The sequence below is a fragment of the Bradyrhizobium sp. DOA9 genome, from assembly GCF_000617845.2.
Lineage (GTDB): Bacteria > Pseudomonadota > Alphaproteobacteria > Rhizobiales > Xanthobacteraceae > Bradyrhizobium.
Genome location: NZ_DF820425.1, coordinates 2,867,139 through 3,312,078, shown reverse-complemented (window position 1 = coordinate 3,312,078; position 444,940 = coordinate 2,867,139). Strand labels below are relative to the sequence as shown.

The following is a 444,940-nucleotide window of genomic DNA, read 5'->3' as shown; positions in this document are numbered from 1 at the left end:
AATCTCGGCGGCTGCCGCGCGCTGCATGTCGACGGCCACCAGCCGGATGCCGCCATCCACTACGCCAAGGTGTGCCGCGAGGCCGGCATCCTGACCTCGCTCGACGGCGGCGGCCTGCGCACCAACACCCATGAGCTGCTCGAATTCATCGACGTCGCGATCGTCGCCGAGCGCCTGTGCGAGCAGATGGATTTGACGCCGGAGAAGATGCTCGACTATCTCAAGGGCCGCGGCTGCAAGATCGGCGGCGTCACCATGGGCGAGAAGGGCCTGTTCTGGTACGACGAAACCGGGACGGTGCAGGTGATGCCGGCGATGCCGATCCCGCGCGAGCGCGTGATCGACACCAACGGCGCCGGCGACGTGTTCCACGGCGCCTATGTCTATTCCTACCTCGCCCATCCCGGCAAAAGCTGGCGCGAGCATTTCGACTTCGCGCGCGCCGCCTCGACCTACAAGATCCAGCGCCTCGGCAACGAGGCCGGCTTGCCGACGCTGGTGGATATCGCGAAGGTTCGCCACGAGTTCGAGGTCAGGGTCTAGAGCGAGATGGGGCGCGTCTTCGTCGCCGGCAGCATCAACATGGATGTGGTGGCGACGGCCGATCGCCATCCACGCATCGGCGAGACCGTCGCCGGCCGCCAGGTGCTGTATTTCCCGGGCGGCAAGGGCGCCAACCAGGCGGTGGCGGCGGCGCGGCTCGAAGCGCCGACCACGCTGATCGGCCGGGTGGGCAGGGATGCGTTCGGCTCGGAGCTGAGGGCGTTCCTCGGTGCGCAGGGCGTCGATCTCGGCTCCGTCCGCGACGCCGACACGCATTCCGGGACCGCGATCATTACGGTCGCGAAATCGGACAACACCATCGTCGTTATCCCGGGCAGCAATGCGCTGGTCGGCCCCGACGACGTCGCGGACGTTCCGCTGGCGAAGGGCGATGTTGCCGTCAGCCAGTTCGAGATCCCATTGCCGACCATTGCCGCGTTCTTTGCGCGGGCGCGCGGCGCCGGGGCGACGACGCTGCTCAATCCGGCGCCGGCGCAGAAGATGCCGGACGATCTGCTCGCGCTCGTCGATATTCTCGTTCTGAACGAGACCGAGCTAGGTTTGCTGGCCGACACCGAGCTTGCGGACAACGATCCCTATGATCGCATTGCCGATGCAGCGAGGCATATCCAGGTGAACCGTGATCAGATCATCTGCGTCACGCTGGGCAAGCGAGGCGTGATTGCACTGGTGGACGACCGGCTTTTGACTATTGAAGGCCGCAATGTGACCCCGGTGGACACGACCGGCGCGGGCGATTGTTTTGTCGGCGCGGTCGCGGCGCTACTCGCCGATGGTCAGCCGATCGAAAGCGCGCTGGGCTACGCCAATGTCGCCGCATCGGTCAGCGTGCAACGCATGGGTGCAGCACCGTCGATGCCGACGATTGCGGAAGTGTCGGCGGCGCTGCGCGCGGACCGGCTCAGCTCGAGCTAAGCCAGCGCGCCCTTCAGATCAAAACTCTCATCCGCGGCCTGCTCCGGCGTGATGGAACGGTCCATGGCCTGCAATCTCCGGCCGAACATGTGGTCGCCGGCGCGATTGATCGATTCGATGCCGAGCAGCTTGTCGCCGTGATAGCAGAACGCCGAGAACGCCTTCTTGGCGGGATCGCCGCGCAGCACGACGCGGTCGTAGCCGGTGGTCAGCCCGGCGATCTGGAGCTTGTCGTCGCCCTGGTCGCTCCAGAACCAGGGATGGCTGTCGTACGGCTTCCTGTCGCCGGTCAGCTTTGCTGCGAGGCAGCGGGCCTGATCGGTGGCGTTCTGCACCGATTCCAGCCGCAGCGAGCCGCCGAAGCGCGGGCTTGCGAACAGCGCGCAATCGCCAATCGCGGAAATGTTGGGATCAGCCGTCGCAAGATATTCGTCGACGATGATGCCGGCGGCGACCGGCAGGCCGGCTTCGGCCGCGAGCTCGATGTTCGGCAGCACACCGACGCCAACCACGACGAGGTCGGCGGGCAGATGCCGCCCGTCGCTCAAGGACACGCCGGTGACCTTGCCGCCCTCGGCCTCGATCGAGGTCGCCTGCACGCCGAGATGGATGCGGATGCCGGCCTCGCGGTGGCGGGCCTGAAAATACTCCGAGACCTCCGCCGTCACCGCTCGCGCCATCACGCGCGGGGCGAGCTCGAGCACGTCGACCTCGAGGCCCTTGATGCGCGCGGTCGCGGCGAATTCGAGGCCGATGAAGCCGGCGCCGATGATCACGGCGCGTTTCTTCGACGGCATGATCGCGCGCAGCGCCTCGCTGTCGTCGAGGATGCGCAAATATTTCACGTCAGGCAGATTGGCGTTGGGCAGATCGAGCAGCCGGTTGCGCGCGCCGGTTGCCAGCACGAGGTGGCCGTAATCCAGCGTCGCGCCGGAGGCGAGATGCACCTTGCGCGCGGCGCGGTCGATCGCGGCGGCGCGGCCGGCGATCAGCTCGATGGTCTGGTCCTGGTAAAACTTCTCGGGGCGGAACATCAGGCTGTCCGGCCCGGCCGAGCCCTTGATGTAGGCCTTCGACAGCGGCGGCCGCTGATAGGGCAGATGCGCCTCGTCGTTGATCAGGCAGATGCGCTCGGAAAAGCCGGCCTGGCGCAGCGATGCCGCGACCTGGTAGCCGCCATGGCCGGCACCGACGATGATCACCGGGCCCGTCATCGGACAGCCCATTTCCGGAAGACACGAGCCTGACCCATGCCGCCTCCTCTCTCGCTGATTTTGGTTGCTGGCCTTGCGAGGAGCCGGCGCTCGTGTCCGTCCCTTGGCGAAAGCGGCCCATTTGAGCCTATCGTTCCGCCCGGCGCAAGAGCCGCGGTGCGGGGATTGTCACCCCTCTCCTTCTGCGATTTAGTTCGAGCCTCGACCTCCTGCCGGAGAATTTTAGGATGACCGCTCCCGTCTCGAAGCCCGACGATCCCGCCCTGCTCAAGGTCGACGGCCCGATCGCGACCATCACGCTGAACCGCCCCGCCGCGTTCAACGCGATCAACCTTGCGATTGCGCAGAAGCTCGAGCAGCTCGCGGCCTACATCGAAGGCGCCGACGACATCCGCGTCGTCGTGCTCGAAGGCGAAGGCCGCGCGTTCTGCGCCGGCGGCGATCTGCAGACGATCGGGGCCGCCGCCGAAGCCGGCACGGTGACGCCGGTCGTCGGCGAGCTATTGAAGCACTATCACGCCTTCATCGAGATCATAAGGCGCATGCCGAAGATTTCGCTGTCGAGCGTGCACGGCTCGGCGGCCGGCGCCGGCATGGGCCTCGCCTTCGTCACCGACCTCTGCATCGCCGCTGACGACGCCAAGTTCACGCCGGCCTATGCCAAGATCGGGGTGTCGCCGGACGGCGGCTCGACGGTCGGCATCGTCGGCACGGTCGGCTCCCGCCGGGCGCTGCAGATCTTCCTCGCCGAGGACAATTTTACCGCACAGCAGGCCTATGAATGGGGCCTGGTCGCGAAGGTCGCTCCTGCCGCCGAGCTGAAGACCGCGACGCGACAGCTTGCCGAGCGTCTGGCGCAGAACCCGCCGGCTTCGATCGCCGGTACCAAGCAGCTGGTCTATCAGGCCGCGACCACGCCGGTGAAGCAGCAGCTCGATGCCGAGGAGCACAAGATCATCATGGCGATGAACACGGAGGCGTTCCGCACCGCCGTGAAGAAGTTCACGAGCAAGTCGAAGTGACCCCCGCGCGCAATTTCTACGGCCTCCGTCACGGCGCCACCGACTGGAATCGCAAAGGGCTGTTCCAGGGCCGCACCGACAACCCGCTGAACGAGGACGGCTTGCGGCAGGCGTATGAGGCGGCGGACGTGCTGCGCGGCGTCGGCATCAGCCGCATCGTCGCGAGCCCGCTGCTGCGGGCGGCACGTACCGCCGAGATCATCGCGGAGGCGATCTCGGTGCCGCTCGATATCGACGATCGCATCATCGAGCTCGATTTCGGCAGCTTCGAGGGCCTGCCCGTCCGCGACCTCATGATCAAGCACCGCGTCACTTCCGCGACGGGCCTCGTCTCGATCCTGCCGGCCGACGGCGAGAGCTGGTACGCCATGGCCGGACGGTCGCTGGCTTGCGTCTCCGCCTGGCTCGAGCGGCATCCCGGCGACGAGCTGCTGTTCGTCTGCCACGATGCGGTGATGCAGGCCATGGCGAACGTGCTGTGCGGCAGCTACTTCAAGAACAGCCATGGCACGCCGTTCCGCTACGTCTGCGGGGCCGGGCAATGGCAGATCGAGCATGTCGCTGCTGCGGATGGATTTAGCGCGTTACCGCCGGCGAGTTGAAGCAGCCGACCGATTCCGCAAAGTCGCTTGCATGCACCACCCACGCATGGATCGTGCGATCAACGGTTTTGGCTGCCTTATCGCGCGCTGCTTAGGCGGTCTGAGCGTCCCTCGTTCGATCAGCTCGTCTCGGCTTTCCCATTCCGCTGCATGAAGTCGAAATCGCAGCCCTCGTCGGCCTGCAGGATGGTCTCGTTGAACAGCCAGGCGTAGCCGCGCCGTGCTGTCTCCGGCGCAGCGGCCGGCTTCAGGGCGGCGCGGCGGCGGTCGAGCTCGGCGGTGTCGACCAAGAGCTCGATGCTGCGCTTGGCCACGTCGAGGCGGATCATGTCGCCGTTCTTGACCAGCGCCAGCGGACCGCCGACGGCGGATTCCGGGGTGATGTGGAGCACGATGGTGCCGAACGCGGTGCCGCTCATGCGCGCATCCGAGATGCGCACCATGTCCTTGGTGCCGCCGCGCGCGAGCTTTTTCGGGATCGGCAGATAGCCGGCCTCGGGCATGCCGGGCGCGCCCTTGGGGCCGGCATTGCGCAGCACCAGCACGTCGTCGGCGGTAACGTCGAGATCGGGGTCGTCGACCCGCACGGTCATGTCCTCGACGGATTCGAACACGACGGCGCGCCCGGTGTGCTGCAGCAGCTTCGGACTGGCGGCCGATTGCTTGATGACCGCGCCGCGCGGGGCAAGATTGCCGTGCAGGATGGCGAGGCCGCCCTCTTTCTTGATCGGATCATTGCGCGGGCGGATCGCGTCCTGGCCAGGCACGTCCTCGGCATTCGCCGCGATCTCGCGCAGCGTCTGGCCGGTGATGGTCCTGGCGTCGAGATCGACGAGATCGCCGAGCTGCGCCAGCAATTTCGGCACGCCGCCGGCGTGATGGAAGTGCTCCATATAGTGCTCGCCGGACGGCTTGAGGTCGACCAGCACCGGCACCTCGCGGCCGATCTGGTCGAAGGCTGCGAGATCGAGCCGGTGCGGCGAGCGATGCGCCATCGCGGTCAGATGGATCAGGCCGTTGGTCGAGCCGCCGATCGCCTGCAGCACGACCTGCGCGTTCTTGAATGAGGCCGGCGTCAACACGTCGCTCGGCTTCGGCCCCTTGGCCTTGGCCATCTCCGCGGCAACCTTGCCGCTGGCCTCGGCGAGACGGAAGCGCTCGGCATGCGGCGCGGGAATCGTCGCGCTCATCGGCAGCGACAGGCCCATTGCCTCGATCATGCAGGCCATGGTGGAGGCCGTGCCCATCACCATGCAGGTGCCGACCGACGGTGCGAGGCGCCCGTTCACGGCTTCGATCTCGGCATCGTCCATGTCGCCGGCGCGATATTTCGCCCAGAGACGGCGGCAGTCGGTGCAGGCGCCCAGCACCTCGCCCTTGTGATGGCCGACCACCATGGGCCCGACCGGGATGACCACGGTCGGGAGGTCGGCGCTGATCGCGGCCATCACCTGCGCCGGCAGCGTCTTGTCGCAGCCGCCGATCACGATCACCGCATCCATCGGCTGGGCGCGGATCATCTCCTCGGTGTCCATCGCCATCAGGTTGCGCAGGTACATCGAGGTCGGATGCGCAAAGCTCTCGGCGATCGAGATGGTCGGGAACACGAACGGCATCGCGCCCGACAGCATCACGCCACGCTTGGCCGCCTCGATGATCTGAGGAACGTTGCCGTGGCAGGGGTTGTAGTCGCTATAGGTATTGGTGATGCCGACGATCGGGCGCTCCAGCGCGTCGTCGGAATAGCCCATGGCCTTGATGAACGCCTTGCGCAGGAACAGCGAGAAGCCGGCATCGCCATAGCTCGTCAGACCCTTGCGCAAACCGCTCGTCATCATGCCACTCCTTCATGTTGACTATTGTGGTACAGCGCGCTCCTCGATTGTCAACAAGGCCGGCATTCGACACTCCCCGCATGTAGCTGGGCAATCGTATTTGGAGGCTGTTCCTGCGGCCACTCAGTATCGTCTCACCAGCCCGCGGTCCACGCTGACCTCGCCATAGTCGGCGCAGGCGCGTTTCCGGTTCCTGATCAAATCCGTCCGGACCCGCTTGAATGTCTTTGCGGCGGCCTCGAACACCTCTGGACGGAATTTGCCGGCATCATAAGCTTCGCCATCATAGGCCTTGATGGCCGCAGCATAGGCGTCGATCATCGCCATCGCCGCCTCGGGGCTGCCGAGCAGCCGGGCGCCGAGTTGAACGGCGCCGCTGCCATCAACCTCGTAACCGTCGCAGCGTTGCTCGAGCACCACGGATGCGGTGACGAGCTGGTCGAGGAACGTGGTTTCGGGCTCGCTGAGCGTTGCGGCTTGCGCAGGTTCCGAGAAGATCATCGCGAGCACCGCGACGGCTGACAGCGTGATTTTCAAGCGCGCCCCTGACGACCCACGACGAGGCCGTACAGAAACAGGAGGATGATGGCACCGACGACGCTTCCGATGAAGCCAGCCCCCTCTCCGAACCGATACCACCCCACAGCCTGACCGAGCCAAGTCGCGACGAAGGCACCGACAATGCCCAAGACCGTGGTCAAGATGAACCCCTTGGGCTCGGATTTGTCACCAGGCATGATGAACTTCGCGACCAAGCCAACGATGAACCCGATGATGATCGTCCACAGGATGCCCATGTCCATCGCTCCATTCGGTCCGCTTGCCACGTCAACGTCTGGGGGAATGCGTGATCGCTTGATGGGCCAGACGATCCCCGGAACGACGTTGATCTAGATCAATGGGCGGAAGCGGCCGGGCCGAAAGCTGGCGCGTGCTCATTCTCGTGCGGAAGGCGCTCAACGCTCTCCGCAGTGCAAAGCGGATCAGCGCATGGCGATTATCGGCGAGATCACGCACACGACGACCTATCGCTATGCCAAGCCCGTGACGTTCGGCACCCACCGAGCCATGTTCCTGCCGCGGCGCGGCGCCGCGACCCGGCTGCTGCGCTGGTCCGCTTCGACCAGCCTGCCATCGAAGGTGCTTTGGGTCACCGACTCCCGCTCCAATGCCGTCACGGTGATGGACTTCAGCGAACCCGCCAAGGAGCTCACCTTCACCTTCAAGGTCCGCGGCGTCTATTTCGGTATCAAGGGGCTGGAGGCATTTCCGCTGGAGCCGCGGGCCGAGGAGGTCCCCGTGCAATATACGCCGGATGAGTGGACCGACCTTGCCGGTTATCTCCGTCCGCATGCGGATGATCCGGATGGCAGCCATGCGGCGTGGACCAAGAGCTTCGTTGCCGGCGATCAGGACAGGACGGCCGACGTCCTACGGCGCATGCTGGCGGCGTTTCGCACCGAGTTCAACTATCGCAGCCGAGACGCTGAAGGCACCCAGTCGCCCAGCGAAACGCTGCGCACGAGATCTGGCACCTGCCGGGATTTCGCCTGGTTGATGATCGAGACGCTGCGCCGCCTCGGCTTTGCCGCCCGCTTCGTCAGCGGCTATCTCTACGACGCCGCGCTCGACGGTGGCGCGGTCGGCATGACCGGCTCCGGCGCGACCCACGCCTGGGTGCAGGTGTTCCTGCCCGGCGCCGGCTGGCTCGATTACGATCCCACCAACAGCCTGAGCGCCGGCTTCGATCTGATTCCGGTAGCCATTGCGCGGCATCCGGGCCAGGCCGTGCCGCTGGCCGGCTCGTGGTTCGGCGATTCCGGCGACTATCTGGGCATGTCGGTCGATGTCGCCGTCAACAAGCTCGGCGAGATGCTCGATCCTTCGGAAGGGTAAGCCGCAGGAAGCGGACGCAGGCCATGTCTCACCGCAACAACATACAGGGATATGGGCTGCTCGCCGCCTTCGCAACCCCATTCGAGACCCTGAAACACAGGATCAGGCAGCTCTACGAGGGCGACTCGTTCGGCTGCATCCGTTTTCGATACGCCCTGCTCGCGTTCGATATCGTCACGGTCCTGTTCATCATCGCGACCTCGTTCCTGCCTCGCACCAGGACCATCGAAGCGCTCGACGTCGTGTTCGGCATCGTCGTCCTCGCCGATTTCTCGGCACGGATGATCATCAGCCGGCAGCCGCTGCGTGAACTCACGCGGCTTTCAACCTGGACCGACATCGTCGTCATCATCTCATTCCTTGCACCGCTCGCCGGAGAAGCCGGCGGATTCCTGCGCGCGTTCCGCACGTTGCGATTGCTTCGCGACTACCAGATGGTAGCCCGGCTCAGGATCGATAGTGCGTTCTTCCGGCGCAACGAGGAAGTGGTGTTTGCCGTCGCCAACCTCGGCGTGTTCATTTTCGTGATGACCGGCGTCGTCTACGAGACCCAGCGCTCCCACAACCAGCAGATTGCCAATTATGCCGACGCGCTCTACTTCACGGTGACCGCGCTGACCACGACCGGCTTCGGCGACATCACCTTGCCCGGCACGGTCGGACGCCTGATCACCGTCGTCATCATGATCTTTGGTGTGACCCTGTTCCTGAATCTGGCCAAGGCCCTCCTCGCGCCTTCCAAGGTGCGTTTTCCCTGTCCGGTCTGCGCTCTGCAGCGTCATGACGTGGACGCGGTGCACTGCAAGGCCTGCGGGACGATATTGAACATTCCCGACGAGGGAATGGACTAAGCTTCGGCGCGTTTGCGCGGCGCTTTGCCTCGCCTCGCAACCGGAGCGAGGGGTCGGTGACGCTCTACGGATCACGGATCCTCGCTAAGCGGCACGTCCCGGCGCTCGCGTGTCGATCTCGCGTCGCAAAGCCGCACAGGCAGCCTCGAACTTCCGCGAGCCCAGTTCGCCGGCCACGAGCTGGGCCGCGTGAATTTCCGCTGACGCGCCGCGGACATCATCGTGCGCCAATTGCAGCTTGGCGATACGGAGCCTCAGCCTGACGGCCTGCACTCGCCCGTCGATGCTCGACCATAGCTGTCGGGCCAGGTGCAGATGCCGCAGCGCCGAGTCGTAATCATCGCGCAGATCCGCGAGAACCGCCTGCGCTTCGTTCGTCAATGCCCGGATCGAGGGCATCGGCCATCGATCCGGGCTTCCGGAAAGCTCTTCGATCAGCTCCAGGGCCTGCTCATGGCGGCCTGTATGCGCGGCCGCAAGCGCCAGATGCGCGAACAACATTCCCCGCCGCTGCAGGGTCCACCAGGTCTTTCCGATCAAGCTGCGTTCGAGACTGGTGTAGGCGGCTTCAGCCTCGCCACGTTCCAGCAAAAGCATGGCGCGGCCGGGCTCGGGGCACCAGCCGAGGGCATAGGCCTTTTCGTAGGCTTCGAGCGCGGCGTCGTCGTTGCCGATCGCAGCCTGGACGTCCCCCAGCACGCGGTTGGCATCGCCAATCGCCCAAGGCGCATCACCGGTCAGCCGCGCCAGCGAATCCTGAATGCGCGACAAGGCCTCGCCAAGCGAGCCCCTGACGCCGAGGACTTCTGACCGATGAAGCTGGCAGGAGCCGGTCAATTCCATCCCGCTCTCGGTGCAATATTTCTGATAGCCCAGCGTCCACTGGTCGGCCCTTGCCCAATCTCCGAACATCCGCGCCGCCCACAGGATGTTGCAGTAGAGGATGCCTCCGACGATCGGATCGATATCGCCGCTGGAGAGTGCCATCGCAGCAGCGAGGTCCTGATCCGCCAGTCCCGCGCGCGTATCGCCCAGACACAGCCGGTAGAACCCACGATAGGCAAGACTCAGCGCCTCGATGCCGACAGCGCCCTTGTGCCGAACCGCGGTGTACGCGGCATCAGCAAGCGAAAGTGCCTGTTCAGGCTCGCCGTCGAACGCGGCGACCTTCGATTTCATCCAGAGAGTGAGCGCAGTCGTGGCGGGATCCTCGATCTCCGAGGCCCAATCCTCGGCGCGCGCCAGCCAGCCCTTGGCCATCGCCGCCTGGCCGCGCTCGAAGTACAAGCCGGAGAGTGTGACAGCGTCGACGATGGCCGGCGGCACGTTGCCGGCCCTGGTATGGGCGGCGACCGCGCGAGCCAGGAGAGGCAGGGCCGCATCGGCCTTGCCGGTGCACTGCAAGGCCAGCGCCCATAGGTGCAGGTCGGCGCCATCGAGCGGTTGGACGGCATCGGCCGCCTCGAACAGCGCTGCGGCTTCGTCCCAGGCTTGCTCGGCTGCGGCGCTTTGCGCTCGCGCCAGCAGATCAGGAGCTTGCTCGTCCGTCGTCTCGGGAGCGGCAACCTGCGGCTGCGACACGCTGTCGATGCAGAAACGATATCCCCTGCCCGGCATGTTCCGGATGGCGCCACCCATCCCACCCTTGCGCAGGACGCCACGCAGCATGCTCACCGCCCGCTGCAAGGAATTGTCGGTGACGGTTACGTCGGGCCAGAGGGTATCGAGCAGCTCTTCCTTGGTGACGACCCGGTCCCGGTTGCGCGTCAGGTAGACCAGCAGATCGAACACGCGCGGCTGCAGCGCGACCTCCCGCTGCGCATGAGTAAGCGCGCGGCCCGCTTCGTCGAGCTCGAAGGGTCCAAACCTGAGGATCATATCGTTACGTCTGGAAGAGACGGAAAAGGTTCAGGCAAGGATCACGCAAGGATCAGGCAAGGTTCAGGCAATGATCAGGCCCCGGTCAGGACGATCAGTGCCGGCGGCGCCTATAGCTCCTCACGGCCGACGGTCACGACCGACCGGCAGCATCAACCCCGAGGAGACGCCCTATGGAACTCTACGTCATTCGCCGCCCAAGCGCCTGGGCAAACCTGAGCGAACTGGAAGCCGCGGGCGCGAAGTCCGCGCGGATCGGCAACGAGCAGATGTCCGACCGCGTTCGCTGGATCCGCAGCTATGTGGTCCACGAGGCCGACGGCCGCATCGGCACCTTCTGCATCTACGAAGCGCGCGACGGAGAGTCGATCCGCGAGCATGCACGGCGCGTCGGCATGCCGGGCGAGGAATTCTACAAGGTCGCCACGACCGTGGTCGTTCGCAGCGATCCGACGCCGCAAACGGCCGCCGCCGAATAGCCGATCAACGCGGGCGGCGTCTTCAACTCGATATTCCATGAAAGGATATGGAAATGTCCATTCAGTCTCAGGCGCCGCCCGCACTGAGCCCCTCGCAGCGATATCTCGCCGGCATCCTGCTGCGGCTTCGCCGGCTGATCAATCAGTCTGTCGCCAGCATGCTGGCGAACCGCGAGAAGGCGGCAATGCAGTTCGCGAAGGGGTGCGGCGACACCAGGGCCGACGGTGGCGATACAGCGCGAGACGCGCGTCACCATCGGACGATTTGCATTCCCGGCAACAGTTTCAATTCGAGGAAATAGTCATGAATTCATTCTTCCAATCCGACGCTTCCGAAGCCAGGACCTCCGATTTCAAGAATTTCAGGCGCGGAAATTTCAAGTCCAGAACCGCCGCGCTGGCGATCGGGACCATCGGTGCCGTCATGATGTCGCTCGTCCTGGCTTCGGCTGCAACGACGCTGGGCGATGATCGCACCGATGGCGTGCGCGGCGGCGCAGCGGCCCAGAAAAGCCCGGGCAAATGCAAGGCCGCGAAGGTTCCAGCCGCCTTTGCAACGTGACGAAGGCGGCGGTGAACACCGCCCCTGCTGCGACAGCCCTTCAATCCCTCACCACCGAACTGGAAACTTGATCATGTCCATCACGATGCAAAACGGACCTACTCAGACCGCAAGTTCGTTCGCCGCACGAAGCTTCGTGCTCGGCTATGGCGTCCTCGCGTATCTGATCTTCTTCGGAACCTTTCTCTATGCCGTCGGCTTCATCACGCAGTTCGTCGTGCCCAAGACAATCGACGGCGGCGCCACGGGCCCGACCGGACAGGCTCTCTTCGTCGACCTCGCGTTGATGTCACTTTTTGCCGTCCAGCACAGCGGCATGGCCCGCCAGGGCTTCAAGAAGCTGTTCGCCGCCTTCGCTTCACCCGCGCTCGAACGCAGCACCTATGTGCTTCTGGCGAGCCTGAGCCTGATCCTGCTGTTCTGGCAATGGCGTCCCATCGCGACCGTCGTTTGGGCGATCGAGACGCCTATGGCGGCCGACGCCGCAATCGTCGGCAGCTTCGCCGGCTGGCTCATCGTGCTGTACAGCACGTTCCTGATCAGCCATTTCGAATTGTTCGGACTGACGCAAGTCGTCAGCCACTTTGCAGGCAGGCTCACTGAACCGATGAAGTTCAGGACGCCGGGCCTCTACCGCCTGATCCGGCATCCGATCTATCTCGGCTTCATCATCGCGTTCTGGTCGACGCCCACCATGACGCTCGGGCACCTGCTGTTCGCGATGGTGACGACCGCCTACATCTTCGTCGGCATCTGGTTGGAGGAGCGCGACCTCGTCACTCTGTTCGGAGATCAGTACCGGCACTACAGGGACAAGGTGGCAATGTTGATCCCAGGCCTGTTCTGATCCGGCGCGAACGTCCGGTTTGAGCGGCCGAGCAAAGCTCCGGCCGCTCTTGCCATGTCGCACGCTTCCTGGCGGGCAACCGATCCCTGCAACTCCATCGCCCAGCCGCGACATTTGAACGCAACTAAGAATGACTCGCAACAATTGCATCGGCAGCCGTTCCGTGGGATCGTTTTGCGAATGACTTGCATTAGCATGGAGGCGCTGGCCCCCGTGCGTGCATCAAAGAGGGCCCGGTCGAGGGTAGTTTGTTGGTGTCTGCAAAATTGAGTTTCCCGTGCGCCGCAGCGGCGGCAACGATCGTCATGGCCTGTCAACTGGCGAGCTCTGTCTCGGCCTTTGCCGAGGACAAGCCGAAGCTGCCGCAAGCCCTGCCGCCGGCTCACGCGGACATCGACACCGAGCACATCTTTGGCTTCAGCATGGGCTCGGACATCGGCAAGCCGGGCGAGACCGAGATCGAGTTCGAGAATGTCGGCGCGTTCGGCAAGCGCTCCGGCACATATGCAGCATGGGCCAGTCTCAACCAGATCAAGTACACGGTGTCGGATAATTTCCGGATCGCGCCCGGAATTGCGCTGAGCGGACAGAGTATCAATGGCGTACCGGGACTTGCCGACCATCGGGACGTCGCGTTCAGCGGCGCAGCACTCGAGCTGCGCTACAAGCTGGTCGACCGCGCCGTCGCGCCGTTCGGTTTGACCCTCCACGCCCAGCCGGGCTGGAGCCGGATCGACGACGGCAGCGGCGTGCATATCGCGCAATATGGCGGCGAATTCGCCGCGCTGTTCGACAGCGAGTTGATCAAGGACAGGCTGTTTGCAGCCTTCAACGTCTGGTACGCGACCGGCGGAACACGCGAGATCGCCACCAATCTGTGGCGGCACGATTCCGAGATGCAGCTCCAGACCGCGATCTCATATGCGTTGACGCCCGACCTCGTGCTCGGCCTCGGCGTTCGCTACGCGCGGGCCTATGACGGCGGCGCGCTCGACCGCTTTGCCGGCGATGCCGTGTTCGCGGGGCCAACCTTCTCCTACACCATCTCCAAGGAAGTCGGTATTTCCGGCACCTGGCAGATGCAGGTGGCGGGCAGCGCGGTCGGCGACGGCCGCAGCCTCAATCTCGATCAGTTCGAGCGCCACCAGGCGCTGTTGAGGCTCAACCTGCATTTCTGATGTCGGACCGCGCGACGAGAAGACGTGTTAAGGAGAGAAGACGCGCGTGCCAGCGATCCATGGTCGCGGGCTTGCGAATGGACTGGCGCCAATCTCCCAGCCCGCGCCGCCCCAGAGCACGTCCACTACGCCAAGGTCTCCCATGCCGTCACGGACAAAGAAAATGTTCGGAGCAGCACCGGTCTGCAGCGCCCCGCTTTCCCCGCTGGCCTGCAGCCTCAGGAGACACCAGACATCGGCGAGTTTGCTCTCGGCGCGAGCGCCGAGCTCACTGGCGATCTGCGCGGCGTTCGAGGGTTTGTTCAGGGCATGAGTCTGCAGAGAAGTGTCTTCGGCGGTTTCGGCCTTGATAGTGAATCGACGCACGAAGCTCGCCCCGAGCCACGAAATCTTGACAGGCGCGGTCGGCGCAATGTCCTCCTTGAAATGCCGGCTCGCAACAAAGGCTTCGGCACGGGGAATGGCAGCTGTCGACGGCGGATCAAGGGGTTCAGCGGGCTTGCGCTTGTGCGAACACTCGACTTTCGCGCTCGAAACCAGCAAGGGACTGCTGCCATCCGTCTTGCCCTGGTCCGCACGCGCGCTGAAACTCAATGCCGCCAGAAGAATTACGAGACCTGCGAGAGGCGCAAAACGGCGCATTGGGTTGGCGTCCTTGAACTTCCGATTCAAGGACAAGGTAAACTGTAGATTGCAGGTGTAAATCGAGGATTAGGTTTCTGGTTAAGCTTAAAGCAAGGAACTTGTTTGAGAGAAATGCAACTTATCTCGCGGGCCATTTGCGCCGCGTTGGCATCGCTACAAAAACAGGAACCAATAGGTAGCGTGCTACTTGACCGTCACGCGGGCGATCGCCTGGCTTGCGGGAAGAAGTGGTAAGCCCGGTCCAGACACCGGCTGCGGAACGGCTCGACAACATCTTGCCTCTGCGCGCAGTGGATCGTTCCACGTCCAGCGCACACGCCATGCTGGGTTGTAGGCATAAGCCGGGATGCGCCAGAACCAAATCGTTGCGTAGATACTGTCCCCGAACCGCTCCACATCCGCGCGTGGCGCGGGCCAGGATACCGCCGAGGCAAACAGAATCGCCAATACCGCAGCAACCGACAGAACCTTCTTGCGCATCTCGCTTCCACAATCGCTAGAATGAAAAGGCCGCAACTTTCGCGTAACGCAATGCATCGAAAAATGCCGACGTGTTCCGGCAATAGAACGCCTATTTCCATAAACGGAAATCCGGAGCTTTACGGTATCCACCTAAACTTTAGCCCAAGGATAGCCCCCAGGCTTCAGCGCCAAAGCATGATCCGGAAAAGTGCGAAGCGGTCTTCCGGAAAGATCATGCGCAAACAACAACCGAAAGCGCGATGACGATTCATCCAAACCTCATCGCGCTTTAGCGCTTATTCCAGTCGATGATCCGGCCCGGGTCGGCGTCGAACTCCATGCTGCAGAACGTGCCGCCCTGGAAATAATCGCCGACCGGATCCGGCTTCAGCTTGGCCTGCTCGGCCATGGCATGCTCGCGGAAATCTTCGGCGCGGCCGGTAGGGCGATAGCCGAGTTCGTAGGCGCGATGATTGTCCCACCAGGCGCGCTCGTTGAAGGAGGCGCCGTAGAAGATCTCGAAATGGATATCGGGATGCTCGAGCCCGATGCGGCAGAGCTGCACGAGATCGTCGGGCTTGAGCCAGATCGAGAGCCGGCGCTGGTCGAGCGGCATGTCGCCGAAATTGCCGATGCGCAGGCACGTCACCTTCATCCCATGCTTGTCCGCATAGAGCGCGCCGACGGCCTCGCCGAACACCTTGCTGACGCCGTAGCGGCTGTCCGGCCGCGCCGTGACGTCGGTACCGATCCTGTGGTGGCGCGGATAGAAGCCGACGGCGTGGTTCGACGAAGCGAACACCACGCGCTTGACGCCCTTGCGGTAGGCCGCCTCGAACAGATTGTAGCCGCCGATGATGTTGGCCTGGAGGATCTGATCCCAGCTGCCTTCGACCGAATAGCCGCCGAAATGCAGGATGCCGTCGACACCCTCGCAGATCGCCTCGCATTGCGCGAGGTCGGCGAGATCCGCGGCCTTGAACTGTTCGTTCGCGCCGAGATCGGCGGGCGGCTTGATGTCGGAGAGCAGGAGATCCGGATAGATCGACGGCAGCAGTTTCCGCAGGCTCGTGCCGATTCCGCCCGAAGCTCCCGTCATCAAGATGCGCGCCATGTCTTTCCTCGCCGTCGGTGACCGAATTTGCCGTCACGTGTCTCTAATGATAGCAGGATTGTCCAGAGGGAACGAAACGAGAGAACCGGCATGAATGAGGCACCGTCCCACACCGAGGAACGGCCGGGCTGGCGGCCGGCAAGCTATTATCCCGATCCCGCGATCAAAGCGCTCGATCCTCGCTTCGAAAAATACTGGCTGAAGCTTTCGGCGGTGGAGCGGCTGGCGACCGGCCTGCGCTGGGCCGAGGGGCCGGTGTGGTTCGGCGACGGGCGTTATCTGCTGTGCAGCGACATCCCGAACCAGCGCATCATCAAATGGGAGGAGGAGACCGGCGCCGTCAGCGTGTTCCGCAAGCCCTCGAATTTCGCCAACGGCAACACGCGCGATCGGCAGGGCCGGCTGATCAGCTGCGAGCACGGCGGCCGGCGCGTGGTGCGCACCGAATATGACGGCAGCATCACCGTTCTGATGGATCAATTCAACGGCAAGCGATTGAACTCGCCCAACGATGTCGTCGTCAAATCGGACGGCTCGGTCTGGTTCACCGATCCGACCTTCGGCCTGCTCGGCAATTACGAGGGCTACAAGGCCGAGTCCGAGATCGAGCCCAACGTGTATCGGCTCGATCCCGAGACCGGCAAGGCGACCATCGTCGCCGAGGGTGTGCTCGGACCGAACGGGCTGTGCTTCTCGCCGGACGAGACGATCCTCTATGTCGTGGAATCGCGGGGGGTGCCGAACCGCAAGATTCTCGCCTATGACGTCTCGACCGACGGCACCACGATCTCGAACAAGCGCGTTCACATCGATGCAGGTCCGGGCACGCCGGACGGCATGCGCTGCGACATCGAAGGCAATCTCTGGTGCGGATGGGGCATGGGCGATCCCGAGCTCGACGGCGTCGTGGTGTTCGCACCCGACGGCGTCATGATCGGCCGCATCGCCCTGCCCGAGCGCTGCGCCAACGTCTGCTTCGGCGGCGTCCAGCGCAACCGCCTGTTCATGGCCGCGAGCCAGTCGATTTACGCGCTGTATGTGAACACGCAGGGCGCGGTGGGGGGGTAGGCGCACCTCTCTCCTCCGTCATTGCGAGGAGCTCTTGCGACGAAGCAATCCAGACTGCGCCCGCGGAGGCACTCTGGATTGCTTCGCTTCGCTCGCAATGACGAAAACAAAAACGCCGGAGCGGTTTCCCGCTCCGGCGTTCCGTTATTCACGTGCGAGACCTTACGCCGCGTTGAAGCCGGCGACCGCCTTCACTTCGAGGAAGTCCTCGAGGCCGAACTTGCCCCATTCGCGGCCGTTGCCGGACTGCTTGTAGCCGCCGAACGGCGCGGTGCGGTCGTTGGGCACGCCTTGCAGGTTGACGTTGCCGGCGCGAATCTGGCGGCCGACGCGCTTGGCGTCCTCGACCGTCGGGCCTGTGACGTAGCCGGCGAGGCCGTACGGCGTATCGTTGGCGATCTTGACCGCGTCGGCTTCGTCCTTGGCGCCGATGATGGTCAGCACCGGTCCGAAGATCTCCTCGCGGGCGATCGTCATGTCGGGCGTGACGTCGGCGAAGATGGTCGGGCGGACATAGAAGCCCTTGTTGACGCCTTCGGGCAGGCCCGGGCCGCCGGCGACGAGCGTTGCGCCCTCGTCGATGCCCTTCTTGATCAGGCCCTGGATCTTGTCCCACTGGCCCCGATTGACCACGGGTCCGATGGTGGTGCCTTCGGCGCGGGGATCGCCGGCCTTGGTCTTGTCGGCGACGGCCTTCGCAATCGCGGCGACCTCCTTCATCTTCGACAGCGGCACGATCATGCGCGAGGGCGCGTTGCAGGACTGGCCGGAATTGTTGAACATGTGCATCACGCCGCCGGTCACCGCCTTGGTGAGGTCGGCGCCTTCGAGGATGACGTTCGGCGACTTGCCGCCGAGCTCCTGGCTGACGCGCTTCACGGTCGGCGCGGCGCGCTTGGCGACGTCGATGCCGGCGCGGGTCGAGCCGGTGAAGGAGATCATGTCGATGTCGGGGTGCTCGCTCATGGCGGCGCCGACCTCGGGGCCGAGGCCGTTGACGAGGTTGAACACGCCCTTGGGCACGCCGGCTTCATGGAGGATTTCCGCGAAGATCAACGCCGAGGTCGGCGTGAACTCAGAGGGCTTCAGGATCATGGTGCAGCCGGCGGCGAGCGCGGGCGCGACCTTGCAGGCGATCTGGTTCAGCGGCCAGTTCCAGGGCGTGATCATGCCGACCACGCCGATCGGCTCGCGCAGCACCATGGCGGTGCCGACCGGCTCCTCGAAATGATAGTTCTTGAGCACGTCGAGCGTGGTCATGAGATGGCCGAGGCCGGCGCCGGCCTGCAGCTTCTCCGCCATCGGCAGCGGTGCGCCCATCTCGTCGGAGACGGCGGCGCCGATCTCCTTGAGGCGGCCCTTGTAGACCTCGATCACTTTGCTGAGCAGCGCGACGCGCTCCTCGCGGCTGGTCTGGGAGAAGGTTGCGAAGGCGCGCTTGGCGGCGGCGACCGCCTTGTCCACGTCGGCCTTGGAGCCCAACGCAACCTCGTACATCGCCTCTTCCGTCGCCGGATTGATTACGGCGGTGGACTTCTTGACGGCGGGATCGACCCAGGCGCCGTCGATGTAGAATTGCATGCGGTTGACCATCGTTAACCTCTTCTTGGGGGCTTGGAGGGGGCGTTTCGGCAGGCATCCTTGCACGAAAGCGCCGGCAGTTGAACCCGCCATATGCGGGGCCAGCGTTGCGGCGAACGGAGGTTATATGAGCCGATGGCGGGAACGTGGCAAGGTGGCCCCGCTGTCATTCCGGGACGCGGCAAAGCCGCGAGCCTGGAATCCATCTCACCACCTGCCCTGACGCCCAATGGATTCCAGGTTCGCGCTAACGCGCGCCCCGGAATGACGAGGTAGCTACACCGCCATCTTCCGATGCAGCACCGGCGCGCCGGTGGTGAGGCTTTCGGCCGCATCGATGATGGCGTTGGCGTCGATGCCGTAGTGCCGATAAAGGTCCGCGATGCTGCCGGTCTGGCCGAACTGCTCGACACCGAGCGCCTCGACGCGCTGGCCGCGGACGCTGCCGAGCCAGCCGAGCGCGGCGGGATGGCCGTCGAGCACGGTCACGATGCCGCAGTCGCGCGGCAGCGGCGCGAGCAGCTTTTCGATGTGGCTGAGATGCTGCACGCCGCGGCGGTCGCGCCGCAATTTCCGTGCGGCGGTCCACCCGGCGTGGAGGCGATCGGCCGAGGTGATCGCGAGCAGGCCGACGTCGCGGCGGCTTTCGCCGATGAAGCCGGTCGCCTCGATCGCCTCGGGCGCGACCGCGCCGGTATAGGCGATCACAACCTCGGCATTCGGCCCCGGCTTGCGCAGCCAGTAAGCGCCGTCGGTGATGCCCTGACGCAGCTCCGGCGTCATGATCCGCTGCGCCTGCTCGATGGCGCGCGTCGAGAGCCGCAAATAGACCGAACCGCCCTCGCCCGGATCGCGCTGCATGTGCTCGAAGCCGAAAGCCATGATCACGGCGAGCTCGTCGACGAAGGCCGGCTCGAACGAGGCGAGCCCGTCCTGTGCCATGCCGATCAGGGGCGTCGCGATCGACTGATGCGCGCCGCCCTCGGGCGCGAGCGTGAGGCCGGACGGCGTCGCCGCCACCATGAAGCGCGCGTCCTGATAGCAGGCATAGTTCAGCGCATCGAGGCCGCGCTCGATGAAGGGATCGTAGAGCGTGCCGACCGGCAACAGCCGCTCGCCGTTGATCTGGTGCGACAGGCCGAGCGCCGAGAGCATGATGAACAGGTTCATCTCGGCGATGCCGAGCTCCAGATGCTGGCCCTTCGGCGAAGCGTCCCAATTGTAGGTCGAGGGAATTTTCTCGCTGCGGAACAAGTCCGCCTTCTCGGCCCGCGCGAACAGGCCGCGGCGATTGACCCAGGGGCCGAGATTGGTCGAGACGGTGACGTCCGGCGAGGTCGTCACGATGCGCCTGGCCAGCTCGCTGTCGCCGCGCGCGATCTCGTTCAGCACGAGGCCAAAGCCCTGCTGGGTCGACATCTGCGGCGACGGCTTGAACGCGAGCTGCCCGGGCACCTCGACGACGGGCGCGGTGAGCCGGCGACCGTCCTGATTGAACGGCACCCGCGCGAGGAAAGCTTCCAGCTCGGCGGCATCCTGCGACAGCCCTTCGAACTTGTCCCATTCATGGCCGGGACGGATGTTCTGGCTGTCGCGATATTTCTCCATCTGCGCGACGGTCATCAGGCCGGCGTGGTTGTCCTTGTGGCCCTGGAACGGCAGGCCGACGCCCTTGATGGTGTAGGCGATGAAGCAGACCGGGCGGTCGTGATCGATGGAATCGAACGCCTCCAGCACGCTCGCCATGTCGTGGCCGCCGAGATTCGACATCAGCGCCAGCAGCTCCTCGTCGCTGCGCCTGTCGATCAGTTTCGTGATCGGGCCCTGGTCGCCGATCTCGTCATGCAGGTGCTTGCGGAAGGCCGCGCCGCCCTGGAAGCACAGCGCCGCATAGAGCGCGTTCGGGCAATTGTCGATCCACGTCTTCAGCGCCTCGCCGCCGGGCTCGGCGAAGGCCTCGCGCATCAGCCGGCCGTATTTCACGATGACGACGTCCCAGCCGAAATTGCGGAACATGGTCTCGAACTTTTCCCAGAGACCTTCGCGCACGACGGCGTCGAGCGACTGGCGGTTGTAGTCGACCACCCACCAGGTGTTGCGCAGGCCGTGCTTCCAGCCCTCCGCAAGCGCCTCGAAGATGTTGCCCTCGTCCATCTCGGCATCGCCGACCAGGGCAATCATCCGCCCCTCGCGGCGATCCTTCATCCAGCCGTGGGCCTTGACGTAGTCCTGCACCAGCGAGGAGAACAGCGTCTGCGCGACGCCGAGGCCGACCGAGCCGGTGGAGAAATCGACGTCGTCGACGTCCTTGGTGCGCGAGGGATAGGACTGCGCGCCCTTGAAGCCGCGAAAGTTCTCCAGCTTGTCGCGGCTCTGCCGGCCGAACAAATATTGGATGGCGTGGAACACCGGGCTCGCATGCGGCTTCACCGCGACGCGGTCCTCGGGGCGCAGCACGTGGAAGTACAGCGCCGACATGATGGTGGCGAGCGAGGCGGACGAGGCCTGGTGGCCGCCGACCTTCAGGCCGTCCGCGTTAGCGCGGATGTGGTTGGCGTGGTGGATGGTCCAGGACGACAGCCACAGCGCCTTGCGGCTGAGAGCGGTCAGGATATCGAGACGGGCGGAATCGACGGGCATGGCGATGCTCCGGGAAATATGCACCGATCATACGCCGGCTGCCAGCGTCAAACTTCTCAATTTTTCGCGCCATACCCGGCGAAATTGGGATACTTTACCAACATAGAGGACCAGAAGCAGGTTTCATCCCAATGCCCGAACTCGATGCCATCGACCGCAAGATCCTCAGCCACCTTCAGAACGACAGCCGCCTGACCATGCAGGAGCTCGCCGACAAGGTCGGGCTCTCGGTCTCGCCCTGCCACCGCCGGGTCAAGCTGCTGGAGCAGCGTGGCGTCATCTCGCGCTATGTCGCAACCGTCGACCAGAAGGCGCTGGGACTGCATGTCAGCGTCTTCATCTCGATCAAGCTGGCGCGGCAGAAGGAGGAGGACCTCAATCGCTTCGCGCGCGCAATCTCGAAATGGGACGAGGTGCTGGAATGCTATCTGATGACCGGCAACCGCGACTACCTGCTCCGCGTCGTCGCCGCCGACCTCGCCTCCTACGAGACGTTCCTGAAGACCAAGCTGACCCGCCTCGACGGCATCGCCTCGATCGAATCCAGCTTTGCGCTCAGCCAGGTGAAGTACTCGATCGCCCTGCCGGTGTAACCTGGCTCAGGGGGATTGGCGGGTTGTCACATGGGCGCAACAAAGCCCGCCGATGGTCGTTGGTAACTGGCATCCGAGCCGAGAGAGAGGGACCCATGACCGACCGCACCTCCCAAATCGCCAAGCGCGAGCGCATCATCCAGGAGATGGCTGACGACCTCGACGAGGAACTTGAGATGGAGCTCGACGACACCAGGCTCGACGAGCTCCTCGACGAGACCGGCACACTGAGGCCGACGGTCGATCGCAGGCTCTATTTCCGCGAGCTGCTTCGCCTCCAGGGCGAGTTGATCAAGCTCCAGGACTGGGTGCAGAGCGAGAGGAAGAAGGTCGTGGTGCTGTTCGAGGGCCGCGACGCCGCCGGCAAGGGCGGCGTGATCAAGCGCATCACCCAGCGCCTCAATCCCCGCATCTGCCGCGTCGCGGCGCTTCCGGCGCCGAACGAGCGCGAGCGCACGCAATGGTATTTCCAGCGCTACGTCGCGCACCTGCCGGCCGGCGGCGAGATCGTGCTGTTCGATCGCAGCTGGTACAACCGCGCCGGCGTCGAGCGCGTGATGGGCTTCTGCTCGGAGGACGAATATCAGGAGTTCTTCAAGACGGTGCCGGAGTTCGAGCGCATGCTGATCCGCTCCGGCATCATCCTGGTCAAGTACTGGTTCTCGATCACCGACGACGAGCAGCAATTCCGCTTCACGATGCGCATCAAGGATCCCCTGAAGCAGTGGAAGCTGAGCCCGATGGACGTCGAGTCCCGCAGTCGCTGGGAGGCCTACACCAAGGCCAAGGAGACGATGCTGGAGCACACGCATCTTCCGGACTCGCCGTGGTGGATCGTCGATGCCGTCGACAAGAAGCGCGCGCGGCTCAATTGCATTGCGCATCTCTTGACGCAGATCCCGTACCAGGAAGTCGTGCGGGCTCCGGTGACGCTACCGCCGCGCGTGCGCAATCCCGACTATCAGCGCGGCCCGGTCCCGCCGGAAATGTACGTGCCGGCGAAATACTGACACTTCTACCGCCACGGCTGCACGATGATCTTGGTGTGCGCCTCGGGGTTGGCGAGATCGGCGAAGGCCTTGGCGACGCCGCCGAGGCCGACTTCGGCGGTGACCATCGCGGCCGCATCCACCTGCCCGTCCGCGATCAGGCGCAGCGACGCAGCGAACTCCTCCGGCGTGTAGCCGAGCACGTATTGGACGTTGAGCTCCTTCATGATGCCGAGCATGGGCTCGCTTCTGTCGCTCTCCATGCAGACGCCGACCACGACGACGCGCGCATCGCGCGGGGCACCTTCGAACACCTGCTGCAACAGGCCGGGCACGCCGACGCATTCGAAGATGATCGCGGGCTTCAGCGCCGGCAGCATCGCCTGGAACGGCGGTCGCGCCGCCTTCTCGGCCTCCGACATCTGCGCGTGCTCGGCCCAGGTCGCGTAGGGCTGCGACACCCTGGGGTCGACGACGACGTCGGCACCGAGCTTTGCGGCAAGTGCGCGCCGCGCCGGCGAATAGTCGGCCGCGATGATCGGATGCAGGCCCTTGAGCTTCAGCGCGGCAATCACCGCAAGCCCAACGGGACCACAGCCGATCACCAGCGGCACCTCGCCGCCGCGGATGCTGGCCTTCGCCACGGCATGGACCCCGACTGCCAGCGGCTCGGTGAGCGCGGCATGCTCCGGCGCGAGTCCATTGGGGACTTCGAGCAGCAGCGCTTCGCTCAGCAGCATCGCCTCGGAATAGCCGCCGATATTGTCGTTGGAATAGCCGATCCCTTCGATGCCCTGCGGCGTCACCAGCGCGGGCAGCGAGCAGACGTGGGTTCCCGGCTTCAGCTTGCGCGATGTGCCCGGACCGTAATCGACGATCTCGCAGCAGAACTCGTGGCCGAACACGACGTCGCGGGAGAGGTCCATCGGCTTGCGCCCGGTCTTCGTCGCCATCTCCACCATGCGATGGGCGTGCTGGCGCGCGTGCAGGTCGGAGCCGCAGATGCCACAGGCGAGCGTCTTGACCAGAACCTGGCCGGGGCTCGGCGTCGGCTCGGTCATCTCGCCTACGACAATCTCACCGTTCCTGAAAATCGCGGCGCGCATCCGGCTCCTCCCTGATCGTTGGAGCCATTGATAGCACGACGCGAAACCTACGAACTTGCGTCAGGCGTTCGGCGAGCGCTCTTCGAGCACGAGGAGCTGAGCGCGGCGAACGCGCTCGCGATGGGCGATGTAGAGACCGCTGGCGACGATGAAGGCCGCACCGACGATGGTCCAGATGCTCGGGACCTCGCCGAAGATGAAGAAGCCGAGGATGCTGACCCACAACAATTGGGAGTAGGAGAACGGCGCCAGCACCGAGGCATCGCCATAGCGATAGGCGAGCACGACGATCCACTGGCCCGCGGTCGAGGCGACGCCGATGAAGATGCCGAGTGCGATCGCGGTCCAGGACGGCGTGACCCAGACGAACGGGACGATCGCGGTCAGGATGGCAAGGCCGGTGAGCGAGGAATAGGCCATGGTGGTGACGACGGCCTCGCGTCCGCTCATCATGCGCGTCAGGATCAGCGTACCGGCCCAGCACGCCGCCGAGACCAGCGGAAAGACCGCGGCGGGGTGAAATGCGCTGGTGCCCGGGCGCAGGATGATCAGCACGCCGATGAGGCCGAGCGCGGTGGCGAGCCAGCGGCGCATGCCGACCTTCTCGCCGAGGAACACGATCGAGAGCGCAGTGACGAACAGCGGCGCGACGAAGCCGGTGGCGGACGCCTCCGCGATCGGCAGGAAACCGAGGCCCGTAATGAAGAACAGCGAGGAGCCGAGCAGGGCCGCCCCGCGCATCACGTGCAGGCCCGGACGCTTGGTCCGCATCGCATAGAACGGCGAGGCCGGCAGCATCACCGGCGTGAACAGCAGCGTGAAGGTGAGGAAGCGGATCCAGGTGATCTCGATCGACGGCAGGCTGGTCGAGAGATATTTCGCAGTGACGTCGGAGCAGCCGAGAAACACCGTCGAGAGCAGGATCAGCGCGATGCCCTTGAAGGGATGATCGACGCGCGCAGGCGCGCGGCGCGCCTGCTGCTTCTTCTCCGGCATAGGCATGGGAATACTGTCGAGCCTTGCGGCTGCGGCGGGCGGCGGTGTCACGGCTGGAACCCGGGCAAAATGCGAATCGAGAACAGCCGTAAAAAACGACAAATAGCCCGCGTTCACAACTTCCGAAAACAGGATGCCGATATGCGCGAGCCGCCGCGCGCGTCAATGCTCCGTTAATATTGTCCGTTGTGCACTACAGCATGGGCAGGCCGCGCGGCTTCGGTCCGCGTGGAAACGCCGCATCGAGCGCCGTAACCTCGTCCTTCGTCAGCACGAGATCGCCCGCTGCCGCATTTTCGCCGGCATGTTCCGCGGACGAGGCCTTCGGAATCGCGAACACCGTAGTCGCACGGGTCAGGAAGCTCAGCGCGACCTGACGCGGCGTCGCACGATGCGCCTCCGCGATGCGCGCCAGCACGGCGCCGCCCCTGCTCCGCTCATCGGGAAAATCGTCGTGGCCGAACGGCGAATAGGCGACGACGGCGACATTATGCCGTTCGCAGCACGGGATCACCGCATGCTCGATCGCACGCTCCTTGAGATGATAGAGCACCTGGTTGCAGGCGATCCGGCCCTCTCCCGCAACATCGAGGATCTCGTCGAGATCGTCAGCGTCGAAATTGGAGACGCCCCAGGATTTGATCTTGCCTGATTTCACCAGCTCTTCGAACGCGGCGACGGTGTCCTCCAGCGGATAGGAACCGCGCCAGTGCAACAGATAACAGTCGAGTCGATCAGTGTTCAGCCGCTTCAGCGAGCGCTCGCAGGCGGTGATGGTGCCGCGGCGCGAGGCGTTGCTCGGCAGCACTTTCGAGACGAGGAACACCTCGTCGCGCCGGCCTGCGATCGCATCCGCAATGACGAGCTCGGCATCGCCGTACATCTCGGCGGTGTCGATGTGGGTCATGCCGAGATCGAGCCCCCGCTGCAGCGCCGCGATCGCGCGCTTGCGGTCGCCATGGTCGAGATACCAGGTGCCCTGCCCGATGACGGAGACGTTGGCGCCGGTCTTGCCGAAGGGCTTAGTGTTCATACTTATTCCTTCAAATGCTCTAGAGCCCGCCGATATCGGCCACCAGCACGCTGCCGGTCGCAGACTCCGTGATATAGAGCCGATCCTTGTTTTCGCCACCGATCGCGACATTGGTGCAGTTCGGCCCAGCGCACGACTTGATCCGCGCCATCAGTTCCCCGTTCGGTGCGAACACGAAGACATGACCGAGCGAGGGGTGGCCGACGAACAGGCGGCCCTTGGCATCCATGGTCAAACCGTCAGGGCCGCTGGTGCCGAACAGCGAGCAGAAGCGGCCGACCTTGGACACGCTGCCGTCCCTCATAAGCGGCAGCCGCCACACCGAATTGTCCCGCGTCATCGCGACGAACAGCACGGTTCCGGTGGGGTCGAGCACCAGGCCGTTCGGGCTGATGCCGGTGTCGAGCAGGCAATCCAGCCGGCCGTTCGCAGCCAGTCGATAGACGCGCCCGCTCGGATCGTGCAGGCCGGTCTGGCCCTGGTCGGTGAAATAGATATCGCCGTTGGAGGCGAGATGCAGATCGTTGCAGCCGCGAAACGATTCCGAATTGCGCGCGGTCAGGATGGGCTTGATGCGCCCGGCTTCGGCATCGAGCTCCATGATGCCATGCCTGTAGTCGGCGACCAGGATGCGTCCATCGGATGCGATCTTCAGGCCGTTCGGCCATCCCTCATATTCAATCACCAGCGACCATTCGCCGTCAGGCGCGATGCGGAAGACGCGGCCGAACGGAATGTCGACGATGTAGAGATTGCCGTCCCTGTCGAACGACGGCCCCTCGAGGAAACTGTCGGTCGGGATGTTCGGCCGGTTGGCATCGGCCCAATCGGTCCGCTCGCCCTTGCGGCGGAATGTGTCGGGCATTGCGGAGAACAGCCTGGTCTCGATCAGGCGCGGCGGCGTTTCCAGGTACATGATTGTTATTGTGTTTGTTGAGGGGAAGCCGCGACACCATAAGGCACAATCGACGGCGCGTCGATTGGCGCGGGGGCATGGCCGCGTCCACGCCGCTCTCGTGTCCCGGACGCGCTGCAGCGTGAAACGTTGCGGCGCAGAGCCGGGACCCAGGAAGCCGCGCAACCAGGTGCAACTTGGGCCCCGGCTCTGCAGCGCATCGCTGCGCGCTGCGTCCGGGGCACGAGATGGTCGCTTTGGTGCGCACCTGCATCAACACCGTCATTGCGAGCGTAGCGAAGCAATCCAGAATCCCTCTGCGGAAAGACTCTGGATTGCTTCGCTACGCTCGCAATGACGGTGGAGAGAGCCAGCTCTATCCCGCCGCGCCCGCGACCTTCGCCTGCTTCGCCGGCGCCACTTCCGTCGTGGCAATCAATCGCTTCAGCTCCGGGATGCAGGAGCCGCAATTGGTGCCGGCCTTGAGCTTGGCGCCGATGTCGGCGGTGGTGCGCGCGCCGGAGGCGATGCTGTCGCAGATGGTGCCGCGGCCGACACCGAAGCAGGCGCAGACGATCGGGCCGGTCGAGGCCGCGCCTTCGCTGGACCTGCCCGACAGCAGCATGCGGCGCTGCTCGTCGGTGACCTGATCGGCCACGAACAGGCTCTTCACCACCTCCCAGTCGCCGGCATCGTGGGCGGGGCCGACGAACAGGCAGGTCTCGATGCGGTCGCCTGCGAACGACGCTGCGCGAAAAACCCCGCCGCCGAAATCGCGGTATTCGGCAACGTCCTCGCCGGCGACGCTCTCGAGCCAGGCCGGCCAGCGGGCAAGATCGGCATTGTCGGCGAAAAGATAACCGAAGCCGCCGCTGACGGTCACGCGCGTCCACAACAGGTTTGGCGGCAGGTCGAGCGGCCTGCGCGACAGTGCAAAGCCACGGAAGACGAATTCGTAAGGCATGATCGCGGCCGGCGTCGCCTTGGCTTCCGGCTGCCCCGAGAACGGATCGGTGAAGGGTGCTACCATCGCCCCGACGCGGCCGTGCGAGGCGTTCATCGCGCTCCAGTGGATCGGCACGAACAGCGTGCCGCGCTGCTGCCGCTCGCTGACGACGACCTTCAGGATGCACTGGCCGTAATCGGTGGTGATGCGGGCATAGCCGTCATGGGCGATGCCGTATTTGCCGGCGTCGTCAGGATGGATCTCGACGAACGGCTCGGGCAGATGCGCGCCCAGCCGCTGGCTCAGGCCGGTGCGCGTCATGGTGTGCCACTGGTCGCGGATGCGCCCGGTGTTGAGCCTTAGGGGACGCGACGGGCCGGTCTCGCCGCGCAGCGCCGGCACCTCCGGCGCGATGAAGCGGCCCTTGCCGTCATTGGTGAAGAAGCCGCCAGCAGCGAAGAAGCGCTCGCCGGGCGTCCCGCCCTCGCGCACCGGCCATTGCACCGGCTGCAAGGCATCGAACGCTTCGTCCGACAGCGAAGTCAGCGCGCCGATGTCGAAATCGCGGCCGCCATTGTTCTCGAAGGCCGAGAGCGCGGCGTGCTCGCGGAAGATATCGGCGGCCGATTTGTAATTGAAGCTGGTGCCGAAGCCGAGGCGTCTTGCGGTCTCGCTCAGAATCCACCAATCGGGCCGCGCCTCGCCCGGCGCCGGCAGGAACGCGCGCTGGCGCGAGATGCGCCGCTCGGAATTTGTGACCGTGCCCGACTTCTCGCCCCAGGCCAGCGCCGGCAGCAGCACATGCGGGCCGGCTTCGACGGTGTCGTTGGAGAGCACGTTCTCGGACACCACGAACAGCTCGAGCTTCTTCAGGGCATCGCGCACCATGTCGGCATCGGGCAACGATACCGCGGGGTTGGTGCCCATCACCCAGAGCGCCTTGACCTCGCCGCGGTTGATGGCCTCGAACAGCTGCACTGCCTTCAAGCCTTCATGGGTGGCGATGCGCGGCGCTTTCCAGAACCGCCTGACACGGTCGATGTCGGGCGGCGTGAAGCCCATATGCGCCGCGAGCATGTTGGCGAGGCCGCCGACCTCGCGGCCGCCCATCGCGTTGGGCTGGCCGGTCAGCGAGAACGGCGAGGCGCCCGGCTTGCCGATGCGGCCCGTGGCGAGATGGCAATTCAGGATGGCGTTGACCTTGTCGGTGCCCTGCGCCGACTGGTTGACGCCTTGCGAAAAGAGCGTCACGACCTTCTCGGTGTCACGGAACATCCTGAAGAAGGCGGCGACGTCCTGCTCGGAGAGGCCGGTGGCGAGCGCCGTCGCGGTGACGCTGCCGGCGATGCTGCGCGCGCGCGCCAGCGCATCGTCGAAGCCAGAGGTGTTCTGCGCGATGTAATCCTGGTCCAGCACGCCATTGTCGGCGAGATGCACGAACAGGCCGGAGAACAGCGCGGTGTCGGTGCCGGGCCTGAGGCCGAGGAACAGGTCGACGTCGGTGGCGGTGTCGGTGCGGCGCGGATCGATCACGATCATGCGGGCGCCGCGCTCCTGCCTGTTCTTCAGCATGCGCTGGAACAGCACCGGATGGCACCAGGCCGCGTTCGAGCCGACGAAGACCAGCAGATCGGCCTGGTCGAGGTCCTCATAGCAGCCGGGCACGGTGTCGGCGCCGAAGGCGCGGCGATGGCCGGCGACCGAGGACGACATGCAGAGCCGCGAATTGGTGTCGACATTGGCAGTGCCGACAAACCCCTTCATCAGCTTGTTGGCGACGTAATAGTCCTCGGTCAGCAGCTGGCCGGAAAGATAGAACGCGACGGCGTCCGCGCCATCGCGCGCCACGATGTGCTGCATGCGATGGGCGACGTGATCGAGCGCATCGCTCCAGGCGACCCGCTCCAGCACGCCCTTGCAGCGGATCATCGGATACAGCAATCGGCCTTCGAGCCCGACGGTCTCGCCGAGCGCGGAGCCTTTCGAGCACAGCCGGCCGAAATTGGCGGGATGATCGGGATCGCCAGCGATCGCCGCGCCACCCTTGCCGTCGGGCGTTGCCAGCACGCCGCAGCCGACGCCGCAATAGGGACAGGTGGTCTTGGTGGTGCGGAGATTTGGATCGATCGCCGTCATGTCACGCCGCTTTCGAAGGCTGCGCAAGCGCGCGACCGAATATCATGTCGGTGCGGATCGCCGCGACCTTGTCGCGATTGCGGATCAGCTCGAGGTACCAGAGCGCGTCGATTGTATCGCCGATCAGCACCGCCCCGGTGAGCCGGCCGTCGGCGATGACGAGCTTCTTGTAGGTGCCGCGCCTGCGGTCCGACAGCACGAGGCTCTCGCTGCCCTCCCCGCCCATGAAGTCGCCGGCGGAGAACACGCTGACCCCGGACACCTTCAGATTGGTCGAGACCACGCTGCCCTGATAGGCGGCGGGCTTGCCGGCGAGATGCCGCGCCAGCACGCGCGCCTGTTCATAGGCGGGCTCGACCAGGCCATAGCAGGTGCCGCGATGCTCGGCGCATTCGCCGAGCGCGAAGATGTCGGGCAAGGAGGTCTGCATCACGTCGTTGACGACGACGCCGCGGTTGACCGCGATCCCCGCCTCTTTCGCCAGCGCGACGTTCGGCCTGATGCCGGCGGCGAAGATCACCGCATCGGCCGCGATGCGGCTGCCGTCGGCGAGCTCGACGGCTTCGACATGGCTGTCGCCGTGGATGCGGACCGTCGACGCGTTGAGCAGGATGCGGATGCCCTTGCGCTCGACCAGCGCCTTGAGCAGGTCGGCGGCGGGCGCATCGAGCTGACGCTCCATCAGCCGGTCCATCAGATGCAGCAGCGTCACGGGCGCGCCGGCCTTGGCGAGGCCGTAGGCCGCCTCCAGCCCGAGCAGGCCGCCGCCGACCACGACGACGCGCTTCCTGGCCGCGGCCAGCGTCAGCAGCAAATCGACGTCGCGGGTGTCGCGGAACGTATGCACGCCCGAGAGATCGGCGCCCGGCACGTTGAGCCGCAGCGGCGTCGATCCCGTGGCGAGCACGAGCTTGGAATATTCCATGCTCTCCTCGCCCGCGATCTTGAGCTCGCGGCGACCGACATCGACCTCGGTGACGCGATAGCCGTAGCGCACCGTGACGCCGCGGTCGCGCCACCAATCGGCCGGCCGCAGCTCGATCTCGTGCGAGCCGGTCTCGCCGGCCAGCACGGAGGACAGCAGCACGCGATTGTAAGCGAGCCGCGGCTCTTCGCCGATCACGGCCACCGCGTAGCGGCCGAGCGCGGTCTTGGCGAGCTCGTCGACCAGACGCGCGGCCGCCATGCCGTTACCGACGATGACGAGCGGTTCACTCACACGGCGCCTCCTATTCGGCGGCCTGCGCCGGTGCGCCGTAGGCCTCGGAAATCATGTAGCCGGACAGCACGCCGTAGGCGTCGGTCCAGGCCGTGGCGAGTTCGGGCGTCCAGGCCTCGCCAAGGCCCTTTTCGAGGGTCCACAGCAAGGTCGCGCCGACCACGGGGTAGTGCTCGGCCTTGGCGCCATAGTCGACGTGACGCTTGGCGAGCGCGGAGGCCGCGGGAAGGATCGACTCCAGGTTCGACAGGCCGCCGACCACGGCGGCGAGCATGCCCATCAGCTTCTTGCGCTGCTCGGTCATGTCCTCGGGAAACATCGCGCGCACGGACGGCGCCACCTCGAACAGGCGGTCGTAGAACAGCACCGCGGCGGCTTCCGAAATCGGGGCGACCTTGGCGAAGCTCTGCTGAACGAGGGTAATCTGCTCGGGCGTCATGATGTTCTCCTGTCTGTTTCGGTCTGCCTTCGTCCGCGCCATTGCGGACAAAGTTCATGGATCAAACGTCATCAGAGAGATTTCTCCCCACGTACGGGGAGAAGCGACATTCGTGCCTGCTTACGCCGCCTCGACGAAGCGATGACGCTCGTAGAGGAATTCGAGGACGCGCTGGCGGCACTTCAGATAGGTGGCGCTGGTCGCGAGGTCGAGCCGCTTGCGCGGCCGCGCCAGCGGCACCTCCAGCACCTCGCCGATGCGCGCGCTCGGCCCGTTGGTCATCATCACGATGCGGTCGGACAACAGCACGGCCTCGTCGACGTCGTGGGTGATCATCAGGATGGTGTTGCCGAGCTTCTGATGCAGCGCCATCACCGAGTCCTGCAAATGGGCGCGGGTCAGCGCGTCGAGCGCGCCGAACGGCTCGTCCAGCAGCAGCACCTTCGGCTCCATGGCGAGCGCCCGCGCGATGCCGACGCGCTGCTTCATGCCGCCGGAGATCTCCGAAGGCCGCTTGTCCCTGGCATGGGCCATCTGCACCAGGTTGAGATTGTGCATCACCCAGGCGTCGCGCTCGGCACGGGACTTGGTCTTGGCGAAGACCTTGTCGACGCCGAGCTTGACGTTCTCGTAGACGGTCAGCCACGGCAGCAGGCTGTGGTTCTGGAACACCACGGCGCGATCCGGCCCCGGCGAGTTCACCTCGCGGTTTTCCAGCAGCACGCCGCCCGTGGTGGCGCCGGTCAGCCCCGCGATGATGTTGAGCAGGGTCGACTTGCCGCAGCCGGAATGGCCGATGATCGAGACGTATTCGCCCTTCTCGATCGTCAGGTTGATGTCCTTCAGCACCTCCGTGGTGGCGGCGCCGCGGGTGAAGACCTTGTCGATGTGGTCGAGCTTCAGATAGGCGGTCATGTCCCTCTCCTCAGTTCTGCGCGGTGCCGCGGGTGACGATCTTGCCGAGCCCCGCGATCAGGCGGTCCAGCACGAAGCCGACGATGCCGACATAGAACAGCGCCAGGACGATCTCGCTGATGTGCGACGAGTTCCAGGCGTCCCAGATGAAGAAGCCGATGCCGACGCCGCCGATCAGCATTTCGGCGGCGACGATCGCGAGCCACGACAGGCCGATGCCGATGCGCAGGCCTGTGAAGATGTAGGGCGCCGCCGCCGGGATCATGATCTTGGCGAAGAATTCCAGCGGATTGAGCTGCACCACCGCGGCGACGTTGCGATAGTCCTGCGGAATGTTGCGGATGCCGACCGCGGTGTTGATGATGATCGGCCAGATCGAGGTGATGAAGATGACGAAGATCGCGCTAGGCTGGCCGTCGCGGAAAGCCGCGAGCGAGAGCGGCAGCCAGGCCAGAGGCGGAATGGTGCGCAGCACCTGGAACAGCGGATCGAGCCCGCGCATGGCCCAGACCGACTGCCCGACCAGCACGCCGAGCCCGATTCCGGCGATGGCCGAGAGCGAGTAGCCGAAGGCGACGCGCTGGAGGCTGGCGGACAGATGCCAGAACAGCCCCTTGTCGATGCCGCCATGGTCGAAGAACGGATCGAGGATCAGCTCCTTGGTGTCCGTGAAGACTCTCGACGGCGGCGGCAGCGCCGAGCCGGCTCTCCGGCAAACCAGCTCCCACACCAGCGTCAGCAGCGCGATCACGACCAGCGGCGGGATCACGCGCACGGCCGTCTCCCGTGCCATGCGCGCGTAAGCCTCGGTGCGCGGAGGACGCTTCGGCGTCAGCGCGACGACCGGCGCGACCGTTGCGGCGGCAGGCTTCGCGGTCTCAACCTCGATCTTGGTGGCAGTCATGCTCATCGCTATCTCTCTCGGCTTGGCAGGGACGACGCGGCCGCCCGAGGGCGGCCGCAGGGCTCCATCAGACTTCGACGCGCTTGATCGCGAGGGACTTCAGATAGGCGGCCGGATTCTCCGGATCGAACACCTTGCCGTCGAAGAAGGTTTCCTTGCCGCGCGAGGTGGAGGCCGGAATGTCGGCGGCGGCGACGCCCAGACCCTTGGCCGCGTCCTTCCAGAGGTCCTCGCGGTTGACCTTGGCGATCAGCGCCTTGCTGTCGAAGCCGGCTTCATATTTGCCCCAGCGGATGTCCTCGGTCATGAACCAGAGATCGTGGCTCTGGAACGGATAGGAGGCATGATCGCGCCAGTACTTCATGATGTGCGGCGAGTTCTCGACCACCTTGCCGGGAATGCCGTAGTCGAACTTGCCCTTGGCGCGGTCGGCGATGTCCTCGACCGGGCAGTTGATCCACTGGCGCTTGGCCATGATGGTGGCGAGCTCTTCCTTGTTCTCCATCTTGTCGGCCCATTGCTGGGCCTCCAGCACGGCCATCAGGATCGCCTTTGCCGCCTTCGGGTTCTTGTCGACCCAGGCCGCACGCATGCCGAACGACTTTTCGGGATGCTTGCTCCAGATCTCGCCGGTGTTGACGGCGGTATAGCCGATCTTCTGGTGGACCAGCTGCCCGGGCCAGGGCTCGCCGACGCAGAAGGCGTCCATGGTGCCGACCTTCATGTTCGCCACCATCTGGGGCGGCGGCACGGTGATGGTCTCGACGTCCTTGTCGGGGTCGATGCCGCCGGCTGCGAGCCAGTAGCGGATCCAGAGGTCATGCGTACCGCCCGGGAAGGTCATCGCGACCTTGGCCGACTTGCCTTCGGCTTTCTTCTTCTCGAATGCGGCCTTGAGCACCGAGGCATCCGCGCCGACCTTGAGGTCGGCATATTCCTTGGCGACCGAGATGCACTGGGCATCGAGATTGAGCCGCGCCAGGATGTACATCGGCGTCGGCTGGTTGTTCTGCGTCACCTTGCCGGCCGAGATCAGGTACGGCATCGGGGTGAGGATGTGCGCGCCGTCGATGCCGTTGCCTTCGGAGCCGAGCACGAGGTTGTCGCGCGTGGTGCCCCAGGACGCCTGCTTCTGCACGTCGGTGTCGGGCACGCCGTGCTTGGCGAAGAGGCCCTTGTCCTTGGCGACGAACAGCGGGCCGGCATCGGAGAGCGCGATGAAGCCGAGCTTGGCGCCCTTGACCTCGGGGCCTCCGTCCTGCGCGAAGGCGCCGGCGGGGAAATTCAGCTTGGCGGCGGCGAGCAGTGCGGCGGTCGCGCTGGTGGCTTTCAACAATTGACGGCGGCTGAGGCCGGTCGTGTCTGAGGGCCGGCGGATGCGCTTGGTCATAGGCAGTGTCGTCCTTTGGCGTCGTTGCGGAATGATTTGCGGCTGTGTGCGCGAGCAGCCCGTCCGTCCGGTCGCGCCGTTCTTGGCGCATGCGAACGCGCGACGGGGGAACCCCCGTCTGGTGGGCGTCAGCAAATCGGATGAGATGTCTCGCGGGACGGCTTCAATGGCGTCGGGCTGGAAGTATTCAAGCTTCATGCCAAGCATCGCCTTGTTAAAAAGCACGATATTTCAAAGCGTTGTAGCGATAGCGCCAAATTGTCGCAGGATGGTTCCGCATGCAAAATTTGCGATCTGCATATTCCTTGTGCGACGCACAAAACTTATGCAGAAGCTCAATCGAAAGGCCGAGAACGTGTCAGAAGCAGCTCGAGCAGAGCGGGATCGCATTGAAATTGCTTTGTATTTCCGACGCACCGCGCCGGCACACAACTTGCATTTGAATTTGCCGTCAACGAAGACTGCGGCGTCGCCGCATTGATGCAGCCTCTGACGGCTGCATCCCGGAAGCTTACCTGCTTCGCGGTCTCCCGGCTTCAGAGTCCTCGTGACGCGATTCCCTGAGCTTCCAGACTTTCCATAGCCCTCCTCGTGCGCGGCAGGCCGCCCGCACGACCGATGACGTTCAGCCGCGCTCTCGCCAGGGCGCGTGTCGATCACGCTTACGAAGCAAAGGAACCATTGATGTCGTATCTCGCGCCTTCGGAATTCGTCACCAAGATGGTGGATGCGGGCGAGTCCAAGATCTTTATGTCCACCCGGGACACCATCATCCGCGCCTACATGGCCGGCGCGATTCTGGCCCTCGCAGCCTGGTTCGCCGTCACGATCAACGTCAACACCGGCCAGCCGCTGGTCGGCGCGCTCTTGTTCCCCGTCGGCTTCGTCATGCTCTATCTCCTGGGCTTCGACCTCCTGACCGGCGTGTTCGTGCTCTCCCCTCTCGCGCTGATCGACAAGCGTCCGGGCGTCACGCTGAGCGGCGTGCTGCGCAATTGGGGCCTCGTCTTCGTCGGCAATTTCGCCGGCGCCTTCACCGTGGCCTTCATGATGGCCTTCGTCACGACCTTCGGCTTCACGCAGGCGCCCGACAAGGTCGGCGCGGCCATCGGCCATATCGGCGAGGGCCGAACCCTTGGCTATGCCGCGCACGGCGCGGCCGGCATGGCGACGCTGTTCCTGCGCGGCATGCTCTGCAACTGGATGGTCTCGACCGGCGTCGTCGGCGCCATGATCTCGACCTCGGTCCCCGGCAAGGTGATCGCGATGTGGATGCCGATCCTGGTGTTCTTCTACATGGTGTTCGAGCATTCCGTCGTGAACATGTTCCTGTTCCCGTCGGGCCTGCTGCTCGGCGCGAAGTTCTCGATCTTGGACTACCTGATCTGGAACGAGATCCCGACCGTGCTCGGCAACCTCGTCGGCGGCCTCGCCTTCACCGGCATGACCCTCTATGCCACCCACGTCATGACCCTGCCGAAGCGCCAGGCAGACAGGGCTGCAAAGCCCCGCGTCGCGGCCTGATCGAATAAGTCTCGACAGGGGAGCCTCGCCCAAGCACGGTGAGGCTCCCCTCTCCCGGTGATCACGATGCCCCGCGGACTCCAGATCTCGGTCGGCCAGCACTCGGACAGGGGCCGCAAGCCCGTCAACCAGGATTTTCACGGCGTCCTGATTCCGGAGGAGCCACTGCTCAGCCTCAAGGGCATCGCGGCGGTTCTCGCCGACGGCATTTCCTCGAGCACGGTGAGCCAGATCGCCAGCGAGTCGGCGGTCAAGAGCTTCCTGATGGACTATTACTGCACGTCGGAATCGTGGACGGTGAAGACCTCCGCCCGCCGCGTGCTGGAGGCGACCAATTCCTGGCTGCATGCGCAGACGCGCAGGAGCCAATATGCCTATGACCGCGACAAGGGCTATGTCTGCACCCTCAGCGCCATGGTCATCAAGGCGACGACCGCGCACATTTTCCATGTCGGCGACTGCCGCATCTACCGCCTCGCTGGCAAGGCGCTGGAGCAGCTGACCGACGATCACCGCATCATCGTGTCGTCGGAGCAGACCTATCTCGGCCGCGCGCTCGGCATCAATCCGCAGCTCGAGATCGACTACCAGACGGTCGAGATCCAGGCCGGCGACACCTTCCTGCTGGCGACCGACGGCGCTTACGAGTTCGTCGATGCGCGCTTCGTCACCAGCGCAATCGACGAGCACGCCGAGCTCGACGGCGCGGCGAAGGCGATCGTCGAGGAAGCCTACCGGCGCGGCAGCGACGACAACATCACCGTGCAGATCCTGCGCATCGATGCGGTGCCGGAGGAAACCGGCGTGTTCGATCCGACCTCGACGCTGCCGCTGCCGCCCCTGCTAGAGCCGCGCGCGATGTTCGACGGCTACCGGATCATCCGGGAGATTCACGGCAGCAGCCGCAGCCATATCTATCTCGCGGTCGATGCACAGACCGAGGAGACGGTCGCGCTCAAGATTCCGTCGATCGACCTGCGCGACAACCAGGCCTATCTGAAACGTTTCCTCATGGAAGAGTGGATCGCGCGGCGCATCGACAGTCCCTACGTGCTCAAGCCGCGATCGCGCTCGACGCGGCGCAATTACCTCTACGTCGCGACCGAGTTCGTCGAGGGACAGACGTTGCGGCAATGGATGCTCGACAACCCGCGTCCCGATCTGGAGACGGTGCGCAGGATCATCGAGCAGATCGCCACCGGGCTTCGCGCCTTCCACCGCATGGAGATGCTGCACCAGGATCTCAGGCCCGACAACGTCCTGATCGACAAGACCGGCACCGCAAAGATCATCGACTTCGGATCGGTGAGGGTCGCAGGCGTCGCCGAAGCGGCGCCGAGATCGGCCGACGCGGAAATTCTCGGCACGGTCCAGTACACCGCACCGGAATATTTCCTTGGGCAGGGCGGCTCGCCCCGGTCCGACATGTTCTCGCTGGCCGCCATCTGCTACCAGATGCTGACCGGGCATCTGCCCTACGGCGCCCAGCTTGCCAAAATCCGCGGACGATCGGACGCGTGGAAATTGCGCTACCGCCCCGCGATCGACGCCGAGCGCGGCATCCCGGGCTGGATCGACGGCGCGCTCAGGAAAGCGCTGCATCCCGATCCCATCAAGCGCCACGAGGACATGTCCGAGTTCGTGTTCGAGCTCAGAAATCCCAATCCGGCCTATCTGAGCACGCGCATCACGCCCCTCCTCGAGCGCAACCCGCTGATGTTCTGGAAGCTGACCTCGGCCGCGCTCGCCTGTGCCGTCGTCGTGCTGCTGGCGCTGCTGCATGCGCGCTGATTGAGATTGCCGCTCGCCACATGAACAATGGCGAGCGGCGGCCAGCCTCCGTGCGCTGCTGCTCTAGCAAGCCTCAGCCGGACGCCGTGATCTCGGCGACGAAGTCGCGGTAGGAACGCAACGAACGGCCCAGCCTGTCGGTCAGACGCTGGACGTCGCCGTCCTCGGGGATCATTCCCTCGGTGAGGAAGCGCTCGCTCATCACCCGCATGTCGAAGGCCATCCAGGGCGGCATGAACTGCCTGAGGGTCTTCTCGAAGCCTGCGGTGTCATCGCCGCCGTAGACGATCGGGCGCCCAAGCACGTCCGACCAGATTGCAGCTGCCGTCGCACCGGTCAGCGTATCGGGACCAACGAGGTTGATGCGCTCGAGCGGAAGCAGCATCGCGGATGTCTCGCGGCGGATCAGTTCGATCGCCGCGATCTCGCCGATGTCGCGTGCGTCGATCATCGCAAGGCCCTTGCTGCCGATCGGCATGGGATAGACGCCGTACGCGGTCACGGCATCCTTGATCATGAGTTCGTTGTTCATGAAATAGGCGGGGCGCAGGATGGTCGCCTTGAGGCCCATCTGCTCGATCATGCGCTCGACGCCGAACTTGCCGGCGAAGTGCGGCACGTTCACGTAGCGGTCGCTGTGAATGACCGACAGGTAGACGAACCGCTCGATGCCGGCCTCGCGGGCGAGGTTGAGGGCAGTCAGGGCCTGGGTGAATTCGTCCGGCACCACGGCGTTTAGCAAGAACAGCGTCGAGACGCCCGAGAGCGCAGCGCGCAAGGAATCGACGTCCAGCAAGTCTCCCTTCGCGACGGCGACACCTGCCGGAAGGTTGGCCTTCTCGGGATTTCGGACGAGTGCGCGCACATCGGCGCCACGCTTGACGAGTTGCTCGACGACGTTGCGGCCGATGGTGCCTGTGGCACCGGTAACGAGGATGGTCATGGGATCACTCCGGTTTGGGTCTAAACACACCCCGGAAATTAATGATCCACACACGGTCCGATAGACGCTATATTTGGACAGATCGTCTCATTGGTGGAACAGATGGATTTGCTTGCGCTTGCCGATTTCAATCTCGTCGCCCGCTATGGAGGGTTCGGAAAAGCCGCGCGCGCCGCGGGACGCCCTAAAGCGACCTTGTCGCGGCGGGTGTCCGAGCTCGAGAGCAGTCTCGATCTGCGTCTCTTCGAGCGCGGCGGCCGCACTCTCAAACTGACCGAAGAAGGACGGGCGCTTTACGAGCGGACCGGAGCGCTCCTCACCGAGCTCGATGAGACGGCGGCAGCGATCGCCTCCGGCGGAGACAAGCCGAGGGGCCGATTGCGGATCAGCGCACCCCTGCTCTTCTCGCAAACCGCGATGGGCCGTCTGGCGGCCGACTTCGCCCTTCGGCATCCGCAGGTCCGGCTCGAGGTCACCACGGATGACCGCCAGGTCGATATGATCGAGGAAGGCTTTGATCTCGTGATCCGTGTCAATCCCGATCCGGATGAAAGCCTGGTCGGCCGCATCTTCTTGCGGGACCGAATGCTGGTCGTGGCCAGCCCCACCCTGAAACGCCCAAAAGAAAACCTCGTCGTTCCGGCCGTCGTGCGCGGCAGTGACCCGGCGGCGACCTGGGACGTCAGGCGACCAAGCGGCCCATTGCGCATCGCGGTCGATCCCGTGCTGCGGCTGTCATCGCTGATGATGGTTCGCGATGCCGTGAGAGCCGGCATCGGCGCAGCAAGGCTGCCGCTGTCGCTCGTCAGTCACGATCTTGCCGCCGGCACGCTGGTCCGCTGGGGAGATGTCGATGGATCAGACATCGCCCTCTGGGCGCTCTATCCTTCGCGACGATTGCTCAGCGCGCGCGTCTCCGCCTTTCTCGACCATCTGAAGGACGCCTTTCCGAACGGAACACCGGAGGAGCTGGCAGCCTACATCCGGGGATGACCACACATCCGACACGAGGCCGCCTCACGCCGGCTCCGCCGCCTTCGTCCCCAGCGGCTTCGGCGCCATGCCGCCGCCGGGCTTGAGGTGGAATTCGTAGGTCATCAGATGCCACCGCCCGTTCGCCTTGGTGCCGTCGGGCATTGTGGAATCGCTGCGCGGCTCGACCTTGGCGACGAGGTCGTCCTTGACGCCGAACACGACGTCGGAATCCAGATATTTGTCGTCGCCGATGAAGACGTGCGTGATCAGCGGCTCATGGCCCTTGGCGTTGACCAGGAAATGCACATGCGCCGGGCGCATCGGGTGGCGGCCGGTCTGCACGATCATCTCGCCGACCGGACCATCGGTCGGAATCGGATAGCTGCACGGCAGGATGGTGCGGAAGAAGAAGCGCCCATCGTCATCGGTGATGAAGCGCGCCCGCGCCGAGGCGCCGACCTCGTCATAGTTCGGCTTCTGGGAATCGTAGAAGCCGTCGTCATCGGCATGCCAGACGTCGACGGGAACGCCGGCGAGCGGCTTGCCCTTCAAATCCGTGACGCGGCTCTGCACGAACATCCGCTCGCCGGTCTGGTTGCTCGGCGAGATGTCGATGCCGTGCGCAGTCACCTTGTGCTCGCCGACATAGAACGGGCCGAGCACCGTGGTCTGCGTGGCACCGTCGCGATCCCTGTGGTTGACGGCGTCGACCAGCATGGAGACGCCGAGCACGTCGGACAAAAGGATGAATTCCTGGCGGGTGTCGCTGCATTTCTGCCCGGTGCGGGTCAGGAAGTCGATGGCGTATTCCCATTCCTCGAAGGTGAGACCGGTCTTGCTCACGTAATCGTGCAGCGACTTCACCAATTCCTGCAGCAGGAATTTCGCACGCGGATCGGGCGTGTGGTCGAAGCTCCTCACGACGGCTTCGGTGAGGTCGGTCTCGTTGAACTGGGTCATGGTGCGTTTGCCCTCGCGTTTTTATCGTTGGCCCAGGCGGGCTCCTTGTGTTCCGAGGCCTGAGTCTACACCAGGCGGCCCAGCCCCGTTAAGCGCAACCGGCTTGGAATGCGGCGGCCATTTCGGTATCAACTTTCCGACAAAACGCCCCGGAGGAACTGATGCTCGCCCCCACCCCCGCCTCGCCCGAATCCGTCGGCATGTCCAAGGCCGCGCTCGACCGCGTCGATGCGCATCTGAGGCGCCGGTACATCGATGCCGGTCGCTTCCCGGGCACGCATCTTCTGGTCTACCGCCGCGGCAAGGTCGCCCACAGCTCGCTGCAGGGCTTTGCCGATGTCGAGCGCAAGGTGGCGGTGAGGGACGATACGATCTATCGCATCTATTCCATGACCAAGCCGCTCACCAGCGTCGCCTTCATGATGCTGGTCGAGGAAGGCCTCGTCGCGATCGACGAGCCCGTCGCCAAATACATTCCGGAGTGGAAGGACCTCGGCGTGTTCGTCGCCGGCACCTACCCGGCGTTCCTGACCCGGCCGCCGTCCCGGCCGATGCTGATCGTCGACCTCCTGCGCCACACGTCTGGGCTCACCTATGGCTTCCAGCAACGCTCCAACGTCGATGCAGCCTATCGCAGTGAGAAGATCGGCGAGGTCGAAAAATGGGGCACGCTCCAGACCATGATCGACGGCCTGGCCAAGATTCCGCTGGAGTTTTCGCCGGGCGAGTCCTGGAATTACTCCGTTGCGACCGACGTGATCGGCTATCTCATCGGCAAGATCTCCGGCGTGCCGTTCGAGCAGTTCTTGAAACAGCGCATTCTCGATCCGCTCGGCATGACCGACACCGACTTCCACGTGCCCGCCTCCAAGGCGCATCGCCTTGCGGCCTGCTACTCCGCCGATCCCGGCGGCGGCATGACCTTCCATGCCGGCCAGCGCCGCGAGGGACTGACGCTCCAGGACGATCCGGCGACGAGCTCGTTCCTGTCGCCGCCCTCGTTCATCTCCGGCGGCGGCGGCCTGTGCTCGACGGTCGCCGACTATCTCACCTTCTGCCGCGCGCTGCTCAATGGCGGCGCGCTCGGCGGTGTCAGGCTGATCGGGCCGAAGACGCTGGCGCTGATGACGACCAACCACATTCCGGGCGGCCGTGCGCTTCCGGAGGTCTCGCGCTCGCTGTTCTCGGAAGCGACCTATAACGGCATCGGCTTCGGTCTCGGCTTTGCCGTCACCATGCGCCCGGCCGAGACGCTGATCGCCGGCAGCCCCGGCGAATACAATTGGGGCGGCGCGGCCACGACATCGTTCTGGATCGATCCGGCCGAGGAGCTGATCGCGATCTTCATGACCCAGGTGCTGCCGTCGAGCGCCTACCCGATCCGCCGCGAGCTGCGCAGCATGGTCTACGCGGCGATCACCGAAAGCAATCTGTAGCCCATCGCGACGATCCCGTGGCCGCCGGCCGCGGGATCAGGCCATCGCAGCTCACTTGAGCATCTCCGGCACGATCAGGCGCGGCAGGAACAGCGACACGCTGGGCCAGACGATGACCGCCGCCAGCACGAGCAGCATCGGGATCAGCATGATCACCGTGTCCTTCAGGGCATAGCGCAGCCGCACGCCGGCGATCGAGCAGGCGATCATCAGGCAGAGGCCGTAGGGCGGCGTCACCAGCCCGAAGGCCAGCGACACGATGGAGATGATCGCGAACTGGACCGGATGAAGATCGACCGACCTGGCCAGCGGCTCCAGCACGGTGCCGACGATGATGATCGCCGGGATGGCGTCGAGGAAGCAGCCCACCACCAGAAAGCAGAAGGAGATGAAGAAGCCGGCCGCAACGACGCCCATGCCCCAGGTCGAGACGTTGGCCAGCAGCTCCTGCGGGATCTTGTAATAGGCGAGCAGCCAGCCGAATGCGCTCGCGGTGCCGACGCAGAACAGCGCCACCCCGGCGAGGCGCCCGGTGTCGAGCAAGGCCTTGTACAATTCGCGGACACCCGTCTCGCGGTAGAAGAACGCCGAGAGCACAACGGAATAGAGCACCGCGACGCAGGCGGACTCGGTCGCGGTGAACCAGCCGAGCAGGATGCCGCCGACGATGATGAACGGCGTCATCATCGCCGGTATCGACCGCCAAATGGCACACCGCATCTCGACCCAGGTCGCCTTCGGATAGGTCGGATAGCCGCGGCGCACGGCATAGATGTGCACCGTCGCCATCTGCGCACCCGCGATCAAAAGGCCCGGCACGATGCCGGCCAGATACATCGCCGCGATCGAGGTCGAGATCAGCCCGCCCCACACGATCATGAGAATGGAAGGCGGGATGATGACCGCAAGCACCGCAGAGACCGCGGTGATGGCGATGGAGAACGAGAGATCGTAGCCCTCCTTGGTCTGCGCATCGATGAAGATTTTCGATTGGCTTGCCGCGTCGGCAGTGGAGGAGCCGGAGATGCCGGCAAAGAACACCGACAGCACGACGTTGATCTGCGCCAGCGATCCCGGCCAGTGCCCGACCATCGAGCGCGACAGCGCGACCAGGCGGTCGGTGATGCCGCCAATGCTCATCAGATTGGCGGTCAAGAGGAAGAACGGCACCGCGAGCAGGATGAAGGAATTGTAGGCGTTGAAGGTTTCCTGCGCGAGCGTCATCAGCGACAGGCGCGGCTCGATCAAAAGGATCGGCACGCAGGCAAGGCCGAGCGCGAAAGCGACCGGCACGCGCACGATGAGCAGACCGACGAAGACCCCGAACAGCACCATCGCGGCCTGTCCGGCGGAGAGTACATTGCCGCTCATTGCCCCGCCCCAATCAGAACGCGCATTTCATCGACTATCTGCTCGCCGGCAAACACGATCCACGTCACGCCGGCCACAGGCCAAGCGACGTGAATCAGCCAAAGCGGCAGATCGGCCAGCTCCGACGTTCTGTTCCAGGCGAAGCGGGTGAACTCGATACCAGCCGTTACGAACACCAGTGCCAGCGCCAGCACGCCGAGCCGCGCCAGGATCCGCACCGCGGCCTCCGACCGCCGCGACAGATCGGGCCACACGTCGACCTCGAAATGCTGCGCTTCCCGAACCCCGACCATGGCGCCGATCATGATGGTCCAGATGAACAGGAAGCGCGCCATCTCCTCCGTCCAGATGTAGGACGGGATGAAGGGCGTGTAGCGTGAGATGATCTGCAGCGTGACCGGAATGACCAGGATGCCGACGCAGGCGGCCAGCAGGATCTCCAGCAATTTCGCATAGGCCGCCGTGAAGCGACGCCACAGCGACGGTGTGGACGGGACAGGCATGTCGGACATTCGTGCTCCGTGCGGCGCTCATCCGCCGGCTCCGGGCAGGAAGCGGGGCCTGCCCGGAATGGTGTCGGCGGACAGGGCGACCTCAGACGACGTTGATCTTCTCGAAGATGCCTTCGGCGCCGATCTCCTTGGCGTAGGTCGCCATCACGGGATCGGCGAGCTTCTTCATGGCGTCCCGCTCCTCGAAGGGAACGCGCTTGAGCTTGCCGGCCTTTTCCAGCGTGTCGAGCTTGACCACCTCCTCGCTCGACTCGAGCTGGCGGCCGTAATCGCCGGCCTCCTTGCCGGCCTTCATGATCGCGTCCTGCAGATCCTTCGGCAGCGTCTTCAGCGTCTTCACCGAGAAGCAGATGGGCCGGATCGACACGGCGTGCTGAGTGAGGTTGAGATGCGGAGCGACTTCGTAGAATTTCATCGCCTCGACGCCGGCCGCTTCGTTCTCGCCGGCCGATATCACCCCGTTCTGGATCGCGTTGTAGACTTCGTTATAGGCGATCACGGTGGGGCTCATGCCGACCGCCGCAAAGGTCTTCGACCAGATCGGCGCGCCCTGCACGCGGACCTTGAGCCCTTTGAGATCGGCGAGGTTCTTGAGCGGCTTGTTGGCGAAGATGTTGCGGATGCCGCCGCCGGCATAGCCGATCAGAACCACCTCGGCCTTGGCCGCGACCTCGTCGGCAACCGGCGCCAGGATATTGGCTTCGACCACCTTGTTCATGTGCTCGATGCCCTTGAACACGAAGGGCGCATCGATGAACGGGGCCGCCTTGGCGAAGGTCGACATGTGGGCCGGCGAGACAATGGCGTAATCCACCGCCTTGCCCTGCGACATGTACTCGAAATACTGCTTCTCGAGGCCGAGCGAGGAGTTCTTGTGCAGGGTGAAGTTGACCGGCTTGCCGTAATATTTCTTCACCAGCTCCTCGAACCGGATCAGCGCCCGGTTGAAGGCATGGTCGTCGTTGAACTGCACGGCACCGTTCAGCGTGATCGGGGCTTGCGCCCTCAGGATCGACGGCATGCCGATGGTGGCTGCCGCAGCGCTTGCACCGATCCCAGCGAGAAATGATCTTCGCTTCATCGTCTCCCCTCCCTTTGATGCTCCGGCCCTGTCGCCGGGCCGTGAGCGCAGCCGCTATGCGGCTTGCGAGAGGCAAGCGTATGAAAAAGCTCGGTTGGACGGAAGTCATTTCGCGTGCGCCGCCGGCCCTCATCGTCGCGGGGCTGCTCCGGCACGACACTGCTGCACTGCAACCTGATCGCCGGCACATGCACTTCTTGGTCTTGACGTCCTGGACGACGTCGAGATCGCAGGGGCCCGTTGCCTGCTGATCCAGGAACGGGAAAAACAGGCATTTTGTTCCTGTTCGCCGGGGAACCCTGCCCGCGGTGAGATGTTGATGCGGCCTATTCCCCTGAGAGGAGAAACAAGATGAAGAAGCTGTTCCTGCTGTCCGCCGCGGCAGCGTTGATCTCGACCGGCGCGTTCGCGCAATCCACCGTAGTGACCACCACCGGAACCGGCCACGCGGCCGCGGTTCAGATCGAGCCGCAATACAGGACCAAGATCAAATCCTACGTCACCGAACATCGCGTGCGTCCGGTCACGACGAAGGAAAAGATCGTCGTCGGCGCGACGGTGCCGAGCGACGTCGAGCTCGAGGCCGTCCCGTCCGATTGGGGCCCGTCGCTGACGAAGTATCGCTACGTCTATTCGGGCGAGCGCGTGATGCTGGTCGATCCCGGTTCACGCACCGTCGTTCAGGAAATCGATTGATGAAAACAGGAGGGCGGCCGTCTCGGCGGCGGCCGCCCTCCCCCATTTGATCGCATGACGTCGATCCTTCCGGAAAACCGCGCCGCGGTTCTCCGGATCACGCTTTAGACCGTCGAGATGCCGTCGATCGGGCTAATGTCCCCGACGAAACGCAGCAGATCGGCCATCGTGAATTCGCCCGGCACTTGCGAGGGCAACGTCGGCTTCCAGCTCTTGCCCTTGAGCCACAGATACGACTGGTGATCGCCGTGGACGAGGCCGACGAAGACCTCGGCAAGCAGCGTCGCGCCGACGGGCCCGAGCCGTTCACCTTTGCCCCGCTGCTCGGCCTCCTTGAGGATGTAGTACCAGAGCGGGGTGTGCTGGTGCAGGCCATGCTTCTTCGCTACGGCACCGTCGCTCCCCTTCGAGATTTCCTCCGGCGTCAGCGGGTTCTTGATCTTCATCGCCTTGGCGACGTCCTGCCCCGACGGCAGTCCCAGCAGCACGCCGCGCTTGAGATTGCGGAATGGCAGGCTGGCGGTATTGCTGCCGCTGCTTTCCCCCGGCAAGCTGTGAAGTTGCGGCACGACGAACGGATCGATCTTGCGCGACAGGTTCAACCCCACTCCCTGCGGATTGGACTGCAGCACCTGATAGAAGCGGCGCCAGTCAATGATCCAGTTGCTGGAGAGGACCGGAAGCGGGAGCGGCGGCTGAATCGGATTGGGTGCGAGATCTCCGACGATGCCTCCGGAAAGTCCGGTGAACCTGAACAACAGATCGAGCGTCGCTGGAGCGGCACCGCCCGGCGTGAAGATCCTGTTGTGGCTGTAGACCTCGCGAACCATGCTGTGGCCGAGACGGTAGACGGCAGCGGAAAACTCGACGGGCATGTAGGGTATCTGCTTGAATCGGTAGAAGCGCCGTCCCTGCTCGAGGATCTTCGCAACGATTCCCTTTTCGGTAATGCGCTCGACAAAATCGTGCAGGACCATCCATTGGTAGTGCCAAGTCACGATCTGGCGCGCTTCCTCGAAGATCTCGCCGGCGGGCTTCCCCGACGCCGCAAGCCGGTCGCAGACCTTGTTGTGAAACTTCAACATCGCAAGATGAGTCTGCGCGACGAGCAGGTTCTCGTCGTTGCGGTGATCGCCGATCAGGGCAAATCCCTCTGGATTGCGCGGGAGGTCGTTACGATGATCGCCCGTGATGTTGCCGACGCCGACATTGACGGTCTTGCCGATCAGCAGCTTCGGACCCGGGGTCCTGCCGCTGTCGCTGGCCGAATTGCGCGCGTACAGATGGCGGCTTCCGTCGGGACCGAGACCATAGATGCTGTCGAGATCGAGTGCGGGCGTGCGAAAATTCGTGACCGCCGTCGGATCGGCTTCCTTCTCGCCGAAGGAGGTCAGATCGAGCGTGATATCGTGATCGACGAATTGTCCCAGATAGGTGAAGCCGGCGGGCACGTTGGCATTGTTCCCCGTGGGGTCGCCGGGCGTTGGGTCCTTCATCGCATCGGCGAGTTCACGCAGCGGACCGTCGTCGACGGCCAGCGGCTCCAGGTTCGGAAACATCCGGCCAAACATGCCGGGATCGTCGTGTCCGGAAAGCGTATCCAGAAATTGCCGCGTCGGTTGACGTCCGGCCTTGCCATGACCGGGATGAACATTCACGTCGGTTCCCATCGCTTGCTCCTGCTCAATATGCTGTAAGGGGAGAGGGGCGCGGAAGATGTCGATTGGTGTGAAATTCTCGTTTCAGTATACGTTCAGAAGAATTGCCCCTCAGGGTGCAGTAGGATGAAATATTACTACAGATTGCATTCTATGGGTGGGTCCTACCGCGAGGCTTTTTGCCCCACCAGCCACACAGGCTTTTGATCGCCCGGAGCGCGAGCAAGAAAGACTAAGGCGCGATCGACGCGCCGGCTCGATCTCTCCGCGCTTCAGCGCTTGGCAGCGAACCGCGACCAGATCTCGGCGTCCGTGTAGAAGTCCACGCCGCCATCGAGATCTCTCACGAGCCACTCGCCGAGATAGACGATCTGAGTGCCGCTGCGCCGCTCGTGCCGAAGCTCGAATTTTCCGTCGGAATCCTTCTGCAGCGAGCAATTCAACTGAACCCAGCTCGGCCATTCCTGCAGCGGCTGTCCCAAAAACTGCCAGGCAACCAAAGCCGCGTTGTCCGACAGGGGTTCTAAGCGCAGTGTCTTGGTCACGTGATCTCCACCATGCGAGTTGTCCCCCGGTGCAACGCCTCGGGACCGGAAAGGTTGGAATCGTCGTTCCGTGACAGCATGCCTGACGGGTTTCAACGGTTCCTCACCTTTTTCGTCCGTGAAAACCCGGTCCCTGCGCGCCCTAACCGATCGTCTGCAGCGCCGGAAACGTCTCCAGCAGCCAGATGCTCACATTCGAGACCGCGCCGGTGAGAAAGCCGATGCCGGTGAGAACCATCAAGACGCCCATGGCGCGCTCGACATTGACGAGGTGGCCCCTCATGCGCGCGAACAGCGCGGAAAACTGCTCGATCATCAGCGCCGCGATCAGGAACGGAATGCCAAGGCCCGCGGAATAGACCGCCAGCAGGCCGGCGCCCCTCATCACCGTGGCTTCCGCCGCGGCGATCGAGAGGATCGCGGCGAGGATCGGGCCGATGCAGGGTGTCCAGCCGAAGGCGAATGCGAGGCCCATGATATAGGCGCCCCATAGGCCGACCGGTTTGGGAATCGGCAGACGCCCCTCGCGCATCAGAAGGCCGATGCGCGTCAGGCCGAGGAAGTGCAGGCCCATGATGATGATGATGATACCGGCGAGGAGTGCGAACGGATCATCCGGAAGCGGAAGCTTAACACCGAGGACCGTCTGGATTTCCGACACCCACTGAAGGTAGGCAAGCCGGAGGTCCCGCAGTCCTTGGCCAACGAAGCTGGCTGTTGCACCAAGAGCAATGAAGATGGTGGAAAAGCCGAGCACGAACAGGAGCGCCGACAATAGGATTGCGCGCTTGGAGGCCGCGGCCGGCTCGTCGCTCTCGACATGCTCGATCGTGGCGCCGGTGAGGTAGATCAGATAGGGCGGAACCAGAGGCAGGACGCAAGGCGAGAGGAAGCTGACGAGGCCTGCAATCAGCGCCGCCGGGATCGAAACATTTTGCATGATGCAGTCGGAGCCATCTCAGGCTCCGGCACAGCGCGCAAGGAACGCGCCCGGCCCGGAGCCGAACCGGCTCTGGTGTAGCCGATGCCGGAGAATGCGCAACAGAGGCGCACAGAACCAAGGCTCCGCCCGATGCCCTCCGTGATCACAGATGCGGCATCGGGACACGCGCAAACCTCGCCAAAAAGCGAGATTCGGCGGCGCGGCTACTTCACCACGCGGAGCAGCGGACGCCGGGGCTGGTCCTGCGTCTGCTTGGAAGGGGGCGGCGGCTCGCTCGCAGCGCTGCGCAGCATTTCGTCGCACAGCGCCTTGAGATCGGCACTATCGATTCCTTTGAGTTTCATCCTGACGTCGAGGATGACGATGGACAGCATCTCGGCCGACTCACGGCTGTTGCACGCATTGAGAACCCTGCGGCACTCCTCGAGGGTTTCCAGCACCGACTGCAACTGTTCGTCTGAATGCGACACCGGCGTTCTTTCCGTTAATTCGGCCTGCGAGACGTATCTGTCACGCCCCCTCCGGCCCCCATGGAAAACGAAAGATAGCACGAGGCGACTGCGCCTTCGAACCTGATTTCAGTATGTTTCTGCTGTGAAACCGTGCTTCCGGCCGCCATTGCCGGGCGGCCCAATTGCCGAACCTCGAAATGCTGTGGGACCAAACGCTTTAGGCGGTGTGATCGATCCATCGGGGGCCACATGATGAGGGGCGCCAGCATGAGCGGCGACAGCACCGACTGCCGCGCAGGACCATTCATCGCGGACAGAGCCGGCAATCCCGCAGCCATTTCGCGGCTCGCAACGGAACTCACGCCATACCCCTCAATCGAGCGGATTGTGTTCGCCCGAATTCCCAGCCCCTGGCAGCATCCAAATACCGCCCTCAGGTAGTAAGGATGACGTTCAAAACTCGTCGTTCCCCAACCCGTCGTGGTTGTGGTTTGCTCCAGATTCTGCCAGTTTAGCTTTCCAAAGGGAAATGTATGCACTCCTTGGCGGAAAGGGGCGTTCCTCTGGCGGAACGCCCAAAGACAAATCTCAGCGGCCTGTCGGATTGGGACGCCGCTCGGATCTTTTTGGAAGTCGTCCGATGCGGAAGCTTTCGCTCGGCGGCCGAGCGCCTGTCGCTGTCGATCAACGCCGTACGCCGGCGGATCGACGATTTCGAACGCCAGACCGGAACCACGTTGTTCACCCGCGACGTCCACGGCACCCATCTGACAGATGAGGGCGCGCTGGTGGTCTCCGCCGTCGAACGCATGGAGGCGGCCACCTTCGACGTGCTGCGCGCCAGCGATTCGATGGCCAACGCCCTGTCCGGCGAGGTCCGCGTCGCCGTCACCGAGGGGCTCGGCACTTTCTGGCTGGCCCCGCGCCTGGTCGAATTCCAGCAGGCCTATCCGAAGATCCTGGTGGACCTGCATTGCGCGATGCGCTCGGCCGACGTCTCGCGCCACGAGGCCGACGTCGCCATCCATCTGTCCCGTCCCTCGGCGCTCGACATCAAGCTGGTGCGGCTCGGCCGCATGCATCTGATGTTCTGGGCCTCCGAGAAATACATCGAAAAGCATGGCGCGCCGCGCACGGCGGCGGAATTGATCAAGCATCGCCTGGTGCTGCAATTCGCCGACCAGCTCGCCGCCAAGGAATCTTTCGAGAGCTTCTTCCCGGGCGTGTCCGAACGTGACCTTCTGGTCATGAAGACCAACGTCTCGAGCGCCAACTATTGGGCGGTCGCGAATGGCGCCGGCATCGGCGTCTTCCCGAGCTACGCCATCGCGCTTGGCGGGAAGTTGATTCCACTGGAGGTCGAGCTGAACCGGCCGCTGGATATCTGGCTGTCCTACCACCCCGGTAGCGGCCGTATTCCGCGCGTGAGGCACATGATTGACTGGCTGATCGAGGCTTTCAATCCGGCGCGCTTCCCGTGGTTTAAGGAAGAGTTCGTGCACCCGCACGAATTCAAGCACTCGTATATGGGCGAACCCCTGACCCAGCTCTTCGGGGGATTTTCAACCGAAGAACAAAGGTGAGAAAAGAGATGAAAGCAGCGGCGAAGAGAATGAAGCAGCGCAGTGCCGGCAAGCCGGACATCGAGCTTGGCAAGCGGATCCGCCTGCGGCGCGTCGAGATGAAGATCTCGCAGGCCGAGCTCGGCGAGAAGCTCGGCGTCAGCTTCCAGCAGGTCCAGAAATACGAGAAGGGCGTCAATCGCGTCGGCGCGGCCCGGCTTCAGCAGATCGCCTCCGCCCTCGATGTGCCCGTGACCTTCTTCTACGACGGCGACAACAAGGCCCGCGAAGTCGAGAGCCTGCTCTTCCTCGATTCGGCCTTCAGCCTCCGCCTGCTGCGCGCCTACAGCAAGATCAAGGACCAGACGGTGCAGCGTCAGCTCGTCTCGCTGATGGAATCGATCGCGGCGAACGAGAGCTGAGGCCGCTCGACGGCCCGGCCTTCACGGCCGACGTTCAATCCGCCGCGTCACGGGGGCGCGGCCGGATTGCACGAGATCGGCTGGATCGGATCGGAATTTGACTTGGCCCGCGCGATTCGCGCGTGGCCTTGGTTTTCGGGGCGGCCTGACCACCCCTTTTTTCTTGGCCTGTCTTCCTTCGAAGGTTCGGCTCGTCGACGTCGCGCGCCATGCAATCGCAGCACGGCCGGTTGCAGGCTCTGCTCTGCTGCGCCGGTTGACCGCGGCGGCGCCCGCGCCGCACATTGCGCCTCGCCACCGAGCAGCGAGCGCGCGATGCCAGACATTTTCAGCACGACCGGAACACCTTACGCCGACGGCAAGATTCTCGCGCACACGGCCGGCGGCGTCGGCGTGATCACCTTCAACAATCCCGACAAGCGCAACGCGATGTCGCTGGAGATGTGGGAGGGATTCGGCGAGGCCCTGACGGCCTTGCGCGACGACGACACGGTGCGCGTCGTGATCCTGCGCGGCGCCGGCGGCCAGGCGTTCGTCTCGGGCGCCGACATCAGCCAGTTCGAGAAGGTCAGGCACAACGCGGCGGCGTCCGAGCAATACGCCAAGCGCAGCGCCGCCCAGCGCGCGCTGCTCGCCGATTATCCCAAGCCGACCATCGCCTGCATCGACGGCTATTGCCTCGGCGGCGGCATGCAGGTCGCGATGCTCGCCGACATCCGCCTCGCCTCGCAGGGCAGCCAGTTCGGCATTCCTGCGGCAAAACTCGGGATCGCCTATGGCTATGACGGCTTGAAACATCTGGTGTCGCTGGTCGGGCCGTCCTGGGCGCGGCTCCTGATGTACACGGGCATGCGCATCGATTCCGCCGAGGCGCTGCGCATCGGTCTCGTCGAGCGCGTGTTCCCGCAAGGCGAGCTCTGGGGCGAGACCATGACGATGGCCGAGACGATCGCGCAGAACGCCCCGCTCGCGATCAAGGCCGCCAAGATCACCATCGCGCAGGTGCTGAAGGACGAGAGCCGGCGCGACATGGAGGCGATCAAGGCGATCGGCAACGCCTGCATGGACAGCGCGGATTTCCGCGAGGGCCGGCAGGCCTTCATGGAAAAGCGCAAGCCGCAGTTTCGGGGACGCTGAAGCTGAACCGACATTCAGGAAGATTAAATTCCGCGCGCAGCCCAGTCGCCGTTGCAACCAGTTGATACGTCGCAAGTTCTCCGGCTACCAACGAGGGAGGTTGCGATGAAACTCAAATTTGCTGTTCTTGCGCTGGCTGCGATGGGTGGTGTGTCGCTCGCGTCCGGACCCGCGCTTGCGGCAATGCCGAACGGCATCCCGCAGGCTGACAAGATCGCAAGCGGTCCGGCCGCCAACGTCGAGCAGGTGCGCTGGGTGTGTAATCCCTGGGGTCGCTGCTGGTGGCGCCCGAACTACTATCGCGCCTACGGCTATTACGGCGGCCCCCGCTTCTACGGCCCGCGTCCGTGGGGCTGGCGCCATCACCACCATTGGCGCCGCTGGTGAACGCGAAGGGGCCCCGCGGGGCCCCTCTTTTCGACTATAGTGCCGCGAGCACCGCTTTCGTGATGTCGGCGGTGCCATTGCTGCCGCCGAATTCCATCGGCTTGATGCCGCCGGCATAGACCTGGTCCACCGCACGCTCGATCGTCTCGCCGGCTTCCGCGGCGCTCTCGAGGCCGTGCTTGTCGGCGAGCCAGTCCAGCATCATCGCCGCCGACAGGATCATGCCGGTGGGGTTGGCCTTGCCCTGCCCCATGATGTCGGGCGCGGTGCCGTGGCACGGCTGGAACACCGCGTATTTGTCGCCGATGTCGGCGGACGGCGCCATGCCGAGGCCGCCGATCAGGCTCGCGGTGATGTCGGAGACGATGTCGCCGAACATGTTCTCCATCACCATCACGTCGAAATCCCAGGGACGCTTGACCAGCATCGCCGAGCAGGCATCGACATAGAGCCGGTCTGTGTTCACGTCAGGATGCTTGGTCGCGATCTCGTCGAAGATGCCGCGGAAGAACGCGAACGCCTTGAACACGTTCGCCTTGTCGACGCAGGTGAGCGCGCCCGGCTTGCCGCGCGCCTTGCGCCGCTCGGCGAGGCGAAACGAGAACTCGAACAGGCGCTCGGAGGTTTTGCGCGTGATCACCAGGGTCTCGCGCGCGTCCTCATGGGTGACGACGCCCTTGCCCATCGAGGCGAACAGGCCCTCGGTGGACTCCCGGATCACGACGAGATCGATGCCGCGCTGGTCCGCGCCGACGATCGGGCTCGGCACGCCCGGAATGAGGCGCGCCGGACGCACGCCGGCGTAGAGATCGAAGATGAAGCGCAGCTCGATCTGCGGCGCGATCTCGGTATTGTCGGGGTAGCGCACCGACGGCAGGCCGCAGGCCCCGAGCAGGATCGCGTCCGCCTCCTCGCATAGCCTGATGGTGCTGTCCGGCATCGACTTGCCGGTCGCGAGATAATGGTTTGCCCCGGCCGGCGCCTCGGTGAAGCGGAAGCCGAGGCCGGACTTCTCGCCGACCTTGCGGAGCACCTCCAGCGCCGGCGCCATGACCTCGGGGCCGATGCCGTCACCGGCGAGCACGGCAATGTGGAAGGCGTTGTTTGCGGACATGGGGTTCCCAATTGAAGGACGGTAGAGCCTCGTCATTGCGAGGAGCACTTGCGACGAAGCAATCCAGACTGTTTCCGCGGAAGGAGCTCTGGATTGCTTCGCTGCGCTCGCAATGACGGTGAAGAGAGTTGTTACTACGGCGTCAGCACCGTACGCCCGACCACCGCGCCCTGCTGCAATTGCAGCAGCGCGTCGTTGGCCTTGGCGAGCGGTTGCCGCGTCACCGGAATCGGCGGCACCTTCTTCGCCCGCACCAGGTCGAGCAACTCCTGCGTCTCGCGCAAATTGCCGACATAGCTGCCCTGAATCGTGACCGCCTTGATCGGAATCAGCGGCAGCGCCCAGGTCGCGCCGCCGCCGAACAGGCCGACGATGACGAGCTTGCCGCCCTTGGTCAGGCAGTCGAAGCCGAGCTGCGTGGTCGCGGCATTGCCGACGAGGTCGATCACGGCGCGGATCGGGCCTCCCGCCTTCCTGGCGAGCTGCTCCAGCGCGTCCGGCGCCTTGGGATCGACGGTTGCGAGCGCACCGGCCTTCTCGGCCGCCTCGCGCTTTCTGGCGTCGATATCGACCATGATCGCGCCCTTGCCGCCCATCGCCTTGAGCAGCGACAACGCCATCAGGCCGAGGCCCCCGGCGCCGAACATCACGATCGGCGTGTCGAAATGCTGCTCGACCTTCTTCAGCGCGCTGTAGGTGGTGACGCCCGAGCAGGCATAGGGCGCGGTCGTCGCGGGATCGAGGCCCTTCAGATTGAGCAGGTAGCGCGGATGCGGCACCAGCATGTGATCGGAATAGCCGCCGTCGCAATAGACCCCGAGCGAGCGCGGCGTCAGGCACATGTTCTCGTCACCGGCGAGGCACGTCGCACATTTGCCGCATCCGATCCAGGGATAGACGAGCCCGACATCGCCGATCTTCAGCTCGCCCTGATCGGTCGGCTTCACGTCGGGGCCGAAAGCGAGGACCTCGCCGACGGTCTCGTGGCCCATGGTCAGCGGCAGGCTGATGCCGCGATCCTTCAACGAGAGCGGCTTGCGGCCATGGCCGAGATCGTAGCCGCCTTCCCAGATGTGGAGATCGCTGTGGCAGACACCGGCTGCCTTCACCTTGATCAGCACCTGCGTGCCCGAGGGCTGCGGCGTCGCCTCGTCGAACTCCTGCAGCGGCGCCTTGAAATCGGCAACCTTGAAACTCTTCATCGGCATCCTCCCGCATGCTTTCTCGTTGTCGCACCACCATGCCATGGTCGGCGCGGCGAGACAAACCGGTCTTAGTTCAGCCCAGCGGATGGTGGCAAGCGGCGAACTGGCCGGGTGCGACCTGGCGCAACTCCGGTATCTCCGCGCTGCAACGCTGATCGGCGCGCGGGCAGCGGGTGCGGAAGCGGCAGCCGGATGGCGGCGCAATCGGCGATGGCGGCTCGCCGGCCGCCACACTTTCGGCGGGACGCACGTCCGGATCCGGCACCGGGATCGCCTGCAACAGCAGTGCGGTGTAGGGATGCGCAGGCTGCGCGAACAATTGCTCTGATGGCCCGACCTCGCAGAGCCGGCCGAGATACATCACCGCGACGCGGTCGCTGACGGCTTTGACCACCGCGAGGTCATGGGCGATGAACAGCAGCGTCAGCCCGAAGCGCGCCTTCATCTCCTCCAGCAAATTGAGGATCTGCGCGCGAATGGAGACGTCGAGCGCCGAGACCGGCTCGTCGCAGACGATGAATTCGGGGTTGAGCACCAGCGATCGCGCGATGCAGATGCGCTGGCACTGGCCGCCGGAGAATTCGTGCGGCAGGCGGTTCGCCACGAGATCGGGGTCGAGCCCGACCGCGGAGAGCACCTCGTGAACGCGCCGTTTGCGCTCGGCGGCATCCTTGATGCCGGCGATGATCAGCGGCTCGGCGACGATGTCGCCGATGCGCCGGCGCGGGTTGAGCGAAGCGATCGGATCCTGGAAGATCAGCTGCACCCGGCGGCGCATCCTGCGCAGCGCCTCGCCCTCCATCGCGGTGAGGTCCTCGCCGTCGAACATCACGCGGCCGGACTTAGGCCGGCGCAGTTGCAGCACCGCGCGGCCGAGCGTCGACTTGCCGCAGCCGGATTCGCCGACCAGCCCAAGCGTCTCGCCACGCACGACCTCGAGGCTGACACCGGAGACGGCATGAACGATCTTGTTCCCGAGGCCATATTCGACGACGAGATTATCGACGTTCAGAAGCGGCGCGGGGCGCACGGCAAGCTGCATCATGCCTCCATCCCCTCCGTCATCCGGATCGGATGGAAGCAGGCATAGACATGATCAGGCATCTCGGCGCTGGTCAGGACCGGCTTGGCCGCATGACAGTGCCTGCCCGCATAATTGCAGCGCGGCGCGAAGGAGCAGCCCTTCAGCGGCCGCGTCGGATCGGGTGGACGGCCCGAGATCGCCGGCAGCGGCGTATGCGGCGCGGCGTCGAGCTTCGGGATCGCCGCCAGCAGCGCCTCGGTGTAGGGCATGTGCATGCGCTTGAACAAGGCTTGCGTCGGCGCGCGCTCCACCACCCGGCCCGCATACATCACCGCGACCTCGTCGGCGCGGCCGGCGACGACGCCGAGATCGTGCGTGATGATGATCATCGCCATGTGGCGGCGGCGCTGCTCGCGCGCGAGCAGATCGAGGATCTGCGCCTGGATGGTGACGTCGAGCGCGGTGGTCGGCTCGTCCGCGATCAGGAGCTTCGGCTCGCAGGAGAGCGCGATCGCAATCGCGATGCGCTGGCGCATGCCGCCGGAGCATTGATGCGGATATTGCACCAGCCGCTGCTCCGGCGCGGGAATGCCGACGGCGGCGAGCAGCTCGATGCTGCGCGCTTTCGCGGCGGGCGCGTCGAGCTCGAGGTGCTCCTGGATCGTCTCCATCAACTGCGTACCGATGGTGAGCACCGGGTTGAGCGAGGTCATGGGGTCCTGGAACACGACCGCGAGATCGCGGCCGCGCAAACGCCGCAGGCTTTCAGGCGCGAGCCGCACCAGATCCTGGCCGTCGAACATCACCCGGCCCGTCAGCTTCGCCTTCTTCGGCAGCAGCTGCAGCACGGCGCGCGAGAGCATGGTCTTGCCGCAGCCGGACTCGCCGACGATCCCGAGCGTGCGGCCGGCCTGCAGCGAAAGGTCGACGTGATCGACCGCGCGCAAGTTTCCACGCGGGGTCGGCAGCTCGACCGCGACATCCTCGATGGCCAGGAGCGGAGCGCTCACAGTGCCCCCTGACGCGGGTCGGTGAGGGCCCGCAAGGTGTCGCCGACGAGGTTGAAGGCCAGCACGGTGAGGAACAGTCCGGCTGCCGGCAGGAACGCCAGCCGCGGCGCGACATCGAGGCTGTCGCGCCCCTCCCCGATCATGCTGCCCCAGCTCGCCATCGGCGGCGGCACGCCGAGGCCGAGAAAGGACAGCGCGCCCTCGACCACGATGGTGACGGCGACGCCGAGCAGGAAGAAGGCGAGCAGCGGCAGGATGACGTTCGGCAGCAGCTCGCGCAGCAGGATGCGCGCATGGCTGGCGCCGAGCGCCTCGGCCGCGATCACGAATTCGCGCCGCGCCAGCGTCAGCGTTGCCGCGCGCGCCACGCGCATGAAGGCGGGAATGCCGAGCACGCCGAGAACGATCGTGAGGTTGGGGACCGACTGGCCGAGATAGGCGACCACCGCGAGCGCGAAGATCAGCGGCGGAAAGGCGAGCAGGACGTCCATGCTGCCGACCACCAGCGTCTCGTACCGGCCGCGGAAATAGCCGGCCAGCAGGCCGAGCGCGCCGCCGACGACGAGGCCGATCATGGGCGCGATCAGCCCGACCGTCAGCGACACCCGCGCCCCGAAGATCAGCCGGGCGAGCTCGTCGCGGCCGAGCCCGTCGGTGCCGAGCCAATGCTCCCTGGAGAAGGCGGCGCGCCGTTCCAGCATGTCCATGTCGACAGGGTTCTGCAGCGGCAGCACGGGCGCCAGGATCGCGAGCGAAAGGACGATCGCGAGCCAGGCGCTTGCGATCCAGAACAACAGGCCGAGCTTGCGCTTGCGGCCGACCGGCGCGGCCACCTCTTCGTCCGGGATCGACAGCTCAAGCGTGGCCATGGCGGATCCTCGGATCGAGCACGGCGTAGAGCATGTCGACGATGAAGTTGACGATGACGAAGCCGCAGGCGACCAGCAGCACGACGCCCTGGAGGATGACGAGGTCGCGGGTGTAGATCGCCCCGACCAGCAGCCGGCCGATGCCGGGCAGCGCAAAGATCGATTCCACGATCAGCGTGCCGCCGAGCAGGCGGCCGATATTGATGCCCGTCACCGTCACCAGCGTTAGCGACGAAGGCTTGAGCGCATGCACGAACAGGATGCGCGACGGCTTGAGGCCCTTGGCCTTGGCGAGCGCGATATAATCCTCCTGCAGGGTCGCGATCATGTCGGAGCGCAGCACGCGCATGATGCCCGGCCATTCCGCCAGCGCCAGCGTCAACGCCGGCAGCACGAAGAAGCGCAAACTGGCCAGCGGCTCTTCGGTGAACGGCACATAGCCAGTCGCCGGCAGCCAGCGCAGCTCGACCGCGAACAGATAGATCAGCAGGATCGCGGTCAGGAACGACGGCATCGACAGCATCGCGAAGGCGCTGCCGGTCATGAACCGGTCGAACGCGCCGCCGGCGCGCGCGGCACAGGCGATCGCGACGGGAACGCCGATCAGGAGCCCGATGAACTCGGCCATCAGCATCAGCTGCAGCGAGACCGGAATGCGCTCGGCCACCGCCTGCAGCACCGTCTGCCCGGTGCGATACGAGCGGCCGAGATCGCCCTGCAACACGTGGCCGAGCCAGCTCAGGTAACGCCACCACAACGGCTGGTCGAGCCCCATGTCGCGGCGCAGCGCGGCGACATTTTCCGGTGTTGCCTGGTCGCCGAGGATGACGAGCGCGAGATCGCCGGGCAGCAGCGAGGCGATCAGGAACGTCAGCAACGAGACGGCGAGCAGGACCGGCAGCATGGCAAGCAGCCGCCGCGCGACGAAGTTCAGCATCGCGTGGTCATTCCAGCCAGGTGGTCGAGACGTCGATCACGCCGTTGTACATTTTCGGGAAGCCCTTCAGCTTGGCGCTGGACAACGCGTAATAGGTATTCTGGAAGGTCCAGAACCAGATCGCCTCCTTGTTGATCAGGCGGCTGATGGCGCAATAATCCTCGGTGCGCTGGGCGATATCGGCGGTGACGCGCGCATGGTCCAGCAGCTTGTCGAGCTCGGGGTTCGAATATCCGGCGAGCGCCAGCGGGCTGCCGCTGCGGAAATTCGCGTACATCTGCGGATCGGGATCGGCGAGATCGACGATGCGCCACGGCGTCAGCTGGAACTGCCGGGTGAAGGCGCGCGTCGGAATCGTGGCCTGGTCGACCTGCTCGATCTCCATGTTGGCGCCGACGCGTTTCCAGAATTGCTGCAGCACCTGGCCGACCATGCGGCCGCGCGGAGTCGCCGTCACCAGCATCTTGAACTCGACCGGCTTGCCGTAATCCTTGATCAGCGCCTTGGCCTTCTCGACGTCGAACGGCAGCGCCCCGTCGTCCTTGCACTTGACCCAGGAGCCGTCGCCGTAAGGATTGCTCGCGGGCCGGCTCAGGCCATTGCTGATCGCCTGCGACATCTTCGGACGGTCGATCGCCATCACCAGCGCCTGCCGCACCCTGACGTCGTCGAACGGCGCCACCTTGGTGTTGAAGGCATAGACGGCCGCACCCGAGCCCTTGTAGGTGTGCACGGTGAGCTTGGAGTCCTTCTGCGCCTTCATGATGTTGTCGGCGTCGTTCTCGTCGTCCCAGATGATGTCGGCCTCGCCCGATTGCAGCGAGGCGAAGCGCGACTGCGCGTCCGGCAGCGGCTTCAGGACGATGCGGTCGAGATAGGGGCGGCCCTTGTCCCAATAGTTCGGGTTCTTTTCCAGCACCATGCGGTCGCCGGCGGTCCAGGATTTCAGGATATAGGGACCGGTGCCGACCGGATTGCGGTTGTAGTCGTCGCCCTTGGTCTTCCAGGCGGTCGGTGAATGGACGGCGTTGTTCTGGCTCTGGATGGTGATCGTCGCCGGCAGGTTCACGCTGGGATCGGTGAGATTGTAGATGAGGGTGTATTCGTCCGGCGCCAGCACCTCCTTGACGTGGGTGATGTAGAAGGCGCAGCGGCACTTGTTGGCGGGGTCCTTCTGCCGGTCGAAATTCTCCTTGAAGGCCTGCGCATTGAACGGCGTGCCGTCGTGGAATTTCACGCCTTCGCGGAGCTTGAAGGTCCAGGTCTTGTAATCGTCGGAATGGGTCCAGGACACCGCGAGCTTCGGCGCCGCCTCGCCCTTGTCATTCAGCGTGGTGAGCGTGTCGAAGATCGCGGCGGCAGCGGTGAAGGTCGAGGTGTCGTACACGCCCACCTTGAGCGGATCGAAGCCCGGAATATCCAGCTCCTGGCCGACGGTGATGCTGCCGCCCGATTTCTGCGCCTGCACCGGGGTAGACAGTGCAAATGCCGCAACGAGGAAAATAGGCACGCGCTTGCGCGCCGCGGACGTCGCGTTCGTCATGGTTCCTCCCGGGATCACTCGTCCGATGTTTCGGATCGTTGAATGACTCGGAAGCGAGCTTGGCGACAAATGCCCGGCTCGGCAAGAGGAACGAACGAGAGGTCAAACGCCGCATGTGGCGGCGCTGCGACTCAGGATATCGCGGCTGTTTTGCCTGGCGGAATTGATACACCGCCTGCAAGGCCGATCTCCTCGCGCAGCGCGGCGGTGTGCTGGCCGAGCACGGACACGGTCCCGGCCGGCGTCGTATCAGCCCCCGACATCCGAAACGGCAGGTTGAGCACCTGGAATGAGCCGCCCTCGTCCCGAACCTCCGAGAGGGCCCGGCGATGCGCAAGCTGCGGATCGGCCAAGGCCTCGGACACGCTGCGATAGGCCGAGGCCGGCACGCCGGCAGCACCGAGCAGGCCGAGACATTCATCGGTCGAAAGCTGCCGCGACCAGATTTCGACGCCGTCCATCAGCTCGGCCCAGTTTTCGCGGCGCGCGGCATAGGTGGCGAAGCGTGGATCGGAGACCCAGTCGGGGCGGCCGATCACCCCCATCAAGGCCTGGAACGTCTTCTCGCTGGCGATCGTGATCATGACGTAGCCGCTTGCCGTCTCAGTCGGTCCGAACATCGGGCGCGGCGGCGGCGGCACCGCGAATTGCGAGCTCTGCAGTTCGGTCAGCGTCAGCGACAGCATGGTTTCCAGCATGGAGACGTCGATGTGCTGGCCGATCCCGGTCACGGTGCGCTGATACAGCGCGGACGCGATCGCGCCGAAAGCATAGGTGCCGGTGACGACGTCGGCGTGGTAGATGCCGCAATAATCCGGGCGGTTGCGGCCGGGCTGATAGGCGAGATGGGCCATGTCGTAGCCCGAGGCGGCGTGGATCACCGGGGCGTAGGCCGGCAGCTCGGCCGAGGGGCCGGTCTGGCCATAGCCCGAGATCGAGCAATAGATCAGCCTCGGGTTGACCTGTCGCAGGCTGTCGTAGTCGAGCCCAAGGCGGCGCATCACGCCGGGACGGAAGTTCTCGACCAGAATGTCCGAGGTCGCGGCCAGCCGGCGCACCGCCTCCTTGCCGTCCTCGGATTTAAGGTCGAGGACCGCGCTCTTCTTGCCGACATTGAGCTGGCCGAATGCGGTGCTGCAGCCGTTGCGCAAGGGGGGCCGGGTCCGCATCGTCTCCCCGCCGTCGGTCTCGATCTTGATGACCTCGGCGCCTATGTCGGCGAGCATCCGCGTGCAATGGGGCCCGGCGATGGTGGTCGAAAAATCCAGCACCCGCAAACCCGCCATGACCTTTGTCAACGTCCCCTCATGCTTATCTGCTAGCTGCATGCCTGCCTGCGTCCTCGACTCTTTGGAACCATCGAAGTTCTTTGTTGTTGATGCGGCGACCCTAGAGGGCGGCGGCTGAGTAGGAAAGTGTTTACCGAGCAGACGTGCCGCGTGGGCGGGCTTTGGAATTCCAGCACAACTGGACCCGTTCTTGCATAGCAGCAGGCGGGGGTTGGAAGAGGGCGGCGGTTCTTGAGGGTCTTGTTCGTCACCACAGAGATGGACGACTTCGTCCGCGTCGGCGGACTGGGCGCCGTTTCCGCCGCCCTTCCCCGCGCACTTCGCTCCTTCGCCGATATCCGGATCATGCTGCCCGGCTATCGCGACATCATCGAGCAACTCACGCATATTCAGATCGTCGGCCGCTGTCCTGCATTCGCGGAGATGCCGGCCTGCTCGCTCGGCCGGGCCGCGACCAAGGACGGCCTGCCGGTCTATGTGCTGCTGTGCTCGCAGCTCTACGATCGGCCCGGCAACCCCTATGGCGACGAGTTCGGGCGCGACTGGCCCGACAACGACATCCGCTTCGCGCGCTTCGCCTCGGCGGCGGCTGAGCTCGCCATGGGCAAGCTGGACAAGAATTGGGCAGCAGACCTGATCCATGCCAATGACTGGCAGGCCTCGCTCGTGCCGGCCTATCTGGCCTGGCAGGGCGCCAAGCTGCCGTCCATCCTGACCATCCATAACCTCGCTTATCAGGGCCTCTTCCCGAAGGACTCGCTGCGGCGGATCGGCGCACCGGAGAGCTCCTTCCACATCGACGGTGTCGAGTTCTACGACCAGGTCTCCTTCCTCAAGGCGGGCCTCGTCTACGCCTCCCACCTCACCACGGTCAGCGGCACCTATGCGCGGGAGATCACCACCGCCGAGTTCGGCTGCGGCCTGGAGGGCCTGCTCCGGCTGCGCTCCGACGCCGCCGAGCTCACCGGCATCCTCAACGGCATCGACGAGAGCTGGGACCCCCGCTCCTGCGCCCAGCTCGCCCAGCAATTCGGCGCCGGCGACTGGATCGGCAAGAAGGCGAACGCGGACTATGTCCGCAAGCAGTTCGGGCTGGCGGTCTCGCGCGGGCCGATGTTCGGCATCGTCGCGCGGCTCGTGCACCAGAAGGGCATCGACCTCGTTCTGTCGGCGGCGGACGAGATCGTCGACGCCGGCGGGCAGATCGTGGTCACCGGCTCCGGCGAGCCGGCGCTCGAGCAGGCCCTGATCGACGCGCACCGCCGTCGCCCCGACGCGATCGGGGTTGCGATCGGCTTCAACGACGCCCAGGCGCGGCGCATCTTCGCCGGCAGCGATTTCACCTTGATGCCGTCGCGGTTCGAGCCGTGCGGGCTGAGCCAGATGTACGCCCAGCGCTTCGGCTCGCTGCCGATCGGTCACCAGACCGGCGGCCTCGCCGAGACCATCAGCGACGGCGAGACCGGATTCCTGTTCTCGAGGCCATCGCGCGAGTCGTTCCTCGGCGGCGTGCGGCGCGCGTTCTCGGCCTTCATGGCCCACGACCAGCTCGACACCATGCGCCGCAGCGCCATGGGCCGCTCGTTCTCCTGGAGCATCTCGGCGGGCAGCTACAGCGCGCTGTACCGCAAGCTGGCGTCGGTGTGAGCCCGAGGCGCATGCTCGTCATTGCGAGCGCAGCACTCTCCACGCGTCATTGCGAGGAGCCCTTGCGACGAAGCAATCCAGAATCTTTCCGCGGAGGGACTCTGGATTGCTTCGCTGCGCTCGCAATGACGAGGAGGAAAAAGTCGCGCGCCCACTCCCCTCTCCTGCCCCGGACGCAGCGCAGCGTCTCTTCGACGGTGCGCTGCTGAGCCGGGACACGCCGGGAGCGCTCAGCGACGCGCGTCCATCTGCGGCCGGCCGATCCAGGCGCGGTTGAGACACCGTGTCATCCAATCAGGCTGCGCTTCGCCCCGCAGCCGCGCCTGCGCTTCCTGGTAGGGACTGACATAGCGCAGCCGATCAGGCAATTTCGGATAGACGCGCCTGATCCATCGCAGCGCGTTGTCGGCGGATCGGATCGCGCGCTCGTCGAGCTCAAAACCAAAGCCTGCACGCAAGCCCTCGGGCAGCATGCTCGCGGTGATCGCGCGATACCAGCGCGGCGGCCGCAGCCACGGGCGCGCGCCGCTAAATATTTGCGCGGCGATCTCGCGCGCCGCAGGGCCGACGGTCAGCGTCTCCGACTGCGCCATGGCCTCGGTATAGGCGACGAAGCCGGACCAGTCCGCCGGCAAATCATCCCCCGTCAATCCGAACAGGGCGCCGTACAGCCTGGCCTCGCTCCAATAGCGATCGCGCTCCTCCGCCGAGAGTGGCGGCAGCACCAGATCATGTGCCATGAGCGCGGTCTCGACCAGCGTGGCGTGAACCCAGCGCAGCGACGCAATGTCGTTGGCGCAATAACGCGAGCCGGCCGCGAACGGCCCTACGGTCTCGGGCATCTCGCCGACGATCATGCTGTGACGCCGATGCAATTGCCGGGACGACAGCAGCGCCCGGTCCAGCGAGCCGAACACCATCGTAAAGACAAGGTCGAAGGTGCGATGGAAGCGGCCGATCGGATCGGCAAGGGTGCGCGAATGCTCGGCGATCGCCGCCGCCACCCATGGATGGGCCAGTTGCAACAGCAGCGCACGGCCGGCGCCGAGAAAGAGCACGGCCTCCCGGTCGATCTGCCAGGTCAGTGAGGCCGGACCGAATACGCCCGCGACCGGTCCCGCCGCGTTGGCACGCAGCGTATCGAGCGTCTTCTCCAGATCTTTCTCAGCGACCAATTGCAGGCCTCGCGACGAAGATACGGCGACCATACTCCGGACCGCGCGCCTGCAAAATCGCCCTCGTGCGAAGCCATGACGGACAGAGCCCTCACTCCGCCGCCATCGGCATTTCGTCCATATGCTCGTGCAGCACGACGCCGGCAAGCGGATCGAATTCGCCGATCCAGGGCTTGCGCGCCAGGACCGATCGCGTGTGAGCGTAACCGGCATGCCAGCGCCGCGTGATTCCCGACGGACTGAAGTCGATATCTTTGGTATGGGTCTCGTGCTCGAGCTGCGGCGCCAGCAGCCGCACCACATGCATGCGGGTTGGACAGCCGTAGCTCGTCAGCTCCCTCACCGCGGGATCGTTTCGCTCGCTCTCAGGCAGCCGCGCCGCGAGCTGGTTGATGACGTGGCGCAGGCGATGGGCCTGCTGCTGGCGCACGATCTGGCTGGCGATGCGGCTGGAATATTGCACGTCCTTGTGCCGGTTCAGCACCTCAGCCATCGTGGTCGGCTCCGGCCCGACCGGATTCCATAAGTGCACGGAGAAGATCAGCGAATCCCTGCGCGGATTGTCGTCGAACACCGCTTCGGTCGGCGTATTCGACAGGATGCCGCCGTCCCAATAGAGCTCGCCGTCGATGCGCACGGCGGGGAAAGCCGGCGGCAGCGCGCCCGACGCCATCACGTGCTTCACCGTCAGCTCGCCGTCGCGGCTGTCGAAATAGCGCATTTCGCTAGTGCCGACATGAGCCGCACCGACCGTCAGGCGCGGCGCACAGCGGTTGGCGAGATCGAAATCGACGAGTTCGCTCAGCGTCTTCTCCAGCGGCGCGGTCGAATAATAGCCGGCGTGATCGGCGCCCAGCGGATAGGAATCGCCGGCATGGGCCAGCGGATTGGGCCGGAAGAAACCGGCAATGCCGTGGCTCACGGTCGACCAATAGGCCAGCTTCTCGTTGAAGCCGGGAAACGCGGAGCGCCAGTCCCAGACCGGCTGCTGCTCCATCCGCTTCCAGAACTCCCGCAAGCGCGCGAGCCGGTGCTCGGGCGCGTTGCCGGCGATGAGGCTCGCATTGATCGCGCCGATCGAGGTGCCGATGATCCAGTCCGGCTCGATGCCGGCTTCGTGCAAGGCCTGGTAGACCCCGGCCTGGTATGAGCCGAGCGCACCGCCGCCCTGTAGCACGAGCACGACCTGACCCGGCAGGTCGAACCTCTTGTGCTGCGAATTGTCCTGCGTGCTCATGTCTCGCTCCTGGTGAGCTTGCACCGTTCGAGTATTCGACTTGCTGCGCCGGCCCATGTCAATGCGCGGTCCACCCGCCGTCGACCGGCAGCGCAACGCCGGTGATCGAGGCCGACGCGTCCGTCGACAGGAACACCGCGAGTGCGCCGAGCTCCTCGACCGTAACAAAGCGCTTGTTCGGCTGTTGCGCCAGCAGCACGTCGCGGATCACCTGATCGCGGGAGATGCCGTGGGCCTTGGCCTGGCCGTCGATCTGCGCCTCGACCAGCGGCGTATGGACATAACCAGGGCAGATCGCGTTGCAGGTGATGCCTTCCTCCGCAGTTTCCAGCGCCGTCACCTTGGTGAGGCCGACGATGCCATGCTTGGCGGTGACATAGGCTGCCTTGAGCGGCGAACCGACCAGGCCGTGCGTGGACGCAATGTTGATGATCCGGCCAAAACCGTTCTGCCGCATGGCCGGCAACGCGAGCCGCGTGGTGTGGAAGGCCGAAGACAGATTGATCGCGAGGATCTGGTCCCACTTCTCGACCGGAAACTGGTCGAGCGGCGCGACATGCTGGATGCCGGCGTTGTTGACCAGGATGTCCAGCCGGCCGGATTGGGCCACCGTCGCCGCGATCATTTCGGCGATCGATTTCGGCCTCGACATGTCCGCCGGCGAATAGCTTGCCTTGACGCCGAACTCGGCGGCGATCTGCTCGCGCGTCCGGCCGATCTCGCTGGCCACGCCAAGGCCATTGAGCACGATGTCGGCGCCGGGGGCGGCCAGCGCCCGTGCGATGCCGAGACCGATGCCGCTGGTCGACCCGGTGACAAGGGCCACCTTGCCGGCCAGCACGCGTGAGGAAGCGGACGCCTGCGTCTTGATGGGGATATTCATGATCCAGACCTCTTCTCGGCGCGACACCGCGCCAGGCTGGAGCGGAATGTGCGGGATCTCCGGGATCTGCGGAAATGCCGGTTGGCTTCCGAGTCCATACGTCCGCGCTATCGCAGGCGGGATGTCATTTCCCGCCCTGATCGGCTAGATTCCCGGTCGATTTCTGCTGGGAGCCGATCCATGGAAATGCACCAGGTCCGCTATTTCCTCGCGGTGGCGCAGCTCTTGAACTTCACGCGCGCGGCCGAGGAGTGCAACGTGACGCAGCCCTCGCTGACGCGCGCGATCAAGCAGCTCGAGGCCGAGCTTGGCGGCGACCTGTTCCGCCGCGAGCGCCCCGCCGCGCAGTTGACCGAGCTCGGCCAGCGCATGCATCCGCTGCTGAAGCAGTGCTATGACGCGGCGATCGGCGCGCGCTCGCTGGCCTCCTCCTTCAGGAGCGGAGAGATCGGTGCGCTCCGCATTGCGCTGACGCATTCGATCGACCTCGCCCTCTTGATTCCGCATCTCAACGAGATCAAGCGGCAGTTCAACCGGCTCGAATTCCGCTTCCTGCGCGGCTCGGGCCGGGAGGTCGGCGACTTCCTGAAGAAGGGCGAAGCCGAGCTCGGCATTGCGGCCGAGATCGACGAGGCCTGGGACCGGCTGGACGTCTGGCCGCTGTTCACCGAGAGCTTTGAGCTCGTCGTCGGTGACGGGCATCGGCTGGCCGGCCGCAGCTCGGTCGAGCTGGACGATCTGCGTTCGGAGCTGCTGCTGACTCGAACCTTCTGCGAGCACGCGCGGCGCATCTCCGCGAGCCTGCGCGAGCACGGCATCGACATCGAACAGGGTCACGAGGTCTCGAACGAGCGCGACTTGATCGAGCTGGTCGAGGCCGAGATGGGCATCGCCATGATGCCGCACACCTCACCTGTGCCGGAGCGGCTGACGCGCGCCGCAGTCTCAGGGCTGGACGCCCGCCGCACCGTCAACCTCTATGGGGTCGCCGGCCGGCAACGCACCGCCGTGGGCAACGCCGTGATGCGCATGCTGCGCGGCGCCGACTGGCGCGAGATCGCGGGGTAGCGCGGGCGCTCAATTCTCCCGGCTAACACGCTCCAGCGCTTCGATCAGATCGTCGATCTCCATGCGCTTGCGGAAATCCGGATCGACGAAGCGGGCTTTCACGATGCCGTCGCGTCCGACCACGAACACGGCGGGGATCGGCAGCATCCAGCCTTCATTGCCGTGGAATTTCGCCATGTCCTGATAGGACAGCAATTGCTGGATCTCGGCGCCGAGCCAGATCGCGAGGTTGAGCGACAGCGCGTAGCCGTTGTCGAGATCGGTCAGGATCGGAAACGGCGCGCCCGAGTCGGCCTTGAACGTCTCCGTGAACTCCTGGGTCTCCGGCATGATCGCGACGATCTGAGCGCCCATTGCATTGATGTCGTCTTGGGCCTGGATCACCGCGCGCATGTTCAGTCGGCAGTAAGGGCACCAATGGCCTCGAAAGAACATGACTGCTACGGGACCGCGCTCAATCAGCGAAGGAAGTGTGACCAGATGCCCATTCTCGTCCGGCAACATGAAGGGCGGCATCACCTCACCCGGACGCGGTGCGCTTTCTCCGCCCCCATTTTCGGCCAACCTTGCCACGAGGCGGTCGACCGCGTCGCCATAGGCCGGAAAGATCTCTCGACCGGCATTCGCGTACGCTCGAAGCTGCTCGTTCAGGGTCCCCTCCATGTCACGGCAGCGCTGGAAGGCAAGCTTGAGCCGCTCAGCATCGGTTGGGGAAAGGGCCGTCATTTTTCCGCTCCGGCATTGGTGAGGCCTATTATTTGGCATTTCAGCCGCCCCGCAAGGGCCGCCGGTCGATCGAATGCTTGATCCCCTTCAAATGGAAATGCCGATCCACAATCGGTTTGATAGCTGCGGCCTATCGCACCTGCGATAGCCCGGAGCTATTGCTTCAAGAGCCAGACGGCATTTCAACTGCTTGAACCGAGCGTCCATCCTTCCCGCAGTCCAAAGCTACCATTGCCGGAGAAGAATGCCATGGGCCGTCGCATCACTCTGAACGCTGCGAATCTTGCCACCTCGCTTGTACTTTTGTTCCTCGTGCTTTCGGCGGCGGCGTCGGCCGCCCGCGCCGAAAGCGATCACGGGATCGTACGCGTGAAGAGCGCAGTATCGATGTCGGAAGCGATCAGCCGCATCAAGGCGGACCTTGCCGCCAAGGGCATCAAGTTCTTCCTGGAGGTCGATCAATCGAAGCTCGCCTCGGAAGCCGGGATCACGCTCAGACCTTCCACCTTGCTCATCTTCGGCAATCCCCCCCTCGGGACTCAGTTCATCACGGCAAACCCCAACGCGGGGCTCGACTGGCCGGTCCGCCTGCTGCTTACGCAGGATGACAATGGCGACGTCTGGGCCGTATGGACCGACTTCGACTGGATTGCCAAGCGGCACAACATCAGCAACCGCGAAGCGCAGTTCAAGATGGCAACGATGGTGGTCCGGTCCATCACTTCCACCATCACGGCGAAGTAACGACTGGAACGCTCACAGCCGGCCCGCATCGAATGACGCGCTCCGGCGCTCGGCTGCACTCCGCTCCGAACCTGAAGGCGCGACCGATGACCATCGAAGCATTCGACGTCGTGATCCTAGGCGGCGGCAACGCCGGGATCGGCGTGACCGGACCGGCCCGCCGCGCTGGCCTCTCGGTCGCAATGATCGAGCCGCGCGATCTCGGTGGCACCTGTCCAAACCGCGGCTGCACGCCAAAGAAGATTTTGGTCGCCGCGAGTCAGTCGCTGCACGACATCGAGCGCGCGTCCGCTCATCATATCACCGTCAGCAAACCCAGGCTTGATTGGGCGGCGCTAATCGAGCGCGAGAAGGCGATGATCCAGGATATTCCGGGCGATCTAGCGCGCACCATGGCGCGCCGAGACGTCGAGGTGGTCAGGGGCAAGGGCGTCTTCGTCGCCTCTAGTGCGATCGGCGTCGGCGGTCGCTTATTCGAGGCCAAGCATATCGTGGTCGCCACCGGATCCAGGGCACGACCGCTGCCAATCCCAGGTGCGGAGCACATGATCACCTCGGACGAGATACTTAGCGAACGCAAGTTGCCGGGCTCCGTCGTCTTCCTCGGCGGCGGCGTGATCTCGCTGGAGTTCGGTCACATCTATGTGCGGGCCGGCGCTGCCGTAACGATCCTCGAAGTGCTCCCGCAAATTCTCCCTTCAATGGACATGGATGCCGTCGCGCAACTGCGGACCGAAAGCGAACGCATCGGCATCAAGATTAGGACCGGCGTCGTCGTCCAGCGGATCGAGCCGGCGAGCGGCCGGCTTCGGGTCGTCTTTACCCAGGACGGCATCGAGCAGGTGCTGGAAGCGGATCGCGTCGTAAACGGTGCTGGTCGAGTGGCCGATACCGAAGGGCTCGACCTGACCAAAGGTCAAGTCGAGCACGTCAACGGCCGGATCGTCGTCGACCGATATTTGCGTTCAACTTCGAATCCTCGGGTTTACGTTTGCGGAGACGCGGTGCCGATCTCGCCGCAGCTGTCCCCCGTGGCGACCTATGAAGGCGACATAGTCGGCCGCAACATCGTCGATGGGCCGCACCACGCGCCTGACTACGCCGGCCTGGCGACATCCGTCTACACTGTGCCGGCCCTCGCCGCCGTCGGCCTCACCGAAACGGCGGCGCGGGAATCCGGTTCGGAGGTCGATGTTCACGTCAACGACATGCGCGAGTGGTTCTCGTCGCGATCATATGCCGAAACCGTTGCATGGTCGAAAGTGATCGTCGATCAGGCCACAGACAGGATCCTCGGCGCGCACATCGTCGGCCACGCCGGTCAGGAGCTGATCAACGTATTTGGCCTCGCCATCAAGTTCGGCATCACCGCAAAGCAACTGCGTGACACGGTCTACGCTTATCCGACGTTTTCGGCTGACCTCAAACACATGCTGGGACGTGCATAGCGGCCCGCTATGGTGTCGAAAGATAGACGGCATTTCAGAGTGCATTTGATTTCGACGAAGCTTCTGTCATTGCCGGCGCCCAACGAGGTTACGGCCAACACAGGAGATCCTCCATGCCCATGACCTGCAAATTTTCGCATAGCATCTGGCCCGGACTTGCCCTTTTCGGCGCTCTCAGTCTCTCGGTGCAGCCGGTCTTCGCCGGCGAATGTCCGGCCGGCAAGACCAAGCCGAACGCGCAGCCGATGGTCGACTACAAGCCGGTTGGCGTCACCGACGTGACGCTCGGCGCGATCGATCTCGGCAAGCAGCCCGCCCGTATCGAAGGGCGCGAGCTGCGCTTCCGCAAGCTGACGATCGCGCCCGGCGGCATCGTGCCCTGGCACAGCCATGACGATCGCCCCGCCCTGATCTTCGTGCAGCAGGGCGAGATCGTCGAATACGCTTCCAACTGCGTCGATCCGATCGTGCACAAGGCCGGCGACATCCGCCCCGAAGTCCACGGCACCTCGCACTGGTGGAAGAACCTCGGCAAGGAGACCGTCATTCTCTATGTCGGCGACGTCCGCAAGGATCCCAACGACAAGCACATGTAACGAGCGCTCTTCAGCCCCAGCGGCCGTTACGAAATGCGGCGCCCGGGACCCCATGCCGGGCGCCGCATGCCTCACAGGATCATCATGCCATGACCGATCTTTCCGCATCGAGCAGCCCGGCCACGATGACGATGGAAGCACACTCGCCAGGCCTCGCGTTTCGCTCGCTCGTGATCGGCCTCACCGCATTCCTGACGGTCGTCGATCTCTTCGCGACGCAGGCGATCCTGCCCTCGCTGACGCGGCACTACGGCGTCACACCCGCGGCGATGGGCTTTGCCGTCAACGCCAGCACCTTCGGCATGGCCGCAGCCAGCCTCGTCGTCGGCTTCTTCAGCCCGCATATCGACCGGCGAACCGGCATCCTGCTCAGCCTGGCCCTGCTTGCGGTCCCCACCAGCCTGCTGGCTGTCGCGCCCAATCTTGCCGTCTTCACCGCGCTGCGGGTCGCCCAGGGCCTGTGCATGGCGTCCGCCTTCGCGCTCACCCTCGCCTATCTCGGCGAGCAATGCAGCGCCATGGACGCCGGCGGCGCGTTTGCCGCCTACATCACCGGCAATGTCGCGAGCAACCTCGTCGGCCGGCTGATCTCGGCCGCATTGGCCGATGGCCTCGGCCTCGCCTGGAACTTCTATGTCTTCGCGGCGCTCAATCTTGCCGGCGCGGCGCTGGTCTATTTCACGGTGGGCCGCGTGCGGCCGATGCATGCAATGACGCCGGCGGCATCGCCTTGGTCCGCCACCCTCGCGCATTGGCGCAATCCGCAGCTGCGCGCCGCTTTCGGCATCGGCTTCTGCATCCTGTTCGCCTTCATCGGAACCTTCACCTACGTCAATTTCGTGCTGGTGCGGCCGCCGCTGTCGCTCGGCATGATGGACCTCGGTCTCGTCTATTTCGTCTTCCTGCCGTCGATCGTCACAACGCTTCTGGCCGGCAGGGTGGCCGCGCGGCTGGGAACGCGGCCCACGATCTGGGGCGCGCTCGCTGTTGCCGGGCTCGGTTTGCCCCTGATGCTGGCGCCGCATCTCGGCGAGGTGCTCGCCGGCATGGTCCTGGTCGGGGTCGGCACGTTCTTCGCACAGGCCGCCGCGACGGGTTTCGTCGGACAGGCTGCTGCCGACAACCGCGGCATCGCCAGCGGGACCTATCTTGCGTGTTACTTCGCCGGCGGGCTGGTCGGTACGGCTGTGCTCGGTCGCCTGTTCGACAGCTTCGGCTGGGAGGCCTGCGTATTCGGCGTGGGCGCGGCGCTGGCGGCCGCAGCCCTGCTTACATTCGCCCTGAAACGCTAGCGTTTCGCCGGCGCTTCCTGCGGCGGCTCGTCGTCGGCGATCGCGCGCCAGGCGGCCCCGTCGAGATCGTCGTACTGGCCGCTCCTGAGCGACCACAGGAAAGCGACGAGACCGGCACCTCCGAGCATCAGGGCCAGCGGGACCAGGATGACCAGGATCTCCATCACACGATCTCCCGCGAGCCGCTGCGGGCGCGCAGCGAGTTCAGCATCACCAGGATCGACGATCCGCTCATGGCGGCAGCCGCAATCAGGGGCGTCACGACGCCGCTGATCGCAACCGGCACTGCCAGCACGTTGTAGCCGATCGCAAGCCAGAGGTTCTGCCGCATCAGATGCAGCGCCTTGCGCGCAGCGTCGATGGCGGCGACGACGGGGGCCAGCGGCCGGCCGAGGAAGACGAGATCGGCGGTGGCCTGGCTGAGATGCGCGGCCGAGATCGGCGACATCGAGACATGGGCCGCCGCGAGCGAGGGCGCGTCGTTCATGCCGTCGCCGACCATCAGCACCTTCGCGCCGCGCCGTTTCAGTTCTTCGATCCGCGCGATCTTGTCGGCCGGGGTGACGCCGGCGCGCCATTCGGGGATGTCGAGCGCCTCCGCCGCGGCCTTCACCGCCGGCTCGCGATCGCCGGAGAGGATCTCGATACCGATGTTGCGCGCCTTCAGCGCCGCGATCACCGCCTTGGCATCCGGACGCAGGCCCTGGCGGACGGAAAGGATGAACTTTGCGGTACCCTTGCTGAAAGCCACGATGGAGGCCTCGGGATCGAGCGCGGCGACGCCGACCAGCGCCTCGGCACCGCAGAAGGAGGGACGACCGAGGCGAAGCTCGACGCCGTCGACGGTCGCGCGGACGCCCTGCCCGGCCTCCTCCACCGCACCGACGATCGGAGATTTCGCACCGGCAGCCTGAGCGACGGCGGCGGCCACCGGATGATGGCTCGACAGCGCGAGCCGGCCGGCGAGCTCGAAGATATCGGCGGGGATGTCGGCGGCATTCATGACTTCGAGCTCGGGCAGCGTCAGCGTACCGGTCTTGTCGAAGATAACATGGTCGGCTTCGGCCAGCCGCTCGATGGCATCGCCCGCATTGAGCAGCACACCCGCTTTGAACATCGCACCGGAGGCGACCGTCTGCACGGTCGGGATCGCGAGCCCGAGCGCGCAGGGACAGGTGATGATCAGCACGGCGACGCCGGTCACGATCGCATCGTGCCAGGAGGCACCCGCGATCACCCAGCCGAGAATTGTCAGCAACGCGGTCGCGTGCACCACCGGCGCGTAGAGCCGCGAGGCCCGGTCGGCGAGGCGCATGTAGCGCGAGCGCGCCTGGAGCGCGTTGTCGAGCAGCCGCGTGATCTCGGCGAGCAGCGTCGCCTCGGAGGCGGCCGAGACCCGCACCCGCAAGCTGCCGGAGATGTTCATCGATCCCGCATAGACCGGCGTGCCCTGCTCGGCGGTGACATAGAGGGTCTCGCCGGTGATCAGGCTCTGGTCGATCTCCGAACGCCCCTCGATCACGGTGCCGTCGACGGCGCAGCGCTCGCCGGGCCTGAGCAGCACGATGTCGCCGGGATGGATCGCGGCCACCGGCACCTGCGAGATCTCGTCGGGACCTATGAACTTCGCCGCCGTCTCCGCCTTCAGCGCGGCGAGATTGCCGGCGACCGCGCGGGTCCGCCGCCGCATGTTCTGGTCGAGGAAGCGGCCGACCAGGAGGAAGGTCAGCAGCATGATCGCAGCGTCGAAATAGGCATGCTCGGCGTGATGGATGGTCTCGACCACGGACATGCCGAGCGCCAGGATCACGCCGATCGAGATCGGCACGTCCATGTTGGTGGTCTTGGCCGACAGCGCGCGCCAGGCCGAGCGGAAGAACGGCTGGCCGGCATAGGCCGCCGCCGGCAACGCGATCAGCGCCGACAGCCAGTGGAAGAAGTCGCGCTGCTCGGGCAGCATGTCCGAGACGTTGCCCGACCACACCGGGATCGACAGCATCATCACGTTCATGGTGGCGAAGGCGGCGACGCCGAGGCAGCGCAGCAGGAAGCGGGATTCGGCGACCTCGGCGACCTCCGCGCTCTCGGTCTCGAACGGATAGGCCTTGTAGCCGAGCTCCTCGAGCCGATCGATGAAGCGGCCGGGATCGAGCGTGCCCGCCTTCCATTCCAGCGCGACGCGGCGGTCGGTGAGGTTGACGCGCGCCAGCGTGACGTCGGGAATGGCCGAGAGCCCGCGCTCGATCTTGGCCATGCAACCGGCGCAGTGAACGCCCTCGACGGCGAGATCGATGTGCCGGAGGCCCTCGCCGGCTTCGCGGACGTAATGAGAGAAATCGCGCGTGACCTGCATGACGATGTCCTTCAGTTCAGGATCACGCGATTGCGCGACATGAACACGCGCGTTCCTCGCGCCTCGCCCTCGATCACCAGGTCCCATTGTCCCGGCGCGACGGACGCCGCGTTGCCGCGGTAGAGACCGATGCCGGCTTCGGTGAGCTCGACGGCGAGGTCGGCGCGCTTGTCGGTCGGCCGCTCCAGCCGGCCGCCGAACTTCAGCCCGGAGATCGGCTGGCCGCCGGCATCGCGGGCTTCGACCTGGACCGCGGCGCCGCCGTCGTTGCGACGCTCGATATGGGCGTCGACCTTCCATTTGCGCGCCGCCTGGTCCTGCGCCGCCGAGATCTCGCGATCGTAGACGAGGCCCGCGGCATAGGGGCTGTCGACATCGGTGCCGGGGAGCGTTGCGATCGCGAGCTTCATCATCGTCGCGTTGACGCCGATCACGAGGCCGAAGAAAGCGACCAGCATCAGGAAGACTTTGGTTCCGGTCAGCGGCTTGGATGACATGATGGTCTCCTGGACTTACGGCGCGACGAAATTGTCGGTGGCGCTCGCGGCAACGCCGAGACCGATATCCATGACGTGGAAGCGGACCGGGATCGACTTCTCCGGATTGTTGTCGGCCGGCGCCGTGACGAGCAGCCGCAGCTCGCTGGTGGAGTCGCGCGGGATCACGATGATGGGCCTATCAGGCGTCACCGAATCGACGCCGACCACATGCATCGTGGGATTGACCGGCCCCTCGACGTCGATGGCGATGGCGCGGTCGTAGCCGCTCTTGTTCAGGAGTCGCACCGTATAGGCGTTGCGGATCGAGCCGTCGCTGAGCTTGACTGCGACAGGGTTGCGGTCGTGCAGCACGTTGACGTCGAGCAGGCTGCGCGTCGCCAGCGTATAGATCATGAAACCGCCGACGGCCGCGATGATGACACCGTAGACCACGGTGCGGGGCCGGACGATCCGGTAGATCGGCGCCTTGCCTTCCTGGCGGCGGTGGATGTTGATGTCGTTGTCGTAGCCGATCAGCCGCTTCGGCCGGCCGATCTTGGTCATCACGTTGTCGCAGGCGTCGATGCACAGCCCGCACTGGATGCATTCCATCTGCGGTCCGTTGCGGATGTCGATGCCGGTGGGGCAGACCGCCACGCACTGGTAGCAATCGACGCAATCGCCGACCTGCTGGCCGAGGGCGCGCAGCTCGGCGGCCTTCTTCACCGAGGTGCGCTTCTCGCCGCGGTCGTAGCGATAGGTGACGTTGAGCGCCCATTCGTCGGTGAGCGCGGCCTGGATGCGCGGCCACGGGCACATATAGGTGCAGACCTGCTCGCGCATGTAGCCGGCGAGCACATAGGTCGTCGCGGTGAGAATGCCGATCCAGATATAGGCGATCATCGGCCCCTGGAAGGTGACGAGCTCCTTCACCAGGGTCGGCGCGTCGTTGAAGTAGAGCACCCAGGCGCCGCCGGTCCACCAGGCGATCAAGAGCCAGATCGAATGCTTGAGCACGATCTCGGAGATGCGCTCGAGCTTCATCGGATCGGTCGACGCATCCTTCTTCATGCGCTCGCGCCGGTCGCCCTCGATCAGGCGCTCGACCGCGTAGAACAGGTCGGTCCACACCGTCTGCGGACAGAGATAGCCGCACCAGATCCGGCCGCCGACGGAGTTCATCAGGAACAGCGCCACCGCGGCGACGATCAACAGGCCCGTGAAGTAATACACCTCCTGCGGCCACAGCTCGATGAAGAAGAAATAGAAGCGGCTGCTGGGAAGATCGATCAGCACCGCCTGGCTCGGCGCGCCGAGACCGCGATTCCAGCGCACGAAGGGCAGGAAGTAATAGACGCCGAGGCAGACCGCCATCAGCCCCCATTTGATCCGGCGGAACGTGCCCGAGACGCTCTGGGGATAGACCTTCTTGCGGGCCGCATAGAGCGGCCCGACGTCGTCCGCCGGCTTCAGTTCGTTCGGATTGACGGTCTTGTTCATCGCCTCGAGCTTCTTCAAAAGGTGCGATCGAACCTAGACCCGGCACCGCCGCGCGGGTTGATCCAACGCAAACGGGGGCGCTTTTCTTCGCCCCCGCCGGAAGTCGTCGGTCGCGGATCGGCCTATTTGCCGCCGCCCAGCGAGTGGACGTAGACCGCCATCGCCTTGATGGTGGAAGGATCGAGCCGGCCTTCCCAGGCCGGCATCACGCCGGCGCGGCCCTGGCTGATGGTCTCGACCAGGCTCGCCTCGTCGGAGCCGTAGAGCCAGATCTTGTCGGTCAGGTTCGGTGCGCCCATCTCCTGGTTGCCCTTGCCGGCGTCGCCATGGCAGGCGGCGCAGTTCTCCGCGAAGATCTTCTGGCCCTTGGCGGCGTCGTAGCCGTTGCGGGTGGACAGGCCCGCCAGCGACCGCACGTAATTGGCGACCGTGACGATCTCGTCCGACTTCAGCACGCCGTCCTTGCCGAAGGCGAGCATCTGGCCCTCATGGGTCTTGGCATGGCCCGACCGCACGCCGAACTGGATGGTCTGCATGATCTGGTCGAGCGAGCCGCCCCACAACCATTCGTCGTCGTTCAGGTTGGGATAGCCCTTGGACCCCGTCGCACCCGTGCCGTGGCACGGCGCGCAATTGTCGCCGAACACGGTCTTGCCCTTGGCGCGGGCGAGCGCCAGCAGCGCCGGATCCTTCTCGATGTCGGCGAGCGAGGCCGTGCCCAGCGCCGCCATCTTGCCACCCCGGATCTTTTCGAGGTTGGCGAGCTCGACCGCGACGTCGGCGCGCGAGGAATAGCCGAACACGCCGGCTGTGTTGCTTTGGATCAGCGGCCAGGCCGGATAGACGACCCAATAGCCGATCGACCAGAGGATGGTGAGGTAGAAGGTGATCACCCACCACCGCGGCAGCGGCGTGTTGAGCTCCTTGATGCCGTCCCACTCGTGTCCGGTCGTGGACTTGCCGGAGACGGAATCGATGTCGCTAGAATGATCGGTCATGTTTTCTCACTCCTCCCGCAAGGGCAGGTGCGCTGCCTTGTCGAACGCAGCCTTGTTACGGGGCCAAAATGCGTAGGCGATGATCGCGAGAAAGATCGCGACGAACACCGGTGTCCAGATCGTCGTCACGAGATCGGACGCAAGATTATGGACGGTCAGGATGGCTTTCATCGTTCATGCCTTCTCAGCGAAGATTGGCTTTCTCGTTGTAGATCTTGAAGTCGACCAGCGTGCCGAGCATCTGCAGGTACGCGACCAGCGCGTCCATCTCGGTCGGCGTGCCGGTCTTGCCGTCGAAATTGCGCACGACGGCCTTGGCGTAGCGCTTGGTGAAGGCGTCGGTGCCGGCATTGTCCGGATCGGCCTGGGCCTTCAGGTCGGCGGCGGCATTGGCGAGTTGCTCGTCGCTATAGGGCACCCCGACGGTCCTCAGCGCGCGCATGTCGCCGGCGATCGCATCCGGGTCGACCTCGCTCTTGCTGAGGAACGGATAGCCGGGCATCACCGACTGCGGCACGATCGCGCGCGGGTTGGTCAGATGAGTGACGTGCCAGTCGTCGGAATATTTGGCGCCGACGCGGGCGAGATCCGGGCCGGTGCGCTTGGAGCCCCACTGGAACGGGTGGTCGTACATGCTCTCGGCGGCGAGCGAGAAGTGGCCGTAGCGCTCGACCTCGTCGCGCAGGGGCCGGACCATCTGCGAGTGGCAGAGATAGCAACCCTCGCGGACGTAGACGTTGCGTCCGGCGAGCTCGAGCGGCGTGTAGGGCCTGACCCCGTCGACCTTCTCGATCGTGCTCTTGAGGTAGAACAGCGGGGTGATCTCGACGAGACCACCGACCGCGATCACCAGCAGGATGCCGACGATCAGGATGATCGAGTTCTTTTCGAAGATTTGGTGACGTGTCCAGAACGACATTGCTTGAGCTCCTCATTCCGCCGGCTGAAGAGCGACGGGCAGCTGGACTTCTTGCTCGCCGACGCGAACCGTCATCCAGAGATTGTAGGCCATGATCAGCGAGCCGATCAGGAACAGGCCGCCGCCTGCGGCGCGGATGATGTAGAAGGGATGCATCGCCTCGACGGTCTCGATGAAGGAATATTCGAGGAAGCCGAGCGAGGTGTAGGCGCGCCACATCAGGCCTTGCAGGATGCCGGACACCCACATCGCCGAGATGTAGAGGACGATGCCGAGGGTGGCGATCCAGAAGTGCCAATTGACGAGCTTGAGGCTGTAGAGACCCTTGCGATTCCAGGCCCACGGCACCAGGCAGTAGAGCGCGCCGAAGGAGACGAAGCCGACCCAGCCGAGCGCGCCGGAATGCACGTGGCCGATGGTCCAGTCGGTGTAGTGGCTGAGCGAGTTGACCACCTTGATCGACATCATCGGGCCCTCGAAGGTCGACATGCCGTAGAAGGCGACGGAGACGACCAGCATGCGCAGCACGGGGTCTGTGCGCAGCTTGTCCCAGGCACCCGACAGCGTCATCAGGCCGTTGATCATGCCGCCCCAGGACGGCATCCACAGCATGATGGAGAAGGTCATGCCGAGCGTCTGCGTCCAGTCCGGCAGCGCCGTGTAGTGCAGATGATGCGGGCCGGCCCAGATGTAGAGGAAGATCAGGGCCCAGAAGTGGATGATCGACAGCCGGTAGGAATAGATCGGCCGGTCGGCGCGCTTCGGGATGAAGTAGTACATGATGGCGAGGAAGCCGGCGGTCAGGAAGAAGCCGACCGCGTTGTGGCCGTACCACCATTGGAACATGGCGTCCTGGATGCCGCCCCAGGCGACGTAGGACTTGGAGCCGAACACGGAGACGGGCAGCGCGGGATTGTTGCCGAGATGCAGCACCGCGATCGTCACGATGAAAGCGAGATAGAACCAGTTCGCGACGAAGATGTGCGGTTCCTTGCGCTTGATGACGGTGACGAGGAAGACCAGCAGATAGACCACCCAGACGATGGTCAGCCAGAGGTCCGAGTACCATTCGGGCTCGGCGTATTCCTTGCCCTGCGTGACGCCGAGCAGATAGCCGGTGCCGGCGATCAGGATGAAGAAGTTGTAGCCGAGCACGACGAACCACGGCGCAAGGTCGCCGGCAAGGCGCGCGCGGCAGGACTTCTGCACCACGTAGAAGGAGGTCGCGATCAACACGTTGCCGCCGAAGGCGAAGATCACGGCGGAGGTGTGCAGCGGCCGCAGCCGGCCGAAGCTGATCCAGGGCAGATCGAAATTCAGCGCGGGCCAGGCCAGCTGCGAGGCGATGATGAGGCCGACGAGGAATCCGGCAATGCCCCAGAACATCGCCATGAAGGAGGCGAACTTGATCGGCCCCATGTTGTAGTTCGGCCGGCCGTTGATTTCCTGCGGCGGCAACGCCGCCGGCCGCTCGAAGTAGCGGTTGACGATGAAGAACACCGCAGCCACGCTCGCCGCCGCGCTGAGCGCGGCGTGGAATGCGAAGGGCGCATCGAGCGCCTTGGCCGAGGCGATCACGCACAGGAAAGCGGTGACTGCGAATACGACAGCCAAGCCGCTTTCACCGATGGTCATGGATTTTGAGATGGAGGGCTGGCTCATGCGGATTCTCTCTGAAAGAACACGCTGCCAGAAACCACATCCCCCCTCGCGGGGAATTGATTGAAATCAAGATGGATGGATTTCTGTTAATGTGAGCGATGTGCCGCCAGCTGAGGTCGGCGCGCAGGGCCATCGCACGCAGACACCTCCGTGAAACCACGGAGGTTGGAACCGAACGATCCGGACGTCACTCCCGCGCCGTCGCCTTGAGCGCTGCGATGACGTCTTCACGCGCGATGATGCCGACCAGCTTCTGCGTGCCGTCGAGCACGATGATGCTCCTGATGCGATGCTCGACCATGATCTGGAGCACGCGCGTCAGCCGCGTGTCGGGACTGACATAGATGAACTCGGGCGTCATGACGTCGCCGATCTTGCGGCTCATCAGGTCGTCGTAGCGCGGCAACATCTGGCTCGGCGTGAACGCGAAGCACTTCAGGATGTCGAACTTGGTGACGATGCCGACCACCTGCCCGTCGTCTTCGACCGGATAGGAATTGAAATCGTCGGTCTCGAACATCTCGCTGAGCTGGAACAGGTCGAAGCCGCGCTGCACCGTCTTGACGTTGCGCGTCATGTAGCCGTCGACGGTCTGTTCAAGAAACTGATACACGGCGCGTCCCTCCTCGATTCCTCAAACCGGCCGGCCGGTGGTCAGTGCGCCAGCAGCACGCTGCGCGCGGTTTGCGTCACCAGATATTGGGTAACGCCTCCGAGGATCAGTTCGCGAAATCTCGAATGACCGTAGGCACCCGCGACGACGAGGCCCGCGCCGACGTCGGCCGCGACCTTCTCCAACCGCGCGGCAGGGGTTTCGTTGCCTGCGGCCTCCAGGACCCGCGCCGTCGCGGTGACGCCGTGACGGCCGAGCCAGGCGGCGACGTCGCTGACACCGGCCATTGCGGCCGACCGGTCGTCGCCCCGCTCCGGGATTTCGACGATGGTGACGTCCTTCGCCTTGCGCAGCATCGGCAGCGCGGCCGCCACCGCCCGCCGCGCTTCCGGCGTGTCCTTCCACGCCACCAGCACGCTGCGCACGTCGAGCCAGCTCGCCCGGTCGGGAACGACGAGCAGCGGGCGGCCGGCCTGCATCACCAGGTCCTTGGGGCTCGCCAGCGCGAAAGCATCGGAGAAGGCCGGGCTCTGCCCGCCGCTGACGACGATGTCGGCGCAACGCGCCTGCGCCGTGACGAAGCGGGCCGGATAATCCATCGCGCTGCGCCACTCCGCATGCCCGCCGCGATTCTTCACGGCCGCGCGGAATTGCGCTTCGAGGCCGGCCAGCCGTCGCTTGATCGAAGCTTCGCCCTCGTCGATCAGCGCTTGCGCCTCTGCGCCGTCGGCGAAATAGAGCGGCGGGGCGAACTGCGCTGCGGCGACCCCGATGATGGCCGCCTCGAATCGTTCGGCGAGCTCGCCTGCGACCTGAAGACGCGCTTCGTTGGGCTGTTCGAGCGCCAGGCTGACCATGACGGTCGCGTATGTCATCGGATATCTCCAGCATCACGGAATTTTTCGAATCCTAACCCTGCTGCCGCGTAACAGGCTGAGATAGATCAAATCTGGCGCCTCTGGCCGCCCGCTCTCCCCGCAACGTGGAATCCGCCAGTGGATTCAACGTCCGCGCTTGCCTCCGGCCAAGCCTTGGGCGACATTGCCGGAGCGGTAAAGGCATCCTGCCGACCCGCCGAGAACAGGAGCAGAGCTTGGCGCCGACCCGCGTGACCCATCCGGCAGACGATGGTCGGGGCGAGCATTTCCGGGTCCGTATCGAGGGATTCGGGGTCGGCACCTGGGACCTCGACCTGCAGACGCGCGAGCTCGACTGGTCGGACACGGCCACGCGGCTGTTCGGCCTGCAGCCGCACCAGGCCGTCAGCTTCGATCTCTTTCTTTCGCTCCTGGAGCCGGGCGATCGGGACCACCTCCTGGAGGCGATCGGACGCGCCTCGGAAGGCGGCGGGGGCCTCGACCTGTCCTTCAAGATCGGCGGCGCGTCCGGGAACGGTCAATGGATCCGGGCCAGGGCCGGCGTGATCCGGGACGATGCGGGCACGCCGCGTCATCTCAGCGGGATATTCCTCGACATCAACGAAGAGAAGCAGCTCGAGGAGGCCCTGCGCTCCCAGGAGAATCATCTTCGCTCGATTCTCGAAACCGTGCCCGATGCCATGATCGTCATCGATTCAAGCGGCATCATGCAGCTCTTCAGCAGCGCGGCGGAGCGGCTGTTCGGATACAGCAAGCAGGAAGCGATCGGCCGCAACGTGAGCATCCTCATGCCGGAGCCCGATCAGTCGCGTCACGACAACTATCTCGCGCGCTATCTCAGGACCAATGAACCGCATATCATCGGCATCGGCCGGATCGTGACGGGCAAGCGCCGCGACAGCACGACGTTCCCGATGCACCTGTCCGTCGGGAAGACGCAACGCGCGGGCGAGCCCTATTTCACCGGCTTCGTGCGCGACCTCACCGAGCACCAGCAGACCCAGGCGCGGCTCCAGGAACTGCAGGCCGAGCTCGTACACGTGTCGCGGCTGACCGCGATGGGCGAGATGGCTTCCGCGCTCGCCCACGAGCTCAACCAGCCGCTGGCGGCGATCAGCAACTACATGAAGGGATCGCGGCGTCTCCTCGCCGGCAGCACCGATCCCAATATGCCGAAGGTCGAAAGCGCGCTGGACCGGGCGGCGGAGCAGGCCTTGCGTGCCGGCCAGATCATCCGCCGGTTGCGCGACTTCGTCTCCCGCGGCGAGTCCGAGAAGCGGGTCGAGAGCCTGTCCAAGCTGATCGAGGAGGCCGGCGCGCTCGGGCTTGCCGGCGCGCGCGAGCAGAACGTGCAGCTCCGCTTCAGCCTCGATCCTGACGCCGACCTCGTGCTCGCCGACCGGGTGCAGATTCAGCAGGTGCTGGTCAACCTGTTCCGCAACGCGCTCGAGGCGATGGCGCAGTCGCGGCGGCGCGAGCTGGTCGTCGCCAACACCCGTGTCGCCGACGGCATGATCGAGGTGGAAGTCTCCGACACCGGAATCGGCTTCCGGGAAGACGTCATTCCGAACCTGTTCCAGACCTTCTTCACCACCAAAGACACCGGCATGGGCGTGGGACTCTCCATCAGCCGCTCGATCATCGAGGCCCATGGCGGCCGCATGTGGGCCGAGAGCAACGCTGCGGGCGGAGCGACGTTCCGCTTCACCCTGCCGGCAACCGACGAGAGCTGATCATGACGACCAAGGGAAATGTCTACGTCATCGACGACGACGCGGCGATGCGGGACTCGCTGAACTTCCTGCTGGATTCCGCCGGCTTCGCCGTCACTTTGTTCGACGACGCGCTCGCCTTCCTCGAAGCCCTGCCCGGCCTCGGTTTCGGCTGCGTCGTCTCCGACGTGCGCATGCCCGGCCTCGACGGAATCGAGCTCTTGAAGCGAATGAAGGCGCAGCAAAGCCCGTTCCCGATCTTGATCATGACCGGTCACGGCGACGTGCCGCTGGCGGTCGAGGCGATGAAGCTCGGGGCCGTCGATTTCCTGGAGAAGCCGTTCGATGACGACCGGCTCACCGCCATGATCGATTTGGCGCTCCGCCAGGCCGAGCCTGCCGCCAAGAACGAGGCCGTCGCGCACGACATCGCCGCCCGCGTCGCGTCCTTGAGTCCGCGGGAGCGCCAGGTCATGGAGGGGCTGGTCGCAGGCCTCTCCAACAAGCTGATCGCCCGCGAATACGACATCAGCCCACGGACCATCGAGGTCTACCGGGCCAACGTCATGACCAAGATGCAGGCGAGCAGCCTTTCTGAACTGGTTCGTCTCGCGATGCGCGCCGGCATGCTCAACGATTGAGGCAGGTCAAGGCGGCTTCACGGCGCCGTGCTAACCAGACAGCATGGTTGAGGTCAGCCCATATCGTGCGCGGCCATCGTCCTGCCCACAACCCACCGTCTTTGTGGTCGACGATGATGCCGCAGTCCTCGGATCCCTGCGCTTCCTGCTGGAGACCGACGGCTTTGCCGTGCGGACCTTCAGGAGCGGCACGGCGCTGCTCAATCTCGGCGCCGCGCCCGGACCGGACTGCTACGTCATCGACTACAAGATGCCTGACATCAACGGCATCGACCTGACCGGTCGCCTGCGCCAATGCCACCGCGACGCGCCCGTGATCCTGATCACCGGCTATCCCGACGAGAACATCTCGGCCCGCGCTGCGACGGCGGGCATCAAGGACGTGGTTTTGAAGCCGCTTCTGGACGAAAACCTCGTCAGATGCATCCGCCACGCGATCGAGGACCGCCCCTGCGCCTGACCTACGGGATTCTACGTAAGGCAACCACCTTAAGATATCTCGCGAAATTTTCGAGGCACCCGATACCGCGTAGGAAAGCGTCATCACAACGGAGATGGCGCAGATGCTGACCCAGACGCTCAACACCCAGGCGATCAACACCCAAATCGGTGGCAAGATTGCTCCTGCCCACCCCGTTACCGACCAGTTCGGCGCCATCGCGGGCCATGTCGGTCTGGTCGCCACCGAGTTCTCCTACGGCAAGGACGAGGAGATCTATGGCGAGGACGAGGCGTCCGAATATGTCTACCAGGTCGTCACCGGCGCGGTGCGCAGCTACAAGCTTCTCTCCGACGGCCGCCGCCAGATCGGCGCCTTCCATCTTCCCGGCGACGTGTTCGGCCTGGAATCCGGTCCCACGCACCGCCTCGCCGCTGAAGCCATCATCGACACCACCGTTCGCCTCGTGAAGCGCGCGAGCCTCGAGAAGGCCGCCGGCACCGACGTGCAGGTCGCCCGCAAGCTCTGGGCCATGACCGCCGGCGAGTTGCGTCATGCCGAGGATCACATGCTGCTGCTGGGCCGCAAGACCGCCATGGAGCGCGTTGCGACTTTCCTGCTCGAAATGGACCGCCGCCTCGCCGTTGCCGGCATGATGGCGCTGCCGATGTGCCGCCGCGACATCGGCGACTATCTCGGCCTCACGCTGGAGACCGTGTCGCGCGCGCTGTCGCAGCTTCATGCTCAGGGCATTCTCGGCTTCTCCGGCGCCCGCCAGATCGTGCTGCGCAACCGCCAGCGCCTGCACAATCTCGACGCCTGATCCTTACCTACCTCCCCAACCACTTTGGCCGGCTGAACTGGTTCAGCCGGCCTTTTCTTTTGTGGCGGCCAGATTCGCGCGCCGCGTCTCCGGCATCACAAACAGGATCAACAGGAGTCCCGCTGCAGCAACGCCGGAGAGCCCGATGAACGCGGTGGCATTGCCGAACTTGTCGCTGACATAGCCGCCGAGCACGGTGCTCAGCGACGCGCCAATGCCCGTTGCGGTGCCGACGATCCCCTGCGCCAGGTTGAAATGCCCGCTGCCGAAGGCGACGTCGGCGACGATCAGCGGGATCATCACCGCGAACACCGCCGCGGTGATGCCGTCGAACACCTGCACCGCTACCAGCAGATACGGGTCGCGCACGGTCGCAAACAACAGCCCGCGAATCGCCAGTGCGCCGAATCCGATCAGCAGCAGGGGCCGACGCCCCCAAGCTTGCGCCTTGCGCCCGACCGTCGGCGACAGCAGCGCCACGATGGTTTGCGGAACCACGATGCAAAAGGCGACGAGCACTGTCGCCCACTGGGCGGACCGCGCCGTCACGGCGCTCGCGATCAGCGGCATCATCGCGGCGTTCGCCAGCTGCAGCAGCAGCACGCTGACCGCGAAGACGATCAGCGGGCGCTGCCGGATCAGGTGCCAGATATTGGTGTCGCCGCGATCGGCGGCTTCAGGCGGCATCTCGCCGTGACAGCGCCTGATGTCGACCTCCTCCTCGCGGATGCGCGAAAGCGCGATGAGGGTCGGAATGACGAGCAGGAAGGTGACGAGGAAGACCGCCCGGCTCGACAGCAAATAGCCGACGGTGCCCATCACGGCTGCCGCGATGCCGCTGCCGAGCGAAGCAAAGCGCGCATTGCGACCGAGGCGCTCGCCGATCGCGAGCGGGCCGACGAGACCGAGGCTGATCGCGGCGATCGCGGGCCCGAGCACGCAGCTCGCCATCGCATGGAGCGTAGCGGCGGTCACCACGACCGCGAAGATCGGCATCGCGGCATAGGCGAGCGCACAGGCGCCGATGGTCGCGATCGCGAGGGCGGCGACGAGGCGCTCCGATTTCGCGGCATCGATGATCGCGCCGCCCGGCATCTGGCCGATCAGGGCGACGATGCCACCGATCGAGAGCACGAGACCGATCTCGACCTGTGTCCATTTCTGCGTCGTCAGATAGACCGCGATGAAGGGGCCGAATCCGGTCTGCACGTCGGCGAGGAAGAAGATGAACCAGTCGAGGCCGCGCAGGCTCTCGCGCGACGGCGCCGGAATGCCCGCAGCCGCCGGCACCGCGACGTTGTCCTGCTCGACGACGCCGCCGCGATTCTCATGGTTCCGCTTCCTCGACGACAGCACGGGCGGTCAGCCCTCCCTGCACCTCACTGAACCGCTCGCAGCGGCTGAAGGCTGCCGGACGCGCCGAGCACGACGATCGGCGTGTCCTCCTTGTATTCCGGTGCGGCCGCGACCTGGGCCTTGGTCAATTCCAGGATGATGCTGTCCTTCTTGTTGGCGATCTTGCCGAAGCGGAGCGCGTTCCAGTCCACCACGATCTTGCGGCTGCCGACGCCGAGGAAGCCGCCGAAATCGATCGCCGCTGCGCGGACATGGCCGGTGCGATCGACGATGACGTCGACGATGCGGCCCATGTCCTCGCCGGCGGCGCTGCGGACGTCGCGGCCGAGCACGCCGTGGGCCTCGCTCGCGCCGATGATGGTCACCGATGGCGGCGGCGCGGCGTCCTTGGGCGTGACGGGCACGGTGGAAGCCGGCGGTTGCGCTGTTGCCGGTGCGTTTGCTTCGCTCGGAGGCGCAGATGGCGCTGCCGGCGGCTCCTCGGCCGCGTGCGATACGGCGACCGTCAAGCCCGCGACGATCGCCACGCTCAGGATCAACCATCCGGTGGCGCGCATGAACTCCTCCTCGCGCCGCTAGCGCGCCAGCACGATCGAGACCTGAATCTGACCGCGCGTGCGCAGCACTTCCAGCGCCACGTCGTCGCCGTGACGACTGACGCGCAAGTCCACGCTGGAATCGCCGAGGCGCAGATCGTGCAGGATCACCTCGTTGAGGAACGCTGGCAGATGCGGATTGCGCAGGCGAATCTCGCCGCGCGCGACGTCGAACTCGAGGCCGAGCGCCGCCTCCAGCAGCGTGAACGGCGTCGCGCTGGCCCAGGCCTGCGGCGCGCAGGCGACGGGATACAGCGTCGGCCCGCGCCGCTTCTCGCGCCGGAAGCCGCAGAACAATTCGGGCAGCCGGCGCAGGTCCATGTAGGTCGCGGCGTCGAACAGTCCCTTGAAGACGTGTGCCACCGAATGCTTGAGGCCGTAGCGCGCCAGCCCCAGCGCGATCAGCGCGTTGTCGTGCGGCCAGATCGATCCGTCATGATAGGACATCGGGTTGTAACGCACCTCTCCTTGCGCGACGGTGCGGATGCCCCACCCCGAAAAGAAATGCGGCCCCATCAGGTCGGCGGCGACGAGACGGGCGCGGTCTTCGCGAACCATGCCGCTGAACAGGACCTGCCCGGCATTCGAGGTCCTGACCTTGCAGGGCCGCTTCTCGCCGTCGAGCGCGAGCGCATAGGTGCCGAGCTCCTCGCACCAGAATGCCTGCTCGAAGCGTTCGGCGAGCGCCCTGGCTTCGGCCTCGAGCTTGCGCACGCGGTCCGGCTTGCCGAGCCGCAGCGCGCAACGCGCGGCGAGCTGCTTGGCGGCAAAGACGTAGCCCTGCACCTCCGCGAGCGCGATATTGCCCTCGGCAAGCTGGCCGTCGGCATGGAAGATCGCATCATAGGAATCCTTCCAGCCCTGGTTCGCCAGCCCCTTCTCGGTCGCGCGCTGGTATTCGACGAAGCCGTCCTGATCAGGATCGCCGGGACCGTCGATCCAGGCCAGCCCCGCCTCGATTGCGGGCCACAGCTCGATCAACGTGGCCTCGTCGCCGGTGCGCTCGAAATAGCTGCCTGCGAGCAGCACGAACAGAGCGGTCGAATCGACGCTGCCGTAATAATGCGCGAACGGCACCTCTCCGAGCGCGGCCATCTCGCCGCCGCGCATCTCGTGCAGAATCTTGCCGGGCGCGGCGTCGGCGAGCGGATTGACCGCCTTGGCCTGGAAATGCGCGAGCCGGCGCAGCACGCCCTTGGCAATGCGCGGATCGACCCAGAGCATCTGCAGCGCGGTGATGAGGCCGTCACGCCCGAACGTGGTCGAGTACCAGGGAATGCCGGCATAGGGATAACGGCCCTGGGGCGTCTCGGTCATCAGCATGTTGAGGTCGGCCATGGCCTGGCACAGCACCTCGTTGAAGATGTTGTTGGAGGTCTCGATGCTGGCGGCGCCGGCGGTCTGATTTCGCATCTCGCGGCGGTGCGCCAGCAGTCCCGCGAAGAACCGCGCCGGCTTTTCCGTCACCGGCCGATTGCAGGACACGGCGACGAACAGCGATTTGGTCTGGTGCGGCTCCAGCTCGAGCTCCCAGGTCGCGGCATCGACCGAGAGCCGCGTCGGGCGCGGGTCGAAATGCAGCCCGGTGGTCCGCTCGATGTCGTCGAGACCGCGATATTCGAACAGGACATCGGTCGGCCCGAGCAGCCGGCTGGTTCCGACCCCGCGGCGCGGTCGCCGCTCGCCGCGGACCTCGAACAAATCGGCGAAGTCGTTGCCGAACAGCAGCGTCAGGTTGAAGCTGGTGCGCCGGTCGCCGTGGTTCTGCACGCCGATGCGCTGGTAGGCGGTGCCCCGCCACAGGAAGATGGTGCGGACGACGTGCAGCAGGTCCTTTTGCAGAACGAGGTTGCCCTGGCGGTAGATGTCCGGATTCGTGAGGTCGACGGTCAAGGCCGAATTGTCGTCGCGCAGATTCGACCCGAGCAGCAGCGGCTGGAGATCGTCGAGCACGAGCTCGAGCCGCGCGAGGTAGCGCGTGTCGTGATGGAACAGCCCGTCCGGCCCGCCGGCGGATGCGCCGATGTCGCCGTGGCTGTCGAGCACGATGAACGTGTCGTCGTGCTTGAGCGAGCGCCGCGGCCGGGCCGAGGGCCCGGTCATCGGAATGTAGAAGGGTTGTTCCGCGACCTGCTCCGGGGTCCGCGTCACGGAAAAGACCTTGGTTACGGCTTCGGCCGACATGAGCTGCTCCCCTGCGCTGATTCGAAACGCAACCGACTCGACAACGCGACTGTTGGTTTACGCGGCGGCTTGCGCGAGCCGGCTCATTTCCTGCGTGACCAGCTCACGATACGGCCCATGGCCCTGCATCAGGCGCTCGGGCGAGCCGTCCTCGATGATCTTACCATTCCTCAACACCACCACCCGGTCGAAATTGCGCAGCGTCGCAAGGCGATGCGCGATCGCGATCACGGTGCGGCCGCGCATCAGCCGCGACAGCGCCTCGCGGATCGCCTCCTCGGATTCGCTGTCGAGCGCTGCGGTCGCCTCGTCGAGCAGCAGGATCGGCGCATCCTTCAGAAAGGCGCGCGCAATGGCGATGCGCTGGCGCTGGCCGCCCGACATCTTGACGCCGCGGTCGCCCACCATGGTGTCGAGGCCCTCGGGCAGGCTTTCGACGAAGTCGCAGCGCGCCGCGATCGCCGCGCGCAGCACCTCGTCGTCGGTCGCGTTCGGCCGGCCATAGCGGATGTTCTCGCGGATCGACCGATGAAACAGCGAGATGTCCTGCGGCACGACCGAGATTGCCTCGCGCAGGCTCAGCTGCGTCACCTTGGAGATGTCCTGGCCGTCGATGGTGATACTGCCCTCGTCGACGTCGTAGAAACGCTGCAGCAGCGTGAACAGCGTCGACTTGCCGCCGCCGGACTGGCCGACCAGCCCGACGCGCTGGCCGGGCTGCAGGCGCAGGCTGAAGCGCTCGAAGATCTTGTCGCTGCCGGGATAGCCGAAAGTGACGTTGTTGAACGCGATGGCCGCGCCGCTCTTCACCAGCGGCTCGGCCTCGGGGTGGTCGCGGAGCTCGTGCGGCACCAGCAACGTGGCGATCGCCTCCGTCAGACGTGCGACGTGCTGGGTGACGTCGACCAGCGCCACCGCGAGATCGCGCGTGGCACTCAGGATGGAGATGCCGAGCGTACAGACCAGCACGACGTCGCCGGTCGTCGCTTGGCCCTTCTGCCACAGCGAGATCGCCCAGGCCATCAGCGCAATCGTCAAGAGCACGGTGATGACGGCATGCAATAGCCGCAGCTTCTCCAGATAACGCAGGCTGCGGCTTCGCGCGGTCAGCTCCTGGTTCACCGTCGCGTCGAACCGCTCATGCTCATGGCTGATACCGCAGAAGGCGCGCACCAGCGGCATGTTGCTGATGACGTCGATCATCTCGCCGTCGACCAATGCCGCCTTGTCGGCGAAATCGTCATGCAGCGGCTTGCCGGCCGCGGCCAGACGAAACATCGCAACCACCATGCCGCCGGCGATCGCGATCAAGCCGAGCGCCATATAGGGACTGACGGTTCCAATCAGCATGATTGCCGCAATTGTGGCAATGCACGGCGGCAACACATTCCAGACGAACATGTTCTCGACGGTGAACACTGCGTTCGAGGTCGCCGTGATGCGGCTCGTCAGCATGCCGGGCATCCGGTCCGAGAAGTAGCTCGGCGCGTGACCGGTCAGATGACGAAAGATGTCACGCCGTAAATCGCCCGTGACCCGGACGAAGGTGAAGCTCGCGGTCCAGCTCGCGATCCGCCACAGGAAGTTGTCGGCGGCAATCAGCGACATGAGCAGAATGAATGCCAGCCATACGCCGCCGCCATATGAAGGCCCGGCAGACAAGGCGTCGACCAGAGCTTTGACGCCGTACTGGGTGCCTACGGAGCAGGCAACGGCCCCCACGACCGCGGCCAGGATCACCAGATGCGAGGCGAGACGACGCCGGAGATAGCGCAAGACAAAGGCAAATGGCCTGCGCGCGTATCCAGAAAGCTGATCCATATGGCTGTCGCCCCGTTATGCTGATTTTCGTTTCGTTACTGGTCGAGTGAACATCGACCGCTTCGCCCCGGTTCCCGGGCAATTCCATCACGACATGCGGATGCGGACGATCTGCGAAGATGTGGTGGCAGCATCGCGACGATCCTCCGACGTGTCGAAGATGTAACGTTTGGGAGAAGGAACTTCGCAGGTGCGGGAACGTTCCCTCGTCTGGCATTGCCGGTGCCGTAAGGTGGGGGTTTCAACATTCATGATCGCAGAGGAGATGGTGAGATGCGCATCGCGCAGGTAGCTCCGTTGACGGAGGCTGTTCCACCCAAGCTGTATGGCGGCACCGAGCGGGTGGTGCATTGGTTGACGGAAGAGCTGGTGGCGCTGGGGCATGACGTGACGCTTTTCGCCAGCGGCGACTCGCAGACATCTGCGAAGCTCGATGCATTATGGCCGCGGGCGCTTCGGCTCGACGGTTCCGTGCGCGATCCCAATGCGCTGCACATGGTGCTGCTGGAGCGGGTGCGGCAGAAATGTGACGACGAGGAGTTCGACTTCCTCCACTTCCACCTCGACTATTATCCGTGGTCGTTGTTCCACCGCCAGCCGACCCCGTTCGTGACCACGCTGCACGGCCGGCTCGACCTGCCTGAGCATCAGCCGGTCTTCAACACCTTCTCCCGGATGCCGGTCATCTCGATCTCCAACGCGCAGCGGCGGCCGGTGCCGCAGGCGAACTGGGTGACGACGATCCACCACGGCCTGCCGGAGACTCTGCTGACGCCGAAGCCGGCGAAACAGGAATACCTCGCCGTGCTCGGCCGCATCGCGCCCGAGAAGGGTGTCGACCGCGCCATCAAGATCGCGACCCATTGCGGCATTCCGCTCAAGATCGCGGCCAAGGTCGACCGTGCCGACCAGGATTATTACGACGAGCTGATCCGGCCGATGATCGAGAACAATCCCCTGATCGAGTTTATCGGCGAGATCAGCGATCACGAGAAATCGGATTTCCTGAGCGGCGCGCTCGGCCTCCTGCTGCCGATCGACTGGCCGGAGCCGTTCGGCCTCGTCATGATCGAGGCCATGGCGTGCGGAACGCCCGTCGTCGCCTTCAACCGCGGCTCGGTGCCGGAGATCATCGACGAGGGCCTCACCGGCTTCATCGTCGAGGATGTCATCAGCGCCGCGGGCGTTGTGAACCGGCTTGCGCAACTCGACCGCAGCGCGATCCGCAAGCAGTTCGAGACGCGCTTCACCGCCCGGCGCATGGCCCTGGACTATCTCGCCGCCTATCGCAGCCTGACCGAGGCCAAGGCGCCGCGGATCAAGCTGGTGAGCAGCGCGGAGTAGGGAAACTTGCGCCACAAACGTCATGGCCGGACTCATCCGGCTATGACCTGCGCATTTGAAGTTCCACTCTATCCACTCGTCATCGCGAGCGAGCCCTACCCCACCCGCGCCCGCTTCGGCTCGACGATCTCGAACATCCTTGGAAACTCGTCCATCAGGCCCATCAGCTCGGCGAGCTTCATCGGATTGCCCGACAGCTCGACCTTGCCGGCCGCAACGGCTTCCGGAAAGCTGGTCAGCTTGGCGATCACCTCGTCGAGCGTTGCGCGTGCCAGCGTGAAGCCGGCGTCCGCATTCTCCGCCTGCACGCCCTCGGCATAGGTCAGCGCGCAATTCTCCAGATTGAGCACGAAGCTCTCGCCGGTATCGGAAAAGCGCCAGTTCAGCACAATGTGCTTGCCTTCCGCCTTCGGGCCGTTGAGGCGGATGCCGAGCACGTCCCAGAGCTGCGCGGTGCGCAGCGCGGCCAGCGTCTCGCGCGGCATCGGCGGACGCGCCGGCACCTTCGGCATGCCCTGGCGCAATTCCTGCGCGCCGAACAGATAGGCGTTGCGCCAGGTCGCGCTCTCGGCGGCGTAGCCGAGCTGCTCCAGCGTGTCGGCGAGCAGATTGCGAGCCGCCGCATTGTCGGGCTCGGCGAAGACGAGATGGCCGAGCACCTGCGCGACGAAGCGGAATTCACCCTTCTCGAAGTCCGCAGCCGCCCGCGCGAGGATGGCGTCGGCACCGCCCATATACGCGACATACTTCTTCCCGGACTCCACCGGCGGCAGCGGATCGAGATTGACCGGATTGGCGTCGTACCAGCCGAGGTACTTCTGGTAGATCGCCTTCACGTTGTGGCGGATGTGGCCGTAATAGCCGCGGCCGTGCCAGGCAGCCTCCAGGCTCTTCGGCAGCCGGATCGTCTCGGCAATTTCGGCGGCGTTGAGGCCGTGGTTCATCAGGCGGATGGTCTGGTCATGCGCGAACTTGTAGAGGTCGCGCTGCTGCCGGATCATCGTGCCGATGCGTTCGCGTCCCCACACCGGCCAATGGTGCTGCCCGCACATCGCTTCCGCCTTGCCGTCCCAGAGCTGCAAGGCCTCGCCGAGATATTTGGACCAGGCCAGCGCGTCGCGCGCGTCGGCGCCGCGGAACGGCAACAGATTGTGGAAATTGTGGGTGCAGTTCTCGGCGAGGTTCAGAACCTTGTAGCGCGGGATGAAGAAGTGCATCTCCGCCGGCGCCTCGCTGTTCGGTGCCATCTGGAATTCGAACGCGACGCCGTCGATGACGCGAATATCGCCGGTCGCCATGATCAGGTCCGTGGGACGCAGCAACGCGACCGAACCTGCCGCCATCGACTTGCCGAGCCCGCAATCGACCTGGCCCCGCGCCCCCTTGGCGAGCAGCGGTCCGAACTGGTATTGCGCCCGGCGCAGCATCGCCGGTCCTGCGATGATGTTCTCGGAGACGGCGTGCTCCATGAACAGGTTCGGCGCGATGATCGGCACGCTGCCGGTGGCGAGCGCATCCTCCCCCAGCACGCCGCGCGCGCCGCCCCAATGGTCGGTGTGGGTGTGGGTGAAGACGACCGCCGCGACCGGCCGCGACCCGCGATGCTTGAAGTAGAGATCGAGCGCGGCGCGCGCCCCCTCGATCGAGGTCAGCGCATCCACGACGATGACGCCGCTATCGCCCTCGATCAATGTCATGTTGGCGATGTCGAGCCCGCGCACCTGGTAGACGCCGGGCACGACCTCGAACAGGCCGTGCCGCATGTTGAGCCGCGCCTGCCGCCACAGGCTCGGATTGACCGTTGCTGGCGCCTGTTCGGCTGCGAGGAAGCCGTAAGGTTCGAGGCTCCAGACCGTGCGCCCTTGCGGGTTCGTGATCGCCGCGTTCTCGATCGTGCCGAGGAAGCCACGCGCGGCGTCGTCGAAATCCCGTGTATCGGAAAACGGCAATCCGTTCAGCATGGCCTCGTGCTGAGCGATGACGGACGGCGATGCGTCCTTGGGATCGCTGCTGGATTCCGTCATGTTGCTCCTCCCGGCCTGATCCACAGCATCTAACCGCATCTTGCGGTCGATTGCCATTGGAGGCGACGAAGGAAATGGAGCGAGATGCCTTCTCCCTTCCCCGCGAGGAGAGGGTACGTCGTTCAAGCAGCGACGCCTTCAACGGCATGGCGCGATACCGTGGCGTTGTCTGCCGCTCGCAATTCGCTGGCCAGCACATAGCCGCCACGATTCTGCTTGGCCCGATAGAGCGCCTTGTCCGAGCGCGACAATAGCGCCTCTGCGGTTCGGCCATCGCCCGGTGCGACGGCAACGCCGACGCTCGCCCCGAGATCGATCACCTGTCCGTCGACCTCGTATGGCGTGCCGATCGATTGCACGATCCGCCGTGCCATCGCCTCCGCGTCGGACGCGGAGCGCTGCACCACGACGAACTCGTCACCGCCCATGCGGATCACGAGGTCGTCAGGCGCGGCCAGCGCCTTGAGCCGCCCGGCGACCTGCTTCAGCAGCGCGTCGCCGGCGGGGTGGCCGAACCGGTCGTTGGCTTCCTTGAAGCGGTCGAGATCCAGGGTATGGACGGCAACCATCCCGGCCGCGAGCATGGCGGGCAAGTCCGTCGCCAGCACCGAGCGATTGGACACGGCGGTCATCGGGTCGATGCGCGACAGCTGCTCGAACTGCCGCTTCAGCGTGATCTGGTTGATCGAGGCGTTGAAGCTCAGGCGCACCATCTCAAAGCTCGCAACGACATACATGAGAATGAGGAGCCCGAGCCCGGCATGGCGCAGATCAGGCTGCATGAAGGTGACGATCGCGGTGGGAGCGGCGATCGCGACGAGATCGAGCAGCGCCGCGACAGGACGCAGCGCCAGCCGCGCCACCACGCCGGCGCCGAAGCCGAATCCGATGCCAATCGCCATCACCGAGCAGAGTGCATCGCCCAACATGATGCTCCGCGCGGCGAACACGCCGAGCACGAGGGCCGTCACGACGGTACCGGCAATGTAGCGCTGTTCCCATTGCACGGCCTCGGCCCGGCCGAGCTGCGGTGGGCGCGCAAGGCGACGACGGAAGGCGAAGATTTCAAGCAGGCGGACAACGGCCACCGCGACACCGGCGACCGTCAGGACTGCCGTGACCATGTCGCCGGTCTCGTAGGTCGTAATGGCGCCGACCATCATCTGACAAGCGGCCGCGAGCACGGTCGGCATCGTCGTGCCGTGAAGGCCCGTGATCACTTCCAAATGGACGGCGTCGGAAATCGACGCCCGTCCGGATTCCATTCTGTTGAACAACATGCCAGCCCATCCGCTGGCATGTTCCTACCGCATTTCCGTAAAACGGGTTCTCCGCATGAATGCAGCATTTGAACGCACGGGTTTACCGCGCGTTAGCCATGTCCCTTGGCGTCTCCGCCCCCAACCTACATCCCCAGCATGCGCGGCAGCCACAGCGACAGGCCGGGCCAATACGTCACCACCACGAGGAAGCCCAGCATCGTCAATAGCCACGGCCACACCGCGACCGTGAGCTCGGTGATCCCCATCTTGGCGATGCCCGAGGCGACGTAGAGGTTGAGGCCGACCGGCGGATGGCAGAGGCCGACCTCCATGTTGACCGTCATCAGGATGCCGAAATGAATCGGGTCGATGCCGAGCTTGACCGCGACCGGAAACAGGATCGGCGCCATGATCAGGATGATCGAGGACGGCTCCATCACGTTGCCGGCCACCAGCAGCAGCAGATTGACGAGCAGCAGGAAGCCGATCCACCCCAGGCCCTGGTCGATCATCCATTGCGCCAGCGCCTGCGGCACGTTCTCGTAGGTCATCAGGAACGAGAACAGCACCGCGTTGGTGATGATGTAGAGCAGCATCGCCGAGAGGTTGGCCGACGACAGCAGCACGCGCGGCACGTCGCGCAGCTTCAGGTCCTTGTAGATGAACACCGCGACGATGAAGGCGTAGACCGCGCTGACGGCGGCCGCCTCGGTCGGCGTGAACAGGCCGCTGTAGATGCCGCCGATCACGATCACGATCAGGAGGATGCCCCAGATCGACTTGCGGAACGCATCGAAGCGCTCGGCGAAGGTCGCCTTCGGCATCCTCGGATAGTCGTTGCGCCAGGCGCGATAGAATGTCGTCGCTCCGAGCAGCGAGGCGAGCGCAAGCCCGGGCACGATGCCGGCGATGAACAGCTTGCCGACCGAGCTGTTGGTGGAGACGGCGTAGAGCACCATCGGGATCGACGGCGGAATCAGAATGCCGAGCGAGCCGGACGTCGTGATCACACCCGCGCCGAACCGTTTCGGAAAGCCTTGCGCGATCATGGCGGGCAGGATCACCGAGCCGATCGCCACCACCGTGGCCGGCGAGGAGCCGGAGATCGCGGCGAACAGCGCGCAGGCAACCACGCCCGAGAGCGCGAGGCCGCCGTACCAATGGCCGACCAGGGAGGTTGCGAAGGTGATCATCCGTCGCGCCACGCCGCCATGGGTCAGGAAGTTGCCGGCGAGGATGAAGAACGGGATCGCCATGATCTCGAAATTCTCGATGCCGGTGAACAGCTTCAGCGCCACCGATTCGGTTCGCACGTCGGTCAGCGTGAACATGAAGCTGAGCACGGTCAGGCCCAGCGCGATCGAGATCGGCATGCCCGTCAGCATCAAGGAGATCAGAAGGGCAAAGACGATGAAGACGCGCAGGCCCTGCGGCAGGGCGATGATGTGGGCCGCGTGCGCGAAGCACAGGGCGACGATCAGGACCGGCAGCAGCATCAGGATCCAGCCGAGCGGGCTGCGCTCGTCCCGCACCACCTGGGTCGGCGTGACCGGCGCCGGATGCACCGGATCCGCCTCGACGCCCTCGACGCCCGCCATGTCGTGATGCGGCAGCTCGCCGGTGCGGTAGAACGACCAGGCGACCTGCAGGAAGCGGAAGCACATCAGGCCGGAGCCGAGCGGGATGGTCAGATACACCATCCACATCGGCGCTTCGAGGTCGTTGGACTGCTGGCCGCTATGCCACATGTGGCTGACGAAGGCGGCTCCGAAATAGCCCACGATGGCGGTGAACAGCGCACCGCACAGCAAGCCGAAGGTGATGATGCGGCGGCGCGAGCCGCCGGGCAGGATGTTGACCAGCACGTCGACGCCGACATGGATGCCGGTCCGCACGCCGTAGGCGGCGCCGAACTTCGCCATCCAGATGAACATGTAGATGCAGAGCTCCTGCGCCCACGACAGGTCGAGCGCGGCAAGCCAGGCGAACGTCGCGCGCGCGGGCACGGCGAGGAAGGCCAGGTTGCGGGCTTCCGCCCATTTGGCGATGTCGATCGACAACCCGGCGCCGTAACGGTGCAGCACCGCAACGAAGATGAGCGACGTCGCAGCCGCGATCATCGTCGCGATCAGCCATTCCTCGAGATGATCGAGAAAACGATTCAGCACACGCAGCAACTTGGTCCCCCCGGATGAAATCGTTCAAGCGCAACGGCCGGGAGCCCGATCGCCCCCGACCGTTGGTCGTGTTGTTATTGGGGCGCAGCCCGTCAGTTCATCTTGACGTCGAGTTCCTTGGCGACGAGATCGAGCACCTCCTGCCCGACCCGCCCCTTGGCCCATTTATAAGTCGGCTGCATCGCCTCCTGCCAGGCCTTGCGGTCGGCCTCGGTGAGATAATGCAGGCTGGTCTTGCCGGTCTTCTTGATCTCGGCCAGCGCCTCCTCGTTCTCCTGGCGCGCGATCGAGTTGGTGTAGTCGGTCGCCTCTGCCATCGCCTTGTCGAGCTGCGCGCGGATATCGGGCGGCAGGCCGGACCAGAATTTCGAGTTGACGATGACGGCATACTGCAGATGCGCGTGATAGGACACGGTGATGTCCTTCTGCACCTCGTAGAACTTCTGCGTCAGATAGTTGGACGCCGTGTTCTCGCAGCCGTCGACCACACCGGTCTGCAGCGCCTGGTAGACTTCCGAGAACGCCATGATCTGCGGAATCGAGCCCATGATGCGGAGATATTGGTCGGCGACCTTCGACCCGGAGATGCGGAACTTGAGACCCTGAAAATCGGTCGGCTTCAGCAAGGGGCGGTTGGCGGAGAGCATGTGGAAGCCGTTGTCCCAATAAGCGAGGCCGATGATGCCCTTGGCCTCGAGCTTCTGGAACAGCCACTTGCCGACCGTGCCCTTCATCGCGTTGGAATAGGTCACGTCGTCCTTGAACAGCCAGGGCAGGTCGAGCGCCTCGAACTCCTTGATGCCGAGCGGCGCGAATTTCGCGGTCGAGGGCGCCAGCATCTGCACCGAGCCGAGCTGGAGCGCCTCGATCTCCTCCTTGTCCTTGTAGAGCGTGGAGTTCGGATAGACTTCGACCTTGACCTTGCCGTCGGTGTATTTTTCGGCGAGCTCCTTGAACTTCAGCGCGCCCTTCCCTTTCGGCGTGTCGTTGGCGACGACGTGGCTGAACTTGATGACGATGGGGCTCTGGGCCTGGGCAATCGCAGGGGCCATGAGAATGGCCACGGCGGCAATCGCAAAGAGCAGCTTGCGCATGAAGAACCTCCCAACAACCTCTAAAACCGGGTCTTTTTTGTTTTGCCTGTCAGTAGTGGCAGCAAACCGCCAGCCGAACAACTAGACCTAAGCCCAATTTTTCGCAGGCAAACTATCTTGGCGGCGACCGGATGCGCAACCCGGCCCCGCTCCCACCGAGCAAATGTTCATGCCGCATTGCGGCAGTGCCATCAGCCTTTGCGCTGGGCGACCATGAAGAGCCGCCGGAACGGGAACAGCGTCTGCCCCGCCGCATTCTTCGGATAGGCCTTGGCGACGCGCATGCCGTAAGCGGCTTCGAACGCGGCTTTCTCCTCGCCCTGGAGAACGTCGAGATAGCGCGTCAGCCAAGTGCCCTTGGTCCATTCCTTCACGGGATTGTCGCCTTCGAGCACCTGCAGATATTCGGTCTCCCAGATGTCGATGTTCGCCGACAACGGCGCGAGCAGATCGTGATAGAAGGCCGGCCCTTCCACCGGGGGTGGAGTGACGAGATGCTCCACCTTGGACCGCCAAGGGCCGTCGAGCGCGGTCTCGCCGATCAGCACATGCGACGGCGCGAGGAAATTGCGCGGCATCTGCACCGCGAGCATGCCCCCGGGCGTCACCCTCTCCACCAGCGACGGAAACAGTGCCGCATGATTGGGCAGCCAGTGCAGTGCGGCATTGGAATAGATCAGGTCGTACTGCCTGCCGGGGCTCCAACGGCCGAGATCCTCATGCGACCATTCCACGTCAGGGGCGGCCTTCCGCCCCGCCGCGACCATCTCCGCCGAGCCCTCGACAGCGGTCACGCGTGCCTCCGGCCAGCGCTCCCTGATCAATTTGGTGACGTTGCCGGCGCCGGCGCCGAGATCGGCGATCGCGCGCGGGGCAAAATCCGGAATCCGCATCAACAGGTCGACGGCAGGCCGGAGCCGATGGCCGGAGAACTTGAGATATTGCTGCGGATCCCAGACCATCGCTCAGGCGCCTTTTTCTTTTTCGTGTTTCCTTCAACGTCGCTCTTGGTTACCACTGCTCGTCCCGCCCAGGCAATTCGCAAGCCCGGCGGGACGGGCAGGAAACGAACACAACAAGCAAGAATCAAAACAAGAGAGCGTGCGACCATGGACCTCGGGCTCACATCGAAAACCGCTGTCGTGACCGGCGCGAGCATCGGCATCGGCCGCGCCATCGCCAAGGGCCTCGCCGCCGAAGGCGTGCGCGTCGTCGGCGTGGCGCGCCGCACCGATCTCCTCGCCGAGTTGGTGAACGAGGTCGGCGGCGGATTGATCATCCCGTTCGCGCAGGACGTGATGGCCAAGGACGCCGCCGAAAACATCGCGGTGTTCGCGCTGAAGCAGCTCGGCCATGTCGACATCCTCGTCAACAATGCCGGCGGCAGCCGTCCCCTGCCCGTCGATGCGCCCGACAGCAAATGGGACGAGGCGATCGCGCTCAACTTCACCAGCTACCGCCGCATCGCGCACGCACTGCTGCCGCAGATGATCGAACGCAAATGGGGCCGCATCGTCAACATCACCGGCAAGTCCGAGCCGGAAGGCCTCAACGCCGCCTTTGCCGCGAAAGCCGCCGTGCACGCCTGGGCCAAGGGGCTGTCGCGCGAGATCGGCAAGCACGGCATCACCATCAACTGCATCCCGCCCGGCCGCATCATGAGCGAGCAGATCCGCCGCAACTACCCGCCGGATTATCGCGAGCGCTTCGCCGAGGAGGAGATCCCGGTCGGCTATTGGGGCGAACCGGATGATCTGGCCGCACTCGCGGTGTTCCTGGCCTCGCCGGTGGCGCGCTACATCACGGGCACGGTGATCCCGGTGGATGGGGGGCTGAGAAGGTATCAGTTCTAGGAAGTCATGAGATGCGTTCGGCATTGAAGAGCGTGAGCGTTGGATCGGCCTCTTGATGCTCCTGGCGCGCACGTCGTCCCCAGCTTCAGGGAACATGGGCCCAATCCAGTCGTTGCCTCCGCTCCACTGGAGGAAGGTTCATGCCCAAGACATCGCTCGCCGAAATCTCAAAGGAAATGGCCGGCATCGAGATCGCCATTCTCTCGACGCACACCGAGAACGGCGAGATTGCCAACCGTCCCATGAGCAACAACGGCGACGTCGCCTACGACGGCACCTCGTACTACTTCACCTACGAACAGGCGCGGACGGTATCGGATATCCAGCGAAATCCGAAGGTCGCGCTCGGATTCTCATCGGAGGCGGGCCTATTCTCGAACGGAATCTACGTCGCGGTCGAAGGGACTGCCGAGCTGATCCGCGACGAGGCCGCCTTCCAGCAGCATTGGACCAGCGACCTCGACAAGTGGTTCGACAACGGCATCGATACGCCGGGCATCGTCCTGATCAAGGTCAAAGCCAACCGCATCACGTATTGGACGGGCCGCGAAGAGGGTGAGGTCGTGATCTGACCGACGCGGTGATCGTGCGCCGATTGCTCGATTGGTTCTTCAGGAGCCGCGAAACCGGTGCCATCACCATCGCGCAATGGCCCAACCTCGTTCTGTGGATCGTGATCGTCGCGGGCCTTCTGCTTTGGATCTGGCCCTCCGCGGGACGAGCCAGTGTCGCCCTGACAATCGTCTTGAAGGGCGGACTGATGATTTGGGGCGCCGACGAGATCATCCGCGGCGTGAATCCCTGGCGGCGCTGCCTCGGCGCTGCGGTCGTCGTCTACGAGCTCTTCAGGCTTGTGCCGTAAGGCGGTTCGACGAAGCACGCGTAACCTTCGCGGTTTGCTACTCCCAGCGCGTCGCGCCGCCATGCACCCGGCCCGACGCCGACGACCGCCGTCGATAGCGGCCCGGGATTGGCATGATTTCGCGCGGCCGATAGCCTACCGGAGCGAGATCGAAGGGCACCGTCCGTCACCCCTGCCCCGCCGGCGGCACCACGTACAGCGTTAGCCCGTAGGATGGGTAGAGCGTAGCGAAACCCATCGACAGTATTCGACGCAAAGCGTGATGGGTTTCGCAAGTGCTCTACCCATCCCGGGGCTCTCGGAGCTACAAGGGTCGTCTGCTCATCGCAATTGTGCGATGTTCGGTCAGATACCGAACCGGAGGTTTCCCCAAAGTCTTTCGGAACATATTGACGAAACTGCTTGCGTTCTCGTATCCGAGTTCCAGGGCGACTGTCTTGACACTTTCGCCGCTCGCCATTCTTTGCAATGCCAGGATAACATGAAGCTGGTGTCGCCAACGTCCGAAACTCATCCCGATTTCCTGTACGAGCAGGCGGCTTAAGGTGCGCTCGCTCATGCCAAGCGAACTTGCCCAGTTCCTGAACGAGGTCTTTGCGCTTGGGTCGGCTATCAGCATCTCCGCCAGACGTCGAAGGCGCGCCTCGCGTGGCATCGGTAGGTTCATCTCACTGATCGGCGCATCGGACAGTTCGTCCAGCAAGGTCATCACCAGTCGATCCTCGCGACCTCCGAGCGGATAACACGCCGGAAGTTCAGCCGCTCTGAGGATCAGCTCCCGGATCAAGGGTGATATCGAGATGGTGCAGCACGTCTTCGGGAGGCCCGTGGCTGCGCCCGGCTCAATATACAGGCAGTGGCATTCTACGAGACCGGCGCCACGAGCCGAGTGCGCCAGTTGGCCGGGGATCCACAACGCGCATCCCGGCGGAACGAGCCAAACGGTATTGGCCGTCTCGCAGCAAAGAATGCCCCGCTTGGAGTACAGTAATTGAGCTTTGCGATGCTGGTGCCGATCAAAGGTCCAATCATTCGACAGCGTTTCGCTTCGGGATGCAAGGTCGCGGGGGACGCGGTCGATGTCGGTGTCAACAAAGCGATGAAGCATCTCGGCGCCTTCAAAGTCTTGAGTCGGCGACTTGCCCGCCGAGATGTTCGACCTCGACCATCGCAAATCGACGGGGGCGCGACCATCCTAAACGCGGCTCTTTTGAGCTAATCTAAAACCGGCTGTCGTGGGGCGCCCTTGGTGTTGGCTCAGATGTCGGATTCATTGACAAGGCTTGCAGAGACATCCGTAACTCGCAGCAGCCGCCAGGAGGCGCAAGCTGCACAAGCTCCGGGCAGAGCTACAGCGATGATAGCTGTCGCCGTTATATGAAACCCGTCGCGCACGCCGTCGAAAACGCCGCCCAGGACGCTGGTGACCACCAGAAAGGTACCCAGAAGGAAGGAACCAAGAATGGCGGCGCGCCGCCGTGTGACGAGAGGAAGTAGGGCGGGAATGATCCATATCGAACATGCGATGCCAAAGTACCAAAGAGCCATCGCATCGAATGCGGCCGACGCCGCGCCGGAGCCGTCGATTTGTCGGTTAACGAAAGTGAGGATCTGGATGGCTGCGTAGATCGTGTTTCCGGTCCCACAGACCAGCCACAGAAATGCTACCTTCTGACGACCAAGTGAAGCCGGGAGTTCGTTCATGAGGTCGGTCATCGTCGTCACCTGGAGTAATTGGGTCGGGAATGGAGAGTTTGATCGGACCGCTACCTTCATTCAGAGCGTGCGCTCCGGCGTCACAGCTCCGCCCACCGTCTCAGAAGATTGTGATAGACGCCGGTAAGCATGAGGATGCCTTGCGCATCGCCGGCCACGGATCTGCGCAAGTCAACAATGCCACGGTCGAGATCATAGAGCGTCGTGCGAAGCCCCTCGTCCTTGATCATCGACTGGGTCCAGAAGAACGATGACAAGCGCGCACCTCGGGTGATCTCGCTCACACGATGCAGACTTCCCGCTGGATAGAGGACCATGCTGCCGGCCGCCAACTTTACGGCGTGAACGCCGTAACTATCCTCGATGATCAGTTCGCCGCCGTCGTAGTCATCGGGCGCTGTGAGGAAAAGGGTTGAAGACAGGTCGGCGCGCATTCGGATGCCGAGTCCAGGCGCGGATCGCACTGCGCCATCGACATGGGCATCGAAGAACATCCCGGTGTCGTATCGATTGAAAAGCGGCGGCAGGACCCGCAACGGCAGAGCGGCACTGTTGAACAGTGCATTCCGGCCGAGAGCTCGCAGGATGATGTCGCCGGCTTCGCGAGCCTGAGGCGCCCCTTCAGGGAGTTGAACATTGCGTTTGGCGAGCGATGCCAGCTCACCCGCAGTTGCCCGTCCATCGACCCAGTCGGCGGCTTCGATGATGCTGCGTATGGACTTGACTTCGTCGGCGGATAATAGGTCCGGGATTTCGATGAGCATTTTCTTCAGAATCTGATTGCCGCGGTAAGGGTGAAGCTACGGCCCGCCACTGGTGTCGCGTAGCCGTTTCCGAAAGCCGAGCTGTAGGTCAGCTTGTTCGTGAGATTCGTAACCTTGAGCGCAAGGTGGTGCCGCTCGTTGGGATCGTAGGAGAGCATCCCATCGATCGTGGTCGCCGCCGGGATCACCATCGAATTGAGGTTGTTGAGGTAATAGTCCGAACGATAATTGAGCCCACCTCCGACAAGCATGTGACCCGGCACGTTTGGCAGCAGGGGAGCGATGTCATATGTGGTCCAGATCGCCAGGCCATGTTGCGACACGTACGGGACCCGGTTGCCTGCCGCCGACACCGGCGTGAAGGGACTGATCGACGATGCGATGATCTTGCTGTCCATGTATGAATAGGACGCCTGCACATCCCAGTTCGTCGTGAGCTTGCCGGTCAATCCGAGCTCAACTCCCTGGACTTGCACCTTGTCGTCGGTCGTCGTCTGTATCCCCGATGCCTGGTCGGTATAGGAAGCGTTGTCCTTCTCGACGCGGAACAATGCTGCCGTCGCGCCGAGGCGGCCCTCGAACAGGCCCCACTTCGCACCTACCTCGAAGGTCGTATCCGCTTCCGGCTGGAGATTTGCAGCGCTTGGCGCCTGAGACAGGCCGAGCGATGAACTCAGCGACGTGATGTTGTTGCCCGGCGGCGTGAATGAACGCGCATAGCTGAAGTAATAGCTCTGATGCGGGGTGGGCTCGAAGATCAGGGATGCTTTTGGGCTGGCGAACTCGGTCGTCATCGCGAGTGGAGATGCGCCGACCCGACCGTCGACCCGATAGTGATCCCATCGAACGCCCGCAAGGATCGACAGCGTGGGCGTCAACCACATGCGGTCACTTACAAAGGGGCCGATATCCCAGCTCGTGGCCGACAATTGATTGCCGGGCGCTACCGTCAGTGCAAAGCCGGGTGAGTTCGCAAAAACCGGGCTGAGCAGAGTCCCTGCCGGCTCGGGGCCTGAAGGAAGGTAGAAGCCGGTCGCCGCATGTTGAGAATAGACGTCAAAGCCGACGACGAGCTTGTGCCGAAACGGTCCGGTATCGAAACGCATCGTAGCAGTCGTGACGTTCTCCCCGCCGTGACTGACCTGCTTCGTCCCGCCGACGGACCAGATTGCGTAGGGCGTCGCCAGATTGCCGGCGAGAACGTCCGTTGCGCAGCTGCTTGGAAAAGGGAAGCCGGGAGAGGCGCAGAGCGCGGGCGTAAACTTCATGTCACGTGTGTAGTAACCGACACGCGTGTCGTTCGTTATCGTGAGCCAATCGCCGAATTCGCCCTTGTAGAGAGCGGTTGCAACGTCGGCCGTCGCGCGGTCGCGATCACTTTCCCGGCCGAAATAGTTCGAGCGGGGAACTCCGTACTCCGTCACGGGCTTCCCGACGACGCCCGGCGCGCTGACGATCGGAACGCCGAAATCGGGGCGTTGAACGCTGTCCTGATGCAGATAGTTGAAGATCAGGGATTGCTCGGTGCCGAGGCCAAGTCCCAGCGAGCCGAGGAAGCCGCCCCGGTGGGAATAGACATGGTCACGATCGACGACATCCTGCCCGTTCCCCATGGCGATGAATCTGAGCGCCGTCGTGTCATTGATCTGCTTGTTGATGTCCAGGATGCCGCGTCCGTAGGGGCCCGTCCCAGCCGAGGCCTCGAACGTTGATTGGTCGCCGAGATGGGCCTTCTTGCTCTCGATCTCAATGACGCCGCCGGTCGTTCCATTGCCGAAGCTCTGTGACGAGGGTCCTTTCAGCACCAATACGTTTTCGGTCGCGAAGCTGTCGCGCACATAGGAGCCGAAGTCGCGTAAGCCGTCGACGTACACGTCGCCCGAGGCGTCAAAACCCCGGATGCGGAACTGATCTCCGTTGATGCCACCGCCGCCTTCTCCGGTGGAGACGGTGATTCCCGGTACATATTGCAGCACCTGGTTGATGGTGGTTGCCTGCTGCTGCTCGATCACGAGGCGCGGTATGACGGTGACGGTTTGCGGCGTGCTTTGCAGCGAATCGGAAAGACGGCTGAGACCAGTGGTCCGCTGCAGCGAATTCCCAGGCGAAACGGCCGAGGACGCAGCCTGCGGAGGCGATTCGGCCGGTTTGCTCCGATGGCTGGCCGAGACAGGTCTCGAGGCCGGCTTCGCGTCGGCGTTCGACGCTCGTCGCCGCTTGGCAGCAGGAGCCCCCACCTCGACCGGTGGAAGCGTGGTAGCCTTGTCCGCAGGCGCCGACGTTGGTTGATTGTTCTGGCCTTCCGCGTTGGCGGCGGTAACGAATAGGAAGCCGTTTGCAAGGCTCGCTGTCGCCGCGAGTCCGGAAAGTGCTGGTCGCAAGGTTTGGATGGTGGTCACAGAGCCCCCTCTGAGTACGCTGATGTCGCATTGGATGGTCTTGCAATGCGGCGTGAAATGGCTTCGAAACGGCAAGAGAGAATGCCAACCAGACGTCCGCCGATCGACGTCAGCCGGTACCGCGGCTCAGCCGGATGTGTTTCGGTTGCAGGTTGCTCGGAGTGGCGCTTGGCTGGTTCGCGCTGCGAACCCGTCGTTGCAGCTTCGCCGACCGCAGAGGCATAGGCCACGACATCGGCCGCACGGCCGGAAGCTGCTACGCGTTTGAGCGCTTCGAGGCCATGACGGCGTATGGCAGGTTCGCTGCGCGCCAGCAACAGCGGCGCGATGCGCCGGCGGAATCCGTCGTCGCTACCGGCGACCGCCCGTTCCAGCCAAGCATCGGCAGCGGACAGGTCACCGCCTCCAAGCAGGATCGTGGCCAGATTGTACTGGGCCCAATGATCGCCAAGCACAGCCGCGCGCCTGTACCAATGCAAGGCACGTTCTGGATCGGCCGGCACGACCCAACCTTCTTCAAGAAATCGGGCGAGAGAATTCATTGCCTTCAGGTTTGCCTTGGAAGTGCCGCCTTCCGCCGCTGCCCGAAAGAGCTCAAAACTCCGCGGCCGATCCGCCGGATTGCCGCCGCGCATCAGCATCTGCGCCAGATTGACCTGGGCCCAGACGTGGCCGGCTGCTGCAGCCAATTCGAAAAATTCCGTCGCGAGCTTCGGGTTTGGCTCGACACCCCAGCCTTGTTCGTAGCATCGGCCAACCATGTTTTGTCCGTCGGGGTCCCCGGATCGGGCGGCACGTTCGAACCAGACGAAGGCAGCCGCCGGATCCCGCGCGATCCGCGTCCCATCGAGGAGCAACTGGCCCCATACGATCTGCGCGGGAGAAATATCGGCCTCGGCTGCTGCCTTGATCCACTGCGTCGCATCGTGGGGATTGCTGACGAGCAGCTCACGCAGCTGTGCCTTGGTCAAACGCTGGGCGCGAATTTGGAGGAGTGGTCGGGGCAGGGCCACCGAGGCGTAGGGGTTAGGAGGCCTATTGGACGGGCGCTCGGGAACAGCTCTGGGCTGCAGGTGGATTGGCATCGTGCTTCGCTTCGTGCTGGCCGCGGCTTGACGGAATGGCTACAGCAGCCGGGTGTGGCGCTGCATCGTGCAATCCCGCCAGACCATTGCTCAATCCGGCCAACGGCCAAGAATCCTTCCAGAATGCCACCGCGCCCCGGCACAGCCGGAGCCAGCGTCGCGATTGGCTGTTTTCGGCAACGCTTTGGCGCTGCCGGTGAATGCGCCGAGAGATCGGCTCGACTATCGTCACACGCCATGCTCGCGCGGGTCGAACCGTCCTGCGCCAACTGACCGGTAGGGTTGAAAATGCTGTTGAACGCTGCGACTTTTCCGATCGTGAGGCTGACTTACGACCAGGGCCCTTCTGGAACGGCGGACGAGGCCTTCGCCGCGTTCGAAGCCTTGCTCGATCGTGCCGCGCCCTTCGTCATCATAGGGCAAGGGGCAAACGCCGAAATCGCCGAGCACGAGCACGATGCGGGTGAGCAGAGAAGGCTTGCGCTCTGGTCAAAGAAGCACAAACCGCGATTGCGCGAATTTGTGAAGGCCCTGATCTATATTGAGCCCTCGCGGGCGAAGCGGATCGGCATGAGAGCCTTCCAGATCATGTCAGAGAAATTTTGGGGATACCCGATGTTGGTCGCCGCTTCGGAGGCAGAGGCGCTGGAGATGGCGCGAGGGTTGCTGAATTCTTCGTCCCCAAGCGGGAAGGTCGGTGAGGCAAGCTGAGGACCTGTCGACCGTCATCCCTGGCCCGCCGGCGGGACCACGTACAGCGTCATCGCGAATACCGCATAGATGAAGATCATCAGGGCGCCGACGAACCAGGCCGAGCGTCCGCTGGCCGTGATGAAGGCCGACGTCACCGTCGCGATCATCACCATGGTGACGGCGCCCGGCCAGAACTGCAGGTCCATCGGCTTCGGCCCCACGACATAGCTGAGCAGCACCAAAGCGGGCGCGACGAACAGCGCGATCTGCGAGGCGCTGCCGAGCGCGATGCTGACGGCCATGTCGAGCCGGTCCTTGCGCGCCGCAGCGAAGGCCACCGCGAATTCGGCGGCGGCGCCGACCAGCGAGACGACGATGAAGCCGACGAAGGCCGGGCTCATTCCGAAGGTTTCCGCCGCCTTCTGCACCGATTCCACGAAGATCTCGCTGACCAGCGCGACCAGCACGGTGACGACCAGCAGCGTGGCGACGGCCGTTCCGATCGGCCAATGCGCCTCCTTGTCGTCGTCGCCGTGACCGGCGCTTGCGAACAATTCCTTGTGCGTTCGAAGCGAGAACAACAGGCCGAGCCCGTAAGCTGTGATGAGCAGCACCGAAATGCCGAGGCTGAGCTTGTTGAGGATGTCTCCGCCCTGCGGCAGGTGCTCGAGATCGGCGACCGCCGAAGGCGCAAGCAGCGCGACGGTCGCCATCAGCAACAGGCCGGACGAGAGCCGCGCGCCGGCGCGGTTGTACTCCTGCACGTGATGGCGCAGGCCGCCGAGCAGCAGGCAGGCGCCCAGCATGAACACCGCGTTGGTGACGATCGCGCCCGCGATCGAGGCCTTCACCAGCATGTACTGGCCGGCGCGCAGCGCCGTGATGGCAATGATCAGCTCGGTCAGATTGCCGAGCGTTGCATTGAGCAATCCGCCCACGGCATCGCCGGTCTTCGCGGCGACCGCCTCGGTGGCATGGCTGAGCAGCGCCGCCAGCGGGACGATCGCCAGCACCGCGAGCACGAACAGCAGCGTGTGGGAATGCGGCGCCACCGCCTCCGCCACCAGCACGATGGGCACGAAGGCCAGCATCCAGAGCAACGGGGTATTCCGGATTTCCCTGAGCAGGGTCTGCATGTGGCCGCCCTTCCATCGATGCGCTGATGGAAAGGTCGGGCGGCCGAGCAGGTCGAGTGTTGATCTGTCTCAACGTCGGCGTGGTGGAGATGGCGCGCGCAGGACGCGACTGCGGCCTGCTCCCGGCCCGATCGCTGGCACATTGGCATCCTGCCAGGTGTTTTGCCCGACGGGTCAATCGCGCCGCACCCCGGTGCGATACGACCGGAAAATGCCTTGTCGATCAAAGGGCCTCCTACTGTGCATGGGGTTGTTTTTCGACTTTTTTGTTTTGTCCTCGCCCTGCGCTCGCAGCCCAGCTCCATCGCCTGTCCGTCGCGCATGGACAGCATGCAAGCTTGCGCCTGTGGAAGCCGGCGCCGCCGTAGTACATGCCGAACGTCCCGCCGCCGGAGCAGCGCGCCAACGACAATGACAATCACGTTACCTGCCGCCGCGCGCGAGCCCGCTCCTCCCACCGCCGACGGCCTTCCGCCGACGCAGCGGCGCTGGGCGGTCGCGGCGATCTTCACGGCGCTCGCGATGGCCTCGCTCGACACCGCGATCGCCAACATCGCCCTGCCCGCCATCGCCGCCGACCTGCACGTCACGCCGGAGCAGTCGGTGTGGGTGGTCAATGTCTACCAGATCGCGCTGGTGGCGACGCTGCTGCCGCTGGGGGCGCTCGGCGAGATCGTCGGGCATCAGCGCATCTATCTCGGCGGCCTGATCCTGTTCACCATCGCCTCGCTGTTCTGCGCGGTGGCGTGGTCGCTGGACAGCCTGTTGCTGGCGCGCACGCTGCAAGGCCTGGGGGCGAGCGGCATCATGAGCGTCAACACGGCGCTGGTGCGCTTCGTCTATCCCGGCCGCATGCTCGGCCGCGGCTTCGGTCACAACGCGCTCGTGGTCGCGACCGCCTTCACCTTCGGACCCTCAATCGCCTCCGCCATCCTCGCGTTCGGACCCTGGCCGTGGCTGTTCGCCGTCAACATCCCGTTCGGCCTCGTCGCCATCGGCATCGGCTTTGCGATGCTGCCGAAGACCCCGCGCGCCGATCACGGCTTCGACTTGCTCGGCGCGATCCTGGCCACCGCCTGCCTCGGCCTGTTCATCACCGGCATCGGCAGCGCCGCGCACAACCTGTCGCCAATCGTCGTGGGCATCGAGCTGGTCACCGCCCTCGCGCTTGGCGTGGTCCTGACGCGCCGCCACGCCGATCATCCCGCGCCGATGCTGCCGATCGACCTGTTCGCCAGGCCGATGTTCGCGCTGTCGGCGGCGACGGCGGTGTGCTCCTTCGCGGTCCAGGGCCTCGCCTTCGTCTCGCTGCCGTTCTATTTCGAGGACGTGCTCGGCCGCTCGCAGGTCGAGACCGGCTTCTTCATGACGCCGTGGCCGCTGGTGGTCGGCATCATGGCGCCGATCGCAGGCAGCCTCTCCGACCGCCATGCCGTCGGCCTGCTCGGCGGCATCGGGCTCGTGCTGCTCGGTCTCGGCATGGCGCTGCTCGCGACGCTGCCGGCCAACCCTGCCATCCCCGACATCATCTGGCGGATGGTGATCTGCGGCATGGGGTTCGGTTTCTTCCAGGCGCCGAACATGAAGGCGGTGATGGCGAGCGCGCCGCCGCACCGCAGCGGCAGCGCCTCCGGCATCGTCGCCACCGCGCGCCTGACCGGGCAGACCACCGGCGCGGCGCTCGCCGCCGCCTGCTTCGCACTCGCCGGCCACGAGGGCGCGACGTTGGCGCTGGCGCTCGGTGCGGGCTTTGCCGCGCTCGGCAGCGTGATGAGCTTCCTGCGGCTCGCGGTGAAGTAGGCCGTCAGGCCGCCGTCACGCCGACAGCCACCGGAGCGGCGGTCTCGTTGTCCAGCGCGGCCAGGCGTTCGTCGATGGCCGCGATGACCTTGCGCGAGTACGGTCCGAGATGTGCATAGGCCGCGATCATCTGCACGGCGATGCGGGCCGACGAGGTGTCGCGCTTGGCGCAGTTCATGAAGGTCTGCCAGAGCGGCCCCCGCGCCTCGGGAAGGGCGGAGACCACCTTGTGCACGGTCTCCATGGCGCCGAGCTTGGAGCGGATATCGCCTTCCGCAAGCTCGGAACGCTGCCTGGACCGGTCGAGCAGGGTCATCAGGCGGTCGACGCGTGCTGCATAGGCCGCCGGGCTGTAGATGTGCTCGAGCACCCGCTTGTAGTCCGTCAGGATGTCGCGCAACGGGCGGACCGGATCGAAGTTGATGCCGGCCGTGCACTGATCGGCGCCGATGGTCGGCGCCACGTCGTGGCCCGAATGCAGCCGGCCCTCGCGCTCCAGCCGGCGCGTGAGCTGCGTGTTCGGCAAGGCATAGAGCAGGCCGACCATGGCGACGGGAATTGCCGCCTCCTCGATGAAGTCGATCATCGAATCCGCCATCGCGACCTTCTCGTTGTCGAAGCCGACGATGAAGCCCGCGGTGACGAGCATTCCGGCAGCGTAGATCTTGTGGATGCTCTCGGCGATGTTGCGGCGCGTGTTCTGCTTCTTTCGCATCGCGACCAGGGTCTCCGGGTCCGGACTTTCGATGCCGACGAAGATGCCGAAGAAATTCGCCGCACCCATCAGCTCCAGGAGCTCCGGATCGTCGGCGAGGTTGACCGAGGCTTCCGTGGAGAATTCGAAGGGATAGCCGTGCGTGCGCTGCCATTCGGCGAGCTTCGGCAGGAACTGCCGCAGCGACTTCTTGTTGCCGATGAAATTGTCGTCGACGAAATCCAGATGGCCGCGATAGCCCATCTTGTAGAGCGTCTCGAGCTCGACGAACATCTGCTCGATCGTCTTGGTCCGCGGCACGCGCCCGTAGAGCTCGATGATGTCGCAGAATTCGCAGGTGAAGGGACAGCCGCGCGAATATTGCACCCCGAGGTAGAGATAGTCCTCGAACTTGAGCAGGTCGAAGCGCGGCACCGGCGTCTTGGTGACGTCGGCCTGGAACTTCGGTGCGGTGAAGGTGCCTGAGCGGGCCCCGCCCTCCCAGGCCGCGATGAAATCGTCGATGACGCTCTCGGCCTCGCCGAGCACCCGGAAATCCGCCCGCTCGTAGATGTGGGGGCTCGAGGTGGGGTCCGGTCCGCCGACCACGACCGGCTTGCCGGCGGCGCGGCAGAGCTCGATCAGGCGCAGCGTGTCGGCCTGCTGGGGCAACATTCCGCCGGTGAAGACGACGTCGGCCCAGGCGAGATCCTCCTCGCCGAAGGGGGCCGTGTTGCAATCGATCAGCCGGACCGTCCAGCTCTCGGGCAGCATTGCGGCAACGGTGATCAGGCCCAGGGGGGCGGCCGGGCGCTTGACGCCCATCACTTTGCAGGATTCGCCGAAGGTCCAGAAGGACTCTGCCGAGAACAGCGGGTAGAGCATCAGTACGTTGCAGGGACTCGGCACGTTCATGGAACTCCTTTTGCGTCGGCGCAGTGTACCAAAGCGCCCGCGACTTGCACCCCGGCAATAGGGACAAACTGTCGCCGCTGCGCAAGCGCAACGGGGCCCTGGAACCGGCGTTCACAGCCGGACGTCGCCTCAAGCCGCGGATTGGCGCTCTCGGAAGGGGACGTCAACCCGAATCGATTGCGAAGGGATGAGGCAAAACGGCGTCCCGGTCTATACCCCAGAGCGGGGACCATGCGCCTTGGCCGCGCTCGGTTTGTTGATTTGAACCTCGGACTGTTGATTTGAACCGTTCCAGCTTGCCGGACACATTGCGCCCCTGAGTTCAATCGGTGGATTGGGCCAATCAGGGGACTTGCGATGGCAAACCTAACAATCAACGGAAAAACCTTCACCCTCGACGTCGAGCCGGATACGCCGCTGCTCTGGGCGATCCGCGAGAATGCCGGCCTGACCGGCACCAAATACGGTTGCGGCATTGCACAATGCGGTGCCTGCACGGTTCATCTCGACGGCGTCGCGATGCGCTCCTGCGGGATCTCGGTCAGCGAGGCCGAGGGCAAGAAGATCACCACCATCGAGGGGCTCGCCTCGGGCGAGACGCTGCACAAGGTGCAGGAGGCCTGGATCGCCCAGGACGTGCCGCAATGCGGCTATTGCCAGAGCGGCATGATCATGGCGGTGGCCGCGCTCCTGAACGAGAAGCCGAAGCCGACCGACGCCGACATTGACGAGGCCATCACCAATATCTGCCGCTGCGGCACCTTCCAGCAGGTGCGCGAGGCGATCCACACGATCGCGAGCGCGTAAGGAAATCCCCACATGAACAAGCATATCTCGCCGCGGCTCAACCGCCGCGCTTTCGTCATCGGCACGGCTGCGGTCGGTGCCGGCCTCGCCATCGGTCTCGACCTCCCCTTCGGCGGCCCCGCACTGGTCCGCGCAGCCGACGGCTCGCCCGAAATCGGCGCCTGGGTCGTGGTCAGGCCCGACGACACCGTGGTGATCCGCATCGCCCGCTCGGAGATGGGCCAGGGCTCGCTGACCGGCCTCGCCCAGTTGGTCGCAGAGGAACTCGAATGCGACTGGACCAAGGTCACGACCGAATATCCGACCCCCGGCCAGAGCGTCGCGCGCAAGCGCGTCTGGGGTGATTTCTCGACCGGCGGCAGCCGCGGCATCCGCTCCTCGCAGGACTATGTCCGCAAGGGCGGCGCCACCGCGCGCGTGATGCTGATCCAGGCCGCAGCCGACGCATGGAAAGTGCCGGCCTCCGAATGCAGGGCCGAGAACAGCGTCATCACCCATGCGCCGTCGGGCCGAACCACGACATACGGCAAGGTGGCCGAGGCTGCGGCGAAACTGACGCCGCCGGCCGACGTCAAGCTCAAGGATCCGAAGGACTGGAAGCTGATCGGCAAGGGCGTCAATCGGCTCGACACCGCCGACAAGACCACCGGCGCGATGGTCTACGGCATCGATGTCAAGCTGCCGGGCATGCTGAACGCCGCGATCAAGGACTGCCCGGTGTTCGGCGGCAAGCTGAAGAGCTTTGACGAAGCCAAGATCGCCAACATGAAAGGCGTCAAGAGGGTGGTCAAGGTCGGCGATACCGCGGTCGCGGTCGTTGCCGACACCTGGTGGCACGCCAAGACCGCGCTGGAGGCGCTGCCGATCGTCTGGGACGAAGGCGACAACGCAAAGGTCTCCAGCGAGTCGATCGCGAAATGGCTGGCCGAGGGCCTCGACAATTCGCAGCCGGCCTATGTCGGCAACAAGAACGGCGATGCGAAGGCCGCCATTGCCGGTGCCGCCAAGAAGGTCGAGGCCGTCTACTCCTATCCCTACCAGAACCACGCCACGATGGAGCCGATGAACGCCACCGCGCTCTACACCGCCGACAAATGCGAGGTCTGGTGTGGCACGCAGAATGGCGAAGCGGCATTCGCGGCGGTGTTGGAGGCGTCCGGCCTGTCGGCCGAGAAGTGCGACGTGCACAAGGTGATGCCAGGCGGCGGCTTCGGCCGGCGCGGCCAGACCGACTATGTCCGCCAGGCGGTCATCATCGCCAAGCAGATGCCGGGCACGCCGATCAAGCTGCTGTGGTCCCGCGAAGAGGACATGGCGCACGGCCGGTATCACCCCATCACCCAGTGCAAGATGACCGGCGCGTTCGATGCCAACAACAATCTGATCGCGCTACACTACCGCCTGTCCGGGCAGTCGATCCTGTTCTCGCTGCGCCCCGAGGCGCTGCAGAACGGCATGGATCCGGCGGCCTTCCAGGGCGTCGCGCAATCCGGCGAAGCCGCGTTCGGCTATTCGGTGCCGAACCTGCTGGTCGAGCACGCGATGCGCAATCCGCACGTTCCGCCCGGCTTCTGGCGCGGCGTCAACGTCAATCACAACGCGATCTACATGGAATGCTTCATGGACGAGCTCGCCCAGGCCGCAGGCCAGGACCCGCTCGAATTCCGCCGCAAGCTGATGGGCAACCACCCCAAGCACCTCGCGGTGCTGAACGCGGTTGCCGAGAAGATCGGCTGGAACACGCCGGCGCCGCGCGGCATCTATCGCGGCATCGCCCAGGTCATGGGCTATGGCAGCTATGTCGCCGGCGCCGCCGAAATCTCGGTGACCGACGGCAGCAAGATCAAGGTGCATCGCATCGTCGCCTCCACCGATCCCGGCTACGTCGTCAATCCGGCGCAGGTGGAGCGACAGGTCGCCGGCTCCTTCGTCTATGGCCTCTCCGCGCTGTTCTACGGCGGCTGCACGGTGAAGGACGGCAAGATCGAGCAAACCAACTTCGACACCTACAATTCGATGCGCATCAACGAGATGCCGAAGGTGGAGACGGTGATGATGCCGAGCGGCGGGTTCTGGGGCGGCGTCGGCGAGCCGACCATCGGCGTCGCGGCGCCGGCGGTGCTGAATGCGTACTTCGCCGCGACCGGCAAGCGCATCCGCCAGGTGCCGCTGCGCGACCAGAACATCACCTTCGCGTAACAACACCTGCGGCGGTCGTATCGGCCGCCGCAGCATTTTCCGGACAGGTCTCATGAATGCGCCGGTGACACGGCGGAATGCCATTCTCGGCATCGCCGTCGCGGCCACATCGCTCGCCGCACCTTCGATCCTGCGCGCGCAATCGGCGGGCCGCGTCGTCGTGGTCGGCGGCGGCTTTGGCGGCGCGGCTTGCGCCCGCGCGCTCAAGCGCGCCGATGCAAAATTGCAGGTCACCCTGATCGAACCGAGCAAGACCTTTATCTCCTGTCCCTTCAGCAACGAGGTGATCGCGGGCCTGCGCGAAATCGAGGCGCAGCAGTTCGGTTATGACAAGCTTGCCGCAGAGAGCATCAGCATCGTCATCCAGGCCGCGACGGTCATCGACACGCAAATGCGTCGTGTGACGACGGGTGATGGCACCACGTTCGGCTATGATCGCCTCGTGCTCTCGCCCGGCATCGACTTTCATCTCGAAGCCCTGCCCGGCTACGACGACGCCGCAGCGGAAAAGATGCCACACGCCTGGAAAGCCGGCGCGCAGACGCTGTTGCTGCGCAGGCAATTGGAAGCAATGGAAGACGGCGGTACGGTCGCCATTGCAATCCCCGCCAATCCCTCGCGCTGCCCGCCCGCGCCTTACGAGCGCGCCAGCCTGATCGCGCATTACCTGAAGTCGAGAAAGCCGCGTTCGAAAGTTCTGATCCTCGATGCCAAGGACGCGTTCTCGCAGCAGCGGCTGTTCGAGACGGCGTGGAAGGAGCTCTACGGCGAGATGATCGAGCGGATCGCACTGTCGCAAGGCGGCCGCGTCACCTCGGTCGATCCGACGACGCGAACCATCGTCACTGAGTTCGGCAACTACACCCCTGATGTCGCCAACGTCATCCCGCCGCAGCGCGCCGGCCGCCTCGCCGGCATCGCGGGCGTTGCGGACGCGACCGGCTGGTGCCCGATCGATCCCGTCACGTTCGAGTCGAAACTCGTTCCGAACGTCCACGTCGTTGGCGATGCCTGCCTCGGCGGCGGCATTCCCAAATCGGCCTCCGCTGCGAGCGCGCAAGGCAAGGCCTGCGCTGCCGCGATCGTCGCTTTACTCGCGGGCCGCGCGCCGGACACGCCACTCCTGGCAGGCATCTGCTACAACATCGTCGCGCCCGGCTACGGCTTCTCGCTCACCGGCAACTACCAGCCGCGCGGCGACATCTTCGCCGAGGTCGAGGGTGGTACCACCAGCCCGGCCGACGCCCCGCGCGAATTGCGCGTCCGCGAGGCCGCGGAGGCGGAGCGCTGGTTTGAAACCATCACGGCGGACACCTTTGGCTAGAGCAATGATGGAACGCGCCTGCCGCCACGACCACAGTGCGCCCCCTCCCCCGCCTGCGGGGGAGGGTTGGGGAGAGGGTGTTTCCGCTCGCGAGAACCCCCAAGAGGAAGGAGCCCTCACCCGCCGCTTCGCGATGACCTCTTCCGCAAGCGGGAGAGGTGAGCGGAGCCCGCGGCGACCTCCATCAGTCCATCGAACAAGCGTGGCCGCAGCGCTGATCGCGGCGAGCGTCACACTCCCGATCAGCGCGGAAGCACAAGAGCTCGTGCCCTACACAATCGTCGGCGACGGCATCCCGCAATCGCTCACAGGCTCACCCGGCGATGCCGCGCGTGGGCGCGTTCTGATGCTCGCGCGCACGACGACCTGCATCCTCTGCCATTCCGGCCCATTCCCTGAGACGCGGTTCCAGGGCGACCTCGCGCCCGATCTCTCTGGCACCGGGAACCGGTGGTCCGTGAGCCAGTTGCGGCTTCGACTGGTTGATGCCTCGCGCTTCAATCCGGACACCATCATGCCGTCCTATTATCGCAACGGCGGCCTCGTCCGCGTCGGGCGCAATTTTGCCGGCAAGCCGATCCTGTCGGCTGCGGAGATCGAGGACATAGTCGCTTTTCTTGCAACGCTTCGGGACTAGGCTCATGCCAACCACGCGACGACAATTCTTGAACTTTGCCGGAGGCATGACAGTCGCCGGGACGATCCCGATCGTGACGCTGCGGCCAATCGAAGCGACGCCGGCGATGCTCAACGCTGCGATCCGCAACGTCGTCGGCGAAGCCCAGCTTCGCACCGGCCGGATCAAGCTCGACATTCCGCCGCTGGTCGAGAACGGCAACACGGTGCCGATGACGGTCAGCGTCGCGAGCCCGATGACGGCGGACGATCACGTCAAGAGCATCCACGTCTTCAACGAGAAGAACCCGCAGCCGAACATCGGCAATTTCTATTTTTCTCTATTCTCCGGCCGAGCCCAGGTCTCGACCCGGATCCGGCTCGCCGACACCCAGAAGGTGGTCGCGATCGCGCGCCTGTCGGACGACACGTTCTGGCAGGTTGCCAGCGAAATCGTCGTGACGCTGGCGGCGTGCACCGAGGAGCTGAACTGATGGCCGCCCTGATCAACGTTCCCTCGAAGGCCAGGCGTGGCGAGATCATCGAGATCCGCACGTTGACCTCGCACATCATGGAAACAGGCTTCCGTCACACCGCGGATGGCACGCTCGTGCCGCGCGACATCATCACGGGCTTCGTCTGCCGCTACAACGGCGCCGAGATCTTTCGTGCCGACCTGTTTCCGGCGATTGCCGCGAACCCGTATTTGTCGTTCTTCACGGTGGCCAAGGAGAGCGGCAAGTTCGAGTTCGAGTGGATTGGCGACAACGGCTATTCGTCCACCGCATCGGCCTCGATCACGGTCGGATGATCTCTTGGCGCGCGATAGCGGCGATATTGCTCGTCACCGGTCCCGCCCTGCTCGCCGGAGAGATCCCGCCGGATGCGCGCCGCTCCGGCTATGCCTTCATGGGTCCGGACACCCGCGCGATGCAGGATGACGACACCGCCAATCCGGGCATGCTGTTCGTGCTCGACGGCGAGCAGCTGTGGAAGAAGACGACCGGCGCCGCCGACAAGGCCTGCGCGGACTGCCATGGCGATGCGCGCAGCAGCATGAAAGGCATCGCGGCGCGCTACCCCGCCTTCGACAAGGCGCTGGGGCGCCCCGTCACGCTCGACCAGCGGATCAATCTCTGCCGCGCCGATCACCAGCAGGCGACGCCGCTGCCCTACGAGAGCCGCGACCTGCTCGCCTTGTCCGCCTTCGTCGGCCACCAGTCACGCGGCATTCCGATCACCGCAGGCGACGACCCGCAAGTCAAGCCGTTTGTCGACCAGGGCCGCGCCCTCTTCATGCAGCGCGAAGGCCAGCTCAACCTTGCCTGCACCAATTGCCATGACGACAATTTCGGCAAGCGCCTCGCCGGCGCCCCGATCACGCAAGGACAGCCGACCGGCTATCCACTCTACCGCCTGGAGTGGCAGACGCTGGGGTCGATCGAGCGCCGGTTGCGCAGCTGCATGACCGGTGTTCGCGCCCAGGCCTATGATTACGGCTCGCCCGAGCTGGTCGCGCTCCAACTATACCTGATGTCGCGAGCGCGCGGTCTGCCGATGGAAACGCCGGCGGTGCGTCCCTGATGGCAGATTAGGGCTAGGCAGGCGTGGTACGGCCGCTAGTATCCCCTCCAAAGAAAATGAATCAGAGGGAGGGACCTAAATTGGCCAACTACAACATCTCGCGCCGCACGCTGCTCAAGGGCACCGCCGCGGCCGGCGCGCTCGGCCTGACCGGAGTGCCGGCCCGCGCCGAGGTCAACTGGAAGAAATACGCCGGCACCAAGCTGGAGGTGATCCTCGCCAAGGGTCCGCGCGGCGACAACCTGCAAAAGAACATCAAGGAGTTCACCGAGCTCACCGGCATCCAGGTCGAGTCCGAGCAGATCCCCGAGCAGCAGCAGCGCCAGAAGGTCGTGATCGAGCTGACCTCGGGACGGCCGAGCTTCGACGTCGTGCATCTCAGCTATCACGTGCAGAAGCGGCAGTTCGAGAAAGCCGGCTGGCTCGCCGACATGACGCCGTTCATGAAGGACCCGACGCTGACCGCGCCGGATCTCGTCGAAAGCGACTTCTCGGCCGCGGGCCTGCAATACGCCAAGAACGACAAGGGCCAGATGCTGTCGCTGCCCTGGTCGGTCGATTATTTCATCCTCTACTACAACAAGGAGCTGTTCGAGAAGAAGGGCGTCGCGGTCCCCAAGACCTTCGACGAGATGGTCGCGGCCGCCGAAAAGCTCACGGACGCCAAGGACGGCACCTACGGCTTCGTCGGGCGCGGCCTGCGCAACGCCAACATGACGTTGTGGACGAATTTCTTCCTCAACTACGGCGGCGAATTCCTCGACGCCAAGGGCAATATCCAGACCGACGGCCCGGAAGCGGTCGCGGCGACGAAGCTCTATCAGACGCTGCTGACCAAGGTCGCCCCGCCCGGCGTCGCCGGCTTCAACTGGATGGAGTCGATGGCTTCCTTCACCCAAGGACGTTCGGCGATGTGGATCGATGGCGTCGGCTGGGCGCCGCCGCTGGAGGATCCCGCCGCCTCGCGCGTGGTCGGCAAGGTCGGCTACACCGTCGTGCCGGCCGGACCGAAGGGGCAATATTCGGCCACCTATGGCGACGGCATCGGCATCGCCGCGGCCAGCAAGAACAGGGAAGCCGCCTATCTGCTCTGCCAATGGGTGGTCTCGAAGAAGCAGGGCGCGCGGCTGCTGCAGGCCGGCGGCGGCGTGCCGTTCCGCAACTCGATCCTGAACGATCCCGAGATCCAGAGCGGCGTGAAGATGCCCAAGGAGTGGCTGCAATCGGTGATCGATTCCGCCAAGATCAGCAAGCTCGGCCTGCCCGTCGTCATTCCGGTGGCCGAATTCCGCGATCTCGTCGGCGCGGCGCTCACCTCGACCCTGTCGGGCGCCGATCCCGCGACCGAGTTGAAGAAGGCGCACGAACAGTATCGGCCGATCCTGGAGCGTAGCGAAAAGGCGTGAGTGCGTTGATACAATCGACTCCGGCCGCGGCTTCGACCGAGGCCGCGCCGGAGAAGGAATTGCGGCCGCCATCCTACTGGCCGTTCGTGGTGCCGGCGCTGGTCGTCGTGCTCGCCATCATCATCTTCCCGTGGGTGTTCACGATCTGGATGAGCCTGAACGAGTGGAAGGTCGGCTCGCCCACCACGTTCGTCGGGTTCTCGAACTATCTGCGGCTCACCAGCGATCCGCGCTTTCTCGAGGCGGTCGGCCACACGCTGGTCTACACCGTGCTGTCGGTGGTGCTGCCGCTGATCCTCGGCACACTCTCCGCCGTCGTGTTTCACCAAAATTTCGCCGGCCGGGGATTTCTGCGCGGCGTCTTCATCATGCCGATGATGGCGACGCCCGTGGCGATCGCGCTGGTCTGGACCATGATGTTCCACCCGCAGCTCGGCGTGCTGAATTACCTGCTGTCGCTGGTTGGGATTCCCGCGCAGCTCTGGGTGTTTCATCCCGCGACCGTCATTCCCTCGCTGGTGCTGGTCGAGACCTGGCAGTGGACGCCGCTGGTGATGCTGATCGTGCTCGGGGGCCTCGCCGCGATCCCGACCGAGCCCTATGAGAGCGCGCAGATCGACGGCGCCAGCTTCTGGCAGGTGTTCCGCTTCATCACGCTGCCGCTGATCATGCCGTTTTTGTTCATCGCGGGCATGATCCGCATGATCGACGCGGTCAAGAGCTTCGACATCATCTTCGCGATCACGCAAGGCGGACCGGGCTCGGCATCGGAGACGATCAACATCTATCTCTACAGCGTCGCCTTCACCTATTACGACCTCGGCTACGGCTCGGCGATCGCGGTCGTGTTCTTCCTGCTGATCGTCCTGCTCGCGGCGGTGATGCTCTACGCCCGCCAGCGCATGCTGTGGACCGAGATCGCGAGCGGCGCATGACACCCCGCCAGATCATCGGCAAAATCGGCCTGTGGCTGTCCGTGCTCGTCATCGTCTCGCCGGCGATCCTGTTCTTCCTCTGGATGCTTTCGCTGTCGCTCAAGTTCGAGGTCGACAATGCGGCCTACCCGCCGGTGTTCTTTCCGGATCGCATCGCCTGGAAGAACTATGCCGACGTGCTCGCCTCCAACCGCTTCCTGACCTATTTCATCAACAGCCTGATCGTCACCGGCAGCGCGACGGTGCTGGCGCTGATGGTCGGCGTCCCCGCCGGCTACGGCATCGCGCGCATGGCCGCGCACAAATCCGCGATCGTGATCCTGATCGCCCGCATCACGCCGGGACTGTCGTATTTGATCCCGCTGTTCCTGCTGTTCCAGTGGCTCGGCCTGCTCGGCACGCTGGTGCCGCAGATCATCATCCATCTCGTCGTCACCGTGCCGATCGTGATCTGGATCATGATCGGCTATTTCGAGACGACGCCGATGGAGCTGGAGGAAGCCGCCCTGATCGATGGTGCCGGCCGCTGGCAGGTCTTCCGCCACGTCGCGCTGCCGATTGCAAGGCCCGGCATCGCGGTCGCCTTCATTCTCGCCGTGATCTTCTCCTGGAACAATTTTGTGTTCGGCATCGTGCTGGCGGGACGCGAGACCCGCACGCTGCCGGTCGCCGTCTACAACATGATCTCGTTCGACCAGCTGAGCTGGGGACCGCTGGCCGCCGCTGCGCTGATCGTCACCTTTCCGGTGCTGCTGCTCACCGTGCTGGCGCAGCGGCAGATCGTGGCCGGGCTCACGGCGGGGGCGGTCAAGGGCGGATAAAAAACGAAGCGGCCGGACGCCTCCTCGCGCCCAGCCGCTTTTTGTTGCGATTTCGCCCTATTCCGCCGGCGCGGCCGACATCTCCGGATGCGCGGCGTAGTGCTCGGTGGTGCCGAGCTTGCTGGCGGCGAACAGGCCGGCGGCCATCACGGCGTAGGCCAGCGCGACCGCGGGGGTCACGCCAAAACCGCCGCCGATGCCGACGGCCTCGCCATGCATGAAGCCGAAGTAAGTCAGCACCGCACCGACCAGCGCGAACGCCGAGGCCTTCTCGAAATCGCGCTCGATGATGAAGACGCCGATCGCACCCAGGATGAGACCGCCGAGGATGGAGCCGCCGCCCATCACCTCGAGGCCGTGATAGAACACGCCCTGCTGCGGCAGCGCGGCGATCGCGGCGGCCTTGACTGCATCGGCCTTGTCGGCCGCCATGCCGCCGACACTGGCCGCCGCGTTCATGGTAGAGCCCAGCATCGTGTCGATCTGGAGCTTGGCCCACGCGGCCAGATGCGGCGTCAGCGCCAGCACGATCGCGGGCGCATGCTTGACCGGCGTGGTCTGGAACGCCTGCGCGCCGATCAGCATGCCGATATAGAGCAGGATCGGCGAAATCGCGACGACGGGCACCAGCGCCAGCAGCACCGAGATGATGCCGAACCAGGACAGCACCACCACCATGATGCCGGTTGCAGCCGAATAACCGATCCGGCCGCCCATGGCCTTCCAACCGGGATGGCCGATATAGACGGCGTTGATGAAGGGATTGCCCATCAGGCAGCCGATCAGGCTGACGACGCCGTCGGCGGTGAGCACGCGCGTGGTCGGATAGTCGTCGCCGGCCGCTTCCGCGCTCTCGACATTGTCCATGGCCTCGACGAGGTCGTAGATGCCGAACGGAATGGCGGTGACGAGGATGATGCCGAGGAACTCGAAGCCGGAGAAGACGTAGCCGACCGCCGGGATCGGCACCGAGAAGCCGAAATTGGCAAAGGCTGCGCCGACACCCGCGATGCTCAGGCCGCCGAGGCCGAGCCCGAACAGGTTCGAGCCCCAGGCGATGATCATGCCGGCCGCGATCGCGACGAGGCCAGCGGGAATGCCGCGCCAGTATTTCACGCCGCCGAACCAGCTCACCAGGATGATGGCGAAGCAGACGAGACCGATCTGCGGCGTCATGTACATCTCCAGCGCCGGCCGCATCGAGATGAAGGTGACGGAGACGCCGGCGAGCGTGCCGAGCAGCGCCGCGCGCGGCGTGATCTTGCGGATGAACGGCGCGATGAAGCCGCCGATCATCAGGATGAAACTCTGGAAGAACACCCAGACGAGGCCCGCCGACCAGCCCTTGAGCGGATCGCCGGTCTTGAGCGTGATCGGCAGCATGATCACGAAGGTGACGATGAACATGTGCGGCACGCTGACGCCCGACGGCAGCGCGCAGACGTCGTTGCGGCCGGTCTTCTGGGCGAGGCGGTAGGCGAGATAGGCGTAATAGAAGGTGGAGAGGCACATCATCAGCCCCAGCGCGGGCAGGATGCGGCCGAACACGAGGCTATCTGGCATCTTCAGCACGAAGCGCAACAGGCCCGTGAGCACCAGCATGTTGACGAGGATATTGGTACCGAAGCCGAAAAGCGCGTTCCAGTCGCCCGATGTCCATAGCGCCGGCTTGAATCCAGACTTGTTCAGATCAGAACTGCCGGCCGTCCCCGTCAATGTGCTCATGATAATACCCCCTATGTGGTCGAAATCTTCATCGCCTCCAGAACTGCGGCTGAATCCGCGACCCAGCCGAAGATGCCGCCCTGGGCCTTGATCATCCTCAGGCCCATCTCGTGAAACTCGGGGAAGTAGGACGCGCAGCCGTCGGCGATGACGACGCAGCGATAGCCGCGGTCATTGGCCTCGCGCACCGTGGTGTTGACGCACACTTCGGTGGTCACGCCGCACACGAGCAAATTCTCGATGCCGTATTTCTCCAGGACCTCGCCGAGCTCGGTCGCGTAGAACGCTCCCTTGCCGGGCTTGTCGATCACGATTTCGCTGTCGAGCGGATAGAGCTCGGGAATGATGTCGTGGCCGGCCTCACCGCGAATCAGGATGCGCCCCATCGGGCCGGGATCGCCGATGCGAAGGCTCGGCGCACCGCGCTCGACCTTCGCCGGCGGCGCGTCGGAGAGATCGGGCAGGTGCCCCTCGCGCGTGTGAATGACCAGCATGCCGGTGTCGCGCGCCGCCGTCAGCACCGCGCCGATCGGCTTCACCGCGCGCGCGAGCTGGCTGACATCGTTGCCCAGCGTCTCGCCGAAACCGCCGGGCTCCATGAAATCGCGCTGCATGTCGATGATGAGAAGCGCGGTGGCGGGCCAGTCGAGCGTGATCGGCTCGGGCTCGGCGCTGACGACGCCCTTTGTCGGCTTGGCTGAGTTCAACATGACGGCCCCGCGAGAACTCTCTTGGTCGGGAGTTCTGCAAGCGCCGTGCCATTGTGTACAATTGCGATGGCGCGTGGGCGGCGAGGGAATTCGTCGTCTGGTCAGCAGGTTACGCCAGCGATCGGCGTCTGCTCATTCCCTGTGCGACGGCTTTGCGACGTGCATTTGCTTAAAGGGTGAGCGGCCTCCGCCGCGACACCTTGCGCCTACGACCCTGCCCCATACAGCCGCCGATGCTCTTCTTCATACGGGGCGTAGGACTCCTTCAGCGTTGCCGCGTTGAGCAGCATGGTCGCGACCATCGCGCCCGCCTTGTCGAACACGCGCGTCTTGACCCAGGCGCTTTCGGTGCGGCGGCTGCCGGAGAGCGCGACCACCTCGCGCTCGACTTCATACTCCTCACCCTCGAAGAGCGGCCCTTTCACCAGACGGATCTCCTGGTCGGCGAACAGGCCGACGGCCGGGCCCTTGGCCGGCAGCGGATCGTCCTTGGAGCGGTACTGGAACAGCACGCTCAGCATCTCCATCGGGATGATGGGCTTGCCCCACGGATTATCCGTGCCCGAATAGTAGGGCGAGCTCTCGGTGATGACGGCGAGTTTCTGCCGAAGGGAAAACGGATAGAGGTCGCCCATGTTCTGGTCGAGCGCCATGCGCACCGACTGCCGCTTGCTCGTCTGCGCCACCTTCACGTCGCGCAGGATCACGGGATCCGTGAGCGGCTTGAGCTCGCCGAGGCGCGTCTCGAGCGCGGTCGCAACCGGCGCATCGCCGACCGAGGCCGTGCCGCGCAGCACCTCGGTGCCGTCGCGTTTGACCATCTGGATCTGGCACTGGCGCGTAGCAGGCAGCGGTTTCGACAGGATCGCCTGCACCTCCTCTCCCTCGTAGCAGACACTGCGATAATGCGCGGAAAGGCAGCCGGTTTCGAACCAGGCCTGTCCCCACAGCCGCTCGCCGAGCGGCGCGAACTGGCTGAAATGCGTCGGGCCCTCGATGGTGCCGCCCTTGAAGCCGAGCTTCTGCGCGGTGGCGTCGTCATGGATCGAGGCGTGCGCGTCGTAGGTCTGCGCCTGCAGCATCTGGCGTGGCTGACGCCACGGCCCGATCAGGGCCTCGGCCGTCTCCGTGATCTCGGTGTCGAATGCGTTTGCAGTCATGGCGCTCTCCGCGTGCAAGCCATGACTAGCAGGAGCGCCAAGGATGCGGCTAGCCGTATTGACTTCGCTGGCCCATCCTTTTGACTGTCACAATTCGCGTCGCGCAGCCGCACTCCTTCCCGCAGCGCAAAACTCCCGCCGAACGAAAGACGAGGGCTTCCGAAATGACGCTGTTGCAGGTCGAGCTGGACGACAAATACCGGCTCGAATCGAAGCGGATCTTCCTGTCCGGCACGCAGGCCCTGGTCCGCCTGCCCATGTTGCAGCGCGAACGCGACCGGCTTCAGGGCCTCAACACCGGCGGCTTCATCTCGGGCTATCGCGGTTCCCCGCTCGGCATGTACGACCACGCGTTGTGGCGCGCGAAATCGCACCTTCAGCAGCACGACATCGCCTTCGTCCCCGGTCTGAACGAGGACCTCGCCGCCACCGCCGTCTGGGGCAGTCAGCAGGTCGGCCTGTTTCCCGGCGCCAAGGTCGATGGCGTGTTCGGGATCTGGTACGGCAAGGGCCCGGGCGTGGACCGCTCGGTGGATGCGCTCAAGCACGCCAATGCGGCCGGCACCTCGCTCAATGGCGGCGTGCTCGCGCTCGCCGGCGACGACCATGGCTGCCAGTCCTCGACGCTGGCGCATCAGAGCGAGCAGGTGTTCGCAGCAGCGCTGATCCCGGTGATCAATCCGGCCACGCTCCAGGACTATCTCGACCTGGGCCTCTACGGCTTTGCGCTGTCGCGCTTCTCCGGCTGCTGGGTCGGCTTCAAGGCGATCAGCGAAACCGTCGAGAGCTCGGCCTCGATTTATAGCGACCCTGAACGCGTCAAGATCGTGCTGCCCGACGATTTCGAGATGCCGCCCGGCGGCCTCAACATCCGCTGGCCCGATCCGCCGCTGGAGGCAGAGAAGCGGCTGTTCGGGCCGAAGATGGCGGCGGTACAGGCCTTCGCCCGCGCCAACCAGCTCGACCGCATCGTGCTCGATTCCAAGCCCGCGCGGCTCGGCATCGTCGCCACCGGCAAGGCCTATCTCGATCTACGCCAGGCACTTGCCGACCTCGGCATCACCGACAAGGACGCGCAGGATTTGGGCTTGCGCATCTACAAGGTCGCGCTGACCTGGCCGCTGGAGGAAAGCGGTGCCAAGCGTTTCGCCGAAGGCCTTCAGGATGTGTTGGTGGTCGAGGAGAAGCGCGGCTTCATCGAAGACCAATTGATGCGCATCCTCTACAACGTCGATGCCTCAAAGCGTCCGACCATCACAGGCAAACGCGACGAGCGCGGTGCGCCGCTGTTGCCGAGCGAGGGCGAGCTGACGCCGACCATCGTCGCTGGCGCGCTGGTGGCGCGCTTGCGCAAGCTCGGCCATCACAGTCCCGTGCTGGAGCAGCGCCTCGCGCGGCTCGAGGCGTTCGACAATCCGGTCACGACCAGCGCGCCGATCAAGCTCGCGCGCACGCCGTTCTTCTGCTCGGGCTGCCCGCACAACACCTCGACGCGCGTGCCCGAGGGCAGCCGCGCCATGGCCGGCATCGGCTGCCACGGCATGGCCCTGAGCATGCCGACCCGTCGCACGGATCTGATCTCCCATATGGGCGCCGAGGGCGTGAACTGGATCGGCCAGTCGCCCTTCACCACCGAAACGCACATCTTCCAGAATCTCGGCGACGGCACCTACACCCATTCCGGCCTGCTGGCGCTGCGCGCAGCTTCGGCGGCCGGCATCAACATCACCTACAAGATCCTCTACAACGACGCTGTCGCGATGACCGGAGGCCAGCCGGCCGAAGGCGCCTTCAACGTCGCGCAGATCGCCCATCAGGTCTGGGCCGAGGGCGTCAAGCGGCTCGCGATCGTCTCGGACGATCCCAGCAAGTACCCGCAAGGCAACTTCTTCCCGCAAGGCGCCACCATTCACCACCGCCGCGAGCTCGACGCCGTGCAGCGCGAGCTGCGCGACATCAAGGGCCTCACCGTCATCATCTACGACCAGACCTGCGCCGCCGAGAAACGCCGCCGCCGCAAGCGCGGGCTCTATCCGGATCCGGCCAAGCGCGCCTTCATCAACGAGCTGGTCTGCGAAGGCTGCGGCGATTGCTCGCAGGCCTCGAACTGCGTCTCGGTGCAGCCGCTGGAGACCGAGTTCGGCCGCAAGCGCCAGATCGACCAGTCGAACTGCAACAAGGATTTTTCCTGCGTCGAGGGCTTTTGCCCGAGCTTCGTCACCGTGCATGGTGGTTCGCTGAAGCGGATGAAGACCTCGGCGGTCGATTCCGGCCAGCTGTTCGCCGATCTGCCGCTGCCCCCCGCGCGTGAGCTGGACGGCCCCTACAACATCCTCGTGACCGGCATCGGCGGCACCGGCGTCATCACCATCGGCGCACTGCTCGGCATGGCCGCCCATGTCGACGGCCGCGGCTGCTCGGCACTCGACTTCACCGGCCTGTCGCAGAAGAACGGCGCGGTGATGAGCCACGTCCGCATCGCACCGAAGCCGGAGGACATCTCCGCGGTCCGCATCACCACCGGCGGCGCCGACGTCATCCTCGGCTGCGACATGGTCGTCTCGGCCGGCCCCACGGCGCTGAGCCGCGCCGAGCGCGGCGTGACCAAGGCCTACATCAACGCCGATCTGCAGCCGACCGCGAGCTTCGTGCAAAATCCCGATCTCGATTTCGAGATGGGCGCGATGCAGACCGTGCTGCGCGACGCCGTCGGCGACAACAACCTCGACATCCTCGACGCCACGGGCATCGCCGCGGGTCTGATGGGCGACAGCATCGCGACCAATCCCTTCATGCTCGGCTTCGCCTTCCAGAAGGGCGCGATCCCGCTGTCGCTGGAGGCCCTGTTCCGTGCCATCGAGATCAACGGCGCCGCGATCGAGATGAACAAGCTCGCCTTCACCTGGGGGCGCCTTGCCGCCCACGACATGTCGCGCGTGCGCAGCGTGCTCCAGTTCAAGGCCCGGGCATCCACGGCAGCCAAATCGCTCGACAACATCATCGCGACCCGCGCCGAATTCCTGACCTTCTATCAGGACAAGGCCTATGCCGACCGCTACCTCGCAGCCGTCGCCAAGGTCCGCAAGTCGGAGAGCGCGGCTTCGCCCGGGTCAACCGAGCTCACGGAAGCAGTTGCAAAGAACCTGTTCAAGCTGATGTCCTACAAGGACGAATACGAGGTCGCCCGCCTCTACACCGACGGCAGCTTCGCCAGGAAAGTGTCGGAGAAATTCGACGGCGACTTCACGCTGAAGTATCACCTGGCACCGCCGATCTTCGCCAAGCGCGACAAGACGACCGGACATCTGCAGAAGCAGGAGTTCGGGAGCTGGATGATCCACGCCTTCCGCGTGCTCGCCAAACTGAAATTCCTGCGCGGCGGCGCGTTCGACCCGTTCGGACGCACCGAGGAGCGCCGGACCGAGCGGAAGCTGATCGCGGATTATCTGGCGATGATCGATCAGCGGATCACAGGGTTGAAGCCGGAGCAGATCCCGCTGCTGGCGCGGCTCGCGCGCGTGCCGGAAACCATCCGCGGCTTCGGCCACGTCAAGGACGCCAACGTCAAGCTGGCGGCGGCCGAGACGGCGCGGCTGCAAGCGGAGCTCGACAACAGCCGCTTTGCCGCGGCGGCGGAGTAGTCAGCGCGCCGGCTTGCGCTCGACCGGGTCGATGTCGATCGCCCGCAGGCGGCCGAGGCGCAGCACGTCCATGGCGAGCCGCCGGCCGATCCGGTCGCGGTCGAGCACGCGGATCAGGTCGTCGACGCCATCGATCTCGACGCCGTCGAGCCTGATCACGACGTCGCCGGGCAACAGGCCCGCCTTGGCCGCCGGCCCGTCAGGCTCGATCTGCATCAGGAGCGCGCCCATCTTGTTCTCGACCCCGGCCAGCACCGCATGCCGCCGCGGGACCGGCGCGGTCTGTCCGGCAACGCCGATATAGGCGCGGCGGACATAGCCGTGACGGATGATCTCCGACAGCACGAATTGCGCGGTGTTGCTGGCGACCGCAAAACAGATTCCTTGCGCGCCGTTGATGATCGCCGTGTTGATGCCGATCACCTCGGCATGCGACGACACCAGCGGCCCGCCGGAATTGCCGGGATTGAGCGCGGCATCGGTCTGGATCACGTCCTCGATGGTGCGCCCGCTCACCGAGCGGATCGAGCGGCCGAGCGCCGAGACCACGCCGGCCGTCACGGTCGATTCGAAGCCGAGCGGATTGCCGATGGCGATCACGAGCTGGCCGCGCCGCAACGTCTTGGAGTCGCCGAGCGCGGCATAGGGCAGATGGCGCACGCCGTTGGCGCGCAGCAGCGCCAGATCCGTGTCGGGATCGATCCCGAGCACCTGGGCGTCGCCGACATGGCCCTCGACGTCGCGCAGCCGGATCTCCTTCGAGGTGCCGACCACATGGCTGTTGGTGAGCACGAGCCCGTCCGGCGAGATCACGATGCCGGAGCCGAGCCCGCCGCGCTCGCGGCCGTTCGGCACCTTGGGACCGGTCTCAACCCGCACAACCGCAGGGCCGACGCGGTCCGTCACATCGATCACGGCATTGGAATAGGCGTCCAGCAGCGTCCGGTCATCGACCGGAGCAGACGCCGTCGTTCGCGATGACGCTGCGTCATCGGCGATATCTGAGGTGAAGTCCAACATGGCAAGAGTCCTTGAAGGCTCACACAGATGGTGGCCTGTTTCCTGCCGCGCAAGATGCCCGCCTGGAGCGCAAGGCTGGACTGCCCAGATGGCTAGGGCGCCCGCCGCAGCGAGCCGCCTCTCCGCTTGACCGGATCGAGCAGCGACCAGTCCCCGTCCGCAAGCACATGGCCCTTGGGGAATGGCGCGCGCACCTCGATCCCCAGCGAGCCCAGCACGCGGTCGTCGCGGTAATAGCATTGCAGCACGACTCGGACGAGGGTTGCGGCGGCAACGCCGCTCTTGCGAAACTCCTGCGCCACCGCATCGCGCCTGGCGGCATCGAGCTCGGCGAGCGGGGCTCCGGCGAGCCGCGCCAGGTGATCCAGCGCCGCCGCCACCAATTTGGTATCGCGACCGAGCGTTGCCAGCATGTCGGCCTGGATCGCGGGATCATCGGCGCCCGGCACCTTGTACTCGTCGCTGGCCGGAATGATCATCGCGGCGATGGCGCGGAGATCGTCGCGCTGCCTGCGTGTCAGTTGGTTGTCTGCGGACATCACAGCCTCAATCGAACAAATTGGCCAGGCGCTGCTTCATCTGGTCGGCGATGTAGAGCGCGAGTGCCTGGATGGTCGAGGTCGGGTTCACGCCGCCCGAGGTGACGAAGATGCTGCCGTCGACGATGAAGAGGTTCTTCACGTCGTGCGAGCGGCCCCATTCGTTGACGACGGAGCGCTCGGGGTCGGTGCCCATGCGCGCGGTGCCGAGCAGGTGCCAACCGCCCCAAGGGATCGGCGAGTTGACGCAGATGTCGCTCGCGCCGGCGGTCTCGAGAAACTCGCGGCCGCGCGCCAGCGCATGCTCCATCATCTTCCGGCTGTTCTCGCTGATCGTGTAGTCGACCTTCGGCGCGGGAATGCCGTGACTGTCCTTCAGCACCGGATCAAGCGTGACGCGATTGTGCTCCTCCGGCAGATCCTCGCAGATTGCGGAGAAACCGAGCCGGTGGCCGTTGAGCTTGCGGAACACGCGATGGTGATCCTCGCCCCACGGCAAGATGCCCTTCTGCTCGCTGACCACGGCCTCGAATACCGGCCCGGCCCCGCGCACGAACTGCACGCCATAGCCGCGCACGAAACCGCGCGACAGGTCGGTGTCATACCATTGCTTGCTCCACAGGCAGGTCGGCGGCGCGCGGTTGGAGTCGGTCGGCTCCTTCACATAGCCGTAGATCTGCGCATAGGGATGAAACATCAAATTCTTGCCGACGAGACCCGATGAGTTGGCAAGCCCGTTGGGGAAGCGGCCGGACGCCGAGTTGAGCAGCAGCCGCGGCGTGCCGACGCCGTTGCAGGCGATGATGACGACATGCGCGCGCTGAAACTGCTCGATGCCGTCCTTGTCGTAATAGACCACGCCCGAGGCCATGCCGTTCTCGTCGGTGGTGATCTCGCGCACCCGGCAATGCGTGCGCAGCTCGACGCCGGCGCGGATCGCATGCGGCCAATAGGTGATGTCGGTGGAGGATTTTGCGCCTTGCGCGCAGGCCGGCGTGCAATGGCCGAGATTGATGCAGCGCGCCCGGCCCTCGTAGTCCATTGTCGCGACCGTGGTGTCCGACGGCCACCAGTGCCAGCCGAGCTTGTTCATGGCCTTGCCGATGATGGCGCCGGACAGGCCCATCGGCTGCTGCGGCATCGGCGGATGCGTCAGCGGCGACAGCGGATCGCCCGACAGGCCCGACGTGCCCATCATGCGGTCGTTCTCTTCGAAGAACGGGGTCAGCGCGTCGTAGTCGATCGGCCAGTCGTCGGCGACGCCGTCGAGCGTCCTCACCTTGAAATCGGAAGGGTGCAGCCGCGGCCAGTGCGCGGTGTACATCACGGTCGAGCCGCCGACCGCATTGTAGTTGACGACCTTGATGGGAGAATTGTCATCGTTGATCGGGTAGTCCTCGGGCCGGCCACGGACGTTGGGGCTCGACGACCACTCGCCGTAAAACTTGGCCTCCCAGTCGCGGCCGGTGCTGGGATATTCCGCCGGGTTCATCCAGCCGCCCTGCTCCAGGCAGAGGATGTGCATCTTGGTCTCGGCCAGCGACCACGCCACCGCCGCGCCGGAAGCGCCGGCGCCGATGATCAGGACGTCCACGGGGTCTTTCATTGCAACCTGGTCCTCCCCCTCGCCGCTTACCGGGCGATTCGGCCTTGCGCGTCAGCGAGGCCGACGAACGATAGGGGCAGAGCGACGGCGGAGTAAAGCCGCGGGGCCGGAATGTCGCACTTCGCGAGGCGCAGACCATTGGTCTCGCCACAGCCGGGTGCTAGGAACGGGGCGGACGAGCCATCGATAGCGAGACCGTATGTCCTTCCAGAAATTCTTTGCCGCCGCCCGCGCTTTTGCGCTCGTTTCGTTTCTCGCCCTGTCCGGATTTCTGGCCTGGTCCGGACCAGTTTCCGCGCTGACCGGCGCCGCGACGGCCCGTGACGGCAACTCGGTCCAGCTCGGCGATGTCACCTACCGGCTCGACGGCGTCGATGCACCCGAGCTGGACCAGGTCTGCATCGACGATCACGCCGATACCTGGGCCTGCGGCATCGAGGCCCGCGACCAGCTGGCCAAGCTGATCAACAAACGGACGGTGCGCTGCGACGACGTCGGCCCGGAAAAGAGCTTCGGCAAGCGCCACCGCGCCATCTGCACGGCCGAGGGCGACAAGGCCAGCCTGAACGAGCAGCTGATCAAGCTCGGCTTTGCCCTCGCACGCGAGCCGATCAAGGCCAACGTCAAGCCCGCAGCCAACGAAGCCAAGACGACGGCCGCCGGGATCTGGAAGGGCTGTTTTGTTGCGCCGCAGGATTTCCGGAGCGGCAAGAAGGACGGCGCACTCTTGGGAGCTGCCTGCCGGCCCGACCGCGACAAGGAGATCCGCGCCGTACTGTTTCCGGAGGAGCTGACCATGCCCCCCAGCTGCAGCATCAAGGGCAAGCTCGCGGTGCGCGCCCGCGTCACCGGCAATATCGGCATCTATCATCTGCGCGGATGCCCGAGCTATCCCGCGACCACCAAGCCCGACCGCTGGTTCTGCTCGGAGGACGACGCCCAGGCGGCCGGCTTCCGCAAGGCCTACAATTGCCGCCGGCCAAAGTGAAGAAGTTCCCTCACGCACCCGTGAGTGGTAGATCGGGACCGTATTGATCCGGAATTGAACTTCAGCGGCGGTTGCTGCACTTATGAAGAGACGCAAGCGCTTCGCGCGAGCGTTTCCTTGGCAGCAATCCGGCCTCGGCCGATTGTCTTTGCTTGGGCGTTTCCTCCCTAGACTTGGGCCGCTTGTCACAAACGAGCGGCTCTTTCTTTTTGTGCGGGGTCCGTCACTGCATCCGCATGATCTGGTCCATCGGCGGCATGTTGGCGTTGAGATTCGCCATGATCCAGACGGTGCCTCCGATCACGAGAAAGACGACCAGAACGCCGAAGGCGAGTGCCAGCACATTGTTGGTGTTGTCAGGTCCGGTGGTGATGTGCAGGAAGAACACCAGGTGCACGCCCATCTGCGCAATCGCCAGCACGATCAGCGCGACGGGGATGGAAGGTTGCCAGACCAGATCCGTGCCGGCGATGAAGAACGACGTCGCGGTGAGCAGCAGCGCCAGGACGAGGCCGACGACGTAGCCGAGGATGCGGGTACCGACGCTGTGTTGTTCTTCCTCGCCCGGAGCGAGGTCATGGTCGGTCCGCGCGTGGGCCTGATCGCTCATACGCCACTCCCAAGCAGGTAGACAACGGAGAACACCGCGACCCAGATGATGTCCAGCGCGTGCCAGAACAGCGCAAAGCACAGCATCCGGCGCAGGATGTCGGCACGAAAGCCCTTGGCGAAGACCTGGGCCATCATCGTGAGCAGCCACAGCACGCCGGCCGAGACGTGAAGGCCATGGCAGCCGACCAGCGAGAAGAACGCGGTCAGGAACGCACTCCGCGACGGGCCATAGCCACGCGCGATGAGGTCGGCGAATTCGCGAAACTCGAGGACGAGGAATATCAGCCCGAGCATGCAGGTCGCGGTCATGCTGAGATAGAACCAGAACCGGTTGCGCACGTCGGCCGCGATGCTGGCCATGCCGCAGGTGAAGCTCGACAGCAGCAGGCAGACCGTCTCGATCGCGACGTATCTCGGCTCGAAGATCTCCGAGCCCTTCGGGCCGCCGGCGGTCTGGCCCGACAGCACCGCATAGGCCGCGAAGAAGCAGGAGAACATCACGATGTCAGAGAGCAGGAATATCCAGAAGCCGTAGGCGGTCACGATCCGCTTCGGCGCGGGACCGGGATGCTCGATGACGAGGCCGACGTGATGGGGATCGGCGTGCGAATGGCCTACGGTCGCGGTCATCGCCATCAGACTGCTCCCGCCATGCTGACGAGGTTGCGTCGCTCGTCGATATTGGCGCGGTCGATGCGGGCGACCTCCCCGGCCGGGATGACGTATTCGTCATGGTCGCGCCAGGCGAACACGACGAAGGTCGCCCAAGCGCCGAGGCCGCCCAGGATCACCATCCACCAGATGTGCCAGATCAGCGCGAAGCCCATGATGGTAGCGAAGAAGGCACAGACGAACCCGGTCGGGGAATTCCGGGGCATCTCGATGTCCTGATAATCCGGCGTCTCGTGCGCGAGCGATTGCTGCTTCGCGCGCGCCTTCATGTCCCAATAGGCGTCCTCGCCGCGCACATCGGGGTTGAAGGCGAAGTTGAACACCGGCGGCGGCGACGAGGTCGCCCATTCCAGCGAGCGACCGTCCCAGGGATCGCCGGTGCGGTCGCGCAGCGCCTCGCGATTGCGGATGCTGACCACGAGCTGCACGATCTGGCAGATCACGCCCATGGTCAGCACGGCCATGCCGAATGCAGCGATGATCATCCAGGGCCGCCAGGCCGCGACGTTATAGTGCTGCATGCGCCGGGTCATGCCGAGCATGCCGGCGATGTAGAGCGGCATGAAGGTGACGTAGAAGCCCGTGAAGGTGAACCAGAACGCCGCCTTGCCCCAGCGTTCGTCGAGACGGAACCCGAACGCCTTGGGAAACCAATATTCGAAGCCGGCGAAAGCGCCGAACAGCACGCCGCCGATGATGACGTTGTGGAAATGCGCCACCAGGAACATGCTGTTGTGGAGGATGAAGTCGGCCGGCGGCACCGCGAGCAGCACGCCGGTCAACCCACCGATGATGAAGGTGACCATGAAGCCGACCGCCCACAGCATCGGTGTCGCAAAGCGGATGCGGCCGCCATACATCGTGAACAACCAATTGTAGATCTTCACGCCGGTCGGCACAGCGATGATCATGCTGGCGATGCCGAAGATGGCGTTGACGTTCGGCCCCGCCCCCATCGTGAAGAAATGGTGCAGCCAGACCATGAAGGAGACGACGCAGATCGCCATGGTCGCGAGCACCATGGAGCGGTAGCCGAACAGCGCCTTGCCGGAGAAGGTCGAGACCACCTCGGAGAAGATGCCGAAGGCGGGCAGCACCAGGATGTAGACCTCGGGATGGCCCCAGGCCCAGATCAGGTTCATGAACATCATGACGTTGCCGCCGGCCTCGTTGGTGAAGAAGTGGAAGCCGAGATAACGGTCGAGCAGCAGCATCGCGAGCGTCGCGGTGAGGATCGGGAACGCCGCGACGATGAGGAGGTTCGAGGCCAGCGTGGTCCAGCAGAACATCGGCATGCGCAGGTAATTCATGCCCTTGGTGCGCAGCTTCAGCACGGTGGTGACGAGATTGATACCGGCCACCAGCGTGCCGACACCGGAAATCTGCAGCGACCAGGCGTAGTAGTCGACGCCGACGCCGGGCGAATAGGACAATTCCGACAGCGGCGGAAAGGCGAGCCAGCCGGTGCGCGCGAATTCGCCGACCACGAGCGAGACATTGACCAAGAGCGCGCCGGTCGCCGTCAGCCAGAAGCCGACCGAATTCAGCGTCGGGAAGGCAACGTCGCGCACGCCGAGCTGGAGCGGCACGACGAGGTTCATCAGCCCGATCACGAACGGCATCGCCACGAAGAAGATCATGATGGTGCCGTGCGCCGAGAAGATCTGGTTGTAGTGCTCCGGCGGCAGGTAGCCCTGCGACTGATAGGCCACCGCCTGCTGGATCCGCATCATGATGGCGTCACTACCGCCGCGCAGCAGCATCACCGAAGCCAGCAGGATGTACATGACGCCGATGCGCTTGTGATCGACGCTGGTGATCCATTCGCGCCAGAGATAGGGCAGATATCCCTTCACCACGACCCAGCCCAGCACGCCGAAGATCGCGACCAGCACCACCGCGCCGGCGACGAGCGGAATTGGCTGGTCGAACGGAATGGCCGACCAATCGAGCTTACCGAGCATCATGGCCTCCACTGTGCGACCGGCCTGCTTCGGAGGCGAGCTCCGGCCCGGGCCCGGGCGGAATGTGCTGGGTCGCGATCAGATCGAACAGGCGCGGGTCTTCGAGGCGGTAGACCGGCCTGCCCTTCTCGATGCCCTGCTGCATCAGCTTCTTGTAGCTGTCCTCGTTCAGCACGGCATCCGTCTTCGCCGTATTCGCGACCCAGTCCGGAAAGGCGAGCGGCGAGATCACGTTGACGTCGAACATCATGTCCGGGAAACCGTCGCCGGAGAAATGTGCGGACAGGCCCTGAAGCTTGCCTTCGTTGTCGGCGCGCAGGTTCAGCTTCGTCACCATGCCGTTCATGGTGTAGATCATGCTGCCGAGCTGCGGAATGAAGAACGTGTTCATCACGCTCGAGGACGTCAGCCGGAAGTTCAGCTCGGCGCCGGCCGGCACCGTCAGCGTGTTGACGGTGGCGATGCGCTGGTCCGGATAGATGAACAGCCATTTCCAGTCGAGCGAGACGGCCTGGATCCGCACCGGGCTGCCGGTGCCCGGCACGGGTGCCGCGGGATCGAGCTGGTGCGAGCCGATCCAGGCGACGCCGCCGAGCAGGATCACCGTGAGCGCCGGAATAGACCACACCACCATCTCGACGCGGCCGGAATAGACGAACTCCGGCTGGTAGCGCGCCCTCGGATTCGAGGCGCGAAACCAGAACGCAAAAGCCAGAATCGCAAAAATGGTCGGCACCACGATCACCAGCATGATGAAGATGGAATCGACCAGGATGGTGCTGTTGCCAGCGGCCACGGGCCCTTGCGGATCGAGCAGATTCATCGGCAAGCCACTGGTGGTTGGGAAGCCCCGGGACTGAGCCTAGCGCGGGAAAGGCTCCGCGACAAACGCAGCGACGTCGGATCGGTTCCTGGCATGCTTCGGCCAGCCACGCGCGACGGACCGGCCGCCCATGCAATTCCGTGTGATGTCAATGACATGAACGCGGAAAGCGCGCTCTTCTCTCCCGGGAGCGCGATTGCTAATGTGCACGAAAACAATGACGAGAGCGGGAGTGAACCGAGATGCGCTTGAGGGACAAGGTCACGATCGTCGTCGGGGCCGGGCAAAGCCCCGGCGAAGGCATGGGCAACGGCCGCGCGACTGCGCTCACCTTCGCACGCGAGGGCGCCAAGGTCTTGTGCGTCGACCACCATCTGGAATCGGCGCAGGAGACGGTGGCGATGATCGCCGCGACAGGCGGCACCGCGGCGGCCTTCAAGGCGGACGTGACCAAAGCTGCGGACATCAAGACGATGGTTGCGGATGCGCAATCGCGCTGGGATCGGATCGACGTGCTGCACAACAATGTCGGCGTCAGCCTTGCCGGCGGCGATGCCGAGCTGCTGCAACTGACCGAGGAGGCGTTCGATCGCGTCGTCGCCGTCAATCTGAAAAGCTGCATCCTGGCGGCGAAAGAGGTGATCCCGATCATGCGCGCGCAGAGAAGCGGCGCCATCATCAACATCTCTTCGATGGCCGCGATCACCACCTATCCTTACGTCGCCTACAAGGCGACGAAGTCGGCGATGATCGCCTTCACCGAACAACTCGCCTACCAGAATGCCGAATACGGCATCCGCGCCAACGTCATCCTGCCCGGCCTGATGAACACGCCGATGGCCGTCGACACCCGTGCCCGCGAATGGCACAAGACCCGCGCCGAGGTCGAAGCCGACCGCGACAGCAAGGTGCCGCTGCGCAGAAAGATGGGCACCGGCTGGGACGTCGCGAATGCCGCGCTGTTCCTGGCGAGCGACGAGGCGAATTTCATCACCGGTGTGACGCTGCCGGTGGATGGTGGAGCCAGCGTGAGACGGGGGTAATTCTTCTTCCTTCTCCCCTTGCGTCATCGCGCCGCGCTCAGCGCGAATATGTCACCCGCCAGATCGTGCCGTTGCCATCTTCCGACATCAGCAGCGAACCATCCTTCGCCACGGCGACGCCCACCGGGCGCCCCCACACCTCCGTGTCGTTCACGACGAACCCTGTGACGAAGTCCTCGTACTCGCCGGTCGGCTTGCCGTCCTTCATCTTGATGCGGATCACCTTGTAGCCGGTGCGTTTCGACCTGTTCCAGGAGCCGTGCTCAGCGGCGAAGGCGTCGCCCTGGTATTCGGGCGGAAACTGCGTGCTTTGGTAGAACGTCATGCCGAGCGAGGCCGAGTGCGGCTGGATGAGCACGTCAGGCACCGTCACCTTGCCCTTGAGGTCCGGCCGCGCGCCGGCATGACGCGGGTCTTCATTGTTGCCGATATAGAACCACGGCCAGCCGTAGAACGCGCCCTCCTTCACGCTGGTGATGTAGTCGGGCACGAGATCGTCGCCGAGACCGTCGCGCTCGTTGATCGAGCACCAGGGCAGGCCGGTCTGCGGCTGGATTGCGAGGCCGACGCAGTTGCGCAGGCCGGTGGCGTAGATCTTTCGCTCCTTGCCGTCAGGATTGAAGGCCAGCACCGCGGCGCGCTCGAGCTCGCTGGCCCATGTTGCGCCGAGCGGCTGCGTCTTCGACCACGCTTCCATCCCGCCCGGCGGCGTGCCCATGCCCTCGGCGACGTTGCTGAGCGAGCCGACGGAGACGAGCATCCGTTTGTTGTCCGGCGTGAACACGATGTCGCGGGTGGAATGCCCGCCATCATGCGGCAGGCTCGCGACAATCGTCTCCGCCTTGCCGCGCGCCTTGAGATCGCCGGCCTGGTAGGGAAAACGGACGACGCTGTCGGTGTTGGCGATATAGACCCATTGCGGATTGTCGCCGTTGGGAAAGAAGGCGATGCCGAATGGCTGCCGCAGGCCGCTGGCGAACACCTCGTTGGTCGCGGCCTTGCCGCCCTCGCCTGCGCGCAACACGCGGACGGTGCCGGCGCGTGTTTCCGCGACGAACACATCGCCATTTGGCGCCACGCGGATGATGCGCGGCGCGCGCAGGCCTTCTGCGAACGGCTCGATCTTGAATCCGGCCGGCACCTGGAGCTCAGCTTCCGGCGGACGCGGCACCACGCGCGACGAGCTCGCAACCGATCGCGTGGCGCCGGGCCTGACTAGATCCTGCGGCCGGATCAGCCTGACCGTGCCCGGCTTGTCGGCACGCCAATCGCCATAGGCGTCCTTGCCCTGCAACACCGGCTCGGCCTGCGCGCCGGCCGCAACCAGCAGCGCTGCGAGCATCGCCACGAACTTTGTCCTGTCACTCAATTCGTCGTCCTCCGCCTTGCCCGTGTCGTGCGTCAACGCCGATCACCCGGAAAAGGTTTGCGGCGAGCCTGGCGCCTGCCGAATCCCACGTCAGTTCATGCCCGCACGATGTGCATCAGCCGCAGCCCATCATACTGGAAAATGCGGTTGAACGGTGCGACACATTGTGAGGGCGGCGACCGCCGGCTACGGTGATGGAGGCTGCGGCATCCCGGTCGCGCCGGATGGGGAGATCATGTGGGGATCCATCATATCGGAATGGGCGAGCCTGCTGCTGCGCTGGCTGCACGTGGTGGCCGCGATCGCCTGGATCGGCAGTTCCTTCTATTTCATCGCCCTCGATCTCAGCCTGAAGCCTAGGGACGACCTGCCTGACGGGGTGCAGGGTGAGGCCTGGCAGGTCCATGGCGGCGGCTTCTACCGGATCATGAAATACCTGGTCGCGCCCAGCCAGATGCCGAACGAGCTGACCTGGTTCAAATGGGAAGCCTACACCACCTGGCTGTCCGGCTTCGCTCTGATGGTGGTGGTCTATTATCTCGAGGCCGACCTGTTCCTGGTCGACAAGTCGATCCTCGACCTCACGCCGTTCCAGGCCGGACTGTTCAGCTTCTGCAGCCTGGCGCTGGCGTGGCTGCTCTATGAGGCCGCCTGCCGCACCGGGCTCGCGCAGCGCGAATTGCCCTTTGCCATTGGCGGCTATCTGTTCCTGGTCGCGCTCACTTACGCCTTCACCCATGTGCTGAGCGGACGCGGTGCCTTCAACCAGATCGGCGCGATCATCGGCACCATCATGGTGGCCAACGTCTTCACGCTGATCATCCCGAACCAGAAGAAGATCGTGGCCAGCCTGATCGCCGGACAGGCGCCCGACCCCAAGCTCGGCAAGGCCAGCAAGGAACGCTCGGTCCACAACAATTACCTGACGCTCCCCGTGGTCGTGCTGATGATCAGCAACCACTATCCCCTGCTCTACGCCACGCGCTTCAACTGGATCATCGTCGCGATCGTCCTGGCGCTCGGGCCGGTGATCCGCCACTTCTTCAACGAGCGTCATGCCGGGCGCAAATCGCCCTGGTGGGTGTGGGGCGTGGCTGCGACCGGCGTGATCGCGATCCTCCTGCTCTCCGCCGCCGGTCCGCGCGAGGTGAAGACGGGCGCGCTGTCGGCGCCGGTCACGGCCGCCAATGTCGAGGAGATCGTGATGTCCCGCTGCAGCATGTGCCATGCAGCCGAGCCGGTCTGGGCCGGCATCGTCACCGCGCCGAAGGGCATTGTGCTCGACACGCCCGAGCACATCCATCGCAACATCCGCCTGATCGGGCGGGTCGCGGCCTGGTCGAATGCGATGCCGCCGGGCAACATCACGGAAATGACCGGCGAGGAGCGCGCGGCGCTCGCGGCCTATATCGAGCAGGCGCGCTGAGGCGCGCGCAAGGACGCGTTGTGCGGAATGAAATTCCGCATCTCTCACCGAATTGAAAATGACTAGGCCGCTTATCCGGCGTAGACATGGCCGGCAGCCGCCGGCGCGGCGCAAAGTCAGCTTGCAATCGGGGATAAGAACAGTGGCCCTCAAGAACGTCATCGGTATCGACCACGCCGTCGTCATGGTGAAGGACCTCGACAAGGCCGCCGAAAACTACAGGCAACTCGGCTTCACGGTCTCGCCGCGCGGCACCCACAGCGCGCATATGGGCACCGGCAACTACACCATCATGTTCGACCCCGATTACATGGAGCTGCTCGGCGTGCTCGTGGCGACCGGGCACAATGCGCCGGCCCGCGCCTTCGTCGAGCGCCATGGCGAGGGCATCGAGCGCATCGCCTTTACCGCGATCGACAGCGCCGCCGGCGCCGAGGAGATCCGTGCACGGGGGCTGGAGCCGATCGGCCCGACCGACTTCGAACGCCCTGTCACGCTGCCCGATGGTACGATCTCGGCGGCGAAATTCCGCACCTTCATGTGGCCGACGGCGGAAGCTCCGGGCGGCGTGCGCATCTTCGCCTGCCAGCACAAGACCCGCGAGACCGTGTGGATCCCCGAACTGATGACCCACGCCAACGCAGCCAAGCGGATCAAGCAGACGCTGATCGCATCGCCGGAGCCGGCTAACGAGGCCGCGCATCTCGCCCGCCTGATCGACCGCGAGGCGAAGACCGACGCGGACGGCGCGGTCACCGTGCCCTCCGGCGGCGATCGCGCCGACTTCGTCTATCTGACGCTGGACCAGCTCGCCAAGCGCTATCCCGGCGTGCCGCTGGCCGGCCTCTCCGAGCGCGGCGGCGCGGCCCTGGTGCTGATCAGCGGCGACCTCGCGGCGACCGAGAAGGCGCTGGGGCCAGCCGCCCTACGGAGCGGAGCTGCGGTCTGCGTGCCGCCGGCCAAGGCCAACGGCACCCTGCTCGCCTTCGTCACCGGCTGATTTGACCCAATTCTTTAACGGGTGTTTACCCGGCTTCTGTAGGCTTCCCGGCCATCAACCACCGGGGCCAAACGCATGTTCAAAGAGGGATCGCCGATCGCCTATGACGCGCCGGCCGAGCTGAAGAAATGGCCGTCGCTGAAGGGCGAGCGGCTGAAGGATCGGGGTCCGCCCTATCTCGTCTACAACGGCACGCTCGCCGAATGCGTCCGCGAGCTCATGGGCAAGCCGATCAAGGGCATCTCGCTCTACGACATCATGACGACGCCGCAGGCCGCCTTCGACCAGACCGTGCTGTCGCCAGGCGACGCGGCGGAGATCGCGATGCGCAAGGATTTTCCCAAGGACTAGTTCGCCGCGCGCTTCGCAGCAGGCGTAGCCTGCCGCGGGGAGGATTCCGTCGACGCATCGAGGAAGACGACCGGTGTGCCGCGCTTCACGTTCTCGCCGAGCGTACGCGCGTCCCAATTGGTAAGGCGAACGCAGCCGTGCGACGCCGACTTGCTGACCTTGTCGGGCTCGGCCGTGCCGTGGATGCCGTAGCCTGGCGCCGACAGTCCGATCCAGTATGCGCCCACGGGATTGTTGGGCCCCGGCTGAATGTCGAACGGCCTGTTGGATTTGACGCTCTTGAACTTGTACTCGGGATTGTAGCGGTAGGTCGGCAGTTCGTGACTGCTGGTGACCTTCAGCGTTCCCGTTGGCGTCGGGCGATCCGGGCTGCCGATCGACGCCGGATAGAACGCGATCATCCGATCGGAGCCGTCGAAGGCCTTCAATGTCGCGCGTGCCTTGTCGACCTCGATGCGGACGATGCGCGGCAGCTCACGCCGCGCCGGAAGATTGGCGACCACGATGGTCTCGCCGGCCTTGTCGAAAGCCTTCGCCGGATTGAGCGCCTTGAGCAGATCTCCGCTCATGTGGAATTTTTCAGCGAGCCCCTCGAGCGGGCTGGTGTAGCTCAGCGCGTCCAGCGACTTCATGTCATCGAGCCTTGCCGGCAGCTTCTTTAAGAACGGTCCCTTCACGTCGGCGTCGGTGATTTTGTAGTCGGCGAGGATAGGACCTTCGCTCGACGCGGTCAGCTTGTCCCAGAGCTCCGGCGCTATGCCCTTGTCGAGTGCCAAGCCGTTCTGCTCCGCGAATGCCTTGAGCGCCTTCTGCGCGTTCTCGCCGAACTTGCCGTCGATCTCGCCGGGCGAGAATTGTGCGCGATCGAGCAGCACCTGAAGCTTCACCACGGCTGCATTCAGCTTGTCGGTGGCCGGCGGCTTTGCAGGACGCGCAGCCTCGTTCACCGCAGCCGGATCGAGATTGCCTGCGAGCGCCGGGCCGGCGAGCCACAGCCAAACCACCGCGCCAACCATCCATCGCAACGTCATCGCACATCCCACTCGCAAGCCCGCAAAGCCGCGGAGAGTTTCGCTTCGGGAACACCGTAGTAACACCGAAGGAACCGGCGGGATCGCAGCTTTGCCGCAATCGGAAGGTTAAGAACTCCCTATCGCCGGCGCATCGCTGGCCGTTCATCCCACAGTTCGAGGTTGCCCCAGCAAATGCGATTTGTCGTCGCGGCTTGCGCCGCGTTCATGCTCCTGATGTGCGACCTCGATCCGTCGGCGTCCCGCCAAGCATCACGTTTCGACACCACTGTTCTCAAGAACAATCATGCCTCGCCACTTGTTCCGGTGGTCGAGCTGTTCGTCGCCAGCGTGCAGGCGATCGAGCTTGCCAACGCGCACGCGGCTTACGAGCAGGTGATCGAGCCGCCGCGCGCGGTCGAGCCGGCGGAACCCTCGCCGACCGAACGATTTTGTCACGCGCTGCGCCAGGCCGCCGAATCCAGCGGCATTCCGGTGCCGTTCTTTGCGCGCCTGATCTGGCAGGAGAGCCGCTTCAAGTCCAACGAGGTCAGCCATGCCGGCGCGCAGGGCGTCGCACAGTTCATGCCGGGGACGGCCGCCGAGGTCGGGCTCGACGATCCCTTCGATCCGATGAAGGCGCTGCCGGCCTCCGCAAAATTCCTGCGCAAGCTGCGCGACGATTTCGGCAATCTCGGCCTTGCTGCCGCCGCCTACAATGCCGGTCCCGGCCGCATCCAGAAATGGCTGGCCAGACAGAGCGAGCTGCCGCGCGAGACGCGCGACTATGTCCGGATCATCACCGGCACCCAAGCCGAAGACTGGACCGAACGCTCGGAGGCGCTCGCGATCCGTATCGACCTGCCGCGCGAAGCGCCATGCGAAGGCATCGGCAGTCTTTCAAAGGCCAAGGACGTCGCCTGGGTTCCGGTGAACCTGACGCCTTCGGTCGCGGGCATCATTCGCAAGGCCGAGCAGCTGGCGGCACGCGTGACGACGAACCGCGCGCGCAAGCGGTTCGCCACCCTGCTGCGGAAGAATGCCGCGGGCCCCGGCAAGGCGCGCAGCATGATCGCGGCACGCGCGGCCGGCAAAAGCGCCAAGGCGCGCGCTGTTCGCTTCGCATCGGGCGAACGATCACCCGGTTCGTGATCGGAGCCGCCGGCTTGCGCGGCTCCACGTTGACGGAGAGAAAGCCGGAGCAGCTGATCGGCGGCTGGCGCCTCACTCCGCCTTGATGTTCGCCGCCGCGACGACGTCGGCGAGCTCCCTGGTCTCCCTGGCGATCTTCGCGGCGTAGTCGGCCGGGCTGAGCACGGACACCACGCCCTGCGAGCCGAGCTTCTCCTCGGCCGTGGGATCCTTCGCGGCCGCGACGATCTCCCGGTGCAGCGTCTCCAGGATCGGCGCGGGCGTTGCCTTCGGCATGAAGAAGCCGACCCAGAACGAGATGTCGAATCCGGGATAGCCCGCTTCCGCCACCGTCGGCACGTCCGGCAGCGCCGGCAGCCGCTCGGCCGAGGACACCGCCAGCGCGCGCAGCTTGCCGGCCTTGACCAGCGTCACGGCGGAGAGTGGATCGAACACCGCCAGCACCTCCTGCGCGAGAATGCCGACCTCAGCGGCCGAGCCGCCGCGATAGGGCACGTGGATCAATTTGATGCCGGCCTTCTGGCTCAGCAGCTCCATGGCGAGATGGGCGAGATTGCCGTTGCCGCCGGAGCCGTAGGCGAGCGCGCCGGGCGCGGCCTTCGCCGCCGCGACGAGATCGGCCACCGACTTGATGTTCGCCGTCCTGGGATTCTCGGGGTTGACGACGAGGACGAGCGGCGCCGACACCACCGTGGTGAGCGGCGCAAAGTCCACTTGCGGATCGTAGCGAATATCCTTGAACAGGGTCTTGTTGAGCGTGATCGTCGACGAGTTGCAGGCGAGCATGGTGTAGCCGTCCGCATCCGCGCGCGCGACGCCTTCGGCGGCGATCATGCCGTTGGCGCCCGCGCGGTTCTCCACCACGAAGGGCTGGCCGAGCTTGTTGCTGAGCCGATCGCCGATGATGCGCGCGACGACGTCGACCGGGCCGCCCGCGCTGAAGCCGACCATGACCTTGACCGGCCGCGACGGGTATTTTTGCGCGTGCGCCTCTGTCGCCGGCGCCAAGGCGCATAATCCGGCGATGACTGCCAGCAGGCGGGCCGTTCGTTGCATTCGTTCTCTCCCAGACCTCTTGGCGCCGCTTGTGCATGCTTGTTGGAACGGCGCCGTCGACGATCATGAATAGCGGCCGTGCCGGATTTCGCAATCGCGTTTGGCTGCCGGCATTCCGCCGCACGGCACGTGCGCACCGCTTCCAAGACAAAAGTGCGAAAACAACCCCATGCACAGTAGACCGCCCCTGTCGGAACAAGGACTTGCAGAGCGGCGCGGGAGATCTTCGGATTTACGAAATAAATTCTGTCGCGTCGGGCAAAACAGTGGCATACTGGCATCATCGCAACAGTCGCGAGCGTCACGGCCGGCAAGGCCTCAGCCGTGCCGACGCGGTTGCGCCTAAACCCTTCATCGACATTTCGAAATCCACCATTCGCGCGCGGCAGCGAACGGCCGTTCGCGCCTGCGCCGCCAGAAAGGACACAGCACATGCCGACAGCTCTCGAACGCCACATCCCCTCGCCGCTCGCGGCATCCGATCGCAGCGCTCCCGCAACGACCCCGCGCGTAAAACTCTACAAGCGGCGCATTGCGATCAGCCATCCCGACCCACACGTCGGCGAGCAGCTGCTGGCCGAGGCGCTCGGCGCCGCCGACCGCGACGCGATGCACGGCATGCTCCGGCAATTGGTCAAGGCCAGCGTGGTCGGGCAGAAGCCGGATGAGGCCAACCTCGCCTTCATGATCTCGACGATCAGGAGCATCGCGCCCAAGGATTCCATCGAGGCGATGCTGGTGTCGCAGATGGTGTCGGTGCACATGGCGGCGATGCGCTGTGCCTGCCGGCTCGCCTGCACCGACGATCTCGCGCAGCAGGAGGGCATCGCCCGCGCGTTGACCCGGCTGTCCCGCACCTTCGCCGCCCAGGTCGAGGCGCTCAATCGCCACCGCAACAGCGACGAGCGCGCGATCACGGTGCAGAATTTGTCGGTGCAGGACGGCGGACGGGCGATCGTGGGCAATGTCACGCAGCATGCGCATCTGATCGGCGTCGATCCCGACATCGCGTCGGGAGCAGCCGGCGAACGCGAATGGGCCGACGCGAGGCGAGGCGCCAGCGCATGAGCGGCGGTCATGTCCGCAACACCGCTGCGATGGTGACGAGCCCGCGCTGCGGGGCGCGGACACGCGACGGCACCGCCTGCCGCGCGCCTGCGATGCACGGCAAGCGCCGCTGCCGCATGCATGGCGGCGCGCGGAGATCGGGCGCCCCCAAGGGGAACCGGAACGCACGTCGACATGGAATGTTCACACGGGATAGTCGCGCCGAGCGACACCAGGTGAAGGCCTTGCTGGAGGACGCTTGGGGGCTCCTGGGCGAGTTGAAGTGAGCTGCGGCGCTTCATAAGGCCAGCATGATCCATCGGGTCGGTCGCTCAGATGCGTTGTCGCGCTGCAACGGAATTGCATCGCCTGCGCCGGCGGCTCGCCCGTGCCGGACGCGCGAACGTAGGAGAACCGACATGGCTTGGATCGGCAGCTGGCGAAATCAATTCGGCTCCATCTTGCGCATCACTGATGATGCGAACGGCCGCATCGAGGGGAGTTTCGAGACCGCCCTCGAAGATAGCGGCTTCTATGGACAAACGGTGCAGGTCACCGGGTTTCACAGGGGCAATTGCATCGGCTTTGTCGCCGTGGGTTCGTCTGCGACGGGCGACCGTGTGGTTTCGTACACGGGACTGTTGCGGCATGGAAAGATGGAAACCGCCTGGTTCGTCGTCGCCGACCAGGCGCTGAGTGCCGCCAGCGAGGGCGAGCCTGCCAGGCTCAAGCCATTGAACTGGTGGCGCGCCGTCACAACCAACGTCGATACGTTCGAACGGATCTAGCGCCGCCCCGTCTGGTGGGCTTCGAGCCAGAAAAGCCCGGTGCTGCAGCCATAGAGCCAGAGAGGAATGGCTTCAGGTCGAATCGATTGCCGCGGGCTCGTTCACCTCTCCCGCTTGCGAGAGCTTTGCATAAGAGGAGGATTTGCGATTCTCTAGGGCCTGTGGTGGAGGCGGATTCGGATGGCATATCGAGAGGTTGGGCAACCGAGCTTCGCGGACGCGCTGGTATCGCGGCGAGGGAAGGGTAACGCGGTGCTGAAGCGGATTGGCGAACTGGTCGACTGGGCGGCTGTGGAAAGAGTGCTGGGTGGTCTTCCGGAGCCGGAGCGTGGCCCTCCGCCCTATCCGCGACTGGTGCTGTTCAAGGCGCTGCTGCTGCAGCAATGGTATGGGCTTTCCGATCCGGCGCTCGAGGAAGCGCTCGACGACCGGGCCTCGTTCCGAGCCTTCTGCGGCTTTGTGCTGAGCGACGAGACGCCTGACCACACGACGATCTGGCGATTCCGCGAGGCTTTGCAGCGAGCCGGTCTGGACGAGAAGCTGTTCGCCGAGATCCTGCATCAGATCGACGCACGCGGGCTGGTGCTGCGCCGGGGCACATTGATCGATGCGAGCCTGATCTCGGCAGCAGTAAAGCCGCCGAAGCCGCCAGAGGACCCGCAGCCGCCCGGCCCGGACGGCCGTGAACCGAGCAAGCTGGTCAACAGCAAGCGCGATCCAGATGCACGCTGGACCAAGAAGGGCGGCAAGCGGTACTTCGGCTACAAAGCCCATATCGGCATGGATCAGAGTTCGGCCATCGTCCGCCGCAGCAAGCTGACCGACGCTGCGGTCAACGACACAGTGCCCGCCGACGAACTGGTCTGTGGTGATGAGAAGGCGGTCTATGCCGATCAAGCCTATGACAAGCACGAGCGCCGCAGCGGGCTCGCCGCGCGGGGAATCAAGCCGAGGCTGATGTTCCGGCCCAACAAGCATCATCCGCTCACCGAGCGGCAGAAGCGCTTCAACGATGCCGTGGGAAAGCGCCGCGCACCGGTCGAGCAGGTCTTCGCGCGCCTCAAGGGCAGCTATCGCTGGGCGCGCGCTCGCTATCTGGGTTTGGCGCGCAATCAGACACATCTGCGCCTGATCTGCCTCGCCATGAACCTCAAGCGATGGGCGGTGCTGTGCCCGATAGGAGCCGCAGCGTGACCACCACCCGCCGCTACCCCGCGGCCACGAAAGACAGACGCCCCACCCCTCTGGGGCTACGCGAGGCCGTTCAAAAAAAGCCCCATATCGAACTTCACTCCAGCACAACTCATTACGCAAAGCTCTCGCTTGCGGGAGAGGTCGGCGCGTCCGGGCGATGCGAAGCATCCTCCCGCGCGCCGGGTGAGGGCTTTCTCCACTTGGGGATTGTCCCATTGCGGAAACACCCTCTCCCCAACCCTCTCCCGCAAGCGGGAGAGGGAGCGCACCTCCGTCGTTGGAACGATCAAGCCTCGTTTCATCGCGCGCTAGAGCCGTGTGATCTCCGGATCCACGGGGACAATCTGCAGCCCGGCTGCGTGCAGCGCTTCGGTGATTTGCTTGGCCAGCAGCTTGGCTTCTTCAGCTCCGATCTGATTGTCCGGAAGGCCCTTGAAGAACGCGCAAACCGTCGTTGCTATGATGGTATTGACCTGGTGCGGATCAACCATTTTGGTGCACGCAAGATTGCTTCACCGGCTCGGCGGTGCATCAGGCTGCAGGACTGCCGCGCTCATCGCAAGCCAAAGAACGAAAGAATGGCCGCGATCACAACGATGAGCCCTATGAGGTAGATCAGACCGTTCATTGCAATTCTCCTCTTCGACGGGATGGCTTGGATGAATTCATTCGACGGCCGTCGCCGCGTCCCTGGCATTGCACTGCCGAGCGGCCAGTTTCTCGAGCTCCACTTCCTTCTCGATAGCCGCCAGAGAGTTGCCGATCTTGTCGACGATCCTGACCAGATCGGCATTGGAGATGCGAAGCCGCCTGCGTACCGACTTGACCTGCTCGGCGTTCGCAAGATCGAGCGTTGTGCGAATGGGCCGCGGTGGTCGCGAGGACAGCATGATCAGGTCTCCTTCACCTAGGTAAGAGAGACGATGTCTTTTTTGTTCCAATGACCGCTAGCGGAAGCGCTGGATAGCGAAAGTGAGTTTGCCGAGACGATGATTGCAACCGTCGCGCGCACGGCGAAGGCACCCACGACACTTTATCCCCGCGGCGCACCGCCATGGCTTGCCACCGCGCCCCGAACCGTTTCGAGATTGGACCGTTGCAATGCCGCTCGCCTCTCGGCAATGGCATTGCTCAGGAGATCGAGCACCAGGCCGAAGGCCGCGAGCTCCTCTTGCTCGATCGCGCCGTCATCGTAGCATTCGAGCGTCTCGGCGATGATGGTATCGGCCTCGCGCTGCAATGCCACGAGCTCCTGATTGGATTCCGCGGTCCTCGCGCTGGAAACCATGGCCAGGATTCTGTTGCGATGGCTGGTGTTGTCGTCCCTTTCGTCGCGGTTCAAATAGCGCCGCAACCAGGCGCCGGCGGAGCCGATTCCGGAGAGAAGCAGGAGCCCAAACCAGAAATAGTCGCCATAGCGGTCGAGAAACGTGCGTTCGTTGCCGTCGATGACGGCCGCTGCGCCCCGATGTACCTGCAGCTCGGCGTCCTTCTCGAGGTCGGGCTTGGTGATGTGTGCAGCGCCTGGGACCTGCCTCGCGATCGCCTGACGAACGGCGAAGAGCTGGCGGAAGAACGCGGCGACCGTCGCCTCGGGCAGGCTCTTTCTCGCCACGATCAAATGGCTGACGCTGACGGTCTCAACCTTGTCGCCCGGCCAGGCCGGATCCGCATTGAAAACGCTGGGCGGAATCTCCTCCGATTCATAGCGGGGATGCTTGATCGAGATCGCCTCCGATGCCTCGATGGCGAGAAACTTCGGCTCGCCCCGCGCCCGCGCCGTTGCGGCAACGGCGTCGGAGGTGATCTTGCTGTCGAGGGGCCCGACCGCCATGAAGGCATCGAGGGTGAGATCGCGCGCGAGCTCATCGATCTGGTCGGTGCCGAATTGCGCCACGGCGACCTTGTCGGGCTGCACTCCGGTGGCGCCCAGGATGACGCGTAGCAGCGCGGGATTGACCGGCGTCCGCCCGATCACGCCCACACGACGCCCTGCAAGGTCGGCGACCTCCTTGATCTTCAGCGACGGCTTTCTTTTCGAACTCTTGCCCGCAAGCCCGGATGGCGCCCAGAGCACGACGAAGTTCTTGCGTACGACGGCGACGGTCTGCGCCTCGGCCGGCATGTCCAGGTCGCCGCGGCCGACGGCGAGATCGGCCTTGCCAGACCCAAGCAAAGCGAGAGCTTCCATCGCTCCGTCGGCCTTGATCAGACGCAGCCTGACAGTTCGGCTTTCGCTGGCGAACGCATCGGCCATCGCCTGAATGACCTTGTAATCGTCGCTGCCAGCCGGCCCGACCGCGATCCGGAGAATCTCTGGCCGCAATGCGTAATAGAGCGCCCCCGCTGCGACGCCGAACACGAGAAACCCAACTGCGAGAACCAGCAGCAGGAAATTGCTCCTTCGCCGCTCGCGGCGGGCCGCGTCACTGGCCGTCTGACTGGTACTCTCGGACGAAGACATTGCCGCTGCAACCGCATGTCATGGCGCTTCCTGGTGAGCAGGATACCACGTTTTCCCAGGGTAACGTCTTGGCGCTCGTTCCGGTTCACCCGCGGCCTGGATAGGCCTTGCCAAGCGAGTGGTCGCGACCAGAGCAGCTACATTCCGGCATGAGGGGGTCCCGCTGCCGCCCTTGGCGTCTGCCCCCTCGATCATGGTACCCCACCCCAAAACCTTCTCGGGACGGGACGCTCATGACCAACGCCGGCGACGACGCGGGCACCGCCACCCGCGCGCTGATCTTCGCGCTGGTCGCGCTCGCCTGCGGCCACATGCTCTCCACCCTGCTGCGCACCATTCCGGCGGTGAGCCTCGATTTGATGGCGGCGGATTTCCACATCGAGCCGCAGGCGCTGGCGAGCCTCACGTCGGTCTATCACTTCGCCTTTGCGGCTTCGCAGATCCCGGTTGGCGCGGCGATGGACCGGTTCGGCGTGCGGCCGGTAGCACTCGCCCTGCTGGCGGGAACCGTGTTCGGCGCGATGGCGTCGGGGTTTGCGACCGGGCCTGAGAGCTTCGCCGTCGGGCAGCTGCTGCTCGGCGTCGCCACCTCGGGCATGCTGATGTGCCCGATGACGCTCGCAGCCAAGCAATTGTCGGCGGCGCGGTTCGGATTGTGGTCGGGCGCGATCCTGTCGATCGGCAATATCGGCATGCTGCTGTCGGCAAGCCCACTCGCTTTCGTGATCGACGCTTACGGCTGGCGCGCCGGGTTCTGGATCTCCGCGATCGGCGGCGTCGTGGTGGCGCTCGCGGTGTTCGTGCTGGTGCCGCAGCAGCCCGCCGAGCACAAGGACGATTCCTCGCCGCTGTCGCAGATGGTCGACGTGGTCAGGCTCGGCCTGTCGCGGCCGCTGCGCGGCGTGATCGCGCTGGCGATGGTGTCGCTGGCGAGCACGCTGGTGCTGCGCGGCCTCTGGGGCGGACCCTGGCTGATGGAGATCAAGGGACTGACGCGGGTCGAGGCCGGCAACCAGCTCGGCGCGTTCACGCTGGCGATGATCGCAGGCCCGCTGCTGGTCGGCATGATCGACCGCAGGCTCGGCCGCCGCCGCGAACTGGTCGCCGGCACGCACGCGATCGCGGCGCTGCTGCTCGCGCTGATGGCGCTGGGAGCGCCTCACCTTGCCGTTGCATGGCTGTTCGGCGTGAACTTCATGCCGCCGTCCTATGATCTGGCATTGTTCGTGCTCATCGGGCTCTTCACCTCGGCGCAGCCGCTGCTGTTCGGCATGTCCAGGCAACTCGTCGATGCGCAGGTCGCAGGAAAAGCACTCGCGGCCGTCAATCTCGCCTTCTTTCTCGGCACCGCGCTGATGCAATCCGTCACCGGCGCGGTGGCCGCACTCGCGGGGCTGCCGGCGGTGCTGCTGTTCATGGCGGCGGCGCTGGCGCTCGGCGTTGCGATCTTTTTGACTTACACCTCGCCGCGTTCGTAGGATGGGCAGAGCGAAGCGAAACCCATCATTCTTGCCGAGAAGTGATGGGTTTCGCGAAGAGCTCTACCCATCCTACGAGTCAAGGAATTCAACTCCATGCCTGTCGACACCAAAGCCGCCACCGATCGTCTCATGCGCTTCCTCGCCGTCGAGGGCGTCACCGGACAGGAGGCGGCGATCGGGCGGGAGCTTATTGCTGCGCTGAAGGAGGCCGGCGTGCCGGCGAAGGCGATCCGGCTCGACGATGCCAACACGCGCATTCCGGTGCCGACCGAGACCGGCAACCTCATCGTCGACCTGCCCGGCCGCGGCGCGCTGCACAACCAGCCGCGGATCATGTTCATGACCCACATGGACACGGTGCCGCTGTGCGCCGGCGCCAAGCCCAAACTGTCCGGGCGCAAGATCGTCAATGACGCCAAGACCGCGCTCGGCGGCGACAATCGCTGCGGCTGCGGCGTGCTGGTGACGCTGGCCGCAGAGCTCGCCAAGCAGAAGCTCGATCATCCGCCGATCACGCTGCTGTTCTGCGTGCGCGAGGAGAGCGGGCTCTACGGCGCGCGGCACGTCAAGCTCGACGAGCTCGGCCAACCGGTGATGGCGTTCAACTATGACGGCGGCTCGGCCTCCAACGTCGTGATCGGGGCTGTCGGCGCCGACCGCTGGACCGTCGAGATTTTCGGCCGCGCCTCGCATGCCGGCGTTGCCCCCGAGCGCGGCATCTCCTCGACCATGATCATGGCGCTGGCGCTTGCCGACGTGAAGGCCGGCGGCTGGTTCGGCAAGGTGGTGAAGGGCAAGAAGCAAGGCACCAGCAATGTCGGCCCGGTCACCGGCGGCGAAGGCCGCCCCGCGGGCGATGCCACCAACGTCGTCACCGATTACGTGCATGTGCGCGGCGAGAGCCGCAGCCATGACGGAAAGTTCTTCAAGGAGATCACCAGGGCCTACAAGGCCGCGTTCGAGAAGGCGGCCAAGAAGGTGACGAACGCGCAAGGCAAGTCCGGCAAGGTCAAGTTCAAGGCCGAGACCGACTATTATCCGTTCCGCATGAAGGAGAACCTGCCGGTCGTCAAACGCGCGATCGAGGCGGTGTCCGCAGTGGGCGGAACTCCGAACGTGCGCGCCGCCAATGGCGGCCTGGACGCCAACTGGATGGTCCGCCACGGCATTCCGACCGTGACCTTCGGCGCCGGCCAGAACGAGGCGCACACGGTCGACGAATGGATCAACCTCGACGAATACGACCGCGCCTGCGCGCTGGCGGTGCAACTGTCGACGATGCGGTGAGTTGGCAGCCGACACGTCACAGCGCTTCAACACGGCTTTGATCTAACGGGTCGATCGCGGCTTCCGTGAAGTCCGCGCATGTCCCCTGCTGCTATCGATGGCGAGCACCGTTACGCGGTTCCTCGGCCGCAATCAAACCGAGTCAGGAGCAAACCTCCGCCATCAACTCCAAGCAGATTCGGATTCAAGCGTGAACGCAGTGCGTCTCGCCGAGACCTCCGCTGCTTTCAGAGTCACGCGACTGACAATGAAATGGGAGTGATGCGCCATGCGCACGATGCCGAACGACACCCTGATCCTCACCTTTCCGGACTTCAGCCAAACCGCGACCATCGTCGGAGATCCGAACTTCCCGATCGATGGCTGGGGCGGGAACGACACCGTGACGGCAACCATCCTCAACGCGGACGTGTTCGTTACGCTGATCGGCGAAGACGCGGTCATGCAGGGCAATTCCCACGGCGGCAACGACACGCTCACGGCGAACGTGGATTATCCCTTCAGCGGCGCCACCATTATGGGCGACGCCGAGACCATGTTGGGCAATGCTGCGGGCGGCAACGACACGCTCTCCGCCGACGCCGGCGGCAATTTTCGCTCCAACATCTCCATTTACGGAGATGCCGGAGGCGACATGTCAGGCAACACGCAAGGCGGCAATGACACGCTGACAGGCGTGACCGGTGGGCGGGCCTTCCAGAACGTGTTCAGCGGCGATGCCGGGGGATCCATGAGCGACAACGCGCATGGCGGCAACGACACGCTGAACGTGTTCGAATATGCGTTCGAAAGCACGGCCACCCTCAGCGGGGATGCCGTCGGCGCCATGACCGGCAACGCAATTGGCGGAAGTGACAACCTCACCCTGGGGATCAGCAGCGACATGGCGATCGGAGGCGGAAGCCTCGCCGGCGATTCGCTCACATCCTTGGATGACAATGCGCAAGGTGGAAACGACACCTTGAGCTTCGTCACGAACGGTGGCGAGCAGCCCCCGACCGTCTACGGTTCCCAGTTGGTTGGTGATGCCCCGAACATGTCCGGCAACGCGCGTGGCGGCAACGACACTCTCAATGGCGGAGAGTTCACCGATCATCTCTACGGCGATGCGCGGACTTATGCGCCGTCCGCGCCTGGCTCCATCACCGGCGGCACGGACGCGCTGAACGGCGGCGCGGGCAATGATCAGCTGTGGGGCGGACCGAACAACGATGTCTTCGTCTTCACGGCCGGCTCCGGCAACGACGTCATCAACGACTTCAATCAAGGCAACATCGCGGTCGGCAGCACCGCAGGGGAACTCGACGTGATCAACCTGCACGACTACGGTTTTGCGGATTGGACGGCCGTGTCCAGCCTCATCAGCGATGACAGCTCGGGGAATGCGGTGATTCATCTCTCCGCCAATGACACGATCACCTTGAGCGGGGTTCATGCGGCCTCGCTAGAGGCGACGGACTTCATCGTCTGAGCGCTGGCGGCTTCGGCGCGGCGGCGGATTCGGCGAGGAGACTGCCGGATCCGTCGCCGCTGCCGTCGCCGAAGATTGTACGCGCCGCGCGATCGGCTTAACCTGCAGCTAAACGCTGTACGTAGATGGGTCGAGCGCAGCGCAACCCATCGTTCCCCCGCGAAGACGAAGATGATGGGTTTCGCTGCGCTCTACCCATCCTGCAAGAAGAAAAAACAGGGAGGCCACATGCCGCGCATTGCCAACATCGAGACCGGGCTCTACCGGATCCCCCTTCCCGTCACGCTGTCGGACTCCACGCATGGCGAGATCACCGCATTCGAGCTGATCACCTGCCGCATCCGCGATGCCGATGGCGCCGAAGGCGTCGGCTACACCTATACGGTCGGACGCAATGGCGGGGCTGTGGCCGACATTCTCAAGCGCGAGATCCCGCCGCTGGTCGAAGGGCGCGAGGCCGATGATACCGAAGCCCTCTGGCATCATGTCTGGTGGGGGCTGCATTATGGCGGGCGCGGCGGACCGACGGTGCTGGCGCTCTCGGCGCTCGACATCGCGCTGTGGGATTTGAAGGCGCGGCGCGCGAAATTGCCGCTGTACCGCCTGCTCGGCGGCTTCGATGCGCACGTGCCGTGCTATGCCGGCGGCATCGACCTCGATCTCTCCGTCGATGCGCTGCTGAAGCAGACCGACGGCAATCTCGCCAAGGGCTTTCGCGCCATCAAGATGAAGGTCGGCCGGCCCGACCTCAAGTCCGACGTCGCGAAAGTGTCCGCGATGCGGCAGCATCTCGGCGACGGCTTTCCGCTGATGGCGGATGCCAACATGAAATGGACGGTCGAGGAGGCGATCCGCGCCGCGCGTGCTCTGGCTCCTTACGATCTCACCTGGCTGGAGGAGCCGATCGTTCCCGACGACGTCGCCGGCCATGTGCGCATCATGCAGGCCGGCGGCGTGCCGATCGCAGCGGGCGAGAATCTGCGCTCGCTGTGGGAGTTCAAGAACTACATCGCATCCGGCGCGGTGTCCTATCCCGAGCCCGACGTCACCAATTGCGGCGGCGTCAGCGCGTTCATGAAGATCGCGCGGCTGGCGGAGGCGTTCAATTTGCCCGTCACCAGTCATGGCGCGCATGACATCACCGTGCATCTGCTCGCGGCGTGCCCGAACCGCTCCTATCTGGAGGCGCACGGTTTCGGGCTCGACACGTACATCGAGCATCCGCTGGTGCTGAAGGAGGGCCTTGCGCTGGCGCCTGACAGGCCCGGGCATGGGATCGGGTTCGATTGGAAGGGGCTGGCGAAGCTGGCGGGGTAGGAGTGGAGCTCACCTCTCCCGCTTTGCGGGAGAGGTCGCGCCCACCGGGTCGCGCCGAAGGCGCGCCCGATGACAGGCTCCGGCGCGGGTGAGGGCTCTATCCTCTAGGGGAATCCCAAAGCGGAGACACCCTCTCCCCAACCCTCCCCCGCAAGCGGAGGAGGGAGCGCACCTTCTTCCGAGCTTGCACCAAACGACATTGCTGCACGCGAGGCATTCCAAGGCGCGGGGTGCATGGCGGTGATAATCCGCTATGGTGACGGCAACCGACACCTTGCGAGAGACGCCTGCCTTGTCCCCCGAACTGCACCAGAAACTGACCGCGTGGCGCCGGCATCTGCATGCGCATCCCGAACTGTCGCTGCAGGAGAAGGAGACCGCCGCCTTCGTGCAGGACAAGCTCGCCGAGCTCGGCATTCCCTTCGAGGCTGGCATCGGCGGCCACGGCATCGTCGCGACCTTGAGGCGCGGTCACGCCCAAAGGCGGGTCGGCCTGCGCGCCGACATGGATGCGCTGCCGATCACCGAGGACACCGGCCTGCCCTATGCTTCGCAGACATCGGGCGTGATGCATGCGTGCGGCCATGACGGCCATACCGTCGCGCTGCTGGGCGCAGCAGTGCTGCTCGCCGCCGATAGCGATTGGAGCGGCACGGTCGATTTCATCTTCCAGCCGGCCGAGGAAGGCTTTGGCGGCTCGCGCGCGATGGTCGCGGCCGGGCTGTTCGACCGGTTTCCGATGGAGCGGATATTCGGCTTCCACAACTGGCCGGGCCTTGCCGCCGGCACCATCGCGGTGCACGACGGCGTCGTCATGGCCTCCGGCGGGCGCATCACCATCACGATCGAGGGTCATGCCGGGCACGCCGGCATGCCGCATCTGACGCGGGATCCCGTGGTGGCGGCAGGCCACCTCATCGTCGCGCTGCAATCGGTCACCTCGCGCAGCATCGATCCGCTCGACACCGCCGTGCTGTCGCTGTGCACGATCGAAGGCGGCACCGCGGCGAACCAGATCGCCGGCCGCGTCACCATCCGCGGCACGCTGCGCTACCATCGCGAGGCGGTCAAGGACATCATCCTCGACGGCATCGAGCGCACCTGCGCCGGAATCGCGACCAGCTTCGGCGTCAAGGTCACGCCCGAGATCGTCTGGGGTGTCGGCGTCGTGATCAACACGGCTGACGAGGCCGAGCTCGCCCGCATCGCCGCGGAGAAGGTTGCGCCGCCGGTGCGGCGCGATCTCGCGCCCAGCATGGCCGGCGAGGATTTTGCCCATTATCTGCAGCAGCGGCCCGGCGCCTTCGTCTGGATCGGCAACGGCGAATTGCGCGACGGCGCCGAGCTGCACGGCCCGCGTTACGATTTCAACGACGCGATCCTGCCGGTGGCATCAAGCTGGATGGCCGAGGTAGCCAAGGCGGCGCTGGCGTCGAACTAGCTCACGAGACCTCGCGCGGCAGCTTCCAGTCCGGCCGCGGCGCGAATGTCTCATCCACGCGCTCGACGTGATAGCCGGCCGGCAGAATGTGGCCGCCCTCCTCGTCGGCGACCGGGACATCGGTCACGAGGCCTTCGATCAAGGCGGCTTCCCACACCTCCTTCTCGGTCGGAAAGGGATTGCCGATCTGCTTGTTGCCTTCGAACAGCGCGTACATCGGTTCCGGTCCTCACGTTGATGCCGACGAGAAACGTATCGGCTACACGGGCGTTCCCTCCGGCGAATGGCAACGGATGGTACGTGACACATGGCGCGCGTTCTGATCGGAACTTCGGGCTGGCACTACGCCTCCTGGCGCGGCCCGTTCTTCCCCGAGGGCGTGACGCTGAAGCAGCAGCTCAGCTATTATGCCGGGCAGTTCGACACCACCGAGCTGAACGGGGTGTTCTACCGCACGCCGACGCCCGAGGCGGTGACGGGATGGCGCGAGCAGACCGGGCACGATTTCGTGTTCGCCTGGAAGGCGTCGAAATTCATCACGCACTGGAAGCGCCTGTCGGACCGCTCCGTCAACAGCCTCGAGCTGCTGGAGGACCGCATCGCCAGGCTCGGCGGCAAGGCCGGCCCGATCCTGTTCCAGCTGCCGCCGCAATTCGAGGCGAATGCGGACCGGCTCGCGTCGTTCTTCAAGCTGCTGTCGCGGAAGCGGCGTTACAGTTTCGAATTCCGTCATCCGAGCTGGTATCAGCCGCGCATCCTGCGCATGCTGACTGAAGAGAACATCTCGCTCTGCCTGTCCGACCATCATGATGCGCCGGCGCCGTGGAGGCGCACGGCGGATTTCGTCTATGTGCGCGGGCACGGACCGGGCGGGCGCTACCACGGGCACTATAGCAAGGCCACGCTGGCGCAATGGGCCAAGCGCATCAAATCGTGGAAACGGCAGGGCTGCGACGTCTACGTCTATTTCGACAACGACCAGAAGAGCGCCGCACCGACCGATGCGAAGGCGTTGAAGCAGCTGCTGTGAGCTAGATGACCCCGCTCTGCCGAAGCGCGGCGATCTCGTCCGCATCATAGCCGAGCTCGGCGAGGACGCGATCGGTGTGCTCGCCGAGCGTCGGCGGGCGGCTCGCGATCTCGCCCGGCGTTTCCGACAGCCGCACCGCGGCGCGGGCAACCGGCGCCCGCTTCGGCAGGCCGGGATAGTCGACGTCCTGCATGAAGCCGGCGGTGCGGACGTGCGGATGATCCAGCGCCTGCTGCGGTGAGAGCACGGGGCCGGTAGGGATCATCGCCTGGCCCAGCGTGTCGACGGCCTCCTGCGTGGTGCGTTCGGCGCACCAGCGCGCCATCCGCTCGCTGATGAGCGGGCCGTTGTTGCCGCGGCTGATGTCGTCGGCAAAGCGCGGATCGTTCAGCCACACATCCTCCTCGCCCATCAGCCGCGCCCAGCGCTTGAACAGCGGATGTCCCGTAACCTGGCACAGCACCCAGCCGTCCCTGGTGCGGTAGATGTCGGCGGGCGCCGCGGTCTGGCCGAGATTGCCCGTCGGCACGCGGTTGACGTCGATGACGGCCTGCTCGATCAGCGTGGCATTGGTGAAGGACAGAGCGGTCGCGAGCAGCGCGCCTTCGACGATTTGGCCGCGCCCGGACTTGCCGCGCTCGATCAGCGCGGCGAGCGTGCCGAAGGCGCAGTGCAGCGCCGTGCCGAAATCGACCCAGTTCACCGCAGCCCGGTACGGCGGATCGCCCGCACCCGTCATGTAGACCGCACCAGACATCACCTGGCCGACGCCGTCGAAACCGACGCGGTCGGACCACGGGCCCGGCCCGCCGAACGCGGTCGCCGTGGTCAGGATGATGTCCGGCTTGATCGCCTTCAGCGAGTCGTAATCGAGCTTCATCGCACGCAGGGTCTGCGGCGGCAGATTGGCGACCACGACGTCCGCGGTCGCGACCAGGCGGCGCATCACCTCCTGGCCTTCGGCCTTCATCGGATCGAGCGTGATGCTCTTCTTGTTGCGATTGACCTGGAGGAACAGCGCGCCCTCGCCGCCTGCACCCACCGGCGCGACGAACCGATCCTCGCTGCCGTCGCGCTTCTCGACCCGGATGACCTCGGCCCCGAACTCGGCCAGCAATGTGGCGCAATAGGGCCCGGCGATGTAACGCCCGAAATCGAGCACGCGCACGCCCTCCAGGACTCCTCCCATCGCACCCTTCCCTGTTGTTTCCGAGAGATTACAGGGACTGGCTGCCACGGCAAGGTCGCGGCAAGCATGGGGCTTTGCCGCCGGCGACCTTCGCGCGACCTCCTCTGTCTGTCAGGCGGAATTTACGCCGCTAGCCGCCGGCGCGGGCGCAGCCGATCGCCTCGGTGAGCACCTTGCGGTCGCCGATGTGATTGGCGAGAAGGAGGATCAGCCGGGCGTTCATGCGCAGCGCCTGCTCCTCATCGAGATCGCGCTGGCTGTCGATCAGCTCGGCGTAGAAGTCGTCGGGGTCGGTGATGTTCGGTGCCAGGTTGAGCGTCATGCCGCAAGCTCCGTCCGGTCGGCAGTGTCGTGGCCGGCGGCGCGCAGCACCGCCTCGGTGATCTCCGCCTCGTCGAAGCCGCTCCAGCGCGCCGCGACATATTGATCGGGGCGGAACACATACGTGGTCCCGGGCGAAGCACCGTAACGCTGCGCGAGCAGACCCGTGGGATCCTCGATGTCGCGGCCGACGATGATCAGCTTGGCCGCGAACGGACCCACCCGGATCTCGGTCTTGTCGCTCACCTCGCCGAAGGCGACGATTGTGAAGCCATCGCCGAGACAATGCAGGAACCAGGACGGCCTGCCATCCACCGCGATCGGCGCATCGGCTGCATTCGTGCCAGGCCGCATGGGCCCTGGCACCGCGTCGCCGTCGGGCGTGTTGAGCGCCGAGGTCAGATAGGGGGTCGGCGTCGAGAGCCTTCCGCTGTTGACCAGCGGCCGCGCAAAGCCGTGATGCCGGGCGAGCTCCAGCACCGCGTCGCGGAAATAGCGGCTGGGCTTCGTCTTTGGCGTGATGAAATCGGTGGCCCGCGTCGAGTTCAGGATGTTGTCGTCCGCGGCATGGGCGCGCTCCTCGTGATAGCTGTCGAGCAACGCTTCCGAGGCTTCGCCGCGCAGCACCATCGCGAGCTTCCAGGCGAGATTGTCGATGTCCTGGACGCCGGTATTGGCGCCGCGGGCGCCGAACGGCGAGACCTGATGGGCGGCATCGCCGGCGAACAGCACCCTGCCTTGCCGGAAATTGTCGATGCGCCGGCAGGCGAACTGATAGATCGAGACCCATTCCAGCGCGAACTCGGTGTCCTCGCCGAGCATGGCGCGGATGCGCGGGATCACCCGCTCCGGCCGCTTTTCCTGCTCGGGATCGGCGTCCCAGCCGAGCTGGAAATCGATGCGCCAGATGTTGTCGGCCTGCCGGTGCAGCAGCACGGACTGGCCGGGATGGAACGGCGGATCGAACCAGAACCAGCGCTCGGTCGGGAAATCCGCCTTCATGGCGACGTCGGCGATCAGGAAACGGTCCTGGAAGAACTGTCCCGTGAATTCGGCGCCCACCATCTTGCGCACGTCGGAATTGGCGCCGTCACAGGCGATCACCCATTGCGCCTCCATGGTGAAGATGCCGTCGGGCGTTTCCACCGCCAGGCTCGCGTGGTCGGCGGCCTGCTTGAGGCTGATGAGGCGGTGCTTCCAGCGCAGCTCGATCAGCGGATTGGCGCGGCACTTGGCGACCAGCATCTCCTCGAGATGATATTGCTGCAGATTGATCATGGCCGGCCATTGGTGGTCGGCTTCCGGCAGCAGATCGAACTGGTAGGACAGCTGGTCGCGGAAGAACACCTTGCCGACCTTCCAGCTGACGCCGCGCTCGACCATGGGCGCGGCGCAACCGAGACGGTCCCAGATCTCCAGCGGACGCTTGGCGTAGCACACCGCGCGCGAGCCGATCGAGACGGTGTCGTTGTCGTCGAGCACCACGACCGGCTGGCCGCGTGCCGCGCAGTCGAGCGCCGCAGTGAGGCCGATCGGGCCCGCGCCGACCACCACGATTGGATGCCGCGTCACGATGCCATCGGCCTGCTCCCGGGACCGCCGATAGCCGAACTTCGGATAGATGTAGCTGGTCATGTTCGTTTCCTGATGCACGGGTCGGGGATCAACGCGCGTCCGCGAACTCCTTCTCGTGCATCCAGGCGGTGTGGCGCGGCGGGCGCTTGGTGCGCGACCATTCCTCGACCATCTCGTGCGCGACCGATTTCATGCGCTCGATCTGCTCGGGCGTCGCGGTCCAGGCCGCGATCTCCAGGCGATGGCCGCTGGGATCGCGGAAATAGATCGACTTGAAGATGGTGTGGTCGGTGACGCCGACGACGTCGAGGCCGGCGGCTTCGGCCCGCGCCTTGGCCTCTTCGAGCTCGGCGAGGTCCTTGACCTGGAAGGCGATGTGCTGGGTCCAATCGGGCGTGTTGGGATCGCGGCCCATCGGCGGGGAGTTCGGCAGCTCGAAAAAGGCGAGGATGTTGCCGCCGCCGGCATCGAGGAAGATGTGCATGTAGGGATCCGGCGCCTTGGTCGACGGCACCCGGTCCTCGGCGATGGCGCCGAGAAGATCCATGTTCATGACCTTCTTGTAGAACTCGACGGTGGCCTTGGCATCGACGCAGCGATAGGCGACGTGATGGATCTTCTCGATCTTCATGGTGTTTCGTTCCCTGGGCTTCTCGGTTGCGAAATTGGTATCAGATGTTACTATTTCCTGGATTTGATCCGGATCAACCGGCGCGGACAAATCTGCCGGGTGGATCGGCGGGGCGGACATGGCGTGATGGGACGTTCGGGTGAGGTGCGGCGCAGGGAGGCGACCGAGCGCGTCACGGCGCAGAATGGGCGCGAGCTCGACCTGCAGCACTATTTTCCGTACCGGCTTGCGCGCCTCGCCGAGCAGGTGTCGCTGGCCATTGCCGAGGTCTATTCCGAGCGCTTTGCGCTGACGCGGCAGGAATGGCGCGTGCTTGCCATTCTCGGCGCACGCCGGGAAATTGCGACCAAGGAGATCGGTCCCTCGACGACGCTCGACAAGATGCAGGTCAGCCGCGCCGTCCAGGGACTTCAGGCGCGCGGCATCGCGAGCCGCAAGCACCACCCCGACGACCGGCGCGAGCTGATCGTCTCGCTGACGCCGGCCGGCCGCGCGCTCTATCGCAAGATCGTGCCGCTGGCGCTGGCGCGGGAGACGGAGCTGCTCGGCGTGCTGACGCCCGAGGAGGCGAAGGTGCTCGACCGGGCGATGCACAAGCTCTCGGAGGCATTGAGCTAGGGCACTGCGACCAAACGTCGGCTCCGCGAGGGGCTTGCCGAGACTTGAAGTCGTCCTCTCCAATCCTAACTTCAGACGCTGCCGGGCCATGTGTCCGGCGAAACGAACTCATGCAAAGGATCGAAAGGCCCGCCGCTTGCGCGGGCGTGCACTCGAGGGAAGTCACATGAGAAAGCTTGCTCTTGCAATCGCCGCGGCAGCAACGCTCCTCATCGGAACGGTTGCGCCGGCTTCGGCCCATTGGCGGGGCCATCATCATCACTGGGGAGGTCCGGGCATCGGTCCGGCTGTCGCGCTCGGCCTGTTCACCGGAGCGCTGGCTGCCGCGGCCGCATCTCCGGTCTATTATGCGCCGGTCTATGGTCCGCCGCGATATTATTACGGGCCCCGATATTATCGGACCGTCCGGTATTATCCGGCGGCATATCCTTACTGGTATCCCTGGTGAGCATCGGGTAGGAGGAAGCCTTGCGGCTTCCCCCTCCCACACCACCGTACGTACGGTTCCGTATACGGCGGTTCGTCAAGCACGATTGAGATGGCGGTGCAGCCCGATGAGGGACGGCAGACCGAGTTGGGTGAAGAAGGCGGCGCGATAGGCGTCGTTCATGTGGCTGGCCCCGGCATTCCACCAAGGGCCGTGGCCGTTGTAAGCCGACCGCCATGCTCGCTCCGGATCGAGCCCGCGTTGCATCAAGCGTTTACAGCGTGTCCGTGGTCGTTTCCACTGACGCCAGAGGACACAGCGCAATTTGCGCCGCATCCAACCGTCGAGCTCCTCGAACACCCCTTTAGCCTGCGCCAGCCGGAAGTATTGTAACCAGCCGCGCAGGATCGGGGTCAGGGTTTTGACGGTCGATGCCAGTGTTCGTCCACGCCCTTGGCGCAGTGTCATCTTCAGCTTGCTCCGCAGCCGCGTCACGCTTTTGGCCGCCACCCGAAGGCGCGGTTGCTTGTGAGCGGTCATGGTGTAGCCGAGGAAGGTCCGCACCCAGGGGCGATCAACCGCGCTCTTCGCTTCGTTGACCTTGAGCCGCAGCCGCTCGGTCAGGAATCGCGTGATCGATGCCATCACCCGCTCACCGGCCCGCCGCGTCCGCACATAGATGTTGCAGTCGTCGGCGTAGCGGCAGAAGGCGTGGCCTCGTCGCTCGAGTTCCTTGTCCAGATCGTCGAGCAGGATGTTCGACAACAGCGGTGACAGGGGGCCGCCCTGCGGCGTGCCCTCGCTCCGTACCGTTGCGACCCCGCCCGTCATCAATCCAGCCTGCAGGTAGCGGCGGATCAACCGCAGCACCCGTCTGTCTGCAACCCGGCGCGCCACCCGTGCCATCAGCACGTCATGGTTCACCCGGTCGAAGAACTTCTCCAGATCGAGGTCGACGACGAAGCGTCGGCCTGCGGCCACATGCGCTCGCGCGGCAAGCACCGCATCGTGCGCGCTGCGCCCCGGACGGAAGCCGTACGAGGCTTTGGAGAAGCCTGGATCGAACAGCGGCATCAGCACCTGATGCATCGCCTGCTGGATCAGCCGGTCCACCACCGTCGGGATGCCCAGTTGGCGCATTCCTCCGCCGGGCTTGGGGATTTCCACCCCGCGCACCGGCTGCGGCCGGTAGCGGCCTTCCAGCAGTTCTTCTCTGATGCGCGGCCAATGATCCTTCAGGTGCGGCTGCAACTGCTCCACGGTCATCCGATCAATGCCCGCGGCGCCCTTGTTCGCCATCACCCGTTGGTAGGCCGCCATCATGTTCGCACGGCTGACAATCTTCTCCATCAACCGCACTTCCACCTCCGGAGGGAAGTTGCGATCTTGCCGTGATGTTTGATGCACCCATCTCCTGCTCTGGCGGCTTCCGGCCGCTGCCCTCGGAGCGGGCATGACGCATCTCAGCGCCATCGTCTGCATCTGCTATCATCATCGACAGACCGGCCTCCTCCGGTACTCGACGTTCGGCCCTTCGCCGGCTTGGTGCTGCCAGCTACTACGGCCTCTGCTGACTTCTGCCGCCCCATCCCGACGTCTTGCGGCGCCGGTAGCACACCCGTTCCCGGGGGGCAGGATGACAGACCTCCCAGGGTCAGTCGCGTGACCTTCGTGCCATATACCTGTCGCATCTACGGCCGCACCCTCCGGGTGATATCGGGCTTCGAGAGTTTGGGCTCCCTCGCCCGGACGCGGACGCCTCCTATGCGCTGGCTGTTCGTCAGGCCGGCACTTTGCTTACAGCTTCCTTCAGACCCCGCCTCGCGACGACGCCCTTGCTGTTCGGCTAACGGTTCCCATCACCTGGGTCCGTAGAGGACTTTCACCTCCAAGTCATCGACCGGACACCACTCCGGTCAAATCGCGCCAGTCACGGCGCTCCGCGCCATGCCTGGCGCACCCAAGCAAAGGCCCGGCCTGCAGCCGGGCCTTCTCGCTGCTGGCACCTCGATCGTCTGAGCACGGCGCGCCGCGTGCGAGGCGCCCCTCACCCGACGCGCGTTCGGGACGGCTGGAACCGATGGCACCAGGAGAAGTTTTGTCGAGGCGATGCAGGTCCGGACGCGCACCGGGCCCGAGCGAGCGCGCCAAGATGCGCCTCGACGTCAGCCCGGCCCGCGTAACACGATCGGATCTGGTCTCCGCATGAACAAGAACACCCGTTTCAATCTCGGATATGCCATTGCCGCGATCTTCGCGGTCTTCCTGATTCAGTATCTGATCTCGGCGGCGCACCAGATCGCCGTGATCCCCTACAGCGAATATCAGCAATTGCTGCGGCAAGGGAAAGTCGAGGCGGTCGGCATCTCCGACCGCACCTTGCAGGGCACGTTGAAGGAGCCGCTGCCCGGCGGCCAGAAGCAGTTCGTCACCACGCGCGTCGACCAGGACGTCGCCCAGGAGCTCGAGAAGCACAACGTGCGCTTCACCGGGCAGATCGAGAGCACGTTTCTGCGCGACCTGCTGTCGTGGGTCATGCCGGTGCTGCTGTTCTTCGGCGTCTGGTGGTACATCGGCCGCCGCATGGCCGAAGGAGGCGGGATCGGCGGCGGGCTGATGGCGATCGGCAAGAGCAAGGCCAAGGTCTACGTCGAATCCAACACCGGCGTCACTTTTGCCGACGTCGCGGGTGTGGACGAGGCCAAGGACGAGCTGCGCGAGGTCGTCGATTTCCTGAAGAACCCGACCGATTATGGCCGCCTCGGCGGCCGCATGCCGAAAGGCGTGCTGCTGGTCGGGCCGCCGGGCACAGGCAAGACCTTGCTGGCCAAGGCCGTGGCGGGCGAAGCGAAAGTGCCGTTCTTCTCGATCTCCGGCTCGGAGTTCGTCGAGATGTTCGTCGGCGTCGGCGCGGCGCGGGTGCGAGACCTGTTCCAGCAGGCGCACGACAAGGCGCCCGCCATCATCTTCATCGACGAGCTCGACGCGCTCGGCCGTGCCCGCGGCATCGGTCCGTTCGCCGGCGGCCATGACGAGAAGGAGCAGACGCTCAACCAGCTGCTCGTCGAGCTCGACGGCTTCGATTCGCGCTCGGGCCTCGTCATCCTCGCCGCCACCAACCGGCCCGAGATCCTCGATCCCGCCCTGCTCCGCGCCGGCCGCTTCGACCGCCAGGTGCTGGTCGACCGGCCCGACAAGAAGGGCCGCATCGAGATCCTCAAGGTGCACATGAAGAAGGTGCGCCTCGCCGAGAATGTCGACGCAGACGCCGTTGCCGCGCTCACCCCTGGTTTCACCGGCGCCGACCTCGCCAATCTCGTCAACGAAGCCGCGCTGCTGGCGACGCGACGCGGGGCCGAAGCCGTGACCATGAGCGATTTCAACAATGCGGTCGAGCGCATGATCGCGGGCCTGGAGAAACGCAATCGCCTGCTCAACCCGAGGGAGCGCGAGATCGTCGCCTATCATGAGATGGGGCACGCCCTCGTCGCGCTGTCGCTGCCGGGGACCGACCCCGTGCACAAGGTCTCGATCATCCCGCGCGGCGTCGGCGCGCTCGGCTACACCATCCAGCGGCCGATCGAGGACCGGTTCCTGATGACCAAGGAGGAGCTGGAGAACAAGATGGCGGTGCTGCTCGGCGGCCGCGCCGCGGAACTGATCGTGTTCGGGCACTTGTCGACCGGTGCGGCGGACGACCTACGCCGCGTCACCGACATCGCCCGCAGCATGGTGACGCGCTACGGCATGTCGGAGCGTCTGGGCAGCGTCGCCTATGAGCGCGATCCCGGCAACTTCCTGGCCGGCCCTGACCGCCCCTATCCGACACGCGAGCGCGACTATGCCGAAGAGACCGCCGCCGCCGTCGACCACGAGGTGAAAGCCATCGTCGACCAGGTCTTCCAGCGCACCCAGGGCATCCTGACCACCCGGCGGCCGATCCTGGACCGCGCCGCAAAGAAGCTGCTCGAGAAGGAGACGCTGGAGCAGAGTGACATCGATGCGCTGATCCGGGAGATGCCCAAGGAAGGGCTGCGGGCGATCTAGGGCTCTCTCACGCAGCGCGCTTGCGCTTGATCTCGGCGGGAAGCTCGATCATCCGCCTGTCCGGTGGCGGACCGTTCGAGATGAGCGGCGCGCCTTCGCGCTTCGGCGCTTCGATCCCGGTGCCGGGATCAATGCTTCCAGCGTGCCATTCGATCAGGAGATGGCCGGCCACCAACATCAAGCCGGCGCAGAACAGCGCAAGAGCCGCGCTCACGAGATCACGATAATCATCCATCCCACGAACCAAACCTGCGTGCAGCCTCACCGGCGCCTGCGTGGACCAGATTGGAATGAACGCTTCGCGTTTCAAGAGCCTGTCTGCAGCGGCGAAAGCATACGGCAATCGCGATTGCCGATTGCGCCGTTCACGCTGGAACATTCCGGCCATTTCAAAATTCTAGTGGCGTCCACCGGCCTGAGGCGTCTGGGTGCCATGATCGGGCTCAGCGGATCAGGCTCGCGGTGGTTCAACCATCTTGCTCTATCGAGGATTTGGACATGAAACCTGCCCGCGCTCGAACCGCGCCGCTCTCGGCGCTTCACCCGGATTGTCCCATCAACCGGCAACGCGCCCCCGGCCGGCGCGAACGATGCTCTTGAGGGAGGGTGCGATGCTGGTTGCCTCATCGCTTCCTGCTCTTCATTCGGAAGCCGGGCTATCTCGTTATCTCAAGGAGATCCACCGGTTTCCGCTGCTCGAGGCGTCGGAAGAAGCCGAATATGCCAGGCGATTGCGCGATTGCGGCGATCGCGACGCCGCCTATCGGCTGGTGACGAGCCATCTGCGGCTCGCGGCCAAGATCGCACTCCAATATCGCCGCTATGGCCTTGGCATCGCCGACCTCATCTCGGAAGCCAATGTCGGGCTGATGCTGGCCGTGAAGCGGTTCGATCCCGAGAAAGGCTTTCGGCTCGCGACCTATGCCGCCTGGTGGATCAAGGCATCGGTTCAGGACTACATCCTGCGATCATGGTCCCTCGTCAAGCTGGGCACCACGGCGGCGCAGAAGAAGCTGTTCTTCAACCTGCGCAAGCTGAAGAACAGGCTCGGCGTAGCGGAGGACGGCGATCTTCGCACGGATCAGCTGACACATATCGCGAACCATCTCGACGTGAGAGAAGCCGATGTCGTCGAGATGAACGGCCGGCTGCGCGGCGACATCTCACTCAACGTGCCGCTCAGCGTCGAGACGGAAGGCGACCAATGGCAGGACCGGCTGGTGGATCCCTCTCCGGACCCGGAGAGCCTGCTGCTGGAAGCGACCGATCGCGCACGCACCAAGGCCGCCCTCGCGGATGCACTCGCGGCGTTGTCGACACGGGAGCGCAGCATCGTCGAGGCGCGATTTTTCGACGAGCCGCACCAGACGCTGGACGCCCTCGCCGGCAAGTTCGGCATCTCGCGCGAGCGGGTCCGGCAGATCGAGCAGCGCGCCTTGCAGCGGATCAAGGTGAAGATGTGCGCGCATCTCGATGAGGCGCGCCTCGCGACGTCGCATTAGAGGAGGAGAGAAGATGCTGGTCGGCCGAGGCCGATCAGCATCCTCTGCAGATATCCGGGATCAGACGTTCGGGCGAAAACTCCCGGCTTTTGCGCTCGGTCTGGCGGGACTTCTCGGCATCGCGCCGAGAGTCTCCAATGGAGCTGGTCGCGAGCTGCCGGGCAGGCTCGAGCGAATTCCGCGCCTCGCCGCGCGGAGAATCGGCCTCTTTGGCCTGAAGCGCATTGACCATTCCCAGCAATGCGACGGCGAGGACAATGCCTCTCATCTGATGATCCTCCTCGACTGAGCGATGAATGGGTGCAAGGACGAAGGAGCGGCCTCGCCGGCCGCTCCTCCGTATCAGCTGGTGGCAGGCTCCGGCCTGTTCCGGTCAGGCGGCGTGAGATCCAGCCGGATCCCGGAGGGCCCGAGGATCGGCAGCAACGTGTCGACCTTCATGGTCGGGCCGCCTCGTTCCCAGCTCGACCACGGCATCGTGTCGAGATACGGGATCGGCGGCAAGGCGAGCCGTTCGAAAGTGTCCGGCGTCTTGGGTGCAGAGCCGGCGCTTTCGGCGCCAAAGGCTGCAAAAGGCATCAGCGAGAGGCCGGCGCCGAAGGCCAAGGCGGCGAGGCGCCGCAACGTTTTCCGGGTGGTTTCCCCGCGAGCGGAGAAAGCACGATCCTTGATCATTTCATCCTCCTTTCGTTTCGAAACAGACTTAGTCGATCATGAGAAACGAGCCCGGCCGTGGGCCGGGCTCGCACGTCCTTAGAAGTCCATCGCGGGAGCGCTCGGCGCCTCGGTCTTCTTCGGCTTGTCGGCCACCAGCGCTTCGGTCGTGATGAGCAGCGAGGCCACCGAGGCCGCGTCCTGCAAGGCGGTACGCACCACCTTGGCAGGATCGATCACGCCGGCCTGGACCAGGTCCTGGTACTCGCCGGTCGCGGCATTGAAGCCCCAGGCGTAGGTCTGGTTCTCGAGCAGCTTGCCGACGACGACGGAGCCGTCCTCACCTGCATTCTGCACAATCTGCCGTGCCGGCACCTGGATGGCGCGGCGCACGATGTCGACGCCCGCCTTCTGGTCGGGATTGGCGGTCTTGACGTCGTCGAGCGCCTTGAGCGCGCGCAACAGCGCCACGCCGCCGCCCGGCAGGATGCCTTCCTCGACTGCGGCCCGTGTCGCATGCAGGGCATCGTCGACGCGATCCTTGCGCTCCTTGACCTCGACCTCGGTCGCGCCGCCGACCCGGATCACCGCGACGCCGCCGGCAAGCTTGGCGAGGCGCTCCTGCAGCTTCTCGCGGTCGTAGTCCGAGGTGGTTTCCTCGATCTGCGTCCTGATCTGCTGACTGCGCGCCTCGATGTCCTTCTTGGCGCCGGCGCCGTCGACGATCGTGGTGTTCTCCTTCTCGATCACCACTTTCTTGGCGCGGCCCAGCATCTTCACGGTGACGTTCTCGAGCTTGATGCCGAGATCTTCGGAGATCACGGTGCCGCCGGTGAGGATCGCGATATCCTCCAGCATCGCCTTGCGGCGGTCGCCGAAGCCCGGCGCCTTGACGGCGGCAACCTTCAGGCCGCCGCGCAGGCGGTTGACGACCAGCGTCGCCAGCGCCTCGCCCTCGACCTCCTCCGCGATGATCAGGAGCGGCTTGCCGGATTGCACGACCTGCTCGAGCAGCGGCAGCATGGTCTGCAGGCCCGACAGCTTCTTCTCGTGGATCAGCACATAGGGATCCTCGAGCTCGACCCGCATCTTCTCGGCATTGGTGACGAAATAGGGCGAGATGTAGCCGCGATCGAACTGCATGCCCTCGACCACTTCGAGCTCGGTGTGCAGGCTCTTGGCTTCCTCAACGGTGATCACGCCCTCGTTGCCGACCTTCTGCATCGCATCCGCCAGGAAGCGGCCGATCTCGGTGTCGCCGTTGGCGGAGATGGTGCCGACCTGGGCGATCTCGTCGTTGGAGGTGATCTTCTTGGCGTGGGATTTAAGGTCGGCGACGATCGCATCCACGGCAAGGTCGATGCCGCGCTTGAGGTCCATCGGATTCATGCCGGCGGCGACGGACTTGGCGCCTTCCTTGACGATGGCCTGCGCCAGGACGGTCGCCGTGGTGGTGCCGTCGCCGGCGAGATCATTGGTCTTCGAGGCGACCTCGCGCACCATCTGCGCGCCCATGTTCTCGAACTTGTCCTCCAGCTCGATCTCCTTGGCGACGGTGACGCCGTCCTTGGTGATGCGCGGAGCGCCGAACGATTTCTCGATGACGACGTTGCGTCCCTTTGGACCGAGCGTAACCTTCACCGCATTCGCCAGTGTGTCGACGCCCCGCAGCATGCGCTCGCGGGCCTCGGTCGCGAATTTCACGTCCTTGGCAGCCATGTTGCTCAACTCCTTTCCGTTCGATGACTCTCAGCGTTACGCCGCCTTCTTCAGCGTGCCGACCTGCTCGGCCACGCCGAGAAGATCGCTTTCCTTCATGATCAACAGCTCCTCGCCGTCGATCTTGACCTCGGTGCCCGACCATTTGCCGAACAGCACCCGGTCGCCGACCTTGACGTCGAGCGGCACGAGCTGGCCCTGCTCGTTTCGCCCGCCCGGTCCCACGGCGATGATCTCGCCCTGCTGCGGCTTCTCCTTGGCGGTGTCGGGAATGATGATGCCGCCGGCGGTCTTCTCCTCGGCATCGATGCGGCGCACGAGCACACGGTCGTGCAACGGGCGGAAATGCATGCACATCCTCCTTGGGTAGGTTCAGCGATGTCCAAAATCCGGGTCCGGAACCGGCCCCCGGGCGGCAAACGACCTAGGATCGGGTCGAATTCCGTTCAAGGGTCACAGCAGAAAAAAATTGTCGCAGGGCGCCTCCGCGGCAGCAGCGGCGGCTGGCGAGACGGCAATCGGCATGTCGTCCGCGCCGGCAAGACATGACTGGCGGAAAAATTCGACGGCCGGAAACTATGCGTTAAGATGTACGCGTTCGTCCCCCAGCGAGAAGCGCACACCCATGCCGCAACAATTCGATCGGTCCGCAGAAGATCTCGGCAACGCCATCCATTTCGAGCACGTCAACATCCAGGTCCCGGACCAGCGCCTCGCCACGCTGTTCTACGTCGCCGGGCTCGGGCTCACCCGCGATCCCTACCTGATGGTGTCGGACACCAACATGTGGATCAACGCCGGGCGGAGCCAGTTTCATCTGCCGAGCGGCCGGCCGCAGGTGCTGCGCGGACACATCGGCCTCGTCATCGAAGGCCGCGAGGCGCTGCTGGCACGGCTCGGGTCGGTCGCGAAGAAGCTCGAGGGCACGGCGTTCGCATTCGCGGAGCACAATGACCATGTCGAAGCGGTTTGCCCCTGGGGCAACCGCGTGCGCTGCTACGAGCCCGACGCCGCGCGGTTCGGCCGCATCGCGCTCGGCATTCCCTATGTCGAGTTCGACGTGCCCATGGGATCGGCGGCCGGCATCTGCGCCTTCTACCCTGAAGTCATGGGCATGCCCGCGAGCTTGCAGAACGGCGAGGCCGCTGTGGCCGCGGTGAAGACCGGCCGCAACCAGCATCTGTTGTTTCGCGAGACCGAACGACCGCCGGGCGACTATGACGGCCACCACGTGCAGATGTACATTACCGACTTCTCCGGCCCCTACCGCAAGCTGCTTGCGCGCAAGCTGATCTCCCGCGAGGACAATCAATACCAGTACCGGTTCTGCGACATCGTCGACCTCGACAGCGGCAAGAAGCTGTTCACGGTCGAGCACGAGGTGCGCTCGGCGACCCATCCGATGTTCATGCGGCCGATGGTCAACCGCAATCCGGCGCTCAACAACCGCAATTACGCCTTCGGCCACGACGAAGCGTCCTGGGCAATGGGGCCGGACCAGTACGAGGGGTAATCCTCACGCCACGGTTGCGCGCGGTTGCGCCAAAGCGGAATGGCTTTAGGTTGATCGATCGCCACGGGCTCGGTGCAACCTCTCCAGCAAGCGGGAGAGGGAGCGCACTTAGCGATCAAACCTGATCCCATCGCGCGCTACGGCAGATTGTCCCGCAGGAAGATGTCGATGCGGATGCGCTCCTGGTCGGGGCTGATCGGCTCGCCCGAACAATGCGCGAGCAGGACTCGCGCCGCAGACCGCGCCTCGTGGCCGGCATCCTGGTTGATGACGGCATCGAGCGTGCCGCGCACCAGGAAGCGCCTGGTGTGCTCGGTCAGTTCATGGGTGATCCAGACCACCTCGCGCGCGCGGCCCGAAGCTTCGAGCGCATCGGCGATGCCGCGGTTTCCGGCGCCGCAGCAATAGATGCCGCGGAGGTCGGCATGGCGGGCGAGCAGCGCGGCCGTGAGGTCCCGCGTGCGGTCGCTGTCGTCGCGGCCCTCGATGACCGGGAGCGTGGAGAGGTTCGCATACTCGCTCGACAGGATCTGGTGGAAGCCGAACTGCCGTTCGGTGTGATCGCGCAGCGACAACGATCCCGCAATCACGGCGACGGTGCCCTCGCGCCCGGCGAGGAAGCGCCCCATCAGCGTGGCGGCGGTGCGGCCCGCGGCCGGATTGTCGATCCCGACATAATGCACCCGGGACGAACTCGGCGCGTCCGACACCAGGGTCACCACCGCAACCCCGCGCGCGACGAGCTCGTCGATCGCGGCGCGAACCCGGGGATGATCGAGCGCGATGACGGCGACGCCCTGATAGGCCGGCGAGAGGTTCTCCAGCGCACCCGCAAGGACGTCGGGATCGAACACGTCGACATGGTGGATGTCGATGAAGCCGCGATGGCCGGCGAGCCAGCCCGCGGTGCGCGCCACCTGCTCGCTGAGATTGGTCATGAAGCTGTTGCTGCCCGTCGGCAGCACGAAGGCAAACCGGAACGTCTGCCCGCGGGCGAGCCGCGCCGCGGCAAGATCGGCGCGATAGCCGAGCTTTGCCACGGCGGCCTCGACGCGCGCGACGGTCTTGGCGCGGACACCCTCGCGCCGGTTGACGACGCGATCGACGGTGGCGAGCGAAACGCCCGCCGCGCGCGCGACGTCCTCGAGCGTGGCCCGAAGCACCGGCTGGGTCGCGCTGTCAGTCATTCGCGCGCGGCCCACAGCATGCCGCGGGTCATCAACGTCCGGATCTCCGGCACGTCGAGCTCGTAGGCGCGGTGGCCCAGCGAGGAATAGAACACCCTCCCCGCGCCATAGCGCTTCTTCCACACCACGGGCATCACCACGCCCTCGATCCAGGGCGCGTGCTCACCGGTGAAAGTCGTCGTTGCCAGGACCTCGATGGCGGGATCGACATGCATGTAATACTGCTCGGACCGATGCTCGAAGCTCTTCAGACCCGTCATGATCGGATCGTCCGGCTTCGTCAAGTCGACCTTGTAGTCGATGATGTTGCCGGGATGGGCGACCCACTGCCCGCCGCACAGGAATTGGTACTCGACCGATTCGCGGAAGGCATCGCACATGCCGCCATGATGGCCGGCGAGCCCGACGCCGCTGCGCACCGCATCGCAGAGGTTGAGCGCTTCCGCTTTTTCGATCTTCGACATCGTGTAGATCGGGATGATCAACGACAGATCATGGATTTTGGGATCGCCGAATGCCTCGGTCGTGGTTTCGATCCGGACGTCAAAACCTTCCGCCTTCAGCCAGCCACGGATCATCGACGCGCAGAGATCGGGATCGTGTCCCGGCCAGCCACCCCATACAATCATTGCCTTGCGCATGGTCATTCCCTCAATCGATCTGTCCGGTTTCACGTCCGGCCGGCAGCATCGCCGGCCGCTCGACGCGGCTCTCGATCTTGACGCGGCGGCCCTCGTCGGCCGAGGTCTGGAACGCCTCCATCACCTCCAGCACGTGGAAGGCGAGCGCGCCGCTGGCGCGATGCGGCCGGTCGTTCAGGATGGCGGACGCCATGTCGGCAACGCCGATGGAGCGGAACTCGCCCTCGAAATGGCCGTGCGTCAGCGGCATCGCCTCCCATTCGCCGCCGGTCTTCGCCACCTGCACCTCACCGCCGAAGCGATTTGGATCCGGCACCAGCATGCTGCCCTTGTCGCCGTAGATCTCGATCGGCGCGTGGCGATGTTTCGGCACGTCGAAGCTCATCGTGATCGACACGACGGCGCCGCTCTCGAACTCCAGCGTTCCCGCGACATGGGTCGCGACCTCGACCGGAATCAGTGCGCCGTTCATCGGCTGGCTGGTGACCACGCGCTCGTTCCTCGGACGCGCGGTCGAGCCCATCACGCTGGCGACCGGGCCGAGCAATTGCACGAGATCGGTGATGTAATACGGCCCCATGTCGAGCATCGGCCCGCCGCCGCGCAGGTAATAGAAGCCGGGTGCCGGATGCCAGCGCTCGTGGCCGGGGCAGCCGAAGAAGGCGCTGCCCGCGACGGGTTTTCCGATCGCGCCGTCGTCGATCAGCTTGCGCGCGGTCTGATGGCCGCCGCCGAGGAACGTGTCGGGCGCGCAACCGACGCGCAGGTTCTTCTGCGCGGCAAGCTCCATGACCTTGCGCGCCTCGGTGACATTGATGCCGAGCGGCTTCTCCGAATGAACGTGCTTGCCGGCGTTCAGCACCGCGAGGCTGACGTCGGTGTGGGCGAGCGGCACCGTGAGATTGACGACGATTTCGACGTCGTCGCGCTTCAGCAATTGGTCGACCCGCATTCCCGGCAAGCCGAAGGCCGCGCCCTGACGCTCGGCAACCTCGCTGCGCATGTCGGCGAGCGCCCTGACCTCCATGACGGGGAAGCGCTGCGCCGCCTTGAGATAGGCGGTGCTGATCACCCCGCAGCCTATGATTCCGATGCCTACTTTTCTCATGTTATCTCCTCAGACTACGGCTCATCCCTTGACCGCACCTGCGGTGAGGCCGGCCACGATGTGCTTCTGCGCCAGCAGGAACAGGATGATCGTGGGCAGGATGGTGAGCGTGATGAAGGCCAGGATCAGGTGCCATTCGGACGAGTATTCGCCCTGGTAGACCATGATGCCGAGCGGCCAGGGATACAGCGCATCGGTGTTCAGCATCACCAGCGGCAACAGATAGGCGTTCCAGCTGTTGACGAAGGTGATGGTGCCGACGGTCGCCAGGATCGGCCGCGACAGTGGCAGCGTCACGTAGCGAAAGAACTTGATGTAGCTGCAGCCGTCGACCAGCGCGGCCTCGAGCAGCTCGTAGGGAATGTCCTTGAAGAAGCGGCGTAGCAGCAGCACGCTCATGGCGAGGCTGAACGCCACCTGTGGCAGCGCGACGCCGAAATAAGTGTCGAGCAGGCCGAGATCCCGCACCTTGATGAACAGAGGCAGCACGGCGGTCGCAGCGGGAAACAGCAGGCCCAGCGTCAGATAGCTGAGCAGCATCGATGAGCCGAAGAACCTGACATGGGCGAAGGTGAAGGCGGCCATCGAAGCCGTGATCAGGGTCAGCGCCACCGCCAGCGTCGAGATGACGAGCGAGTTACGCAGCAGCTGCCAGTAGCGCGCCGAGAACAGGATGTCGGCGTAGTTCTGCCATTCCCACTGCCGGGGCAGCCCGAACGGGTTGACGCGGAGCTCGCCGAGCGACTTGAAGCCGCCGAGCAGGGTCGCGAGCAGCGGCACCAGGACGAAGATCGCGACCAGGCCGAGGAACAGCGCCTTGAACAGCACGGCGGGATCGAATGCGGGTCTGGCACCGGCACTACTCATCGCGCATGAACCATCGCTTGTAGGTGAAGGCAAAGGTCACGCAGATCGCGAACAGGATGACGCCGATGGCGCTGCCATAGCCGACCCGCATGCGCGAGATGCCGTTGTTGTAGAGAAAGCTCACCATCGTGTTCGACGAATCGGCCGGCCCGCCGCGCGTCAGCGGCATGACGAGATCGAACAGCTGCAGCGAGCCGATGATGGCGAAGAACACCGACAGGCGGATGGTCGGATAGAGCAAGGGGATCACGACGTGGCGCAGCGTCTGCGTCCGCGTCGCGCCGTCGATCCGGGCGGCTTCGACCAGGTTCTTGTCGAGGCTTTGCAGTGCGGCGATGAACAGCATCATGTGGAAGCCGAAATACTTCCAGACCACCACGATCAGCACCGCCAGCATCGCCGTGTCGGTCGAGGCGAGCAGATGCGGAGGCTCGGCGCCGAACGTGCGCCAGATCGAAGCGACGAGGCCGAAATCGCCGTCATAGACGAAGCTGAAGATCAGCCCGGTCGCGATCTCGGCGAGGATATAGGGCAGGAAGAACAGCATGCGCAGCGCCACGGCGCCGCGAAATTTTTCGGCCAGCATCAACGCCAGCGTGAGCGCCAGCGGCAGCTGGATCGCGAGCGAGACGGCGATGATCAGGGCGTTGTTGCGCAGCGCGAGCCAGAAGGCCCGCGTCTCCAGCACGAAGCGGTAATTGTCGAAGCCGATCCAGTTGGTCGGCCTGCCGAAGCCGTTCCAGTTGAAGGCCGAATACCACGCGGCCTCGCCGATCGGCAGCACCACGAACAGCGTGAACAGCAGCAGCGCCGGCGGCAGGAACAGGATCAGGACCGTGAAGCGTCCGTCCCAGCCTGGGCCACGAACCGCGACCTGAGGGGCCGCCTCGCCGGCAACGCCGATCGGCGAGGTGATCGCGATCCGTCGCGCCACCGTCAGTTACCCTGCTTCCACGCCGCTTCGATCGCTTTCGCCGCGTCCTGCGGGCTCATGCTGCCGCCGGCGATCTCCGCCGTGACGTCGTTGACGACGCGGCCGACCGAGGGGCCGAGGCTCTGGTCATAGAAGTTCTGGTGATAATTGGACTTCGCCAGATTGGCCGCGATCTGCTTCATGAAGGCGCTGCTCAGGCCGGCCTCGCCGCCCTTGACGACGGGAACGATGAAGTTGCCGGCAGCAAGCCGCGCCTGCACGTCCTTGGAGATGAAGAATTTCAGGAAGTCGGTGGCTTCCTTGGGCGCGCCCTTGGTGATCAACCAGCCGGTGATGCCGCCGAGCGTGTCCGACGGCTCGCCCTTGCCGCCGGGCACGACCGGAAAGTCGAACCAGCCAAGCTTGTCGTCGCCGAGACCGACCTTGTCGGCGGCAAGTGCGCGCTGGGTGTGATAGAAGGACGAGATGGCCAGGATCATCGCGGCCTTGCCGTCACCGAAATAGCCGACGGCCTGCGGGTTCTTGAAGCCGAGGAAGCCGTTCTGGAACGGCTGCAGATCGACCAGCTGCTTGAACAGCTCACCGGATTTCTGGAAGGTCTCCCCAGTGAAGCCGCCATTCTCACCCTTCAACGCTGCATCGAAGGCCGGCTTGCCGCCGATGCGCACGGCGAGATGCGTCCAGTAGAAATGCAGCGGCCATTTGTCAGCACCGCCGACCACAATCGGCGTCACGCCCGCGGCCTTCAGCGATTTCACCGCGCCGAGCAGATCATCCCATGTCTTGATCTTGCTTGCATCGACATTGCCCTTGGCCATCAAATCCTTGTTGTAGAGGAAGCCGACCTGCGAGAGCGCGGTCGGCAGGCCATAAACCTTGCCGTTGCTGGTGAAAGCCGCGAGCGCCGCCGGTGCGATCGTGTCGCTGTAGCCGCCGCTCTTCACGGACTCGGTGATGTCTGCCAGCACGCCGGCCTCGATCTGGGTCTTCAGCACTCCGCCGGCCCAGCTATAGATGATGTGCGGCCGATCCTTCGATTGCAGGATGGTCGGCAGCTTGGCCTTGTAGGCCTCGTTCTCGAGGAACTGCATCTCGACCTTCACACCGGGATGCGACGCCTCATAGCTGCGTGCGACCTCCTCCCAGATCTTCACCTGGGCCGGGTTGACCTCGATGTGCAGCCATTTGACCGTGGTGTCGGCTGACGCGGAACTGGTCCAAAGCAGCCATGCGACAGCGGCGAGTCCCAGTTTCCCGAGCAATCTCATGACATCCTCCCGATCGACTTTTATTCTTTGAAGCAATCCTGCCCTCAATTTTTGAGGTGCGCAACACAAAATCTGATCTATGCACCTCACCAACGGAATGGCTAAGGTTTGCGAAAGAGTCGACGCGGCCCACCGCGCCGGCCGTGACAAACGAGGTGCCCATGGCTGCGATCTATTCCGACCTCGCCGGCAAGGTCGTGCTCGTCACCGGTGGCGCAGCCGGCATCGGCGCTGCGATCGTGCGGCGCTTTGCGGAGCAGAAATCCAAGGTCGTGTTCTTCGACATCAAGATCGACGAGGGACAGCGCCTGGCGCGTGAGCTGTCCGAGCAGGGATTGGCAGCTCATTTCCAGCATGTCGATCTCACCGACATCGGCGCGCTGCGTGCCGGCGTCGTCGCGGCACGCCAGGCGCATGGTCCGATCAACATCCTGATCAACAACGCCGCGCATGACGAGCGGCACAACACCGAGGAGATGACGCCGGAATACTGGGACGACCGCATCGCGGTGAACCTGAAGCACCAGTTCTTCGCATCGCAGGCGGTGTTGCCGGACATGAAGGCGGCCAATGCCGGCGCCATCGTCAATTTCGGCTCGGTGTCCTGGATCGCAGGACAAGGCGGCATGGCCGCCTACACCGCCAGCAAGTCTGGCGTGATCGGACTGACGCGCTCGCTGGCGCGCGACTACGGACCCTACAACATCCGCGTCAATGCGATCGCGCCGGGCTGGATCATGACCGAGCGGCAGCTCGAGAAATGGATGACGCCGGCCGGCGAGATCGAGCTGCAGCAGCGACAATGCCTGAAGCGCAGGCTCATGCCGGACGAGGTTGCGAAGTTCACAATCTTCCTCGCCTCCGACGAGGCCTCCGCCTGCACCGCCCAGCATTACATCGTCGATGGCGGCTGGGTCTGAGACGTCGCGAGAGGCCGACCGATGCCCTCGCCCAACGTCTTGCCGCTGGCGACATTGACGAAGTGCAGCGCAGCGCAAGCGGGACAACGGACCGGGACGTGCGTGTCCGCGGCCTCGGAGGCTGTGCCGGGAAGCCAGTGCTGCACGTTCATGCCCGTGCGGGGGCATTTGAAGATGACGTTGCGCTCCATGCTGGAGATATGCGCCCGGCGCGGCGAGGTTGAAATTGCGGGGCAGTACTTACGCAGATGTCCTGAACGTACTCACGCGGGAAGCGGCCGAGATATCGCGCAGCGCTTGTGGGCGGATTGCCGATCGCAAAGCGCTTGGTCGAACCGCCAGCGCCTCCTTTGAGCTGGATCAAGACATCTTTGTGACGCCGGCTATAGGCTGGTCTCGGCATCGGGAATGCTTTTTCAAGGTTCCTTTGCCGGCGTGAGCGACGTCCGGATTCGAACCCCTGCCGGCGCCGCTTTCACGGATGAGCGCAGAAGACCGCGAGCATGGAGCAGGCCGCAAGAGCGGCTCCGCCGGAGAGTTCGATGGAACCAAAATCGGCAGCGCGGGTTTGCTGGACGAGTTCAGACCCTGGATGGAAGAGCCAGGCGAACAATCGGCCTCGGCGCTCCCATGGAGCCCGGGGCCGATTTTCGTCGAAGCCGGCGCATGGTCTGACAAGGGAGGACGCCGATCAGGAGAACCAACATGCTTGCCGACATTCAGACCGACGACCTCACCGAGGTCGTGCGCTACGCACTGGAGACGACCCGCGCGACGACAGCCTGCCCGTTCCATTGGGACGTGATCATCCGCATCGGCGATGACGCCGCCGAGAGTCACGCCTTCGAGCGTGCGAAGCGAATCGTCAGATGCGACGGCACGGAATGGGACAGGGAGGCTCTCAGGGTCGAGCTCGGCCGTCAGCTCGGCGCAGCGGCCGACGGCTGCTGCCCGAAGTGCGATCCGGGCGCCTCGTGCACCTAGCTCGATTTGCAGGATTGTGCTGCGGCGCCACGCGTCGGTGACGAGCCGTGCAGATCGGCCGGCTCGGCGGCTTAACTTGTGTGAAGGCCGACGATGGAATTGGCACCTAGCCTGAACGACGCCGCGTCGTGCATCAAAGGTCAGAATTCCCGTGAAAGTGACAAAGCCGATCGCCTCCATCATGCGCGGGAGATCCAGGACGGATAGCCGGTCGCCCGACCAGGATGACGACCGTCAGCTGCCGCCATCGCCCGAGAGGCGTCAGGTGGTCGACGAGTACGCCGAGAACTTGCGGAAGATCATCCGAAGGCTCCTTGGCAGGCTGAACTGATCTCGCTTGCGAGCATCCTCGTGCGCTTCCTTGGGCGCTTCGCCGCAAGGGAGCAATTTCGAGATCGACGTTCGGGCATCCCGCAGGCCCGTTTCACTTCGCGGCGGGAACGCCAAAGCTTGATTCAGCGCAAAGCCATGAATCGCACCCCTGATAGTAAAGGGTGCGATCCACTGGGAATGCTCGGATGACGCTGAAGAAATGGTGCGCGATTCTCGCCACGTCGGCCGCTACGATGACGTCCGCGATTGCTCAGTCGGACTTTCCACCTTCCGCGAGCGCGAAACAGGAGGCGCCCCGGCTCGTCGAGGTCATGAGCATGGCACAGCTTGAACATCTCAAGCTCTGGTATGCAGGCAAGGCGAAGAACTGGGACCTGGCGGCATACGAACTGCGGCAGCTGACGAATAGCCTGGCCGAAGCGGCCATCTACTATCCGGCGATCCCCGTCAGCAACGTGACCACGATGAAGGAGCCGCTGCTCTCGATCGCCGACGCGATCGCGGCGGGAGATGAGCGCAAGTTCGTCGCTTCCATGCGCGTGCTGACCGAGGGCTGCAACGCCTGTCACTCGTCGATGGGCCGCGGCTTCATTGCCATCGCCGTTCCGACCAGCGGGCAACCACCCGCCAATCAGATTTTCCAGCCGTTGAAGGATCGCGGTTCAAATCGCTGAAGAGGCCGGCAGCGTGCGAGACGGCGTCTTCACCGTGGTGCGCCTGGATAGACCGGCTCGCGGTGAACTTCACGGCCGCTCTCGTCGATGACGACGACCTGAAGCTCGGGATGCCCCTTCGGCTTCTCTTTTCGCACCTTGTCGGCAAGGCCCTTGCTATGGGCGATGGCGGCGCCGTCACTAGCAAGCTCCAGACCCGCCTTGTCCCGGACGGGCACGCCGTCCCTGATATCGAAGTAATAGGTGCGCATCGGCTCATTCCCACGGTCCCCGCGGCGCGATTGAATCATCGAAGAAAGGAGCCGCCGAGATGCGGGGGATTGGATCTCGGCGGCGACTTGGCAACGTAACCGTGGGCCGAGTTACGCAAGTTGCATGTTAGCGGGGCTCGCTCAACGGCAGCTTGATCCGGATCAAGCGCGGTCCGGCGGACCTCGCCGTCGGTGTGCCGAAGGCGATCGGACTGCCGTCGGCCACTGCACCGGGACGTGAGAGCGCCCTCAGCCGCCTTGCTGGACGCCCAGGGCGTGGAGCAGCCGGTTGAAGCGCTCGCCGGCGTCAGCGACGCGCTCCATGATTCCCATGTCGAGCTCGTCGCGGGAAATGCCGGCAAGGTCGATCAGGCGGTCGGTGGTCGGCTGCCGTGTCGCACGCAGCCGGTCCGCGAGGAAGATGGCGAGCGCGCGATAGAAGCGCGCCGCGAAGCCTTCGTCCTGATCGAGCTTGTCGAGCAGCAGGGTCTTGTCGATGAACAGCGCCATCCCGTCGGCCACGACGGCTATCGTGGCCGACGGCGGTGCCGAGTCGACCAGCGACACCTCGCCCATGATCTCGCCAACGCTCATCCGGGCGATGTCGCCGTGCCCCCGCGCCGAAACCTGGACCTCGCCCTCGAGCAGCAGGATCAGCGAATCCGTCTGCTTCCCTTCCTGGATCAGGACTTCTCCGCTCCTGATCCGGCGGCAGCTACCGTTCATGCCCAGCCAGCCGATGTCTGCGTCGGTCAGAAGGCCGAAAATGTAGAGTACCTTGCGCATGATCACCCCCGACCGTCAGGCCTCCGAGTTCAAAGCATCTGCCGGCGCGCGAAGTCGGCAAACAGGCCCTTCGCCTCGCTCAGCTCCGCGAAGGTGCCGCTCTGCATCACCTTGCCTTCGCTCAGCACGATGATGCGATCGGCTTGACGGACCGTGCTGAGCCGGTGCGCGATGACGATGCGCGTCACGTTGAGCGCTCCGAGCGCATCGCTGACAATCGCCTGCGAGCGGTTGTCGAGCGAACTCGTGGCCTCGTCGAACAGCAGGATGCGCGGCCGACGCGCGACCGCGCGGGCGATCATGATGCGCTGGCGCTGTCCGCCCGACAGCGTGTTGACGCCTTCGGCGATGGCGGTGTGCATCCCCATCGGCATGTTCTTGATGTCGGCGTCCAGCCCGGCCATTCTTGCGGCCGCCCAGGCCTGCTCGAGCGGCAGCGGCTGGCCGCCGCAGATGTTCTCGAAGATGCTGCCGGTGGCGAGACGTCCATTCTGCAGCACCACGCCCAGCTGCCGGCGCACCGCACCGACATCGAGCGTGTCGAGCGCCTTGCCATCGAAGAAAATGGCGCCCGATTCCGGCTTCTCGAAACCGAGCAGGAGACGGAACAGGCTGGATTTACCGCTCCCGGAGGGCCCAACGATCGCAACATATTCGCCGGGCGCGATCCTCAGCGTCACATTGTCGATCACCGGCGGGCCGTGCGCGATGTAGCGGAAGGTCACGCGGGAGAACTCGACCGCACCCGACAGTGCCCCGGGCGGCTTGCGGTCATCGGCCACCTCGGCCTCCGCGGTGACCAGCGGCCGGATCCGCGTAATGTGCGGAATGGCGACGAGAGAGGCGCTGACGCCGCTGGCCCACATGCCGACGCCGGCCATGGCCTGGCCGAACGCCGCCAGGAACGCAAGAAAGGCGCCGAAATCCTGCAGCAGCGTGCTCTTGGCGAAGGCGGCATAGGCGAACAGAACGAGCGTGGCGATCGTCGGATAGGAGCCTTCAAACAGCGACAGCGCATTTGCCGCGCGCTGCGACGCGATGAAGTGCCGCTTCTGCACCGCGAACTGCCGCGACCACACCGCCATCGCGCGGACGCCTGCTGCGGCGACGCGCAGCTTGCCGATGCTGGCGAGGATCTGCAGCACGAATCCTTCGACCTTGCCCTGCAGGTTGTACTGCCGCGTTTCGTGATAGATGCGCAGCGCGCTGGTGCCGATGATCGCGATCGCCCTGACCAGAAGCAGCGCCAGACCGATCAGCGCCAAACGGGCATCATAGACGAGCATCAGGACGACGCTGAACCAGGCGAACAGACCGGCGAGCAGGCTGCGCAGCGTCTGGCCGGTCAGGATCCGCCGCACCGCGTCGATGCCCAGCGCGCGACTGACGAAATCACCGACCGTGTATTCCCGGAACAGGGAGGCCGGCAGTTTCAGCAGCCTGTCGATCACCGCCGCCTGCAGCCGCCAGTCGATGCGGCCTTCGAGGCGGAGCATCGCCATTCCCTCCATCGCCTGCAGACCGGCTCCCGCGATCGCGGTGACGGCGAGCGCGATGGCGCAGAACGTCAGCTGGTCAATTTCGGTCCGCGGGATCACGGAGCTGACGAGCGCCTGCGTGATCAACGGGGTGACCAGCGAGAGCAATCCAATCACCGTCACGGCGATCGCGATGCGCATGATGTCGCCGCGGACGAAGCGCAGCGAGAATACCAGCAGGTCCCGGAGATTCAATTTGGAAGCCGGCAGGGTCGGATAGAAGCTTGCAGCCTCCGGGTCGAGCTCCGGCGCCAGGGCGCGCTCGACGACGCGCCGGCTCTCGGGCTCCGGTCCGACCATGACGTAGCGGCCCCTGCTCCACAGCAGCGCCACCGGGTCGCGCGACGCTCCGAACCAGCCCACCATGGGACCTGCATCCTGCAGCCACCAGTCGCGGCGCAGCTGGGTCCGGCGTACCCTCAGGCGGGATGCACGTGCGATCTCGACCACGTCATCATAGGTCCGGTCCCGGCTCGACCGGCCCGGTGGCGGTTGGATCTGCACCTTCAGCTCCTGCGTCGCAGCGGCGCAGGCTGCCAGCAGCGGATCCTCGGAAAGATTGGCGGATGCAGCGTCGACCGGTGTGGACGGACGGACGATGATGGCCGACAGCCGGTCAACCAGCTCGGCAGCCCGCGAGCGGGTCAGTTCCTGGCGCCGCTCCAGCCGCTGGGCCTCGAGACGCGGCGCCTCGTGCAACTGCTCGCGCAGGCAGGCCGCGGCAGCCTGATGAAAGCGGTCCAGCACCGCATGCAGTTCGGGACCTGCGGGGTCGCCGGCATTGACCAGCGTGCATGAGTCCGCGCCCGCTTCGACCCACATCCCGGACGATAGCGGCACCGGCGGACTGCCCGGCCGAAAGGTCGGTTCCTGTCCCATCAGGCGCGCACTCCCGACCGCAACCGACAGGAACAGCACGCTGCGGGCCGGACCTCGCCGCCTCTCGCCGTCCTTCATCTCGACCGCAAGAAGCGTGCTCGCCTCCAGCATGTCCCAGCTGGGATGAGGCCCCGCAATCAGCCGCGACAACCTGATCATCCAGCTCCGCAACGTCTCGTCGGAGCATCCGGCGTAGCTCGTAACTGCAACTTCCGCGCCCGCGCTCCCGACCGCGACCATGCGCAGGTTCGGATCTTCGCCCAGAAGGACATCCGCCAGAATCGAGCCCTGCTCGATCCTGAATAGATGCTGCCGCGGCGTGGTCTGCTCGTCCCCGACGGTACCGATCGCAAACACGTCGACATGCCCGGACATCACCTGCAGGACGCGGCCGCGCCGGTCGAGCGCCACCGGGTGCCGGCTGTCAAGGATCATGCGGGCCCCCTCGTCCGCAGCCGGCAACGGGACTGCATCGCGCATCTGCAGCGTGGCGGGGGCTTCCTCGTTCATTGCTGCGCCACCAGCTGGCTGTAGGCACCATCGATCGCCATCAGCTGCTCATGCGTGCCCCGCTCAACCAAGCGGCCCTGCTGAAGCACTATGATCTCGTCGCAGTCACGGATCGTGCTGAGGCGATGGGCGATGATGATGCAAGTGCAGCCACGGCGGCGAAGCTGATCGTCGATCGATTTTTCGGTGATCGGATCCAGCGCCGCCGTGGCCTCGTCCAGCACCACGACCGAGGGATTGACCACCAGCGCGCGGGCGATCTCGATGCGCTGACGCTGTCCGCCGCTGAAATTGGTCCCGCCTTCATTGACATAGCAATCGTAATTGCCGATGCGGGTCGCGATCTCCTCGTGAATGGCCGCGTCCTTCAGGGCCTGCGAGATCTCCGGCTCTGCCACGGTGGAGTCCCACAGCGTCAGGTTCTCGCGCGCCGTGCCCTCGAAGAGGAAAATGTCCTGGTCGACATAGGCGACCGAATTGGCGAACACGTCGCGGGAAATCTCGGGTAGGGTTCGCCCATCGATGCGGATCTCGCCCGCCCAAGGTTTGTAAAGGCCGCAGATCAGCCGGCCCAGGGTCGACTTGCCGCTGCCGGACGGGCCGACCAGCGCGACCCGCCGGCCGGGCTCGACCGTGATCGAAAGCCCCGAAATCAGCGGCGGCTCGAGGATGGAATAGCCGAAGACGATGTCCCGGAGCTCGACGCGGCCGGTCAGCTTCGCAGGCAGCTCCGGGGCGCTCGCCTTGGGCTCCGGCTCGAGCGGATAATTGTAGACGTCCTCGAGCCGCTGCAATCCGCCCTTGATCGTCTGCAGGCTGCCGATCTGGTTGACGAGATTGGTGATCGGTGCGGAGAAGCTCGCCATGAGCGACTGGAACGCAACCAGCCCGCCCAGCGTGAGCGAGCCCTCGATCACGCGCAGGCCGCCGATTCCGAGCACGGCGGCGACCGTCAGGCCCGACAGTAGGGTCGGCAGCATGTCCAGCAAGTTGGACGAGAGGCCGAGTCTCTGATCGGCATTCAGCGTCTTCGCCTGGATGCCGGCCCAGCTGGCGAAGGCCTCGTCCTCCAGCCCGGAGGCCTTCAGCGTCTCGATCGTGCGGACCGCACCAATGGTGCTGGCAACGAGCTTGCCACGCTCCATGGCAAGGCTGCTCGAAATGTCCTCGCGCCGCTGGCCGATGAATTTCAGTGCCGCCAGGTTGATGATGGCGGAGACCACGACGATGGCGGTCAGCAGCGTGTCATAGGCCGCCATGGCCATGCCGAAGAACACGAGCGAAACCAGGCTCAGGGCATTGGTGACGACACCTTCGGAGAGCAGCCGCGAGATCTGCTCGTTGGTGGCAACCCGGGTTGCGATGTCACCGGCATGGCGCTGGGCGAAGAAGTCCATCGGCAGCGCGATCACATGCGCGAGAAACCGGCTGATCATCACGACCGCAAGCTTGGTCTGCAGCCTCAGCAGCAGAGATTGCTGCAAGCCCGCAACCAGCGCCCGGATGGCGGCCGTGGCCGCCATTCCGATCAGCAGCGGCTTGAGCCAGCTCTCGTTATTCTGGATCAGGATCTCGTCGACGAAGATCTTCGAGAAGCCGGGAATCACGATGCCCGGAACGATCAGGGCAAGGCTGACCGTGATCACCAGCGCCAGCGGCCCGCGCGAGCCCTTCAACTCGCGCAGCAGCAGCCGGAACCCCTTCGGCTTGCTCCCGATCCTCTGAAAGGCCGCGGTCGGCTCCATCGCCAGCGCGACGCCGGTGAAGCAGCGGTCGAGCTCGGCGAGATCGACGAGGCGGCGGCCGACCGCGGGGTCGTTGATCGAGACGCGATCGCCGTCGATGCCCTCGAGCACCACGAAATGGTTGAAGTTCCAGTGGATGATGCACGGCATCGGCAGTTCGGGCAAGGTCGAGAGCTCCTTGCGGAAGCCCTTTGCCGCAAGGCCAAGCTTGAGCGCCGCCTTGACGATGTTGCTGGCCTTGCTTCCGTCGCGCGACACGCCGCATGCAACGCGGAGCTGTTCGAGGGGAATCCAGGCGCCGTAATGGGCGAGCACCATTGCCAGAGCGGCCGCGCCGCACTCCACCGCCTCCATCTGCAGAATGGTGGGGGTCCGCCTGATGGGTCCACGGCCGAACCAGCGTCTCATGCTTGGGAACATCAGCCAGACGATCTCATCGACAAATGCCTTATCAGGAAATACCTGTCAGCCGCTTCAACATGGGAACGATCAATTCGACCGGACGTCGTTCGCGCGTCGTGATCTCGGCCTTGGTCAGCGTTCCGCTGCTCAGCCGGATCTCCGGTCCCTTGCCGACCGCCCAGTGATATCCGCTCACCGTGCTGGGGTCCCGCTTCAAGCGCACAGTCGCCGCGTAGGGCGCACCGTTCTTGGAGAACTGCGTGACCAGGCTGTCATTGTGGAGCACGGCGGCCATGCCCTGCGGCGTCATCGGGAAGTCCGAAATCGACTGGACCGTGCCGACCATCGTCCCGAACTCCTCGCGCTTGACGGTGCGCGGCTCGAGACGGACCTCCATGCCGGGCTTGACGCTCTTGCCCTTGTCGGCGGGGACATAAAGGATCGCGTCGAGCGCGGAGCCCTCGGTCTCCACCACGACGACCGGCGTTCCGACGTTCAGCACCGAACCGGGCGACACCTTTATCTCGAGCACCCGTCCCGCGATGGGACTGCCCACGGCGGTCTCGCGCCCGAGATCGCTGACGAGCTTCTCGACCAGCCGGCGCGCTTCATTGACCCGGTACTGGGACTGCTCGATCTCGCGCTGCCGCTGCGTTTCGAGGTCGGTCTTCTGCGCCTTGAGCTTGAGGATCTCGTTCTGGGTGTCTTCCTTGCGTTGCTGCGCATCGCTCAGTTCGCGGCGCCGCTCCTCGACGTTGCGCCGCGTCGTGTACCCCTTGCTGAGCAGCCCTTCGAGATTGGCGAGATCGCTGGTGAGATAGGCGATCCGCTGGTCGGTCGCCAGGATGATCTGGACGAACGCCTCTTCCAGCTTGGCGAAGTTGCGGGTCTTCAGCTCGAGCTCGGCCGCGGTCTTGACCTTCAGCGTCTCGTGCTCGCTTTCACGCTCGCGCCGGACCTCCATCGCGTCGCGATAGCGCTGCTCGATTTCCGTCTGGCTGACTTTCGCAATCACCTGTCCCTTCGTGACTCGATCGCCAACGGCCACTTCGATCGATGCCAGCCGGCCCGCGGCGCCGGACACCGCGTCGACGACGCGGCCTTCGCTGCTCACGAAGATGCCCTCGGCCTGCGCCCGCGTCGGCAGGCGCCCGAAGAAGCCCCATGTCACCGCAGTACCGACCGTGAGCAGGATGACCGCGGCGACGATCCAGTCGAACGGCCGCGTGATGGTGACGAGATGATCGAGCTGTTCGAGGGAGGTCGCACGTTCGAGGGCGACTGCGCGAAAGGTCTTGTTTGGCTCGCTCATAAAGCGTCCCGCTCTGCCGTCGCGTCCTTGACGCCGAGATGTCGAAAGCAGATCGGCACAGCTGGAAACTGACCCGCTCCCCAAACCGGCCGCAAAACTATACAGGAAGCCGGACCGTGCTGACCAGCGTCAAATTCCGGTCGCAGCTGTGCCGGACTGCGACGCCCGACGGACACTGGTGCGACAACGCCCCCTCGCCTATACTCGCGCCGGCGAGTTCGTCACACGGTCCATCGAAATGTCCTGCACCGGCATCTTCGTCCGTCGAACGAGAACGAGGCCCGCGGCCCGGGCGGCCGCTGCGGTGACGGCGTGCCTGTTCTCGCTTGCTGTGTTGCAGCATGCCGCGCATGCCCGCGTGCTCACCGAGGCCGACCTCGAGCGGATCTCCTCGATCAAACAGCTCTCAACCGACGTGATGACCGACATCACGATGATCTCGCGGCGCCCCGATCTCTCGCAGACCGATGGCGAGTGCATCCGGTCGACGCTGCGCAGCCTGACCCAGATCGCCGGCGAACTGCAGAGCTACGAGTACCTGATCACCATCGAGAGCCAGCTGAAGGATTTCGACGACGACAATTCCCTTCGCGGCGTGGTCCGGTTCGCCGTCGACAACGCCCTGAAGATTCTCGAGACCGAGCGCCGGCGTCTCGCCGACCTCTCCGACCAGTGCGCGCGCAGTCCGCTCTCGGCCGACAAGGCGCGCCAGGCGAAGCAGTTCATCGAGAGCACACAGGCGATCCTGAGATCGCTCCAGCCCCGCCTGTGAAGCGGTCAAGCGATGGGCGGATTTTCGCACATGCAAGTAACTCTGATCTTTCCGCCGGCGACTGATCCAAGGGCTCCGCATCTCGGGCTGCCATATCTTGCCGCGGTGCTGCGCGGCGCGGGGATTCCAACCCGGCTGATCGACGCCGACATCGGCGGGCTCATGGCCCTGCTGCGTCCGGACGCGGTCGCGGCGAATCTGAAGACACTCGTGCGTCACCGGCCGGAGAGCATGGACGCAGCGACCCTGTCGGGCCTGCTTCGTCGCGGCGAGGCCCTGACGGAGAGCATTCCCCGCGCCTTCGCGATCCTGCGCGATCGCACCGACTTCTACGATGCCCATCTGTTCCGCCACGCCCGCGCGACCCTGCAGGACGGGCTCGACCTCGCCGGTGCGGCCGCAGGGCGGCCGGTTCACTACAGCCTCTGTCCGATCCGCTACGACGTGGACGGCATCGACGAACAAAGCCTGCCGGACCTGATCGCCGTCACGGCGGATCGCCCCAGCAATCTGTTTGATCGTTTCTGGGAAACGGAGCTGCTGCCCTCGATCGCGGCGGACCAGCCGGGGCTGGTCGGCATTTCGATCGTGAACCGGCAGCAGATCATTCCGGGACTCACGTTGGCGCGGCGGCTGCGGGAGCGCGGCCTGTTCGTGGTGCTGGGCGGCACGGTGTTCAGCAAGTTCGTGACGAAGCTCATGCAGCTGCCCGAGTTCTTCGCGCATTTTGCCGACGGGGTCATGGTCTATGAGGGGGAAACTGCGATCCTCGAACTGGTCGCACAACTCGAAGCTGGCCGGGACTTCGCGCGCGTGCCCAACTTTCTCCATGTGCATGCCGGCCGGGTGCGCCTCGGACGCACCCACGTCGAGGACATCGACCGGCTTCCGGTCCCCGATTTCTCCGACTTTCCGCTCCGGGACTATCTCACGCCGGCACCGGTGCTGCCCATCCTCACCGGCAAGGGGTGCTATTTCAACGAGTGCAAGTTCTGCGACATTCCCTTCATCAACAGCGTGGCGAAGAAACGCTACCGGGTCCGAAGCCCCGAGAAGATCGCGCAGGACGTCCTCGCCCTGAACGAGCGCTTCGACTGCCACCATTTCGAGATCACCGACGAGGCGCTGCCGCCGCGGCTGCTGGACAGGCTGGCCGACGCGCTCGCGCCCCATGCCGCTCGCCGGCTCTCCTTCACCGGCTATGCCAGGCTCGAACCAGGTTTCACGGCCTCGCTGTGCGAGAAGCTCTCCCGAATGGGCATGCGCAAGCTGTTCTTCGGACTTGAATCCGGCGATCAGGCCACCCTCGACCACATGGCGAAGGGTATCAGGATCGAGCACGTGCGTCCGGTGCTGCAGCATTGCCGTGACGCCGGCATCCTGTTCCACATCTTTTCGATCATCGGCTTCCCCGAGGAGACCGAGCGGAGCGCACGCAACACGCTGCGGTTCTTCGAGGACAATGCGGACATCATCAACCATCCCGGCAACAGCTTCGACATCCATCCGTTCGGCCTCGAACTGCGCACCGAATATTTCGCCAAGGCGGCACAGCTCGGCGTGGAGATTCCCCAGGCCGCAATCGACAAGGACTTCGTCATCGGCGTCCGCCTCGACTGGTCGAACACGCGCGGCCTTGCGGGCGAGGACGTCATCCGCCTGGTCGGCGAGTATGGCGCGGCTCTGCGCCGGATCTATTCCCGCTTCCACAACGCCGACCTGCATCTGTGGCCCGGGTTCGAGGAGTTCGCGGTGCTCTATGCCGACCACTATGCCGGCCGCGATTTCCCGTTCCGGACCACGCTCCCCGATGACGATGATCCATCGCCGTTCTCGCTGGCGTGGTGTCCCGACGTCCTGGTCGATCACGACGGCCCGAGAATCCGCGTGTCGTCACGGTCGAAGGTCGTAACTCTCTCGGAACGCGCCTACCGTCTGCTCGGCTCGGGACAGCCGCGGCTGGCACGGGAGTTCCTCGCCGAGTGCATTGCGCTCAACCTCTCGGGGACCGGGGATGAGGCGCGGCCCAGGATGCGGCGAATGATCGACGAGCTGATCCGGGCGAATTTGCTGCAGATCGCGCTGACCGATCAGCCCTCCCGTCTGCGGCAAGGGCCGGCGGTGGTGCATGCCCCCCCACAGACAGATGAACGTCGCGGCGCGGACGTGCCACGCATGTGAGCGAGAGCCGATGGGTGACCTTGTCGAAGCCGTCCACATCGCTCGGGAGCAGCTGCGCCGCATCTGCACTGCGACCGGCCGGATCGACCAGCAGGACGGCATCATCACGCTCTTCACCGCCCTGTGCACCTCGGCAGGACTCCTGCGGCTGCCGGTCCCGCCCCGCTGGTCCGGGATGACCGACGACTGCACGCCCATGGAGCTTTCGACGTCATTCGATGCCAAGGGCACCCGGATCCGCTTCCTGATCGAGGCGCAGGCGGATCCGCCATCCCCGCAGACCTACTGGGCCGCCGGCGAGCGGCTTTGCGAGCAGTTCGCCGGCATTCGCGGCGTCGATCTCGCGCCCGTCGAGGCGCTCGCGGATCTTTTCAGGCCAACCGACGCGGCCGCCCTGTTTGCGATGTGGCATGCCGTCGACTGGCGTGGAAGCGCGGCACCACTGTGCAAGGTCTATTTCAATCCCGCGGCGCGCGGCCGGACCGCCAGCCGCGACCTGATTGCCGCCGCGCTCGAGCGGCTGGGATTCGGCCAGGTCTCGGGCTCGCTTCTCGAAGCGCTCGGCGGCGACGTGATCACACATCTTGCGGTCGATCTCGTGCCGGCCTCGATGGCGCGGGTGAAGATCTATGTTCGACATTTTCGAGCTGTGCCGGCCGAATTCGATCGCCGGGCCGAGCGGATCGGGATCGCCGGCGGGCTCGGCTTTGCCGACGCCTGCCGCATTGTCTGTCGTTCCGCCGATGCCCTGCGGGAGCGTCCGGCAATGACCTGTTATCACCTGAATGCGGGAGACCGCGCCGGGCCATCGGCAATGACGCTGTATCTGCCGCTCTACCCCTATGCGGCGAGCGACAAGGTGGCTGCGGAGCGGATCGCCGCGCTGCTGACGGAGGCGGGCCTGCAGGCCGACGAATACCGGCGAGTCGCCGATGCGCTGCTGGCTGGCCGCGAGGCGGAGTCGGACGGCCTCCACACCTATGTCGGCTTCCGGCGGAGCATCGGCGGCGTGCACGGGGACCAGATCACCAGCTATTTCAGCCCAACCCTGTTCCGGCCTCGCTTCGGCCGGCTCGCGTTGGATCCGGACAGGTTCTGGCCTTCAGCGGTGCCTCCCGTCTGAAACAGAACCTTCGCGCGGCTCTGTCCGTCATCTTCCGCCGATGGCGACCCGATCCGGCTCGGGCTGCGTCTCGAGGCTCTTGAACTGGCTGCCATACTTCAGGAAGCGGGCCCGCAATTCATCGCGCTCTGCCTCGGTGTAACCGCCCCGCTCACAGGCCCAGTCGTTGTACGGGAACGTCAGCGGCCCGCTCACGGACTTGCCGCAGGCGGAACGTTTGTCCAGCGCCAGATCATGGACCTGCTTCAGCCTCGCCTCGCTGCCGGCTATCGCACGCAGCCATTTGTTGCCGAATGCGACATGCGTGATTTCGTCGAGCGTGACGTAATCGAACAGCAGACTGGTCGCCTCGTCTCCGCCGAACCTCAGCTGCTGCGCCTGCCAGATCGCGCCGTCCACGCCGATCCATTCGCCCACACGCTGCTGCACGGCGAGGCTGACATCGACGGGTTCGTCCGCGCCCATTTCCCAGAGCGCATAGGAGACCGCGTAAGCGCCGAGATGACCACCGAGTTCGAGCAACCGCGTCCGGAACGCCTCCGCGTGCCTCGCTTCGTCCCAGCACTGCCGCGCCATGTCGATGACGAACTGCCACGGCATGGCGGGAAACTCGAGGATCATCCGGCTGCACGCCTCGATCGTCGACAGTTCGAGGTCGGTATAGAACACATGCAGCAGCTTGACCGTGTCAGTGAGGTTCGGATCGGCGGCGGTTTCCGAGAAGCGCCTGTCACGCGCGGGGCGGAACGGAATGCGGGGCGGCAGATGCCCCTCTGCCGCAGATGATTCACGCTCGATGTTCGGGAACGTCCGGCACACGCCCTCGAAGGCCCTGTGGGCCTCGGACGTCGCGACCGCAATGCCGGCGACGAGATCGTCCAGGATCCGAATGGTCGGCTCGTCCGCGATCGCACCGGTACGCCGTGCGTGGTCCGCCATCGACGCCTGCAAGTTCGGCAGCGCTCGCTGATAGAGCGCGCGGATCTTGTCGGGCGTGGTCAGTGCGTCCTCGCACGCCTTCAAGTCGTCAGCTGCTGATTGTACGGGAAGCTTGCGCGGATCGACATCGACGGCCAGTTCGGCGAGCCGCGCCCGCAGGCGCTCTGCCGCCTGAACGGCCCAATGCAGGTGCCGGCCAAAAACCGTCTTCAACTCCGCTTCCGGTGTCGTGATCGTCCACATCGCCAGGACGTTGGAGATGCGCACGCACCGGTTGAGGTGATCCTTCAGCCTGTCGATGGTCTCGGCAACACGCATCACCTGTCTCCCATCAAATTGTGAAAAATTGCGTCGAACAGAACCGCTCAAATCCGGCGTGCTCCTGGTTTCGACATCCCGGCCGGGTCAGCTGCGCTGACAACAGAAGGCGCGAGTCTATCGCTTCTCCCCAGGACCACTTCAAAAGGCTACTGCATCGGAATTTTTCTGTCCATCGACACCCGCGTGCGTGACCGGCGGAGATCGATGCTGCGCTGCGAGTGCCGAGTTCGCTTGCATGTCGATGATCTTCGTCACACATCACATTCCGGGTTACTTGCAGGTCACACACGCATCACATGCGTTCATATTGCCAATCCGAAAAGGTTGGATTAGCCTTCGCATGGGGATTTCTATTTGTGAGTTGCAAGGAGAATGCGACATGGCTGATGAGAAACCCAACGGCTTGTTCATTACAGACGACGCGGGCAACGTTTACTACCTTCGTCCCGAAATCCTCGCGCAGGCCAAGATGCCCGAAGAGGATGTCCAGAAGCTGAGGCAGGAAGTCGCCGCGAACAGCAAGGGCCAGGCGAAGGACGCAGAACTGAGCATCGACGACCTGAATGCTGTCGCTGGCGGTGTCAGATTCCCGACCGCAAGCCATGTCCATCTCTCGACCAACATCTCGACCGCAGCGATTGCCTCTCCGAAATTTGATCTCGGCAAGGTCGCGACATCGACCGTGATGTGCCCCTGGTAGGCAGCATCCGGGCCGCAATCGGCTGGTCGCAGCATATGAGCGTGCCAGTTCGCGAAGCTCTTTTCCTCGACGAGGTTTGAGAGCTTCGCGAGCGTTTTGTTGTTGCGGCCATTGCAGGCCGTGACGCAGGGCAACATCGGACGGAGCGAGATTTTCTACGCAGTTCGCGAAGGCGCGGGCCGGCGAACGTCGATCCCTTGACAGCACACCTGGTCTGACCATGTTCCGTGTGGCTCTCATCTATCCTCCCGGAGGGGACCCGAGAGCTCCGAGGCTTCCCCTGCCGGCACTCGCGGCGGCCCTGCGCACCGCTGGCGTTCACGTTTCGCTTTTCGATCTCGACATCGAGGGCGTGCTCGATTTGCTGCGGCCAGAACGGCTGCTCGAAGCGGGAGAACGGGTGGCGCGCAGGGCCGCCCGCTCGGACGCGAGCCAGCGTCCCCTGCTCGAGCGGACCGCAGGCCGCGCTCCCGAACTGGCCGAGACGATTCCGGCGGCGCTGAGGACAATCCGCGATCCGGCGCAGTTCTGCGACCCCGTCCTGCTGAACCAAGCACGTGAACGGCTCTACAATTGCCTGGATCTGGTCTCGCTCGCGTCCGAGCGCAATATCCGCTACCAGACCGAAATCCTGCGCTACGACGTGGAGGGTATCGACCCAAGCAGGTTCTCGGACCTGCTCCAGATGACAGCCGACCCGACAGCGAACCTGTTTCAGGGGCACTGGGACGCCGATGTCTTTCGCAGGCTCGACGCCGGCAATTTCGATCTCATCGGCATTTCGCTCACGCTGCGCTGGCAGATCATGCCTGGACTTTCGCTGGCGAGGCAGCTGCGCCGCAGGGGATTCCGGGTGGTGCTCGGCGGCACCGCAATCGCGAAGGTATCGCACCGGTTGCCGCACCTGCCGGAATTCTTCACGCAATTCGCCGATGCGGTCGTCATTCGCGAGGGCGAGACGGCGTTGCTCGAGCTCGTCAACCAGCTTCAGGGAGCTCATGAACTGGAGAGGGTCCCGAACCTGCTTTACATGGACCAGCAGAAGGTTCGCGCGACGAAGCTGCACATCGAGAACTACGCCACCCTGGCAACGCCGGATTTCGATGGCATGCCGCTCGGCAGCTATCTGAGCCCTCACCTCGTCCTGCCGGTCATGGTGGGCAAGGGCTGCTATCACGACGAGTGCACGTTTTGCGACATTCCCTTCATCAACCGCGTCTCGCCCAAGCGCTACCGTACCCGCCCTGCCGAACGGCTGGCCTCGGATATCGATGCACTCGCGAGCAGATACGGCTGCCGGCATTTTCTGCTCGCGGACGAGGCACTGCCACCCCGGGTTCTCGACAGGATCGCCGACGCGCTGGTGTCGGTCGGCAGACCCAATCTTGCATTCTCCGGATATGCTCGGCTCGAGCCCGGCTTCACCCCTCAGCTCTGCAGCAAGCTGGCAGCCGTGGGGCTGCGTCGACTCTATTTCGGCCTGGAATCGGCGGATCAGCGGACGCTCGACGGCATGCAGAAGGGAATTCGCGTCGAGAATGCGGCGACAGTCCTGAACAACTGCCGTGATGCCGGCATCCGTTTCCATGTGTTCTCGATGATCGGGTTCCCTGGCGAGGACCACGACAGCGCGCGCCGCACGATCGACTTCTTTGCCGAGCACACCGATCTGTTCGACGACCCCGGCAACACCTTCGATATCCATGAGCTGGAGATCCTGACGGACACTCCATATTTCTCCGAGGCCGACAAATACGGCATCCGCATCGACGCGCCGGTCGAGGATCGCGACTTCCTGTTCGGCGTCGGGACGAATTGGGAGAATACCAGGGGACTGACGCGCGCCGAGATTGCCGAGCTGCTCGGCGAAGCCAGCGCCGCAATCAGCAAGCGTTTCGCCAGCTATCACGCATGGCCGCCGGTGGTATGGCCGGCGCAGGAGGAATGGTCGTTGATCTATGCCGATCGATATTACGGCACCCGTTTCCCGCACCGCGTCGGTGTACCCGATCGTCCCGATGGTTCACGCTATCGGCTTGCCTGGAACCGTGCCGCGCTCATCGAGCGGGGAGAGGACAAGTGCGTCGTGACATCGCGGCGCAACAGCGTGTCGCTCGATCCCCTGTCGTTTCGAAGGCTGGGCGAGGACCCGCGCTATCGACCGGGGCCGGAAATCCTCTCCGACCTCGCAGGTGTCGGTGCCACCAGTCAGATGCGTGCCGAGCTCAATGCGCTCGTGGTGACGCTCGTTCGGCAGCGCTTGCTGGACGTGGTTACCGATCTCGGGCACGATGTCGTCACGCAGGAAGCACCATCGCGATGAGCGCGGAACAGACAGCCAGCGGCGGGATCAAGGCAGGTGACGACGGTACGCTCACCGAGTGCGGAGAGACACTCGCTGTCGTCCGCAAGAAGGCCTTGCTGCGGATCCTCGCCTGCCGCGATGCGGAGCGCGCCGGCATCCGGATCACGGACGCCGACATCGCGGCGACCTCCGAGGATTTCCGCCGGGGCTTCGGGCTCGAGACGGAGGAAGATTTCGTTGCGTGGATGGCGGTACGAAATCTCTCTGCCGGAGCGTTCGCGAAGGCGATGCGCGATTTCGCGGTCGTGCGTGCTCTGGAACTCGTCTACGCACGGGAGATCGACAACCTTGTCCATGATCAGATTGCCGTCAGCACGGCCCGCCTGCGGTCTGGCGGGTAGTGCCGTGATGCGGGTGGCTGCCTAGACCATGGCCAGTCGCAACGATCGGTGGCTGCAACTGAACGTCGCGCTGGCCCGCCACAACGGGACGGCGCTTCCGGCCGCCCGGCATGTGCTTCGCGCCATCGAACAGTTGCCGGCCTCGGCCCGCGCGGGCTTCTTCTTCCAGCGCAAGCCGCCCGATCTGCGCCTTCGCTTCGCCGGGGACCGCGAGCGGCTGTCGCTGCGGCTCCTTCCACTGCTGCGACGTGCCAGGTCAGAAGGTCATGTGCTGCGCTATTTCAGCAGCGTTTACGAGCCGGAGTACCGACAATTCGGCGGGCCCGAATGCATGAGGGCGGTACACAAGTTCTGGAACACCGACAGCCTGATGTGGATCAGGAGCGATCGGCTCGCGGAAAACGGATTCGCTGACCGCGAGCGGCGTCCGTTCATCGAAACCGTCCTCGAGGATCTGTTCCGGCGCGCAATGGAGGACCCGTGCGAAGTCTGGGACGCGTGGTGCAATTTCGGCGTGCTGGTGCGGGCAAGCTTGCCGGGCACCATCACAGCATGCCCGCCAAGGATCTGCGACTTGCAGGCCGCCGCGCTGCCGCATGAGGCAGATCTGGCCGCGCGCTATCAACAGGCCAATGCCGCCCTTGCCGACGGATTGTCGCGCGCACGGGAGAACGGCCGCATGAGCTGCGGGATCAGATCGATCATGCCGTTCGTTGCGCTGTTCACCCTCAATCGCCACGGCTACGACCAGCCAAGGCTGGCGGCGCTGGCGGAGGTCATGGCGGCCGCCTGGAATCCAAAGCAGCAGCTGACAGGCGCAGCGCCAGCTCCCGCGAGGCGCGACCTGCCTCCGGTGACCGCCACCACGCCGCAGCACACGGCACCCGGGTGATGGATGGAAACCCCGCAGATGCCGCCACCGCGGTGGACCGCCGTCCGCTCGGTCCGGCCATACTGCGCATCGCGGGATGGCCGATCGAATGCCTCGAGCCCCTGCGCGCCAGCGAGCTCTGTCAGCGGATCGACCGCTGGATCGGGCACGAGGATGAGATCCGCCACGACAGCCGGCTTCTCGCGGCGCAGCTTCACGAACTGATTCCGAAAATCCCGGACCGTCGGCTTCGCGGATTGGCGTTGTCGCTGAAGCGGGCGCTGGCGGGAACGCTGCATCCCCTGCCGGACCGATTGACCGGCGTGCTGCTGCAGGATGCAGGCATCAGCGCTGCGGTTGGCCCGGCCCTCCTCGCCCTCGCCGCGGATCGGGAGCGACATGCGGCGGAACGTGCCGCGATCGAGCAGGCCCACGGAGCCGAAATGCAGCGCGCGGGCACCGCACTCGACCAGATCGTCGGCGAAGCGCAGTTCCAGCGCGCGCTGTGCCTCGCCAGCTCCTCTCTTTACGCCCAATATCGGAAAGCCCGGCAGGTGCCCCCGAGCCGGCGCGGCCGCCAGCGGCTGCAGAGCGTATTGCATCGCTACCTGATGCGTGCGATCGGGCGTGCGACTCCCAACGGGCTCTGGGCGGGCGTAGCCCTGGAGACGGTGACGCACGGAGCGCGGGCAAAGCTCGACGTGAGCCCGGCCCCCGCAGCGATCCGTGCCAGCCCCGTGCTGTCGATCTTCCTGCGCGGACTCGATCATCTCAATCGTCGCAAGCCGTGGATGGATCAGGTCTCATGGCGGCGCAATCCGACCCTTCGTCGTATCGATGACACCCAATGGGAGTTCGGCACGTTCTCGGCCGGCTATTGGGTGGTGGGCCGCATTGCACATCACGCTCCGCTGGACATCCTGCTGAATTCATTCGGGACAGAGGACCGGCCGCTTCTGCGCGAGATCGAACATGCGCTTTGCGCCGATGTGACGGGCCTGGCTCCCGATCACGCCCGGACAATCTGCGAGAACTGGATCACGGGCGGAATCCTATGGTCGACGGCCAGCCTGCCTCCATTCTTTTCCGACACGTGGCAGGCGCTCGATGCCACGATCGACAGGCTGCCTCCGAGCGAGCAGGACGCATGGCTTGCATGCCGATCCGCGTTGCGCGCCATCGCCGACGAGATCGAAACCCGCGCGGACTCGATCGAGCCGGACGAATTGAGGCATCTGCTCGATGCCGCCAACGACGCCGTCGCTGCGGTGCTCGCACGCTACGGGGCCGCCCTGCGGCGCGACGAAGACGTATTGGCAGTTGACCGGAAGGCTCCGTTCCGTTTCTCGCTCCCCGAAAAGCTGGGCGACAGGCTTGCGCAGACGCTGCACCGGTACTGGGCCTTCGACCGCTTCGGCCTGGGCGAGATCGAAACCCGAATTGCGATCTCGCATTTCTTCGATGCGCGAGACGATGCCTGCATTCCTCTCGGTGAGCTGCTCAGCCGCGGCGGCGAGACCGATCCCACGCAGCGAGCACCGTCATGGCAGCATCGCGTGCTGCAGCGCGCCGCCGGCACTTTCGAAGCTGCGGCACAGGCGGCTTTCGATCGCTGGGAGCGCGAGATCGGACCGGTAGCGGCGCAGTCCGTTCACCGCCTCGGAGCCGACGATTCGGCCGACAGAGCCGTCGCCTTGCCTCCGGGCTCGGCGCTGCTGCTGATCGGACGTCCGACAGCAGATGGAGATGCTCCGCTCCGGATTGGCGGACTGACGCCCGAGCCCTGCTTTTTCCACTCACGCTTTGCGCATCTGTTCGACCCGGACGACCCATTCCGGCAGTGGCATGCCGCCGAGCTCGCGCAGGCCACTGCCCAATGGCCGCGGATCCAATTGCGTGACCTCGCGATCCGTAATCACCACAATCCCAATGTCACGGCACGTCCGCCATCCCTGCTGCAGCTGATCGATCCGCTCGATACCGACAGCCGGTTCATGTCCGGCGCGCGGATCACGTTCAACCGTCACGGCAGGCCGGTGCTGAGCGCTGACGGTGACCCGGGCCTGACGATTGCCTCCGCCCGTTCCGCGGCGTATCTGGGAGGTCTTGACCGGATGGCCTCGGTGCTGGCCTCGATCTCCTTCTTCCTCGGGCGCCCGCCCCTGATGGCACCCATTCCGCGACTGAACCGCGAAATCGAAGCTTGGCACCACCTGCCTCGACTCCTGCTCGACGATGCTGTGATCAGTCCGCAGCGATGGACCCCGGACGCGAGCGTCGGCACCGCGTTGGCCCGGGCGCGCGGCGCCGAGCGTCTGATCGAATGGCGCCGCTTCGTTCGGGCAAGGCGGCTGCCGGATCTCGTCTACACCTTTCAGGCGCAGCATCAGACCGAAAGCCTGCTGGCCACCGACAGCGCGCTGGCCGTGGAATTGCTTGGACAGGAGTTGCAGGCTCATGGCCCTGCGCTTCGTATCCAGGAATTGTGGCCTGTCCCGGATGATTTCATCGTGCGCGATCGCGATGGCCGCCGCTATTTGGCGGAACTCGCGGTGCCCTGGCATGCAGACGACGCGTTCTGGCAGGACTATTCGTCTGCCGTTTCGGAGCCCGCGGCGGAAGTGCCAGTGCGCTGAAGGGCCTGGCTGAGCAGAAACTCGGCGGCAAGTTCGCGCTCCACCGCCACCCTGTGCAGGTTGGCGAGCCGCGCCACGTTCAGCTCGTCGACGAGGTGAAGCCGGAGCATCTCCTCGGAGATGCCATGTCGCGTCATCCATCGCTCAGCCGCAGCTGAGTCGGTCATGCCGAGAGCCGACCAGAGTGCACCCGCGCGATCGAGGATCTCGGCCTCGGTCGGCTCCCATCCCGAGCGGCCGGCCTGATCTCGCGCGACGATGCGAAGCAGCACGGCGCGGCGGAGGCTTTCGATCACCTGCGGATCTTCGTCCGCAGCCAACGGCAGTCCGAGAATGCTTCTGCTGCTTTCCATCGCGATCTCGTTCAGCAATCTTTCGAGAAAGATCGTGCGATCGAGCTCGAAACAGGGCCGGTGAGGCTGCCAGGGCTCGCCGACAGCCAGCTTCATCCGTTGCAGCAGCAACTCCGCATCGCGCGACTTCAGGCTCACATAGCGGGTGCTCGCGAATTCCTGCCATGCGGCCAGCGCGAAAACGTCATCCGGTGCTGCGTCGGGCACCGCAGCGGCTACCGAGCCCCAGGTCCTCTCCCAGAATGGCAGGGATCGTGCGGCCGAAACGATCCGATCGGCCAGGAGCGGATCGAGGACACCCTCGGCACGGGCCATTGCGCAGCAATCGCGAATGTCCACCAAGGACTGGCTGAGCGGCAGATAGCCGAGTTCTGCGGGACCGTGGCGGACCGCGACCTCGTCATCTGCGACGATGACATCCCCGCTGAACCACTCGTAGATCTGGCCTACCCCGACCATGCCGAATGCGTGCAGTTCCGCTGCACGCAAGGCGCCCATGCTGGACGCCCCGAACACGTGTACGCCCTGGCTGAGAGCCAGCAGGATCTCCTTGTGCCAGACCGCCGGCACGGTTTCGAAATATCCGTCGATGATGCCGACATAGCGCGGCCGGCGCGTCAACAATCGGGCCAAGTCGCCCTGCTGGATAGGTGGCAGATAGGTGGCATCGAGGATCGTCTTCGCGCGGTCGCGCGACAGGCTGGGCCCGAGAAACACATAGACCGTCATGACCGATGGCTCGCGGCTCGCGCGCGGACCCTGGCCCCCGGAACATAGGAGGGAGAATCGACGACGCCTTCCAGGCCCGGCACGATGACGCGTACCACGGAGATTCCCGTGTCCGCCCTGCTGAGATCGACGATCAGGATATCCGTCAGTCCGGCCCGCGCCAGTCGCCTGACAACCAGATCCAGAGCCTGCCCGACGCTGCCCGCCGCGTCGTCAGGCACCGAGGCGAATGGCCGTGTGCCGGAAAGATCGCGTGCCAGGACACGGAAGGTGTCGAGTGCGCCGGCGTTCTGCGTCTCACGATAGCGCAACCGGCCTGCATCGTCCCGCGATCCCGCGATGGCCGTGAGCCGGCTCTGGGCGGCTTCGGTCAGCGCGCGGCACAGCGCGATCGTGCGATCGGGATGACAGCCTGCCCCACCGCTCGCCGGCAGCGGATTGATGACGGGGTCGGCGGTATCGTCGTGGAGCACGACCCGGATGGTCGGAATTCCGATATCGCTCGTCGTATCCCAAATGATGGGTTCAATGTCGGCCGCGCGCAGGCGTCGGATCAATTGTGCCGCGATGGGCATCTCCACGCTGCCCGGATCGATACGGCTCCCGGCCTGCCGCAAGGGAGGCGCATGATGCCACAAAGCCATCGCGTCGCGCTCGATCACTTCACACAGCCCATGCAGGATCGCCTCGTCGACGGTATTGCCGGACGCAAGACCGTTGGTGGTATGCAGGAACGATCCCGCCCAGGCCGGTCGCGGGACGCAGGCATCCGCGTTGACGATTTCCAGCGGCACCCAGACGGCATCGCCGCTCGCAAGGCGTCGCGCCGGGGTCCATGCCAGGGACGTCCGGCTGCCGAAGACCGAATGCCGCGAGCGCGGCAGCGCGGCAAGATCGACGAGTTGCCCGAAGGCTCCGATCTCGGCGGCGGTCGCATTCCGGACTTCGAGCCGGGCGCTTTCCGCATGTGCGAGTTCCAGCGCTTCCATCGCAGCGGAGACCCTGGCGGCAATCGGATCGAGACCCTTGCCCTGCGACACCGACAGGGTCCGCGCATTGGGTCTCACGGCCATCCAGACCGGAATGCCGATCCGATCCAGACCGGTAACGTCACCGACCCTCGTGATGCCGAAATCCCGCAATCGCGGCGCGATCGCTTCCCAGGTCATGGCCGGCGAGCGCACACGGATGCTGTTTGAGAGGACCTGCTCCATTCGCAATCAGTATCCGCCGTCGAACTGCTCGATCGTGAGCACCAGGATCCTACGCTGCAATACACTCGCGCAGAACCGAAAGCACGGCAAGGCTGCCGTCAAACGGCTACATTGAGGGCCGCCGGGCGATGGTTCGGTCGTAGGCTTTTCACACGACCGGTCTCGGTGACGCGCACGGGAAGCTGTCCCGGGTGAAGGACTGGTTGGATTCCAAGCTTGGTCCGCCAAGACGCCCTGCGCGCGTCACCGCTTCTGCAACGCGGTCGAGAGCGCCGAACCGTCGTTCAAGATCGAGAAGACCTCCCGGCTGGACAGATGTGCGGCGGCCTCCTCGAACGTCTCGCTCGCATCGACCTTGGCACGGCCGACCGCCAGGTTGGCGTCGACCGTGTCGGGCCTCGTGGCGCGAGGAGGTGGCAGCTGCGCGAGGTGGAAGGCCAGGAGCGCGGGGTCTTGGCGCAGCTCCAGCAATGCGGGGCCGCCTCCTTCGTCCGCCGACGCGCTCAGTTCGTTCGCTCGCCCCAGGACGGGAGGCGGCTCTCGTTCTTCGGGGGTGACGAACAATCTTCCGGAGGCGGGCATGGCGGTCAGCGCGCCTATGGGAACGGCGAACAGCAGCCCGACGACGACCGGCGACATCCAGAGCAGAAGCGGCAGCGAAACGGCGTAGGCGCTTGCGGCCATCGCAACGCCGCACAGGGTTGGAACGCCATATTTCCGATAGAGCTCGCGGCGTTCGACCGTGCCGTCGTCGCGCCTCTGCGTCTGCCAGCCCGCGTCCCGCCCGGCCAGGATCTCGACGACGGCGATCGACTGAAAGATCATCATCACCGGCGCCATCAGCGCGGATACGACGATCTCCGCGAGAACTCCGGCCGACGCCCGCAACGCGCCGCCGAACTGGCGTCTGACCGGGCCCCGCATCCAAACGAGGACGAGGCTGAGCAGCTTCGGCAACAGCAGCAGCCCCATCGTGGCGACGAACACCCAGATGGCGAGCACCGGATCCTGGGCCGGCCACGTCGGAAACAACGAGAACCCTTTCGGAAAATACTCCGGGCGCACGAAGCGTGCCTGCAGCGAGATCAGCATCCCCAGCAGCAGGAACAGCAGCCATAGCGGCGCCGTCAGATATGCCCCGATCCCCACCATGAAATGCAGGCGCGACACCCAGTGGAGACCACGCGCCGGCACGACGGCCAGATGCTGAAGATTGCCCTGGCACCAGCGCCGGTCGCGCGCGGCGAAATCGAGCAGCGAAGGCGGCACCTCTTCGTAGCTTCCGCCGAGCGTCGGCAGCATGTAGATGCCCCACCCGGCGCGCCGCATCAGCGCAGCCTCGACGAAATCGTGGCTGAGGATGTGCCCGCCGAACGGCTTCCGTCCTCGAAGCTGCGGCAGCGCCGCCTCTTCGGCAAACGCCCTGACCCGGATGATCGCATTGTGGCCCCAGTAATTGCCTTCGGAGCCGTGCCACCAGGCGACGCCGGCGGCGATCATCGGTCCGTACAGGCGGCCCGCGAATTGCTGGACCCTGCTGAACAGGCTTCGCGCGTTGACGACCATGGGGAGCGTCTGGACCAGCCCGGCGCTCGGATTGCTTTCCATGGCATGGACCAGCCGGACGATGGTCTGCCCGCTCATGAGACTGTCGGCATCGAGCACGATCATGAAGTCGTAGGCGCCGCCGAACCGCGTGACCCACTCGGAAATATTGCCGGCTTTGCGCGCCGTATTCTCGGCGCGATGGCGATAATAGAGCCGTGGCATCGCCACCGCCTGCCGCAGCGCGAGGAGCGCTTTTTCCTCGGCGACCCAGATGTCGGGATCGGTGCTGTCGCTCAGGACGTACCAGTCGAACAGCTTTCCTTGCGAGGTCGCCTCCAGGGATTCGATGATGGCACGCAGCCGCGCCGTCAATTGGTGCGGGTCTTCGTTGTAGGTTGGAAGCAGTATGGCGGTGCGGCTTGCGATCGCAGGCAGCTCCGCCTCTGGCGCGAGGTCGCCCGGGCGATGGGCGAGCAGCACGAAGAAGCCGGCCAGCGCGGAAGCGAAGGAGAAGGCGACCCAGGCGAGCAGGACCAGGAAGAGCGCCAGCACCATGGCTTCGAGGACGGTGACGCCGCCGACCTCCAGCACGCGATACATCTCATAGCCGCCGCCCGCCGTGAGCGCCGCCGCCGAGAGGAGGATGAGGCCGCGTCGCCAGGCCATCGTGGTGGCGACCGGCGCAGGAATGCGGTCGGGGACCCGGCTTTTTCTGAGGTCGCCGGGCGCCATCGCGAGAGGAGACTCACTCGGCAGCAGGCGCTGGGTCGCGATATCGCCGGCAATGGGGCGCGGTGCCGTGCTCAGGGCGTCCATCGGTAGACCCAGATTTCCGACAAGGCCTTGTCGCCTTGGGCCAGCAACGCCCGCAGCTCGATCGGCTCGCCTTTCACCTGGCACTGGAAGCTGAGCCGCCAGCCGCCGGTGTAGGGATTGGGCTGCGTGACGATGTTCTTCACCTCGGACTTTTCCGCCGTCACGACGCCTTTGACAGCGGCAGGATCGACGCCCTTGAGGTTGTCTCCGAACAGATCGAGCACGAACAGGCGCGCGTCCTCTCCCCCCGCCCCGATGCCGCTTCGCGTGAACCTGGCCAGCGAATGCGGCTTCGGGCTATCCGGCCCCCAATGCAGCCGATAGGTGTAGTTGTGTTCGCCCTTGGCCCGCAGTGGGTTTTTCGGCCGCCAGAATGCGGCGATGTTGTCGTGAACCTCCTCCTTGGTCGGGATCTCGAACAGCGTGACGCCGCCCTCGCCCCAATCCCCGATCGGCTCCATCCAGAGACTTGGGCGTTTTTCGAAGCTGGATTCGATGTCCTGGTAGGCGAAGAAGTTTCTCTCCCGCTGCATCAACCCGAAGCCGCGCGGATTGAGATCCTGGAAGGTGCTGATCTGCAGATCGCGGGGGTTGCTGAGCGGCCGCCACAGGCTTTCGCCCTTCCCGTTGAAGATCGAAAGGCCGTCGGAATCGTGGACCGAGGGGCGGAAATCGTCGATGTCGTTGCGGTCGTTCGGACCGTAGAAGAACATGCTGGTCATGGGCGCGAGACCGGCCCGCGGCATCTCGACGCGCGGGTAGACCGACATCTCGACGTCGAAGACCGTCGTGTCCCCGGGGCGCACGGTGAATCGGTAGCTCGCGGCGCAGCTCTTGCTGTCGAGCAGGGCATGGATCACCAACGAGGTCGCACCCGCCGCCGGACGCTCGAGCCAGAACGTCTTGAAGAGCGGAAATTCCTCGCCCTTGGCTTCGCCGGTATCGATCGCGAGCCCCCGGGCGGAAAGCCCGTAGGTCTGCCCCTTGGCCACGGCGCGGAAATAGCTCGCGCCCAGGAAGACGCAGACCTCGTCGTAATAGTCGGGACGGTTCATCGGCGCATGGATGCGGAAGCCTGCGAATCCGAGATCGCCGTCATCGAACGCCGGGACTTTCTCGCCAAAGGAAAAGTCCGCCTTGCGGTACTTGATCTCGGATGCCTTTCCGTCCGCGACCTCGAAGATGTTCACCCTGTTCTTGTAGAAGAAGCCGCGATGGAAGAACTGCGCTTCGACCGGAAGATTCTTGCCGCGCCAGAGCGCCCGCTCGGGCAAAAAGCGGATCGAGCGATACTGATCGTAGTCCAGGTCCTTCAATCCGCCCGGGAGCTTCTCGTCCGGCGGCTCATACGGCTTGCTCGCCAGCATCCGCGCAAGGTCCCTCACGGTGGACGGGCCGAACGCATCATCCGACGGAGCGGCCAAGCTGCGCCCGGAAGCAAGCAGCAAAGCCGGCAGCAACGCCGACCCTCGAACAAGCTGGCGTCGGTTCACGTGCTCTCCTACTCGCTCGCTATTGCCCTGTTGCCGCGGCCAAGCAACGACCAGCGCGCCCGCGAGTTCCAAGCCGTCCGCGCCGGAGGGCCGCGCCAGCCACGCTGGTGGCGCCGATGTCGCTGGTGCAGCCCCTGGCGATCGGCTTCAATGTCGCAGCTGGGACATTTCATGACAGGCGGAAGATCATGGCATCGCATGACGGGACGAGAATTTTGGCTGGGCAGGTGGCCCTGGTGACCGGCGCAGGGCGAGGGCTCGGCCGCGCCTTTGCGGAAAAGCTCGCCGCGCTTGGTGCCAGCGCCGCGATACACGGCATGCGCGAGAACGGGCCTGCCGAATATGGCGAAGGCAGCACGCTCACTGCCGTTGCCGCAGAGATCGGCAGAGAATTCGGCGTGCGCACCTTGCGCGTGCTCGGCGATCTCACCAGGACCGACGATATCTCGCGCGTGATCGCCGAAACCGAGGCAGCTCTCGGCCCGATCGATATCCTCGTGCACAATGCCGGCGGCGATATCGCAGCCGCCGGAGGCAAGCCCGATCCGAACGATGCCGTGAACATCAAGGAAGCCGACATACGCGCCGTGCTGGAGCGCAACCTGCTCTCGACCATCCTGACCTGCCAGGCGGTGGCGAAGGGCATGATGGCGCGGCGGCGCGGCCGCATCGTCACGCTCGGCTCCGTCGCCGCCTTCAAGGGGCGGACCAACGGCTCGATCTATGCGGTGGCGAAGGCGGGCGTGACGCATTACACGCGCTGCCTCGCCGACCAGCTCCGCGCCTACGACATCGCCGTCAACTGCATCGCGCCCGGTGACACCCGCACCGGCCGATTCCTCGGCACCCGCGCGGTCGATCCGAGCCGGATGGTCGAGACGGGGACGCTCGACCGCATCGCCACCGTCGACGAGGTCGCGCGCGTGGTCGAGTTCTTTGCAGGACCGATGGGTGCCTTCGTCTCGGGGCAGGTGTTGCGGATCGACGGCGGCGGGCAGGCGTGGCCGGCGTGAGCGGCGCGGGAGCGCGCCAAAGACCCCAATGACGATGGCGCGCCCGTTGGCGCAATGGCGCATTCGGCGAAGACCCGAGTCCTGCACCCGCGCTCAGAAGCGAACCCCAACCGGATCAAATGATGCGGACTTATGCCCGCCGCCGGTGGAGGGGTTGCTGGGACCAACCGGTCCGGTTGGCGCCGGGTTGACCGTCGACGTCTTGAGGATCGTCGGCACGAACAGCTGTCCGAAAAAACCGAGTCCGCCGCCGCTAACGCTGTCGAGCTCTGTGGTGCTGAGTTCCATTGGTCCCCTCCGCGGTATGGTGGTTGTTGGCGAGGTCAGCTTTAGCGCGGGGGAGCACCGCCGACCGTGACGGCAGTCACGCGGGGGGCGGCCTCGACCGAGGTCGCGAATCTCGACGCCTTCGCTGTGCGCTTCCGGGTCGACGCTGCGGCGCTCCGTCAACGGCGGCCAGACGGTGGCACGGTCCGCGGAAAGCGTCCTCGTCATTCTTTGCGAAGAAGCAGCGACCCGGAAAGCGAATTCGATCAACCACCGTTCCAGAGACGGCCGCTGCGGAAAATCAGCTGGCTGGGGCGGGAGGGATCGAACCTCCGAATGGCGGAATCAAAATCCGCTGCCTTACCGCTTGGCTACGCCCCAACAGACGAAGAACGGGACGGGCAGGGCCGGCACCTGCAGATTCCCGTTGGTCGCAGCCGGTCTATAGGGAGCGGCGCGGCATTTCAACCGCTAGGAGGGGCAAATAGGGCCGGCGGCTGGCAGCCGACACTCTATTCTGGGCCGCCATGCCCTCCCCGTCCCGGCGAGGCCCCCCGGTGTCCCGGCAGTTGAGACCGCCCCCGTTTCATGGGAATACGGCGCCAATATCTGTTCTTCCGGGAGTGAGCCATGACCTACCGCGCGCCGATTTCTGACATGCTGCTGTCGCTCAACCATGGCGCGGGCCTCAAGGCCGCCATGGACGCCGGTCATTACGGCGATTTCGACGCCGATATTGTCGCCGCCGTGCTGGAGGAAGCCGGCAAATTCGCGTCCGACGTGCTGGCGCCGCTCAACAAGATCGGCGACGAGCACGGCATCAAGCTCGAGGGCGGCAAGGTCACGACCGCGCCGGGCTGGCCTGACGCCTACAAGCGCTGGACCGAGGGCGGCTGGAACGCGGTGTCCGGCCCCGAAGATTTCGGCGGCCAGGGCCTGCCGCTCGCGATCAACGCCGCCTGCACCGAGATCTGGAGCGCGGCCAACGTCGCCTTCGGCCTCTGCCCGCTGCTGACGGCCTCGGCGATCGAGGCGCTGGATGCCCATGGCAGCGACGAGCTGAAGACAATCTATCTCGAAAAGCTCGTCTCCGGCGAATGGACCGGCACGATGCAGCTGACCGAGCCGCAGGCCGGCTCCGACGTCGGCGCGCTGCGCACCCGCGCCGAGAAGCAGCCCGACGGCACCTATCGCATCAAGGGGACGAAGATCTTTATCACCTATGGCGAGCACGACATGACCGACAACATCGTGCATTTCGTGCTGGCGCGCCTGCCGGATGCGCCCGCCGGCACCAAGGGGATTTCTCTCTTTCTCGTTCCCAAGTTCATGGTCAACGCGGACGGCTCGCTGGGGCAGCGCAACGACATCTATGCGAGCGGCGTCGAGCACAAGCTCGGCATGCATGCCTCCCCGACCTGCACCATGACCATGGGCGATCACGGCGGCGCGATCGGCTTCCTGATCGGCGAAGAGAACCAGGGCATGCGCTGCATGTTCACGATGATGAACCAGGCCCGCCTCGGCGTCGGCCTGGAGGGCGTCGGCGTCGCCGACCGTGCCTATCAGCAGGCCTTGTCCTATGCGCAGGAGCGCAAGCAGGGCCGCGCGGTCGGCAAGAGTGGCGACGGCTCGGATGCGATCTTCGTGCATCCCGACGTCAAGCGCATGCTGATGCGGATGCGGGCGCAGACCGCGGCCGCGCGCACCATCTGCTATGCGACGGCCGTTGCGATCGACGTCTCGACCCGGGCCAAGGATCCGAAGGTGCGCAGTGAAGCGGCCGCGCGCGCGGCGCTGCTGACGCCGATGGCCAAGGCCTATTCCACCGACATTGGCAACGAGGTCGCCTATCTCGGCGTGCAGGTGCATGGCGGCATGGGCTTCATCGAGGAGACCGGCGCGGCCCAGCACTACCGCGATGCCCGTATCACCGCGATCTACGAGGGCACCAACGGCATCCAGGCGATCGATCTCGTCACGCGCAAGCTGGCTGCCAATGGCGGCGCAGCGGTGTGGGCGCTGCTCGACGAGCTCACGGCGACCGTCAAGACGGTGGAGGCCTCCAACGATCCCGCCTTCGGCACCACCGGCACCAAGCTGCGCGAGGCGCTGGAAGCATTGACGCGCACCAGCAAATGGCTGCTCGAGCGTGTTACGTCCGCGCCCAACGACGCCCTCGCGGGGGCGACGCCGTATCTGCAGCAATTCGGCGCGACGCTCGGCGGCTGCCTGCTCGCCTCCGAGGCGCTCGCCGCCAAGGCCGAAGGCCTCGGCGATGCGCCACGCTACGTCGCGCTGGCGCGCTTCTTCGCCGAGAACATCGCGGTGCAGGCGGGCGCGCTCGAGCGCACCGTGACCGAGAGCGCGGAATCGGTCGCAGCGGCGGATGCGGCGCTGCTGGGGTGAGAAGACGCCGACGATCGTGCGTCACAACCGAAGGTTTTTCAATAGACAAATTGCAGTTATTGTTGTGACGAGTGCCAGGCATCGAAGTTTGGGGAATTCGGCGCTGAAAGATTGGCGAAGCGCATTGGCACGCCTCCGGGATGATGTAGGCTGATGTTCGCAAGACTCGCGATCGGCAGGCATCGCGGCGAGCGCAAGGGGGGCTCTCATGGCGAATGGCAATATCGTCGTCACCGAAGAGCGCGGAACGCGCGTGATCACCCTGCGCCGCCCGGGCAAGAAGAACGCGATCACCCAGGACATGTACCGGGAGATGAGCCACGCCATCGACACCGCGCAGAACAATCCCGATGTCCGCTGCATGATCATCACCGGCGGCTCCGGCGTGTTCACTGCCGGCGACGATATCGACGATTTTCTCCACGCCGACACGGCGCGCCCGGAGACGCTGTCGAACGGCGCCAAGTTTCTCTATTCGCTCGCCCTCAACACCAAGCCGATCATCGCCGCCGTCGACGGCGCCTCGATCGGCGTGGGCACCGTGATGCTGTTTCATTGCGACTACGTGCTCGCCTCGACAGCCGCGACGTTCTCCGCGCCCTACATCAAGCTCGGGCTCGTGCCGGTCGGCGCGGCCAGCCTCCTGATGCCGAACACGATGGGGTACCAGCGCGCCTTCGCGATGCTGGTGATGGGGCGGACCTTCACCGCCGCGGAGGCCGAAGCCGCCGGCTTCGTCAACACCGTGGTCTCGCCGGGGCACACCGAGGTCGAGGCGCGCAAGGTGGCGCGCGAGATCTGCCGGCTGCCGGCCGAGGCGGTCGCGACCTCGCGCAAGCTGCTGCGCACTCCGCCCGAAGAGCTGACGCGCCGCATCGACCAGGAAGGCCATCTGTTCGGCGAACGGCTCAAGTCTGAGGAGGCGATTGCCGCGTTCAATGCGTTCGCGAACAGGAAGAAGCGGTGAGGTGCTGCGCCTCACCCCGGAATGACGGCGAGAACTTTCGTGAAATCTTCGCGCGGCACGACTAATCTGGCGTCATGCGATACGTAGTCCCATCCATCCTTGCCGCACTCGCCCTCGCCACCCTTCCCGCCGCCGCCCAGACCGCAGCGCCGGTCGAGCTGCGCGTTCTCGCCATCAACGATTTCCATGGCAATCTGCGACCGCCGCCGGGCGGCATCCGCATCAACGACCCCGAAGACAAGTCCAGGAAGGTGACGGTGGCGGCCGGCGGCGCCGAGTACATGGCGACGCTGGTCAAGCAGCTGCGCGAAGGACACAAGAACACCATCTTCGTCGCCGCGGGCGACCTGATCGGTGCGAGCCCGTTCCTGTCGGCGATGTTTCACGACGAGCCCTCGATCGAGGCGCTCTCGATGATGGGCCTCGCGATCAGCTCGGTCGGCAATCACGAATTCGACGAGGGCAAGACCGAGCTTCTGCGGATGCAGAACGGCGGCTGCCATCCCGTCGACGGCTGCCAGGGACCGCATGCCTTCGCCGGGGCCAAATTCCGTTATCTCGCGGCCTCCACCGTCGAGACCGCGACCGGCAAGAGCGTGCTGCCGCCCTACGAGATCCGGGAATTCGATGGCATCCCCGTCGCCTTCATCGGGCTGACCCTGAAGGAGACCGCCGGCATCGTCTCGCCGGCAGGCATCGCCGGGCTCGAATTCCGCGACGAGGCCGAGACGGTGAACGCGCTAGTTCCGCAGCTGAAGGCGCGCGGCGTCGAAGCGATCGTGGTGCTGATCCACCAGGGCGGCGAGCCCGCCGGCGACTACAACGAATGCCCTGCCATCACGGGACCGATCGTCGACATCGTCAGGAAATTCGATCCTGCCGTCGACGTCGTCGTCAGCGGCCACACCCACCGTGCCTATGTCTGCGATATCGACGGGCGGCTCGTCACCAGCGGCGACAAATACGGAACGCTCGTCACCGCGATCGACCTCAAGCTCGATCCCGCAACGCGCGACATCATCAGTGCCAGGGCCGAGAACGTCATCGTCGCCAACGCTTCGCTGGCGAGGGATCCCGACCAGGCCGCATTGATCGACGCCTACGACAAGCTCTCCGCGCCGATCGCCAACCGGCCCGCCGGCTCGGTGACGCAGACATTGTCGCGCGTGCCGAACGAGGCCGGCGAAAGCGCGCTCGGCGATATCATCGCCGACGCGCAATTGCTCGCAACCCGCGATGCGAAGGATGGCAGCGCTGTCATCGCGCTCACCAATCCTGGCGGCATCCGCACCGACATCGTTCCGAAGGAGAACGGCGCGATCACGTTCGGCGACGTCTTCGCCAGCCAGCCGTTCCGCAACCGTCTCGTCACCATGACGCTGACAGGAAGCCAGCTCAAGGACATGCTCGAGCAGCAATGGCTGGACCCGAAGCGGCCGCGGATTCTCCAGGTGTCGAACGGCTTCAGCTATACCTGGGATGCGTCAAAGCCGTACGGCGAGCGCGTCAGCCTCGAGAGGATGACGCTGGGCGGCAGGCCGATCGAGCCTGGAAGCGGCTACCGCGTCACGTTGAACGATTACCTCGCCGTCGGCGGAGACGGATTTACCGTCGCCAAGCAGGGCACGGCGCCGCAATATGGCGGCTATGATGCGGACGCGCTGTTCGCGTTCTTCCGGGCGCACGGGCCGGTCGGTCCGCTGCCGCCCACCCGCATCCTGCGGGTGAATTGATCCGGATCAAACGGGCAGCCCTTTGCCATTGCCGGCCAAGCGCCTAGATTGTGTTTTGCGTTGCGTTTTGGCGCCGGATGCGCCAACGACGCCAAAAGCCCGTTTTCCGTGAGGCCGACCTGATGAGCACGCTTCTCCTTTCCCACAAGGCCTGCCTCGACCATGTCACGCCGCCGGGACACCCTGAGAGGCCGGATCGTCTGCGCGCGGTGGAAGAAGCCTTGTCGCATGAGCGCTTCCAGTTCCTGGCGCGCGAGGAGGCGCCGGAGGGCGACCTCGATCTCGTCACGCTCTGCCACAACGAGCATTACGTCACCGAGCTGCGCCACATCGCCCCGACCAGCGGTCAGGTCTATATCGACGGCGACACCTCGATGTCTCCGGGCACGTGGGAGGCGGTGATGCGCGGCGTTGGCGGCGCGGTGGCGGCGACCGAAGCGGTGATGGCCGGCGAGCATCGCAACGCCTTCGTCGCGGTCCGCCCGCCCGGACATCACGCCGAGATCGGCAAGCCGATGGGCTTCTGCTTCTTCGACAACGTCGCGATCGCCGCGCGCCATGCCCAGCGCAAATACGGCATCAAGCGCGCGGCCATCGTCGATTTCGACGTGCACCATGGCAACGGCACGCAGGACATCTTCTGGTCGGACCCGACCGTGATGTACTGCTCGACGCACCAGATGCCGCTGTTTCCGGGCACCGGCGCCAAGGGCGAGCGCGGCGATCACGACACCATCGTCAATGCCCCGCTCGCCTCCGAGGACGGCGGCCCGGAATTCCGCTCCGCATTCGAGAATCTGATTCTGCCGCAGCTCGAGAAATTCAGCCCCGAGCTGCTGATCATCTCCGCCGGCTTCGACGCGCATTATCGCGATCCGCTGGCTTCGCTGAACCTGCGCGCGGAGGACTATGCCTGGGTGACACGCAAGCTGATGGATCTCGCCGACAAGACCGCAGGTAGCCGCATTGTTTCGGTGCTCGAGGGCGGCTATGACCTGCAGGGACTGAAAGAATCTGTTACGGCGCATGTCGGCGCCCTGATGGGCGCTTAGACAGACCCGCCACATTGCGCCCGCAAAACTCTGCTTTCTCCAGGGTGCAGCGAAGCGGGCAATCGGAAACGGATATGGCCGAAAACACGCAAGTCGACGTCTCCAGGCTCACCTTCGAGCGCGCGATCGAGGAACTCGAAACGATCGTGAAGCGGCTCGAGGACGGCAAGGTGCCGCTCGAGGAATCCGTGACGATCTACGAGCGCGGCGAGGCGCTGAAGCGGCGCTGCGAGGAATTGCTGCGCCAGGCCGAGGCGCGCGTCGACAAGATCACCACCGATGCCAGCGGCCAGGCCACCGGCACCGCGCCGCTCGACGTCCAGTAAAGCGTGCTTTCCCGCTCGATTTCCTGACGTTGCAGGCCCGCGCGAGACGCGGCGCTGGTCCGCTCAAAACGTCTTCGCGAGGACCGTGGCCGCCGCATCCACCCGGGAACCGCACGGCGCAGTTCCCGGCCGGCATCGCGGTTCCGGGAGCGGATCGATACGTCCCGCCTCAGAATCGGGCCATGAGGGCTCATTGCGGGCAAGAAAAGCCTGCCAAGGAACTGGGCAAGGCCGGAACCCTTGACCCGGGCCAAGGTTAACCACTTCTGGCCCGCGAGTTGCACCTGCATACCCCTAATCGGTCCAGCGGGTTGGCTTTGGCCCAAGCTTTGGTGTAAAGCTGCGCGGAGTGTGGCTTTTTGCAAGCCTTGCGTGGGCACCGATTACCGACGACAAGTGCTTCGAACTGCTAGTGAAATTGGCTGGGGACGGACGAAGCCGATCTAAGTGACAGGGATCACAGAGACTGAACCGGAACGCACTTAAGCTTACCTAAGCTTGAAGGCGGGGCCTTGCCCCGCGCAGGTGGCTCCGATGGTTTATAGGACTCGCGCTGCGCCGATATTGTGCAAACCCATCGCGCACCGGAATGACCTTCCGGTGCTGACAAATTGGAAATCGCCGTGAACGCATACAGTAAGACGCCGCTTCTCGACACCATCCGGACCCCGGAAGACCTGCGCAAGCTCAAGGTCGAGCAGGTTCGCCAGGTTGCAGACGAGCTGCGGCAGGAGACCATCGATGCCGTCTCGGTGACCGGCGGTCACTTCGGCGCGGGCCTCGGCGTGGTCGAGCTCACCACCGCGATCCATTACGTCTTCGATACGCCGCGCGACCGGCTGATCTGGGACGTCGGCCACCAAGCCTATCCGCACAAGATCCTCACCGGCCGGCGCGACCGCATCCGCACGCTGCGCACCGGCGGCGGCCTGTCCGGCTTCACCAAGCGCAGCGAGAGCGATTACGATCCGTTCGGTGCGGCGCATTCCTCGACCTCGATCTCCGCCGGCCTCGGCATGGCCGTGGCGCGCGACCTCTCCGGCGGCAAGAACAACGTTATCGCCGTGATCGGTGACGGCGCGATGTCGGCCGGCATGGCCTATGAGGCCATGAACAATGCCGGCGCGATGAACTCGCGCCTGATCGTCATCCTCAACGACAACGACATGTCGATCGCGCCGCCGGTCGGCGCCATGAGCGCCTATCTGTCGCGCCTCTACTCCGGCAAGACCTACCGCACGCTGCGCGATGCGGCCAAGCAGATCAACAAGCGCCTGCCGAAGATCCTCGCCAACCGCGCCAATCGCGTCGAGGAATATTCCCGCGGCTTCATGATGGACGGCGGCACGCTGTTCGAGGAGCTCGGCTTCTACTATGTCGGCCCGATCGACGGCCACAACCTCGACCATCTGCTGCCGGTGCTGAAGAACGTCCGCGACATGGAGACCGGCCCTATCCTGGTCCACGTCGTGACGCAGAAGGGCAAGGGCTACGGGCCGGCGGAAGCCTCCGCCGACAAGTACCACGCGGTCGTCAAGTTCGACGTCGCGACCGGCACGCAGGCCAAGTCCAAGCCGAATGCGCCGGCCTATCAGAACGTGTTCGGCCAGAGCCTCGTCAAGGAAGCCCAGAAGGACGACAAGATCGTCGCCATCACCGCGGCGATGCCGTCGGGCACCGGCGTCGACATCTTCAACAAGGCCTTCCCCGACCGCACCTTCGACGTCGGCATCGCCGAGCAGCACGCGGTGACCTTTGCCGCGGGTCTTGCGACCGAAGGCTACAAGCCATTCTGCGCGATCTACTCGACTTTCCTGCAGCGCGGCTACGACCAGATCGTGCACGACGTCGCGATCCAGAGCCTGCCCGTCCGCTTCGCCATCGACCGCGCCGGCCTCGTCGGCGCCGACGGCGCGACCCATGCCGGCTCGTTCGACAACGCCTATCTCGGCTGTCTGCCCAACATGGTGATCATGGCAGCCAGCGATGAAGCCGAGCTCGTGCACATGGTGGCGACCCAGGTTGCGATCAACGACCGTCCGAGCTCGCTGCGCTATCCGCGCGGCGAAGGCCGCGGCGTCGAGATGCCCGAGGTTGGCATTCCGCTCGAAATCGGCAAGGGTCGCATGATCCGCGAGGGCAGCAAGATCGCCCTGCTCTCCTTCGGCACGCGCCTTGCCGAATGCGAGAAGGCGGCCGACGAGCTCGCCGCCCACGGCCTGTCGACCTCGATCGCCGACGCGCGCTTCATGAAGCCGCTGGACACCGAGCTGGTGCTCAAGCTCGCGCGCGACCACGAGATCCTGATCACGATCGAGGAAGGCTCGATCGGCGGCTTCGGCTCGCATGTCGCGCAGTACCTGACGGATCAGGGCGTGCTCGACAGCGGTATGGTCAAGTTCCGCTCGATGGTGCTGCCCGACGTGTTCCAGGACCACGACACCCCGGCCGCGATGTACGCCCGCGCCGGCCTCGACGCCAAGGGCATCGTCGCCAAGGTGTTCGAGGCACTCGGCAAGGATGTGAAGACCGAGACGGTCAAGCTGGCTTGATCGTCGCAGCAGACGCTGAACCCACCTCTCCCGTAGGGAGAGGTCGGATTGCGGTAGCAATCCGGGTGAGGGGTCCAGGTCCCACGTGAGAGCGTAACCCCTCACCCGGCGCTTCGCGCCGACCTCTCCCGATGGGAGAGGTGTTGCACCGCGCTTCGCATCGGCAGGCCGCACTCCATGAAAATCTATCTGGCAGGCCCCGACGTGTTCCTGCCGGATGCAGTCGAGATCGGCCGGCGCAAGGTCGATATTTGCACCGCTCATGGCCTCACCGGGCTCTATCCCCTCGACAACGCTATAGACCTCTTTGCCCCCGATGCTTCGAGGCAAATCTTTTGCGGCAACGAGGCGATGATGGACGCGGCCGATGCCATCATCGCAAACCTGACGCCATTCCGCGGGGCCGGCGCCGATCCCGGCACCGTCTACGAGCTTGGCTACATGGCGGGACGCGGCAAGCTTTGTCTCGCCTATTCAAACGATCCAGCCACCTATGGCGACCGCGTCTCGCGCTTCATGGAGGTCACCTCCGAAGAGGGACGGCTGGTCGACGCCCAGGGGCTGACGGTCGAGGACTTCGGCCTCGCCGACAACCTCATGATGATCCATGCGCTGGAGCTGCACGGCTGCCCGCTGGTGACACCGGCCGCGATGCCGATCGACGTCTGGCACGACCTCGCCGCGTTCGAGACTTGCGTCCGGATGGCGGCCGCGCGATTGGTTGCTACATAAGCGCCGGACCATCTTGAGAGAGCCGATGTCTACTCCCCGCAAGCGCGCGGATGTTCTGCTGGTCGAGTGCGGCCTGTTCGAGAGCCGGGCGCGGGCCCGCGCGGCCATCGAGGCCGGCCTCGTCACGGCCGACGACAAGCAGGTCGCAAAGCCGTCGGAGACGATCGCCGAGGATGCGGTGATCCAGGCCGAGCCCGCGCACCCCTATGTCTCCCGCGGCGGAGTCAAGCTCGCCGGCGCGCTGGAGCGGTACAGAATCGACATCGAGGACCATGTCTGCCTCGACGTCGGCGCCTCCACCGGCGGCTTCACCGAGGTGCTGCTGGCGAACGGCGCGAGCCTGGTGTTCGCCATCGATGTCGGCACCAGCCAGCTGCATCCCTCGCTGCGCGATCATCCCAAGATCGTGTCGATGGAGGCGACCGACATCCGCAGCTATGACGGCAAACGCCTGCCGGCACGCCCCGATATCGTCGTCATCGACGTCAGCTTCATCTCGCTGAAATCAGTGCTGCCGGTGGCGCTGTCGCTGGCGGCTGCGCCAATGAGCCTGCTGGCGCTGATCAAGCCGCAATTCGAGGCGGACAGGAAGCACAACAAGAAGGGCATCATCCGCGATGCCGCCGTGCACCGCCAGATCTGCGACGACATCGCGGCCTTTGCGGCCTCGCTCGGCTGCACCGAGATTGACATATTCCCCTCGCCGATTACGGGCGGCGACGGCAATATCGAATTCTTCCTCGGCGCGCGCCGTGGTTGAGCGCCTGACCATCGACCATGTCGGCCATCGCGGCGACGGCGTCTGCCTCGACACCGGCGAAGCGGTCTATGTGCCTTACACGCTCGGCGGCGAAGCCGTCGAGGTCGATCACGTCCTTGGCCATCATCCCGACCGCCGCAAGCTGCTGGCGGTGGAGGTCGCAAGCCCGGAACGCGTCGAACCATTCTGCCCGCATTTCGGCGTGTGTGGCGGCTGTGCCATCCAGCATTGGGCGGCCGAGCCGTATCGGGCCTGGAAGCGCAGCATCGTGGTCGAAACACTGGCGCAGGCCGGCATCGAGGGCGAGGTGGCGTCGCTGGTCGACGCCCATGGCGCCGGGCGCCGGCGCATCACGCTGCACGGCCGGTTCGGCACGCACGACATCCTCAAGGTCGGCTTCTCGGCTGCGAGCTCGCACGACGTCATCCCGATCCATCGTTGTCCGATCCTCGATCCCGCGCTCGACGGCGCACTCGATACCGCCTGGGCAATCGCCGAGCCGCTGACGTCCAGGATGCCGGTGACCAAGCCATTGGACATCCAGGTCACCGCGACCGCGAACGGCCTCGATATCGACGTGCGCGGCTCCGGCCCGCTGCCGACGGCGCTCGTTACGGCGCTGTCGCGCGTCGCCGAGCAGCACCGCCTGGCGCGGCTGACCCGGCATGGCGAGCTGGTGCTGCAACGCCTGCCGCCGACGGTGAGGATGGGCCGCGCCGAGGTGACGCTGCCGCCGGGCTCGTTCCTGCAGGCGACGGTGGCGGGCGAGGAGACGCTCGCGGCACTCGTCGCCGAGCGCATCGGCAAGGCCAAGGAGGTTCTCGACCTCTTCTGCGGCGTCGGCCCGTTCGCGCTCAGGCTCGCGGAGAAGGCCCGCGTCACCGCCTATGACAGCGACGCCGGCGCCATCGCGGCGCTGGCGAAAGCTGCGCGGACGCCGGGCCTGAAGCCGATCAAGTGCGAGCCGCGCGACCTGTTCCGCCGCCCGCTGGTGCCGCAGGAGCTGCGGGACTTCGACGCCGTGGTGTTCGACCCGCCGCGCCAGGGCGCGCAGGCGCAGGCGCTGAAGCTTGCCGCGAGCAAGGTGCCGGTCGTGATTGCCGTGTCCTGCAACGCCGCGACCTTTGCCCGCGACGCACGGCTCCTGATCGACGGCGGCTATCGGCTGGAGGCCGTTGTGCCGGTCGACCAGTTCCGCCACACGCCGCATGTCGAGCTGGTGGCGCGGTTCGTGCGGTAGGTTGCAAGCGCGCAGCCGACAGCCTTGATACTGGTCAATCGCTCCGCCGTCCGACGGCTTAAGAATGCCCTCGCGCAATCGAAGCGGAGCGGACAGGTGTGGCTAACCGGCGGCAATTCATCACGACCGCGCTCGGGCTTTCCGCGGCGGCGATCGGCGGCCCCTCTGCCGCACTGGCGGCGATGACCTATGACGAAGCCGTCAGCTCGTCACGGGCTCCGCTGCGAGCAGGCCTAAGGGATCGCGAGCTGGTCCGGTTTGCGACGCTTGCGGCCAACAGCCACAACACCCAGCCGTGGATCTTCTCCGTCCGCGGCAATGTCATCACGATTGCGCCTGACGTCACGCGGCGCTGTCCGGCGGTCGATCCCGACGATCATCATCTCTTCGTCAGTCTCGGCTGTGCCGCCGAAAACCTCATCCTCGCCGCGTCCACGCTGGGCTGGCGTGCGGATCCGGTCGTCGACGGCGATCGGATCGTGCTCACGCTCGACGAGGCTCCGCCTGCCGCATCGGCCCTGGCCGATGCCATTCCCGTCAGGCAATGCACCCGCGCGGCCTTCGCCGGCAAATCTGCCGCGCCCGAGATCCTGCGCCAGCTCGAGAACGCCTGCCAGCAACCCGGCGTCGCCGCGATCCTGATCACCGAGCGTGCCGCAATGGCTGAGGTCACCGACTACGTGCTCGAAGGCAATTCGGCGCAGATGCGCGACAAGGCCTTCATGCGCGAGCTCGTCGACTGGATCCGCTTCAACGAGGCCGAGGCGGTCGCGACCATGGACGGGTTGTTCGCGCCCGCCTCGGGAAATCCCGCGCTGCCGTCGTGGATGGCGCGGCCGCTTCTGAAGCTGTTCTTCACCGAGAGCGGAGAAAACAAGAAATACCGCGAGCAGCTCGACAGCTCGGCCGGTGTCGTCGTGCTTGCTGCCGATCGCAGCGACACCGCGCATTGGATCGCGGTCGGCCGCGCCTGCCAGCGTTTCGGCTTGCAGGCGACCGCGCTGGGACTGAAATATTCCTTCGTCAACCAGCCGGTCGAGGTCGCAGCGCTGAGGCAGCAATTCGCGACCCGGCTCGGCCTCGGCGAACGGCGCCCCGACATCGTGATGCGCTTCGGCACCGGCCCAAGCCTGCCGAAATCGCTGCGGCGTCCGCCGGAGCTGGTGATGCGATCTTAGCGCCGAAGGCCACCCAGGGCCGGGGACTCGCCGGGCAGCATGTTCGATCTGATATCGCTGTCCATGCGGCCCGAATCCTGCTGGGTGTAGCCGACGCCGAACGACAGGCTGAGATTCGAGATCGGCTTGAATTCGACACCCGCGAACCCGCCATAGCCGGGCCCGGCGCCGGAGGTGAGCGGCGCCAGCGAGCTGCCGATGCCGTTGCCGTATTTCAGCGTGTCGAAGCCGGCAAAGAAGGTGACGGGCATGCCGCCCGCGGTCTTCATCTGATAGCCGAATTGCGTGCTATCATAAGAGAGCGCGCTGAAATTGCCGAGCGAGCTTGCCTGGTTGAAGCCGCTCAATCCAACATCAGCGCGTTCGCGGCCGATGAAGAAGCCGTTCGCAGAGCTCGTACGCCAATCGGCCTCTCCGGCGCTGAAGCCCGCGAAGCTGCCATAGGTGTCGGAGCTCAGGCCGGCTGCGCCGCCAAGGCCGAAAGGCCCGCCGGGAATCCAATATCGCAGCGGCGCCACTTGCGCATGAACCGGCGCTCCGCCGAGGCAGAGCAATGCGAGAGCTGCAAGGGCGCATGAGCGTGCAAGGCCGAACATTCTGGCTACCATCTGAAACACTGCAAAACTATACTCCCCGACCACCGTCAATGCCAGCGGAGCGACCGCGCCGGCCCGCGCGGCCGCAGGTCTTTCGGGGAACCGCACCGATGCCGGACGATCCGCCGCTGACCCGCCTGACATCCGTTGTTGCCGATGTACCTGGCGTTCAAGCTGTCGTGCTCGGCGGCTCTCGCGCGCGAGGCCGCGCGCACGCGGCCTCGGACTACGATATCGGACTCTATTTCAAGACCGCGCTGGACACCGAAAGGTTGCTGGCCGCCGCGCAGACGATCGCGGACGATCCGGCCGCCACGACGGTGACGCCTGTCGGAGAATGGGGCCCGTGGATCGTCGGCGGCGCCTGGCTTTCGGTGGGAGGCCGCAAGGTCGACCTGCTCTACCGTGACGCCGACGCGGTCGAGACCGTCATGGCATCCTGCAGCGCCGGCGTGGTCACCATGGACTACCAGCCCGGCCATCCGCATGGCTTCTGCTCGGCGATCTGGATGGGCGAGATCGCATATTGTCAGCCGCTGCACGATCCGAACGGCCTGATCGCCCGGCTCAAATCGATCGCACTTCCCTATCCGAAGCCGCTTCGCAGCGCCTTGATCCGGCGCTTCCAATGGGAAGTCCTGTTCAGCATCGAAAATGCCGAGCTCGCGGCCGCACGCAACGAGCGGACCCATGTCGCGGGATGCCTTTACAGATCGCTCGCCTGCGTCGCGCAGGTGCTGTTCGCACTGAACGAGCGCTATCTGATCAACGAGAAGGGGGCGCTGCAGGAAGCGGCCAACCTGCCGCTGACGCTTCCACACCTCGTGGAGCAAGCCGACGAAATCTGGCGACTCATTGGTGACGGCGGCTTCGCACGGGTTTGCGCAGTGCTGCGGCAAGTCGACCGGCAATTGAAGACGCTGACGCGATCCGACGGGACCGCGCCGTGAATGCTATGCCGTCTTGTCGACGGACGACGACGAATCCGCCGGCGGATATTTCGTCACCGGCACCATGAAGGATTTGGTGCCGACCTGATAGATGACCTTGCCGTTCTGTCCGTCGTCGGTCGCGATCTGCGTCTGCCCGAACATGATGACGTTCTTGTAGACGTAGCCGGTGCCCTGGCGGGTGACGCCGTCGGTGGTGACGCTGACCTGCGCTTCCTTGCCATTGACCGCGAGCACCTTGAAGCTCGCGCTCTTGCCGTTCTCGCTGGAATAGCCGCCCCAGCTTCCCATGAGGCGGCTGTCGGAAGCAGGCGGCTGCTGCTTTTCGAGGTTCGCGGTCTGCTTGCCGGCGCCGCCGAAGGAGAACAGCATCACCATGTTCTTGCCGTCCTTGGTACCGACCGTGACGCCGCCGAAAGTGATGAGCGTGCCCTGAACCTCGGCAAAGCCGCGCTCGGTGCGTCCGTTGTGGGTGTACTCGACCTGCGCCCGGGCCCCGCGGATGTTGACGACCTTGAAGCCGACGGGCTGGTTGTTGCCCACCCAATTGCCCTTCCAGTCACCGAGCAGAGCGCTCTGGCGATACAGCCGCTCGTTGGCGGGCGAAATCTGGCTGGTGCTCGATGTGACGATGGCCATTGGATTGCTCGGACGGGCCTGACAAACCCGCTTTCGCTCGCTTGGGCAATGTCAGGATGCCGGCGGAAACGAACTGTAACGGTGCGATTAGGGCCATGCACCGGTTAACGAGCCGTTAAGCGCGCGCATCGCCGGGCGGGCAAAGGTCTCAGCCGGAACCGGCGGGCATGATCCCCCGGAAAGCCGTCACCCTCACCGTCCCCAGCGATCGGACCAGATCTTCTCGCCAATGAGGCAATTGACGCGCGGCTCCTTGTCGGCGACGCGCATCACCGGACGCTCCGGCGTGCGGCCGGCGACTTCCATCAGCAGCTTGGTGCGAATCGCTTCCTTGAACTTGTCGCGCTCCTTGATCGTGATGACGAAGGACCCCGGCCCCCCGATGACGCAATCCTCGTAGTAAAGATCGAGATTGTCGATATCCATGGTCGAATAGGACGGCTCCTTGACCATGATCGGCAGGCCGTTGATGACGATGCCTTTCTCCAGGGCGGCGTCGCGCGCCATCGTGACCGGACCGCCATTGTTGTTCGGACCGTCGCCGGAAATGTCGATGACACGGCGCAGGCCGCGATAGGGATCTTCGTCGAACAGCGGCATCGCGAAGTTGATCGCGCCTGATATCGAGGTGCGCGAAGCGCGCCGAATCGGGGTCTTCATGATCTCGGCAGCAACCGCATCCGCCGTCTCGGGACCATCGACCAGCCGCCAGGGAATGATGATCTTCTGGTCGCTGGAGGCGGCCCACTCGAAATAGGTCACCGCGATGCGGCCGTTCGGGCCGAGCTTCAGCGCCTGCAGGAACTCCTTCGACTGGATCGCCTGCGCATAGCCCTCGCGCTGGATTGCGAGCTCGTCCATATCCATGGAATAGGACACGTCGACCGCGAGGATCAGCTCGACATCAACGGTCTGCGCGTCCTTGTCGGCCGCAAGCCGCTGCGGCTGAGTTCTGGGCGATTCGAATTTCGGTCCTGGTGCCGCGATGCCCGCGACGTCCCCTCCGGCAAGCATGCCGGCCACCAGCACAGCCCCGATCGAGAACAGCAAACGCATCGCAGTCTCCCGTCGTATGACGCGATGGTGACATGCAATCGGCTTGCCGCAAAGGCCGAAGATCGCTTGTGCTTCACATTCGAGTTAGGAATTCGCGCGTTGTCTGCCGCCATGTTGCCGCGCTTGCGTCAGGGAACAGGCGCGATCTCATGAGCCATCATTCCCCGACTCGCGAAGCGAGGACCCGGCATGAGAGCTGCCAGTGGAGGCACGGCTCCCGCCCACTTGTCCGGCACGATTTCCATGCTAGGTTGGTCGGACAGATGGGGATGGAGTCCCCCGACACCCGCCCGGCGGTCGATGACCTCGTGGGCTGATGACTCCTGCTTGAGGAGAGGCAATCTTGAGCCTCGGCCTTTGGCGGGAGCATGGACATACCCGCCAGTGGCGGGTTTTTTGTTGCCTAATCAGGAAGGTCGGCGGGCGAATGCCAGGAGACGAAGGCGTGACGACGACACCGTATGCCGTGCGCACCGCGCTGCCCCGGGGAATCTGGGTGCTCGGCTTCGTCTCGATGCTGATGGACATCTCCTCCGAGATGATCCACGCGCTGCTGCCGGTCTATCTCGTCACCGTGCTCGGCGCCTCCACGCTCACCGTCGGCTTCATCGAGGGCATTGCCGAGGCGACCGCCTCGATCACCAAGATCTTCTCTGGTGCGCTGTCGGACTGGCTCGGCCGCCGCAAGCTGCTCGCTACCTTGGGCTATGGCCTCGCCGCGCTGACAAAACCGCTGTTCCCGCTCGCGCCGAGCGTCGGTTGGCTGGTGGCCGCGCGCTTCATCGACCGCGTTGGCAAGGGCATTCGCGGCGCGCCGCGCGATGCGCTGATCGCCGACATCGCTCCCGTCGGCCTGCGCGGCGCGAGCTTTGGCCTGCGGCAATCGCTCGACACGATCGGCGCCTTCGTCGGGCCGCTCGTGGCGATCGCCCTGATGTGGTGGACCGCAGACAATTTTGCCCTCGTGTTCTGGGTGGCGGTGCTGCCGGCCTTCCTGTCCTTTGGCCTGATCGCGTTCGCGGTGAAGGAGCCGGAGCCGGACCCGAGCCGCGAGCGCGCCAGGAATCCGCTCAATCTCGCCGCGATGCGACAGCTTGGAGCGGTATACTGGCGCGTCGTCGCAGTCGGTATCGTCTTCACGCTGGCGCGTTTCAGCGAGGCCTTCCTGATCCTGCGCGCACAGAACATCGGACTGAGCGTGATGTGGGTGCCGGCGGTGCTGGTGCTGATGAACGTCGTCTATGCGCTGTCGGCCTATCCGGCCGGCGTGCTGTCGGACCGGATCAACCGGACCGGCCTGCTCGCGCTCGGCCTGGTCTTCCTCGCCGCGGCCGACCTTGCGCTGGCCCTGCTCCCGAGCCTTGCGGGCCTCGCGCTCGGCGTCGTGCTGTGGGGGCTGCATATGGGACTGACGCAAGGGCTGCTCTCAGCCATGGTCGCCGATGCCGCCCCGCCCGCCTTGCGCGGCACCGCCTTCGGCTATTTCAACCTGTTCACCGGGCTTGCCTTGCTGGCCGCGAGCGTGATCGCGGGCGCGTTGTGGGACGCCTATGGACCGGCGGGAACGTTTCTTGCCGGGCTTGGCTTCGCCCTGGTTTCGCTGGTGGGGCTGCTCGCCGTCGGCAAGGGTCTGGCTGTAGGGAGCAAGTGATGACGGGGGACTGTTCGTCTTGTTGAGCGGGGCAATTGCGATCGTGATCGGCAGCGCGCTCGGCGGCTGCGCGCGCTATTTCGTCTCCGGTGCGATCGCGCGGCGGCTGGGCGAAACGTTTCCGTGGGGCACCATGACCATCAACGTGACCGGCGCCTTCCTGATCGGCATTTTCGGCGCGCTGGCGACGCATCCGGGCTCGGTCTTCGCCTCACCCACACCGTGGCTGTTCGCGGTAACGGGGTTTCTCGGCTGCTACACCACGGTGTCCTCGTTCAGCCTGCAAACGCTGACACTCGCGCGGGGCGGCGAGCCGCTCTCGGCTCTCGGCAATGTCGCCTGCTCGGTCGGGCTGTGCCTCGCCGCCGTCAGCTGCGGCTTCCTGCTTGCGGATCGTCTGGGAGGCTAGAGGCTGATGAACTCACCTTTTGCCGAACGCCGGCGCAGCTTCGTGCTTTACGCCTGGGTTTCCGCCGGCAGCATCGTCGGCGGACTGACGCGCTATCTGGTCGGGCTTGTGCTCGACACCGGGCCGGGCTTTCCCTTCGCGACGTTGTTCATCAACGCGACAGGCTCCCTGATCATCGGCTTCTACGCGACGCTGACCGGCCCGGACGGCCGCGTGCTGGCGCGGCCCGAGCACCGACAATTCGTCATGACCGGGTTTTGCGGCGGCTATACCACCTTCTCGGCGTTCAGCCTGGAGACCTTCCGCCTGCTCCACGGCGGCATGACGTACACCGCGCTCGCCTATGTCGCAGCGTCCGTGATCTGCTGGCTGGTGTCGGTGTGGGCAGGACATATGATGGCGAGCCGCTACAATCGCTTGACAAGGAGCTGAGCATGCAAATCCCCGATCAGGCAGTTTCGCTCCGGATCTTCATCGGCGAGAGCGATCATTACGACGGCAAGCCGCTCTATGAGGCGATCGTGATGACCGCGCGCGAGCGACACCTGGCCGGCGCCACCGTGCTGCGCGGTCCCATGGGCTTCGGCGAGTCCAGCCGGCTGCACACCTCGAAGATCCTGCGGCTATCGGAAGATTTGCCGCTCCTGATCGAGATCGTCGACAGCGAGGATAACATCAACGCATTCCTGCCCATCCTGGACGGCATGATGTCGAGCGGATTGATCACCTTGGAGAAGGTGCAGGTATTGCAATATGGTGCGAAGGCCGCCGGCTGACTGCTGCGGCAGGGAACCCGAGCCGCCGTGTCCAGGAGGCGGAATGAACGACACCGTCACCAAGCCGAAAACAAGGACGAAGACCAAGGTCGAGCGGCCGAAGCTGCACAAGGTCATCCTGATCAACGACGACTACACGCCGCGCGAATTCGTCACCATGGTGCTGAAGGCCGAATTCCGCATGACCGAGGATCAGGCCTACAAGGTGATGATCACCGCGCACAAGCTCGGCGCCTGCGTGGTGGCCGTCTTCACCAAGGACGTCGCCGAAACCAAGGCCACCCGTGCCACCGACGCCGGCCGTGCCAAGGGCTATCCGCTGCTGTTCACGACAGAGCCGGAGGAGTAGGCCGCGCCAGCCGGCTTCGGTCAATTTTAGCGATCCGCGCTACCTCAGGTTTAATCTCCTGTGTCACCACCATGCGATGACGATCGCACTGCGCAAACAGCTCGAAATCGAGCCCGCCCGCGAAGAGACCTCGTTCGGTCCTTTGAGGCTCCTGCATGCCCTGCCCTGGCTGATCCTCGCGGCTGCGATGCGGGTGATCGCGTTCGGCGGCGGCGCCGTGGCGCTGCCCGCAATCATCATTGCCGACATTTCGGTGCTGCTGGCCTTCTTTGTGACGGCGCAACAATCCATCGAGGCGGCGGGTGGTCAATCCTCGCTGGGTACGCTGACACTGGGCGAGCAGTTCAAGCTCTCCCTCTCCATCCTGTGGCGGATCATGCTCGTCATGATCTTGGCGTCGCTGAGCGCTGCAGCGGCCGGCTACACGGCTTCGTACCATCTCTTGGCGGGCCTCGATGGCATGGCGTTCGACCAGTTCACCCATCCCGGGCGATTCTGGAGCGCATGGATCGCGGCCATCGTGCTGCTCATGATCGTGCGCGCCGAGCGCGACGGCGGCAAGGTCGCTCTGTTTGCCGCGATCGGCGAATTCGCACGCCGCGGGCTGTGGCTCGGCGCCGCCGTCATCATCCTCGGCCTCATCAACGTCGCCCTCGCCTATGGACAGGAAGCGGTGCGTACCGCGATCTGGAACTTCTGGCAAACCTCGTCGGCGACGCAGTTCACCAAGAACCTGATCTATTTCGTCTTCATCTTCAGCTTCGTCATGCTGCGGCTGTGGATCACCTTGAGGGTGCTGACGCTCGGTCTGAGACAGTCCTATGTTCGTGGCGGCTGAGGCGGTCGTCGGCGCGCGTGCTAGGCCATCGCCACCGACGTCTCCTCCGCCAGACCGTACACGCGCTGCGCCTTGGAAAATCCCGCGATCGGAAACTCGCCGAGCTCGTGCCAATCATGGCGGCAGACATTGGCGAAACCTTCCGAGGCGACGACGGTCCGCCCCAGGCGTCCCGTGATCTTCTCCAGCCTCGCGGCGAGATTGACCGCCGGACCGATGCAGGTGAAGTCGAGGCGGTTGCCGCCGCCGATATTGCCGTAAAGGATGTTGCCGACATGCAGCGCGACGCCGAAGCGGAAGCGCTCGATGACGTCGCCGACCGGAAAGGCGAGCGCCTCGACGCTGGCGCGGGATTCGCGCGCCGCCTCCAGCACCCGCGTGCAGACATGGGCGGCATCGCCGACATATTCATCGATCGGAAACACGGCGAGCAGGCCGTCGCCCATGAATTTCAGCACCTCGCCGCCATGGCCGCGGATCGCAGTCACCTGACAGTCGAAATAATGATTGAGGATCTCGACCACCGTCTCGGCCGGTAGGCGATCCGACAGCGCGGTGAAGCCGCGCAGGTCCGACAGCCAGATCGCCGCCTGCATGGTGTCGTTGTGACCGCGGCGAATCTGGCCGCCGAGGATGCGCGCGCCGGCGCGGTTGCCGACATAGGTGTCGAGCAGCATCTCGGCGGTGCGGCGCAGGCTGATGATCTCGCTGATGCGCGCGAGCGGTGCTATGACAGCTCGGATCGCCGCGATGTCGTCGTCGCTGAAGCCGTCGGGGTGCTGCGTGATCCAGCTCGTTGCATGAACGGAGCCGTCGAGAAAGCGCACCGGCACGGCGATATAATCGGTCGCGCCTTCCGCCCGCATGTCGTCGAGGAACGGAAATCGCTTGCTGTCGGGATCGCTTGCGCGGCCCCTGACCTCGATCCCCTGCTCGAACACGACGCGAAGCGGGCTGCGGGCGAATTCGGGCGTGTCCAGGATCGCGAAATCGACGGCACCGACTTCCACCTCCTGGCCCTGGCGCCAGATGAAGTTGCGGCCGAAGACCTCGGGATGCAGCGTGCGGATGAAAATGCCGAATCGCCACAGCGGCAGGCCGGCCGCGACCAGACGTTCGCAGAAGGCGGCGATCCCTACGGCCGGCTCCTGAGCCGCCCAGGTGCCATCGACCAGCCAGTTGCAGATGCGCTGAAGCTCGGAGCTGTTCATGGTCGCATTTGCAAACGAAGTTGCGGGGCCGTCAAGCTGCGCGGTGGGCTAGTACCGCGCGTTCAACGCCCCACCTGTCCGCGATCGCGCAGGAAGTGATCGGCCAGCACGCAGGCCATCATGGCCTCGCCGACGGGGACGGCGCGGATGCCGACGCAGGGGTCATGGCGACCCTTGGTGAAGATCTCGGTCTCGGCGCCTTGCCGATCGACGGTGAGACGCGGCTGCAGGATCGACGAGGTCGGCTTCACTGCAAAGCGCACCACCACCGGCTGTCCGGTGGAGATGCCTCCCAGCACGCCGCCGGCATGGTTTGACAGAAACCGTGTGCCGTCATTGCCGGAGCGCATCTCGTCGGCGTTCTCCGCACCGGTCAGTTCTGCCGCGCCAAAACCGGCGCCGATCTCGACGCCCTTCACCGCGTTGATGGTCATCATCGCGCCCGCCAGATCGGAATCGAGCTTGGCGTAGATCGGCGCGCCGAGACCTGCCGGCACGCCCTCGGCGACGATTTCGATCACTGCGCCGATCGAGGAGCCGCTCTTGCGGATGCCGTCGAGATAGGTCTCGAAGAACGCGGCCTTGTCCTTGTCCGGGCAGAAGAACGGATTCCTGGCAATCTCGTCCCAGTCCCATTTGTCGCGGTCGATCTTGTGCGGGCCGATCTGCACCAGGGCGCCCCGCACCTTGACGTCGGGCAGCACCTTCCGCGCGATGGCGCCGGCGGCAACGCGCATCGCGGTCTCGCGCGCCGAGGAGCGCCCGCCGCCGCGATAATCCCGCAAGCCGTACTTCGCTTCATAGGTGAAGTCGGCATGACCCGGACGAAACTTGTCCTTGATCTCGGAATAGTCCTTCGAGCGCTGGTCGGTGTTCTCGATCAGAAGGCCGATCGGCGTGCCCGTGGTCACCTGAACGCCGGTCTCGGGATGGGCCATCACGCCGGAGAGGATCTTCACCTGGTCCGGCTCCTGGCGCTGGGTGGTGAAGCGCGACTGGCCGGGACGGCGGCGGTCGAGATCCCGCTGGATGTCGGCTTCGGTGAGCGGGATCATCGGCGGGCAGCCGTCGACCACGCAGCCGATCGCCACCCCATGGCTCTCGCCGAAGGTGGTGACGCGGAACATGTGGCCGAAGGTGTTGAAGGACATGCCGGATAGTCGCCTAACGTTGACTTGCAACGCTTCTGATGAATGTCATCCGTGACCTAACGCGATCTGAAGGGGGGGTCAAATGCCTGTCACAGGCGTCATGGCCGGGCTTGTCCCGGCCATCCACGTCCTTGCCCACCACAACCAAAAAAGTCCGTGGATGGCCGGGACAAGCCCGGGCATGACGGCGGAGGGTGGGGCAACGCGCCGGGCTTAACTGAACTTCTCCAGCCGCCCGTCGCGGAACACGTAGACGGCGCCCTGCTCGATGTAGAGCTCGGCGGCACCGGCGGGCGTCTCCAGCCCCAGGGACACCATCAGGGCCCGGCAAGTCCCGCCATGGGCCACCGCGACGGTGTCGGTCCGGAGCTGGTCGTACCAGGCGCGCACGCGGACCTGCACGTCGGCGTAGGTCTCCCCGCCCGCAGGTCCCACGGTCCATTTGTCGGCGAGGCGCCTTGCATAGATGTCGGGGTCCTTCGCCTCGCTCTCGGCCAGCGTCAGCCCCTCCCAGGTGCCGTAGCCGATCTCGCGCAGACGATCGTCGAGCGCATAATCGGCAGGCGGCAATTCGAGCGTGCCGCGCGCGAGCTCCATGGTCTGGCGCGCACGCCCGAGCGGGCTCGACACGTAAGCCAGCGCGGCCTTGTCGCGCCCGTCGCGCTTGAACAGCTCGGCCAGCACGCCGCCGGCCTGCACGGCCTGGCCGCGCCCGCGCGCATTCAGCGGAATGTCCCTGGTGCCCTGAAGCCTTCCGAGCGCATTCCACTCGGTCTCGCCGTGGCGAAGATAGTAGATCGTGGGCACGGCCATTCCAGGTCCGAGGCTAGTCCTTGCCGCCGAACGAGATATCCGGCGCATCGGGCCGCTTCATGCCCAGCACGTGATAGCCGGAATCGACGTGGTGCACCTCGCCGGTGACGCCGCGCGAGAGGTCGGAGAGGAAATACAGCGCGCTGCCGCCGACGTCCTCGGTGGAGACGTTGCGCCGCATCGGCGCGTTGGTCTCGTTCCACTTCAGGATATAGCGGAAGTCGCCGATGCCGGACGCCGCCAGCGTCTTGATGGGACCTGCCGAGATCGCGTTGACGCGGATGTTCTTCTCGCCGAGATCGGCGGCGAGATAGCGCACGCTGGCCTCCAGCGCCGCCTTGGCAACGCCCATGACGTTGTAGTGCGGCATCCACTTCTCGGCGCCGTAATAGGAGAGCGTGATCAGCGAGCCGCCGTCGGTCATCAGCTTCTCGGCGCGCTGCGCCACCGCCGTGAACGAGTAGCAGGAGATCAGCATCGACTTGGAGAAATTCTCTGCCGTGGTGTCGACGTAGCGGCCGTCGAGCTGCTCGCCATAGGCGATCGCATGCACCAGGAAGTCGATCTTGCCCCACTTTTCCTTCAGCACCGCAAAGGCGGCATCGATGGTCGCGGCATCGGTGACGTCGCAATGGCCGAGCACGAGGCCGCCGATCTCGGCGGCGAGCGGCTCGACGCGCTTCTTCAGCGCATCGCCCTGATAGGTGAAGGCGAGCTCGGCACCGGCGGCATGGCATGCCTTGGCGATGCCCCAGGCGATCGAGCGGTTGTTGGCGAGGCCGAGGATGATCCCGCGCTTTCCTTGCATCAGACCCGAATTCTGCGCCATTTTTGCACGTCCCGTCGAACTCTCGTTGAGGTCTGGAGGTACACCAGCCCTCCCCCGCGGTACAGCCCAAATCCGCGGCGTTAACGCTGTTTCGGGGACCGGAATAGCCGTTCCGCTCGGGTGTTATGATCGCTATAGGCGCACGCCGAACGCCAGGGACGTCAAGACCGCAATGAATGCGTTTCGCCAGAGTGTGGAAGCCATGATCCCGGCGTTGCGCCGCTACGCCCGCGCGCTCACACGCGATGCGGATGCGGCCGACGATCTGGTCCAGGACACGCTGGTCCGCGCGCTGCGTTCGGAGCGGCTGTTTCTCGGAGGCGACGTCAGGAGCTGGCTCTATACGATCCTGACCAACCTCAACAAGAACCGGCGGCGCTCGCTGGCAAGGCGGCCGCAATTCATGCCGCTGACGGACAACAACCCCGATGCCAGCGGGACCGAGGCCGAAGGACGCGACATCGAGAAGGCGCTGGCCACCCTCGTCGAGGAGCAGCGTTCGGTGCTGCTGCTGGTGATGCTGGAAGGCATGAGCTACCGCGAGGTTGCCGACATCCAAGGCGTGCCGATCGGCACGGTGATGTCGCGCCTGGCACGGGCGAGAGCCCACGTCAAAGCCTCGCTGGAGGGTGAGCGTACGGCGCTCAGGCGGGTGAAATGATGAGCTGCGCGAAGCTGACTTGCAGAAGATATTTTGGGCCGCAGAGCCAGAGACGATCGATATGAAGGACCGCAACATCCCAGTGACCGAGGACGAGCTGCACGCCTATGTCGACGGCGAGCTGCCGGCCGAGCGACGCGCCGACGTCGAGGCGTTTCTTGCCGCCCACCCCGAGGACGCCGAGCGGGTGCAGTCCTGGCGGACCATGGCCGAGATGCTGCACGCCCGCTACGATTCGGTCGCCCATGAGCCGGTGCCGACACGGCTCGAGCTCGAGCGGCTGGAGCGCCGCCCGCGGCAATGGCTCTATGGCGCCGCCGCGGCCGTGCTGGTCGCCTTCGTCGCCGGCGGCACAGCCGGCTGGGTGGCGCATGGCGCCGCCAATGCACCTTCGACCTTCCAGAGCTTTACGGCGGACGCGCTCGACGCCCACCGCCTCTATGTCGTCGAGGTCCGCCACCCCGTGGAGGTCGGCGGCAACGAGCGGGATCACTTGCAGGCCTGGTTGACCCGGCGCTGCGGCTGGACCGTGTTCGCGCCGAACCTGGAGGCGAGCGGGCTGAAGCTGGTCGGCGGCCGGCTGCTGCCGGGACCGAACGGCCCGGCGTCGTTCCTGATGTACGAGGGCGCCTCGGGCGAGCGGTACACGATCTACAGCGCCAAGACCGAGAATGGTGCAACGCAAATGCGCTACGCCAGGACGGACAAGGACGGCGCGTTGTTCTGGGCCGAGCGCGGCGTCGGCTACGTCGTCAGCGGCAGCAGCGATCGTGAGCGGCTGACCAGGGTGGCGCAGGCCGTCTACGACCAAGCAGAGAAAAACGGCACCTAGACAACCGCGCAAGCGCAGTGCCCAGATTCCGTCATCGAAAATTTGGAATCAGGACATCGACGCGTCTCATTATCGCACCGGGTGTTCACGCGATTATGAGTAGCGTTCGATCCGCCGATCGACGCGGGCGGCCTCGATTGGGGTTTTTGGTACCGCGCTGGTCCCCCTCTCGAGGCCGCACCTTTTTATCGGCTGCCCCGCCGGACAGCCGACACGTCGAAACCATGAAGCGCTACCACGCCTCAGGCGTATGATGAGCATCATCTCCAGGCCGATGCCTCGAGGACGATGCCGTGGTCCTTTCGGAGAACCCCTTCACTCGTGCCCTAACCAAGCCCGCTACGTGGATTGTAGGGGTGCTGGTCCCGCCACTTTTCCATCAATGCTTCAAGCTCGGCGTCGTTCCCGTCCGGTAGCATAATCCTGATGGTGACGAAGAGATCCCCGCTCCCGCCAGATTTCGGCAGGCCCTTGCCCTTGAGGCGGAAGGTCCGGCCGCTGGAGGTGTTTTTGGGGACCGAAAGCTCCACGGCATTGCCGAGCGTGGGGACGCGAACCTTGCCGCCGAGCACCGCCTCGTAGAGCGTGACGGGCAGGTCGATCCTGAGATCGGCGCCCTCGACCTTGAAGAACGGGTGCGGTGCGATGTTGATGGTGATCAGGAGATCGCCGGGCGGATGGCCCTGCGCGCTTTCTCCCTGCCCCCGCAGCCTGATCTGCTGGCCCTCGGTGACCCCGGCCGGAATCTTGACGTTGAGCTCCTTGCCCGTCGGCAGACGGACACGCTTCTCGCCACCCTTGACCGTCTCTTCCAGCGAGACGCTCATGGCGACGTTGACGTCGAGATCGAGCCCGATGCCGCCGGTGTCGAACTCGAACTGGGCACCGCCGCTGGCGCCGGGTCGCGCGCCGCGCATCCCGCCGCCGAACATGCTGTTGAGGATGTCCTCGAACGCGCCGCCACCCGGGCCGCCCGCACCGCCGCTTCGGAACGTATAGCTTTCAAACCCGCCAGGACCGGCGCGGCCGCGAGGGCCGCCGCCACCCGGAAAACCCTGGAAGCGCGGCTTGCCGTCGGCGTCGATCTCGCCGCGGTCGAACTGCTTGCGCTTGTCCTCGTCGCCGAGGATCTCGTTGGCCGAGTTGAGCTCGGCGAAGCGTTCGGCCGCCTTCGGATCGTCCTTGTTGCTGTCCGGATGGTGCTTCTTGGCCAGCTTGCGATAGGCGCTCTTGATCGCGGCAGCGCTGGCGCTCCGCGGCACCCCCAAGACCTCATAGGGGTCGCGCATTCGTCACGTCTCCTTCAAGAAATCGAATTGTTCAAAGGGCTCCCCGCCCCACCTGCTCGTCATGTGGGAAGAGAGTGGCATTTTTGCAACTAGGGGCGCGCGCCGAATCTCTAAGATTGGAGCATGATCTTATCGGAGAACCGGTTCCCGCTTTTCCGGATCATGCTCAGCTCCGCCACGGCTTTAGCGTATGAATCTCCCAACGGCCACGGCCGCTTTGGCAGCCGGCGCCCTGGAGCCAGCTTTCGGTGTTGCCGTTGACGTAGCTCGCCAGAAAGTCGCGGCATTTGCGTCCGTCCTCGGCGGCGTAGGACTGGGCGATCGGCGTCACCGAGCCGCGCGCCCCGGTCTCCGGATTCTCCCAATGCTGGCTGGAATCCTTGTCGCCCTTGCTGAGGACGTCGGAGGCGGCGTTGCGGGTGAAGGCGAGATCGGTCTCCGTCGGGGGAGCGTCCTTCGCCGGCCGCGCAATCGAGCCGGTCAGGTCGTTCTCCTCGGCCTTGGCATAGGCGCTGCTGTCGTTGCGCGAAAAGCTGCAGCCGCCGGCACCACACCCGATCAGAATCATCGTCACGACGAAGCCGGACGGCCGGATCGCCGATAGGCCAACGCGTCCCCATGCCCTATATAGGGCGGTAGCGGACAGCAACGCGTTTTGGGCCGCGGGACGCAACTCGGACTCCGGACATGACCGACACGACCTCGATGAAACACCAGACACCCTTAACATCCGGTGATTTCACCGCCGCCGACGAGCCTTTTGCGTTGTTCGAGGCCTGGCTGAACGAGGCGATCAAGAGCGAGCCGAACGATCCGAACGCCATGGCGCTCGCAACCGTCGACCCCGACGGGCTGCCCGACGTGCGCATGGTGCTGATGAAGGGCTTCGATACCGAGGGTTTCGTGTTCTACAGCCACATCGCCAGCCAGAAGGGCCGCGAACTCGCCGCAAATCCTAAGGCAGCGTTACTTTTTCACTGGAAGTCGCTGCGCCGTCAGGTCCGCATCCGCGGCAACGTGACGCCGGTGACCGACGCGGAGGCCGACGCCTATTTCGCGACGCGACCGAAGCAGGCCCAGATCGGCGCCTGGGCGAGCAAGCAGTCGCAGGAGCTGGAGAGCCGCTTCGCCTTCGAGCAGGCCATCGCCAAGGTCGCGGCCAGGTACGTCATCGGCGAAGTGCCGCGGCCGCCGGGCTGGAGTGGGTGGCGCATCACGCCGCTGCGGATCGAGTTCTGGCACGACCGCCCGTTCCGCCTGCACGATCGCATTGAATTTCGCCGTGACGCCGCCGGCCAAAAGTGGTCCAAGACGCGGATGTATCCGTAAGCTTTAGGCCGACCTGAAAGATGTCCATGCCGCATTCGTCCAATGCGCCGCGCCGTACGCTGCTCCTGACCGGAGCGAGCCGCGGCATCGGCCACGCCACCGTGATCCGTTTCTCCTCGGCGGGCTGGCGCGTCATCACCTGCTCGCGGCATCCCTTCCCCGAGGACTGCCCCTGGGACGCCGGGCCGGAGGACCACATCCAGGTCGACCTCGGCAACCCCGAGGACACCGCGCGCGCGATCTCGGAGATCCGCAACCGGCTCGAGGGCGGCACGCTGCATGCGCTGGTCAACAATGCCGCGATCTCGCCGAAGGGCCCCGGTGGCTCGCGGCTGGGCTCGGTCGACACCGACCTCGACACCTGGACGCACGTCTTCCATGTCAACTTCTTCGCGCCGATCATGATGGCGCGCGGGCTGATCGAGGAATTGAAGGCGGCCAAGGGGTCGGTCGTGAACGTTACCTCGATCGCGGGCTCGCGCGTGCACCCCTTCGCCGGCGCCGCCTACGCCACCTCGAAGGCGGCGCTTGCGTCACTGACGCGCGAGATGGCCTCCGACTTCGGCCGCATCGGCGTGCGCGTCAACGCGATCGCCCCGGGCGAGATCGACACCTCGATCCTGTCGCCCGGCACCGAGAAGATCGTCGAGCAGCAGATCCCGATGCACCGCCTCGGCACGCCCGACGAAGTGGCGAAGATCATCTACGTGCTGTGCACGGACACCAGCTCCTACGTCAACGGCGCCGAGATCCACATCAACGGCGGCCAGCACGTGTGATCCTTCGGGTCATTGCACGGCGAGATGCACTTGTAGGATGGGTAGAGGGAAGCGAAACCCATCGCGCATCCTCCTCGCTGAAGCATGATGGGTTTCGCTTCGCTCTACCCATCCTACGGCAACAACTCGCAGACACGCCTTCGCAGCCTCGCGGCGCATTTCGCCCGAGCTTTGCTTGGTCTCGCCGCCCTCATAACCAAGAGGGCGCAGGGAAGGCCGGGTGCTGACATCGCACCCGCGGTCTGCTGCGCAAATGCACACGCAGGAAAACCGCACAGCAGCATACAGGTGGTGCCGATCACTCGGCCTTCCCTGCGCGATGGTCGGACGGCTTATGCCGCGCTCTCCCGGGAGCCGAACTTTCCTTCTGGCCTCCCTCGCCCCGCGAATTTGAATGATGCCGTCCACCCGGTTGGGCTCGCGCACATCTCCGCAGACAGCTTGACCGTAGCAACGACGGCCAGGACCACACGGTTTTGCCGTACGCACGGCCCGCCATTTCGCCGCAGTATTCCCTGACACCGTCGACAGCGCCGGAAACTTTACAGACGAGACGAAGCCTGGCAGCGCCGTTCGTCCGCACGCGGGTTTCGGGCTCACAGGGACTACCCGCCCTGCCCGCCCCATCTCGTGCCGACGCTGCCGCGTCCACCGCAAGCCCGGCTCGCGAACAAGACGACCGCATGATCGCCCCTCAAGGATGAGCCGGGATGAGCGACACATACGCCGAAACCGAATTTCGGTAAAGTAGAATATTTTTGCGATAACGGATTGACAGCCTCGCCGGGTGTTTTGCCCGACGGGTGACGATGAGGCTCAGGCGGACCGCTTGGGTCCACCTGCGATGAGTTCCCAGCGTTCAATCGAGATAAGAGGACTGGGACGGAACGCCATGGCCCCAGATCGGGCGCCGCAGCTGAGCATCTGAAGAGCTGTGTGAGGGAAGCAAGGCGATCCAGACAACGCCGCCGCAAGACCTGGATCGCCCTTACCTTCCGTTCCTCAATCGAGTCGAATCCGACGTGACCGCTCGCGCGGACGCGGAGCGGCCGTGCTGATTGCAGTCGAGCAGTCGTCGTCGTTCTCACCATCGAGCAGCGGAGCACCACAGTGCCGGCACATGCGTGCCGACATCGACGGCGCCTTGCCGCTCGTCATCGCCTGACGATAGTTCGCCAGATCGATGACGTTGCGGGGCGACGTTATGTGTTTCTCAACCATGGCTGTTCCTCGCGGCTACGCCCTGCTTATCGCAGACAAGTTTCGCGCAAACGTTCAGCCCACCGCTCAAATTTTACCGGAGGAATTGCGGCATGACACAGACATCACCGCGTCGCCGCAATGCCGATCTATTCTGCGACACGAACCGCCGTGTCTGTGCGAGCGGCGTAAGGTCTCGGTAGGTATCTTTGCTCGCGCACGGTTCCTACAGCCACTTCTTCCACTTGAAGATCCAGTACGGGACGATGGCGGCGATCAACATCATCACCAGCGCCATCGGATAGCCGTGCACCCATTCGAGTTCCGGCATCACCTTGAAGTTCATGCCGTAGACCGAGGCGATCAGCGTCGGCGGCATCAGGACGACGGCCATCACCGAGAACAGCTTGATGATGTTGTTCTGCTCGAGATTGACGACGCCGAGCATGGCGTCGAGCACGAAGGTGATCTTGCTGGAAAGATAGGAGGCGTGGTCGGTCAATGAGGCGACGTCGCGCTGCATGGTCTTGAGCTGCTCGCGCATGTCCTTGGACCATTTCACGCCCTCGACCACGGCGGACAGGAACGTCACGACGCGGCCGATCGACACCAGGCTCTCGCGAACCTTCGAGGTCAGATCGCCCTTGCGGCCGATCGAGATCAGGATCTGGGAATATCGCTTGGCGTGGCCGTGGCGCTCGCTCTCCGGCTCGAAGATCTCATGGGAGACCTGGTCGATCTCGGCGCCGCAGCGCTCCAGAATGTCGGCGCAGCGGTCGATCACGGCGTCCAGGAGCTCCATCAGCACCATCTCGCCGGTGATCGACGGGGTGCAGGAGCGGGCGAGCTTGGCCTCGACCAGGGCGAACGGCTTGGGCAGGTCGTAGCGCACCGTCACCAGGCGGTGGTCGCCGAGGATGAAGGTCACCGCCGTGGTCCGGGGCATGTCGGTATCGGAGTGGCACATCAGCGTCGCGGTCATGTAGCGCGCGCCGTTCTCCATATAGAGCCGGCTGGAGATCTCGATCTCCTGCATGTCTTCCCGGGTCGGGATCGCGATGCCCGCCAGCCGCTCCACGGCCTTGTCCTCGGCGGCCGAGGGGTTGACGAGGTCGATCCAGACCGCGTTCTCCGGCAGAGCCGTGAGATCCTCGATCACCGCCTTCTTGAGGGAGGTCTCGGAGGGAACGAACACTGAAAACATCAAAAGCTCCAGAGATCCTGCGACAGAATGACAGCCCTTAGCGCGATTCTGACAGGTTCACGATGACAACAACATTAACGGAGCGTTGGCATTTGCGAACCGCCGGGGCTCATCTGTGGCGCGGAAGGAACAGTCTGGCGCGTCACGCCACAAAAACCCTCACAGCACCCCCAAATTTGCGGCAGAAAAGCCACAGCTGGGGTCTCGCAGCGCGGGAAAACGGCTTCAGCGCTGGAATTGTGGCAGATTTCAACGATAATGGACTTAACGGAGTCGAGGAACTTGGGCGCTACGCTCAGGCCCTTCCGCACGGTATTGTTTTGATTGGAACCAAACCATGTCGTCGCTGAAAGTTTTGTTTGGGATCTTGGCCGCTGGCCTGATGCTGTCAGGCTGCATGCAGGCCACTCATTATGAGGCGGCCGACACCAAGTCGTTCAAGCCGAAGGACAAGGAACTCCTCGCCAAGGTCCGGTACGAGAACACCCCGGTCGCGGAGCCGTTCCGCCGCGCCATCGTCCAGTACCACCGTAAGGAAACGCCAGGCTCGATCGTGGTCGATTCCGATAACCATTACCTCTATTACGTGCTGGATGGCGGCAAGGCGATCCGCTACGGCATCACCGTCGGTGAAGAGGCGATGGCCTGGTCCGGCATCGCCAAGGTGGGCAGCAAGACCGAGTGGCCGGCCTGGCACCCCACCCCCAGCGAAATCTCGCGTCTGGGTGTGCCGACCTATGTCGCGCCGGGTCCGGACAATCCGATGGGCTCGCGTGCGCTGTACCTGTATTCGGGCGGCAAGGACACGCTGTTCCGCATCCACGGCACCAACCAGCCGGAATATATCGGCGCCTCGATCTCGTCCGGCTGTATCCGCCTGACCAACGAGGACGCGATCGATCTCTATGATCGCGTCAAGGTCGGCACCCTCGTCGTGGTGCTCGAGCCGAAGCATGGCGATTCGCCCTACAATTCGCGCCTCGCGCTCCAGGGCGGCGGCACCAGCTCATCCTACTGAGCAGGCCTTGTTTGAGGCTTTTCAAAAGCGTCGGTTTCACCGGCGCTTTTTTGTTGCCGACTTGTGCGACGAAGCCTTGTGGCCATCCGTCGCCGGCTTGGCCGCAGGCGCAGCCGCTGTCGCCGCCCCTCCGTCCTCGGCGTCCTCCTTGGCCTCGGGCTTGACCTCGGACTTGGCCTCGGACTTGGCCTCGGACTTGGCCGCAACCTCGCGCGGCGGCGCCTCCTCGGGCCGTTCCGCCGGCAGCAGCGGGGCGACCTGCGGCAGGGGATCCCAGACGTTCCACTGGCAGATCCGATAGTCGTTGCGCCGCTGGGCGAGATCGAGATGGATGTGGTCCTCGTGGTACCAGTCCGAGCCCGGACCGAGCACGGTGGAGAAGCGCGCGCAGACCGAATGCAGCACGCGCTCGCGCACCTCGCGCGACATGGTGCGGTCGGTCAGACCGATCGTTTGTCCGTTGGCGAGCTTGATGGCGCGGACGTCGAGCGCGTTGGCCTTGCCGTGCTCGGACAGCATCGCGCCGGCCACGCGGTTGCGGCCGCGGCACTCGAAGCTGTCGAAATTGTCGAGCTCGCTGACGGTCGAGCCGAGGCTGGTCGCCAGCGGCGCCATGTCCTTGCGCACCCAATCGGCGAGCGCGGACGCCATGGTGCAGCGGAGGATGGCCGCCGGCTTGACCGCCACCTTGCGCTTGTCCGGCAACACGACGGCCTCCAGCCGCACCAGATCCTCGCCGCCGCAGGCACCGGGACCGCGGATATCCGGAATGGAGGGCGCGATCGCGATCTCCTCGGTCAGCGCCAGCCGGCAGGCCGAGGCCTGCTTCTCGGGCGGCGGCGCGGCCTCGGCGGGCTTGTCCGCGCCTGGCTTGTCGGGGGACGGCTTGTCGGGAGAAGGCTTGCCGTCTGCCTGCGGCGCCCCCTCATCCGACGCTTTGGGGGCCTCCTCGGGACGCGGCTTCGGCAGCGGAATCCTGGCGGCCCGAACGGTTGGGCGGTGCTTCGGTGCGCCAAGGTTGAAGATATCGAGCGGCGCGGGATATTTCCGCGCCTCTGCCCTTTCGGCGAGCAGCAATAGCCCAGCCGCAGCGGTAACCATTGCCGCCCCGGCGGACATATAGCCGCGACAAGACCATTTGCGGCGAAACTCCGGCAGGCTAAAACTCATGGCAATTCTTTGGCCCAACGCTGAGAGCGATAACGCGCCCAGCGACTTCTCGGAGGAACGTCGGAATGCTTGGTTTGATGCAAGATTGGCCCCTGCTCTGCCACCGGATCATCGAACACGCCGCCAGGATTCATGGCAAGCAGGAGGTGGTCACACGCTCGGTCGAGGGACCGATCCATCGCACCAATTACGCCGAGATCCACAAGCGCGCGCTCAAGGTCTCGCAGATGCTGGAGCGCGACGGCATCAAGCTCGGGGACCGTGTCGCAACGATCGCCTGGAACACCTGGCGCCATCTCGAGGTCTGGTACGGCATCATGGGGATCGGCGCCATCTGCCATACCGTCAATCCCCGCCTTTTCCCGGAACAGATCGCCTGGATCATCAATCATGCGCAGGATCGCATCGTGATGACCGATCTCACCTTCGTTCCGATCCTGGAGAAGATCGCGGACAAGCTGCCAAGCGTGGAGCGCTACGTCGTGCTCACCGACAAGGCTCACATGCCGGAGACCACGCTGAAGAACGCGGTGGCCTACGAGGACTGGATTGCGCAGGCCGACGGCAAATTCAAATGGAAGGACTTTGACGAGAACACGGCGGCGGCGATGTGCTACACCTCCGGCACGACCGGCGATCCCAAGGGTGTGCTGTATTCGCATCGCTCCAACGTGCTGCACGCGCTGATGGCCAACAATGTCGACGCGCTCGGCACCAGTGCGTCCGAGACAATGCTGCCGGTGGTTCCGCTGTTCCATGCCAACAGCTGGGGCATCGCCTTCTCCGCGCCCTCGCAGGGCACCAAGCTGGTGATGCCGGGCGCCAAGCTCGACGGCGCCTCGGTCTATGAGCTGCTCTCGACCGAGAAGGTGACGCACACCGCCGGCGTGCCGACGGTGTGGCTGATGCTGCTCCAGCACATGGCCGCCAACAATCTCAAGCTGCCGGAGCTGAAGATGGTGATCTGCGGCGGCTCGGCGATGCCCCGCTCGATGATCAAGGCGTTCCTCGACATGGGCTCGAACGTCCGCCACGCCTGGGGCATGACCGAGATGAGCCCGATCGGCAGCGTCGCGGCGCTGAAGCCGCCGTTCCAGAATGCGACCGGCGACGCCAGGCTCGACGTGCTGCAGATGCAGGGCTATGCGCCGTTCGGCGTGCAGATGAAGATCACCGACGATGCCGGCAAGGAGCTGCCCTGGGACGGCAAGACGTTCGGCCGCCTCAAGGTCTCCGGGCCCGCCGTCGCCAAGGCCTATTACCGCGTCGATAGCAATATTCTCGACGAGGACGGCTTCTTCGACACCGGCGACGTCTCGACCATCGACGAGGACGGCTATATGCGGATCACCGACCGCTCCAAGGACGTGATCAAGTCCGGCGGCGAGTGGATCTCCTCGATCGACCTCGAAAATCTCGCGGTCGGCCACCCCGCCGTGGCGGAAGCCGCCGTGATCGGCGTGTTCCACCCGAAATGGGACGAACGGCCGCTCCTCATCGTGCAGCTCAAGCAGGGCCAGCAGGCCACGCGCGAGGACATCCTCAAATTCATGGACGGCAAGATCGCCAAATGGTGGATGCCCGACGACGTCGCCTTCGTCGAGGGCATCCCGCACACCGCCACCGGCAAGATCCTGAAGACGGCGCTGCGCGACCAGTTTAGGGATTACCGCTTCCCGAACGCGGCGGCGTAGCGGGCCTGGTGCCACCCTCCCTGGAGGGGCGTCAGCGTCTGACTTGCTGAAGCCTCCACGACGTCATGGCCGGGCTTGTCCCGGCCATCCACGCCCTTTCCCGCGGCGCGGAGAACGTGGATGCCCGGGACAAGCCCGGGCATGACGGCTTGGGCGTATCCGGAACCCTTGAATTTGCCCCAGCGCCGTGGTCTCAACGGCGCATCGTCGCGCCAGATCGGCCGGCATCGCCAACCCCGGCAGAGCTTTTCCCGATGGCCCGCAGGTTTTCCGCTCCCTACCAGTCGGAGCCCGTGTCCAGCCTCGCGAGCTGGGCGCGCAATCTGGCCGTGTTCGCGGTGGTGGCGGTGGTGGTGTCGATCATCATCGTCCGCTTCGATTTCCTGGAGCCGAAGCCGGCGCTGGCGACGTTCATCGGCGGGGTCGCCATCGCCGGCCTCTCGATCCTGTTCGGGCTCGCCGGCTTTGCCGCGATCTGGCAGAACGGCTCCCGCGGCATGGCGCGCATCCTCCTCGCCTTCCTGATCGACGCGGCGATCCTCGCCTACCCCGCTTATCTGGCCTTGCAATACCGCAAGCTGCCGTCGATCTACGACATCACCACCGACCCGATCGATCCGCCGCGCTTCGACGCGTTGGCACGCCTGCGCACCGGCGAGGGCACCAACAGTGCGGTCTATGCCGGCCTTTATTCGGCAGAGCAGCAGCGCCATTTCTATCCCGATATCGAGCCCATCGAGCTCGAGATCTCGGCCGACCGCGCCTATGCGATCGCCCTCCAGCTCGTCCACAAGCGCAAATGGATCGTGATCGACGAGCGCGCACCGCAGCCGCCGCGCCGCATCGGCCGCATCGAGGCGGTGGCGCGCACGCCAATCATGGGCTTCCGCGAAGACGTTTCGATCAGGGTGGTGCCGGATGGCGATGATTCCCGCGTCGATATCCGCTCCGCCTCGCGCAATTTCGACCGCGACCTCGGCAGCAATGCCGCGCGCGTCAAGAAGTTCATCGACGACCTCAACACCGCCGCCGATGCCGACGCGCTCAAGCCGGTGAAGAAGACCCCGGTCGCGCCGCCCAAGGCGCCGGCGAAGACGGTGAAGAAGTGACTCCCGCCGTCATTCCGGGGCGATGCGCAGCATCGAACCCGGAATCCATCCATTCACCAATACTGCGGCCCGATGGATTCCGGGTTCGCGCTGGCGCGCGCCCCGGAATGACAAGAGTTTAGACCGCCATCCGATAGGTCCCGCCGATCACGGGATCCCCATCCGTCGCCACCACGCCGCGGGCGACCAGGTCTTCCAGATGCGCCAGAACGGAATAACCGGCCGCGGTCGTCAGGCGCGGATCGATACCGATATAGATCGCGCGGACCATGGTCGGGATATCGGTCTCGCCCTTGGCAAGCCGGTGCAGGATCGAGGCTTCGCGCGCCTTGCGGTGCCGGATGAGGAAGCGCACGAAGCGCTGGCCCTCGGGAATCTCGGGGCCATGGCCCGAGAAATAGAGATCCTCCTCGCGGGCCGCGAGCCGGTCGAGCGAGTCCATGTAGTCGATCATCGAGCCGTCGGGCGGCGCCACGATCGAGGTCGACCAGCCCATCACGTGATCGCCGACGAAGTTGAACTTCCGCTCGGGCCAGGCGAATGCCAGATGATTGGCGGTGTGGCCGGGCGTTGCGACGGCCTCGAGCCGCCAGCCGTCCCCTTCCACGACGTCGCCATGCGCGAGGCTGACGTCCGGGGCAAAATCGCGGTCGACGCCGGATTCCGGATTGTGCTTCTCGCTCTCGAACCGCGGCCGCGAGGCGCGATGCGGGCCTTCGGCATAGACCGGCGCACCCGTCGCCTGCTTGATGCGCGCGGTGTTCGGCGAATGGTCGCGATGGGTGTGGGTGACGAAGATGTGCGTCACGGTCTCGCCGCGCACGGCATCGAGCAGCGCCGCCGCATGTGCGGCATCGTCGGGACCGGGATCGATGATCGCGACATTGCCCTTGCCGACGATGTAGCTCACCGTGCCCGTGAAGGTGAACGGGCTCGGATTGTTGCAGAGCACGCGCCGCACGCCGGGACGAACCTCCTCGACGATGCCGGGCTTCAGCGGAAAATTGCGGTTGAACGGGACGTCGTCATTGTCGGACATGGCTTCTTCTTTGTTCTTTGACGTCATTCCGGGATGGCCCGCGAGGGCCATACCCGGAATCTCGAGATTCTCAGGTGCGCAAGTGCGCACCATAGTTCGATGCTTTGCATCGCCCCGGAATGACGGAGAACCAAATCAGAAAAACGCCTGAATGCCCGTGATCGCGCGGCCCAGGATCAGGGCGTGGACGTCGTGAGTGCCCTCGTAGGTGTTGACCGTCTCGAGGTTATGGACGTGGCGCATCACGTGATACTCGATCGAGATGCCATTGCCGCCGTGCATGTCGCGGGCGGTGCGGGCGATGTCGAGGGCCTTGCCGCAATTGTTGCGCTTCATGATCGAGATCATCTCGGGCGCGAACTTGCCCTCGTCCATCAGACGGCCGACGCGGAGCGAGCCCTGCAGGCCGAGCGCGATCTCGGTCTCCATGTCAGCGAGCTTCTTCTGCACCAGCTGGGTCGCGGCGAGCGGCTTGCCGAACTGCTTGCGGTCGAGCGTGTATTGACGGGCGCGGTGCATGCAGTCCTCGGCGGCGCCCAGCGCACCCCAGGAGATGCCGTAGCGGGCGCGGTTGAGGCAGCCGAACGGACCCTTGAGGCCGGAGACGTTGGGCAGCAGGGCGTCCTCGCCGACCACGACGCCGTCCATCACGACCTCGCCGGTGATGGAGGCGCGAAGCGAGAGCTTGCCGCCGATCTTCGGGGCGGAGAGGCCCTTCATGCCCTTCTCCAGCACGAAGCCGCGGATCTGGTTGTCATGCGCGGCCGACTTGGCCCAGACCACGAAGACGTCGGCGATCGGCGCGTTCGAGATCCACATCTTGCTGCCGGTGAGGCGATAGCCGTCCGACACCTTCTCGGCGCGGGTCTTCATGCCGGCCGGGTCGGAGCCGGCATCGGGCTCGGTCAGGCCGAAGCAGCCGACCCACTCGCCGCTGGCGAGCTTGGGCAGGTATTTCTTGCGCTGGTTCTCGTCGCCATAGGCGTAGATCGGGTACATCACCAGCGAGGACTGCACCGAGTTCATCGAGCGATAGCCGGAATCGACCCGCTCGATCTCGCGCGCGACGAGGCCATAGGCGACGTAGCTCGCATTGGCGCAGCCATATTCTTCCGGCAGCGTGATGCCGATCAGGCCGAGTTCGCCCATCTCGTTGAAGATCTCGCGGTCGGTCTTCTCCTCGAGATAGGCCTTGGAGACGCGCGGCAGCAGCTTGTCCTGGGCATAGGCGCGGGCGGTGTCGCGCACCATGCGCTCGTCTTCGGTGAGCTGCTCGTCGAGCAGGAACGGATCGTCCCACTGGAAAGAAGCCGCAGCCGGCTTGTCCTTGGCCTGAGGGCGCACGCTCATGAAACGTCCTTTCGCGTCTGGTTCCGTCGATGATTGCCCGACAAAGTAAAGCGCCGGAGCAACAAGTGCAATTGCATCCTGGTCTCGGTCATTCCGGGTCGCGCAGCGGTGCGAACCGGAAACGATGCGGTCAAATTTCGAGTTGCTCGTTGGCGACGATCTCGATGCCGAAACCCGACAGGCCCTTGTAGTCGTGCACCGACGAGGTGAGATGCCGGATCGAAGTCACGCCGAGGTCGCGCAGGATCTGCGCGCCGACGCCGACCTCGCGCCACTGGCGGTTGCGGTCGGCCTCCGTCGACGTCTCGTCCGGCAGCGGCGACACCGGCACGCCGGCCGCGCCGTCGCGCAAATAGACCAGCACGCCGCGGCCGGTCTTCTTGAAATGCTCGAGCACGGCGGCCATGCGCTTGTGGCCGGTGAAGGTGTCCTTGACGATGTTCGGCTTGTGGAAGCGCGTCAGCACGTTCTTGCCGTCGCCGACCCCGTTGTAGACGAAGGCGACGTGGGCGATGGAATCGAACGGCGAGCGGTAGGCGTAGCCCTGCAAGGGACCGATCGGGCTGTCGGTGACGAAGGTCGAGACCCGCTCGATCAGCTTCTCGCGCGCCTGGCGGTAGGCGATCATGTCGGCGATGGTGACGTGCTTGAGCTTGTGCCTGGCGGCGAACTGCGCGACCTGCTCGCCCTTCATCACGCTGCCGTCGTCGTTCATGAGCTCGCTGATGACGCCGACCGGCGGCAGGCCGGACAGCTTGCAGAGGTCGACGGCGGCCTCGGTATGGCCGGAGCGCAGCAGCACGCCGCCGTCCTTGGCGATCAGCGGGAAGATGTGGCCCGGCCGGGCGAAGTCGTTGGCGCCGACATTGGGATTGGCGAGCGCGCGGCAGCACGAGGCGCGCTCATCGGCGGAGATGCCGGTGCCGCCGTCGGGCTTGTAGTCGATCGAGACCGTGAACGCGGTGGTGTGCGCGGAATCGTTGTGGGCGACCATCGGATCGAGCCGCAGCCGGCGCGCGTCCTCGGTCGTCACCGGCGCGCAGACGATGCCGGAGGTATGGCGGATGATGAACGCCATCTTCTCGGCGGTGCAGAGCGAGGCGGCAACGATCAGATCGCCCTCGCCCTCGCGGTCCTCGTCGTCGGTGACGACCACGAGCTCACCCCGGGCAAAGGCCTGCAAGACTTCCTGAACGCTATCGGGCATGTCCCAATCTCTATCGGTTATGGCCGGGAGGCTTAGCCGGACTTGGGTCGGGGCGCTAGTCTCCCCGGCGCAACCACATATGCCTGAGGGCGGGCCTGCCGATCGGTTTCAGGCTTGCACCGGGCATTACCGGCGATATAGGCGCGGATTGCCCGCAAGGAAGGCGGCAAGGAAGGCGGCCCGGCGCCGTCAGGGCAGCACCTCGCGGCGCTCGCCGAGGCGCTGATCGAGCTCGGCACGCTTGTCGTCGAGCAGGCCGGCCTGGGCGGCTTCGATCACCGTAAACAGCTCATGTGCATCGCTGAGCCGGGTCACGGTGACGTAGCTGGCGCCGGCCTCGTAGAGCGCGTCGACGTCGGCCAAAAGGTCCGCCGTGGTGACGATCAGGGCGGTCGGATTGAGCGCGCGGACGTGGCGGACCAGCTTCTCGTTGGTGGCGCCCTTCAATAGCGAATCCGGCACGCTGAGGATGATCATCTCGGACTTGCCGATGCCGGCGTGGATCAGCGTGTCGACATTGCTGATGTCGCCGTAGATCACGTGCAAACCGCGCGAGAGCAGGGTCTGGTACACATTGGGGTTGAAATCGACCACGGTGATCTGCTCGAGCAGCACCGGCGTCTGCCGTTCGATCTCGGCCAAAAGCGCGCTCGCCGCACGGAAAAAGCCGAGGATGACGATGCGGCGGGCCTCGCCGTGGCCACCCTCGTGGCCCTCCTCGGCATGGCCGTTGCCGTGGTCGAGATCGCGCAGGCCGATCCGCTTCAGCGGGCCGATCGCCCAGCGGGTGATCTCGTCGCTGCGGGTCATCACGAAGGTCGAGAGCACCGCAAGCACCACGAAGGCGAAGGAGGCGGCATTCGCCGTCTCGGCTGCGATGTGGTGGTCGGCGACGCCGGTCTGGATCACCACCAGCGAGAATTCGGAGATCTGCGCGAGGTTGAGCGCCGGCAACAGGCTGGCGCGCAAGCCCTGCTTCATCAGGTAGAGCGGCGTGAAGGTGGTGACGAGGCGGCTCACCACGGTGAACGCCGCGATCATCAAGGCAAGGCTGATCACCGAGAGGCCGGGCACGGGAATGGTCATGCCGAGCGAAACGAAGAACAGCGTGATGAAGAAGTCGCGGAGCGTGGTGACCTTGGCGGTGACGTCGAGCGCGTAGGGGAAGGTCGAGAGCGAGACGCCCGCGATCAAGGCGCCCATCTCGCGCGACAGCGACAGCCTGTACGCGGTCTCGGCGACCAGAAAGCACCAGGCCAGCGCGCCGAGCAGAATCAGCTCGGGCCGGCGGGCGATCTGATGGAAGACGCGCGGCAGCACATAGCGGCTGACCAGGAGCGTGGCCGCGACCAGCACCGCGACGCGGCCGATCGAGAGCAGGATGACGCTGACCTCGAGGTTGGCCAGACTAGGCTGCACCGCCAGGAACAGGATGGCGAAGATGTCCTGGAGCACCAGCACGCCGAGGGTGATTCGTCCCGGCAGCGTGTCGAGCTCGCGCTTCTCGTAGAGCACCTTGACGATGATGACCGTGCTCGACAGCGCGCAGGCGACGCAGAGATAGACCGCATCGAAATGCCCGCCGCCGATCGACAGGCCGATGCCGACGAAGAACAGAACCCCGAGCAGACAGCCGCCGAGCAACTGGCTGCCCGCCGCGAACAGGATCACCCGCCCTGCCCGCACGATCTTCTTCAGGTCGATCTCGAGCCCGATCATGAACAGCATGAAGATCAGGCCAAGCTCGGAGATGACGCTGATCGATTCCTGCGAATGGACCCAGCCGGCGCCGAATGGACCTATGCAGAAGCCGGCGATAAGGTAGGCCAGGATCAGCGGTTGCCGGGCGAAATGGGCGAGCAGGCCCAGCATCCAGGCAAACAGGATAGAGAGAGTGATGTCGCGAATAAGCTCGTGCATGCCAAATTGGTCCGTTTTGCCGCACCCTAGAGACGGGTTGCGGTGCGGCAAGCGAGCAATTCGTCACATGCGGAATGGGCTCATCACAGCCATGCTGCTGGGTCCCCTTGCCTTTGCCTTGCCCGCCGCCGCGCAATCCAAGGTCAATATCGAACAAAGCTTTGCCGAATCGCTCACCCCGCTGCCGAAGGAAGGCCTCGCCCTCTCCGGCGGTTTCTACGTGCCCGCCTATTCCAGCGTCGCGATGAGCCAGGGCAAGCTGCGTGTCGACTTCTCGGTGACGCTGAGCGTACACAATGCCTCCGAGACCCAGCCGCTGGTCATCAAACGCATCGCCTATTTCGACACCGCAGGCAAGCAGGTTGAGAGCTATCTGAAGACGCCGGTGGCGCTACGGCCCCTCGCCACCGTCTCGATCTTCATTCCGACCGACGACGTACGCGGCGGGACCGGCGCCAATTTTCTGGTCGACTGGGCCGCCACGGGCGAGATCGCCGAGCCGGTGGTCGAAGCCCTGATGGTTGGCGGCATCGCCAACGCGCATTACGCTTTCATCAGCCAGGGCCGTCCGACCAGGACGGCCACTAGGCAGTGAGACGGCCGACCAGGACGGCCGGCAGGAAGTCAGGCGGCCGGTGCAAAGCCGACGCTCAACAAGAACAAAACGAGGAACGCTCCCATGACGTCCAGCTTCGATTTCGCGCCCCTGTTTCCAGCAGGGCTGCCGGCCCCTTCTGCGCGCTGGGCGGGCCTTGCCAAATACAGCTTCGTCGGCGGCAACAATGATTCCGAACAGCTGCCGCTCGACGAGCTGATCGAAGCGGCCGACACGGTGCTGCGGCGCGAGGGACGCTCGCTCGCCACCTACGGGCTCGCCCATGGTCCGCAGGGCTACCTGCCCTTGCGCGAATTCCTGGTGACGAAACTCAAGCGCGATGCCGGCATCAGCTGCACGGTCGACGACCTCCTGATCGTCTCCGGCTCGCTGCAGGCGCTCGACCTCGTCAACGCCACCCTGCTGACGCGCGGCGACACCGTGATCTTCGAGCAGGAAAGCTATCAGGGCTCGCTGACACGGCTGGCGCGCCTCGGCGTCAACGTCGTCGGCATTCCCCTCGACAAGGACGGCATGCGCATGGACCTCTTGGCCTCCACGCTGGCCGACCTGAAGCGCCGCGGCATCCGGCCGAAATACATCTACACCATTCCGACGGTGCAGAATCCGACCGGCAGCATCATGCCCGAGAGCCGCCGCACCGAGCTGGTCCGGCTCGCGACCGAATATGGCGTGCCGATCTTCGAGGACGATTGCTATGCCGACCTGATCTGGTCCGGGCAGCGGCCGCCCGCGATCTACGCGATGAGTAGGAGCGGCGGCGTGATCCATATCGGCTCGTTCTCGAAATCGATCGCGCCGGCGCTGCGCGTCGGCTTCGTCGTGGCGCCCTGGGAGGTGATGTCGCGGATGCTGGCGCTGAAGACGGATGCGGGCTCCGGTGCGCTGGAGCAGATGGTGCTCGCCAGCTACTGCAAGCCGCATTTTGCAACCCACGTGCCGGCCTTGACGAAGGCGCTGCGTACCAAGCTCGACACGCTGATGGAAGCCCTGAACGAGCAGTTCGGGACCGCGGCCGAATTCGAGGAGCCCAAGGGCGGCATCTTCCTCTGGGTCAAGCTGCCCGACCAGGTCGACACCCTGAAGCTGTATCAGGCCGCGCTCGCTGCCGGCGTCTCGATCAATCCGGGACCGGAATGGTCGACCAACAAGGGCCATTCCGCCTCGCGGCTCAGGCTCTGTTTCGGCAGCCCCACGCACCAGCAGATCCGCGAGGGCGTCGCCGTGCTGGCCGAAGTGTGCCGCAAGGAGTTCGGCGTGCCGGCGCGCAGCGGCAATGTGGAGAAGGCAAAGGCGTAGATGAAACGGCCGGCACGGATCGCATCGTGGATACTCGGAATCCTCGTGGCTTTTGGTCTGGTGATCGTTGCTTCCGAAATCCTGGACTTCGCAACGAGCACCGAAGCGAGCGCTCGTAAAGAAGCAATGCTTGCTTTCCGGCAAGAGTGCGCGAGACGCAAGATTGCTCCCGACCAGTTCGAAGGACCACGAAGAATCAGATCGCCGAAACGGACCTATGGGTTTCTTTGGATGGATCGATCGAATGGGGATCAGATCGTGACCATGGTGAGCTACCTCCCATCGAATTCCGAAGCCTGGTCAGCCGGCCGCGACCAAATCTTCGAACCTTACGACCAGCGCTGAACTGGCCCTCACGTCTCGACGTGGAATTCCACGTTGACCTGGCCGCTGCCCGAGGATGGGAAGTAGTCGCAAAGCTGCTCGGCCGTGCCGCGGTAGTCATACCAGCCAAGCGCGGCGAACAGCATGATGGTGTCGGCCATGCCGCCTTCGCCGTTGCACTTGGTGGCATAGTCCGGAAGCATGTCGAGGAATTCGCGGTAGCGGCGGCTTTGCCACAGCTCGAGCACGCGCAGATCGACCTGGCGGTTGAACTCGCTGGCGACCGACGTCCACGCCTCGGGGCCCAGCTTCTTGTTGGGCCAGAGCCGATGCGAAAGCGAACCGCTGGCGAGGACGGCGACCCGTTCGCCGGATTGGTCGATCGCCCGCCGGGTGGCTTCACCGAGGATCCGGCTCTCCTCGAACGAGGTGAACAGCGGCGAGGCGATCGAGACCACCTTCGCAAAGCCATCGGGATTCATGTAGTGCATCGGCACGATGGTGCCGTATTCCAGCCCGAGGCTGGCCACCCGATGCGCGATGACGTTGAGGCCCGCGTCTCCGGCCCTGCCCGCAATGGCTTCGGCGAGGCTGGTATCGCCCGGCAGATCGTAGCGCAGATCCTGAATCATGTGCGGCGCTTCATGGCTCGTGAATGAGCCGCGATGCCGCGCATTGGCGTTGATGTGGTAGCCGAAATTGGAGAGCCAGTGGGTGTCGAACACCACGAAGCAGGTGACGCCGCGATCCTTCGCCCGCCGGCCGAGCTCGCGCAAGGAGCTGACCGCCGGCTCGCGGGCGGCCCGCAGCGGGCTGCCTGATTGCTCCGACAGCATCAATGATGGAACGTGGGTGACCTTGGCCGCGAGTACGAGCTGCCCCATGGCGGTCACCTCGGAGCGTCACGCCGCCTGTGGCTGGCTGCTGTGGATCGCGGAGGCCAGCCGCAGCAGCAGGACGATCGAGACATTGCCTTTGCCCGCCTCGATCTGGGCGATGTAGCGCTCGGAAATCCCGGAGCGGCGGGCAAGCTCCCGGCGCGACAGGTCGCAGCGGGTGCGCGAGGACCTCAGGCGGTCGCCCAGCTCGGCCAGAAACGCGGTCTCCGAATAGGGCGGCACGGCGCAGCTCCCCGGCAGCACTTCGCCCGCAAAATCCATGACTTGATTCAGCATTGGTGTATCCACGTTCGCCTTCGGAGCTGCCATCCTACCCTCGCTGCGGCCGGTCTCATTGACGCGGATCAAATTCGCGCGCGATCGACCGCGGCCGTGGACGACGGCGCGCGGGATGCTAGACTTTGAAATTCGTCGAGGCGGGGTTTTTCAGGACATGATGCGTTGTTCGGGCCGCTGGATCGCGGCTGCGGTGCTGTGGGCCGCGTTCACCTCCACGGCCAGTGCCGAGACGCTGGCCGCGACCGTGGAGCAATGGGGCCTGCTGGGCTCGTGGGCGGTCGATTGCGCGACCCGGCCCGACCGCGACAAGGGGGCGCTCCTGACTTACGAAATCCGGAAAGACGGCCGGGTGATGTACCGGCGCAATTTCGGCGAGGCCAGGGACGAGAACGAGGTGGTGTCCGCCACCGTCAATGCCGAGGGTCTGCTCAATGTGATGGTCTACTTCCCCTCGTTGCATCAGGCGCGCGAATTCGGGTTGCTGTTGCAGAAGGACGGCAGCCTGCGCGCGATCTACAATCGCAGCGAGCGCGGCGAGTACACGATCAGGGACGGCAAATACGTCGCAACCGGTGCACCGACGCCCGCGCAGCAGCGCTGCGATTGACACGCCTTCGCCTGAACATCCATTCAGAATTCTCTCGCCGTTCCTCCGGAACGTTCGTGCAGATCTGCGGTTTAGATGTGCATTCGTTTGGAGGAGGACAGCATGAAGAAGCTTGGTTATCTGGTTGCGGCTCTCGGTGCGATCGTGATCGCGGCGCCCACTCTGGCAAGTGCGGAAACGGTGGTGATCAAGCGCAGCAGCGGCTACCACCATCATCACCACGGCCCGTACGGCGCCCGCGCCGAGTATCGCAGGCATCATGATCACGGCTGGCATCGCGGGCATCATCGCGGCAACAAGGTCGTCGTGATCAAGCGCAGCCACCGCCATCACCACTGGGACTGACGCGTCACGCAACATGGAAATGGCCCCTCGCGGGGCCATTTCAATTGCTTGATTGCTGGAGCTGGCGCGAAGGCTGGATTGACGCGTCTGCCCTTGGCCAGCGCGGCGATCTTTTTGCGGTCGGCATCGTCGCGCGGCGATGCCGCGTGAGCCGGCTTTTCTGTGATGGAAAAGAAGTGGCGGGACCCCTCACCTCAGCGCAGGGCTATCGCATTTGGGGAGTTCTTCCCTGCGGCCATCCTTCGAGACGCCCGCTTGAGGCGGGCTCCTCGGGATGAGGACCGAGTGCGCGGCAGCAGTTTCACCGAGCACTGATGCTGATGAGCCTCATCCTGAGGAGGCGCGTTAGCGCCGTCTCGAAGGACGAGGCTTGCGCGCAGGCCGCGGACACAAGTCATATGCGATAGCCTGACCCTGGCGCGGGAGCAGCACGGCGCGCCAGTCAAGATCGGGTTAGCAGCCTCTCGTCGTCATGCCCGGGCTTGTCCCGCCTGCGCGGCCGAAGCCGCTTCGGCGCAGGGTCAGGCCAGGTCAGGCCCGGCCATGACGATGCCGAGAGAACGACCTGACTCTCACCAATGCTGCGCCACCACCGCGGGATGCGCCTGCACCTGCGGCACGATGTCGACCGACCAGAGGTCGCGATTGTCGACGTCCTTCAACGTCACCGTCATCACGCCGCTCGCGCCGTCGATGTCGACCCGCCCGAAGAACTGCAAGCCGAAGCAGGGCGCCAGATTGTCGCCTTGCGCGGCGCTGCAGCCATGCTGGTACATCGCGACCGGGCCGAAAGTGTCGTCGAGCTCGCCCGGGCTCCAGCTGCCGGCATGCAGCGGGCCGGAGACGAACTCCCAGAACGGCTCGAAGTCCTGAAATTGTGCCTTGTTCGGATCGTAATAATGCGCAGCAGTGTAGTGCATGTCGGCGGTGAGCCAGACGATGTTGCGGATGCCGGCACGCTTGATGGACAAGAGCAGATCGGCGATCTCGTGCTCGCGCCGGTCGGGCGGCCCGTCGCCGAGCGCGACGGCGTCCAGGCTGATCAGGCCGATCGGCAAATCGGCCGCGATCACCTTCCAGGTCGCGCGCGAGGCGGCGAGCTCGCGCTTCAGCCAGGCGAGCTGCTCGGCGCCCAGGATCCAGCCTCTGTGATCATCGCCCTTGTTCCAGTTCTCGTCGCGGTAGCTGCGCATGTCGATCATGAAGACATCGAGCAGCGGACCGTAGGCGATCTTGCGATAGACGCGACCGTGCCGCGCGCCGATGTCGCGGATCGGCATGAAGTCGAAGAAGGCTCGACGGGCGCGCGCGACCAGGCGCGGGGTGCCGTCGTCCTCGTGTCCGGACTCGTCACAGGTCCCGATCGGCGACCAGTCGTTGGTCACTTCGTGATCGTCCCATTGCGCCAACATCGGCACCTCCGCATGAAAGGCGCGAAAGTGTCCGTCGAGGTGGTTGTATTTGTAGTTGCCGCGGAACTGGGCCAGGGTGTGCGCGACCTCGGATTTCTCTTCAGTGACGAGGTTGCGCCAGGTTTCGCCGTTGGGCAGCTTCTGTTCGGAGGGAATCGTGCAGTCCGCGTAGATGTGATCGCCGCAATGGATGAAGAAATCCGGGTTGTTGTCGCGCATGGTGCGATAGCTGCGATAGCCGCCGCGGGAGACGTCGATGCCCCAGCCCTGCCCCGCGGTGTCGCCGGACCACAGGAACGAGATCGACTGGCGCGCTGCCGGCGCGGTGCGGAAATGGCCGACGCGGCTTTCGCCAGCGATGCCGGTGGCGATGTCGTCGAAGCGCACGCGATAGAAGATGTCCTGCCCGGGCGGCAGGTCGTCCAGCAGAAGCTTCGACGTGAGATCGGCGTCGGGCAGCGCATCGCCGGAAGCCGACGCGATGATGGTCTTGAAACTCTCGACGGTCGAGCATTCCACCTGCATCCGCGCGGGCCGGTCGGCGCGCGCCCAGATCACCGCGGAGCCGCCGGAGACATCGCCGGACTGGATGCCGCCTGCGATCTGCGGCCGATCGGCGGCGCGGCTCAGGCGATGCTTCGCGAACGAGGCGATGGCGAGAGCGGAGGCGGAGCGGACCAGGAACTGCCGCCGGGTCCATGCGCGCGAGGCGCGGAGCGTTGCCATTCAGGAGACCTTCGTCGAATCGCGACGGAAGGTGCCTGCGCTCCTTGACTCCCAGCTTACGGTTTCTTGACTCCGCGCCTACGGTTTTGCGACGGGGGGATGACGCATGATGCAACCGCGGGGCGCGGTCTGCTCCCTCGCCCCGTTCTTACGGGGGCGCGACGAGCTTCGCTCGCGCTGAGAGGATCGGGGTGAGGGGACTCTCCGCGGGGGGCGGTGACAGTTGGACTCGTGGAGGCTCCCCCTCACCCGGATTGCATCTTCGATGCAATCCGACCTCTCCCCCCAAGCGGGGCGAGGTGAAGCGCCCGCAACGCCGCGCCTACCGCTTCCAGTTGCAGATGCCGCCGGAGCGGCATGGCCAGGTCTGGATACGGGTGTCCATCGCCTGCGCATCGAGCGGATTGCCGCGGCGGTGGGCAAGCTTGGCGCGGGCCGCGCCGCGCGGCGGTGTGCTCGCCGCATGCGCGGCCTTCGGCTCGGCCACACGAACGCGTTCGGCGGCGACCTTCTTCGGCACGTCGACGGGCTCGGCGCGCGCCTGCGCCTCGTTGCCGCCACGCGCTTCGAGCGCGACCGGCGCGAAGTGCGTCTCCGGCCCGAGACGTTTCGGCGACAGCACGGCCTTGGAGAGATCGAGGCTGAGATATTCGCCTGGCTTGTAGTCGTCGGCGCGCGCGACACCGGCCCCTGCGACCACGAGGGCAAAGGCAATTGCGAAGTGAACACTTTTCAGGACCACGGATGCCTCCTGAAATCGATTTATGAAAGGGGCAATTTACCCTTATCTAGGAGGCGCCGCGCGCAATTCCAGCGGTCAAATGCCGCCGTGGTTAAGAAGTTTGACGGGTGTCAGGCGACCTTTCGCGTCGCCCCCGTCCCGTCCAGGAACCCCAGCAGGCGGCTGCGGATGATGGTTTCCGCTTCGTCCATGATGCGATCGATCAGCTCCTTGCAAGACGGGATGTCGTGGATCAGGCCTGCGACCATGCCGCAGCTCCAGGCGCCGGCGTCCATCTGGCCGTCCAGCATGATCTTGGGATAGACGCCCGCGACCTGGTCGTGAATGTCGTCGATGGTGAGCTTGGCGCCCTTCTCGCGCTCGATCTCGAGCAGGCGGTCGACATTGGCGTTCTTCAGGACGCGCTCGGTATTGCGCAACGCCCGCATGATCAGGCGGGTGTCGAGCTCGGTGGCCGCGACCAGCGCGTCCTTGACGTTCTGGTGCACCGGCGCTTCCTTGGTGGCGATGAAGCGCGTGCCCATGTTCATGCCCGCCGCGCCCAGCGAGAGCGCCGCGACCAGGCTGCGACCGTCGGCCATGCCGCCGGAGGCGACGAACGGGATCTTCAACTCCTCCGCCGCACGCGGCAGCAGAATCATGTTGGGGATGTCGTCCTCGCCGGGATGGCCGCCACACTCGAAGCCGTCGACGCTGACGGCATCGCAGCCGATGCGCTCGGCCTTCAGCGAGTGGCGCACCGAGGTGCATTTGTGGATGACCTTGATGCCGGCGGCCTTCAGCGCCGGCATGTAGGCTTCCGGGCTGCGGCCTGCGGTCTCCACCGCCTTGATGCCGCCCTCGACGATGGCCCCGATGTACTCCGGATAGGGCGGCGCGGCGAAGGTCGGCAGGAAGGTGAGGTTCACGCCGAACGGCTTGTCGGTCATGTCGCGGCAGCGCGCGATCTCCTTGGCGAGCAATTCCGGCGTCTTCTGCGTGAGACCGGTGATGATGCCGAGCCCACCGGCATTGGAGACGGCCGCCGCCAGCTCGGCGAAGCCGACGAAATGCATGCCGCCCTGGATGATCGGGTGCTCGATGCCGAACAGTTCGGTGATCGCGGTCTTCACTGAAAATCCTCCCGGAATTTGCTTGCTGTTCAGATCAGTCTAGCCGGACTTATGCGTTCAGGTCACCATTTCTCGCCGAACGGGCGGATCTCCATCTCGAAAGTCCAGGCGCTCTTCGGCTGCTGGTAAAGCTGCCAATAGGCGTCGGCGACCGAGGACGGTGGCATCAGCAGGTCGGGATTATCAAGCGCATTCGGCCCGAGCGCCTCGAGCCGGCGCTGGCGCACCCATTCGGTGTCGACGCCGGAATCGATGATGAGATGGGCGACGTGGATGTTCTTCGGCCCGAGCTCGCGCGCCATCGCCTGCGCCACTGCACGAAGTCCGAACTTGGCGCTCGCAAAGGCGGCAAAGCCGCTGCCGCCGCGCAAGGACGCGGTCGCACCGGTGAAGAAGATGTTGCCGCTGCCGCGCGGCAGCATCAGCCGCGCCGCCTCGCGGCCAGCGAGGAAGCCGGAATAGCAGGCCATCTCCCACACTTTCCGGAACACGCGCTCGGTGGTGTCGAGGATCGGGAAATTGACGTTGGCGCCGACGTTGAAGATGCAGACTTCGAGCGGAGCATGCTTGTCGGCGTCGTTGAGGAAGGCGATGACTTCGTCTTCCTTCCGCGCGTCGAGCGAGCGGGCGTGGATCTCGCCACCGGCGGCTTCGATGTCTTGCACCAACGGCGCCAGCTTGTCGCCATTGCGGCGACCGGCGAAAATCGAGAACCCTTCGGCGGCAAACTTCTTGGCGATCTCGGAGCCGATGAAATCGCCGGCCCCGATGACGGCCGCAGTGGCGTTTCGCTTGGACAAGATCGCCTCCTCCGGTGAGCCGCATTACGAGCGAGCGGCGCTTTCATGGGCAGGAGGCTATAGTTCAAAAATAGAACTGTCAAACTGAGCAGCCGAATGCTAGAGTTTGGCAAAAATCTCGCTTTCCGATCAACTTAGTTCCTTTTTCAGACTGACGACTTGCAGGAACCGCATCATGAAATGGGACACGCTGGAGGAAGAGCCCTGCTCGCTCGCCCGCACCGTCGCCGTGATAGGCGACCGCTGGACGCTGCTGATCCTGCGCGAGTGTTTTCTGCGGGTCCGACGGTTCGAGGCGTTTCAGTCCGCGCTCCAGATCACGCGCCATCTGCTCTCGGAGCGGTTGAAGAAGCTGGTCCGCTTCGGCATCCTGCGCCGCGTGCCCTATTCCGAGGCGCCGAAGCGCTACGAGTACATCCTCACCCAGAAGGGGCTCGACCTCTATCCGATCATCATGGCGATGGTGCATTGGGGCGACACCCATATGGGCGACGAGCGCGGCCGCCCACTGCTGCACGAGCACAAGAGCTGCGGCAAGCTGTTCGACCCCGTGATGGTGTGCTCGGAATGCGGCGAGGTGCTGCATGCCAAGCAGGTGCATGTGCATGCGGGCCCGGGGCGGCGGGAAGCGGTGGGGTGAGCGAGGCGGCGCGTCCCTCGCTCCACCGTCATTGCGAGGAGCCCTTGCGACGAAGCAATCCAGAATCTTTCCGCAGAGACAGTCTGGATTGCTTCGCTACGCTCGCAATGACAATGTGGCAACCATCCGTCTTCAAAGCCCCCCGCGCCCTCACGCGAAAGGGACGCCGTAATAGGAGTTGATGCCGCGCACGGCGTCGTCGCTCCAGTTCCAGTCGGTCTTCTCACCGTATTTCGGCGCGCCTTCCAGATCCTTGGCGGTAATCGCAGTCACATAACCGCCGAGCTCGGTGTCGTACTTCAGCGACTGCCAGGGCAATGGATAGTGATCATTGCCGAGGCCGAGGAAGCCGCCGAAACCGAGCACCGCATAAGAGACCTTGCCGCTGATCTTGTCGATCATGACCCGTTCGATCGAACCGATCTTGTTGCGATCGGCGCCGTAGACCGCGGTTCCCTCGACCTTGTCGCTTCCGATCAGCCGGCCCATCTCGTTGCGGTCCAGTTCACCCTGATTCAGCATCGTCATTCTCCACTCAGCCATTCGTGAATCAACCGAAAGGGGTGAGTGATCGTTCCGGCGCGTGTCCCGGCAAATGCTTGGGAACATCACCACAACGAGCCGGTTCTCTGAGGCACCCGAGGCCGCAACACAGAGAGAGCCGCCCGCGATGTCCCAGACCGTCTCCGATTTCATCATTCAGCGCCTGCACCAATGGGGCGTGCGCCACATCTTCGGCTATCCCGGTGACGGCATCAACGGCGTGTTCGGTGCGATGAACCGGGCTGACGGCAAGATCGGCTTCGTCCAGGCGCGGCACGAGGAGATGGCGGCATTCATGGCAACGGCCTACGCAAAGTTCTCGGGCGAGCTCGGCGTCTGCATTGCGACCTCCGGCCCCGGCGCCTCGCATCTCGTCACCGGTCTGTACGACGCGCTGCTCGATCACCAGCCGGTGCTGGCGATCGTCGGCCAGCAGGCGCGCAACGCCCTCGGCGGTCACTATCAGCAGGAACTCGACCTGCTCTCGATGTTCAAGGACGTCGCGGGCGCCTATGTCATGCAGGCCTCCTCGCCTGCGCAAGTGCGGCACCTGATTGATCGGTCGGTGCGGATCGCATTGGCGCGGCGGACTCCGACCGTCATCATCTTGCCCAACGACTTGCAGGAGGAGCCTTACGAGGACCCGCCCCGCGCGCACGGCACGCTGCACTCCGGCATCGGCTACAGCGCGCCCAAAGTCATCCCGCGTGATGCCGATCTCGACCGCGCGGCCGATGTCCTCAACGCCGGCAAGAAGGTCGCGATGCTCGTCGGCGCCGGCGCGCTTGGCGCCACCGACGAGGTCATCGCAGTCGCCGACCGGCTGTCGGCCGGCTGCGCCAAGGCATTGCTCGGCAAGGCGGCGCTGCCCGACGACCTGCCATGGGTCACCGGCTCGATCGGCCTGCTCGGCACCGAGCCCAGCTACAACATGATGATGGAATGCGACACGCTACTGATGGTGGGCTCGGCCTTTCCCTATGCCGAATTCCTGCCGAAGGAAGGCAGTGCGCGCGGCGTGCAGATCGACATCGACGCCGGCATGATGTCGATCCGCTTCCCCATGGAGGTCGGCCTCGTCGGCGATGCCGCCGAGACGCTGCGGGCCTTGTTGCCGCGGCTGAAACCCAAGAGCGACGGCGCCTGGCGCCAGCGCATCCAGGAGGACGTCGCGACATGGTGGGAGACATTGGATGGCCGCGCGCATCAGCCCGCCGCGCCGGTCAACCCGCAGCTCGTCGCCTGGGAATTGTCGCCGCGCCTGCCCGACCGCGCCATCATCACCAGCGACTCGGGCTCCTGCGCCAATTGGTTCGCGCGGGACCTCAAGATGCGCCGCGGCATGACGGCCTCGCTCTCCGGCGGGCTCGCATCGATGGGCGCCGCGGTGCCTTACGCGCTCGCGGCCAAATACGCCCATCCGGACCGCCCGGTGATCGCACTCGTCGGCGATGGCGCCATGCAGATGAACAACATGGCCGAGCTGATCACCGCTGCGAAGTACTGGCGCGACTGGAAGGACCCGCGTTTCATCGTCTGCGTCTTCAACAACGAGGACCTCAACCAGGTGACGTGGGAGCAACGCATCATCAACGGCGATCCCAAATTCGAGGCCTCGCAGCGCATTCCCGATGTCTCCTATTCGCGCTTCGCCGAGCTGATCGGCCTGCGCGGCATCTTCGTCGACAGCCCACAGTTGCTCGGCTCGGCCTGGGAGCAGGCGCTGGCAAGCGAGATGCCGGTCGTGCTGGAAGTGAAGACAGATCCCGAGGTGCCGCCGCTGCCGCCGCACATCACCTTGCAGCAGGCGAAGAACTTTTCGCTTGCCCTGATGAAGGGCGACCCGAACGAAAGCGGGATGATCAAGGGCGCAGCGCGACAGGTGCTGGAGTCGATCCTGCCAGGAAAGCAATGAAGGCAAGCAATGAGGCGAGCCATGAGTGACTTCCGCGACACCCGGCACGGCGTCAACGATCCGGTCGACGGTCTCGACGTCAAGCGCCGGATCAACGACAACCGCACGACCCACGAGCAGGCGCAGCACCATGCCGACGTACGGGCCGACGCAACCGCGACGCCGGCCGAACCGTTCCTGCCCGAGCGGCTTCGACGCGCGCCGACAGATCCGATCAATCCGCGCACCGGACGCAATCCCGCGGATTAGCCGTTAGGAACCTCGGCCCCGGCGGCGTGTTGGTCGGCGCACGTCGCCGGCAAGCGGCCGCGCGATCTATAGGAAGGATTTGAACATGAAACGCACAATCATCGCCCTTGCCTGCATGGTTCTCGCAGGCCCCGCCCTCGCCCAGTCGCTCGGCGAAAAGACCGGCGTGAATTCGGTGCTCGGCGTTGCGCCTGCGACCGCCGACTTCGTGACCCAGGTCGCGATCAGCGACATGTTCGAGATCGAATCGAGCAAGCTCGCGCAGCAGAAGGGCAACGCGGAGGAGAAGACCTTCGCACAGCAGATGATCACCGATCACACCAAGACGAGCAACGAGCTCAAGGGACTGGTCGGCAATGGCAAGGTGCAGGCCACGCTGCCGACGGCGCTCGACAGCTCGCATCAGAGCAAGATCGACAAGCTCAAGAATGCGAGCGGCAAGGATTTCAGCTCAGACTACAATTCCTATCAAGTCAGCGCGCACGAAGATGCCGTGTCGCTGTTCGAGCGTTACGCCAAGGGCGGCGACAATGCCGAGCTCAAGGATTGGGCCGGCAAGACGCTCCCGGCCTTGAAGCACCACCTCGATATGGCCAAGAACCTCGGCAGGGCGCCGAGCGTCGGCCAATCCAACAAGTAGCGTATTGCTGAAGGACGCCGGCTCTACCGGCGTCCCTCCTGGCGCGCGATGAGAACGTCATCGCGCGCTTTTGTGCGATTCGACGCTCGCCGGTTGCGCCCAGGAACCTTCCTTGTCTCCGGGCTTTACAAAACCGTCATGGAGGAAATGTCGCCGACGGACCGATGGCTTTAGTAACAGTCAAACCCAACCGGATCGATACGGCGATCGCCAGCGAGATCGCGCACAACACCAACTCGGGGCTCGAGCACGCCGCCCAGGCCATGACCTGGGGCGCCGACGAGCATGTCCTGGTCGCACTTGCGGCGGCCGGATGGCTCTACACCCGCCTTCGGCATCCGCAGCGGCGTCCCGTTGCCGATCACGTCCTGATCGTGTCGCTGGCGACGGCCGTGTTGCCGCACGTCTTGAAATCCGTCTTTCATCAGACGAGGCCCGACCGGCTGACGGTGAGCGGCCACTGGCGCGGTGTTCCCGTTTCGGGGCGGGCGCGCGATGCATTTCCTTCGGGTCACGCCGTGCATATGGGCGCCCTTGCCTCGGCCGCAGGCCTGTTGCCGCCGGCCCGGCGCAGTTTGGCGCGCTCGCTCGCCGTGGCGCTGTCCCTGACGCGCGTCGCGCTGCTTGCGCACTGGGCCAGCGACGTCGTGGCAGGCTTCACGCTCGGCATCGTCGTCGAGCGATTGGTCAGGCCGTTGACGCTGTCGAGCTCACGGCAGCGGCGGCGCGAGAGCTCGGAGGGACGGCCGTGAGCGAATATCTCGTGCGCTTCGTCGCCGGCGGCCTGATCGTATCCGTCTTCGCGATCTTCGGTGACATGCTGCGGCCGAAGAGCTTTGCCGGGCTGCTCGGCGCAGCACCGTCGGTGGCGCTGGCCACCCTCGGCATCGCATTGGTCCAGCACGGCCCGCAATATGCCGCGGCCGAGAGCTGGACGATGATCTATGGCGCCGTCGCGCTCGCCTGCTACAGCGTCGTCGTCTGCCACCTCCTGATGAGGTTCCGTTTCGGCGCGCTTCCGGCAACGATCCTCGCCTTTGCCGCATGGCTCGTGGTCGCCTTCGGCCTGCTCGCCGGCCTCGGAGGTGCGGCCTGATGCTGGTGAAGCTATCGACATCGGCGCTGAAAGAGACGCGATGGTACGAGTACGCCATTCGCTTCGTGCTCGGCGGCGGTGCGACCGTGCTCGCCGGCGTTATCGCCTCGAAGTTCGGCGTGGCGGTCGGCGGGCTCTTTCTTGCTCTCCCGGCCGTCTTCTGCGCCAGCGCGACCCTGATCGAAAGCCACGAGCGTCGCACCAAGGAAAAGGCCGGCCTGGGCGGGCGGCGGCGCGGACAGCAGGCCGCGGCCCTCGATGCCGCCGGCGCCGCACTCGGCAGCATCGGCCTCGCGGCGTTCGCCGCCACCTTCCATGTCATCGTCGGGGCAAGCGTCGCATTCGCTTTCGTCGCGGCGGTGACGGTGTGGGCCATCGTTTCCGTGGCGGCCTGGTGGCTCAGGCGCAAGCTTCGCATCGTCTCGCACAAATCACGCCGATCGGGCCATTCGCCGTCGGCAGGAGGCTCTCGCCTCGTGAAGCCCTAGCTCGCTTTCGTTTCCGTCGAGGGCTGCGATTGCGGCGGCTGGAGGCCCGGGCTGTTGGCCCAGCGCTCGACCTCATCGATGATCTTCTGCTGGCTTGGCCGCACCGGCTCAGGCGCTGCGGGTTCTTCGGAAAGCTTGCGAGGTAACCTGACTTCCTCCGTCATGGACTCTCTCCCTTTCGGGAACAATGCCTCATGGCAGGATGCGTTTCATATAATTCATTGTTTTTATTGGATATTCCTGCTCATTTGGCGACTCTTCCACCAGTGATGGAACTCGCGGCAGATTAGTTCGTTGAGTAAGCTGCTCAACATGCTCAATTTCAGTGATCGCCATGAACGACCTTCGCGCCGAGCGCCTCCAGGTCATGCTTTCGCCGGAAGAACTGGCCGCCGTCGACGATTTCCGGTTCAAGCACCGCATGCCGACGCGGGCGGCGGCAGTCCGCGAACTCCTCAAGTGCGGACTGGCCGCTGTGGGCGTCGATGCAGCTGCCGGGGTGAAGTCAAGCAGCTTCGGCGTGTTCGGCCGCGGGCCTGACGGGCATACTCAGGGGGAGCCGGAGAACGGCGGCGGCTGACGCACGAAGCCCCCACGAGCAAACGACCCCGGCACGGTGGGTGCCAGGGCCGTCCTTGGAGATTGCTTCCGGCGCACCGGGGGCATGACTACCGGAAGCAATCCGTCGACTCGTCCTGCGCCAATTCGTTCCTTTCCTGCTGAGAGCTAGCCTGTGGCGTCGCTCGAGCCGTCCGGCATGGCGCCGGAACCTGGCGTCTTGCTGTTGTCGTTCAGCTTGGGATCGCGCGTCGCTTCACGCGAGGGCGAGCCTTTCGGGTCCGTCTTGTGCACGGCTTGCGCACGTTCCTTGTCGCGCGGCTGCACCTCCCCACGCTTGTCCTTGACGATGCCTTGGTCGGAATGGGCCATGATGCGCTCCCGCTTCTCCTGATGTGTCGGAGCGCTTACGCACTGCGGCGGCTAATGTTCCGCTCCAGTCAGCTGCGCGTGGCATGGGCGGCAGATGCGCTCTCGAGATGCACCTGCCGCACCGTCGTCACCGTCGCGAATGCGACGGAGACGCCAAAGGCGAGAATGAGGGAAAGAAGAGCCAGACGTGGAGCCATCGCCAAACCTCCTTCTGCAACTGAAAAATCGCGCGACCGACGTTCCCCGGATGATCCCAAATCGGTTGCGTGGGTTCCGTGAGCGGTCTCACATGCAGGTTCGTGAGGACGAGCTCACCGGTTCCGCTCCGCGGCTGCATGAACCGGAACGGGCGAAACCTCGCCATCGAGCCAATCCTGCTCGTTGGCGAGCGCCGTCCAGGCGTCGGCCATGCGCGAATAGCGCTTATGGGAGGGCTGTCCGTCGGCGCGTTCGGCAAGCTGCAGACAATTGTCGGCGTTGTCCCTGAAGATGTCAGACTGTTTCATGCAAAAGACGTGGGGACGGAACTCTTGCGTCGCAACCCGCTTACCGGATCGTAATGGTCGGGGAACTTTCGCACCCCGTTCGTCATTGAAGATCGATGCGAATTGTGGCCGCAATCATCCTGGCATTGATCAGCACCTCGGCGCTTGCAGACAGCGGTGGCGAACGAAAGCCCGGCGCACGGCCGCCCTCCGCGATCGAGGTGATCAGCGGCGCCTACAATTTCAGCCGGTTTCAACAGGGGCTGCTCGAGAACACCGACCTCAAGGGCAACGCGGAGGTCAAGAATCTCGCCGCCCTGCGCGCCGAGGAAGCGGCCAAGCGCGACAAGAGGCTGAAGGAGGTCCAGGAGGCCATCGGGGCGGAACTGCACCTCGGCAAGCCAGCACCCACGTCTCCAACCGCGAGCCTTGTCGAACCTGAAATGTCGGACGGCCCGGCCTACGTCAGAAGCTTCTATGCCGCGCAGATTCCCGAGTATGAATCGCTGATCAGCCTGCTCGAGAGCTATCTGGCGGCGCCCGACAATGCGGCGCTTGCCGCGTTCGCGCGCGAACAGCTGCCGTTGCTGCGCGCGCAGGTCAGGGACGCCGAGCGCACCATGGCCGACAAATAGCCTCTACTTGTCCTCCGCACGTTGCTGGCTCTGCGGCCGCACGGTGCGGTCGCTCTCCGGCATCTTGCCGCGGCCTGCATCGCCGTCGTCGTCTTTGCCACCCCGCGACATTTTTTCTTGCCTAGGGATGTGGAACCAAATGGGAGGATCGTCGTTAGCTCGGTCGGGCTGAGCAAAGCGGGTTCCATTTCGCGGCGCCGTACCTTGGCGCTTGATTTCGAATTTGGCTGACGCTCTATTTCGACCAATGCGTCTTGCCGCGGATTCGGCCGACGCCTGCGGGGGAATCAGTATGAGCGACCTCGATCCCGGAAGTGCATCACGCTCCGGTCGTCGCGTCCCAAAACCAAAAATTAACGGTACGTCCGACCCGGATTCGCGGGGCGAACTGCTGCTCGCCCTGCAGGCGATGCGCAGCGGTGACTTTTCGGTGCGCATGAGCGGCGACTATCTCGGCATCGACGGCAAGATTGCCGACACTCTCAACGAAATCATCGCCGCCAACCAGCGCATGGCGCAGCAGCTCGAGCTGGTCGGCCAGGTGGTGGGACGCGAAGGCAAGACCCGCCAGCGCGTCAAGTTCGGCCTCGCCTCGGGCTCCTGGGCCGACATGGAAGGTTCGGTCAACACGCTGATCGACGACCTGTTGTGGCCTACCCGCGAGGTGACGCGCGCCGTCGCAGCCGTCGCACAAGGCGACCTGCTGCAGACGGTCAAGCTCGACGTCGATGGCCGTCCGCTCGGCGGCGAGTTCTTGCAGTCGGCGACCATCGTCAACACCATGATCAAGCAGCTCGGCGTGTTCACGTCCGAGGTGACGCGCGTGGCGCGCGAGGTCGGCACCGAGGGCAAGCTCGGCGGCCAGGCCCAGGTGCCGGAGGTGACCGGCGTCTGGAAGGACCTCACCGAGAGCGTCAACTCGATGGCGAACAACCTGACCAACCAGGTTCGCAACATCGCCGAGGTGACGATCGCGGTCGCCAACGGCGACCTCTCCAAGAAGATCACGGTCGACGTCCGCGGCGAGATTCTCCAGCTCAAGGAAGCCATCAACACGATGGTGGACCAGCTGCGCTCCTTCGCCTCCGAAGTGACGCGCGTGGCGCGCGAGGTCGGCACCGACGGCAAGCTCGGCGGCCAGGCCATCGTGCCGGGCGTCGCCGGCACCTGGAAGGACCTGACCGACTCGGTCAACGCGATGTGCGGCAACCTGACCGCACAGGTGCGCAACATCGCCAACGTCACCACCGCCGTGGCGCGCGGCGACCTCTCGCGCAAGATCACCGTGGACGTGCGCGGCGAAATCCTGGAGCTGAAGGACACCATCAACACCATGGTGGACCAGCTCAACTCGTTCGCTTCGGAAGTGACGCGCGTGGCGCGCGAGGTCGGCACGGAAGGAAAGCTCGGCGGTCAGGCCCAGGTGCCGGGCGTCGCCGGCACCTGGAAGGACCTCACCGACAACGTCAACTTCATGGCCTCGAACCTGACCGCGCAGGTCCGCAACATCGCCGACGTCGCGACCGCCATCGCGAGCGGCGATTTGTCGAAGAAGATCACGGTGAACGTCTCGGGCGAGATCCTTCAGCTGAAGGAGACGCTCAACACCATGGTCGACCAGCTCAACGCCTTCGCCGGCGAGGTGACGCGCGTCGCCCGCGAGGTCGGCACCGAAGGCCGGCTCGGCGGCCAGGCCAACGTGCTCGGCGTCGCCGGCACCTGGAAGGATCTCACCGAGAGCGTCAACTCGATGGCGTCGAACCTGACCGCGCAGGTTCGCAACATCGCGGAGGTGACGACGGCGGTCGCCGGCGGCGATCTGTCGAAGAAGATCACGGTGGACGTGCGCGGCGAGATTCTCGAGCTGAAGGACACCATCAACACCATGGTGGACCAGCTCAACGCCTTCGCCGGCGAAGTGACGCGCGTGGCGCGCGAGGTCGGCACCGAAGGCAAGCTCGGCGGCCAGGCCGTCGTGCGCGGCGTCGGCGGCACGTGGAAGGACCTCACCGACAGCGTCAACTCGATGGCCTCCAACCTCACCGGCCAGGTCCGCAACATCGCCGAGGTCGCAACCGCGGTGGCGAAGGGCGACCTGTCCAAGAAGATCACGGTGAACGTCTCGGGCGAAATCCTTCAGCTGAAGGAAACGCTCAACACCATGGTCGACCAGCTCAACGCTTTCGCCGGCGAAGTCACGCGCGTCGCCCGCGAGGTCGGCACCGACGGCAAGCTCGGCGGCCAGGCCGACGTGCCCGGCGTCGCCGGCACCTGGAAGGACCTGACCGACTCCGTCAACTCGATGGCGGGCAATCTCACCGCCCAGGTCCGCAACATCGCCGAGGTCGCGACCGCGATCGCCGGCGGCGACCTGTCGCGCAAGATCACCGTGGACGTGCGCGGCGAGATCCTTCAGCTCAAGGACACGCTGAACACGATGGTCGACCAGCTCAACCGCTTCGCGGGCGAGGTGACGCGCGTGGCGCGCGAGGTCGGCACCGAAGGCCGGCTCGGCGGCCAGGCCAACGTGCCCGGCGTCGCCGGCACCTGGAAGGATCTCACCGACAGCGTCAACTCGATGGCGGGCAACCTCACCGCCCAGGTCCGCAACATCGCCGAAGTGACGACCGCGGTCGCGCGCGGCGACCTCTCGCGCAAGATCACCGTCGACGTGAAGGGCGAAATCCTCGAGCTCAAGAACACCATCAACACCATGGTGGACCAGCTCAACGGCTTTGCCGGCGAAGTCACGCGCGTGGCGCGCGAGGTCGGCACCGAAGGCAAGCTCGGCGGCCAGGCCGAGGTGCCCGGCGTCGCCGGCACCTGGAAGGACCTCACCGACAACGTCAACTTCATGGCCTCCAACCTGACGGCGCAGGTCCGCAACATCGCCGAGGTCGCGACCGCCATCGCCGGCGGCGACCTGTCGAAGAAGATCACGGTGGACGTGCGCGGCGAGATCCTTCTCCTGAAGGACACGCTGAACACCATGGTCGAGCAGCTCCGCTCCTTCGCCGCCGAAGTCACGCGCGTGGCGCGCGAGGTCGGCACCGAGGGCCGGCTCGGCGGCCAGGCCGTGGTGCCCGGCGTCGGCGGCACCTGGAAGGACCTCACCGATAACGTCAACCTCCTGGCTGCGAACCTCACCACCCAGGTCCGCAACATCGCCGAAGTCACCACGGCGGTCGCGCGCGGCGACCTCTCGCGCAAGATCACCGTCGACGTGAAGGGCGAAATCCTCGAGCTGAAGAACACCATCAACACCATGGTGGACCAGCTCAACGCCTTCGCCGGCGAAGTGACGCGCGTGGCGCGCGAGGTCGGCACGGAAGGAAAGCTCGGCGGCCAGGCGCAGGTGCCCGGCGTCGCCGGCACGTGGAAGGATCTCACCGACACCGTCAACTTCATGGCGGCGAACCTGACCGAGCAGGTGCGCGGCATCGTCAAGGTGGTGACCGCGGTCGCCAACGGCGACCTGAAGCAGAACCTCACGGTGAAATCGAAGGGCGAGGTCGCGGCGCTCGCCGACACCATCAACAACATGACCGAGACGCTGGCGACCTTCGCCGATCAGGTGACCTCGGTGGCGCGCGAGGTCGGCGTCGAAGGCCGGCTCGGCGGCCAGGCCAACGTGCCCGGCGCTGCCGGCACCTGGAAGGATCTCACCGGCAACGTCAACCTGCTCGCGGCCAACCTGACCTCGCAGGTGCGCGCGATCGCGGAAGTCGCGACGGCGGTGACCAAGGGCGACCTGACGCGGTCGATCCAGGTCGACGCCCGCGGCGAAGTGGCGGAGCTGAAGGACAACATCAACACGATGATCACGAATCTCCGTCTCACGACGGACGTGAACACCGAGCAGGACTGGCTGAAGACCAACCTCGCCAAGTTCACCAACATGCTCCAGGGCCAGCGCGACCTCACCACCGTCGGCCGGCTGCTGCTCACCGAGTTGTCGCCGCTGGTGAACGCCCACACCGGCGTGATCTACCAGGTCGAGAACGAGAACGATCCGCAGCTCCTGCTGCTCGCCTCCTACGCGAGCGACGGCGCCTACCCCTATCAACCGGTACTGCAGTTCGGCGAAGGCCTGATCGGCCAATGCGCCTTCGACAAGCGGCCGCGCGTCGTCTCCGACATTCCGTCGGACGTGGTGCCGATCAACTCGGCGCTGTTCCGCGTCGCACCGAAAAACCTCGTCGTGCTCCCGGTCCTGTTCGAGGGTCAGGTCAAGGCCGTGATCGAGCTCGCCTCGCTCATCTCCTTCACGACCTCGCAGATGACGTTCCTGGAGCAGCTCACCGACTCCATCGGCATCGTGCTCAATTCGATCGAGGCCACGATGCAGACCGAAGGCCTGCTCAAGCAGTCGCAGCAGCTCGCCGGCGAGTTGCAGACCCAGCAGCGCGAATTGCAGCAGACCAACGACCAGCTCGAGCAGAAGGCGCAGCAGCTCGCCGAGCGCAACGTGGAGGTCGAGCGCAAGAACCAGGAGATCGAGCAGGCCCGCCGTGCGCTCGAGGAGAAGGCGACCGAGCTCGCGCTGACGTCGAAATACAAGTCCGAATTCCTCGCCAATATGAGCCACGAGCTGCGCACGCCGCTGAACTCGATCCTGATCCTCGGGCAGCAGCTCACCGACAACCCCGATGGCAACCTCTCGGCCAAGCAGGTCGAATTCGCCCGCACCATCCACGGCGCCGGCACCGACCTCTTGAACCTCATCAGCGACATTCTCGATCTCTCCAAGATCGAGTCCGGCACCGTGACGGTCGATGCCGAGGAAATCCTGACCGCGAACCTGCTCGAGACCGTGGGCCGGCCGTTCCGGCACGAGGCGGACAACCGCAACCTGTCGTTCAAGATCGACGTCGATCCGAACCTGCCGCGCAGCATCGTGACCGACTCCAAGCGGCTGCAACAGGTTCTGAAGAACCTGCTCTCCAACGCGTTCAAGTTCACCGCCGAAGGCGAAGTGCGCCTGAAGGTCACCGGCGCAGTCGGCGGCTGGGGGACGGATCATCCGGTGCTGAACTCGGCGCCGGCCGTGATCGCCTTCGAAGTGTCCGACAGCGGCATCGGCATTCCCCTGGAGAAGCAGAAGCTGATCTTCGAGGCGTTCCAGCAGGCCGATGCCGGCACCAGTCGCAAATATGGCGGCACCGGCCTCGGCCTTGCGATCAGCCGCGAGCTGGCCAGCCTGCTCGGCGGCGAGATCCACCTGCGCAGCGCGCCGGGCAAGGGCTCGACCTTCACGCTCTATCTGCCCTTGAAATATTCCGGCCCGACCCTCGCGCCGCGGGCGCCGGCGCCGCCGCAATTCGGCCAGCCGCCGGCGCTGCAGCCTGCCGCGCCTGACCAGCAGCGCGTCATCGAGCAGCTGCCCGACGACCGCCTCAATCTCGAACCCGGCGACACCATTCTCCTGATCGTCGAGGACGACCCGCATTACGCCCGCGTGCTTGTCGATCTGGCCCGCGACAAGGGCTTCAAGATCCTGGTCGCGGCGCGCGGCGCCGAGGCCCTCGAGCTCGCCAAGCAGTACCAGCCGACGGCGGTCTCCCTCGACGTGTTCCTGCCGGACATGCTCGGCTGGACCGTGCTGAGCCAGCTCAAGCACAATCCGCTCACCCGCCACATCCCGGTTCAGATCATCACGCTCGACGAGGACCGCCAGCATGCGCTGGCCCGCGGCGCGTTCTCCTTCGTCAACAAGCCGACGACGACCGAGGGCGTCTCGGCCGCGCTGACGCAGATCAAGGAATATGCGCGTCCCAGGCGCAAGCGGCTCCTGATCGTCGAGGACAACGAAGCCGAGCAGCTCTCGATCCGCGAGCTGCTGCACCACGACGACATCGAGATCCTGGCCACGGATACCGGGGCCGGCGCGCTCACGACGCTGCGCGAGCAGCCCTGCGATTGCGTGGTGCTCGACCTCAGGCTGCCCGACATGAGCGGCTTCGAGGTGCTCGATCAGATCCGCAGCGACGAGGCGCTGTCGAACATCCCCGTCGTGGTGTTCACCGGCCGCGAGCTTTCCGCCGAGGAGGATGCCGAGCTTCACACCATGGCGCGCAGCATCGTGGTCAAGGGCGTGGAATCGCCCGAGCGCCTGCTCGACGAGACCGCATTGTTCCTGCACCGCGTGATCACGGAGCTGCCGGTCGAGAAGCAGCGCATGCTGGAGAAGCTGAACAGTTCCGACGAGGACCTGATCGGCAGGACCGCCCTGCTCGTCGATGACGATGCCCGCAACATCTTCGCGCTCTCGAGCGTGCTGGAACGACGCGGCATGAAGGTGCTGACGGCGACGACCGGCAGCGAGGCGGTGACGCTGGTCGAATCCAATCCGGAGATCGCGATCGTGCTGATGGACATCATGATGCCGCAGATGGATGGCTACCAGACCATCGGCGTGATCCGCGAGAACCCGGCCTTCGCCCGCCTGCCGATCATCGCCTTGACCGCCAAGGCGATGAAGGGCGACCGCGAGAAGTGCCTCGAAGCCGGCGCGTCCGATTACCTCGCCAAGCCTGTCAACACCGACCAATTGCTGCTTGCGATCCGCATGTGGCTGCATCGCTGAGTTGGGCCCGCGTATGGACCAGGAAAAGGTCAACATCCTGCTCGTCGACGATCAGCCGGCCAAGCTGCTCGCCTATGAGGTGATCCTGAAGGATCTCGGCGAGAACCTCGTGATCGCCTCCTCGGGCCGCGAGGCGCTGGAGGTGCTGCTCAAGACCGAGATCGCGGTGATCCTGGTCGACGTCTGCATGCCCGAGCTCGACGGCTTCGAGCTCGCCGCAATGATCCGGGAGCATCCACGCTTCCAGAAGACCGCGATGATCTTCATCTCGGCGATCCAGGTCAGCGACATCGACCGGCTGCGCGGCTACGAGATGGGCGCGGTCGATTACGTGCCGGTGCCGGTCGTGCCGGAGGTGCTGCGCGCCAAGATCAAGGTGTTTGCCGAGCTCTACCGCAAGACGCGCGAGCTCGAACGCCTGAACCACGAGCTCGAGGATCGCGTCCGCGCCCGCACCGCGGAACTGGAGGCCTCCACCGCGAAGCTGCGCGAGAGCGAGCAGCGGCGCAGCATGGCGATCGCGGCCGGCAAGATGGGGTCCTGGGACTGGGACTGGATCAGCGGCGATTGGATGTGGGACGAGGGCCAGTACCGCATCTTCGGCGTCAGTCCCGAGGATTTCGAGATCAATCCGGCCAACGTTCAGGCCAGGTTGCACCCCGACGACGTCGACCAGTTGCGCAAGGCGATCGCCGAATTCAACAAGGGCACGCGCGCCTATGAGACGGAGTTCCGCATCGTGCGGCCCGACGGCGAGGTGCGCTGGTGCGTCGGCACGGCGGCTGCGACCATGGACGAGAACGGGCGCGTGGTGCGCGTCAGCGGCGTGACCGTCGACATCACCGAGCGCAAGCGGGCCGAGGAGCGGCAGAACTTGCTGGCGCGGGAAGTCGATCATCGGGCCAAGAATGCGCTGGCGCTGGCGCAATCGATCGTGCGCCTCACCCGGGCCGACGAGGTCAAGGCCTATGTCAACGCCGTCGAGGGGCGCATCAACGCGCTGGCGCGCGTGCACACCATCCTGTCGCTGTCGAGCTGGCAGGGCGCCGAGCTCTCCAGGCTGATCGACGAGGAGCTTGCGCCCTATTCGCTCGGCGAGCAGATCAAACTGGCCGGCCCCGAAGTTCAGTTGCTGCCCGCGACGGCGCAGACGCTGGCGCTTGCGCTGCACGAGCTCTTCACCAACTCGGCCAAGTACGGCGCGCTCTCGACCCGAGCGGGGCGGCTCGCGATCGACTGGCAGGTCGACGACGAGCTGCTCACGCTGAGCTGGGAAGAATCCGGCGGTCCCCTGGTCAAGACGCCGCAATCGCGCGGCTTCGGCACGCGAAGCCTGCTTGCGAGCATCGAGTCCCAGCTTGGCGGACAGGCGCAGTTCGATTGGCGCGCCGAGGGCCTGCTGTGCCGTCTGGAAGTGCCGTTGACACGCAAGACCGCGGCGGCTGCGCCCGGCAAGTTTGACACTGCCGGCTCTGCCGAATTGCAGCGCGCATCCGGTTAACCGGACGCTGCGCTCGGCATGCGCCGAGCCGTGCGTGGTTCGCGCGCAACGCGGCCTTCGAGCCAGGCTTCCGTTTGCGCGAGATCGCGCAGCGCCCTGGCGTAGCGGCGAGCCGCGCTCCGCTCCGCGCCACGCGGGAGCTTGCGCGCCTTGCGCAGCATGTCCGCGGCTGCGTTGCGATAGGCCAGCGAGCGGTAAAGAAAGACGACCTTACCCATATCGATGTTCCCGTTTTGCTGGCGCCCATCTTGGCAAGCCCGGCATGAACGCCGGATGAAGCGGGCGATGACATTTCCTTCAGCGGAAAGGAACCAGGGAATCACGTGCGCGTTGGCGTGCCAGTTCGGGATGCCGTCCCATGCGCACCAGGAAGTCGTCTGAGCTGATCTCCGCCAGCGGGCTTATCAAGCTGATGACGCATGCGATGATGGGCACGGCGCTCGGCCTCACCTTCAGCCTCGCGCTCGTCCTGTCCAATCCGGCCGTCGCCAACCTGCTGAACAATGGCGGAAGCGAGGCGACATTGATCTTCGCCCTCACCCTGGTGACGACCTTCGCGATCGGCGCAACGCTCACCGGCGCCGTGTTCATCCTGGCCGAGGACAAGCAAACTTGAAGCGTGCGTGACGCACGGAAGACGCTTTGCCGGGAACTCCTGCCGCGACGCGCGGTTTGCCGCCTGCGTCAGCGACGCCCGGCTGTGCGCGCGCGATGGCCCGCTGTCTTCACGGCACGAAGCCGCACCCGGTCGCGGACGTCAGGCAGAACGTCGCTGCCGCCGGCCGCCTTCCACTCGGCAATCAAGAGGTTGATTCTCCGGCGCAGGTCGATCTGCGCCAGGGCCCTTTCCGTGCAGTCGCGGTCGCGCTCGACGAGGTCGCGCACCGAAGCCTCGACGTCGGCCATCTCAAGCCTCAAGGCTCTGATTTTACGTCGAATTTCATTAATTCTGTTGTCCATGGCTTGTTAGAACAAAATAAGAACATATAGTCAAGTCACGATTTCAGACGGAGACGCCAGATGCAGGTTCAAGGTAAATACGACGCCAGATCTTTTCTGAGCGAGCAGATGACGCGGGCGCAGGGCCTGAAGCTGAAGCGGCTGAGCGAAGAGGCCTATCAGCCCCGCCAGTATGCGCGGGATCTGTCCTTCAGCGAGGCCGCACGGCGCATCCAGGCGCTGGAAGCGGAGATCGAGCTGGCAAATTCCTTCTAGGCTGCGCCCCGGCCGCGCTCCCGGAACCATGGCTGTGCCGAATGGTTCTCCTCGCCGAGGGAGAACAAGCATGGCACGCAAGGCAAAGAAACGCCGCTACTCGCGCAGTTCAGGCAGTGATGTCGAAAGCGAAATGCGGCGCTACAAGAAGGGCACCGCGAAGAGCGGTCGTGGCGGGCGCGGTGGCCGCGTCAAGAGCCGCAAGCAGGCGATCGCGATCGGATTGTCGAAGGCACGCAAGAAGGGCAAGAAGGTCCCGAAGAAGGCTTCGAAGCGCAAGAGTGCCAAGAAGACGTCCAAGAAGACGTCCAAAAAATCATCGAGCAAGAAATCGTCGAAGCGCAAATCATCCAAGCGGTCGCGCTGACCGGGATCAGATCATGCTTCCCGGCATGAAGCAGCGGATCGAAATCCCGAACGCGGTCTTGACCGGCCACACCATGGTCCGGCCGGCCCGGTTCGGCTCGGTGATGACGGCTTCATCCGGCACATCAATCCACTGCCCGTCGAGGCGTACGCGGTAACGCCCGTTGTGCGACTCCCAGTCCGGATCGGCAACGGCGAAACCATCCGCATCCGAGCAGCACGGACCGAGATGGCTGCGCAGACCGTCGAACCATGGCTTGAGAGGGGAATCCGCGTAGCGGCCGTCGTCGCGGCCGAGCGCGCTCCCGCTTGAAAGCACCAATGGCGCCACCAGCAGCGCACTCCTCAGCGAGAGCTTCAATCGATCCATGTCGGCACCGATCTCATGCGAACCACCGGCAAGTTCCACAAAGCGCCGGAAGGTCCGAAGTTCCACGCTTGCAACCCCTCTCGGCGGCGACGTTGCCGCAGATTACCGAGGCGCCCCAGCGAGTGTGATCAGCGAACACGGCTTTTTCGGACGCACCGCATCATCATCGTTGCCGTTAACGAGAATGTTATCGGGCCTGGTGCGCGCTTGATTGAGCGGGCGAAAGGCGGCCCGAGGCCGCCTTTCTGGATGCGTAGCGGTCGAGTTCGCGTCAGGCGAGTGGCACCGCGACGAAGCGGGTGGCCTCCGCGCTTCTGACTTGAAGCAGCACGCTGCGCTTGCCCGACGATTTGGCCTGCGCCAGCTCGGAACGCACCTCGCCGGCATTGCTGACGGCCTTGCCGCCGACATTGAGGATGACGTCGCCGGTGCGGATGCCGCGTTCAGCGGCCGGGCCTTGCGGATCAACGTCGGTGACGACGACGCCGTTCTGGCCCGCGCCCTGAACGTCACCTGCCGGCGCCAGGCTGAGACCGAGGCGCGGCGTGCCGGCACCCGGCTGCCCCCTGCCCTCCTCGGCATTGCCCTTGGCCTGCCGCTCGTTCGGCAACTCGCCGAGCGCCAGGGTCATGGTCTTGCTGCCACCCTTGCGGAAGACATCGAGCTTCACGGACGTGCCCGGCGCCAAGCCGGCGATGGTGCGGGCGAGGTCTCGCGAATCCTTGATCGGAGTGCCGTTGACGGCGGTGATGACGTCCCCGGCCTCGATGCCGGCCTTTGCCGCCGGGCTGCCATCCTGCGGATTGTCGACGATGGCGCCGCGCGCCTCCCTCAGGCCGAGGCTGTCGGCAATATCCGAGGTCACCGGCTGCACCTGCACGCCGAGCCAGCCCCTTGTGACCGCGCCCTTGTCCTTCAATTGCGCGACGACGAGCTTGGCGGTCGAAGCCGGGATATCGAAGCCGATGCCGACCGAGCCGCCCGAGGGCGAGAAGATCGCGGTGTTCACGCCGATCACGTTGCCGTTCATGTCGAAGGCCGGGCCGCCGGAATTGCCCTTGTTGATCGGCGCGTCGATCTGGATGAAGTCGTCATAGGGACCATTGCCGATGTCCCGGCCGCTGGCCGAGACGATGCCGGCGGTCACGGTGCCGCCGAGGCCGAAGGGATTGCCGACGGCGACCACCCAGTCGCCGATGCGCGGCTTCTGGTCGGAGAATTTGACGAACGGAAAGTCCTTCTTGCCGTCGACCTTGATCAGCGCGAGATCGGTCTTCGGATCGGTGCCGACGACCTTCGCGGTGTAGGTCGTGCCGTCGTCCATCGTCACCTGCACGGACTGGGCGTGATCGACCACGTGATTGTTGGTCACGGCATAGCCGTCGGCGGAGATGAAGAAGCCGGAGCCTTCGCCCGTGATCATCTGGTGGCGCTGGCGCGGCATGCCGTTCGCGCCGCCCGGGAAGCGGAAGCCGAACTGCCGCGAGAACTGGTCGAACGGCGTGTCCTCGTCCGAATCCATCCGGTTCTGCTGCAGCATCGCGCTCTTGTCGTTGTCCTGGTCGATCTTGACCCGGACCGAGATCACCGCGGGTTTGACCTTGCTGACGAGGTCGCCGAAGCCGGGCGGCGTCGCGGCGGCTTCGGCCGCCTGAGCCGGCGCAATCAAGGAGGTGATGCCGAACGGCGAAGCGACCGGCGCAATGGCCAGGGCGGCCATGCCCAGCGCGGCCACGGTGCCGAGCAGCGCGAGCCGGCGCGGCCGCAAGATCTTGCCAGACGTGGTGATGTCGGAATTGACGCGATCGTTCATGTCGAAATGTCCATGTTGAGCAGGTGTCGCCTTGCCCCTCAACATGGCCGCGGCCACCTTACGGCGTCACGTCCATTCGATTAAATCTCGGCAAAGAAGGCATGAGCGGGCGCAGCAGGCAAACCGGAGGTTTGATGCAGCTCAACGCGCCTCTTTCGCGCAGTGAAAAACTGCGACGATCGGATGATGCTCAGCGGAGGCGCGCCATGTACAAAGACATCCTCGTCCACATTCCCACCGAACGTCCCCTGCATCCTGCGATCGAGGGCTCGGTCTCGCTTGCGGCGAAGTTCAACGCGCATCTCGACGCGGTCGCGGTCGGCTATGTCGCCACCAGTGCGGCTTACGTCATGGAAGGCGGCGCGGCCGTGGCGGCCGTGTTCGAGCTGGAGCGTGAGCGCGCCGTGGAGCGGGCCGAGGCTGCGCTCGAGGTATTCAAGACCGAGGCGGCGAACGCCGGCATCTCCTATACCTGCCACGCACTGGGCGCGATCCCGGTGGATGCAGCCGGCTCGCTCGGCGAAATGGCGCGGTTGCACGACCTCAGCATCGTGCTCCAGCCCGATCCGGCGCAAGGCACGTTCGACAATGACGTGCCGAGCGAGATCCTGTTCCAGGCCGGCGGTCCGGTGCTGTTCCTGCCCTACACCTTCCGCGGAACCTTCAAGGCGAACCGGATCGGCATCTGCTGGGACGGCAGCCGCGTTGCCGCCCGGGCCATGCGCGATGCAGCCCCGTTCCTGGCGCGCGCCGAAGAGATCGTGATCATCAGCGTCAACGAGACCGACACCGTCGCCGGCGAAGCTTCAGCGGACAGTCTGGCGAGACATCTCGGCCGCCGCGGACTGTCGACCCGCACGGTCGGCCTGACCGCCACCCGCGCCGACATTCAGCCGATCATTCTGTCGCTGGCGGCCGACGAGAGTCTCGATCTCCTGGTGATGGGCGGCTACGGCCATTCGCGATTGCAGGAGCGCGTACTCGGGGGCGTCACCCGCGCCATGCTGGAAGCCATGACGGTCCCGACGCTGATGTCCCATTGAGGCGAGCCGGCTTGACGCTCTCACGCCGCGGCGGGCGCTTCCCATGCCGCCGTCGCGGCGGCGTCCTTGTCGCGATGCCCGTTGCACGCGTGGAAATGCGCCTTGAGCTCGATTTCTGCGAGATGCTCGAAATGTTCGGCCTGGCCCAGGAGTTCCCAGGTCTGGAGCGGCCGGTAGGCCGCCTGCTGACGGCAGAGGGACGCCAGCGCCCGGTAGCGACGTACGTTCTCCATGAGACCCTCCCTCACGTCTACAGGCTTATTGCCCTGATTTGCGTCAGGCCAATGGCGTTTATGCAAAACATTTGCTGCACGCACAACGCGCCTGAGCCGAGTTAATTTCCGAGAAGCGCCGGTAAGGATTTTAGTTCCAAACGTCCGCGTGGAACCGTGTGTCCGACGCTAGGCGTAGAGGCGGCGCTCCACGGCGACGCCGACCAGATCGAGACAGCGTTCGATCAGGTCGGGCCGGCCGACGAGATAGCCTTGCATCTCCTCGCAGGCCTCGCGCGCCAGAAAAGCACGCTGGGCTTCCGTCTCCACCCCCTCGGCAACGACCGGGAGCTTCAGTGCGTGCGCGAGGCTCAGCACGGCGCGGACAATCTCGGCCGATTGCGGCGTCGCCTCCAGGTTGGAGATGAAACTGCGGTCGATCTTGATCTTGTCGAACGGGAACGACTGCAGATAGGACAGCGAGGAATAGCCGGTGCCGAAATCATCCATGGCGATGCGGATGCCGAGCGCCTTCAGCCGCCGCAGCAGATTGAGCGCGCCGGTGAAATCGCCGATCAGCACGCCCTCGGTGATCTCGACCTCGAGCCGCGTCGGCGTCAGCCCCGTCTCCAACAGGATCTGGTGGATCGAGCGCTCGAGATCGCCCGCCTGGAACTGGACCGGCGACAGATTGACCGCGACCTGCAGCGGCCGCGGCCAGGATGCCGCCTCGCGGCACGCCTCGCGCAGAACCCATTCGCCGATCTCGACGATCAGCCCGTTCTCCTCGGCGAGCGGAATGAACTGGTCCGGCGGCACGCTGCCCCGCGTCGGGTGATTCCATCGCAACAGCGCCTCGAAGCCGATGACCTCGCCATCTATCCGTGCCTGCGGCTGGAAATAGACGAGGAGCTGGTTCTGCTCCAGCGTCTGCCGCAGATCGTGCTGCAACAGCCTGCGGTCGCGCAGCTCCTGGTCCATCTCGGATTCGAAGCAGCGGACCCGGCCCCTGCCCTCGCGCTTGGCGCGGTAGAGGGCCGAGTCGGCGTTGGCGAGCAACGTCGCCGCGTTCACACCATCGTCCGGATAGAATGCGATGCCGACGCTGAGGCCGACATGGGAGAGATAATCGTCGACCTCGAGCTCCTTGCCGATCGTCTCGACCAGGCGTTCGGCCAGCGCCAGAACGTCCTCACGGCTGGTATTGTCGGGCATCAGGATCATGAACTCGTCGCCGCCGATGCGGGCGACGAAGGCGCCTTCGGCTTCCGCGGCAAGCCGGTCGGCCGCCGCCCGCATCAGCATGTCGCCGACGGGGTGACCGAATACGTCGTTGACCTCCTTGAAGCGGTCGAGATCGAGGCTCAGCACGGCGAAACTGGTCGACGCCTCCTGCGCCCGCTCCAGCCATTCGTCGAGCGCAGCGTTGAACGCGCTGCGGTTCGGCAGGTCCGTGAGCGCATCATGATGCGCCAGATGGCTGATCCGCTGCCGGGTGGTGACACGCTCCGTGACGTCCTCGATCACGCCGACCAGATATTGCGGATCCCCGTTGCCGTCTGCGATCAGCATCTTGCGTGAATTGACGACGCGGTCGCGGCCTTTGATACCTACTTCGAGCAGATGCTCCTCGAGAAACATCGGCATGCCGCTGGCCACGACGCGTCTATCCTGCTCGTGAACCATGCGGGCCACGTCGGCCGGGAAGATCTGTTCGGGCGTTCGGCCCAGCATCTGTTCGCGGGGCATGCCGTAATAGTCTTCGCCGGCGCGGTTAAGCAGGATGTAGCGTGAATCCTTCGCACATTTCGCGAAGACGGCGATCGGAATGTTTTCGATGATCGTGTCGAGGAACTCCTGGGTCCGCAGCAGATCCTGCTCGACCTCGTCGCGCGTTTGCGCGCGTACTTCGATCATCCGCTGACGGTCGCGATCACTGGCCTCGTAGACCGCGCTGACGAACTCGCCCAGCTTGACGAGATCGACCTGTCCGGTGGCATCGGTGGCGCAGCGGAGCTGCTCGGCGAACAACCGCTGCATGTTCATGCCATCGCTTGGCGCCGCGTGCAGGCTTCATGCCCACAATGACCGTCGTTCCGCATCCGCGCTCTCATGGCGTTCCTAAACCACAGATTGAGACGCTTAGCGTTGCGCGGTCGTTAATCGATTCTCCTTCTCGGATGCGTTGGTTACCCTGGCCTGAATGAGCCGGTCGATTTGGATGGCATCCTCCGTAGAAATCCGGAAAAAATGGTGCACCCTGGCACACCGGGACTGCAGCAGCGGTCCGCAGCTGATCCATAGTCTACCGGATGAACGCACTTTCTCCCCACCGCTTCGGGGACGCGGAACTATCTTGCAGCCGCGGAACCCGGCCCGTCTCGGCGGCGATGCGAATGGCCGCGATATTGGCGGCATATTCGGCAGAACTCTTGCCGCGAAACACGGCGGAGCCCGCGACCAGCGTGTCGGCGCCTGCGGCGGCCACGGCCGCGGCATTGTCGCGCGTGACACCGCCATCGACTTCGAGCCGGATCGGCCGCTCGCCGATCATGGTTCTGATCCGCCGGATCTTGTCGATCTGCGATGCGATGAAGGATTGGCCACCGAAACCCGGATTGACGGTCATCACCAGCACGAGATCGATACGATCGAGCACATATTCGATCACCGTCTCCGGCGTCGACGGACAAAGGCTGACGCCAGCCTTGCTGCCGAGCGAGCGGATCGCCTGCAGCGAGCGGTCGAGATGCGCACCCGCCTCGGCATGCACCGTGATGATGTCCGCTCCGGCTTTCGCGAACGCCTCGAGATAGGGATCGCTCGGCGCGATCATCAAATGCACGTCGAACGGCTTCGTCGTATAGGGGCGGATCGCCTTGATGACATCGGCGCCGAAGCTGATGTTCGGCACGAAATGTCCGTCCATGACGTCGCAATGGATCCAGTCGGCTCCAGCGGCGTCGAGCGCTGCGACCTCTTCGCCGAGGCGCGCGAAATCCGCGGCGAGGATCGAGGGAGAGATCAAGATCTCCTTCGTCATGGCACCGCACTCCGCGCATCCGCACCGCCGCTGAACACGCGACTGGCAAGGACATCCATGGCATCGATGGTTTCGAGGTCGGCGACATCGAGCATGCGGTCGAGATCGGACACCAGCCGATCGGCCTGACGCAGGCGGATGCGGTCGACGGCGTTGCGGATCGAGCGCGCATTGGAGAAGAACGGCTGGGTCCGGCGCAGCGCGACGTATGTCTCGAACGCCTCGCGCGCCGCGGCCGAGAAGCGATAGCCGCGCTCCTTCAGCATCAGCTCGGCAATGACGAGCAGCTCGGCCTCCGCATAGTCAGGGAATTCGATGTGATGGGCGATGCGCGAGCGGAAGCCGGGATTGGAGGCGAAGAAGCTCGTCATGCGCTCGCCATAGCCGGCGAGGATCACGACGAGATCCTCGCGCTGGTTCTCCATCACCTGGAGCAGGATCTCGATCGATTCCTGGCCGTAATCGCGCTCGTTATCGGGACGATGCAGGTAATAGGCCTCGTCGATGAACAGCACGCCACCCATCGCCTTCTTCAGGATCTCCTTGGTCTTCGGCGCGGTGTGACCGATATACTGGCCGACCAGATCGTCGCGGGTCACCGAGATCACCTGCCCGCGCCGCACGAAGCCGAGCCCGTGCAGGATCTTGGCCATGCGCAGCGCCACGGTGGTCTTGCCGGTGCCGGGATTGCCGGTGAACGACATGTGCAGCGTCGGCGGCGCCGAGGCCAGCCCCGCGCGCTGCCGGATGCGTTCGATCAGCAGCAGCGAGGCGATCTGGCGCACGCGGTTCTTGACCGGCTTCAGCCCGATCAGTTCCTGATCGAGCTGTTGCAGCGTCCCGGTGATCCCGGCGGCCTCAGCCTCCTTGCGAAGATCGAATTGGGTCTCGCTGTGTTCGGTCGCAGTTGCGTGGGGAATATCGAGCATGGCTACCCTCGAAGAAAAGAGCTTCGCCGCGAGCGAGGCGGCGAAGCAGTTAGTCCGCCAGGATCCGGAGCAGGGAGAGCTCCGCGCGGAATCGGATGACTTAAGCTGGCGCGTGCGCGGCCGGCTTTCGAACCGTGGTGTAGCGGACCGCACGGCCGCCGACCTCCTGCCGCACCAGCTCGAACTGCGTCTCTTGCTTCGGCCGGTTGACGAGGAAGGAGATCCGTACCGATTCCCAGCCATGGCTGGAGTCGAATCCGCTGATGCGGATGTAGCGGTCGCTATAGATCCTGCGGCACTCGGCGAGCTCCATCATCACGCCGGCGGCGTCCTGGAGATCGAACATCGGCAGGCCCCACATCTCCCAATAGGTGTTGCGGGGATGTGGGTCGTCGGTGAATTCGATGTTCACCGCCCAGCCATTGGCGAGACAATACTGCACCTGGCTGGTGATCTGGTCGTCGGTCAGGTCGGGCAGGAACGAGAAGCAGCCCTGGGTGAGTTTCATGTTCGAATCTCCTCAGACGGTTTCCAGCGCCGTCGGCACGAAGTCCGGCGTGTCGGTGGATTGATAGTTGAAGGTGACGTCCTTCCAGACTTCGAGCGCGGCCTTCAGCGGCGTGCAGGTCTGCGCCGCCTTGGCGAGGATCTCCGGGCCCTCATGGACATAGTCGCGCCCCTCATTGCGGGCGAGGATCATCGCTTCCAACGCCACGCGGTTGGCGGTCGCCCCCGCCGCGATCCCCATGGGATGGCCGATGGTGCCGCCGCCGAATTGCAGCACCACGTCCTCGCCCAGCAGGTCGAGCAATTGGTGCATCTGGCCGGCATGGATGCCGCCGGAGGCGACCGGCATCATCTTGTTCAGGCTCGCCCAATGCTGGTCGAAGAACAGGCCGTGCTCGAGCTTGGTCGGGTTGAAGTCCTCGCGGCAGACGTCGTAATAGCCGCGCGTGGTGTTGGGGTCGCCTTCGAGCTTGCCGACCACGGTGCCGGCATGGATGTGGTCGACGCCCGCGAGCCGCATCCATTTGGCGATGACGCGGAACGACACGCCATGGCTCTTCTGCCGCGTATAGGTGGAGTGGCCGGCGCGGTGCAGATGCAGGATCATGTCGTTGCGCCGCGCCCATTTAGCCATGGACTGGATCGCGGTGTAGCCGATCACGAGGTCGATCATGACGATGCACGAGCCGAGCTCTTTTGCGAACTCCGCGCGCTCGTACATGTCCTCCATCGTGCCCGCGGTGATGTTCAGGTAGGTGCCCTTCACCTCGCCGGAAGCCGCCTGCGCGCGGTTCACCGCTTCCATGCAGTAGAGGAAGCGGTCGCGCCAATGCATGAAGGGCTGCGAGTTGATGTTCTCGTCGTCCTTGGTGAAATCGAGCCCGCCCTTCAGCGCCTCATAGACCACGCGGCCGTAATTGCGCCCCGAGAGCCCGAGCTTCGGCTTCACCGTCGCACCCAGCAGCGGCCGGCCGAACTTGTCGAGCCGCTCGCGCTCGACCACGATGCCGGTCGCCGGCCCCTGGAACGTCTTCACATAGGCGACGGGAAAGCGCATGTCCTCGAGTCGCAGCGCCTTCAGCGGCTTGAAGCCGAATACGTTGCCGATGATCGAGGCCGACAGGTTTGCAATCGAGCCCGGCTCGAACAGGTCGAGGTCATAGGCGATGTAGGCGAAATACGAGCCGGGCGAGCCCGGAACGGGATCGACCCGGTAGCACTTGGCGCGATATTTCTCGGCCGCGGTCAGGCGGTCGGTCCACACCACCGTCCAGGTCGCGGTCGAGGATTCGCCGGCCACGGCAGCTGAAGCCTCGATCGGGTCGACGCCTTCCTGCGGCGTGACGCGGAACAGCGCGATGACGTCGGTGTCCTTCGGCGTATAATCGGGCTCCCAATAGCCCATGCGCTTGTATTCCATGACGCCGGAGCGATAGCGCTCTTTGCCGCGGACCGTGCCTGCATGTGCGTTCATGTCTCTCTCCTGCTCTTCTCTGCTCTTTCCGATTGACTAGGCGGCGACCGGCTCGCGGGCATCGACGCGCGGGTCGAACTCGCCGGCGCGATAGCGGCGCGCCATCTCGCTCATCGGAACCACCTTGATCTTGCTGGCATGGCCCGCGGTGCCGAACTGCTCGAAGCGCTCGCGGCACAATTCGCGCATCGCGTCCATCGCCGGCTTCAGAAACTTGCGCGGATCGAACTCGGAGCGCGCTTCCGCCGCCACCTTCCGGAACACCGCGGTCATCGCCAGCCGACAGTCGGTGTCGATATTGACCTTGCGCACGCCGCTCTTGATGCCGCGGACGATCTCCTCCACCGGCACGCCCCAGGTCTGCGGCATCTCGCCGCCGAACTGGTTGAACATATCCTGGAGCGGCTGCGGCACCGAGGAGGAGCCGTGCATGACGAGATGCGTATTCGGCAGCCGGCGATGGATCTCCTCGACCACCCGCATCGCCAGGATGTCGCCGTCGGGCTTGCGGCTGAACTTGTAGGCGCCGTGCGAGGTGCCCATCGCGATGGCGAGCGCATCGACCTTGGTGGCACGGACGAAGTCGACGGCCTGGTCCGGATCGGTCAAGAGCTGGTCGTGGCCGACCTTGCCCTCGACGCCGTGACCGTCTTCCTGCTCGCCGCCGCCATGCTCGAGCGAGCCGAGCACGCCGAGCTCGCCTTCGACGGAAGCGCCGACCCAATGGGCGAGATCGACCACGCGGCGCGTGATCGCGACATTGTAGTCGTAGTCGGCTGCCGTCTTGGCGTCGGACTTGAGCGAGCCATCCATCATCACCGAGGTAAAACCGTGGGCGATGGCCGAAGCGCAGGTTGCTTCGTCATTGCCGTGGTCCTGGTGCATGCAGAGCGGGATGTCGGGATAGGTCCGCTCCAGCGCGTCGATCATGTGCGAGAGCATGAGATCGCCGGCATAGCTGCGCGCGCCGCGCGAGGCCTGGATGATGACGGGCGCATCGACCGCGGCCGCCGCCTGCATGATCGCGATGCCCTGCTCCATGTTGTTGATGTTGAACGCCGGCACGGCATAGCCGTTGTGGGCTGCGTGATCGAGCAGCTGGCGAAGGGTGATACGGGCCAAGGTCGTCCTCCCTATTGGCTCTTGCGGGCGATCGCCCGGCGGGCCGCTTCCGCAATGCTTTGCGGCGTGATGCCGAATTCGCGGTACAGCACCGGCGCCGGCGCCGAGGCGCCGAAGCCGCGCATGCCGACGAATTCACCGTCGGTGCCGATCCAGCGCGACCAGTCGCCCTGCACGGCCGCCTCGATGCCGACGCGCGGCGCGGTGCCGAGTACGGCGGCGCGGTAATCCTCCGGCTGCTGCTCGAACAACGCGAAACACGGTGCTGAGACGACAGCGGCGCGAACGTGCTCGGTCGCGAGCAGGCGGGCGGCTTCCAGCGCGATCGAGACTTCCGAGCCGGTCGCGATGAGCGTCACGTCGCGGCCGCCATCCGGCGAGACGACGAGATAGGCACCGTTCGCGACGCGGTTTCTGCCGCGCGCATCGCTGCGGAATGTCGGCAAGGCCTGTCGCGACAGGCACAGCACGGACGGGCGTTGCTCCGCCGCGAGCGCGCAATCCCAGGCCTCCAGCGTCTCCACGGCATCGGCGGGGCGGAACACCAGCAGGTTCGGAATGACGCGCAGCGCCGCGAGATGCTCGACCGGCTGGTGCGTCGGGCCGTCCTCGCCGAGGCCAATCGAGTCGTGCGTCATCACATGGATGACGCGTAGCCGCATCAGGGCCGCAAGGCGGATCGCCGGCCGGCTGTAGTCGGAGAACGCCAGGAACGTGCCGCCATAGGGGATGAAGCCGCCATGCAGCGCGAGGCCGTTCATCGCCGCGGCCATGCCGTGTTCGCGGATGCCGTAGTGGATGTAGTCGCCGGCGAACGCGCCGCTCTTGACCGGAGCCTGCGCCTTGGCATGGGTCAGATTCGAATGAGTGAGGTCAGCGGAGCCGCCGACCAGGCCGGGAATCGTGCCTGCGATGGTATCGAGCACCTGCTGCGAGGCCTGCCGCGTCGCGATCTTCGGCCGCTCGCTGGCGAAGCGCTCGCGCAATTTCGCGGCGGTCAGCGCATACGAAGCCGGCAGCGCGGCGGCCTTGCCCTCGACGAACAGGTCGCGCTGCTCCAGCGTCGCATCTTCGTAGCGATCCAGCCAGGCCAGGCGATCGACCTGTCCGCGCTGCCCGATCATCCGCCACGCCTTGAGCACCGGAATCGGCACCACGAAGGGCTGATAGTCCCAACCCAGCGTCCGCCGCGCCGCCGCCGTCTGCTCGGTGCCGAGCGGCGCGCCGTGCGCCTTCTCGGTGCCCTGCCTGTCAGGCGCGCCATAGCCGATGATGGTGCGGCAGGCGATCAGCGACGGCTTTGCGGTTTCTCGCTCCTCGGCAATGGCCTGCGCGACCGCTTCGGGATCATGGCCGTCGACGCGGCGCACCGACCAGCCGGAGGCAGCGAAGCGCGCGAGCTGGTCATCGGACGTTGCGAGCGAGGTCGGTCCGTCGATCGAGATGCCGTTGTCGTCGAACAGCACGATCAGCCGGCCGAGCCCGAGGTGACCGGCGAGCGAGATCGCCTCCTGGCTGATGCCTTCCATCAGGCAGCCGTCGCCCGCGATGACATAGGTGAAGTGATCGACGAGCCCGTCGCCATGCCGCGCATTGGCCATGCGCTCGGCAAGCGCCATGCCGACCGCGGTCGCAATGCCCTGCCCCAGCGGTCCGGTCGTGGTCTCGACACCAGGCGTATGGCCATATTCGGGATGACCCGGCGTCTTCGAGCCCCACTGCCTGAAGGCCTTGATGTCGTCGAGGCTGACGTCGCCGCCGGTCAGATGCAGCAACGCATAGAGCAGCATCGAGCCGTGCCCTGCCGACAGCACGAAGCGGTCGCGGTCCGGCCAGTTCGGATGCGCCGAGTCGAATTTCAGGAAGCGCGAGAACAGCACGGTTGCGACGTCGGCCATGCCCATGGGCAGGCCGGGATGGCCGGACTGCGAGGCTTCGATGGCGTCGACCGCGAGGAAGCGGACGGCATTGGCGAGATCGTTATGCGTGACGGCATAGACGTCGGCTTCGGCGTGGATGGAGATGTTCATCGGAGTCTCTCCCTGTTCACTTCAGGCTGCGCTTGCGCTCGATGAGCTGCATGATCAGCGGCGTCAGGATCAGCTGCATCGCGAGATCGAGCTTGGCACCGGGGCAGACGATCGAATTCGCGCGGGACATCCAGCTCTGCGGCAGCATCGAGAGCAGATAGGGGAAGTCGATGCCGCGCGGATTCTTGAAGCGGATCACCACCATCGATTCATCCGGTGTCGGGATCCAGCGCGCGACGAACGGATTGGAGGTGTCCACCGTCGGCACGCGCTGGAAGTTGATGTCGGTCTCGGTGAACTGCGGGCAGATGTAGTGGATGTAGTCGGGCATCCGCCGCAGGATGGTGTCGGTGACGGCCTCGGTCGAATAGCCGCGGGCGCTGCGGTCGCGGTGCAGCTTCTGGATCCATTCGAGATTGATGACGGGCACGACGCCGATCTTGAGGTCGGCATAGCGCGCGACGTTGACCTTGTCGGTGACCACGGCGCCGTGCAGGCCTTCATAAAACAGCAGGTCGGAGTTCTCCGGCAGTTGCTTCCAATCGGTGAAGGTGCCGGGCGCCGCGCCATGCAGCGCGGATTCCTCGGCGTCGTGGACGTAGTGCCGCGTCACCGCCGTGCCGGTCTCGCCGTAGTCGCGGAAGGCGCGCTCCAGCTCCTCGAACAAATTGGTCTCGGGGCTGAAATGGCTGAAATGCTTATTGCCGCGCTCGGCCTCCTTCGCCATTTGCGTGCGCATCTCGGCGCGGTCGTAGCGATGAAAGGCGTCGCCTTCGATGTAGACGGCGTTGACCTTCTCGCGGAAAAAAATCTGCTCGAAGGTCTTCTTGACCGAGGTGGTGCCGGCGCCGGAGGAGCCGGTGATGGAGATGATCGGATGCTTCCTGGACATGCGTCACCTCGCTCAGAGTCGGAAGAATCCGCGCCGCGCGAACAGCGGCGCTGAAACGCTGGCAACCAGCAGCGGATCGCAATGCAGCTCCTCGACGCGCCGCACCTCGTTGCTCGAGCCCATGATCAGCGGCACGCGCTGGTGCAGGCTCTGTGCTGCGAGGTCGAGGATGCGTTCGCGCCCGGTGGTGGCGGAGCCGCCGGCCTGCTCGATGATCATCGCCATCGGGTGCGCCTCGTAGGTCAGGCGCAGGCGGCCGTCGCCGTAGCCGGGCCGCGCATCGGAGGGATAGAGGAACACGCCGCCGCGCGTGAGGATGCGATAGGCCTCCGCGACCAGCGAGCCGACCCAGCGCATGTTGAAATCGTGGTTGGCGGGCCCTTCGACGCCGGCGAGGCATTCGTCGATGAAGGCGCGCACCGGCGGATCCCAGTGTCGGCGGTTCGAGGCGTTGATCGCGAACTCCTCGCAGGCCTCGGCGATCTGCACGGCACTGCGCGCGAGGCGGAAGCAGCCCGCCTTGCGGTCGAGCGTGAAGATGTCGACGCCCTCGCCCAGCGTCAGCACCAGCGAGGTCTGCGGGCCGTAGGTGACGAAGCCCGCCGCAAGCTGCGCCGAGCCGCGCTGATGGAAGGCCAGTGAGAGATCATCGGGTGCCGGCAGGATCGAGAAGATCGTGCCGACGGTCATGTTGATGTCGATGTTGGAGGAGCCGTCGAGCGGATCGATCGCGATGCAGATGCGGCCTTCGCGGTCGCCGATCTGGGGCTCACGCATCTCTTCCGACGCCAGCGCCGCGACCGGCAGCTTGCCGAGGCAGCGGCGCAGGATCGCATCCGCCTGCACGTCGAGATCGCGCTGGACATCGCCGTCGCTGTTGCGGCCGGTGGTCAGGCCCGAGGCGTCCGCGAGATCACCGCTAGCAATGAGGTCGGCGATCTCGATCGCGGCCGCCGCGATGGCATCGACTGCGGCCGCCACCGCCAGCGCGTGCGGTGCGGTCTCTGAATACCGTTGAAGGTGGTCGTCCAGCCTGAGTTGCCCGGTCATCTGCGTCCATCCCCTTTGCCGGTGCCGCACCCATTCCCTCCCCGGTGGAGGCAGGTAGCGGTCAGTCCCGGCATCAGGAGATTGACAGGGGCAGCTTAATAAGGAAAATTTCTAATCATAATGAGCCTCAAAGAATTTTCTTATAATAGTCCAGGCCATGCGGCGGCCCAGCTCCGGCATCTGACGATCCGGCAGCTGCGCTCGCTTGCGGCGCTGTCGGCCAGGGGCAGCGTGACGGCGGCGTCCAGCCATCTCGGGCTGACCCAGCCGGCCGTGACCCAGCAGCTGCGACAGCTGCAGGACCTCGCCGGCCTGCCGCTGGTGCAGCGGACCGGCGACGGCATGCTGCTGACGGAGGCGGGCAAGGAGGTTCTTACGCTGGCCGAGCGGGTCGAGGCTGCCATCACGGATTGCCAGGGCGCGCTCGATCTGCTCGCGGGGCGGACCGGCGGCACGGTGCATCTCGGCGCGGTCTCGACCGCCAAATATTTCGTGCCGCATGCGATTGCGGCGTTCTCCAAACGCTACCCCAAGATCGAGATCAAGCTGACCATCGGCAATCGCGAGGAGATCCGCGAGGCGATGCACGGCTACGAGCTCGATTTCGCGGTGATGGGTCGGCCACCGGCCGACGTCACCGTCGACGTCCGCCAGCTCGGGCGCAATCCGCACATCATCGTCGCCCGCAAGGGGCATTGGCTGGAGAAGGATTCCGGCCTCAACCTGACCGATCTCGTGCACGAGACCTTCCTCACCCGCGAGCCCGGATCGGGCACGCGGACGCTGATGGAGGGGCTGTTCCAGAAGTCCGATCTCGAGCCGATCATCGGCATGGAGATGAGCAGCAACGAGACCATCAAGCAGGCGGTGATCGCCGGGCTCGGCATCGCCTTCATCTCGGCCCACACCGTGGCGCATGAGCTCGCCGAGGGCCGCCTCGTCGTGCTCGACGTCGCGGGCCTGCCGATCGTGCGGCAATGGTACGTGATCCGCCGCAGCGACAAGGTGCTGCTGCCGCCCGCGCAGGCGATGTTCGATTTTCTCGGCTCGGAAGGCTCGAATTATCTGCCTGATTTACCCGAGCTCGGCGGGCGATAGAAGGCCGTCGCTCAGCTCATCAGCTTCATGGCGAGCGTCGCCGCCAGCACCACGATGATCTGGAGCAGCCGCTCGGTCGTGAAGATGCGGTTGAAGGTGGTCATCGCGTGCCCCGGCCGACGTGAAGAATGTCTCGATCGGCCTGTTGCTAGCACAGAAGGGCGCGGAGACAACTCCGTAATCGCCCCGTGAGTGATTTCGTCTGCGGCGGCCGGTTCACGGCCGCGAAGGCCGTTAACGATCAGGCCGCGAGCGGGGCGGCGTGGTCCGTGCGCGAGGCGAAATAGGCTTCCAGCTCCGACAGCGCCCGCGCTTCCCACTCCCTCGCCTGCTCCAGCAGCGACCAGCTCTGGCCCGGGCGGAATGCTGCGGTCTGGCGATAGAGCGATGCGATGCCGCGGTAGCGGCGCACGTTCTCCAGGATGGCGTGACCGTTCATGTCCGAAAACTCCCTCGTCATTCCCGTGGGAGAAACTGCGGCCAAATCTTTTTCGAAAAGTTAGCGGCGCGCGGCAAGTTCGCGGATGGTTGCCGGACTGTTGCGCGCCCGCAACGCGCGAGGCGCGAGAACTATTGCGGATTCGTTGCCGCGCTCTCGCCCGAGGGCTTCAGCCCGCCGCGTCTGACGATCGCCATCGTCGCGCGGCAGAGATCGGCAAGGCCGATCAGGAGGACGGCGAGAAGACAGAACAGGTTGATGGAATCAGCATTGGCGCTGGTCAGCGCGTTGAACTCGAAGAAGGGCGGGATGAAAGCCCACCAGACCAGAAGCACCGTAAGCAGCGCGGCGAACGCCGCCGCTGGTGCGCCAGTCATGAGCGCAAGCACGAACAGGCCGGGCAGGAACACTGCGATATAGAAATTTGCGCCGAGCGCGACGCAGATGCCCTGAAGCACGGCCGACACCGCCACGACGGCCAATCCGAGCAGAAACGCCTGCCACGACCATGGCCTTACCCGAGGTCCGCCAAACAGCCCCGCATGTTTCATCAGTCTCCCCCTGCCGCCCATTAACCAGGTGCGTTGCGACGAAAGTACTACAACCGCAACCAATCCGCGAGATGGAAATTGCATCACCGCGCAGGTCGCATCGCACCGTTGCGGCGGCCGGCCGCTACTCGGTCACCGCGTAGAGCAACCCCGCGACGGGCAAGGCAAGGCCAATGGCCGATGCGAGCACCCAGCCGCCCTGTGCGAACGCCCAGGCTCCGACCGCCGAGCCCGCCGCGCCGGCGGCGAAGAACGTCGCCATGTAGAGACCGTTGAGGCGGCTGCGGTGCTCATGGCCGAGCGCGAAGATGGCGCGGAAGCCGAGCACGACGTTGCCCTGAACACCGATGTCGATCGCAATCGCGGCCACCACCAGACAGGCGAGATTGAGCATCGAGCCTGACGCGCCGATGAAGGTTACGAGGAAGCCGGCGGCCGTGAGCAGCATCGCGATCAGCGTCGCGATCCGGCTATGGCCGCGGTCCGCAAGGCGCCCGGCGATCGGTGCGGCAAACACGCCGGCGACGCCGGCCAGCGCGAACAGCGCGATGCCGCGCTGGGAGAAGCCGAACGCGCCGGCGAGTTGGAGCGGCGCCACCGTCCAGAACAGGGTGAAAGCGCCGAACAGGCTCGCCTGGTAGAGCGCGCGACGCCGCAGCAGCGGCGTGGCCCGCACCAGATGCGGCATCGACAGCAGCAATTGGCCGTAATGCATCCGCGTGACCGGCTTGCGCTTCGGCAGCGTCATCCAGAGCACGGCCGCGAGCACGATCATCAGCGCGGCGGAGGCGAAGAACACCGCGTGCCACGACAGCAAGGCCGTGACGAAGCTCGACACCGGACGCGCCAGCATGATGCCGAGCATCAGGCCGGTCGAGACGTTGCCGACGACCCGGCCGCGGATGGCTTCAGGCGCCATATGCGCCGCGTAAGGGATGATGATCTGCACCGCGACCGAGCCGAGGCCGATGAACAGCGCCGCGAGCAGGAACGGCAGCGCATGGGTTGCGAACGCCGCGGCGAGCAGCGCTGCGGCGCCGAGCATGATCACCGAGCAGATCAGGGCGCGGTTCTCGACGAGATCGCCGAGCGGCACGATCAGCAGCAGCCCGGTGCCGTAGCCGATCTGCGTCATCGTCACGATCAGTCCCGCCGCCGCATGCGACAGCCCGAGCGCTGCGCTGATCGGAGCGATCAGCGGCTGCGCATAGTAGATGTTGGCGGCGACCATGCCACAGGCCGCGGCAAGCACGAAGGTCAGGCGCTGCGACACCGCATCCGGCCGGGGCGCGGTCTCGATCGTGGCATTCATGGTCATTCGCATCGACTCCGGATAGTGCATAGGGAATGATCATTCCCTATTATGACGAAAAATTCAGGCGAGCAGCTTCATCGCGACGCCGACGAGGCGTTCGGCCTCGAGCGGCACACGGGCCTTGCCGACGACGCGCAGGCCTTGCGTGATGCAGATCATCAGACGCGCGGTGTCCTCGGCCGCGACATGGCGGGGGATCGAGCCGTCGGCCTGGCCCTCGCGAATGAGACCGGCGATGAAGCTCTCGTTGCTCTCGAGCTGCGCCTTGACGCGGGCGCCGACCACCGGATCGACCGCGGCCAGCTCGACCGCGCTGCCGACGACGAGGCAGCCGCGCCGTCCCTCGCTGCCCCGGGAATGCTCCACGTAGGACAGCAGCACGTGACGGATTCGCTCGCGGCCGTTCGCGCCGCGCGCCGCCGCGCTGCGCGTCTGCCCCTGGCGCAGCGCCGCGTAGCGCTCGAAGGCGGCGAGGAACACCGCATGCTTGTCGCGAAACGCCTTGTAGATGCTTCCCGTGGCGAGCCGCATCGCCGCGGTGAGGTCCCCGATCGACGTGGCATGATAGCCGCGCTCGCGAAACACGCGCACGGCGCGGTCGAGCGCGATGTCCATGTCGAATTCCCGGGGGCGGCCGGGCGGACGTGCGGCAGGCCGGGAGCGGCGGGCGGTCTTTTGCATTGCGGGATAATAGGGAATGAACGTTTCCGAATAAAGACACTTGGTCGTGATTGGAGACAATGACGATGACGTCATTCTCGTGTCCCGGACAAGCTGCAACGCGTCAGCGTTGCGGCGCAGAGCCGGGATCCAGGGCGGCCCGGCACGGGGCGGATAGATGGGCCCCGGCTCTGCAGCGCACCGCTACGCGCTGCCCTGCGTCCGGGGCACGAGAGCGGAGCATGGCGCGCACACTGTCCTCCTCGTCATTGCGAGCGCAGCGAAGCAATCCAGAGTCTTTCCGCGGAGGGATTCTGGATTGCTTCGCTGCGCTCGCAATGACGGAGTATGAGGCAGCATCGCAGTTCTCGAACATGCAATCGTAGGATTGGATAGAGCGCAGCGAAACCCATCGCGCATCCTCGCGGAAACATGGTGGCGATGGGTTCCGCTGCGCTCTACCCATCCTACGGCATCGCGGACGCGCCTTCGCGATCTCGCGGCCGATTTCGCCCGAGCCTTGCTTCGTCACTCCCCCCTTCTCGGCGGCACCGGCGTCCCATCCGCCATCGTCGTCATGCCCTTCCGCTCGACGATCATCCCGTAGGCGCGCGGCTGGCGATGGACGTCGAAATTGAAGGTGGTGCGCTTGTAGGAATTGCAGAGATCGAGATCGCAGCGCGCCAGCGCGATCTCATCGCCCTTGGTGGTGCAGGCCGCGATGATCTCGCCCGAGGGCGCGATGATGCAGCTGCCGCCGATGTGATCGACGCCCTCCTCGGTGCCGGCCTTGGCGACGCCGACCACGAAAGTGCCGTTCTGATAGGCGCCGGCCTGCATCACCAGATGATTGTGAAACAGCGAGAGATCGTCGTGCTCGGGCGCGGGCGGATTGTGCACCGGCGTATTGTAGCCGATCAGCACCATCTCGACGCCCTGCAGACCCATCACGCGATAGGTCTCGCTCCAGCGGCGATCGTTGCAGATCGCCATGCCCATCACCCCGCCGAAGGCATCGACCACGCCGAAGCCGCTGCCGGGCTCGAAATAGCGCTTTTCCAGATGCTGGAATTCGCGCCAGGGCTCGTGCTCGGCATGGCCGGGCAGATGCACCTTGCGATATTTCAGGACGATCGCGCCACTCTTGTCGACGAGGATGGAGGTGTTGTAGCGCCTGACGATCCCGGCCTCGACCGTCAGCTCGGCGTAGCCGAGGCAGAAGCCGATGCCGAGCCCGCGCGCGAGCTCGAACAGCGCCTGCGTTTCTGGCCCCGGCATCTCGCGCTCGAAGAAGCTGTCGATCTCGGCCTGGTCCGCGAAGTACCAGCGTGGAAAGAACGTGGTCAGCGCCAGCTCGGGATAGACGATCAGGTCGCAGCCGCAAGCCCGCGCCTCGCGCATCAACGCCATCAGCCGCGCCACCACCGCGGTCCTGGTCTCGCTTCTTGCGATCGGGCCGAGCTGGCCGGCGGCCATGGTCACAATTCTCGTCACGCGTCATTCCCCATCTTGTCCAAGTGCCCCGGCCGTGAGCCTATCACCGCGCCCACAGGCCCGCCTCGGCCCTCCGTACTTTGGACACAATCAAATCCCGTGCCTGCGGGTATCATCGTGCGGCGTCGGGAATGCACCCGACCCGAGAATTCGTTGCCGATCTGCAACGGTTCCCCACCGTCTGAAGCTGGACAAAACAAACTCCCATTCCGGCCACGAACCGCTCTCACAACGCCGTGAGACGATCAGGGGAACGACGATGCGTGCACAACGCGTTTGGAAAGTGAATGGGGCCGCCAGCATCGGGCAGCTTCAATCCAGGCTGGACGATCTGAACAAGCGTCTCGGTCAGCTCGAAAACCAGCATCCGGACAGCTGGAAGCTCGAGGAGCTGAGATCGAGCGCACTCAGCCTGTCGCGCGAGATCGACGACATCCGCTGCGCCGAGGCGACGGCGGCCTTGAGCGAGCTGCTGCGGAAATAGTCGGCCTGCCGATTCGCGCCGTGCGCAGGGAACCAAGCCCGGTGGCGGCCATTTCCATGCAAAGCATGGAGCAGGATCATGAGCAGGCACCCGATGCGCGCGGGCTCGGCGCTGTGAGGGATTTCGCATGACCTCCGACCCCGAGGAGCAGGTAAGGCTGCAGGGCTACGGCGAGATGACGCTGCGCACCGCGGTCGAGACATTGATGTTGCTCGCGCCGCGCGAACGGTCCGAGGCCAAGATCTTTCGCGTCCGCGACGGCGTGCCCCTCGCGCAAAGCGAAATCGCCGAGCTCGCATCCAACTGGGGCATCGCGCGAGAGGTGCGATCACCGAAACTGGTGCCGGAGCAGCACTGGCAGGACGTGGTCCGCGGAATGGTGCGGGACGCACCGCTGCCGTCGCTGATTGTGGCCTTTCTGGTCGGCGTGCTGATCGCTCGCAGATGATGCGCGCTCGTGATGACGCGCTCACCTGATTCGCGCCGTTCCGTGAAACCCGCGGAAACCTTTTTTGCTCGCGAAAACGCGACCGTTCCGCGCGGAACGTCTCCAGGCAGGAGGGATTGGTCCCCCGTTAAACCTCGAACATGGAGACAACCATGACACGTACGAAACTCGTGAGCGTCGCCGCAACTCTGGCCGCGATTTTGCCGCTCGCAACTGCAAGCCCCAGCCTCGCGGCGGGACGCGGTCCCGGCCCGTGCACCCCACCGGCTGGAGAAGCAGTCGGTGCCGCCGGACCGGCCATGAGCGGCGGCCAGTTGATGGCCGGCGTCGGCCAATGCCAGCGCATCGGCGGTTGGCACAACACCAACACCTACGGCTATTGGGGCCCGGGCTACGGCTATGACCAGCCCCGCTGGGGCGCATCGGCCTACTCACCCTACGACTACGAGGACTAGGGCCCTTCAGATCGCAAGATCACAGCGGCGCGGTCGATCATGGCCGCGCCGTTTGCGTTTTGAGTCTCAGCAACCGGCTGCCAGAGCAGCATCATCACTTCTGTTCGCTTGCCCGCATCTGCTCGGCGAAAGGACGCAGGACTTCGGACATGTCGTCGAGGCGTTTCTGCCACTCCGCGCCGGGCATGAAGGCGATCACCGGCTCATCCCGGGCGAACCCGTCAGGTATTCTGGACTACGCAGGCCCTCGGCGATCCCGGCTTCCAGCTTCTTGACGATGTCGTCCGGAACGCCCTTGGGGACCGCAAAGCCGCGCTCCGCCGTCGTCATGACCGGAAAGCCCACCTCCTCTGCCGTCGGAACGTCGGGCAGCGCTGCAAGGCGCTTCTTCGACAGGATCGCGATGACGCGAAGTGGCCCCTTGTTGGTGCCGTGCAACTCGGGAATCTCGCTGACAGTGACCATCCCGACGTCCAGATGTCCGCCCAAAAGATCGGTGCGCTGTGCCGCCGTTCCTCTGTAGGAGATTTCGTTGGGCTCGACCTTCCCGGCTGCCGCGAGCATGCGAATGGCCAGGTGACCGTTGGTGCCGGCGCCGTTGTGACCGAAGCTCACCGACCCCGGCTTGCTGCGAAGCGCGGCAACGATCGCCGGCAGATCGTCGAATCTGCTGTTCGCAGGCACCACGATCACGTTCGGATCTTCGACGACCCGTGCGACCAGCCGAATCTCGTCCGTGCTGTATTGGGTCTTGCGAGTCATCGGCAGGAAGTTGTAGCCGGGCACATTGACGACACCGATCGCATAGCCGTCGCCCGCCCCGCGTGCGATCGAGGCAAACGCGATTTCTCCGCCGGCCCCAGGCTTGTTCAAGACGACAAACTTCGCCTTGCCGCCGAGCGCGCGCTCGACAAAGGGGAGAAGCTTGCGCGCCATGACATCGGTGCCGCCGCCGGGCGCGAAGCCGACCACGACCTCGATCGGCTTGTCGTCCGGCCACGCCCCCCAAGCCGGCCCGCAGGCGGCGAAGCCAAAAGCTGCGACGAGCGCGAGGATTTTCTTGTTCATGATTTCCAGCCCTGTTTTTTATTGGCCGATCATGCTCTCGAACGCGCGATCGACTGTGCGTTCATCTAGCCGTCGGCATGACCGGAGAGCAACCGGTTATCCCGAGCACAGCTATGCGGTTGGACGCGGCGCTTCGTGAGGTCATTGCGGTCGCGTCAAAGGGACGGCGCTTCGAATTCCATGAGGACGGCGCGGCGTCCTCTGATCCACCACGCAACGCTTCCCCTCGGGATCGAGCCATGCCTTCGCAACAGGCCGCCCTGCGAGGGCCAAATCGGCCGTGGACCCGATCCCGAAATCGTTGCAAAAGGGCGTTCCAAGGCGGCGGCGGCCGGTCTGCCAAGCCTTTAGGAAAACGTCATCTATTGGAAGAATGGTCGGAGTGGCAGGATTCGAACCTGCGACCCCTGCGTCCCGAACGCAGTGCTCTACCGGGCTGAGCCACACTCCGACAAGAAGGCGGCTTATAGCGTCGGGTTTGACGCACTGCAAGCGGCCGAGCTGAGGAATTTTATCCCTGTGAAAACGGGTCTTGAAACGCTGATTTTTCCGGCTGGCGAGGCCGGCGCCGAAGCCGCCGCCCGGCGACTTGCGGCCGGCGGGCTGGTCGCGTTCCCGACCGAGACGGTGTACGGGCTCGGGGCGGATGCCGCCAATGCCGCCGCGATCGCCCATCTCTACGCCGCCAAGGGCCGGCCGGCGTTCAATCCCCTGATCGCGCATGTCGCGAACCTCGAGGCCGCGCGGCGGATCGGGCGGTTTGACGCCCGCGCGCTGGCGCTCGCGAACGCGTTCTGGCCAGGGCCGCTGACGCTGGTGGTGCCGAAGACCGAGGGCTGCCCGGTGGCGGATCTCGCCACCGCCGGCCTCGACACGGTCGCCATCCGCATTCCCGCCCACCCCGTCGCGCAGGCGATCCTGCGCGCATTCGGCGGCGCCGTGGTGGCGCCGTCGGCCAACATTTCCGGCCACGTCTCGCCGACGCTGGCTGCCCATGTCGAGAGCGACCTGGCCGGGCGGATCGACCTGATCATCGACGGCGGGCCTGTGACGGTCGGCGTGGAATCCACGATCGTCGGCTGCTTGGACGCGCCGATGCTGCTTCGCCCCGGCGGTCTGTCGCGCGAACGGATCGAGGCGGTGCTCGGCGCGCCGCTGGCGCGGCCGCCCGCAGAAGCCGAGAGCGACGACAGCCAGCCGCTGGCGCCGGGCATGCTGGCCTCGCATTACGCGCCGCGCGCCCTTGTGCGGCTCAACGCACGAGAGGTCGCGCCGGGCGAGGCGTTGCTGGCATTCGGCCCGGAGCGCCTGCCCGGTCTTGACGCCGCCTCGGCCGTGATGAATTTGTCGCCCGCCGCCGATCTCGATGAAGCCGCCGCCAATCTGTTCGGCTATCTTCGCAGCCTCGATGCGAATACGCCGCGGGCGATTGCGGTGATGCCGATTCCCCAGGATGGTCTGGGCGAGGCGATCAACGACCGGCTGCGCCGCGCCGCGGTGGCGCGGTGAAGCAAGAGACGAGGAGATGAACATCAACAAGCCTGCCACCCCGCCGCTTGCGCCCGAATTGATCGAGCAATTCCGCAAGATCGTCGGCGACCGCCACGCGATCACCGACCCCAGCGATATCGAGCCTTACGTCACCGAGGAGCGCAATCTGTTCCACGGCCGCTCGCCGCTGGTGCTGCGCCCGGGTTCGACCGCGGAGGTCTCCGCAATCTGCAAGCTCGCCTCTGCGCACAACATCGCGCTGGTGCCGCAGGGCGGCAACACCGGGCTGGTCGGCGGCCAGACGCCGCACAATGGCGAGGTGGTGGTGTCGCTGCGCCGGCTCGACAAGATCCGCGAAGTCGACACCGCCTCCAATACCATGACGTGTGAGGCCGGCGTGGTGCTGCAGATCGCGCAAGCCAGGGCTTCCGAGGTCGACCGGCTGTTTCCGCTGTCGTTAGGGGCCGAAGGCAGCTGCACCATCGGCGGCAATCTCTCGACCAATGCCGGCGGCACCGCGGCGCTCGCCTATGGCGTCGCGCGCGAGATGGCGCTGGGCCTCGAAGTGGTGCTCGCCGACGGGCGCGTGCTCAATTCGCTGTCGAAGCTGAAGAAGGACAACACCGGCTACAATCTGCACAATCTCTTCATCGGCGCCGAAGGTACGCTCGGCATCATCACCGCGGCGACGCTGAAGCTGTTTCCGAAGCCGCGGGCGGTCGAGACCGCCTTCGTCGGGCTGAAATCGCCGGCGGCGGCCTTGAGGCTGCTCACCATCGCGCAAGGCGAAGCCGCCAACGCGCTGACGAGCTTCGAGCTGCTGTCGGAGCTGGCGGTGGATTTCTCGGTGCGCCACGGCATCGACGTGCGCGATCCGCTTAGCGAGAAGCATCTCTGGTACGTGCTGATGGAATTGTCATCGCCGAGTGAGGATGCCCGCACGCCGCTGGAGACGATCCTCACCCGTGCCATGGAGGAGGAGATCGTCGACGACGCCGTGATCGCGGCGAGCCTCGCCCAGCGCGGTGCGTTCTGGAAGCTGCGCGACGAGATGTCGGCGGCGCAGAAGCCGGAAGGCGGCTCGATCAAGCACGACATCTCAGTCCCGGTTGCGGCCGTGCCCGACTTCATCGCCGAGGCCGATGCCGCGGTGGTGAAGCTGATCCCCGGCGCCCGGCCGGTGCCGTTCGGCCATCTCGGCGACGGCAATCTGCATTACAACGTCAGCCAGCCGATCGGCGCCGACACCGCCGATTTCCTCGCGCGCTGGCATGATGTGAACGCGGTGGTGTTCGAGATCGTGCTGCGCATGGGCGGCTCGATCTCGGCCGAGCACGGCATCGGCGTGCTCAAGCGCGACGAGCTTCCGCAAGTGAAGGACAAGACCGCGATCGAGCTGATGCGGTCCATCAAGGCGATGATCGATCCGCTCGGCATCATGAATCCGGGGAAGGTGCTGTGAGCGCGTCCCTTGTGATCTCCGCGATCAATGATGCCGACGTCGAGGGCGTCGTCGCGCTGTGGCAACGCTGCGGCCTGACGCGCCCCTGGAACGATCCGCACGCCGACATCGCCCTGGCGCGCCGGCGCGATAATTCCACCGTGCTGGTCGGCCGCGACAATGGCGCGATTGTCGCCACCGTGATGGTCGGCCACGACGGCCATCGCGGCTGGGTCTATTACGTCGCCGTCGATCCTGATTGCCAGAAGCGCGGCTTTGGCCGGGTGATCATGGCGGCGGCCGAGGACTGGCTGCGTGCGGCCGGGATTTCGAAGCTGCAGCTCCTGGTCCGCCGCGAGAACGCGCAGGCCAACGCGTTCTACGGCTCGCTGGGCTTCGAGCTCTCGACCTCCGTGATGTTCCAGAAGTGGCTCGATGGCCGCGCCACCACGCCAAGCAATTGAGATCCAGCCATGACCATTTCCGACCGCGTCCGCATCAAGGACGTCCGCGTGCTCTCGGACGGCTGGACCACGCTGAAGACCACGACGTTCGAGTACCGGCGCGCCAGTGGCGAGTGGCAGACCCAGCGCCGCGAGACCTATGAGCGCGACAATGCCGCCGCCGTGCTGCCGTACAATCTCGCGCGGCGGACCGTGGTCCTGGTGCGACAGTTCCGTCTGCCGGCCTTTATCCGCGGTTACGACGACCTCTTGATCGAGGCCGCCGCCGGCGTGCTCGACAACGCCGAGCCCGAGGAGCGCATCCGCGCCGAGGCGGAGGAAGAGACCGGCTATCGCCTGCACCACGTCCACAAGGTGTTCGAGGCCTTCATGAGCCCCGGCGCCATCACCGAGAAGCTGCATTTCTTCATCGCCGAATACGAGCCCGAGATGCGGGTGAGCGACGGCGGCGGCCTCGAGCACGAGGGCGAAGACATCGAGGTGCTGGAGCTGTCCATCGACGAGGCGATGGCGATGATCGCCGACGGCCGCATCATCGACGCCAAGGCGATCATGCTGCTGCAATACGCGGCGCTGCACGTGTTCAGGTGACGTGCTTACCCTCCCCTGGAGGGGGAGGGTCGATCGCGCGCAGCGCGAGCGGGGTGGGGTGATCTCTCCTCTCGGGCAGTATCGGACGTGGAGAGACTGTCACCCCACCCCGTCTCACATTTCGCTTCGCTCAATGTGAGCCGACCCTCCCCCTCCAGGGGAGGGTAAGAGACGCCGCTCCGTCCTCGTCTGCAATTCTGACATGCATCCTCCCTCCCCCGTTGAGCAACGCCAAAACTATCTCTAGTCTGGCCTCAACCAAGAAACAGGAGACGCGCCATGTCTGCTCCGCGCGAGGACGAATTCGGCTTTGCCCCCGACTACGATTCCCCCGTTCCCTACATGCAGCGCACACGCGAATATTACGCAGCGATCGGCTACACCACGCCGTATCGCTGGGCGCATTACACCTCAGCGCCGTTCCAGCCGCTGAAGAAACCGTTGTCGCAATCGCGCGTCACCATCATCACCACCGCGGCGCCCTACGATCCGGCCAAGGGCGACCAGGGGCCGGGCGCGGCGTATAATGGAGCTGCGAAGTTCTACCAGGTCTATGACGGCGACACGTCGAAGGAGCACGATCTGCGCATCTCGCACATCGGCTACGACCGCAAGCACACCTCGGCCACCGACAGCGGCACATGGTTTCCGCTGCCGCAGCTGTTGAAGGCCTCCGCTGCGGGGCGGATCGGCGAAGTCGCGCCGCGCTTCTTCGGCGCGCCGACCAACCGCAGCCATCGTGTCACGCTGGATACCGACGCGCCGGAGATCCTGGCGCGCTGCCTCGCCGACAAGGTCGACGTCGCCGTGCTGGTGCCGAACTGCCCGGTCTGCCACCAGACGACGGCGCTGGTGGCGCGGCACCTGGAGCGCAACGGCATTCCGACCGTCATCATGGGCTGTGCCAAGGACATCGTCGAGCACGCCGCGGTGCCGCGCTTCCTGTTCTCTGATTTCCCGCTCGGCAATTCCGCCGGCAAGCCGCACGACATCGCCTCGCAGGCCCAGACGCTCGAGCTCGCGCTCCGGCTGCTGGAAACCGCGAGCGGCCCGCAGACCACGATGCAGTCGCCGCTGCGCTGGAGCGAGGACGCCTCGTGGAAGCTCGACTACAACAATGTCGCGCAGCTGAGCCCTGAAGAGCTGGCGCGCCGCCGCGCCGAGTTCGACAAGCAGAAGGAGATCGCGCGCGGCAACCGCGCCGCCTGACGTTCTCCAACAACGATAAGCCGAGGGAGAGCGAGGTGACGCGACCGTTCGAGGGCGTGAAGATCCTGGACTTCACGCAAGTGCTGGCCGGCCCCTATGCGAGCTATCAGCTCGCTCTGCTGGGTGCCGACGTCGTCAAGGTCGAGCGGCGCGAGGGCGAGGACATGCGCCGCACGCCGCTCTCCCGCGAATGGGCCGAGCGCGGCCTTGCGCCGGCGTTCCAGGCCGTCAACGGCAACAAGCGCAGCCTGACGCTGGATTTGCAGAAGCCCGAGGCGATCGCGATCGTGAAGAAGCTCGCAGGCCGCGTCGACGTCGTCATGGAGAATTTCCGCCCCGGCGTGATGGACAAGCTCGGCATCGGTTACGAGGCCCTGTCCGCGATCAATCCGAAGTTGATCTATTGCGCGGTCTCGGGCTTCGGCCAGACCGGCCCGGACCGCCTGCGCCCCGGCTATGACGGCAAGATGCAGGCGCTGTCAGGCATCATGGCGATCACCGGCCATCCCGAAACGGGGCCGACGCGCGCGGGCTTTGCGGTGTGCGACGTGCTGTCGGGCGCCACGGCCGCGTTCGGTGTGTCGAGCGCGCTGTACCAGCGCGACCGCACCGGCAAGGGGCAGTTTGTCGACGTCTCGATGCTGGAGGCGACGCTGGCGTTTCTCTCGGGCCAGATCGCGGACTGGTCGGTGGCCGGCCATCGGCAACAATTGTCGGGCAATCAGGCGGTGAGCCGCAGGACTACAGCAAACCTGTTCAAATGCGGCGACGGCCATATCCTGCTCGCCGTCAACAACGAGAAGCAGTACCGCGCGCTGATGGCTGCGCTCGACCGCGAGGATACGCTGTCAGATCCCCGCTTTGCCGACTGGTTCTCGCGCAACGAGAACGAGGGCGCGCTCCGCGCCATCATCGAGCAAGCGCTGGCGACACGGCCGGCACGCGAATGGGAGACGATTCTGGAGGATGCCGGGGCGCCCTGCGCCAGCATCTGGAAGATCGAGGAAGTCATCGACCATCCGCAAGTGAAGGCGCGCGGTGCGATCCAGAAGCTGGACACGCAATACGGCCGCCTGCGCTTTGCCGGCAGCGGCTTCAAGCTCGCCCATGGCGGCGGCCGGCTGGATCGCATGGCGCCGGAGCTCGGCGCGGATACGGATGCGGTGCTGGGCGAATTGGGATTCGATGCGGCGGAGATCGCGGGGTTGCGGGCGAGAGAGATCGTTTAGAACTCCGCTGCCACCTAGAACAACGATCCCTGCCCGTCATCCGCCGGGCCCGCGGCAGTCTTCCGCGCGGCCTTCTTCGGCTTCGCCGCCTCGGCCTCCGCCTCGATCTCTTCCGCGCTGATCGGCAGCACGAGCTGCTCGTCGTCATTGGCGACGCGATTGACGCGGGTGGAGACCGGGTGCCAGGCGAAATCGCCGAGGCGCGGGGGCCTCATCAGCGGCAGGATCGCATCGACCTCGTCGCCTTTGCTGTCGAGCCAGCGCTCGAAGTCGCGCGGGCTGATGGTGACGGGCACGCGGTCATGCAGCGCGGCGAGATCCTCGCCCGCCGCGGCGGTGACGATCGCGACCGTGTCGAGCTCCTCGCCGTTCGGCCCGACCCAGGTCTCGAACACAGCGGCAAAGCCGAGCGGCTCACCGTCGGCGCGGTGGATGAAGAAGGGCTGCTTGCGGCCGGCTTCCGTCTTCCACTCGTAATAGCCGTCGGCCGGGATCAGGCCGCGTCGGCGGCGAATCGCATTCTTGAAGGCGGGTTTCTCGAGTACCGTCTCGGAGCGGGCGTTGATCAGGAGCGTGAAGCCGCGGGGATCATTGACCCAGCTCGGCAGCAGGCCCCAGCGCATCAGGCGGAAATGGCGCGCGCCGTTCTCGATCCATACGACCGGAATCGGTTGCGTCGGGGCGACATTGTACCGGGGCGGGAAATTCGGCTGCTCGACATAGCCGAACAGTTGCCGCAAAGCCGCGGGGGCCGAAGTTATGACGAAGCGTCCACACATCCTTGGGAACCTATATAGGGTCCGTTCAGGTCCTTTTAACCCCGAACGTTAACACTGCGGCAGATGAGCTCAACGGCCACCCAACCCGCGCGGACGCATGTACAGACGGGCCCTGAGGCGACCGCCTGGGCCGAACGGCTGCGCGTGGCCAACATCAACCCGCGGACCGGGCTTGCCACCGACTATCTCAACCATTTCAATGAAGCCGTGATGCTGCTCGAAATGGTGCCCGACATGCCGGAATGCGCCGAAGACTTCCTGACCTGGACGCCGCTGTCCTATGCCGAGCATTTCACGGCGTCGAATTTCAAGGCGCGGGATTTGGCGATCGAAGCCTATGAGAAAGCCGATCCCAACCTGCGTGCCCAGTTCGACCACATCACGGATACCATGACCTCGATCCTGACCGCGGTCGGGTCGGCCATGCGCGAGGTCGAGAAGGACTCGACCCGCGTCCGCCTCGCCGAGCAGGCCGCCCTCTGGGTCAAGCCGCTGATCGCGGCCTGTGGCGGCATCATCAATGGCGGGGCGGAAGCCGACGTCGACACCATCATGGCGAACTCGGCCCGATAGGTGGCGCGATTGGCCGCAATCGTCCACCCAGCTCACCCCCAGCTTGCGGTCAGCGCGGCGATCTTCCGCGACGGCAAGGTGCTGCTGGTCCGCCGCGCCCGCTCGCCCGCCAAGGGCTTCTATTCGCTGCCGGGCGGCCGGGTCGAGTTCGGCGAATCGTTGCACCAGGCGCTGAGCCGCGAGGTCGACGAGGAAACCGGCCTTCGCATCGAGATCATTGGCCTCGCCGGCTGGCGCGAGGTGCTGCCGGCCGCGGCCGGCGCCGGCCATTACCTGATCATGTCCTTTGCGGCCCGCTGGACGGCCCGGGAGCCGGCGCTCAACGACGAGCTCGACGATTACCGCTGGATCGCGCCGGATGCCCTGGCAAGCCTCGGCGACCTCAAGCTGACCGGGGGGCTGGAGGAGGTCATCCAGTCCGCTCATCGGCTGCTTGTGGCCTGACGGCCCGCCTTGCGCCAGCCGTCCCGAGGGGGCATACAGCCGCCGATGTCGATGCGATCTCTGGCCATTTTTGCCCTGATTCTCGCCTGCGCCTCCGGGCCTGCAAGGGCCCAGGACGGGGCGGCGCCGTTCGACAGCGAATTGCAGCGGCTGGCCGAGATCCTCGGCGGGCTGCACTATCTGCGCGGCATCTGCGGGTCCAACGAGGGCAACAAATGGCGTAACGAGATGCAGGCGCTGATCGATGCCGAGACCCCGTCCGGGGAGCGCCGCACCCGCATGACCGCCGCCTTCAACCGCGGCTACAACGGTTTTCAGCAGACCTATCGCAGCTGCACGCCGGCCGCGACGGTGGCGATCCGCCGCTACATCGAGGAAGGCTCGAAGATCTCGCGCGATCTCACGGCGCGTTACGCGAACTGACGTCGACGGGAACCCCGTCATCGACTTTGTTCACAGCCATTAACCGTTCTTAAAGATGTGGCCTAGCGGTCGTTAACGCCCGTGCTACACCTCTCGTACAGCGCATCGCCGTGGATCGCGCCCCAGCCTGACCGAGTTTCATGAGCCAGCCGATTTCCTACGCCCCCGCCCGCGCGCCGCTGCCCGATCACGAGCAGAAACAGGCTGCCCTGAGCTATCTCAACGAGGCCTGGGCCGAGGCGCGCCACGACGGCGTCGACGGCGACTGCCTGGCGCAGGCGAGCCTGTTCGCGGCGCTTGCCGAGCTCGTCGGCACCTATGGCGAGGACGCGGTCGCCAAATTCGTCGAGGGCTTTCCCGGCCGCATCCGCAACGGCGAATTCTCGGTCGGCATCTCCAGGCAGTAAGCTGCCCCGAAAATGACCCCGCCACGCGGGCGGGGCCAGTTGCGGATGAATGACTTGGCGAAAGGCGTCGCGAAGTCTGCCGCTCTTATCGCATGGAAGCCGCTTCAAGCGGACAAGCATTAATCTCGCGCTGACCGGGAGGTGTTCCCGACAGAGCCGGGAACGCGCGCCTCAGTCGGTCTCGATCGGCCGCGAGGGATCCCTCGCCCATTCGCCCATCGAACCATCGTACAGCGTCAGCTTGTCGTAGCCGAGCTGGGTCAGCAGCAAGAGGTCGATGGTCGCCGAGATGCCGCCGCCGCAATAGACAATCACATCTCTGTCGCGCGTGACGCCCTGGGCGGCGAACTTCGCTTGCGCATCCGCAAGATTCGTCAGCGTCTTGTCGGCATTCACGAGCGTGGCTGCGGGAACGTTGACGCTGCCGGGAACGCGGCCCGGTCGGCCATAGCGGCTCGGCTCGAGGCCGCGGTGAAACTGCGGCCCGAGCGCGTTGACGATGACGGTCGAGGGATCGCCGATCTTCGCCAGCACGGCTTCCTTGTCGACGAAGAGGCCTGGGCGCGGCGCCGCCCTGAAGGTCGTCGCTGGATAGCCCTTCGATGCGCCCGTCTCGACCGGCCGCCCCTCCTGCTGCCATTTGTCGAAGCCGCCGTCGAGCACGCGGCCATCGACGCCGAGCGCGCGCAGCATCCACCAGAACCGCGTTGCCCACATCATCGTCCCGATGCTGTAGAGCACGATGGTCTTGCCCGCATCGAGACCGTGGCGGCCGAAGGCAGCCTCCAGCTGGGCGACTTCGGGCATCATGAAGAAGTGTTGCGACGAGGTGTCGGAGAACTCGCCTTGCAGGTCGAGGAAATCGGCGCCGGGGATGTGGCCGGCCGCGAATGTCTTGTCGCCGGGCACCGCGCGGTACGGCACATCGCTGCCTTCCGGGACCGGTTCGTTGTACGTCGTGCAGTCGTAGATGCGAAGGTTGGGATCGCCCAGGATGGCGGCGAGTTGCTCGGTGGTGATGAGGGCGGCGGGTTGGGACATCAGGCTGCACTCCCGTTCGAGAGGAAGGGTAAACCTCTCCTCTCGTCATTGCGAGGAGCCCTTGAAGCAATCCAGACTGCCGCCGCGGAGGGACCCTGCATTGCTTCGCTGCGCTCGCAATGACGAGCGGGGAAGCGCTGTGCGTCCCCACCAGACATCGGTTACTGCTTCAGCGTCTCCAGAAACCGCACCGGCTCGCCCTGTGCGGGCGTCACCAGCTCGCCCTGCCACATCACGCGCTTGCCGCGCACAAACGTGCCGACCGGCCAGCCGGTGACGCGAACGCCGTCATAGGGCGTCCAGCCGGCCTTGGACGCCACCCACTTGTTGGTGATGGTCTCGCTGCGCTTCAAGTCGACGATGGTGAAGTCGGCATCGTAGCCGGCGGCGATGCGGCCCTTGCAGGCCATGTTGTAGAGGCGCGCGGGGCCGGCGCTGGTGAGGTCGACGAAGCGCGCCAGCGACAAGCGTCCCGCATTGACGTGATCGAGCATCAGCGGCACCAGCGTCTGCACGCCGGTCATGCCGGAGGGCGAGGCCGGATAGGTCTTCTGCTTCTCCTCCAGCGTATGCGGGGCGTGGTCGGAGCCGAGCACGTCGATGATGCCCTGCTCGATGCCGCGCCAGATGCCGGCGCGATGATCGGCGCCGCGCACCGGCGGGTTCATCTGCGCCAGCGTGCCGAGCCGCTCGTAGCATTCCGGCGCGACCAGCGTCAGATGATGCGGCGTCGCTTCGCAGGAGGCGACGTCCTTGTGGTCGCGCAGGAACTCGATCTCCTCCTTGGTCGAGATGTGCAGCACGTGGATGCGTTTTCCCGTCTCGTGCGCCAGCTTGACCAGCCGCTGCGTCGCCATCAGCGCCGCGGTCTCGTCGCGCCAGACCGGATGCGAGCGCGCATCGCCCTCGATGCGCAGCGATTTACGCTCGTTGAGCCGGTATTCGTCCTCGGCGTGGAAGGCCGCTCGGCGGCGGATCACCTGGAAGATGCGGCGCAGGCTCTCGTCGTCCTCGACCAAGAGCGCGCCGGTTGACGAGCCGATGAACACCTTGACGCCGGCACAGCCGGGCGCGCGCTCCAGCACCGGCAGGTCCTGGACGTTCTCGCGGGTGCCGCCAATGAAGAAGGCGAAATCGCAATGCATGCGATGATTAGCCCGCTTCATCTTGTCGGTGAATTCGGTCTCCGTCACGGTCAAGGGCGAGGTGTTGGGCATCTCGAACACGGCGGTGACGCCGCCCATCACGGCGCTCCGCGAGCCGGTCTCGAGGTCTTCCTTGTGCGTCAGCCCCGGCTCGCGGAAATGCACCTGCGTGTCCATCACGCCGGGCAGGATGTGCAGACCCTTGCAGTCGATCACCTCGGCGGCCGCGCCTTGCGACAACGGACCGAGCTCGGCGATGCGGCCGCCCGTGATGCCGATATCGCGCACGCCCTCGCCGTCCTGGTTGACCACGGTGCCGCCCTTGAGGATCACATCGAAACGCTGGGTCATGGGGCCTCTCTCATCCTCAAGGCGCACGGCTCGAGGTCTTGTCGTTTATGCGTTGCGGGCTTACGTTCCGGAGCAACATGTCGCAAGAGATTTTCGCATGAAATCGGCGTTTCTTCCCGACCGGGGCGTGATCAAAGTCGCGGGTGAGGACGCGCGCAACTTCCTCAATGGCCTCGTCACCACCGACCTGGACAGGCTGAAACCTGGCCTGGGGCGATTCGGCGCACTGCTGACGCCGCAGGGCAAGATCATCGTGGATTTCCTGATCACGGAAGCGCCCGCCGGTCACGGCGGCGGGTTCCTGATCGACTGCCCCAGGGCGCTGGCGGACACCCTCGCCACAAAGCTGAAATTCTACAAGCTGCGCGCCAAGGTCACGGTGGACAAGCTCGACCTCGGCGTGCTCGCGGCGTGGGACGGCGAGCCGGCGGCGCAGCCCGACCTCGCCTTCGCCGATCCGCGGGCAGACGGGCTCGGCTATCGCATCCTGATCCCGGACGATCTCAAGCAGAAACTGTCCGATCTCATCGGCGCCGAGCTGGTCAATGCGGCCGAGTACGAGGCGCACCGCATCGCGCTCGGCGTGCCGCGCGGGGGGCTCGATTTCATGTACGGGGATGCGTTCCCGCACGAGACCAACATGGATCGCCTCGCCGGCGTCGATTTCGACAAAGGCTGCTATGTCGGCCAGGAGGTCGTCTCGCGCATGCAGCATCGCGGCACGGCGCGCACGCGCAGCGTGAAGGTGCTGCTCGAGGACGCCTCGCCCGAAGCCGGCGCGACCATTCTCGCCGGCGACAAGCCGGTCGGCACCATCGGCTCGACGGCCGGCGGCAAGGGCATCGCGCTGGTGCGCATCGACCGCGTCGCCGATGCGCTCGATGCCGGTGAGCCGCTCACCGCAGGCGGCCTCGCGTTGAAGCTGGCCGACCCTGATGTCGTCCGTATCCCCCTGAAGCAGCCCAACGCATGAGCCGCGCGCCCCGCCTGCATCCCGACGGGAAAACCCGCTGTCCCTGGCCGGGCGAAGATCCGCTCTATGTCGCCTATCACGACACCGAATGGGGCGTGCCTGAGTATGACGACCGCGCGCTGTACGAAAAGCTGATCCTCGACGGCTTCCAGGCCGGCCTGTCCTGGATCACGATCCTGCGCAAGCGCGACAATTTCCGCAAAGCCTTCGACGATTTCAAGCCGGAGAAGATCGCGCGCTACGATGCGAAGAAGGTGCACGCGCTGATGAACGATGCCGGCATCGTGCGCAACAAGGCCAAGATCGAAGGCACGATCCTGAGCGCGAAGTCGTATCTCGACATCATGGAGAAGGGCCCCGGCTTCTCGAAGCTGCTGTGGGACTTCATGGACGGACGGCCGAAGGTCAACCACTTCAAGACCACGGCAAGCGTGCCGGCCTCGACGCCGCTGTCGGTGCAGATCTCCAAGGAGCTGTCCTCGCGCGGCTTCAAATTCGTCGGTCCGACGATCGTCTACGCCTTCATGCAGGCGACCGGCATGGTCAACGACCACCTGGTCGATTGCCACTGTCATGCGACCTGCAGCAAGACCCGGCGCAAGCCGCGCCTCAAGGCCAAATGACGGCGAAGAAGGCGGCCCGCAACGAGGAGATCCGCGCCTGGCAGCGCATGCTGTCGGGCCGGCGGCTCGACCTGCTCGATCCCTCCCCGCTCGACATCGAGATCGGCGACATCGCACACGGGCTGGCGCGGGTGGCGCGCTGGAACGGCCAGACCGTCGGCGCGCACATCTTTTCGGTCGCACAGCATACGCTGCTGGTCGAGACCGTGCTGCGGCACGAGATGCCCCGCGTCGACCAGCGCGTCCGGCTCGCAGCCCTGCTGCATGATGCACCGGAATATGTGATCGGCGACATGATCTCGCCGTTCAAGGCCGTGCTCGACGGTCATTACAAGGCGGTCGAGAAGCGGCTGCTCGGCGCCATCCACATCCGCTTCGGCTTGCCGCCGGTCTTGCCTGATGACATCACGCAGGCCATCAAGGCCGCCGATCGCGGCGCGGCTTATCTGGAAGCGACCGAGCTTGCCGGCTTCAGCGCGAGCGAAGCGCGGCGCCTGTTCGGCAAGGATCCGGGTCTCTCCGACAGCGTCCGGCGCGACTATCTGACGCCCTGGACCGCGGCGCGGGCCGAGAAGCAGTTTCTGGAGCGGTTTGGCGCCGTGTTTGCGTAGGTCTTGTAGGGTGGGCAAAGGCGCACTCGCGCCGTGCCCACCACTTCTCGCGGTTGCGCAAGAATGGTGGGCACGCTTCCGCCTTCGCTCTTCGAGCTACGGCGGACATGTCGCTTTGCCCACCCTACGACACCGGCTATAATCTTTGGCAAAAAGGTTCGCCATGATCCACGTCTGTTCCCTCGCCGCGCTTCCCGAGACCGTCCGCCTCACCAAGGCCAGTCACGTGCTGACCGTGATGGCCAATGTCGAGCAGGTGGCGCGTCCGGTGTCGGTGCTCCCGGCCAACCATCTCAAGGTGTCGATGGACGACATCACCGAGGAGATGGACGGCTTCGTCGCGCCGTCGGAGACGCATATCGACCAGGTGCTGAACTTCGTGCGCGGCTGGGACCGCAGCGCCCCCCTGGTGGTGCATTGCTATGCCGGGATCAGCCGCTCCACCGCGAGCGCGTTCGCGGCCGTTTGCGCGCTCAATCCCAACCGCGACGAGATCGAGATCGCCAGGAAGATTCGCGCGGCCTCACCGATCGCCTCGCCCAACCGGCGCATCGTCGGCCTTGCCGATCGTGCCCTCGGACGCAACGGCCGCATGCTGCGCGCGCTCGACGAGATGGGCCCCGGCGCGATGATGGTCGAAGGCCGCCCCTTCGCGATCGAGCTCGAATGAGGCGCGAGTCGAATAGCAGCCGCGACGGGACTGCGCTCCCTCTCCCGCCTGCAGGAGAGGGTTGGGGAGAGGGTGTCTCCGCATTGGGACACCCCCCTAGAGGAGAAAGCCCTCACCCGGCGCTACGCGCCGACCTCTCCCGCAAGCGGGAGGGGTTACAGCGAGCCCGCAGCGATATCTGTTCAACCACCGAAGATATTCTTTCCGCAACACCTCCGATCATCATCGCATGAGCGAGACGCTGCTGACGCCGATCGAGATCGGCCTGACCGCCGCGATCGTCGCGATTGAGAACCACGAGCCGCTGATCCTGACCGCACGCGGTGCTGACGGCTTCGCCGGCCTGCCGTTCGGTCCGTTCGACGCGGTGAGCCATCGCACGTTCGAGATTGGCCTGCGTGCCTGGGTCGAGCGACAGGCGGGGCTGCGGCTCGGCTATGTCGAGCAGCTCTACACCTTCGGCGACCGCGGCCGTCATGCCGAGGCCGGCGACACCGCCGCCCATATCGTGTCGATCGGCTATCTCGCGCTGACGCGCCCCGCGGGCGGCGAGCTCGCGGCTAACGCGGCGAGCTTCGCACCCTGGTATCGCTTCTTCCCCTGGGAAGACTGGCGCGAGCAGCCGCCGGCGATCATCGCCCGCGACATCATTCCCGCCCTGACCGAATGGGCCGAGGAGGAGACACCTGAGACGATTCGCGCGCTGCCGCGGAAGGATCGCGTGCGCTTCTATTTCGGTCTGGACGGCGCGCCCTGGGACGAGGAGCGCGTGCTCGACCGCTACGAGCTGCTGTACGAGGCCGGGCTGATCGAGGAGGCCCGCCGCGACGGCCGCCCTGCGGCGTTGGCGCGCAAGACGCTTCCCCCGCTCGGGACCTCGATGCGGTTCGACCACCGCCGGATTCTCGCCACGGCCATCGCGCGGCTGCGCGCAAAGCTGAAGTATCGTCCTGTCGTCTTTGAACTTTTGCCCGCCGAGTTCACACTTACTGAACTGCAGCACACGGTGGAGGCGATCTCCGGCCGGCACCTGCACAAGCAAAATTTCCGCCGCCTGGTCGAAATGGAAGCCCTGGTCGAACCGACCGGGGTGATGTCGACACAGACGGGCGGACGGCCGGCGGCGCTCTACCGCTTCCGCCGCGAGGTGCTCCAGGAGCGGCCCGCGCCGGGCTTGCGCGTACGCTCCCGGCGCTAGAGCATGATCCGGACCCGGAGGGCCGCGTTAGCGCAAAGTGCGTAGCGGTTCTCCGGTAAGAGCGTGCTCAAGAAATTAAGTTCCTAATACGCGGGACCGGCCCCTGCCCGCCGGTTACCTGGAGGCTTCATGTTCGACGGCCCTTTTGACGCCTTTGCGCTGATCATTGCGATCATCGCCTTCCTGATCGCGATCAAGGCGTCCAGCCAGGCGACCGAGTTGCGTCGCAAGCTCAACGCGCTCGAAGAGCTGCTTTACGCGCAGCGGCCGGTGCAGCCGCCGCCGCTGCTGCCCGCGCAGGCGCAGGCCGAAGCCCCCACTGCGACTGCCGCCGCCGAGCCACCGCCGCTGGCGCCGGAAGCCGAAACGATGCCGCCTCCGCTCGTCACCGAAGAGATTTCACCGCCCCCGCTCGAGCCGAGCACGGCCGCCGCTGCGCCCCCTCCGGTCCCGGAGGCAGCGCCCGGCTTCGAGGAGCAGCTCGGCACCCGCTGGGTGGTGTGGATCGGCGGGCTTGCGCTCGCGCTCGGCGGCTTCTTCATGGTGCGCTATTCGATCGAGGCCGGCCTGCTCGGCCCCGGCGTGCGCGTGTTCCTCGGCGGCCTGTTCGCCGCTGCATTGCTCGGCGCCGGCGAATGGACGCGACGCAAGGAGAGCATCTCGAGCATCGCGGCGCTGCCGATCGCCAACATCCCCGCGATCCTCACCGCGGCCGGAACGGCGGTGGCGTTCGCGACCATCTACGCCGCCTACGCGCTCTACGGCTTCCTCGTGCCTGCGACGGCCTTCGTGCTGCTCGGCATCGTTGCGATGGCAACGCTGGCCGCAGCGCTCCTGCACGGCCCCGCGCTCGCGGGGCTCGGAATCGTCGGCGCCTTCGTGACCCCGATCCTCGTCTCCTCCGGCAAGCCGGATTATTGGGCGCTCTACATCTATCTTGCGGTCGTGACGGCCGCGAGTTTCGGCCTTGCCCGCATCAGGCTGTGGCGCTGGCTTGCGGTCACGACCATTGCCTTCGCGGTGCTCTGGATCTTCCCGGGTCTCGAGACCGAACAGGTGCAGGTCGCGCCGCACGCCTTCCACGCCATCGCCGGCTTCGTGCTCGCCGCACTGCTCGTCGTCTGCGGCTTCATGTTCGGACCCGCCATCGAGGACGGCGAGATCGAGCCGGTGTCGTCCGGCGCGCTCGGCGCCTATCTGTTCGGCGCGATGCTGGTCGTGCTGTCGAGCGCACATGCGGATCTCGCGCTGATCGCGTTCTCGCTCCTGGTCGGCGGCACGCTGTTCGTCGCCTGGCGTGCACCGGCGGCGACCGGCGCGCTGGGCGCAGCCGCGGCGACCGTGTTCATCGTGTTCGCCGAATGGGCGGTGCGTGCCAACCCTGACATGCTGGTGCTGCCGGGCGGTCCGATGCCCGGCGTCGGCCCGGTCGCGACCGACAGCGCGGTGACGCTGCATCTGGTGACGGCCGCGATCTTCGCCGCCGGGTTCGGCGTCACGGGCTTCCTTGCGCAGGACCGGTCGAACTCGGCGATCATTCCCGTGGTGTGGTCGGCGGCGGGCGTCGCGACGCCGATCGCCATCCTGGTCGCGCTCTACGCGCGCATTGCCCATCTCGACCGCTCGATCCCGTTCGCGATCCTCGCGGTGCTGCTCGCTGCGGCCTTTGGCGCGGCGACCGAAGCGCTGATGCGCCGCGAAGAGCGGCCCGGCGTTGCCACCTCGGTCGCGCTGTTCGCGACCGGTACGCTCGGCGCGCTGGCGCTGGCGCTGACCTTCGCCCTGGAGAAGGGCTGGCTCACCATCGCGCTCGCGCTGATGTCGCTCGGCACCGCCTGGATCTCGTTGCAGCGGCCGATTCCGGTGCTGCGCCGGCTGGCTGCCGTCTTCGCCGCGATCGTCACCGCGCGCATCGTCTATGATCCGCGCATCGTCGGCGATGCCGTCGGCACCACGCCGATCTTCAACTGGCTGTTGTGGGGCTATGGCCTGCCGGCCGCCTCGTTCTGGGGCGCGAGCATCTTCCTGCGCCGCCGCGCCGACGACGCGCCGCTGCGCGTGGTCGAGACCGCGGCGATCCTGTTCACCGCGCTGCTCGCCTTCATGGAGATCCGGCACTTTGCAACCGGCGGCCGCATGACCGCAGCCCCCTCGCTGCTCGAGTTCGCTCTGCAAGTCTGTGTCACGCTCGCCATGGCGATCGGCCTGGAGCGCCTGCGGCTGCGCAGCCACAGCATCGTGCACGATGTCGGCGCGGTCGTGCTGACGGCAATCGCCGGCCTCATCAGCGTGTTCGGCCTCCTGATCCTGGAGAACCCGCTGCTGCTCTCCAGCGTCAATGTCGGCGGACTCGTATTCAATCTGCTGCTGCTCGGCTACGCATTGCCGGCCGTGCTGATGCTGCTGCTCTCCTATGCGGTGGCGGGGCATCGGCGTGTCGCATACGCAAACACGATCGCCAGTGGCGCCCTAGTATTCGCGCTCGCCTATGTGACGCTGGAGATCCGCCGCTTCTATCACGGTCCGGTCCTGCTCTACGGCGGCACCACGAGTGCAGAGCAATACACCTATTCGATCGGCTGGCTCGCCTTCGGCGTGGTGCTGCTCGGCGTCGGCATCCTGGTCAATTCGGAGCGTGCGCGGCTGGCCTCCGCCGCCGTCATCGCGTTGACGATCTTCAAGGCCTTCGCCGTCGACGTGTGGACGCTGACCGGCGTCTACCGCGCGCTCTCGTTCATGTGCCTCGGCGTCGTGCTGGTCGCGATCGGCTGGCTCTACCAGCGCATCCTGTTCCGGCGACAGGTCACACCGCCGCCGGCCGTGCCGCAGACCGGCAGCTGAACCAGTTCGTCGAGCGGGGTAGTCCACCTCTCCCCAGCGGGGAGAGGTGGAAAACGAACGATGGCTCTATGCCGCGCGGACGGATTCCAGGAACTGCGCGACCTCGACCTTCAGGCGGGTGCTGTCGGTCGCCAGCGACTTCGCCGCCGACAGCACTTCGCCCGAGGCCGAGCCGGTCTCGATCGCGCCGCGCTGCACGTTGGTGATGTTGGACGAGACCTCCTGCGTGCCGAGTGAGGCCTGCTGAACGTTGCGCGAAATCTCCTGCGTGGCCGCGCCCTGCTCCTCGACGGCGGCGGCGATCGCCGCGGACACCTCGGAGAGCCGCTCGATGGTGCCGCCGATCTCCTGGATCGCGCTGACGGATTCTTGCGTCGCCGCCTGGATGCCCGAAACCTGCGCCCCGATTTCGCCGGTCGCTTTCGCGGTCTGCTCGGCCAGCGCCTTGACCTCGGAGGCGACGACGGCAAAGCCGCGGCCGGCTTCGCCCGCGCGCGCCGCCTCGATGGTCGCGTTCAGCGCGAGCAGGTTGGTCTGGCCCGCGATGGTGTTGATCAGCTCGACCACGTCGCCGATGCGGGCGGCGGCCTGCGACAGCGCGTTGACGCGCTCGTTGGTCCGCGCCGCCTGCTCGACCGCTTCCGCCGCCATTCGCGCCGAATCCTGCACGCGGCGGCTGATCTCGGTGATGGACGACGACAGCTCCTCGGAGGCGGAGGCCACCGCCTGGACGTTGGTGGAAGCTTCCTCCGATGCGGCCGCAACGACGGTTGCGAGCTCCTTGCCGCGCTGCGCCGTGCCGCTCAGCGTTGCCGCGGAGGCCTCGAGCTCGGTCGAGGCCGACGACACGGTCTCGACGACCTCGCCGATCATGACCTCGAAATTGCGGGTGATGGCGTCGACGCGGCGGCCGCGCTCGATCTTGGCCTCGGCGTCGCGCGCGGCCGCCGCGTCGGCAGCCTTCTTGGCGATCAGGGCTTCCTTGAAGATCTGGAGCGCGTCCGCCATCGCGCCGATCTCGGTCTTCTCGCCGCGATGCGGCACCTCGGCCGAGAGGTCGCCCTCGCCGAGCGATTGCATGGGTCGGATGATCGAGGCGATGCCGCGCGAGACGTCGCGCACGAGGTAATAGGCAGCGGCGATCGCAATCACGACTGCCGCGACGATGATGCCAACCAGTACGCGGAAGATGAACGCATAGCTTTCAGAGGCCTGCTTGGTCTCCAGCTCCGCGCCCCTGTTGTTGAGCTCGATGCCCTTCTGCAGCAGCGGATCGGCGGCTTGCGCCATCTTCGCGACCTTGGTCTGCAGCATCTCGTTGGCGTCCGTCGGAAAGCGCCCGATGCTCTTGCGCGACAGCGCCATCGTCTCCTGCACGCCGTTCAGATATTCAGCCCAGGCCTTGCTCCATTGCTCGTACAGCGAGCGTTCCTCGGCGACCGTGATCAGCGGCTCGTAGACCTTGCGGGTCTTCTCGATGCGCTCGCGCAAGCCTGCCAGCCGCTTCTCCGCGGCCTCCTTGCCCTCGGCGGTGTCCTGCATCAGGTGCAGACGCAGCGCGACGCGGAGCTCGTTGATGTCGGCACGCATCGAGCCGAGCGCACGAACGCTCGGCAGCCAGCTCTCCGCAATCTCGACGGTATGGGCGTTGATGTTCTGCATCGTGCCAATCGCCATCACGCCGACACCGGCGAGCGAGAGCACGAGGACCGACAGCACGGTCAGCAGCTTGAAGACGATCGACAACTTCGACATCACGACAATCCCGATAATTACCTAGGCAACGCGCACATCACTTGCGCCGCAGTCGTCACGACGGACGACTGGGCGGGGATCAGTTCAACGATGCTGGCTGGTTCTTTCCCCGAAGGATTGCGCCCATAATCGCAAACAGGCGTTAACAGGAGGCTACGTAAAAACACGGCTCGTGCGCAGCGATCGTGGTTTCCTGCAACTCTCTCTTGCAGTCGCACCGGCTTCTCCCGTTGCGACCTATGCGCCGCTGGCGAAAGGCGCGTGTCAGGCCGCGCGCACGGTATCCAGGAACTTTCCGACCTCCAGCTTGAGCCTATTGCTGTCGCCGGACAGCGACTGCGCTGCCGCCAGCACCTGCGAGGATGCCGAACCGGTCTCGCTCGCGCCGCGCTGCACGTCGGTGATGTTGGACGACACCTGATGGGTGCCGGTCGCCGCCTGCTGTACGTTGCGGGAAATCTCCTGCGTTGCGGCGCCCTGCTCTTCGACGGCGGCTGCGATGGTCGAGGAGATCTCCGACAGCCTCTCGATGGTGTGGCTGATGTCCTTAATCGCGCCGACCGAATGCTCGGTGGCGGTCTGGATGCTGGCGATCTGCTGGCCGATCTCGCCGGTCGCCTTCGCAGTCTGCTCGGCGAGCGCCTTGACCTCCGAGGCGACCACGGCAAAGCCGCGCCCGGCCTCGCCGGCGCGCGCGGCCTCGATCGTTGCATTGAGCGCCAGGAGATTGGTCTGGCCGGCGATGGTGTTGATCAGCTCGACCACGTCGCCGATCCGCGCCGCCGCCGCGGAAAGCTCGCCGACGCGATCGGTCGTGGTGCGGGCCTGGTTCACCGCATCGCCGGCGACGCGCGCGGATTCCTGTACCTGCCGGCTGATCTCGGTGATCGACGACGACAGCTCCTCGGTCGCCGACGCCACCGACTGCACGTTGGTGGACGCTTCCTCGGAAGCGGCAGCCACCATGGTGGTGACCTCCTGCCCGCGCGTCGCAGTCGCGGTCAGCGTCGAGGCGGAAGCTTCCAGCTCGGTCGCGGCCGAGGACACGGTGTCGACGATTTCACCGATCGCCGCCTCGAAGCCGTCGGCCAGCTTGTGCATCTCGGCCTTGCGCTGCGCGGCCGCAAGCTGGTCCTGCCTGGTCTTGGCTTCGGCCTCCTCGCGCGCCTTCTGCTCCGACACGATCTTGAACTTTTCGACGGCCGCCGCGACGCCGCCGACCTCGTCCTTGCGGCCGAGACCGGGCAGCACCACGGAGAAATCGCCGCCTGCGAGCTTGTCCATGGCGATCGTGAGCGCACGGATCGGCCGCGCGATGCTCAGGAAAGACATCAGCCAGGAGCCGACGAGGACGAACATGGCGAATGCGCCGACCACCATTCCGATCTGCTCGCTCGACGCCATCTCCTGCACGGAAGCGGCAATCTCAGCTTCACTCTTGTGCGTGGCGAATTCGGCGATCTGGCCGGCAACCTGGTCCATTTGCGCGGCAATCGGCAGCGTCCCTTCGCGGACCAGACGTGCGGTTTCCTCGATCAGCCGCGCTACCTTGGCAGCTGCATCGGGCCCCGTGGCCCCGAGGGCTTCGCCGCGCACTGCTGCGACCTCCCGGCCGGCCTTGAGATAATCGGCGGCCAGAGACTTGAGCTTTTCCATCCGCGCCCGGTTTTCCGGCGAATGTGACTGCTTCAGCATCGTTTCGGCGAGCTTGGTCAAGGTCTCGTCGCGCTCGACGAGAGCACCGCTCGCCTTCTGCAGCTCGGCCGCGTTGCCGGCGAGCCGAATGTCCCGGACGGCGAGCTGCATGCTGCGCACCGCCAGCTTGGCTTCGACGGCCTCGCGCGCCAGCTGAAGCTGCGCGACCGCGCCCTTGTTGGCCTCTCGCACATTGCCGTTGCCGATGTGCTGACTTGCAATCATGCAAAAGACCAGGAGCACACCGAGCGCCGACGCAATCGCCAGCTTGGTCCCGATCCTCAGATTCTGAACTAGGCTCAGCATGGGCAAGTTTCCCCGAAGGAATGCGCAGCCGAGTCATTGTCGGCTGCCGCTGGCGTTGACTGCGCCCTTGCCCAAAAAGTGAGCGCTTCACATTCCGATTTGGTTAACGAGAGCCTTCGCAGAAATACTGACTTTGTACGATAAATGATTGAGCGCGAAGGGAAATGATCCCGTCATGGTTGTAAATTGCAGCTTCAGGTCGGAGCTAGGACGCTTTGCATCCGATGGTCTCGCCGACGAGGCTGATGCGGAAGACCGGCTTCTTGTCCTCGTCGAGCAGCTCCATGCACCACTCGGCATTCGGCTGCAGGCTGCGCGCGATGCCGCTGAGCAGATTGGCGCACACCTCGGTCATTTCGGTCCAGGCGGCCGCGCGATCCTCGAACTCGTACGGCAGGTCGGCGGCGCCCGAATAGCGGCCGGTGCTGATGCGGAAGAAATAGAGCGACATCGTTGAACCCTTGCGTGGGACCCCCTCCCGGCCGCACGCAAACTGAGACCCGAACAGCTACCAAGGCATGAAAGCCGCCGTCCGTATGACTACGGCGTGGGCGGCTTGGTGTTCGATGATGCCTTCGACGATCAATGACGCGGGTTGTCCCGTGCGGGCGAGCTCACTGCGTGGAGCGGCGCAGCTCCAGCGGGGCTTCGTTCTTCGCCGGCTCGGACTTCACCGGCTCGAGCCGGCTGCCCTCGACACGCGGCGTCTCGACGCGCGCGGCGACCTCGGTGTTCGACGCAGCGACCGTGCCGGTGTGCTCGGGCCTGTGCAGCGAGCGCGGGCGCGCCGCAGCACGCGCCATCAGCATCTGATTGCCGCCCTGGTGACGGAAGTCGCAATAGGCGAAGCCCATGCCCGACACCGAGCCGCGGAAGCTGCGGTCGTCGGTCTTTTCCAGGTTGAAGCAGGGCTCGAACGGGATGCCCTTGATCGAGGCGCAGACGTTCTGGCCGCGGATCTGGAGCGTATTGCCGGGCAGACGGAGATGACGAACCGGGCCTGCGCCGGAGAACTGCACTGCACCTGCGGCGCCGAGATCGTCGAGGATACGGCCTGCACCGCGGGTACCGTCGAAACAGGTGAAGGCGAACACCTTGCCGGCCACGAAGCGCCGCGCCTCGTCGGCGTTCATGCTTCCAGCGATGGCCGGCGCAAACGTCGCTGCCGCCGTGACAGCCCCCAACACAATACGCGCAAGCATGCTCAACTCCGAACCAACCCCCGCGGCGGGCGATGCCTTTAGCTCTTTACCCGCTGCTTACCATACCAACCATGGCGACATTGAAGCAGCTTGGTTGGTAAAGTCTGAACGCCGTTAGACAATTTTTACCACGACGCGGCCGCGAACCTGGCCGGCCAGGATTTTCGCGCCCCACCCCGGGGCTTGGTCGAGCGAAATTTCCTCAGTGATTTCAGTTAGTTTTGTCCGATCCAGGTCGGAGGCCAAACGCTGCCAGGCAGCTTTCCGGGGTTCGATCGGGCACATCACCGAATCGATGCCGAGAAGGCACACTCCGCGCAAAATAAACGGCGCCACCGACGACGGCAGGTCCATGCCGGCCGCCAGGCCGCAGGCCGCGATCGCGCCACCATATTTCGTCATCGAGAGCAGGTTGGCGAGGGTGGTCGAGCCGACGCTGTCGACGCCGCCGGCCCAGCGCTCCTTGGCGAGAGGCTTTGCCGGCGCCGACAGTTCGTTGCGGTCGATGATCTCGGCAGCCCCCAGCTGCTTCAGGTAGTCGGCCTCGGAGGCCCGGCCGGTCGAGGCGATGACGTGGTAGCCGAGCTTCGAGAGCACGGCGATCGCGACCGAGCCGACGCCGCCGGCAGCGCCCGTCACCACGACCGGGCCGCTCTTCGGCGAGATGCCGTGCTTCTCCAGCGCCAGCACCGCGAGCATCGCGGTGAAGCCGGCGGTGCCGATCGCCATGGCATCGCGTGTCGACAGGCCCTGCGGCAGCGCGACCAGCCAGTCGCCCTTCACCCGCGCCTTCTCGGCATAGGCGCCGAGATGGGTCTCGCCCATGCCCCAGCCGGTGCAGACGACCTTGTCGCCCGCCTTCCACTGCGGATGCGAGGAGGCTTCGACCGTGCCGGCGAAATCGATGCCGGCGATCATCGGGAAGCGGCGCACCACCGGCGCCTTGCCGGTGAGCGCAAGGCCGTCCTTGTAGTTCAGCGTCGACCATTCCACCCGGACGGTGACGTCGCCCTCCATCAGCTCGGCTTCGTCGAACTGCGTGAGCGCGGCGGTGGTGCCCTTGTCCGCCTTGTCGATCCTGACAGCCTTGAATGTGGCCACGACTGAACTCCCTGACTTTGTTTGCCGGGGATGTTTAGCCGATCAGGCCGGCTGCGCAACCGCCCGTGCCACAGGTTTCTCCACGATCGGAAGATTGATCAGCGCCGAGAGCACGCCGAACAGGATCGAGAGCCACCAGATCGGCGTGTAGGAACCGAAACGTTCGAACACGATGCCGCCCAGCCAGACGCCGAGGAAGCCGCCGACCTGATGGCTGACGAAGGCAAAGCCATAGAGCGTGGCGAGCCAGCGCGTGCCGAACATCAGCGCCACCAGCGCCGAGGTCGGCGGCACCGTCGACAGCCAGGTCAGGCCGGAGATCGCGCCGAACGCGATCGCCGAGAACGGCGTGATCGGGAACGAGATGAAGGCGAGCGTTGCCAGCGCCCGCGTGAAATAGATGGTCGAGAGGATGTAGCGCTTGGGCAGTGAGTTCTGGAGATAGCCGACGCTGAGCGAGCCGATGATGTTGAACAGGCCGATCGCCGCGATCACCCAGCCGCCGGTTTGTGTCGAGATACCGCGATCGACCAGGAAGGCCGGCAGATGCACGGTGATGAAGGCGAGTTGGAAGCCGCAGGTGAAGAAGCCGAGCACCAGGAGCACGTAGGAGCGATGACCGAAAGCTTCGGCCAGCGCCTTGGTGATGGTCTGGTCGTCCGCGGGCATCGCACTGTTCGCGTTCGTCACCGGGGGCGTCGAGAGCGCCAGCGAGAGCGGTATGATCAGCAGCATCAGGAAACCGAACACGGAGAGCGCCTGCTGCCAGCCGAAATTGTCGATCAAGGCGACTCCGATCGGTGCGAACAGGAACTGCCCGAACGAGCCCGCCGCCGTGCCGGCACCGAGCGCAAGGCCGCGCTTCTCGGCCGGCAAGAGCTTGCTGAACGCCGACAGAACCAGATTGAACGAACAGCCGGCGAGACCGAAGCCGATCATGACGCCGGCGCCGAGGTCGAGCGACAGCGGCGTCGTGGAATAGCGCATCAAGAGCAGGCCGCCGGCATAGAGCAGCGCGCCGACGCACATCACCCGGAACAGGCCGAAGCGATCCGCAACCGCACCGGCGAGCGGCTGGCCCAATCCCCACAACAGATTCTGCACGGCGATGGCGAGGCCGAACACGTCGCGGCCCCAGCTGAATTCGTGGCTCATCGGCTGCACGAAGAAGCCGAGCGCCGAGCGCGGACCGAAGCCGAGCATGCCGATGGCACAACCGCAGAGGATGATGACGGCCGGGGTCCGCCAGCTGGAGGAACGTGAGGCCGGCGCGAGCTCGCCGATCTGTGCCGACATGGTTTTTCCTCGTCTGTCGTTGGCGGATCCGCAAATCAGCAGCCGCGGGACCGCCCGTTTAATGCATCTGCATGAAAATCCCAAGTCAAAAACGGTTGCATTCCACGAAGAGCTGACGCGGGAGCATTGCGTTTCGATCTGGCCTCGCCTGGCGGGTGCGCAGTGACGGGAATGTGTGCGGCAGGCCCTAGCGACACGCGCGAATGCGTGCTATGTTTGATTTACTCATATTGAGCATATTTGGGTAGCAGCGACGTTCACCCGGCCCTCCGCGGCCGGATTTCTCGGGCTCCACATATTCTCAATTTGAGCATAACAGCCACGGTTGATGGCCACATTTGGGAGGCTGCAATGCCGATCACTGCAATTTACGGTCCCGACGACCTTACTGACCGGCCGCAAGGCCAACCCATCGCCTCCCCGCGCGCAGCGCCGGTGCCTCCGGGACCGACATGGCCGATGCCGTCCCTGGAATGGACGCCGGCGGTCGAACGCGCCACCGCGCCGCTCTATGACCGCGTCAAGCACGTGATCCCGTCGATCGAATGGCCGCTGATGGCGCCGACGATTCACGCAATCAACGAGCTGAAGCGCGCGCGGGGCGCGGTGATCCTCGCCCACAATTACCAGGCCCCGGAGATCTTCCACTGCGTCGCCGATATCGGCGGCGACTCGCTCCAGCTCGCGGTGGAAGCCACCAAGGTGCAGGCCGGCATCATCGTCCAATGCGGCGTGCACTTCATGGCCGAGACCTCCAAGCTGCTCAATCCGGACAAGACCGTCCTGATCCCGGATTCGCGCGCCGGCTGCTCGCTTGCCGCCAGCATCACAGGTGCGGACGTGCGGCTGCTGCGGGAGAAATTCCCCGGCGTGCCTGTGGTCGCCTATGTCAACACCTCGGCGGAGGTGAAGGCCGAGGTCGACATCTGCTGCACGTCCTCGAACGCGGTGCAGGTGGTCGAGAGCCTGAACGCCCCGACCGTGATCTTCCTGCCCGACCGATACCTTGCCACCTACGTGGCATCGAAGACTGACGTGAAGATCATCGCCTGGAAAGGCGCCTGCGAGGTGCATGAGCGCTTCACGGGCGCGGAGCTGCGGAGCTTTCGCGAAGCCGATCCGTCGGTGCAGATCATCGCGCATCCGGAATGCCCGCCGGACGTGCTGGCGGAAGCCGACTTCACCGGCTCGACCGCGCACATGATCAACTGGGTGCGGGCGAAGCGGCCACGGCGGCTGGTCATGATCACGGAATGCTCGATGGCCGACAATGTCAGGGCCGAGCTGCCCGACGTCGAGATGCTCCGCCCCTGCAATCTCTGCCCGCACATGAAGCGCATCACGCTCGCCAACATCCTGGAGAGCCTGCTGACGCTTGGCGAGGAGGTGACGATCGATCCCGCGCTCGCGGAACGCGCGCGGCGCTCGGTCGAGCGCATGATCAATCTGAAGAATTGAGGGCGGCACATGCAACACGACATCCACGACCTCGCCCGCACCGACGACGTCGTCATCGTCGGCGGCGGCCTTGCCGGACTGTTCTGCGCGCTGAAGCTGGCGCCGCGGCCGGTAACCCTGATCTCGGCGGCACCGCTCGGGTACGGCGCATCCTCCGCATGGGCGCAAGGCGGCATCGCGGCAGCAATCGCCGAAGGCGATACGCCGGAGGCACATGCTGCCGACACCGTCGCCGTCGGCGGCGGCCTCGTCGATGCAGCCGTCGCGCTCGGGATCGCGCGCGAGGCGGCGCCGCGCATCCACGACCTTCTTGCCTATGGCGTTCCGTTCGATCGCGATCTCGACGGCAGGCTTGCCGTCGGACGCGAAGCTGCGCATTCCGCGCGGCGCATCGTCCATGTGCGCGGCGACGGCGCCGGCGCCGCGATCATCGCGGCCTTGAGCGAGGCCGTGCGCCGCACGCCCTCGATCCGCCTCATGGAAGGCTTCGTCGCCGAAGCACTGCTGACGGAGGACGGCGCGGTCACCGGACTTCAATTGCGCGAGGCCGGCAATCAAGCGGCACGGCCACTCGTGCTCGCCTCGCGCGCAATCGTGCTTGCGACCGGCGGGCTCGGCCATCTCTACGCCGTCACCACCAACCCGCCGGAAGCGAGCGGCTCGGGCCTTGCGATCGCAGCCCGCGCCGGCGCCGTGATCGCCGATCCTGAATTCGTGCAATTCCACCCCACCGCCATCATGGTCGGCCGCGACCCCGCACCGCTCGCCACCGAGGCGCTGCGCGGCGAAGGGGCAACGCTGATCAATGGCAACGGCGAGCGCTTCATGAGCGCCCGCCACCCGCTCGCCGAGCTCGCGCCCCGCGACATCGTGGCCCGCGGCGTGTTCGCCGAGATCGCGGCCGGACGCGGCGCGTTCCTCGATGCGCGCCAGACGCTGGGCGCGCGCTTCGCGACGCGGTTTCCGGCCGTGCATGCGAGCTGCATCGCCGCCGGCATCGATCCCGCGACGCAAGTCATCCCGATTGCGCCGGCCGCGCATTACCACATGGGCGGCATCGCGGTCGACGCGCACGGCCGCAGCTCGATCGGCGGCCTCTGGGCCGCCGGCGAAGTCTCCTCCACCGGCGCGCATGGCGCCAACCGGCTCGCCTCGAATTCCCTGCTCGAAGCCGTCGTCTATGCCGCCCGCATTGCCGACGACATCGCCGGCCGCGCCCTGCCCCCGCCGGCCCGGCTTCCCGACGGTTTGGTGACGCCGCGCGGTGGCGCGCTGGATATTGCAGAGGTGAAGCGGCTGCGCGCGACGATGAGCGCACATGTCGGCGTGATCCGCGACGGTGACGGGCTTGCACAAGCCGTGCGCCATTTCGCCAAAGTCGAGCGCGAAGCCGCACACGGCGTCCTCCGCGACATGGCGATCTCCGCCCTGCTCGTTGCGGCAGCGGCCTGGACCCGGCGCGAAAGCCGCGGCGCGCATTGCCGTTCCGATCACCCGGTCGAGAACGCAGCGCTGGCGCAGAGAACGATGACCACGCTCGCCGCGGCGCGCGAGGTCGCGGAGAGCCTCGAGGAACGCCCGCGGCCCCGCATTGCGCAATCCATGATCGCCTGAAGGAGGCCCCATGATCACCCCGACCTCACTGCTCTATCCCGATGCCTTCCTCTCGCCGCTGGCGATCGAAGCGGCCGCCGGTCGCGCGCTCGATGAGGACCTCGGCCGCGCCGGCGACATCACCTCGCTGGCGACCATCCCGGAGGCGACGCGCGCGCAAGCCATCCTGGTCGCGCGCCAGGCCGGCGTGATCGCCGGATTGCCGCTGGCGCTCGCGACCTTGCAGAAGCTGTCGCCCGAGATCGAGGTGCGCGCGCATGTCCGCGATGCCGTGCGGGTTGCGCGAGGCCAGCACGTGTTGACGATCTCAGGGCCGGCGCGCGCCATCCTCACGGCGGAGCGGACCGCGTTGAACTTCGTCGGCCGGCTGTCGGGCATCGCCACGCTCACGGCGGACTATGTCGCGCGCGCCGAAGGCACCAGGATGCGCATCTGCTGCACGCGCAAGACGACGCCGGGACTGCGCGCGCTGGAGAAATATGCGGTGCGCTGCGGCGGCGGCTTCAACCATCGCTTCGGGCTCGACGACGCGATCCTGATCAAGGACAACCACATTGCGGTCGCCGGCGGCATCCGACCGGTGCTGGAGCGCGCCCGCGCGCATGCCGGCCATCTCGTGAAGATCGAGATCGAGGTCGACACGCTGGCGCAGCTGCGCGAGGTGCTCGACAGCGGAATGGCCGACGCGGTGCTGCTCGACAACATGGACCTTCCGACATTGCGCGAGGCGGTGAGGCTCAGCGCGGGCCGGCTCGCGCTGGAAGCGTCCGGCGGCGTCACGCTCGACTCGATCGCCGCCATCGCGGCCACCGGCGTCGACTATGCCTCGGCCGGTGCCCTGACCCATTCGGCGCCGAATTTCGACTGCGCTCTGGACATCGAGGCGTAATGTCTTCGCCTCTCCCGGCTTGCGGTCCGCGAGCGGGGAGAGGTAAGAAAACTACCGCCGCTCACCCATCTCCGCGGAGCTCTTGGCTTCCTGTGCGAGCTCGGCCGACAGCGCGGCGGTCTGCGCCGGCGAGCCCCAGCTCGGTTCCTCGCTGCCGTCGCCCCAATTGCGCGGCCGATAGAAGGTGTGCACGCCGGTCTTGTACAGCTTCTTCATCTCGGCGACCCAGGACGGGCGCACCCAATAGGCATGATAGTGCGTGGACTTGCCGACCTCGGGCAGCCAGATCTGGCCGTCGAGCATCGCCTTGGAGATCTTCTTGGCGCGCTCCCACATTTCGGGCTCGCGGATCACGTCCGGATTGTTGTCGCAGGCGAAGGTGAACTGGCAGGCCAGATGCCGGTGCTTGTTCTGGTAGACCGCGCCGCACACCGTGTCAGGGTATTTGCCGGAGAACACGCGGTTCATCACCACCTGCGCCACCGCAATCTGGCCGCGCACGGCTTCGCCGCGGGCCTCGAAATAGACGGCTTCGGCAAGACACTTCTCGGACTTGGCGCGCGACTTGTCGTCGAGCGCGAGCCGTTCCGCCGGCGACTTGCCGCGCTGATTGTCGGCATTGACCTCGCCCTTCGGCGCAACGCTCTCGCCGCTCTCGATGTCCCTGGCGATCTCCGCCGTCGGCGGGCTCAGCGAGGCCGTCACCTTCATGTCGGGATCGGGTATCACGATCAGCGGCTCGGCGCCGGGCTGCCAGCTCTCGATGGTCTCGAGATTGCCGCCGAGCGACGAGCTGCCGAAGAACAGGCTCGATGTCTTGACGCTGAAGGGATCGCGCGCGGGCGCAGCCGGCGCCGCGTCCCGCTTCAGCGCTTCCAGCGGCTGCACCGCCAACGCGCGCGCGGTCTCGCTCGCCTGCGGCGGGTTGGAATATTGCGGAAGTGGCGGCGCGCGCATCGCCTCCTGCAGCTCGGGATCGAGCGCGGCCGCCGATTCCGGCGACATCGACGGCGGCAGTGCGGCGGTCTTGGCGCCGAACACCGAGCTGTTCGAGGTCGCGGGATCTTCCTTGGCCGGCGCCGCAGCCGGCGCGACGGTCTCGGGAGACTGCGTCGGCGTGACGATTGCGAGGCGATCACCCTTCAAGGCGCGATCGACCTTGGGAAAGTCGGACGCCTGGTAGCGCGGCGGCGCCTGAAGCGCCGGATTGCGGCTGATCGCGCCGGTGACGTCGCGGCCGTCGAGGCTCGCGAGCCGAACCATCGCGCTCTGCGGAACCGACGTGCCGATGGGGCGGGAAAAACTGTAGGTGGCGAGCTGGATCGAGGACGCAGCGGAGAACACCTGCTTCTGCCAACGCTCGGCGACGCCGGGTTGGCGCGCCAGCAACGAGGCAATGTCCTGATAGCCGGTCTCTCTCGGCATCAATGCGAAGATGCAGAGACCGATGCCGAAGGACGCGAACCGCGCGCCCTTCGGATGGTTACGCAACACAGACATCGATACGCTCACGCTACGCTTACGCTCGTCCGATCGAACTCAGTACATCCGTGCAATTCGACCTTTATCGTGAGTATCTAATTTAGGTTGCCGGGGCGTTAATCGGCGTTGCGCAGGCGGCACACTCAAGCGAATGCAGGTGTTTTCACGGGGCGACGTGGCGCATTGGTAAATGCGGCCTCACGCGAAGCGGTAAACATCGGGTCAACGCGAAAGGTGAAGGAACTCTTGCGCCCGCGTATCATTACGGGACGCTTGTTGCGGGAGCTTGGGCGATGAGGCGCCAAACGCGCCCCTCATTCCCCGATCAGCTTCAGCCACTCGTCTTCGGTCAGAACCTTGACGCCGTGCTTGTTGGCGTCCGCGAGCTTCGAGCCGGCGCCGGGTCCCGCAACGACGAGGTCGGTCTTTTTCGACACCGAGCCCGACACCTTGGCTCCCAGCCGCTCGGCCGTGGCCTTGGCTTCATCCCGCGTCATCCTCTCCAGCGATCCCGTGAACACCACGGTCTTGCCGGCGACGGCCGAATTGCTCTTCGGCTTCTCGGCGTCGATGATCTCGACCTCCCTGGTCAGGCGTTCGACGATGCCGCGATTATGGCTCTCGCCGAAATAATCGGCGATGCTCTTGATCACGGTGTCGCCGATCTGGTCGAGCGCATCCATCTCGGCCATCGCCTCCTCGTCGCCCTTGGCAACTTTCAGGCAGGCGTCGTGGAACGCATCCCACGAGCCGTAGCCGCGCGCCAGCGCCAGCGCCGTGGTCTCGCCGACGTGGCGCATGCCGAGCGCGAAGATGAAGCGCTCCAGCGCGATTCTGCGCCGGCTCTCGATGGCGCCGAACAGGTTGCGCACCGAGGTCGCACCGTAACCTTCGATCTCCTCGAGCTTGAGCTTGGCGTTGCGCTTCTCCAGCGTGAAGATGTCGGCGGGCTCCTTCACCCACCCCTCGTCGAAGAAATACTGGAGCTGCTTCTCGCCGAGGCCGTCGATGTCGAAGGCCCGCCGCGACACGAACAGCTTCAGATGCTCGATCTTCTGGTAGGGACAGGCGAACTCGCCGGTGCAGCGGGCGCGCGAGCCCTCCTCGCCCGTCGCCGTCTCCTCGCGCACGACGTCGGTGTGCAGCGGACACGGGCACGTCTTCGGGAAGTGGAATTCCCTGGCCGTCTTCGGCCGCTTGTCGAGCACGACGTCGACCACCTGCGGGATGACGTCGCCGGCGCGCTGGATCACGACGGTGTCGCCGATCCTGATGTCACGGCCCTCGCGCAGCACCTCGCCCTTGTTGCCGATGCCCTTGATGTAGTCCTCGTTGTGCAGCGTGACGTTCTGGACGATGACGCCGCCGACGCCGACCGGTTCGAGCTTGCCGACCGGCGTGAATGAGCCGGTACGGCCGACCTGGATCTCGATGTCGCGCAGCACCGTCATGGCGCGCTCGGCCGGGAATTTGTGCGCGATGCCCCAGCGCGGCGTACGCGAGACGAAGCCGAGCCGCTCCTGCCAGTCGATGCGGTCGACCTTGTAGACGACGCCGTCGATGTCGTAGTCGAGCCGCGCGCGCTGCTCCTCGATCGCGTGATGGAAGGCGAGCAGCTCTTCGACGGAGTGACAGAGCTTGGTCAGTGGATTGGTCTTGAAGCCGCAGCGCTCGAACCAGGAGATCATGCCACTCTGCGTGTCTTCCGGCATCGCGCTCATCTCGCCCCAGGCATAGGCGAAAAAGCCGAGCGGGCGCGAGGCGGTGATGGTCGGGTCCTTCTGCCGGAGCGAGCCCGCGGCCGAATTGCGCGGATTGGCGAAGACGGTGTCGCCTGCCGCCTTCTGCCGCTCGTTGAGCGCCAGGAACGCCTTCTTGGTCATGTAGACCTCACCGCGCACCTCGCAGATGTCGGGGATGTTGCGGCCCTTCAGCTTCTGCGGCACGTCTTCGAGCGTGCGGATGTTGGCGGTGACGTCCTCCCCGACCGCGCCGTCGCCGCGCGTCGCGGCGGTGACGAGCTCGCCGCCCTCGTAGCGCAGCGACATCGACAGGCCGTCGATCTTCGGCTCGGCGGAGAAGTCGATCCTGTCGTCGTCGAGCTTGAGGAAGCGCACGATGCGTCCGACGAAGTCGCGCACGTCCTCCTCCGCAAAGGCGTTGTCGAGCGACAGCATGGGCACGGCATGCGGGACTTTCCTGAAGCGCCCCGATGGTGCGGCGCCGACCTTCTGCGAGGGCGAGTCCGCGCTGACGAACTCGGGAAAGCGCTTCTCGATCGCATTGAAGCGCTGCCGCAACGCGTCGTATTCGGCATCGGTGACAACAGGCGCGTCCTCCTGATAGTAGCGCTCGTTGTGCCCCTCGATCTCGAGCGCGAGCCGCATGTGCTCGACCTTGGCCTGCGCCTTGGTGAGATCGGCGACGTCGCGTAACGGTGTGGCTTTGGATTTTGCTGCTCTGGCCATGGCGCTTGGATACGACGGAGCGGGCGGAGGGGTAAAGGCGGTTAAAGTGTCGGCGCAGCGCTCCTTCAGTGGTGCGCTGCAGAGCTGGGGCCCATGCGGCATGAACTCTGGGTCCCGGCTCGCGCTCCGCGCGTCCGGGACACGAGCCTAAGCCGTCGCTGCCTTCAGCAGCCGTTCCGCCGCCGCCCTCGCCTCGGCCGTGATCTCGGCGCCCGCCAGCATGCGCGCGATCTCCTCGCGGCGGTGGTCGGCGGCGAGCGCATTGACGCGGGTGGCGACGCGCTTGCCCTTGTCGAGGGCGTCCTTGGAGATGAGCAGGTGCTGGTCGGCGCGGGCGGCGACCTGCGGGGCGTGGGTCACGGCCATGACCTGGACCTTGCCGGCAAGCCGCGCCAGGCGCCCGCCGATGGCGTCCGCCACCGCACCGCCGACGCCGGTGTCGATCTCGTCGAAGACGAGCGTCGGCGCCGAGCCGCGGTCGGACAGCACCACCTTGAGCGCGAGCAGGAAGCGCGACAGCTCGCCGCCGGAGGCGACCTTCATCAAGGGCCCCGGCTTGGTGCCCGGATTGGTCTGCACCCAGAACTCGACGCGGTCGAAGCCTTGCGGCCCGGGCGCAGCCTCGTCGGTCTCGACCTGGGTCATGAATTTGGCGCGTTCGAGCTTGAGCGGAGCGAGCTCGGCATTGACCGCCTTGTTGAGCTTCTCGGCCGATTTCTGCCGCGCCAGCGACAGCTTCTTGGCGGCCGCCGCGTAGCTTCTGTCCGCATCGATCGCGGCCTGCTCCAGCTTCTTCAGGCGCGAGGCGCCGGCATCGATCAGGACGACGTCGGCGGCGTATTTGGCGGCCAGCGCGGCGAGCCCGTCGACCGGTGTCGAATATTTGCGGGACGCTGCACGCAAGGCAAACAGCCGCTCCTCGATGCGCTCGAGCTCGGCCGGATCGAAATCGGTTGCGGCCAGCGCCGCCTGGAGATGCTGGTCGGCTTCCTCCAGCGCATTGATTGCCGCGTCGATCGCCTTCACCGCCGGCTCGACCAGCGCCGGCGAGTTGACGCCGCGGCGCTCCAGCCGGCGCACCGCCGCCGAGAGGGCTGCGACGGGCGAATGATTGCCACCGACGGCTTCCTGCGCCTCGCGCAAATCGGAGGCGATCTTCTCGCCCTGCATCATGGTGGTGCGGCGGGAGGCCAGCGCGGTCTCCTCGCCGTCCCTGGGCGCCAGCTGCTTCAGCTCGTCCGAGGCGTGGCGCAGATAATCGGCCTCGCGTGCCGCGCGCTCCATGGCGGCGCGATGCTCCTCCAGCGCGGTGTTGGCGGTGCGGCGCGCATCCCAGAGCGCTTCGACCGCCGTAACGTCCTTTTCGAGGCCGGCAAAAGCGTCGAGCAGGCGGCGGTGGGTGGCGGCATCGACCAGCGCGCGCTCGTCGTGCTGGCCGTGGATCTCGACCAGGGCGGAGCCGACCGCCTTCAACGTCTGCACGCTGATAGACTGGTCGTTGATGAAGGCGCGGGTGCGGCCGTCGGCGAGTTGCACGCGGCGGAGAATCATCTCCCCGGTGTCGTCGAGGCCGTTCTCGGCCAGTATCTTCGTCGCTGGGTGATTCTTCGGGACATCGAAGACGGCGGTGACCTGCCCGTGCTCCGCACCGTGGCGCACGAGGCCGGCGTCGCCGCGGCCGCCGAGCGCCAGCGCAAAAGCATCGAGCAGGATGGATTTGCCCGCACCAGTCTCGCCGGTCAAAACCGCGAGGCCGGAGGCGAATTCGATATCGAGCCGTTCGATCAGGACGATGTCACGGATCGACAGACGCGCCAGCATGGAACCCTATTTCCTAGCCGAGACCCATCTTCTTGAAGGTCCGGCTGATCCAGGACCCCTGATTCTCGCTCGGCTCGAGACCGCCGGATTTTACAAGATTATAGGCGTCCTTGTACCAGCGGCTGTCAGGAAAATTGTGCCCAAGCACGGCTGCCGCGGTCTGCGCTTCGCCGACGATGCCGATCGCCATATAGGCCTCGGTCAGCCGGAACAGCGCCTCCTCGACATGGCGGGTGGTCTGGTACTGCGTGACGACGGTCTTGTAACGATTGATGGCGGCCGTGTAGTCGCGCTTCTGGGCGTAGTAGCGGCCGACATTCATCTCCTTGCCGGCGAGTTGGTCGCGCGCGCCCTCGATCTTGGCCTTGGCCGAGGTCGCATATTCCGAGTTCGGATATTTGCGCACCACCTCTTCCAGCGCGGCGATCGCCTTCTCGGTGCGGGTCTGGTCGCGGCTGATGTCCGGAATCTGGTCGTAATGGGAGGCGGCGATCAGGTATTGCGCATAGGCCGCATCCGGGCTGCCGGGATGCAGCGTGACATAGCGGGTGGCGGCGCCGATGCAGCCGTCATAGTCGCCGCCCTGATAGGACGCGTAGGCCGACATCAGCAGCGATTTGCGGGCCCAGTCGGAATAAGGATGCTGGCGGTCGACCTCCTCGAACTTCTTGTTCGCCGCCTTCATGTCCTTCTTCTCGTTCATGAGGTACAGGCCCTCATTGTAGATCTTGTCGGCGGGCTCCTCGACGAAGGTGTCGTCCTTGGCCGTGAACTTGTCCCAGAGCGCGCCCGTGCCGCATCCGGCGAGCGGCAGTGCGAGCATGATGAAGGTGACGGCCTGAAGCAGCCCGCGGGCTCGCGACGAGACCTCTCGGGACAAGGCCTGGAAATATCCGCGCGTCATACGCTGTGCCGACATGAGTTTAAGCCCTGACGCCTGTGATGCGCTGTCCGCCAGCCCACGAACCCCTCATGGGCGCGAAATGTAACCGTGGTGCCTGCCATGCGACCACGCCGATGTATCCGAAAACGATCGTTAACGAACCGGATAGGGAGGCATTTCGCCCGGATTAAGGCGAACCTGCCGCAATGCTAGCCGATCATGGTTACCAGGAGTTTCCCGGAGGTCGCCAACCACGTTCCGAAGGCGGCAGTCCGCGTCAGGACACATCCGGCCCGAAGGCCGCAGCGACCCGGCCGCCGACGATGCCGCGACCGACCTCACCCACGGGACGCGTGCTGCGGCGGGCAGCCTCGCCCTCGACCACCCGCCAGGCGGTCCGGTCGGCGAGCAGCGCGGTCAGGACGGCGTGGTTGAGCTTGTGGCCGCCGCGTACCGAGCGGTAGGCGCCCAGCAGCGGCAGGCCGGCCAGCGAGAGGTCGCCGATCACGTCCAGCACCTTGTGGCGGGCGCATTCATCGGCGTAGCGCAGGCCTTCGGTGTTGAGCAGCCGCTCATCGTCGAAGACGACGGTGTTGTCGAACGAGGCGCCGAGGGCATAGCCCGCGCTCCAGAGCCGCGCGACGTCGCACATCAGGCCGAAGGTCCGGGCCCGGCCGACCTCGCGGCGGAAACCTTCAGGGTTGACGTCGAAGGCGTAAGCCTGCTGGCCGATGACGGGATTGGTGAAATCGATCTCGACCTCGACGCGGAACCCATTGGTGTGGGGCCTGATCTCGCCGAAGGAGTCGCCGATCTTGACCGAGACCGGCTTCAGAACCTGGATGAAACGGCGCTGGGCCGGCTGGGTGACGATACCGGCCTGGTCGATCGCCGCGATGAAGGCCGCGGCGCTGCCGTCCATGATCGGGACTTCAGGACCGTCGATTTCGATGGTGGCGTTATCGACGCCCATCCCCCGCAGTGCAGCAAGCACATGCTCGGCGGTGGACACCAGCGGACCGTTGCGGTCGCCGAGGACGGTGGCAAAGTCGGTCGCGGTCACCTGGTCGGCGGTCGCCTGGACTTCGCGGTCACTTCCCTCAAGTCCGGTCCGGACAAAAATAAAACCCGCGTCGACAGGCGCAGGCCCAAGCGTGAGAGTAACAGGAAGACCGGAATGAACGCCTACGCCTGCCACGGAGGCTTGCGCACGAAGCGTTGTTTGCCGGCTAAACTTCATCAGGAACCCGCCCCACTAAGACCACTGCGACTTATACGAGACCCGCTTGGCCGGCCAGAGCCGACGCTTTGCGAATCTTCGTATCCCCAAGTCACGGCAAACCATAGTTGCTGCCTCAAACAGCGCCAACTCACGGTTTTTTACCGATTGTTACCCCAAACCTGCCGTATTCGCGCCAAGGCTTAACCAAATTGCGCCGGGTTTCGGGACCGTCATCGGCAGTTTTACTGAACCACCGAATACGTAATTAATGATTTAAAATCAGTTGTTTGGCTGCGCAGTCCGGACATGTCCGGATCAAAAGGAAAGGTCCCGGCAAGCTTCCCGCCGGGACCTTTTTTCGTCTGCCTTATTGTAACAATCCTCAGGTCGCCTGCCGCCGCAGGAAGGCCGGGATATCAAGATGGTCGTCACCCTGTGGCGCTGGCGCAACAGGCGCGGGGCGGCCATGGACGTCCAGACCTTGCGGCGCGGGACGACGGGCATATTCAGATACCGGCTCACTGGCTGCGATCTGCTGCGCCACGGTCTTCTGCGGCCGGCGATCGGGTAGCGGCGGCATTGCGGGACCGGCGGTGCGGGCCGCGACCGGCGGCTCGCTTTCCTCGTCGCGACGGCCGAGGCCGACATTGGCGAGGCGCTGCAGCAGCGACAGGCGGGTCTTCTGCGGGGTCTCTTCCTCGGCCTCGCCGCGGGCCTGCCGAATCTCGGCCTGCGCCGGCATCGGCAGCTCCTCGATTCGCGGCATGCGCGGCGCCCGGGCCGGACGCTCGGCCTGCGGCGGGATGAAGGTGTCGGGCGTCATCGGCTCCTGCACCGCGACCGGGGCCATGTCGGGCTCCGGGAACAGGGTCGGCTTCTGCGCGATCGGGCGCACGGTGACGTCGCCATAGGTCTGCGGCACGGGCGCCTGCGGCACCTCGGAAACGGCAGCGGCGATGGCGGCGAGCGCAGCGCGCTCGACGTTCTGACGGGGTGCGGCGGCCGCGGGAGCCGGCGCGGCGACCGGGCTATGGGCTTCGAGCTTCTGGGCGCGCTCGGCCAGACGCTGGTTGTCGGCACGGAGCCGGGCGGTCAGGTCGGCGAGACGGCTCTCGGCAGCGGCGGCCGGGGCGGCAGCCTGCTGCACCTGCGGTGCCGGGTTGGCGACCGGCGCGGAGGTCGCCTGGCTGTTGCGGGCGATCGCGGCCTGCTCGATGCCGGTGGCGACCACCGAGACGCGGATCAGGCCGTCGAGCGCTTCGTCGAAGGTCGCGCCGACGATGATGTTGGCGTCCTGGTCGACTTCCTCGCGGATGCGGGTCGCGGCCTCGTCGACCTCGAACAAAGTGAGGTCCTTGCCGCCGGTGATGGAGATGAGGAGGCCCTTGGCACCCTTCATCGACGAGTCGTCGATCAGCGGGTTGGCGATCGCGGCTTCCGCGGCGGTCAGCGCGCGCTTGTCGCCGGAGGCTTCGCCGGTGCCCATCATCGCCTTGCCCATTTCGCGCATGACGGCGCGGACGTCGGCGAAGTCGAGGTTGATCAGGCCTTCCTTGACCATCAGGTCGGTGATGCAGGCGACGCCCGAATAGAGCACCTGGTCGGCCATCGCGAAGGCGTCCGCGAAGGTGGTCTTCTCGTTGGCGACCCGGAACAGGTTCTGGTTCGGGATGATCAGGAGCGTATCCACGACCTTGTGAAGCTCGTTGATACCGGCTTCAGCGGTACGCATGCGGCGGCCGCCCTCGAAGTGGAACGGCTTGGTGACGACGCCGACGGTGAGGATGCCCATGTCGCGCGCGGTCTTGGCGATGACGGGAGCAGCGCCGGTGCCGGTGCCGCCGCCCATGCCGGCGGTGACGAACACCATGTTGGCGCCCGAGAGATGGTCGCGCAGCTCGTCGATCACCTCTTCCGCCGCCGCGGCGCCGACGTTCGGCTGCGAGCCGGCGCCGAGGCCTTGGGTGACGGCCGTGCCCATCTGCACGATGCGCTGCGCCTTCGACATCGTCAGCGCCTGCGCGTCGGTGTTGGCGACCACGAAGTCGACGCCCTGCAGGCCCGCCGTGATCATGTTGTTGACGGCGTTGCCGCCGGCACCGCCGACGCCGAACACGGTGATCCGGGGCTTCAGTTCGTGAATATCAGGAACGTTGATGCTGATGGTCATGGTTGCTGCCTCTCGTCACGCGCGCGTGGGTTCGCCCCGGCCGGTGGCCGCGGGAGTTGGTGAAAATCGAAGATTGCAGAATGCGGTCATCAGAAGCCCTCGCGTAGCCATCGTCCGACCTTTCCGAAATATCCGCCGGTCCCTGTCTTGACCTGCTGCCGCGTATGCCGCGGTTCGACATGTTCGAGGTGAACATATTGCGGGTAGACGAGAAGTCCGGTCGGCACCGCGAACGCGGCGTTCTTCGCCTCAACGGGCAGCCGGCCGAAACCGAGCGGACGGCCGACCCGCACGGGCCGGCCGAGAATCCTTGTGCCGAGGTCGACGAGACCGGTCAGCTGCGAGGCGCCGCCCGAGAGCACGACGCGGCCGTTGGGCTCTGCGGCGAAGGGCGAATCCTTCAGCTTGTCCCGAACCATTTCGAAGACTTCCTCGGCACGGTGCTTGACGATGTTCGCGATGGTGGCGCGGGAGACGATCTGCGGCAGATCCTGCTCGTCACCGGCTGTCGGCACAGACATCAGCTCACGCGAGTCCGATCCGCCGGTGATGACGGTGCCGTATAAGGTCTTGATTCGCTCGGCATCGGCAATGGTCGCCGAGAGTCCGCGCGCAAGATCCATCGTGATGTGTTGCCCGCCGACCGCAAAACCCGCCGCATGCACGAAGCGGCCGCCCGAATAAACGGCAATCGTGGTGGTGCCGGCGCCCATCTCGACGACGGCGGCGCCGAGATCGGCCTCGTCGTCGGTCAGTACCGCCAGGCCGGCCACATACGGGCTCGCTGCCATGGCTTCGACATTGATGTGGCAGCGCTCCACCGCCAGCATCAGGTTTCGCGCCACGGTGGCGTCACAGGTGACGACGTTCATGTCGACACCGAACTGGTGCGCGACCATGCCGCGCGGATCGCGGATGCCCTTGACGCCGTCGAGCGTGTAGCCGACCGGCAGCGCGTGCAGCACGGTGCGGCCCTCGCCGGTGGCATGGCGCATGCCGGTGGAGGTGACGCGGCTGACATCGGCCGGCGTCACGGCGCCGCCACGGATGTCGGCGGCAGCCTCGACCAGCTGGCCGGCGAGCCGCCCGCCGGAGACCGACAACAGAACGGACTCGACCCGCACCTTGGCCATCTTTTCGGCGAGCCCGACGGCCTGGCGCACCGCCTGCTCGCATTCGCCGAGATCGATCACCGCGCCGGCCTTCATGCCGCGCGACTGGATCTGGCTGTAGCCGATCAATTCCACCGCATGGGTGCGGCCGCGCAGCGCATCGCTCGGCGGCGACGGCTTCAGCCGCGCGATCATGCAGGCGATCTTGCTGGTGCCGATGTCGAGGCAGGCGACGAGGCCGCCGCGCTTGTGCGGCATCGGGCGCGTCTTGGGCGTCTGGGTGCGATCAAGACCGGTCATGCGGAATCCCCGGCCTTCTTTTTCTTCTTGTCCTTGAACAGCTCCTCGCGCGCCTTGGCGGCGTCCTCGGAGAGCTGCACCACCAGCCGGTCGGGCAGTCGCATGTCGACGGCGACGATATCGCGCGAGAACAGCCTGTCCTCCTTGTCGAGCTTCGACAGCGTCGCAAGCGCGTTGCCGACGTCCTGCTCGGGCAGGCGGATGTCGAGACCGTCCTTGAGCCGCAGGTTCCAGCGCCGCTCGCCGACGTAGATCGCGGCCTTCGTCACCGAATTGACCTGCGGGTAGCGCGCCAGCAGCGCCAGGAAATCGCGCGCCTGGGTCTCGGCGCCCTTGCCGACCACGAGCGGCAGGGACAGGAAGCGGCGCGACACATAGGGCTCGAGCACGGCGCCGTCGTCGGCGATGACCGAGAGCCGGCCGGCCTCCTGCCACAGCGCGAACGCCTTGCGCTCGGTGAGCTCGATCATGAGCTGGCCCGGATAGAGCTTCAGCACGGTCGCATCCGCGATCCAGGGATTGGCCTTGAGCTTGTCGCGCACCGCCTCGGCATCGAGGAACAGCAGCGAGGAGCGGCCGCTGACGCCGCCGATCGCGAGGATCTCGTCCTGGGTCAGCTGCTTGCGGCCGTTGATCACGACCGAGGTGATGCGGAAGCCGGCGGAATTGGCCAGCGCATTGCGGGCATCGCTGACCGCGGTGACGAAATCCTGGAGATGGCCGCCCTTGACGATGCCGAAGCCGCAGCTGCCGATCAACAGCAGCACGGTCATGCTGAGGCCGACACGGCGCGGCAGATAGCGCTCGACCAGCGCAACCAGGCGCGGCGGCGGCTCGCGCTCGACGGCGGCCCTGACCTTGGCCTTGGCTTTGGCCTTGTCCCTGGCGGCAGCGCGCGCCTCTTCGTGCTTGTCCTGCACCCACTCGCGCAGAAGCACGACCGCTCCGACAGCGGCCGCCTTCAGGTCAGCTTGGGGCCTCAGCGATCTGAAAAGCGACCGTGTGAGGCTTCCTGCTCCATCCATTGCACGAGCTCGTCAACAGTTTGCCCGCGACATCGCGCGGATCCTGGCGAACATGACGTATCGGTGCCGGGCCGGGTGCTGGTCTTCAGCAGAAGAAAACCTCTCCCCTTCAAAGCGTTCGCTGGAGGTGACATCACCCGCGACAGCTCACGCGCCGGCAGCCAAAGCGCCATATGCGCCGCCAGCGTTAACCTTCGGATGTCCTGGTAAACAAAAGGTAAAATTCGTTAACGACTTGCGCATTTTGCCACTCGATGTGAGGCATTTGCGCCGCGATGTCCGGCATTTTACCGGTTTTGGCCACCAAACCGGCCGGTTTCGCCGGTCCGGCCGTTAACCAGTCCTGACTATTTCCGCACGCGCTGGCAGGCGAGCTCGACCAGGCCGCGCAGGAAGTCGACGAACGCGATGCCTTCGGCTTTCAGCGCCTTGGGGTAGAGCGAGGACTTGGTCAGTCCGGGCAGCGTGTTGGTTTCGAGATAGACGATGCCCTTGTCCGAGACGATGAAGTCCGAGCGGGAATAGCCGGTGCACGACATCGCGCGGTGGGCCAGCATCGCCTGCGCCTTGAGCGCTAAGGTGACCTCGGGCGCGAAGCGGCCTGGGCAGATCTCCTGGGTCGAGCTCAGAAGATATTTCGCCGCGTAGTCGAAATTGCCCTCGCCCGGAATGATCTCGATCGGCGGGAGCGAGACGATCGAGCCGTCGGTGCGCTCCAGCACGCCGCAGGTCGCCTCCACGCCGGCGATGTAGGGTTCGATGACATATTCTTCATGTTTGGCCGCGTTGCGGACGGCAACGAGGTCCTGCTTGGCGTTGACGAAGATCAGGCCGTAGCTCGACCCGTCGCGCGCGGGCTTTGCGATCAAGCGGCCATATTCGGCAAAGGCCTCGTCGATATCATCGAGCGCGACGTTGGTCGGTGGCGTAACGCCGCCGAGCGCAGCGAAATGCTTGGCGGCGATCTTGTCGAAGGCCAGATGCGAGGACGCCGAGCCCGAGCCCGTGAAGGGCACGCCGCGCGCCTCGCACATCACCTGCAATTCGCCGTTCTCGGCGCGTCCGCCATGCAGGCCGAGCACCAGCACGCGGTCTTCCGCCTTGGCCCGGTCGAGCGCCTGCGCGAGCGGAACGCCTGTCGTGCCCGGCTTGAACTCGTCCTCGAACGGGCGGGCATGCTCGAGCAGCTGCTTCGACTGCACGACATGGACCTTGTCCTCGACGTCCCACCACCAGAGGTCAGCCTCGGGCAGCGCCTGATGCAGCGCCTGGGCCGTGGCGACCGAGACGAGGCGTTCGCGGTTGGAGCCGCCGAAGAGGATGGTGATGCGCATGTTCATAGTCTCTCTCGTTCCGTCATTCCGGGGCGCGACGAAATCGCGAACTACGGTGCGCAATTGCGCACCTGAGAATCCATTCATCCACGAACTCCGCCGCCCGATGGATTCCGGGCTCTCGCTTCGCGAGCCCCGGAATGACGGTGATCATGAAACCCCGATCCGCTTGATTTCCCAGTGTAGCTCAATTCCGGAATTCGCCTTCACGCGTTCGCGCACGGTCTCGCCGAGCGTCTCGATGTCGTGCGCGGTGGCCTCGCCCGTATTGATCAGGAAGTTGCAGTGCATCTCCGAGACCTGTGCGCCGCCGACACGCAGGCCGCGGCAGCCGGCGGCGTCGACCAGCTTCCAGGCGGAATGGCCGGGCGGATTCTTGAAGGTCGAGCCGCCGGTCTTCTCGCGGATCGGCTGCGCGGTCTCGCGATGGCTCTGCACCTCCGCCATGCGCGCGCGGATCGCCTCCGCGTCCCTGATCTCGCCGCGAAAGCGCGCGGAGGTGAAGATGATGGAGGGATCGACGCCGCTATTGCGGTAGACGAACTTCATGCCGGCGTTGGAGAAGACGTGCCTGGTGCCGTCGCGTCCGACGCCCCGCGCCTCGATCAGCACGTCCTTGGTCTCGCCGCCATTGGCGCCGGCATTCATGCGCAGTGCGCCGCCGATCGTGCCGGGAATGCCGAAGTAGAATTCGAGCCCGCCGATATTCGCGGACGCCGCCACCTCCGCCACCCGCTTATCGAGCGCGGCGGCGCCCGCGGTGACGATGTCGCCGCTCGCGGTCGCTTCGCCGAAGGCGCGCGGCGCCAGCCGGATCACGACGCCGGCAATGCCGCCGTCGCGCACGATCAGGTTGGAGCCGACCCCGATGACATGGACGGGAACGTCGGAGGAGAGATGCGCCAGGAAGTAAGCGAGATCGTCCTCGTCCGCCGGCGTGAACAGCACCTGCGCGGGGCCGCCGACGCGAAACCAGGTGAGCTCGGCCAGCGACTGGTTCGCCAGCAGCCGGCCGCGCAGATCCGGCATCGCGGCTTTGAGGTCGGGCGTGATGTCGGGAAATCCCACCGCGCTACCCCAGCGCCTTCAATTCGCCAGGCAGCGCATACGCCCATTGCGTGATGTTGCCTGCCCCCAGGCACACGACGAGATCGCCTGGTTTCGCCAAACCCTTGACGATGCCGGCGAGCTCCGTCGCTGCCGGCAGCGGGACCACCTCGCGGTGGCCATGCGCGCGCAGGCCGGCGACGAAATGATCGCGGTCGATGCCGTCGATCGGCGCTTCGCCGGCGGCATAGACGTCGGCGACGACGACCGCATCGGCATCGTTGAAGCAGGTGCAGAATTCCTCGAACAGCGATTGCAGGCGGGTGTAGCGATGCGGCTGCACCACCGCGATCACCTTGCCGGTGTAGGAATCGCGCGCCGCCTTCAGCACCGCTGCAATTTCCACGGGGTGATGACCGTAGTCATCGATCACGGTGATGTCGTTCCACTCGCCGGTCTTGGTGAAGCGGCGCTTGACGCCGCCGAAGCCTGCGATGGCGCTGCGAATCTTGTCGTCGGAAACGCCGAGCGCGTGCGCGACCGCAATTGCAGCCGTCGCGTTCGAGGCGTTGTGCCGGCCCGGCATCGGCAGCGCGAGGTCGGCGATCTCATGCGTGGTGCCGGACTTGCGATCGCGGATCACGACCTTGAACTTCGAGCCGCCACCGCCCGCGGTGAGATCGACCAGCCGCGCATCGGCCTGCGGATTCTCGCCGTAGGTGATGATGCGGCGGTCCTCGATCCTGCCGACGAGGCTCTGCACCACGGGATGATCGATGCACATCACGGCAAAGCCGTAGAACGGCAGGTTCTCGACGAAATGGCGGAACGCGTCCTGCACGGCCTCGAAGGTCTTGAAGTGGTCGAGATGCTCGGGATCGACATTGGTGACGATCGCGACATCGGTCGGCAGCTTCAGGAACGTGCCGTCGCTCTCGTCGGCCTCCACCACCATCCAGTCGCCGGCCCCCAGCCGCGCGTTGGAGCCGTAGGCGTTGATGATGCCGCCGTTGATGACCGTCGGGTCGAGCCCGCCGGCGTCGAGCAGCGTTGCGACCATCGTCGTCGTCGTGGTCTTGCCGTGCGTGCCGGCGATCGCGACGCAGCTCTTCAGCCGCATCAGCTCGGCCAGCATCTCGGCGCGGCGCACCACGGGAATGCGCTTCTCGCGCGCGGCCATCAGTTCCGGATTGTCGCGCTTGATGGCGGAGGACACGACCACGACCTCGGCGCCGTCGATATTCTCGGCTTTGTGGCCGACCGAGACTTTCGCGCCCTTCTTGCGCAGCCGGTCGAGATTGTAATTGTCGGCGGCATCGGAGCCCTGCACGGCATAGCCGAGATTGACCAGCACCTCGGCGATGCCGCTCATGCCGATCCCGCCGATCCCGACGAAGTGGATGGGTCCGATCTCGCGCGGCAGTCTCATGTGGCTTCCTTGGGGTCATCGTCCGCGAAGGCGGACGATCCGGTGCTCCGCGACGCCAGAGATTCAAATCAACTGCGTCGGATACTGGATGCCCCGCTTTCGCGGGGCATGACAAGTGGCTTTTTTGGCCATTCGGGCCGGAACAGGCGTCAGATTCCCGCGACCTTGACCACGAGATCAGCCAGCCGCTCGGCCGCGTCGAGCCGGCCGGCGCCGCGGGCGGCTTCAGCCATCGCCGCAAGCCGCGCCGGCTCGGCGGCGAAGCCGGAGATTTCGGACGCCAACCGGTCGGAGGTGAATTCGGTCTGCGGGATGCGGATCGCACCGTCCACCTTGGCCAGCACGCCGGCATTGGCGAACTGGTCCTGGTCGATCGAGCCGGGGAGCGGCACCAGGATGGAGGGCCGGCCGATCGCGGCGAGCTCGGCCACCGTGCCGGCGCCGGAGCGCGATACCACGAGATGATTGGAGGCAAGCCGCGCCGGCAGATCCGTGAAGAACGGCGCGAGCTCGGCCTTGATCTTGAGCTTGTCGTAGACGGCGCGCACGCGGCTCATGTCCTCTTCGCGCACCTGCTGGGTGAGAATGAGACGGCCCCAGAGCGCAGGCTCGAGCCGCTCGATCGCGCCCGGCACGACATCGGCCATGATGCGCGCGCCCTGGCTGCCGCCGACGACGAGCAGTCGCAGCGGACCGTTCAGCTCGGGCGCGACGTACTTGACCGCAGCAGCGGCGAGGATCGCGGGGCGCATCGGCGTGCCGACGGTCGTCGTCTTGCCTGAAAGCGCCGGATCGCGATCGAGCACGCCGGGCAGGGACGTCGCGATGGCGCGGACATGGCGCGACAGGAAGCGGTTGGCGCGGCCGAGCACGGCGTTGGCGTCGTGGATGATGCCGGGCACGCCTGCGAATTTCGCCGCGACCAGCGGCGGCAGCGTCGGATAGCCGCCGAAGCCGACGACGGCGACAGGCTTCAACCGCTTGATCAGAGCATAGGCCGACAGCGTGCCGGCGGCGAGCGTGAGGCCGGCATAGGCGAGCTGAAGCGGATTGCGGCCGCGCGCGGTCTCGCTCCTGACGACGTCGATCATGTCCTTGCTGAACAGCCCGCTATAGCGCAGCGCGCGCGCGTCGGTGACGAGGCGGACGCGATAGCCGCGCCGGATCAGTTCGACGCCAAGCGCCTCGGCCGGGAACAGATGGCCGCCGGTGCCGCCCGCGGCGAGAAGAATCAGGGGGGACGTGGTCATGGTGCAAGGTTTTACAGGGTCTCAACCGTCATTGCGAGCGAAGCGAAGCAATCCAGAATCCCTCCGCGGGGGCACTCTGGATTGCTTCGTCGCAAGAGCTCCTCGCGATGACGGTCTACGCGTAACTGCGCATCGCCTCGGCGTGGCCGCTCGCCTCGACCTCGGTGCGCGGGCGCAGCCGCGTCAGCGCCAGCATCATGCCGACGCCATAGGCAAGCGAGATGATCGAGGAGCCGCCATAGGAGATGAACGGCAGCGTCATGCCCTTGGCGGGGATGAGCTGCAGGTTCACCGACATGTTGATCGCGGCCTGCACGCCGAACAGGATCGCCAGGCCGGACGCCGCAAAGCGCGAGAACATGTCCTCGTTGGCATAGGCGCGCGACAGCGTGCGGATGACGACGAAGGCGAACAGCGCCAGCATCGCAAGGCACAGGATGATGCCGAACTCTTCGGCCGCGACCGCAAACACGAAGTCGGTGTGGCTGTCCGGCAGGCTGCGCTTGGCGATGCCCTCGCCGGGCCCGAGCCCGAACCAGCCGCCGTTGTAGAAAGCCTCCATGGCGGTATCGACCTGGAAAGTGTCGCCGGAGGCCGGGTTCATGAAGCGCTTGATGCGGCCCGCGACGTGCGGAACGAACAGGTAGGCGCTGAACAGGCCGGCCGCGCCGAGGCCTGCGAGGCCGAACACCCAGATCATGCGCATGCCCGCGATGAAGAACAGCGAGCCCCACACCATCAGGATCAGCATGGTCTGGCCGAAATCCGGCTCCATCACCAATAGCGCGACCAGCATCAGCAGCAGCACCACCGCCATCGAGGTCGCCGGCATCTCCGGCCGCCGCGTCGATTCCGCAAACAGCCAGGCGGCGATGACGACGAAGGAGGGCTTGGCGATTTCAGACGCCTGAATGTTGACGCCGAGCAGCGTGATCCAGCGCCGCGAGCCCTTCACCTCCGGGCCGAAGGCGAGCGTGAGCACGATCAGGACGATGCTCGCCGCGAAGATGATGAGGGCCGAGCGGCGGATCGACCGCGGCGACAGGAAGGAGACGCCGAGCAGCACAATGCAGGACGGCACCAGGAACAGCACGTGGCGGCTGAAGAAATGAAAGGCATCGAGCCCGATGCGGGTCGCAACCGGCGGGCTCGCCGCCAGCGACAGGATCACGCCGGTCAGCATCAGCGCCAGGATGGCGCCCATCAGCGGCTTGTCGACGGTCCACCACCACTCGGAAAAGGGGGTGCGTTCTTCACGGGAGAGCATGGGCGACCGCTTTCGGACAGAGGTCCGTCCATTGGTCGCCGAGGTTGGTTACCGGGGGGTTAAGGAAAACGTTCAAGTTTGGAGACTCTCGTGCCCCGGACGCAGCGCAGCGCTCTTGCGGTGCGCTGTAGAGCCGGGGCCCATTGCGGCGACCGGGTCCCGGCTCTGCGCAGCAGCGTTACACGGTGCAGCGCGTCCGGGACACGAGTGCGCAGCTCACACCACCGGCTTCACACCCGGCAGCGCTTGCACCAGCTCGCGGAACTTGGCGCCGCGGATCTCGAAGTTGCGGTACTGGTCGAAGGAGGCGCAGGCCGGCGACAGCAGCACGACGGCATCAGCGAGGCTAGAGGCTTCCGCATCGCGCGCGGCGTGCTCGACCGCGACGTCGAGGGTCTGGCTGATCTCGTGCGGGACGGAGCCGAGCGTGCCGGAAAATTCCTGCGCGGCCTCGCCGATCAGATAGGCCTTTCGGATGCGCGGGAAATAGCCGGTGAGGCCAGTGATGCCGCCCGCCTTCGGCTTGCCGCCGGCGATCCAGAAGATGTCGGCGAACGACGACAACGCGTGCGCCGTGGCGTCGGCATTGGTGCCCTTGGAATCGTTGACGAACAGCACGTTGCCGCGGCGCCCGACCTGCTCCATGCGATGCGCAAGGCCCGGAAAGCTGCGCAGGCCGTTCTGCAGCACGTCCTGGCTGATGCCCATGGCGAGCGCGGCGGCGGCCGCGGAGGCCGCGTTCTGCGCGTTGTGCTGGCCGCGCAGCGAGCCGATGCCGCCAAGCGCGGCAATTTCGCTGCGGGCGCCGCCCGAGGCGCGCACGATGGTGCCGTGCTCGACGTAAATGCCCCACGCGAGCGGGTTCTTGACGGAGATGCGCACCACGTTCTTGCCGGCGCGGTCGAGCCGGTCGGCGATGTCGCGGCAATAGCCGTCATCGACGCCGACGATCGAGGTGCCGCCGCCTTGCACGCCGGCAACGAGGCGCTTCTTCACCGCGGCGTAGTGCTCGATGGTGCCGTGGCGGTCGATGTGGTCCTCGCTGACATTGAGCAGGATGCCGACGGACGGATCGAGCGAGGGCGTGAGGTCGATCTGGTAGGACGACATCTCGATGACGTGGACGCGGCCCATGCGCGGCGGCTCCAGCGACAGGATCGCGGTGCCGATATTGCCGCCCATCTGGGTGTCGTAGCCGGCGACTTTCGTCAGGTGCGCGATCAGCGCCGTGGTGGTCGACTTGCCGTTGGTGCCGGTGATGGCGACGAACGGCGCATCGGGTGCGTGGCGACGCCGCTCGCGGCAGAACAGCTCGATGTCGCCGATCACCTCACAGCCTGCTTCGCGCGCCTTCAAGACGCTCCAATGCGGCACCGGATGGGTCAGCGGCACGCCGGGCGCGAGCACGAGCGCGGCGAAATTCGCCCAGGAGACGTTGCGCAAGTCCGCGGTGATGAAGCCGGCCTGCGCAGCCTTGGCGACGTTCTCGGCATTGTCGTCGGCGGCGATCACCTCGGCGCCGCCGGCTTTCAAGGCATGGCAGGACGCGAGCCCCGAGCCGCCAAGGCCGAACACCGCGACCGTCTTGCCGGCGAAGGACGTGACGGGGATCATCGATCGGTCACCGCAGCTTCAGCGTCGAAAGGCCGGCGAGCGCCAGCATCACCGAGATGATCCAGAACCGGATCACGATCTGCGGCTCGGTCCAGCCCTTCTGCTCGAAGTGGTGGTGGATCGGCGCCATCGCGAACACGCGCTTGCCCGTGAGCTTGAAGGACACGACCTGAACGATGACCGACACCGCCTCGAGCACGAACAATCCGCCGATCACGGCGAGCACGATCTCGTGCTTCACCGCGACCGCGATGGCGCCGAGCATGCCGCCGAGCGCGAGCGAGCCGGTGTCGCCCATGAAGATCGAGGCCGGCGGCGCGTTGAACCAGAGGAAGCCGAGGCCGGCCCCGAGCAGCGCGCCGCAGAGCACCGCGAGCTCGCCGGTGCCGGCGACATATTTGATCTGGAGGTAGTCGGCGAACACCAGATTGCCGGTGAGATAGGCGATCATCGCGAAACTTGCGGTGGCGATCATCACGGGCACGATGGCGAGGCCGTCGAGACCGTCGGTGAGATTCACCGCATTGCCGGCGCCGACGATGACGAAGGCGCCGAAGACGACGAAGAACCAGCCGAAATGCAGCACGGTATCCTTCAGGAAGGGAATCGTCAGCGCGGTCGAGGCGGGGTCGCGGTTGAGCCGCACCAGCGCGTAGCAGGCGACCAGCGCGATCACGGCCTCGATCAAGAGGCGCAGCTTGCCGCCGAACCCGCTCGTGGTCTGCTTGGTCACCTTGAGGTAATCGTCATAGAAGCCGACGAAGCCGAAGCCGAGCGTCACCGCCAGCACGATCCAGACATAGGGGTTGAGCGGATTGGCCCACAGCACGGTGCCGACCGTGAGGCCGGACAGGATCATCAGCCCGCCCATGGTGGGCGTGCCTTTCTTGGCGAGATGCGATTGCGGACCGTCGGTGCGGATCGGCTGGCCCTTGCCCTGACGGATGCGCAGATGATCGATGATCCAGGGGCCGAACAGGAACACGAACAGCGCGCCGGTCACGATGGCGCCGCCGGTGCGGAAGGTGATGTAGCGGAAGACGTTCAGGAAAGTGCGAACGGCACCGAAGCCCGGAAATGTGTTGGAAAGCTCGATCAGCCAGTAAAACATTCAGACGGTCCTATGGCGCCTTTGCACGTCGGGGTGCCTCACGCGCATTCGCTGGTCTTCATCATGGGCCGCGCGTTTCGGGAAACGGACGGCTTCCGCCGCAAAGGGTTAAGATTCGGGAACGGCGCCTTCCAAGCAGTTTACGCCTTTGCCTGCAAGGCGGCCACCAGCCCCGGCACAAACTTGTTGACCCAGAACATCTTCTTGCTGCCCTTGACAACCACGACGTCGCCCGCCTTCAGCAGATTTGCGACCTCGGCCGGCTTCAGCGTGGCGGGATCGTCGTGCCAGCCGAGGCCCTTGCCCGGCGGCAGCAGGTCGAAGAGGTGGCGCATCAGGGGGCCGACGCAATAGATGCCGTCGATGCCGTCGAGATGGCTGGAGAGGCCGGTGTGATAGCTCGGTGCGTCCTCGCCGAGCTCGAGCATGTCGCCGAGAACCGCGATGCGGCGGCCGCCGCTCACGTTGCGCGCCTGCAGGCTTTGCAGCGCAGCCGCGACGCTGGCCGGATTGCCGTTGAAACTGTCGTCGATCACGATGATATCGCCGATCGCCTGCTCGACGCCGCGCCCGGTCATGATGCCGACACGGTCGAGCTTGATCGCGAGCGTCGCGGCGTCGAGATGCGCGGCATGAACGGCGGCGAGCGCAGCCAGCGCATTGTGCACCCGGTGCGGCGCGCCAGGGGTCAGGCTGAAGGCGATCTCCTTCTTGCCGATCGCGGCCACGACCTGCCAGCTCTCGCCGTGCGGCGCATGCGCGACCTCATGCACCTCGGCATGCTCGCCGCCGAAGCGCACGACCTTGCCCTTCCACTCGGCCGCCTTGATCCCGGCGGGCAGCACCAGCACGCCGTCCTCGGGCAGGCCGAGCGCGATCGACACCTTCTCGCGCCGGATGGCCTCGAGCGAGCCGAGCTTTTCCAGATGCACCGGCTGGACGTTGACGACGAGCGCGACGGTCGGCTGCGTCAGCTCGCTCAGTCGGGCGATCTCGCCTTGCTGGTTCATGCCCATCTCGACGACCCAGAGGCTGGCGTCGCGCCGGGCATTGCACAGCGTCAGCGGCACGCCCCAGAAATTGTTGAAGCTCGACGGGCTCGCATAGGCGTTCGGATAGGCGGCGAGAAATTCCTTCGTGCTGGTCTTGCCGGCGCTGCCGGTGAGCCCGATCACCGGGCCGTTGAAGCGCGCGCGTGCGGCACGCGCGAGGCCCCAGAGGCCGTCGATCAGCGTGTCCTTGACGACGATCTGGGGAATGCGGACGCCCGCGATCTCGTGCGGCACGATCATCGCCACCGCGCCTGAAGCTTCCGCCTTGTCGGCGAATTCCCAGCCGTCGCGCGCACTGGCGAAAGCGGAGACAAAGCCGCCACTCGGCGTGCCGCTCAGCGCGACGAACAGGCTGCCGGGCTTCACCAGGCGGCTGTCCTGGGTGACGAAATCGATTCCCGTATCAGGGAACGATCCGGCCACGCCAAGCGCTCGCGCGACCTCGGCAATTGTCCATATTGGCCCGCTCATGCAACCCTCGACGCTAGTGCGGCGGCGACCGCCTCGTGATCACTGAAGGGCAGCGTCTGGCCGCCGACGATCTGCCCGGTCTCGTGGCCCTTGCCGGCGATGAGCAGCGCATCGCCCTCCTGCAAATCCTCGATCGCGGCGCGGATCGCCTCGGCGCGGTCGCCGATCTCGCGGGCGCCCTTCGCGGTGGCGAGGATGGCGGCGCGGATCGCTTCCGGCTTCTCGCTGCGCGGATTGTCGTCGGTGACGATGATGGCGTCGGCATTCTCCGCCGCGATCCCGCCCATGATCGGACGCTTGCCGGCATCGCGGTCGCCGCCGGCGCCGAATACGACGACCAGCCTGCGCCTGGCATAAGGCCGCAGCGCCTGCAGCGCTTTCGCCAGCGCGTCGGGCTTGTGCGCGTAATCGACGAAGATCGGCGCGCCGTTGCGCTCGCCGACGCGCTCGAGCCGGCCCTTGGCGCCTTCGAGATGTTCGAGGCTCGCGAACACGCTTGCGGCATCGCTGCCGGTGCCGATGGCAAGGCCGGCCGACACCAGCGCGTTCTCGATCTGGAATTCGCCGACCAGCGGCAGCTTGACCGCGTAACGCTTGCCGCGGTGCTCGAGTGTCAGCTTTTGCGAAAAACCTTCGACCACGGCCTCGGTGAGGCGGATGCCCTCGCCTGCGCCATCGCCGTTGCGGCCGACCGCCATGACGCGCAGGCCGCGCGATGTCGCCGCGTCGATCGCCTCCGCCGAACAATCATGATCGGCCGAGATCACCGCAGCACCATCAGGCGGCACCAGCTCACGGAACAGGCGGAGCTTGGCCGCGAGATAATGCGCAACGGTCGGATGGTAATCCATGTGGTCGCGCGAGAGATTGGTGAAACCGCCGGCCGAGATGCGCACGCCGTCGAGGCGATATTGGTCGAGCCCGTGCGAGGAGGCCTCGAAGGCGAGATGCGTAACGCCCTCGCGCGCGATCTCGTCGAGCTGCCGGTGCAGCGCGATCGGATCCGGCGTGGTCAGCGAGCCATAGACGGTGCGCTTCTGCGACACGAGACCGATGGTGCCGATACTGGCGGAGGCGTGCCCGAGCCGCTCCCAGATCTGGCGCGTGAACGCGGCGACCGAGGTCTTGCCGCTGGTTCCGGTCACCGCGGCGATCGTCGCAGGCTGCGCCGGGAAAAATCTGGCCGCGGCCAGCGCCAACGCGCGGCGTGGATTGGCGACAGCGATGAACGGCACCTTGCAGGCGGCCGGTGCGTGGTCACCGACGACGGCCACCGCGCCGGCGGCGACCGCAGCATCGACGAAGCGCGCGCCGTCGGTCTTGCTGCCTGCCAGCGCGAAGAAGAGATCGCCTGGCTGGACCGCGCGGCTGTCGAGCGCAACGCCGCTCACCTCGAGCGCCGCGGCAGCGGGCTTGATTTCCGCATCGTTGCCTAAGAGGTCGCGCAGCTTCATGGTCTTCCAGTCAACATGCCCAGCCGAAAAGCCGAATCCTCTAGGAAAAATCCCGACTCAGCACCGGCGATGGCCCACCCAGTTGATTACTGGGTTGTCCTGGATGCTGCAAGAATAAGGCGGTCAGCAGGCGGCAGGTCGAACCGCGGCTCGACGCCCAGGAGCGGCGCGATCCGCTCGATCACTTTGCCGCCCGTCGGCACCGCGTTCCATCCCGAGGTGATGAACCCATGGGTTTCGGGCAGTGCCTGCGGCTCGTCCAGCATGACGAGGACGTGATATTTGGGATCGTCGCAGGGCAGGATGGCGGTGAAGGAGTTGAGCACGCGCTTCTTGGCGTAGCGGCCGTTGATGACCTTCTCGGACGTGCCGGTCTTGCCGCCGACGTAGTAACCCTTGACGTCGGCGGTCTTGGCGGTGCCGATTTCGGCATTGAGCCGCATCAGATACCGCATCTTGTCGCTGGTCTCCGTCTTGATGACGCGCTTGGCCAGCGCCGCCGCTTCGGATTCGCTGCGCTTCAGGAATGTCGGCGGGATCAAATAGCCGCCGTTCACGAGCGCGTTGATGCCCATCACCGCCTGGAGCGGCGCCACCGACAGGCCCTGGCCGAACGCCGCGGTGACCGTGTTCAATTCGCTCCAGCGCCGGGGGAGCAGCGGCGCCGCGCTCTCCGGCAATTCGGTGCGCAGCCGGGTCGTCTGCCCCAGCTTGGCGAGGAACGCCTTGTGCGCCTCGACGCCCTGATTGAGCGCAATCCGTGCCGCGCCGATGTTGGAGGAGTAGGTGAACACTTCCTTGGTGTTGATGAAGCGCCCGAGCGGATGGCTGTCGTGGATGGTGAACTTGCCGTAGTGCAGGTTTCCGCGCGCGTCCCACATCGAGTTCAGATTGATCTTGCCGGAATCGAGCCCCATCGCCAGGGTAAACGCCTTGAAGGTCGAGCCCATCTCGTAGACGCCGGTGGTGAGGCGGTTGATGCGGTCGGGATCATGCGCCTCCTTCGGATTGTTGGGATCGAAGTCGGGCAGCGAGACCATCGCCACGATCTCGCCGGTCTTGACGTTGGAGACGATGCCCGAGGCGGCCTTGGCGTGGAACTTGTCCTTGGCCTTGAGCAGCTCGTCGCGCAGCGCATGCTCGACCCGCAGGTCGACCGCGAGCTCGATCGGCTTCTGCAGCCGGTCGGTGGCAAAGCCGGCGCGGTGGAGGTCGGCGAGCCCCTGGTTGTCGAGCCACTTCTCGAGGCCGGCGATACCCTGGTTGTCGATGTTGACGAGACCGATGAGGTGGGCGACCTCGTTGCCGGTCGGATAGACGCGCTTGTTCTCGCGCAGGAAGCCGATGCCGGGAATACCGAGCTTGTGGACCGCCTGCTGCTGCGCCGGCGTGACCTCGCGCTTGAGCCAGACGAAGCCCTTGCGCGTCTTCAGGCGCTCGCGCACCTCGGCCTCGTCGAGGTCGGGGATGGTCGCGGTCAAAAGCTCGATCGCCTCGTCCTTGTCGATGATGCGCCGCGGCTCGCCGAACAGGCTCGACGCCTTCACGTCGGTCGCGAGGATGGCGCCGTTGCGATCGACGATGTCGGGCCGCGCGGTCGCAACCACCTCCTGCGCCGCGGCGCGGCGCGCACCGTGCGCGTCGGCGCCGATGGCGAACATCACGAGCCGCCCGCCGATCAGGGCGTAGACCGAAGCAAAGGCGAGCATGGCGAGGCCGACGCGTGCGCGCGCCTTGGCGGCGCGATCGACGTTGCGCCCGTAGAGCAGGCTTCGGATCAGCCGCCGCCGCCAAGGTTCAATTGGCCGCTCGGTCGACTTGTCGGGTTTTGCAGGCGTTACCGGGCTCATTGCTTGTCCTCGGACTGAGGCACGGAGCCCGTCACCGTGTCGGGATCGCTCGCGGCTTCAATGGTCTTGAGCATGGCCCCGATCGGATCGGGCTCGCCCGGCCTGAACATCCGCGGCGGACGCTCCGGCAGGTTCTTCAGCGAATCATATTGCGTGCCGTTGACCGGCTTGAGGTGCAGATGCCGGTCGGACAGTCCTTGCAGGCGGTGGGGCGCATCGAGCTTGGCCCATTCGGCGCGCAGCCCCGCGATCGCATCGCGCTGCTCGCGGATCTCCGCACGCAGCCGCAGCACCTTCTCGGTACGCGCGGTGGAGTCCATCTTGATCCGGTAGACATGGGCGGCTGCGAAGATCAGCGCGCCGATGACGAGGAGGTGGATGAAGCGCATGCGCTAGCCGCCCCTCATCACGTCGGAGAGCTTCGGCCAGGACGATGCCTCATCGGTCTCATGCGCCGGCGCCGAGGTGCGCTCGGCGGCGCGCAGCTTTGCCGAGCGCGCACGCGGATTGTGCGCAACTTCGTCCTCGCCGGCAACGACCGGCCGCCGCGTCAGCAGCTGGAAGCTCGGTACAAGCTGCGCGACTTCCGGCAGATGCCGCGAGCCGCCGCCGGTCCTGGAACGCTCGGAGAGGAAATTCTTGACGTTGCGGTCTTCCAGCGAATGGAACGAGACGACGACGAGGCGGCCGCCGGGCCTCAGCACACGCTCGGCCGCAGCGAGCGCCGTCTGAAGCTCCTCGAGCTCTTCGTTGACGAAGATGCGCAGCGCCTGGAACGTGCGTGTCGCCGGGTGAATATCGCCTAGCTTCGACCGCACCACCCTGCCGACGAGATCGGCGAGCGAGCGCGTCGTCGTGAACGGGGTTTCCTGCCGGTCCGCGACGATGGCGCGGGCGATGCGGCGCGAATGCCGCTCCTCGCCGAAGAGATAGATGATGTCGGCGAGATCGCCCTCGGAGGCGCGCGCGACGACATCCGCCGCGGTCGGGCCCGTCTGTCCCATCCGCATGTCGAGCGGACCGTCGAGGCGGAAGGAGAAGCCGCGGCCGGCCTGATCGAGCTGCATCGAGGACACGCCGACATCCATCACGACACCGTCGACGCCATCGACGCCTTGTGCCGCGCAGACCTCGGCCAGGTTGGAGAAGCGGTCCTCGACCAGCGTCAGCCGGCCCGCGGCGCGCTCGACCAGCTCGGCACCGCCGGCAATCGCGGTGCGGTCGCGATCGATGGCAATCAATCGGGTTCCCGGTACGTCCAGGATCGCGCGGCTATAGCCGCCGGCGCCGAAGGTGGCATCGACGTAGACGCCGCCCTCGCGCGGGGCGAGATGGGCGATGGCCTCACGGCCAAGAACGGGGATGTGCGGAGCCGAGCTCATGCGCCACCCCTGCCGACCGCCCGGCCTGATGCCCAAGCGAGATCGGGGCCGAACAAGCCCATAACGCCTCGAATTATTGCGCGTCGCGGCGGTTCCACGACCAAGCCCCTGTCCAGCATGGTTACCGAGCCCGGTCGTCCCGGGCCACAAACCCAGTGTTCCCAGTGGAATTTGTCGGGCAGCCATGGGATTTCGAGCCAAAATACGCTTTGGCCGCCTCCGGACGCGGGTCGGCTCTTCATCCCTCAGTAACGGCCCTTAGCGTTAAGAAAGCGTTGCTCGATTGATGACAAGTGGAAAAGGTAATTTGGCCAGTGATGCGTCATCCACACACATCGCCAAAATGAATCCGTTAACCGCGTCGCGCGATTGCGCGCGATGGAGGGTAAAGGAATAGTAAAGAGAAGGGCTTCCCCAAACTCCGTCGGTCTGAGCTGCTCATGCCCTCCGGTTCGTCCACATCGTCTGGATCCGATTCGAAGCGTCACCGCGTTCTCCCGGTTCCCAAGACCGTGGCGGGCCTGCGGACGTTCGAGCCCGATTCCTCGATCGTCTCGGACATCATCCCCTCGCCGAACCATGGCGACCGCAACAAGGGACGGCAGCCGGACATGATCGTGCTGCACTATACCGGCATGCCCGATGTCGAGGGCGCGCTGGCGCGCCTCTGCACCGCCGGCACCGAAGTGTCGGCGCATTATGTCGTGCTGGAGGACGGCCGCATCGTGCAATGCGTGCCCGAGGCCAAGCGGGCCTGGCACGCCGGCGTCTCCTCCTGGGCCGGCGAGGACGACATCAACTCCTGCTCGATCGGCATCGAGATCATCAATCGCGGCCATGACTGGGGGTATCCGGAATATCCGCTGCGCCAGATCGCCGCCGTGATCGCGCTGTGCCGCGGCATCATGCTCCGCCGCAAGGTGCCGGCGCACCGGGTGCTCGGCCATTCCGACGTCGCGCCGGCCCGCAAGAAGGATCCCGGCGAAAAGTTTCCGTGGCATTCGCTGGCCAATTCCGGCGTCGGCCACTGGGTGACGCCCGCCCCGATTGTCCGTGGCGAGAGCCTGATGCTCGGCACCATCAGCGACGCGGTGCTGAGCATGCAGCAGACGCTCGCAAGGTACGGCTATGGCGTACCCCTGAACGGCAAGTACGACGCTGCGACGATGGAAGTCGTCACCGCCTTCCAGCGCCACTTCCGCCCGGCGCGACTGGACGGCGTCGCCGATCATTCGACACTGTCGACGTTGCAGGCGCTGCTGGCGAGCCTGCCGGCGGAAGCGACGACGGTGGCGTCGAAGTGACGGCGCTCTCGTGTCCCGGACGCGCGAAGCGCGAGCCGGGACCCAGTTGGCGACACGAGTTTGCTGCGGAGAGATGGGCCCCGGCTCTGCAGCGCACCGCTGAAGGGGCGCTGCGCTGCGTCCGGGGCACGAGAGCTCCTACCCCATTTCCCTCATACGCCGCGCATACAATCGTCGCAGTGGCTCCAACTGTGTCGCAGCCGTAGCTGCGACATACGCCTCCATGGCCTCTTCCTTCCGCCCCAATCGCCGCAACAGATCCGCGCGCACGGCGGGCAACAGCTCATAGCCGCGAAGCCCGCCGCGCGCGGCGATGGCGTCGACCAGATCGAGCGCACGTGCCGGCCCATCGACCATCGACAACGCGGCGGCGTGATTGAGCTCGATCACGGGCGAGGGACCGATGCGCAGCAGGACCGCGTAGAGCCCGGCGATTTGCCGCCAGTCGGTCGCTTCATAACTCGGCGCACGGGCATGCAGCGCGGCGATCGCCGCCTGCACGGCATAGGGTTGCGGCGGGCCAGGCATGCGCAGCGCCGCGTCGACCAGGCGCAGACCCTCCTCGATCTGTGCGCGATCCCACAGCGCGCGGTCCTGCTCTTCGAGCAGCACGATATCCCCGGCCGCGGTCTCGCGGCCCGCGCGCCGCGCATCGTGCAACAGCATGAGAGCGAGCAGCCCCTTGATGCCGGCGCGATCGGGGATCAGACCGTCGAGCAGACGGGCGAGCCTGATCGCCTCAGCCGCGAAATCCGGCCGCATCAGGTCGGCGCCCGCCGTCGCGACATAACCCTCCGTGAAGACGAGATAGATCACGGCGAGCACGCCGTCGAGCCGCGCCGGCAGCGCCTCGCGCTCCGGCACTTCGTAGGGGATGCCGGCCAGCCTGATCTTCTGCTTGGCACGGACCAGGCGCTGCGCCATCGCCTCCTCGCCGACGAGGAAGGCGCGCCCGACCTGTGCGGTGGTGAGGCCGCAGATTGTGCGCAGCGTCAGCGCGACCTGCACCTCGGACGCGAAGGCGGGATGGCAGCAGGTGAAGATCAGCCGCAGCATGTCGTCGTCCAGCATCGCCGGCGGCTCGTCGGGGCCCAGCGCATTCAGCTCGAGCTCGTGCACCAGCGCCTGTTGCTTGCCGCGGAAGACGGCCTGGCGGCGGATGCGATCGATCACCTTGTGCCTGGCGACATTGACCAGCCAGGCGCGCGGATTGTCCGGCACCTCGCCCGCCGCCCAGCGATCGAGCGCGACGGCGAACGCATCCTGGAGCGCGTCCTCCGCCAGATCGAAATCGCCGACGAGGCGAATCAGCGTGGCCAGCGCCCGCCCCGCCTCGTCGCGAAAGATCCTGTCGATTTCGGAAGGGGTCATTCCCCGGCGTCGCTCACTTGTCGTGCTCCCAAATCGGCCGCACCTCGATCGAGCCGATGCGCGCGCTGGGAATCCTGGCCGCGATGGCGGTCGCCGCATCGATATCCTTGGCCTCGATCAGGTAATAGCCCGCGAGCTGCTCGCGCGTCTCGGCGAATGGACCGTCGGTCGTCAGCGTCTTGCCGTCGCGCACGCGCACCGTCGTCGCTGTCGTGGTCGGCCGCAAGCGGTCGCCTCCCTTGTAATTGCCGCTCTGGACGATGCTTTGCGTGAAAGCCTGGTACTCGGCCAGGATCTTCTGGCCGGTCGCCTCATCGATCTTCGCGTACTCGACCTCGTTCTGGTAGATCATCAGCAGATATTGCATCGCTTCACTCCTGTTGTTCGGGGGGTCACCGACATCCAGTCGAACGAGCGGCGCGCCAAACGACATCTTCAGGATAAATTATTCGCGGGCAGCGTGCCTCGCGATATCGGCTTGACGAAACCGTCACAAATGCCCATGCCTAAGCCGTCAGTCGGCCGGACGGCCGCTCCGGCAGGTGCCGAAAGGCCGCCGGGGAGGAAAGTCCGGGCTCCCTTGACATGCGGTGCCGGATAACGTCCGGCGGGGGTGACCCCAGGGAAAGTGCCACAGAGAACGAACCGCTCCCTCTTCGGAGGAAGTAAGGGTGAAAAGGTGCGGTAAGAGCGCACCGCGGCCCCGGCAACGGAGCCGGCAGGGCAAACCCCACCGGGAGCAAAACCGAATAGGGATGGCTTAAGCGGGCTGTTCGCGAAAGCGATAACGCCGCGGGGCGATGTCAGGCCCGCCGTCCGGGTAGGTTGCTCGAGGCCGTGTGCAAACACGGTCCCAGAGGAATGGCCGTCACGTATCGTTCGCGCAAGCGGACGGTGCCCTACAGAACCCGGCTTACAGGCCGGCTGATATCTTGCAACGGGGGGCTCGATGCTAGCGCATCGGGCCCCTCACCAATGGGGGCGAGCGCGCAGCCATTCAACCGGCGTCATTCGGGGGCTCGCGAAGCGAGAACCCGGAATCCATCGGGCGGCGAAGTCGATCGATGAATGGATTCTCAGATGCGCAATTGCGCATCGTAGCTCGTGCTGCGAACGCCGTGGAATGACGAGAGAGTTACTCTCGCAGCACCACCATCAGCGCCCGCGCCTCAGGCCGCGCGCGTGTCCTTCACCAGCACCGGCGCAAGCTCGCCGGCCTCGCGCCGCAGCTTCCCCGCCTCGAAACCGTGCATGCCGAGCTGCCATTGCAGGCCGACGATGGCACCCTTGGTCGGTTGCAGAAGCGCCAGCGAGGCGAACAGCGTCACCGGCAGCCAGACCGCGAGTTGCAGCCATTCCGGCGGCGCGTAGGCGGTCTCGACCGCGAGGATCGCCGGCACCACGAGATGGCCGACCACCACCATCACGAGATAGGCAGGAAAGTCGTCGGCGCGCTGGTGGAACAACTCCTCGCCGCAATGGTCGCAAGCCTGCGCCACCTTCAGGTAGCGGCCGAACATGTGCCCTTCCCCGCAATGCGGACATTTGGCGCTGAAACCGCGCCACATCGCCTTGGCCAGGGAGACCGGCGCCAGAGAGACAGACATGACCACACCTCTTCCTTTTCGACGATCCATACAATAATATCTTACATCCATACATTCAAAGGTTACGAGCAAAATTGCATGGAATGGATCCCTACAATCTCGGAGCTTTCGGGCCCGCGCTACCAGCGAATCGTCGAGGCCATGGAGGCCGACATTGCCGCCGGCAGGCTGGTGCGCGGTCAGCAGCTGCCGACGCAGCGCGCGCTGGCAAAAGCACTCGGCATCGACCTCACCACCGTCACGCGCGCCTACACCGAGGCGCGGCGCCGCGGCATCATGGAAGCCCGCGTCGGACAGGGCTCGTTCGTGTCGGAGACCAGCGCGCGGCGCGCGGTCGACCTGCCGCACCCGGTCGCGATCGACCTGTCGATGAACGTGCCGCCGCACCCGCTGGAGGCGCAGCTCGACGAGCGCATCATCGCCGGGCTGGAGGCCCTCCGCGCGCAATCGGGCCTGACGGCGTATCTCAACTACCAGCCGCCCGGCGGCAGCGCACATGAGCGCGAGGTCGCGGCGCGCTGGATGCGCGCCCGCGTTCCGCATGCGCAGGCCGACAGGCTGGTGATCTTTCCAGGCGCGCAGACGATCCTCTTCAACCTGCTCGCCCATCTGGCGCGGCCCGGCGACATCGTTCTGACCGAAGCCCTCACCTTCCCCGGCATCAAGGCCGCCGCGGCCCGGCTCGGCGTCAAGCTCGTCGGTGTTGCCATGGATGAGGACGGCGTCCTGCCGGATGCGCTGGCAAAGGCGTGCCGCGCGCACGAGCCGAAAGCCGTCTACCTCATTCCGACGCTGCACAATCCGACCACGGCGACGCTTTCCGCCGAGCGGCGCGGCACTCTTGCGAAGATCATCCGCGATGCCGGCACCATCCTGATCGAGGACGACGCCTACGGGCTGCTCGACCGCGCGGCCTCGCCGATCGCGAACCTCATTCCGGAGCGGACTTATCTTGCGACCACGCTGTCAAAATGTATCGCGCCGGCGCTGCGCGTTGCCTATCTGGTGACGCCCGACAGCGGTGCCCAGCGGGACATGCGCACCTGCCTGCAGGCGACCGTGCAGATGCCGGCGCCGCTGATGGTCGCGCTGGTGACGCATTGGATCGAAAACGGCGTTGCCGATCGCATCATCAGCGCCATCCGCAGCGAAGCCGTGGGCCGCCAGCAGCTCGCGCAACGCGCGCTGAAAGGCTTTCAGTTCCTGGCCAGGCCCGCAGCGCATCATCTCTGGCTGCGGCTGCCGGAGGAGCGGCCCGATCTGGCCGCACATCTGCTGCGGAACGGGCTTGCCGTCGTCGCCGGCGACGCCTTCACCGTCGACGGGGCACCGCCCCATGCGGCACGCGTCTCGCTGGGCGCAGCCCGGAACAGATCGGAATTGACGGAGGCGCTGCGCATCCTGGTCGGCGCGCTGCAGAAGCCTGCAGACACCAGGCAGATCGTCTAGGCCATCGGCGATGGCCGGCAGATCACGCTTGCGTGCGGCATGGATTGACCTGGATGCCGGCAGGCATGTTATGCGAGCCGTGGCGATCAGTTCGGGATCGCCGCTGGCGACTAGGACAATCCGTTGGAAACGCTCACCTACGTCCTGCTGCCGCTCGGCGCGCTCGCCGGTGGCTTCGTCTCGGGACTGGCCGGCTTCGGCACGGCGCTGATGGCGCTCGGCATCTGGCTCTACGTGCTGCCGCCATCGCTCGCGGTGCCCCTGGTGCTGATCTGCTCGGTGATCGCGCAGACCTCGACGCTGCCCTCGATGTGGAAGAATTTCGATCTCTCGCTGGTCTGGCCGTTCCTGATCGGTGGACTGATGGGCGTGCCGCTCGGGACCATGATGGTCGCCTCGGCCGATCCAAAAGTGTTCAAGCTGAGCGTCGGCGTATTGATCCTGATCTTCTCGAGCGCGCTGTACCTCAACAAGAGGCCGCTCGCGATCAAGTTCGGCGGCCGGGTCGCCGACGGCGCGGTCGGTTTCGCCGGGGGCATTCTTGGTGGCCTTGCCGGACTCTCGGGTCCGCTGCCGATCCTGTGGGCCAACATCCGCGGCTGGAACAAGCACGAGCGGCGCGGCATCTTCCAGCTCTTTAATTTCACGGTGCTCGCCACCGCGCTGGTGTTGCAGGCCGCGTCGGGCCTCGTCGCCCTCAAGGTGGTCTGGCTCGCAGCGGTCGCGTTTCCGGGCACGCTCATCGGCGCATGGGCGGGCGCGCGCGTCTATCACGCCCTCAACGACAAGCATTTCGGCGATGTCGTGCTCGGCTTGTTGTTCGTATCGGGCCTGACTCTCGTCTGGAACAGCATTGGCGCGCACTAGCCCCACGGCACCGCAAGCTGGCGGGAGCCGTAGGGAGGTCAACTTTCGTTACGCGGGAGCACGAGCTGGAGGCGCGGCCGGCTCAACTTCCACTGAGTCCCCGGCCTTGTCCTGCGGCAGCGGCGCGAGGCGCTTGCCGAACTCGCGGCGCAGCAGCCACAGGCTCAAGCCGGCCTGCAGCGTCGTCGCCGCGATCGAGAGACACCAGACATGCTCGATGCGGAAGCCGGGCTGCTTCGACAGCCAGAGCACCGGCAGCGCATAGGTGAGCACGCGCGTCACCGAGCTCACCAACACGGGCTTGGTGTTGCCGAGCGCCTGGAACATGCTGGAGCAGGTGAAGATGAGGCCCTGCGCCACCATATTGAGCGAGATGATCCGCAGGAACAGGAAGGCGACCTCCATCGTCTCCCGGTCGTTGGAAAATCCGGCCAGCAGCAGCTCCGGCTTCAGCTGCGCGAGGATCATGAAGCCGACCGCCACGAAGCTGGCGATCAGCGCCGCCTTGACGAAGGTTTCCCGCACCCGCGCGCCGTTGCCGGCACCGACGTTCTGGCCGGCGATCGGCGCGGCCGCCAGCGCAACGGCGAGCGCCGGCATCTGGATCAGGCCGAGCACACGCTGCCCGATGCCGAAGCCTGCCTGCGCCGCCGCGCCGAAATCGCGCAGCACGTAATAGACCACCGCCATGAAAATGAACATCATCGCAAACTCGCCGCCGGCCGGCAGGCCGACATTGAGGATGCGCATCAAGTGCCGTGGCTGCGGACGCCACTGCGCCGCGTCGAAGGCGACGTAGCGCTCGACCTTGCGGAAATAGGCCAGCAGCATCAGCACGCCGACGCCGACCGCGATCGAGCTCGCCAGTCCCGCGCCGGCGACGCCGAGCGCACAGCCCGTGCCCCAGCCCGAGATCAGCACCGGCGCCAGAGCGACGTTGATGGCGACAGCGAGCGCGCGCACGACCATCGCCGGGCGCACGATAGCGGTCGCACGCAGCGCCGAAGCCAGCACCTGCATGGCGAATTCCAGCGCGAGCGCCGGCATAAACCACAACAGATAGACGGTCCCCGCTTCGACGGTGGCCTGGTCGGCCGCGACCGAGCGCATGTAAGCGCGCGACAGCACCGCGCCGAGCACGAGGGTCAAGAGGCCGGCCAGCACCGAAAGCACGATCGCCTGGTTGAAGATCAGGTTCGCATCCGCCCGGTCCTTGCGTCCCACGGCATGCGCGATCAGCGCCACCGTGCCGACGCCGAGCACCTGCATCAAGGCGTTGACGAGAAAGCCGGCATTGCCGGCCGCGGCGACGCCGGCGACCGCAGCATCGCCGAGGCTGGATACGAAATACAGGTCGACCAGCTGGCAGATCATGATCGAGACCATGCCGGCCGTGATCGGCGGCGTCATGATCAGGATATGTCTCACGATGGAGCCGCGCGTCAGGTCTTTCATGTCAATCCATCCTCACGCGACCTGGCCGGCATTCGTCTGCCGGCCAGGCGCGTCATTCCGCTGCTGCGATCTGTCCGAGCTCCACCACCTGGCGCTCGAACAGGCTGCGATAGATGCCGTCCGGCTTGGCCGCGAGCAGAGCGTGCGTGCCCTGCTCGACGATCTCGCCGCGGTCGAACACCAGGATGCGATCGAGGCTCTTCACCGTCGACAGCCGGTGCGCGATCACGATCGAGGTGCGGCCCTTCATCAGCCGCTCCATCGCCTCCTGGATCAGGGCCTCCGATTCCGAATCCAGGCTCGATGTCGCCTCGTCCAGGATCAGCACCGGCGCGTCCGCCAGGAAGGCGCGCGCCAGCGCAACGCGCTGCCGCTCGCCGCCCGACAGCTTGACGCCGCGCTCGCCGACCAGGGTGCCGTAACCTTTCGGCAGGCGCAGGATGAAGTCGTGCGCATTGGCAAGCCGCGCCGCCTGCTCGATCGCCTCGAGGCTGGCGCCGGGCCGGCCATAGGCGATGTTCTCGGCGAGCGTGCGGTGAAACAGGATCGGCTCCTGCTGCACGACCGCGATCTGGCTGCGCAGCGATTGCTGCGTGGCGAGCGCGATGTCCTGCCCGTCGATCAGCACGCGGCCGCCGGTGACGTCGTAGAGCCGCTGCACCAGCTTGACGAAGGTGGTCTTGCCGGAGCCGGAGCGCCCGACGAGGCCGACCCGCTCGCCGGCGCGGATCGTCACCGACAGCCCGTCATAGAGCGGCGTGCGATGTCCGCCGTATTGAAACGTGACGTCGTCGAACACGATCGCGCCGCCTTCGATCGCGATCGGCTGCGCGTTGACCGCATCGGCGATGCCGATCGGCTCGTCATGGATCGCCACCAGCTCCTCCATATCGTTGACCGAGCGCTGGAGGTTGTTGATGTGCATGCCGACGTCGCGCAGATAGGCGTGGATGACGTAGTAGCTCGTCAGCACATAGGTGACGTCGCCGGGTGAGGCATGGCCGGAGACCCACAGCCAGACGGAGCCGCCGATCACCGAGGCGCGCAGGGCCAGCAGCAGCGTGAGCTGCGCCATGGCGGTGTAGTTGTAGCGAAACCAGGTTCGCCGCACCCGCACGCCCCAGCGCTTGATGACGCGGGCGAGCCGCGCATCCTCGCGCAGCTCCGCGCCGAAGGATTTCACCACCGCGTTGCAGGTCAGCGCATCCGCCAGCGTGCCGCCGACCTTGGTGTCCCAGGCATTTGAGATGCGCGCGGCCGGCGCGATGTAGCGGGTCGAGAACAGCACCGTCATCGTGACATAGGCCAGCGCGCCGAGCGCGATCACCGCGCCGAGCGAGGCCCAGTGCACGCCGAGCAGGATCATCGAGCCGATCAGAACGACGAACGACGGCAACAGCGCGAGCAGCAGCGTGTCGTTGAGCAGGTCGAGCGCCCACATGCCGCGGGTGACCTTGCGCACCGTGGAGCCGGCGAAGGAGTTCGCGTGCCAGTCGGTGGAGAGGCGCTGCACGCGCGTGAACGCCTCCTGCGCGACCTCCGACATGATCTGCAGCGTGAACGGAACGATCGCCTGCAAACCTGCGAGCCGCAGCACCATCGAGGCCGCACCCAGCGCCACGATGGCGCCGAACGCGACCAGCGCCGCGTGCCGCGCATCGGGGTCGGACGGACCGCGGGTCAGCGCATCGATCAAGTGTCCCGAAAAGACCGGCATGAACAGATCGGCGGCGGTTGCGCCGAGCAGGCCGCCGGCCACGACGAGGCCGCGCCCCGGCTGCTTCAGCCAATGCTTGAACACGAAGGGCAGCACGACGCGAATCGCCGCGGGCTTCTTGGACAGAGCGGTCATGGCATCATCCGGCCGCTTCGCGCGGGCCGGCTCCATCGATGGACGCAAGCCGGCCGCGAGGACCGGGACGGGCGTCACGTAAGACTGACTTTGACTTGGGATTCGACTTGGGAAACGAAGCGATCGGGACGCTTGGCCAATACCCTGGCCCGATCGAAGCTGGCGGAAGAGGCCTCTAGCAGGCCGCGTACATACCGAGCCAGAAGGTGATCGAGGTGATCATCGAGCGCGGGCGTAGGATCTGCGAATGCGACGAAATCATGCAAATCTCTCCCCGGTTCGAATGAATGAGGTGCGCTTTATAGATGTGTCGCCGGCCGATTGCAACGGGGCTCGCGCGAGATCACGCACGAGTGTTGCAAATTAGTGCGCGTCGCCGCCGGCACCGAACGGCGACGGCGGCTTCTTCAGCAGCACCACCAGGAAGCTGAGGGCGAGATAGAACAGCGTCAACATGAAGAAGGCATCGCCAAAGCTCATCACCACGGCCTGGCGATGCACCAGCTGGGACAGCTGCTTCAAGGCCATCAGCGTGGAATCGCCAAGTCCCTGGAATTTCTGCATGAACATGCTCAGGGTTTCGGTCGCGGTCGCATTCCCCCAGGTCACGCGCTCCTGCAGGCGGACGATGTGCAGGTCGGTACGGTCGTTGAGCACGGTGTTGATGACGGCAAGGCCAAGCGCGCCGCCGAGATTGCGCATCAGGTTGAACACGCCGCTCGCGTTCTTCACCTTGTCGGGTGCCAGCGTGCCGAGCGCGACGTTGTTGGTCGGGACCATCGCGAACATCATGCCGATGCCGCGCAGGATCTGCGGCACCAGCAACTCGTAGAAATCGTAATCGCGGGTGATCCAGGTCATCTGGTAGGAGCCGATCGCGAACACGACGAGGCCGAACGCGATCATGTAGCGCATGTCGAGCTTGGCCATGAGCCGGCCGACCAGCGGCGCGACCAGGAACATGGTGATGCCGGAGACGAACATGGTGTCGCCGATCATCAGCGCGCTGTAGCCGCGCACTTCGGCGAGATAGCGCGGATAGATGTAGGTCAGGCCGTAGAGGCCGATGCCGATGCAGAATTGCAGCGTGCATCCGACGGCGAAGTTGCGGTCGGAGAAGGTGCGTAAGTTGACGATCGGCTCGGCCGCCGTGAACACGCGCCAGAAGAAGGCGATGGCCGAGATCGCGCAGATCCAGGCGCAGATCGCGACCGACGTGTCCTGCATCCATTGATATTGCGGCCCTTCCTCCAGCACATATTCCAGCGTGCCGAGGAAGCTGGCCATGAACAACAGGCCCCACCAGTCGAAGCGCTCGAGCAGCTCGAAATGCGGCTCGTCGAAATCGACCAGCGCCAGCACGCCCAATGTAATGCCGATGCCAGGCAGCACGTTGATGAAGAACAGCCAGTGCCACGACATCAGATCGGTGATGTAGCCGCCGACCGTCGGCCCGATCGTGGGAGCCAAGGTCGCGACGAGACCGATGATGGGGCCGACGATGTGGAATTTCGTGCGCGGGAAGACCGTGTAGGCCGAAGCGAACACGGTCGGGATCATGCCGGCGCCGAGAAAGCCCTGCAGCGCACGCCAGAGGATCATCTCCTCGATCGTTGTGGCGAAGCCGCAAAGCAGGCTCGAGAAGGTGAAGCCGGCCGCCGAGATCGCGAACAGCAGCCGCGTGCCGAAGGCGCGCGACAGGAATCCCGACAGCGGGATCGCGATCACCTCGGCGATCAGATAGGCGGTCTGAACCCAGGAGACCTCGCTGGAGCTCGCCGACAGCCCGGCCTGGATTTCGCTCAAGGAGGCCGAGACGATCTGGATGTCCAGGATCGACATGAACATGCCGAACACCATGATGATGAACGCAAACAGCCGCTTCGGCGCAATGCGCTCAGAGGCGGGATCCGCCATCATGGCAGGTGAAGCGGTGGTGGCGTCGGCCATCGTCCGATCTCGCAGTGCTCGGGTTGGCTACTGCGGATGGACGGCGGGATCGTCGAGGTCGACCTCGCTGTCGGCGTCGGCGGCGCCCTTGTTGGTGTCGACGGTCGCATACACCGACATGCCGGCGCGGAGCAGGTTCTGCTTCGCCACCGATTTGGGCACGCGGATGCGCACGGGCACGCGCTGCACGATCTTGGTGAAATTGCCGGTGGCGTTGTCCGGCGGCAGCAGCGTGAACACCGAGCCGGCGCCCGCCGCGATGCTGTCAACCACGCCGGAGAACTTGCGCATGCCGTAGGCATCGACCTTGATCGTCACCGGCTGGCCCGGGCGGATGCGCTTGAGCTGCGTCTCCTTGAAGTTGGCGTCGATATAGACGTCGTCCAGCGGCACGATGTTGCCGAGGCGCTGGCCGACCGCGACGAAGTCGCCGGTGTTGACCAGACGATTGGAGAATGTGCCGTTCACCGGCGCGCGCACCGCGGTGAAGCCGAGGTCGCGCTCGGCCTTGGCGAGCGTGGTCTTGAGCTCGGCGAGCTGCGCCTGCGCTTCGGTCTGCTGCGCCTTGGCGACGTCGACATTGCTGACGGCGACCTCGTAGGCGGCTCGCGCCGCCTTGACCGCGGCGGCACCCTGGTCGCGTCCGGCTTCCGAGCTTTCGAAGGTGGCGCGCGAGGCAAAGCCCTTGCTGCTCAGCGCCTGCTGGCGCTCATAATCGAGGTCGGCGCGCTTCAGGCCCGCTTCGGCGGAGACGAGCTGCGCCTTGGCCTGCGCGACCTGGCTGTCGAGCGCTGCGACCTGGCGGCCGATGCGATCGATGGTGGCCTGCTGGGTCGCGATCCTGGTCGCGGCGGCTTCGACCGCAATCCTGTAATCGCCGTCGTCGATGCGGAAGATGGTGTCGCCGGCCCGGACGGGCGCGTTGTCGCCGGCGAGGATCGCGGAGATGTGGCCGGCAACGCGCGCGCCGAGCATGGTGTTGTTGGCGCGGACATAGGCGTCGTCGGTCGAGATGTAGAAGCGGCCGACCAGCGTGTAATAGCCGGCATAGCCCGCAGCGGCGAGCGCGAGAACGAGGCCGATTCCGGTCAGGACGAATTTGCGCTTGCCGGACTTCGGCGCACTGGACTTGGGCGCAGCGGCCTCCGGCGCAGGTGCGGCCGGCTTGTCCGTCACCGGGTTCTCCGGCGCTTCTGGGGGCGGACGCTTCGTTTCCTCTGCCACGTGACCGCGCAGCTCGGCAGGGGATGCCGAGGTCTCGGAGGCAGCATCAGCGCCCGTCTGGTCCTCCACCGCTTCCTGGCGAAGGACGCGAGCCGTCTGGTCTCTCGAAATGGCCATCAAGGCCTCCCACAAAAGCACAACCCGAGGGCCGCCGCCGTTGCGGGCGGTTCCTCGCGTGGATCTCGAATATCATTGACCGAACGGTTCGGTCAATATACAGATTGATTCCGGCAAGACCTTACTGTCGCGAATCCTTTATTGGCGTTTCATGGCCTGAGCCCGATCCAAAAACCTTCCGAGACCCTAAACCAATGGTTGTAGCTGCCGGCGAACACTTGCACGTCGTCCCGGACGAGGACAATTCCAAGCGCCGCCAGATCCTGGACGGTGCCCGCAAGGTGTTCATGGATCTTGGCTTCGACGGGGCCAGCATGGGAGAGATCGCGCGCGTGGCGCAGGTCTCCAAGGGCACGCTCTACGTCTACTTCGCCGACAAATGCGCGCTGTTCGAAGCCATGGTCGAACAGGAGGCGCTCCAGCATGGCCAGGTCGTGTTCAGTTTCGATCCCGACCGCGAGGCGGAGAGCACGCTGAAGGAGTTCGGCCTCGCCTATCTTCATTTGGTCTGCCGGCCCGGTGGCGGGTCGGCGATCCGCACCGTGATGGCGATCGCCGAGCGCATGCCGGACGTCGGCCGCCGCTACTATGCCCGCGTGCTGGACAAGAGCATCAACCGCCTCTCCGCTTATCTCAAGGCCCGTGTCGCATCTCGCGATCTCGCGATCGACGATTGCGATCTTGCCGCCTCGCAGTTCATGGAACTGTGCAAGGCCTCGCTGTTCCTGCCCTTCGTGTTTCAGGCGGAGCCCGCGCCGTCGGAACAGCGCATGAGCGCGGTGGTCGAGAGCGCCACGCGGATGTTCCTGGCGGCGTACAAGGCGGGATAGCCGCGCGTTGCGCCTGCGGGCCGGGCGGCACTATATTGCGGCCATGTCTCGTGATCTTCGCCCGCCGGTCGACATCCTCCACTACGAGATCGTCCAGGAACAGGCCTCGGCGCTTGGACGGATGGGCCGCGCGCTCGAACAGACGCTGGCGCGCCTGCGCGAATTCGACGCCGCACATGCGGAGATGCCGGCCTCGCTGCAGCCGGCGCGGCGCAAGCTGGTCGCGGAAGCCGGCCAGGCGCTCTGGATGTTCGTGGTGCAACGCGAGGCGACGGGTCTGCGCGACAGCCGCCATATCATGCGGACCTACAACGTCCCGGCCGAAGTGCAGCGGTGCATGGGGCTGGCCCCCGCGCCCTCGAAGCGGACTTAAAGCGCTATTCGTCGATGTAGTCGTCTTCCTCGCGCTTGCGCGAGGTGCTCTTGCGCGCGCCGAGCGAGCCGGTGACGGAGGAATCGCGCGCACTGGCATAAGGGCTGCGTGATTGCGCCCGCGCGGCGACCTCGTTGCCCGACACGGCGGCCGGCTGGCAGATCAGGCGGCGGCTGGCGCGACGCATCAGATCGACGTGGATGTGATCGTAGTGAAAGACGTTGGAGCCCGGCGCAAGGACGGTCGTGAAATGCGCGCAGGCCCCCGCCTGCACGTCGCGCAGGAATCCCTGCTCTTCCGGCATGCCGCGCCAGCCGTCCTTCACGGTGACGCGGCGCCCATCGGCGAGCACGAAGGCGGAGATGTCGAGCGCATTGCCGAAGGCATGTTCGGAAATGTGGGCGCGCGAGTTGCCGTTCATGCCGCGGCAGGAATAGGCCGAGATCTGCTTGATCTCGGCGACGCGGACGCCGAACCAGCGCATTGCCGAGGGCTGCACCGTGTCGGCGAGCCAGCGGTCGAGCTCGGACACGATCGGACAGGCAAGCGTCGCGGTCGGCTTGATCGCGACCGGACCAACGGCGGCAACGGCATTGCCCTGCGCCGGACCGAGACGCGGCAGCGGCTGCTGCATGGGCGCCTGCGAGTATGGCGCGGGACCTGCCGGCGGCGCCGGATAGCTCGGCGCATTCATGTAGCGCGAGGCGCCGGCAGCATCGGTGCCCTCGGGCGGCAGATCGATCTCGTCTTCCTGCGGCGCGACGCCAGGCGCGCTCAGCGACACGGGTCCGGTCGAGGACCCATAGCCGGACGGCTGGCGCGCCGCGCTGCCGGGATAATTCGACTGTGGTGGATAGGACGATGCCGGATAGCCCCGGCTCTGCGGATAATTCGACTGTGGTTGCACCGGCCAGCGCGGCTGGTTGCCGATGCTGCCGGGCGGACGCAGCGGCTCGTCGGCAAAGCCATAGGTGCCGGAGGCTTCGCCGATCGCTGCGACCTTGAGTGGAAATTCGGCGCCGCACTGACCGGGACCGGAGATGGACTCGATGCGGACGATGTCCGCACTCTCCTTGACCGCCCCCGATTTCAGGCATGCGGCCTCCGCCTCGGCCCGCCACGGTTCGCGCTCGGCCTGGAAGAAGCCGCGTCCGCAACCCGCTAGCGAAACAAGGACGATGGAGCCGACGAGATACAAACGAACTCCGCGCGTCATGAACGCACGTTCGGTGAATTTACTTAAAGACTCTTCAACACGTCGATTTCAGCCTTCTTTAACCATGCCGGCCCGCATTCGCGCGGCCGGCACGGCCGATGAGCGACAGCAGGACTGACTTTTTCGGTGAGAGACTCTCTGTTAACCATGACGGCCGCGGCAAAGCGCACGACCAGCGGAGCGACCTCATGACGTTCGCCGGCAGACTGAGCGTGATCACCGCCTACCTCGCCATGGCCTTCGTCGGCGCCATCGTGCTCGGGATGATCTGAGACGGCATCGATCGACACACTGCCGGCGCTTACCCTCCCCTGGAGCGTAAGCGAGTGGCCTGTCGCTACGACCGCGTGCGCGATGGCAGCGACGAGGCGGTGATCTCCTCGCGCGGCGCCTCGACCCGGGTCCAGTCGTTGCCGGAGCACCAGAAGCGGCCGAGCGCGCAGGCTTCGACGTGCAGCTTGCCGGACCCTTTCAGCGTCATCGTCGCGTAATAGGTGTTGCCGCTGGAGCGGCTGTAGATGCTGCCGGCCCAGACATCGTGCTTCTTCGGCTTCATGTTGACGAGCACGCTCTCGCCGCGGCTCGACGCTTCGCTGGGCGCGTAACCGCACAATGCAGGTCCACAGCGCTCGATGCGGACCGTGCCCTTGGCGCCGGCGCTCTCCCATTCGCCGAGCGGCGCCGGGCCGGCGTCATCGCCGATCTGCGCCACACTTGTGGTCTGATTGACCTCGGCGTTGGGGACGACGACCGGCGGCTCGATGCGCGGCGGTTCGAGCGCGGCGGTCTTCGGCCGATCGATGTGCTCCAGATCAACCCGCGGCGGACCCGGGCTCGGCGGCTCCATTCTCGACATCTCCAAGCTTGGCGCGGGCGGCGGCGCAACGGGCTGCGACGTCGCCGCGGCAAGGACGGGAGGCGCCGGTGGCGGCACGACCACAGCCGCCTGTGGCGGCTTGACCGCTGCCGCCGGGCAAGCCGGCTGCGGCGCCTGGACCACCGGCGCCGGCTGCAAGGCCGGTGCTGCGCCGACGTCCTCCGTCGGCCTGAGGCTGCGCTTGGAGGCCACCGTGACGCACGACGCGGATCGGCAATTGCGCGGCGCCTCGACATGGAACCGGTGGCCGCCGATCGAGAACGTGTAGGAGCCGGCCTGCGCGGTCGGCGCGATCGCCAGCAGCGCGATCGACGTACCAAGCCAAGTGGCAAGCCAGGTTGCAAGCCGCTGCATCTGCGTCTCCCTCGGTATCGCGACGACGTTACGCAAGCGTAGGTGCGGCTGAATGTGCGCTGCATCACCCAGACGGCGTTCATCGTTGTGACGCCCATCACAGAACGCCCGACCGCCCCGGCGTAGGGTCGAACCACGCTTCATCCACCAGCGACTTCGGTCCATATCGGACCACGCCATTTTCGGAGGTTGTCATGAACAAGCTCTCCATCGCCGCCACCGCGCTCTTCCTGGCTTCGACCGCCGCGGCGCACGCCGGCAATTCGATCTCGTTCCAGATCGAGGGCCAGCACATCCGCATCGAGACCCCGCGCAACTGCGCTTCGCTCAATTGCGTGACCATCGTCGCGCCGGGCCTGTCGGACAAGCCGATCAAGCTGAACAACATCAACCTCAAGGGCCTCGGCGGCTCCAAGGACGATGACGACGACACCACGCCGGCTCCAGCGCCGACGACGGCGCAGCCCGCGCCGGCTCCGGTGCAGCAGCAGCCCGTGCCGCAGGCGCCCGTCCAGGCGACCGCGCCGACCGCGCCAGCCGCGCCGGCGGCCCCAGCCGCGACCGTTGCCGCCGCTCCCGCTATCGGCTTCGACAATTCGCAGCCTGCCCCGGTTGCGGCGCCGGCGCCCGTTGCCGCGCCCGCTCCGGTCGCCGCGGCTCCCGCGCCGGCTCCGGTGGCTGCCGCGCCCGCAGCGAACTCGCCGATCGGCATCTGGGCGACCGAAGAGAACAAGGGCAACGTCCGCGTCGAGCAATGTGGCGCCAATCTCTGCGGCTATGCCGAGAAGACCAACGAGCGCATCCTGATCAACATGAGGCCCGAGGGATCGAAGTGGAGCGGCCGCATCCGCGATCCCAACTCCGGCCGCAATTACGACTCCACGATCTCGATGAAAGGTCCGAACGTGATGCGCGTGCAGGGCTGCGCCTTCGGCGGCATGTTCTGCGGCGGCCAGACCTGGAAGCGCGTGAGCTGACACCGAAGGTGTCATCCCGGGGCGATGCGTAGCATCGAGCCCGGGATCTCGCGCCGCAGGCTCCCACTACAATTTCGAGCTTCCGGGTTCGCGTTATCCCGCGCTCCGGAATGACTGTCGAAAGTATGGCGCCACGTCCCTGACGCAGGGAGGTGGCGTTTGAACGTCCGCCGCGCCGTGCGACAGATATTCATCCGCCATTCAGCCTGATGCGGCTGATATCGGTGGACCTCGCCTCGCGTTCTCACCGGGACCCCATTCGTGGATTTGATGTCGGCTTGGCGCCGCTTCGCGCTTGCTTTCCCGCTGCTGGCCTTGCCGCTGGCCAGCGCGACCGCCGCATCTGCATCCGAGACCATCGAGCTGGCGCAGGCGCAGCCGCAAGCCCAGCCGACACCAATGCCTTCGCCTGCGCCGTCGGCCACCCCGGCACCGTCCGCAGACGCCCAGCCCGCCGCCGTCGAGCCGATCGGCAACGTCGCGACCGTCACAGGGATCGCGACCGTGATCCGCGACAAGAACTCCTATCCGCTGCGCGTGCGCGACGACATCTATCTCAACGACGTGGTGCAGACCTCGTCGAACTCCGCGCTCGGCATCACCTTCAACGACGCCACCACGTTCAACCTTTCCGCCAGCGCGAAGATCACCATCGACAATTACGTCTATGAAGACGGCGGCAAGCAGAATTCGGCGATCTTCGACATTAGCAAGGGCACCGTCGCCTTCGTTGCGGCCGCCGTGGCGAAAACGGGTGACATGAAGATCGCGACACCGACCGCGACGCTCGGTATCCGCGGCACCACCGGTGTCGTCGACGTGCCCGAGAACGCGACCGCGAACAGGGCGAACAACGTCAGCATCAAACTCTATGCCGACGCCGACGGCCGGGTCGGCCACATCGATGTCGACGACCGCTCCAGCGGCGCGCGGCTCGGCGCACTGACGCAAGCCGCGAGCGGCTTTGCGATCCGCCCGGGCGCGGCCACGGCCGGCGGCATGCGTTTTGCGGCCGTGCCGATCACGATTCCCGCGCCGCAGATCGCGCGCGACCGCGGCTTCGTCAGCCAGGTGCATCTGGCGCAGACCACGGGCCGGCAGATCGTCATCGAGCAGCGCGATTTCCGTCGCGCCAATCCGACGGCGCTCAGCCGCATTCCGCGGCCGGCACAACCGCCGCAGCAGCAACAATTGCGGCCGACGATCGCTCCAGGGCAATTGCCACAGCGGCCGAACGGCCAGCCGCGTCAGGACAACCGTCCGGGTCAGCAGCAGCAGCCGGGCACGCCGGGCCGTCAAGGCGCGCAGCCGCCGCAGCGGCAGGGCCAAGGACAGCACGGCGGCGCGGTGCAGCCGGGCGGCCAGCGCGCGGGTCAGGGCCAGCAGCCAGGAGCGGGCCGTCGAGGCGCGCCGCCCACCGGACAAGGCACGGCGCCTGGCAACACGCCGCGAATTCAGCCGCAGCGGGGTGGGCAGATGCAGCCCGGCGGAGTCGTGCCGCCGCAACCGGGCGGGACGCAGCAAGCCGGCCCGCAGCAGCCATTGCCGCGCACCGGCCTGCAGCCGGGCCAGCCTGCGGCTCAGCCGCCAGGCATGCAGCGGCCCATCACATTCCAGCCGCGCCTCCCCGCCGTGCCACGTCCCGCCCCGCCGCGCAGACCCGCACCCGAGCCGAAGGAGAAAGAGCGGCGGTAACCTGCTCTCTCCGTCATTGCGAGGAGCCCTTGCGACGAAGCAATCCAGAATCTTTTTCCGCGGAAGGATTCAGGATTGCTTCGCTGCGCTCGCAATGACGACGTGGAGAGGCTTGAGCGCAAACCTCACGCCTCGCCGCGGAGCCAGGCCTTCACCTTCTGCAACAGGCCGTGCCGGAGTTCGTCGACGGAAGCCGCCTCGGCCGGTGTCAACGTCTGCAACCCCGCATCGACGTCATCGTTCGACAGCGTCGGCTCCTGCGCCGGCGATGCCGCCAGCCCCGCCGCCACGAGCGCGATCGGTCCAATCTGGGTCAGGAACGCGCGCTCATATTCGCGCGACAGGCGCGCGATCGCATCGTCCAGCGTCAGCCAATCCACCGCCTTGATGTCGTTCATCAGCTTGCGAACCGGGCCGCCATCGGCCTCCATCCGCCAGAAGTGCACGACCTTGGAGCGCCCGCCGGACTGATAGACCAGCGTGCCCAGAAATTCGTGCACGGCGACGTCATGGCCGGTCTCCTCCAGCACCTCGCGGTGCGCGGCTTCCCTCGGCGTCTCGCCGTCGTCGAGCTTTCCCTTGGGCAGGACCCATTCGTTGCGCTTGCGCTGGCGCACGACTGCAACCAGCGGCACCGGCCCGCGCCGCAGCACAATACCACCCGCCGCCATGACCGGCGCCCGCGCCATCGTCAGATCCGTATCAAATCGTCCCCGTCCGACGATATAGGCGGCGGGGACGGCGGATTGAAGGCTACTTTCTTCCGAGCAGCGCCTGGCCTGCGCGAATGCGCGTGCCCTCGGCAATGCCGTCGCAGAAGGAGAAATCGCCGGGCGCCAGGATGATGATGGTGGAGCCGTGCTCGAACCAGCCGAGCTCCTCGCCCTTGGACACGTGGACGTCGCAAGGAAAATTGACCGGGCCGCGCGTCTGCGCGTTCAGCACCATGTCGAGGAAGTGCAGGCGGATGCTCGCGACCAGGATCGCGGCGACCGGCACCAGCGTCACCGCCTCGCCGGTCGACAAACGCGTCCGGATCACCGCGCGCTCGTTCTTGCAGAACAGCCGCTCGACGCGCTTGAGCGCGATCGGGTTGACGTTCCAGACATCACCGTGGATCAGCGTGACGCGCTCGATGCGTGCATCGTACGGCGCGTGGAAGCGGTGATACATGCTCGACGTCAGCCGCAGCGTGACGAAGGAGCCGTTGCGGTGCTGATCGACCAGAGCGGAATCGCCGAGCAGGTCGAGCAGCGAATAGGGCGCGCCCTTGACCTGGAACAGCTCGGTATCGGCGATCCTGCCGTGAGCGCCGACGATGCCGTCCGACGGGCTCGCCACGATCGAGGGGTCGGGATCGAACGGCCGCAGGCCCGGCTTCAGCTCCCGGGTGAAGCAGTCGTGCAGGCTCTTGAAATGCGTCTTGCGCGCCTCGGACAGATCGAGATCGGAGAACAGCTTCCACAGCGCGATCGAGAAATCCCGAACGAAGGGATTCTCGATCTTGGAGAACCAGCCCATGAAGCGGGTCAGCGCGGCGCGGGGGATGCGGTTGGTCAACAGGAAGTTGAGGTCCTCCTGCTGGGTGAAAGAGGCGATGAGGGCTTTGACTGTCATGAATCTGTCAGCTCGCAGGGTTAGCGCTTGTTGTCATGGAAACGACACTCCCGATTCTCTCGATGTCCGTGGCCGCCGCAGCCTCCGCTGCCGCCGTCTTCCCGAAGCTGAAAGCGCGGGTCGAACTCTCCCGCGCCAAGCACCGCTCGCTCGCGGGGCATTCCAAGATGTCGCGCCGGGTGGCGCGGCTGCTGCCGTTCTACGAGTACGGAGAGAGCGACTATTTCTCCTGCGATGGTGCGCCGGCGAACATCGCAGCGCAGCGCAAGGACGCCTTCTTCCGCCTCGCCGCCCTCTACGCCGAGCGCTACCCCAGGGGACGCGCAATGACGAAGGAAGCGGCGGAGACCATCTCCGACCTGAACTTCACCGAGAGCTACCGCGTGCCGTTCCAGTTCTCGCGTCTCGTCCGCGAGCACCTGGGCACTTCGACCTTCATGGAATCGTCCAGCGGCGTCACCGTCACCGACGTCGACGGCAACACGTTCTACGACCTCACCGGCTCGTACGGCGTCAACATCTTCGGCAACGATTTCTACAAGGAGTGCATCGAGGGCGCCGAGAAGCGCGCGCATGCGCTCGGCCCCGTGCTCGGCCCCTACCATCCCGTCATTCTCGAGAATGTGCAGCGGCTCTGCCGGATCTCCGGCCTCGACGAGGTCTCGTTCCACATGTCCGGCACCGAAGCCGTGATGCAGGCGGTGCGGCTGGCGCGCTACCACACGGGGCGCACCCACCTGGTTCGTTTCGCCGGCGCCTATCACGGCTGGTGGGGCGACGTGCAGCCCGGCGTCGGCAATCCGATTCCCGCACACGAGACCTACACCCTCGCCGAAATGTCGGAGAAGACGCTGCATGTCCTGCGCACGCGCAAGGACATCGCCTGCGTGCTGGTCAATCCGCTGCAGGGCCTGCATCCGAACGCCAACGCGCCCGGCGATTCCTCGCTGGTCGATTCCTCCCGCGGCGGCAATTTCGATCGCGCGGCCTACACCGAATGGCTCAAGCAGCTGCGCGAGGTCTGCGACCAGCGCGGCATCGTGCTGATCTTCGACGAGGTCTTCGTCGGCTTCCGTCTGGCCGCCGGCGGCGCCCAGGAATATTTCGGCGTCAAGGCCGACATGGTGACCTACGGCAAGAGCCTCGCCGGCGGCCTGCCGGTCGGCGTCGTCTGCGGCAAGCGTGAATTGATGCGCCGCTTCCGCGACGACCGCCCCGCCGACATCTGCTTCGCCCGCGGCACCTTCAACTCGCACCCCTATGTCATGACGGCGATGGGCGAGTTCCTGAGCCGCCTCGCCAGCCCGAATTTTCGCGCGGTCTATGACAACCTGGAAGAGACCTGGAACGGGCGCGCGAAGAAGCTCAACCAGATGATGCAGGAAGCCGACCTGCCGGTGCGCTTCGCCAACTTCTCCTCGATCTGGACGGTGAAATACACGACGCCCTCCCGCTACAATTGGATGCTGCAATATTACCTGCGCGCCGAGGGCCTGGCGCTGAGCTGGGTCGGCACGGGACGGCTGATCTTCAGCCTCAACTACACCGACGCCGACTTCACCGAGGTCGCCGACCGCTTCGTCCGCGCCGCACAGAAGATGAAGGCCGACGGCTTCTGGTGGCACGACGGCGTCCTCACCAACAAGCAGATCAAGCGGCAGATCCTGAAAGAGATGCTGGCCAAGCGCTTCGGGCGCTGAGGCTCGCTCTTCCACCACCACCGTCATTCCGGGGCGGTCCGCAGGACCGAACTCCGGTGCGCAATTGCGCACCTGAGAATCTCGAGATTCCGGGTTCGATGCTTCGCATCGCCCCGGAATGACGGTGCATATAAGAACCTCCAAGACGTGGATGCCCGGGACAAGCCCGGGCATGACGTAGCCGTTAGACATCGGAGCGTGTCGCGTGCGCCGCGCGCGTCAAGCGTGCTGCTCTTCGAGCACGGGCTCGTCGATGAAGCCCAGCGTGTGCTCGGGGTTGAGATGCAGGCCGGGATCCATCAGCTCGCCGCGCATCAGGGCGAGCGGAGCGCCGCGATAGAGCATCAGATCGTGGAACGGGTCGGTCAGGATCTTGGTCATCCAGACGAGGCCGGTCTCGACGTCGCGGATGAAAAACAGGTGCACGGTGCGGAACAGCAGGCCGCCGCCGCCGACCACGAGCCAGATCTTCGCCACCTGCCGCATGAAATCGGTCGCGCTCTGCCACGGCGTGAAGATGCCAAACAGGGTGGGATCGACGACCAGCACCAGTGGCGACAGCGCCCAGATCGCCATCAGCACCACCTTGCGCTGCAGGTTGTAGCCGACCTTGATCTCTTCCTTGTATTCGTGGGTCGCCTGGTTGATGTGGTCGTAAGTATGCGGCTCGAAGAAGAAGTGGCCGGCCTGGCGCGAGGTCATCGAGACCAGCCAGCCGACCAGCGCCGAGACGACGGGGTCGATGAACAGCCAGACATAGGCGAACAGGAAGCTCAGCGCGCTGACGAAGTGCAGGCTCTGATTGATGCGGCTGTGGTGATAGTAGCGATGGTCGTCCCAGCGCTGGATCCGCAGCTGCTCGAGATAATTCTTGATCATGCTCTCCCCCAAATGCTTTCGGGTTCAGGATTTACAGAGATTCGATGTAGGCCGTGTGACATCATCATTTTGTCATGTGACGATGTGCAGCGGCGCGATGACGCACGAAAGACGCCAGGCTCACGCTGCTTTGGCGACGTCGACCTTGCGGAAGCGCACCAGCGAGAAGTGACCGAGCGGCGGGATCAGGCGGCGCTCGGCGAGCTCCATGCCCTTCGCACCGGCGAGCCATTTGGCATAGCGAGACCAGGCGAATTCGGCGGTGCGGAAGCCGAGCGGGCGCACCACGGGCTGCAGCTTCTGCTCGATGAAGCGGCGCATGCCGGTGTCGGCGCTGACGCGGGTGAGGATGATCAATTCGCCGCCCGGACGCAGCACGCGGGCGAATTCGTCGAGCGCCTTCTCCGGATTCGGCACGGCGGTGACGACGTATTGCGCCATCACGACGTCGAAGGAGTTGTCCGGGAATTCGAGCTTCTCGGCGTCCATCACCGCGAGGCCCTCGACGTTCTTCAGCTTCTGCTCCTTCACGCGGCGGCGCGCCTTGTCCAGCATCGCTTCCGAAATGTCGGTGCCGAAGATGCGCAGGTTCGGTGCGTAGAGCGGCAGCGAGATGCCGGTGCCGACGCCGACCTCGAGCACGCGGCCGCCGATCTTGTTGGTGGCCGCGATCGCCGCCTGCCGGCCCTTGGCGAACACGCCGCCGAACACGAGATCGTAGACCGGCGCCCAGCGGTCATAGGCCTGCTCGACCGTGCCGCGCGTGAGGTCGAGCTGCTGGGTGCCGTCAAGGTTCATGATCTTAGCCATCGATGAGGTTCTCGCTGTGGGTCAAATGAAAGGTCAACCGCGCACCGGCCGCCGCGCCATGCGAGGCGAGGCGCGCAAGGCCCGGCTGGGCTGCAGTGAGGTGAGGTTGCCGACGAACTGGCGCGCGCTGTTCTCCCAGGAGCGCTCCAGCGCGAAGTTGCGGCAGGTCTGCCGCGACATCGTCAGCGCGCGCAGGCACGCGGCGCGCAGATCGTGGTCGATCGCGCCGATCGGGTGATCGGCGATGACGTCCTTCGGTCCAGTGACCGGAAACGCCGCAACCGGCGTGCCGCAGGCGAGTGCCTCCAGCTGCACCACGCCGAACGTGTCGGTCAGGCTCGGAAACACGAACACGTCGGCGGCGGCGAGATGCGCGGTGAGATCCGCGCCCTTCTTCTCGCCGAGGAAGACGGCACCGGGATATCTCTTCTCCAGCGCCGCCTTCTGCGGACCGTCGCCGACGACGACCTTGGTGCCGGGCAGGTCGAGCGAGAGGAACGCTTCGAGATTCTTCTCCACCGCCACGCGTCCCATCGTCATGAAGATCGGGCGCGGCAGGTCGAGCTCCGCCGGAGCGTCGGGATGAAACAGCCCGGTGTCGACGCCGCGCGTCCAGAAGCCGAGCCGCTTGAAGCCGCGCTCGGACAGCTCCTGCCGCAGCGAGGGCGTCGCCACCATTGTCATGGCGGCGGCATCGTGGAAGTGGCGCAGCACCGCATAGCCGACCCCCGCCGGAATGCCGGTCCGCACCGAGACGTATTCCGGAAAGCGCGTCGTATAGGAGGTGGTGAAGGCGAGCCGGTTGCGCCGGCAATAGGCTCGCGCGGCCCAGCCGATCGGGCCTTCGGTGGCGATATGCAGCGCATCCGGCGCGCACCTCTCGATCCGCCGGGCGATCTCCTTGCCCGCAGGCAGCGCAAAGCGCAGGCCCGGATAGGTCGGCAGCGGCCAGGACGGAAAGCCGTCGGGGGTGAGGAAGTCGATCTCGACGTCGAGGGCCTTGGCCGCATTCGCCAGCGAGGTCAGGGTGCGCACCACCCCGTTGACCTGCGGATGCCAGGCGTCGGTCGCGATTAATACCCGCATGGGAAAATCCCGAGAGTTTGATGATTCTCAGGCATCGACCATCAACGAAGGATATTTCAGGCGTGTGACGTCACGGAAGTGTCGGCGTGCTGTTTTGTTCGTTAACGGGCCGCTGCGGCCACGAAACCGTCATGAAACAATCCTTGCCGCCGTGAAACCGTTTTCGGTTTTCCGCGCAAATGTCCCGAAACGTTTTGCCGTTAGGACTTTAGGCAACGGAGCACCGCAACGGTGCCGCGGTGAGCAAAACACCGAGCAAACAGGGGCGATCACATGTTCAATCTGGATACGTTCAAGACGTTTTCGCGCGCCGTTGCGTTCGGTGCAGTGGCGGTCTCCGCCGTCGCGTTCGCGGGTGCCGCCAACGCCGCGCCGGTGCAGATCTTCCCCTTCTTCCAGCCGCTGCCGCCGATGACCGCGCCGCAGCCGCTGCAGCCCTATCAACCGTATCAGCAGCCCTATCAGGCGCCCTACCAGACCGAGCCGTCCGAGGATCAGGACGCGGTCGAGCTGCCGGCCCGCTTCCGCCGCCAGACCGTCTCTTACGCGACGCGCGAAGCGCCGGGCACGATCATCATCGATACGCCCAACACCTATCTCTATTACGTGCTCGGAGGCGGCCAGGCGCTGCGCTACGGCATCGGCGTCGGCCGCGACGGCTTCACCTGGTCCGGCATCCAGTCGGTGAGCCGCAAGGCCGAGTGGCCGGCCTGGACTCCGCCGCCGGAGATGATCGCCCGCCAGCCCTATCTGCCGCGCCACATGGCCGGCGGCCCCGGCAACCCGCTCGGCGCACGCGCCATGTATCTCGGCGGCACCATCTACCGCATCCACGGCACCAACGCCCCCGAGACCATCGGCAAGCGCGTGTCCTCCGGTTGCATCCGCATGACCAACGAGGACGTCACCGACCTCTATTCCCGCGTCAACGTCGGCACCAAGGTGATCGTGCTGCCGATGACCGAGCGGCGTGCAGACCTCGGCGCCGCGAACCGCTAAGGCGACAGGACATCGTGACGCGAGCGGCCCTGGAACCCACCGGGGCCGTTCTCGTTTGCCTCGACATCACGACGCATTTGCTGCGGCGCGATCCCGATGGAGGCGCAAATGCAACCACGAAGGCAACCCCCGCCATGCCCATGGCTGCACGCCCTTGCCGGCGCCGGCGCACTGACCCTGCTCGTGATCGCGCCCTGCTCGCTCGCGCGCGCGAATGACGACACCGGCCAGCAGGCCTTCAACAATGCCTGCCGCACCTGCCATTCCGTGAAGGAAGGCGACAATCGCCTCGGCCCCAACCTCAACAAGATCGTCGGACGCAAGGCCGGCTCGCTGCCGAACTACAATTATTCCTCGTCGATGAAGGAAGCCGGCTTCGCCTGGGACCAGGACAAGCTCACCCGCTTCATGGTCAAGCCGGACGAGGTCGTGTCCGGCCACAAGATGCAGCCCTATGGCGGCGTCTCGGCTGAGGAAGCGGGCAAGATCATTGCTTATCTTCAGGCGGCGCCGCAGTGAAGACTCGGTGATGCCGAACCGCCCTCGTTTGGCGTCGGCGATCGTGGCGCATCCTTCGTCTCGAAGGACGAGGCGTTCACACCGGCGGTGCGCTTACCGGCTGACCGCCCGCCGCCGCTCCGCGATCAGCCTCAACCACGCTGCAGCATGAAACGCGCTCATCAGGAGATACATCGGCACCATCCCGCCGAGCAGAGCGCCCTGCCCGGCGCCGCACAGCATGTCCGCCGGCCCCCCGCCGATCATGGCCGTCAGCACGGCCATGATGGCGAAGGTCGGCGTCGCCGCCAGCGCCAGCCACCTGGCGAGGTGGCGCGCGGCCGTCCCAGCGTCGGGGCTGGCGCCGGGGACCGCGCTGACCGGAGCTGTCATTTCCGTTCCCCTGCGGCCTCCTCGCGAAAGGCTTTCTCGCCGGCGTCCGAGATCTCCACCCATCGCTTGTCGGGCGCCGCCCCTTCCGTGTAGCAGTCGTGCCAGTTCCACCATTTGTAGGTCGGGGTCTGCGGATAGCCCGGAGGCGAATCCTCCCACACCTCCTGGCGGCCGAGCGGGGTGATGTCGAGATAGTTCCAGGTGCCGCCCATCTGCTCGTCGCCGCGGCTCTTGACGAAATAGGTGCGGAAGATGCGGTTGCCGTCGCGGTAGAACACGTTGGTGCCGTGCCATTCGTCGACGCCGAAATCGGCATCGAAGCCGTCGGTGATGGTGACCCAGGGCATGGTCCAGCCCATCCGCTGCTTCAGCCTGACGATGTCGGCTTGCGGCGCGCGCGAGGCGAACACCAGCGTGGTGTCGCGGGCGTTCAGGTGCGAGACATGGGCGACCTGGTCGGCCACCATGGAGCAGCCGCGGCAGGCGTGATCGGGCCAGCCGAACACGCCGGGCTCGAAGAAGGCGCGATACACGATCAATTGCCGCCGGCCCTGGAACAGATCAACCAGACTGAGCTTGCCGCCGGGCCCCTCGAACGCATAGGTTTTGTCGACAGCCATCCACGGCATGCGGCGCCGCTCGGCGGCCAGGGCGTCGCGGGCACGGGTATGCGCCTTTTCCTTCACGAGCAGTTGCAGACGGGCCGCCTCCCAGTCCTGCGGCGACACCACCGGTGGGGTCTGCATGGCGGTCTGTCCGTTCGTCCCTGCGTTTTTAACTGATGTCATCATGACTCTCCAAATCCATCTGCGCTCCTGCCAACGATGTCTGCCAGCTCGCGGCCCCGCGGTGGGAGTAACAAGTGTGGCGGGATTGACATGGAGTCGCTGATTACTGCCGCCGCACGCGCGCTCGAGGCCGGCGATCCACTCGGCGCCTTGAACCGCGTCGCGCTGCGCAACGATGCGCCGTCGCTGGCGCTGCGCGGCATCGCGATGGCGCAGCTCGGCGATCTCGCCAAGGCCAAGTCGCTGCTGCGCACCGCCGCGCGTGCCTTCGGTCCGCGCGAGGCGGTGGCACGCGCAAGGTGTATCGTCGCCGAAGCCGAGATCGCGCTGGTCTCGCGCGATCTGAACTGGCCGGTGAAGACGCTCGCGGCGGCACGCGCGACGCTCGAACAGCACGGCGATCTCGTCAATGCCGCCCATGCAGGCCATATCGAGGCGCGCCGCCTGCTTCTGGTCGGGCGCCCCGACGAGGCCGAGCGCGCGCTCACTGAACTCCGACCCGCGATGCTCCCGCCCGCGTCCCAGGTCGTCCGCGAGCTCGTGCTCGCCGGCATCGCCATCAGGCGGCTCAGGACGAAGGACGCACGCACGGCGCTCAGCCGCGCCGCTCACGCGGCGCGCCTTGCCAACATCCCGGCGCTCCTGGCCGAGGTCGACAGCGCGAAGCTGATCCTCGACACGCCGGCAGCGCGACTGATCGCGCGCGGCAGCGAACATCCGTTGCTGCTGGGAGAGGTCGAACGCCTCGCGACCTCGACGGCACTCGTCGTGGATACCTTCCATCACGTCGTGCGCAGGCAAGGCGTCACGGTGTCGCTGGGAACGCGCCCCGTGCTGTTCGCGCTGGCGCGTCTCCTGGCCCAGGCATGGCCTGCGGATGTTTCGCGCGAGACGCTGATATCGGGCGCCTTTCAAGCCAGGCACGCCGACGAGTCGCACCGCGCGCGCTTGCGCGTCGAGATCGGACGGTTGCGCAGGACGCTCGCGCCGCTGGCCGACATCAGCGCGACGAAGCAGGGCTTCGTGCTGGCGCCGCGGAAGACGCGCGACGTCCTCGTGCTGGCGCGGCCCAATGAGGAAAAGCACGCCGCTGTCCTCGCCTTTCTCGCCGACGGCGAGCCATGGTCGAGCTCGGCGCTCGCACTTGCGCTGCGCATCAGCCCGCGCACCGTGCAGCGCGCGCTCGAGGAGCTGGCGCGGTCGGGCAAGGTGCAGTCGTTCGGACACGGACGGGCGCGCCGCTGGATGACGCCGCCCGTCCCGGGTTTCCCGACAGGCTTGTTACTCCCCACGCCGCTCCTGAAGACGTAGGATGCGCGTTAAAGCATGAGGGATCGCGCACATGAAACATTCAGCCGCCGAGATCGTCACGGAGTATGGGCCCTTTCCAGGCGTCGAGGCCGTGCATGGCGTCACCTTTGACGGCACGCATGTCTGGTTCGCCTCCGGCGACAAGTTGAACGCGCTCGATCCAGCCGGCGGCGGGATCGCGCGCTCCATCGACGTCGCTGCACATGCGGGAACGGCGTTCGACGGACGGCACCTGTTCCAGATCGCCGAGGACCGCATCCAGAAGATCGACGCGGCCTCGGGCAAGGTGCTCGGCACCATTCCGGCGCCCGGCGGCGGCGGCGATTCCGGCCTCGCCTGGGCCGAGGGCTCGCTCTGGGTCGGACAATATCGCGAGCGCAAGATCCATCAGATCGATCCCGAAACGGGGAAGATCCTCCGCACCATCGAGAGCAAGCGCTTCGTGACCGGGGTGACCTGGGTCGACGGCGAGCTCTGGCACGGCACCTGGGAGAACGAACAGAGCGATTTGCGTCGGATCGACCCCGAAACCGGAAAAGTGATCGAGCAGATCGACATGCCCGCCGGCACGATCGTGTCAGGCCTGGAGTCGGACGGCGGCGAGCGCTTCTTCTGCGGCGGCGGCAATCGCGGCAAGGTGAGAGCGGTCCGGCGTCCGCGTCAAAGCTAGTCCTCGGCATGGCGCGAGGGCGCGTTCACACTCGTTAACCCATTCGCCCCAATTCCACCCCACCGGTGCGCTCTAGCGCCGTGCTCGCCCGCCCTGTAGAATCCCCGCCCGGGCGGCTTGGGGGATTGATGCGTCTGACGTGGAATCTGAAGACTATCCTGATCGGCGTCGCGGTGCTCGCGACGTCGTTCTTCATCAGCCTGAAGGTGATGGACTGGCTGTCGCCGCGCGCGACCAATTCGGCGCCGCCGGTCGCGCAGCTGCCGCCGCTGCCGCCGGCTTCGAAGAGCTCGATCGTGATCGCGCCGGTCGCCATCGCGCTGTCGGCGATCCGCGAGCAGGCCGAGAAGGCCGCGCCGCGCAATTTCGCCGGGAAGGCCGATAACCCGATCTCGCAGATCCTGGAGAATGCCGATATCGGCTGGTCCGCCGTCCGCGGCCCGATGGCGGCAAACGGCGACAAGGACGTGCTGACGATCTCGACGCCGCTCACCGGCAAGCTCAACGTGACCGGCTCGCTGTCGTCGAAGGCCACCGGCGCGCTTGGCGATGCGCTCGGCAGCGTGCTCGGCGGTGACGCCGCGAAGCGGATCGGCGCGGTCAACATCAAGAACCTGAACGCCAGCGCGGAGATCAAGGGCAACGTCGTCGTCACCTCGCGGCCGAAGCTCGCCGCGGCCTGGCATCTGGAGCCCAATCTCGGCGCCCAGGTCAATCTCGGCGACACCAATCTCAACGTCGCCGGCGCCAAGGTCAACGTGCCCGCCCAGGTCAAGCCGCTGATCGACAAGACCGTCGGCGAGCAGATCAACGCCGTCGCCGAGCGCATCCGCAACGATCCCAGCCTGCGCGAGAATGCGAAGGCGCAATGGGTCAAGGCCTGCCGCTCGATCCCGCTGCAAGGATCCAGCGCCTCGGCGGCGCTGCCGCCGCTCTGGCTCGAGATGAAGCCGGTGCGCGCGATCGCGGCGCAGCCGCGCGTCGATGCGCAGGCCGTGACCTTGCTGCTCGGCTTAGAGGCCGAGACCCGCGTGACCTCGACGCCGACCAAGCCCGACTGCCCGTTCCCCGACAAGATCTCGATCGTGCCGCCGACCGGCACCGGCGTGAACATCGGCGTGCCGATCGACGTGCCCTTCACCGAGATCAACAAGCTCATCGCTGCGCAGATGGTTGGCCGCACCTATCCCGAGGACGGCTCCGGCCCGGTCGACGTCACCGTCAAGAGCGCCAACGTCATCCCGTCGGGTGACCGCCTGCTGATCTCACTTCTGGTACGCGCCAAGGAGAAGAAGAGCTGGTTCGGCCTCGGCGCCGAGGCGAATGTGCACATCTGGGGCCGGCCGGTGCTCGACCAGGCGCAGCAGACTCTGCGGCTCACCGACATCCAACTCGCGGTGGAGTCCGAGGCCGCGTTCGGCCTGCTGGGCGCCGCTGCCCGCGCGGCGGTGCCGCAGATGCAGCAGGCGCTGCTGCAGAAGGCGACCCTCGATCTGAAGCCGATCGCCGCGAACGCCCGCGAGAAGATCGCGGCCGCGATCGCCGACTACCAGAAGAGCGAGGACGGCCTCAAGGTCGAGGCCAGGATCGACAGCCTGACACTCGCCGACATCGCCTTCGATTCCAAGACCCTGCGCGTGGTCGCCGAAGCCGGCGGCTCGCTGAACGTATTCGTGACGAAGCTGTCGGGGATGTAGTGCGTCCCTGATCACCGGACCCGCACAATTCCTCGTCGCTTGCGCCGCTGGCATTCTCGCTGCAGGATGCTAGTCTCGCACGGCATTGTAGGGGACAACGCGAGGACAACATGGAAGCCGGCATGGTCACGCCTGCGCCGGCGCTGGTGCGTTTTTCCGGCATTCAGAAGACTTATGATGGCGAGCATCTCGTGGTGAAGAACCTCGATCTCGACATCAGGAAGGGCGAATTCATCACCCTGCTCGGCCCGTCGGGATCGGGCAAGACGACCACGCTGATGATGCTGGCCGGCTTCGAGGTGCCGACCCATGGCGAGATCTACCTCTCGGAGCGGCCGATCAAGAACGTCCCGCCGCACCGGCGCGACATTGGCATGGTGTTCCAGAACTACGCGCTGTTTCCGCACCTGACGATCGCGGAAAACATCGCTTTCCCGCTGTCGGTTCGCAAGTCGAGCAAGGCGGAAACGCAAGAGCGCGTCAGCGCGGCGCTGCGCATGATCAAGATGGAAGCCTTGGCGCACCGGCGGCCCGGACAATTGTCCGGCGGTCAGCAGCAGCGCGTGGCCTTGGCCCGCGCGCTGGTGTTCAATCCGCAGCTCGTGCTGATGGACGAGCCGCTGGGCGCCCTCGACAAGCGCCTGCGGGAGCAGATGCAGCTGGAGATCAAGCAGCTGCACGAGACGATGGGCATCACCATCGTCTACGTCACCCACGACCAGAGCGAAGCGCTCACCATGTCGGACCGCATCGCCGTCTTCAACGACGGTATCGTGCAGCAGATCGACCGACCCGACGCGCTGTACGAGCATCCCGTGAACAGCTTCGTCGCCCACTTCATCGGCGAGAACAATGTGCTCGCCGGCACCGTGGAAAGTGTCGAAAGGAATTATTGCCGCGTCACGCTGGCCGGCGGCGGCACTGTCGCCGCACGCGCGGTCAACGTGTCAGGCGCGGGCGCATCGACCTCCCTGTCGGTGCGGCCGGAGCGGGTCGCAATCATCCCGAATGGCAGTTCGGGCGAGGCACCGAACCGGCTGCCGGCAAAGGTGCAGAACACCATCTATCTCGGCGATCACGCCCTGGCCGTGCTCGATGTCGCCGGCAACGCCGAATTCATGGTCAAGCTTCAGCCGGGAGCGCATCACAGCCTGGGACCTGGCGAAAGCGTGTTCATCACCTTCCGCCCGGAGGACTGCCTCGCCCTCGATCCGGTCTGATCGAACGGCGGCGAAACTGAAACAATCGATGTCAACGCAACTCACATGAAGAAGGAACGAAGACCATGCTGAAGCGCAAGATTGCTTTGGGTTTCGCCGCGGCGCTGGGCGCCAGTGCTGCGCTGGCCAATGTCGCGGAGGCGCGTGATCTCACCGTGGTCTCCTGGGGCGGCGCGTATCAGGAGGCTCAGAAGAAGGTCTATTTCGAGCCGTTCAAGAAAGCATCCGGCGTTGCGATGAACGACGAATCCTGGGACGGCGGGGTCGGCGTGCTGCGCGCCAAGGTGCAGGGCGGCGCCGCCACCTGGGACGTCGTCCAGGTCGAGAGCGACGAGCTCGCGGTCGGCTGCGAGGAAGGCCTGTTCGAGAAGCTCGACTATTCCAGGATCGGCGGCGAGTCCGCCTATATCCCGCCGGCGGTCAATCCTTGCGGCGTCGGCGCCATTATCTACGATTTCGTCCTCGGCTACGACAAGGACAAGCTGAAGGAGGCCCCGAACGGCTGGGCCGACTTCTTCGACACCAAGAAGATTCCGGGCAAGCGCGCCCTGCGTCAGGGTCCGAAGACCACGCTGGAGATCGCCCTCATGGCCGACGGCGTCGCACCGAAGGACGTCTACAAGGTGCTGGCGACCGACGAAGGCATCGAGCGTGCCTTCAAGAAGCTCGACAGCATCAAGGGCGACCTCATCTGGTGGAAGGCCGGCGCGCAGCCGCCGCAATTGCTCGCCTCCGGCGAGGTGGCGATGACCTCGGTCTACAATGGCCGCATCGACACCGCGAACAAGAACGACAAGAAGAACTTCGGCATGGTGTGGGACGGCGCGCTGTTCACCATCGACAGCTGGGTCATCCTGAAGGGCAGCCCGAACAAGGATGCGGCCTACAAGTACCTGGATTTCGTCGGCAAGGCGGAGAACCAGTCCAAGCTGTCGGAAAACATTGCCTATGGCACCTCGAACAAGGACGCCGCCGGCAAGCTCGCGCCCGCCGTCCTGAAGGATCTGCCCACGGCGCCCGACAACATCAAGAACGCGGTCGAGATCAACGTGGCCTTCTGGCTCGAGAACATCGACCGCCTGACCGAGCGCTTCAACAAATGGGCCGCGAAATAGCGATCGATGACGAACGCGCTCCCGACCGGCGCTGACGCCGCGACCGAGGTGCCGCTCAAACGCCGATTGAGGCGCGCTGAGCGGACACGCCAGGCCAAGGCATTGGCGCTGGTCCTGCCGCTTCTGCTGTTTCTGCTCTTCACCTTCGCAGGTCCCATCGCCGGCATGCTGTGGCGCTCGGTCGAGGACTGGGAGGTGCGTCAGGTCCTGCCGCAAACGGTCGCTGCGCTCGCCAGCTGGGACGGCAAGGACCTGCCGGACGAAAAGGCCTACGCGGCGCTGGCAAGCGACATCCTGGCGGCGCGCGCCGCCGGGACCATTGCGATTGCGGCCAAACGGCTCAACTACGCCCTCAACGGCTTCCGCACGATCCTGACCAGCACGGGACGCAATCTGAAGGCGGTGCCTGAGCCCGGTACGGCCAGGGAGACGCTGGGCAAGATCAACCCCGCCTGGCGCGAACGCGCCACCTGGACCACGATCAAGGACGCGAGCGGCCCGATCACCGGCTTCTACCTGCTCGCCGCGCTCGACCTGACGCGCAACGCGGACGGCGCGATCGTCGCCGCAGCACCGGATCAGGCCATCTACCGCGACATTTTCGTCCGCACCTTCCTCATCAGCCTCGGTGTCACAGCGCTCTGCCTGATCCTCGGCTTCCCGGTCGCTTACCTCCTGGCGACGCTGCCGCCGGGCCGGTCGAACCTGTTGATGATCTTCGTGCTGCTGCCGTTCTGGACGTCGCTCCTGGTTCGCACCTGCGCCTGGATCGTGCTGTTGCAGAGCAAGGGCGTCGTCAACGACAGCCTGCACTGGCTCGGCATCATCGATGCGCCGCTCCGCCTGATCTACAACCGCTTCGGCGTCTGCGTCGCCATGACCCACGTTCTGCTGCCGTTCATGATCCTGCCGCTGTACAGCAGCATGAAGGCGATCTCGCCTGCGTACATGCGTGCGGCCGCTTCGCTCGGTGCGCCGCCCCTCACCGCTTTCCTGCGGATCTACCTGCCGCAGACGCTGCCCGGGATCGGCGCGGGAAGCCTGCTCGTCTTCATCCTGGCGCTCGGATACTACATCACGCCGGCCCTGGTCGGCGGCGCCGCCGACCAGATGATCAGCTACTTCATCGCGCTCTACACGACCGAGACGGCCAATTGGGGCCTGGCCTCGGCGCTGGGCGCGGTGCTGCTGCTGGCCACCGTCCTGCTCGCTCTCGTCTACGGCAAGCTGGTGCAGGGCCAGCAGGTCACGGGAGGGATGAAGAATTGAGCGACAATTCCTCCTTGCGCACCCCCAGCCAGCGCATCGCGTGGACCGCGACTATTGTTGTCTCCACGCTGGTCTTCATCTTCCTGATGGCGCCGATCCTTGCGATCATGCCGCTGTCGTTCAGTTCCGGCTCGTACCTCACCTATCCGCTGCCGGGCCTTTCCTTGCGCTGGTACGACGACTTCATCACTTCGCCGCGCTGGATGAACTCGCTCAAGAACAGCATGATCATCGGCGTCGCCTCGACGCTGCTATCGATGGTCCTCGGCACGCTGGCCGCGCTGGGGCTGGCGCAGTGGAAGAGCCGGTTCAAGCCGCTCGTGCTGGCCTTCGTGCTATCGCCAGTGGTCGTGCCGGGGGTCATCACCGCGGTCGGCCTGTACTTCTCCTTCGCACCGATTGGGCTGACCGGCAGCTATCTCGGCCTGATCATGGCCCACACTGCGCTCGCAACACCCTTCGTGGTGATCACGGTCGGTGCGACGCTGCAGAGCTTCGACACCAACCTGGCGCGCGCCGCCGCCTCGCTCGGCGCCTCGCCGCTCGAAGCGTTTCGTCGCGTGATCCTGCCGCTGATCCTGCCAGGCTTGGCGTCAGGCGCGCTGTTCGCCTTCGCGACCAGCTTCGACGAGGTGGTGATCGTGCTGTTCATGGCAGGCCCCGAGCAGCGCACCCTGCCGCGCGAGATGTTCAGCGGCATCCGCGAGAACATCAGCCCGACCATCACGGCAGCGGCGGTGATCTTGACGACGATCTCGGTCATCCTGCTCGCCACCCTGGAAGCCCTGCGCCGGCGCAACGAGCGGCTCAAGGGCGGGGGCTGAAACTTCTCCCTCTCCCCCGCTTGCGTCCTCGCAATGACGCGGAAGACAAGACACGACAGCGCGCCCGGTGAAACCCAGGCGCGCTTCGTTCAGGCGGTTACGCGAGCCGAATTACTCCGCGTACTTGAACTCCGGCATGTTCTTCAGCTCGTCCTTGCTTGCATTGAACACGGCGTGGTCCGGGTACCATTTCGACGCGGACGACGTCGAGGCGGGCGCCGCGGGCCTGTCGGTGCCGGTCGCAGCGCCGGTCGTCGTCCCGGCGGGCTTGGCGCCGGTGCCGGTATAGGCGACGGGCTCGTTGACGAACTTCAGCTTCTCATAGGGCACGGCAACGAGATGCTCGCCCATGCCGAGGAAGCCGCCGACGCCGATCACGGCGATCTTGATGTCACCGTTCTTGTCCATCAAGAGGTCGTTGATCGTGCCGATGTTCTCGTTGGCCTCGTTGTAGACCTTCAGGCCGTCCATCTTCGAGGTGCGCCACTGGCCGGAAGCCGTCGTGGTCGTTGCGGTGGCCGCAGGGGCCGCCTTGTCGGTGGTTGCGGTCGGCGCTTGCGCGAATGCGACGGTCGCAAGCAGTGCTGTGCCGGCGAGGCCGGCGGCGATCGACTTCATCATGCTGTCCTCTCCTTCAAAGAAAACTCGTGCGGAGAAAACAGCGTTGAGCAGGCGCAGTTCCGTGCGCGCCGCAATTTCGTCGCGTCATGCGCGAACTGTTCCTGCGTCACTCAGGAACTTTTTTTGCGATGCACGGTTCCCCGCCGACGATCATGCGCCCTGGGTGATGCACGACCGCGGCGGGGCCGCGCTGACCCGCGTCAGGTCAGCTCTTGTAGTCGATCAGAAGCGCGGAGAGGCCGGACTTGGCGGATGAGCTGCCGTCGGCACCGTAGGACGACGCAGACGATTGCGACTGCTGCAGCGCCTCCAGGAATTGCTGGAGGATCTCGGCGGTGGTCTGGTCCGTCGAGCTGCTGCTCGTTGAATCCGTCGTCGTCGATTCCGAGGAGCCGTCGTCCGGCGGTGGACCGCCTGCGCCGCCCGGTCCACCCGCGCCGCCGGCGAAGGCGGACTGAAACACGCCTTTCAGCTCCTCGGCCTGTTCGGAGGTCAGCGTCCCGTTCGACACTTCGCTCGAGATGAGATCCTCGATCTTCGACTGCATCTCGTCCTTGGAGGGAGGCGCACCGCCCGACTGGCCGCTCGATCGGCTCTGCTGGAGCGCCGTGTCGATGTCGGTCAGCGCCGTCGACAGGGCGGACTGGTCCGACGACGAGACCGTGCCGGCCGAGACTTGCGATTGCAATTCCTGCTGAAGCCGCTGCAGCAGGGATTGATAGCTGCCAGCGGAGGCCGCCGAGATCGACGTCATGATTGGCTCCCTTGGTTTTGCGGGTTTTCGCCGCGGACCACGCCACGGTATGGTTAACGGCCTTAACGAGAGCTTGCCGCTCGGCGGCGCGGCGATTGACGCATGTTGCGGGACGCCGGACAGAAACAATCAGAAACAAAAATCTTCGCCATTTGGCCCGAATTTTGGACAAACAAGGCGCATGGCCATTCCCAATCCCAACATCCTGGTCGTCGAGGACGACCGCGAAACCCGGACGCTGATTGCGAAATACTTGCGCAACAACGCCTGTAACGTCACTGCCGTCGGCGACGGCCGCGAGATGTCGCGCGCGATGGCCGACCACCGCGTCGATCTCATCATCCTCGACGTCATGCTGCCCGGCGAGGACGGCCTCACATTGTGCCGCAAGGTGCGCGCCGAAAAGCAGACGCCGATCATCATGCTGACCGCGCGCGGCGAGGACGTCGATCGCATCGTCGGCCTCGAAATGGGTGCGGACGATTATCTGCCGAAGCCGTTCAACCCGCGCGAGCTGCTCGCCCGCATCAACGCGGTGCTGCGCCGCCAGGCCGCCGCGCAGGCGGCGAGCGCGATCGCGGGCGCCTCCACGCTCGCCTTCGAAGGCTGGCGCATCGATCTGCGCCTGCGCGAGCTGCGCAATCCCGGAGGCGCGCGCGTCGCGGTGACCAGCGCCGAGTTCGACCTGCTGCGCACGTTCTGCGAGCGGCCCGGCCGCGTGTTGTCGCGCGACAGCCTGCTCGACCTCACGCAGGGGCGCAACACCGGCTCGTTCGAGCGCTCCATCGACGTGCTGGTCAGCCGCATCCGCCGCAAGATCGAGCCCAATCCGGCCGATCCCACCCTGATCAAGACGGTGCGCTCCGGCGGCTATCTGTTCACGCCGCAAACCGAGGTCGCGAAGACCGATGCAGCAGGCGCCGAAACGAGCGCAGTGCCCCTGAGCAACTGACGGGGACGACGATGAAACCGTTCTCGTTCTTTCACCTCAAGGGCATCGGCGGGCAGATCGCCGCGCTGGTGCTGGCCTCGACCGTGGCGCTCCATCTCGTCGTCACCACCGCCTTCCTGATCATCCGGCCGGACCGCCCCGCTGCGTCGCCGGACGGGGCGCATCAACTGGCCGATGCCGCGCTGCTGCTCGGTGCGGCGGAGGCGAGCGAGCGTCCGCGCCTGCTTGCCGATCTCGCGCGCGGCTTCCCCGGGCTCGGCATCGAGATGCTCGCGCCCGGCACGGCAAACCTCGATGAGAGCGACAGACTGAATCTGCGTGGAATGCGTCGTCAACTCGGCCGTGCCTACAAGACCGGGCTGCTGGCGCCAGATGGCGTCGCGCCTCGCGTCGGCGTGCAATTGCCCGACGGCACCGTGATCGCCGGCCATGTCGATGGTGGCCGGCGGCCGTGGTTCTGGGGCGCGCCCTGGTTTACGGCGCTGATGAGCGCCTTCATCTGCGTCACCGTGCTCGGCCTGTGGGCGGCGCGCGCGCTGACGAGGCCGCTGTCGTCCTTCGCCGAGGCGGCGGAGAACTTCAGTCTCGACGGCGCCGCCGCGCCGCTCTCCGAGCGCGGCCCGGAGGAGATCCGCGCGGTGGCGCGCGCGCTCAACCGCATGCACGAGCGGATCGTGCGGCTGATGTCGGATCGCACGCGGATGCTGGCCGCGATCAGCCACGATTTGCGCACGCCGATCACGCGGCTGCGCCTGCGTGCCGAGTTCGTCGAGGACGAGGCCAACCGCAAGCGCATGCTGATGGATATCGACCAGATGCGCGCGATGCTGGAATCGGTGCTGTCGCTCTTGCGCGACGACCGCAAGGTCGAGGCGGTGACGCTGGTCGACATCGCCAGCACGCTGCAGCTCGTCGCCGACCAGTTCGGCGACATGGGCCATGTCGTGCACTATGTCGGGCCGGCGTCCGCGACCGCCGCCGCGCGTCCCGACGATCTGCATCGCGGCGTCACCAATCTGGTCGAGAATGCGGTGCGGTTCGGCGCCGAGGTGACGATCCGCCTCGACCTCTCCGACACCAGGCTCGTCATCGACGTCGAGGACGACGGCCCCGGCATTTCGGATGCGCGCAAGCAGGAGATGCTGGAGCCGTTCGTGCGCGGCGACGAGGCGCGCACAATGGACGAGTCCACTGGCTTCGGGCTCGGCCTGTCGATCGCGCGCGCGATCGCACTCGCCCATGGCGGCGAGCTGTCGCTGCACGACCGCGCCCCGCATGGCCTGATCGTGCGGATGCAATTGCCGGTCGCGCAGGCGCCGCGCCTCGCCGCGTGATCAAGCCGCGAGCGGCGGGTGCTCGATGGCCTCGTGCGGGAAGATCGCCACCGCCTCGAAGCGGTAGTTGCAGGCGTGGCAGGTCCAGAGATAGGAGACGCGGCCATCGCCCGGCTCGATCCAGTCCGGCTGCGCGATCGGCGTGCCGCACTGGGCGCAGGGGTTCTGCTTGGGAATGTCGTCGATGTCTGCAGGGGTCATGGACGTCCTCCCGGGTGCTGGTTTTGAGGTGCGATTGTTGGGCGAATGCGCGAAATGGACAGACCCGCTGTCGCGTAAGGCGCTCCACCGGCTCCGAGCTTAACCCAGGTTTGAGTCGTAAAAGCGACGAGCCGGCGAAAATCGCCGCTGGTGGCATTTCGCCACATCATCGCCGTGTTCCCGCGGCCTAACGCGCTGGGGCGCGGGACCATTGCCGAGGAATATTTCGATGAAAATCTTACGCGTTCTCGCGCTGCTCGCGGCCGGATTGAGCTTGCCGCAGGCAGCTTTCGCCGGAGAAGCCGAATACGCCGAGATGGTGGCCGCCCATGCCCGCGCCAACGGCGTGCCGGAGGCGCTGGTGCATCGCGTCATCATGCGCGAAAGCCGCTATCAGCCGCATCTCGTCGGCCGCGGCGGCACCATCGGGCTGATGCAGATCAAGCTCGCGACCGCGCGCGGGGTCGGCTATACCGGCGATGCCGCGGGCCTGCGCGATCCCAACACCAATCTCACCTACGCCGTGAAGTACCTCGCCGGCGCCTATCGCGCCGCCAATGGCGATCACGCGCGAGCTGTGCGTTATTTCGCGGGTGGCTATTACTACGTTGCAAAGCGCCAGCGGCAGGAGGCCGTGCAGGTCGTCAATGCCGGCGAGACGTGGCTCGAACCGAACGGCAATCCGCAGCCGATGTTCGCCGCGCCGGCGCACAGGAAATTGGCGCAAGGCGTCCGAAACGCGCGGGCGCAGGCTCTGAAGTAGCCTCCGTGTCCCGGACAAGACGCAACGCGCGAGCGTTGCGTCGCAGAGCCGGGACCCAGCATCTCCACAGCAATGGGCCCCGGCTCTGCGATGCACCACGCCGAAGGCGGCGCGCTGCATCGCGTCCGGGGCACGTAGGTTCCGCGCCAACACGCGTTGACCACCCCGCCCCGCTGGCATACATTACCTCCGTTCCGAGGGGTGCTCCGAGGAGGAGCTGAGATACCGCTAAACGGGCAATGCCGTTCCTTACCGGCTTGCCAGGACCGCGGTGACCCTTTGAACCTGATCCGGGTCATGCCGGCGAAGGGACAGGGATGTTGCAGACCACCAAGCGACCGGATTCACCGGTATCCATTATCGGCGCAGGCATCGCGGGCGCCTGGCAGGCGCTGCTGTTCGCCCAGGCCGGCCACGCCGTCACCTTGCACGAGCGCGGTGACGAGGCGATGACGGATGCCACCAGCCATTGGGCCGGCGGCATGCTCGCACCCTATTGCGAGGCCGAAATCGCCGAGCCCATCATCAGCCGCCTCGGCCTGCGCTCGCTCGATCTCTGGCGGCGCGAGCTGCCGGACACGCCGTTCAACGGCTCGCTGGTGGTCGCCCATCCGCGCGAGCGCAACGATTTCGAGCGCTTCGCGCGCATGACCGAGCATCACCGCCGGCTCGATGCCGCCGGCCTTGCTGCGCTCGAGCCGTCGCTGGAGGGCCGCTTCCGCGACGCGCTGTTCTTCCCCGCCGAGGGCCATGTCGAGCCGCGCCGCGTGCTGCCGAAGCTGCACGAGCGCATCAAGGCTGCCGGCGGCACCATCAAGTTCGGCAGCGACGTCAGCGCGAGCGAACTAGACGGCATCGTGATCGACTGCCGCGGCATCGCTGCCCGCGACGAGGAGCCGGAGCTTCGCGGCGTCAAGGGCGAGATGATCCTGATCGAGACGGACGAGGTGCAGCTGGCGCGCCCGGTGCGCCTGATCCATCCGCGCTGGCCGCTCTACGTGATCCCGCGCGAGAACGGCCTGTTCATGCTCGGCGCGACCTCGATCGAGGCGGAGGACACCGGCGTCAGCGTGCGCTCCGCGCTGGAGCTTTTGGGCGCGGCCTACACCGTGCATCCGGCGTTCGGCGAAGCGCGCATCCTCGAATTCGGCTCGGGGCTGCGGCCCGCCTTTCCCGACAATTTGCCGCGCATCGGCATTCGCGATCGCAGGATCAGCGTCAACGGCCTCTACCGCCACGGCTTCCTGATCGCGCCTGCGCTCGCCGAGCTGACGCTCGCCTTTGTCGAGCGCGGCCAGATCGACAACGAGGTGATGCAATGCGCGTGATCGTCAACGGCGAGCAGCGCGAGGTCAGCGCGGCCAGCGTCGACGCCCTGCTCGCCGAACTCGACTACGAGGGCAGCCATTTCGCCATCGCGCTCAATTACGACGTCGTGCCGAAAAGCCGCTGGGCCGAGACGCGCCTGAAGGCCGGCGACGAGATCGAGATCATCACGCCGCGGCAGGGAGGGTGAGTTGATGGCACGCGCCTTCTATTTGTCGCCCGTCCAGGCCGGTTCATCCCGTCATTGCGAGGAGCGCTTGCGACGAACCAATCCAGACTGCCTGCGCGGAAAAATTCTGGATTGCTTCGCTTCGCTCGCAATGACGGCGGAGAGAGCGGCAATTGAGGAAACACCCACATGGTGACCTTCTACGGCAAAACCTTCGCCTCCCGCCTGCTGATCGGCAGCGCGCTCTATCCTTCGCCCGCGATCATGCAGGACGCGATCCGCGCCTCCGGCTCGAACATCGTCACGGTGTCGCTGCGCCGCGAATCCGCCGGCGGCAAGACCGGCGATGCCTTCTGGAAGCTGATCCGCGAGCTCGACGTGACAGTGCTGCCGAACACCGCGGGATGCCGCACCGTGCGCGAGGCGGTGACGACGGCCAAGCTCGCCCGCGAATTGTTCGGGACGTCCTGGATCAAGCTCGAGGTCATCGCCGACAACGACACGCTGCAGCCCGACGTCGTCGGTCTGGTCGAAGCAGCAAGCATCCTGATCAAGGACGGCTTTGAGGTGTTCCCCTATTGCACGGAAGATCTCTCGGTCGCCAATCGCCTGGTCGACGCCGGCTGCAAGGTGGTGATGCCGTGGGCCGCGCCGATCGGCAGCGCGAAGGGCATCACCAACCGCGATGCGCTGAAACTGTTGCGCGAGCGGCTGCCCGACATCACGCTGGTGGTCGACGCGGGCCTGGGCGCGCCCTCCCACGCCGCGCAGGCGTTCGAGCTCGGCTATGACGCCGTGCTGCTCAACACTGCGATTGCCAAGGCCGCGGACCCGATCGCGATGGCCAACGCCTTTCGCCTCGGCTGCGAGGCCGGCCGCACCGCTTACGAGGCCGGGCTGATGAACGCCCGCGACTTCGCCTCGCCCTCCACCCCTGTCGTTGGGACCCCGTTCTGGCATGCCGTATCCTGATCGTTTCTATCCCGTCGTCGACAGCCTCCAATGGGTCGAACGCCTGACCAAGCTCGGCGTCGGCACCATACAGCTGCGCGCCAAAGAGCTGAACGACGCCGATGCGTTGCAGATCGTCACCGACGCGCTCGCCATCACCAAGGACACGGAGGCCAAGCTGGTCGTGAACGATTATTGGCGCGCCGCGATCGTTGCGGGTGCGAAATATCTGCATCTCGGCCAGGAGGACCTCGCCGAGGCCGACCTCGAGGCGATCCGCGAGGCCGGCCTCTCCCTCGGCATCTCCACCCATGACGATGACGAGCTTGAAACCGCGCTGAAAGCCAGGCCGGACTACGTCGCACTCGGCCCGATCTTCTTCACCACGCTGAAATCGATGCGCTTCGAGCCGCAGGGCATTCCCAAGATCACCGAATGGAAAAAGCGCATCGGCCCCATCCCGCTGGTCGCCATCGGCGGCATCAAGTTCGAGCACGCCGCGGAGATTTTCGCCGCAGGCGCGGATTCGATTGCGGTGGTGTCCGACGTCACCCAGAACCCCGACCCCGAAGCCCGCGTGCGGCAATGGCTCGGCGAGTCAGAGGATGCAGCATGATGCGCACACTCTCTCCCCGTCATTGCGAGGAGCCCTTGCGACGAAGCAATCCAGACTGCTTGCGCGGACACATTTCTGGATTGCTTCGCTTCGCTCGCAATGACGGAGCAAGAATTCACCGCCGTCGCTCCAACGCACGCACACCAGAATTAACCGGAGGATCCCCATGAACATCCGCTCCAATCCCGACAAAACCGTCCCCGCCGTCACCACCGGTCCCCTGCCCTCCTCCCGGAAAATCTTCGCGACGCCCGACGCCGCGCCGGACCTGCGCGTGCCCCTGCGCGAGATCATCCTGTCCGAAGGCGCCGGCGAGCCGAACCTGCCAGTCTACGACACCTCCGGTCCCTACACCGATCCGTCCGTGACCATCGACGTCAACGCCGGCCTTGCCCGCAACCGCAAGCAATGGGTGCTGGAGCGCGGCGGCGTCGAGGAATATGAGGGCCGGCAGATCAAGCCGGAGGACAATGGCAGCGTCTCCACCGACAACGCCGCACGCGCCTTCTCGGCCTATCACAAGCCGCTGCGCGGCCTCGACGGCCACAAGATCACGCAGCTCGAGTTCGCCCGCGCCGGCATCATCACCAAGGAGATGATCTACGTCGCCGCGCGCGAGAACCTCGGCCGCAAGCAGGAGCTGGAGCGCGCGCAAGCTGCGCTCGCCGACGGCGAGAGTTTTGGCGCCGCGGTGCCCGCCTTCATCACCCCGGAGTTCGTGCGCGACGAGATCGCGCGCGGCCGCGCCATCATCCCCTCCAACATCAACCACTCCGAGCTCGAGCCGATGATCATCGGCCGCAACTTCCTGACCAAGATCAACGCCAATATCGGCAACTCGGCGGTGACCTCCTCGGTCGAGGAGGAGGTCGAGAAGATGGTGTGGGCGATCCGCTGGGGCGCCGACACCGTGATGGACCTCTCGACCGGCCGCAACATCCACACCACGCGCGAGTGGATTTTGCGCAATTCGCCGGTGCCGATCGGCACCGTGCCGATCTACCAGGCGCTGGAGAAGTGCAACGGCGATCCCGTCAAGCTGACCTGGGAGCTCTACAAGGACACCCTGATCGAGCAGTGCGAGCAGGGCGTCGACTATTTCACCATCCACGCCGGCGTGCGCCTGCAATACATCCACCTCACCGCCAGCCGCGTCACCGGCATCGTTTCCCGCGGCGGCTCGATCATGGCGAAGTGGTGCCTGGCGCATCACAAGGAGAGCTTCCTCTACACGCATTTCGACGAGATCTGCGATCTCATGCGCAAGTATGACGTCTCGTTCTCGCTCGGCGACGGCCTGCGTCCCGGCTCGATCGCCGACGCCAACGACCGCGCCCAGTTCGCGGAGCTGGAGACACTCGGCGAGCTCACCAAGATTGCGTGGGACAAGGGCTGCCAGGTCATGATCGAGGGCCCCGGCCACGTGCCGATGCACAAGATCAAGATCAACATGGACAAGCAGCTCAAGGAGTGCGGCGAGGCGCCGTTCTATACGCTCGGACCGCTGACCACCGACATCGCGCCGGGCTATGACCACATCACCTCAGGCATCGGCGCCGCCATGATCGGCTGGTTCGGCTGCGCCATGCTCTGCTACGTCACGCCGAAGGAGCATCTCGGCCTGCCCGACCGCAACGACGTCAAGACCGGCGTCATCACCTACAAGATCGCCGCCCACGCCGCCGACCTCGCCAAGGGCCACCCCGCCGCGCAGCTGCGCGACGACGCCCTCTCCCGCGCGCGGTTCGAATTCCGCTGGACCGACCAGTTCAACCTCGGCCTCGATCCCGATACGGCGAAGAGCTTCCACGACGAGACCCTGCCGAAGGAAGCCCACAAGGTCGCCCATTTCTGCTCGATGTGCGGCCCAAAGTTCTGCTCGATGAAGATCACGCAGGACGTGCGGGATTATGCCGCGACGCTGAATGACCCGAACAGCGTGGGCATGTCGCTCAGCGGCACCGCCGAGGACGGCATGGCCAAGATGAGCGCGAAGTTCAAGGAGATGGGCGAGAGCTTGTACCTGGATGCGGAGAAGGTGAAGGAGAGTAATCGGGTGTTGTGAGCCTATAGCGCGCACCCGCTAAACGACAGGCCGGGCGCTGAAGCGCCCGGCCTTTCTTGTTTGCGGCAATCAGCAATAGCTCGATGAGCGAGCGCGAAATCGTCATTCGCTTCCTTCTTTTGCATGGTGGTTGCAATTCACTAACCAACCTGTGAGGCCTCCGCACCTTTTGATTGCTTGTTCATTTGATGTCGCTATAGGGTAGAATACAAGGCATGTAGGGCGAGCGGTATCGCACCTTTGAAGTACAGATTGCACCATCTGATATTTTCCTTCCTGCTCGCTGGGACGTCGGGCGCGCTGGCCGAGGAGCAGCCTCGCGAGGTTGCCCGGTCGATCGCACCTGCGGAAATCGTTCTCTACATCCAGTCAGACTTGAAACGCACGGACTTCGTTCAACCGCTGGTCTGCGCGCTTCGGCGCGTGCTCACCGCCCCCGTCTCTGTGCAAGCTCTAGACCTTCCGCTCGGATCCGAATTGCTCGCAACGCCCACGCAACTCGAGGCCACCAAGGTGGCAGACCGATTCATCCAGCGAACAGCGAACGAAGGAAATGCACCTTCGTTCAAGTATCTTCTTGTTCCATTCGATCTGAAGGTCGACGCCTGGAATTGGCGCTATGCGTTTTCCGTGAGCTTTGGCGACGAAACGACGTCCTACCACGTCGGCGTCGTCTCCACCGCACGGATCGTCGCGGGCAATTGGTGGCTGCAATCGCCGTGGGATCACGAGATCACGGCGGCTCGCGCTTACAAGTTGATTCTCAAATCAATCGCGTACCGCACAGGCCACCGCGGCACGGGTGCCTGCATTCTCGCAACTCCACTTAGCCTCGAGGAGTTGGATCGAAAATCATCCGAGTTTTGTCCGGATGACCGTGCCGCGCTTGTTGCGGCTGGCGTCCTCAAGGAAAAAGAACAACAGAGCGACCCTGGCTGCATGAACGTTAAACCGCGATCGCTCCCGGCACTGGTCGTGACAGCACGTAGAGCGCTGGACGATTGGTGGGGTACGCTTCGCTAACCACCTAAGCAACCCCTAACTCATCGTGATCGCCAGTAAGCGTAGCCTGAATGAGCGTAGCGACATCCGGGATTGACACCTGAGCCGCATGTCATCGACGCTCATACGAGCTACCGCACTAAAGTTGGTCGATTTGCCCAAAGCCTCCTCCCACCGCCTCCCCGACCTCCTCCATCCCAAACTCCGCCTCGTCTTCGTCGGCACCGCCGCCTCGAACCGCTCGGCCGAGCTCGGACACTATTACGCCCATCCCGGCAACCGCTTCTGGCGCGCGATCCATGAGGCCGGGATCACGCCGCGGCGTTATCAGCCGAGCGAGTTCGCTTCGCTGATCGCGCTCGGGATCGGCTTCACCGATCTCTGCAAGACCGGCGCCGGGATGGATCACCAGATCGCGGCGGAGACGATCGACGTGCCGGGCTTCAGGGCGAAGATGGAGAAGTATCGGCCGCGGACGATTGCGTTCACGAGTAAGAAGGCGGCGAGCTTGTTTTACGGCAGGCCGTCGGCTGCGATTGCGCTGGGGCGACAGGCGCCGGATGGAAGCTGGCCGGAGACATTCGTGCTGCCCTCGCCGTCGGGTGCAGCATCCGGGCATTGGACGCTGGAGCCGTGGCGCGAGTTGGCGGCATGGATCACTGCGTAGCTGCGTAGGGTGGGCAAAGGCGCTCTTGCGCCGTGCCCACGATCTTTCCGTGGGTCCGGCAGGACGTGGGCACGGCGCGCGAAGAGCGCGCCTTTGCCCACCCTACGAGACCGCTCGCGAAGCAGGCAGCTCGCGCTACAAGGCCGGACCGTTGTCGGAATCCACCTGGCCCAATCGTCCTCCGGACACATCACAAGAGTCGGAGCCCCCCATGCCCACCATCACCGCCTTCGAAGCCTCGCCCGACCGCGGCAAGGGCCATGCGCGCGACATGCGCGTCCGCTGGGCACTCGAAGAGGTCGGCCAACCCTACGACGTTCGCCTCCTCTCCTTCGCCGCGATGAAACAGCCGGCGCATCGCGCGCTGCATCCGTTCGGACAGATCCCGACCTATGAGGACGGCGATCTCACGCTGTTCGAGTCCGGTGCGATCGTGCTCCACATCGCCGAACACCATGACGGCCTGCTGCCGAAGGATGCCAACGCGCGCGCCCGCGCGGTCGCATGGATGTTCGCTGCGCTGAGCACGGTGGAGCCGCCGATCGTCGAGCTCTCCATGGCCATGATGTTCGAACGCGACAGGAGCTGGTACGCCGAGCGCCTGCCGGGCTTGCAGGAGCACGTGCGCATCCGGCTCGGCGAATTGTCGCGTCGCCTCGGCAAGGCCGACTGGCTCGACGGCGCGTTCAGCGCCGGCGACCTCATGATGGTGACGGTGCTGCGGCGGCTGAACACGTCAGGGCTGCTCGATGAGTACCCTGACATCGCCGCCTATGTCGCCCGCGGCGAGGCGCGGCCGGCATTCAGGCGGGCGTTCGAGGCGCAATTGGCGGTGTTCAATGCGGCGTCGCGTTCGTAATTCGTAGGGTGGGTTAGACGCGCGGCTGCGCGAAGCGCTGTCCGTGCGGCGTAACCCACCACTTCTGCTTCGGCGGATACGAACATGGTGGGTTACGCCTTGCACCTTCGCGCGTTGAAGGACTGCGCTCGTGAGCGGCTAACCCATCCTACGAGAGCTGTGCCAAGCCTGACTGTTGCGCCGGCCCCGCCCCTCCTTCATGCTGGCCCCGCCACCCCGGAGGAGCCCGCCGATGCTGACCCTCTACTCCTACCCAGACCTCTTCGGTGTCGCCGACAACAACGGCTATGGCCTCAAGGTCTACGCCTTCCTCAGGCTCGCGGGCGTGCCGTTCGTGCATGAGCACGTCTTCGATGCCTCTGCCGCGCCGCGCGGGCAGCTGCCCTACATCGTCGAGGACGACGAGACCATCGGCGACAGCGAGACCATCATCGCGCACGCGATCGCGAAATATCGCCTGACGATCGATGCCGGCTTGTCGCGAGAGCAGCGCCGCACCAACCATTTCGTGACGCGCATGCTGGACGATCTCTACTGGGTGATGTCCTATTCGCGCTGGAAGGACGAGCGCTTCTATCCGGCGTTCCGCGACGCCTTCATCGCGCAGCATCCGCAAGTGAACGTAGCCGGCTTCGAGAAGGCCAAGGCCACCAACGCGCAGCGCTATCACTTCCAGGGCATCGGCCGCTACACGCCCGAGCAGGCCTACGCCCGGGGGCTCGCCGATTTGCAGGTGCTGGCGGAGATCGTCCCAGTGCCAGGCTTCGTGCACGGCGCGGCGCCGACGAGCGTCGATGCCGGCATCTACGGCTTCATCGCCAACATCCATTTCTTTCCGATCCCGACGCCGCTGAAGGCCTTCGTCGATGCGCACGCAAACCTCGTCGCGCATTGCGAGCGGGTGCATGCGATGGTGAGCGCGTAGTCCGTGCTCTCGTAGGTGGGCAAAGCGAAGCGTGCCCACCAGCGCCGTCAGCGCGATCACAGACCTCATCCTGCGGAGGCTGCGAAGCTGCCGTCTTGAAGGATTACCGCCGTCGACCGCCGAGAGATGGTGGGCACGGCGCTTCTCGCCTTTGCCCACCCTACGGCACCTCGCGTTATCGCATCGTGATCGCAAGCCCGCTCAAATCCGCATTCGCCATTAGGCCGACCTGCGTGCCGCTCAGCTCCAGCACCGCGCCCTTCTGGTTGGTCAGCACGATGGCGCGGGCGCCGGCACCGACCGCGAGGCCCGCGCCGGCGGCGCCGTAGACGCCGGCGACGTCCGAAGGGCGGTTGATGTTGGAGACGCGGCCGCGCAGCACGGTCTTGGATCCCCCGAACACCAGGCCGTAGTCGAGGCCGCCGGTGGAGAGCCCGTACGAGCGGCCGCGGAAGTTCAGCACGCCCGAGCCGCCGGAGCCGCCGATGATCCAGCCGGCCTTGTAGATCGTCAGCGTCACGAAGCCGCTGTCGGCGCGCGCGGTCGTCGAGAGGCCGGCCAGCGCGGCAATGGCGACGCACGCGGCGCGGAGGGTGGATGCGAGCTTCATGGGAGTCTCCGGGGGCTGTTTTTCTAGGGGGTGGGATCGAATCAGGTGCAGCGAATGTACCTGATCGATCGGGGCGGCAACATGATGGGACGGCGGTTTCCAAGTACGGCGTCGGCGAGACTCGCGGAAGGTCGTCATGCGCCGTCATTGCGAGCGCAGCGAAGCAATCCAGAATCGTTCCACGGCGGCAGGCTGGATTGCTTCGTCGCAAGGGCTCCTCGCAATGACGGGGGCCGTTGGCCCCCTCTCGCATGGACGGGCCGCGCGGAGGAGAGCCGAACCACTGCGCAACACACCAACTTTCATCATGCCATACTACCCCTGTTTTGCCCGACGGAGCAACGCGCACTACCGCAATCCCGAATTTCGACAAAACCTAATGATTTCCGCACCATCCCTACTGTGCATGGGGTTGTTTTCGCACTTTGTGTTTTGAGAAGCTCCGGCCAGCCGCTACGCTCCTGCCTCAGCCCCGTCCCGAGGTGATCCCATGCCGATCCAGCATTTCGCGCCCCCGCCGCACGTCAAGGCGCCGCCGCTGTCCTTTGCGACGCGCGTCGGTGACCTCCTGTTCGTCTCCGGCATTCCCGGCTTCGATGCCAATGGCGCGCTGCCCGATGGCTTCGAGGCGCAGTTCGCCAATGTCGTCGTCAACATCAAGCGGGTGCTTACCGAGGCCGGGGCCGGCGTGCACGATCTCGTCAAGGTCAACGTGCTCCTGACCCGCGCCTCGGACGTTGCCGCGATGAACGCGCTCTATGCCGGCGCCTTCGGCCCGCCGCCTTACCCGGCGCGCACCACCTGCGTGGTGCAGGCGCTGCCCGATCCGAAGATGCTGATCGAGATCGAGGCGGTCGCTTCGCTGGCCAAGTGAGAGCCGAGCAACTTCCGTGTGGCCCATCGGGCACGCTGCCGAACCAAATGCGTTAGGCAAGGCTGACATGTCCGTGAATGGCGGCTCGCCGGCTTGCAAAGGACCTGCTTTTACCGCACGAATTTTTCGGTCCCATGTTCCCACAAGGAGATACTTCATGCGTCGCCTTCTCGCGCTCAGTGCCGTTGCCGGCATCGCCAGTTCCGTGTTCGCCGTGCCGGCCTCGGCGGCGGTCGGCTATTACGTGATCCGCTGGGACAACACCGGCATCTGCCAGGTCTGGAACGAGGACCTCAAGTACAAACCGTTCCAGTTCGGGGTCTCGACCTACAAGGTTGTCAGCAAGCCGCTCCCGACCTTCCAGCAGGCCTCGGACCTGCAGATCAAGATGCGCGCCGAGCGCAAGTGCACGCTCTGAGCCGGACGCGAGAATCGCGTTTGAGGGCGGGTCGCGCGGGCGATCCGCCCTTTTTCTTTGCGCGGGCCTTAAGCGTTTCCCGGGCCGAAATCGCGCAGCTGCCGCGCCCATTCTTTGAACCTCGGCGGCGCGTGGAACTACTCACATCTTGTCCGGGGGCATGCCGAGAGCGTCCCGCACCACCCTCCCCGTCATTGTCGGGAGGCGCATCACATCATTCATTTGAGGAGCTGATCATGCGTCGTATTTCCATGCTGTGCGCTGCCGCCGGTCTTGCCGTCACTGCGTTCGTCGCAGCGAGCCCGGCCGAAGCCAGCTATCATCTGATCCGCTGGCAGGACACCGGCTTCTGCCAGATCTGGGACGAGAGCATTCCGACGACGCCGTGGCCGGCCGGCTATCACCGTGCCAGCGCCAGCGTGCCGACCTTCCTCGATGCGCTCATGGTCAAGGACGCCGCGCTGAAGAGCGGCAGCTGCAAGTGGTGAGGTAATCGATCGGCGGACGAAGAACCGGGCAAGGACGCGGGCGTCGTTGCCCGGTTTGCTTTTCGAAAGCCCGAGACGCTCACGCGTCCTTGTGCGCGCCGGGATGGATCAGGATGTCGCGCGCGGCGGCGAGGTCGATGAAGGCTTCGGCGCTGCCGCCCTGGTCGGGATGCAGGCCCTTGGCGGCGCGGCGATAGGCCTGGTTGATGTCCTCGCAGGTGAGCTGCACCGCGAGCGGCAGGCCGAGCATCTTGCGGGCGCGATCCTCGCTGGAGAGCTTCTTCGGCGCGGCGTTGCGGCGGCCGAAGCGCGGCGCGGTCAGATCGTGCACGACCTCGAGCACCACACCGAGACGGCGCTGCGCCGCCAGCGTCACGACGTGATCGTCATTGTCGACGGCCTGGCGCAGCACCGGCAGGGCCTGCTCGGCGGCCTGGCGCAGCGTGACGTCGCTGCTCATCCGCGCGATCTCGGCCACGAGCCGGCCGGCCTCGGCCCAGTCCGGCGACGGCGCCGACCGCAGGCGTTCCAGAGCGAGTTTCCAGGTTTCGAGCCGTTCCATCATGCGCGCAACGTTTAGCAACCGGGATCAGTATGCCAAGGCCGCCGTTTCCGACCCCTTAATTTCGAGTTAGCTTTTCGTGAAACTTCGAAACGAAAACGGGAGGAAACTGCCATGGCGTTGCTCGCGAACCACATCGCCGTCGTCACCGGCGCCGGCTCGGGCATCGGCCGGGCGATCGCCGCCGGCTATGCGCGCGAGGGCGCGCAGATCGTGCTGCTCGACGTCAACGCCGAGACGGTGGCGGAGGCGGCGCAGGAGATCCGGACAGCGGGCGGCAAGGCCGAGAGCTTTGCGCTCGACGTGACCAGGCGCGAGGATTGCTTTGCGCTGGCGAGGCAAGTCGCGGACAAGGTCGGACAGGTCTCGATCCTGGTCAACAATGCCGGCATCACCCGCCGCAACGCCTTCACGGCGGAGACCGAGACCGTGGCGAAGGACTGGAACGACATCATCTCGCTCAACCTCAACGGCGTCTTCAACATGACGCAGGCCTTTCTGGCGCCCTTGCGCGCAGCTAAGGGCCGCATCGTCAATATCGGCTCGATCCAGTCCTTCGTGCATCTGCGCACGCCGAGCTCGGCGGCCTACACCACCTCGAAGCACGGCGTGCTCGGCTTCACCAAGGCGCTCGCGGTCGAGCTCGGCAAGGAAGGCGTGCGCGTCAACGCGATCGGCCCCGGCTTCATCGAGACCAACATCAACGCCAATGTGCGCGCGACCAATCCGGCGCTGGTGCAGGCCTTCATCGATCACACCCCGCTGGCGCGCACCGGCAAGCCCGAGGACATCGTCGGCCCTGCGGTGTTCCTCGCCTCCGACCTGTCGGCCTATGTCACCGGAACCATCGTGATGGTGGACGGCGGCTACCGGACGGTGTGAGGGGCCCGTCACTCGCCAATCGCGGCGGCATCTGGGCATTCTCAAGATCAATTCGGTGCGGCAGCCCCCGATTAACCCTTCGTTAACCAAACCCGACCACCGTAGATTCACGGCTTGGGGGTCGTTGGTTCTCGATCCGCTTCCGACGATGGAAGCGGGCGTTGATCGGGAGGTGTGTTGATGACCACTGTTCATGTCGCCGCGTCCAGGCCGGACGCGCAATTCCTTGCTCCAAACCAGATCGTTCCGCTTCTGATCGGTGCCACCGTCGACGAGGTCGAGCGCGAGCTCGTGCTGCAGACGCTGGCGCGCTGCGACGGCAACCGCACGCGCGCCTCGCGCGTGCTCGGCCTTTCGGTGCGCACGCTGCGCAACAAGATCAGGCTCTATGCCGCCTCCGGCATCGACGTGCCTGCGTATCAGGACTAGCGCGCGAGGATGCGCCGCTGGATCAGTCCGCCGGCGATGACCGCGAGCGCGATCATCGCGACCGAGGCCGCTATCAGCTCGATGGCGCGGAGCAGGAAAGCCGTCATGACAGCCCATGGCGGTTGCGGCTCCTCGGCGAACGCGACCGGGACGATGTCGGGCACCAGCAGGTGATCGAGGCCGAGCGAGGCCACGAGAATGACGGCGAACAGGCAGAAGATCGTCCACGCTGCGCGCATCGCTCGTTCCTCGCAAGGGGTATGGCCTGCGCGCGATCGATGACACGGCCGCTCGCGCCGCCGATTGATGTTGATCAAGCCCGGCGCGATGCGCGGGCAGAATTGCTGCTGTCGTCAAACGCCGCTAAGTAGCTTGCTGCAGGTGAAGGGAGCAGTGGCGTGGCAGACGACCAGGGACGAAGGCCGGGGCCTCAGGGTCCTCGTGGGCGGCAAGGCGAGCCGGGACGGCCGGGGCCACAAGGTCATCCGGGCCGGCGCGGCCCCGACGGCGCGCGCGGCAAGCCAGGCCCGCAGGGCAAGCCGGGCCCGGTCGGCAAGGCCGGACCGCCCGGCAAGCCCGGTCCGCAAGGAAAGCAGGGCGAAGCCGGTCCGCGCGGGCCAGCCGGCGCGCCGGGACCTGCCGGACCGCAGGGACCCCAAGGCCCGCGCGGCGAGCCGGGTCCGCCCGGCCAATTGCCGTCGATCGAGCAGGTGCTGCCGTGGCTCGACCAGCTCTTCGACGCCTGGGACGAACGCCGCCGCCAGCGCGAGCGCGAAGCCGCCGAGCGCGAAGCGCTCGAAGCCGCGGTCCAGGAGACCGACGAGGCAATCGTCGATGACGAGGGCGATCACGGCGACGATCACAAGAAGAAAAAGAAAAGGAAGAAGCACGGCAAGGATTAGCCGACCAGTCTATTTGGGCTGATCCTCGCGCCGCGGCAGCATGCCCATGCGCTCGAACTGCCAGCGCATGGCGCGATACCAGAGATAGCCGACCGCCGCGCCGCACAAAGCAAGGATGATCACATTGGCGCTCGAGAACGAGCCGCTCCACCACATCATCCACGCCGTCCACAGCAGCGTGAAGACGATGGCACCTGCTTTCAACGGAAGAAGGGGGCGGCTCATGTCGTGCTCCGGGCGATCAAAACCCCGGCGGCCACCATCGCAAGGCCAGACGGCAGATACCGTGAGCCAGATCACGGAGTCCGCTGCCTGAGCTCAGGTACCGAAGCGCAGCCGCGAGCGCTCTTTGGCCTTTTCCGCCTCAACCTCGCGGTCGCGCGCCGGTGCATTCGTATGCAGTGACGTCAGGAGTTTTCGCGCGGCCTGGGAGACCTCGGCCACCGCGCGATCGAACGCCGCCTCGTTGAGTTGCGACGGCTTGTTGAAACCCGACAGCTTTCGCACGAATTGCAGCGCGCTGGCGTGGATCTCATCCTCGCTCGCCGGCGGCTCGAAGTTGAACAGCGTCTTGATGTTGCGGCACATGCAGGGGGTCTCCGAATGTTTCCCTCAAGGACGATCAGCGGCGCCGAAATCCTACATCCTTCCGCGCACTTCTGCTAAGTTCCACTGCAACGCGGCCGCCGACCATGAGCCGCAACGGGGGAAATGAACATGAGAGCTTCCGGCGCGGTGCTGTCTGCCATCCTGCTGTCCCTGGCGATCCCGGCAATTTCCACACCAGTATTCTCCGCCGATTACCCTACCCCAAAGCAGGGGCACTGGATCGCCCGGGATTTCAAGTTCCACACCGGCGAGACCATGGCCGAACTCAAGCTGCACTACACCACCGTCGGTGAACCCTCGGGCCAGCCGGTGCTTGTTCTGCACGGAACAGGCGGGTCGGGCGCGAGCATGTTGTCGCCTTCCTTTGCCGGCGAGCTGTTCGGCCCGGGGCAGCCGCTCGACGCCGCCAAATATTACATCATCATTCCCGACAATATCGGCCACGGCAAATCGTCGAAGCCTTCCGACGGCATGAAGACGAGCTTTCCGAAATACAATTACGACGACATGGTCGAGGCGCAATATCGCCTGGTGACGGAAGGCCTCGGCGTCAAGCATCTGCGGCTCGTCATCGGCAATTCGATGGGCGGCATGCACACCTGGCTGTGGGGCGAGAAATATCCGAAGGCAATGGACGCGCTGATTCCGATGGCCTCGCAACCGACCGAGATGGCCTCTCGCAACTGGATGCTGCGGCGGATCATGCTCGACACCATCCGCAACGACCCCGACTACAACGGCGGCAATTACACCAGCCAGCCGCGCATGATGAAATACGCCGTCACCGCCTACGGCATCGCGAGCATCGGCGGGACGCTGGCCTATCAAGCGCAGGCGCCGACCGCGGCCAAGGCCGACAAGATGGTCGACGACCGGCTGGCGACGCCGATCACGGCCGATACCAACGACTTCGTCTATCAATGGGAATCCTCGCGCGACTACAATGCGAGCGAGAAGCTGGAGGCGATCGAGGCCTCGTTGCTGCTGATCAATTCCGCCGACGACGAGCGCAACCCGCCCGAGACCGGCCTCACGGACGCCGCCATGAAGCGGGTCAAGAACGGCCGGCTCTATTTGATCCCCGCGAGCACCGAGACGCGCGGCCACGGCACCACCGGCAATGCAAAGTTCTACAGCGAGCAGGTCAGGCAATTGCTCCAGACCGCGCCGCAGCGGTCGATGTAGCACCAGCAGCAAGACGACATGTCGAAAGCCCGCTTTCGTAAGGCTGCACTCGCGCTTCCCGGTGTCATCGAGGGCGCGCATCACGGCCATGCCGACTTCCGCGTCGGCAAGCGCGTGTTCGCGACGATGGGCTATCCCGATGACACATGGGGTATGGTGAAGCTGACGCCGGACCAGCAGGCCATGCTCGTCGATGCGGAGCCGGCGATGTTTCGCCCGGTGCCCGGCGCCTGGGGCAAGAACGGCAGCACGAATGTGAAGCTGGCGAAGGTCGATCAGGTGACGCTGCGAAGCGCGCTCGATATGGCCTGGCGCAACGTCGCGCCAAGGTCGCTGCTCGCCTCGATCGAGACGCCGTAGCGAAGATCATGCCGCAACGCATCATGCGCCGCGCCTCTCGCGCGCATATTATTTGAGCATGCAATGCGCTGACAGCTCGGGCTTAATCGCATCAACGATACGAATCGGAATGCGGCGGAGGATCGCATGCGAAGGCTCGCACTGTGCGTTTGGCTGATCGCGATGACGGCGCTGACGAGCGCGGCGTTCGCGTTCGACAAGGGGCAATACGATCACGTCCCGCCCGACATCCGCGCCTGGTTCAAGAGCGTGATCGCGCCGAACGGCGTGCCCTGCTGCGACATCTCCGACGGCCACCGCACCGACTACGATGTGCGCGCGGGCAGCTACTGGGTGCCGATCGAAGGGCAATGGATGGAAGTGCCCGAACGCGCCATCATCCGCGACCAGGGCAATCCGGTCGGCCAGGCCGTGGTGTGGTACGTCCACCACCGCGGGGCCATCATCATCAGCTGCTTCGTTCCGGCTGACGCCGTGTAGCGCGTCGTGATGAATTCCATTGGCTGGAGATGGCCCAATCGGGTAGCTTAGAGCCAAGCTTGAAGCGGAGGCACGCCGTTGACCGATCTTTGCGCCGAAGACCTCGCCACCCTCTATGCCAAGCCGACGCCGCGCGTGATCGCGAAAGCACGGCCCGCGATCGACGCGCATGCGAAGAAGTTCATCGAGATGTCGCCGTTCTGCGTGCTCGCGACATCGGGCGCGGACGGCAGCGTCGACGCTTCGCCGCGCGGCGGTGGCACCGGCTTCGTCCGCGTCGCCGGCCCCAACCAGCTGCTGATGCCCGACCGCTCCGGCAACAACCGCATCGACAGTTTCCGCAACGTGGTCGAAGGCTCGGGCTTCGTGCATTTGCTGTTCTTCGTTCCCGGCATCGACGAGACGCTGCGCGTCGGCGGACGCGGCACGCTGTCGGCCGATCCGGATCTGCTTGCCTCGATGGTCGAATTCGGCAAGCCGCCGCGCGCGGTGCTGAACGTTGCCGTCAGCGAAGTCTATTTCCACTGCGGCAAGGCACTGATGCGCTCGAAGCTATGGTCGTCCGAAAAGGTGCAGCGCTCGGTGATGCCGAGCATCATCGAGGTCATTCACGACCAGACCGGCCTGGGCGAGCGGCAGAGCCAGGAGGTCGTGGAAGAGCTCTACAAGACGCAGCTGTAGGCGGGGCTTGGCAACCGAGCCGTCATGCGTGGGCTTGTCCCGCCTGTGCGGCCGAAGCCGCTTCGGCGAGGCGAAGGCCCGGGCATCCACGTTCTCAGTGCTGCGGGCAAAAACGTAGATGGCCGGGACAAGCCCGGCCATGACGAATGGAAGGAAACGGGCCGGAGCTCAGTGCCCGTCACCCTCGAGCCCGCCGACGTGCTTCTGGGTGTAGAGTTCGAGGCCGATGCGACCGATCAGATCGAGCTGGGTTTCGAGGAAGTCGATGTGGTGCTCCTCGTCGCTCATCAGCTTCTCGAACAGGTCGCGCGTGACGTAGTCCTTGACGCTGTGACAGTAGGTCGCCGCTTCCTGATAGAGCGCCCGCGCGCTCATCTCGGCGGCGAGATCGCACTCGATGATCTCCTTGACATTCTGGCCGATGCGCAGGGGATCGAGTACCTGCATGTTCGGAAAGCCGTCGAAGAACAGGATTCGCTCGGTGAGCTTGTCGGCGTGCTCCATCTCCTCGATGGATTCCTTGCGCCAGACCTTGGCCATGTCCAGCAGGCCCCAATTGTCCAGGAAGCGGTAATGCAGCCAGTACTGATTGATCGCAGTCAGCTCGTGACGCAGCGCCTTGTTGAGATAGTCGATGACCTTTGCGTCGCCCTGCATGGTTTACTCCAGCTCTTGCAGTCCAAATCGGTCCTAAACCGAGTTTAGAACGCTTCTAAATCACTTCGCAAACGAGGGCAACCGGCTACGGGAACACAGCCGGGGAAAAGCTCAGCCGGGATTGCGGAAGTTTTCAGCAGGCCGCGAGGGCGAACTCGGCGGGCTCGGCGGTCTCGTCGTTGGCGGCCACGGTGTGGGTATGGGGGCAGCCGGCGCAGCAGGACTGCGCACAGGGGCCGAGCGCTTCGTCGATGATGGTCTTGATCGTCCGGGCGCAGCGGCCGCATTCGGCGCTACAGCCGAGACACCCGTACACCTGCTTGGCATGGCGCACGGCATCGTCGGCCCCGGCGACGGCGGCGCGGATATCGTCATCGCTCAGCACGTTACAGGAACAAACGATCATGGAAGCGGCAGGCCCTTCGGTGATGCGCCATCATCGATATTTAACAGGCCCGCCGGATGCAAAAGGAAAAACCGGTATTTGAAGCTATTCCAAACTGGCCTGATCAAAGCCTAGAACGGCTCTAAAATAGGCTGTTGCGCTGGATCAAGATTGTGGCCGGACTAGTCGCCGCCACCGCCTCCTCCGCCGTCACCACCGCCACCGCAGTCGCCGCCGCTGCTGCCGCTATCGCTGCTCGAACAGTTGCCGCCCTCGCTGGAGTTCCCCGAGCTGCCGCCGGAAAACCAGCTTCCCAGCGAAAAGCCGTCACTCGTCCCGGAATAGCTGCTGTCCGCGCCGGCACTCCTTCCGTCGCTACCCGCGGCGGCGCGGGAGCGCCGTGCGCGGTTCTGGAGATGTGCGATCCAGCCGTAGCCGATCGCCAAAACGATGCCGGCCGCAATCAATGAATTGACCATCGCGTTGCCCATCATCGTCTCCCGGTGGGGGCGCATACCCATTGGTCGTCTCCGGCAAAGGTGCCGTTCATTGATCATTGGAGCGAAATATGGAACCTTGCCGCCCAACGGTTCCCGCATGTTCGTCGAAAGGGTCAAGGTCATGAAGAAGTCGCTCCTGGCGGTCGCTGCCGTCGCCACCCTGGCCCTGACGGCCGGAACGCCGGCCCATGCCCAGCGCGGCGTCGCGGCAGGCGTGGCGGCCGGGATCATCGGCGGCGCCATTGTCGGCGGCGCATTGGCTTCTCCGTATTATTACGGGCCCGGCTATGGCTACTACGGGCCGGGTTATTACCCGCCGCGCTACTACGCCCCCGGTCCAGGTTATGTTGCCGACGACTATTACGGCGGCTGCGTTTGGCAGAAGCAGCGCTTCTGGGATGGCTATGCCTGGCGCATCCGTCGCGTCCGAGTCTGCGGCTGAGGCGCGCCAAGCCGGTTGACTACGGAGTTGCCGTTCATCTCAGGGCCTGAAAAACACCGCTTTTTCTCGTCACAGCTCCGTGTGCGTTTACCGTGGGTTGACCATTTGCGCGCTTCCTAGCTGCAAGGCCAATTCCATCAGAGTGTGCGTGAACCTTTGAAACCCGGGCGCCTCCAACAGGAGGAACCCATCTCCCTGGAGAGCCAAGAGCATGAACAAGACTTTAGTTGCCGCCCTCACGGTTGCGACGGTCGCCGGTTCGCTGGTGACCGCTGCTCCGTCCGCCAAAGCCGGTGACAACGTCGGCGCCGGCATCGCGGCCGGCCTGATCGGCGGCGCCATCGTCGGGGGCGCCATCGCCTCGAGCCGTCCCGCCTATGGCGGCCCCGTTTACATCGCCGAGCCCCCGCCGCCCGCGCCCTGCTACTGGCGCCGCGAGCGCTATTGGGACGGCTACGGCTGGGTCAGCCGCCCGGTTCGCGTCTGCTACTGACCTGATCGCAACGCGCTCATGAGCGCGGCGATCGAAGCCCGGCCGAGATCATCGGCCGGGTTTTTTCTTTTGTCATCCGCTACCGGGCCGCCTGGATCGCGCGCAGCACCTCTTCACTCGGCCAGCAATCGACCTTGAGTCCCGCCGACTTCTGATAGGCGCCGAGCGCGGCCCGCGTCTGCATGCCGGCCTTGCCGTCGATCTTGTCCTTGTAGAGGCCGATGCGCGTCAGCCCGCGCTGCATGGTCTCGACGTCCTTGGTGCGCAATTGCTTTGAAGCCGACCAGGGCGTTGCGAAGGGCAGCGGGCTCGTCATTCGGTCGCTGAGATGGCCGACGAACAGCACGTAGAGGTCGGAAAAATTGTACTCCTTGATGACGAAGTAGTTCTTCGTGGTCAGGAACGACGGGCCGTAGATGCCTTCGGGCTGCAGCAGCGAGGCCGGCTGCGCCTGCTCGGCGGCACTGAGCTTTTGACCGCGCACCGGGACAAAACCCTCGCGCAGCCATTGGCCGATCGGCTTCGTCACCTCCGGCACGCCAATCGTGCAATCGACCTTCGCCGGCGCCTGCACCTCGTAGGCCCAGCGCAGGCCACTCTGCCAGCCCTTGTTGACGAGCTGCTGCGCGGCCGAGGCCAGTGCATCCGGCACGGAGTGCCAGATGTCGACGCGGCCATCGCCGTCGAAATCGACGCCGTGCTTGTAATATTCAGACGGCAGGAATTGCGTGAGCCCGGTGGCACCGGCCCAGGACGAGCGCATGTCCTTGCGCGTTACCACACCTTCGCCGAGGAGCTTCAGCGCGAGGATGAACTCGTTGCGATACTGATCCTTGCGCCGCCCGACATAGGCCTGCGTCGCCAGCACACGAACCAGATCGTAGGGCAGCGTGTAGCGGCCGTAATCGGTCTCGCGGCCCCAGATCGCAAGCATCATTGACGCCGGCACGCCGGAGCTCTTCTCGATTTCGGTCAGCGCCGCGCGATATTTCAGCAGCAGCCGCTGCCCCTCACCGGCCAGCCGCGCGATCGAGGCTTCCTTGACGTAGTCCGCCGGCACCTGCACGAACTCGGCCTGCGACGGCGCACCTAGCGCCGGCCGCCCGGGCAAGAGCAGATCGGGCAGCTTGTAATCGGGCTCGAGCCCGCGCGTCTCTCGCTCGAACGTTGCGCGCGAGACGCCGGCCTGTTGGGCCTCCGGCCACAGCGAGGCGATGAACTCTGTGAAGGCGGCGTCGGCGGCGCGGGCGGGCGACCAGGCGCAGGCGATGACGATCACCGCAGCGATGAGCGCCCGCCGCATCATGCCGTCATCACCGCGTCAGCTTCTTGTACTTCACCCGGTGCGGGATGATGCTGTCCTGGCCGAGCCGGCGCATCTTGTCCTTCTCGTAATCCTGGAAATTGCCTTCGAACCATTCGACGTGGCTGTCGCCCTCGAAGGCTAGGATGTGGGTCGCGATGCGGTCGAGGAACCAGCGATCGTGGCTGATGATGACGGCGCAGCCGGCAAAATCCTCCAGCGCCTCTTCCAGCGCGCGCAGCGTGTCGACGTCGAGGTCGTTGGTCGGCTCGTCGAGCAGCAGGACGTTGGCACCCGATTTCAGCATCTTGGCGAGATGGACGCGGTTGCGTTCACCGCCCGAGAGCGCGCCGACCTTCTTCTGCTGGTCCGCGCCCTTGAAGTTGAACGCCGAGCAATAGCCGCGCGAATTGACTTCCTTCTTGCCGAGCAGGATCAGCTCGTTGCCGCCGGAGATTTCCTCCCATACGGTCTTCTTGCCGTCGAGCGCATCGCGCGACTGGTCGACATAGCCGAGATGCACGGTCTCCCCGACCGTGATCGTCCCGGCGTCGGGCTTCTCCTGCCCGGTGATCATCCGAAACAGCGTGGTCTTGCCGGCGCCGTTGGGGCCGATCACGCCGACGATGCCACCGGGCGGCAGCTTGAAGGTGAGATTGTCGATCAGCAGGCGATCGCCAAAACCTTTGCTGAGACCTTCGAAGTCGACCACGTTGGCGCCGAGCCGCTCGGCCACGGGAATGATGATCTGCGCGGTCTGGGTCTGCTTCTCGCTCGCCTTCTTGAGCAGCTCCTCATAGCGCTGATAACGCGCCTTCGACTTGGCCTGGCGCGCCTTGGGCGAAGACGCCACCCATTCCTGCTCGCGTGCCAGCGTCTTCTGATGCGCGGCGTCCTCGCGCCCTTCCTGCTCCAGACGCTTCTGCTTCTGCACCAGCCAGGACGAGTAATTGCCCTCGTAAGGGATGCCGCGGCCGCGATCGAGCTCGAGGATCCAGCCGGTTACGTTGTCGAGGAAGTAGCGGTCGTGGGTGACGATCAGGATCGCGCCGGGATAGTTGCGCAAATGGCCTTCCAGCCACGACACGGATTCCGCGTCGAGATGGTTGGTCGGCTCGTCCAGCAGCAAGAGCTCGGGCTGGTCGAGCAGCAGCTTGCACAGCGCGACGCGGCGGCGTTCGCCGCCCGAGAGCTTGGTGACGTCGGCATCGTCGGGCGGGCAGCGCAGCGCGTCCATGGCCTGGTCGACCTTGCTGTCGAGATCCCACAGGCCCTGGGCCTCAATCTCGTCCTGCAGCTTGGTCATCTCGTCGGCGGTCTCGTCGGAATAGTTGACCGCGAGCTCGTTGTAGCGGTCGAGGATCGCCTTCTGCTTGGCGACGCCCTGCATGACGTTCTCGCGCACCGAGAGCGCAGGGTCGAGCTGCGGCTCCTGCTCGAGATAGCCGACGCGGGCGCCCTCGGCGACCCAGGCCTCGCCGGTGTATTCCTTGTCGAGACCGGCCATGATCCTGAGCAGGGTCGACTTGCCGGAGCCGTTGACGCCGAGCACGCCGATCTTGGCGTCGGGGTAGAAGCTCAGGTGGATGTTATCGAGCACCTTCCGGGTCGGGTAGCTCTTGGTCAGGCCCTGCATGAAATAGATGAACTGGCGCGCCATCGGTCCCGTGAAACCTTCGATTTGAGGAAATTTTGCTTGCCGCCGATGTAGCGATCCCGCCCCCAAAGGGCAACGTTTTCCGTCCGTTCACCACGGATGAATACGGGACGGACACCATCCGGACCTAGATCCGGACAATTGAAACCATTTTTTAATAAAGCAGGCCAAAGCTCGGTTTCGCGCGGAAACAGCGCCACCCGCTCAGAACGAACGGGGAGCACAGCGAGGCCGCATCATGGCTCTGATCGAGACCAATTCTCTTCACGTTCCGGCAGGAGCGGGGCGCTCTTTCGGGTTCGCCTCGGAGATCAAGGCCGTCTGGAAGCGCTTCTTCGCCACCGCCTTCAATCCCTACCGGCCCGAGCTGCATTACATGCGCGGCCCCGGCCCCGCCTGGCGCGCCAAGCACGGCCTGGATGCGCCGATCCGGCTGAAGCCCCGCGACCTCTGAGCGACGACCTCATATCGGACTTTTGAAGACGCCGGCTGCTTGCGCGCCGGCGCGATTGCGCGCAACCATGGCCAGGTTCCGACGATGGCGCCCGCCCGGCGCCCTCACCTCTCGCCATGGATGAACGCTGATGAGCCGGCTGCGCTGCGCAATCCTCGACGACTATTTCAATCTCGCGCTCGACGTTGCCGACTGGCCGCAATTGTCGGACCGCGTCGACGTCACCGTGTTCAGCCATCCCTTCGCCTCCGAGCAGGCCGCAGCCAGTGCGCTCAGTGACTTCGAGATCATCTGCGCGATGCGCGAGCGCACGGCGTTTCCCAAAAGCCTGTTCGATCGCCTGCCGAAGCTGAAGCTGCTGCTGACGTCGGGCATGCGCAACGCCGCGATCGACATCGAGGCTGCAAAGGGACGCGGCGTCGCCATCGGCGGCACGCAATATTCCCGCGATCCGACGGCGCCGCTCGCGATGGGCCTGATCCTGGAATTGACCCGCGGCATCGGCCGCGAGAACGCGCGGATGCATGCGGGCGCGTCCTGGCAGACATTTGCCGGCCTCGAGATCGAAGGCCTGACCCTCGGCATCGTCGGGCTCGGCAAGCTCGGCAGCAAGATGGCGGGCATTGCGAAGGCGTTCGGCATGAACGTGATCGCCTGGAGCCCGAACCTGACGCCGGAGAAATGCGCGGCGGCCGGCGTCGGCTACGCCAGCAAGGAGGAGCTGTTCGCCAAGGCCGACATCGTCACCATCCATGTGGTCTTGAGCGAGCGCTCGCGTGGCCTCATCAGCCGCGCGGATCTTGCGCGGATGAAGCCGACGGCCTTCCTGGTCAACACCGCGCGCGGGCCGATCGTGGATGAGCAGGCGCTGCTGGAAGCCTTGCAGCAGCGCAAGATCGCAGGTGCAGGCCTGGACGTGTTCTCGGTCGAGCCGCTGCCGCTCGACCATCCCTTCCGCAAGCTCGACAACCTCGTGCTGACGCCGCATCTGGGCTACGCGACCACGGACGGTCTGCGCATCCATTACGGCCAGATGGTCGAGGCGATCGACGCCTTCACCAAGGGCGGCGAGCTGCCGCGCAGGCTGGCCTGACACGAAAAGGGCGTGCCGATGGCACGCCCTTCGCAATTTCATTGATGTCGAGGCGCTCAGCGCACGGTGACCGGCGCGGGCAGCGGCGGCACGACGGTGGGCTGCGTCCCCGGGACCGGGCCCGCCTGGGCGGACATCGGAGCCGGTCCGGCAGCGCTCTGCACCGGCGCGGCGGAGGCCGTCGCCGTGCCCGGCGGCGGGCCGCCCGGCATCACCACCACGCGGGTGCCGACCTTGACGCGATCGAACAGGTCGGAGACGTCCTCGTTCAGCATGCCTATGCAGCCCGACGAGACGAACTTGCCGATGGTCGAGGGCTGATTGGTGCCGTGGATGCGGTAGACGGTCGAGCCGAGATACATCGCGCGGGCGCCGAGCGGATTGCCCGGACCGCCGGCCATGAAGCGCGGCAGATAGGGCTGACGCTCGATCATCTCGGTCGGCGGATGCCAATCCGGCCACTCGGCCTTGCGGGTGATCTTCTGCACGCCGGTCCAGGTGAAGCCGTCGCGGCCGACGCGGACGCCGTAGCGGATCGCGCGGCCATTGCCGAGGACGTAATAGAGGTAGGTGTTGGGCGTATCGACCACGAGCGTGCCGGCGGGCTCCTTGGTCTGGAACGCGACCTCCTGGCGGCGCAGGTTCGGCGGCAGCTGCACAGGCGCGGCATCGGGCTGCTCCTCGGGCGGCAGTGCGGCCAAGGTCACCGGGCGGCCATCCGTGCCCACGGGCGGCTGCCCGGCCTGGACCGTCCCGGTCGCGGCAGGACCGCCCACAGCCTCGGGCGGACGCAGGCCATCATTGGCGGGCGCCTGCTGAGGCGGACGGTCGGCGTAGATCACCGCCGGCGGGCCGGCGGGACGGCCGTAGCGCGGATCGTCGGGCGACATCACGGGGCCCTGCGGCGCCGCCGAATAGACCGGCGGGGCGCCGGCCGGACGGCCGTAACGCGGATCATCCGGCGACATCACCGGGCCTTGCGGCGGGGCGGCTGAATAGACCGGAGGCGCGCCCATCGGACGGCCGTAGCGCGGATCGTCGGCCGGACCGGGCGGCGGCAGCGAGGCGTGCGGCATCGCGTCGTCATCGTCGTCGAGCGCGTCGAAATTCGGCATGCGGTCACCGGGCCGATATTCGGCCGGTGCGCCATAGCCGGGCACCTGCTGCACCGGATAGCTCTGAGCCTGAGCGAGCGAGGTTCCCGCCGCGGCGACTGTTGCGGCAGCGCATATCGTCAGAAAGTGTTTGATCATCATCGCTCTTGTATAGTCCCCAAGCCCGATCGGACCGTTAACGGCCAGATGACGGAAGATAGCGGCACATTCAAGACATATCAGGCCTATTTGCGCCGGACTTGCCGATTTGTGATCCGCAAGACTACCGTTGCCCCGTTGCATCACGGGGCTGAAATCGTATCGCGCCATCAATTGCCGCGATGTTGGGCCGCGATTTTAACGGAACGATGCGGAAGCGTTGCGATATGGTCGAATCAGCCTGATTCGCCACCTTTTTGAGCTCCGATCCCGCGTGGCGAACGCGGCAAGCAGTACCGTCACCGCGTTCAGATGGCTCTTGGGCCCCGGCCACTCCGCCGCCGGGGCGGAAATTCGCAATCGCTCGATGCTTCCCGGCTTTCGCTTCCTGTTTGCCGCGATCCTGCTGTCAACCTCCATCCTGGTGTTCGGCCTAGGGGCCGCCGCGCTGCTGCGGGCAACCCATCAGCAATATGTGAACAACCCCGGCTGGCGGAACGGCCCGCAGGAGCAGGTGTTTGCGCAAGCGCCCGAGCCGTCCCAGCCGGTGCTCGCGGTGCTGCGGGACGAGCCGGAGGCGCCCGCCGAGACCACGCCATCGCTCCGCGACCAGGTGCCGACCATCGCTCTGCCCCTGAGCGAGCCCGAACAGGTGGCCACACTCACGACCGAGACTGACGCTCAGCCCGAGGTCACTGCGCCCCTGGCCGAAGTGCCGGCCATCGAGCCAGCCAGGCCCGAACCCACCGTGGCGGCCGCAGCGCCGGCGTCCACGGACACGCTGACCCCCGCCGACACCACGGCCGCGATCCCCGAGGCCGAGCCTGCCAGCGAGCCGGCGCCGGCTGACCCTGCCCCGGCCGCCGCGGCGCTCGATGTCGCCTCCGCAAGGCTCGCCGCGCTGAACGCTGCCACGGCCACGACGGACGCGCCGGCGAAGGCCAGGATCGAGAACAGCAAGGCCGAGAGCAGCAAGGCGACCAAGCGCAAGGCGAAGGCCAAGAAGCGGTCTCGCGTGGTCCGGCGCCCGCCGCCTCAGCAGCTGCAGCAGCAGCTCGATCCGTTCGGTCAGCCGCAGCAGCCGGCTTTCGCGACAACAACGACCGCACGCACGCGCTGACTCTTCATTCCGACACCTCACGCCGGGCCGGTCGCGATGGCCGGGCCGCCGGCCTGGCCCCATTCCGACCACGAGCCGTCATAGAGAGCGGTGTCGGTGATGCCGAGGCGGTAGAGCGCGAGCGTCAGCACGCCGGCGGAGACGCCCGAGCCGCAGCTGGTCACGATCGGCGCATCCAGCTCGACGCCGGCATTGGTGAAGGCGGCGCGGAGCGCGTCGAGCGGCTTCATCTCGCCGGTCGCGGCGTCGAACAGCAGATTGTAGGGCACGTTGCGGGCGCCGGGGATGTGGCCGGAGCGGATGCCCGGACGCGGCTCGGGCGCGCGGCCTTCGAACCGATCGGCAGCGCGCGCGTCGATCACCTGCTCCTTGCGGCTTTCGAGGTTGGCGATCAGCTGCTGCATGCTGCGCACACGGTCTGCATCATAGCTCGCCTTGAACGTCGCCGGCTTCGGCTTGACCTCGCCGCTCTCGACCGGACGCCCCTCGGCGCGCCACTTCTTCAGGCCGCCGTTGAGGATGCGCACGTTGCTGTGGCCGTAGGACAGGAACATCCACCACGCGCGTGGCGCCGCGACCCAGCCGCCGGCATCATAGATGACCACGGTGTCGCTGTTTCCGATGCCGAGATTGCCGACGTCGCGGCCAAACTGCTCGGCGCTGGGAAACATGTGCGGCAGCGGGTTGGAATGATCCGACACCGCATCGACGTCGAAGAACACGGCGCCCGGCAGGTGCGCGGCGAGGTAATCGTCCTTCGGCAGCGGCAGCACACCCGGCAGCTTGAAGCTGGCGTCGAGGATCTTGACGTCGGCATCGCCGATGTGGGCGGCGAGCCATTCGGTGGAGACGAGGGGGTCGGTGGCGGTCATGCTTCTATACTCTCCAATCGTCATGGCCGGGCTTGACCCGGCCATCCATCCTTCTCGAAATGATGGACACGCGGGTCAAGCCCGCGTGTGACGAGTTTAGCCCTTCTTCTTCGGCTCCCACTTCTCCGTGGGCCCGCCGGCATCGCGCCAGGCGGCGTAGCCGCCGGCGATGTGGGCGACGGGCTTGAGGCCCATGTCCTGCGCGGTCTTGGCCGCGAGCGCGGAGCGCAGGCCGCCGGCGCAGTGAAACACGAACTTCTTGTCTTCCTGGAAGATCGGCTTCGCATAGGGGCTCTGCGGATCGATCCAGAATTCCAGCATGCCGCGGGTGCAGGCGAACGCGCCGGGAATGCGGCCGTCACGTTCGATCTCGCGGGGATCGCGGATGTCGACGATGACGACGTCGCCGTTCTTGGAGATCTCGATCGCGTCCTTGGCGTTGAGCGTCTCGATCTCGGCATTGGCCTCGTCGATCAGCGCCTTGATGCCGCGGGTGATGGTCTGGGGCATGGGTCTTCCCTCTTGTACGTCGTCGTCCCCAAGCGAACTGCCCGAGGTGGGGTCACCTCTCCCGCTCGCGGGAGAGGTCGCAGCGCGAAGCGATGCGGGTGAGGGCTCTCTCCTCTAGGGGACTGTCCCATTGTGGAGACACCCTCTCCCCAACCCTCCCCCGCAAGCGGGGGAGGGAGCGCAGTCCCGTTGCCGATAGAGCCGAGCTCACGCATGCATCAGTGCGTCAATTCCTTCATCGCATTCTCCAGCCCCTCGATCGTGATCGGGTACATGCGGTTGGCGAAGATGCGCTTGATGATGGTGGTGGATTCCGAATAGTCCCAGTGCTTCTGCTGCACCGGGTTGAGCCACACCGTGTGCGGATAGGTGCGGATGATGCGGTCGAGCCAGACCGAGCCGGGCTCCTCGTTGACGTGCTCGACCGAGCCGCCGGGCACCATGATCTCGTAAGGCGACATCGAGGCATCGCCGACGAACACGACCTTGTAGTCGTGCGGATATTTGTGCAGCACGTCCCAGGTCGGCGTGCGGTCGGTGAAGCGGCGCTTGTTCTGCTTCCACACGCCCTCATAGAGGCAGTTGTGGAAGTAGAAATACTCCATGTGCTTGAACTCGCTCTTCGCCGCCGAGAACAGCTCCTCGACCTGCTCGATATGCGTATCCATCGAGCCGCCGATGTCGAAGAACACCAGGAGCTTCACCGCGTTGCGCCGCTCGGGGCGCATGTGCACGTCGAGATAGCCGTGATTGGCGGTCTCGCGGATGGTGGTGTCGAGATCGAGCTCGTCCGGCGCGCCGGTGCGGGCGAATTTGCGCAGGCGCCGCAGCGCCACCTTGATGTTGCGGATGCCGAGCTCGACATTGCCGTCGAGATCCTTGAACTCGCGCTTGTCCCACACCTTCACGGCGCGGTTGTTACGGTTCTTCTCCTGGCCGATGCGCACGCCTTCGGGATTGTAGCCGTGCGCGCCGAACGGCGAGGTGCCGGCGGTGCCGATCCATTTCGAGCCGCCCTGGTGCCGGCCCTTCTGCTCCTCGAGGCGTTTCTTCAAGGTCTCCATGAGCTTGTCCCAGCCCATGGCCTCGATCTGCTTCTTCTCTTCTTCCGTCAGATACTTCTCGGCGAGCTTCTTCAGCCACTCCTCGGGGATCTCCGCCTTGTCCATGGCGTCGAGCAGGTTTTCCAGCCCCTTGAACACGGTGCCGAAGACGCGGTCGAACTTGTCGAGATTGCGCTCGTCCTTCACCAAGGAGGCACGCGACAGGTAGTAGAAATTCTCGACCGAATAATCCGACAGATCAGCGTCGAGCGCCTCCATCAGCGTGAGGTATTCGCGCAGCGTCACGGGGACCTGCGCGTCGCGCAGAGAGGTGAAGAATTGCAGGAACATGGGTGACAGATTGCCCGTCGGGGGGCTGACGTCAAGGGGCGGAGACCGCCGCGGGACGCTGGACCGGGAGGCTTTTTGCTCTAGAATTGGTGGCCACAAGGGGTTGTTTTGGGGGACGTTTGCAATGGGAATTCTCGCAGCGCTCATCATCGGCGCGATCGCAGGCTGGCTCGCGGGCAAGATTGTCCACGGGGCGGGATTTGGGCTGGTCGGCAACATCGTCGTCGGCATCATCGGCGCGCTGGTGGCGAGCTGGGTGCTGCCGCAGCTGCATATCCAGCTGGCAACCGGCACGGTCGGCGCCATCATCGATGCCACGATCGGCGCGGTGATTGTGCTCGTCATCCTTTCGCTGATAAAACGGGTCTGAAAGCCTGACCGAACCGGGAACGGCCGCCGCGAGCGGCCGTTCGCTTGTCGTGACCGATGCAAACAGCCTCGCGACGACGACCAACAAGGACGCGCAATGAAATTTACCGGCACCAAGGACTATGTTGCGACCGATGACCTCAAGGTCGCCGTCAACGCTTCGATCGTGCTGGAGCGCCCGCTCCTGGTGAAGGGCGAGCCCGGCACCGGCAAGACGGTGCTGGCCGAGGAAGTGGCGAAGGCGCTGAACGCGCCGCTCCTGACCTGGCACATCAAGTCCACCACCAAGGCGCAGCAGGGCCTCTACGAATACGACGCGGTGTCGCGCCTGCGCGACAGCCAGCTCGGCGATGAGCGCGTCTCCGACATCCGGAACTACATCAAGCGCGGCAAGCTGTGGGAGGCTTTTACGGCCGAACAGCGCCCGGTGCTCCTGATCGACGAGATCGACAAGGCCGACATCGAATTCCCCAACGACCTGCTGCTCGAGCTCGACCGCATGGAATTCCATGTCTACGAGACCGGCGAGACGATCAAGGCCAAGCAGCGCCCGATCATGATGATCACCTCCAACAACGAGAAGGAGCTGCCGGACGCGTTCCTGCGCCGCTGCTTCTTCCACTACATCAAGTTCCCCGACGCCGACACGATGGGCCGCATCGTCGACGTCCACTTCCCCGGCATCAAGAAGCGCCTCGTCGAGGAAGCCCTGCGCATCTTCTTCGAGGTGCGCGAGGTGCCGGGCCTGAAGAAGAAGCCGTCGACCTCGGAGCTGCTCGACTGGCTCAAGCTGCTGCTCAACGAGGACATGAGCGTCGAGCAGCTGCGCGAACGCGACCCGCGCAAACTGATCCCGCCGCTGCACGGCGCGCTCTTGAAGAACGAGCAGGACGTGCATCTGTTCGAGCGGCTGGCGTTCCTGAGCCGACGGGAAGTGTAGGTTTTGTGTCCCGGACGCGCTGCAGCGTGAAACGCTGCTGCGCAGAGCCGGGACCAGAACGCGGCACGGCACAATACGGCGACATGGGCCCCGGCTCTGCAGCGCACCGTCAAAGGGACGCTGCGCTGCGTCCGGGGCACGAGAGCGGGGTTCGCCGCACGCTCTCTCCCCGTCATTGCGAGGAGCCCTTGCGACGAAGCAATCCAGAATCCCTCCGCGGAGAGATTCTGGATTGCTTCGCTGCGCTCGCAATGACGGAGCAAGTTTCGACAGCACATTCTTCAATTCGCATTGAATCGCAGACACACCTTCGCAGCCTCGCGGCTCATCTCGCCCGAGCTTTGCTTCATTCCATCGCCCCAAAAGAAAGAGGGCGCAGGGAAGACCGGGTGCCGACGGGCACCCGCGGTCTGCTGCGCGAAAAGCACACGCAGAGAAACCGCACAGCAGCATACAGGTGTCGCCGAACACTCGGCCTTCCCTGCGCGATGGTCGGACGGCTTATGCCGCGCTCTCCCGGGAGCCGAATTCCTTCTGGCCTCCCTCGCCCCGCGAATTGACGATGCCGTCTGCCCGGTTGGGCTCGCGCACATCTCCGCAAGCAGCTTGACCGTAGCAACGACGGCCAGGACCACACGGTTTTGCCGTACGCACGGTCCGCCATTCACCTGCAGTATTCCCGACCCTGTCGCCGGAGCCGGAAACTTACAGACGAGACGAACCTAGCAGCGCCGCCCGTCCGCACGAAGCCTCGGGCTCACAGGGACTACCCGCCCTGCCCGCGCCTCTCGCGCACGACGCTGCCGCGTCCACCGCAACCCGGCCCGCGTTTCGAACGACTCGCGAACCGCCCCTCTTCGTGGGCCGGGCTGTTTGCGGTTATGCCGCAATTCCGAATTTCGGTAAAGTGGAATATTTTCGCGGGAGGGGATTGACGGAGCAGCGACACAGCCGGTCTCGTAGGGTGGGTTAGCGTCAGCGTAACCCACCTCTTTTGTTTCCACATCGGGAGAAGTGGTGGGTTACGCAAACGGCCGCGCTTTTGCGCGGCCGCTCGCTAACCCACCCTACGCAGTTGCGCTGCTCACGCTACCGCCGCGTCCGGAATGCTTGCGGCTTCCATCGGCTGCTTGCCGCGGATCAGGTCCGAGGCGCGGTCGGCGATCATCATCGTTGATGCATTCAAATTCGCCGAGATCATGCGCGGCATGACGGAGGCGTCGATGACGCGCAAGGCTTCGAGGCCGTGGACACGGAGCTGGTCGTCGACCACCGCCCACGTCGAGTCCGCCGGGCCCATGCGGCAGGTGCAGCCGGGGTGGAAGGTGGTGGTGCCGCGCTGGGTGGCGGCGGCCAGGAATTCGTCGTCGGTGTTGACGTTGGGGCCGGGGAAATCCTCGTAGGCGTAATAGGGCGAGAGCGGCGCACTCTTCAAGAGGCGCCGCGCGAGCTTCATGCCGCCGACGATGACGCGGCGGTCGAGCTCGGCGTCGAGATAATTGGTCTGAATGATCGGCGCCGCAAACGGATCGGATGAGCGGATCCGGACATAGCCGCGGCTCTCGGGGCGCTGCTGCCAGGAGGCCACGGTCATGCCGGGCTCGTCCTCGAGCTGGCCCTGCACGCCTTCTTTATAAGAAGCCGGCGTGAAGGTGAGCTGCAGGTCGGAGCTCTCGGCGCTCTCGCCGGAATGCCAAAAGCAATAGACCATGGTCGGCGACAGCGACAGCAGGCCGCGGCGCGCAGTGGCCCATTTCATCGCCTCGACCCAGAGACGCCAGCCGCGGCGGAGCTCGTTGATAGTCTTGATGTCCTTGACCCGCGCCACCGTGCGCGGGGCGTAGTGGTCCTGCAGGCCCTCGCCGACGGGCAGCGCGTGACGCACGGCGATGCCGTGCTGCTGCAACAGGTCGGGCGAGCCGATGCCGGAAAGCTGCAGCAGTTGCGGCGAATTATAGCTGCCGCCGGAGAGGATCACTTCCTTGTTGGCGCGCACCTCGACCGGCGTGCCGCCGCGGCCGCCCTTCATGTAGCGCACGCCGACCGCGCGCTTGCCCTCGAAGATGATCTCGGTCGCGTGCGCATGGGTATGCACATGCACGTTGGGCCGCTTCATCGCCGGCTTGAGGAACGCGGTGGCGCCGGAGACGCGCAGGCCGTTGTTGATGGTGCGCTGGCAGTAGGAGACGCCTTCCTGGGTCTTGCCATTGTAATCGGGATTGCGGGGAATGCCGAGCGAGACCGCGCCTTCCATGAACGCCTCGCAGAGCGGATCGCGCCAGTTCATGGTGGTGACGATGAGGTTGCCGTCGCGGCCGCGATAGGTGTCCTCGCCCTCCCCGACCCGCTTCTCCAGCCGCCGGAAGTAAGGCAGCACGTCGGCATAGCCCCAGCCGCGATTGCCCATCTGCGCCCAGGTGTCGAAATCCATGCGCTGGCCGCGATTGTAGATGTGGCCGTTGATCGAGGACGAGCCGCCGAGCGTCTTGCCGCGCGGCGCGTAGATGCTGCGCCCGCCGGTCCAGGGCCCCGGCTCCTGCTGATAGGCCCAGTTGATGCTCTTCATGTGGAAGGTCTTGATGAAGCCCGCCGGCAGATGGATGTAGGGGTGCCAGTCGGAAGGGCCCGCCTCGAGCACGCAGACACTGGTGTTGGGATCCTCGCTGAGCCGGCTGGTGAGCACGCAACCGGCGGAGCCCGCGCCGACGATCACATAGTCAAATCTATCCATGGTCCCTCGGCCGCCCCTAGCGCGGCTTGTCGTTGAGTTGGAATTCCAGATGCGCCTGCACCGTCGGCCATTCGGCGGCGGTGATGCTGTAAACGACGGTATCGCGCAACGTTCCGTTCGGCGCGATCTGGTGGCTGCGCAGGATACCGTCCTGCTTGGCGCCCAGGCGCTCGATGGCACGGCGGCTCTGGTGGTTGAAGAAGTGCGTGCGGAACTCGACCGCGATGCAGTTCAGCGTCTCGAAGGCATGGCGCAGCAGCAGCAGCTTGCACTGGGTGTTGAGGGGGCCGCGCTGCGCGCTCTTGCCGTACCAGGTCGAGCCGATCTCGACGCGGCGGTTGGCGGCATCGATGTTCATGTAGGTGGTCATGCCGACGATGGTGCCGCCGGCGTCGAACACGGTGAACGGCAGCATCGAGCCGGCAGCCTGCAGGCCTAAGCGGCGGTCGATCTCCTTGCCCATGTTCTCCGGCAGCGGGATCGCGGTGTACCACAGCTTCGACAGCTCGCCGTCCTTGACGGCCTCGACCAGCCCCTCGCGATGATCATGCGACAGCGGCTCGAGACGGGCGTGCTGCCCACGCAGGGTGATGGGATCGGGCCAGGGCATTGAAGTCTCTCTCCGTTGTCATTGCGGGGAGCGAAGCGACGAAGCAATCCAGACTGTCACCGCGGACGCATTCCTGGATTGCTTCGCTTCGCTCGCAATGACGGTCACTAGCACCGTTTACGTGTTTAGGAAATTGAGCGGCAATCCGCCGCGCGGCCAGTCCATCGCGATCAGCTCGCCCTTGCCGGACAGCGTGATATAGGCGGTCTTCAGCTCGGGGCCGCCGAAGGCGATGTTGGTGGTGACGCGGTCGCCGGTCGGGACCTGTTCCACCAGGGTGCCGTCGGGCGCGATCACCGAGATGCACCCCGAGACGAGCGTGGCGACACAGACATTGCCGCCAGCTTCCACCGCGAGCGAGTCGAACATCTGGTAGCCGCCGAGGCCGCAGATCGGCTTGCCGCGCTCGCCGCGATAGATCGGATCGCGCGGCTTGAGCGCGCCCGGCGCCGAGAGCTCATAGGCCCAGAGCCGCCCGGTCGGGGTCTCCGCGATGTAGACAATATTCTCGTCCGGCGACAGGCCGATGCCGTTTGCCGGCAAGATGCCGTGCACGACCTCCACGATCTCGCTCATGCCGGGCTTGAGGTAATACATGCCGCCGACGTCCATCTCGCGCGCGCGGCGCTTGCCGAGATCGGAGAACCAGAGCCCGCCGTGCCTGTCGAAGACGAGGTCGTTCGGCCCGCGCAGATCGTGCGCGCCGCATTTGCTCACGACGGTCTCGACCTTGCCGGTTTGCAGGTCGACGCGCTGGATCGCGCCGCCGAGATAATCGTCCGGCTGCGGGCCCGGCATGATCATCTTGCCGGCCGGAATCCAGGAGAAGCCGCCGTTGTTGCAGATGTAGATTTTGCCGTCGGGTCCGAGCGCGGCGCCATTCGGGCCGCCGGGAATTTTGGCCACGATCTCCTTGCGGCCGTCGGGATAAACGCGCGTCAGCCGCTGGCCGCGGATCTCCACCAGCACCACCGAGCCGTCCGGCATCACGACCGGCCCTTCGGGAAATTCGAGGTCGGTGGCGAGAACGCGGACGTTGGACATTTCGGACCCTCCCGGCTGATTGTTATGGCTTGCACGGGATCTCCGGCACGGGCCCCCGCAGGCAAGATTTGCCTGCGGTTATGGCAAAGTCACTCGGGCTTGCCAAGCAAGCGGGACGGTATGCCAGCGTTGCGTGTTACTCTGTGACCGGTATCCAGATTTCGAAGCCACCGTTGCCGGTCGCCGGATCGAATTTTTCGTCATAGCGCTCGAAGTTCGGCGCGTCCGCGGCTTCCAGGCTAGATGCGGGCAGCCATTGATTCCAGATCGTGTTTACGGTGCGGCGGATCGAGGCGACGTGGTCCTTGTGCGCGAACACCGCATAACGCTGCTCCGGAATGCGGATCCGCCCGAAGCGGCGCGGCAGGTCGGAGAAATCGGCGACCTCGACGCCGGCGATGTAGTCGAAATTGCCGGCGTCATCGCCATTGCAGCAGACGCCATAGGCGACGTTCCCGACGCGCGCGGGAATGTCGGCGACCTCCCGATTGAAGCGCTGCCATAGACCGGGGATCATGGCGCCGTTGTCGCAGGAGATGCGCTCGGCGGGACCGGCGACCAGGAAGGCCTTGGCGGTCTCGAAACGCGGTGGGGCGAGAGTATCGAGCATCGTGGAGTCCATGAGGATCGGCTCCTGAAGATTGAGGTTGCTGACGCACGCTGCCGCCCTCACCGCTTCGGGCGTGGTGCCGAACTGGTCGCGGAACGCGCGGGTGAACGCTTCGTGCGAGCCGTAATCCGCCTCCAGCGCCAGTGACAGGATGCAGGGAGCGCCCCTTGCCAGGCTGCGCGCCGCCTCACTCAGCCGCCGCGCACGCACGTAGCGCATCACCGGCAGACCGACCGCTGCGGCAAACGCACGCACGATGTGGAACCGCGACACGCCCGAGATCGCAGCGATCTCGTCGAGCGTCATCGGCTCGGCCAGATGGCTCTCGATGTACCAGAGTGCGCGCTGGGCTGGATTCATGGTGGTTCAGGCCCTCGTTCGAAGCGCGGCGATGATGCGCCGCTCGGCATCGCCCTGCTTGATCGGCATTGCTGTCCTTCGCATCAGGATAGCCGGCCAACGACCGCTGGCAACGCCCCGGTGTTCGTGGCTACACTCGTCCGAACCGCTCACGAGAAAGAGGAACCCGCGTCATGGAAATCACCGATGTGCGGGCGCACCATATCCGCATCCCCTATGATTCCGGTGTCGCGAGCTTCCGCCAGGGCGCTTCCGCCATCACGGCCCTCGACATGGTCCTCGTCGAGGTCACGACCGATGCCGGCCTGACCGGCTGGGGCGATGCCTTCGCCTATGTCTGTCCGCGCACGACGTGCAGCGCCGTCGAGGAGATGATCGCGCCGCAGGCCCGCGGGCTGAAGGTGCCCGATGCGGCCGGCATTCCAGCGGCGATGGAGCAGATCCAGCGCAATTTGCATCTGTTCGGCCGCTACGGCATCACGATGTTCGCGATCTCCGGGCTCGATATCGCGTTGTGGGACCTCGCTGCAAAGATCAAGGGCGTGCCGCTGCATCGCCTGCTGGGCACGATCAGGCGCACGGCGATTCCGGCTTACGCGAGCCTGCTCCGGATCGGCTCCCCCGATAACATCGCCGCCGAATGCCGAAAGGCGCTCGCACTCGGCTATGGCGCGATCAAGCTGCACGAGACCACGACGCCTGCGGTGCTCGCCGCGCGCGAGGCGATCGGCCCCAGCATTCCACTGATGGTCGATATGAACTGCCCGCTGTCCGGAGAGCAGGCGATCGCCTTCGCGACGACATGCCGCGATGCACAGCCGATGTTCCTGGAAGAGCCGGTCTGGCCGCCGGAAGATTTCGCCACGCTTGCCGAGGTGCGCAGCAAGAGCGGGCTCGGAATTGCCGCCGGCGAGAATGCCTGCACCGTATATCAATTCCGCCAGATGATGGAGGCGGGCGCAGTCAGCCACGCCCAGCCCTCGGTGACCAAGGTCGGCGGCATCACGGAATTCCTGAAGGTCGCAGCCTTGGCCGATCGGTCCGGCATCAAGATCGTGCCGCACTCGCCTTACTTCGGCCCGGGCCTGCTGGCGACGCTGCATTTGCTCGCGACCCGCGACGACGGACTGGTGGAGGTGTTCTATCTGAAACGCGAGGCTTGCCTCTGGGGCGGCCGTGCCGATGTCGATACAAGCGGCCATGTCGCGGTGCCCTCGGGCCCAGGGCTCGGCTACGAGCCCGATCGTGGCGTGATCGAGCGCTATCGCGTGACGTGACCGGCGCGCTTATTTCGCGGCGTCCTTCGCCGGCGGCGCGTCCTGCTTCTTCTTCAAGTCCTCGGCGGTCTTCGCCTGCGCGGCCTGGAGATCGAGAAGCGTCTTCTGCAGGCCGGCGATGGTCGTCTTCAACGCATCGATCTGGCGACCCGCCGCATCCAGCTTCTGCTGATGATCGAGGCTGAGCTTGGTGATCGTCTTCTGCAGGAAGTCGACGTTGCTCTGCAGGCAGCTGGTGCGACGCTCCATGGTCTTCTCGACCGTGCAGATCTCGATGCCGGGCACGTCCTGCGCGAGCACGGGCAGAGGCGCCAGCGCCGCGAGCAGCAACGTTGCGAAACAAATGCCGGCGTTTCGAAGCAGCATGAAGGTTCCTCGCCAGTCGATCACAGCAATGTGCGCTGTTTGCGCGCAGCCGATTGAAGCTACCACACTCGCACCGCATTCTCGCGTTGAGCTTGCGTCCGTTCCCTGGGACGGGGAACGATGATCCGCGCGCGGAAGAAGTGGGCGCTCTGTCCGCGGCTTTGTTTAGGGGAGAATATTGGAATGGCAACGCGCGATAGACGTTTGGCGGAATTCGACGGCGCCGGAGAACCACCGCCGGGCCTGCCTCTCGAAGTGCTGTGCGAGGATCACAGCGGGACATATCAACTGCCGTTCGCCTGCCGCTATGTCGAGGGACGCTGGCAAAACCACGAGGCCGGAATTGCGGTGGAAGCGACCGTGATCGGCTGGCGCCTGCCGCGCGTGAAGCAGCGCGGGGCGGCCTGAAGGCGTTCTCTGTTTCAAAATGCGACGGGGCCGCGCTCCGCTTTAACCTTCGGAACGCGGCCCGAACGAATCACGTCCGAATCAGTCGAAGCGCCCTGTCCGCATCTGTTCACGGCTAGATCTCGATGCGGCTCGTCAGGCGCGCACAATATCTGCGCAGCGGGCCGGAGCGCGGGCGCCGGTCCCCGGGTCCAAAGGTTAATTGTTGCAAAGGCATAGCGCTGCGGTCCCAGCGGGAGGGCTGCCGCCCCCGAAACAGGCAGGGCCGGGCGACGCTTGCCTAATATTCGACCTCAAGCTCCTCGATCTCGGCCGGCTCCTCCTTCGCCGCCGCGATCCATTCCTGCATCTCGGGCATGGCCATGATGGTGTCGGCGTAGGCCTTCAGCGGCGGCGCGAGCTTGACGTCGTAAGTCACGAAGCGCGTCACCACCGGCGCGTACATCGCATCCGCCATGGTGCGCTTCTCGCCGAACAGGAAGGGGCCGCCCGATTTCTCCAGGCAGTCGCGCCAGATGAACCAGACCCGGTCGATGTCGGCCTGCGCCCGCGACCAGATCTTGAAGCCGGGAAAGTGTCCCTTCAGGTTGACCGGCAGCGAGGCGCGCAGCGTGGTGAAGCCGGAATGGATTTCGCCTGAGATCGAGCGGCAATGGGCGCGCTGGACGCGATCGGCCGGCAACAGGCCGGCGTCCGGCATCGCCTCGTTGAGATATTCGGCAATGGCCAGCGTATCCCAGACCACGGCGCCCTCGTGCCGCAGGCACGGCACTAGGATCGAGGACGACAGCAGCAGGATCTCGGCCCGCGCCGACGGATCGTCCGGCGCGGTGACGATCTCCTCGAAATCGAGCCCGGAAAATTTCGTCAGTAGCCAGCCACGCAGCGACCAGGACGAGTAGTTCTTGCTGCTGATGGTCAGTGTCGCCTTCGCCATATGACCCTTTCCCTGGTCCCGACATCGGCCGGGCCTGCCCGTGGCCTGTGCTTCCACCGCATGCGCAGCAAGCGACGTGCCAGTTTTGCGCGGGGGAGCCGGTCGCCGACTGGCGTCCTTATTGCATAGCAGCACGGGACGGGATGGGCATTTCAGTATGATGTCGATGTACTATCAGGCTTTTCAGAACCACATGGACCTGACGGCGCCATGGCGCGCGGGGGCTTCGTCCGCGCTGAAATTCCTCCATCTGGTGCCTCAGGGCCATTCGGACCAGGTGGTTGGCCGGCTGTCGGCCGCGCTGGAGCTGATCTCGCGCTCCACCCTCACCTATGACCGTCCCGCCTACGGCATCGACAGCGTCATGGTGGGCAACCGCGAGGTCGCCGTCAGCGAGGAGATCGCCTACGCGACGCCGTTCGGCTCGCTGCTGCGCTTCAAGAAGCACGGCGTCGGCGAGCAGCCGCGCTTGCTGCTGGTGGCGCCGATGTCCGGGCACTTCGCCACGCTCCTGCGCGGCACCGTCAAGACGCTGCTGCAGGACCACGACGTCTACATCACCGACTGGCACAATCCGCGCGACATTCCGCGCAGCGAGGGCCGCTTCGGGCTCGACGACTACACCGAGCATCTGATCGATTTCCTCGGGCAGCTCGGTCCGCGCCCGCACATGGTGGCGATCTGCCAGCCGTCCGTCTCCGCGCTCGCGGCCGCCGCGATCATGTGCGAGGACAACCATCCCTCGCGCCCGGCGACGCTGACGCTGATGGCCGGTCCCATCGACACGCGGATCCAGCCGACCAGGGTCAACGAGTTCGCCAAGAGCAGGCCGATCGAATGGTTCGAGCGCAATCTGATCAACTACGTGCCGATGCAATGCCGCGGCGCCTTGCGGAAAGTCTATCCCGGCTTCGTGCAGCTCACCGCCTTCGTCTCGATGAATCTCGAGCGCCACATCAAGCAGCACATGGACCTCGCCAACCACATCGCCAAGGGCGAGAAGGACAAGGCCGCGACCATCAAGACCTTCTACGACGAATATTTCGCCGTGATGGATCTGCCGGCCGAGTTCTACATCGAGACCGTGCGCGACGTATTCCAGGAGCACCTCCTGCCGCAAGGCAAGCTGATGCATCGCGGCCGTCCCGTGAACACCAGGGCGGTCAGCCGCATGGGGCTGATGACGGTCGAGGGCGAGAAGGACGACATCTGCTCGATCGGCCAGACGCTGGCCGCGCAAGACCTCTGCACCGGCGTGCGCGCCTATCGCCGCGTCCACCACATGCAGGCCGGCGTCGGCCATTACGGCGTGTTCTCCGGCAAGCGCTGGAACAACGAGATCTATCCGCTGCTGCGCGATTTCGTGCACGTGAATTCGTGAGCGAGCGATTGGGGCAGAGGCCATGCCGGCGGAGGCGTTTCATCGACGGGTAATTGCATCCGGCAGCCGCGCGTACAGGTAAGTTGTTTCGGCCCTGTCTTCGAATCTCAGCTCGGCCTGGATCTCCATCGGGCCCCAATAGTGGAACGAGACGCAGAAGTTGGACGATGCGTCCGCGCTCGATATCTGTCGTTTGAATTTCGGGCCCGCCGACCACAAAACCTCCTTTGGATAATTCTTGTGGCCGGGGTGCGGCACGATCCAAGCGCGGGCTTCGTATCCTTGGCCGGGCATCAGAGATGGAAGGACTTCCACAACAGGCATGTTGCAGTTGAGCCGCTCGTACTCCTTCTTTCGCCCCGTTTCGAGCGAGTCGGGAGGCGCGGGAAAGTCAATCCGGCGCGACTGCCCAGGAAGCGGCAAACTCTCGTAAGGCGACATGACTTTGTCGTAGACGCGAAGGGTCCGCCAATTCCATTGATCCGGAGCCAGGTCACTCCCGGGGCCCCATCTATTCAAGCCGCGCGTGACAATCTGCACCCTGGATTGCAGCGCGCCCGGATTCCACTTTACCGTGATCAGATTGTAGGTGTTGGACCTCAACCCCGCCTGAGGCAGCGTCTTGCTACCAGCGGCACCGCCAGCGACGATTAACTGAGGTCGGGGTGTTGGTGTGTTAGGCGCCGTCCACGCCGGATCGGGATCGTACGAAAACACCTGCGGGAAATGCTTGTGACCGTGAAGAACGAGTTGGAAGCCATGCTCTCGAAGAAGCGTCAAGAGCGATCCCGCGTTGAGGATGGCGTCAATATCTCTGTCTGCCTCGATGAAAGACGGCAGGAGAACGGGATGATGGTGAACAACCGCAACCTTCAGCCATTCTTTGGAATCTGGAGTCTCTGAAGCCACCCGCTCCAAGCCGCGTCTTAGCGAAGCGATGGCCTTATAGTCTACCTGTCCCCTGCTCTCGTCGAAGGTGTCCCTCTCTACATAGTAGCTCGAGTTTATCTCGGCCACGAGCAGGCGGTCGTTCGGAAACGCACGAACCTGCGTGAGCTTGTCGGCGTCTTCGGCAAGAACGAATGGCCGAACCTCTGAAATCTCTCGGAAGAGCTTGTTGTAGAAATTGCAATAAGGGATGAAGCGATGTTCGGGATCGCTTTGATTGAATACGACGTCGTGATTTCCGGGCACGACAAAGACGTCTTGAAGCGTAACCTTGGTGCCCAGTATGGGATTTTTGATCAGGTTTTGGATGAACTCGTAGGCACTTTGGAATTCTTTTGGATCTGCGGTGTGAGCCAAGTCCCCTGAAACGACCAGGATCAAACGAGTGGGCTCATCGTAGTCGGATTGATTTGCCCAAATGAATTCCTTCCAGTCGGTGCTGCCGAGATCGTTTGCGATGAGTTCCCAAAGTTTGGGAATTCCAGCGTTCGCCCCTGAACCGGAATGTTGGCAGAAATGGTCGGACCCAAAATGGATGTCTGAGATGTGCAGTATGCGGACTTGAGGAAACTTGCTCATAGGTCCTCCCTATTGAAGAATCCTCCATGCCACGGCCGCGAGATCGCCGGGCGGTTGATGCTTGGCACGAATAAGACAGCCGGACAGGACCCGTTGATCTCCTGGCCGAAGCTCGATCTGACTGCTTGGGATCCCGTCGGCGTGGGTAGTTGACCAAGCTCTTGCCACGATCGTGCCCGGTCCCGCGTTTGCCACGAGCACATCCTTTGGCTCAGGGCTTTCGTACAGGATTGGATCGTGCATCGATGAAACCGGGGTTACGCCATGCCACATCGCACCCACCGTTGAAATCCGTCTCGAGTATTGAATTGGCAACGCAAAGCAATCTTATGTTGCACTACTTATAGTGCAATTAAATGCTGCGCGCTACTCGAAAAGAAGCTGAGGGACTTCGTGCAAGTCATTTGGCAGGCGAACGGTACCCTCAGCCAGACCACTCCTCGCCCCAGACCTGTACGACATGGCCGGGCGAGACCTCGCGATATTGCCGCACCGGAGGCTGGTAATCCGGCGCGCGCACCGGGCTTCTGATCTCGTCGTTGGAGGCGTTGCGCCGCGCCCGGCGGCGTGACGGGTCCGGCACCGGCACCGCGGCCATCAGCTTTTTCGTGTAGGGATGCTGCGGATTGCCGAACACGGCCGCGCGCGGGCCGATCTCGACGATCTCGCCGAGATACATCACGGCGACACGGTGGCTCATGCGCTCGACCACGGCGATGTCGTGGGAAATGAAGAGATAGGCGAGGCCCATGCTGGCCTGCAGGTCGAGCATCAAATTGACGACCTGCGCCTTGACCGAGACATCGAGCGCGGAGACCGCCTCGTCCGCAACGATCAGCTTCGGCCCGAGCGCGAGCGCGCGCGCGATGCAGATGCGCTGGCGCTGGCCGCCGGAGAATTCGTGCGGGAAGCGCGCGACCATGTCGGCGGAAAGGCCGACGCGCACGAGCAGGTCGGCGACCTTGTCGCGCGCCTGCGACGCCGTCGCGAGCCCGTTGGCGAGCAAGGGGGCAGCGATCGCCGTTCCCACCGACATGCGCGGATTGAGGCTCGCGAACGGATCCTGAAACACGATCTGCATGTGCTTGCGGACATCGCGCAGAGCCCGGCCGTTCATGGCCAGCACGTCCTGGCCGTCGATCAGGACGGTGCCGCTGTCCGGCTCCGTCAGCTTCAGGATGGAGCGGCCGGTGGTCGACTTGCCGCAGCCGGATTCGCCGACCAGGGCCAGCGTCTCGCCGGCGCGCAAGGTGAAGGAGACGTTCTCGACCGCATGGACGCGGCCCGAGACCTTGCCGAACAGGCCCGAGCGCATCGGAAAGCGCGTCGTGAGGTTCGAGACTTCGAGCAAAGGCCGCTGGGCCGGCAAGACCGTATCGGGCGTCTCGGCCGGCTCGTCCGCCGCGCCCGTCACCTTGTCGACGATCGGAAACCGCATCGGCCGCGTCCGACCGTCCATCGAGCCGAGCCGCGGAACGGCCGCGAGCAGCGCGCGCGTATAGGGATGCAGAGGCGCGGCGAAAATGCGCGGGGTAGCATCGGTCTCCACCGCCTGCCCGCCATACATCACCACGGTGCGGTCCGCGATTTCGGCGACCACGCCCATGTCGTGGGTGATGAAGAGGATCGCCATCCCCTCCTCCTGCTGAAGCTCCTTCAAGAGCTCGAGGATCTGCGCCTGGATGGTGACGTCGAGCGCGGTGGTCGGCTCGTCCGCGATCAGAAGCTTCGGCTTGCAGGCCAGCGCCATCGCGATCATCACGCGCTGGCGCATGCCGCCGGAGAAGCGATGCGGATGCTCGTGGAAGCGCGATGCCGCCGCAGGGATGCGGACGCGATCGAGCAGGCGGATGGTCTCGGCCTCCGCCGCCGCGCGCGACAGGCCGCGATGCTGGATCAGCGCCTCCGCGATCTGGAAGCCGATGGTGAGCACCGGATTGAGGCTCGTCATCGGCTCCTGGAAGATCATGGCGACGTCGTTGCCGCGGATGTCCTTCATATCAGCCTCAGGCAGCGCGAGCAGATCGCGTCCCGCCAGCATGACCCGGCCCTCGACGCGGCCGATCTCGTTTGGAACGAGCCGCATGATCGACAGCGCGGTGACGCTCTTGCCGGAGCCGGACTCGCCGACGATGGCGACGGTCTCGCGGGCCGCGATGTCGAACGAGACGTTGCGAACGACGGGAATCCATTGCCGATCGAGCATGAAGGAGGTGGTGAGGCCGGCGACCGAGAGCACGGGGGCTTCGGCGGCAATGGGTTTGGTCACGGCGCTGGTCATAGGTGGACCTCAAGGCCTGCCGCGAAGAAGGTGCGCTCCCTCCCCCGCTTGCGGGGGAGGGTTGGGGAGAGGGTGTCTCGACAACGAAGGCTCCCCCAGAGGAGAGAACCCTCACCCGGCGCTACGCGCCGACCTCTCCCGCAAGCGGGAGAGGT

At 65.4% G+C, this 444,940-nt stretch carries 429 protein-coding genes, 2 tRNA genes, 1 other RNA gene, 1 pseudogene and 2 riboswitches (1 of these 435 running past the window's edge); of the genes and pseudogenes, 202 read left to right on the top strand and 231 right to left on the bottom strand.

The window, feature by feature from the left end; translation table 11 throughout:
- Together BDOA9_RS15465 and BDOA9_RS15460 are read left to right on the top strand one after the other, a co-directional pair.
- Window positions 1-543, top strand: the 3' portion of a protein-coding gene (locus BDOA9_RS15465; protein ID WP_025034851.1) for a sugar kinase. Its footprint begins 351 nt before the window's first position; only the last 543 of its 894 coding nucleotides appear in the window; the start codon falls outside the window, past its left edge; its stop codon occupies window positions 541-543.
- 6 nt (window positions 544-549) lie between these two features.
- The gene (locus tag BDOA9_RS15460) at window positions 550-1,479 is read left to right on the top strand and encodes a ribokinase (RefSeq protein ID WP_025034850.1); all 930 of its coding nucleotides are present in this window, start codon (window positions 550-552) and stop codon (window positions 1,477-1,479) included.
- Here BDOA9_RS15460 and BDOA9_RS15455 read toward each other — a convergent pair.
- Window positions 1,476-2,693, bottom strand: coding sequence for an NAD(P)/FAD-dependent oxidoreductase (locus tag BDOA9_RS15455; protein ID WP_025034849.1), 1,218 nt, complete (start codon window positions 2,691-2,693; stop codon window positions 1,476-1,478). The two genes, BDOA9_RS15460 and BDOA9_RS15455, sit on opposite strands and share 4 nt — an antisense overlap.
- Before the next feature lie 227 nt (window positions 2,694-2,920).
- Between BDOA9_RS15455 and BDOA9_RS15450 the strand changes: the two genes are divergently transcribed.
- Window positions 2,921-3,715 carry an enoyl-CoA hydratase/isomerase family protein gene (locus BDOA9_RS15450; RefSeq protein ID WP_025034848.1) on the top strand — a complete coding sequence of 265 codons (795 nt, stop codon included), beginning with the start codon at window positions 2,921-2,923 and terminating at the stop codon, window positions 3,713-3,715.
- Complete coding sequence (locus BDOA9_RS15445; protein ID WP_025034847.1) at window positions 3,712-4,317, top strand: histidine phosphatase family protein; 606 nt, start codon at window positions 3,712-3,714, stop codon at window positions 4,315-4,317. The genes BDOA9_RS15450 and BDOA9_RS15445 overlap by 4 nt, the downstream gene beginning before the upstream one ends.
- A gap of 119 nt (window positions 4,318-4,436) precedes the next feature.
- On the opposite strand, the gene BDOA9_RS15440 is transcribed toward BDOA9_RS15445, so the two are convergent.
- The 3 genes from BDOA9_RS15440 to BDOA9_RS15430 all read right to left on the bottom strand — a co-directional run bounded on the left by BDOA9_RS15440 (window position 4,437) and on the right by BDOA9_RS15430 (window position 6,949).
- A complete protein-coding gene (locus tag BDOA9_RS15440; protein WP_042336550.1) occupies window positions 4,437-6,152 on the bottom strand; it encodes an IlvD/Edd family dehydratase in 1,716 nt (571 codons plus the stop codon).
- Between the two features lie 123 nt (window positions 6,153-6,275).
- Window positions 6,276-6,689 carry a hypothetical protein gene (locus tag BDOA9_RS15435; protein WP_025034845.1) on the bottom strand — a complete coding sequence of 138 codons (414 nt, stop codon included), beginning with the start codon at window positions 6,687-6,689 and terminating at the stop codon, window positions 6,276-6,278.
- A complete protein-coding gene (locus tag BDOA9_RS15430) occupies window positions 6,686-6,949 on the bottom strand; it encodes a GlsB/YeaQ/YmgE family stress response membrane protein (RefSeq protein ID WP_025034844.1) in 264 nt (87 codons plus the stop codon). The genes BDOA9_RS15435 and BDOA9_RS15430 overlap by 4 nt, the downstream gene beginning before the upstream one ends.
- 193 nt (window positions 6,950-7,142) lie before the next feature.
- Here BDOA9_RS15430 and BDOA9_RS15425 point away from each other — a divergent pair, with 193 nt between their 5' ends.
- Window positions 7,143-8,048: a transglutaminase family protein gene (locus BDOA9_RS15425; protein WP_025034843.1), complete on the top strand. Its 906-nt coding sequence runs from the start codon at window positions 7,143-7,145 to the stop codon at window positions 8,046-8,048.
- Between the two features lie 23 nt (window positions 8,049-8,071).
- Complete coding sequence (locus BDOA9_RS15420) at window positions 8,072-8,899, top strand: potassium channel family protein (RefSeq protein WP_025034842.1); 828 nt, start codon at window positions 8,072-8,074, stop codon at window positions 8,897-8,899.
- Window positions 8,900-8,983: 84 nt separating this feature from the next.
- Here the strand turns inward: BDOA9_RS15420 and BDOA9_RS15415 are convergent, their stop codons facing one another.
- Complete coding sequence (locus BDOA9_RS15415) at window positions 8,984-10,777, bottom strand: winged helix-turn-helix domain-containing protein (protein ID WP_025034841.1); 1,794 nt, start codon at window positions 10,775-10,777, stop codon at window positions 8,984-8,986.
- A 173-nt stretch (window positions 10,778-10,950) separates the two neighbouring features.
- Between BDOA9_RS15415 and BDOA9_RS15410 the strand changes: the two genes are divergently transcribed.
- From BDOA9_RS15410 to BDOA9_RS15390, 5 genes are all read left to right on the top strand, one after another.
- Window positions 10,951-11,256, top strand: a complete 306-nt coding sequence (locus tag BDOA9_RS15410) for a nickel-binding protein (RefSeq protein WP_025034840.1) — start codon at window positions 10,951-10,953, stop codon at window positions 11,254-11,256.
- Window positions 11,257-11,309: 53 nt separating this feature from the next.
- Window positions 11,310-11,558, top strand: a complete 249-nt coding sequence (locus BDOA9_RS15405; protein WP_152033304.1) for a hypothetical protein — start codon at window positions 11,310-11,312, stop codon at window positions 11,556-11,558.
- 2 nt (window positions 11,559-11,560) lie between these two features.
- Window positions 11,561-11,818, top strand: a complete 258-nt coding sequence (locus BDOA9_RS15400) for a hypothetical protein (protein WP_025034838.1) — start codon at window positions 11,561-11,563, stop codon at window positions 11,816-11,818.
- Between the two features lie 73 nt (window positions 11,819-11,891).
- A complete protein-coding gene (mddA, locus tag BDOA9_RS15395) occupies window positions 11,892-12,665 on the top strand; it encodes a methanethiol S-methyltransferase (protein WP_025034837.1) in 774 nt (257 codons plus the stop codon).
- Between the two features lie 305 nt (window positions 12,666-12,970).
- Window positions 12,971-13,843 (top strand): transporter, encoded by an 873-nt coding sequence (locus tag BDOA9_RS15390; protein ID WP_025034836.1) that lies wholly within the window; start codon window positions 12,971-12,973, stop codon window positions 13,841-13,843.
- A 27-nt stretch (window positions 13,844-13,870) separates the two neighbouring features.
- Here the strand turns inward: BDOA9_RS15390 and BDOA9_RS15385 are convergent, their stop codons facing one another.
- From BDOA9_RS15385 to BDOA9_RS15375, 3 genes are all read right to left on the bottom strand, one after another.
- Entirely contained in the window at window positions 13,871-14,485 is a 615-nt protein-coding gene (locus BDOA9_RS15385) for a hypothetical protein (RefSeq protein WP_025034835.1), read from the bottom strand.
- A gap of 186 nt (window positions 14,486-14,671) precedes the next feature.
- Entirely contained in the window at window positions 14,672-14,968 is a 297-nt protein-coding gene (locus BDOA9_RS15380; RefSeq protein ID WP_042336112.1) for a hypothetical protein, read from the bottom strand.
- A 271-nt stretch (window positions 14,969-15,239) separates the two neighbouring features.
- Window positions 15,240-16,064 carry an NAD-dependent epimerase/dehydratase family protein gene (locus BDOA9_RS15375; RefSeq protein WP_025034834.1) on the bottom strand — a complete coding sequence of 275 codons (825 nt, stop codon included), beginning with the start codon at window positions 16,062-16,064 and terminating at the stop codon, window positions 15,240-15,242.
- Between the two features lie 90 nt (window positions 16,065-16,154).
- Here BDOA9_RS15375 and BDOA9_RS15370 point away from each other — a divergent pair, with 90 nt between their 5' ends.
- Window positions 16,155-17,132 (top strand): SMP-30/gluconolactonase/LRE family protein, encoded by a 978-nt coding sequence (locus BDOA9_RS15370; RefSeq protein ID WP_025034833.1) that lies wholly within the window; start codon window positions 16,155-16,157, stop codon window positions 17,130-17,132.
- 162 nt (window positions 17,133-17,294) lie between these two features.
- Here the strand turns inward: BDOA9_RS15370 and BDOA9_RS15365 are convergent, their stop codons facing one another.
- Window positions 17,295-18,725 (bottom strand): aldehyde dehydrogenase family protein, encoded by a 1,431-nt coding sequence (locus tag BDOA9_RS15365; RefSeq protein WP_025034832.1) that lies wholly within the window; start codon window positions 18,723-18,725, stop codon window positions 17,295-17,297.
- A 264-nt stretch (window positions 18,726-18,989) separates the two neighbouring features.
- On the bottom strand, window positions 18,990-21,353 hold the full coding sequence (locus BDOA9_RS15360; RefSeq protein WP_025034831.1) for a hypothetical protein: 2,364 nt from the start codon (window positions 21,351-21,353) through the stop codon (window positions 18,990-18,992).
- A gap of 131 nt (window positions 21,354-21,484) precedes the next feature.
- Between BDOA9_RS15360 and BDOA9_RS15355 the strand changes: the two genes are divergently transcribed.
- Entirely contained in the window at window positions 21,485-21,946 is a 462-nt protein-coding gene (locus BDOA9_RS15355; RefSeq protein ID WP_025034830.1) for an Lrp/AsnC family transcriptional regulator, read from the top strand.
- A 95-nt stretch (window positions 21,947-22,041) separates the two neighbouring features.
- A complete protein-coding gene (ppk2, locus tag BDOA9_RS15350; protein ID WP_025034829.1) occupies window positions 22,042-22,956 on the top strand; it encodes a polyphosphate kinase 2 in 915 nt (304 codons plus the stop codon).
- A 5-nt stretch (window positions 22,957-22,961) separates the two neighbouring features.
- Here the strand turns inward: ppk2 and BDOA9_RS15345 are convergent, their stop codons facing one another.
- The 10 genes from BDOA9_RS15345 to BDOA9_RS15300 all read right to left on the bottom strand — a co-directional run bounded on the left by BDOA9_RS15345 (window position 22,962) and on the right by BDOA9_RS15300 (window position 34,914).
- Entirely contained in the window at window positions 22,962-24,041 is a 1,080-nt protein-coding gene (locus BDOA9_RS15345; RefSeq protein ID WP_025034828.1) for a zinc-binding dehydrogenase, read from the bottom strand.
- A gap of 60 nt (window positions 24,042-24,101) precedes the next feature.
- Window positions 24,102-25,043 carry a DMT family transporter gene (locus tag BDOA9_RS15340; RefSeq protein ID WP_025034827.1) on the bottom strand — a complete coding sequence of 314 codons (942 nt, stop codon included), beginning with the start codon at window positions 25,041-25,043 and terminating at the stop codon, window positions 24,102-24,104.
- A gap of 187 nt (window positions 25,044-25,230) precedes the next feature.
- Window positions 25,231-26,070, bottom strand: a complete 840-nt coding sequence (locus BDOA9_RS15335) for an aldo/keto reductase (RefSeq protein WP_025034826.1) — start codon at window positions 26,068-26,070, stop codon at window positions 25,231-25,233.
- Window positions 26,071-26,089: 19 nt separating this feature from the next.
- Window positions 26,090-26,986: an SMP-30/gluconolactonase/LRE family protein gene (locus BDOA9_RS15330; protein ID WP_042336108.1), complete on the bottom strand. Its 897-nt coding sequence runs from the start codon at window positions 26,984-26,986 to the stop codon at window positions 26,090-26,092.
- A 355-nt stretch (window positions 26,987-27,341) separates the two neighbouring features.
- Window positions 27,342-30,047, bottom strand: coding sequence for a nitrate reductase (locus tag BDOA9_RS15325; RefSeq protein ID WP_025034824.1), 2,706 nt, complete (start codon window positions 30,045-30,047; stop codon window positions 27,342-27,344).
- Between the two features lies 1 nt (window position 30,048).
- Window positions 30,049-31,266, bottom strand: coding sequence for an NAD(P)/FAD-dependent oxidoreductase (locus BDOA9_RS15320; RefSeq protein WP_082847825.1), 1,218 nt, complete (start codon window positions 31,264-31,266; stop codon window positions 30,049-30,051).
- 10 nt (window positions 31,267-31,276) lie between these two features.
- The gene (locus tag BDOA9_RS15315; RefSeq protein WP_025034823.1) at window positions 31,277-31,705 is read right to left on the bottom strand and encodes a globin family protein; all 429 of its coding nucleotides are present in this window, start codon (window positions 31,703-31,705) and stop codon (window positions 31,277-31,279) included.
- A 120-nt stretch (window positions 31,706-31,825) separates the two neighbouring features.
- A complete protein-coding gene (locus tag BDOA9_RS15310; RefSeq protein WP_025034822.1) occupies window positions 31,826-32,620 on the bottom strand; it encodes an ABC transporter ATP-binding protein in 795 nt (264 codons plus the stop codon).
- Window positions 32,621-32,630: 10 nt separating this feature from the next.
- The gene (ntrB, locus tag BDOA9_RS15305) at window positions 32,631-33,530 is read right to left on the bottom strand and encodes a nitrate ABC transporter permease (RefSeq protein WP_025034821.1); all 900 of its coding nucleotides are present in this window, start codon (window positions 33,528-33,530) and stop codon (window positions 32,631-32,633) included.
- Window positions 33,531-33,591: 61 nt separating this feature from the next.
- A complete protein-coding gene (locus BDOA9_RS15300) occupies window positions 33,592-34,914 on the bottom strand; it encodes a CmpA/NrtA family ABC transporter substrate-binding protein (RefSeq protein ID WP_025034820.1) in 1,323 nt (440 codons plus the stop codon).
- A 684-nt stretch (window positions 34,915-35,598) separates the two neighbouring features.
- On the opposite strand from BDOA9_RS15300, the gene BDOA9_RS15295 reads away from it, so the two are divergent.
- Entirely contained in the window at window positions 35,599-36,438 is an 840-nt protein-coding gene (locus tag BDOA9_RS15295; protein WP_025034819.1) for a formate/nitrite transporter family protein, read from the top strand.
- 66 nt (window positions 36,439-36,504) lie between these two features.
- Window positions 36,505-38,229, top strand: coding sequence for a bifunctional protein-serine/threonine kinase/phosphatase (locus BDOA9_RS15290; RefSeq protein ID WP_025034818.1), 1,725 nt, complete (start codon window positions 36,505-36,507; stop codon window positions 38,227-38,229).
- Window positions 38,230-38,302: 73 nt separating this feature from the next.
- On the opposite strand, the gene BDOA9_RS15285 is transcribed toward BDOA9_RS15290, so the two are convergent.
- On the bottom strand, window positions 38,303-39,172 hold the full coding sequence (locus tag BDOA9_RS15285) for an SDR family oxidoreductase (RefSeq protein ID WP_025034817.1): 870 nt from the start codon (window positions 39,170-39,172) through the stop codon (window positions 38,303-38,305).
- Window positions 39,173-39,274: 102 nt separating this feature from the next.
- Here BDOA9_RS15285 and BDOA9_RS15280 point away from each other — a divergent pair, with 102 nt between their 5' ends.
- Window positions 39,275-40,165 (top strand): LysR family transcriptional regulator, encoded by an 891-nt coding sequence (locus tag BDOA9_RS15280; RefSeq protein WP_025034816.1) that lies wholly within the window; start codon window positions 39,275-39,277, stop codon window positions 40,163-40,165.
- 24 nt (window positions 40,166-40,189) lie between these two features.
- On the opposite strand, the gene BDOA9_RS15275 is transcribed toward BDOA9_RS15280, so the two are convergent.
- Window positions 40,190-41,107, bottom strand: a complete 918-nt coding sequence (locus BDOA9_RS15275) for an intradiol ring-cleavage dioxygenase (protein ID WP_025034815.1) — start codon at window positions 41,105-41,107, stop codon at window positions 40,190-40,192.
- 161 nt (window positions 41,108-41,268) lie between these two features.
- Here BDOA9_RS15275 and BDOA9_RS15270 point away from each other — a divergent pair, with 161 nt between their 5' ends.
- Window positions 41,269-42,543 carry a serine hydrolase domain-containing protein gene (locus BDOA9_RS15270; RefSeq protein ID WP_025034814.1) on the top strand — a complete coding sequence of 425 codons (1,275 nt, stop codon included), beginning with the start codon at window positions 41,269-41,271 and terminating at the stop codon, window positions 42,541-42,543.
- Window positions 42,544-42,594: 51 nt separating this feature from the next.
- Here BDOA9_RS15270 and BDOA9_RS15265 read toward each other — a convergent pair whose 3' ends face one another.
- From BDOA9_RS15265 to BDOA9_RS15255, 3 genes are all read right to left on the bottom strand, one after another.
- Complete coding sequence (locus tag BDOA9_RS15265) at window positions 42,595-43,914, bottom strand: TRAP transporter large permease (protein WP_025034813.1); 1,320 nt, start codon at window positions 43,912-43,914, stop codon at window positions 42,595-42,597.
- Complete coding sequence (locus BDOA9_RS15260) at window positions 43,911-44,426, bottom strand: TRAP transporter small permease (RefSeq protein ID WP_025034812.1); 516 nt, start codon at window positions 44,424-44,426, stop codon at window positions 43,911-43,913. Before BDOA9_RS15260 ends, BDOA9_RS15265 begins: the two co-directional genes overlap by 4 nt.
- Before the next feature lie 82 nt (window positions 44,427-44,508).
- Window positions 44,509-45,507: a TRAP transporter substrate-binding protein gene (locus tag BDOA9_RS15255; RefSeq protein ID WP_025034811.1), complete on the bottom strand. Its 999-nt coding sequence runs from the start codon at window positions 45,505-45,507 to the stop codon at window positions 44,509-44,511.
- A 351-nt stretch (window positions 45,508-45,858) separates the two neighbouring features.
- Here BDOA9_RS15255 and BDOA9_RS15250 point away from each other — a divergent pair, with 351 nt between their 5' ends.
- Entirely contained in the window at window positions 45,859-46,203 is a 345-nt protein-coding gene (locus tag BDOA9_RS15250; protein WP_025034810.1) for a DUF1236 domain-containing protein, read from the top strand.
- A gap of 104 nt (window positions 46,204-46,307) precedes the next feature.
- On the opposite strand, the gene BDOA9_RS15245 is transcribed toward BDOA9_RS15250, so the two are convergent.
- From BDOA9_RS15245 to BDOA9_RS15230, 4 genes are all read right to left on the bottom strand, one after another.
- Window positions 46,308-47,873: a peroxidase family protein gene (locus tag BDOA9_RS15245; RefSeq protein WP_025034809.1), complete on the bottom strand. Its 1,566-nt coding sequence runs from the start codon at window positions 47,871-47,873 to the stop codon at window positions 46,308-46,310.
- A 260-nt stretch (window positions 47,874-48,133) separates the two neighbouring features.
- Window positions 48,134-48,406 carry a hypothetical protein gene (locus tag BDOA9_RS15240; protein ID WP_025034808.1) on the bottom strand — a complete coding sequence of 91 codons (273 nt, stop codon included), beginning with the start codon at window positions 48,404-48,406 and terminating at the stop codon, window positions 48,134-48,136.
- A 142-nt stretch (window positions 48,407-48,548) separates the two neighbouring features.
- The gene (locus BDOA9_RS15235) at window positions 48,549-49,346 is read right to left on the bottom strand and encodes a cytochrome c biogenesis CcdA family protein (protein WP_042336104.1); all 798 of its coding nucleotides are present in this window, start codon (window positions 49,344-49,346) and stop codon (window positions 48,549-48,551) included.
- 206 nt (window positions 49,347-49,552) lie between these two features.
- Complete coding sequence (locus BDOA9_RS15230) at window positions 49,553-49,819, bottom strand: hypothetical protein (RefSeq protein ID WP_025034806.1); 267 nt, start codon at window positions 49,817-49,819, stop codon at window positions 49,553-49,555.
- 515 nt (window positions 49,820-50,334) lie between these two features.
- On the opposite strand from BDOA9_RS15230, the gene BDOA9_RS15220 reads away from it, so the two are divergent.
- The 4 genes from BDOA9_RS15220 to BDOA9_RS15205 all read left to right on the top strand — a co-directional run bounded on the left by BDOA9_RS15220 (window position 50,335) and on the right by BDOA9_RS15205 (window position 53,309).
- Window positions 50,335-51,384, top strand: coding sequence for a LysR family transcriptional regulator (locus BDOA9_RS15220; RefSeq protein ID WP_025034804.1), 1,050 nt, complete (start codon window positions 50,335-50,337; stop codon window positions 51,382-51,384).
- Between the two features lie 29 nt (window positions 51,385-51,413).
- Window positions 51,414-51,785 carry a helix-turn-helix domain-containing protein gene (locus BDOA9_RS15215; RefSeq protein WP_020608151.1) on the top strand — a complete coding sequence of 124 codons (372 nt, stop codon included), beginning with the start codon at window positions 51,414-51,416 and terminating at the stop codon, window positions 51,783-51,785.
- A 315-nt stretch (window positions 51,786-52,100) separates the two neighbouring features.
- Complete coding sequence (locus BDOA9_RS15210) at window positions 52,101-52,922, top strand: enoyl-CoA hydratase (protein WP_025034803.1); 822 nt, start codon at window positions 52,101-52,103, stop codon at window positions 52,920-52,922.
- Between the two features lie 105 nt (window positions 52,923-53,027).
- On the top strand, window positions 53,028-53,309 hold the full coding sequence (locus tag BDOA9_RS15205) for a hypothetical protein (protein ID WP_025034802.1): 282 nt from the start codon (window positions 53,028-53,030) through the stop codon (window positions 53,307-53,309).
- 34 nt (window positions 53,310-53,343) lie between these two features.
- On the opposite strand, the gene BDOA9_RS15200 is transcribed toward BDOA9_RS15205, so the two are convergent.
- The 8 genes from BDOA9_RS15200 to BDOA9_RS15165 all read right to left on the bottom strand — a co-directional run bounded on the left by BDOA9_RS15200 (window position 53,344) and on the right by BDOA9_RS15165 (window position 62,339).
- Window positions 53,344-54,423: an isocitrate/isopropylmalate dehydrogenase family protein gene (locus tag BDOA9_RS15200; protein ID WP_025034801.1), complete on the bottom strand. Its 1,080-nt coding sequence runs from the start codon at window positions 54,421-54,423 to the stop codon at window positions 53,344-53,346.
- Between the two features lie 134 nt (window positions 54,424-54,557).
- Window positions 54,558-55,625, bottom strand: a complete 1,068-nt coding sequence (locus BDOA9_RS15195) for an alcohol dehydrogenase (protein ID WP_025034800.1) — start codon at window positions 55,623-55,625, stop codon at window positions 54,558-54,560.
- A 76-nt stretch (window positions 55,626-55,701) separates the two neighbouring features.
- Window positions 55,702-56,673: an ABC transporter ATP-binding protein gene (locus BDOA9_RS15190; protein ID WP_025034799.1), complete on the bottom strand. Its 972-nt coding sequence runs from the start codon at window positions 56,671-56,673 to the stop codon at window positions 55,702-55,704.
- The gene (locus BDOA9_RS15185) at window positions 56,670-57,662 is read right to left on the bottom strand and encodes an ABC transporter ATP-binding protein (RefSeq protein WP_025034798.1); all 993 of its coding nucleotides are present in this window, start codon (window positions 57,660-57,662) and stop codon (window positions 56,670-56,672) included. Before BDOA9_RS15185 ends, BDOA9_RS15190 begins: the two co-directional genes overlap by 4 nt.
- Window positions 57,659-58,531, bottom strand: coding sequence for an ABC transporter permease (locus BDOA9_RS15180; RefSeq protein ID WP_025034797.1), 873 nt, complete (start codon window positions 58,529-58,531; stop codon window positions 57,659-57,661). The genes BDOA9_RS15185 and BDOA9_RS15180 overlap by 4 nt, the downstream gene beginning before the upstream one ends.
- Window positions 58,518-59,468, bottom strand: a complete 951-nt coding sequence (locus BDOA9_RS15175) for an ABC transporter permease (protein ID WP_025034796.1) — start codon at window positions 59,466-59,468, stop codon at window positions 58,518-58,520. The genes BDOA9_RS15180 and BDOA9_RS15175 overlap by 14 nt, the downstream gene beginning before the upstream one ends.
- Window positions 59,469-59,475: 7 nt before the next feature.
- Window positions 59,476-61,011 (bottom strand): ABC transporter substrate-binding protein, encoded by a 1,536-nt coding sequence (locus tag BDOA9_RS15170; protein WP_025034795.1) that lies wholly within the window; start codon window positions 61,009-61,011, stop codon window positions 59,476-59,478.
- Between the two features lie 131 nt (window positions 61,012-61,142).
- Window positions 61,143-62,339 (bottom strand): CaiB/BaiF CoA transferase family protein, encoded by a 1,197-nt coding sequence (locus tag BDOA9_RS15165; protein WP_025034794.1) that lies wholly within the window; start codon window positions 62,337-62,339, stop codon window positions 61,143-61,145.
- A gap of 192 nt (window positions 62,340-62,531) precedes the next feature.
- Here BDOA9_RS15165 and glgA point away from each other — a divergent pair, with 192 nt between their 5' ends.
- Window positions 62,532-63,947 (top strand): glycogen synthase GlgA, encoded by a 1,416-nt coding sequence (glgA, locus tag BDOA9_RS15160; protein WP_025034793.1) that lies wholly within the window; start codon window positions 62,532-62,534, stop codon window positions 63,945-63,947.
- 230 nt (window positions 63,948-64,177) lie between these two features.
- Here glgA and BDOA9_RS15155 read toward each other — a convergent pair whose 3' ends face one another.
- From BDOA9_RS15155 to BDOA9_RS15145, 3 genes are all read right to left on the bottom strand, one after another.
- Complete coding sequence (locus BDOA9_RS15155) at window positions 64,178-65,122, bottom strand: oxygenase MpaB family protein (protein WP_025034792.1); 945 nt, start codon at window positions 65,120-65,122, stop codon at window positions 64,178-64,180.
- 91 nt (window positions 65,123-65,213) lie between these two features.
- Window positions 65,214-66,359 carry a DUF3734 domain-containing protein gene (locus tag BDOA9_RS15150; protein WP_025034791.1) on the bottom strand — a complete coding sequence of 382 codons (1,146 nt, stop codon included), beginning with the start codon at window positions 66,357-66,359 and terminating at the stop codon, window positions 65,214-65,216.
- 58 nt (window positions 66,360-66,417) lie between these two features.
- Window positions 66,418-67,242, bottom strand: a complete 825-nt coding sequence (locus BDOA9_RS15145; RefSeq protein WP_025034790.1) for a 3-hydroxybutyrate dehydrogenase — start codon at window positions 67,240-67,242, stop codon at window positions 66,418-66,420.
- A gap of 180 nt (window positions 67,243-67,422) precedes the next feature.
- Between BDOA9_RS15145 and BDOA9_RS15140 the strand changes: the two genes are divergently transcribed.
- A complete protein-coding gene (locus tag BDOA9_RS15140) occupies window positions 67,423-68,310 on the top strand; it encodes a LysR family transcriptional regulator (RefSeq protein WP_025034789.1) in 888 nt (295 codons plus the stop codon).
- A 9-nt stretch (window positions 68,311-68,319) separates the two neighbouring features.
- Here BDOA9_RS15140 and BDOA9_RS15135 read toward each other — a convergent pair whose 3' ends face one another.
- Window positions 68,320-69,036, bottom strand: coding sequence for a peroxiredoxin-like family protein (locus BDOA9_RS15135; protein ID WP_025034788.1), 717 nt, complete (start codon window positions 69,034-69,036; stop codon window positions 68,320-68,322).
- Between the two features lie 249 nt (window positions 69,037-69,285).
- Here BDOA9_RS15135 and BDOA9_RS15130 point away from each other — a divergent pair, with 249 nt between their 5' ends.
- The 4 genes from BDOA9_RS15130 to BDOA9_RS15115 all read left to right on the top strand — a co-directional run bounded on the left by BDOA9_RS15130 (window position 69,286) and on the right by BDOA9_RS15115 (window position 73,116).
- Window positions 69,286-69,780, top strand: coding sequence for a DUF302 domain-containing protein (locus BDOA9_RS15130; protein WP_042336098.1), 495 nt, complete (start codon window positions 69,286-69,288; stop codon window positions 69,778-69,780).
- Between the two features lie 86 nt (window positions 69,781-69,866).
- Complete coding sequence (locus BDOA9_RS15125; RefSeq protein WP_042336535.1) at window positions 69,867-71,228, top strand: dihydrolipoyl dehydrogenase family protein; 1,362 nt, start codon at window positions 69,867-69,869, stop codon at window positions 71,226-71,228.
- 119 nt (window positions 71,229-71,347) lie between these two features.
- Window positions 71,348-71,824: a cupin domain-containing protein gene (locus BDOA9_RS15120; protein WP_445291823.1), complete on the top strand. Its 477-nt coding sequence runs from the start codon at window positions 71,348-71,350 to the stop codon at window positions 71,822-71,824.
- Window positions 71,825-71,913: 89 nt separating this feature from the next.
- Window positions 71,914-73,116 carry an MFS transporter gene (locus BDOA9_RS15115; RefSeq protein ID WP_025034784.1) on the top strand — a complete coding sequence of 401 codons (1,203 nt, stop codon included), beginning with the start codon at window positions 71,914-71,916 and terminating at the stop codon, window positions 73,114-73,116.
- Here the strand turns inward: BDOA9_RS15115 and ccoS are convergent.
- The 10 genes from ccoS to BDOA9_RS15065 form a co-directional block, all read right to left on the bottom strand.
- Window positions 73,113-73,280: a cbb3-type cytochrome oxidase assembly protein CcoS gene (gene ccoS, locus BDOA9_RS15110; protein WP_008550618.1), complete on the bottom strand. Its 168-nt coding sequence runs from the start codon at window positions 73,278-73,280 to the stop codon at window positions 73,113-73,115. The genes BDOA9_RS15115 and ccoS overlap by 4 nt on opposite strands.
- Complete coding sequence (locus BDOA9_RS15105; RefSeq protein ID WP_025034783.1) at window positions 73,280-75,469, bottom strand: cation-translocating P-type ATPase; 2,190 nt, start codon at window positions 75,467-75,469, stop codon at window positions 73,280-73,282. The genes ccoS and BDOA9_RS15105 overlap by 1 nt, the downstream gene beginning before the upstream one ends.
- 11 nt (window positions 75,470-75,480) lie before the next feature.
- Window positions 75,481-75,966, bottom strand: coding sequence for a FixH family protein (locus tag BDOA9_RS15100; protein WP_025034782.1), 486 nt, complete (start codon window positions 75,964-75,966; stop codon window positions 75,481-75,483).
- Between the two features lie 15 nt (window positions 75,967-75,981).
- A complete protein-coding gene (gene ccoG, locus BDOA9_RS15095; RefSeq protein WP_025034781.1) occupies window positions 75,982-77,448 on the bottom strand; it encodes a cytochrome c oxidase accessory protein CcoG in 1,467 nt (488 codons plus the stop codon).
- 122 nt (window positions 77,449-77,570) lie between these two features.
- Window positions 77,571-78,446, bottom strand: a complete 876-nt coding sequence (gene ccoP / locus BDOA9_RS15090; protein WP_025034780.1) for a cytochrome-c oxidase, cbb3-type subunit III — start codon at window positions 78,444-78,446, stop codon at window positions 77,571-77,573.
- A gap of 6 nt (window positions 78,447-78,452) precedes the next feature.
- Window positions 78,453-78,617, bottom strand: coding sequence for a cbb3-type cytochrome oxidase subunit 3 (locus BDOA9_RS15085; RefSeq protein WP_025034779.1), 165 nt, complete (start codon window positions 78,615-78,617; stop codon window positions 78,453-78,455).
- 13 nt (window positions 78,618-78,630) lie between these two features.
- Window positions 78,631-79,365, bottom strand: coding sequence for a cytochrome-c oxidase, cbb3-type subunit II (ccoO, locus tag BDOA9_RS15080; RefSeq protein ID WP_025034778.1), 735 nt, complete (start codon window positions 79,363-79,365; stop codon window positions 78,631-78,633).
- Window positions 79,366-79,377: 12 nt separating this feature from the next.
- Entirely contained in the window at window positions 79,378-81,027 is a 1,650-nt protein-coding gene (ccoN, locus tag BDOA9_RS15075; protein WP_025034777.1) for a cytochrome-c oxidase, cbb3-type subunit I, read from the bottom strand.
- Window positions 81,028-81,214: 187 nt separating this feature from the next.
- Window positions 81,215-81,640: a CBS domain-containing protein gene (locus BDOA9_RS15070; RefSeq protein WP_025034776.1), complete on the bottom strand. Its 426-nt coding sequence runs from the start codon at window positions 81,638-81,640 to the stop codon at window positions 81,215-81,217.
- 41 nt (window positions 81,641-81,681) lie between these two features.
- Window positions 81,682-82,515, bottom strand: a complete 834-nt coding sequence (locus tag BDOA9_RS15065; protein ID WP_025034775.1) for a universal stress protein — start codon at window positions 82,513-82,515, stop codon at window positions 81,682-81,684.
- A gap of 218 nt (window positions 82,516-82,733) precedes the next feature.
- On the opposite strand from BDOA9_RS15065, the gene fixL reads away from it, so the two are divergent.
- From fixL to BDOA9_RS15045, 4 genes are all read left to right on the top strand, one after another.
- On the top strand, window positions 82,734-84,251 hold the full coding sequence (gene fixL, locus BDOA9_RS15060) for a sensor protein FixL (RefSeq protein WP_025034774.1): 1,518 nt from the start codon (window positions 82,734-82,736) through the stop codon (window positions 84,249-84,251).
- A gap of 2 nt (window positions 84,252-84,253) precedes the next feature.
- Window positions 84,254-84,871: a response regulator FixJ gene (gene fixJ, locus BDOA9_RS15055; protein ID WP_025034773.1), complete on the top strand. Its 618-nt coding sequence runs from the start codon at window positions 84,254-84,256 to the stop codon at window positions 84,869-84,871.
- Between the two features lie 43 nt (window positions 84,872-84,914).
- Entirely contained in the window at window positions 84,915-85,331 is a 417-nt protein-coding gene (locus tag BDOA9_RS15050) for a response regulator transcription factor (protein WP_025034772.1), read from the top strand.
- Between the two features lie 103 nt (window positions 85,332-85,434).
- Window positions 85,435-86,133 carry a helix-turn-helix domain-containing protein gene (locus BDOA9_RS15045; RefSeq protein ID WP_025034771.1) on the top strand — a complete coding sequence of 233 codons (699 nt, stop codon included), beginning with the start codon at window positions 85,435-85,437 and terminating at the stop codon, window positions 86,131-86,133.
- 42 nt (window positions 86,134-86,175) lie between these two features.
- Here the strand turns inward: BDOA9_RS15045 and BDOA9_RS15040 are convergent, their stop codons facing one another.
- The 4 genes from BDOA9_RS15040 to BDOA9_RS15025 are packed head-to-tail and all read right to left on the bottom strand — an operon-like array spanning window position 86,176 to window position 92,090.
- Window positions 86,176-87,489: an MFS transporter gene (locus BDOA9_RS15040; protein WP_025034770.1), complete on the bottom strand. Its 1,314-nt coding sequence runs from the start codon at window positions 87,487-87,489 to the stop codon at window positions 86,176-86,178.
- Window positions 87,490-87,512: 23 nt separating this feature from the next.
- A complete protein-coding gene (locus BDOA9_RS15035) occupies window positions 87,513-88,046 on the bottom strand; it encodes a PRC-barrel domain-containing protein (protein ID WP_025034769.1) in 534 nt (177 codons plus the stop codon).
- Between the two features lie 18 nt (window positions 88,047-88,064).
- The gene (locus tag BDOA9_RS15030; protein WP_025034768.1) at window positions 88,065-90,269 is read right to left on the bottom strand and encodes an amylo-alpha-1,6-glucosidase; all 2,205 of its coding nucleotides are present in this window, start codon (window positions 90,267-90,269) and stop codon (window positions 88,065-88,067) included.
- A gap of 57 nt (window positions 90,270-90,326) precedes the next feature.
- The gene (locus BDOA9_RS15025) at window positions 90,327-92,090 is read right to left on the bottom strand and encodes an ABC transporter ATP-binding protein (RefSeq protein ID WP_025034767.1); all 1,764 of its coding nucleotides are present in this window, start codon (window positions 92,088-92,090) and stop codon (window positions 90,327-90,329) included.
- 273 nt (window positions 92,091-92,363) lie between these two features.
- Between BDOA9_RS15025 and BDOA9_RS15020 the strand changes: the two genes are divergently transcribed.
- The gene (locus tag BDOA9_RS15020; protein ID WP_025034766.1) at window positions 92,364-93,434 is read left to right on the top strand and encodes a glycosyltransferase family 4 protein; all 1,071 of its coding nucleotides are present in this window, start codon (window positions 92,364-92,366) and stop codon (window positions 93,432-93,434) included.
- A 95-nt stretch (window positions 93,435-93,529) separates the two neighbouring features.
- Here the strand turns inward: BDOA9_RS15020 and BDOA9_RS15015 are convergent, their stop codons facing one another.
- The 6 genes and pseudogenes from BDOA9_RS15015 to BDOA9_RS14995 form a co-directional block, all read right to left on the bottom strand.
- The gene (locus tag BDOA9_RS15015) at window positions 93,530-95,458 is read right to left on the bottom strand and encodes an alkyl/aryl-sulfatase (RefSeq protein ID WP_025034765.1); all 1,929 of its coding nucleotides are present in this window, start codon (window positions 95,456-95,458) and stop codon (window positions 93,530-93,532) included.
- Between the two features lie 122 nt (window positions 95,459-95,580).
- Window positions 95,581-96,738 (bottom strand): GGDEF domain-containing protein, encoded by a 1,158-nt coding sequence (locus tag BDOA9_RS15010; protein WP_025034764.1) that lies wholly within the window; start codon window positions 96,736-96,738, stop codon window positions 95,581-95,583.
- Window positions 96,739-96,863: 125 nt separating this feature from the next.
- Complete coding sequence (locus BDOA9_RS40025; protein WP_244521584.1) at window positions 96,864-98,144, bottom strand: TRAP transporter large permease; 1,281 nt, start codon at window positions 98,142-98,144, stop codon at window positions 96,864-96,866.
- A 219-nt stretch (window positions 98,145-98,363) separates the two neighbouring features.
- Window positions 98,364-98,840, bottom strand: a pseudogene (locus BDOA9_RS40020) (TRAP transporter small permease); the annotation flags it as partial.
- 149 nt (window positions 98,841-98,989) lie between these two features.
- The gene (locus BDOA9_RS15000; RefSeq protein ID WP_025034762.1) at window positions 98,990-99,991 is read right to left on the bottom strand and encodes a DctP family TRAP transporter solute-binding subunit; all 1,002 of its coding nucleotides are present in this window, start codon (window positions 99,989-99,991) and stop codon (window positions 98,990-98,992) included.
- Between the two features lie 191 nt (window positions 99,992-100,182).
- Window positions 100,183-100,953: a methyltransferase domain-containing protein gene (locus tag BDOA9_RS14995; RefSeq protein ID WP_025034761.1), complete on the bottom strand. Its 771-nt coding sequence runs from the start codon at window positions 100,951-100,953 to the stop codon at window positions 100,183-100,185.
- A 147-nt stretch (window positions 100,954-101,100) separates the two neighbouring features.
- Here BDOA9_RS14995 and BDOA9_RS14990 point away from each other — a divergent pair, with 147 nt between their 5' ends.
- The 3 genes from BDOA9_RS14990 (at window position 101,101) to BDOA9_RS14980 (ending at window position 102,706) form a co-directional block, all read left to right on the top strand.
- Window positions 101,101-101,844, top strand: coding sequence for an SDR family NAD(P)-dependent oxidoreductase (locus BDOA9_RS14990; RefSeq protein ID WP_025034760.1), 744 nt, complete (start codon window positions 101,101-101,103; stop codon window positions 101,842-101,844).
- A 140-nt stretch (window positions 101,845-101,984) separates the two neighbouring features.
- Window positions 101,985-102,416, top strand: coding sequence for a pyridoxamine 5'-phosphate oxidase family protein (locus tag BDOA9_RS14985; protein WP_025034759.1), 432 nt, complete (start codon window positions 101,985-101,987; stop codon window positions 102,414-102,416).
- Window positions 102,417-102,430: 14 nt separating this feature from the next.
- The gene (locus BDOA9_RS14980; RefSeq protein WP_025034758.1) at window positions 102,431-102,706 is read left to right on the top strand and encodes a hypothetical protein; all 276 of its coding nucleotides are present in this window, start codon (window positions 102,431-102,433) and stop codon (window positions 102,704-102,706) included.
- 304 nt (window positions 102,707-103,010) lie between these two features.
- Here BDOA9_RS14980 and BDOA9_RS14975 read toward each other — a convergent pair whose 3' ends face one another.
- The 5 genes from BDOA9_RS14975 to BDOA9_RS14955 all read right to left on the bottom strand — a co-directional run bounded on the left by BDOA9_RS14975 (window position 103,011) and on the right by BDOA9_RS14955 (window position 108,556).
- Window positions 103,011-103,814 carry an AraC family transcriptional regulator gene (locus BDOA9_RS14975; protein WP_025034757.1) on the bottom strand — a complete coding sequence of 268 codons (804 nt, stop codon included), beginning with the start codon at window positions 103,812-103,814 and terminating at the stop codon, window positions 103,011-103,013.
- 149 nt (window positions 103,815-103,963) lie between these two features.
- Window positions 103,964-104,422 (bottom strand): hypothetical protein, encoded by a 459-nt coding sequence (locus BDOA9_RS14970; protein WP_025034756.1) that lies wholly within the window; start codon window positions 104,420-104,422, stop codon window positions 103,964-103,966.
- 80 nt (window positions 104,423-104,502) lie between these two features.
- Window positions 104,503-105,186 carry a Fe2+-dependent dioxygenase gene (locus BDOA9_RS14965; RefSeq protein ID WP_025034755.1) on the bottom strand — a complete coding sequence of 228 codons (684 nt, stop codon included), beginning with the start codon at window positions 105,184-105,186 and terminating at the stop codon, window positions 104,503-104,505.
- A gap of 5 nt (window positions 105,187-105,191) precedes the next feature.
- Window positions 105,192-107,585 carry a TonB-dependent receptor gene (locus BDOA9_RS14960; RefSeq protein ID WP_025034754.1) on the bottom strand — a complete coding sequence of 798 codons (2,394 nt, stop codon included), beginning with the start codon at window positions 107,583-107,585 and terminating at the stop codon, window positions 105,192-105,194.
- A complete protein-coding gene (locus BDOA9_RS14955; RefSeq protein WP_025034753.1) occupies window positions 107,582-108,556 on the bottom strand; it encodes a tetratricopeptide repeat protein in 975 nt (324 codons plus the stop codon). The genes BDOA9_RS14960 and BDOA9_RS14955 overlap by 4 nt, the downstream gene beginning before the upstream one ends.
- A gap of 402 nt (window positions 108,557-108,958) precedes the next feature.
- On the opposite strand from BDOA9_RS14955, the gene BDOA9_RS14950 reads away from it, so the two are divergent.
- Window positions 108,959-109,381 carry a hypothetical protein gene (locus BDOA9_RS14950; protein ID WP_025034752.1) on the top strand — a complete coding sequence of 141 codons (423 nt, stop codon included), beginning with the start codon at window positions 108,959-108,961 and terminating at the stop codon, window positions 109,379-109,381.
- A 14-nt stretch (window positions 109,382-109,395) separates the two neighbouring features.
- Here the strand turns inward: BDOA9_RS14950 and cax are convergent, their stop codons facing one another.
- Window positions 109,396-110,499, bottom strand: coding sequence for a calcium/proton exchanger (gene cax / locus BDOA9_RS14945; protein ID WP_025034751.1), 1,104 nt, complete (start codon window positions 110,497-110,499; stop codon window positions 109,396-109,398).
- A 411-nt stretch (window positions 110,500-110,910) separates the two neighbouring features.
- On the opposite strand from cax, the gene BDOA9_RS14940 reads away from it, so the two are divergent.
- Window positions 110,911-112,299: an MFS transporter gene (locus BDOA9_RS14940; RefSeq protein WP_025034750.1), complete on the top strand. Its 1,389-nt coding sequence runs from the start codon at window positions 110,911-110,913 to the stop codon at window positions 112,297-112,299.
- A gap of 4 nt (window positions 112,300-112,303) precedes the next feature.
- On the opposite strand, the gene BDOA9_RS14935 is transcribed toward BDOA9_RS14940, so the two are convergent.
- Window positions 112,304-113,908, bottom strand: coding sequence for a B12-binding domain-containing radical SAM protein (locus BDOA9_RS14935; protein WP_025034749.1), 1,605 nt, complete (start codon window positions 113,906-113,908; stop codon window positions 112,304-112,306).
- A gap of 357 nt (window positions 113,909-114,265) precedes the next feature.
- Between BDOA9_RS14935 and BDOA9_RS14930 the strand changes: the two genes are divergently transcribed.
- The 10 genes from BDOA9_RS14930 to BDOA9_RS14885 all read left to right on the top strand — a co-directional run bounded on the left by BDOA9_RS14930 (window position 114,266) and on the right by BDOA9_RS14885 (window position 123,599).
- Complete coding sequence (locus BDOA9_RS14930) at window positions 114,266-114,715, top strand: (2Fe-2S)-binding protein (protein ID WP_025034748.1); 450 nt, start codon at window positions 114,266-114,268, stop codon at window positions 114,713-114,715.
- A 12-nt stretch (window positions 114,716-114,727) separates the two neighbouring features.
- Window positions 114,728-116,914 carry a xanthine dehydrogenase family protein molybdopterin-binding subunit gene (locus BDOA9_RS14925; RefSeq protein WP_025034747.1) on the top strand — a complete coding sequence of 729 codons (2,187 nt, stop codon included), beginning with the start codon at window positions 114,728-114,730 and terminating at the stop codon, window positions 116,912-116,914.
- 52 nt (window positions 116,915-116,966) lie between these two features.
- Window positions 116,967-118,238, top strand: coding sequence for an NAD(P)/FAD-dependent oxidoreductase (locus BDOA9_RS14920; RefSeq protein ID WP_025034746.1), 1,272 nt, complete (start codon window positions 116,967-116,969; stop codon window positions 118,236-118,238).
- 202 nt (window positions 118,239-118,440) lie between these two features.
- Window positions 118,441-118,875 carry a sulfur oxidation c-type cytochrome SoxX gene (soxX, locus tag BDOA9_RS14915; protein WP_445291809.1) on the top strand — a complete coding sequence of 145 codons (435 nt, stop codon included), beginning with the start codon at window positions 118,441-118,443 and terminating at the stop codon, window positions 118,873-118,875.
- Between the two features lie 4 nt (window positions 118,876-118,879).
- Window positions 118,880-119,347 (top strand): SoxY-related AACIE arm protein, encoded by a 468-nt coding sequence (locus BDOA9_RS14910; protein WP_025034744.1) that lies wholly within the window; start codon window positions 118,880-118,882, stop codon window positions 119,345-119,347.
- On the top strand, window positions 119,347-119,664 hold the full coding sequence (soxZ, locus tag BDOA9_RS14905) for a thiosulfate oxidation carrier complex protein SoxZ (protein WP_025034743.1): 318 nt from the start codon (window positions 119,347-119,349) through the stop codon (window positions 119,662-119,664). Before BDOA9_RS14910 ends, soxZ begins: the two co-directional genes overlap by 1 nt.
- Window positions 119,661-120,437, top strand: coding sequence for a sulfur oxidation c-type cytochrome SoxA (soxA, locus tag BDOA9_RS14900; protein ID WP_025034742.1), 777 nt, complete (start codon window positions 119,661-119,663; stop codon window positions 120,435-120,437). The genes soxZ and soxA overlap by 4 nt, the downstream gene beginning before the upstream one ends.
- Before the next feature lie 56 nt (window positions 120,438-120,493).
- Window positions 120,494-121,843, top strand: coding sequence for an ABC transporter substrate-binding protein (locus BDOA9_RS14895; RefSeq protein ID WP_042336089.1), 1,350 nt, complete (start codon window positions 120,494-120,496; stop codon window positions 121,841-121,843).
- A complete protein-coding gene (locus BDOA9_RS14890) occupies window positions 121,840-122,778 on the top strand; it encodes a carbohydrate ABC transporter permease (RefSeq protein ID WP_025034740.1) in 939 nt (312 codons plus the stop codon). The genes BDOA9_RS14895 and BDOA9_RS14890 overlap by 4 nt, the downstream gene beginning before the upstream one ends.
- Window positions 122,775-123,599 (top strand): carbohydrate ABC transporter permease, encoded by an 825-nt coding sequence (locus tag BDOA9_RS14885; protein WP_025034739.1) that lies wholly within the window; start codon window positions 122,775-122,777, stop codon window positions 123,597-123,599. The genes BDOA9_RS14890 and BDOA9_RS14885 overlap by 4 nt, the downstream gene beginning before the upstream one ends.
- Window positions 123,600-123,656: 57 nt before the next feature.
- Here BDOA9_RS14885 and BDOA9_RS14880 read toward each other — a convergent pair whose 3' ends face one another.
- The 3 genes from BDOA9_RS14880 to BDOA9_RS14870 all read right to left on the bottom strand — a co-directional run bounded on the left by BDOA9_RS14880 (window position 123,657) and on the right by BDOA9_RS14870 (window position 127,194).
- The gene (locus BDOA9_RS14880) at window positions 123,657-125,324 is read right to left on the bottom strand and encodes a hypothetical protein (protein ID WP_025034738.1); all 1,668 of its coding nucleotides are present in this window, start codon (window positions 125,322-125,324) and stop codon (window positions 123,657-123,659) included.
- Between the two features lie 11 nt (window positions 125,325-125,335).
- Window positions 125,336-126,034 (bottom strand): cysteine hydrolase family protein, encoded by a 699-nt coding sequence (locus BDOA9_RS14875; RefSeq protein ID WP_025034737.1) that lies wholly within the window; start codon window positions 126,032-126,034, stop codon window positions 125,336-125,338.
- A gap of 206 nt (window positions 126,035-126,240) precedes the next feature.
- Window positions 126,241-127,194 (bottom strand): hypothetical protein, encoded by a 954-nt coding sequence (locus BDOA9_RS14870; protein WP_025034736.1) that lies wholly within the window; start codon window positions 127,192-127,194, stop codon window positions 126,241-126,243.
- Window positions 127,195-127,358: 164 nt separating this feature from the next.
- Between BDOA9_RS14870 and BDOA9_RS14865 the strand changes: the two genes are divergently transcribed.
- Window positions 127,359-130,835 carry an indolepyruvate ferredoxin oxidoreductase family protein gene (locus tag BDOA9_RS14865; RefSeq protein ID WP_025034735.1) on the top strand — a complete coding sequence of 1,159 codons (3,477 nt, stop codon included), beginning with the start codon at window positions 127,359-127,361 and terminating at the stop codon, window positions 130,833-130,835.
- Here BDOA9_RS14865 and BDOA9_RS14860 read toward each other — a convergent pair whose 3' ends face one another.
- The 3 genes from BDOA9_RS14860 to BDOA9_RS14850 all read right to left on the bottom strand — a co-directional run bounded on the left by BDOA9_RS14860 (window position 130,836) and on the right by BDOA9_RS14850 (window position 134,000).
- Window positions 130,836-131,855 carry a S1C family serine protease gene (locus tag BDOA9_RS14860; RefSeq protein WP_025034734.1) on the bottom strand — a complete coding sequence of 340 codons (1,020 nt, stop codon included), beginning with the start codon at window positions 131,853-131,855 and terminating at the stop codon, window positions 130,836-130,838. It lies immediately after the preceding gene.
- A gap of 92 nt (window positions 131,856-131,947) precedes the next feature.
- Window positions 131,948-132,394: a hypothetical protein gene (locus BDOA9_RS14855; protein ID WP_025034733.1), complete on the bottom strand. Its 447-nt coding sequence runs from the start codon at window positions 132,392-132,394 to the stop codon at window positions 131,948-131,950.
- Between the two features lie 7 nt (window positions 132,395-132,401).
- Window positions 132,402-134,000: a GMC family oxidoreductase gene (locus BDOA9_RS14850; protein ID WP_025034732.1), complete on the bottom strand. Its 1,599-nt coding sequence runs from the start codon at window positions 133,998-134,000 to the stop codon at window positions 132,402-132,404.
- A gap of 199 nt (window positions 134,001-134,199) precedes the next feature.
- Here BDOA9_RS14850 and BDOA9_RS14845 point away from each other — a divergent pair, with 199 nt between their 5' ends.
- Entirely contained in the window at window positions 134,200-134,988 is a 789-nt protein-coding gene (locus BDOA9_RS14845) for a thermonuclease family protein (protein WP_025034731.1), read from the top strand.
- 223 nt (window positions 134,989-135,211) lie between these two features.
- Here BDOA9_RS14845 and cyoD read toward each other — a convergent pair whose 3' ends face one another.
- The 4 genes from cyoD to BDOA9_RS14825 are packed head-to-tail and all read right to left on the bottom strand — an operon-like array spanning window position 135,212 to window position 139,059.
- Window positions 135,212-135,598 carry a cytochrome o ubiquinol oxidase subunit IV gene (gene cyoD / locus BDOA9_RS14840; RefSeq protein WP_025034730.1) on the bottom strand — a complete coding sequence of 129 codons (387 nt, stop codon included), beginning with the start codon at window positions 135,596-135,598 and terminating at the stop codon, window positions 135,212-135,214.
- Window positions 135,595-136,236, bottom strand: coding sequence for a cytochrome (ubi)quinol oxidase subunit III (locus BDOA9_RS14835; protein WP_025034729.1), 642 nt, complete (start codon window positions 136,234-136,236; stop codon window positions 135,595-135,597). The genes cyoD and BDOA9_RS14835 overlap by 4 nt, the downstream gene beginning before the upstream one ends.
- Entirely contained in the window at window positions 136,236-138,236 is a 2,001-nt protein-coding gene (gene cyoB, locus BDOA9_RS14830; RefSeq protein ID WP_025034728.1) for a cytochrome o ubiquinol oxidase subunit I, read from the bottom strand. The genes BDOA9_RS14835 and cyoB overlap by 1 nt, the downstream gene beginning before the upstream one ends.
- Window positions 138,226-139,059: a ubiquinol oxidase subunit II gene (locus BDOA9_RS14825; protein ID WP_025034727.1), complete on the bottom strand. Its 834-nt coding sequence runs from the start codon at window positions 139,057-139,059 to the stop codon at window positions 138,226-138,228. The genes cyoB and BDOA9_RS14825 overlap by 11 nt, the downstream gene beginning before the upstream one ends.
- Window positions 139,060-139,301: 242 nt before the next feature.
- Between BDOA9_RS14825 and BDOA9_RS14820 the strand changes: the two genes are divergently transcribed.
- Window positions 139,302-140,102: an SDR family NAD(P)-dependent oxidoreductase gene (locus BDOA9_RS14820; protein ID WP_025034726.1), complete on the top strand. Its 801-nt coding sequence runs from the start codon at window positions 139,302-139,304 to the stop codon at window positions 140,100-140,102.
- Between the two features lie 37 nt (window positions 140,103-140,139).
- On the opposite strand, the gene BDOA9_RS14815 is transcribed toward BDOA9_RS14820, so the two are convergent.
- Window positions 140,140-141,444, bottom strand: coding sequence for a PQQ-dependent sugar dehydrogenase (locus BDOA9_RS14815; protein WP_042336525.1), 1,305 nt, complete (start codon window positions 141,442-141,444; stop codon window positions 140,140-140,142).
- A gap of 262 nt (window positions 141,445-141,706) precedes the next feature.
- Here BDOA9_RS14815 and BDOA9_RS14810 point away from each other — a divergent pair, with 262 nt between their 5' ends.
- The 3 genes from BDOA9_RS14810 to BDOA9_RS14800 all read left to right on the top strand — a co-directional run bounded on the left by BDOA9_RS14810 (window position 141,707) and on the right by BDOA9_RS14800 (window position 144,248).
- Complete coding sequence (locus BDOA9_RS14810; RefSeq protein WP_025034724.1) at window positions 141,707-142,897, top strand: urate hydroxylase PuuD; 1,191 nt, start codon at window positions 141,707-141,709, stop codon at window positions 142,895-142,897.
- Between the two features lie 142 nt (window positions 142,898-143,039).
- Window positions 143,040-143,897 (top strand): VOC family protein, encoded by an 858-nt coding sequence (locus tag BDOA9_RS14805; protein WP_025034723.1) that lies wholly within the window; start codon window positions 143,040-143,042, stop codon window positions 143,895-143,897.
- Between the two features lie 75 nt (window positions 143,898-143,972).
- Window positions 143,973-144,248 (top strand): hypothetical protein, encoded by a 276-nt coding sequence (locus BDOA9_RS14800; protein ID WP_025034722.1) that lies wholly within the window; start codon window positions 143,973-143,975, stop codon window positions 144,246-144,248.
- Here BDOA9_RS14800 and BDOA9_RS14795 read toward each other — a convergent pair.
- Window positions 144,245-145,279, bottom strand: a complete 1,035-nt coding sequence (locus tag BDOA9_RS14795) for a L,D-transpeptidase family protein (RefSeq protein ID WP_025034721.1) — start codon at window positions 145,277-145,279, stop codon at window positions 144,245-144,247. The two genes, BDOA9_RS14800 and BDOA9_RS14795, sit on opposite strands and share 4 nt — an antisense overlap.
- Before the next feature lie 174 nt (window positions 145,280-145,453).
- Here BDOA9_RS14795 and BDOA9_RS14790 point away from each other — a divergent pair, with 174 nt between their 5' ends.
- Window positions 145,454-146,410, top strand: a complete 957-nt coding sequence (locus tag BDOA9_RS14790; RefSeq protein WP_025034720.1) for a lytic transglycosylase domain-containing protein — start codon at window positions 145,454-145,456, stop codon at window positions 146,408-146,410.
- 72 nt (window positions 146,411-146,482) lie between these two features.
- On the opposite strand, the gene BDOA9_RS14785 is transcribed toward BDOA9_RS14790, so the two are convergent.
- Window positions 146,483-147,466 carry a Bug family tripartite tricarboxylate transporter substrate binding protein gene (locus tag BDOA9_RS14785; RefSeq protein WP_025034719.1) on the bottom strand — a complete coding sequence of 328 codons (984 nt, stop codon included), beginning with the start codon at window positions 147,464-147,466 and terminating at the stop codon, window positions 146,483-146,485.
- A 432-nt stretch (window positions 147,467-147,898) separates the two neighbouring features.
- On the opposite strand from BDOA9_RS14785, the gene BDOA9_RS14780 reads away from it, so the two are divergent.
- From BDOA9_RS14780 to BDOA9_RS14770, 4 genes are all read left to right on the top strand, one after another.
- On the top strand, window positions 147,899-148,534 hold the full coding sequence (locus BDOA9_RS14780) for a hypothetical protein (RefSeq protein WP_025034718.1): 636 nt from the start codon (window positions 147,899-147,901) through the stop codon (window positions 148,532-148,534).
- Window positions 148,501-148,800, top strand: coding sequence for an HGGxSTG domain-containing protein (locus tag BDOA9_RS39970; protein ID WP_340162395.1), 300 nt, complete (start codon window positions 148,501-148,503; stop codon window positions 148,798-148,800). The genes BDOA9_RS14780 and BDOA9_RS39970 overlap by 34 nt, the downstream gene beginning before the upstream one ends.
- A gap of 132 nt (window positions 148,801-148,932) precedes the next feature.
- Window positions 148,933-149,301, top strand: coding sequence for an avidin/streptavidin family protein (locus BDOA9_RS14775; RefSeq protein ID WP_025034717.1), 369 nt, complete (start codon window positions 148,933-148,935; stop codon window positions 149,299-149,301).
- 180 nt (window positions 149,302-149,481) lie between these two features.
- Window positions 149,482-150,495 (top strand): IS5 family transposase, encoded by a 1,014-nt coding sequence (locus tag BDOA9_RS14770; RefSeq protein WP_025033211.1) that lies wholly within the window; start codon window positions 149,482-149,484, stop codon window positions 150,493-150,495.
- Between the two features lie 308 nt (window positions 150,496-150,803).
- On the opposite strand, the gene BDOA9_RS14765 is transcribed toward BDOA9_RS14770, so the two are convergent.
- The 3 genes from BDOA9_RS14765 to BDOA9_RS14755 form a co-directional block, all read right to left on the bottom strand.
- Window positions 150,804-150,986, bottom strand: coding sequence for a hypothetical protein (locus tag BDOA9_RS14765; RefSeq protein ID WP_025034716.1), 183 nt, complete (start codon window positions 150,984-150,986; stop codon window positions 150,804-150,806).
- 174 nt (window positions 150,987-151,160) lie between these two features.
- A complete protein-coding gene (locus tag BDOA9_RS14760) occupies window positions 151,161-151,385 on the bottom strand; it encodes a DUF3606 domain-containing protein (RefSeq protein ID WP_025034715.1) in 225 nt (74 codons plus the stop codon).
- A gap of 143 nt (window positions 151,386-151,528) precedes the next feature.
- Window positions 151,529-152,959, bottom strand: a complete 1,431-nt coding sequence (locus tag BDOA9_RS14755; RefSeq protein ID WP_025034714.1) for a TAXI family TRAP transporter solute-binding subunit — start codon at window positions 152,957-152,959, stop codon at window positions 151,529-151,531.
- Window positions 152,960-153,192: 233 nt separating this feature from the next.
- On the opposite strand from BDOA9_RS14755, the gene BDOA9_RS14750 reads away from it, so the two are divergent.
- The 5 genes from BDOA9_RS14750 (at window position 153,193) to BDOA9_RS14730 (ending at window position 159,956) form a co-directional block, all read left to right on the top strand.
- Window positions 153,193-154,437 carry an MFS transporter gene (locus BDOA9_RS14750; RefSeq protein ID WP_025034713.1) on the top strand — a complete coding sequence of 415 codons (1,245 nt, stop codon included), beginning with the start codon at window positions 153,193-153,195 and terminating at the stop codon, window positions 154,435-154,437.
- A 96-nt stretch (window positions 154,438-154,533) separates the two neighbouring features.
- Window positions 154,534-155,727 carry a M20/M25/M40 family metallo-hydrolase gene (locus BDOA9_RS14745; protein WP_025034712.1) on the top strand — a complete coding sequence of 398 codons (1,194 nt, stop codon included), beginning with the start codon at window positions 154,534-154,536 and terminating at the stop codon, window positions 155,725-155,727.
- Window positions 155,728-155,995: 268 nt separating this feature from the next.
- Window positions 155,996-157,198, top strand: coding sequence for a calcium-binding protein (locus BDOA9_RS14740; RefSeq protein WP_025034711.1), 1,203 nt, complete (start codon window positions 155,996-155,998; stop codon window positions 157,196-157,198).
- A gap of 228 nt (window positions 157,199-157,426) precedes the next feature.
- Complete coding sequence (locus BDOA9_RS14735; protein WP_025034710.1) at window positions 157,427-158,515, top strand: mandelate racemase/muconate lactonizing enzyme family protein; 1,089 nt, start codon at window positions 157,427-157,429, stop codon at window positions 158,513-158,515.
- 292 nt (window positions 158,516-158,807) lie between these two features.
- Window positions 158,808-159,956: an amidohydrolase gene (locus tag BDOA9_RS14730; RefSeq protein WP_025034709.1), complete on the top strand. Its 1,149-nt coding sequence runs from the start codon at window positions 158,808-158,810 to the stop codon at window positions 159,954-159,956.
- A 1-nt stretch (window position 159,957) separates the two neighbouring features.
- Here BDOA9_RS14730 and BDOA9_RS14725 read toward each other — a convergent pair whose 3' ends face one another.
- Entirely contained in the window at window positions 159,958-160,173 is a 216-nt protein-coding gene (locus BDOA9_RS14725) for a hypothetical protein (protein WP_025034708.1), read from the bottom strand.
- Window positions 160,174-160,263: 90 nt separating this feature from the next.
- Between BDOA9_RS14725 and BDOA9_RS14720 the strand changes: the two genes are divergently transcribed.
- Window positions 160,264-160,986: a DUF72 domain-containing protein gene (locus BDOA9_RS14720; protein ID WP_025034707.1), complete on the top strand. Its 723-nt coding sequence runs from the start codon at window positions 160,264-160,266 to the stop codon at window positions 160,984-160,986.
- 1 nt (window position 160,987) lies between these two features.
- Here BDOA9_RS14720 and BDOA9_RS14715 read toward each other — a convergent pair whose 3' ends face one another.
- The 4 genes from BDOA9_RS14715 to BDOA9_RS14700 all read right to left on the bottom strand — a co-directional run bounded on the left by BDOA9_RS14715 (window position 160,988) and on the right by BDOA9_RS14700 (window position 164,702).
- On the bottom strand, window positions 160,988-162,175 hold the full coding sequence (locus BDOA9_RS14715) for a CaiB/BaiF CoA transferase family protein (RefSeq protein ID WP_025034706.1): 1,188 nt from the start codon (window positions 162,173-162,175) through the stop codon (window positions 160,988-160,990).
- A gap of 130 nt (window positions 162,176-162,305) precedes the next feature.
- Window positions 162,306-162,497 (bottom strand): DUF2783 domain-containing protein, encoded by a 192-nt coding sequence (locus tag BDOA9_RS14710; RefSeq protein ID WP_025034705.1) that lies wholly within the window; start codon window positions 162,495-162,497, stop codon window positions 162,306-162,308.
- A complete protein-coding gene (locus tag BDOA9_RS14705) occupies window positions 162,494-164,131 on the bottom strand; it encodes an FAD-dependent oxidoreductase (RefSeq protein WP_025034704.1) in 1,638 nt (545 codons plus the stop codon). The genes BDOA9_RS14710 and BDOA9_RS14705 overlap by 4 nt, the downstream gene beginning before the upstream one ends.
- 28 nt (window positions 164,132-164,159) lie before the next feature.
- On the bottom strand, window positions 164,160-164,702 hold the full coding sequence (locus BDOA9_RS14700; RefSeq protein WP_025034703.1) for a VOC family protein: 543 nt from the start codon (window positions 164,700-164,702) through the stop codon (window positions 164,160-164,162).
- Between the two features lie 126 nt (window positions 164,703-164,828).
- On the opposite strand from BDOA9_RS14700, the gene BDOA9_RS14695 reads away from it, so the two are divergent.
- Together BDOA9_RS14695 and BDOA9_RS14690 are read left to right on the top strand one after the other, a co-directional pair.
- On the top strand, window positions 164,829-165,320 hold the full coding sequence (locus BDOA9_RS14695; RefSeq protein WP_025034702.1) for a MarR family winged helix-turn-helix transcriptional regulator: 492 nt from the start codon (window positions 164,829-164,831) through the stop codon (window positions 165,318-165,320).
- Between the two features lie 166 nt (window positions 165,321-165,486).
- Complete coding sequence (locus BDOA9_RS14690) at window positions 165,487-165,768, top strand: hypothetical protein (protein ID WP_025034701.1); 282 nt, start codon at window positions 165,487-165,489, stop codon at window positions 165,766-165,768.
- A gap of 75 nt (window positions 165,769-165,843) precedes the next feature.
- On the opposite strand, the gene ltrA is transcribed toward BDOA9_RS14690, so the two are convergent.
- Complete coding sequence (gene ltrA, locus BDOA9_RS14685; RefSeq protein ID WP_082847823.1) at window positions 165,844-167,097, bottom strand: group II intron reverse transcriptase/maturase; 1,254 nt, start codon at window positions 167,095-167,097, stop codon at window positions 165,844-165,846.
- Between the two features lie 855 nt (window positions 167,098-167,952).
- On the opposite strand from ltrA, the gene ftsH reads away from it, so the two are divergent.
- Window positions 167,953-169,794 (top strand): ATP-dependent zinc metalloprotease FtsH, encoded by a 1,842-nt coding sequence (ftsH, locus tag BDOA9_RS14680; protein WP_025034700.1) that lies wholly within the window; start codon window positions 167,953-167,955, stop codon window positions 169,792-169,794.
- A gap of 7 nt (window positions 169,795-169,801) precedes the next feature.
- Here the strand turns inward: ftsH and BDOA9_RS37915 are convergent, their stop codons facing one another.
- Window positions 169,802-170,182 carry a hypothetical protein gene (locus BDOA9_RS37915; protein WP_152033291.1) on the bottom strand — a complete coding sequence of 127 codons (381 nt, stop codon included), beginning with the start codon at window positions 170,180-170,182 and terminating at the stop codon, window positions 169,802-169,804.
- 223 nt (window positions 170,183-170,405) lie between these two features.
- Here BDOA9_RS37915 and rpoH point away from each other — a divergent pair, with 223 nt between their 5' ends.
- Window positions 170,406-171,296, top strand: coding sequence for an RNA polymerase sigma factor RpoH (rpoH, locus tag BDOA9_RS14670; RefSeq protein WP_025034698.1), 891 nt, complete (start codon window positions 170,406-170,408; stop codon window positions 171,294-171,296).
- 13 nt (window positions 171,297-171,309) lie between these two features.
- Complete coding sequence (locus BDOA9_RS37910; RefSeq protein WP_152033290.1) at window positions 171,310-171,585, top strand: hypothetical protein; 276 nt, start codon at window positions 171,310-171,312, stop codon at window positions 171,583-171,585.
- 53 nt (window positions 171,586-171,638) lie between these two features.
- On the opposite strand, the gene BDOA9_RS14660 is transcribed toward BDOA9_RS37910, so the two are convergent.
- The 3 genes from BDOA9_RS14660 to groES form a co-directional block, all read right to left on the bottom strand.
- Window positions 171,639-171,971, bottom strand: a complete 333-nt coding sequence (locus BDOA9_RS14660; RefSeq protein ID WP_025034696.1) for a hypothetical protein — start codon at window positions 171,969-171,971, stop codon at window positions 171,639-171,641.
- Window positions 171,972-172,049: 78 nt separating this feature from the next.
- Complete coding sequence (gene groL / locus BDOA9_RS14655; RefSeq protein ID WP_025034695.1) at window positions 172,050-173,669, bottom strand: chaperonin GroEL; 1,620 nt, start codon at window positions 173,667-173,669, stop codon at window positions 172,050-172,052.
- A gap of 36 nt (window positions 173,670-173,705) precedes the next feature.
- The gene (groES, locus tag BDOA9_RS14650) at window positions 173,706-174,020 is read right to left on the bottom strand and encodes a co-chaperone GroES (RefSeq protein WP_025034694.1); all 315 of its coding nucleotides are present in this window, start codon (window positions 174,018-174,020) and stop codon (window positions 173,706-173,708) included.
- Between the two features lie 274 nt (window positions 174,021-174,294).
- On the opposite strand from groES, the gene BDOA9_RS14645 reads away from it, so the two are divergent.
- Window positions 174,295-175,182: a VOC family protein gene (locus tag BDOA9_RS14645; RefSeq protein WP_025034693.1), complete on the top strand. Its 888-nt coding sequence runs from the start codon at window positions 174,295-174,297 to the stop codon at window positions 175,180-175,182.
- Between the two features lie 137 nt (window positions 175,183-175,319).
- On the opposite strand, the gene BDOA9_RS14640 is transcribed toward BDOA9_RS14645, so the two are convergent.
- Genes BDOA9_RS14640 through BDOA9_RS14615 form a run of 6 tightly spaced genes read right to left on the bottom strand, consistent with a single transcriptional unit; the run spans window position 175,320 to window position 181,187 of the window.
- A complete protein-coding gene (locus BDOA9_RS14640; protein WP_025034692.1) occupies window positions 175,320-176,369 on the bottom strand; it encodes a LacI family DNA-binding transcriptional regulator in 1,050 nt (349 codons plus the stop codon).
- The gene (locus BDOA9_RS14635) at window positions 176,366-177,010 is read right to left on the bottom strand and encodes a ThuA domain-containing protein (protein WP_025034691.1); all 645 of its coding nucleotides are present in this window, start codon (window positions 177,008-177,010) and stop codon (window positions 176,366-176,368) included. The genes BDOA9_RS14640 and BDOA9_RS14635 overlap by 4 nt, the downstream gene beginning before the upstream one ends.
- 10 nt (window positions 177,011-177,020) lie before the next feature.
- On the bottom strand, window positions 177,021-178,118 hold the full coding sequence (locus BDOA9_RS14630; protein ID WP_025034690.1) for a Gfo/Idh/MocA family protein: 1,098 nt from the start codon (window positions 178,116-178,118) through the stop codon (window positions 177,021-177,023).
- 21 nt (window positions 178,119-178,139) lie between these two features.
- A complete protein-coding gene (locus BDOA9_RS14625; RefSeq protein ID WP_025034689.1) occupies window positions 178,140-178,985 on the bottom strand; it encodes a carbohydrate ABC transporter permease in 846 nt (281 codons plus the stop codon).
- Window positions 178,978-179,919: a carbohydrate ABC transporter permease gene (locus BDOA9_RS14620; protein ID WP_025034688.1), complete on the bottom strand. Its 942-nt coding sequence runs from the start codon at window positions 179,917-179,919 to the stop codon at window positions 178,978-178,980. Before BDOA9_RS14620 ends, BDOA9_RS14625 begins: the two co-directional genes overlap by 8 nt.
- Before the next feature lie 2 nt (window positions 179,920-179,921).
- On the bottom strand, window positions 179,922-181,187 hold the full coding sequence (locus tag BDOA9_RS14615; RefSeq protein ID WP_025034687.1) for an extracellular solute-binding protein: 1,266 nt from the start codon (window positions 181,185-181,187) through the stop codon (window positions 179,922-179,924).
- Between the two features lie 161 nt (window positions 181,188-181,348).
- On the opposite strand from BDOA9_RS14615, the gene BDOA9_RS14610 reads away from it, so the two are divergent.
- The 3 genes from BDOA9_RS14610 (at window position 181,349) to BDOA9_RS14590 (ending at window position 184,098) form a co-directional block, all read left to right on the top strand.
- The gene (locus tag BDOA9_RS14610; RefSeq protein ID WP_025034686.1) at window positions 181,349-182,107 is read left to right on the top strand and encodes an SDR family NAD(P)-dependent oxidoreductase; all 759 of its coding nucleotides are present in this window, start codon (window positions 181,349-181,351) and stop codon (window positions 182,105-182,107) included.
- A gap of 705 nt (window positions 182,108-182,812) precedes the next feature.
- Complete coding sequence (locus BDOA9_RS14600; protein WP_025034684.1) at window positions 182,813-183,091, top strand: hypothetical protein; 279 nt, start codon at window positions 182,813-182,815, stop codon at window positions 183,089-183,091.
- 518 nt (window positions 183,092-183,609) lie between these two features.
- The gene (locus BDOA9_RS14590; RefSeq protein ID WP_025034682.1) at window positions 183,610-184,098 is read left to right on the top strand and encodes a hypothetical protein; all 489 of its coding nucleotides are present in this window, start codon (window positions 183,610-183,612) and stop codon (window positions 184,096-184,098) included.
- A gap of 29 nt (window positions 184,099-184,127) precedes the next feature.
- Here BDOA9_RS14590 and BDOA9_RS14585 read toward each other — a convergent pair whose 3' ends face one another.
- The 5 genes from BDOA9_RS14585 to BDOA9_RS14565 form a co-directional block, all read right to left on the bottom strand.
- Window positions 184,128-184,349, bottom strand: a complete 222-nt coding sequence (locus tag BDOA9_RS14585; protein WP_025034681.1) for a DUF6894 family protein — start codon at window positions 184,347-184,349, stop codon at window positions 184,128-184,130.
- A gap of 249 nt (window positions 184,350-184,598) precedes the next feature.
- On the bottom strand, window positions 184,599-185,135 hold the full coding sequence (locus BDOA9_RS14580) for a cyclic nucleotide-binding domain-containing protein (RefSeq protein ID WP_025034680.1): 537 nt from the start codon (window positions 185,133-185,135) through the stop codon (window positions 184,599-184,601).
- Between the two features lie 29 nt (window positions 185,136-185,164).
- Complete coding sequence (locus tag BDOA9_RS14575) at window positions 185,165-188,062, bottom strand: NHLP bacteriocin export ABC transporter permease/ATPase subunit (protein WP_025034679.1); 2,898 nt, start codon at window positions 188,060-188,062, stop codon at window positions 185,165-185,167.
- Entirely contained in the window at window positions 188,059-190,215 is a 2,157-nt protein-coding gene (locus tag BDOA9_RS14570; protein WP_244521478.1) for an NHLP family bacteriocin export ABC transporter peptidase/permease/ATPase subunit, read from the bottom strand. Before BDOA9_RS14570 ends, BDOA9_RS14575 begins: the two co-directional genes overlap by 4 nt.
- A 43-nt stretch (window positions 190,216-190,258) precedes the next feature.
- Window positions 190,259-191,521 (bottom strand): NHLP bacteriocin system secretion protein, encoded by a 1,263-nt coding sequence (locus tag BDOA9_RS14565; protein WP_025034677.1) that lies wholly within the window; start codon window positions 191,519-191,521, stop codon window positions 190,259-190,261.
- Window positions 191,522-191,699: 178 nt separating this feature from the next.
- Between BDOA9_RS14565 and BDOA9_RS14560 the strand changes: the two genes are divergently transcribed.
- The 3 genes from BDOA9_RS14560 to BDOA9_RS14550 are packed head-to-tail and all read left to right on the top strand — an operon-like array spanning window position 191,700 to window position 195,597.
- Window positions 191,700-192,293: a hypothetical protein gene (locus tag BDOA9_RS14560; protein ID WP_152033288.1), complete on the top strand. Its 594-nt coding sequence runs from the start codon at window positions 191,700-191,702 to the stop codon at window positions 192,291-192,293.
- Window positions 192,294-192,323: 30 nt separating this feature from the next.
- Window positions 192,324-194,474 (top strand): B12-binding domain-containing radical SAM protein, encoded by a 2,151-nt coding sequence (locus tag BDOA9_RS14555; protein WP_025034675.1) that lies wholly within the window; start codon window positions 192,324-192,326, stop codon window positions 194,472-194,474.
- A gap of 10 nt (window positions 194,475-194,484) precedes the next feature.
- Complete coding sequence (locus tag BDOA9_RS14550) at window positions 194,485-195,597, top strand: tryptophan dimethylallyltransferase family protein (RefSeq protein WP_025034674.1); 1,113 nt, start codon at window positions 194,485-194,487, stop codon at window positions 195,595-195,597.
- A 27-nt stretch (window positions 195,598-195,624) separates the two neighbouring features.
- Here the strand turns inward: BDOA9_RS14550 and BDOA9_RS14545 are convergent, their stop codons facing one another.
- Window positions 195,625-196,854 carry a DUF455 family protein gene (locus tag BDOA9_RS14545; protein ID WP_025034673.1) on the bottom strand — a complete coding sequence of 410 codons (1,230 nt, stop codon included), beginning with the start codon at window positions 196,852-196,854 and terminating at the stop codon, window positions 195,625-195,627.
- 238 nt (window positions 196,855-197,092) lie between these two features.
- On the opposite strand from BDOA9_RS14545, the gene BDOA9_RS14540 reads away from it, so the two are divergent.
- The 5 genes from BDOA9_RS14540 (at window position 197,093) to BDOA9_RS14520 (ending at window position 203,770) form a co-directional block, all read left to right on the top strand.
- Window positions 197,093-197,557, top strand: coding sequence for a hypothetical protein (locus BDOA9_RS14540; protein WP_152033287.1), 465 nt, complete (start codon window positions 197,093-197,095; stop codon window positions 197,555-197,557).
- 220 nt (window positions 197,558-197,777) lie between these two features.
- On the top strand, window positions 197,778-199,880 hold the full coding sequence (locus BDOA9_RS14535) for a B12-binding domain-containing radical SAM protein (protein ID WP_025034671.1): 2,103 nt from the start codon (window positions 197,778-197,780) through the stop codon (window positions 199,878-199,880).
- Window positions 199,877-200,263, top strand: a complete 387-nt coding sequence (locus BDOA9_RS14530; RefSeq protein ID WP_042336074.1) for a hypothetical protein — start codon at window positions 199,877-199,879, stop codon at window positions 200,261-200,263. The genes BDOA9_RS14535 and BDOA9_RS14530 overlap by 4 nt, the downstream gene beginning before the upstream one ends.
- Window positions 200,264-200,291: 28 nt before the next feature.
- Complete coding sequence (locus tag BDOA9_RS14525) at window positions 200,292-201,155, top strand: thiopeptide-type bacteriocin biosynthesis protein (RefSeq protein ID WP_025034669.1); 864 nt, start codon at window positions 200,292-200,294, stop codon at window positions 201,153-201,155.
- The gene (locus tag BDOA9_RS14520) at window positions 201,155-203,770 is read left to right on the top strand and encodes a lantibiotic dehydratase (RefSeq protein WP_025034668.1); all 2,616 of its coding nucleotides are present in this window, start codon (window positions 201,155-201,157) and stop codon (window positions 203,768-203,770) included. The genes BDOA9_RS14525 and BDOA9_RS14520 overlap by 1 nt, the downstream gene beginning before the upstream one ends.
- On the opposite strand, the gene BDOA9_RS14515 is transcribed toward BDOA9_RS14520, so the two are convergent.
- From BDOA9_RS14515 to BDOA9_RS14500, 4 genes are all read right to left on the bottom strand, one after another.
- Window positions 203,722-204,852: a TfuA-like protein gene (locus BDOA9_RS14515; RefSeq protein WP_025034667.1), complete on the bottom strand. Its 1,131-nt coding sequence runs from the start codon at window positions 204,850-204,852 to the stop codon at window positions 203,722-203,724. The genes BDOA9_RS14520 and BDOA9_RS14515 overlap by 49 nt on opposite strands.
- Entirely contained in the window at window positions 204,849-206,021 is a 1,173-nt protein-coding gene (locus BDOA9_RS14510) for a YcaO-like family protein (protein WP_244521583.1), read from the bottom strand. Before BDOA9_RS14510 ends, BDOA9_RS14515 begins: the two co-directional genes overlap by 4 nt.
- A gap of 288 nt (window positions 206,022-206,309) precedes the next feature.
- Window positions 206,310-208,430 (bottom strand): glucans biosynthesis glucosyltransferase MdoH, encoded by a 2,121-nt coding sequence (gene mdoH / locus BDOA9_RS14505; RefSeq protein ID WP_025034665.1) that lies wholly within the window; start codon window positions 208,428-208,430, stop codon window positions 206,310-206,312.
- Window positions 208,418-209,923: a glucan biosynthesis protein G gene (locus BDOA9_RS14500; RefSeq protein ID WP_025034664.1), complete on the bottom strand. Its 1,506-nt coding sequence runs from the start codon at window positions 209,921-209,923 to the stop codon at window positions 208,418-208,420. The genes mdoH and BDOA9_RS14500 overlap by 13 nt, the downstream gene beginning before the upstream one ends.
- Window positions 209,924-210,111: 188 nt before the next feature.
- Here BDOA9_RS14500 and BDOA9_RS14495 point away from each other — a divergent pair, with 188 nt between their 5' ends.
- Window positions 210,112-210,936 carry an SDR family NAD(P)-dependent oxidoreductase gene (locus BDOA9_RS14495; protein ID WP_025034663.1) on the top strand — a complete coding sequence of 275 codons (825 nt, stop codon included), beginning with the start codon at window positions 210,112-210,114 and terminating at the stop codon, window positions 210,934-210,936.
- Window positions 210,937-211,029: 93 nt separating this feature from the next.
- Here BDOA9_RS14495 and BDOA9_RS37905 read toward each other — a convergent pair whose 3' ends face one another.
- Window positions 211,030-211,224 carry a hypothetical protein gene (locus tag BDOA9_RS37905; protein WP_152033286.1) on the bottom strand — a complete coding sequence of 65 codons (195 nt, stop codon included), beginning with the start codon at window positions 211,222-211,224 and terminating at the stop codon, window positions 211,030-211,032.
- Between the two features lie 285 nt (window positions 211,225-211,509).
- Window positions 211,510-211,584 (bottom strand) — tRNA-Gln (locus tag BDOA9_RS14490).
- Window positions 211,585-211,833: 249 nt separating this feature from the next.
- Between BDOA9_RS14490 and BDOA9_RS14485 the strand changes: the two genes are divergently transcribed.
- The 10 genes from BDOA9_RS14485 to BDOA9_RS14440 all read left to right on the top strand — a co-directional run bounded on the left by BDOA9_RS14485 (window position 211,834) and on the right by BDOA9_RS14440 (window position 224,152).
- On the top strand, window positions 211,834-213,612 hold the full coding sequence (locus tag BDOA9_RS14485) for an acyl-CoA dehydrogenase (RefSeq protein WP_025034662.1): 1,779 nt from the start codon (window positions 211,834-211,836) through the stop codon (window positions 213,610-213,612).
- A gap of 208 nt (window positions 213,613-213,820) precedes the next feature.
- Window positions 213,821-214,579: an enoyl-CoA hydratase-related protein gene (locus BDOA9_RS14480; protein ID WP_025034661.1), complete on the top strand. Its 759-nt coding sequence runs from the start codon at window positions 213,821-213,823 to the stop codon at window positions 214,577-214,579.
- 74 nt (window positions 214,580-214,653) lie between these two features.
- On the top strand, window positions 214,654-216,312 hold the full coding sequence (locus BDOA9_RS14475; protein ID WP_025034660.1) for a bifunctional metallophosphatase/5'-nucleotidase: 1,659 nt from the start codon (window positions 214,654-214,656) through the stop codon (window positions 216,310-216,312).
- A 122-nt stretch (window positions 216,313-216,434) separates the two neighbouring features.
- Window positions 216,435-217,364 (top strand): histone deacetylase family protein, encoded by a 930-nt coding sequence (locus tag BDOA9_RS14470; protein ID WP_025034659.1) that lies wholly within the window; start codon window positions 216,435-216,437, stop codon window positions 217,362-217,364.
- A 74-nt stretch (window positions 217,365-217,438) separates the two neighbouring features.
- Window positions 217,439-217,690, top strand: a complete 252-nt coding sequence (locus BDOA9_RS14465; RefSeq protein WP_008132970.1) for an exodeoxyribonuclease VII small subunit — start codon at window positions 217,439-217,441, stop codon at window positions 217,688-217,690.
- A 623-nt stretch (window positions 217,691-218,313) separates the two neighbouring features.
- Complete coding sequence (dxs, locus tag BDOA9_RS14460; protein ID WP_025034658.1) at window positions 218,314-220,242, top strand: 1-deoxy-D-xylulose-5-phosphate synthase; 1,929 nt, start codon at window positions 218,314-218,316, stop codon at window positions 220,240-220,242.
- Between the two features lie 177 nt (window positions 220,243-220,419).
- Window positions 220,420-220,974 carry a nucleoside 2-deoxyribosyltransferase gene (locus tag BDOA9_RS14455; protein WP_025034657.1) on the top strand — a complete coding sequence of 185 codons (555 nt, stop codon included), beginning with the start codon at window positions 220,420-220,422 and terminating at the stop codon, window positions 220,972-220,974.
- Between the two features lie 25 nt (window positions 220,975-220,999).
- A complete protein-coding gene (locus tag BDOA9_RS14450) occupies window positions 221,000-221,734 on the top strand; it encodes a TlyA family RNA methyltransferase (protein WP_025034656.1) in 735 nt (244 codons plus the stop codon).
- Window positions 221,727-222,974 (top strand): class I SAM-dependent RNA methyltransferase, encoded by a 1,248-nt coding sequence (locus BDOA9_RS14445; RefSeq protein ID WP_025034655.1) that lies wholly within the window; start codon window positions 221,727-221,729, stop codon window positions 222,972-222,974. The genes BDOA9_RS14450 and BDOA9_RS14445 overlap by 8 nt, the downstream gene beginning before the upstream one ends.
- A 98-nt stretch (window positions 222,975-223,072) precedes the next feature.
- Window positions 223,073-224,152 carry an Acg family FMN-binding oxidoreductase gene (locus BDOA9_RS14440; RefSeq protein ID WP_025034654.1) on the top strand — a complete coding sequence of 360 codons (1,080 nt, stop codon included), beginning with the start codon at window positions 223,073-223,075 and terminating at the stop codon, window positions 224,150-224,152.
- On the opposite strand, the gene BDOA9_RS14435 is transcribed toward BDOA9_RS14440, so the two are convergent.
- Window positions 224,149-224,748 (bottom strand): hypothetical protein, encoded by a 600-nt coding sequence (locus BDOA9_RS14435; RefSeq protein ID WP_025034653.1) that lies wholly within the window; start codon window positions 224,746-224,748, stop codon window positions 224,149-224,151. The genes BDOA9_RS14440 and BDOA9_RS14435 overlap by 4 nt on opposite strands.
- Before the next feature lie 110 nt (window positions 224,749-224,858).
- On the opposite strand from BDOA9_RS14435, the gene BDOA9_RS14430 reads away from it, so the two are divergent.
- The gene (locus BDOA9_RS14430) at window positions 224,859-225,698 is read left to right on the top strand and encodes a nucleotidyltransferase domain-containing protein (RefSeq protein ID WP_025034652.1); all 840 of its coding nucleotides are present in this window, start codon (window positions 224,859-224,861) and stop codon (window positions 225,696-225,698) included.
- 3 nt (window positions 225,699-225,701) lie between these two features.
- Here the strand turns inward: BDOA9_RS14430 and BDOA9_RS14425 are convergent, their stop codons facing one another.
- Window positions 225,702-226,337, bottom strand: coding sequence for a hypothetical protein (locus BDOA9_RS14425; protein WP_025034651.1), 636 nt, complete (start codon window positions 226,335-226,337; stop codon window positions 225,702-225,704).
- Window positions 226,338-226,529: 192 nt separating this feature from the next.
- Window positions 226,530-227,393 (bottom strand): DUF1194 domain-containing protein, encoded by an 864-nt coding sequence (locus tag BDOA9_RS14420; protein ID WP_025034650.1) that lies wholly within the window; start codon window positions 227,391-227,393, stop codon window positions 226,530-226,532.
- Between the two features lie 256 nt (window positions 227,394-227,649).
- Window positions 227,650-227,726: riboswitch (Fluoride riboswitch) on the top strand.
- A gap of 94 nt (window positions 227,727-227,820) precedes the next feature.
- On the opposite strand from BDOA9_RS14420, the gene BDOA9_RS14415 reads away from it, so the two are divergent.
- The 6 genes from BDOA9_RS14415 to BDOA9_RS14390 are packed head-to-tail and all read left to right on the top strand — an operon-like array spanning window position 227,821 to window position 231,416.
- Window positions 227,821-229,044 (top strand): MFS transporter, encoded by a 1,224-nt coding sequence (locus tag BDOA9_RS14415; protein WP_042336067.1) that lies wholly within the window; start codon window positions 227,821-227,823, stop codon window positions 229,042-229,044.
- 19 nt (window positions 229,045-229,063) lie between these two features.
- Window positions 229,064-229,453 carry a fluoride efflux transporter CrcB gene (crcB, locus tag BDOA9_RS14410; protein WP_042336065.1) on the top strand — a complete coding sequence of 130 codons (390 nt, stop codon included), beginning with the start codon at window positions 229,064-229,066 and terminating at the stop codon, window positions 229,451-229,453.
- A 6-nt stretch (window positions 229,454-229,459) separates the two neighbouring features.
- A complete protein-coding gene (crcB, locus tag BDOA9_RS14405; RefSeq protein WP_025034647.1) occupies window positions 229,460-229,885 on the top strand; it encodes a fluoride efflux transporter CrcB in 426 nt (141 codons plus the stop codon).
- Window positions 229,886-229,887: 2 nt separating this feature from the next.
- A complete protein-coding gene (locus BDOA9_RS14400) occupies window positions 229,888-230,229 on the top strand; it encodes a DUF190 domain-containing protein (RefSeq protein WP_025034646.1) in 342 nt (113 codons plus the stop codon).
- Between the two features lie 43 nt (window positions 230,230-230,272).
- The gene (gene clpS / locus BDOA9_RS14395) at window positions 230,273-230,578 is read left to right on the top strand and encodes an ATP-dependent Clp protease adapter ClpS (protein WP_025034645.1); all 306 of its coding nucleotides are present in this window, start codon (window positions 230,273-230,275) and stop codon (window positions 230,576-230,578) included.
- The gene (locus tag BDOA9_RS14390; protein ID WP_244521476.1) at window positions 230,514-231,416 is read left to right on the top strand and encodes a hypothetical protein; all 903 of its coding nucleotides are present in this window, start codon (window positions 230,514-230,516) and stop codon (window positions 231,414-231,416) included. Before clpS ends, BDOA9_RS14390 begins: the two co-directional genes overlap by 65 nt.
- A 20-nt stretch (window positions 231,417-231,436) precedes the next feature.
- Here BDOA9_RS14390 and BDOA9_RS14385 read toward each other — a convergent pair whose 3' ends face one another.
- The 4 genes from BDOA9_RS14385 to fabI all read right to left on the bottom strand — a co-directional run bounded on the left by BDOA9_RS14385 (window position 231,437) and on the right by fabI (window position 235,420).
- Window positions 231,437-232,627: an adenylate/guanylate cyclase domain-containing protein gene (locus BDOA9_RS14385; RefSeq protein WP_025034643.1), complete on the bottom strand. Its 1,191-nt coding sequence runs from the start codon at window positions 232,625-232,627 to the stop codon at window positions 231,437-231,439.
- A gap of 62 nt (window positions 232,628-232,689) precedes the next feature.
- Entirely contained in the window at window positions 232,690-233,778 is a 1,089-nt protein-coding gene (gene aroC, locus BDOA9_RS14380) for a chorismate synthase (RefSeq protein ID WP_025034642.1), read from the bottom strand.
- Between the two features lie 213 nt (window positions 233,779-233,991).
- Complete coding sequence (locus BDOA9_RS14375; protein WP_025034641.1) at window positions 233,992-234,591, bottom strand: histidine phosphatase family protein; 600 nt, start codon at window positions 234,589-234,591, stop codon at window positions 233,992-233,994.
- 13 nt (window positions 234,592-234,604) lie between these two features.
- On the bottom strand, window positions 234,605-235,420 hold the full coding sequence (gene fabI, locus BDOA9_RS14370; protein WP_025034640.1) for an enoyl-ACP reductase FabI: 816 nt from the start codon (window positions 235,418-235,420) through the stop codon (window positions 234,605-234,607).
- A 172-nt stretch (window positions 235,421-235,592) separates the two neighbouring features.
- On the opposite strand from fabI, the gene BDOA9_RS14365 reads away from it, so the two are divergent.
- Entirely contained in the window at window positions 235,593-236,081 is a 489-nt protein-coding gene (locus BDOA9_RS14365) for an RNA polymerase sigma factor (protein WP_025034639.1), read from the top strand.
- A 61-nt stretch (window positions 236,082-236,142) separates the two neighbouring features.
- Window positions 236,143-236,913 (top strand): anti-sigma factor family protein, encoded by a 771-nt coding sequence (locus BDOA9_RS14360; protein ID WP_025034638.1) that lies wholly within the window; start codon window positions 236,143-236,145, stop codon window positions 236,911-236,913.
- A gap of 326 nt (window positions 236,914-237,239) precedes the next feature.
- Here the strand turns inward: BDOA9_RS14360 and BDOA9_RS14355 are convergent, their stop codons facing one another.
- Window positions 237,240-238,202, bottom strand: a complete 963-nt coding sequence (locus tag BDOA9_RS14355) for a DnaJ C-terminal domain-containing protein (RefSeq protein ID WP_025034637.1) — start codon at window positions 238,200-238,202, stop codon at window positions 237,240-237,242.
- Between the two features lie 166 nt (window positions 238,203-238,368).
- Entirely contained in the window at window positions 238,369-238,770 is a 402-nt protein-coding gene (locus BDOA9_RS14350; RefSeq protein ID WP_340162405.1) for an RT0821/Lpp0805 family surface protein, read from the bottom strand.
- Window positions 238,771-238,889: 119 nt separating this feature from the next.
- Between BDOA9_RS14350 and pdxH the strand changes: the two genes are divergently transcribed.
- On the top strand, window positions 238,890-239,531 hold the full coding sequence (gene pdxH / locus BDOA9_RS14345) for a pyridoxamine 5'-phosphate oxidase (protein ID WP_025034635.1): 642 nt from the start codon (window positions 238,890-238,892) through the stop codon (window positions 239,529-239,531).
- A gap of 26 nt (window positions 239,532-239,557) precedes the next feature.
- Window positions 239,558-240,310, top strand: a complete 753-nt coding sequence (locus BDOA9_RS14340; protein WP_025034634.1) for an SDR family NAD(P)-dependent oxidoreductase — start codon at window positions 239,558-239,560, stop codon at window positions 240,308-240,310.
- 1,002 nt (window positions 240,311-241,312) lie between these two features.
- On the opposite strand, the gene BDOA9_RS36760 is transcribed toward BDOA9_RS14340, so the two are convergent.
- Together BDOA9_RS36760 and BDOA9_RS14335 are read right to left on the bottom strand one after the other, a co-directional pair.
- Entirely contained in the window at window positions 241,313-241,531 is a 219-nt protein-coding gene (locus tag BDOA9_RS36760; RefSeq protein ID WP_082847821.1) for a hypothetical protein, read from the bottom strand.
- Between the two features lie 205 nt (window positions 241,532-241,736).
- Window positions 241,737-242,714 (bottom strand): magnesium transporter CorA family protein, encoded by a 978-nt coding sequence (locus tag BDOA9_RS14335; protein ID WP_025034633.1) that lies wholly within the window; start codon window positions 242,712-242,714, stop codon window positions 241,737-241,739.
- A gap of 337 nt (window positions 242,715-243,051) precedes the next feature.
- Between BDOA9_RS14335 and BDOA9_RS14330 the strand changes: the two genes are divergently transcribed.
- Complete coding sequence (locus BDOA9_RS14330) at window positions 243,052-243,732, top strand: L,D-transpeptidase (RefSeq protein WP_025034632.1); 681 nt, start codon at window positions 243,052-243,054, stop codon at window positions 243,730-243,732.
- 36 nt (window positions 243,733-243,768) lie between these two features.
- Here the strand turns inward: BDOA9_RS14330 and BDOA9_RS14325 are convergent, their stop codons facing one another.
- Complete coding sequence (locus BDOA9_RS14325) at window positions 243,769-244,902, bottom strand: extensin family protein (protein ID WP_025034631.1); 1,134 nt, start codon at window positions 244,900-244,902, stop codon at window positions 243,769-243,771.
- A gap of 65 nt (window positions 244,903-244,967) precedes the next feature.
- Between BDOA9_RS14325 and BDOA9_RS14320 the strand changes: the two genes are divergently transcribed.
- Together BDOA9_RS14320 and BDOA9_RS14315 are read left to right on the top strand one after the other, a co-directional pair.
- A complete protein-coding gene (locus BDOA9_RS14320) occupies window positions 244,968-246,596 on the top strand; it encodes a fatty-acid--CoA ligase (protein ID WP_025034630.1) in 1,629 nt (542 codons plus the stop codon).
- A gap of 254 nt (window positions 246,597-246,850) precedes the next feature.
- A complete protein-coding gene (locus BDOA9_RS14315) occupies window positions 246,851-247,705 on the top strand; it encodes a DUF1499 domain-containing protein (RefSeq protein ID WP_025034629.1) in 855 nt (284 codons plus the stop codon).
- Window positions 247,706-247,823: 118 nt separating this feature from the next.
- Here the strand turns inward: BDOA9_RS14315 and BDOA9_RS14310 are convergent, their stop codons facing one another.
- From BDOA9_RS14310 to BDOA9_RS14295, 4 genes are all read right to left on the bottom strand, one after another.
- Window positions 247,824-248,744 carry an MBL fold metallo-hydrolase gene (locus BDOA9_RS14310; protein WP_025034628.1) on the bottom strand — a complete coding sequence of 307 codons (921 nt, stop codon included), beginning with the start codon at window positions 248,742-248,744 and terminating at the stop codon, window positions 247,824-247,826.
- 135 nt (window positions 248,745-248,879) lie between these two features.
- Window positions 248,880-250,094 (bottom strand): acyl-CoA dehydrogenase, encoded by a 1,215-nt coding sequence (locus BDOA9_RS14305; RefSeq protein ID WP_025034627.1) that lies wholly within the window; start codon window positions 250,092-250,094, stop codon window positions 248,880-248,882.
- Window positions 250,095-250,224: 130 nt separating this feature from the next.
- Entirely contained in the window at window positions 250,225-251,301 is a 1,077-nt protein-coding gene (ribB, locus tag BDOA9_RS14300) for a 3,4-dihydroxy-2-butanone-4-phosphate synthase (protein ID WP_025034626.1), read from the bottom strand.
- A 189-nt stretch (window positions 251,302-251,490) separates the two neighbouring features.
- The gene (locus BDOA9_RS14295) at window positions 251,491-253,221 is read right to left on the bottom strand and encodes a cation:proton antiporter (protein ID WP_025034625.1); all 1,731 of its coding nucleotides are present in this window, start codon (window positions 253,219-253,221) and stop codon (window positions 251,491-251,493) included.
- A 67-nt stretch (window positions 253,222-253,288) separates the two neighbouring features.
- Here BDOA9_RS14295 and BDOA9_RS14290 point away from each other — a divergent pair, with 67 nt between their 5' ends.
- The 3 genes from BDOA9_RS14290 (at window position 253,289) to BDOA9_RS14280 (ending at window position 255,481) form a co-directional block, all read left to right on the top strand.
- Window positions 253,289-253,816, top strand: a complete 528-nt coding sequence (locus tag BDOA9_RS14290) for a DUF3124 domain-containing protein (RefSeq protein WP_025034624.1) — start codon at window positions 253,289-253,291, stop codon at window positions 253,814-253,816.
- An 84-nt stretch (window positions 253,817-253,900) separates the two neighbouring features.
- Window positions 253,901-255,136: an aminotransferase-like domain-containing protein gene (locus BDOA9_RS14285; RefSeq protein ID WP_025034623.1), complete on the top strand. Its 1,236-nt coding sequence runs from the start codon at window positions 253,901-253,903 to the stop codon at window positions 255,134-255,136.
- Entirely contained in the window at window positions 255,137-255,481 is a 345-nt protein-coding gene (locus tag BDOA9_RS14280) for a hypothetical protein (protein WP_025034622.1), read from the top strand.
- Between the two features lie 8 nt (window positions 255,482-255,489).
- Here the strand turns inward: BDOA9_RS14280 and hpaD are convergent, their stop codons facing one another.
- Complete coding sequence (gene hpaD, locus BDOA9_RS14275; protein WP_025034621.1) at window positions 255,490-256,344, bottom strand: 3,4-dihydroxyphenylacetate 2,3-dioxygenase; 855 nt, start codon at window positions 256,342-256,344, stop codon at window positions 255,490-255,492.
- An 18-nt stretch (window positions 256,345-256,362) separates the two neighbouring features.
- Window positions 256,363-256,635: a helix-turn-helix domain-containing protein gene (locus BDOA9_RS14270; protein WP_018648688.1), complete on the bottom strand. Its 273-nt coding sequence runs from the start codon at window positions 256,633-256,635 to the stop codon at window positions 256,363-256,365.
- 157 nt (window positions 256,636-256,792) lie between these two features.
- Here BDOA9_RS14270 and BDOA9_RS14265 point away from each other — a divergent pair, with 157 nt between their 5' ends.
- Both BDOA9_RS14265 and BDOA9_RS14260 read left to right on the top strand, forming a co-directional pair.
- A complete protein-coding gene (locus BDOA9_RS14265) occupies window positions 256,793-257,245 on the top strand; it encodes a hypothetical protein (protein WP_025034620.1) in 453 nt (150 codons plus the stop codon).
- A gap of 102 nt (window positions 257,246-257,347) precedes the next feature.
- Window positions 257,348-257,590 (top strand): hypothetical protein, encoded by a 243-nt coding sequence (locus tag BDOA9_RS14260; protein WP_025034619.1) that lies wholly within the window; start codon window positions 257,348-257,350, stop codon window positions 257,588-257,590.
- A gap of 572 nt (window positions 257,591-258,162) precedes the next feature.
- Here the strand turns inward: BDOA9_RS14260 and BDOA9_RS14255 are convergent.
- From BDOA9_RS14255 to BDOA9_RS14240, 4 genes are all read right to left on the bottom strand, one after another.
- The gene (locus BDOA9_RS14255; protein ID WP_025034618.1) at window positions 258,163-259,728 is read right to left on the bottom strand and encodes an alkaline phosphatase D family protein; all 1,566 of its coding nucleotides are present in this window, start codon (window positions 259,726-259,728) and stop codon (window positions 258,163-258,165) included.
- Window positions 259,729-260,050: 322 nt separating this feature from the next.
- Complete coding sequence (locus BDOA9_RS14250; RefSeq protein ID WP_025034617.1) at window positions 260,051-260,470, bottom strand: hypothetical protein; 420 nt, start codon at window positions 260,468-260,470, stop codon at window positions 260,051-260,053.
- Window positions 260,471-260,580: 110 nt separating this feature from the next.
- The gene (locus BDOA9_RS14245) at window positions 260,581-261,582 is read right to left on the bottom strand and encodes an NAD(P)H-dependent flavin oxidoreductase (protein ID WP_025034616.1); all 1,002 of its coding nucleotides are present in this window, start codon (window positions 261,580-261,582) and stop codon (window positions 260,581-260,583) included.
- Between the two features lie 62 nt (window positions 261,583-261,644).
- A complete protein-coding gene (locus BDOA9_RS14240; RefSeq protein WP_025034615.1) occupies window positions 261,645-262,382 on the bottom strand; it encodes an SDR family oxidoreductase in 738 nt (245 codons plus the stop codon).
- 175 nt (window positions 262,383-262,557) lie between these two features.
- Between BDOA9_RS14240 and BDOA9_RS14235 the strand changes: the two genes are divergently transcribed.
- Entirely contained in the window at window positions 262,558-263,022 is a 465-nt protein-coding gene (locus tag BDOA9_RS14235) for a winged helix-turn-helix transcriptional regulator (protein WP_025034614.1), read from the top strand.
- 150 nt (window positions 263,023-263,172) lie between these two features.
- Here BDOA9_RS14235 and BDOA9_RS14230 read toward each other — a convergent pair whose 3' ends face one another.
- Window positions 263,173-263,544 carry a PRC-barrel domain-containing protein gene (locus BDOA9_RS14230; protein WP_025034613.1) on the bottom strand — a complete coding sequence of 124 codons (372 nt, stop codon included), beginning with the start codon at window positions 263,542-263,544 and terminating at the stop codon, window positions 263,173-263,175.
- A 148-nt stretch (window positions 263,545-263,692) separates the two neighbouring features.
- Between BDOA9_RS14230 and BDOA9_RS14225 the strand changes: the two genes are divergently transcribed.
- The 6 genes from BDOA9_RS14225 (at window position 263,693) to BDOA9_RS14200 (ending at window position 267,953) form a co-directional block, all read left to right on the top strand.
- Window positions 263,693-265,480, top strand: a complete 1,788-nt coding sequence (locus tag BDOA9_RS14225) for a thiamine pyrophosphate-requiring protein (RefSeq protein ID WP_025034612.1) — start codon at window positions 263,693-263,695, stop codon at window positions 265,478-265,480.
- 21 nt (window positions 265,481-265,501) lie between these two features.
- Window positions 265,502-265,729: a hypothetical protein gene (locus tag BDOA9_RS14220; RefSeq protein WP_025034611.1), complete on the top strand. Its 228-nt coding sequence runs from the start codon at window positions 265,502-265,504 to the stop codon at window positions 265,727-265,729.
- A gap of 85 nt (window positions 265,730-265,814) precedes the next feature.
- Window positions 265,815-266,369, top strand: a complete 555-nt coding sequence (locus BDOA9_RS14215) for a DUF4142 domain-containing protein (protein ID WP_025034610.1) — start codon at window positions 265,815-265,817, stop codon at window positions 266,367-266,369.
- A 164-nt stretch (window positions 266,370-266,533) separates the two neighbouring features.
- Window positions 266,534-267,121 carry a phosphatase PAP2 family protein gene (locus tag BDOA9_RS14210; RefSeq protein WP_025034609.1) on the top strand — a complete coding sequence of 196 codons (588 nt, stop codon included), beginning with the start codon at window positions 266,534-266,536 and terminating at the stop codon, window positions 267,119-267,121.
- Window positions 267,118-267,465: a DUF3147 family protein gene (locus BDOA9_RS14205; RefSeq protein ID WP_025034608.1), complete on the top strand. Its 348-nt coding sequence runs from the start codon at window positions 267,118-267,120 to the stop codon at window positions 267,463-267,465. The genes BDOA9_RS14210 and BDOA9_RS14205 overlap by 4 nt, the downstream gene beginning before the upstream one ends.
- On the top strand, window positions 267,465-267,953 hold the full coding sequence (locus BDOA9_RS14200; protein ID WP_025034607.1) for a DUF3147 family protein: 489 nt from the start codon (window positions 267,465-267,467) through the stop codon (window positions 267,951-267,953). Before BDOA9_RS14205 ends, BDOA9_RS14200 begins: the two co-directional genes overlap by 1 nt.
- Here BDOA9_RS14200 and BDOA9_RS38830 read toward each other — a convergent pair.
- Window positions 267,950-268,117: a hypothetical protein gene (locus tag BDOA9_RS38830; protein ID WP_192859570.1), complete on the bottom strand. Its 168-nt coding sequence runs from the start codon at window positions 268,115-268,117 to the stop codon at window positions 267,950-267,952. The genes BDOA9_RS14200 and BDOA9_RS38830 overlap by 4 nt on opposite strands.
- 28 nt (window positions 268,118-268,145) lie before the next feature.
- Window positions 268,146-268,289, bottom strand: a complete 144-nt coding sequence (locus tag BDOA9_RS38825; RefSeq protein WP_192859569.1) for a hypothetical protein — start codon at window positions 268,287-268,289, stop codon at window positions 268,146-268,148.
- Here BDOA9_RS38825 and BDOA9_RS14195 point away from each other — a divergent pair.
- A complete protein-coding gene (locus tag BDOA9_RS14195; RefSeq protein WP_025034606.1) occupies window positions 268,288-268,533 on the top strand; it encodes a hypothetical protein in 246 nt (81 codons plus the stop codon). The genes BDOA9_RS38825 and BDOA9_RS14195 overlap by 2 nt on opposite strands.
- Before the next feature lie 146 nt (window positions 268,534-268,679).
- Here BDOA9_RS14195 and BDOA9_RS14190 read toward each other — a convergent pair whose 3' ends face one another.
- The 3 genes from BDOA9_RS14190 to BDOA9_RS14185 form a co-directional block, all read right to left on the bottom strand.
- On the bottom strand, window positions 268,680-268,883 hold the full coding sequence (locus BDOA9_RS14190) for a hypothetical protein (RefSeq protein ID WP_025034605.1): 204 nt from the start codon (window positions 268,881-268,883) through the stop codon (window positions 268,680-268,682).
- Between the two features lie 68 nt (window positions 268,884-268,951).
- Window positions 268,952-269,080, bottom strand: coding sequence for a hypothetical protein (locus tag BDOA9_RS39885; protein ID WP_256375393.1), 129 nt, complete (start codon window positions 269,078-269,080; stop codon window positions 268,952-268,954).
- A 114-nt stretch (window positions 269,081-269,194) separates the two neighbouring features.
- Entirely contained in the window at window positions 269,195-269,389 is a 195-nt protein-coding gene (locus BDOA9_RS14185) for a hypothetical protein (RefSeq protein WP_025034604.1), read from the bottom strand.
- Between the two features lie 95 nt (window positions 269,390-269,484).
- Between BDOA9_RS14185 and BDOA9_RS14180 the strand changes: the two genes are divergently transcribed.
- The 3 genes from BDOA9_RS14180 to BDOA9_RS14170 all read left to right on the top strand — a co-directional run bounded on the left by BDOA9_RS14180 (window position 269,485) and on the right by BDOA9_RS14170 (window position 278,090).
- Window positions 269,485-270,003, top strand: coding sequence for a DUF4142 domain-containing protein (locus BDOA9_RS14180; protein ID WP_025034603.1), 519 nt, complete (start codon window positions 269,485-269,487; stop codon window positions 270,001-270,003).
- A gap of 292 nt (window positions 270,004-270,295) precedes the next feature.
- Window positions 270,296-276,589, top strand: coding sequence for a HAMP domain-containing protein (locus tag BDOA9_RS14175; protein WP_025034602.1), 6,294 nt, complete (start codon window positions 270,296-270,298; stop codon window positions 276,587-276,589).
- A 13-nt stretch (window positions 276,590-276,602) separates the two neighbouring features.
- On the top strand, window positions 276,603-278,090 hold the full coding sequence (locus tag BDOA9_RS14170) for an HWE histidine kinase domain-containing protein (RefSeq protein ID WP_025034601.1): 1,488 nt from the start codon (window positions 276,603-276,605) through the stop codon (window positions 278,088-278,090).
- Here the strand turns inward: BDOA9_RS14170 and BDOA9_RS14165 are convergent.
- Window positions 278,087-278,308, bottom strand: a complete 222-nt coding sequence (locus tag BDOA9_RS14165; protein ID WP_025034600.1) for a hypothetical protein — start codon at window positions 278,306-278,308, stop codon at window positions 278,087-278,089. The two genes, BDOA9_RS14170 and BDOA9_RS14165, sit on opposite strands and share 4 nt — an antisense overlap.
- A 140-nt stretch (window positions 278,309-278,448) precedes the next feature.
- Between BDOA9_RS14165 and BDOA9_RS14160 the strand changes: the two genes are divergently transcribed.
- Window positions 278,449-278,706 carry a hypothetical protein gene (locus tag BDOA9_RS14160; RefSeq protein ID WP_025034599.1) on the top strand — a complete coding sequence of 86 codons (258 nt, stop codon included), beginning with the start codon at window positions 278,449-278,451 and terminating at the stop codon, window positions 278,704-278,706.
- A gap of 68 nt (window positions 278,707-278,774) precedes the next feature.
- On the opposite strand, the gene BDOA9_RS14155 is transcribed toward BDOA9_RS14160, so the two are convergent.
- A complete protein-coding gene (locus BDOA9_RS14155) occupies window positions 278,775-278,996 on the bottom strand; it encodes a hypothetical protein (protein WP_025034598.1) in 222 nt (73 codons plus the stop codon).
- 114 nt (window positions 278,997-279,110) lie between these two features.
- Here BDOA9_RS14155 and BDOA9_RS14150 point away from each other — a divergent pair, with 114 nt between their 5' ends.
- Window positions 279,111-279,305, top strand: coding sequence for a DUF3072 domain-containing protein (locus tag BDOA9_RS14150; RefSeq protein WP_025034597.1), 195 nt, complete (start codon window positions 279,111-279,113; stop codon window positions 279,303-279,305).
- A gap of 70 nt (window positions 279,306-279,375) precedes the next feature.
- The gene (locus BDOA9_RS14145; protein ID WP_025034596.1) at window positions 279,376-279,672 is read left to right on the top strand and encodes a DUF6496 domain-containing protein; all 297 of its coding nucleotides are present in this window, start codon (window positions 279,376-279,378) and stop codon (window positions 279,670-279,672) included.
- Window positions 279,673-279,678: 6 nt separating this feature from the next.
- Here BDOA9_RS14145 and BDOA9_RS14140 read toward each other — a convergent pair whose 3' ends face one another.
- Window positions 279,679-280,041, bottom strand: coding sequence for a hypothetical protein (locus BDOA9_RS14140; protein WP_025034595.1), 363 nt, complete (start codon window positions 280,039-280,041; stop codon window positions 279,679-279,681).
- A 271-nt stretch (window positions 280,042-280,312) separates the two neighbouring features.
- Entirely contained in the window at window positions 280,313-281,854 is a 1,542-nt protein-coding gene (locus BDOA9_RS14135; protein ID WP_025034594.1) for a Do family serine endopeptidase, read from the bottom strand.
- Between the two features lie 206 nt (window positions 281,855-282,060).
- Between BDOA9_RS14135 and BDOA9_RS14130 the strand changes: the two genes are divergently transcribed.
- Window positions 282,061-282,897 carry a universal stress protein gene (locus BDOA9_RS14130; RefSeq protein WP_025034593.1) on the top strand — a complete coding sequence of 279 codons (837 nt, stop codon included), beginning with the start codon at window positions 282,061-282,063 and terminating at the stop codon, window positions 282,895-282,897.
- A gap of 20 nt (window positions 282,898-282,917) precedes the next feature.
- Here BDOA9_RS14130 and BDOA9_RS14125 read toward each other — a convergent pair whose 3' ends face one another.
- The 10 genes from BDOA9_RS14125 to BDOA9_RS14080 form a co-directional block, all read right to left on the bottom strand.
- A complete protein-coding gene (locus BDOA9_RS14125) occupies window positions 282,918-283,130 on the bottom strand; it encodes a hypothetical protein (protein ID WP_025034592.1) in 213 nt (70 codons plus the stop codon).
- Between the two features lie 168 nt (window positions 283,131-283,298).
- Window positions 283,299-285,155 carry a putative bifunctional diguanylate cyclase/phosphodiesterase gene (locus tag BDOA9_RS14120; RefSeq protein ID WP_025034591.1) on the bottom strand — a complete coding sequence of 619 codons (1,857 nt, stop codon included), beginning with the start codon at window positions 285,153-285,155 and terminating at the stop codon, window positions 283,299-283,301.
- 259 nt (window positions 285,156-285,414) lie between these two features.
- Window positions 285,415-286,152 (bottom strand): ribulose-phosphate 3-epimerase, encoded by a 738-nt coding sequence (gene rpe, locus BDOA9_RS14115; protein WP_025034590.1) that lies wholly within the window; start codon window positions 286,150-286,152, stop codon window positions 285,415-285,417.
- Complete coding sequence (cbbX, locus tag BDOA9_RS14110) at window positions 286,149-287,081, bottom strand: CbbX protein (RefSeq protein WP_025034589.1); 933 nt, start codon at window positions 287,079-287,081, stop codon at window positions 286,149-286,151. The genes rpe and cbbX overlap by 4 nt, the downstream gene beginning before the upstream one ends.
- Before the next feature lie 100 nt (window positions 287,082-287,181).
- Window positions 287,182-287,589 (bottom strand): ribulose bisphosphate carboxylase small subunit, encoded by a 408-nt coding sequence (locus BDOA9_RS14105; protein WP_025034588.1) that lies wholly within the window; start codon window positions 287,587-287,589, stop codon window positions 287,182-287,184.
- A gap of 12 nt (window positions 287,590-287,601) precedes the next feature.
- The gene (locus BDOA9_RS14100) at window positions 287,602-289,062 is read right to left on the bottom strand and encodes a form I ribulose bisphosphate carboxylase large subunit (protein ID WP_025034587.1); all 1,461 of its coding nucleotides are present in this window, start codon (window positions 289,060-289,062) and stop codon (window positions 287,602-287,604) included.
- A 36-nt stretch (window positions 289,063-289,098) separates the two neighbouring features.
- Window positions 289,099-290,184 carry a class II fructose-bisphosphate aldolase gene (gene fba, locus BDOA9_RS14095; protein ID WP_025034586.1) on the bottom strand — a complete coding sequence of 362 codons (1,086 nt, stop codon included), beginning with the start codon at window positions 290,182-290,184 and terminating at the stop codon, window positions 289,099-289,101.
- Window positions 290,185-290,195: 11 nt separating this feature from the next.
- Window positions 290,196-292,214 (bottom strand): transketolase, encoded by a 2,019-nt coding sequence (gene tkt, locus BDOA9_RS14090; protein ID WP_025034585.1) that lies wholly within the window; start codon window positions 292,212-292,214, stop codon window positions 290,196-290,198.
- Between the two features lie 16 nt (window positions 292,215-292,230).
- Complete coding sequence (locus tag BDOA9_RS14085; RefSeq protein WP_025034584.1) at window positions 292,231-293,106, bottom strand: phosphoribulokinase; 876 nt, start codon at window positions 293,104-293,106, stop codon at window positions 292,231-292,233.
- Window positions 293,107-293,118: 12 nt separating this feature from the next.
- On the bottom strand, window positions 293,119-294,156 hold the full coding sequence (locus BDOA9_RS14080; protein ID WP_025034583.1) for a class 1 fructose-bisphosphatase: 1,038 nt from the start codon (window positions 294,154-294,156) through the stop codon (window positions 293,119-293,121).
- Window positions 294,157-294,276: 120 nt separating this feature from the next.
- On the opposite strand from BDOA9_RS14080, the gene BDOA9_RS14075 reads away from it, so the two are divergent.
- Window positions 294,277-295,254, top strand: coding sequence for a LysR family transcriptional regulator (locus BDOA9_RS14075; protein WP_025034582.1), 978 nt, complete (start codon window positions 294,277-294,279; stop codon window positions 295,252-295,254).
- Between the two features lie 241 nt (window positions 295,255-295,495).
- On the opposite strand, the gene BDOA9_RS14070 is transcribed toward BDOA9_RS14075, so the two are convergent.
- From BDOA9_RS14070 to BDOA9_RS14050, 5 genes are all read right to left on the bottom strand, one after another.
- Window positions 295,496-295,693 (bottom strand): hypothetical protein, encoded by a 198-nt coding sequence (locus BDOA9_RS14070; RefSeq protein ID WP_025034581.1) that lies wholly within the window; start codon window positions 295,691-295,693, stop codon window positions 295,496-295,498.
- Between the two features lie 131 nt (window positions 295,694-295,824).
- Window positions 295,825-296,244, bottom strand: coding sequence for a DUF4118 domain-containing protein (locus BDOA9_RS14065; RefSeq protein ID WP_025034580.1), 420 nt, complete (start codon window positions 296,242-296,244; stop codon window positions 295,825-295,827).
- A 124-nt stretch (window positions 296,245-296,368) separates the two neighbouring features.
- Entirely contained in the window at window positions 296,369-297,562 is a 1,194-nt protein-coding gene (locus BDOA9_RS14060) for an MFS transporter (RefSeq protein WP_025034579.1), read from the bottom strand.
- Window positions 297,563-297,619: 57 nt separating this feature from the next.
- Window positions 297,620-298,240 carry a TetR family transcriptional regulator C-terminal domain-containing protein gene (locus tag BDOA9_RS14055; protein ID WP_042336055.1) on the bottom strand — a complete coding sequence of 207 codons (621 nt, stop codon included), beginning with the start codon at window positions 298,238-298,240 and terminating at the stop codon, window positions 297,620-297,622.
- A gap of 507 nt (window positions 298,241-298,747) precedes the next feature.
- On the bottom strand, window positions 298,748-299,695 hold the full coding sequence (locus tag BDOA9_RS14050) for an N-carbamoyl-D-amino-acid hydrolase (RefSeq protein ID WP_445291822.1): 948 nt from the start codon (window positions 299,693-299,695) through the stop codon (window positions 298,748-298,750).
- Window positions 299,696-299,972: 277 nt separating this feature from the next.
- Between BDOA9_RS14050 and BDOA9_RS14045 the strand changes: the two genes are divergently transcribed.
- From BDOA9_RS14045 to BDOA9_RS37885, 3 genes are all read left to right on the top strand, one after another.
- Window positions 299,973-300,197, top strand: a complete 225-nt coding sequence (locus BDOA9_RS14045; protein WP_025034576.1) for a hypothetical protein — start codon at window positions 299,973-299,975, stop codon at window positions 300,195-300,197.
- A 127-nt stretch (window positions 300,198-300,324) separates the two neighbouring features.
- A complete protein-coding gene (locus BDOA9_RS14040; protein WP_025034575.1) occupies window positions 300,325-300,645 on the top strand; it encodes a hypothetical protein in 321 nt (106 codons plus the stop codon).
- Between the two features lie 152 nt (window positions 300,646-300,797).
- The gene (locus tag BDOA9_RS37885; protein ID WP_152033278.1) at window positions 300,798-301,100 is read left to right on the top strand and encodes a hypothetical protein; all 303 of its coding nucleotides are present in this window, start codon (window positions 300,798-300,800) and stop codon (window positions 301,098-301,100) included.
- Between the two features lie 195 nt (window positions 301,101-301,295).
- Here BDOA9_RS37885 and BDOA9_RS14035 read toward each other — a convergent pair whose 3' ends face one another.
- Both BDOA9_RS14035 and BDOA9_RS14030 read right to left on the bottom strand, forming a co-directional pair.
- Window positions 301,296-302,072, bottom strand: a complete 777-nt coding sequence (locus tag BDOA9_RS14035; protein ID WP_192859568.1) for a tripartite tricarboxylate transporter substrate binding protein — start codon at window positions 302,070-302,072, stop codon at window positions 301,296-301,298.
- 470 nt (window positions 302,073-302,542) lie between these two features.
- Window positions 302,543-302,619, bottom strand: a tRNA-Pro gene (locus tag BDOA9_RS14030).
- 68 nt (window positions 302,620-302,687) lie between these two features.
- Here BDOA9_RS14030 and BDOA9_RS14025 point away from each other — a divergent pair.
- From BDOA9_RS14025 to BDOA9_RS14000, 6 genes are all read left to right on the top strand, one after another.
- Window positions 302,688-303,677, top strand: a complete 990-nt coding sequence (locus BDOA9_RS14025; protein ID WP_025034574.1) for an L-threonylcarbamoyladenylate synthase — start codon at window positions 302,688-302,690, stop codon at window positions 303,675-303,677.
- A 16-nt stretch (window positions 303,678-303,693) separates the two neighbouring features.
- On the top strand, window positions 303,694-305,121 hold the full coding sequence (locus BDOA9_RS14020) for an FAD-binding oxidoreductase (protein WP_025034573.1): 1,428 nt from the start codon (window positions 303,694-303,696) through the stop codon (window positions 305,119-305,121).
- On the top strand, window positions 305,118-305,564 hold the full coding sequence (locus BDOA9_RS14015) for a GNAT family acetyltransferase (protein ID WP_025034572.1): 447 nt from the start codon (window positions 305,118-305,120) through the stop codon (window positions 305,562-305,564). Before BDOA9_RS14020 ends, BDOA9_RS14015 begins: the two co-directional genes overlap by 4 nt.
- A 9-nt stretch (window positions 305,565-305,573) precedes the next feature.
- Window positions 305,574-306,155, top strand: coding sequence for an NUDIX domain-containing protein (locus BDOA9_RS14010; protein ID WP_025034571.1), 582 nt, complete (start codon window positions 305,574-305,576; stop codon window positions 306,153-306,155).
- 279 nt (window positions 306,156-306,434) lie between these two features.
- Window positions 306,435-307,364: a glycine reductase gene (locus tag BDOA9_RS14005; protein ID WP_025034570.1), complete on the top strand. Its 930-nt coding sequence runs from the start codon at window positions 306,435-306,437 to the stop codon at window positions 307,362-307,364.
- A 35-nt stretch (window positions 307,365-307,399) separates the two neighbouring features.
- Window positions 307,400-308,593, top strand: coding sequence for a CaiB/BaiF CoA transferase family protein (locus BDOA9_RS14000; RefSeq protein ID WP_025034569.1), 1,194 nt, complete (start codon window positions 307,400-307,402; stop codon window positions 308,591-308,593).
- Between the two features lie 14 nt (window positions 308,594-308,607).
- Here BDOA9_RS14000 and BDOA9_RS13995 read toward each other — a convergent pair whose 3' ends face one another.
- Window positions 308,608-309,372, bottom strand: a complete 765-nt coding sequence (locus tag BDOA9_RS13995; protein WP_025034568.1) for an SOS response-associated peptidase — start codon at window positions 309,370-309,372, stop codon at window positions 308,608-308,610.
- A 63-nt stretch (window positions 309,373-309,435) separates the two neighbouring features.
- Between BDOA9_RS13995 and BDOA9_RS13990 the strand changes: the two genes are divergently transcribed.
- From BDOA9_RS13990 to BDOA9_RS13975, 4 genes are all read left to right on the top strand, one after another.
- Window positions 309,436-309,945, top strand: coding sequence for a hypothetical protein (locus BDOA9_RS13990; protein ID WP_025034567.1), 510 nt, complete (start codon window positions 309,436-309,438; stop codon window positions 309,943-309,945).
- A 9-nt stretch (window positions 309,946-309,954) separates the two neighbouring features.
- A complete protein-coding gene (locus BDOA9_RS13985; RefSeq protein WP_025034566.1) occupies window positions 309,955-310,389 on the top strand; it encodes an NUDIX hydrolase in 435 nt (144 codons plus the stop codon).
- A gap of 45 nt (window positions 310,390-310,434) precedes the next feature.
- The gene (locus tag BDOA9_RS13980) at window positions 310,435-310,812 is read left to right on the top strand and encodes a TIGR02301 family protein (RefSeq protein WP_025034565.1); all 378 of its coding nucleotides are present in this window, start codon (window positions 310,435-310,437) and stop codon (window positions 310,810-310,812) included.
- Window positions 310,813-310,952: 140 nt separating this feature from the next.
- Window positions 310,953-311,219, top strand: a complete 267-nt coding sequence (locus BDOA9_RS13975; protein WP_025034564.1) for a hypothetical protein — start codon at window positions 310,953-310,955, stop codon at window positions 311,217-311,219.
- Window positions 311,220-311,390: 171 nt separating this feature from the next.
- Here the strand turns inward: BDOA9_RS13975 and BDOA9_RS13970 are convergent, their stop codons facing one another.
- On the bottom strand, window positions 311,391-312,260 hold the full coding sequence (locus tag BDOA9_RS13970) for a sulfurtransferase (RefSeq protein WP_025034563.1): 870 nt from the start codon (window positions 312,258-312,260) through the stop codon (window positions 311,391-311,393).
- Between the two features lie 161 nt (window positions 312,261-312,421).
- On the bottom strand, window positions 312,422-313,756 hold the full coding sequence (locus tag BDOA9_RS13965; protein ID WP_025034562.1) for a dihydroorotase: 1,335 nt from the start codon (window positions 313,754-313,756) through the stop codon (window positions 312,422-312,424).
- 97 nt (window positions 313,757-313,853) lie between these two features.
- Between BDOA9_RS13965 and ygfZ the strand changes: the two genes are divergently transcribed.
- The 6 genes from ygfZ to BDOA9_RS13935 all read left to right on the top strand — a co-directional run bounded on the left by ygfZ (window position 313,854) and on the right by BDOA9_RS13935 (window position 320,672).
- A complete protein-coding gene (gene ygfZ / locus BDOA9_RS13960; RefSeq protein ID WP_025034561.1) occupies window positions 313,854-314,729 on the top strand; it encodes a CAF17-like 4Fe-4S cluster assembly/insertion protein YgfZ in 876 nt (291 codons plus the stop codon).
- Entirely contained in the window at window positions 314,726-315,352 is a 627-nt protein-coding gene (locus BDOA9_RS13955; protein ID WP_025034560.1) for a DNA-3-methyladenine glycosylase I, read from the top strand. Before ygfZ ends, BDOA9_RS13955 begins: the two co-directional genes overlap by 4 nt.
- On the top strand, window positions 315,349-315,963 hold the full coding sequence (locus BDOA9_RS13950) for a YfbR-like 5'-deoxynucleotidase (protein ID WP_025034559.1): 615 nt from the start codon (window positions 315,349-315,351) through the stop codon (window positions 315,961-315,963). Before BDOA9_RS13955 ends, BDOA9_RS13950 begins: the two co-directional genes overlap by 4 nt.
- Before the next feature lie 163 nt (window positions 315,964-316,126).
- Window positions 316,127-316,633 (top strand): tyrosine phosphatase family protein, encoded by a 507-nt coding sequence (locus BDOA9_RS13945; RefSeq protein ID WP_025034558.1) that lies wholly within the window; start codon window positions 316,127-316,129, stop codon window positions 316,631-316,633.
- Window positions 316,634-316,862: 229 nt separating this feature from the next.
- Window positions 316,863-317,831, top strand: coding sequence for an NUDIX hydrolase (locus BDOA9_RS13940; RefSeq protein ID WP_025034557.1), 969 nt, complete (start codon window positions 316,863-316,865; stop codon window positions 317,829-317,831).
- A gap of 129 nt (window positions 317,832-317,960) precedes the next feature.
- Window positions 317,961-320,672, top strand: coding sequence for a DUF2339 domain-containing protein (locus tag BDOA9_RS13935; RefSeq protein WP_025034556.1), 2,712 nt, complete (start codon window positions 317,961-317,963; stop codon window positions 320,670-320,672).
- Window positions 320,673-320,738: 66 nt separating this feature from the next.
- Here the strand turns inward: BDOA9_RS13935 and BDOA9_RS13930 are convergent, their stop codons facing one another.
- From BDOA9_RS13930 to BDOA9_RS13905, 6 genes are all read right to left on the bottom strand, one after another.
- Complete coding sequence (locus BDOA9_RS13930) at window positions 320,739-322,427, bottom strand: methyl-accepting chemotaxis protein (protein ID WP_025034555.1); 1,689 nt, start codon at window positions 322,425-322,427, stop codon at window positions 320,739-320,741.
- 264 nt (window positions 322,428-322,691) lie between these two features.
- A complete protein-coding gene (locus BDOA9_RS13925) occupies window positions 322,692-324,428 on the bottom strand; it encodes a methyl-accepting chemotaxis protein (protein ID WP_025034554.1) in 1,737 nt (578 codons plus the stop codon).
- 205 nt (window positions 324,429-324,633) lie between these two features.
- A complete protein-coding gene (locus tag BDOA9_RS13920) occupies window positions 324,634-324,879 on the bottom strand; it encodes a DUF6894 family protein (RefSeq protein WP_025034553.1) in 246 nt (81 codons plus the stop codon).
- Window positions 324,880-325,042: 163 nt separating this feature from the next.
- A complete protein-coding gene (locus BDOA9_RS13915) occupies window positions 325,043-325,630 on the bottom strand; it encodes a hypothetical protein (RefSeq protein ID WP_025034552.1) in 588 nt (195 codons plus the stop codon).
- Between the two features lie 114 nt (window positions 325,631-325,744).
- A complete protein-coding gene (gene acuI / locus BDOA9_RS13910) occupies window positions 325,745-326,731 on the bottom strand; it encodes an acrylyl-CoA reductase (NADPH) (RefSeq protein WP_025034551.1) in 987 nt (328 codons plus the stop codon).
- Between the two features lie 42 nt (window positions 326,732-326,773).
- Window positions 326,774-328,027 carry an MFS transporter gene (locus BDOA9_RS13905; RefSeq protein WP_025034550.1) on the bottom strand — a complete coding sequence of 418 codons (1,254 nt, stop codon included), beginning with the start codon at window positions 328,025-328,027 and terminating at the stop codon, window positions 326,774-326,776.
- A gap of 351 nt (window positions 328,028-328,378) precedes the next feature.
- Between BDOA9_RS13905 and nadA the strand changes: the two genes are divergently transcribed.
- Genes nadA through nadC form a run of 3 tightly spaced genes read left to right on the top strand, consistent with a single transcriptional unit; the run spans window position 328,379 to window position 331,988 of the window.
- A complete protein-coding gene (nadA, locus tag BDOA9_RS13900) occupies window positions 328,379-329,485 on the top strand; it encodes a quinolinate synthase NadA (protein ID WP_025034549.1) in 1,107 nt (368 codons plus the stop codon).
- Between the two features lie 9 nt (window positions 329,486-329,494).
- The gene (locus tag BDOA9_RS13895) at window positions 329,495-331,099 is read left to right on the top strand and encodes an L-aspartate oxidase (protein ID WP_025034548.1); all 1,605 of its coding nucleotides are present in this window, start codon (window positions 329,495-329,497) and stop codon (window positions 331,097-331,099) included.
- A gap of 10 nt (window positions 331,100-331,109) precedes the next feature.
- A complete protein-coding gene (nadC, locus tag BDOA9_RS13890; RefSeq protein WP_025034547.1) occupies window positions 331,110-331,988 on the top strand; it encodes a carboxylating nicotinate-nucleotide diphosphorylase in 879 nt (292 codons plus the stop codon).
- A gap of 51 nt (window positions 331,989-332,039) precedes the next feature.
- Here nadC and BDOA9_RS13885 read toward each other — a convergent pair whose 3' ends face one another.
- The 20 genes from BDOA9_RS13885 to rsmH all read right to left on the bottom strand — a co-directional run bounded on the left by BDOA9_RS13885 (window position 332,040) and on the right by rsmH (window position 359,732).
- Window positions 332,040-333,488 carry a cell wall hydrolase gene (locus BDOA9_RS13885; RefSeq protein ID WP_025034546.1) on the bottom strand — a complete coding sequence of 483 codons (1,449 nt, stop codon included), beginning with the start codon at window positions 333,486-333,488 and terminating at the stop codon, window positions 332,040-332,042.
- 296 nt (window positions 333,489-333,784) lie between these two features.
- Window positions 333,785-335,938 carry an NAD-dependent DNA ligase LigA gene (gene ligA / locus BDOA9_RS13880; RefSeq protein ID WP_025034545.1) on the bottom strand — a complete coding sequence of 718 codons (2,154 nt, stop codon included), beginning with the start codon at window positions 335,936-335,938 and terminating at the stop codon, window positions 333,785-333,787.
- 147 nt (window positions 335,939-336,085) lie between these two features.
- Entirely contained in the window at window positions 336,086-337,759 is a 1,674-nt protein-coding gene (recN, locus tag BDOA9_RS13875) for a DNA repair protein RecN (protein ID WP_025034544.1), read from the bottom strand.
- A 13-nt stretch (window positions 337,760-337,772) separates the two neighbouring features.
- Window positions 337,773-338,678: an outer membrane protein assembly factor BamD gene (locus tag BDOA9_RS13870; RefSeq protein WP_025034543.1), complete on the bottom strand. Its 906-nt coding sequence runs from the start codon at window positions 338,676-338,678 to the stop codon at window positions 337,773-337,775.
- A 241-nt stretch (window positions 338,679-338,919) separates the two neighbouring features.
- Window positions 338,920-339,882 carry a UDP-3-O-acyl-N-acetylglucosamine deacetylase gene (gene lpxC, locus BDOA9_RS13865; RefSeq protein ID WP_025034542.1) on the bottom strand — a complete coding sequence of 321 codons (963 nt, stop codon included), beginning with the start codon at window positions 339,880-339,882 and terminating at the stop codon, window positions 338,920-338,922.
- A gap of 364 nt (window positions 339,883-340,246) precedes the next feature.
- A complete protein-coding gene (gene ftsZ, locus BDOA9_RS13860) occupies window positions 340,247-342,034 on the bottom strand; it encodes a cell division protein FtsZ (protein WP_025034541.1) in 1,788 nt (595 codons plus the stop codon).
- 89 nt (window positions 342,035-342,123) lie between these two features.
- Window positions 342,124-343,446 (bottom strand): cell division protein FtsA, encoded by a 1,323-nt coding sequence (gene ftsA, locus BDOA9_RS13855; RefSeq protein WP_025034540.1) that lies wholly within the window; start codon window positions 343,444-343,446, stop codon window positions 342,124-342,126.
- The gene (locus BDOA9_RS13850; protein WP_025034539.1) at window positions 343,443-344,471 is read right to left on the bottom strand and encodes a cell division protein FtsQ/DivIB; all 1,029 of its coding nucleotides are present in this window, start codon (window positions 344,469-344,471) and stop codon (window positions 343,443-343,445) included. The genes ftsA and BDOA9_RS13850 overlap by 4 nt, the downstream gene beginning before the upstream one ends.
- Window positions 344,472-344,818: 347 nt before the next feature.
- The gene (locus BDOA9_RS13845) at window positions 344,819-345,805 is read right to left on the bottom strand and encodes a D-alanine--D-alanine ligase family protein (protein WP_025034538.1); all 987 of its coding nucleotides are present in this window, start codon (window positions 345,803-345,805) and stop codon (window positions 344,819-344,821) included.
- Window positions 345,806-345,955: 150 nt separating this feature from the next.
- Window positions 345,956-346,873, bottom strand: coding sequence for a UDP-N-acetylmuramate dehydrogenase (gene murB / locus BDOA9_RS13840; protein ID WP_025034537.1), 918 nt, complete (start codon window positions 346,871-346,873; stop codon window positions 345,956-345,958).
- A 4-nt stretch (window positions 346,874-346,877) separates the two neighbouring features.
- Window positions 346,878-348,281: a UDP-N-acetylmuramate--L-alanine ligase gene (gene murC / locus BDOA9_RS13835; RefSeq protein ID WP_025034536.1), complete on the bottom strand. Its 1,404-nt coding sequence runs from the start codon at window positions 348,279-348,281 to the stop codon at window positions 346,878-346,880.
- 149 nt (window positions 348,282-348,430) lie between these two features.
- Window positions 348,431-349,531: an undecaprenyldiphospho-muramoylpentapeptide beta-N-acetylglucosaminyltransferase gene (gene murG / locus BDOA9_RS13830; RefSeq protein ID WP_025034535.1), complete on the bottom strand. Its 1,101-nt coding sequence runs from the start codon at window positions 349,529-349,531 to the stop codon at window positions 348,431-348,433.
- 115 nt (window positions 349,532-349,646) lie between these two features.
- Window positions 349,647-350,798, bottom strand: a complete 1,152-nt coding sequence (ftsW, locus tag BDOA9_RS13825) for a putative lipid II flippase FtsW (protein ID WP_025034534.1) — start codon at window positions 350,796-350,798, stop codon at window positions 349,647-349,649.
- 216 nt (window positions 350,799-351,014) lie between these two features.
- The gene (gene murD / locus BDOA9_RS13820) at window positions 351,015-352,412 is read right to left on the bottom strand and encodes a UDP-N-acetylmuramoyl-L-alanine--D-glutamate ligase (RefSeq protein ID WP_025034533.1); all 1,398 of its coding nucleotides are present in this window, start codon (window positions 352,410-352,412) and stop codon (window positions 351,015-351,017) included.
- Between the two features lie 7 nt (window positions 352,413-352,419).
- Window positions 352,420-353,523 carry a phospho-N-acetylmuramoyl-pentapeptide-transferase gene (gene mraY, locus BDOA9_RS13815; protein WP_025034532.1) on the bottom strand — a complete coding sequence of 368 codons (1,104 nt, stop codon included), beginning with the start codon at window positions 353,521-353,523 and terminating at the stop codon, window positions 352,420-352,422.
- Between the two features lie 140 nt (window positions 353,524-353,663).
- Complete coding sequence (locus BDOA9_RS13810) at window positions 353,664-355,046, bottom strand: UDP-N-acetylmuramoyl-tripeptide--D-alanyl-D-alanine ligase (protein ID WP_025034531.1); 1,383 nt, start codon at window positions 355,044-355,046, stop codon at window positions 353,664-353,666.
- Window positions 355,043-356,500 carry a UDP-N-acetylmuramoyl-L-alanyl-D-glutamate--2,6-diaminopimelate ligase gene (locus BDOA9_RS13805; protein ID WP_025034530.1) on the bottom strand — a complete coding sequence of 486 codons (1,458 nt, stop codon included), beginning with the start codon at window positions 356,498-356,500 and terminating at the stop codon, window positions 355,043-355,045. Before BDOA9_RS13805 ends, BDOA9_RS13810 begins: the two co-directional genes overlap by 4 nt.
- A gap of 86 nt (window positions 356,501-356,586) precedes the next feature.
- Complete coding sequence (locus BDOA9_RS13800) at window positions 356,587-358,350, bottom strand: peptidoglycan D,D-transpeptidase FtsI family protein (protein WP_025034529.1); 1,764 nt, start codon at window positions 358,348-358,350, stop codon at window positions 356,587-356,589.
- Window positions 358,347-358,739 (bottom strand): cell division protein FtsL, encoded by a 393-nt coding sequence (gene ftsL, locus BDOA9_RS13795; protein WP_025034528.1) that lies wholly within the window; start codon window positions 358,737-358,739, stop codon window positions 358,347-358,349. Before ftsL ends, BDOA9_RS13800 begins: the two co-directional genes overlap by 4 nt.
- 3 nt (window positions 358,740-358,742) lie before the next feature.
- On the bottom strand, window positions 358,743-359,732 hold the full coding sequence (rsmH, locus tag BDOA9_RS13790) for a 16S rRNA (cytosine(1402)-N(4))-methyltransferase RsmH (RefSeq protein WP_025034527.1): 990 nt from the start codon (window positions 359,730-359,732) through the stop codon (window positions 358,743-358,745).
- Between the two features lie 440 nt (window positions 359,733-360,172).
- Here rsmH and BDOA9_RS13785 point away from each other — a divergent pair, with 440 nt between their 5' ends.
- Window positions 360,173-361,036, top strand: coding sequence for an N-acetylmuramoyl-L-alanine amidase (locus BDOA9_RS13785; protein ID WP_192859567.1), 864 nt, complete (start codon window positions 360,173-360,175; stop codon window positions 361,034-361,036).
- Between the two features lie 138 nt (window positions 361,037-361,174).
- Here the strand turns inward: BDOA9_RS13785 and BDOA9_RS13780 are convergent, their stop codons facing one another.
- Window positions 361,175-362,407, bottom strand: coding sequence for an RNA polymerase sigma factor (locus BDOA9_RS13780; RefSeq protein WP_025034525.1), 1,233 nt, complete (start codon window positions 362,405-362,407; stop codon window positions 361,175-361,177).
- Window positions 362,408-362,420: 13 nt separating this feature from the next.
- Window positions 362,421-362,774: a YciI family protein gene (locus BDOA9_RS13775; RefSeq protein ID WP_025034524.1), complete on the bottom strand. Its 354-nt coding sequence runs from the start codon at window positions 362,772-362,774 to the stop codon at window positions 362,421-362,423.
- A 147-nt stretch (window positions 362,775-362,921) separates the two neighbouring features.
- Between BDOA9_RS13775 and rnpB the strand changes: the two genes are divergently transcribed.
- Window positions 362,922-363,339, top strand: an RNA gene (gene rnpB, locus BDOA9_RS13770) — RNase P RNA component class A.
- A gap of 237 nt (window positions 363,340-363,576) precedes the next feature.
- Here rnpB and BDOA9_RS13765 read toward each other — a convergent pair.
- Window positions 363,577-364,014, bottom strand: coding sequence for a DUF983 domain-containing protein (locus BDOA9_RS13765; RefSeq protein ID WP_025034523.1), 438 nt, complete (start codon window positions 364,012-364,014; stop codon window positions 363,577-363,579).
- A gap of 78 nt (window positions 364,015-364,092) precedes the next feature.
- Here BDOA9_RS13765 and BDOA9_RS13760 point away from each other — a divergent pair, with 78 nt between their 5' ends.
- Window positions 364,093-365,463 carry an aminotransferase-like domain-containing protein gene (locus BDOA9_RS13760; RefSeq protein WP_025034522.1) on the top strand — a complete coding sequence of 457 codons (1,371 nt, stop codon included), beginning with the start codon at window positions 364,093-364,095 and terminating at the stop codon, window positions 365,461-365,463.
- Between the two features lie 123 nt (window positions 365,464-365,586).
- Window positions 365,587-366,330, top strand: coding sequence for a sulfite exporter TauE/SafE family protein (locus tag BDOA9_RS13755; protein ID WP_025034521.1), 744 nt, complete (start codon window positions 365,587-365,589; stop codon window positions 366,328-366,330).
- Window positions 366,331-366,378: 48 nt separating this feature from the next.
- Here the strand turns inward: BDOA9_RS13755 and BDOA9_RS13750 are convergent, their stop codons facing one another.
- The 4 genes from BDOA9_RS13750 to BDOA9_RS13735 all read right to left on the bottom strand — a co-directional run bounded on the left by BDOA9_RS13750 (window position 366,379) and on the right by BDOA9_RS13735 (window position 372,928).
- Window positions 366,379-367,785: an MATE family efflux transporter gene (locus BDOA9_RS13750; protein WP_025034520.1), complete on the bottom strand. Its 1,407-nt coding sequence runs from the start codon at window positions 367,783-367,785 to the stop codon at window positions 366,379-366,381.
- Window positions 367,786-367,837: 52 nt separating this feature from the next.
- Window positions 367,838-369,637 (bottom strand): ABC transporter ATP-binding protein, encoded by a 1,800-nt coding sequence (locus BDOA9_RS13745; RefSeq protein WP_025034519.1) that lies wholly within the window; start codon window positions 369,635-369,637, stop codon window positions 367,838-367,840.
- A gap of 363 nt (window positions 369,638-370,000) precedes the next feature.
- On the bottom strand, window positions 370,001-371,587 hold the full coding sequence (locus BDOA9_RS13740; RefSeq protein WP_025034518.1) for a DHA2 family efflux MFS transporter permease subunit: 1,587 nt from the start codon (window positions 371,585-371,587) through the stop codon (window positions 370,001-370,003).
- 27 nt (window positions 371,588-371,614) lie between these two features.
- A complete protein-coding gene (locus BDOA9_RS13735; protein WP_025034517.1) occupies window positions 371,615-372,928 on the bottom strand; it encodes an HlyD family secretion protein in 1,314 nt (437 codons plus the stop codon).
- Window positions 372,929-373,122: 194 nt separating this feature from the next.
- Between BDOA9_RS13735 and BDOA9_RS13730 the strand changes: the two genes are divergently transcribed.
- Both BDOA9_RS13730 and BDOA9_RS13725 read left to right on the top strand, forming a co-directional pair.
- Window positions 373,123-373,758: a TetR/AcrR family transcriptional regulator gene (locus BDOA9_RS13730; protein ID WP_025034516.1), complete on the top strand. Its 636-nt coding sequence runs from the start codon at window positions 373,123-373,125 to the stop codon at window positions 373,756-373,758.
- Window positions 373,759-373,801: 43 nt separating this feature from the next.
- A complete protein-coding gene (locus BDOA9_RS13725) occupies window positions 373,802-374,131 on the top strand; it encodes a DUF6665 family protein (RefSeq protein ID WP_025034515.1) in 330 nt (109 codons plus the stop codon).
- A gap of 4 nt (window positions 374,132-374,135) precedes the next feature.
- Here the strand turns inward: BDOA9_RS13725 and BDOA9_RS13720 are convergent, their stop codons facing one another.
- Window positions 374,136-375,347: an extensin-like domain-containing protein gene (locus BDOA9_RS13720; protein WP_025034514.1), complete on the bottom strand. Its 1,212-nt coding sequence runs from the start codon at window positions 375,345-375,347 to the stop codon at window positions 374,136-374,138.
- 98 nt (window positions 375,348-375,445) lie between these two features.
- Between BDOA9_RS13720 and BDOA9_RS38820 the strand changes: the two genes are divergently transcribed.
- Window positions 375,446-375,619 carry a hypothetical protein gene (locus tag BDOA9_RS38820; RefSeq protein ID WP_192859566.1) on the top strand — a complete coding sequence of 58 codons (174 nt, stop codon included), beginning with the start codon at window positions 375,446-375,448 and terminating at the stop codon, window positions 375,617-375,619.
- Window positions 375,620-375,684: 65 nt separating this feature from the next.
- On the opposite strand, the gene BDOA9_RS13715 is transcribed toward BDOA9_RS38820, so the two are convergent.
- Complete coding sequence (locus tag BDOA9_RS13715; RefSeq protein WP_025034513.1) at window positions 375,685-376,578, bottom strand: DUF2147 domain-containing protein; 894 nt, start codon at window positions 376,576-376,578, stop codon at window positions 375,685-375,687.
- A gap of 194 nt (window positions 376,579-376,772) precedes the next feature.
- Here BDOA9_RS13715 and BDOA9_RS13710 point away from each other — a divergent pair, with 194 nt between their 5' ends.
- Window positions 376,773-377,555: a DUF2147 domain-containing protein gene (locus BDOA9_RS13710; protein WP_025034512.1), complete on the top strand. Its 783-nt coding sequence runs from the start codon at window positions 376,773-376,775 to the stop codon at window positions 377,553-377,555.
- 270 nt (window positions 377,556-377,825) lie between these two features.
- Window positions 377,826-379,250, top strand: a complete 1,425-nt coding sequence (locus BDOA9_RS13705) for a FecR family protein (RefSeq protein WP_025034511.1) — start codon at window positions 377,826-377,828, stop codon at window positions 379,248-379,250.
- Between the two features lie 125 nt (window positions 379,251-379,375).
- Here the strand turns inward: BDOA9_RS13705 and BDOA9_RS13700 are convergent, their stop codons facing one another.
- Both BDOA9_RS13700 and asd read right to left on the bottom strand, forming a co-directional pair.
- A complete protein-coding gene (locus BDOA9_RS13700; RefSeq protein WP_025034510.1) occupies window positions 379,376-379,939 on the bottom strand; it encodes an NUDIX hydrolase in 564 nt (187 codons plus the stop codon).
- Between the two features lie 64 nt (window positions 379,940-380,003).
- Window positions 380,004-380,867 (bottom strand): archaetidylserine decarboxylase, encoded by an 864-nt coding sequence (gene asd, locus BDOA9_RS13695; RefSeq protein WP_025034509.1) that lies wholly within the window; start codon window positions 380,865-380,867, stop codon window positions 380,004-380,006.
- 35 nt (window positions 380,868-380,902) lie between these two features.
- On the opposite strand from asd, the gene BDOA9_RS13690 reads away from it, so the two are divergent.
- The gene (locus BDOA9_RS13690; protein ID WP_025034508.1) at window positions 380,903-382,567 is read left to right on the top strand and encodes an aminotransferase class III-fold pyridoxal phosphate-dependent enzyme; all 1,665 of its coding nucleotides are present in this window, start codon (window positions 380,903-380,905) and stop codon (window positions 382,565-382,567) included.
- Window positions 382,568-382,786: 219 nt separating this feature from the next.
- Here BDOA9_RS13690 and BDOA9_RS13685 read toward each other — a convergent pair whose 3' ends face one another.
- The 3 genes from BDOA9_RS13685 to BDOA9_RS13675 all read right to left on the bottom strand — a co-directional run bounded on the left by BDOA9_RS13685 (window position 382,787) and on the right by BDOA9_RS13675 (window position 385,342).
- Window positions 382,787-383,446: a membrane protein gene (locus BDOA9_RS13685; protein WP_025034507.1), complete on the bottom strand. Its 660-nt coding sequence runs from the start codon at window positions 383,444-383,446 to the stop codon at window positions 382,787-382,789.
- 120 nt (window positions 383,447-383,566) lie between these two features.
- A complete protein-coding gene (locus tag BDOA9_RS13680) occupies window positions 383,567-384,256 on the bottom strand; it encodes a class I SAM-dependent methyltransferase (protein ID WP_025034506.1) in 690 nt (229 codons plus the stop codon).
- Between the two features lie 33 nt (window positions 384,257-384,289).
- Window positions 384,290-385,342 carry a glycosyltransferase family 4 protein gene (locus tag BDOA9_RS13675; protein ID WP_025034505.1) on the bottom strand — a complete coding sequence of 351 codons (1,053 nt, stop codon included), beginning with the start codon at window positions 385,340-385,342 and terminating at the stop codon, window positions 384,290-384,292.
- A 273-nt stretch (window positions 385,343-385,615) separates the two neighbouring features.
- Here BDOA9_RS13675 and BDOA9_RS13670 point away from each other — a divergent pair, with 273 nt between their 5' ends.
- Both BDOA9_RS13670 and BDOA9_RS13665 read left to right on the top strand, forming a co-directional pair.
- Complete coding sequence (locus tag BDOA9_RS13670) at window positions 385,616-386,341, top strand: L,D-transpeptidase (protein ID WP_025034504.1); 726 nt, start codon at window positions 385,616-385,618, stop codon at window positions 386,339-386,341.
- 96 nt (window positions 386,342-386,437) lie between these two features.
- Window positions 386,438-386,860 (top strand): c-type cytochrome, encoded by a 423-nt coding sequence (locus tag BDOA9_RS13665; RefSeq protein WP_042336047.1) that lies wholly within the window; start codon window positions 386,438-386,440, stop codon window positions 386,858-386,860.
- A gap of 93 nt (window positions 386,861-386,953) precedes the next feature.
- Here the strand turns inward: BDOA9_RS13665 and BDOA9_RS13660 are convergent, their stop codons facing one another.
- Window positions 386,954-387,232: a hypothetical protein gene (locus tag BDOA9_RS13660; RefSeq protein WP_025034502.1), complete on the bottom strand. Its 279-nt coding sequence runs from the start codon at window positions 387,230-387,232 to the stop codon at window positions 386,954-386,956.
- Complete coding sequence (locus tag BDOA9_RS13655; protein ID WP_025034501.1) at window positions 387,229-388,023, bottom strand: DUF899 domain-containing protein; 795 nt, start codon at window positions 388,021-388,023, stop codon at window positions 387,229-387,231. Before BDOA9_RS13655 ends, BDOA9_RS13660 begins: the two co-directional genes overlap by 4 nt.
- Window positions 388,024-388,110: 87 nt before the next feature.
- On the opposite strand from BDOA9_RS13655, the gene BDOA9_RS13650 reads away from it, so the two are divergent.
- From BDOA9_RS13650 to BDOA9_RS13620, 7 genes are all read left to right on the top strand, one after another.
- Window positions 388,111-389,331 (top strand): hypothetical protein, encoded by a 1,221-nt coding sequence (locus BDOA9_RS13650; protein WP_025034500.1) that lies wholly within the window; start codon window positions 388,111-388,113, stop codon window positions 389,329-389,331.
- 31 nt (window positions 389,332-389,362) lie between these two features.
- Entirely contained in the window at window positions 389,363-390,001 is a 639-nt protein-coding gene (locus BDOA9_RS13645) for a Vgb family protein (protein WP_025034499.1), read from the top strand.
- Window positions 390,002-390,129: 128 nt separating this feature from the next.
- A complete protein-coding gene (locus BDOA9_RS13640; protein WP_025034498.1) occupies window positions 390,130-391,698 on the top strand; it encodes a DUF4403 family protein in 1,569 nt (522 codons plus the stop codon).
- 110 nt (window positions 391,699-391,808) lie between these two features.
- Complete coding sequence (locus tag BDOA9_RS13635; protein WP_025034497.1) at window positions 391,809-392,918, top strand: ABC transporter ATP-binding protein; 1,110 nt, start codon at window positions 391,809-391,811, stop codon at window positions 392,916-392,918.
- Window positions 392,919-392,983: 65 nt separating this feature from the next.
- Window positions 392,984-394,033 (top strand): ABC transporter substrate-binding protein, encoded by a 1,050-nt coding sequence (locus tag BDOA9_RS13630; RefSeq protein ID WP_025034496.1) that lies wholly within the window; start codon window positions 392,984-392,986, stop codon window positions 394,031-394,033.
- A 6-nt stretch (window positions 394,034-394,039) separates the two neighbouring features.
- Window positions 394,040-395,302 carry an ABC transporter permease gene (locus BDOA9_RS13625; RefSeq protein WP_025034495.1) on the top strand — a complete coding sequence of 421 codons (1,263 nt, stop codon included), beginning with the start codon at window positions 394,040-394,042 and terminating at the stop codon, window positions 395,300-395,302.
- Entirely contained in the window at window positions 395,299-396,126 is an 828-nt protein-coding gene (locus BDOA9_RS13620; protein ID WP_025034494.1) for an ABC transporter permease, read from the top strand. The genes BDOA9_RS13625 and BDOA9_RS13620 overlap by 4 nt, the downstream gene beginning before the upstream one ends.
- Before the next feature lie 111 nt (window positions 396,127-396,237).
- On the opposite strand, the gene BDOA9_RS13615 is transcribed toward BDOA9_RS13620, so the two are convergent.
- Both BDOA9_RS13615 and BDOA9_RS13610 read right to left on the bottom strand, forming a co-directional pair.
- Window positions 396,238-396,747 carry a PRC-barrel domain-containing protein gene (locus BDOA9_RS13615; protein WP_025034493.1) on the bottom strand — a complete coding sequence of 170 codons (510 nt, stop codon included), beginning with the start codon at window positions 396,745-396,747 and terminating at the stop codon, window positions 396,238-396,240.
- 205 nt (window positions 396,748-396,952) lie between these two features.
- Window positions 396,953-397,501, bottom strand: coding sequence for a hypothetical protein (locus BDOA9_RS13610; RefSeq protein ID WP_025034492.1), 549 nt, complete (start codon window positions 397,499-397,501; stop codon window positions 396,953-396,955).
- A gap of 181 nt (window positions 397,502-397,682) precedes the next feature.
- Between BDOA9_RS13610 and BDOA9_RS13605 the strand changes: the two genes are divergently transcribed.
- Together BDOA9_RS13605 and BDOA9_RS13600 are read left to right on the top strand one after the other, a co-directional pair.
- Window positions 397,683-398,453 carry a response regulator gene (locus tag BDOA9_RS13605; protein WP_025034491.1) on the top strand — a complete coding sequence of 257 codons (771 nt, stop codon included), beginning with the start codon at window positions 397,683-397,685 and terminating at the stop codon, window positions 398,451-398,453.
- A gap of 11 nt (window positions 398,454-398,464) precedes the next feature.
- Window positions 398,465-399,787 carry an ATP-binding protein gene (locus tag BDOA9_RS13600; protein WP_025034490.1) on the top strand — a complete coding sequence of 441 codons (1,323 nt, stop codon included), beginning with the start codon at window positions 398,465-398,467 and terminating at the stop codon, window positions 399,785-399,787.
- Here the strand turns inward: BDOA9_RS13600 and BDOA9_RS13595 are convergent, their stop codons facing one another.
- Entirely contained in the window at window positions 399,788-399,988 is a 201-nt protein-coding gene (locus BDOA9_RS13595; RefSeq protein WP_025034489.1) for a hypothetical protein, read from the bottom strand.
- 229 nt (window positions 399,989-400,217) lie between these two features.
- On the opposite strand from BDOA9_RS13595, the gene BDOA9_RS13590 reads away from it, so the two are divergent.
- The 10 genes from BDOA9_RS13590 (at window position 400,218) to BDOA9_RS13545 (ending at window position 409,331) form a co-directional block, all read left to right on the top strand.
- A complete protein-coding gene (locus tag BDOA9_RS13590) occupies window positions 400,218-400,751 on the top strand; it encodes a lytic transglycosylase domain-containing protein (RefSeq protein WP_025034488.1) in 534 nt (177 codons plus the stop codon).
- 187 nt (window positions 400,752-400,938) lie between these two features.
- Window positions 400,939-401,081, top strand: a riboswitch (TPP riboswitch).
- Entirely contained in the window at window positions 401,069-402,079 is a 1,011-nt protein-coding gene (locus BDOA9_RS13585) for an FAD-dependent oxidoreductase (protein ID WP_025034487.1), read from the top strand. Its footprint overlaps the riboswitch before it by 13 nt.
- Window positions 402,070-402,267, top strand: a complete 198-nt coding sequence (thiS, locus tag BDOA9_RS13580; protein WP_025034486.1) for a sulfur carrier protein ThiS — start codon at window positions 402,070-402,072, stop codon at window positions 402,265-402,267. The genes BDOA9_RS13585 and thiS overlap by 10 nt, the downstream gene beginning before the upstream one ends.
- A 168-nt stretch (window positions 402,268-402,435) precedes the next feature.
- On the top strand, window positions 402,436-403,218 hold the full coding sequence (locus tag BDOA9_RS13575; protein WP_025034485.1) for a thiazole synthase: 783 nt from the start codon (window positions 402,436-402,438) through the stop codon (window positions 403,216-403,218).
- Entirely contained in the window at window positions 403,205-403,813 is a 609-nt protein-coding gene (locus tag BDOA9_RS13570; RefSeq protein WP_025034484.1) for a thiamine phosphate synthase, read from the top strand. Before BDOA9_RS13575 ends, BDOA9_RS13570 begins: the two co-directional genes overlap by 14 nt.
- Before the next feature lie 166 nt (window positions 403,814-403,979).
- Complete coding sequence (gene thiC / locus BDOA9_RS13565) at window positions 403,980-405,878, top strand: phosphomethylpyrimidine synthase ThiC (protein ID WP_025034483.1); 1,899 nt, start codon at window positions 403,980-403,982, stop codon at window positions 405,876-405,878.
- Between the two features lie 252 nt (window positions 405,879-406,130).
- Window positions 406,131-406,901, top strand: coding sequence for a hypothetical protein (locus tag BDOA9_RS13560; RefSeq protein ID WP_063174955.1), 771 nt, complete (start codon window positions 406,131-406,133; stop codon window positions 406,899-406,901).
- An 88-nt stretch (window positions 406,902-406,989) separates the two neighbouring features.
- Window positions 406,990-407,547: a mismatch-specific DNA-glycosylase gene (locus BDOA9_RS13555; RefSeq protein ID WP_152033269.1), complete on the top strand. Its 558-nt coding sequence runs from the start codon at window positions 406,990-406,992 to the stop codon at window positions 407,545-407,547.
- Window positions 407,548-407,758: 211 nt separating this feature from the next.
- Complete coding sequence (locus BDOA9_RS13550; RefSeq protein WP_025034480.1) at window positions 407,759-408,406, top strand: glutathione S-transferase family protein; 648 nt, start codon at window positions 407,759-407,761, stop codon at window positions 408,404-408,406.
- 232 nt (window positions 408,407-408,638) lie between these two features.
- Window positions 408,639-409,331 (top strand): glutathione S-transferase family protein, encoded by a 693-nt coding sequence (locus tag BDOA9_RS13545; RefSeq protein WP_025034479.1) that lies wholly within the window; start codon window positions 408,639-408,641, stop codon window positions 409,329-409,331.
- A gap of 175 nt (window positions 409,332-409,506) precedes the next feature.
- Here BDOA9_RS13545 and BDOA9_RS13540 read toward each other — a convergent pair whose 3' ends face one another.
- Window positions 409,507-409,941 (bottom strand): hypothetical protein, encoded by a 435-nt coding sequence (locus BDOA9_RS13540; RefSeq protein WP_025034478.1) that lies wholly within the window; start codon window positions 409,939-409,941, stop codon window positions 409,507-409,509.
- 490 nt (window positions 409,942-410,431) lie between these two features.
- On the opposite strand from BDOA9_RS13540, the gene BDOA9_RS13535 reads away from it, so the two are divergent.
- The 3 genes from BDOA9_RS13535 to BDOA9_RS13525 all read left to right on the top strand — a co-directional run bounded on the left by BDOA9_RS13535 (window position 410,432) and on the right by BDOA9_RS13525 (window position 411,721).
- Complete coding sequence (locus BDOA9_RS13535; protein WP_025034477.1) at window positions 410,432-410,815, top strand: RidA family protein; 384 nt, start codon at window positions 410,432-410,434, stop codon at window positions 410,813-410,815.
- A 157-nt stretch (window positions 410,816-410,972) separates the two neighbouring features.
- On the top strand, window positions 410,973-411,233 hold the full coding sequence (locus tag BDOA9_RS13530; protein ID WP_025034476.1) for a hypothetical protein: 261 nt from the start codon (window positions 410,973-410,975) through the stop codon (window positions 411,231-411,233).
- Between the two features lie 236 nt (window positions 411,234-411,469).
- Entirely contained in the window at window positions 411,470-411,721 is a 252-nt protein-coding gene (locus BDOA9_RS13525; protein WP_025034475.1) for a hypothetical protein, read from the top strand.
- Window positions 411,722-411,800: 79 nt separating this feature from the next.
- Here BDOA9_RS13525 and BDOA9_RS13520 read toward each other — a convergent pair whose 3' ends face one another.
- On the bottom strand, window positions 411,801-412,286 hold the full coding sequence (locus BDOA9_RS13520; protein ID WP_025034474.1) for a hypothetical protein: 486 nt from the start codon (window positions 412,284-412,286) through the stop codon (window positions 411,801-411,803).
- Window positions 412,287-412,397: 111 nt separating this feature from the next.
- Between BDOA9_RS13520 and BDOA9_RS13515 the strand changes: the two genes are divergently transcribed.
- Window positions 412,398-413,165, top strand: a complete 768-nt coding sequence (locus BDOA9_RS13515) for an SDR family NAD(P)-dependent oxidoreductase (protein ID WP_025034473.1) — start codon at window positions 412,398-412,400, stop codon at window positions 413,163-413,165.
- 180 nt (window positions 413,166-413,345) lie between these two features.
- Window positions 413,346-413,594 (top strand): helix-turn-helix domain-containing protein, encoded by a 249-nt coding sequence (locus BDOA9_RS13510; RefSeq protein ID WP_025034472.1) that lies wholly within the window; start codon window positions 413,346-413,348, stop codon window positions 413,592-413,594.
- On the opposite strand, the gene BDOA9_RS13505 is transcribed toward BDOA9_RS13510, so the two are convergent.
- Window positions 413,591-413,833, bottom strand: a complete 243-nt coding sequence (locus tag BDOA9_RS13505) for a hypothetical protein (protein WP_042336041.1) — start codon at window positions 413,831-413,833, stop codon at window positions 413,591-413,593. The two genes, BDOA9_RS13510 and BDOA9_RS13505, sit on opposite strands and share 4 nt — an antisense overlap.
- Window positions 413,834-413,992: 159 nt before the next feature.
- On the opposite strand from BDOA9_RS13505, the gene BDOA9_RS13500 reads away from it, so the two are divergent.
- Window positions 413,993-414,496, top strand: a complete 504-nt coding sequence (locus BDOA9_RS13500; RefSeq protein ID WP_025034470.1) for a collagen-like triple helix repeat-containing protein — start codon at window positions 413,993-413,995, stop codon at window positions 414,494-414,496.
- Window positions 414,497-414,505: 9 nt separating this feature from the next.
- Here the strand turns inward: BDOA9_RS13500 and BDOA9_RS13495 are convergent, their stop codons facing one another.
- On the bottom strand, window positions 414,506-414,721 hold the full coding sequence (locus tag BDOA9_RS13495; RefSeq protein ID WP_025034469.1) for a hypothetical protein: 216 nt from the start codon (window positions 414,719-414,721) through the stop codon (window positions 414,506-414,508).
- Window positions 414,722-414,814: 93 nt separating this feature from the next.
- Window positions 414,815-415,084, bottom strand: a complete 270-nt coding sequence (locus BDOA9_RS13490; RefSeq protein ID WP_025034468.1) for a DUF2277 domain-containing protein — start codon at window positions 415,082-415,084, stop codon at window positions 414,815-414,817.
- 129 nt (window positions 415,085-415,213) lie between these two features.
- Here BDOA9_RS13490 and BDOA9_RS13485 point away from each other — a divergent pair, with 129 nt between their 5' ends.
- The 4 genes from BDOA9_RS13485 to BDOA9_RS13470 all read left to right on the top strand — a co-directional run bounded on the left by BDOA9_RS13485 (window position 415,214) and on the right by BDOA9_RS13470 (window position 417,811).
- On the top strand, window positions 415,214-416,290 hold the full coding sequence (locus tag BDOA9_RS13485) for an alpha/beta fold hydrolase (RefSeq protein WP_025034467.1): 1,077 nt from the start codon (window positions 415,214-415,216) through the stop codon (window positions 416,288-416,290).
- An 18-nt stretch (window positions 416,291-416,308) separates the two neighbouring features.
- Window positions 416,309-416,650, top strand: coding sequence for an MmcQ/YjbR family DNA-binding protein (locus tag BDOA9_RS13480; RefSeq protein WP_025034466.1), 342 nt, complete (start codon window positions 416,309-416,311; stop codon window positions 416,648-416,650).
- A 126-nt stretch (window positions 416,651-416,776) separates the two neighbouring features.
- Window positions 416,777-417,130, top strand: a complete 354-nt coding sequence (locus tag BDOA9_RS13475) for a hypothetical protein (RefSeq protein ID WP_025034465.1) — start codon at window positions 416,777-416,779, stop codon at window positions 417,128-417,130.
- A gap of 78 nt (window positions 417,131-417,208) precedes the next feature.
- Entirely contained in the window at window positions 417,209-417,811 is a 603-nt protein-coding gene (locus tag BDOA9_RS13470; RefSeq protein WP_025034464.1) for an MSMEG_1061 family FMN-dependent PPOX-type flavoprotein, read from the top strand.
- 168 nt (window positions 417,812-417,979) lie between these two features.
- Here BDOA9_RS13470 and bfr read toward each other — a convergent pair whose 3' ends face one another.
- The 3 genes from bfr to BDOA9_RS13455 form a co-directional block, all read right to left on the bottom strand.
- Complete coding sequence (gene bfr / locus BDOA9_RS13465; RefSeq protein ID WP_025034463.1) at window positions 417,980-418,468, bottom strand: bacterioferritin; 489 nt, start codon at window positions 418,466-418,468, stop codon at window positions 417,980-417,982.
- Window positions 418,469-418,601: 133 nt separating this feature from the next.
- Entirely contained in the window at window positions 418,602-418,874 is a 273-nt protein-coding gene (locus tag BDOA9_RS13460; protein WP_025034462.1) for a (2Fe-2S)-binding protein, read from the bottom strand.
- Between the two features lie 161 nt (window positions 418,875-419,035).
- On the bottom strand, window positions 419,036-419,347 hold the full coding sequence (locus BDOA9_RS13455) for a hypothetical protein (RefSeq protein ID WP_025034461.1): 312 nt from the start codon (window positions 419,345-419,347) through the stop codon (window positions 419,036-419,038).
- A gap of 127 nt (window positions 419,348-419,474) precedes the next feature.
- Between BDOA9_RS13455 and BDOA9_RS13450 the strand changes: the two genes are divergently transcribed.
- Together BDOA9_RS13450 and BDOA9_RS13445 are read left to right on the top strand one after the other, a co-directional pair.
- Entirely contained in the window at window positions 419,475-419,795 is a 321-nt protein-coding gene (locus tag BDOA9_RS13450) for a hypothetical protein (protein WP_025034460.1), read from the top strand.
- A 211-nt stretch (window positions 419,796-420,006) separates the two neighbouring features.
- Entirely contained in the window at window positions 420,007-420,288 is a 282-nt protein-coding gene (locus BDOA9_RS13445) for a hypothetical protein (RefSeq protein WP_025034459.1), read from the top strand.
- Window positions 420,289-420,367: 79 nt separating this feature from the next.
- Here the strand turns inward: BDOA9_RS13445 and BDOA9_RS13440 are convergent, their stop codons facing one another.
- Window positions 420,368-421,594 carry a lytic murein transglycosylase gene (locus BDOA9_RS13440; RefSeq protein ID WP_025034458.1) on the bottom strand — a complete coding sequence of 409 codons (1,227 nt, stop codon included), beginning with the start codon at window positions 421,592-421,594 and terminating at the stop codon, window positions 420,368-420,370.
- A gap of 7 nt (window positions 421,595-421,601) precedes the next feature.
- Entirely contained in the window at window positions 421,602-423,251 is a 1,650-nt protein-coding gene (gene ettA, locus BDOA9_RS13435; protein WP_025034457.1) for an energy-dependent translational throttle protein EttA, read from the bottom strand.
- A gap of 235 nt (window positions 423,252-423,486) precedes the next feature.
- On the opposite strand from ettA, the gene BDOA9_RS13430 reads away from it, so the two are divergent.
- Together BDOA9_RS13430 and BDOA9_RS13425 are read left to right on the top strand one after the other, a co-directional pair.
- Window positions 423,487-423,702: a hypothetical protein gene (locus BDOA9_RS13430; protein WP_025034456.1), complete on the top strand. Its 216-nt coding sequence runs from the start codon at window positions 423,487-423,489 to the stop codon at window positions 423,700-423,702.
- A gap of 130 nt (window positions 423,703-423,832) precedes the next feature.
- A complete protein-coding gene (locus BDOA9_RS13425; RefSeq protein ID WP_025034455.1) occupies window positions 423,833-424,795 on the top strand; it encodes a D-2-hydroxyacid dehydrogenase family protein in 963 nt (320 codons plus the stop codon).
- A 56-nt stretch (window positions 424,796-424,851) separates the two neighbouring features.
- Here BDOA9_RS13425 and BDOA9_RS13420 read toward each other — a convergent pair whose 3' ends face one another.
- Complete coding sequence (locus BDOA9_RS13420) at window positions 424,852-426,048, bottom strand: L,D-transpeptidase family protein (RefSeq protein ID WP_042336515.1); 1,197 nt, start codon at window positions 426,046-426,048, stop codon at window positions 424,852-424,854.
- Window positions 426,049-426,415: 367 nt separating this feature from the next.
- Between BDOA9_RS13420 and BDOA9_RS13415 the strand changes: the two genes are divergently transcribed.
- The gene (locus BDOA9_RS13415) at window positions 426,416-427,168 is read left to right on the top strand and encodes a hypothetical protein (protein WP_025034453.1); all 753 of its coding nucleotides are present in this window, start codon (window positions 426,416-426,418) and stop codon (window positions 427,166-427,168) included.
- A gap of 17 nt (window positions 427,169-427,185) precedes the next feature.
- On the opposite strand, the gene sseA is transcribed toward BDOA9_RS13415, so the two are convergent.
- The 3 genes from sseA to BDOA9_RS13400 all read right to left on the bottom strand — a co-directional run bounded on the left by sseA (window position 427,186) and on the right by BDOA9_RS13400 (window position 429,944).
- Window positions 427,186-428,040 (bottom strand): 3-mercaptopyruvate sulfurtransferase, encoded by an 855-nt coding sequence (gene sseA / locus BDOA9_RS13410; protein ID WP_025034452.1) that lies wholly within the window; start codon window positions 428,038-428,040, stop codon window positions 427,186-427,188.
- A 96-nt stretch (window positions 428,041-428,136) separates the two neighbouring features.
- Window positions 428,137-428,550: a rhodanese-like domain-containing protein gene (locus tag BDOA9_RS13405; protein WP_025034451.1), complete on the bottom strand. Its 414-nt coding sequence runs from the start codon at window positions 428,548-428,550 to the stop codon at window positions 428,137-428,139.
- 218 nt (window positions 428,551-428,768) lie between these two features.
- Entirely contained in the window at window positions 428,769-429,944 is a 1,176-nt protein-coding gene (locus tag BDOA9_RS13400; RefSeq protein ID WP_025034450.1) for a vWA domain-containing protein, read from the bottom strand.
- A 124-nt stretch (window positions 429,945-430,068) separates the two neighbouring features.
- Here BDOA9_RS13400 and BDOA9_RS13395 point away from each other — a divergent pair, with 124 nt between their 5' ends.
- Together BDOA9_RS13395 and BDOA9_RS13390 are read left to right on the top strand one after the other, a co-directional pair.
- Window positions 430,069-430,314 (top strand): GlsB/YeaQ/YmgE family stress response membrane protein, encoded by a 246-nt coding sequence (locus BDOA9_RS13395; RefSeq protein ID WP_025034449.1) that lies wholly within the window; start codon window positions 430,069-430,071, stop codon window positions 430,312-430,314.
- Window positions 430,315-430,410: 96 nt separating this feature from the next.
- Window positions 430,411-431,253, top strand: a complete 843-nt coding sequence (locus BDOA9_RS13390) for an AAA family ATPase (RefSeq protein WP_025034448.1) — start codon at window positions 430,411-430,413, stop codon at window positions 431,251-431,253.
- A 1,084-nt stretch (window positions 431,254-432,337) separates the two neighbouring features.
- On the opposite strand, the gene BDOA9_RS13385 is transcribed toward BDOA9_RS13390, so the two are convergent.
- From BDOA9_RS13385 to BDOA9_RS13370, 4 genes are all read right to left on the bottom strand, one after another.
- On the bottom strand, window positions 432,338-433,984 hold the full coding sequence (locus BDOA9_RS13385) for a GMC family oxidoreductase (protein ID WP_025034447.1): 1,647 nt from the start codon (window positions 433,982-433,984) through the stop codon (window positions 432,338-432,340).
- A 16-nt stretch (window positions 433,985-434,000) separates the two neighbouring features.
- Complete coding sequence (locus tag BDOA9_RS13380) at window positions 434,001-434,594, bottom strand: GNAT family N-acetyltransferase (protein WP_025034446.1); 594 nt, start codon at window positions 434,592-434,594, stop codon at window positions 434,001-434,003.
- 117 nt (window positions 434,595-434,711) lie between these two features.
- Complete coding sequence (locus tag BDOA9_RS13375) at window positions 434,712-435,638, bottom strand: SMP-30/gluconolactonase/LRE family protein (RefSeq protein ID WP_025034445.1); 927 nt, start codon at window positions 435,636-435,638, stop codon at window positions 434,712-434,714.
- Between the two features lie 136 nt (window positions 435,639-435,774).
- Window positions 435,775-436,608 carry an AraC family transcriptional regulator gene (locus tag BDOA9_RS13370; RefSeq protein ID WP_025034444.1) on the bottom strand — a complete coding sequence of 278 codons (834 nt, stop codon included), beginning with the start codon at window positions 436,606-436,608 and terminating at the stop codon, window positions 435,775-435,777.
- 173 nt (window positions 436,609-436,781) lie between these two features.
- Here BDOA9_RS13370 and BDOA9_RS13365 point away from each other — a divergent pair, with 173 nt between their 5' ends.
- Window positions 436,782-437,885 (top strand): mandelate racemase/muconate lactonizing enzyme family protein, encoded by a 1,104-nt coding sequence (locus tag BDOA9_RS13365; protein WP_025034443.1) that lies wholly within the window; start codon window positions 436,782-436,784, stop codon window positions 437,883-437,885.
- Between the two features lie 9 nt (window positions 437,886-437,894).
- On the opposite strand, the gene BDOA9_RS13360 is transcribed toward BDOA9_RS13365, so the two are convergent.
- Window positions 437,895-438,251 carry a hypothetical protein gene (locus BDOA9_RS13360; RefSeq protein ID WP_025034442.1) on the bottom strand — a complete coding sequence of 119 codons (357 nt, stop codon included), beginning with the start codon at window positions 438,249-438,251 and terminating at the stop codon, window positions 437,895-437,897.
- Between the two features lie 183 nt (window positions 438,252-438,434).
- On the opposite strand from BDOA9_RS13360, the gene BDOA9_RS13355 reads away from it, so the two are divergent.
- A complete protein-coding gene (locus BDOA9_RS13355) occupies window positions 438,435-438,659 on the top strand; it encodes a hypothetical protein (protein WP_024339451.1) in 225 nt (74 codons plus the stop codon).
- Window positions 438,660-438,939: 280 nt separating this feature from the next.
- On the opposite strand, the gene BDOA9_RS13350 is transcribed toward BDOA9_RS13355, so the two are convergent.
- Window positions 438,940-439,596: a glutathione S-transferase family protein gene (locus BDOA9_RS13350; protein WP_025034441.1), complete on the bottom strand. Its 657-nt coding sequence runs from the start codon at window positions 439,594-439,596 to the stop codon at window positions 438,940-438,942.
- A 157-nt stretch (window positions 439,597-439,753) separates the two neighbouring features.
- Between BDOA9_RS13350 and BDOA9_RS13345 the strand changes: the two genes are divergently transcribed.
- Window positions 439,754-440,977: a polyhydroxyalkanoate depolymerase gene (locus tag BDOA9_RS13345; RefSeq protein WP_025034440.1), complete on the top strand. Its 1,224-nt coding sequence runs from the start codon at window positions 439,754-439,756 to the stop codon at window positions 440,975-440,977.
- Between the two features lie 39 nt (window positions 440,978-441,016).
- Here the strand turns inward: BDOA9_RS13345 and BDOA9_RS13340 are convergent, their stop codons facing one another.
- Together BDOA9_RS13340 and BDOA9_RS13335 are read right to left on the bottom strand one after the other, a co-directional pair.
- The gene (locus tag BDOA9_RS13340) at window positions 441,017-442,504 is read right to left on the bottom strand and encodes a metallophosphoesterase family protein (protein WP_025034439.1); all 1,488 of its coding nucleotides are present in this window, start codon (window positions 442,502-442,504) and stop codon (window positions 441,017-441,019) included.
- A 424-nt stretch (window positions 442,505-442,928) separates the two neighbouring features.
- Window positions 442,929-444,710 carry an ABC transporter ATP-binding protein gene (locus BDOA9_RS13335; RefSeq protein ID WP_244521582.1) on the bottom strand — a complete coding sequence of 594 codons (1,782 nt, stop codon included), beginning with the start codon at window positions 444,708-444,710 and terminating at the stop codon, window positions 442,929-442,931.
- Window positions 444,711-444,940: the final 230 nt, after the last annotated feature.

What these genes read in the sequence shown, in the direction of transcription:
- BDOA9_RS15460 (WP_025034850.1), top strand. Translation starts at nt 550, where the DNA reads ATGGGGCGCGTCTTCGTCGCCGGCAGCATCAACATGGATGTGGTGGCG.
- BDOA9_RS15455 (WP_025034849.1), bottom strand. Translation starts at nt 2,693, where the DNA reads ATGACGGGCCCGGTGATCATCGTCGGTGCCGGCCATGGCGGCTACCAG.
- BDOA9_RS15450 (WP_025034848.1), top strand. Translation starts at nt 2,921, where the DNA reads ATGACCGCTCCCGTCTCGAAGCCCGACGATCCCGCCCTGCTCAAGGTC.
- BDOA9_RS15440 (WP_042336550.1), bottom strand. Translation starts at nt 6,152, where the DNA reads ATGACGAGCGGTTTGCGCAAGGGTCTGACGAGCTATGGCGATGCCGGC.
- BDOA9_RS15430 (WP_025034844.1), bottom strand. Translation starts at nt 6,949, where the DNA reads ATGGGCATCCTGTGGACGATCATCATCGGGTTCATCGTTGGCTTGGTC.
- BDOA9_RS15425 (WP_025034843.1), top strand. Translation starts at nt 7,143, where the DNA reads ATGGCGATTATCGGCGAGATCACGCACACGACGACCTATCGCTATGCC.
- BDOA9_RS15420 (WP_025034842.1), top strand. Translation starts at nt 8,072, where the DNA reads ATGTCTCACCGCAACAACATACAGGGATATGGGCTGCTCGCCGCCTTC.
- BDOA9_RS15415 (WP_025034841.1), bottom strand. Translation starts at nt 10,777, where the DNA reads ATGATCCTCAGGTTTGGACCCTTCGAGCTCGACGAAGCGGGCCGCGCG.
- BDOA9_RS15410 (WP_025034840.1), top strand. Translation starts at nt 10,951, where the DNA reads ATGGAACTCTACGTCATTCGCCGCCCAAGCGCCTGGGCAAACCTGAGC.
- BDOA9_RS15405 (WP_152033304.1), top strand. Translation starts at nt 11,310, where the DNA reads ATGTCCATTCAGTCTCAGGCGCCGCCCGCACTGAGCCCCTCGCAGCGA.
- BDOA9_RS15400 (WP_025034838.1), top strand. Translation starts at nt 11,561, where the DNA reads ATGAATTCATTCTTCCAATCCGACGCTTCCGAAGCCAGGACCTCCGAT.
- mddA (WP_025034837.1), top strand. Translation starts at nt 11,892, where the DNA reads ATGTCCATCACGATGCAAAACGGACCTACTCAGACCGCAAGTTCGTTC.
- BDOA9_RS15390 (WP_025034836.1), top strand. Translation starts at nt 12,971, where the DNA reads ATGGCCTGTCAACTGGCGAGCTCTGTCTCGGCCTTTGCCGAGGACAAG.
- BDOA9_RS15385 (WP_025034835.1), bottom strand. Translation starts at nt 14,485, where the DNA reads ATGCGCCGTTTTGCGCCTCTCGCAGGTCTCGTAATTCTTCTGGCGGCA.
- BDOA9_RS15380 (WP_042336112.1), bottom strand. Translation starts at nt 14,968, where the DNA reads ATGCGCAAGAAGGTTCTGTCGGTTGCTGCGGTATTGGCGATTCTGTTT.
- BDOA9_RS15375 (WP_025034834.1), bottom strand. Translation starts at nt 16,064, where the DNA reads ATGGCGCGCATCTTGATGACGGGAGCTTCGGGCGGAATCGGCACGAGC.
- BDOA9_RS15370 (WP_025034833.1), top strand. Translation starts at nt 16,155, where the DNA reads ATGAATGAGGCACCGTCCCACACCGAGGAACGGCCGGGCTGGCGGCCG.
- BDOA9_RS15365 (WP_025034832.1), bottom strand. Translation starts at nt 18,725, where the DNA reads ATGGTCAACCGCATGCAATTCTACATCGACGGCGCCTGGGTCGATCCC.
- BDOA9_RS15360 (WP_025034831.1), bottom strand. Translation starts at nt 21,353, where the DNA reads ATGCCCGTCGATTCCGCCCGTCTCGATATCCTGACCGCTCTCAGCCGC.
- BDOA9_RS15355 (WP_025034830.1), top strand. Translation starts at nt 21,485, where the DNA reads ATGCCCGAACTCGATGCCATCGACCGCAAGATCCTCAGCCACCTTCAG.
- ppk2 (WP_025034829.1), top strand. Translation starts at nt 22,042, where the DNA reads ATGACCGACCGCACCTCCCAAATCGCCAAGCGCGAGCGCATCATCCAG.
- BDOA9_RS15345 (WP_025034828.1), bottom strand. Translation starts at nt 24,041, where the DNA reads ATGCGCGCCGCGATTTTCAGGAACGGTGAGATTGTCGTAGGCGAGATG.
- BDOA9_RS15340 (WP_025034827.1), bottom strand. Translation starts at nt 25,043, where the DNA reads ATGCCTATGCCGGAGAAGAAGCAGCAGGCGCGCCGCGCGCCTGCGCGC.
- BDOA9_RS15335 (WP_025034826.1), bottom strand. Translation starts at nt 26,070, where the DNA reads ATGAACACTAAGCCCTTCGGCAAGACCGGCGCCAACGTCTCCGTCATC.
- BDOA9_RS15330 (WP_042336108.1), bottom strand. Translation starts at nt 26,986, where the DNA reads ATGTACCTGGAAACGCCGCCGCGCCTGATCGAGACCAGGCTGTTCTCC.
- BDOA9_RS15325 (WP_025034824.1), bottom strand. Translation starts at nt 30,047, where the DNA reads ATGACGGCGATCGATCCAAATCTCCGCACCACCAAGACCACCTGTCCC.
- BDOA9_RS15315 (WP_025034823.1), bottom strand. Translation starts at nt 31,705, where the DNA reads ATGACGCCCGAGCAGATTACCCTCGTTCAGCAGAGCTTCGCCAAGGTC.
- BDOA9_RS15310 (WP_025034822.1), bottom strand. Translation starts at nt 32,620, where the DNA reads ATGACCGCCTATCTGAAGCTCGACCACATCGACAAGGTCTTCACCCGC.
- ntrB (WP_025034821.1), bottom strand. Translation starts at nt 33,530, where the DNA reads ATGAGCATGACTGCCACCAAGATCGAGGTTGAGACCGCGAAGCCTGCC.
- BDOA9_RS15300 (WP_025034820.1), bottom strand. Translation starts at nt 34,914, where the DNA reads ATGACCAAGCGCATCCGCCGGCCCTCAGACACGACCGGCCTCAGCCGC.
- BDOA9_RS15295 (WP_025034819.1), top strand. Translation starts at nt 35,599, where the DNA reads ATGTCGTATCTCGCGCCTTCGGAATTCGTCACCAAGATGGTGGATGCG.
- BDOA9_RS15290 (WP_025034818.1), top strand. Translation starts at nt 36,505, where the DNA reads ATGCCCCGCGGACTCCAGATCTCGGTCGGCCAGCACTCGGACAGGGGC.
- BDOA9_RS15285 (WP_025034817.1), bottom strand. Translation starts at nt 39,172, where the DNA reads ATGACCATCCTCGTTACCGGTGCCACAGGCACCATCGGCCGCAACGTC.
- BDOA9_RS15280 (WP_025034816.1), top strand. Translation starts at nt 39,275, where the DNA reads ATGGATTTGCTTGCGCTTGCCGATTTCAATCTCGTCGCCCGCTATGGA.
- BDOA9_RS15275 (WP_025034815.1), bottom strand. Translation starts at nt 41,107, where the DNA reads ATGACCCAGTTCAACGAGACCGACCTCACCGAAGCCGTCGTGAGGAGC.
- BDOA9_RS15270 (WP_025034814.1), top strand. Translation starts at nt 41,269, where the DNA reads ATGCTCGCCCCCACCCCCGCCTCGCCCGAATCCGTCGGCATGTCCAAG.
- BDOA9_RS15265 (WP_025034813.1), bottom strand. Translation starts at nt 43,914, where the DNA reads ATGAGCGGCAATGTACTCTCCGCCGGACAGGCCGCGATGGTGCTGTTC.
- BDOA9_RS15260 (WP_025034812.1), bottom strand. Translation starts at nt 44,426, where the DNA reads ATGTCCGACATGCCTGTCCCGTCCACACCGTCGCTGTGGCGTCGCTTC.
- BDOA9_RS15255 (WP_025034811.1), bottom strand. Translation starts at nt 45,507, where the DNA reads ATGAAGCGAAGATCATTTCTCGCTGGGATCGGTGCAAGCGCTGCGGCA.
- BDOA9_RS15250 (WP_025034810.1), top strand. Translation starts at nt 45,859, where the DNA reads ATGAAGAAGCTGTTCCTGCTGTCCGCCGCGGCAGCGTTGATCTCGACC.
- BDOA9_RS15245 (WP_025034809.1), bottom strand. Translation starts at nt 47,873, where the DNA reads ATGGGAACCGACGTGAATGTTCATCCCGGTCATGGCAAGGCCGGACGT.
- BDOA9_RS15235 (WP_042336104.1), bottom strand. Translation starts at nt 49,346, where the DNA reads ATGCAAAATGTTTCGATCCCGGCGGCGCTGATTGCAGGCCTCGTCAGC.
- BDOA9_RS15220 (WP_025034804.1), top strand. Translation starts at nt 50,335, where the DNA reads ATGCACTCCTTGGCGGAAAGGGGCGTTCCTCTGGCGGAACGCCCAAAG.
- BDOA9_RS15215 (WP_020608151.1), top strand. Translation starts at nt 51,414, where the DNA reads ATGAAGCAGCGCAGTGCCGGCAAGCCGGACATCGAGCTTGGCAAGCGG.
- BDOA9_RS15210 (WP_025034803.1), top strand. Translation starts at nt 52,101, where the DNA reads ATGCCAGACATTTTCAGCACGACCGGAACACCTTACGCCGACGGCAAG.
- BDOA9_RS15205 (WP_025034802.1), top strand. Translation starts at nt 53,028, where the DNA reads ATGAAACTCAAATTTGCTGTTCTTGCGCTGGCTGCGATGGGTGGTGTG.
- BDOA9_RS15200 (WP_025034801.1), bottom strand. Translation starts at nt 54,423, where the DNA reads ATGTCCGCAAACAACGCCTTCCACATTGCCGTGCTCGCCGGTGACGGC.
- BDOA9_RS15195 (WP_025034800.1), bottom strand. Translation starts at nt 55,625, where the DNA reads ATGAAGAGTTTCAAGGTTGCCGATTTCAAGGCGCCGCTGCAGGAGTTC.
- BDOA9_RS15190 (WP_025034799.1), bottom strand. Translation starts at nt 56,673, where the DNA reads ATGATGCAGCTTGCCGTGCGCCCCGCGCCGCTTCTGAACGTCGATAAT.
- BDOA9_RS15180 (WP_025034797.1), bottom strand. Translation starts at nt 58,531, where the DNA reads ATGGCCACGCTTGAGCTGTCGATCCCGGACGAAGAGGTGGCCGCGCCG.
- BDOA9_RS15175 (WP_025034796.1), bottom strand. Translation starts at nt 59,468, where the DNA reads ATGCTGAACTTCGTCGCGCGGCGGCTGCTTGCCATGCTGCCGGTCCTG.
- BDOA9_RS15170 (WP_025034795.1), bottom strand. Translation starts at nt 61,011, where the DNA reads ATGACGAACGCGACGTCCGCGGCGCGCAAGCGCGTGCCTATTTTCCTC.
- BDOA9_RS15165 (WP_025034794.1), bottom strand. Translation starts at nt 62,339, where the DNA reads ATGCAGCTAGCAGATAAGCATGAGGGGACGTTGACAAAGGTCATGGCG.
- BDOA9_RS15150 (WP_025034791.1), bottom strand. Translation starts at nt 66,359, where the DNA reads ATGAGCACGCAGGACAATTCGCAGCACAAGAGGTTCGACCTGCCGGGT.
- BDOA9_RS15145 (WP_025034790.1), bottom strand. Translation starts at nt 67,242, where the DNA reads ATGAATATCCCCATCAAGACGCAGGCGTCCGCTTCCTCACGCGTGCTG.
- BDOA9_RS15140 (WP_025034789.1), top strand. Translation starts at nt 67,423, where the DNA reads ATGGAAATGCACCAGGTCCGCTATTTCCTCGCGGTGGCGCAGCTCTTG.
- BDOA9_RS15135 (WP_025034788.1), bottom strand. Translation starts at nt 69,036, where the DNA reads ATGACGGCCCTTTCCCCAACCGATGCTGAGCGGCTCAAGCTTGCCTTC.
- BDOA9_RS15130 (WP_042336098.1), top strand. Translation starts at nt 69,286, where the DNA reads ATGGGCCGTCGCATCACTCTGAACGCTGCGAATCTTGCCACCTCGCTT.
- BDOA9_RS15125 (WP_042336535.1), top strand. Translation starts at nt 69,867, where the DNA reads ATGACCATCGAAGCATTCGACGTCGTGATCCTAGGCGGCGGCAACGCC.
- BDOA9_RS15120 (WP_445291823.1), top strand. Translation starts at nt 71,348, where the DNA reads ATGACCTGCAAATTTTCGCATAGCATCTGGCCCGGACTTGCCCTTTTC.
- BDOA9_RS15115 (WP_025034784.1), top strand. Translation starts at nt 71,914, where the DNA reads ATGACCGATCTTTCCGCATCGAGCAGCCCGGCCACGATGACGATGGAA.
- ccoS (WP_008550618.1), bottom strand. Translation starts at nt 73,280, where the DNA reads ATGGAGATCCTGGTCATCCTGGTCCCGCTGGCCCTGATGCTCGGAGGT.
- BDOA9_RS15105 (WP_025034783.1), bottom strand. Translation starts at nt 75,469, where the DNA reads ATGCAGGTCACGCGCGATTTCTCTCATTACGTCCGCGAAGCCGGCGAG.
- BDOA9_RS15100 (WP_025034782.1), bottom strand. Translation starts at nt 75,966, where the DNA reads ATGTCATCCAAGCCGCTGACCGGAACCAAAGTCTTCCTGATGCTGGTC.
- ccoG (WP_025034781.1), bottom strand. Translation starts at nt 77,448, where the DNA reads ATGAACAAGACCGTCAATCCGAACGAACTGAAGCCGGCGGACGACGTC.
- ccoP (WP_025034780.1), bottom strand. Translation starts at nt 78,446, where the DNA reads ATGACCGATCATTCTAGCGACATCGATTCCGTCTCCGGCAAGTCCACG.
- BDOA9_RS15085 (WP_025034779.1), bottom strand. Translation starts at nt 78,617, where the DNA reads ATGAAAGCCATCCTGACCGTCCATAATCTTGCGTCCGATCTCGTGACG.
- ccoO (WP_025034778.1), bottom strand. Translation starts at nt 79,365, where the DNA reads ATGTCGTTCTGGACACGTCACCAAATCTTCGAAAAGAACTCGATCATC.
- ccoN (WP_025034777.1), bottom strand. Translation starts at nt 81,027, where the DNA reads ATGAGCCAGCCCTCCATCTCAAAATCCATGACCATCGGTGAAAGCGGC.
- BDOA9_RS15065 (WP_025034775.1), bottom strand. Translation starts at nt 82,515, where the DNA reads ATGACATACGCGACCGTCATGGTCAGCCTGGCGCTCGAACAGCCCAAC.
- fixJ (WP_025034773.1), top strand. Translation starts at nt 84,254, where the DNA reads ATGACGACCAAGGGAAATGTCTACGTCATCGACGACGACGCGGCGATG.
- BDOA9_RS15050 (WP_025034772.1), top strand. Translation starts at nt 84,915, where the DNA reads ATGGTTGAGGTCAGCCCATATCGTGCGCGGCCATCGTCCTGCCCACAA.
- BDOA9_RS15045 (WP_025034771.1), top strand. Translation starts at nt 85,435, where the DNA reads ATGCTGACCCAGACGCTCAACACCCAGGCGATCAACACCCAAATCGGT.
- BDOA9_RS15035 (WP_025034769.1), bottom strand. Translation starts at nt 88,046, where the DNA reads ATGCGCGCCACCGGATGGTTGATCCTGAGCGTGGCGATCGTCGCGGGC.
- BDOA9_RS15030 (WP_025034768.1), bottom strand. Translation starts at nt 90,269, where the DNA reads ATGTCGGCCGAAGCCGTAACCAAGGTCTTTTCCGTGACGCGGACCCCG.
- BDOA9_RS15025 (WP_025034767.1), bottom strand. Translation starts at nt 92,090, where the DNA reads ATGGATCAGCTTTCTGGATACGCGCGCAGGCCATTTGCCTTTGTCTTG.
- BDOA9_RS15020 (WP_025034766.1), top strand. Translation starts at nt 92,364, where the DNA reads ATGCGCATCGCGCAGGTAGCTCCGTTGACGGAGGCTGTTCCACCCAAG.
- BDOA9_RS15015 (WP_025034765.1), bottom strand. Translation starts at nt 95,458, where the DNA reads ATGACGGAATCCAGCAGCGATCCCAAGGACGCATCGCCGTCCGTCATC.
- BDOA9_RS15010 (WP_025034764.1), bottom strand. Translation starts at nt 96,738, where the DNA reads ATGTTGTTCAACAGAATGGAATCCGGACGGGCGTCGATTTCCGACGCC.
- BDOA9_RS15000 (WP_025034762.1), bottom strand. Translation starts at nt 99,991, where the DNA reads ATGCGCAAGCTGCTCTTTGCGATTGCCGCCGTGGCCATTCTCATGGCC.
- BDOA9_RS14995 (WP_025034761.1), bottom strand. Translation starts at nt 100,953, where the DNA reads ATGGTCTGGGATCCGCAGCAATATCTCAAGTTCTCCGGCCATCGGCTC.
- BDOA9_RS14990 (WP_025034760.1), top strand. Translation starts at nt 101,101, where the DNA reads ATGGACCTCGGGCTCACATCGAAAACCGCTGTCGTGACCGGCGCGAGC.
- BDOA9_RS14985 (WP_025034759.1), top strand. Translation starts at nt 101,985, where the DNA reads ATGCCCAAGACATCGCTCGCCGAAATCTCAAAGGAAATGGCCGGCATC.
- BDOA9_RS14975 (WP_025034757.1), bottom strand. Translation starts at nt 103,814, where the DNA reads ATGCTTCATCGCTTTGTTGACACCGACATCGACCGCGTCCCCCGCGAC.
- BDOA9_RS14970 (WP_025034756.1), bottom strand. Translation starts at nt 104,422, where the DNA reads ATGACCGACCTCATGAACGAACTCCCGGCTTCACTTGGTCGTCAGAAG.
- BDOA9_RS14965 (WP_025034755.1), bottom strand. Translation starts at nt 105,186, where the DNA reads ATGCTCATCGAAATCCCGGACCTATTATCCGCCGACGAAGTCAAGTCC.
- BDOA9_RS14950 (WP_025034752.1), top strand. Translation starts at nt 108,959, where the DNA reads ATGCTGTTGAACGCTGCGACTTTTCCGATCGTGAGGCTGACTTACGAC.
- cax (WP_025034751.1), bottom strand. Translation starts at nt 110,499, where the DNA reads ATGCAGACCCTGCTCAGGGAAATCCGGAATACCCCGTTGCTCTGGATG.
- BDOA9_RS14940 (WP_025034750.1), top strand. Translation starts at nt 110,911, where the DNA reads ATGACAATCACGTTACCTGCCGCCGCGCGCGAGCCCGCTCCTCCCACC.
- BDOA9_RS14935 (WP_025034749.1), bottom strand. Translation starts at nt 113,908, where the DNA reads ATGAACGTGCCGAGTCCCTGCAACGTACTGATGCTCTACCCGCTGTTC.
- BDOA9_RS14930 (WP_025034748.1), top strand. Translation starts at nt 114,266, where the DNA reads ATGGCAAACCTAACAATCAACGGAAAAACCTTCACCCTCGACGTCGAG.
- BDOA9_RS14925 (WP_025034747.1), top strand. Translation starts at nt 114,728, where the DNA reads ATGAACAAGCATATCTCGCCGCGGCTCAACCGCCGCGCTTTCGTCATC.
- BDOA9_RS14920 (WP_025034746.1), top strand. Translation starts at nt 116,967, where the DNA reads ATGAATGCGCCGGTGACACGGCGGAATGCCATTCTCGGCATCGCCGTC.
- BDOA9_RS14910 (WP_025034744.1), top strand. Translation starts at nt 118,880, where the DNA reads ATGCCAACCACGCGACGACAATTCTTGAACTTTGCCGGAGGCATGACA.
- soxZ (WP_025034743.1), top strand. Translation starts at nt 119,347, where the DNA reads ATGGCCGCCCTGATCAACGTTCCCTCGAAGGCCAGGCGTGGCGAGATC.
- soxA (WP_025034742.1), top strand. Translation starts at nt 119,661, where the DNA reads ATGATCTCTTGGCGCGCGATAGCGGCGATATTGCTCGTCACCGGTCCC.
- BDOA9_RS14895 (WP_042336089.1), top strand. Translation starts at nt 120,494, where the DNA reads ATGAATCAGAGGGAGGGACCTAAATTGGCCAACTACAACATCTCGCGC.
- BDOA9_RS14885 (WP_025034739.1), top strand. Translation starts at nt 122,775, where the DNA reads ATGACACCCCGCCAGATCATCGGCAAAATCGGCCTGTGGCTGTCCGTG.
- BDOA9_RS14880 (WP_025034738.1), bottom strand. Translation starts at nt 125,324, where the DNA reads ATGAGCACATTGACGGGGACGGCCGGCAGTTCTGATCTGAACAAGTCT.
- BDOA9_RS14875 (WP_025034737.1), bottom strand. Translation starts at nt 126,034, where the DNA reads ATGTTGAACTCAGCCAAGCCGACAAAGGGCGTCGTCAGCGCCGAGCCC.
- BDOA9_RS14870 (WP_025034736.1), bottom strand. Translation starts at nt 127,194, where the DNA reads ATGACTGCAAACGCATTCGACACCGAGATCACGGAGACGGCCGAGGCC.
- BDOA9_RS14865 (WP_025034735.1), top strand. Translation starts at nt 127,359, where the DNA reads ATGACGCTGTTGCAGGTCGAGCTGGACGACAAATACCGGCTCGAATCG.
- BDOA9_RS14860 (WP_025034734.1), bottom strand. Translation starts at nt 131,855, where the DNA reads ATGTTGGACTTCACCTCAGATATCGCCGATGACGCAGCGTCATCGCGA.
- BDOA9_RS14855 (WP_025034733.1), bottom strand. Translation starts at nt 132,394, where the DNA reads ATGTCCGCAGACAACCAACTGACACGCAGGCAGCGCGACGATCTCCGC.
- BDOA9_RS14850 (WP_025034732.1), bottom strand. Translation starts at nt 134,000, where the DNA reads ATGAAAGACCCCGTGGACGTCCTGATCATCGGCGCCGGCGCTTCCGGC.
- BDOA9_RS14845 (WP_025034731.1), top strand. Translation starts at nt 134,200, where the DNA reads ATGTCCTTCCAGAAATTCTTTGCCGCCGCCCGCGCTTTTGCGCTCGTT.
- cyoD (WP_025034730.1), bottom strand. Translation starts at nt 135,598, where the DNA reads ATGAGCGATCAGGCCCACGCGCGGACCGACCATGACCTCGCTCCGGGC.
- BDOA9_RS14835 (WP_025034729.1), bottom strand. Translation starts at nt 136,236, where the DNA reads ATGGCGATGACCGCGACCGTAGGCCATTCGCACGCCGATCCCCATCAC.
- cyoB (WP_025034728.1), bottom strand. Translation starts at nt 138,236, where the DNA reads ATGCTCGGTAAGCTCGATTGGTCGGCCATTCCGTTCGACCAGCCAATT.
- BDOA9_RS14825 (WP_025034727.1), bottom strand. Translation starts at nt 139,059, where the DNA reads ATGAATCTGCTCGATCCGCAAGGGCCCGTGGCCGCTGGCAACAGCACC.
- BDOA9_RS14820 (WP_025034726.1), top strand. Translation starts at nt 139,302, where the DNA reads ATGCGCTTGAGGGACAAGGTCACGATCGTCGTCGGGGCCGGGCAAAGC.
- BDOA9_RS14815 (WP_042336525.1), bottom strand. Translation starts at nt 141,444, where the DNA reads ATGCTCGCAGCGCTGCTGGTTGCGGCCGGCGCGCAGGCCGAGCCGGTG.
- BDOA9_RS14810 (WP_025034724.1), top strand. Translation starts at nt 141,707, where the DNA reads ATGTGGGGATCCATCATATCGGAATGGGCGAGCCTGCTGCTGCGCTGG.
- BDOA9_RS14800 (WP_025034722.1), top strand. Translation starts at nt 143,973, where the DNA reads ATGTTCAAAGAGGGATCGCCGATCGCCTATGACGCGCCGGCCGAGCTG.
- BDOA9_RS14795 (WP_025034721.1), bottom strand. Translation starts at nt 145,279, where the DNA reads ATGACGTTGCGATGGATGGTTGGCGCGGTGGTTTGGCTGTGGCTCGCC.
- BDOA9_RS14790 (WP_025034720.1), top strand. Translation starts at nt 145,454, where the DNA reads ATGCGATTTGTCGTCGCGGCTTGCGCCGCGTTCATGCTCCTGATGTGC.
- BDOA9_RS14785 (WP_025034719.1), bottom strand. Translation starts at nt 147,466, where the DNA reads ATGCAACGAACGGCCCGCCTGCTGGCAGTCATCGCCGGATTATGCGCC.
- BDOA9_RS14780 (WP_025034718.1), top strand. Translation starts at nt 147,899, where the DNA reads ATGCCGACAGCTCTCGAACGCCACATCCCCTCGCCGCTCGCGGCATCC.
- BDOA9_RS39970 (WP_340162395.1), top strand. Translation starts at nt 148,501, where the DNA reads ATGGGCCGACGCGAGGCGAGGCGCCAGCGCATGAGCGGCGGTCATGTC.
- BDOA9_RS14775 (WP_025034717.1), top strand. Translation starts at nt 148,933, where the DNA reads ATGGCTTGGATCGGCAGCTGGCGAAATCAATTCGGCTCCATCTTGCGC.
- BDOA9_RS14770 (WP_025033211.1), top strand. Translation starts at nt 149,482, where the DNA reads ATGGCATATCGAGAGGTTGGGCAACCGAGCTTCGCGGACGCGCTGGTA.
- BDOA9_RS14765 (WP_025034716.1), bottom strand. Translation starts at nt 150,986, where the DNA reads ATGGTTGATCCGCACCAGGTCAATACCATCATAGCAACGACGGTTTGC.
- BDOA9_RS14760 (WP_025034715.1), bottom strand. Translation starts at nt 151,385, where the DNA reads ATGCTGTCCTCGCGACCACCGCGGCCCATTCGCACAACGCTCGATCTT.
- BDOA9_RS14755 (WP_025034714.1), bottom strand. Translation starts at nt 152,959, where the DNA reads ATGTCTTCGTCCGAGAGTACCAGTCAGACGGCCAGTGACGCGGCCCGC.
- BDOA9_RS14750 (WP_025034713.1), top strand. Translation starts at nt 153,193, where the DNA reads ATGACCAACGCCGGCGACGACGCGGGCACCGCCACCCGCGCGCTGATC.
- BDOA9_RS14745 (WP_025034712.1), top strand. Translation starts at nt 154,534, where the DNA reads ATGCCTGTCGACACCAAAGCCGCCACCGATCGTCTCATGCGCTTCCTC.
- BDOA9_RS14740 (WP_025034711.1), top strand. Translation starts at nt 155,996, where the DNA reads ATGCGCACGATGCCGAACGACACCCTGATCCTCACCTTTCCGGACTTC.
- BDOA9_RS14735 (WP_025034710.1), top strand. Translation starts at nt 157,427, where the DNA reads ATGCCGCGCATTGCCAACATCGAGACCGGGCTCTACCGGATCCCCCTT.
- BDOA9_RS14725 (WP_025034708.1), bottom strand. Translation starts at nt 160,173, where the DNA reads ATGTACGCGCTGTTCGAAGGCAACAAGCAGATCGGCAATCCCTTTCCG.
- BDOA9_RS14720 (WP_025034707.1), top strand. Translation starts at nt 160,264, where the DNA reads ATGGCGCGCGTTCTGATCGGAACTTCGGGCTGGCACTACGCCTCCTGG.
- BDOA9_RS14715 (WP_025034706.1), bottom strand. Translation starts at nt 162,175, where the DNA reads ATGGGAGGAGTCCTGGAGGGCGTGCGCGTGCTCGATTTCGGGCGTTAC.
- BDOA9_RS14710 (WP_025034705.1), bottom strand. Translation starts at nt 162,497, where the DNA reads ATGACGCTCAACCTGGCACCGAACATCACCGACCCCGACGACTTCTAC.
- BDOA9_RS14705 (WP_025034704.1), bottom strand. Translation starts at nt 164,131, where the DNA reads ATGACCAGCTACATCTATCCGAAGTTCGGCTATCGGCGGTCCCGGGAG.
- BDOA9_RS14700 (WP_025034703.1), bottom strand. Translation starts at nt 164,702, where the DNA reads ATGAAGATCGAGAAGATCCATCACGTCGCCTATCGCTGCGTCGATGCC.
- BDOA9_RS14695 (WP_025034702.1), top strand. Translation starts at nt 164,829, where the DNA reads ATGGGACGTTCGGGTGAGGTGCGGCGCAGGGAGGCGACCGAGCGCGTC.
- BDOA9_RS14690 (WP_025034701.1), top strand. Translation starts at nt 165,487, where the DNA reads ATGAGAAAGCTTGCTCTTGCAATCGCCGCGGCAGCAACGCTCCTCATC.
- ltrA (WP_082847823.1), bottom strand. Translation starts at nt 167,097, where the DNA reads ATGGAGAAGATTGTCAGCCGTGCGAACATGATGGCGGCCTACCAACGG.
- ftsH (WP_025034700.1), top strand. Translation starts at nt 167,953, where the DNA reads ATGAACAAGAACACCCGTTTCAATCTCGGATATGCCATTGCCGCGATC.
- BDOA9_RS37915 (WP_152033291.1), bottom strand. Translation starts at nt 170,182, where the DNA reads ATGGCCGGAATGTTCCAGCGTGAACGGCGCAATCGGCAATCGCGATTG.
- rpoH (WP_025034698.1), top strand. Translation starts at nt 170,406, where the DNA reads ATGCTGGTTGCCTCATCGCTTCCTGCTCTTCATTCGGAAGCCGGGCTA.
- BDOA9_RS37910 (WP_152033290.1), top strand. Translation starts at nt 171,310, where the DNA reads ATGCTGGTCGGCCGAGGCCGATCAGCATCCTCTGCAGATATCCGGGAT.
- BDOA9_RS14660 (WP_025034696.1), bottom strand. Translation starts at nt 171,971, where the DNA reads ATGATCAAGGATCGTGCTTTCTCCGCTCGCGGGGAAACCACCCGGAAA.
- groL (WP_025034695.1), bottom strand. Translation starts at nt 173,669, where the DNA reads ATGGCTGCCAAGGACGTGAAATTCGCGACCGAGGCCCGCGAGCGCATG.
- groES (WP_025034694.1), bottom strand. Translation starts at nt 174,020, where the DNA reads ATGCATTTCCGCCCGTTGCACGACCGTGTGCTCGTGCGCCGCATCGAT.
- BDOA9_RS14645 (WP_025034693.1), top strand. Translation starts at nt 174,295, where the DNA reads ATGCCGCAACAATTCGATCGGTCCGCAGAAGATCTCGGCAACGCCATC.
- BDOA9_RS14640 (WP_025034692.1), bottom strand. Translation starts at nt 176,369, where the DNA reads ATGACTGACAGCGCGACCCAGCCGGTGCTTCGGGCCACGCTCGAGGAC.
- BDOA9_RS14635 (WP_025034691.1), bottom strand. Translation starts at nt 177,010, where the DNA reads ATGCGCAAGGCAATGATTGTATGGGGTGGCTGGCCGGGACACGATCCC.
- BDOA9_RS14630 (WP_025034690.1), bottom strand. Translation starts at nt 178,118, where the DNA reads ATGAGAAAAGTAGGCATCGGAATCATAGGCTGCGGGGTGATCAGCACC.
- BDOA9_RS14625 (WP_025034689.1), bottom strand. Translation starts at nt 178,985, where the DNA reads ATGAGTAGTGCCGGTGCCAGACCCGCATTCGATCCCGCCGTGCTGTTC.
- BDOA9_RS14615 (WP_025034687.1), bottom strand. Translation starts at nt 181,187, where the DNA reads ATGAGATTGCTCGGGAAACTGGGACTCGCCGCTGTCGCATGGCTGCTT.
- BDOA9_RS14610 (WP_025034686.1), top strand. Translation starts at nt 181,349, where the DNA reads ATGGCTGCGATCTATTCCGACCTCGCCGGCAAGGTCGTGCTCGTCACC.
- BDOA9_RS14600 (WP_025034684.1), top strand. Translation starts at nt 182,813, where the DNA reads ATGCTTGCCGACATTCAGACCGACGACCTCACCGAGGTCGTGCGCTAC.
- BDOA9_RS14590 (WP_025034682.1), top strand. Translation starts at nt 183,610, where the DNA reads ATGACGCTGAAGAAATGGTGCGCGATTCTCGCCACGTCGGCCGCTACG.
- BDOA9_RS14585 (WP_025034681.1), bottom strand. Translation starts at nt 184,349, where the DNA reads ATGCGCACCTATTACTTCGATATCAGGGACGGCGTGCCCGTCCGGGAC.
- BDOA9_RS14580 (WP_025034680.1), bottom strand. Translation starts at nt 185,135, where the DNA reads ATGCGCAAGGTACTCTACATTTTCGGCCTTCTGACCGACGCAGACATC.
- BDOA9_RS14575 (WP_025034679.1), bottom strand. Translation starts at nt 188,062, where the DNA reads ATGAACGAGGAAGCCCCCGCCACGCTGCAGATGCGCGATGCAGTCCCG.
- BDOA9_RS14570 (WP_244521478.1), bottom strand. Translation starts at nt 190,215, where the DNA reads ATGAGACGCTGGTTCGGCCGTGGACCCATCAGGCGGACCCCCACCATT.
- BDOA9_RS14565 (WP_025034677.1), bottom strand. Translation starts at nt 191,521, where the DNA reads ATGAGCGAGCCAAACAAGACCTTTCGCGCAGTCGCCCTCGAACGTGCG.
- BDOA9_RS14555 (WP_025034675.1), top strand. Translation starts at nt 192,324, where the DNA reads ATGCAAGTAACTCTGATCTTTCCGCCGGCGACTGATCCAAGGGCTCCG.
- BDOA9_RS14550 (WP_025034674.1), top strand. Translation starts at nt 194,485, where the DNA reads ATGGGTGACCTTGTCGAAGCCGTCCACATCGCTCGGGAGCAGCTGCGC.
- BDOA9_RS14545 (WP_025034673.1), bottom strand. Translation starts at nt 196,854, where the DNA reads ATGCGTGTTGCCGAGACCATCGACAGGCTGAAGGATCACCTCAACCGG.
- BDOA9_RS14540 (WP_152033287.1), top strand. Translation starts at nt 197,093, where the DNA reads ATGTCGATGATCTTCGTCACACATCACATTCCGGGTTACTTGCAGGTC.
- BDOA9_RS14535 (WP_025034671.1), top strand. Translation starts at nt 197,778, where the DNA reads ATGTTCCGTGTGGCTCTCATCTATCCTCCCGGAGGGGACCCGAGAGCT.
- BDOA9_RS14530 (WP_042336074.1), top strand. Translation starts at nt 199,877, where the DNA reads ATGAGCGCGGAACAGACAGCCAGCGGCGGGATCAAGGCAGGTGACGAC.
- BDOA9_RS14525 (WP_025034669.1), top strand. Translation starts at nt 200,292, where the DNA reads ATGGCCAGTCGCAACGATCGGTGGCTGCAACTGAACGTCGCGCTGGCC.
- BDOA9_RS14520 (WP_025034668.1), top strand. Translation starts at nt 201,155, where the DNA reads ATGGATGGAAACCCCGCAGATGCCGCCACCGCGGTGGACCGCCGTCCG.
- BDOA9_RS14515 (WP_025034667.1), bottom strand. Translation starts at nt 204,852, where the DNA reads ATGACGGTCTATGTGTTTCTCGGGCCCAGCCTGTCGCGCGACCGCGCG.
- BDOA9_RS14510 (WP_244521583.1), bottom strand. Translation starts at nt 206,021, where the DNA reads ATGACCTGGGAAGCGATCGCGCCGCGATTGCGGGATTTCGGCATCACG.
- mdoH (WP_025034665.1), bottom strand. Translation starts at nt 208,430, where the DNA reads ATGGACGCCCTGAGCACGGCACCGCGCCCCATTGCCGGCGATATCGCG.
- BDOA9_RS14495 (WP_025034663.1), top strand. Translation starts at nt 210,112, where the DNA reads ATGGCATCGCATGACGGGACGAGAATTTTGGCTGGGCAGGTGGCCCTG.
- BDOA9_RS37905 (WP_152033286.1), bottom strand. Translation starts at nt 211,224, where the DNA reads ATGGAACTCAGCACCACAGAGCTCGACAGCGTTAGCGGCGGCGGACTC.
- BDOA9_RS14485 (WP_025034662.1), top strand. Translation starts at nt 211,834, where the DNA reads ATGACCTACCGCGCGCCGATTTCTGACATGCTGCTGTCGCTCAACCAT.
- BDOA9_RS14480 (WP_025034661.1), top strand. Translation starts at nt 213,821, where the DNA reads ATGGCGAATGGCAATATCGTCGTCACCGAAGAGCGCGGAACGCGCGTG.
- BDOA9_RS14475 (WP_025034660.1), top strand. Translation starts at nt 214,654, where the DNA reads ATGCGATACGTAGTCCCATCCATCCTTGCCGCACTCGCCCTCGCCACC.
- BDOA9_RS14470 (WP_025034659.1), top strand. Translation starts at nt 216,435, where the DNA reads ATGAGCACGCTTCTCCTTTCCCACAAGGCCTGCCTCGACCATGTCACG.
- BDOA9_RS14465 (WP_008132970.1), top strand. Translation starts at nt 217,439, where the DNA reads ATGGCCGAAAACACGCAAGTCGACGTCTCCAGGCTCACCTTCGAGCGC.
- BDOA9_RS14455 (WP_025034657.1), top strand. Translation starts at nt 220,420, where the DNA reads ATGAAAATCTATCTGGCAGGCCCCGACGTGTTCCTGCCGGATGCAGTC.
- BDOA9_RS14450 (WP_025034656.1), top strand. Translation starts at nt 221,000, where the DNA reads ATGTCTACTCCCCGCAAGCGCGCGGATGTTCTGCTGGTCGAGTGCGGC.
- BDOA9_RS14435 (WP_025034653.1), bottom strand. Translation starts at nt 224,748, where the DNA reads ATGTTCGGCCTTGCACGCTCATGCGCCCTTGCAGCTCTCGCATTGCTC.
- BDOA9_RS14430 (WP_025034652.1), top strand. Translation starts at nt 224,859, where the DNA reads ATGCCGGACGATCCGCCGCTGACCCGCCTGACATCCGTTGTTGCCGAT.
- BDOA9_RS14425 (WP_025034651.1), bottom strand. Translation starts at nt 226,337, where the DNA reads ATGGCCATCGTCACATCGAGCACCAGCCAGATTTCGCCCGCCAACGAG.
- BDOA9_RS14420 (WP_025034650.1), bottom strand. Translation starts at nt 227,393, where the DNA reads ATGCGTTTGCTGTTCTCGATCGGGGCTGTGCTGGTGGCCGGCATGCTT.
- BDOA9_RS14415 (WP_042336067.1), top strand. Translation starts at nt 227,821, where the DNA reads ATGCCAGGAGACGAAGGCGTGACGACGACACCGTATGCCGTGCGCACC.
- crcB (WP_025034647.1), top strand. Translation starts at nt 229,460, where the DNA reads ATGAACTCACCTTTTGCCGAACGCCGGCGCAGCTTCGTGCTTTACGCC.
- BDOA9_RS14400 (WP_025034646.1), top strand. Translation starts at nt 229,888, where the DNA reads ATGCAAATCCCCGATCAGGCAGTTTCGCTCCGGATCTTCATCGGCGAG.
- clpS (WP_025034645.1), top strand. Translation starts at nt 230,273, where the DNA reads ATGAACGACACCGTCACCAAGCCGAAAACAAGGACGAAGACCAAGGTC.
- BDOA9_RS14385 (WP_025034643.1), bottom strand. Translation starts at nt 232,627, where the DNA reads ATGAACAGCTCCGAGCTTCAGCGCATCTGCAACTGGCTGGTCGATGGC.
- aroC (WP_025034642.1), bottom strand. Translation starts at nt 233,778, where the DNA reads ATGTCCTTCAACACCTTCGGCCACATGTTCCGCGTCACCACCTTCGGC.
- BDOA9_RS14375 (WP_025034641.1), bottom strand. Translation starts at nt 234,591, where the DNA reads ATGGCCGTGCCCACGATCTACTATCTTCGCCACGGCGAGACCGAGTGG.
- fabI (WP_025034640.1), bottom strand. Translation starts at nt 235,420, where the DNA reads ATGGCGCAGAATTCGGGTCTGATGCAAGGAAAGCGCGGGATCATCCTC.
- BDOA9_RS14365 (WP_025034639.1), top strand. Translation starts at nt 235,593, where the DNA reads ATGAATGCGTTTCGCCAGAGTGTGGAAGCCATGATCCCGGCGTTGCGC.
- BDOA9_RS14360 (WP_025034638.1), top strand. Translation starts at nt 236,143, where the DNA reads ATGAAGGACCGCAACATCCCAGTGACCGAGGACGAGCTGCACGCCTAT.
- BDOA9_RS14355 (WP_025034637.1), bottom strand. Translation starts at nt 238,202, where the DNA reads ATGCGCGACCCCTATGAGGTCTTGGGGGTGCCGCGGAGCGCCAGCGCT.
- BDOA9_RS14350 (WP_340162405.1), bottom strand. Translation starts at nt 238,770, where the DNA reads ATGATTCTGATCGGGTGTGGTGCCGGCGGCTGCAGCTTTTCGCGCAAC.
- pdxH (WP_025034635.1), top strand. Translation starts at nt 238,890, where the DNA reads ATGACCGACACGACCTCGATGAAACACCAGACACCCTTAACATCCGGT.
- BDOA9_RS14340 (WP_025034634.1), top strand. Translation starts at nt 239,558, where the DNA reads ATGCCGCATTCGTCCAATGCGCCGCGCCGTACGCTGCTCCTGACCGGA.
- BDOA9_RS36760 (WP_082847821.1), bottom strand. Translation starts at nt 241,531, where the DNA reads ATGGTTGAGAAACACATAACGTCGCCCCGCAACGTCATCGATCTGGCG.
- BDOA9_RS14335 (WP_025034633.1), bottom strand. Translation starts at nt 242,714, where the DNA reads ATGTTTTCAGTGTTCGTTCCCTCCGAGACCTCCCTCAAGAAGGCGGTG.
- BDOA9_RS14330 (WP_025034632.1), top strand. Translation starts at nt 243,052, where the DNA reads ATGTCGTCGCTGAAAGTTTTGTTTGGGATCTTGGCCGCTGGCCTGATG.
- BDOA9_RS14325 (WP_025034631.1), bottom strand. Translation starts at nt 244,902, where the DNA reads ATGAGTTTTAGCCTGCCGGAGTTTCGCCGCAAATGGTCTTGTCGCGGC.
- BDOA9_RS14320 (WP_025034630.1), top strand. Translation starts at nt 244,968, where the DNA reads ATGCTTGGTTTGATGCAAGATTGGCCCCTGCTCTGCCACCGGATCATC.
- BDOA9_RS14315 (WP_025034629.1), top strand. Translation starts at nt 246,851, where the DNA reads ATGGCCCGCAGGTTTTCCGCTCCCTACCAGTCGGAGCCCGTGTCCAGC.
- BDOA9_RS14310 (WP_025034628.1), bottom strand. Translation starts at nt 248,744, where the DNA reads ATGTCCGACAATGACGACGTCCCGTTCAACCGCAATTTTCCGCTGAAG.
- BDOA9_RS14305 (WP_025034627.1), bottom strand. Translation starts at nt 250,094, where the DNA reads ATGAGCGTGCGCCCTCAGGCCAAGGACAAGCCGGCTGCGGCTTCTTTC.
- ribB (WP_025034626.1), bottom strand. Translation starts at nt 251,301, where the DNA reads ATGCCCGATAGCGTTCAGGAAGTCTTGCAGGCCTTTGCCCGGGGTGAG.
- BDOA9_RS14295 (WP_025034625.1), bottom strand. Translation starts at nt 253,221, where the DNA reads ATGCACGAGCTTATTCGCGACATCACTCTCTCTATCCTGTTTGCCTGG.
- BDOA9_RS14290 (WP_025034624.1), top strand. Translation starts at nt 253,289, where the DNA reads ATGCGGAATGGGCTCATCACAGCCATGCTGCTGGGTCCCCTTGCCTTT.
- BDOA9_RS14285 (WP_025034623.1), top strand. Translation starts at nt 253,901, where the DNA reads ATGACGTCCAGCTTCGATTTCGCGCCCCTGTTTCCAGCAGGGCTGCCG.
- BDOA9_RS14280 (WP_025034622.1), top strand. Translation starts at nt 255,137, where the DNA reads ATGAAACGGCCGGCACGGATCGCATCGTGGATACTCGGAATCCTCGTG.
- hpaD (WP_025034621.1), bottom strand. Translation starts at nt 256,344, where the DNA reads ATGGGGCAGCTCGTACTCGCGGCCAAGGTCACCCACGTTCCATCATTG.
- BDOA9_RS14270 (WP_018648688.1), bottom strand. Translation starts at nt 256,635, where the DNA reads ATGCTGAATCAAGTCATGGATTTTGCGGGCGAAGTGCTGCCGGGGAGC.
- BDOA9_RS14265 (WP_025034620.1), top strand. Translation starts at nt 256,793, where the DNA reads ATGATGCGTTGTTCGGGCCGCTGGATCGCGGCTGCGGTGCTGTGGGCC.
- BDOA9_RS14260 (WP_025034619.1), top strand. Translation starts at nt 257,348, where the DNA reads ATGAAGAAGCTTGGTTATCTGGTTGCGGCTCTCGGTGCGATCGTGATC.
- BDOA9_RS14255 (WP_025034618.1), bottom strand. Translation starts at nt 259,728, where the DNA reads ATGGCAACGCTCCGCGCCTCGCGCGCATGGACCCGGCGGCAGTTCCTG.
- BDOA9_RS14235 (WP_025034614.1), top strand. Translation starts at nt 262,558, where the DNA reads ATGAAATGGGACACGCTGGAGGAAGAGCCCTGCTCGCTCGCCCGCACC.
- BDOA9_RS14230 (WP_025034613.1), bottom strand. Translation starts at nt 263,544, where the DNA reads ATGCTGAATCAGGGTGAACTGGACCGCAACGAGATGGGCCGGCTGATC.
- BDOA9_RS14225 (WP_025034612.1), top strand. Translation starts at nt 263,693, where the DNA reads ATGTCCCAGACCGTCTCCGATTTCATCATTCAGCGCCTGCACCAATGG.
- BDOA9_RS14220 (WP_025034611.1), top strand. Translation starts at nt 265,502, where the DNA reads ATGAGTGACTTCCGCGACACCCGGCACGGCGTCAACGATCCGGTCGAC.
- BDOA9_RS14215 (WP_025034610.1), top strand. Translation starts at nt 265,815, where the DNA reads ATGAAACGCACAATCATCGCCCTTGCCTGCATGGTTCTCGCAGGCCCC.
- BDOA9_RS14210 (WP_025034609.1), top strand. Translation starts at nt 266,534, where the DNA reads ATGGCTTTAGTAACAGTCAAACCCAACCGGATCGATACGGCGATCGCC.
- BDOA9_RS14200 (WP_025034607.1), top strand. Translation starts at nt 267,465, where the DNA reads ATGCTGGTGAAGCTATCGACATCGGCGCTGAAAGAGACGCGATGGTAC.
- BDOA9_RS38830 (WP_192859570.1), bottom strand. Translation starts at nt 268,117, where the DNA reads ATGACGGAGGAAGTCAGGTTACCTCGCAAGCTTTCCGAAGAACCCGCA.
- BDOA9_RS14195 (WP_025034606.1), top strand. Translation starts at nt 268,288, where the DNA reads ATGAACGACCTTCGCGCCGAGCGCCTCCAGGTCATGCTTTCGCCGGAA.
- BDOA9_RS38825 (WP_192859569.1), bottom strand. Translation starts at nt 268,289, where the DNA reads ATGGCGATCACTGAAATTGAGCATGTTGAGCAGCTTACTCAACGAACT.
- BDOA9_RS14190 (WP_025034605.1), bottom strand. Translation starts at nt 268,883, where the DNA reads ATGGCCCATTCCGACCAAGGCATCGTCAAGGACAAGCGTGGGGAGGTG.
- BDOA9_RS39885 (WP_256375393.1), bottom strand. Translation starts at nt 269,080, where the DNA reads ATGGCTCCACGTCTGGCTCTTCTTTCCCTCATTCTCGCCTTTGGCGTC.
- BDOA9_RS14185 (WP_025034604.1), bottom strand. Translation starts at nt 269,389, where the DNA reads ATGAAACAGTCTGACATCTTCAGGGACAACGCCGACAATTGTCTGCAG.
- BDOA9_RS14180 (WP_025034603.1), top strand. Translation starts at nt 269,485, where the DNA reads ATGCGAATTGTGGCCGCAATCATCCTGGCATTGATCAGCACCTCGGCG.
- BDOA9_RS14175 (WP_025034602.1), top strand. Translation starts at nt 270,296, where the DNA reads ATGAGCGACCTCGATCCCGGAAGTGCATCACGCTCCGGTCGTCGCGTC.
- BDOA9_RS14170 (WP_025034601.1), top strand. Translation starts at nt 276,603, where the DNA reads ATGGACCAGGAAAAGGTCAACATCCTGCTCGTCGACGATCAGCCGGCC.
- BDOA9_RS14165 (WP_025034600.1), bottom strand. Translation starts at nt 278,308, where the DNA reads ATGGGTAAGGTCGTCTTTCTTTACCGCTCGCTGGCCTATCGCAACGCA.
- BDOA9_RS14160 (WP_025034599.1), top strand. Translation starts at nt 278,449, where the DNA reads ATGCGCACCAGGAAGTCGTCTGAGCTGATCTCCGCCAGCGGGCTTATC.
- BDOA9_RS14155 (WP_025034598.1), bottom strand. Translation starts at nt 278,996, where the DNA reads ATGGCCGACGTCGAGGCTTCGGTGCGCGACCTCGTCGAGCGCGACCGC.
- BDOA9_RS14150 (WP_025034597.1), top strand. Translation starts at nt 279,111, where the DNA reads ATGCAGGTTCAAGGTAAATACGACGCCAGATCTTTTCTGAGCGAGCAG.
- BDOA9_RS14145 (WP_025034596.1), top strand. Translation starts at nt 279,376, where the DNA reads ATGGCACGCAAGGCAAAGAAACGCCGCTACTCGCGCAGTTCAGGCAGT.
- BDOA9_RS14140 (WP_025034595.1), bottom strand. Translation starts at nt 280,041, where the DNA reads ATGGATCGATTGAAGCTCTCGCTGAGGAGTGCGCTGCTGGTGGCGCCA.
- BDOA9_RS14135 (WP_025034594.1), bottom strand. Translation starts at nt 281,854, where the DNA reads ATGAACGATCGCGTCAATTCCGACATCACCACGTCTGGCAAGATCTTG.
- BDOA9_RS14130 (WP_025034593.1), top strand. Translation starts at nt 282,061, where the DNA reads ATGTACAAAGACATCCTCGTCCACATTCCCACCGAACGTCCCCTGCAT.
- BDOA9_RS14125 (WP_025034592.1), bottom strand. Translation starts at nt 283,130, where the DNA reads ATGGAGAACGTACGTCGCTACCGGGCGCTGGCGTCCCTCTGCCGTCAG.
- BDOA9_RS14120 (WP_025034591.1), bottom strand. Translation starts at nt 285,155, where the DNA reads ATGAACATGCAGCGGTTGTTCGCCGAGCAGCTCCGCTGCGCCACCGAT.
- rpe (WP_025034590.1), bottom strand. Translation starts at nt 286,152, where the DNA reads ATGACGAAGGAGATCTTGATCTCTCCCTCGATCCTCGCCGCGGATTTC.
- cbbX (WP_025034589.1), bottom strand. Translation starts at nt 287,081, where the DNA reads ATGCTCGATATTCCCCACGCAACTGCGACCGAACACAGCGAGACCCAA.
- BDOA9_RS14105 (WP_025034588.1), bottom strand. Translation starts at nt 287,589, where the DNA reads ATGAAACTCACCCAGGGCTGCTTCTCGTTCCTGCCCGACCTGACCGAC.
- BDOA9_RS14100 (WP_025034587.1), bottom strand. Translation starts at nt 289,062, where the DNA reads ATGAACGCACATGCAGGCACGGTCCGCGGCAAAGAGCGCTATCGCTCC.
- tkt (WP_025034585.1), bottom strand. Translation starts at nt 292,214, where the DNA reads ATGAACATCTCCATCCACGCCGAAGCCGACGTCTATGCCGTCACGCAT.
- BDOA9_RS14085 (WP_025034584.1), bottom strand. Translation starts at nt 293,106, where the DNA reads ATGTCCAGGAAGCATCCGATCATCTCCATCACCGGCTCCTCCGGCGCC.
- BDOA9_RS14080 (WP_025034583.1), bottom strand. Translation starts at nt 294,156, where the DNA reads ATGACCGGGCAACTCAGGCTGGACGACCACCTTCAACGGTATTCAGAG.
- BDOA9_RS14075 (WP_025034582.1), top strand. Translation starts at nt 294,277, where the DNA reads ATGAGCCTCAAAGAATTTTCTTATAATAGTCCAGGCCATGCGGCGGCC.
- BDOA9_RS14070 (WP_025034581.1), bottom strand. Translation starts at nt 295,693, where the DNA reads ATGAACGGTCACGCCATCCTGGAGAACGTGCGCCGCTACCGCGGCATC.
- BDOA9_RS14065 (WP_025034580.1), bottom strand. Translation starts at nt 296,244, where the DNA reads ATGAAACATGCGGGGCTGTTTGGCGGACCTCGGGTAAGGCCATGGTCG.
- BDOA9_RS14060 (WP_025034579.1), bottom strand. Translation starts at nt 297,562, where the DNA reads ATGACCATGAATGCCACGATCGAGACCGCGCCCCGGCCGGATGCGGTG.
- BDOA9_RS14055 (WP_042336055.1), bottom strand. Translation starts at nt 298,240, where the DNA reads ATGCAAAAGACCGCCCGCCGCTCCCGGCCTGCCGCACGTCCGCCCGGC.
- BDOA9_RS14050 (WP_445291822.1), bottom strand. Translation starts at nt 299,695, where the DNA reads ATGGCCGCCGGCCAGCTCGGCCCGATCGCAAGAAGCGAGACCAGGACC.
- BDOA9_RS14045 (WP_025034576.1), top strand. Translation starts at nt 299,973, where the DNA reads ATGCGTGCACAACGCGTTTGGAAAGTGAATGGGGCCGCCAGCATCGGG.
- BDOA9_RS14040 (WP_025034575.1), top strand. Translation starts at nt 300,325, where the DNA reads ATGACCTCCGACCCCGAGGAGCAGGTAAGGCTGCAGGGCTACGGCGAG.
- BDOA9_RS37885 (WP_152033278.1), top strand. Translation starts at nt 300,798, where the DNA reads ATGACACGTACGAAACTCGTGAGCGTCGCCGCAACTCTGGCCGCGATT.
- BDOA9_RS14020 (WP_025034573.1), top strand. Translation starts at nt 303,694, where the DNA reads ATGAACATCAACAAGCCTGCCACCCCGCCGCTTGCGCCCGAATTGATC.
- BDOA9_RS14010 (WP_025034571.1), top strand. Translation starts at nt 305,574, where the DNA reads ATGACCATTTCCGACCGCGTCCGCATCAAGGACGTCCGCGTGCTCTCG.
- BDOA9_RS14005 (WP_025034570.1), top strand. Translation starts at nt 306,435, where the DNA reads ATGTCTGCTCCGCGCGAGGACGAATTCGGCTTTGCCCCCGACTACGAT.
- BDOA9_RS13995 (WP_025034568.1), bottom strand. Translation starts at nt 309,372, where the DNA reads ATGTGTGGACGCTTCGTCATAACTTCGGCCCCCGCGGCTTTGCGGCAA.
- BDOA9_RS13990 (WP_025034567.1), top strand. Translation starts at nt 309,436, where the DNA reads ATGAGCTCAACGGCCACCCAACCCGCGCGGACGCATGTACAGACGGGC.
- BDOA9_RS13980 (WP_025034565.1), top strand. Translation starts at nt 310,435, where the DNA reads ATGTCGATGCGATCTCTGGCCATTTTTGCCCTGATTCTCGCCTGCGCC.
- BDOA9_RS13975 (WP_025034564.1), top strand. Translation starts at nt 310,953, where the DNA reads ATGAGCCAGCCGATTTCCTACGCCCCCGCCCGCGCGCCGCTGCCCGAT.
- BDOA9_RS13970 (WP_025034563.1), bottom strand. Translation starts at nt 312,260, where the DNA reads ATGTCCCAACCCGCCGCCCTCATCACCACCGAGCAACTCGCCGCCATC.
- BDOA9_RS13965 (WP_025034562.1), bottom strand. Translation starts at nt 313,756, where the DNA reads ATGACCCAGCGTTTCGATGTGATCCTCAAGGGCGGCACCGTGGTCAAC.
- ygfZ (WP_025034561.1), top strand. Translation starts at nt 313,854, where the DNA reads ATGAAATCGGCGTTTCTTCCCGACCGGGGCGTGATCAAAGTCGCGGGT.
- BDOA9_RS13955 (WP_025034560.1), top strand. Translation starts at nt 314,726, where the DNA reads ATGAGCCGCGCGCCCCGCCTGCATCCCGACGGGAAAACCCGCTGTCCC.
- BDOA9_RS13950 (WP_025034559.1), top strand. Translation starts at nt 315,349, where the DNA reads ATGACGGCGAAGAAGGCGGCCCGCAACGAGGAGATCCGCGCCTGGCAG.
- BDOA9_RS13945 (WP_025034558.1), top strand. Translation starts at nt 316,127, where the DNA reads ATGATCCACGTCTGTTCCCTCGCCGCGCTTCCCGAGACCGTCCGCCTC.
- BDOA9_RS13940 (WP_025034557.1), top strand. Translation starts at nt 316,863, where the DNA reads ATGAGCGAGACGCTGCTGACGCCGATCGAGATCGGCCTGACCGCCGCG.
- BDOA9_RS13935 (WP_025034556.1), top strand. Translation starts at nt 317,961, where the DNA reads ATGTTCGACGGCCCTTTTGACGCCTTTGCGCTGATCATTGCGATCATC.
- BDOA9_RS13930 (WP_025034555.1), bottom strand. Translation starts at nt 322,427, where the DNA reads ATGTCGAAGTTGTCGATCGTCTTCAAGCTGCTGACCGTGCTGTCGGTC.
- BDOA9_RS13925 (WP_025034554.1), bottom strand. Translation starts at nt 324,428, where the DNA reads ATGCTGAGCCTAGTTCAGAATCTGAGGATCGGGACCAAGCTGGCGATT.
- BDOA9_RS13920 (WP_025034553.1), bottom strand. Translation starts at nt 324,879, where the DNA reads ATGTCGCTCTATTTCTTCCGCATCAGCACCGGCCGCTATTCGGGCGCC.
- BDOA9_RS13915 (WP_025034552.1), bottom strand. Translation starts at nt 325,630, where the DNA reads ATGCTTGCGCGTATTGTGTTGGGGGCTGTCACGGCGGCAGCGACGTTT.
- BDOA9_RS13905 (WP_025034550.1), bottom strand. Translation starts at nt 328,027, where the DNA reads ATGTCGGCACAGATCGGCGAGCTCGCGCCGGCCTCACGTTCCTCCAGC.
- nadA (WP_025034549.1), top strand. Translation starts at nt 328,379, where the DNA reads ATGCCGATCACTGCAATTTACGGTCCCGACGACCTTACTGACCGGCCG.
- BDOA9_RS13895 (WP_025034548.1), top strand. Translation starts at nt 329,495, where the DNA reads ATGCAACACGACATCCACGACCTCGCCCGCACCGACGACGTCGTCATC.
- nadC (WP_025034547.1), top strand. Translation starts at nt 331,110, where the DNA reads ATGATCACCCCGACCTCACTGCTCTATCCCGATGCCTTCCTCTCGCCG.
- BDOA9_RS13885 (WP_025034546.1), bottom strand. Translation starts at nt 333,488, where the DNA reads ATGTCTGTGTTGCGTAACCATCCGAAGGGCGCGCGGTTCGCGTCCTTC.
- ligA (WP_025034545.1), bottom strand. Translation starts at nt 335,938, where the DNA reads ATGGCCAGAGCAGCAAAATCCAAAGCCACACCGTTACGCGACGTCGCC.
- recN (WP_025034544.1), bottom strand. Translation starts at nt 337,759, where the DNA reads ATGCTGGCGCGTCTGTCGATCCGTGACATCGTCCTGATCGAACGGCTC.
- BDOA9_RS13870 (WP_025034543.1), bottom strand. Translation starts at nt 338,678, where the DNA reads ATGTCGGCACAGCGTATGACGCGCGGATATTTCCAGGCCTTGTCCCGA.
- lpxC (WP_025034542.1), bottom strand. Translation starts at nt 339,882, where the DNA reads ATGAAGTTTAGCCGGCAAACAACGCTTCGTGCGCAAGCCTCCGTGGCA.
- ftsZ (WP_025034541.1), bottom strand. Translation starts at nt 342,034, where the DNA reads ATGACCATCAGCATCAACGTTCCTGATATTCACGAACTGAAGCCCCGG.
- ftsA (WP_025034540.1), bottom strand. Translation starts at nt 343,446, where the DNA reads ATGACCGGTCTTGATCGCACCCAGACGCCCAAGACGCGCCCGATGCCG.
- BDOA9_RS13850 (WP_025034539.1), bottom strand. Translation starts at nt 344,471, where the DNA reads ATGGATGGAGCAGGAAGCCTCACACGGTCGCTTTTCAGATCGCTGAGG.
- BDOA9_RS13845 (WP_025034538.1), bottom strand. Translation starts at nt 345,805, where the DNA reads ATGCGCATCACCATCCTCTTCGGCGGCTCCAACCGCGAACGCCTCGTC.
- murC (WP_025034536.1), bottom strand. Translation starts at nt 348,281, where the DNA reads ATGAGACTGCCGCGCGAGATCGGACCCATCCACTTCGTCGGGATCGGC.
- murG (WP_025034535.1), bottom strand. Translation starts at nt 349,531, where the DNA reads ATGACCACGTCCCCCCTGATTCTTCTCGCCGCGGGCGGCACCGGCGGC.
- ftsW (WP_025034534.1), bottom strand. Translation starts at nt 350,798, where the DNA reads ATGCTCTCCCGTGAAGAACGCACCCCCTTTTCCGAGTGGTGGTGGACC.
- murD (WP_025034533.1), bottom strand. Translation starts at nt 352,412, where the DNA reads ATGATCCCCGTCACGTCCTTCGCCGGCAAGACGGTCGCGGTGTTCGGC.
- mraY (WP_025034532.1), bottom strand. Translation starts at nt 353,523, where the DNA reads ATGTTTTACTGGCTGATCGAGCTTTCCAACACATTTCCGGGCTTCGGT.
- BDOA9_RS13810 (WP_025034531.1), bottom strand. Translation starts at nt 355,046, where the DNA reads ATGAGCGGGCCAATATGGACAATTGCCGAGGTCGCGCGAGCGCTTGGC.
- BDOA9_RS13805 (WP_025034530.1), bottom strand. Translation starts at nt 356,500, where the DNA reads ATGAAGCTGCGCGACCTCTTAGGCAACGATGCGGAAATCAAGCCCGCT.
- BDOA9_RS13800 (WP_025034529.1), bottom strand. Translation starts at nt 358,350, where the DNA reads ATGAGCCCGGTAACGCCTGCAAAACCCGACAAGTCGACCGAGCGGCCA.
- ftsL (WP_025034528.1), bottom strand. Translation starts at nt 358,739, where the DNA reads ATGCGCTTCATCCACCTCCTCGTCATCGGCGCGCTGATCTTCGCAGCC.
- rsmH (WP_025034527.1), bottom strand. Translation starts at nt 359,732, where the DNA reads ATGAGCTCGGCTCCGCACATCCCCGTTCTTGGCCGTGAGGCCATCGCC.
- BDOA9_RS13785 (WP_192859567.1), top strand. Translation starts at nt 360,173, where the DNA reads ATGCCCTCCGGTTCGTCCACATCGTCTGGATCCGATTCGAAGCGTCAC.
- BDOA9_RS13780 (WP_025034525.1), bottom strand. Translation starts at nt 362,407, where the DNA reads ATGACCCCTTCCGAAATCGACAGGATCTTTCGCGACGAGGCGGGGCGG.
- BDOA9_RS13775 (WP_025034524.1), bottom strand. Translation starts at nt 362,774, where the DNA reads ATGCAATATCTGCTGATGATCTACCAGAACGAGGTCGAGTACGCGAAG.
- BDOA9_RS13765 (WP_025034523.1), bottom strand. Translation starts at nt 364,014, where the DNA reads ATGTCTGTCTCTCTGGCGCCGGTCTCCCTGGCCAAGGCGATGTGGCGC.
- BDOA9_RS13760 (WP_025034522.1), top strand. Translation starts at nt 364,093, where the DNA reads ATGGAATGGATCCCTACAATCTCGGAGCTTTCGGGCCCGCGCTACCAG.
- BDOA9_RS13750 (WP_025034520.1), bottom strand. Translation starts at nt 367,785, where the DNA reads ATGAAAGACCTGACGCGCGGCTCCATCGTGAGACATATCCTGATCATG.
- BDOA9_RS13745 (WP_025034519.1), bottom strand. Translation starts at nt 369,637, where the DNA reads ATGACCGCTCTGTCCAAGAAGCCCGCGGCGATTCGCGTCGTGCTGCCC.
- BDOA9_RS13740 (WP_025034518.1), bottom strand. Translation starts at nt 371,587, where the DNA reads ATGGCCGACGCCACCACCGCTTCACCTGCCATGATGGCGGATCCCGCC.
- BDOA9_RS13735 (WP_025034517.1), bottom strand. Translation starts at nt 372,928, where the DNA reads ATGGCCATTTCGAGAGACCAGACGGCTCGCGTCCTTCGCCAGGAAGCG.
- BDOA9_RS13730 (WP_025034516.1), top strand. Translation starts at nt 373,123, where the DNA reads ATGGTTGTAGCTGCCGGCGAACACTTGCACGTCGTCCCGGACGAGGAC.
- BDOA9_RS13725 (WP_025034515.1), top strand. Translation starts at nt 373,802, where the DNA reads ATGTCTCGTGATCTTCGCCCGCCGGTCGACATCCTCCACTACGAGATC.
- BDOA9_RS13720 (WP_025034514.1), bottom strand. Translation starts at nt 375,347, where the DNA reads ATGACGCGCGGAGTTCGTTTGTATCTCGTCGGCTCCATCGTCCTTGTT.
- BDOA9_RS38820 (WP_192859566.1), top strand. Translation starts at nt 375,446, where the DNA reads ATGAGCGACAGCAGGACTGACTTTTTCGGTGAGAGACTCTCTGTTAAC.
- BDOA9_RS13715 (WP_025034513.1), bottom strand. Translation starts at nt 376,578, where the DNA reads ATGCAGCGGCTTGCAACCTGGCTTGCCACTTGGCTTGGTACGTCGATC.
- BDOA9_RS13710 (WP_025034512.1), top strand. Translation starts at nt 376,773, where the DNA reads ATGAACAAGCTCTCCATCGCCGCCACCGCGCTCTTCCTGGCTTCGACC.
- BDOA9_RS13705 (WP_025034511.1), top strand. Translation starts at nt 377,826, where the DNA reads ATGTCGGCTTGGCGCCGCTTCGCGCTTGCTTTCCCGCTGCTGGCCTTG.
- BDOA9_RS13700 (WP_025034510.1), bottom strand. Translation starts at nt 379,939, where the DNA reads ATGGCGCGGGCGCCGGTCATGGCGGCGGGTGGTATTGTGCTGCGGCGC.
- asd (WP_025034509.1), bottom strand. Translation starts at nt 380,867, where the DNA reads ATGACAGTCAAAGCCCTCATCGCCTCTTTCACCCAGCAGGAGGACCTC.
- BDOA9_RS13690 (WP_025034508.1), top strand. Translation starts at nt 380,903, where the DNA reads ATGGAAACGACACTCCCGATTCTCTCGATGTCCGTGGCCGCCGCAGCC.
- BDOA9_RS13685 (WP_025034507.1), bottom strand. Translation starts at nt 383,446, where the DNA reads ATGATCAAGAATTATCTCGAGCAGCTGCGGATCCAGCGCTGGGACGAC.
- BDOA9_RS13680 (WP_025034506.1), bottom strand. Translation starts at nt 384,256, where the DNA reads ATGGCTAAGATCATGAACCTTGACGGCACCCAGCAGCTCGACCTCACG.
- BDOA9_RS13675 (WP_025034505.1), bottom strand. Translation starts at nt 385,342, where the DNA reads ATGCGGGTATTAATCGCGACCGACGCCTGGCATCCGCAGGTCAACGGG.
- BDOA9_RS13670 (WP_025034504.1), top strand. Translation starts at nt 385,616, where the DNA reads ATGTTCAATCTGGATACGTTCAAGACGTTTTCGCGCGCCGTTGCGTTC.
- BDOA9_RS13665 (WP_042336047.1), top strand. Translation starts at nt 386,438, where the DNA reads ATGGAGGCGCAAATGCAACCACGAAGGCAACCCCCGCCATGCCCATGG.
- BDOA9_RS13660 (WP_025034502.1), bottom strand. Translation starts at nt 387,232, where the DNA reads ATGACAGCTCCGGTCAGCGCGGTCCCCGGCGCCAGCCCCGACGCTGGG.
- BDOA9_RS13655 (WP_025034501.1), bottom strand. Translation starts at nt 388,023, where the DNA reads ATGATGACATCAGTTAAAAACGCAGGGACGAACGGACAGACCGCCATG.
- BDOA9_RS13650 (WP_025034500.1), top strand. Translation starts at nt 388,111, where the DNA reads ATGGAGTCGCTGATTACTGCCGCCGCACGCGCGCTCGAGGCCGGCGAT.
- BDOA9_RS13645 (WP_025034499.1), top strand. Translation starts at nt 389,363, where the DNA reads ATGAAACATTCAGCCGCCGAGATCGTCACGGAGTATGGGCCCTTTCCA.
- BDOA9_RS13640 (WP_025034498.1), top strand. Translation starts at nt 390,130, where the DNA reads ATGCGTCTGACGTGGAATCTGAAGACTATCCTGATCGGCGTCGCGGTG.
- BDOA9_RS13635 (WP_025034497.1), top strand. Translation starts at nt 391,809, where the DNA reads ATGGAAGCCGGCATGGTCACGCCTGCGCCGGCGCTGGTGCGTTTTTCC.
- BDOA9_RS13630 (WP_025034496.1), top strand. Translation starts at nt 392,984, where the DNA reads ATGCTGAAGCGCAAGATTGCTTTGGGTTTCGCCGCGGCGCTGGGCGCC.
- BDOA9_RS13625 (WP_025034495.1), top strand. Translation starts at nt 394,040, where the DNA reads ATGACGAACGCGCTCCCGACCGGCGCTGACGCCGCGACCGAGGTGCCG.
- BDOA9_RS13615 (WP_025034493.1), bottom strand. Translation starts at nt 396,747, where the DNA reads ATGATGAAGTCGATCGCCGCCGGCCTCGCCGGCACAGCACTGCTTGCG.
- BDOA9_RS13610 (WP_025034492.1), bottom strand. Translation starts at nt 397,501, where the DNA reads ATGACGTCGATCTCGGCGGCCTCCGCTGGCAGCTATCAATCCCTGCTG.
- BDOA9_RS13605 (WP_025034491.1), top strand. Translation starts at nt 397,683, where the DNA reads ATGGCCATTCCCAATCCCAACATCCTGGTCGTCGAGGACGACCGCGAA.
- BDOA9_RS13600 (WP_025034490.1), top strand. Translation starts at nt 398,465, where the DNA reads ATGAAACCGTTCTCGTTCTTTCACCTCAAGGGCATCGGCGGGCAGATC.
- BDOA9_RS13595 (WP_025034489.1), bottom strand. Translation starts at nt 399,988, where the DNA reads ATGACCCCTGCAGACATCGACGACATTCCCAAGCAGAACCCCTGCGCC.
- BDOA9_RS13590 (WP_025034488.1), top strand. Translation starts at nt 400,218, where the DNA reads ATGAAAATCTTACGCGTTCTCGCGCTGCTCGCGGCCGGATTGAGCTTG.
- BDOA9_RS13585 (WP_025034487.1), top strand. Translation starts at nt 401,069, where the DNA reads ATGTTGCAGACCACCAAGCGACCGGATTCACCGGTATCCATTATCGGC.
- thiS (WP_025034486.1), top strand. Translation starts at nt 402,070, where the DNA reads ATGCGCGTGATCGTCAACGGCGAGCAGCGCGAGGTCAGCGCGGCCAGC.
- BDOA9_RS13575 (WP_025034485.1), top strand. Translation starts at nt 402,436, where the DNA reads ATGGTGACCTTCTACGGCAAAACCTTCGCCTCCCGCCTGCTGATCGGC.
- BDOA9_RS13570 (WP_025034484.1), top strand. Translation starts at nt 403,205, where the DNA reads ATGCCGTATCCTGATCGTTTCTATCCCGTCGTCGACAGCCTCCAATGG.
- thiC (WP_025034483.1), top strand. Translation starts at nt 403,980, where the DNA reads ATGAACATCCGCTCCAATCCCGACAAAACCGTCCCCGCCGTCACCACC.
- BDOA9_RS13555 (WP_152033269.1), top strand. Translation starts at nt 406,990, where the DNA reads ATGTCATCGACGCTCATACGAGCTACCGCACTAAAGTTGGTCGATTTG.
- BDOA9_RS13550 (WP_025034480.1), top strand. Translation starts at nt 407,759, where the DNA reads ATGCCCACCATCACCGCCTTCGAAGCCTCGCCCGACCGCGGCAAGGGC.
- BDOA9_RS13545 (WP_025034479.1), top strand. Translation starts at nt 408,639, where the DNA reads ATGCTGACCCTCTACTCCTACCCAGACCTCTTCGGTGTCGCCGACAAC.
- BDOA9_RS13540 (WP_025034478.1), bottom strand. Translation starts at nt 409,941, where the DNA reads ATGAAGCTCGCATCCACCCTCCGCGCCGCGTGCGTCGCCATTGCCGCG.
- BDOA9_RS13535 (WP_025034477.1), top strand. Translation starts at nt 410,432, where the DNA reads ATGCCGATCCAGCATTTCGCGCCCCCGCCGCACGTCAAGGCGCCGCCG.
- BDOA9_RS13530 (WP_025034476.1), top strand. Translation starts at nt 410,973, where the DNA reads ATGCGTCGCCTTCTCGCGCTCAGTGCCGTTGCCGGCATCGCCAGTTCC.
- BDOA9_RS13525 (WP_025034475.1), top strand. Translation starts at nt 411,470, where the DNA reads ATGCGTCGTATTTCCATGCTGTGCGCTGCCGCCGGTCTTGCCGTCACT.
- BDOA9_RS13520 (WP_025034474.1), bottom strand. Translation starts at nt 412,286, where the DNA reads ATGATGGAACGGCTCGAAACCTGGAAACTCGCTCTGGAACGCCTGCGG.
- BDOA9_RS13515 (WP_025034473.1), top strand. Translation starts at nt 412,398, where the DNA reads ATGGCGTTGCTCGCGAACCACATCGCCGTCGTCACCGGCGCCGGCTCG.
- BDOA9_RS13510 (WP_025034472.1), top strand. Translation starts at nt 413,346, where the DNA reads ATGACCACTGTTCATGTCGCCGCGTCCAGGCCGGACGCGCAATTCCTT.
- BDOA9_RS13505 (WP_042336041.1), bottom strand. Translation starts at nt 413,833, where the DNA reads ATGCGCGCAGCGTGGACGATCTTCTGCCTGTTCGCCGTCATTCTCGTG.
- BDOA9_RS13495 (WP_025034469.1), bottom strand. Translation starts at nt 414,721, where the DNA reads ATGAGCCGCCCCCTTCTTCCGTTGAAAGCAGGTGCCATCGTCTTCACG.
- BDOA9_RS13490 (WP_025034468.1), bottom strand. Translation starts at nt 415,084, where the DNA reads ATGTGCCGCAACATCAAGACGCTGTTCAACTTCGAGCCGCCGGCGAGC.
- BDOA9_RS13485 (WP_025034467.1), top strand. Translation starts at nt 415,214, where the DNA reads ATGAGAGCTTCCGGCGCGGTGCTGTCTGCCATCCTGCTGTCCCTGGCG.
- BDOA9_RS13480 (WP_025034466.1), top strand. Translation starts at nt 416,309, where the DNA reads ATGTCGAAAGCCCGCTTTCGTAAGGCTGCACTCGCGCTTCCCGGTGTC.
- BDOA9_RS13475 (WP_025034465.1), top strand. Translation starts at nt 416,777, where the DNA reads ATGCGAAGGCTCGCACTGTGCGTTTGGCTGATCGCGATGACGGCGCTG.
- bfr (WP_025034463.1), bottom strand. Translation starts at nt 418,468, where the DNA reads ATGCAGGGCGACGCAAAGGTCATCGACTATCTCAACAAGGCGCTGCGT.
- BDOA9_RS13460 (WP_025034462.1), bottom strand. Translation starts at nt 418,874, where the DNA reads ATGATCGTTTGTTCCTGTAACGTGCTGAGCGATGACGATATCCGCGCC.
- BDOA9_RS13455 (WP_025034461.1), bottom strand. Translation starts at nt 419,347, where the DNA reads ATGATGGGCAACGCGATGGTCAATTCATTGATTGCGGCCGGCATCGTT.
- BDOA9_RS13450 (WP_025034460.1), top strand. Translation starts at nt 419,475, where the DNA reads ATGAAGAAGTCGCTCCTGGCGGTCGCTGCCGTCGCCACCCTGGCCCTG.
- BDOA9_RS13445 (WP_025034459.1), top strand. Translation starts at nt 420,007, where the DNA reads ATGAACAAGACTTTAGTTGCCGCCCTCACGGTTGCGACGGTCGCCGGT.
- BDOA9_RS13440 (WP_025034458.1), bottom strand. Translation starts at nt 421,594, where the DNA reads ATGATGCGGCGGGCGCTCATCGCTGCGGTGATCGTCATCGCCTGCGCC.
- ettA (WP_025034457.1), bottom strand. Translation starts at nt 423,251, where the DNA reads ATGGCGCGCCAGTTCATCTATTTCATGCAGGGCCTGACCAAGAGCTAC.
- BDOA9_RS13430 (WP_025034456.1), top strand. Translation starts at nt 423,487, where the DNA reads ATGGCTCTGATCGAGACCAATTCTCTTCACGTTCCGGCAGGAGCGGGG.
- BDOA9_RS13425 (WP_025034455.1), top strand. Translation starts at nt 423,833, where the DNA reads ATGAGCCGGCTGCGCTGCGCAATCCTCGACGACTATTTCAATCTCGCG.
- BDOA9_RS13420 (WP_042336515.1), bottom strand. Translation starts at nt 426,048, where the DNA reads ATGATCAAACACTTTCTGACGATATGCGCTGCCGCAACAGTCGCCGCG.
- BDOA9_RS13415 (WP_025034453.1), top strand. Translation starts at nt 426,416, where the DNA reads ATGCTTCCCGGCTTTCGCTTCCTGTTTGCCGCGATCCTGCTGTCAACC.
- sseA (WP_025034452.1), bottom strand. Translation starts at nt 428,040, where the DNA reads ATGACCGCCACCGACCCCCTCGTCTCCACCGAATGGCTCGCCGCCCAC.
- BDOA9_RS13405 (WP_025034451.1), bottom strand. Translation starts at nt 428,550, where the DNA reads ATGCCCCAGACCATCACCCGCGGCATCAAGGCGCTGATCGACGAGGCC.
- BDOA9_RS13400 (WP_025034450.1), bottom strand. Translation starts at nt 429,944, where the DNA reads ATGTTCCTGCAATTCTTCACCTCTCTGCGCGACGCGCAGGTCCCCGTG.
- BDOA9_RS13395 (WP_025034449.1), top strand. Translation starts at nt 430,069, where the DNA reads ATGGGAATTCTCGCAGCGCTCATCATCGGCGCGATCGCAGGCTGGCTC.
- BDOA9_RS13390 (WP_025034448.1), top strand. Translation starts at nt 430,411, where the DNA reads ATGAAATTTACCGGCACCAAGGACTATGTTGCGACCGATGACCTCAAG.
- BDOA9_RS13385 (WP_025034447.1), bottom strand. Translation starts at nt 433,984, where the DNA reads ATGGATAGATTTGACTATGTGATCGTCGGCGCGGGCTCCGCCGGTTGC.
- BDOA9_RS13380 (WP_025034446.1), bottom strand. Translation starts at nt 434,594, where the DNA reads ATGCCCTGGCCCGATCCCATCACCCTGCGTGGGCAGCACGCCCGTCTC.
- BDOA9_RS13375 (WP_025034445.1), bottom strand. Translation starts at nt 435,638, where the DNA reads ATGTCCAACGTCCGCGTTCTCGCCACCGACCTCGAATTTCCCGAAGGG.
- BDOA9_RS13370 (WP_025034444.1), bottom strand. Translation starts at nt 436,608, where the DNA reads ATGAATCCAGCCCAGCGCGCACTCTGGTACATCGAGAGCCATCTGGCC.
- BDOA9_RS13365 (WP_025034443.1), top strand. Translation starts at nt 436,782, where the DNA reads ATGGAAATCACCGATGTGCGGGCGCACCATATCCGCATCCCCTATGAT.
- BDOA9_RS13360 (WP_025034442.1), bottom strand. Translation starts at nt 438,251, where the DNA reads ATGCTGCTTCGAAACGCCGGCATTTGTTTCGCAACGTTGCTGCTCGCG.
- BDOA9_RS13355 (WP_024339451.1), top strand. Translation starts at nt 438,435, where the DNA reads ATGGCAACGCGCGATAGACGTTTGGCGGAATTCGACGGCGCCGGAGAA.
- BDOA9_RS13350 (WP_025034441.1), bottom strand. Translation starts at nt 439,596, where the DNA reads ATGGCGAAGGCGACACTGACCATCAGCAGCAAGAACTACTCGTCCTGG.
- BDOA9_RS13345 (WP_025034440.1), top strand. Translation starts at nt 439,754, where the DNA reads ATGATGTCGATGTACTATCAGGCTTTTCAGAACCACATGGACCTGACG.
- BDOA9_RS13340 (WP_025034439.1), bottom strand. Translation starts at nt 442,504, where the DNA reads ATGAGCAAGTTTCCTCAAGTCCGCATACTGCACATCTCAGACATCCAT.
- BDOA9_RS13335 (WP_244521582.1), bottom strand. Translation starts at nt 444,710, where the DNA reads ATGCTCGATCGGCAATGGATTCCCGTCGTTCGCAACGTCTCGTTCGAC.